Annotated in this window: 396 protein-coding genes, 1 tRNA gene, 1 other RNA gene, 10 pseudogenes and 1 riboswitch (2 of these 409 cut by a window edge); of the genes and pseudogenes, 221 read left to right on the forward strand and 187 right to left on the reverse strand. The window is 63.2% G+C overall.

Features of this window, described 5'->3' with window-relative positions:
• From JNO50_RS08270 to JNO50_RS08285, 4 genes are all read right to left on the reverse strand, one after another.
• On the reverse strand, positions 1-1,274 hold the beginning of the coding sequence (locus JNO50_RS08270; protein WP_189534468.1) for a PAS domain-containing methyl-accepting chemotaxis protein. The gene continues 1,585 nt to the left of window position 1, outside the view; only the first 1,274 of its 2,859 coding nucleotides appear in the window; it begins with the start codon at positions 1,272-1,274; its stop codon lies beyond the left edge, outside the window.
• 99 nt (positions 1,275-1,373) lie between these two features.
• Positions 1,374-3,035, reverse strand: coding sequence for a S8 family serine peptidase (locus JNO50_RS08275; RefSeq protein WP_189534466.1), 1,662 nt, complete (start codon positions 3,033-3,035; stop codon positions 1,374-1,376).
• 16 nt (positions 3,036-3,051) lie between these two features.
• On the reverse strand, positions 3,052-4,713 hold the full coding sequence (locus tag JNO50_RS08280) for a S8 family serine peptidase (RefSeq protein WP_189534464.1): 1,662 nt from the start codon (positions 4,711-4,713) through the stop codon (positions 3,052-3,054).
• A 179-nt stretch (positions 4,714-4,892) separates the two neighbouring features.
• A complete protein-coding gene (locus JNO50_RS08285; protein ID WP_189534463.1) occupies positions 4,893-5,792 on the reverse strand; it encodes a LysR family transcriptional regulator in 900 nt (299 codons plus the stop codon).
• A gap of 104 nt (positions 5,793-5,896) precedes the next feature.
• Between JNO50_RS08285 and JNO50_RS08290 the strand changes: the two genes are divergently transcribed.
• Positions 5,897-6,676 (forward strand): sulfite exporter TauE/SafE family protein, encoded by a 780-nt coding sequence (locus JNO50_RS08290; RefSeq protein ID WP_189534461.1) that lies wholly within the window; start codon positions 5,897-5,899, stop codon positions 6,674-6,676.
• Here the strand turns inward: JNO50_RS08290 and JNO50_RS08295 are convergent.
• Positions 6,627-8,237, reverse strand: coding sequence for an ATP-binding protein (locus JNO50_RS08295; RefSeq protein WP_189534459.1), 1,611 nt, complete (start codon positions 8,235-8,237; stop codon positions 6,627-6,629). The genes JNO50_RS08290 and JNO50_RS08295 overlap by 50 nt on opposite strands.
• 209 nt (positions 8,238-8,446) lie before the next feature.
• Here JNO50_RS08295 and JNO50_RS08300 point away from each other — a divergent pair, with 209 nt between their 5' ends.
• Complete coding sequence (locus JNO50_RS08300; RefSeq protein WP_189534457.1) at positions 8,447-9,064, forward strand: response regulator transcription factor; 618 nt, start codon at positions 8,447-8,449, stop codon at positions 9,062-9,064.
• Here the strand turns inward: JNO50_RS08300 and JNO50_RS08305 are convergent.
• The 4 genes from JNO50_RS08305 to recA all read right to left on the reverse strand — a co-directional run bounded on the left by JNO50_RS08305 (position 9,061) and on the right by recA (position 14,233).
• Positions 9,061-9,888 carry a substrate-binding periplasmic protein gene (locus JNO50_RS08305; protein WP_215796532.1) on the reverse strand — a complete coding sequence of 276 codons (828 nt, stop codon included), beginning with the start codon at positions 9,886-9,888 and terminating at the stop codon, positions 9,061-9,063. The two genes, JNO50_RS08300 and JNO50_RS08305, sit on opposite strands and share 4 nt — an antisense overlap.
• 63 nt (positions 9,889-9,951) lie before the next feature.
• Positions 9,952-12,585 carry an alanine--tRNA ligase gene (gene alaS / locus JNO50_RS08310; RefSeq protein ID WP_189534453.1) on the reverse strand — a complete coding sequence of 878 codons (2,634 nt, stop codon included), beginning with the start codon at positions 12,583-12,585 and terminating at the stop codon, positions 9,952-9,954.
• 119 nt (positions 12,586-12,704) lie between these two features.
• Complete coding sequence (gene recX, locus JNO50_RS08315) at positions 12,705-13,175, reverse strand: recombination regulator RecX (protein WP_189534451.1); 471 nt, start codon at positions 13,173-13,175, stop codon at positions 12,705-12,707.
• On the reverse strand, positions 13,175-14,233 hold the full coding sequence (gene recA, locus JNO50_RS08320; RefSeq protein ID WP_215796533.1) for a recombinase RecA: 1,059 nt from the start codon (positions 14,231-14,233) through the stop codon (positions 13,175-13,177). Before recA ends, recX begins: the two co-directional genes overlap by 1 nt.
• 222 nt (positions 14,234-14,455) lie before the next feature.
• Here recA and hrcA point away from each other — a divergent pair, with 222 nt between their 5' ends.
• From hrcA to JNO50_RS08350, 6 genes are all read left to right on the forward strand, one after another.
• On the forward strand, positions 14,456-15,481 hold the full coding sequence (gene hrcA / locus JNO50_RS08325) for a heat-inducible transcriptional repressor HrcA (protein WP_189534449.1): 1,026 nt from the start codon (positions 14,456-14,458) through the stop codon (positions 15,479-15,481).
• A gap of 27 nt (positions 15,482-15,508) precedes the next feature.
• Positions 15,509-16,531 carry a lytic murein transglycosylase B gene (gene mltB / locus JNO50_RS08330; RefSeq protein ID WP_229804709.1) on the forward strand — a complete coding sequence of 341 codons (1,023 nt, stop codon included), beginning with the start codon at positions 15,509-15,511 and terminating at the stop codon, positions 16,529-16,531.
• A 55-nt stretch (positions 16,532-16,586) separates the two neighbouring features.
• Positions 16,587-18,422, forward strand: coding sequence for a DNA polymerase III subunit gamma/tau (dnaX, locus tag JNO50_RS08335; RefSeq protein ID WP_189534447.1), 1,836 nt, complete (start codon positions 16,587-16,589; stop codon positions 18,420-18,422).
• 3 nt (positions 18,423-18,425) lie between these two features.
• Positions 18,426-18,764: a YbaB/EbfC family nucleoid-associated protein gene (locus JNO50_RS08340; protein ID WP_189534446.1), complete on the forward strand. Its 339-nt coding sequence runs from the start codon at positions 18,426-18,428 to the stop codon at positions 18,762-18,764.
• Entirely contained in the window at positions 18,764-19,363 is a 600-nt protein-coding gene (recR, locus tag JNO50_RS08345; RefSeq protein ID WP_189534444.1) for a recombination mediator RecR, read from the forward strand. Before JNO50_RS08340 ends, recR begins: the two co-directional genes overlap by 1 nt.
• A 195-nt stretch (positions 19,364-19,558) precedes the next feature.
• A complete protein-coding gene (locus JNO50_RS08350) occupies positions 19,559-20,236 on the forward strand; it encodes a glycine zipper 2TM domain-containing protein (RefSeq protein ID WP_215796534.1) in 678 nt (225 codons plus the stop codon).
• A 21-nt stretch (positions 20,237-20,257) separates the two neighbouring features.
• On the opposite strand, the gene JNO50_RS08355 is transcribed toward JNO50_RS08350, so the two are convergent.
• From JNO50_RS08355 to JNO50_RS08390, 8 genes are all read right to left on the reverse strand, one after another.
• Positions 20,258-20,758 carry a GNAT family N-acetyltransferase gene (locus tag JNO50_RS08355; RefSeq protein ID WP_189534442.1) on the reverse strand — a complete coding sequence of 167 codons (501 nt, stop codon included), beginning with the start codon at positions 20,756-20,758 and terminating at the stop codon, positions 20,258-20,260.
• Complete coding sequence (locus tag JNO50_RS08360; protein ID WP_189534440.1) at positions 20,749-21,285, reverse strand: GNAT family N-acetyltransferase; 537 nt, start codon at positions 21,283-21,285, stop codon at positions 20,749-20,751. The genes JNO50_RS08355 and JNO50_RS08360 overlap by 10 nt, the downstream gene beginning before the upstream one ends.
• An 85-nt stretch (positions 21,286-21,370) precedes the next feature.
• Complete coding sequence (locus tag JNO50_RS08365) at positions 21,371-22,804, reverse strand: aminotransferase-like domain-containing protein (protein ID WP_189534437.1); 1,434 nt, start codon at positions 22,802-22,804, stop codon at positions 21,371-21,373.
• Positions 22,805-24,172, reverse strand: coding sequence for a cytochrome c oxidase accessory protein CcoG (gene ccoG / locus JNO50_RS08370; RefSeq protein WP_189534435.1), 1,368 nt, complete (start codon positions 24,170-24,172; stop codon positions 22,805-22,807).
• A 122-nt stretch (positions 24,173-24,294) separates the two neighbouring features.
• Positions 24,295-24,924, reverse strand: coding sequence for a MarC family protein (locus tag JNO50_RS08375; protein ID WP_189534433.1), 630 nt, complete (start codon positions 24,922-24,924; stop codon positions 24,295-24,297).
• A gap of 156 nt (positions 24,925-25,080) precedes the next feature.
• Positions 25,081-26,229: a succinyl-diaminopimelate desuccinylase gene (gene dapE / locus JNO50_RS08380; RefSeq protein WP_189534431.1), complete on the reverse strand. Its 1,149-nt coding sequence runs from the start codon at positions 26,227-26,229 to the stop codon at positions 25,081-25,083.
• Positions 26,226-26,576, reverse strand: coding sequence for an arsenate reductase (locus JNO50_RS08385; RefSeq protein ID WP_189534429.1), 351 nt, complete (start codon positions 26,574-26,576; stop codon positions 26,226-26,228). Before JNO50_RS08385 ends, dapE begins: the two co-directional genes overlap by 4 nt.
• A gap of 138 nt (positions 26,577-26,714) precedes the next feature.
• Positions 26,715-28,394, reverse strand: a complete 1,680-nt coding sequence (locus JNO50_RS08390) for a long-chain-fatty-acid--CoA ligase (RefSeq protein ID WP_189534427.1) — start codon at positions 28,392-28,394, stop codon at positions 26,715-26,717.
• A gap of 282 nt (positions 28,395-28,676) precedes the next feature.
• Here JNO50_RS08390 and rimP point away from each other — a divergent pair, with 282 nt between their 5' ends.
• From rimP to pnp, 7 genes are all read left to right on the forward strand, one after another.
• Positions 28,677-29,102: a ribosome maturation factor RimP gene (gene rimP, locus JNO50_RS08395; protein ID WP_189534425.1), complete on the forward strand. Its 426-nt coding sequence runs from the start codon at positions 28,677-28,679 to the stop codon at positions 29,100-29,102.
• Between the two features lie 47 nt (positions 29,103-29,149).
• Complete coding sequence (gene nusA, locus JNO50_RS08400; RefSeq protein WP_189534423.1) at positions 29,150-30,628, forward strand: transcription termination factor NusA; 1,479 nt, start codon at positions 29,150-29,152, stop codon at positions 30,626-30,628.
• Positions 30,629-30,665: 37 nt separating this feature from the next.
• Entirely contained in the window at positions 30,666-33,581 is a 2,916-nt protein-coding gene (gene infB / locus JNO50_RS08405; protein WP_189534421.1) for a translation initiation factor IF-2, read from the forward strand.
• A gap of 87 nt (positions 33,582-33,668) precedes the next feature.
• The gene (gene rbfA / locus JNO50_RS08410; RefSeq protein WP_189534419.1) at positions 33,669-34,142 is read left to right on the forward strand and encodes a 30S ribosome-binding factor RbfA; all 474 of its coding nucleotides are present in this window, start codon (positions 33,669-33,671) and stop codon (positions 34,140-34,142) included.
• Entirely contained in the window at positions 34,139-35,059 is a 921-nt protein-coding gene (gene truB / locus JNO50_RS08415; protein ID WP_189534417.1) for a tRNA pseudouridine(55) synthase TruB, read from the forward strand. The genes rbfA and truB overlap by 4 nt, the downstream gene beginning before the upstream one ends.
• A gap of 75 nt (positions 35,060-35,134) precedes the next feature.
• The gene (gene rpsO, locus JNO50_RS08420; RefSeq protein ID WP_189534415.1) at positions 35,135-35,404 is read left to right on the forward strand and encodes a 30S ribosomal protein S15; all 270 of its coding nucleotides are present in this window, start codon (positions 35,135-35,137) and stop codon (positions 35,402-35,404) included.
• Between the two features lie 200 nt (positions 35,405-35,604).
• Positions 35,605-37,749 (forward strand): polyribonucleotide nucleotidyltransferase, encoded by a 2,145-nt coding sequence (pnp, locus tag JNO50_RS08425; RefSeq protein ID WP_189534413.1) that lies wholly within the window; start codon positions 35,605-35,607, stop codon positions 37,747-37,749.
• A gap of 69 nt (positions 37,750-37,818) precedes the next feature.
• Here the strand turns inward: pnp and JNO50_RS08430 are convergent, their stop codons facing one another.
• Both JNO50_RS08430 and JNO50_RS08435 read right to left on the reverse strand, forming a co-directional pair.
• Positions 37,819-38,523: a glutamine amidotransferase gene (locus JNO50_RS08430; RefSeq protein ID WP_189534411.1), complete on the reverse strand. Its 705-nt coding sequence runs from the start codon at positions 38,521-38,523 to the stop codon at positions 37,819-37,821.
• A 57-nt stretch (positions 38,524-38,580) separates the two neighbouring features.
• Positions 38,581-39,588, reverse strand: a complete 1,008-nt coding sequence (locus JNO50_RS08435) for a nucleoid-associated protein (RefSeq protein ID WP_189534409.1) — start codon at positions 39,586-39,588, stop codon at positions 38,581-38,583.
• Positions 39,589-39,855: 267 nt separating this feature from the next.
• Between JNO50_RS08435 and JNO50_RS08440 the strand changes: the two genes are divergently transcribed.
• The 8 genes and pseudogenes from JNO50_RS08440 to JNO50_RS08475 all read left to right on the forward strand — a co-directional run.
• Complete coding sequence (locus tag JNO50_RS08440; protein WP_189534407.1) at positions 39,856-41,067, forward strand: aspartate aminotransferase family protein; 1,212 nt, start codon at positions 39,856-39,858, stop codon at positions 41,065-41,067.
• A 110-nt stretch (positions 41,068-41,177) separates the two neighbouring features.
• Positions 41,178-42,215 (forward strand): arginine/ornithine succinyltransferase subunit alpha, encoded by a 1,038-nt coding sequence (gene aruF, locus JNO50_RS08445; protein ID WP_189534405.1) that lies wholly within the window; start codon positions 41,178-41,180, stop codon positions 42,213-42,215.
• Positions 42,212-43,246 (forward strand): arginine N-succinyltransferase, encoded by a 1,035-nt coding sequence (gene astA, locus JNO50_RS08450; RefSeq protein ID WP_189534404.1) that lies wholly within the window; start codon positions 42,212-42,214, stop codon positions 43,244-43,246. The genes aruF and astA overlap by 4 nt, the downstream gene beginning before the upstream one ends.
• Positions 43,243-44,709, forward strand: coding sequence for a succinylglutamate-semialdehyde dehydrogenase (astD, locus tag JNO50_RS08455; protein WP_229804708.1), 1,467 nt, complete (start codon positions 43,243-43,245; stop codon positions 44,707-44,709). The genes astA and astD overlap by 4 nt, the downstream gene beginning before the upstream one ends.
• Positions 44,706-46,049 (forward strand): N-succinylarginine dihydrolase, encoded by a 1,344-nt coding sequence (gene astB / locus JNO50_RS08460; protein ID WP_189534401.1) that lies wholly within the window; start codon positions 44,706-44,708, stop codon positions 46,047-46,049. The genes astD and astB overlap by 4 nt, the downstream gene beginning before the upstream one ends.
• A 167-nt stretch (positions 46,050-46,216) precedes the next feature.
• Positions 46,217-61,138 (forward strand): LysM peptidoglycan-binding domain-containing protein, encoded by a 14,922-nt coding sequence (locus tag JNO50_RS08465; protein ID WP_215796535.1) that lies wholly within the window; start codon positions 46,217-46,219, stop codon positions 61,136-61,138.
• The gene (locus JNO50_RS08470; protein ID WP_189536965.1) at positions 61,138-61,806 is read left to right on the forward strand and encodes a hypothetical protein; all 669 of its coding nucleotides are present in this window, start codon (positions 61,138-61,140) and stop codon (positions 61,804-61,806) included. Before JNO50_RS08465 ends, JNO50_RS08470 begins: the two co-directional genes overlap by 1 nt.
• 370 nt (positions 61,807-62,176) lie before the next feature.
• Positions 62,177-63,145, forward strand: a pseudogene (locus tag JNO50_RS08475) (IS481 family transposase); the annotation flags it as partial.
• A gap of 348 nt (positions 63,146-63,493) precedes the next feature.
• Here JNO50_RS08475 and JNO50_RS08480 read toward each other — a convergent pair.
• Positions 63,494-64,456: pseudogene (locus JNO50_RS08480) on the reverse strand (IS5 family transposase).
• A gap of 278 nt (positions 64,457-64,734) precedes the next feature.
• Between JNO50_RS08480 and JNO50_RS08485 the strand changes: the two are divergent.
• From JNO50_RS08485 to JNO50_RS08610, 26 genes are all read left to right on the forward strand, one after another.
• Positions 64,735-65,124 carry a type II toxin-antitoxin system RelE/ParE family toxin gene (locus tag JNO50_RS08485; RefSeq protein ID WP_189536733.1) on the forward strand — a complete coding sequence of 130 codons (390 nt, stop codon included), beginning with the start codon at positions 64,735-64,737 and terminating at the stop codon, positions 65,122-65,124.
• Positions 65,121-65,426 (forward strand): helix-turn-helix domain-containing protein, encoded by a 306-nt coding sequence (locus JNO50_RS08490; RefSeq protein WP_189536735.1) that lies wholly within the window; start codon positions 65,121-65,123, stop codon positions 65,424-65,426. Before JNO50_RS08485 ends, JNO50_RS08490 begins: the two co-directional genes overlap by 4 nt.
• A 330-nt stretch (positions 65,427-65,756) precedes the next feature.
• Positions 65,757-66,023: a flagellar biosynthesis protein FliQ gene (gene fliQ, locus JNO50_RS08495; protein WP_189536737.1), complete on the forward strand. Its 267-nt coding sequence runs from the start codon at positions 65,757-65,759 to the stop codon at positions 66,021-66,023.
• 9 nt (positions 66,024-66,032) lie between these two features.
• A complete protein-coding gene (locus JNO50_RS08500; protein ID WP_189536739.1) occupies positions 66,033-66,803 on the forward strand; it encodes a flagellar biosynthetic protein FliR in 771 nt (256 codons plus the stop codon).
• A 2-nt stretch (positions 66,804-66,805) separates the two neighbouring features.
• The gene (locus tag JNO50_RS08505) at positions 66,806-67,867 is read left to right on the forward strand and encodes an EscU/YscU/HrcU family type III secretion system export apparatus switch protein (RefSeq protein WP_189536741.1); all 1,062 of its coding nucleotides are present in this window, start codon (positions 66,806-66,808) and stop codon (positions 67,865-67,867) included.
• An 18-nt stretch (positions 67,868-67,885) separates the two neighbouring features.
• Complete coding sequence (gene flhA / locus JNO50_RS08510) at positions 67,886-69,949, forward strand: flagellar biosynthesis protein FlhA (RefSeq protein WP_189536743.1); 2,064 nt, start codon at positions 67,886-67,888, stop codon at positions 69,947-69,949.
• Positions 69,946-70,617, forward strand: a complete 672-nt coding sequence (locus JNO50_RS08515; protein WP_189536745.1) for a flagellar hook-basal body protein — start codon at positions 69,946-69,948, stop codon at positions 70,615-70,617. Before flhA ends, JNO50_RS08515 begins: the two co-directional genes overlap by 4 nt.
• Positions 70,618-70,643: 26 nt before the next feature.
• Complete coding sequence (flgG, locus tag JNO50_RS08520; RefSeq protein WP_189536747.1) at positions 70,644-71,429, forward strand: flagellar basal-body rod protein FlgG; 786 nt, start codon at positions 70,644-70,646, stop codon at positions 71,427-71,429.
• Positions 71,365-72,369: a flagellar basal body P-ring formation chaperone FlgA gene (flgA, locus tag JNO50_RS08525; RefSeq protein WP_215796536.1), complete on the forward strand. Its 1,005-nt coding sequence runs from the start codon at positions 71,365-71,367 to the stop codon at positions 72,367-72,369. Before flgG ends, flgA begins: the two co-directional genes overlap by 65 nt.
• Positions 72,370-72,434: 65 nt before the next feature.
• Positions 72,435-73,553: a flagellar basal body P-ring protein FlgI gene (locus tag JNO50_RS08530; protein WP_189536751.1), complete on the forward strand. Its 1,119-nt coding sequence runs from the start codon at positions 72,435-72,437 to the stop codon at positions 73,551-73,553.
• Positions 73,554-73,574: 21 nt separating this feature from the next.
• Positions 73,575-73,937 (forward strand): flagellar basal body rod protein FlgB, encoded by a 363-nt coding sequence (locus tag JNO50_RS08535; RefSeq protein WP_189536752.1) that lies wholly within the window; start codon positions 73,575-73,577, stop codon positions 73,935-73,937.
• Positions 73,934-74,371, forward strand: a complete 438-nt coding sequence (locus JNO50_RS08540; RefSeq protein ID WP_189536754.1) for a flagellar basal body rod protein FlgC — start codon at positions 73,934-73,936, stop codon at positions 74,369-74,371. The genes JNO50_RS08535 and JNO50_RS08540 overlap by 4 nt, the downstream gene beginning before the upstream one ends.
• A complete protein-coding gene (fliE, locus tag JNO50_RS08545) occupies positions 74,371-74,667 on the forward strand; it encodes a flagellar hook-basal body complex protein FliE (protein WP_189536756.1) in 297 nt (98 codons plus the stop codon). The genes JNO50_RS08540 and fliE overlap by 1 nt, the downstream gene beginning before the upstream one ends.
• A gap of 36 nt (positions 74,668-74,703) precedes the next feature.
• Positions 74,704-76,131, forward strand: a complete 1,428-nt coding sequence (gene fliF / locus JNO50_RS08550) for a flagellar basal-body MS-ring/collar protein FliF (RefSeq protein WP_189536758.1) — start codon at positions 74,704-74,706, stop codon at positions 76,129-76,131.
• Positions 76,128-76,643: a hypothetical protein gene (locus tag JNO50_RS08555; protein ID WP_189536760.1), complete on the forward strand. Its 516-nt coding sequence runs from the start codon at positions 76,128-76,130 to the stop codon at positions 76,641-76,643. Before fliF ends, JNO50_RS08555 begins: the two co-directional genes overlap by 4 nt.
• Positions 76,640-77,314: a FliH/SctL family protein gene (locus tag JNO50_RS08560; RefSeq protein ID WP_189536761.1), complete on the forward strand. Its 675-nt coding sequence runs from the start codon at positions 76,640-76,642 to the stop codon at positions 77,312-77,314. Before JNO50_RS08555 ends, JNO50_RS08560 begins: the two co-directional genes overlap by 4 nt.
• Positions 77,311-78,636, forward strand: coding sequence for a FliI/YscN family ATPase (locus tag JNO50_RS08565; protein ID WP_189536763.1), 1,326 nt, complete (start codon positions 77,311-77,313; stop codon positions 78,634-78,636). The genes JNO50_RS08560 and JNO50_RS08565 overlap by 4 nt, the downstream gene beginning before the upstream one ends.
• Positions 78,633-79,079, forward strand: a complete 447-nt coding sequence (locus JNO50_RS08570) for an HlyD family secretion protein (RefSeq protein ID WP_189536765.1) — start codon at positions 78,633-78,635, stop codon at positions 79,077-79,079. Before JNO50_RS08565 ends, JNO50_RS08570 begins: the two co-directional genes overlap by 4 nt.
• Before the next feature lie 326 nt (positions 79,080-79,405).
• Positions 79,406-79,744 (forward strand): hypothetical protein, encoded by a 339-nt coding sequence (locus JNO50_RS08575; RefSeq protein ID WP_189536767.1) that lies wholly within the window; start codon positions 79,406-79,408, stop codon positions 79,742-79,744.
• Positions 79,737-80,156 carry a flagellar hook assembly protein FlgD gene (locus JNO50_RS08580; protein WP_189536769.1) on the forward strand — a complete coding sequence of 140 codons (420 nt, stop codon included), beginning with the start codon at positions 79,737-79,739 and terminating at the stop codon, positions 80,154-80,156. The genes JNO50_RS08575 and JNO50_RS08580 overlap by 8 nt, the downstream gene beginning before the upstream one ends.
• Entirely contained in the window at positions 80,156-81,355 is a 1,200-nt protein-coding gene (gene flgF, locus JNO50_RS08585; RefSeq protein WP_189536770.1) for a flagellar basal-body rod protein FlgF, read from the forward strand. Before JNO50_RS08580 ends, flgF begins: the two co-directional genes overlap by 1 nt.
• The gene (locus JNO50_RS08590; RefSeq protein WP_189536772.1) at positions 81,355-82,104 is read left to right on the forward strand and encodes a FliM/FliN family flagellar motor switch protein; all 750 of its coding nucleotides are present in this window, start codon (positions 81,355-81,357) and stop codon (positions 82,102-82,104) included. The genes flgF and JNO50_RS08590 overlap by 1 nt, the downstream gene beginning before the upstream one ends.
• A gap of 12 nt (positions 82,105-82,116) precedes the next feature.
• Entirely contained in the window at positions 82,117-82,434 is a 318-nt protein-coding gene (locus JNO50_RS08595) for a FliM/FliN family flagellar motor switch protein (protein WP_189536774.1), read from the forward strand.
• Entirely contained in the window at positions 82,431-82,859 is a 429-nt protein-coding gene (locus tag JNO50_RS08600) for a hypothetical protein (protein ID WP_189536776.1), read from the forward strand. Before JNO50_RS08595 ends, JNO50_RS08600 begins: the two co-directional genes overlap by 4 nt.
• 40 nt (positions 82,860-82,899) lie before the next feature.
• A complete protein-coding gene (gene fliP / locus JNO50_RS08605; RefSeq protein WP_215796537.1) occupies positions 82,900-83,625 on the forward strand; it encodes a flagellar type III secretion system pore protein FliP in 726 nt (241 codons plus the stop codon).
• Between the two features lie 9 nt (positions 83,626-83,634).
• Positions 83,635-84,360: a sigma-70 family RNA polymerase sigma factor gene (locus JNO50_RS08610; RefSeq protein WP_189536778.1), complete on the forward strand. Its 726-nt coding sequence runs from the start codon at positions 83,635-83,637 to the stop codon at positions 84,358-84,360.
• A gap of 1 nt (position 84,361) precedes the next feature.
• On the opposite strand, the gene JNO50_RS08615 is transcribed toward JNO50_RS08610, so the two are convergent.
• The 3 genes from JNO50_RS08615 to JNO50_RS08625 are packed head-to-tail and all read right to left on the reverse strand — an operon-like array spanning position 84,362 to position 86,469.
• The gene (locus JNO50_RS08615) at positions 84,362-85,504 is read right to left on the reverse strand and encodes a tetratricopeptide repeat protein (RefSeq protein WP_189536780.1); all 1,143 of its coding nucleotides are present in this window, start codon (positions 85,502-85,504) and stop codon (positions 84,362-84,364) included.
• A complete protein-coding gene (locus JNO50_RS08620) occupies positions 85,501-85,869 on the reverse strand; it encodes a hypothetical protein (protein ID WP_189536782.1) in 369 nt (122 codons plus the stop codon). The genes JNO50_RS08615 and JNO50_RS08620 overlap by 4 nt, the downstream gene beginning before the upstream one ends.
• Before the next feature lie 15 nt (positions 85,870-85,884).
• Positions 85,885-86,469 carry a tetratricopeptide repeat protein gene (locus JNO50_RS08625; RefSeq protein WP_215796538.1) on the reverse strand — a complete coding sequence of 195 codons (585 nt, stop codon included), beginning with the start codon at positions 86,467-86,469 and terminating at the stop codon, positions 85,885-85,887.
• A gap of 172 nt (positions 86,470-86,641) precedes the next feature.
• Here JNO50_RS08625 and JNO50_RS08630 point away from each other — a divergent pair, with 172 nt between their 5' ends.
• From JNO50_RS08630 to JNO50_RS08680, 11 genes are all read left to right on the forward strand, one after another.
• The gene (locus JNO50_RS08630) at positions 86,642-100,720 is read left to right on the forward strand and encodes a LysM peptidoglycan-binding domain-containing protein (protein WP_215796539.1); all 14,079 of its coding nucleotides are present in this window, start codon (positions 86,642-86,644) and stop codon (positions 100,718-100,720) included.
• Positions 100,721-100,731: 11 nt separating this feature from the next.
• On the forward strand, positions 100,732-101,148 hold the full coding sequence (locus JNO50_RS08635; protein ID WP_189535026.1) for an immunity 70 family protein: 417 nt from the start codon (positions 100,732-100,734) through the stop codon (positions 101,146-101,148).
• A 495-nt stretch (positions 101,149-101,643) separates the two neighbouring features.
• Entirely contained in the window at positions 101,644-101,985 is a 342-nt protein-coding gene (locus JNO50_RS08640; protein ID WP_189535024.1) for a hypothetical protein, read from the forward strand.
• A 32-nt stretch (positions 101,986-102,017) separates the two neighbouring features.
• Positions 102,018-102,506: a hypothetical protein gene (locus JNO50_RS08645; RefSeq protein ID WP_189535022.1), complete on the forward strand. Its 489-nt coding sequence runs from the start codon at positions 102,018-102,020 to the stop codon at positions 102,504-102,506.
• A 39-nt stretch (positions 102,507-102,545) separates the two neighbouring features.
• Positions 102,546-104,240, forward strand: a complete 1,695-nt coding sequence (locus tag JNO50_RS08650) for an IS1634 family transposase (RefSeq protein ID WP_189535020.1) — start codon at positions 102,546-102,548, stop codon at positions 104,238-104,240.
• Between the two features lie 763 nt (positions 104,241-105,003).
• The gene (locus JNO50_RS08655; RefSeq protein WP_189535018.1) at positions 105,004-105,933 is read left to right on the forward strand and encodes a branched-chain amino acid ABC transporter permease; all 930 of its coding nucleotides are present in this window, start codon (positions 105,004-105,006) and stop codon (positions 105,931-105,933) included.
• A 15-nt stretch (positions 105,934-105,948) separates the two neighbouring features.
• Complete coding sequence (locus JNO50_RS08660) at positions 105,949-107,037, forward strand: ABC transporter permease subunit (protein WP_189535016.1); 1,089 nt, start codon at positions 105,949-105,951, stop codon at positions 107,035-107,037.
• Positions 107,038-107,040: 3 nt separating this feature from the next.
• Positions 107,041-107,811, forward strand: coding sequence for an ABC transporter ATP-binding protein (locus tag JNO50_RS08665; RefSeq protein ID WP_189535014.1), 771 nt, complete (start codon positions 107,041-107,043; stop codon positions 107,809-107,811).
• On the forward strand, positions 107,808-108,518 hold the full coding sequence (locus tag JNO50_RS08670; protein WP_189535012.1) for an ABC transporter ATP-binding protein: 711 nt from the start codon (positions 107,808-107,810) through the stop codon (positions 108,516-108,518). The genes JNO50_RS08665 and JNO50_RS08670 overlap by 4 nt, the downstream gene beginning before the upstream one ends.
• Before the next feature lie 13 nt (positions 108,519-108,531).
• A complete protein-coding gene (locus tag JNO50_RS08675; protein ID WP_189535010.1) occupies positions 108,532-109,311 on the forward strand; it encodes a YdcF family protein in 780 nt (259 codons plus the stop codon).
• Entirely contained in the window at positions 109,304-110,047 is a 744-nt protein-coding gene (locus JNO50_RS08680) for a competence/damage-inducible protein A (RefSeq protein ID WP_189535008.1), read from the forward strand. Before JNO50_RS08675 ends, JNO50_RS08680 begins: the two co-directional genes overlap by 8 nt.
• Before the next feature lie 15 nt (positions 110,048-110,062).
• Here the strand turns inward: JNO50_RS08680 and JNO50_RS08685 are convergent, their stop codons facing one another.
• The 9 genes from JNO50_RS08685 to JNO50_RS08725 all read right to left on the reverse strand — a co-directional run bounded on the left by JNO50_RS08685 (position 110,063) and on the right by JNO50_RS08725 (position 118,914).
• A complete protein-coding gene (locus tag JNO50_RS08685; protein ID WP_189535006.1) occupies positions 110,063-110,581 on the reverse strand; it encodes a hypothetical protein in 519 nt (172 codons plus the stop codon).
• Between the two features lie 75 nt (positions 110,582-110,656).
• Complete coding sequence (locus JNO50_RS08690; protein ID WP_189535004.1) at positions 110,657-111,388, reverse strand: hypothetical protein; 732 nt, start codon at positions 111,386-111,388, stop codon at positions 110,657-110,659.
• Between the two features lie 120 nt (positions 111,389-111,508).
• Positions 111,509-112,339: a S1/P1 nuclease gene (locus JNO50_RS08695; protein WP_189535002.1), complete on the reverse strand. Its 831-nt coding sequence runs from the start codon at positions 112,337-112,339 to the stop codon at positions 111,509-111,511.
• 175 nt (positions 112,340-112,514) lie between these two features.
• Positions 112,515-113,402 carry a 3-hydroxyisobutyrate dehydrogenase gene (gene mmsB / locus JNO50_RS08700; protein WP_189535000.1) on the reverse strand — a complete coding sequence of 296 codons (888 nt, stop codon included), beginning with the start codon at positions 113,400-113,402 and terminating at the stop codon, positions 112,515-112,517.
• Positions 113,403-113,420: 18 nt separating this feature from the next.
• Complete coding sequence (locus JNO50_RS08705; RefSeq protein ID WP_189534998.1) at positions 113,421-114,548, reverse strand: enoyl-CoA hydratase/isomerase family protein; 1,128 nt, start codon at positions 114,546-114,548, stop codon at positions 113,421-113,423.
• A gap of 15 nt (positions 114,549-114,563) precedes the next feature.
• Entirely contained in the window at positions 114,564-115,346 is a 783-nt protein-coding gene (locus tag JNO50_RS08710) for an enoyl-CoA hydratase (RefSeq protein WP_189534996.1), read from the reverse strand.
• A gap of 12 nt (positions 115,347-115,358) precedes the next feature.
• Positions 115,359-116,525 carry an acyl-CoA dehydrogenase family protein gene (locus tag JNO50_RS08715; RefSeq protein WP_189534994.1) on the reverse strand — a complete coding sequence of 389 codons (1,167 nt, stop codon included), beginning with the start codon at positions 116,523-116,525 and terminating at the stop codon, positions 115,359-115,361.
• A gap of 14 nt (positions 116,526-116,539) precedes the next feature.
• The gene (locus JNO50_RS08720; protein WP_189534993.1) at positions 116,540-118,033 is read right to left on the reverse strand and encodes a CoA-acylating methylmalonate-semialdehyde dehydrogenase; all 1,494 of its coding nucleotides are present in this window, start codon (positions 118,031-118,033) and stop codon (positions 116,540-116,542) included.
• 32 nt (positions 118,034-118,065) lie between these two features.
• Positions 118,066-118,914: a 3-hydroxybutyryl-CoA dehydrogenase gene (locus JNO50_RS08725; RefSeq protein ID WP_189534991.1), complete on the reverse strand. Its 849-nt coding sequence runs from the start codon at positions 118,912-118,914 to the stop codon at positions 118,066-118,068.
• A 216-nt stretch (positions 118,915-119,130) separates the two neighbouring features.
• Here JNO50_RS08725 and JNO50_RS08730 point away from each other — a divergent pair, with 216 nt between their 5' ends.
• Complete coding sequence (locus JNO50_RS08730; RefSeq protein WP_244976384.1) at positions 119,131-119,547, forward strand: MerR family transcriptional regulator; 417 nt, start codon at positions 119,131-119,133, stop codon at positions 119,545-119,547.
• Positions 119,548-119,551: 4 nt separating this feature from the next.
• On the opposite strand, the gene JNO50_RS08735 is transcribed toward JNO50_RS08730, so the two are convergent.
• Both JNO50_RS08735 and JNO50_RS08740 read right to left on the reverse strand, forming a co-directional pair.
• Positions 119,552-120,088, reverse strand: coding sequence for a GNAT family N-acetyltransferase (locus JNO50_RS08735; RefSeq protein ID WP_189534986.1), 537 nt, complete (start codon positions 120,086-120,088; stop codon positions 119,552-119,554).
• Positions 120,089-120,102: 14 nt separating this feature from the next.
• Positions 120,103-120,996, reverse strand: coding sequence for a DMT family transporter (locus JNO50_RS08740; RefSeq protein WP_215796540.1), 894 nt, complete (start codon positions 120,994-120,996; stop codon positions 120,103-120,105).
• A gap of 94 nt (positions 120,997-121,090) precedes the next feature.
• On the opposite strand from JNO50_RS08740, the gene JNO50_RS08745 reads away from it, so the two are divergent.
• A complete protein-coding gene (locus JNO50_RS08745) occupies positions 121,091-121,891 on the forward strand; it encodes an AraC family transcriptional regulator (RefSeq protein WP_189534984.1) in 801 nt (266 codons plus the stop codon).
• Here the strand turns inward: JNO50_RS08745 and JNO50_RS08750 are convergent.
• Positions 121,875-122,222: a DMT family protein gene (locus tag JNO50_RS08750; RefSeq protein ID WP_189534982.1), complete on the reverse strand. Its 348-nt coding sequence runs from the start codon at positions 122,220-122,222 to the stop codon at positions 121,875-121,877. The two genes, JNO50_RS08745 and JNO50_RS08750, sit on opposite strands and share 17 nt — an antisense overlap.
• Position 122,223: 1 nt before the next feature.
• Positions 122,224-123,306 (reverse strand): calcium:cation antiporter, encoded by a 1,083-nt coding sequence (locus JNO50_RS08755; RefSeq protein ID WP_189534980.1) that lies wholly within the window; start codon positions 123,304-123,306, stop codon positions 122,224-122,226.
• 139 nt (positions 123,307-123,445) lie between these two features.
• Between JNO50_RS08755 and JNO50_RS08760 the strand changes: the two genes are divergently transcribed.
• The 3 genes from JNO50_RS08760 to JNO50_RS08770 all read left to right on the forward strand — a co-directional run bounded on the left by JNO50_RS08760 (position 123,446) and on the right by JNO50_RS08770 (position 129,004).
• A complete protein-coding gene (locus JNO50_RS08760; RefSeq protein WP_189534978.1) occupies positions 123,446-124,627 on the forward strand; it encodes an acetyl-CoA C-acyltransferase in 1,182 nt (393 codons plus the stop codon).
• 187 nt (positions 124,628-124,814) lie between these two features.
• Positions 124,815-126,086: a TCR/Tet family MFS transporter gene (locus JNO50_RS08765; protein WP_189534976.1), complete on the forward strand. Its 1,272-nt coding sequence runs from the start codon at positions 124,815-124,817 to the stop codon at positions 126,084-126,086.
• A 350-nt stretch (positions 126,087-126,436) separates the two neighbouring features.
• Positions 126,437-129,004, forward strand: a complete 2,568-nt coding sequence (locus JNO50_RS08770) for a TonB-dependent receptor (protein ID WP_229804744.1) — start codon at positions 126,437-126,439, stop codon at positions 129,002-129,004.
• A 43-nt stretch (positions 129,005-129,047) separates the two neighbouring features.
• On the opposite strand, the gene JNO50_RS08775 is transcribed toward JNO50_RS08770, so the two are convergent.
• Together JNO50_RS08775 and JNO50_RS08780 are read right to left on the reverse strand one after the other, a co-directional pair.
• Positions 129,048-130,001: a lytic polysaccharide monooxygenase gene (locus JNO50_RS08775; RefSeq protein WP_189534972.1), complete on the reverse strand. Its 954-nt coding sequence runs from the start codon at positions 129,999-130,001 to the stop codon at positions 129,048-129,050.
• Between the two features lie 129 nt (positions 130,002-130,130).
• On the reverse strand, positions 130,131-130,469 hold the full coding sequence (locus JNO50_RS08780; RefSeq protein ID WP_189534970.1) for a winged helix-turn-helix transcriptional regulator: 339 nt from the start codon (positions 130,467-130,469) through the stop codon (positions 130,131-130,133).
• A 98-nt stretch (positions 130,470-130,567) separates the two neighbouring features.
• On the opposite strand from JNO50_RS08780, the gene JNO50_RS08785 reads away from it, so the two are divergent.
• The gene (locus JNO50_RS08785; protein WP_189534967.1) at positions 130,568-131,137 is read left to right on the forward strand and encodes a flavodoxin family protein; all 570 of its coding nucleotides are present in this window, start codon (positions 130,568-130,570) and stop codon (positions 131,135-131,137) included.
• Between the two features lie 53 nt (positions 131,138-131,190).
• On the opposite strand, the gene JNO50_RS08790 is transcribed toward JNO50_RS08785, so the two are convergent.
• Positions 131,191-132,261 (reverse strand): AI-2E family transporter, encoded by a 1,071-nt coding sequence (locus JNO50_RS08790; RefSeq protein WP_189534965.1) that lies wholly within the window; start codon positions 132,259-132,261, stop codon positions 131,191-131,193.
• Positions 132,262-132,271: 10 nt separating this feature from the next.
• Entirely contained in the window at positions 132,272-134,155 is a 1,884-nt protein-coding gene (dsbD, locus tag JNO50_RS08795; protein ID WP_189534963.1) for a protein-disulfide reductase DsbD, read from the reverse strand.
• Between the two features lie 86 nt (positions 134,156-134,241).
• Here dsbD and JNO50_RS08800 point away from each other — a divergent pair, with 86 nt between their 5' ends.
• Positions 134,242-135,042, forward strand: a complete 801-nt coding sequence (locus tag JNO50_RS08800; protein WP_189534961.1) for an alpha/beta fold hydrolase — start codon at positions 134,242-134,244, stop codon at positions 135,040-135,042.
• Positions 135,043-135,102: 60 nt separating this feature from the next.
• On the opposite strand, the gene JNO50_RS08805 is transcribed toward JNO50_RS08800, so the two are convergent.
• The 6 genes from JNO50_RS08805 to JNO50_RS08830 all read right to left on the reverse strand — a co-directional run bounded on the left by JNO50_RS08805 (position 135,103) and on the right by JNO50_RS08830 (position 141,700).
• Positions 135,103-136,335, reverse strand: coding sequence for a hypothetical protein (locus JNO50_RS08805; RefSeq protein ID WP_189534959.1), 1,233 nt, complete (start codon positions 136,333-136,335; stop codon positions 135,103-135,105).
• A gap of 204 nt (positions 136,336-136,539) precedes the next feature.
• The gene (folE2, locus tag JNO50_RS08810) at positions 136,540-137,328 is read right to left on the reverse strand and encodes a GTP cyclohydrolase FolE2 (protein WP_189534958.1); all 789 of its coding nucleotides are present in this window, start codon (positions 137,326-137,328) and stop codon (positions 136,540-136,542) included.
• A 76-nt stretch (positions 137,329-137,404) separates the two neighbouring features.
• Positions 137,405-138,691: an MgtC/SapB family protein gene (locus JNO50_RS08815; protein ID WP_189534956.1), complete on the reverse strand. Its 1,287-nt coding sequence runs from the start codon at positions 138,689-138,691 to the stop codon at positions 137,405-137,407.
• 14 nt (positions 138,692-138,705) lie between these two features.
• A complete protein-coding gene (gene dxs / locus JNO50_RS08820; protein WP_189534954.1) occupies positions 138,706-140,559 on the reverse strand; it encodes a 1-deoxy-D-xylulose-5-phosphate synthase in 1,854 nt (617 codons plus the stop codon).
• Between the two features lie 21 nt (positions 140,560-140,580).
• The gene (locus tag JNO50_RS08825) at positions 140,581-141,477 is read right to left on the reverse strand and encodes a polyprenyl synthetase family protein (RefSeq protein ID WP_189534952.1); all 897 of its coding nucleotides are present in this window, start codon (positions 141,475-141,477) and stop codon (positions 140,581-140,583) included.
• The gene (locus JNO50_RS08830; protein ID WP_229804742.1) at positions 141,467-141,700 is read right to left on the reverse strand and encodes an exodeoxyribonuclease VII small subunit; all 234 of its coding nucleotides are present in this window, start codon (positions 141,698-141,700) and stop codon (positions 141,467-141,469) included. Before JNO50_RS08830 ends, JNO50_RS08825 begins: the two co-directional genes overlap by 11 nt.
• 194 nt (positions 141,701-141,894) lie before the next feature.
• On the opposite strand from JNO50_RS08830, the gene JNO50_RS08835 reads away from it, so the two are divergent.
• The 6 genes from JNO50_RS08835 to JNO50_RS08860 all read left to right on the forward strand — a co-directional run bounded on the left by JNO50_RS08835 (position 141,895) and on the right by JNO50_RS08860 (position 149,659).
• Complete coding sequence (locus JNO50_RS08835) at positions 141,895-142,728, forward strand: SDR family oxidoreductase (RefSeq protein WP_189534948.1); 834 nt, start codon at positions 141,895-141,897, stop codon at positions 142,726-142,728.
• A gap of 278 nt (positions 142,729-143,006) precedes the next feature.
• Entirely contained in the window at positions 143,007-144,785 is a 1,779-nt protein-coding gene (locus JNO50_RS08840; protein WP_189534946.1) for an ABC transporter substrate-binding protein, read from the forward strand.
• Between the two features lie 60 nt (positions 144,786-144,845).
• Positions 144,846-145,784, forward strand: coding sequence for an ABC transporter permease (locus tag JNO50_RS08845; RefSeq protein ID WP_189534944.1), 939 nt, complete (start codon positions 144,846-144,848; stop codon positions 145,782-145,784).
• A gap of 22 nt (positions 145,785-145,806) precedes the next feature.
• Positions 145,807-146,865: an ABC transporter permease gene (locus JNO50_RS08850; RefSeq protein WP_189534942.1), complete on the forward strand. Its 1,059-nt coding sequence runs from the start codon at positions 145,807-145,809 to the stop codon at positions 146,863-146,865.
• Between the two features lie 14 nt (positions 146,866-146,879).
• On the forward strand, positions 146,880-148,583 hold the full coding sequence (locus tag JNO50_RS08855) for an ABC transporter ATP-binding protein (RefSeq protein ID WP_189534940.1): 1,704 nt from the start codon (positions 146,880-146,882) through the stop codon (positions 148,581-148,583).
• A 143-nt stretch (positions 148,584-148,726) separates the two neighbouring features.
• Entirely contained in the window at positions 148,727-149,659 is a 933-nt protein-coding gene (locus JNO50_RS08860; protein ID WP_189534939.1) for an AEC family transporter, read from the forward strand.
• On the opposite strand, the gene JNO50_RS19245 is transcribed toward JNO50_RS08860, so the two are convergent.
• A complete protein-coding gene (locus JNO50_RS19245) occupies positions 149,586-149,966 on the reverse strand; it encodes a GNAT family N-acetyltransferase (RefSeq protein ID WP_189535032.1) in 381 nt (126 codons plus the stop codon). The two genes, JNO50_RS08860 and JNO50_RS19245, sit on opposite strands and share 74 nt — an antisense overlap.
• Positions 149,967-150,024: 58 nt before the next feature.
• Between JNO50_RS19245 and JNO50_RS08870 the strand changes: the two genes are divergently transcribed.
• The 3 genes from JNO50_RS08870 to JNO50_RS08880 all read left to right on the forward strand — a co-directional run bounded on the left by JNO50_RS08870 (position 150,025) and on the right by JNO50_RS08880 (position 154,066).
• Positions 150,025-150,330, forward strand: a complete 306-nt coding sequence (locus tag JNO50_RS08870) for a hypothetical protein (RefSeq protein ID WP_215796541.1) — start codon at positions 150,025-150,027, stop codon at positions 150,328-150,330.
• 150 nt (positions 150,331-150,480) lie between these two features.
• Positions 150,481-153,294, forward strand: coding sequence for a valine--tRNA ligase (locus tag JNO50_RS08875; protein ID WP_189534935.1), 2,814 nt, complete (start codon positions 150,481-150,483; stop codon positions 153,292-153,294).
• 400 nt (positions 153,295-153,694) lie between these two features.
• Entirely contained in the window at positions 153,695-154,066 is a 372-nt protein-coding gene (locus tag JNO50_RS08880) for a hypothetical protein (RefSeq protein WP_189534933.1), read from the forward strand.
• Between the two features lie 81 nt (positions 154,067-154,147).
• Here JNO50_RS08880 and JNO50_RS08885 read toward each other — a convergent pair whose 3' ends face one another.
• The 17 genes from JNO50_RS08885 to JNO50_RS08965 form a co-directional block, all read right to left on the reverse strand.
• Positions 154,148-156,886: a hybrid sensor histidine kinase/response regulator gene (locus JNO50_RS08885; RefSeq protein WP_189534931.1), complete on the reverse strand. Its 2,739-nt coding sequence runs from the start codon at positions 156,884-156,886 to the stop codon at positions 154,148-154,150.
• A 12-nt stretch (positions 156,887-156,898) separates the two neighbouring features.
• On the reverse strand, positions 156,899-157,534 hold the full coding sequence (locus JNO50_RS08890) for a response regulator (protein WP_189534929.1): 636 nt from the start codon (positions 157,532-157,534) through the stop codon (positions 156,899-156,901).
• Between the two features lie 53 nt (positions 157,535-157,587).
• Positions 157,588-158,277 (reverse strand): prepilin peptidase, encoded by a 690-nt coding sequence (locus tag JNO50_RS08895; protein WP_189534927.1) that lies wholly within the window; start codon positions 158,275-158,277, stop codon positions 157,588-157,590.
• Complete coding sequence (locus JNO50_RS08900) at positions 158,274-159,767, reverse strand: hypothetical protein (protein WP_189534925.1); 1,494 nt, start codon at positions 159,765-159,767, stop codon at positions 158,274-158,276. The genes JNO50_RS08895 and JNO50_RS08900 overlap by 4 nt, the downstream gene beginning before the upstream one ends.
• 16 nt (positions 159,768-159,783) lie before the next feature.
• Positions 159,784-160,764: an ATPase, T2SS/T4P/T4SS family gene (locus tag JNO50_RS08905; RefSeq protein WP_189534923.1), complete on the reverse strand. Its 981-nt coding sequence runs from the start codon at positions 160,762-160,764 to the stop codon at positions 159,784-159,786.
• Between the two features lie 40 nt (positions 160,765-160,804).
• On the reverse strand, positions 160,805-162,424 hold the full coding sequence (locus JNO50_RS08910) for a GspE/PulE family protein (RefSeq protein ID WP_189534922.1): 1,620 nt from the start codon (positions 162,422-162,424) through the stop codon (positions 160,805-160,807).
• Between the two features lie 18 nt (positions 162,425-162,442).
• Positions 162,443-162,907, reverse strand: coding sequence for a type IV pilus biogenesis protein PilP (pilP, locus tag JNO50_RS08915; RefSeq protein ID WP_189534920.1), 465 nt, complete (start codon positions 162,905-162,907; stop codon positions 162,443-162,445).
• Positions 162,894-164,204 (reverse strand): type 4b pilus protein PilO2, encoded by a 1,311-nt coding sequence (gene pilO2, locus JNO50_RS08920; protein ID WP_189534917.1) that lies wholly within the window; start codon positions 164,202-164,204, stop codon positions 162,894-162,896. The genes pilP and pilO2 overlap by 14 nt, the downstream gene beginning before the upstream one ends.
• A gap of 5 nt (positions 164,205-164,209) precedes the next feature.
• Positions 164,210-165,925 (reverse strand): secretin N-terminal domain-containing protein, encoded by a 1,716-nt coding sequence (locus JNO50_RS08925; RefSeq protein WP_189534915.1) that lies wholly within the window; start codon positions 165,923-165,925, stop codon positions 164,210-164,212.
• A 44-nt stretch (positions 165,926-165,969) separates the two neighbouring features.
• The gene (locus tag JNO50_RS08930) at positions 165,970-166,389 is read right to left on the reverse strand and encodes a TcpQ domain-containing protein (protein ID WP_189534913.1); all 420 of its coding nucleotides are present in this window, start codon (positions 166,387-166,389) and stop codon (positions 165,970-165,972) included.
• A gap of 212 nt (positions 166,390-166,601) precedes the next feature.
• Positions 166,602-167,672, reverse strand: coding sequence for a type II secretion system F family protein (locus tag JNO50_RS08935; RefSeq protein ID WP_189534911.1), 1,071 nt, complete (start codon positions 167,670-167,672; stop codon positions 166,602-166,604).
• Entirely contained in the window at positions 167,669-169,369 is a 1,701-nt protein-coding gene (locus JNO50_RS08940) for a type II secretion system protein (protein WP_189534909.1), read from the reverse strand. Before JNO50_RS08940 ends, JNO50_RS08935 begins: the two co-directional genes overlap by 4 nt.
• A complete protein-coding gene (locus tag JNO50_RS08945) occupies positions 169,366-171,306 on the reverse strand; it encodes a hypothetical protein (RefSeq protein WP_189534907.1) in 1,941 nt (646 codons plus the stop codon). The genes JNO50_RS08940 and JNO50_RS08945 overlap by 4 nt, the downstream gene beginning before the upstream one ends.
• A complete protein-coding gene (locus JNO50_RS08950) occupies positions 171,303-173,186 on the reverse strand; it encodes a hypothetical protein (RefSeq protein ID WP_189534905.1) in 1,884 nt (627 codons plus the stop codon). The genes JNO50_RS08945 and JNO50_RS08950 overlap by 4 nt, the downstream gene beginning before the upstream one ends.
• Positions 173,187-173,209: 23 nt before the next feature.
• A complete protein-coding gene (locus tag JNO50_RS08955; RefSeq protein WP_189534903.1) occupies positions 173,210-173,722 on the reverse strand; it encodes a lytic transglycosylase domain-containing protein in 513 nt (170 codons plus the stop codon).
• Positions 173,719-174,390 (reverse strand): hypothetical protein, encoded by a 672-nt coding sequence (locus JNO50_RS08960; protein WP_189534902.1) that lies wholly within the window; start codon positions 174,388-174,390, stop codon positions 173,719-173,721. Before JNO50_RS08960 ends, JNO50_RS08955 begins: the two co-directional genes overlap by 4 nt.
• Before the next feature lie 76 nt (positions 174,391-174,466).
• Entirely contained in the window at positions 174,467-175,045 is a 579-nt protein-coding gene (locus JNO50_RS08965) for a type 4 pilus major pilin (RefSeq protein ID WP_189534900.1), read from the reverse strand.
• A 238-nt stretch (positions 175,046-175,283) separates the two neighbouring features.
• On the opposite strand from JNO50_RS08965, the gene yiaY reads away from it, so the two are divergent.
• Complete coding sequence (gene yiaY, locus JNO50_RS08970) at positions 175,284-176,417, forward strand: L-threonine dehydrogenase (RefSeq protein WP_189534898.1); 1,134 nt, start codon at positions 175,284-175,286, stop codon at positions 176,415-176,417.
• Between the two features lie 79 nt (positions 176,418-176,496).
• On the opposite strand, the gene JNO50_RS08975 is transcribed toward yiaY, so the two are convergent.
• Positions 176,497-177,879 carry a hypothetical protein gene (locus tag JNO50_RS08975; RefSeq protein WP_189534895.1) on the reverse strand — a complete coding sequence of 461 codons (1,383 nt, stop codon included), beginning with the start codon at positions 177,877-177,879 and terminating at the stop codon, positions 176,497-176,499.
• 86 nt (positions 177,880-177,965) lie between these two features.
• Positions 177,966-179,150: a vWA domain-containing protein gene (locus JNO50_RS08980; RefSeq protein WP_189534893.1), complete on the reverse strand. Its 1,185-nt coding sequence runs from the start codon at positions 179,148-179,150 to the stop codon at positions 177,966-177,968.
• Between the two features lie 122 nt (positions 179,151-179,272).
• On the opposite strand from JNO50_RS08980, the gene JNO50_RS08985 reads away from it, so the two are divergent.
• From JNO50_RS08985 to JNO50_RS09020, 9 genes are all read left to right on the forward strand, one after another.
• Complete coding sequence (locus JNO50_RS08985) at positions 179,273-180,700, forward strand: coniferyl aldehyde dehydrogenase (RefSeq protein WP_189534891.1); 1,428 nt, start codon at positions 179,273-179,275, stop codon at positions 180,698-180,700.
• A gap of 1 nt (position 180,701) precedes the next feature.
• Positions 180,702-181,217, forward strand: coding sequence for a twin-arginine translocation signal domain-containing protein (locus tag JNO50_RS18985; protein ID WP_229804740.1), 516 nt, complete (start codon positions 180,702-180,704; stop codon positions 181,215-181,217).
• Positions 181,214-182,818: a GMC family oxidoreductase gene (locus JNO50_RS08990; RefSeq protein ID WP_229804736.1), complete on the forward strand. Its 1,605-nt coding sequence runs from the start codon at positions 181,214-181,216 to the stop codon at positions 182,816-182,818. Before JNO50_RS18985 ends, JNO50_RS08990 begins: the two co-directional genes overlap by 4 nt.
• 64 nt (positions 182,819-182,882) lie before the next feature.
• Positions 182,883-183,509, forward strand: coding sequence for an EcsC family protein (locus JNO50_RS08995; RefSeq protein ID WP_189534887.1), 627 nt, complete (start codon positions 182,883-182,885; stop codon positions 183,507-183,509).
• Positions 183,510-183,630: 121 nt separating this feature from the next.
• Positions 183,631-184,965 (forward strand): TolC family protein, encoded by a 1,335-nt coding sequence (locus tag JNO50_RS09000; protein ID WP_189534885.1) that lies wholly within the window; start codon positions 183,631-183,633, stop codon positions 184,963-184,965.
• A 15-nt stretch (positions 184,966-184,980) separates the two neighbouring features.
• Entirely contained in the window at positions 184,981-185,889 is a 909-nt protein-coding gene (locus JNO50_RS09005; RefSeq protein WP_189534883.1) for an HlyD family secretion protein, read from the forward strand.
• Positions 185,890-185,893: 4 nt separating this feature from the next.
• Positions 185,894-187,825: an ATP-binding cassette domain-containing protein gene (locus tag JNO50_RS09010; RefSeq protein ID WP_189534881.1), complete on the forward strand. Its 1,932-nt coding sequence runs from the start codon at positions 185,894-185,896 to the stop codon at positions 187,823-187,825.
• Positions 187,822-188,976 carry an ABC transporter permease gene (locus tag JNO50_RS09015; RefSeq protein WP_189534879.1) on the forward strand — a complete coding sequence of 385 codons (1,155 nt, stop codon included), beginning with the start codon at positions 187,822-187,824 and terminating at the stop codon, positions 188,974-188,976. The genes JNO50_RS09010 and JNO50_RS09015 overlap by 4 nt, the downstream gene beginning before the upstream one ends.
• Positions 188,973-190,136, forward strand: a complete 1,164-nt coding sequence (locus JNO50_RS09020; protein ID WP_189534877.1) for an ABC transporter permease — start codon at positions 188,973-188,975, stop codon at positions 190,134-190,136. Before JNO50_RS09015 ends, JNO50_RS09020 begins: the two co-directional genes overlap by 4 nt.
• 157 nt (positions 190,137-190,293) lie before the next feature.
• Here the strand turns inward: JNO50_RS09020 and JNO50_RS09025 are convergent, their stop codons facing one another.
• Both JNO50_RS09025 and JNO50_RS09030 read right to left on the reverse strand, forming a co-directional pair.
• Entirely contained in the window at positions 190,294-190,938 is a 645-nt protein-coding gene (locus JNO50_RS09025; protein ID WP_189534875.1) for a TetR/AcrR family transcriptional regulator, read from the reverse strand.
• Between the two features lie 126 nt (positions 190,939-191,064).
• Positions 191,065-192,675, reverse strand: a complete 1,611-nt coding sequence (locus JNO50_RS09030; RefSeq protein ID WP_189534873.1) for a peptide chain release factor 3 — start codon at positions 192,673-192,675, stop codon at positions 191,065-191,067.
• A gap of 155 nt (positions 192,676-192,830) precedes the next feature.
• Between JNO50_RS09030 and JNO50_RS09035 the strand changes: the two genes are divergently transcribed.
• The 9 genes from JNO50_RS09035 to JNO50_RS09075 all read left to right on the forward strand — a co-directional run bounded on the left by JNO50_RS09035 (position 192,831) and on the right by JNO50_RS09075 (position 199,859).
• The gene (locus JNO50_RS09035; protein WP_189534871.1) at positions 192,831-193,442 is read left to right on the forward strand and encodes a riboflavin synthase subunit alpha; all 612 of its coding nucleotides are present in this window, start codon (positions 192,831-192,833) and stop codon (positions 193,440-193,442) included.
• Between the two features lie 48 nt (positions 193,443-193,490).
• Entirely contained in the window at positions 193,491-194,600 is a 1,110-nt protein-coding gene (ribBA, locus tag JNO50_RS09040) for a bifunctional 3,4-dihydroxy-2-butanone-4-phosphate synthase/GTP cyclohydrolase II (RefSeq protein WP_189534870.1), read from the forward strand.
• A 38-nt stretch (positions 194,601-194,638) separates the two neighbouring features.
• A complete protein-coding gene (gene ribH / locus JNO50_RS09045; RefSeq protein ID WP_189534868.1) occupies positions 194,639-195,106 on the forward strand; it encodes a 6,7-dimethyl-8-ribityllumazine synthase in 468 nt (155 codons plus the stop codon).
• A 36-nt stretch (positions 195,107-195,142) separates the two neighbouring features.
• The gene (nusB, locus tag JNO50_RS09050; RefSeq protein ID WP_189534865.1) at positions 195,143-195,589 is read left to right on the forward strand and encodes a transcription antitermination factor NusB; all 447 of its coding nucleotides are present in this window, start codon (positions 195,143-195,145) and stop codon (positions 195,587-195,589) included.
• Between the two features lie 65 nt (positions 195,590-195,654).
• A complete protein-coding gene (gene thiL, locus JNO50_RS09055) occupies positions 195,655-196,608 on the forward strand; it encodes a thiamine-phosphate kinase (RefSeq protein ID WP_189534864.1) in 954 nt (317 codons plus the stop codon).
• Positions 196,589-197,083, forward strand: coding sequence for a phosphatidylglycerophosphatase A family protein (locus tag JNO50_RS09060; protein ID WP_189535030.1), 495 nt, complete (start codon positions 196,589-196,591; stop codon positions 197,081-197,083). Before thiL ends, JNO50_RS09060 begins: the two co-directional genes overlap by 20 nt.
• Positions 197,084-197,178: 95 nt before the next feature.
• On the forward strand, positions 197,179-197,541 hold the full coding sequence (locus JNO50_RS09065; protein ID WP_189534861.1) for a hypothetical protein: 363 nt from the start codon (positions 197,179-197,181) through the stop codon (positions 197,539-197,541).
• 2 nt (positions 197,542-197,543) lie between these two features.
• Positions 197,544-198,437: a DNA-binding protein gene (locus JNO50_RS09070; protein WP_189534859.1), complete on the forward strand. Its 894-nt coding sequence runs from the start codon at positions 197,544-197,546 to the stop codon at positions 198,435-198,437.
• A 597-nt stretch (positions 198,438-199,034) separates the two neighbouring features.
• Complete coding sequence (locus tag JNO50_RS09075; RefSeq protein ID WP_189534858.1) at positions 199,035-199,859, forward strand: T3SS effector IpaJ family cysteine protease; 825 nt, start codon at positions 199,035-199,037, stop codon at positions 199,857-199,859.
• Here JNO50_RS09075 and JNO50_RS09080 read toward each other — a convergent pair.
• Positions 199,845-200,324 (reverse strand): GAF domain-containing protein, encoded by a 480-nt coding sequence (locus JNO50_RS09080; RefSeq protein WP_189535029.1) that lies wholly within the window; start codon positions 200,322-200,324, stop codon positions 199,845-199,847. The two genes, JNO50_RS09075 and JNO50_RS09080, sit on opposite strands and share 15 nt — an antisense overlap.
• A gap of 152 nt (positions 200,325-200,476) precedes the next feature.
• On the opposite strand from JNO50_RS09080, the gene JNO50_RS09085 reads away from it, so the two are divergent.
• Genes JNO50_RS09085 through cydX form a run of 5 tightly spaced genes read left to right on the forward strand, consistent with a single transcriptional unit; the run spans position 200,477 to position 204,093 of the window.
• Positions 200,477-201,034, forward strand: coding sequence for a GbsR/MarR family transcriptional regulator (locus tag JNO50_RS09085; protein WP_189534856.1), 558 nt, complete (start codon positions 200,477-200,479; stop codon positions 201,032-201,034).
• A gap of 2 nt (positions 201,035-201,036) precedes the next feature.
• Positions 201,037-201,255: a cytochrome oxidase putative small subunit CydP gene (cydP, locus tag JNO50_RS09090; protein ID WP_189534854.1), complete on the forward strand. Its 219-nt coding sequence runs from the start codon at positions 201,037-201,039 to the stop codon at positions 201,253-201,255.
• Entirely contained in the window at positions 201,239-202,819 is a 1,581-nt protein-coding gene (locus tag JNO50_RS09095) for a cytochrome ubiquinol oxidase subunit I (RefSeq protein WP_189534852.1), read from the forward strand. Before cydP ends, JNO50_RS09095 begins: the two co-directional genes overlap by 17 nt.
• Positions 202,812-203,936 (forward strand): cytochrome d ubiquinol oxidase subunit II, encoded by a 1,125-nt coding sequence (cydB, locus tag JNO50_RS09100; RefSeq protein ID WP_189534850.1) that lies wholly within the window; start codon positions 202,812-202,814, stop codon positions 203,934-203,936. The genes JNO50_RS09095 and cydB overlap by 8 nt, the downstream gene beginning before the upstream one ends.
• Before the next feature lie 10 nt (positions 203,937-203,946).
• Complete coding sequence (gene cydX / locus JNO50_RS09105; protein ID WP_189534848.1) at positions 203,947-204,093, forward strand: cytochrome bd-I oxidase subunit CydX; 147 nt, start codon at positions 203,947-203,949, stop codon at positions 204,091-204,093.
• Positions 204,094-204,154: 61 nt separating this feature from the next.
• On the opposite strand, the gene phbB is transcribed toward cydX, so the two are convergent.
• The 4 genes from phbB to JNO50_RS09125 all read right to left on the reverse strand — a co-directional run bounded on the left by phbB (position 204,155) and on the right by JNO50_RS09125 (position 207,768).
• Positions 204,155-204,892 carry an acetoacetyl-CoA reductase gene (gene phbB, locus JNO50_RS09110; protein WP_189534846.1) on the reverse strand — a complete coding sequence of 246 codons (738 nt, stop codon included), beginning with the start codon at positions 204,890-204,892 and terminating at the stop codon, positions 204,155-204,157.
• Positions 204,893-205,328: 436 nt separating this feature from the next.
• On the reverse strand, positions 205,329-206,195 hold the full coding sequence (gene rsgA / locus JNO50_RS09115) for a ribosome small subunit-dependent GTPase A (protein ID WP_189534844.1): 867 nt from the start codon (positions 206,193-206,195) through the stop codon (positions 205,329-205,331).
• Complete coding sequence (locus JNO50_RS09120; protein ID WP_189534843.1) at positions 206,192-206,524, reverse strand: 4a-hydroxytetrahydrobiopterin dehydratase; 333 nt, start codon at positions 206,522-206,524, stop codon at positions 206,192-206,194. The genes rsgA and JNO50_RS09120 overlap by 4 nt, the downstream gene beginning before the upstream one ends.
• Positions 206,521-207,768, reverse strand: coding sequence for a M48 family metallopeptidase (locus JNO50_RS09125; RefSeq protein ID WP_189534841.1), 1,248 nt, complete (start codon positions 207,766-207,768; stop codon positions 206,521-206,523). The genes JNO50_RS09120 and JNO50_RS09125 overlap by 4 nt, the downstream gene beginning before the upstream one ends.
• A gap of 78 nt (positions 207,769-207,846) precedes the next feature.
• Between JNO50_RS09125 and orn the strand changes: the two genes are divergently transcribed.
• The 3 genes from orn to JNO50_RS09140 are packed head-to-tail and all read left to right on the forward strand — an operon-like array spanning position 207,847 to position 210,581.
• Positions 207,847-208,392, forward strand: a complete 546-nt coding sequence (gene orn / locus JNO50_RS09130) for an oligoribonuclease (protein WP_189534839.1) — start codon at positions 207,847-207,849, stop codon at positions 208,390-208,392.
• 31 nt (positions 208,393-208,423) lie between these two features.
• The gene (pgi, locus tag JNO50_RS09135) at positions 208,424-210,109 is read left to right on the forward strand and encodes a glucose-6-phosphate isomerase (protein ID WP_189534837.1); all 1,686 of its coding nucleotides are present in this window, start codon (positions 208,424-208,426) and stop codon (positions 210,107-210,109) included.
• Positions 210,096-210,581: a CinA family protein gene (locus JNO50_RS09140; RefSeq protein WP_189534835.1), complete on the forward strand. Its 486-nt coding sequence runs from the start codon at positions 210,096-210,098 to the stop codon at positions 210,579-210,581. Before pgi ends, JNO50_RS09140 begins: the two co-directional genes overlap by 14 nt.
• A gap of 10 nt (positions 210,582-210,591) precedes the next feature.
• Here JNO50_RS09140 and JNO50_RS09145 read toward each other — a convergent pair whose 3' ends face one another.
• From JNO50_RS09145 to JNO50_RS09160, 4 genes are all read right to left on the reverse strand, one after another.
• On the reverse strand, positions 210,592-211,473 hold the full coding sequence (locus tag JNO50_RS09145) for a tyrosine recombinase XerC (protein ID WP_189534833.1): 882 nt from the start codon (positions 211,471-211,473) through the stop codon (positions 210,592-210,594).
• Positions 211,470-212,318 (reverse strand): AAA family ATPase, encoded by an 849-nt coding sequence (locus tag JNO50_RS09150; RefSeq protein WP_189534831.1) that lies wholly within the window; start codon positions 212,316-212,318, stop codon positions 211,470-211,472. The genes JNO50_RS09145 and JNO50_RS09150 overlap by 4 nt, the downstream gene beginning before the upstream one ends.
• Before the next feature lie 96 nt (positions 212,319-212,414).
• Positions 212,415-212,834, reverse strand: coding sequence for a tellurite resistance TerB family protein (locus JNO50_RS09155; RefSeq protein ID WP_189534829.1), 420 nt, complete (start codon positions 212,832-212,834; stop codon positions 212,415-212,417).
• Positions 212,835-212,851: 17 nt separating this feature from the next.
• The gene (locus JNO50_RS09160) at positions 212,852-213,277 is read right to left on the reverse strand and encodes an acyl-CoA thioesterase (RefSeq protein ID WP_189534827.1); all 426 of its coding nucleotides are present in this window, start codon (positions 213,275-213,277) and stop codon (positions 212,852-212,854) included.
• Between the two features lie 121 nt (positions 213,278-213,398).
• On the opposite strand from JNO50_RS09160, the gene JNO50_RS09165 reads away from it, so the two are divergent.
• Entirely contained in the window at positions 213,399-213,848 is a 450-nt protein-coding gene (locus tag JNO50_RS09165; RefSeq protein WP_189534825.1) for a universal stress protein, read from the forward strand.
• Positions 213,849-214,107: 259 nt separating this feature from the next.
• Here JNO50_RS09165 and JNO50_RS09170 read toward each other — a convergent pair.
• From JNO50_RS09170 to ffs, 5 genes and pseudogenes are all read right to left on the reverse strand, one after another.
• A pseudogene (locus JNO50_RS09170) lies at positions 214,108-215,004 on the reverse strand (IS110 family RNA-guided transposase); the annotation flags it as partial.
• Between the two features lie 69 nt (positions 215,005-215,073).
• Positions 215,074-215,850 carry an IS21-like element helper ATPase IstB gene (istB, locus tag JNO50_RS09175; RefSeq protein WP_215796452.1) on the reverse strand — a complete coding sequence of 259 codons (777 nt, stop codon included), beginning with the start codon at positions 215,848-215,850 and terminating at the stop codon, positions 215,074-215,076.
• Entirely contained in the window at positions 215,847-216,866 is a 1,020-nt protein-coding gene (gene istA, locus JNO50_RS09180; RefSeq protein WP_215796453.1) for an IS21 family transposase, read from the reverse strand. Before istA ends, istB begins: the two co-directional genes overlap by 4 nt.
• 387 nt (positions 216,867-217,253) lie before the next feature.
• Entirely contained in the window at positions 217,254-217,577 is a 324-nt protein-coding gene (locus JNO50_RS09185) for a helix-turn-helix domain-containing protein (RefSeq protein ID WP_189536130.1), read from the reverse strand.
• A gap of 302 nt (positions 217,578-217,879) precedes the next feature.
• Positions 217,880-217,978, reverse strand: an RNA gene (gene ffs / locus JNO50_RS09190) — signal recognition particle sRNA small type.
• A gap of 166 nt (positions 217,979-218,144) precedes the next feature.
• On the opposite strand from ffs, the gene argE reads away from it, so the two are divergent.
• Positions 218,145-219,341, forward strand: a complete 1,197-nt coding sequence (gene argE / locus JNO50_RS09195; protein ID WP_189536128.1) for an acetylornithine deacetylase — start codon at positions 218,145-218,147, stop codon at positions 219,339-219,341.
• Positions 219,342-219,437: 96 nt separating this feature from the next.
• The gene (locus tag JNO50_RS09200) at positions 219,438-220,802 is read left to right on the forward strand and encodes a sodium-dependent transporter (protein ID WP_189536126.1); all 1,365 of its coding nucleotides are present in this window, start codon (positions 219,438-219,440) and stop codon (positions 220,800-220,802) included.
• A 121-nt stretch (positions 220,803-220,923) separates the two neighbouring features.
• Here the strand turns inward: JNO50_RS09200 and JNO50_RS09205 are convergent, their stop codons facing one another.
• Positions 220,924-221,127: a cold-shock protein gene (locus tag JNO50_RS09205; protein WP_189536123.1), complete on the reverse strand. Its 204-nt coding sequence runs from the start codon at positions 221,125-221,127 to the stop codon at positions 220,924-220,926.
• A 325-nt stretch (positions 221,128-221,452) separates the two neighbouring features.
• On the opposite strand from JNO50_RS09205, the gene JNO50_RS09210 reads away from it, so the two are divergent.
• From JNO50_RS09210 to JNO50_RS09225, 4 genes are all read left to right on the forward strand, one after another.
• A complete protein-coding gene (locus JNO50_RS09210) occupies positions 221,453-222,562 on the forward strand; it encodes an HD-GYP domain-containing protein (RefSeq protein ID WP_189536121.1) in 1,110 nt (369 codons plus the stop codon).
• A 148-nt stretch (positions 222,563-222,710) separates the two neighbouring features.
• Complete coding sequence (gene fliD, locus JNO50_RS09215; protein WP_189536119.1) at positions 222,711-224,081, forward strand: flagellar filament capping protein FliD; 1,371 nt, start codon at positions 222,711-222,713, stop codon at positions 224,079-224,081.
• 176 nt (positions 224,082-224,257) lie between these two features.
• On the forward strand, positions 224,258-225,628 hold the full coding sequence (gene fliD / locus JNO50_RS09220) for a flagellar filament capping protein FliD (protein ID WP_189536117.1): 1,371 nt from the start codon (positions 224,258-224,260) through the stop codon (positions 225,626-225,628).
• A 108-nt stretch (positions 225,629-225,736) separates the two neighbouring features.
• On the forward strand, positions 225,737-226,660 hold the full coding sequence (locus JNO50_RS09225; RefSeq protein WP_189536114.1) for a DMT family transporter: 924 nt from the start codon (positions 225,737-225,739) through the stop codon (positions 226,658-226,660).
• Here the strand turns inward: JNO50_RS09225 and nudC are convergent, their stop codons facing one another.
• From nudC to hemP, 8 genes are all read right to left on the reverse strand, one after another.
• A complete protein-coding gene (gene nudC, locus JNO50_RS09230; protein ID WP_189536112.1) occupies positions 226,661-227,446 on the reverse strand; it encodes an NAD(+) diphosphatase in 786 nt (261 codons plus the stop codon).
• Between the two features lie 24 nt (positions 227,447-227,470).
• Positions 227,471-228,613, reverse strand: a complete 1,143-nt coding sequence (locus tag JNO50_RS09235) for a YbdK family carboxylate-amine ligase (protein ID WP_189536110.1) — start codon at positions 228,611-228,613, stop codon at positions 227,471-227,473.
• Between the two features lie 2 nt (positions 228,614-228,615).
• Positions 228,616-229,824, reverse strand: a complete 1,209-nt coding sequence (locus tag JNO50_RS09240; RefSeq protein ID WP_189536107.1) for a cation:proton antiporter — start codon at positions 229,822-229,824, stop codon at positions 228,616-228,618.
• Positions 229,825-229,900: 76 nt separating this feature from the next.
• Positions 229,901-230,719, reverse strand: coding sequence for an ABC transporter ATP-binding protein (locus tag JNO50_RS09245; RefSeq protein WP_189536105.1), 819 nt, complete (start codon positions 230,717-230,719; stop codon positions 229,901-229,903).
• Positions 230,712-231,653, reverse strand: a complete 942-nt coding sequence (locus tag JNO50_RS09250) for a FecCD family ABC transporter permease (RefSeq protein WP_189536103.1) — start codon at positions 231,651-231,653, stop codon at positions 230,712-230,714. The genes JNO50_RS09245 and JNO50_RS09250 overlap by 8 nt, the downstream gene beginning before the upstream one ends.
• Positions 231,650-232,447 (reverse strand): heme/hemin ABC transporter substrate-binding protein, encoded by a 798-nt coding sequence (locus tag JNO50_RS09255; RefSeq protein ID WP_229804866.1) that lies wholly within the window; start codon positions 232,445-232,447, stop codon positions 231,650-231,652. The genes JNO50_RS09250 and JNO50_RS09255 overlap by 4 nt, the downstream gene beginning before the upstream one ends.
• A complete protein-coding gene (locus JNO50_RS09260) occupies positions 232,437-233,510 on the reverse strand; it encodes a hemin-degrading factor (protein WP_189536101.1) in 1,074 nt (357 codons plus the stop codon). Before JNO50_RS09260 ends, JNO50_RS09255 begins: the two co-directional genes overlap by 11 nt.
• Before the next feature lie 81 nt (positions 233,511-233,591).
• Complete coding sequence (gene hemP, locus JNO50_RS09265) at positions 233,592-233,768, reverse strand: hemin uptake protein HemP (RefSeq protein ID WP_189536100.1); 177 nt, start codon at positions 233,766-233,768, stop codon at positions 233,592-233,594.
• Positions 233,769-233,824: 56 nt separating this feature from the next.
• Between hemP and JNO50_RS09270 the strand changes: the two genes are divergently transcribed.
• The gene (locus tag JNO50_RS09270; RefSeq protein ID WP_229804864.1) at positions 233,825-235,003 is read left to right on the forward strand and encodes an NAD(P)H-dependent flavin oxidoreductase; all 1,179 of its coding nucleotides are present in this window, start codon (positions 233,825-233,827) and stop codon (positions 235,001-235,003) included.
• On the opposite strand, the gene JNO50_RS09275 is transcribed toward JNO50_RS09270, so the two are convergent.
• Entirely contained in the window at positions 234,924-235,964 is a 1,041-nt protein-coding gene (locus JNO50_RS09275) for an NAD(P)H-dependent flavin oxidoreductase (RefSeq protein WP_189536098.1), read from the reverse strand. The genes JNO50_RS09270 and JNO50_RS09275 overlap by 80 nt on opposite strands.
• Positions 235,965-236,054: 90 nt before the next feature.
• Here JNO50_RS09275 and JNO50_RS09280 point away from each other — a divergent pair, with 90 nt between their 5' ends.
• The 19 genes from JNO50_RS09280 to JNO50_RS09370 all read left to right on the forward strand — a co-directional run bounded on the left by JNO50_RS09280 (position 236,055) and on the right by JNO50_RS09370 (position 251,702).
• Positions 236,055-236,243 (forward strand): hypothetical protein, encoded by a 189-nt coding sequence (locus tag JNO50_RS09280; protein ID WP_189536096.1) that lies wholly within the window; start codon positions 236,055-236,057, stop codon positions 236,241-236,243.
• Between the two features lie 138 nt (positions 236,244-236,381).
• A complete protein-coding gene (gene rpsB, locus JNO50_RS09285; RefSeq protein ID WP_189536094.1) occupies positions 236,382-237,110 on the forward strand; it encodes a 30S ribosomal protein S2 in 729 nt (242 codons plus the stop codon).
• A gap of 78 nt (positions 237,111-237,188) precedes the next feature.
• Positions 237,189-238,061, forward strand: coding sequence for a translation elongation factor Ts (gene tsf / locus JNO50_RS09290; RefSeq protein WP_189536092.1), 873 nt, complete (start codon positions 237,189-237,191; stop codon positions 238,059-238,061).
• A gap of 94 nt (positions 238,062-238,155) precedes the next feature.
• Positions 238,156-238,875, forward strand: coding sequence for a UMP kinase (gene pyrH / locus JNO50_RS09295; RefSeq protein WP_189536090.1), 720 nt, complete (start codon positions 238,156-238,158; stop codon positions 238,873-238,875).
• Positions 238,876-238,951: 76 nt separating this feature from the next.
• Complete coding sequence (gene frr / locus JNO50_RS09300) at positions 238,952-239,509, forward strand: ribosome recycling factor (protein WP_189536088.1); 558 nt, start codon at positions 238,952-238,954, stop codon at positions 239,507-239,509.
• 81 nt (positions 239,510-239,590) lie between these two features.
• Positions 239,591-240,274 carry a polyprenyl diphosphate synthase gene (gene uppS / locus JNO50_RS09305; protein WP_229804875.1) on the forward strand — a complete coding sequence of 228 codons (684 nt, stop codon included), beginning with the start codon at positions 239,591-239,593 and terminating at the stop codon, positions 240,272-240,274.
• Positions 240,275-240,277: 3 nt separating this feature from the next.
• Positions 240,278-241,084 carry a phosphatidate cytidylyltransferase gene (locus JNO50_RS09310; protein ID WP_189536086.1) on the forward strand — a complete coding sequence of 269 codons (807 nt, stop codon included), beginning with the start codon at positions 240,278-240,280 and terminating at the stop codon, positions 241,082-241,084.
• A 14-nt stretch (positions 241,085-241,098) separates the two neighbouring features.
• On the forward strand, positions 241,099-242,274 hold the full coding sequence (ispC, locus tag JNO50_RS09315; RefSeq protein ID WP_189536084.1) for a 1-deoxy-D-xylulose-5-phosphate reductoisomerase: 1,176 nt from the start codon (positions 241,099-241,101) through the stop codon (positions 242,272-242,274).
• 4 nt (positions 242,275-242,278) lie between these two features.
• Positions 242,279-243,631, forward strand: a complete 1,353-nt coding sequence (gene rseP / locus JNO50_RS09320) for an RIP metalloprotease RseP (RefSeq protein WP_189536082.1) — start codon at positions 242,279-242,281, stop codon at positions 243,629-243,631.
• 9 nt (positions 243,632-243,640) lie between these two features.
• Positions 243,641-245,947, forward strand: coding sequence for an outer membrane protein assembly factor BamA (gene bamA, locus JNO50_RS09325; protein ID WP_189536080.1), 2,307 nt, complete (start codon positions 243,641-243,643; stop codon positions 245,945-245,947).
• A 17-nt stretch (positions 245,948-245,964) separates the two neighbouring features.
• On the forward strand, positions 245,965-246,456 hold the full coding sequence (locus tag JNO50_RS09330) for an OmpH/Skp family outer membrane protein (protein ID WP_229804862.1): 492 nt from the start codon (positions 245,965-245,967) through the stop codon (positions 246,454-246,456).
• A gap of 49 nt (positions 246,457-246,505) precedes the next feature.
• Positions 246,506-247,555: a UDP-3-O-(3-hydroxymyristoyl)glucosamine N-acyltransferase gene (gene lpxD, locus JNO50_RS09335; RefSeq protein ID WP_189536078.1), complete on the forward strand. Its 1,050-nt coding sequence runs from the start codon at positions 246,506-246,508 to the stop codon at positions 247,553-247,555.
• Positions 247,548-248,000, forward strand: coding sequence for a 3-hydroxyacyl-ACP dehydratase FabZ (gene fabZ, locus JNO50_RS09340; protein ID WP_189536076.1), 453 nt, complete (start codon positions 247,548-247,550; stop codon positions 247,998-248,000). The genes lpxD and fabZ overlap by 8 nt, the downstream gene beginning before the upstream one ends.
• A gap of 1 nt (position 248,001) precedes the next feature.
• Positions 248,002-248,775 (forward strand): acyl-ACP--UDP-N-acetylglucosamine O-acyltransferase, encoded by a 774-nt coding sequence (lpxA, locus tag JNO50_RS09345; protein ID WP_189536074.1) that lies wholly within the window; start codon positions 248,002-248,004, stop codon positions 248,773-248,775.
• 8 nt (positions 248,776-248,783) lie between these two features.
• Positions 248,784-249,953 carry a lipid-A-disaccharide synthase gene (gene lpxB, locus JNO50_RS09350; protein WP_189536072.1) on the forward strand — a complete coding sequence of 390 codons (1,170 nt, stop codon included), beginning with the start codon at positions 248,784-248,786 and terminating at the stop codon, positions 249,951-249,953.
• Positions 249,953-250,537, forward strand: coding sequence for a ribonuclease HII (rnhB, locus tag JNO50_RS09355; protein WP_189536070.1), 585 nt, complete (start codon positions 249,953-249,955; stop codon positions 250,535-250,537). Before lpxB ends, rnhB begins: the two co-directional genes overlap by 1 nt.
• On the forward strand, positions 250,534-251,037 hold the full coding sequence (locus JNO50_RS09360; RefSeq protein ID WP_189536069.1) for a DNA-deoxyinosine glycosylase: 504 nt from the start codon (positions 250,534-250,536) through the stop codon (positions 251,035-251,037). Before rnhB ends, JNO50_RS09360 begins: the two co-directional genes overlap by 4 nt.
• 79 nt (positions 251,038-251,116) lie before the next feature.
• On the forward strand, positions 251,117-251,341 hold the full coding sequence (locus tag JNO50_RS09365) for a hypothetical protein (protein WP_189536067.1): 225 nt from the start codon (positions 251,117-251,119) through the stop codon (positions 251,339-251,341).
• 13 nt (positions 251,342-251,354) lie between these two features.
• Positions 251,355-251,702, forward strand: a complete 348-nt coding sequence (locus JNO50_RS09370; protein WP_189536065.1) for a 2Fe-2S iron-sulfur cluster-binding protein — start codon at positions 251,355-251,357, stop codon at positions 251,700-251,702.
• A gap of 8 nt (positions 251,703-251,710) precedes the next feature.
• Here JNO50_RS09370 and JNO50_RS09375 read toward each other — a convergent pair whose 3' ends face one another.
• Both JNO50_RS09375 and fliD (JNO50_RS09380) read right to left on the reverse strand, forming a co-directional pair.
• A complete protein-coding gene (locus tag JNO50_RS09375) occupies positions 251,711-252,118 on the reverse strand; it encodes a hypothetical protein (RefSeq protein WP_189536063.1) in 408 nt (135 codons plus the stop codon).
• Between the two features lie 82 nt (positions 252,119-252,200).
• Positions 252,201-253,694 (reverse strand): flagellar filament capping protein FliD, encoded by a 1,494-nt coding sequence (gene fliD, locus JNO50_RS09380; RefSeq protein ID WP_189536061.1) that lies wholly within the window; start codon positions 253,692-253,694, stop codon positions 252,201-252,203.
• Between the two features lie 262 nt (positions 253,695-253,956).
• Between fliD (JNO50_RS09380) and JNO50_RS09385 the strand changes: the two genes are divergently transcribed.
• Positions 253,957-255,363, forward strand: a complete 1,407-nt coding sequence (locus JNO50_RS09385; protein WP_189536059.1) for an insecticidal delta-endotoxin Cry8Ea1 family protein — start codon at positions 253,957-253,959, stop codon at positions 255,361-255,363.
• Here JNO50_RS09385 and JNO50_RS09390 read toward each other — a convergent pair.
• The 5 genes from JNO50_RS09390 to gloA2 are packed head-to-tail and all read right to left on the reverse strand — an operon-like array spanning position 255,360 to position 261,642.
• Positions 255,360-257,228: a M3 family metallopeptidase gene (locus tag JNO50_RS09390; protein ID WP_189536057.1), complete on the reverse strand. Its 1,869-nt coding sequence runs from the start codon at positions 257,226-257,228 to the stop codon at positions 255,360-255,362. The two genes, JNO50_RS09385 and JNO50_RS09390, sit on opposite strands and share 4 nt — an antisense overlap.
• Positions 257,229-257,285: 57 nt before the next feature.
• Entirely contained in the window at positions 257,286-258,404 is a 1,119-nt protein-coding gene (locus tag JNO50_RS09395; RefSeq protein ID WP_189536055.1) for a tRNA nucleotidyltransferase/poly(A) polymerase-related protein, read from the reverse strand.
• Positions 258,401-259,354: a complex I NDUFA9 subunit family protein gene (locus tag JNO50_RS09400; RefSeq protein ID WP_189536053.1), complete on the reverse strand. Its 954-nt coding sequence runs from the start codon at positions 259,352-259,354 to the stop codon at positions 258,401-258,403. Before JNO50_RS09400 ends, JNO50_RS09395 begins: the two co-directional genes overlap by 4 nt.
• Before the next feature lie 17 nt (positions 259,355-259,371).
• A complete protein-coding gene (locus tag JNO50_RS09405; RefSeq protein WP_189536051.1) occupies positions 259,372-261,255 on the reverse strand; it encodes a lytic transglycosylase domain-containing protein in 1,884 nt (627 codons plus the stop codon).
• Positions 261,256-261,258: 3 nt separating this feature from the next.
• Positions 261,259-261,642 (reverse strand): SMU1112c/YaeR family gloxylase I-like metalloprotein, encoded by a 384-nt coding sequence (gloA2, locus tag JNO50_RS09410; RefSeq protein WP_215796325.1) that lies wholly within the window; start codon positions 261,640-261,642, stop codon positions 261,259-261,261.
• Positions 261,643-261,844: 202 nt separating this feature from the next.
• On the opposite strand from gloA2, the gene JNO50_RS09415 reads away from it, so the two are divergent.
• Positions 261,845-263,236 (forward strand): dihydrolipoyl dehydrogenase, encoded by a 1,392-nt coding sequence (locus tag JNO50_RS09415; RefSeq protein ID WP_189536049.1) that lies wholly within the window; start codon positions 261,845-261,847, stop codon positions 263,234-263,236.
• 98 nt (positions 263,237-263,334) lie between these two features.
• Positions 263,335-265,416 (forward strand): sensor histidine kinase, encoded by a 2,082-nt coding sequence (locus tag JNO50_RS09420; protein ID WP_189536048.1) that lies wholly within the window; start codon positions 263,335-263,337, stop codon positions 265,414-265,416.
• Positions 265,417-265,427: 11 nt separating this feature from the next.
• Here JNO50_RS09420 and JNO50_RS09425 read toward each other — a convergent pair whose 3' ends face one another.
• The 4 genes from JNO50_RS09425 to JNO50_RS09440 form a co-directional block, all read right to left on the reverse strand.
• Positions 265,428-265,790 (reverse strand): 5-carboxymethyl-2-hydroxymuconate Delta-isomerase, encoded by a 363-nt coding sequence (locus JNO50_RS09425; protein ID WP_189536046.1) that lies wholly within the window; start codon positions 265,788-265,790, stop codon positions 265,428-265,430.
• 54 nt (positions 265,791-265,844) lie between these two features.
• On the reverse strand, positions 265,845-267,143 hold the full coding sequence (locus tag JNO50_RS09430; protein WP_189536043.1) for an MFS transporter: 1,299 nt from the start codon (positions 267,141-267,143) through the stop codon (positions 265,845-265,847).
• A gap of 76 nt (positions 267,144-267,219) precedes the next feature.
• The gene (locus tag JNO50_RS09435; RefSeq protein ID WP_189536042.1) at positions 267,220-268,509 is read right to left on the reverse strand and encodes a NupC/NupG family nucleoside CNT transporter; all 1,290 of its coding nucleotides are present in this window, start codon (positions 268,507-268,509) and stop codon (positions 267,220-267,222) included.
• A gap of 127 nt (positions 268,510-268,636) precedes the next feature.
• On the reverse strand, positions 268,637-269,563 hold the full coding sequence (locus JNO50_RS09440) for a LysR family transcriptional regulator (protein WP_189536040.1): 927 nt from the start codon (positions 269,561-269,563) through the stop codon (positions 268,637-268,639).
• Between the two features lie 86 nt (positions 269,564-269,649).
• Here JNO50_RS09440 and JNO50_RS09445 point away from each other — a divergent pair, with 86 nt between their 5' ends.
• Complete coding sequence (locus JNO50_RS09445; protein WP_189536038.1) at positions 269,650-271,164, forward strand: MFS transporter; 1,515 nt, start codon at positions 269,650-269,652, stop codon at positions 271,162-271,164.
• A 16-nt stretch (positions 271,165-271,180) separates the two neighbouring features.
• Here the strand turns inward: JNO50_RS09445 and JNO50_RS09450 are convergent, their stop codons facing one another.
• On the reverse strand, positions 271,181-271,873 hold the full coding sequence (locus tag JNO50_RS09450; protein WP_229804860.1) for a DAPG hydrolase family protein: 693 nt from the start codon (positions 271,871-271,873) through the stop codon (positions 271,181-271,183).
• Between the two features lie 103 nt (positions 271,874-271,976).
• Here JNO50_RS09450 and JNO50_RS09455 point away from each other — a divergent pair, with 103 nt between their 5' ends.
• Positions 271,977-272,591 (forward strand): TetR/AcrR family transcriptional regulator, encoded by a 615-nt coding sequence (locus JNO50_RS09455; protein WP_189536033.1) that lies wholly within the window; start codon positions 271,977-271,979, stop codon positions 272,589-272,591.
• On the opposite strand, the gene ccoS is transcribed toward JNO50_RS09455, so the two are convergent.
• Together ccoS and JNO50_RS09465 are read right to left on the reverse strand one after the other, a co-directional pair.
• Entirely contained in the window at positions 272,588-272,764 is a 177-nt protein-coding gene (gene ccoS, locus JNO50_RS09460; RefSeq protein WP_189536030.1) for a cbb3-type cytochrome oxidase assembly protein CcoS, read from the reverse strand. The genes JNO50_RS09455 and ccoS overlap by 4 nt on opposite strands.
• Positions 272,764-275,181 carry a heavy metal translocating P-type ATPase gene (locus JNO50_RS09465; protein WP_189536028.1) on the reverse strand — a complete coding sequence of 806 codons (2,418 nt, stop codon included), beginning with the start codon at positions 275,179-275,181 and terminating at the stop codon, positions 272,764-272,766. The genes ccoS and JNO50_RS09465 overlap by 1 nt, the downstream gene beginning before the upstream one ends.
• 117 nt (positions 275,182-275,298) lie before the next feature.
• On the opposite strand from JNO50_RS09465, the gene JNO50_RS09470 reads away from it, so the two are divergent.
• Positions 275,299-276,285: an NAD(P)H-quinone oxidoreductase gene (locus JNO50_RS09470; protein ID WP_189536026.1), complete on the forward strand. Its 987-nt coding sequence runs from the start codon at positions 275,299-275,301 to the stop codon at positions 276,283-276,285.
• A 145-nt stretch (positions 276,286-276,430) separates the two neighbouring features.
• On the opposite strand, the gene JNO50_RS09475 is transcribed toward JNO50_RS09470, so the two are convergent.
• On the reverse strand, positions 276,431-277,276 hold the full coding sequence (locus tag JNO50_RS09475; protein ID WP_189536025.1) for a hypothetical protein: 846 nt from the start codon (positions 277,274-277,276) through the stop codon (positions 276,431-276,433).
• Between the two features lie 139 nt (positions 277,277-277,415).
• Here JNO50_RS09475 and typA point away from each other — a divergent pair, with 139 nt between their 5' ends.
• From typA to JNO50_RS09500, 5 genes are all read left to right on the forward strand, one after another.
• Positions 277,416-279,233 carry a translational GTPase TypA gene (gene typA / locus JNO50_RS09480; RefSeq protein ID WP_189536023.1) on the forward strand — a complete coding sequence of 606 codons (1,818 nt, stop codon included), beginning with the start codon at positions 277,416-277,418 and terminating at the stop codon, positions 279,231-279,233.
• 308 nt (positions 279,234-279,541) lie between these two features.
• Entirely contained in the window at positions 279,542-280,828 is a 1,287-nt protein-coding gene (locus tag JNO50_RS09485; RefSeq protein WP_189536021.1) for a COG3014 family protein, read from the forward strand.
• A gap of 36 nt (positions 280,829-280,864) precedes the next feature.
• Positions 280,865-281,257, forward strand: coding sequence for a YcfL family putative periplasmic lipoprotein (locus tag JNO50_RS09490; protein WP_189536019.1), 393 nt, complete (start codon positions 280,865-280,867; stop codon positions 281,255-281,257).
• Positions 281,258-281,268: 11 nt separating this feature from the next.
• Positions 281,269-281,871 (forward strand): penicillin-binding protein activator LpoB, encoded by a 603-nt coding sequence (gene lpoB / locus JNO50_RS09495; RefSeq protein WP_189536017.1) that lies wholly within the window; start codon positions 281,269-281,271, stop codon positions 281,869-281,871.
• Positions 281,872-281,911: 40 nt separating this feature from the next.
• Entirely contained in the window at positions 281,912-282,721 is an 810-nt protein-coding gene (locus JNO50_RS09500; protein ID WP_189536015.1) for a penicillin-binding protein activator LpoB, read from the forward strand.
• Between the two features lie 83 nt (positions 282,722-282,804).
• Here the strand turns inward: JNO50_RS09500 and JNO50_RS09505 are convergent, their stop codons facing one another.
• The 4 genes from JNO50_RS09505 to JNO50_RS09520 all read right to left on the reverse strand — a co-directional run bounded on the left by JNO50_RS09505 (position 282,805) and on the right by JNO50_RS09520 (position 286,861).
• Positions 282,805-284,106, reverse strand: coding sequence for a sensor domain-containing diguanylate cyclase (locus JNO50_RS09505; RefSeq protein WP_189536013.1), 1,302 nt, complete (start codon positions 284,104-284,106; stop codon positions 282,805-282,807).
• Positions 284,107-284,263: 157 nt separating this feature from the next.
• Positions 284,264-284,920, reverse strand: a complete 657-nt coding sequence (locus JNO50_RS09510; RefSeq protein WP_189536012.1) for a PEP-CTERM sorting domain-containing protein — start codon at positions 284,918-284,920, stop codon at positions 284,264-284,266.
• 132 nt (positions 284,921-285,052) lie between these two features.
• Positions 285,053-285,622, reverse strand: coding sequence for a hypothetical protein (locus tag JNO50_RS09515; RefSeq protein WP_189536009.1), 570 nt, complete (start codon positions 285,620-285,622; stop codon positions 285,053-285,055).
• A 264-nt stretch (positions 285,623-285,886) separates the two neighbouring features.
• Positions 285,887-286,861, reverse strand: coding sequence for an NAD(P)/FAD-dependent oxidoreductase (locus JNO50_RS09520; RefSeq protein ID WP_189536007.1), 975 nt, complete (start codon positions 286,859-286,861; stop codon positions 285,887-285,889).
• 342 nt (positions 286,862-287,203) lie between these two features.
• Here JNO50_RS09520 and JNO50_RS09525 point away from each other — a divergent pair, with 342 nt between their 5' ends.
• Entirely contained in the window at positions 287,204-288,169 is a 966-nt protein-coding gene (locus JNO50_RS09525; RefSeq protein WP_189536004.1) for a hypothetical protein, read from the forward strand.
• Between the two features lie 103 nt (positions 288,170-288,272).
• Here the strand turns inward: JNO50_RS09525 and JNO50_RS09530 are convergent, their stop codons facing one another.
• Both JNO50_RS09530 and JNO50_RS09535 read right to left on the reverse strand, forming a co-directional pair.
• Positions 288,273-290,342: a sensor domain-containing protein gene (locus JNO50_RS09530; protein ID WP_229804857.1), complete on the reverse strand. Its 2,070-nt coding sequence runs from the start codon at positions 290,340-290,342 to the stop codon at positions 288,273-288,275.
• A gap of 455 nt (positions 290,343-290,797) precedes the next feature.
• Positions 290,798-291,079: a SemiSWEET family sugar transporter gene (locus tag JNO50_RS09535; RefSeq protein ID WP_189536000.1), complete on the reverse strand. Its 282-nt coding sequence runs from the start codon at positions 291,077-291,079 to the stop codon at positions 290,798-290,800.
• A gap of 231 nt (positions 291,080-291,310) precedes the next feature.
• Here JNO50_RS09535 and JNO50_RS09540 point away from each other — a divergent pair, with 231 nt between their 5' ends.
• Together JNO50_RS09540 and JNO50_RS09545 are read left to right on the forward strand one after the other, a co-directional pair.
• A complete protein-coding gene (locus tag JNO50_RS09540; protein ID WP_189535998.1) occupies positions 291,311-292,393 on the forward strand; it encodes an HD-GYP domain-containing protein in 1,083 nt (360 codons plus the stop codon).
• 59 nt (positions 292,394-292,452) lie between these two features.
• Entirely contained in the window at positions 292,453-293,139 is a 687-nt protein-coding gene (locus JNO50_RS09545) for a Crp/Fnr family transcriptional regulator (RefSeq protein WP_189535997.1), read from the forward strand.
• A gap of 28 nt (positions 293,140-293,167) precedes the next feature.
• Here JNO50_RS09545 and JNO50_RS09550 read toward each other — a convergent pair whose 3' ends face one another.
• The 3 genes from JNO50_RS09550 to JNO50_RS09560 are packed head-to-tail and all read right to left on the reverse strand — an operon-like array spanning position 293,168 to position 295,060.
• Positions 293,168-294,424, reverse strand: a complete 1,257-nt coding sequence (locus tag JNO50_RS09550) for a hypothetical protein (protein ID WP_189535994.1) — start codon at positions 294,422-294,424, stop codon at positions 293,168-293,170.
• Positions 294,424-294,633: a DUF2249 domain-containing protein gene (locus JNO50_RS09555; protein ID WP_189535992.1), complete on the reverse strand. Its 210-nt coding sequence runs from the start codon at positions 294,631-294,633 to the stop codon at positions 294,424-294,426. Before JNO50_RS09555 ends, JNO50_RS09550 begins: the two co-directional genes overlap by 1 nt.
• Positions 294,623-295,060 (reverse strand): hemerythrin domain-containing protein, encoded by a 438-nt coding sequence (locus tag JNO50_RS09560; RefSeq protein ID WP_189535990.1) that lies wholly within the window; start codon positions 295,058-295,060, stop codon positions 294,623-294,625. Before JNO50_RS09560 ends, JNO50_RS09555 begins: the two co-directional genes overlap by 11 nt.
• 139 nt (positions 295,061-295,199) lie before the next feature.
• Between JNO50_RS09560 and JNO50_RS09565 the strand changes: the two genes are divergently transcribed.
• From JNO50_RS09565 to JNO50_RS09610, 10 genes are all read left to right on the forward strand, one after another.
• The gene (locus JNO50_RS09565; RefSeq protein ID WP_189535988.1) at positions 295,200-295,562 is read left to right on the forward strand and encodes a hypothetical protein; all 363 of its coding nucleotides are present in this window, start codon (positions 295,200-295,202) and stop codon (positions 295,560-295,562) included.
• Positions 295,563-295,642: 80 nt separating this feature from the next.
• Positions 295,643-296,080, forward strand: coding sequence for a DUF411 domain-containing protein (locus JNO50_RS09570; RefSeq protein WP_189535986.1), 438 nt, complete (start codon positions 295,643-295,645; stop codon positions 296,078-296,080).
• A 331-nt stretch (positions 296,081-296,411) separates the two neighbouring features.
• The gene (locus JNO50_RS09575) at positions 296,412-301,874 is read left to right on the forward strand and encodes a YDG domain-containing protein (RefSeq protein WP_215796326.1); all 5,463 of its coding nucleotides are present in this window, start codon (positions 296,412-296,414) and stop codon (positions 301,872-301,874) included.
• Between the two features lie 59 nt (positions 301,875-301,933).
• Positions 301,934-303,589 carry a ShlB/FhaC/HecB family hemolysin secretion/activation protein gene (locus JNO50_RS09580; protein ID WP_189535258.1) on the forward strand — a complete coding sequence of 552 codons (1,656 nt, stop codon included), beginning with the start codon at positions 301,934-301,936 and terminating at the stop codon, positions 303,587-303,589.
• A gap of 163 nt (positions 303,590-303,752) precedes the next feature.
• Positions 303,753-304,553, forward strand: coding sequence for a DUF1835 domain-containing protein (locus JNO50_RS09585; RefSeq protein WP_189535260.1), 801 nt, complete (start codon positions 303,753-303,755; stop codon positions 304,551-304,553).
• Between the two features lie 85 nt (positions 304,554-304,638).
• The gene (locus JNO50_RS09590; protein WP_215796327.1) at positions 304,639-305,433 is read left to right on the forward strand and encodes a DNA alkylation repair protein; all 795 of its coding nucleotides are present in this window, start codon (positions 304,639-304,641) and stop codon (positions 305,431-305,433) included.
• Between the two features lie 46 nt (positions 305,434-305,479).
• Positions 305,480-305,896 carry a PaaI family thioesterase gene (locus tag JNO50_RS09595; protein ID WP_189535262.1) on the forward strand — a complete coding sequence of 139 codons (417 nt, stop codon included), beginning with the start codon at positions 305,480-305,482 and terminating at the stop codon, positions 305,894-305,896.
• Between the two features lie 144 nt (positions 305,897-306,040).
• Complete coding sequence (locus tag JNO50_RS09600; protein ID WP_189535264.1) at positions 306,041-306,445, forward strand: GFA family protein; 405 nt, start codon at positions 306,041-306,043, stop codon at positions 306,443-306,445.
• A 107-nt stretch (positions 306,446-306,552) separates the two neighbouring features.
• A complete protein-coding gene (locus tag JNO50_RS09605) occupies positions 306,553-308,523 on the forward strand; it encodes a phosphocholine-specific phospholipase C (RefSeq protein WP_189535266.1) in 1,971 nt (656 codons plus the stop codon).
• Positions 308,524-308,559: 36 nt separating this feature from the next.
• Positions 308,560-309,357: a class I SAM-dependent methyltransferase gene (locus tag JNO50_RS09610; protein WP_189535268.1), complete on the forward strand. Its 798-nt coding sequence runs from the start codon at positions 308,560-308,562 to the stop codon at positions 309,355-309,357.
• A gap of 11 nt (positions 309,358-309,368) precedes the next feature.
• Here the strand turns inward: JNO50_RS09610 and JNO50_RS09615 are convergent, their stop codons facing one another.
• Positions 309,369-310,268 (reverse strand): DNA-3-methyladenine glycosylase family protein, encoded by a 900-nt coding sequence (locus tag JNO50_RS09615; protein ID WP_189535271.1) that lies wholly within the window; start codon positions 310,266-310,268, stop codon positions 309,369-309,371.
• A 255-nt stretch (positions 310,269-310,523) separates the two neighbouring features.
• Between JNO50_RS09615 and JNO50_RS09620 the strand changes: the two genes are divergently transcribed.
• The 8 genes from JNO50_RS09620 to JNO50_RS09655 are packed head-to-tail and all read left to right on the forward strand — an operon-like array spanning position 310,524 to position 322,226.
• Positions 310,524-310,997, forward strand: coding sequence for a chemotaxis protein CheW (locus JNO50_RS09620; protein ID WP_189535273.1), 474 nt, complete (start codon positions 310,524-310,526; stop codon positions 310,995-310,997).
• On the forward strand, positions 310,990-312,324 hold the full coding sequence (locus JNO50_RS09625; RefSeq protein ID WP_189535275.1) for a CheR family methyltransferase: 1,335 nt from the start codon (positions 310,990-310,992) through the stop codon (positions 312,322-312,324). The genes JNO50_RS09620 and JNO50_RS09625 overlap by 8 nt, the downstream gene beginning before the upstream one ends.
• A complete protein-coding gene (locus tag JNO50_RS09630; protein ID WP_189535277.1) occupies positions 312,321-312,929 on the forward strand; it encodes a chemotaxis protein CheW in 609 nt (202 codons plus the stop codon). Before JNO50_RS09625 ends, JNO50_RS09630 begins: the two co-directional genes overlap by 4 nt.
• Before the next feature lie 41 nt (positions 312,930-312,970).
• Positions 312,971-314,452, forward strand: a complete 1,482-nt coding sequence (locus JNO50_RS09635; protein ID WP_189535279.1) for a methyl-accepting chemotaxis protein — start codon at positions 312,971-312,973, stop codon at positions 314,450-314,452.
• A 12-nt stretch (positions 314,453-314,464) separates the two neighbouring features.
• Positions 314,465-316,657, forward strand: a complete 2,193-nt coding sequence (locus JNO50_RS09640; protein WP_189535281.1) for a hybrid sensor histidine kinase/response regulator — start codon at positions 314,465-314,467, stop codon at positions 316,655-316,657.
• 7 nt (positions 316,658-316,664) lie between these two features.
• The gene (cheB, locus tag JNO50_RS09645; protein WP_215796328.1) at positions 316,665-317,693 is read left to right on the forward strand and encodes a chemotaxis-specific protein-glutamate methyltransferase CheB; all 1,029 of its coding nucleotides are present in this window, start codon (positions 316,665-316,667) and stop codon (positions 317,691-317,693) included.
• Positions 317,690-321,013: a PAS domain S-box protein gene (locus JNO50_RS09650; protein WP_189535283.1), complete on the forward strand. Its 3,324-nt coding sequence runs from the start codon at positions 317,690-317,692 to the stop codon at positions 321,011-321,013. The genes cheB and JNO50_RS09650 overlap by 4 nt, the downstream gene beginning before the upstream one ends.
• The gene (locus JNO50_RS09655; protein WP_189535285.1) at positions 321,006-322,226 is read left to right on the forward strand and encodes an EAL domain-containing response regulator; all 1,221 of its coding nucleotides are present in this window, start codon (positions 321,006-321,008) and stop codon (positions 322,224-322,226) included. The genes JNO50_RS09650 and JNO50_RS09655 overlap by 8 nt, the downstream gene beginning before the upstream one ends.
• On the opposite strand, the gene JNO50_RS09660 is transcribed toward JNO50_RS09655, so the two are convergent.
• The 7 genes from JNO50_RS09660 to JNO50_RS09690 form a co-directional block, all read right to left on the reverse strand.
• A complete protein-coding gene (locus tag JNO50_RS09660) occupies positions 322,221-326,114 on the reverse strand; it encodes a PAS domain S-box protein (RefSeq protein ID WP_189535287.1) in 3,894 nt (1,297 codons plus the stop codon). The genes JNO50_RS09655 and JNO50_RS09660 overlap by 6 nt on opposite strands.
• A complete protein-coding gene (locus JNO50_RS09665) occupies positions 326,104-328,293 on the reverse strand; it encodes a PAS domain-containing protein (RefSeq protein ID WP_189535289.1) in 2,190 nt (729 codons plus the stop codon). Before JNO50_RS09665 ends, JNO50_RS09660 begins: the two co-directional genes overlap by 11 nt.
• 21 nt (positions 328,294-328,314) lie before the next feature.
• The gene (locus JNO50_RS09670) at positions 328,315-329,406 is read right to left on the reverse strand and encodes a response regulator (protein ID WP_189535291.1); all 1,092 of its coding nucleotides are present in this window, start codon (positions 329,404-329,406) and stop codon (positions 328,315-328,317) included.
• Positions 329,407-329,576: 170 nt separating this feature from the next.
• Positions 329,577-330,953 carry an amino acid permease gene (locus tag JNO50_RS09675; RefSeq protein ID WP_189535292.1) on the reverse strand — a complete coding sequence of 459 codons (1,377 nt, stop codon included), beginning with the start codon at positions 330,951-330,953 and terminating at the stop codon, positions 329,577-329,579.
• 94 nt (positions 330,954-331,047) lie between these two features.
• A complete protein-coding gene (bla, locus tag JNO50_RS09680) occupies positions 331,048-331,947 on the reverse strand; it encodes a class A beta-lactamase (RefSeq protein WP_189535294.1) in 900 nt (299 codons plus the stop codon).
• Between the two features lie 304 nt (positions 331,948-332,251).
• Entirely contained in the window at positions 332,252-334,246 is a 1,995-nt protein-coding gene (locus JNO50_RS09685; RefSeq protein WP_189535296.1) for a methyl-accepting chemotaxis protein, read from the reverse strand.
• Between the two features lie 251 nt (positions 334,247-334,497).
• Positions 334,498-335,352, reverse strand: coding sequence for a GNAT family N-acetyltransferase (locus tag JNO50_RS09690; protein WP_215796329.1), 855 nt, complete (start codon positions 335,350-335,352; stop codon positions 334,498-334,500).
• A gap of 154 nt (positions 335,353-335,506) precedes the next feature.
• Between JNO50_RS09690 and JNO50_RS09695 the strand changes: the two genes are divergently transcribed.
• The 9 genes from JNO50_RS09695 to ospF all read left to right on the forward strand — a co-directional run bounded on the left by JNO50_RS09695 (position 335,507) and on the right by ospF (position 345,556).
• Positions 335,507-336,397 (forward strand): DMT family transporter, encoded by an 891-nt coding sequence (locus JNO50_RS09695; protein ID WP_189535300.1) that lies wholly within the window; start codon positions 335,507-335,509, stop codon positions 336,395-336,397.
• Positions 336,372-337,139, forward strand: a complete 768-nt coding sequence (locus JNO50_RS09700) for a helix-turn-helix transcriptional regulator (protein ID WP_189535302.1) — start codon at positions 336,372-336,374, stop codon at positions 337,137-337,139. Before JNO50_RS09695 ends, JNO50_RS09700 begins: the two co-directional genes overlap by 26 nt.
• A 39-nt stretch (positions 337,140-337,178) precedes the next feature.
• Positions 337,179-339,590 carry a PAS domain-containing sensor histidine kinase gene (locus tag JNO50_RS09705; protein WP_189535304.1) on the forward strand — a complete coding sequence of 804 codons (2,412 nt, stop codon included), beginning with the start codon at positions 337,179-337,181 and terminating at the stop codon, positions 339,588-339,590.
• Complete coding sequence (locus JNO50_RS09710) at positions 339,587-340,216, forward strand: response regulator (protein WP_189535305.1); 630 nt, start codon at positions 339,587-339,589, stop codon at positions 340,214-340,216. Before JNO50_RS09705 ends, JNO50_RS09710 begins: the two co-directional genes overlap by 4 nt.
• Before the next feature lie 131 nt (positions 340,217-340,347).
• The gene (locus JNO50_RS09715) at positions 340,348-341,448 is read left to right on the forward strand and encodes an ABC transporter ATP-binding protein (RefSeq protein ID WP_189535307.1); all 1,101 of its coding nucleotides are present in this window, start codon (positions 340,348-340,350) and stop codon (positions 341,446-341,448) included.
• A 42-nt stretch (positions 341,449-341,490) separates the two neighbouring features.
• Positions 341,491-342,525, forward strand: coding sequence for an ABC transporter substrate-binding protein (locus tag JNO50_RS09720; RefSeq protein WP_189535309.1), 1,035 nt, complete (start codon positions 341,491-341,493; stop codon positions 342,523-342,525).
• A 64-nt stretch (positions 342,526-342,589) separates the two neighbouring features.
• A complete protein-coding gene (locus JNO50_RS09725; protein WP_189535311.1) occupies positions 342,590-343,855 on the forward strand; it encodes an ABC transporter permease in 1,266 nt (421 codons plus the stop codon).
• A gap of 11 nt (positions 343,856-343,866) precedes the next feature.
• Positions 343,867-344,691 carry an ABC transporter permease gene (locus JNO50_RS09730; protein ID WP_189535313.1) on the forward strand — a complete coding sequence of 275 codons (825 nt, stop codon included), beginning with the start codon at positions 343,867-343,869 and terminating at the stop codon, positions 344,689-344,691.
• A 121-nt stretch (positions 344,692-344,812) separates the two neighbouring features.
• Complete coding sequence (gene ospF, locus JNO50_RS09735; RefSeq protein WP_280530230.1) at positions 344,813-345,556, forward strand: type III secretion system effector phosphothreonine lyase; 744 nt, start codon at positions 344,813-344,815, stop codon at positions 345,554-345,556.
• Positions 345,557-345,583: 27 nt separating this feature from the next.
• Here ospF and JNO50_RS09740 read toward each other — a convergent pair whose 3' ends face one another.
• The gene (locus JNO50_RS09740; RefSeq protein ID WP_189535314.1) at positions 345,584-345,925 is read right to left on the reverse strand and encodes a TfoX/Sxy family protein; all 342 of its coding nucleotides are present in this window, start codon (positions 345,923-345,925) and stop codon (positions 345,584-345,586) included.
• 164 nt (positions 345,926-346,089) lie between these two features.
• Between JNO50_RS09740 and JNO50_RS09745 the strand changes: the two genes are divergently transcribed.
• Complete coding sequence (locus tag JNO50_RS09745) at positions 346,090-346,854, forward strand: cysteine hydrolase family protein (protein ID WP_189535316.1); 765 nt, start codon at positions 346,090-346,092, stop codon at positions 346,852-346,854.
• A 2-nt stretch (positions 346,855-346,856) separates the two neighbouring features.
• Here JNO50_RS09745 and JNO50_RS09750 read toward each other — a convergent pair whose 3' ends face one another.
• The 3 genes from JNO50_RS09750 to JNO50_RS09760 all read right to left on the reverse strand — a co-directional run bounded on the left by JNO50_RS09750 (position 346,857) and on the right by JNO50_RS09760 (position 349,637).
• A complete protein-coding gene (locus tag JNO50_RS09750) occupies positions 346,857-347,573 on the reverse strand; it encodes an MgtC/SapB family protein (protein ID WP_189535318.1) in 717 nt (238 codons plus the stop codon).
• A 263-nt stretch (positions 347,574-347,836) separates the two neighbouring features.
• The gene (corA, locus tag JNO50_RS09755) at positions 347,837-348,808 is read right to left on the reverse strand and encodes a magnesium/cobalt transporter CorA (protein WP_189535320.1); all 972 of its coding nucleotides are present in this window, start codon (positions 348,806-348,808) and stop codon (positions 347,837-347,839) included.
• A gap of 46 nt (positions 348,809-348,854) precedes the next feature.
• Positions 348,855-349,637 (reverse strand): AraC family transcriptional regulator, encoded by a 783-nt coding sequence (locus tag JNO50_RS09760; RefSeq protein ID WP_189535322.1) that lies wholly within the window; start codon positions 349,635-349,637, stop codon positions 348,855-348,857.
• Positions 349,638-349,736: 99 nt separating this feature from the next.
• On the opposite strand from JNO50_RS09760, the gene JNO50_RS09765 reads away from it, so the two are divergent.
• Positions 349,737-350,942, forward strand: coding sequence for an MFS transporter (locus JNO50_RS09765; RefSeq protein WP_189535324.1), 1,206 nt, complete (start codon positions 349,737-349,739; stop codon positions 350,940-350,942).
• Here JNO50_RS09765 and JNO50_RS09770 read toward each other — a convergent pair.
• On the reverse strand, positions 350,932-351,144 hold the full coding sequence (locus tag JNO50_RS09770; RefSeq protein WP_189535325.1) for a hypothetical protein: 213 nt from the start codon (positions 351,142-351,144) through the stop codon (positions 350,932-350,934). The genes JNO50_RS09765 and JNO50_RS09770 overlap by 11 nt on opposite strands.
• Positions 351,145-351,150: 6 nt before the next feature.
• On the opposite strand from JNO50_RS09770, the gene JNO50_RS09775 reads away from it, so the two are divergent.
• Positions 351,151-351,540 carry a VOC family protein gene (locus JNO50_RS09775; RefSeq protein WP_189535327.1) on the forward strand — a complete coding sequence of 130 codons (390 nt, stop codon included), beginning with the start codon at positions 351,151-351,153 and terminating at the stop codon, positions 351,538-351,540.
• A gap of 111 nt (positions 351,541-351,651) precedes the next feature.
• Here the strand turns inward: JNO50_RS09775 and JNO50_RS09780 are convergent, their stop codons facing one another.
• On the reverse strand, positions 351,652-352,923 hold the full coding sequence (locus JNO50_RS09780) for a dicarboxylate/amino acid:cation symporter (protein WP_189535329.1): 1,272 nt from the start codon (positions 352,921-352,923) through the stop codon (positions 351,652-351,654).
• 190 nt (positions 352,924-353,113) lie between these two features.
• Here JNO50_RS09780 and JNO50_RS09785 point away from each other — a divergent pair, with 190 nt between their 5' ends.
• From JNO50_RS09785 to JNO50_RS09795, 3 genes are all read left to right on the forward strand, one after another.
• Positions 353,114-354,031: a LysR family transcriptional regulator gene (locus tag JNO50_RS09785; RefSeq protein ID WP_189535331.1), complete on the forward strand. Its 918-nt coding sequence runs from the start codon at positions 353,114-353,116 to the stop codon at positions 354,029-354,031.
• A 198-nt stretch (positions 354,032-354,229) separates the two neighbouring features.
• The gene (locus JNO50_RS09790; protein ID WP_189535333.1) at positions 354,230-354,628 is read left to right on the forward strand and encodes an ACT domain-containing protein; all 399 of its coding nucleotides are present in this window, start codon (positions 354,230-354,232) and stop codon (positions 354,626-354,628) included.
• A 101-nt stretch (positions 354,629-354,729) separates the two neighbouring features.
• Complete coding sequence (locus tag JNO50_RS09795) at positions 354,730-355,605, forward strand: HDOD domain-containing protein (protein WP_189535335.1); 876 nt, start codon at positions 354,730-354,732, stop codon at positions 355,603-355,605.
• Here JNO50_RS09795 and JNO50_RS09800 read toward each other — a convergent pair.
• From JNO50_RS09800 to tyrS, 4 genes are read right to left on the reverse strand one after another with little or no spacing between them, the layout of a single operon-like run.
• On the reverse strand, positions 355,602-357,143 hold the full coding sequence (locus JNO50_RS09800; protein WP_189535337.1) for a DNA recombination protein RmuC: 1,542 nt from the start codon (positions 357,141-357,143) through the stop codon (positions 355,602-355,604). The genes JNO50_RS09795 and JNO50_RS09800 overlap by 4 nt on opposite strands.
• A 1-nt stretch (position 357,144) precedes the next feature.
• Positions 357,145-358,833 (reverse strand): single-stranded-DNA-specific exonuclease RecJ, encoded by a 1,689-nt coding sequence (gene recJ / locus JNO50_RS09805; RefSeq protein WP_189535338.1) that lies wholly within the window; start codon positions 358,831-358,833, stop codon positions 357,145-357,147.
• A gap of 3 nt (positions 358,834-358,836) precedes the next feature.
• On the reverse strand, positions 358,837-359,856 hold the full coding sequence (locus JNO50_RS09810) for a hypothetical protein (protein ID WP_189535340.1): 1,020 nt from the start codon (positions 359,854-359,856) through the stop codon (positions 358,837-358,839).
• Positions 359,857-359,860: 4 nt separating this feature from the next.
• Complete coding sequence (gene tyrS / locus JNO50_RS09815) at positions 359,861-361,069, reverse strand: tyrosine--tRNA ligase (protein WP_189535343.1); 1,209 nt, start codon at positions 361,067-361,069, stop codon at positions 359,861-359,863.
• A gap of 163 nt (positions 361,070-361,232) precedes the next feature.
• Between tyrS and JNO50_RS09820 the strand changes: the two genes are divergently transcribed.
• From JNO50_RS09820 to JNO50_RS09840, 5 genes are all read left to right on the forward strand, one after another.
• Positions 361,233-362,333 (forward strand): anhydro-N-acetylmuramic acid kinase, encoded by a 1,101-nt coding sequence (locus tag JNO50_RS09820; RefSeq protein ID WP_189535344.1) that lies wholly within the window; start codon positions 361,233-361,235, stop codon positions 362,331-362,333.
• A gap of 69 nt (positions 362,334-362,402) precedes the next feature.
• On the forward strand, positions 362,403-364,712 hold the full coding sequence (locus JNO50_RS09825; protein WP_189535346.1) for a DNA translocase FtsK: 2,310 nt from the start codon (positions 362,403-362,405) through the stop codon (positions 364,710-364,712).
• 16 nt (positions 364,713-364,728) lie between these two features.
• Positions 364,729-365,817 carry a ferrochelatase gene (gene hemH, locus JNO50_RS09830; protein ID WP_189535348.1) on the forward strand — a complete coding sequence of 363 codons (1,089 nt, stop codon included), beginning with the start codon at positions 364,729-364,731 and terminating at the stop codon, positions 365,815-365,817.
• Between the two features lie 155 nt (positions 365,818-365,972).
• Positions 365,973-367,166: a branched-chain amino acid ABC transporter substrate-binding protein gene (locus tag JNO50_RS09835; protein ID WP_189535350.1), complete on the forward strand. Its 1,194-nt coding sequence runs from the start codon at positions 365,973-365,975 to the stop codon at positions 367,164-367,166.
• A gap of 224 nt (positions 367,167-367,390) precedes the next feature.
• Entirely contained in the window at positions 367,391-369,586 is a 2,196-nt protein-coding gene (locus tag JNO50_RS09840) for a TonB-dependent hemoglobin/transferrin/lactoferrin family receptor (RefSeq protein ID WP_189535352.1), read from the forward strand.
• Between the two features lie 188 nt (positions 369,587-369,774).
• On the opposite strand, the gene JNO50_RS09845 is transcribed toward JNO50_RS09840, so the two are convergent.
• From JNO50_RS09845 to JNO50_RS09855, 3 genes are read right to left on the reverse strand one after another with little or no spacing between them, the layout of a single operon-like run.
• Positions 369,775-370,587 carry a crotonase/enoyl-CoA hydratase family protein gene (locus JNO50_RS09845; RefSeq protein ID WP_189535354.1) on the reverse strand — a complete coding sequence of 271 codons (813 nt, stop codon included), beginning with the start codon at positions 370,585-370,587 and terminating at the stop codon, positions 369,775-369,777.
• Between the two features lie 26 nt (positions 370,588-370,613).
• Positions 370,614-371,114: a DUF4442 domain-containing protein gene (locus JNO50_RS09850; RefSeq protein WP_189535356.1), complete on the reverse strand. Its 501-nt coding sequence runs from the start codon at positions 371,112-371,114 to the stop codon at positions 370,614-370,616.
• 4 nt (positions 371,115-371,118) lie between these two features.
• On the reverse strand, positions 371,119-371,727 hold the full coding sequence (locus tag JNO50_RS09855; protein WP_189535358.1) for a TetR/AcrR family transcriptional regulator: 609 nt from the start codon (positions 371,725-371,727) through the stop codon (positions 371,119-371,121).
• 123 nt (positions 371,728-371,850) lie between these two features.
• Here JNO50_RS09855 and dapF point away from each other — a divergent pair, with 123 nt between their 5' ends.
• From dapF to JNO50_RS09890, 8 genes and pseudogenes are all read left to right on the forward strand, one after another.
• Entirely contained in the window at positions 371,851-372,684 is an 834-nt protein-coding gene (gene dapF / locus JNO50_RS09860) for a diaminopimelate epimerase (protein ID WP_189535360.1), read from the forward strand.
• A gap of 39 nt (positions 372,685-372,723) precedes the next feature.
• Positions 372,724-373,374, forward strand: coding sequence for a DUF484 family protein (locus JNO50_RS09865; RefSeq protein WP_189535362.1), 651 nt, complete (start codon positions 372,724-372,726; stop codon positions 373,372-373,374).
• A 296-nt stretch (positions 373,375-373,670) separates the two neighbouring features.
• Positions 373,671-374,506: pseudogene (locus JNO50_RS09870) on the forward strand (IS3 family transposase).
• A 34-nt stretch (positions 374,507-374,540) separates the two neighbouring features.
• Positions 374,541-374,719: pseudogene (locus JNO50_RS18995) on the forward strand (IS630 family transposase); the annotation flags it as partial.
• Between the two features lie 247 nt (positions 374,720-374,966).
• A complete protein-coding gene (locus tag JNO50_RS09875; protein WP_189535364.1) occupies positions 374,967-376,196 on the forward strand; it encodes a dTDP-4-dehydrorhamnose 3,5-epimerase family protein in 1,230 nt (409 codons plus the stop codon).
• Positions 376,197-376,245: 49 nt separating this feature from the next.
• Positions 376,246-376,527, forward strand: coding sequence for a hypothetical protein (locus JNO50_RS09880; RefSeq protein WP_189535365.1), 282 nt, complete (start codon positions 376,246-376,248; stop codon positions 376,525-376,527).
• A 140-nt stretch (positions 376,528-376,667) separates the two neighbouring features.
• On the forward strand, positions 376,668-377,882 hold the full coding sequence (locus tag JNO50_RS09885) for an MFS transporter (RefSeq protein WP_215796330.1): 1,215 nt from the start codon (positions 376,668-376,670) through the stop codon (positions 377,880-377,882).
• Positions 377,883-377,892: 10 nt separating this feature from the next.
• A complete protein-coding gene (locus JNO50_RS09890) occupies positions 377,893-379,203 on the forward strand; it encodes a hypothetical protein (RefSeq protein WP_189535369.1) in 1,311 nt (436 codons plus the stop codon).
• Positions 379,204-379,765: 562 nt separating this feature from the next.
• Here JNO50_RS09890 and JNO50_RS09895 read toward each other — a convergent pair.
• The 14 genes from JNO50_RS09895 to JNO50_RS09960 all read right to left on the reverse strand — a co-directional run bounded on the left by JNO50_RS09895 (position 379,766) and on the right by JNO50_RS09960 (position 393,290).
• On the reverse strand, positions 379,766-380,650 hold the full coding sequence (locus JNO50_RS09895; protein ID WP_189535370.1) for an alpha/beta hydrolase family protein: 885 nt from the start codon (positions 380,648-380,650) through the stop codon (positions 379,766-379,768).
• Positions 380,651-380,677: 27 nt separating this feature from the next.
• A complete protein-coding gene (locus tag JNO50_RS09900; protein ID WP_189535372.1) occupies positions 380,678-381,664 on the reverse strand; it encodes a 3-deoxy-7-phosphoheptulonate synthase in 987 nt (328 codons plus the stop codon).
• The gene (elbB, locus tag JNO50_RS09905) at positions 381,661-382,356 is read right to left on the reverse strand and encodes an isoprenoid biosynthesis glyoxalase ElbB (protein ID WP_189535374.1); all 696 of its coding nucleotides are present in this window, start codon (positions 382,354-382,356) and stop codon (positions 381,661-381,663) included. Before elbB ends, JNO50_RS09900 begins: the two co-directional genes overlap by 4 nt.
• Positions 382,357-382,382: 26 nt before the next feature.
• Positions 382,383-382,973, reverse strand: a complete 591-nt coding sequence (locus tag JNO50_RS09910; RefSeq protein WP_189535376.1) for a hypothetical protein — start codon at positions 382,971-382,973, stop codon at positions 382,383-382,385.
• A complete protein-coding gene (locus JNO50_RS09915; protein WP_189535378.1) occupies positions 382,949-383,536 on the reverse strand; it encodes an LOG family protein in 588 nt (195 codons plus the stop codon). The genes JNO50_RS09910 and JNO50_RS09915 overlap by 25 nt, the downstream gene beginning before the upstream one ends.
• Positions 383,536-384,609, reverse strand: a complete 1,074-nt coding sequence (gene pheA, locus JNO50_RS09920; protein ID WP_189535380.1) for a prephenate dehydratase — start codon at positions 384,607-384,609, stop codon at positions 383,536-383,538. Before pheA ends, JNO50_RS09915 begins: the two co-directional genes overlap by 1 nt.
• A 2-nt stretch (positions 384,610-384,611) precedes the next feature.
• Entirely contained in the window at positions 384,612-385,202 is a 591-nt protein-coding gene (locus JNO50_RS09925; RefSeq protein WP_189535382.1) for an O-methyltransferase, read from the reverse strand.
• A gap of 254 nt (positions 385,203-385,456) precedes the next feature.
• A complete protein-coding gene (locus JNO50_RS09930; RefSeq protein WP_189535384.1) occupies positions 385,457-386,674 on the reverse strand; it encodes an MFS transporter in 1,218 nt (405 codons plus the stop codon).
• A 240-nt stretch (positions 386,675-386,914) separates the two neighbouring features.
• Complete coding sequence (gene serC, locus JNO50_RS09935; RefSeq protein ID WP_189535385.1) at positions 386,915-387,997, reverse strand: 3-phosphoserine/phosphohydroxythreonine transaminase; 1,083 nt, start codon at positions 387,995-387,997, stop codon at positions 386,915-386,917.
• Between the two features lie 22 nt (positions 387,998-388,019).
• Positions 388,020-388,466 (reverse strand): PaaI family thioesterase, encoded by a 447-nt coding sequence (locus tag JNO50_RS09940; protein WP_189535387.1) that lies wholly within the window; start codon positions 388,464-388,466, stop codon positions 388,020-388,022.
• Positions 388,463-388,930, reverse strand: a complete 468-nt coding sequence (locus JNO50_RS09945; protein ID WP_189535390.1) for a PaaI family thioesterase — start codon at positions 388,928-388,930, stop codon at positions 388,463-388,465. The genes JNO50_RS09940 and JNO50_RS09945 overlap by 4 nt, the downstream gene beginning before the upstream one ends.
• Positions 388,927-391,518: a DNA gyrase subunit A gene (gene gyrA, locus JNO50_RS09950; RefSeq protein ID WP_189535392.1), complete on the reverse strand. Its 2,592-nt coding sequence runs from the start codon at positions 391,516-391,518 to the stop codon at positions 388,927-388,929. The genes JNO50_RS09945 and gyrA overlap by 4 nt, the downstream gene beginning before the upstream one ends.
• 137 nt (positions 391,519-391,655) lie before the next feature.
• Entirely contained in the window at positions 391,656-392,399 is a 744-nt protein-coding gene (locus tag JNO50_RS09955; protein ID WP_189535394.1) for an amino acid ABC transporter permease, read from the reverse strand.
• 72 nt (positions 392,400-392,471) lie between these two features.
• The gene (locus tag JNO50_RS09960) at positions 392,472-393,290 is read right to left on the reverse strand and encodes a basic amino acid ABC transporter substrate-binding protein (protein WP_189535395.1); all 819 of its coding nucleotides are present in this window, start codon (positions 393,288-393,290) and stop codon (positions 392,472-392,474) included.
• A 173-nt stretch (positions 393,291-393,463) separates the two neighbouring features.
• Here JNO50_RS09960 and JNO50_RS09965 point away from each other — a divergent pair, with 173 nt between their 5' ends.
• Positions 393,464-393,853, forward strand: a complete 390-nt coding sequence (locus JNO50_RS09965) for a hypothetical protein (protein ID WP_189535397.1) — start codon at positions 393,464-393,466, stop codon at positions 393,851-393,853.
• 55 nt (positions 393,854-393,908) lie between these two features.
• On the opposite strand, the gene JNO50_RS19140 is transcribed toward JNO50_RS09965, so the two are convergent.
• Complete coding sequence (locus tag JNO50_RS19140; protein ID WP_189535399.1) at positions 393,909-395,492, reverse strand: methyl-accepting chemotaxis protein; 1,584 nt, start codon at positions 395,490-395,492, stop codon at positions 393,909-393,911.
• A 246-nt stretch (positions 395,493-395,738) separates the two neighbouring features.
• Here JNO50_RS19140 and JNO50_RS09975 point away from each other — a divergent pair.
• From JNO50_RS09975 to JNO50_RS09990, 4 genes are all read left to right on the forward strand, one after another.
• A tRNA-Thr gene (locus tag JNO50_RS09975) sits at positions 395,739-395,814 on the forward strand.
• A 559-nt stretch (positions 395,815-396,373) separates the two neighbouring features.
• Positions 396,374-396,793, forward strand: coding sequence for a VOC family protein (locus JNO50_RS09980; RefSeq protein ID WP_229804785.1), 420 nt, complete (start codon positions 396,374-396,376; stop codon positions 396,791-396,793).
• 89 nt (positions 396,794-396,882) lie between these two features.
• Positions 396,883-397,080, forward strand: a complete 198-nt coding sequence (locus JNO50_RS09985; protein ID WP_189535400.1) for a hypothetical protein — start codon at positions 396,883-396,885, stop codon at positions 397,078-397,080.
• Between the two features lie 24 nt (positions 397,081-397,104).
• Complete coding sequence (locus JNO50_RS09990; RefSeq protein ID WP_215796331.1) at positions 397,105-397,533, forward strand: VOC family protein; 429 nt, start codon at positions 397,105-397,107, stop codon at positions 397,531-397,533.
• Between the two features lie 79 nt (positions 397,534-397,612).
• Here the strand turns inward: JNO50_RS09990 and JNO50_RS09995 are convergent, their stop codons facing one another.
• Positions 397,613-398,266 (reverse strand): PEP-CTERM sorting domain-containing protein, encoded by a 654-nt coding sequence (locus JNO50_RS09995; RefSeq protein ID WP_189535404.1) that lies wholly within the window; start codon positions 398,264-398,266, stop codon positions 397,613-397,615.
• A 305-nt stretch (positions 398,267-398,571) separates the two neighbouring features.
• Here JNO50_RS09995 and JNO50_RS10000 point away from each other — a divergent pair, with 305 nt between their 5' ends.
• Both JNO50_RS10000 and JNO50_RS10005 read left to right on the forward strand, forming a co-directional pair.
• Positions 398,572-398,919 (forward strand): hypothetical protein, encoded by a 348-nt coding sequence (locus tag JNO50_RS10000; RefSeq protein WP_189535406.1) that lies wholly within the window; start codon positions 398,572-398,574, stop codon positions 398,917-398,919.
• Positions 398,920-398,942: 23 nt separating this feature from the next.
• The gene (locus JNO50_RS10005; RefSeq protein ID WP_215796332.1) at positions 398,943-399,512 is read left to right on the forward strand and encodes an Mpo1 family 2-hydroxy fatty acid dioxygenase; all 570 of its coding nucleotides are present in this window, start codon (positions 398,943-398,945) and stop codon (positions 399,510-399,512) included.
• Positions 399,513-399,518: 6 nt separating this feature from the next.
• Here the strand turns inward: JNO50_RS10005 and JNO50_RS10010 are convergent, their stop codons facing one another.
• From JNO50_RS10010 to JNO50_RS10020, 3 genes are all read right to left on the reverse strand, one after another.
• Positions 399,519-400,220 (reverse strand): transglutaminase-like domain-containing protein, encoded by a 702-nt coding sequence (locus JNO50_RS10010; RefSeq protein ID WP_189535408.1) that lies wholly within the window; start codon positions 400,218-400,220, stop codon positions 399,519-399,521.
• A 64-nt stretch (positions 400,221-400,284) separates the two neighbouring features.
• Positions 400,285-401,049, reverse strand: a complete 765-nt coding sequence (locus tag JNO50_RS10015; protein WP_189535410.1) for a substrate-binding periplasmic protein — start codon at positions 401,047-401,049, stop codon at positions 400,285-400,287.
• Positions 401,050-401,157: 108 nt separating this feature from the next.
• Positions 401,158-401,949 carry a CDP-diacylglycerol diphosphatase gene (locus JNO50_RS10020; RefSeq protein ID WP_189535412.1) on the reverse strand — a complete coding sequence of 264 codons (792 nt, stop codon included), beginning with the start codon at positions 401,947-401,949 and terminating at the stop codon, positions 401,158-401,160.
• A 209-nt stretch (positions 401,950-402,158) separates the two neighbouring features.
• Between JNO50_RS10020 and JNO50_RS10025 the strand changes: the two genes are divergently transcribed.
• Genes JNO50_RS10025 through JNO50_RS10035 form a run of 3 tightly spaced genes read left to right on the forward strand, consistent with a single transcriptional unit; the run spans position 402,159 to position 405,099 of the window.
• On the forward strand, positions 402,159-403,262 hold the full coding sequence (locus JNO50_RS10025; protein ID WP_189535414.1) for an ABC transporter substrate-binding protein: 1,104 nt from the start codon (positions 402,159-402,161) through the stop codon (positions 403,260-403,262).
• Entirely contained in the window at positions 403,259-404,326 is a 1,068-nt protein-coding gene (locus tag JNO50_RS10030) for a FecCD family ABC transporter permease (RefSeq protein ID WP_189535416.1), read from the forward strand. Before JNO50_RS10025 ends, JNO50_RS10030 begins: the two co-directional genes overlap by 4 nt.
• Positions 404,323-405,099, forward strand: coding sequence for an ABC transporter ATP-binding protein (locus JNO50_RS10035; RefSeq protein ID WP_189535418.1), 777 nt, complete (start codon positions 404,323-404,325; stop codon positions 405,097-405,099). Before JNO50_RS10030 ends, JNO50_RS10035 begins: the two co-directional genes overlap by 4 nt.
• Positions 405,100-405,106: 7 nt before the next feature.
• Here the strand turns inward: JNO50_RS10035 and JNO50_RS10040 are convergent, their stop codons facing one another.
• Positions 405,107-406,003, reverse strand: coding sequence for a helix-turn-helix transcriptional regulator (locus tag JNO50_RS10040; RefSeq protein ID WP_189535419.1), 897 nt, complete (start codon positions 406,001-406,003; stop codon positions 405,107-405,109).
• A 164-nt stretch (positions 406,004-406,167) separates the two neighbouring features.
• Here JNO50_RS10040 and JNO50_RS10045 point away from each other — a divergent pair, with 164 nt between their 5' ends.
• From JNO50_RS10045 to JNO50_RS10055, 3 genes are all read left to right on the forward strand, one after another.
• Positions 406,168-408,213: a TonB-dependent receptor domain-containing protein gene (locus tag JNO50_RS10045; protein WP_189535421.1), complete on the forward strand. Its 2,046-nt coding sequence runs from the start codon at positions 406,168-406,170 to the stop codon at positions 408,211-408,213.
• A 76-nt stretch (positions 408,214-408,289) separates the two neighbouring features.
• A complete protein-coding gene (locus JNO50_RS10050) occupies positions 408,290-409,027 on the forward strand; it encodes a siderophore-interacting protein (RefSeq protein WP_189535423.1) in 738 nt (245 codons plus the stop codon).
• A 93-nt stretch (positions 409,028-409,120) separates the two neighbouring features.
• Positions 409,121-411,094: a helicase-related protein gene (locus JNO50_RS10055; protein WP_189535425.1), complete on the forward strand. Its 1,974-nt coding sequence runs from the start codon at positions 409,121-409,123 to the stop codon at positions 411,092-411,094.
• On the opposite strand, the gene JNO50_RS10060 is transcribed toward JNO50_RS10055, so the two are convergent.
• Entirely contained in the window at positions 411,095-412,303 is a 1,209-nt protein-coding gene (locus JNO50_RS10060) for a DUF1615 domain-containing protein (RefSeq protein ID WP_229804787.1), read from the reverse strand.
• A gap of 145 nt (positions 412,304-412,448) precedes the next feature.
• Here JNO50_RS10060 and JNO50_RS10065 point away from each other — a divergent pair, with 145 nt between their 5' ends.
• Entirely contained in the window at positions 412,449-412,961 is a 513-nt protein-coding gene (locus JNO50_RS10065) for a hypothetical protein (RefSeq protein WP_189535429.1), read from the forward strand.
• 218 nt (positions 412,962-413,179) lie between these two features.
• Positions 413,180-413,383, forward strand: a complete 204-nt coding sequence (locus JNO50_RS10070; RefSeq protein ID WP_189535431.1) for a cold-shock protein — start codon at positions 413,180-413,182, stop codon at positions 413,381-413,383.
• A gap of 113 nt (positions 413,384-413,496) precedes the next feature.
• On the opposite strand, the gene pta is transcribed toward JNO50_RS10070, so the two are convergent.
• The 5 genes from pta to JNO50_RS10095 all read right to left on the reverse strand — a co-directional run bounded on the left by pta (position 413,497) and on the right by JNO50_RS10095 (position 421,047).
• Positions 413,497-415,584, reverse strand: a complete 2,088-nt coding sequence (gene pta / locus JNO50_RS10075) for a phosphate acetyltransferase (protein ID WP_229804789.1) — start codon at positions 415,582-415,584, stop codon at positions 413,497-413,499.
• Positions 415,585-415,636: 52 nt separating this feature from the next.
• On the reverse strand, positions 415,637-416,830 hold the full coding sequence (locus JNO50_RS10080) for an acetate/propionate family kinase (RefSeq protein WP_189535435.1): 1,194 nt from the start codon (positions 416,828-416,830) through the stop codon (positions 415,637-415,639).
• Positions 416,831-416,877: 47 nt separating this feature from the next.
• Entirely contained in the window at positions 416,878-417,648 is a 771-nt protein-coding gene (gene pflA, locus JNO50_RS10085; RefSeq protein WP_215796333.1) for a pyruvate formate-lyase-activating protein, read from the reverse strand.
• Positions 417,649-417,707: 59 nt separating this feature from the next.
• Entirely contained in the window at positions 417,708-419,966 is a 2,259-nt protein-coding gene (pflB, locus tag JNO50_RS10090; protein WP_215796574.1) for a formate C-acetyltransferase, read from the reverse strand.
• 301 nt (positions 419,967-420,267) lie between these two features.
• Positions 420,268-421,047, reverse strand: a complete 780-nt coding sequence (locus JNO50_RS10095; RefSeq protein WP_189532925.1) for a formate/nitrite transporter family protein — start codon at positions 421,045-421,047, stop codon at positions 420,268-420,270.
• Between the two features lie 985 nt (positions 421,048-422,032).
• Here JNO50_RS10095 and JNO50_RS10100 point away from each other — a divergent pair.
• From JNO50_RS10100 to JNO50_RS10120, 5 genes and pseudogenes are all read left to right on the forward strand, one after another.
• Positions 422,033-423,325 carry a serine/threonine transporter gene (locus JNO50_RS10100; RefSeq protein ID WP_244976375.1) on the forward strand — a complete coding sequence of 431 codons (1,293 nt, stop codon included), beginning with the start codon at positions 422,033-422,035 and terminating at the stop codon, positions 423,323-423,325.
• Positions 423,326-423,383: 58 nt separating this feature from the next.
• Entirely contained in the window at positions 423,384-424,787 is a 1,404-nt protein-coding gene (locus JNO50_RS10105; protein ID WP_189532927.1) for an L-serine ammonia-lyase, read from the forward strand.
• A 547-nt stretch (positions 424,788-425,334) separates the two neighbouring features.
• Positions 425,335-425,460, forward strand: a pseudogene (locus JNO50_RS19250) (hypothetical protein); the annotation flags it as partial.
• Positions 425,461-425,518: 58 nt separating this feature from the next.
• Positions 425,519-425,788 (forward strand): hypothetical protein, encoded by a 270-nt coding sequence (locus JNO50_RS10115; RefSeq protein ID WP_189532930.1) that lies wholly within the window; start codon positions 425,519-425,521, stop codon positions 425,786-425,788.
• Between the two features lie 123 nt (positions 425,789-425,911).
• Positions 425,912-426,697: a substrate-binding periplasmic protein gene (locus tag JNO50_RS10120; protein WP_189532932.1), complete on the forward strand. Its 786-nt coding sequence runs from the start codon at positions 425,912-425,914 to the stop codon at positions 426,695-426,697.
• A gap of 105 nt (positions 426,698-426,802) precedes the next feature.
• On the opposite strand, the gene JNO50_RS10125 is transcribed toward JNO50_RS10120, so the two are convergent.
• Positions 426,803-427,483, reverse strand: a complete 681-nt coding sequence (locus JNO50_RS10125; RefSeq protein ID WP_189532933.1) for a UPF0149 family protein — start codon at positions 427,481-427,483, stop codon at positions 426,803-426,805.
• Between the two features lie 129 nt (positions 427,484-427,612).
• Positions 427,613-428,953 carry an OmpP1/FadL family transporter gene (locus tag JNO50_RS10130; RefSeq protein WP_189532935.1) on the reverse strand — a complete coding sequence of 447 codons (1,341 nt, stop codon included), beginning with the start codon at positions 428,951-428,953 and terminating at the stop codon, positions 427,613-427,615.
• Between the two features lie 231 nt (positions 428,954-429,184).
• A riboswitch (FMN riboswitch) is annotated at positions 429,185-429,327 on the forward strand.
• Between the two features lie 102 nt (positions 429,328-429,429).
• On the opposite strand from JNO50_RS10130, the gene ribB reads away from it, so the two are divergent.
• Together ribB and lysA are read left to right on the forward strand one after the other, a co-directional pair.
• On the forward strand, positions 429,430-430,116 hold the full coding sequence (gene ribB, locus JNO50_RS10135; RefSeq protein ID WP_189532937.1) for a 3,4-dihydroxy-2-butanone-4-phosphate synthase: 687 nt from the start codon (positions 429,430-429,432) through the stop codon (positions 430,114-430,116).
• A gap of 173 nt (positions 430,117-430,289) precedes the next feature.
• Positions 430,290-431,513, forward strand: a complete 1,224-nt coding sequence (gene lysA, locus JNO50_RS10140; RefSeq protein WP_189532939.1) for a diaminopimelate decarboxylase — start codon at positions 430,290-430,292, stop codon at positions 431,511-431,513.
• Positions 431,514-431,544: 31 nt separating this feature from the next.
• On the opposite strand, the gene JNO50_RS19255 is transcribed toward lysA, so the two are convergent.
• Positions 431,545-431,784: a DUF7230 family protein gene (locus tag JNO50_RS19255; protein ID WP_425325362.1), complete on the reverse strand. Its 240-nt coding sequence runs from the start codon at positions 431,782-431,784 to the stop codon at positions 431,545-431,547.
• 75 nt (positions 431,785-431,859) lie between these two features.
• On the opposite strand from JNO50_RS19255, the gene JNO50_RS10145 reads away from it, so the two are divergent.
• On the forward strand, positions 431,860-433,371 hold the full coding sequence (locus JNO50_RS10145) for an amino acid permease (protein ID WP_189532941.1): 1,512 nt from the start codon (positions 431,860-431,862) through the stop codon (positions 433,369-433,371).
• Between the two features lie 93 nt (positions 433,372-433,464).
• Complete coding sequence (locus JNO50_RS10150; RefSeq protein ID WP_215796334.1) at positions 433,465-434,355, forward strand: alpha/beta hydrolase family protein; 891 nt, start codon at positions 433,465-433,467, stop codon at positions 434,353-434,355.
• Here the strand turns inward: JNO50_RS10150 and JNO50_RS10155 are convergent.
• The 3 genes and pseudogenes from JNO50_RS10155 to JNO50_RS19010 form a co-directional block, all read right to left on the reverse strand.
• Positions 434,346-435,941: a sensor domain-containing diguanylate cyclase gene (locus JNO50_RS10155; protein ID WP_189532942.1), complete on the reverse strand. Its 1,596-nt coding sequence runs from the start codon at positions 435,939-435,941 to the stop codon at positions 434,346-434,348. The two genes, JNO50_RS10150 and JNO50_RS10155, sit on opposite strands and share 10 nt — an antisense overlap.
• Entirely contained in the window at positions 435,938-436,402 is a 465-nt protein-coding gene (locus tag JNO50_RS10160) for a putative pterin-binding protein (RefSeq protein WP_189532943.1), read from the reverse strand. Before JNO50_RS10160 ends, JNO50_RS10155 begins: the two co-directional genes overlap by 4 nt.
• 142 nt (positions 436,403-436,544) lie before the next feature.
• Positions 436,545-436,829: pseudogene (locus tag JNO50_RS19010) on the reverse strand (transposase); the annotation flags it as partial.
• A 7-nt stretch (positions 436,830-436,836) separates the two neighbouring features.
• Here JNO50_RS19010 and JNO50_RS10165 point away from each other — a divergent pair.
• Together JNO50_RS10165 and JNO50_RS10170 are read left to right on the forward strand one after the other, a co-directional pair.
• Positions 436,837-437,325: pseudogene (locus JNO50_RS10165) on the forward strand (IS1634 family transposase); the annotation flags it as partial.
• Between the two features lie 180 nt (positions 437,326-437,505).
• Entirely contained in the window at positions 437,506-438,645 is a 1,140-nt protein-coding gene (locus JNO50_RS10170) for a ShET2/EspL2 family type III secretion system effector toxin (protein ID WP_189532952.1), read from the forward strand.
• 67 nt (positions 438,646-438,712) lie between these two features.
• Here the strand turns inward: JNO50_RS10170 and JNO50_RS10175 are convergent.
• The 12 genes and pseudogenes from JNO50_RS10175 to ald form a co-directional block, all read right to left on the reverse strand.
• Positions 438,713-439,480: pseudogene (locus JNO50_RS10175) on the reverse strand (IS5 family transposase).
• Positions 439,481-439,534: 54 nt separating this feature from the next.
• Entirely contained in the window at positions 439,535-439,954 is a 420-nt protein-coding gene (locus JNO50_RS19015; protein ID WP_373298342.1) for a CZB domain-containing protein, read from the reverse strand.
• A gap of 9 nt (positions 439,955-439,963) precedes the next feature.
• Positions 439,964-440,227 (reverse strand): annotated as a pseudogene (locus JNO50_RS19020) (methyl-accepting chemotaxis protein); the annotation flags it as partial.
• Between the two features lie 504 nt (positions 440,228-440,731).
• Positions 440,732-441,532, reverse strand: a complete 801-nt coding sequence (locus JNO50_RS10185; protein WP_189532956.1) for a TrmH family RNA methyltransferase — start codon at positions 441,530-441,532, stop codon at positions 440,732-440,734.
• 1 nt (position 441,533) lies between these two features.
• Positions 441,534-442,856, reverse strand: a complete 1,323-nt coding sequence (locus JNO50_RS10190) for an HDOD domain-containing protein (RefSeq protein ID WP_189532958.1) — start codon at positions 442,854-442,856, stop codon at positions 441,534-441,536.
• Positions 442,843-443,424 carry a class I SAM-dependent methyltransferase gene (locus JNO50_RS10195; protein WP_229804581.1) on the reverse strand — a complete coding sequence of 194 codons (582 nt, stop codon included), beginning with the start codon at positions 443,422-443,424 and terminating at the stop codon, positions 442,843-442,845. The genes JNO50_RS10190 and JNO50_RS10195 overlap by 14 nt, the downstream gene beginning before the upstream one ends.
• A gap of 161 nt (positions 443,425-443,585) precedes the next feature.
• The gene (motB, locus tag JNO50_RS10200; protein WP_189532960.1) at positions 443,586-444,485 is read right to left on the reverse strand and encodes a flagellar motor protein MotB; all 900 of its coding nucleotides are present in this window, start codon (positions 444,483-444,485) and stop codon (positions 443,586-443,588) included.
• A gap of 9 nt (positions 444,486-444,494) precedes the next feature.
• Positions 444,495-445,355, reverse strand: coding sequence for a flagellar motor stator protein MotA (gene motA / locus JNO50_RS10205; RefSeq protein ID WP_189532961.1), 861 nt, complete (start codon positions 445,353-445,355; stop codon positions 444,495-444,497).
• 158 nt (positions 445,356-445,513) lie between these two features.
• Complete coding sequence (locus tag JNO50_RS10210) at positions 445,514-446,893, reverse strand: aspartate aminotransferase family protein (protein ID WP_189532963.1); 1,380 nt, start codon at positions 446,891-446,893, stop codon at positions 445,514-445,516.
• Positions 446,894-446,920: 27 nt separating this feature from the next.
• The gene (locus tag JNO50_RS10215; RefSeq protein WP_189532965.1) at positions 446,921-448,255 is read right to left on the reverse strand and encodes a glutamine synthetase family protein; all 1,335 of its coding nucleotides are present in this window, start codon (positions 448,253-448,255) and stop codon (positions 446,921-446,923) included.
• 56 nt (positions 448,256-448,311) lie between these two features.
• Complete coding sequence (locus JNO50_RS10220) at positions 448,312-449,064, reverse strand: gamma-glutamyl-gamma-aminobutyrate hydrolase family protein (protein ID WP_189532967.1); 753 nt, start codon at positions 449,062-449,064, stop codon at positions 448,312-448,314.
• 18 nt (positions 449,065-449,082) lie between these two features.
• The gene (gene ald, locus JNO50_RS10225) at positions 449,083-450,207 is read right to left on the reverse strand and encodes an alanine dehydrogenase (protein ID WP_189532970.1); all 1,125 of its coding nucleotides are present in this window, start codon (positions 450,205-450,207) and stop codon (positions 449,083-449,085) included.
• A gap of 218 nt (positions 450,208-450,425) precedes the next feature.
• Here ald and JNO50_RS10230 point away from each other — a divergent pair, with 218 nt between their 5' ends.
• Together JNO50_RS10230 and JNO50_RS10235 are read left to right on the forward strand one after the other, a co-directional pair.
• Complete coding sequence (locus JNO50_RS10230) at positions 450,426-450,971, forward strand: cupin domain-containing protein (RefSeq protein WP_189532971.1); 546 nt, start codon at positions 450,426-450,428, stop codon at positions 450,969-450,971.
• Positions 450,972-451,032: 61 nt separating this feature from the next.
• A complete protein-coding gene (locus JNO50_RS10235; protein WP_189532973.1) occupies positions 451,033-452,517 on the forward strand; it encodes an aldehyde dehydrogenase in 1,485 nt (494 codons plus the stop codon).
• A gap of 84 nt (positions 452,518-452,601) precedes the next feature.
• Here JNO50_RS10235 and JNO50_RS10240 read toward each other — a convergent pair whose 3' ends face one another.
• A complete protein-coding gene (locus JNO50_RS10240) occupies positions 452,602-453,111 on the reverse strand; it encodes an ester cyclase (protein ID WP_229804583.1) in 510 nt (169 codons plus the stop codon).
• 186 nt (positions 453,112-453,297) lie between these two features.
• Between JNO50_RS10240 and JNO50_RS10245 the strand changes: the two genes are divergently transcribed.
• Entirely contained in the window at positions 453,298-454,212 is a 915-nt protein-coding gene (locus JNO50_RS10245; protein WP_189532977.1) for a LysR family transcriptional regulator, read from the forward strand.
• 20 nt (positions 454,213-454,232) lie between these two features.
• Here JNO50_RS10245 and JNO50_RS10250 read toward each other — a convergent pair whose 3' ends face one another.
• Positions 454,233-455,744, reverse strand: coding sequence for a mechanosensitive ion channel family protein (locus JNO50_RS10250; RefSeq protein WP_189532979.1), 1,512 nt, complete (start codon positions 455,742-455,744; stop codon positions 454,233-454,235).
• Positions 455,745-455,978: 234 nt separating this feature from the next.
• On the opposite strand from JNO50_RS10250, the gene JNO50_RS10255 reads away from it, so the two are divergent.
• Positions 455,979-457,061, forward strand: a complete 1,083-nt coding sequence (locus JNO50_RS10255) for a M12 family metallopeptidase (protein WP_189532981.1) — start codon at positions 455,979-455,981, stop codon at positions 457,059-457,061.
• A gap of 8 nt (positions 457,062-457,069) precedes the next feature.
• On the opposite strand, the gene JNO50_RS10260 is transcribed toward JNO50_RS10255, so the two are convergent.
• Positions 457,070-457,996 (reverse strand): DMT family transporter, encoded by a 927-nt coding sequence (locus tag JNO50_RS10260; protein WP_189532983.1) that lies wholly within the window; start codon positions 457,994-457,996, stop codon positions 457,070-457,072.
• A 178-nt stretch (positions 457,997-458,174) separates the two neighbouring features.
• Complete coding sequence (locus JNO50_RS10265; protein WP_189532985.1) at positions 458,175-458,660, reverse strand: YajQ family cyclic di-GMP-binding protein; 486 nt, start codon at positions 458,658-458,660, stop codon at positions 458,175-458,177.
• A gap of 143 nt (positions 458,661-458,803) precedes the next feature.
• Here JNO50_RS10265 and JNO50_RS10270 point away from each other — a divergent pair, with 143 nt between their 5' ends.
• A complete protein-coding gene (locus JNO50_RS10270; RefSeq protein ID WP_189532987.1) occupies positions 458,804-459,445 on the forward strand; it encodes a LysE family translocator in 642 nt (213 codons plus the stop codon).
• Here JNO50_RS10270 and JNO50_RS10275 read toward each other — a convergent pair.
• Both JNO50_RS10275 and JNO50_RS10280 read right to left on the reverse strand, forming a co-directional pair.
• The gene (locus tag JNO50_RS10275) at positions 459,402-460,610 is read right to left on the reverse strand and encodes an EAL domain-containing response regulator (protein WP_189532989.1); all 1,209 of its coding nucleotides are present in this window, start codon (positions 460,608-460,610) and stop codon (positions 459,402-459,404) included. The genes JNO50_RS10270 and JNO50_RS10275 overlap by 44 nt on opposite strands.
• Positions 460,611-460,619: 9 nt before the next feature.
• On the reverse strand, positions 460,620-461,373 hold the 3' portion of the coding sequence (locus tag JNO50_RS10280) for a protein-glutamate methylesterase/protein-glutamine glutaminase (protein WP_189532991.1). 326 nt of this gene lie beyond the right edge of the window; the window shows 754 of its 1,080 coding nt (coding positions 327-1,080); the start codon falls outside the window, past its right edge; its stop codon occupies positions 460,620-460,622.

The raw sequence follows: 461,373 nt of genomic DNA on the forward strand, positions 1-461,373 counted from the left end.
GCCCTGGTGATCTGCTCGTTGCCCGTGAGAATGTCGCCTTCCCGGCTCAGTTCGGCGTAGCACAGGCTTTCGCAGACGGCCTTGAAGCGGGAACGGTTTTCCTGGGCCTCCAGTTTGCTGGCGGTGATGTCGTTGCAATACTTCACGACCTTGACGGGGTTGCCCTCCAGGTCGAAGATCGGATTGTAGGTGGCCTGGATCCAGACGCGCTTGCCGTTCTTGCCGATGCGCAGGAATTCGCCGGCCTCGAACTCGCCACGATTCATCTTTTGCCAGAATGCCCGGTAGGCAGGGCTTTCCGCTTCATCTTCCGAAATAAATATCCGATGGTGCTGGCCGGTGATTTCCGCCAGTTCGTATCCCATCAGCTGCAGGAAATTCTGGTTGGCGTCGTGAACGATGCCGGCCATGTCGAATTCGATCACACCTTGGGAACGTGAAATCGCCGTGACCTTGCCGTCGTCTTCCAGCGCTTTTTCCTTGGTGGAGGTAATGTCACTGGCGTATTTCACGACTTTGAACGGTTTGCCGTCCAAGCCGAGAATGGGGGTGTAGGTGGCCTGAAGCCAGACCGGCTGGTGTCGGTGGTTGAGCCGCATGAATTCGCCGCCTTGCGGCTTGCCGGCACGCAGATCGTCCCAGAAAGCCTGATAGGTCTCGCTTTGCGCGTAATCCGGAAGGCAGAACATACTGTGATGCTGACCGATTACGCCCTCCTGGGCATATCCCATGGCTTTCAGGAAGACCTCGTTGGCGGCGAGGATCCGCCCGTCCAGATCGAACTCGATCACGCATTGCGAATGCTCGATGGCGGCGATCTTGCCCCGGTCTTCATGCTGACGCTTTTTGCGGGAGGTGATGTCGGCGGTGAACTTGATGATACGGTACGGTTCTCCCCGCTCGTTGAGCAGCGGGTTGTAATACGCTTGAATGTACACGTCCTCGCCGTTGGCTTTTTTTCTGTGGAACTCCCCGGATATGGGCTCCCCACCGCACAATCCTTTCCACAGCCGGTCATACTCACCGCTGTTAACTTGCGATTCAACCCATATGGCATGATGGTGCCTGCCCACCATGAGTTCGCGCTTGTAGCCGAACAGCTTGAGAAAGTTGTCGTTGGCTTCAAGGATCGTGCCATCCAGGTCGAATTCCACGATAGCCAGATTACGGTTGATGGCTTTGAAGAATTCGGAGATGTCATGAAGTTCTTTTTTTGCATCGGTGCCACACGAGACGAGCGCTTCATTGATGGCGTGAGTTGCGGCATGCAGCATTCTTTGTCCCTCCTCGCATTGCTATCTTTACTTGCTATAGCGGCTGAGTGACAAATAAGCAAATACAATAAATCACACCATCAATTTAAATTATTTGGTTTATTTCAATGTGTTGAGTGCGTTTCGCTCAACGGGTCGTGGCGATCCCGGGGCTGGAGCAGGCGCGTAAAGAATACCCCCGGGCAAACGCGCGGCGGCGTGTACCGCTCTGCCCGCATCGAGCAGGCCGGCTCCGCAGAGATAGCGGGTCCGGCAATCCGATCCTGCCGTGAACGGGCGGGCGGTCGATGTCAGCAAGTGACGGATGCCCGATGCCGTCAGCGCCTTGTTGGCGGAAAGCATCAGGGAGATCGCTCCCGTGACCATGGGCGCTGACAGGCTGGTTCCATCCGCTATGCCGTGGCTATACGGAGAATCATGAGGTTCAGGAAAATCGCATTCGGAAACGTGGAGTATCTCGGTTCGGCGCCCGCAATTGGACAGCCGGGGAAAATATTCCGGCTGAGGGGTTTCGATCAAGGTTTCCGCTGTCGAGAGGCTGCCCGGCGCCGACAGCGCGACAAGGCGCCCGTGGTTGGAGTAAGGGGCAAGGTGGCCGTTGCGCCCAACGGCGGCCACGCTGATCGTGCCCACGCAACTGGTCGGCCAGGTGCGGGCCGCGTCCATGTGTTCGTTGCCGGCCGCGACAACGAAAGCGCGTACCCGTGTCTGGCGGAACACATCGTCGATAGCCTGCTGCATGGCGATCGGGCAGGCGCCTTCATCGCCAAGACTCATGTTCAGCACGTCGACCGGGAAACGGTTGGCAGGCGCTCCCGGCACGGCAAGGCCGGCGGCCCAGCGAATACCGTCGACAAGATCGGAGATGCGATGGCTGCGTCCGGCCACGCGCACCGGAACCATGCCGGAGTGCCAGTTCAGACCCGCCACGCCTTGCCCGTTGTTACTGCGCGCGCCGATGACGCCGGCCACGCCCGTGCCATGCCAGGAGCTCCAGTCGGGCGCCTCGCCCGGCAGATTGGTCCAGTCGCCGGGATCCGATGCGTTCCCGTCACGGCCATCGCCATCGCCGGTGGTCACATCGCGGCAGTCGCTCCTTCCGCCCTGTTCACGCCACCAATCGCAGGCGATGAGGCCTTCCTCGCCGGTCAGATCGTCAGGGTCGGACAGACCGACCATGTCGTAGCCGGGTAAAAAACGCCCCAGGAGATCGGGGTGTCGGTGGAGCGCGCCGGTATCCAGTATGCCGATAATGACCGATGGTGAACCCGTGGTGATCTTCCATGCCTCCGGCGCATTGATGCCAGCATGGGGGTCGTCCAGATACCACTGCATGCCTGTCTGGAATACAGGATCGTTGAGCGGATACTTTGCCGGTACCGCCGCGCCTGGCGGTGTCCGCAAGCGAATGGATGTGTCCGGCTCGATAAAGTCGATGAACGGATCGCGCCGCAGCGTCGACAGAAAACGTGCCATGTCGCGTGGCGCCGGTTTCGTGGTCAGACGCACGACGCAAGCATTGCCGGACATGGGGCGTACCAACCGGAAACGCCAGCCCGTGCGGTTCTCCAGGGCGAGGAATCTTGCCGCGTCGCAGGCGGGCATTTCGTTGCCGGACGATTTGAAGCGCACAATGAACTGGGCGGTTTCCTGTTTTCTGGCGGCTTCCCTCGGATTCCCCGCCTGCAGGCAGTCTATGCCCAATAGGCAGAATGCGGTGCACGGGGCGAATCGACGGAAAAAATCTTGAATGAAACTCATGAGCGAACTCCTTGCGTCAATCGATGGCGGCTCGCTGACGCGAGTAAAGAATGCCGCCCGGCAAGCGCGCCGCGACTTCTACTGCGCGGCCGGCATCGAGCATTCCGGCGCCGCAGGTGTGCCGGGCCAGACAATCCGATACGGGAAGAAAGGGCCGGGCAGTCGAGGTCAGCACATGGCGGATGCCCGCCGCCGTCAGTGATCTGTTGGCGGACAGCATCAAGGACACCGTTGCCGCAACCATGGGTGCCGCGAGGCTGGTCCCGTCGGCGATGTGGTATGTGTCGGGCGCGTCATCTTCGCCCGGGTCGGGGCAATCGGCGGCATGGCGGATCGGCGCGGTGGTGCCACAGTTGGACAATTGCGGGAAATACGTCAGTAGTCCGCCCGTGGCGCCGGCCGCGCGACTCCCTGTCGAAGGCGCCGTTACCGGAGACTGTACACTCCCGGGCGCGGAGAGCGTGACGGCGGCGCCATGATTGGAGTAGGGCGTCAGACTCCCGTTGCGGGCGATCGCCGCCACACTGATGACACCCTGGCAGTTGGATGGCCAGCCGCCTCCGGCATCGGCCGCCGCGTTGCCGGCCGCGGCAATAAAGGCGCGCAATCCGGTGTCGGCGTAGGCGTCATCCAGGGCGCGTTGCAAGGTCTGCGGGCAAGGGGCGTTGCCGAATGCCAGGCTCAGGTTTGCCACTTGGGCCGGTGTCGGGTTGCGGGGCGCACCGGGTACCGGCAAACCGGCCGCCCAGCGCAGTCCGTCGATGATGTCGGACGCGCGGGCTCCGCGTCCGGCGATGCGTACCGGCAGCAGAGGGGAGTGCCAGTTGATGCCGACGATGCCTTTGCCGTTGTTGGCGCGCGCCCCGATCACGCCCGCCACGCCAGTGCCATGCCAATTGCTGAAGCGCTGGACCATGCGCGGGCCGGTCGTCCAGTTGCCCGGGTCGCCGGCATCCGGATCCCGGCCATCGCCGTCTACCGCCGTGAAATCCCGGCAATCCGGACGGCGGGCCTCTTGGCGCCACCATTCGCAGGATGCGGCGAAATCGGGATTATGCATATCTTTATCATCAATTAATTCGACCATGTCATAACCAGCGAGGAGTCGTCCGGCAAGTTCCGGATGATCGCGAATCACGCCATTGTCCAGTATGGCCACCACGACCGCGGGAGAGCCGGGTGTGATTTTCCAGGCGGCGGGCGCGTTGATACCGACATTCGGGTCATCCAGATACCACTGGGCGTCGTGCAAATAAGCCGGATCGTTGATCGGGTATGCCGCGCGGCGGCTGTCGGCGCCCGGAGCGGCCTGCAGAATGGCCCGCTGATCCGGTTCGAAGACCAAGACCTGAGGGTCGTTCCCGATCGCCGCGAGCAGGGTTGTCTGCGTATCCGGAGTTGCCATCGCGTCCTGTTCGGCCCGCACCACGCAGGTGTCGCCGGACATCGGACGCACAAGCTGCAGGCGCCAGCCTGTACGGCGCGCCAGAGATCCGAACCGAGCCGGGTCGCACGCGGGCGAGTTTCCGGTGCCGGGTTTGAAGCGGATCATGAAGCGGTTTTCCTGGCGGGGAGGACCGTCGGAGGCCGAGATCGGAGGCGGCGCGGCCGACAGTGCCTCCTGCAGGCAGCATGCCAGAGCGATCCAGGGGCGCAAGGAAGCGGGGAGGGATGCCATGTATCCGTTCTCCACGAAAAAAATGACGATAGATAGAGGAAGACTTTCGGGCGCGCCGTATCGGCGCGCCCGAGGCTCTGTCATTTAACCCGTGGGTATCCGCCGGCGATAGCCGACGGTTTCGGTTTTCGTTCGGGAAGCGGGGGCCGCATTCCGAAGAAAAAACCCTCAGCCGGCGTTCATGCCGACGGCGCCATGGCTCTCAGGTAGTCCAGCAACAGGCGAACCCGGGCGGGTAGCCGGCGGTGGGGCGTGACGGCGTGGATGACCGGATCGCTGCCTTGGGAGGAGACCAGCCGGTAGGCTTCGCACACCCTGACAAGTTTTCCGGAGGCTTCGTCTTCCGCGACCAGCCAGTCGGCCAGCCGGGCGACGCCGAGCCCCTGGCGCGCCGCGTTGACGACGGCCATGCCGTTGTTGAAGCGGTGACGGACATGCATGCTCAGGCTTACGGCGCGTTGCTCCGACACGAAATGCCAGGCGCGCAGGATTCGCGGTGCCGTATGCATGATGATGGCATGATTGCTCAGGTCTTCCGGTTTGGAGGGATGTCCGCAGCGGGCCAGGTAGTCCGGACTTGCGAAGAGATAGCGCCGGTATGGCCACAGCGGGTACCCGATCAGGTCGTTGGACACGGGAAAGGCGCCGCGTATCGCCAGATCGAGCTTTTCGGCGACAGGATCCAGCGTGGCGTCGCTATAGACGATGTCGAAGCGCAATTCGGGGTGGCGCGCTTCCAGTTTGGCCAGGGCCGCCGGCAGAATGACATGGGCGAACGATTCGGGCGCGCTCAGCCGCAGCCAGCCGCGCGGCCGCGAGGTCAGGCTGGCGATGGCGTCGCCGGCTTCGTCCTGCAAAGTGAGCATCCGGGAGGCATGCTCATAGTACAGCTCGCCGGCCGGCGTCAGACTGATCTGCGAGCGGGTCCGGTTCAGCAGCAGTGTGCCCAGTTGCTCCTCGAGCGACTGCACCGCTCGCGTGATGCTGCTGGGCGACGAGCCCAGTGTTCGGGCGGCCGTGATAAAGCTTTTTTTGTCGGTCACGGTGCAAAACGCCCGGATTTCCCAAAGCAGCTTCATGGTGGTGGCAAGCCTCGTTGCATTTTTTGCAATTGCATATTGCAACACAAGTATGCGGTAAAAGTATAGGATGAGAGCCGTGTTTTCTCTTGGCTGCAGTTATCATGCTGACGTTGTTGTCCTTATGTCTGTTTTCATTTCTTGCCGGTCTGATCGACGCGGCCGTCGGTGGTGGCGGGCTGATCCAGATTCCGGCGTTGTTCACGACCCTGCCGCGTGAGGTGCCGGCCACGTTGCTTGGCACCAACAAATTCGCTTCCGCATGGGGTACCTTGTTCGCGACCCGCTCCTATCTGGCGCGGGTGAAGGTCGACTGGGCGTTGATTCTGCCGGCGGCCGCTTCGGCGCTGGTCATGGCCTTCGCCGGAGCCGCTGTTGTGTCAAAGGTGCCGACCGGATGGATACGGCCCTTCGTGCTGTGTACGCTGATTGTGATCGCGGTCTATACCTTCCGCCGCAAGGATTTCGGTTCCTTGCACAAGCCGGTGGTCGTCGGCCGCCGGCAGCAGGCGCTGGCCTTGCTGCTGGGAGGTGGAATCGGTTTTTATGATGGGCTTTTCGGACCCGGCACGGGCAGCTTTCTGATCTTCCTGTTTGTCCGCGTTTTCGGACTGGATTTTCTTCACGCTTCGGCTTCGGCCAAGGTGGTGAATCTTGCCACCAATATCGCGGCCCTGTCGTTTTTCGTTCCCGCCGGCCGCGTGCTTTACGGGTATGCGGCCATGATGGCCTGCTGCAATATCGCCGGCTCCATGGTGGGCACGCGCCTCGCCGTGAAGGGCGGCGCGCGCCTGATCCGCTGGCTGTTCCTCTGTCTGACCATTGTGCTGATCGTCAAGTTGGCGCACGATCAGTGGTCGCTGTGGGCGGCGGCAAGCGCTTGAGGTAATGACGCAAATCGACTTCCAGTTGTGAGAGGATCGTCATTCCCTGGCGGAATTCCTTGCCTATGCGGTCCGGCGTTTCGATCCGGGCCGCATTGAGCAGGTTCTCGAGTTTTGCCGCCAGGTCATCCTTGGCGATCATCCGCCCGACTCCCGCCAACCGGTGCAGCGAGGTGTACATTCCTTCTCCATCTCCTCGTTCAAATGCGTGCCAGGCCAAATCGATGTCCTTCACGTTGGCCTCCAGCACCGATTCCACGAACTGTTTTTCGAAGTCGCTGTTGCCGTAAGAGAGGCGATACAGTGTTTGTGGATCCAGTACCCGCCACACGTGCTCATCTTCCATGGCCGACCCCTTTTTTCCGGATGGAGTCTCAAGCCATTTGTTGATGGTCTGGTGCAGGTTGGCCAGCGATACCGGTTTTTCCAGGCAGTCGTCGCAGCCGGCGGCAAGGAAGGTATCCCGGATCCGGCCGGCTTGATGCGCGGTCAGCCCGATAATGACGCTTCTCCGCGAGCTGTTCGCCGTGGCTTCGATGGCGCGCATCCGCCTTACCAGCTCGGGTCCCGCCATGCCGTGCATGTGGTAGTCGACCAGCACCAGTTCGAATTGACCCGGCGTCCAGACGGACAGGGCATGCCGGGCATTTTCCGCTTCGCTGGCGCGCAGGCCGAGGTGGTGAAGTTGATGGCGCAGCAGCAGCCGGTTCGGCATCGCGTCATCGACGATCAATGCCCTGGCCCCCGCCACGCCGGGCTCCCCATCCGTATCCACGGCGAGTGTGCTGAGCGGCAGGTCCAGCCGCAAGGAGGCCACGGTGCCCTGGCCCGGACGGCTGTTCAGCGCCAGGTGACCGGACATGGCGCGTGTCATGCGCGACGACAGGTACAGGCCAAGTCCCGTTCCGGCATGGTCGCCTTCCGCGGAAAACGGCGTGAACAGGGTTTGCTGCCGTGCCGTGTCCATGCCGGGGCCGGTATCCGCGATCCGGTACTCCAATTCGATGCGTTGTCCGTTTTTGCACGCCGCCGTGGCGGTCATGGTCACTTCGCCCTTGTCGGTGAATTTGACCGCATTGGACAGCAGGTTTCCGAGGATCTGGCGGATCTGGGTGACATCACCGCGCACGAGCAGTTCGGGCGCCACGGTGACACAGGTATGGAACTGCAAGCCTTTGCGGCGGGCGATGTCCGAGTACAGGCTCGCCAGGTCGTCGGCCAGCTGTCTCGGACTGAACGCCTCCACGACGAGCGGCACGTCGCCGCTTTGCCAGCGCGCCGCGTCGACGAGGTGCTGCAGCAGATCGTTCAATTGACGGCCGGCTTCGTGCGCGTGCCGCAAATGTTCGGCGGCGTGTGCGGGAAGCGCATCTTCGTGCATGGCAAGTTCGATCCGGCCGAGGATGGCATTCAACGGCGTTCTGATCTCGTGCCCCAGTGTGGCCAGAATGATGGGAAGCTGCGGCGCGATCGGTGCTGCCGGTGCGTCGCCGGTGGGCGCGGCCCGAAACAGGTGGCGCAGCCTCGTGGTCAGGGAGGGCTTGCGTGTCGGTGTGCTCATGCTTGTTTTTCCTGGCTCCGGATGTGCCCGATGCACGGGCTGATTGCAGAAAGTGAAATTATCGCTATAGTGTGTTTTCAATTATGGTTTAAAATAAGCTCACGATAAATAAGAAATCGTGAACGGGCTGGGGGGAAACAAGGCTGACTGCAATGCGACTGTTGCCGTCAAACCCGAGCGATGAAACATATGAGAGGACACATTCCGCTATGAAACGTTTGGTTGTCATTGATGCGCATCCCGCGATCCGGGTGGCGGTACGGGCATATCTCGAAGAGCACGGCGACCTGATGGTGGTCGATGAGGCGGGAAATGCGGTGGAGGGGATCGAGACTGTGCGCAAACAGCGGCCCGATCTGGTGATTCTGGATCCCAATCTGTCCGGAGGCGACGGATTGGGGTTGATCCGGCGCCTGAAACTGTCGTGCGAAGGGGTGCGGATACTCATCCTGGCGGGGCAGGAGGAAGCGGTGTATCTGCGCAAGGCCATGGAGGAAGGTGTGGACGGATTTGTCGGCAAATCGCGCGACATGTCGGTCGTACTCAATACCGTCAATGCCGTATTGTCGGGCTATAGGTGCTTTCCCGGAGGTGGTGGCGACCAGACCAGCTTGCGCACGGTCGACGAACGCCTGATGACGTTGTCGATGCGCGAGTTGACGGTTTTGCAGCATATTGCCAGGGGATATTCGAACAAACAGATAGCGACGTTGTTGTTTATCAGTGAAAAGACCGTGAGTACTCACAAGGCCAGAGTGCTGACGAAGCTCAACCTGAAAACCGTGATCGACCTGGCGCAGTACGCGCGGGATCGCAACCTGGTTTAATGCGGCAAGTGGTAATTCATCGGCGCCGTAATCCGTTGCCGGCGCAACTGGCCGAGTTCGCCGCTTCTGGACAGGGCAAGCCAGGCATTCCTCAGGCGCTCGACCATGGCGGGGTCGCTGCCCAGGCTTGCCGCCAGATAGAGGGGCTGGGTATGGCTCGACGGCAGGAGCAGGACTTTCTCCACGGCCGCGTCGGGGATGCGGTTGATGGCCAGCTCCCATTGCAACCCGTCCGGCGCTTCGAGCAGCATGGAGACGCTTCCTGCCAGAAGCATTTTCAGGCAGTCCTTGCGCTGGTAGGCGACCACGAACTCCTTGCCTTCCATGAAATGCAACTGCCGCAGGTTTTCTTCTCCGATGTCGCCCTGCACCACGCAGGTCGTGTTGCCAAGGCGCAGATCCTCCATGGTGCGCGGCAGGGGCTGGCGGCTGCCCGCCCGCCGGTAAAACCAGCGCAGGCCGCTGTCCAGTTCGCCGATCCAGAGGAAATGCTTTTCCCGCGACTCGCTGCGGGCAATCGAGTAGATCAGCGTATTGGGGCGGGTCTGGGCAAGAAAGTAGCTGCGTTGCCAGGGGTACATCTGGATATCCGCCCGGTAGCCCGCCGCTTCGACGATACGTTTGACCATGGCGGTGTGCGGGCCCGCCGGCTGATTGCCGAGCCAGAGGGTCTGGGGAGCCCGATCCTCGGTAACAACGAAAATGGCCGGTGGTGGCGCCAGGCCGGCATGCGCCGGGCATGCCGGAAATCCTGTCAAGGCGGCCAGAAGCCATAAGCAAAGCCGCGTCATGATCTCCATCCTGTCGGCAAGAACTCCCTTCATTCTAGTTCACCAAAACAAAAACCCCCCTCTCGGGGAGGGGGGCGATCACGAAGCTCGGCAGGATCAGAGCCTGGACGCAATCCAGTCGTACACGCCGGCCAGCGCGCCGGGCACATTGTCCGGCAACGTGCCGCCGGCCTGGGCCATGTCCGGGCGGCCGCCCCCCTTGCCGCCGACTTGTCCGGCGACATGGTTGACGAGTTCGCCCGCCTTGATGCGTTTGGTGACATCGGCGGTGACCCCGGCCACCAGGCTCACTTTGCCGTCGGCACGCGACGCCAGCACGATGGCGGCGCTGCCCAGCTTGGCCTTGAGCGAGTCGAGGGTTTCGCGCAGCGCGGTATTGTCGGCGCCTTCCAATTCTGCGGCCAGAACCTTCACTCCGCCGATATCGCGGGCCGAGTCGGCCAGCGAGGCACCCGCGCTGGCGGCGAGCTTGGCCTTGAGTCGGGACAGTTCCTTTTCCAGGCTCTTGACGCTGTCCTGCAGCGCGCCGATCTTGCCGGTGATTTCGCCGCTGCTTTGCGCCTTCAGTTGCACGGACATCTCGCGGATCAGCGAGTCCTGTGCCTGTATCACCGCCACGGCGCCTTCGCCGGTCACCGCTTCGATACGGCGAACGCCCGCCGCCACGCCGCCTTCCGCGACGATCTTGAACAGGCCGATGTCACCGGTGCGCGTCACATGGGTGCCGCCGCACAGTTCGGTGGAGAAGTCGCCCATTTTCAGGACACGCACTTCGTCGCCGTATTTTTCGCCGAACAGCGCCATCGCGCCGGCGCGGATCGCGTCGTCGTAGGGCATCAACGCGGCGCTGACCGGGTAGTTGGCCGAGATCACGTGGTTGACCACGCGTTCGATTTCGGCGATTTCCTCGGCGCGTACCGGTTCGCCATGGGCGAAGTCGAAGCGCGTGCGCTCGGCGTTGACCAGCGAGCCCTTTTGGGTCACGTGGGTGCCGAGCACATGGCGCAAGGCGGCATGCAAGAGGTGGGTCGCCGAGTGGTTGCGCGCGGTGGCCTGGCGCTTGTGCAGGTCGATGGTGGCGGCGACCGTGTCGCCGACCTTCAATTCACCCCGGGCCAGCCGGCCGCGATGGCCGAAGACCGATGCCTGGATTTTCTGGGTGTCGTGCACATCGAAAAGGGCGTCGACACCGCCGGCAATGGACAGTTCGCCCGGGTCGCCGGCCTGGCCGCCGCCTTCGGCGTAAAACGGCGTGTTGTCCAGCACGACGATGCCTTCGTCTCCGGCGGCCAGCCGCTCGACCTGTTCGGTGCCCTTGTAGAGCGCGAGCACGCGCGCGTCGGTGCTGTGCGTCTCGTAGCCGCGGAAACGGGTTTCCGGGCCGTTGTAGTCGACGTTGCCGGTCATCTTGAAGCTCGACGCGGCGCGGGCGCGTTCGCGTTGCAGATCCATTTCGCGCTCGAAGCCTTCGATGTCGGCCTCGATGTTCCGCTCGCGGCAAATGTCGGCGGTCAGGTCGACAGGGAAGCCGAACGTGTCGTACAACTTGAAGAGCGTGGCGCCGTCAAGACGGTCGCGGCCGCCCTCTAGCGCGCTCTCGAGCAGGGCCATGCCGTGTTCCAGTGTCTCGGCGAAGCGTACCTCTTCCTGGCGCAGCGCGTCCTCGATGTCGCCCTGGCGGGTGCGCAGCTCGGGGTAGGCGTCGCCCATCTCGCGGGCGAGGTCGGCCACCAGGCGATGGAAGAACAGCCCTTTTTGTCCGAGCTTGTAGCCGTGGCGGATGGCGCGGCGGATGATCCGGCGCAGCACGTAGCCGCGTCCGTCGTTGGACGGCAGCACGCCGTCGGCGATGATGAACGAACAGGCGCGGATGTGGTCGGCGATCACCTTCAGGGACGGCACGTCCATGCCGAACGGGGTGCCGGTTTCGCGGGCGGCGGCGCGGATCAGCGACTGGAACAGGTCGATGTCGTAGTTCGAGTGGCCGTTCTGCATGATCGCCGAGATGCGTTCAAGCCCCATCCCGGTGTCGACGGACGGCTTGGGCAGCGGATGCATCGTGCCGGCTTCGTCGCGGTTGAACTGCATGAACACGCAGTTCCAGATTTCGATGAAGCGGTCGCCGTCTTCCTCGGCGCTTCCCGGAGGGCCTCCCCAGATGTGGTCGCCGTGGTCGTAGAAGATTTCCGTGCACGGGCCGCACGGGCCGGTGTCGCCCATCGTCCAGAAATTGTCGGAGGCGTACGGGGCGCCCTTGTTGTCGCCGATGCGCACGATGCGCCCGGCCGGCACGCCGATTTCGTCGGCCCAGATCGCGTAGGCTTCGTCATCGGTGGCGTAGACGGTGACCATCAGCTTTTCGCGGGGCAGGCCGAGCCAGGCCGGGTTGGTGAGGAATTCCCAGGCGTAGTGAATCGCGTCGCGCTTGAAGTAGTCGCCGAAGCTGAAGTTGCCCAGCATCTCGAAGAAGGTGTGATGACGCGCGGTGTAGCCGACGTTTTCCAGATCGTTGTGCTTGCCGCCGGCGCGCACGACCTTCTGGGCCGTGGTGGCGCGGGTGTAGGGACGCTTGTCGAAACCGAGGAAGACGTCCTTGAACTGGTTCATGCCGGCGTTGGTGAACAGCAGGGTCGGATCGTTGCCGGGAACGACCGGGCTCGAGGTCACCACCTGGTGGCCTTTCGAGGCGAAGAAATCCAGAAATTTCTGGCGAATGTCGGAGGTTTTCATAATGTGTTCGTTCGTCACGTTTTAGTCAGACGGAACCGCGCGCCGATCGGGCAACAGTGGCATCGCCCGATTGTGGCAAGCCGGCGCGCCGCTGGCAAGGTGTTTGACGGGGCATCGCGTCACGCATCGTCCGGCGGGAACTCGTCATCGGGCACGCCGTCGCCGGACAGCACCTTGCGGATGATGTCCATGCCGAAACCGCGCGATGCCAGAAACCGCATCTGGCGGGCTCGTTCCTGGGGCGTGGCGGGGAGGGCGCCGAACTTGCGGCGCCACAGGGACAGGGCGAGGCCGGCGTCGTCCCGTCCGGCGAGGGTGGCGCGGATGGTGTCGTTGTCCACGCCCTTGTGGCGCAGTTCCTGTTCGATCCGGCGCCGGCCGTAGCGGGTGCTGCGCGATTCGGAAAACGCTTCGGCGAACCGTTCGTCCGATTGCCAGCGGCGTTCGGACAGTTCGTCGAGGAGGGCGTCAAGCTCGCTTTCGCTTTCGGCATGGGGCGCAAGCTTGCGCTTGAGCTCGGCCCGCGAATGTTCACGCCGCGAAAGCAGGCCGACGGCCCGCTCCCGCAAGGTCTTTTCGGCTTTCGCCATTACTCGGGCAGACCGTCGTCCATCAGCGCTTCGTCGGGCTCTCCCTCGGTGATGGCGATAGTGACGCCGACTTCGTCGCGGATCTTGCGCTCGACTTCCTGTGCCACCTGGGGGTTGCTCTTCAGGTATTCGCGGACGTTGTCCTTGCCCTGGCCGATCTTCTGCCCGTTGTAGCTGTACCAGGCGCCGGACTTCTCGATAAAGCCGTGCTTGACGCCGAACTCGATGATTTCCCCCTCGCGGGAGATGCCCTCGCCGTACATGATATCGAAGTCGGCCTGGCGGAACGGCGGGGAGACCTTGTTCTTCACCACCTTCACGCGGGTTTCGTTGCCGACCACTTCGTCGCCCTTCTTGATGGCGCCGACGCGGCGGATGTCCATGCGCACCGACGCGTAGAATTTGAGCGCGTTGCCGCCGGTGGTGGTTTCCGGATTGCCGAACATCACGCCGATCTTCATGCGGATCTGGTTGATGAAGATCACCAGGGTGTTGGTGCGCTTGATGTTGCCGGTCAGCTTGCGCAGCGCCTGGGACATCAGGCGGGCCTGCAGGCCGACGTGGGAGTCGCCCATCTCGCCCTCGATTTCGGCCTTCGGCACCAGGGCGGCCACCGAGTCGACCACGATGACGTCCACACCGCTCGAGCGCACCAGCATGTCACAGATCTCGAGCGCCTGCTCACCGGTGTCCGGCTGGGAAATCAGCAGGTCTTCGACCTGTACGCCGAGCTTTTGCGCATAGACCGGGTCCAGCGCGTTTTCCGCGTCGATGTAGGCGCAGGTGCCGCCCAGCTTCTGGGCTTCGGCGACCACCTGCAGACACAGTGTGGTTTTGCCCGAGGATTCGGGTCCGTAGATTTCCACGACGCGGCCGCGCGGCAGGCCGCCGACGCCGAGCGCCAGGTCAAGACCCAGCGAGCCGGTCGAAATGACCTGCAGGTTTTCGGTGATCTGATTGTCGCTCATGCGCATGATCGAACCCTTGCCGAACTGCTTTTCGATCTGGGCAAGGGCAGCCGCCAGCGCGCGGCTCTTGTCTTCGGAACGCTCCGCCATGCTTTCTCCACTGTTCAAGTAAACGGACTGATAGATGCCGGCGATTATCGCACAAAGACGGTTGGCCACAAATGGGCGCGGGCCGCATCTTGACAAGACGGGGAGACGCCGCCATCTAGAATGGGGACTGGCGCTGTCCATGCGATTTGCGCTATTTTGCCTCATCGGCCGCCGCCCGGGGGCGGCGCATGCCGACATGCCAGACCGACCGCAATGGAAACCATGCTCAACGACCGTGCCCAGCGTCTCCTTAAGGCGCTGATCGAACGCTATATCGCCGACGGACTGCCCGTGGCGTCCCGAGCCCTGACCGCCGTGCCGGGGCTGGAGCTGTCTCCGGCGTCGATCCGCAATATCATGGCCGACCTGGAGGACATGGGGCTGATCGTCTCGCCGCATACCTCCGCCGGGCGGGTGCCGACCCAACTGGGGTACCGGCTGTTTGTCGACAACCTTCTGACGTACGGGCCGCCGGCCGAGGAGGATGTGCGCGAACTGGAGCACTCGTTGCAGCCGGACAGCCCGCAAAAGCTCGCCCAGGCGGCGTCTGCGCTGCTCTCCGGGCTCACCCGCTTCGCCGGTGTGGTGATGACGCCGCAGCGCGCGGACGTGACGTTCCGGCAGGTGGATTTTCTGCGTTTGAGCGGCCACCGCGTGCTGCTCATCCTCGTCACGCTGGACGGCGACGTTCAGAACCACCTTCTGGCGACCGAGCGCGATTATTCGCCCGCGGAGCTGATCGAGGCGGCCAATTTTATCAACGCCCATTATGCCGGTCAGGGGCTGTCCACCGTGCTTCGCGGCCTGGAAGCGGAGCTGTCGCGCCTGCAGGGCGACATCTCCGAGCTGATGGGCGCGGCGATCCGACTCGGGCGCGACAGCCAGGCGCGAGCCGGGGACGCGGTGGTGATCAGCGGCGGCAGCAACCTGCTCAACGTGCGCGACCTTTCGGACAACATGACCCGTCTGCGCGAGCTGTTCGGCATTTTCGAGCGCAAGACGGACCTGATGAAGCTGCTGAGCCAGAGTTGCGAAGCGCAAGGCGTGAACATTTTCATCGGCAAGGAGTCCGGCGTGATGACCCTCGACGAATGCTCGGTGGTGACGGCGCCCTACCGGATCAACGACAACATCGTCGGCACCCTTGGCGTGATCGGTCCGACACGCATGGACTACGAACGTGTGATCCCGATTGTCGATATCACGGCGCGGCTGGTCTCCTCGGCGCTGTCCTTTTCTGAATCCTGAATCCGCTTTGCCGGAAGAAAGTCTCCTGTGAAACCCGTCAAACCCTTTCGTCTGCCTCTTGCCCTGATCGCCCTGACGCTGTCGGGCCCGGTCTTCGCGGATGCCGCTTTCCTCGCGAGAGCCGACGTTCAGCGCTACATCGACGAAGAGGTGGCCAAGGGCGAGTTCGATCGGCCCGCCCTGGAGGCGGTGTTTGCCAATGTCGAGTTGAAGCCGAATGTAATGGCCATTCTCGACCGGCCTTCCACGTCCAGACCGTGGTACCAGTTCCGCAAGAGCTTCTGGAACGAGCCGATGTTCCGCGACGGCGTGGCCTTCTGGAAGAACAACGAGGACGCGCTGGCCAGGGCGTCGGCGCAATACGGCGTGCCTCCCGAAATGCTGGTGGCGATCCTTGGCATCGAAACCCATTACGGCCGCAATACCGGCAGTTTCCGCGTGGCCGACGTGCTGGCCACGCTGGGCTTCGATTACCCGCGGCGCGCGGCGTTTTTTCGCAAGGAGCTGACCGAACTGCTGCTTCTGGCCCGCGAGGAGCGGCTCAATCCCCTGCTGCTCAAGGGGTCCTACGCCGGCGCGATGGGCTTGCCGCAGTTCATGCCGTCCAGCTTCCGCAAATGGGCGGTGGATTTCGACGGCAGCGGCCATCGCGATATCTGGAACAACCCGCATGACGCGATCGGCAGCGTCGCCAACTACTTCGGCCAGCATGGCTGGATCGCCGGCGACGATGTGCTGCTGCCGGCGAGCGTCGCGCCGGGGCCGGAAGTGGACCGGCTGCTGGGCGACAAATTCAATCTGCGCTACACCATCGACGAATTGCGCGCCATGGGCGTGACGCCCGATGTGCCGGTGAACGGGAACGTGAAAGCGGTGCTCGTCGCGCTGGAGACGTCCCCCGGCGTGACCGAGTACTGGCTCGGTCTGAACAACTTTTACGTCATTACCCGTTACAACAAGAGTACACTGTACGCCAAGGTGGCGACCGATATCGCCCGGGAGCTGAAATCCCGTTATCTGGCGGATAGGGGCGCCGCCGCGGCGCAGTGACGCGTGCGCCGAAAACAGTCGCCTTGCCGATGATTTGCCTTTAGAATCCGCCCCCATGAGTTATCAAGTCCTCGCCCGAAAATGGCGCCCGCGCCGCTTCGCCGATCTGGTCGGCCAGGAGCACGTGGTTCGCGCCCTGACCAACGCGCTCAGGGAAGAGCGCCTGCATCACGCCTACCTGCTCACCGGAACGCGCGGCGTGGGCAAGACCACCATCGCGCGCATCCTCGCCAAAAGTCTCAACTGCGAAACCGGCATCGGCGCCGATCCGTGCGGCGAGTGCGCGGCTTGCCGCCAGATCGAGGCGGGACGCTTCGTCGACCTGCTGGAAATCGACGCGGCGTCCAATACCGGTATCGACAATATCCGCGAAGTGCTGGAGAACGCCCAGTACACGCCAACCCTCGGCCGTTACAAGGTCTATATCATCGACGAAGTGCACATGCTCTCCAAGAGCGCCTTCAATGCGATGCTCAAGACCCTCGAGGAGCCGCCGGCGCACGTCAAGTTCATTCTCGCCACCACCGATCCGCAGAAGGTGCCGGTGACGGTGCTGTCGCGCTGTCTGCAGTTCAGCCTGCGCAACATGACGCCCCAGCAGGTGGCCGGGCATCTGGCCCATGTGCTCGATGCGGAAGGGGTCAGCTACGAGCCTGGCGCGCTGGCTTTGCTCGGACGCGCCGCGGCCGGATCGATGCGCGACGCGATGTCGCTGCTCGATCAGTCGATCGCCTACGGACTGGGTGACGTGCGCGAGGACGGCGTCCGCTCGATGCTGGGCGCCGTGGACCGGCGCTATCTTTTCGCGCTGGTCGAGGCGCTGGCCGACGCGGATGGCGCGACACTGATGGCGGAAGCCGAAAAGCTCGCGGAGCGCGGCATCGGCTTCGACAGCGCGCTTGCCGAGCTCGCGCTGCTGCTGCACCGGATCGCGCTCGCCCAGACGGTGCCGCAGGCGCTGGATCCGGACGAGCCGGATCGCGACGTCCTCGAGACGCTGGCGGCGCGGATCGCGCCGTCCGACGCGCAACTTTACTACCAGATCGCCATCCACGGGCGGCGCGATTTGGCGCTCGCTCCCGACGAGCACGCGGGCTTCACCATGTGCCTGCTGCGCATGCTCGCCTTCCATCCATCGCGGCAGCCGGCCAGCGCGCCGGTCGCGGAACCGCGCGCCGCGGCCCCCGCGCCGCGCCATGAGCCTCAGGCTCCCGCGCATTCGGGCGCGGCCCAGGCGCGCGCCATTCTGGCCGGCGCGGGCCGTTCGCACGGCGCTTCGCCGTCGCCGGCCCAGCCGCGCGAGCGGGCCCCCGATCCGGAGCCCGAGCCTGCGCGGCAGGTTTCGCCGCCCGCGTCTTCCCGGGTCCGACCCGCGGCGGCCGCCGAGCCTGCCGAGTCCGACGAAGAGGATATCGCGCTCGGCGACGCGGCGATGGCGGCGGCCCGGCCGGATCCGGTGCCGGACGACCAACCGGCCGCGGCCGAGGAGCCTCCCGCCGCGTTCGACGGCGACTGGGCGGCGCTCGTGGCGCTGCTCGGACCCCGCATGGGCACCGCGCGGATGCTGGCGCACAATGCCGTGCTCAAGCACTGGTCGGACGGGCGCTTCGAACTGGCGGTGCCGACCGGCTTTCGCCATATGGTCGGGCGCGATTATCAGGAAAAACTCCGGGCTGTCCTGTCCGGTCATTTCGGGCGCTCCGTCGATGTGACGGTGACGGTCGAGGAGCTGGGGCAGGAAACCCCCGCCATGCAGGAAGCCCGCTACCGCCAGGAGCAGTTGCGCGCCGCGCGCGACAACCTGGAAAACGATCCCGTCGTGCAGCAGTTGCGCCGAGATTTCGACGCCGTGCTGCTCGTGGAGACCATTCAACCTGTTCAGGAGTTGTAAGCCATGTTTGGTAAAGGTGGAATCGCTGGTCTGATGAAGCAGGCCCAGCAGATGCAGGAAAACATGAAGAAGGCCCAGGAAGAGCTGGCCAACGTCGAGGTGGAAGGGCATGCCGGCGCCGGCATGGTCAAGGTCACGCTGACCTGCGGCCACGTGGTCAAGCGCATCAGCCTTGACGACAGCCTGCTTGAGGATGCCAAGGACGACAAGGAAATGCTCGAGGACCTGATCGCCGCGGCATTCAACGACGCGATGCGCAAGGCCGAGGCGACGACCCAGGAGCGCATGGCCGGCTTCACCGCGGGCCTGAATCTGCCCGCTGGCATGAAGCTGCCGTTCTGATGAAGAACCCGCCGTCCCTCGATCAGCTCATCGCCGCGTTGAAAGTCCTGCCCGGGGTCGGACCGAAGTCCGCCCAGCGCATGGCGTTCCATCTGCTGCAGAGGGACAAGGGCGGCGCACAGCGTCTGGCGCGCGCCCTGGATGCGGCGCTCGGGCAGGTCATCCATTGCGAGCGTTGCAATACCTTCAGTGAAACCCCGCTGTGCAACGTGTGCGCGGATCCCGGCCGGCGCCAGGATCTGCTGTGCGTCGTGGAAATGCCGGCGGACCTGCTGATGCTCGAGCAGGCCAAATGCTACGATGGGCTGTATTTTGTGCTGATGGGCCGCGTTTCACCGATGGAGGGCATCGGCCCGCGCGATGTCAATCTCGACAAGCTGATGGTGCGCGCGCTCGACGGCGTCGTCGCCGAGGTGGTGATCGCGACCAATTTCACCGCGGAAGGCGAAGTCACCGCGCACATGGTCGGCGAACTGCTCAAAGAACGCGGGCTGACGGTGACGCGCATCGCGCGCGGCATGCCGGTTGGTGGCGAACTGGAGTTCATCGACCCGGGCACCCTGGCCCAGGCGGTGTTCGAGCGACGCCGGCTCGCCTAGCGAAACGGAGCGCCCGCTCCGTTTCTTCCTTTTCTTTTATTCCCGAGCCACTGTCCGGTGGCGCGATTCCCGTTCATGGCTGTACGTCCTGTCACTGATCGTTACATGTTGACCCGAATGACATGAAACAAAATCATGTCACAAGTGGTCAGATTACATATCGAGAACTCGCGAAGCGCGAGCAGGGAGAAAACCATGAAACAGATCGTGATGATTGCCGGGGTCCTTGGCGCCGGCGTGGCGCTGGGTGGCCTGGGTGTGGCCGGCTACCAGCATTTCTCGCATGACGCCGCCGCGCCCGGGACGATGGCGGCATCGGTCCCGGCCGCCGTCGCCTCGGCACCGGCGGCCATCGCGGCCGCTTCCGCTCCGGTCGCCTCGGCCCCCGCCGCGCAAGTGGCGGCGGTCACGCCACCGGAAAAAGCGGCGCCCAGGCACGCCGCCTACGCCAGAGTGCTGGGCGTGAAACCGGTTGTGAAACTGGAAACAGCGCCCAGGGAAGTCTGCGCGCCCGAGCAGGTGGTGCGGCGAGCGCCGCCGCAGGATGAGCATCGGGTGACCGGAACGGTGGTCGGCGGGCTCTTGGGCGGGGTGCTCGGCAACCAGGTGGGCGGCGGCAATGGCAAGAAAATCGCCACGGTGGTCGGCGCGATCGCCGGCGGTTACGCCGGCAACCAGGCCCAGGAGCGGATGCAGGAGCGCGATACGGTGACCGTCACGGAAAACCGCTGCCATACCGAGGACGCGGTCACGAAAAAAGTGGTGGGGTACGATGTGCGCTATTCGCTTGACGGGCGTGTCGGCACGGTGCGCATGGATCACAAGCCGGGAAAGCGCATCCCGGCCCGCAACGGAGAGTTGCTGTTGCCATGAGCGCGGAAACTCCGGCGCGGCTCAGCGCTCCATGAGCCGGGCAAGGACGATTTCATCCAGCCAGCGGGAGCCGGCGCGCCGCGACTCGCGCAGCATGCCTTCCCGCTCGAATCCGCCGTGAGCGAGAAAATCGAGCGCTACGGTATTGTTGACGGCAACCCGGGCCTCCAGGCGTCCGAGCGCGAGGTCGTCGGCGAGGATCAGCAGGCCCGCCATCAGCCGTGAGCCGGCACCGGTACGCCGTTCGTCCCTCGCGACGGCCAGATGGATTTCGGCGCAGTGATTGCGTCGCTCGCGCGGATGCAGCGAAAGGAAGGCCCAGCCGATGACCCGCTCTGCGCGCAGCGCAACCAGATCGAAACGGCGGGAGTTCGCGCCGGCGAGCCAGGTTTCCCAATGGCGGCGCGAATTGAGCGCGAGGCCGGGGTGGGCGTCGAGCACATCCCGGTCGTCGTGCAGGCGGCAGACGCCCGGCACATGCTCTTCGTCCATGGCCCGGATGGCAAGCTGGTTCAGTCGCATGCCAGGCCCTTGCGCAGTCTGGCCATCTGGTAGCTGTCCGCCAGCACCCCGTCGCGCCAGGCGTGACGCCGCAGACGACTTTCGATGTCGAAGCCGAAACGCCGGTAAAGCGCCAGCGCGGCGTCATTGTCCGTGAAGACATTCAATTCGACGCGGCGCGCGCCGAACCAGTTGTCGGCCAGATCCAGGGCGGCCTCCATCAGGGCCGTGCCGATGCCCTGACGGTGATGGTCCGGGTGTACCGCGAGTCCGAGGTGCCAGACGTGCCGGCGACGGATCGCGGTATCGCGGTGAAGGTGAACCCAGCCGATGATGTCCGCGCGATGCACGCCGACCAGCGAGCAGGCGTCGGTCGGCGTGCCTTCCAGGCGCGCCAGCCAGTGGCTGGCGGCCTGGTACGGAGGCTGCAGCAGGTTGCGGTAGACCGCGTGATGGTTGGTCAGCGCGTTCAGTGGCCCGGCGTCGGTGGTTTCGCAGTGACGTATGCGTATCTCGTAACCCGAAGTTGTAAGGACGACGCGTTTCATGGCCTAGGCTAACCCTGTTGTCAGGGTTCCATGGTTTCAGAACGCCATGACGATGTCAACACTCCGGGGCATCGCCCCGGCGCGCTCAGTCGGCCTTTTCGCGCTGGCGGAAGCGTTCGCCCTGGCGCAACCCGCTGGCCATCAGTTCGCCAAGCAGCGCCATGCCGGTGCGGTGCCGCAGCCGGTCGTAGAAGCTGGCGTTCAGGCGCAAGCCGTTGGCGGGGGCGGGGTTCGTCGCATGGAATAGCCGCGAGGGCGCGAAATGGATGCCCTGCTGCATCGCGGCGGGCAAGAGGGCGCTGCTGTCGATGGAATCGGGTAGCTCAACCCACAGGAAATAACCGCCTTCCGGCTCGATGACGCGTGTTCCCGCCGGAAAACATTCCCTGACCCGTTCCCGCATCGCCACGCAGCGCGCGCGCAACTCCAGACGCAAGCTCGCCAGTGCCTCGTCCTGGCGTCCGCTGGAGAGCAGCCTGGCGAGCGCCATCTGGCTTGGCACCGGGGTGCCCAGCGAACTGCACAGCTTGAGCGAGGCCAGCGTTTCGCTGAAGCGACCGCCCGCGATCCAGCCGACCCGGTGGCCGGGCGCCAGCGATTTGCTGAACGAGGCGCAGTGCATCACCCAGCCCGACGTATCGAAACGCTTGAGCGGGTTGGGCGCGGCGGGCGCGAAGTGCAGTTCCCGGTAGGTGTCGTCCTCGATCAGCGCCACCTGATAGCGCTCCGCCAGCCCGACCAGCGCCTGTTTGGTGTCGTTGCCGAGGCAGCGCCCCGTCGGATGGTGGAAATTGGCCATCACGAGAAAGGCCGCAGGCCGTTCGTTGGCGAACAAGGCCTCGACCGACGCGAGCAGCCGGTTCTCGTCGTCCTGCCACGGCACCGAATGAATGGTGGTGTCCAGCAGGGCCAACTGATCCAGCACCGCGGGAAAGGCCGGAGACAGCACCGCCATGCTGCCGCGCCCCGTGTCGCGCAAGGCGGCGCGGATGGCCAGCGACAGCGCCTCCATGCCGCCACAGGTGATCAGCAGCTCATCGCCATCGAGCAGGGTGCCCTGCGACAGGTAGTGCAGGGCCAATACCCGGCGCAGTTCCTCGAGTCCCTGGATGGGCAGGCTCATCAGCGTGTCCGGATACTCCTGGAGGATGCCGGCCAGCGCCCGGTTCATCAGCGACGGGTCCAGCAGGGCGGGGTTGACGAAAGGGCAACCCCATGGCATGGGGAGCGCCATCGTCAGATGCTCGATGCGCACGCCCTGCGCCCGCTCGGCCGCGCTCAAGCGCTGGGCCAGGTGATCCTTGTTGCGGCGCTGGGGCAGTACCCGGAATCCGGAGCGCGGACAGGACTCGATGAGACCCATGCGCTCCAGTTCCCCGTAGGCCCGCTGCGCCGTGGTCATGCTGACCCGATGATCCTGGCAGACCTTGCGCAGCGACGGCATGCGGTCGCCCGGGAGCAGGTGACCCTGCTCGATCGCATGGGCGAACAGGGCCTTCAGTTGCAGTGACTTATTCAATCAATCTCCAAAGAATCGGGTTTTTTCACGGAGAACCGGAGCGGCATCGCCTGCCGCCCTGACCAGAACCCAGACCGTGTGGCTGCCCTTGGGGACCTCGTCGGGCGACGCCTGCAGCCGCACGGCGATGGTTTCCGTGGCCGTCGGTCCGAGCTTGACGGTGGTCTGGTCGCCGACCAGTTTCAGGCCGGGCAGACCCTCGGCGCTGAGCGAGTACACGCGCGGCGTTTCGCTGGTATTGGTCAAGCGCAGAATATAGCTGTTTTCCAAGAGTCCGTCGTCGGTCTGGCGGGTCAGATAGCTGCGATCGCGCATGACATCCATCTTGATGTTGGTGTGCATGGCCCAGCCGGCGATGGAACCGGCAAAGATCGTCAGCAGGATACCGCTGTAGACCAGCACGCGCGGGCGCATCATGCGGCGTTTGATTTCGCTTTCCGGGTAGTGGCCCTGCAGGGCGGATTCCGTGGTGTAGCGGATCAGGCCGCGCGGCGCGGAAATCTTGTCCATGACCTGATCGCAAGCGTCGATACAGGCGGCGCAGCCGATGCATTCGTACTGCAGGCCCTGGCGGATGTCGATGCCGGTCGGGCAGACCTGTACGCAGATGCCGCAGTCGATGCAGTCGCCGCGCGCCGTCGCTCCGTCATCCTTGCGCCGCGCGCCGCGCGGTTCGCCACGCCGGCTGTCGTAGCTGACGATCAGCGTGTCGTTGTCGAACATCACACCCTGGAAGCGGGCGTACGGGCACATATGCGTGCAGACTTTCTCGCGCAGCATGCCGGCCAGTATCCAGGTGAAGGCGGCGTAAAACAGGATCCAGAATCCCTCCCACGGACCGAAATCGAAGGTCGGCAGGGCGTGAAGCAGCTCGCGGATCGGTGTGAAGTAGCCGGTCAGGGTGAAGCCCGTCCACAGCGAGAAGGCGATCATGAGCGTGTGCTTGAGCGTGCGCCGCGCGGTGCGCTCGAACGTGGCGGGGCCGGCGTCGCGCTTCATGCGCGCCTTGCGGTCGCCTTCCACCAGTCGTTCGATCCACAGCATGATCTGTGTGTATACCGTTTGCGGACAGGCGTACCCGCACCACAGGCGGCCGGCCAGCGTGGTCCACAGGAACAGGCCGAAGGCGCACACCATCAGCAGCGCCGACAGGTACACCAGATCCTGCGGCCAGAAGGTGGCGCCGAACACGAAGAAGCGATGATTGGCCAGGTCGAGCCAGACCGCCTGCCGATGGTTCCACATCAGCCATGGCAGTCCGAAAAACACCAGTTGGGTGAGCGCAACCAGGAGCACCCGCACGGTGTTGAAACGGCCGCTGGTCAGGCGCGGATAGATTTTGATTGGGATCGGGGTAGCTGTTGTCATCGCGTAAGGTCACTGTCATATGTAACAGACAGATTTGACCCGTTCTGTACCGGTGCGGCAATGCACAGATAGTGTCGCCGAAAACGGTACAGAACGCGAAGACGTGATGACAGTTGGTCGGATCAGCGGACCAGTTGGGGAAAGAGCCGGTAGATGCCGTCGACGATGATTTCCACCGACACCGCCGCCAGCAGCATGCCCATCACCCGGTTGACGATGTTGATGCCGGTCTGTCCGAGCATCCGGCTGATCGGCGAGGCCATGACCAGCGCGCAGTAGCTGGTGATGGCGATCAGCAGGCCGCTGACGACAAGATAGGCGAGCTGTACCCAGGAGGTGGCCGTGGAGGAGTAGATGATCACCGTGGAAATGGTGCCTGGGCCGGTCATCAGCGGGATGGCCATCGGGACGACGGCGATATTGGTTTTGGCTTCGGCTTCGGCGCGCTCGACCTTGGTGGTCTTGGTCGGCTCGGGCTTGGCGTTCATCAGGGCGATGGCGATGAGCATCACCAGCAGACCGCCGCCGACCTGAAAGGAGCCGATGCTGATGCCGAGAAACTGCAGCAGGCTGTCGCCGACCAGCGCGAACAGCACCAGGATCACGGCGATGGCGATGGCGGTGGCCCGGGCGGTTTTTTTGCGTTCCTGCTGGCTGTGCGTGGGTGTCAGACTGATGAAAATCGGGATGGCGCCCAGCGGGTTGACCAGCACCAGCAGTGCAATGAAGATTTTGGCGATTTCCATTTCCATGATGGGAGAGTGACCTTCTCGTATGTGTGTTGTCTTCGCCGCGGCAACGAAAAAGACATGGATCCGGGCCGGTCCATGTCTTGTCCAGTTTTTGGCTGAGCGCAGTCTAGCCCAGCGGCAACCATATATCTTTGCGCTATGACAATACGTGTCATGCTACGGCATGGCGGTAAATCCGCCCGCCAGCAGGCGCTCCAGAGTGGCGCGATAAATGGTCGACAGGGTGTCGATGTCATCGATCGCCACGCACTCGTTGAGTTTGTGGATCGTCGCGTTGACCGGGCCGAATTCCACAAGCTCGCGCGCGATGCGCTTGATAAAGCGTCCGTCGGACGTGCCGCCCGTGGTGGAGAGACTCGCCTCCATTCCCGTCGCCTCGCGGATCGCCGCGCCCAGGCATTCCGTCAGTTTTCCGGGTTCCGTCAGGAAGGGGTTGCCGGAGAGCGTCCATTCCAGATCATAGTCCAGGTCGTGGCGGTCGAGAATTTCATGCACGCTGCGCTTGAGTCCGTCGGCGGTCTGCTCGGTGCTGAAGCGGAAGTTGAAGCGGATCTGGCAGTCGCCCGGAATGACGTTGGTCGCGCCGGTTCCGGCGTTGAAGTTGGAAATCTGGAAGCTGGTTGGCGGAAAATGCGCATTTCCCTCGTCCCAGTGGCGCGCGGTCAGTTCGGCGAGGGCCGGCGCGAACTGGTGTACCGGATTGCGCGCCAGGTGCGGATAGGCGATGTGGCCTTGTATCCCCCTGATGGTCAGGGTGCCGGACAGCGAGCCGCGGCGGCCGTTTTTGATGGTGTCGCCCAGCCGCTCGGCGCAGGTCGGTTCGCCGACGATGCAATAGTCGATGCGTTCGCCGCGGGCCTCGAGCGTATCGACGACGCGCACCGTGCCGTCGACCGCGATGCCTTCCTCATCGGAGGTGATCAGGAGCGCGATGCTGCCGGGGTGGTCCGGATGCTCGGCGACAAACGCCTCGATCGCGGTCACGAACGCGGCGAGCGAGGCTTTCATGTCCGCCGCGCCGCGCCCGAACAGGTGGCCGTCGCGCCGGGTCGGCTCGAACGGCGGCGAGTGCCACTGGGTGGCGGGGCCGGTCGGCACCACATCGGTGTGGCCGGCGAAGCAGAGCAGGGGAGCCTGGCTGCCGCGTCGTGCCCAGAAATTGTCGACATCGCCATGACGGTGGATCTCGATGGCGAAACCGGCGGCGGCGAGCCGCTGCATCAAGAGGGGTTGGCACCCCGCGTCGCGCGGCGTCACGGAGTCCAGGCGGATCAGGGCTTCGGTGAGGTCCAGTGTCGCGCTCATTGTGTCAGCGCCTCCCGGTAGCGTTCCTCGGCGAAGCCCAGGATGACCGCGCCGCGGCATTCCAGTACCGGGCGCTTGATCAGCGAGGGGTTGGCCATCATCAGGCCGATCGCGCCTTCCCGCGTCGCGGCTCGCGCCTTGTCCTCGTCGTTCAGGCCGCGCCAGGTGGTGCCCTGGCGGTTGACGAGCTTGTCGAGGGGGACGGCGTCAAGCCAGGCGGCCAGGCGGGGCGCATCGATGCCGGCTTTCTTGAAATCGTGGAACCGGTAGTCGATGCCTTCGCGGGCAAGCCAGTCGCGGGCTTTTTTGACGGTATTGCAGTTAGGGATGCCGTAAACAGTGATCATGGTTTCGTTGGGTGGGCTGGTGACAAAGGTCGGTGCGACATTTTGCGGGTGTTTGGCCGGCGGGTAAAGCCATGCCGCCGCAGGCGGCGGCGCAAGACGCCCGGCGGGCGGGCGCCTGCCGGGCGGGGGAGGGAGGGATCAGGCGGGCTGGCGCGGGGCTTCGGTGTCGCGCAGCGCCCGGCGCAGGATCTTGCCGACGTTGGTTTTGGGCAGCTCGGTGCGGAATTCGACGAACTTGGGCACCTTGTAGCCGGTCAGGTTGGCGCGGCAGAACGCGACGATGTCCTTTTCCGTGAGGGCGGGGTCCTTGCGGACGATGAACACTTTCACCACTTCGCCGGATTTTTCGTCGGGAACCCCGATGCAGGCGACTTCCAGGACGCCGGGGTGCCCAGCCAGCACGTCCTCGATCTCGTTGGGGTACACATTGAAGCCGGACACCAGGATCATGTCTTTTTTGCGGTCGACGAGCTTGACGTAGCCGTCGTCGGTGATCACGGCCATGTCGCCGGTGGCGAGGAAGCCGTCCGGGCCGATGATCTTGGCCGTCTCCTCGGGGCGGTTCCAGTAGCCCTTCATGATTTGCGGACCCTTCACGCACAGCTCGCCCGATTCGCCATGGGCGACCGGCTTGCCGTCGGCGTCGCGCAACTCGATCAGGGTGGAGGGAACCGGCAGGCCGATGGTGCCGTTGTAGGCTTGCTGGTCCATCGGGTTGATGCACACCGCGGGCGAGGCTTCGGTCAGTCCGTAGGCTTCGATCAGCGGTACGCCGGTGATCTCGCGCCATTTGTCGGCGACGGCCTTTTGCACCGCCATGCCGCCGCCCAGCACCATGCGCCAGGTGGAGAAATCGACGGTTTTGAAATCCGGGTGGTGAATCAGCGCGTTGAACAGGGTGTTCACGCCGGTCATCGCCGTGACCTTGTACTTCTTGATCTCCTTGATGAAGCCCGGGATGTCGCGCGGATTGGTGATCAGCACATTGAGGGCGCCCAGTTCGGTGAAGACCATCAGGTTGGCCGTCAGCGAGAAGATGTGGTAGAGCGGCAGGGCGGTGATGATGATCTCCTCCCCCTCCCGCACGGTGTTCTTCACCCATTCGCCGGCCTGCAGCATGTTGGCGACGATATTGCTGTGCAGCAGCATCGCGCCCTTGGATACGCCGGTGGTGCCGCCGGTGTACTGCAGGAAGGCGATGTCGTCGTGGCCGATATCGACCGGCGCGAACGGCGCGGCCCTGCCGCTGGCGATGGCGTCGTTGAAACGGACGTGCGGCAGTTCCCAGCGCGGGACCATTTTCTTGACCCGGCGCACCACGAAATTCACCAGCAGCGATTTGGGGAAACCGAGCAGGTCGCCGATCGAGGCGATCACGATGTGCTTGATGCCGGTGCGGGGCAGCACGTCTTCGAGGACACTGGCGAAGTTTTCCAGGATGACGATGGTTTCGCAGCCGGCGTCGTTGAGCTGGTGTTCGAGTTCGCGCGGGGTGTAGAGCGGGTTGACGTTGACCACCGTCATGCCGGCGCGCAGTATGCCGAAGACCGCCACCGGGTATTGCAGCAGGTTGGGCATCATCACCGCGACGCGGGAGCCCTTGGCGAGCTTGAGCGTGTTCTGCAGGTAGGAGGCGAAGTGCCGCGACAGCGTGTCCAGTTCGCCGTAGCTGATGATCTTGTCCATGTTGGCCATGGCCGGGCGGTCGCGGAAGCGTTCCACGCTGCGCTCGAAGACCTCGACGACGGACGAGAACGTGTTGATGTCGATCTCGTGGGCCACGCCGTGCTGATAATTGTTAAGCCAAATCTTTTCCATAGGTGTCAGGCTTCTCCATCGTGCTGAATGTGACGTTGCGCCGGCCGTGGCCAACGAGCGTTGTTGTAGTTATGATTTTTGAATTATTGAGGTGTCGATTTCCCTGCGTTTAGCATGGAGTCGAGTCGTGCTAATTTACAGGAAGTGAAATCAGGCCGTAAAGTATAGTATCGCGGTATCCCGCCGGGCGCGGGAGATCGGTTTTCTTTTCCTCCGGAATGGGTTACAATTCCGGTGTTTAGGGATGGGCGTTTCGCCCATTTTTTATTTGTGGAAAAAGCAATGGATGTTCGTTTGCTGCTTGAAAGCACCCTGCCGGGCCTGGGTTACGAGCTCGTCGACTTAGAGATGACCCCGGGCGGAGGCTTCAGGGTGTTCATCGACAAGCCCGGTGGCATTACCGTGGAAGACTGCGTTTCGGTCAGCAATCACCTGACCCGCCTGTTCATGGTGGAAAACGTCGATTACGAACGCCTGGAGGTGTCGTCTCCGGGTCTGGACCGCCCCTTGAAGAAGGAGGCGGACTTCGTCCGTTTCAAAGGCCAGCTCTGCAAGGTGCGCACCCGCATGCCTGTCGAGCAGCAGAAGAAATTTACCGGTCGCATCGCCGGCTTCGCCGAGGGCAATCTCGAGCTGGAGGTGGATGGCCGCGTGGTGGTTATTCCGTTCGCCAATATCGACAAGGCCAGGCTGGAGCCTGAGTTCTGAACTGGGCGGCATGACGCCAAGCAAGGGACAAAAATTCGGAGGATTGCATGAGTCGCGAGATTTTGTTGCTGGTCGACGCGCTGGCTAGCGAGAAGAACGTCAGCAAGGATGTGGTGTTTTCGGCGCTGGAGCTGGCGCTGGCTTCGGCTACCAAGAAAAAGTTTGCCGACGAGGATGTCGACATCCGCGTCGAAATCGATCGTCATACCGGTCAGTATCAAAGCTTCCGCCGCTGGACGGTGGTCGAAGACGAGCTGCTGGAGTCGGAAGAGCGCGAGCTGACGCTCGACGAAGCCCGCGAACGCGATCCCCGCGCCGAACTCGGTTCGGTGGTCGAGGAATCGATGGAGCCCGTGGAGTTCGGCCGTATCGGCGCTCAGACGGCCAAGCAGGTCATCCTGCAGAAAATCCGCGATGCGGAGCGCGAGCAGCTCCTGAACGAATTCCTGCAGCGTCGCGAGCACATCGTGACCGGCACGATCAAGCGGATCGAACGCGGTAACGCCATTGTCGAATGCGGCAAGCTCGAGGCGCTGCTGCCTCGCGAGCAGATGATTCCGAAGGAAAACCTGCGCGTGGGCGACCGCGTGAAGGCGTTCCTGCTGCGCATCGATCGCATGGGCCGCGGTCCGCAGCTCGTGCTGTCGCGCACCGCCCGCGAGTTCCTCGTCAAGCTGTTCGAGCTGGAAGTGCCGGAGATCGAAGAGGGCATGCTGGAGATCAAGGAAGCCGCCCGCGACCCGGGCATGCGCGCCAAGATCGCCGTCAAGGCCAACGATCCGCGCATCGATCCGCAGGGTACCTGCATCGGCGTGCGCGGTTCCCGCGTTCAGGCGGTGACCCAGGAGCTGGCCGGCGAGCGTATCGACATCGTGCTGTGGGCTCCGGAGCCGGCCGAGTTCGTGATGAACGCGCTGTCGCCCGCCGAAGTGAACCGCATCCTGATCGACGAGGACAACCACGCGATGGATGTGGTGGTCGAGGAGGAGCAACTGGCCCTGGCCATCGGCCGCAGCGGTCAGAATGTCAAGCTCGCCGCCGAGCTGACCGGCTGGTACCTGAATATCATGACCGTCGCCGAGGCCGAAGAGAAGCATCAGGAAGAGGATGCGGCACTGCGCAACCTGTTCGTGAAACACCTGGACGTGAGCGAAGAAATCGCCGCGGTGCTGGTGCAGGAGGGCTTTGCCGCCCTCGAAGAAGTGGCTTACGTTCCGATTGCCGAAATGCTCGAGATCGAGGGTTTCGACGAGGAGATGGTCAATGACCTGAGAAGCCGCGCGCGCGATGCGCTGCTGACCCAGGCCATCGCTTCGGAAGAGAAACTGGAAATGGTGTCCGAGGACCTTCGCGAGATGGAGGGGCTGGACGCCGAGCTCGTGCGCAAGCTGGCTGACAACGGCGTGACCACGCGGGACGATCTGGCCGATCTGGCTGTGGACGATCTCGTGGAGATGACCGGCATGGAGGCCGAAACGGCCCGTGCGGTGATCATGAAGGCGCGTGAACACTGGTTCGAACAGTGAGCTTGCGGGAAGTATTTGACGGAATTTGGGAAGACGCATGACGAAAATAAGACAATTTGCCACCGAGCACCGCCTGTCGCCGGAAACGCTGCAAAAGATGCTGCGTACCGCCGGCCTGGGTGAGCGCTCACAAGACGACACGCTCACCGAGCAAGAGAAATCCCAGCTCCTGGACTTCCTGCGCCGCTCGCACGGTTCGGGTGAGGATGCCCGTATCTCGATCACCCGCAAGGAAACCACCCAGGTGCACAATGCGCAGGGGCGCACCGTGCAGGTGGAAACCAAGAAGAAGCGCTCCTTTGCTCTGGAAACGCCGCCCGCCGTAGAGCCGGCCAAGGCACCGTCGGCCGCGCCGGAAGCCAGTCCGGCGCCGACTCCCGAGCCGGTGAAGGCCGCTCCCGAGCCCAAGGTCGAGAAGGCTCCCGAGCCGGTGAAGGCCGCCGAGCCGGTCGCGGCTCCGGCGAAGGCCGAGCCCGCTCCTGCTGCGGTTCGCCATGAAGAAAAACCCGCCGAGAAACCGGTGACGGCCAAGGCCGCGCCGGCTCCGGCGGAAAAACCGGTGGAAGCGCCGAAGCCCGCCGCGGCCAAGCCCGCGGCTCCGGCCAAGCCGGCCGCGCCGGCGTCGATCCTGTCCGCGGAAGAAATCGCCAGCCGCGAGGCGGAAGAGCGCCGCCAGGCGGCGTTCCGCGCGCGTCAGGCCGAATTGATGCGGGAAAAGATCGAGCGCGAAGAGCGCCGTGCGCGCCTCGCCCAGCAGCAGGCTCAACCGGCTCCCGCGCCGGCACCGGCTCCCGCGCCGGCTCCGAGTCCGGCCGCTGCACCGCGCCCCGCCGCGGGCGAGCGCCGTCAGGCACAGCCGGGCCAGTCCCCGCGTTCGGGGCAGCCCGGTCAGCGTCCGCAAGGCAATGGTCCGCGTCCGCAGGGCGGGCAGGGTCCGCGCAGCGGCGCTCCGGCTTCCCGTCCGTCCGCGCCGGCTCCGTCCGCCGCGCAGCCGGGCAGCGGTCCGGCGGCGGCACCCCGTCCCGGCGCCGATGCCAAGAAAAAGAAGGGCGGCGGCGACCGCAGCTGGGATGACGGCAACCGCAAGGGACGCGGTCTGCGCGTTCGCGGTGGCGACTCCGGCAACGACTGGAAATCCCGCAAGGGCCGCAAGCATCAGGGCGCGCATGCGTTCCAGACGCCGACCGAACCGATCGTGCACGACGTGCTGGTTCCGGAAACCATCACGGTCGCCGACCTTGCCCACCGGATGGCCGTGAAGGCCGCCGAGGTGATCAAGGTGCTGATGAAAATGGGCATGATGGTCACTATCAACCAGGTGCTCGATCAGGAAACCGCGCTGATCATCGTCGAGGAAATGGGCCACAAGGGCCGTGCCGCCCAGGCCGATGATCCGGAGGCCTTCCTCGAGGTGGCCGAAGGCGCCGTCGTCGAGTCCGAGCAGCTGCCGCGTCCGCCGGTCGTGACCGTAATGGGTCACGTCGACCACGGCAAGACCTCCTTGCTCGACTACATCCGCCGCGCCAAGGTGGCGGCGGGTGAAGCGGGCGGGATCACCCAGCATATCGGCGCCTACCATGTCGAAACCGACCGTGGCGTGATCACCTTCCTCGACACCCCGGGTCACGAAGCGTTTACCGCCATGCGGGCCCGCGGCGCGAAGGCGACCGATATCGTGGTGCTGGTGGTGGCCGCCGACGACGGTGTGATGCCGCAGACCATCGAGGCGATCCACCATGCCAAGGCGGCGGGTGTGCCCATCGTTGTGGCGGTGAACAAGATCGACAAGCAGGGCGCCAATCCGGAGCGTATCCGTCAGGAGCTGGTGGCGCAGGAAGTGGTGCCCGAAGAGTGGGGCGGCGACAGCCAGTTCGTCGAAGTGTCCGCCAAGCAGGGGCTGAATATCGATCAGCTGCTGGAGGCCATCCTCCTGCAGGCCGAAGTGCTGGAGCTGACGGCTTCGCGCACCGCGCCGGCCAAGGGCGTGATCGTCGAGGCCCGCCTCGACAAGGGTCGCGGCGCCGTAGCCACGCTGATGGTGCAGTCCGGCACGCTGCGCAAGGGCGATATCGTGCTGGCCGGCACGGCGTTCGGACGTGTTCGCGCGATGATGGACGAGAACGGTGTTCCGGTGGACGAAGCCGGTCCGTCGATTCCGGTCGAGATTCTCGGCCTGTCGGATGTGCCGTCCGCCGGTGAGGATGCGATGGTGCTGGCCGACGAGAAGAAGGCGCGCGAAATCGCCCTGTTCCGTCAGGGCAAGTTCCGCGACGTGCGTCTGGCCAAGCAGCAGGCCGCCAAGCTGGAGAATATGTTCGCGCAGATGGCCGAGGGCGAGGTGCAATCCCTGTCCCTGATCATCAAGGCGGATGTGCAGGGTTCGTACGAAGCCCTGGCCCACAGCCTGCAGAAGCTGTCCACCGAGGAAGTGCGCGTGAACATCCTGCACTCGGGCGTCGGCGGTATTTCCGAGTCGGACATCAATCTGGCCATCGCTTCGAAGGCGATCGTGATCGGCTTCAATACCCGCAGCGATGCCGCGGCGCGCAAGCTGGCCGAAAGCGAAGGCATCGATATTCGTTACTACAGTATCATTTACGATGCGGTGGACGAGGTGAAGGCCGCGATGTCGGGCATGCTGTCGCCGGAGAAGAAGGAGCAGGTGATCGGCTCCGTCGAGATCCGCCAGGTGTTCAGCGTGTCCAAGGTCGGCGCGATCGCCGGCTGCATGGTGACCGACGGCATGATCAAGCGTCATTCGCAGATTCGCCTGATTCGCGACAACGTCGTCGTGCATACCGGGGAACTCGATTCGCTCAAGCGCTTCAAGGATGATGTGAAGGAAGTGAAGCAGGGCTACGAGTGCGGTCTGATGCTGAAGAACTTCAACGACATCCGCGAAGGCGATGCTCTCGAGGTATTCGAAATCGTCGAAGTGGCGCGTACCCTCTGATCGTTGTGTTTTTTTTCGGGCGGGCGCTCGTCCGGCTTCGGCCGGACGGGGCTCGCCCTTGTGTTTGATTGAACCAGGAATATGACCATGGCCAGAGCCCGTAAAGGATTTTCCCGTTCGGACCGTCTCGCCGACCAGATCCAGCGCGATCTGGCGGCCCTGTTGCGCGCGGGCCTCAAGGATCCCCGCGCAGGCTGGATCACGCTGACGTCCGTTCACGTCACCCGAGACTACTCCCATGCCACGATCTACTACACGGTGATGGAGTCTGACAAGCGAGAGGTGACCCAGGAGGCGCTGGATAGCGCGGCCGGTTACCTGCGCACCGAGCTGGGACGCGGCCTGAACATTTACAGCGTGCCGCAATTGCATTTCGTGTACGACGAATCGATCGAGCGCGGCATGCACATGAGTCGTCTGATCGACCAGGTGGCCAGCGAAGACGCCGCGCGCGGCGGATTGCTTGACGACAGCGATGCCGATGAGGGCATCAACGAAGACAAGGAGCCGCAGGAGTTGGGGCCGGACGACGTCGAGGACGACGCGGAAGGCCGCGCATGAGTCAGGTGCGCCGTCCCAAGCGGGATGTCGATGGCGTGCTGCTTTTGGACAAGCCGCTGGGCGTGAGCAGCAATGGCGCGCTGCAAAAGGCGCGCTGGCTGTTCACAGCGGCGAAAGCGGGGCACACCGGTGTGCTCGACCCGCTGGCCACCGGCCTGTTGCCGGTCTGTTTCGGCGAGGCGACCAAGTTTTCCTCGTTTTTGCTGGATGCCGACAAGCGCTACACCGCCACGGTGGCGTTCGGGCGTGTGACCACGACCGGCGATGTCGAGGGCGAGGTGGTGTCGGAGCGGCCCGTGGATGTGTCGCGATCGGCGCTCGAGGCCGCGCTTGACCGGTTCACCGGCCCGATCCGTCAGGTGCCGCCGATGTATTCGGCCCTCAAGTTCCAGGGCAAGGCGCTCTACGAGTATGCGCGTCAGGGAATCGAGATCGAGCGCAAGGCGCGCGACGTGATCATCCACGGCATCGATCTTCTGTCGTTCGACGGCAAGGAGGCGGTGATCGATGTGCGCTGCAGCAAGGGAACCTATATCCGCACGCTGGGCGAGGATATCGGCGAAATGCTGGGCTGCGGCGCACACTTGAGCGGGTTGCGGCGCACCGCCACGGCCGGTTTCGAGATCGGCTCGGCGGTGACGCTGGAGGCGCTGGAGGGAAGGGATGTTCCCGAGCGCGATGCGCTGCTGTTGCCGCCGGACGTGCTGGTGCGGCATTTGCCGGAGGTGTCGCTCGGGGAGAGCGAGTGTTTCAGATTTTGTCGCGGACAAGCTGTGCGCTTTTCCCTGAACTGTGCGATAATGACGCGTTTTCGGGTGTACCGCGAGGTCGACCGGAAATTTCTTGGTCTGGCCGAATGGCGCGGCGACTCGTCGCTTCAGCCGGTCAGGCTGCTGGCGGCGCAGGCCGTCAGCTAGCAGAAGTGCGGATGGGTTTCGGCTCGCCGCACTCGTCGGGCGTTTTGCCCTAACCTGAGTTTGGAGTAAGTTGTAATGGCAATGACCGCCACCCAAAAAGCCGACATCGTTAAAGATTTCCAGCGTGCGCCTGGCGACACCGGTTCCTCCGAGGTCCAAGTCGCTCTGTTGACCGCTCGTATCAACGATCTGACCCCGCACTTCAAGGCGAACAGCAAAGACCACCACAGCCGTCGTGGCCTGCTGAAGCTCGTTAGCCGTCGTCGTCGTCTGCTTGACTATCTCAAGCGCACCGACGCGGACAGCTACCGCGCCCTGATCGCCCGTCTGGGTCTGCGCAAGTAAGTCGGCGCAGGTTGGAAAAAGTCGCAGCTAGCCTGCGACTTTTTCATATACGAAACCGTATTAAAACAAGCATTACCGGATCCGACTGACAGCAACGGGGGGAGCCTCTAGATATGGCGATGGCGTGGCCCGTCATATCTAGGGGTTCCCGTTGAGGGTCCGGCATCCCAAAACGATCGAATCAACGAGGGATAACCCAAGTGTTCAACAAGATTAGCAAAACGTTCCAGTACGGCCGCCATACGGTCACCATCGAAACGGGCGAAGTCGCCCGCCAGGCTTCCGGCGCCGTGCTGGTGACCATGGAAGAAACCGTCGTCATGGTCGCCGTGGTCGGCGGCAAGTCCGTCAAGCCCGGCCAGGACTTCTTCCCGCTGACCGTCGATTATCTGGAGCGCACCTACGCCGCTGGCAAGATCCCGGGCGGCTTCTTCAAGCGCGAAGGCAAGCAGTCCGAGAAGGAAGTCCTCACCAGCCGACTGATCGATCGTCCGATCCGTCCGCTGTTCCCGGAAGGCTTCTACCACGACGTGCAGATCGTGGCCACCGTCGTGTCGCTGAACCCGGAAGTGGACGCCGACATCCCCGCGATGATCGGCGCGTCCGCCGCGCTGGCGATTTCCGGTCTGCCGTTCGCCGGCCCGATCGGCGCGGCCCGTGTGGGTTACGCCAATGGCGAGTACATCCTGAACCCGACCAAGACCGAACTGGCCGCTTCCGAGCTGGATCTCGTGGTGGCCGGTACCGAGCGCGCCGTGCTGATGGTCGAATCCGAAGCCCGCGAACTGCCCGAAGCGGTGATGCTCGGCGCCGTGGTGTTCGGCCATGACCAGATGCAGGCCGCGATCCGCGCGATCAACGAGCTGGCCGACGAAGTCAATCCGGTGATGTGGGACTGGGCCGCTCCGGCCCGCGACGAAGAACTGGTCGCGTCCATCCGCGGAATCGCCGGCGACGCGCTGGCCGCGGCTTTCCGCATGCGTCAGAAGCAGGCCCGCACCCTGGCCATCAACGAAGCCTGGGACGCGGTGAAGGCGGCGCTGATCACCGAAGAGACCGACACCCTGAAGGCCAACGAGATCAAGGGCATCTTCAAGTCGCTGGAAGCCGAGATCGTCCGCGGACAGATCCTGGCCGGCGAGCCGCGCATCGACGGCCGCGACACCCGCACGGTGCGTCCGATCTCGATCCGTTCCCACGTGCTGCCGCGCACCCACGGCTCCGCCCTGTTCACCCGTGGCGAGACCCAGGCGCTGGTGGTGACCACCCTCGGCACCAAGCAGGACGAGCAGATCATCGACGCGCTGGCCGGCGAATACACCGAGCGCTTCATGCTGCATTACAACTTCCCGCCGTATTCGACCGGTGAAGCCGGCCGCATGGGCCCGCCCAAGCGCCGCGAGATCGGCCATGGCCGTCTGGCCAAGCGCGCGCTGGTCGCGGTTCTGCCGCCGGAAGCGGACTTCGGCTACTCGATGCGCGTTGTTTCCGAGATCACCGAGTCGAACGGTTCCTCGTCGATGGCCTCGGTGTGCGGCGGTTGCCTGTCGCTGCTGTCCGCCGGCGTTCCGCTGAAGGCGCACGTGGCCGGTATCGCCATGGGCCTGATCCTGGAAGGCAACCGCTTCGCGGTGCTGACCGACATCCTGGGCGACGAAGACCACCTGGGCGACATGGACTTCAAGGTGGCCGGTACCACCGAGGGTGTCACCGCGCTGCAGATGGACATCAAGATCCAGGGCATCACCAAGGAAATCATGCAGGTCGCCCTCGACCAGGCCAAGGAAGGCCGCATGCACATCCTCGGCCTGATGAAGGAAGCCGTTGACGGTCCGCAGGAGCTGTCGTCCTTCGCGCCGCGCCTCTTCACGATGAAGATCAACCCGGACAAGATCCGCGAAGTGATCGGCAAGGGCGGTGAAACCATCCGCGCGATCACCAAGGAAACCGGCACCGAGATCAATATCGAGGAAGATGGCACGATCACTATCGCTTCGGTTAGCCAGGACGGCGCCGATGCGGCGAAGAAGCGCATCGAGGAGATCACCGCCGAAGTCGAAGTCGGCAAGATCTACGAAGGCACCGTGGTCAAGATCCTCGACAACAACGTCGGCGCGATCGTGTCCATCCTGCCGGGCAAGGACGGCCTCGTCCACATTTCCCAGATCGCCAACGAGCGCATCAAGAATGTGGCCGATCACCTGAAGGAAGGCCAGATCGTCAAGGTCAAGGCCATCGAGATGGATGACCGTGGCCGTGTTCGCCTGTCGATCAAGGCGCTCCTGGAAGACGAAGCGAAAACCGCGCGGGAAACCGCCGAGTCCTTCGGTCTGAAAGCCCAGTAAGGCGGTCTCGCCTTCGTGAAAAAACCGGCGCATGCGCCGGTTTTTTCATGGGTGCCGAGAGTGGCGGGGTCAGCGCGGTTCGACGCGCGACAGCCAGTCGGAAAACCCCTGAAAAGCCGCGTTGGCAAGTGCGGTGCCATAGCGCAGCGTGTCCGCGCGCACCGTGCCAGGATCGATGCCGGCCGCGGACAGCTCGGCCGCGTGGCCGACCAGCCATGACTCGATTTCCTCGGGCCGTATTTCCGGGTGGCACTGCAGGCCGAGCACCGTGTTCCGATAGGTGAAGATCTGGTTTGGTGTGGTCTCGGTCGAGGCCAGCCGCGTCGCGCCGTCCGGCAGATCGAAAGTGTCCCCGTGCCAATGCAGCATCGAGGGCGCCCGCGCGAGCGCGCTGATGCCGCTGTCGGCGAGCAAGGGCGCCCACGATAGCGGTTGCCAGCCGATCTCCTTTTTCCGCGCGGGGTAGACGGGCTGGCCGAGTGCCTTGGCGATCAACTGCGCGCCAAGACAGATGCCGATCAGCGGCTTGCCCGATGCGAGGCGCTCGCGGATGCGCAGTGTTTCGGCGGTGAGAAACGGGTAGCGCTCATCGTCGCAGGCGCCGATCGGACCGCCCAGTACGATCACGAGGTCCGGGCCGATGATGTCCAGGCGCACCAGGTCGGCCAGTGGCGCGTCGACATACTGGAACTGATAGCGGTGCCTGGCCAGCACGTCTTCCAGCGTACCGGCGTGCTCGAAGGCGAGATGTCGAAGGATCAGTGCGTGTTTCATGGAATCTTGCGATGACAATGGCAATGCACGGAATGATAGCGCGCGAACTTCGCGCTGTCAGTCCCGTCGCGAGAGTCTCAGCGTCAGCGTCAGGCCGTCCTCGCCCTCGTCGACCGAGCGCAGGTTTTCCAGGCGGAAGCCGGAAGGCAGCAGCAAGCCGATGCCGTGCCCGAGCGACGCCTTGCTGAGGGTGCGTTCGAGGCGCCGCGCCATGCCCTGGCCGGGAAGGCGGGCATTCTCTTCCAGTTCGAAGCCGTAGCGTTCCGTTGCATCCTTCATCGCGTGATCGATATGATCCTTCGGCACGAAACGTTCCGCCATGGCCGTCACGTCCCTGGCCGGCACGGTTTCTTCTCCGCCGCACAGAGTCAGCACCTCGTCCTTGAAGCGCACCTGCTCGATCGGATCGTCGATGCCTTCGGACAACTGCTCGAGCACGCGCGTCATCATCTGTGTGCTGGAGCGCACATCGGGCACGCGCCGCGCCTTGAGAAAATCCTCCAGCCAGTACTTGGTTTTCTGGCCGAAGCGGTCGACCGCGTAGACCGTGGGGCTGTGTTCCATCACCAGCGCTCCCTTGTCGATCAGGTGCGGGTTGATGCCCTGGGCGTGGGAGAGGTCGATGCGCGTGCCGGCTTCGGTCAGGGTGAGAAAGTCGTCGCGGATTTCCGATTTGAAAATGCCGAGCGCGCGCTCCGGCCGGTTGTCGTCGTCAAGGCCCGAGAACAGGATCACGAACAGGTCGCCCGCGCTGATGTTGGGGTGCTGCGATCGGGCGTACAGGTGGCGCGCGATGCGACGCGATACCTCCAGAAAATCCAGTTCCCCGGCGAAAAATTGCCGGGTGTAATGGTAGATCTCGTTCAGGCGCAGTTCGGATTCATGAAAAAACTGGAAGCGCTTCTTGTCCGACGCGACGCCCTTGAGATAACCGTCGAGGATCAGGCCGGCGACCGGTTCGTCCACGGTGGCCGGCGATTCGGAAAGCATCAGGCCCTCGTCCCGCGCTTTGTTGCCGACGCGGTGGACGATCAGGCATTCGACGCGGCTGTGGCTGGGTTGCATGGGCGGAGTCCTCGTCAATGGCAAAACCGCAGATTATTGCCTTGCCGGGCGCGGATGACAACCATGGCGGCGCGCCGCGTCGGTGATTCCGGTCAAAAGCGGTTGTGCAGCGCAGCGCGATTTCTTGGTATGCTGTGATTGCCGTCGCCGACGGGGATTACGTAATCCCATGTCGCAAACCGGATATGGGTCCGCCAAATGATTCGATTAGAATCGAACAGGATTTCGCCAATTCCAAAAAAAATCGCTGCAGAGAAGGGACTGTCAATGAGCCATGCCGTCACCCGTTCGACCTACGACGAGGTCATGTTTCCGAATTACAACCCGGCCGGTTTCATCCCGGTGCGCGGGCAGGGGTCCCGAGTATGGGATCAGGATGGCCGTGAGTTCATCGATTTCGCCGGCGGCATCGCCGTCAATGGTCTCGGGCACTGTCACCCCGAGCTGGTCGCCGCGCTGACCGAGCAGGCCGGCAAGCTCTGGCATGTGTCCAACGTGTTCACCAACGAGCCCGTGCTGCGGCTGGCCGAACGCTTGACCGGGCTGACCTTCGCCGAGCGCGCGTTTTTCTGCAACTCGGGGGCGGAGGCCAACGAGGCGGCGTTCAAGCTGGCGCGCAAATACGCCGCCGATCATTATGGCGCGGCCAAGAACGAAATCATTTCCTGCCGCAACGCCTTTCACGGCCGCACGCTCTTTACCGTGACGGTGGGCGGTCAGCCCAAGTACACCGAGGGATTCGGCCCGGTGCCGGAGGCCGTCCGCCATGTTCCGTTCAACGACATCGCCGCGCTCGAAGCGATGGTGAGCGAGCGCACCTGCGCCGTGGTGATCGAACCGGTGCAGGGCGAGGGCGGCGTGATGCCGGCCGACAAGGCCTATCTCGAGGCGGCGCGGCGCCTGTGCGACCAGCATGGCGCGCTGCTGATCTTCGATGAGGTGCAGACCGGCATGGGACGCACCGGATCGCTCTATGCCTACATGCAGTACGGCGTGACACCGGATATCCTGTCGTCCGCGAAGGCGCTGGGCGGGGGCTTTCCGATCGGCGCGATCCTCACCACCGCAAAAGTCGCCTCGAGCTTCGTGGTCGGCACCCACGGGTCGACGTACGGCGGCAATCCGCTCGCTTCGGCGGTGGCCTTGCGCGCCGTCGACATCATCAGCCGCCCCGAGGTGCTGGCGGGGGTGACGGCGCGTCATGACCAGCTGGTCGCCGGCCTCGCCGACCTCAATGCGCGGCACAAGGTATTCCGCGAAGTGCGAGGCATGGGGCTGTTGCTCGGCTGCGTGCTGCAGGAGGCGTATGCCGGCCGGTCGCGCGATATCCTGCGCGCCGCCGAAGCGCAGGGGGTGATGGTGCTGGTGGCCGGCGCCGATGTGATCCGCCTCGCGCCGTCGCTGGTCATCGATCCGGCCGACATCGACGAAGGCCTGCGCCGCTTCGACACCGCGCTCGCGAACTTTGCCGGCGCCTGACCGGCCGGTCCGTTTTTTCGAAGGACCGCCCGCCCTGTCCGGTCAGCACCGGACAGCGGCTTGGCGCGCGCCGCCGTTCGCGCGCCGACACTAACCTGGGAGTCACCTCCGTGCTGAAAGTCCGTCCTGTCAGAACGTCCGATCTGCCTGCCATCGAGCGCATGGCGATCGCCAGCGGCATCGGCGTCACCAGTTTGCCGAGCAACCGGGACAAGCTCTTCGAACGCATCCAGATGTCGCGCACGGCCTTTGGTCATGAGGCCATCGGCGAAGCCAGCAACGATTTTTACATGTTCGTGCTGGAGGCCGGGGACAAAGTGGTGGGGACCGCCTCCATCGCCGCGTCGGCCGGTTTCGACGAACCGTTTTACAGTTACCGCAGCGAAACCTTCGTGCACGCCTCGCGCGCCCTCAAGGTCAACAACCGCGTGCATGTCTTGACCATGTGCCACGATTTGACCGGCATGTCCCAGCTGTGCGGCTTTTATGTCGAGCCGTCCCATGCCGCGGCGGGAGGGGAGTTGCTGTCGCGCGCGCGCCTCCTGTTCGTCGCCGGTCAGCGCGAACGTTTCGGCCGGCGCATCATCGCCGAAATGCAGGGTCTGCACGACGAGGCCGGCCAGTCGCCGTTCTGGAACGCGCTGGGCCGGCGCTTTTTCAATATGGATTTTTTGCAGGTCGAGCAGGCGTTCGTCTCGCACAGCAAGACGTTCATCGCCGAACTGATGCCGAGCTATCCGATCTATGTGCCGCTGCTGCCCGACGAGGCCCAGGACGCCATCGGCCAGATTCACCCGGATTTCGAGTGGCCGTGCCAGCTGTTGACGCGCGAGGGATTCGAGGCGGATCACTACATTGATATTTTCGATGGCGGCGCGGTGCTCACCGCCGAAATCGATCGCCTCAAGACCCTCGAAACGGCGCGCTGCTATCCGGTCGAGGTCGCGGTGAGCCTGCCCGAGGGCGCGGCGCCGCGGCTGATCGCCAACGAGCGCGTGGAAACCTTCGAAGCCACCCTCGACAAGGTGGCGCTGGTCGGCGGCGTGGCGTTCATTCACCCGGACGCGGCATCCGTGCTGTCGGTGCGCAGCGGCGACAAGGTTCGTCTCGTGGCGCGCCAGACCGAAGAAGCGGGAGAGACATCATGATGTTGATCAGACCGGTCGCCCGCGGCGATCTGCCCGGACTGATGGCCCTGGCGGGCAGCGCGGGGGTGGGCATGACCTCGCTGCCGCTGAACGAAGAACGCCTGACCCGCCGCATCGAGCGCGCCGAACTGTCGTTCGCCGGCGAACTCGACCGCGGCGACCAGGGCTATGTGTTCGTGCTGGAAGACGACGAGACCGGCGAGGTGGCGGGCATCTGCGCCATCGAGGCCGCGGTGGGGCTCAAGGAGCCCTGGTACAACTACCGGGTCGGCACCATCGTGCACGCGTCCGAAGAGCTTGGCGTGTACACCCGTCACGAAACCCTGTTCCTGTCCAACGACCATACTGGCTGCACCGAGCTGTGCACATTGTTCCTCAACCCGGCGTTCCGCGCCGGGCGAAACGGGGCGCTGCTCTCGAAATGCCGCTTCCTGTTCATCGCGCAGTTTCCCCAGCTGTTCGGCCCGCTGGTGGTGGCCGAAATGCGCGGGGTCTCCGATGAGTCGGGCCGCTCGCCGTTCTGGGAGGCGCTGGGACGGCATTTCTTCTCGATCGATTTCGCCGAGGCGGATTACCTGACCGGTGTCGGCCAAAAAGCGTTCGTCGCCGAACTGATGCCCAAGTATCCGGTGTATGTGGATTTTCTGCCGCCGGAGGCGCAGGCCGTGATCGGCGAGACCCACGAGCGGACCCGTCCGGCCCTGACGCTGCTGGAATCGGAAGGCTTGCGCTACGAGGGGTACGTGGACATTTTCGATGCGGGTCCGACGGTGCAGGCCTATACCGGCGAGATCCGCGCGGTGAAAGCCAGCCGCGAATTCCGGGTCGCCATCCGCGATCCGCTGCCGGATGGGGCCGGCGTCGATTATCTGGTGTCGAACACCGATCGCGCCGGATTCCGGGCGATCGCCGCGACCTTGCCGGTGCCTGAAGACCGGGTATTTCTGACACCGCTGATGGCGCGGACCCTGAATGTCGGGGACGGTGACCGGGTGCGTTGCGTGACGGCGTCGCCGGACGAGGGGAAATGATGGAGAGTCTGTTCATCGGCGGCGCCTGGCGCGCCGGGCAGGGCGAGGCCTTGCGCAAGTTCGATCCCGCGTCGGACGAGCTGGTTTGGGAAGGCGCGGCGGCCAGCGGCGCCGACGTCGACATGGCGGTAGAGGCGGCGCGTCGGGCGTTCCCCGCCTGGTCGGGCGCGGGACTCGAGGCGCGCATGGCGCTGATCCGGCGCTTCGGAGAGAAACTCGCCGAGCACCGCGCGGCGCTCGCCCGAATGATTTCGCGCGAGACCGGCAAACCGGCCTGGGAAGCGGATACCGAAGTGACCACGATGGTGGGCAAGATCGAGATTTCCCTGAAAGCCTACCAGGAGCGTACCGGCGAGCGCGCCGCTGTGCTGGGGGACGCGCAGGCGGTGTTGCGGCATCGCCCGCACGGAGTGGTGGCGGTGTTCGGGCCGTACAATTTCCCCGGGCATCTGCCCAACGGCCATATCGTTCCCGCGCTGATCGCGGGCAATACCGTGGTGTTCAAGCCTTCCGAGCTGACCCCGGCCACCGCCGCGCTGACGGTGTCGCTGTGGCGGGAGGCCGGGCTGCCCGACGGCGTGCTCAATCTCGTGCAGGGCCGGCGCGACACCGGCGCGGCGCTGGCCGGCCATCCCGGCATCGACGGATTGTTCTTCACCGGCAGTTCCGCCACCGGCGCGCTGTTGCACGAGCAGTTCGGCGGTCAGCCGCACAAGATTCTCGCGCTGGAAATGGGCGGCAACAATCCGCTGATCCTGGCCGAGGTCGCCAATGTCGAGGCCGCCTTGCACCATGTGATCCAGTCGGCCTATGTGTCGGCCGGCCAGCGCTGCACCTGCGCGCGACGCCTGCTGGTGCCCGACGGAGCGTTCGGCGACGCGTTCCTCGTCAGGCTCGCCGAGGCGGTGGGGCGCATCCGTGTCGACCGTTTCGACGCCGATCCCGCGCCGTTCATGGGGCCGGTGATTTCGGCGCAGGCCGCCGACGCGCTGCTGGCCGCGCAGGAACGCCTGCTGGCGCTGGGGGCGACCCCGCTTGTGCCGATGCGCCGTCTTCCGGCCAGCCGGGCCATGCTCAGTCCGGGGCTGATCGATGTGACGCCGGTGGCCGGGCCGCCCGACGAGGAGTATTTCGGCCCCTTGCTGCAGGTGCGCCGCTATGCGGATTTCGACGAGGCCATCGCGCTGGCCAATGCCACCCGTTTCGGCCTGGCCGGCGGGGTGCTGAGCGATGACCGCGCGCTGTACGAGGCTTACCTCGCGCACAGCCGCGCCGGGGTGGTGAACTGGAACAAACCGCTGACCGGGGCGTCGAGCGCGGCGCCGTTCGGCGGCATCGGCGCCTCGGGCAACCACCGCGCCAGCGCGTGGTACGCGGCCGATTACTGCGCCTATCCGGTGGCGTCGCTCGAGTGCGGCGCGCTCGCGCTGCCCGCGCAATTGCCGCCGGGGGTGACGCTGTGAACGGAATCGAAGTCAATTTCGACGGTCTGGTCGGACCGACGCACAACTACAGCGGTCTGTCGTTCGGCAATATCGCCTCGACCCGCAACGAGAAGGCGGTGGCCAATCCTCGCGAAGCCGCCTTGCAGGGCCTGGCGAAGATGAAGGCGCTCCATGACCTGGGTTTCGCCCAGGGGGTATTCGCGCCGCACGAGCGTCCGGACATGGAGAGTTTGCGGCGGCTGGGGTTTTCCGGAAGCGATGCCGAGATACTCGCCCGGGCGGCGAAGGCGGCGCCGGCGCTGCTCGCGTCCTGTTCCTCCGCTTCGGCGATGTGGACGGCGAACGCGGCGACCGTCAGCCCGTCGGCCGACACGGCGGACGGCAAGGTGCACTTCACCCCGGCCAACCTGAACAACAAGTTCCACCGCTCGCTCGAGCATCCGGTGACCGGCCGTCTCCTGGCGGCGATGTTTCCGGACCGCGAGCGCTTCACGGTGCATGACGCCTTGCCGGCGCAGATGCACTTCGGCGATGAGGGCGCGGCCAATCACACGCGTTTTTGCCGGGACCACGGCGAGCGCGGCGTGGAGTTTTTCGTGTTCGGCGCCTCGGCGTTCGATATAAGCCTGCCCCGGCCGGAACGGTTTCCGGCCAGGCAGACGCTGGAAGCGAGCCAGGCGGTCGCGCGCCGTCATGGCCTGGCCGATGACGGCGTGGTGTTCGCCCAGCAGCGTCCCGCGACCATCGACGCGGGCGTGTTCCACAACGACGTGATCGCGGTCGGCAACGGTCCCGTGCTGTTCCACCACGAACTGGCGTTTCACGACCCGCACCGGGTGATGGGCGAGATCGCCAACAAGATGGCGCGCCTGGGATTGCCGTTCGAGGCCATCGAAGTGCCGGAGGCGGAGGTGTCCGTCGCGGACGCGGTGACGAGTTACCTGTTCAACAGCCAGTTGCTGTCGCGTCCCGATGGTTCGATGCTGCTCGTGGTGCCGGACGAGTGCCGCCGCAACGAGCGGGTCTGGGCCTACCTTGCGCGGCTTGAGCGGGACAACCGCTTCATCCGCGAAGTGCGGGTGTTCGACCTGACCCAGAGCATGCGCAACGGCGGGGGACCCGCCTGCCTGCGCCTGCGTGTGGCGCTGACCCGCGAGGAGCTGACCGCCGTGAATCCGCGCGTGATGATGTCCGACACGCTCTACGCGCAATTGGTCGGCTGGGTTTCGCGCCACTACCGCGACCGGCTTGCCCCCGACGATCTCGCCGATCCCGCTTTGCTGAACGAATGCCGGACCGCGCTCGACGAGCTCTGCGGCCTGCTGGGGCTGGGCAACCCCTATCCTTTCCAGCGCTGACGCCACGCCTCACCCAAACGAAGCCGGGCTTGCCCCGGCTTTTTTTCTGTCCGCCGTACCGGCCGCCTGTCCTTTCTGTCAGTTTTCGGCAAAATTTATTCCAAAGTCCTAAACACCTGGCGATTTCCCCGGACAACTTGAACAACAAGAACGTGAGGGAGAGCGCAATGGTATCGGTGGTGACGGGATCGGGTTTGGGGTTGCATCGGGGCGTGCAGGGGCTGGTGAACGGGCTGGGCCAGTGGGGCGCGGGGGTGACGGGTCGGGGCGGGGAGCGGGTGCAGGTGAACGCGGCGAGCGGCAACCTGGTGCTGCAGCACCGCGACGAGTTTCTCGCCAACGGCAAGGTCGGCGCGGGGGTGCTGCGCAGCTACAACAGCCAGGGTCGGGAGGTGGCGGGAGGCAACTGGCGGCTGGGGTTCGCGCGGCGGGTGTTCGGGTTGACGGGAGCGGCGAACACGCCGGGCAGCGAAGTGTGGCGGGAGGGCGAGGACGGGGCGCAGGTGCGCTACCGCTACGACGCGTCGAGCGGCGGCTATCTTGGCGCGGACGAAGGCGGGGCGGACGACCGCCTGACGCTGTCGGCGGACGGGACGCAGTGGCGGTGGCGCGACAGCGACAGCGGGCAGAGCGAGCGCTACGCGGCGGCGAGCGGGCGGCTGTTGGCGGTGACGGGGTCGGACGGGTCGGAGACCGCGCTGTCGTACGGGGTGGACGGGCAACTGGTGCGGATCGCCGGGTCCGGGGGCGAGCGCATCGACGTGGTGTACGACAGCGCGCCGGGCAAGGGCTGGCGGGTGAGCGGGCTGCGCACCACGCTGGTGGAGAACGGGGTGGCGCGCACGGTGACGGCGGCGCGCTACGGCTATGACGAGCTGGACCGGCTGGTGTCGGTGACCACCGATCTGACGCCGGACGACGACAGCGTGGCGGATGGCCGGGTGTACGTGACGCGCTACGGCTACGACGGGACGTCGAACCGGCTGGCGAGCCTGAGCCAGAGCGACGGCAGCCGGCTGGAGTTCGGCTACGCGTCAGTGGACGGGACGTGGCGTCTGGCCGAGGTGCGCGATGTGCGCGGGGCGACGGACGTGCGGGTGACGCGCTTCGGTTACGACGCGGCGCAGCGCGTGACGCAGATCACCGACGCGCTGGGACAGGTGACGCGGCTGGTGTGCGACGCGGACGGGCGGGTGCGGACGGTGAGCGGCGCGGACGGGCAGCGGCTGGCGGAGGTGGCGTACGACGCGGCGGGGCGGGCGGAGACGCTGACCGACGCGCAAGGGGGCGTGACGCGCTGGGGGTACGGCGAGCGGGGCGAGCGGGTGTTCGAGCAGGACGCGGCGGGTCGGGTGGTGCGGCGGCGCTTCGACCCGGCGGGCAATCTGCTGAGCGAAACGCAGTACGCCGGGGCGGCGGGCGAGACGGCGGCGGGCACGGCGCCGGCCGACGCGGCGCAGACGCGCTATGTGTATGACGCGGCGGAGTCGGGACGGGTGCGCTTTGGCGTGTCGGCGGACGGGCGGGTGACGGAGTGGCGCTACGACGGCCAGGGCCGGGAGGTGGCGCGGCTGCGCTACCTGGGGGGGGTGACGGCGGCGGAACGAGACGGCGACGAGGCGGCGCTGGCGGCGTGGGCGGCGCGGCAGGCGGTCGGCGAGCGGGTCGACACGGCGTACGACGCGCGCGGTCTGGCGTGCCGGGTGACCGGCTACAGCCGGGTGGACGGCGCGGGCAACGGCGTGGCGGACGGCAGCGAGACGACGGTGCGCTACGTGTACGACGCCTGGGGCCAGCGGGTGCAGGAAATCGACGGGCGGGGCAACGCGGCGAGCTATGCGTACGACGGGCTGCACCGGGTGGTGTTGGCGCGTGACGCGCTGGGGAACGCGACGACGACGGTGTACCTGGACGCGGCGCAGCGCACGGAGGTGACGCTGGCCAACGGCCTGACCACGACGACGAGCTACGACGCGGCCGGTCGGGTGGTGGCGGAGGCGCGGCAGGCGGCGGGGGTGGAGTTGGGCACGACGACCTATCGCTACGATGCGCTGGACCGGTTGTACGAGGAGGTGGACGCGAGCGGGCGGTGGCGGCGCTACCTGTACGACGGGCGCGGACGGCGGGTCGGGGAGGTGGACGGGGCGGGATCGCTGACGGCGTACCTGTACGACGCGTTGGACCGGCGCATCGTGAGCTACCGGTTCGCCACGGCGGTGGATGCGGCGCGGCTCACCGGGCGGCCGGAGAGCTGGACGCTGGCGGCGCTGGCGCCAGCGCGCCATGCCGGCACCGACCAGATCGCGCTGGACTTCTATGACGCGGCGGGACGGCGGGTGCGCAGCGTGGAGGTTACCGGCAGTACGGTCGAGTACCGCTATGACGCGGTCGGCCGGGAAGTAGCGCGGCGGGCCTATGCCAACCGTGTGTCGCCTTCCTATGTGCTTTGGACCGGTGGGAAAGTGTATGAGGCCATGATGCAAGCCACGGCCCTCCCCGTATCCGATCTGGCGATGCACCGGTGGGCGGTGCCGGGCCAAAATGAGGCCAACGACCGGGTGGAGCGGCGCTTCTACGATGGGGACGGCCAGCTGACCGGGGTGCTGGACGGGGAAGGCGGACTGACCGAGTACCGCTACGACGCGGCGGGACGGCAGGTGGCGACGGTGCGCTACGCGACGGCGTGCGCGGCGGCGTTGCGCGCGACGGGCAGTCTGGCGGCGCTGCGGCCGGCCGCCACGGCGGCGGACCAGGTGACGCGGCGCTTCCACGACGGCCAGGGACGCGTGGTCGGGGAACTGGACGCGGAAGGCTACCTGAGCGAGTGGCGCTACGACGCGGCGGGCAACCGGGTGCAGACGGTGCGCTACGCGACGCCGGCGCGGGCGGGGGAGACGCTGGAGGCGTGCCGTCCGGTGGCGAGCGCAGCGGACCGCGGCGAACGGATCCGCTACGACGCGCTGAACCGGGAGATCGAGCGCGAGCGCCAGCCGGACGGGCTGGTGGTGCGCACGGTGTACGACCGGCGCGGCAACCGGATCCGGGAAGAGCGGGTGGCGGGAGGCGACAGCCGGGTGACGCTGGCGCGCTACGACGCGCTGGGACGGCTGGAGGCGGAACTGGGCGGCGAAGGGGCGGCGGCGCTGGCGGAGCTGGGCGCGACGCCGGAGGCGGCGCAGGTGGAGGCGGTGTGGCAGCGCTGGGGACGGCGCCACCAGTACGACGCGGCGGGGCGCCGGGTGGCGACGCTGGAGCCGGTGGGGGCGGACGGCGCGGTGGCGCGCACCCTGTCGGTCTACGACGCGGCGGGCCGGCGCAGCGCGACGGTGAACGGGCTGGGCGAGGTGACCGGGTACCGCTACGACGCGCTGGGGCAACTGGTGGGCGAGACCCGCTACGGGACGCGCCTGGACGCGGCGGCGCTGGCGAACCTGGCGCCCGGATCGGCGCTGCCGGCCCTGCCGGCGACCGGCGAGGCCGACCGGGTGACCGGGTACTATTATGTCAAAGGACAGTTGAGAGGGCGGGTCGAAGGGGGCGCTACCCAGATCGCGTATGGGTATACCGCCTTCGGCGAGGTTTCCTCTCAGGACGACATGCTGTCGTTGGCTCAGGTGTACCGCTATGACCGGGCCGGCCGGCAGGTGGCGCAGGAGCGTGACTTCCGCGGGCAGACGCGCACGGCGACCGCGCGGCGGGTGGACGTGTTCGGTCGGGTGGTGGAGGAGCGCGACGCGCAGGGCAATGTGCGGCGCCACGCGTACGACCGGCTGGGGCGGGAAGTGCAGACGGAGGACGCGACCGGGGGGCGGCGCGCGGTGCGCTACGACGCGTTCGGTCGGGTGCTGAGCGTGGTGGACGCGCTGGGTCAGGAAACGCGGCAGGTGTACGACGACGCGACGGGGAGCGTGACGCTGATCGCCGCGTCGGGGGTGGCGACGCGCACCGAGCGCAACGCGCATGGCGAGACGGTGCGGGTGGTGGACGGCGAGGGGCGGGAGACGGTGTACCGCTACGACCGGGACGGACGTCAGGTGGGGGTGGAGACGGCGGCGGGGGCGACGTGCACGCGCTACGACAGCGCGGGTCAGGTGTTCGAGACGGTGGACACCGGAGGCACGGTGACGCGCTACGCGTATGACGCGGCGGGTCGGGTGCTGAGCCGCACGGTGGACCCGGCGGGTCTGGCGCTGAGCACGCGTTACCGCTACGACGCGCAGGGCCGGACGGCGAGCGTGACCGACGCGGCGGGGGTGGAGACGGTGACGCGCTACGACGCGCAGGGTCGGGTGAGCGAGGTGGTGGTCGACCCGGCGGGGTTGGCGCTGAGCACGCGCTACGAGTACAACGCGCGCGGCGACCGCATTGCGGTGACGACGGCGGCGGGGACGGTGCGCTACGCGTACGACGAACTGGGTCGGCGGGTGGCGGAGACGGTGGACCCGGCGGGTCTGGCGCTGACCACGCGCTACGCCTACGACGCCAACGACAATGTGGTGGCGGTGACCGGGCCGGACGGGGCGGTGACGCGCCATGTCTACGATGGCGAGAACCGCCTGAGCGTCAGCGTCGATGCGCTGGGCTACGTGACGCGGCGCGTCTATGACGCCGCGGGCCGCGAAACCGAAACGGCGCGGCTGGCGCGCCCGGTCTCGCTGGACGGGTTGGGCGCCGAGCCGGGCGCGGCGCTGATGGCGCGCCTGGTGAGCGGGCCGGACGACGTGGTGACGCGCCAGGCCTACGACGAAGACGGCCGGCTGGTGCTGCGCCGCGACGCCGCCGGCAGCGTGACGCGCTACCGCTACGACGCGGCGGGCCAGCTCCTGAGCGAGCGGCGCTACGCGCGGCCGGTCACCGAAGCGGGCACCGTCAACCGGCTGGTCAACGGCCAGTTCGCGCAGCCGGACACCCAGGGCGTGCCGGCCGGCTGGCGCTATACCTTCCAGGGCGCCGGGGCGGCGAGCGGCATCGACTTCGGCGGCGACTGGCAGCTCAACGGCCAGCCCGGCGAGCACACCGTGTACCTGAAACAGAGCGGGCGCGGCGAGGCGGGCAGCGAACAGCGCCTGGCGCAGCGCCTTGACGGGATCCGCGCCGGACAGCGCTACGCGTTCTCGGTGTACACCGGCGCGCACCGGGCGACGGCGAGCGTGGCGATCGTCTGGTACGACGCCGCCGGCCAGCGGCTGGGCGCCAGCGCCGACACCGCCGCGTCGCGCAACACCGAACGGCTGGGCGGACGCACCCTGGGGAGTTACCGGCAGATCGTCGCCGAAGGGCAGGCGCCGGCCGGTGCGGTGTACGCCGAGGCGGTGCTGAGCAAGGGCAACACCGCCGACGGGCAAAGCGATTCCTACCTGTTCGCCACGCGGGCGGTGTTCGAAGCATTGCCGGAGGACGGCGAGCGCGTCGCGGACTGGACCCAGGCGGTGCGCGCCAGCGCCGCCGACCAGGTGGCGTACAAGGTGTACGACGCGGCGGGGCGGGTGAGCCTCGCCGTCGACGCGGCGGGCCAGGCGACCGGCTTCGCTTACGACGCGGGCGGTCGCCTGGTGGCGACGCGGCGCTACGCGATCCCGCTGGCGGCGGAAACCCTGGCGCAAGCCGAGCAACCGGCCGCGCCCGGCCCGGGCCGCAACCAACTGGCCAACGGCCTGTTCGGCGGCGTCGCCGGCCCCGGCGTGCCGACCGGCTGGCGCTACCGCGCCGTGGGCGCCACCGGCCAGGTGGGCAGCGGGTTGAGCGCCGACTGGCGCGTGGCCAACGGCCTGCCCGGCGAGAACACCGTGTACCTGAAGCAGAGCGGGCGTGGCGGCGACGACGCGCTGCAGGAACTGGCGCAGACCGTGAGCGGCATTCAGGCCGGTCACCGCTACGCGTTCTCGGTGTACACCGGCGCGCACCGGGCGACGGCGAGCGTGGCGATCGCCTGGTACGACGCGGCCGGGCGCCTGCTGGGGCGCACCGCCGAGGACGCCGCGGCGCAGAACCGCAGTCAGCAGCCGGGCGGCAAATCGCTCGCCGGCTACCGCCGGCTGGTGGCGCAGGGCGACGCGCCGGCCGGCGCGGTGAGCGCCGTGGTGGAACTGCGCAAAGGCAACACCGCTGACGGGCAGAGCGACGCCTACCTGTTCGCCACGCGCGCGCAATTCGAGGAACTGGCGGCGGGAGGTACCGTCAGCGACTGGAATCCGCGCGTGCTCGACGGTCGCGCCGCCTGGCGCCCGGTACCGGTGGACAGCGCGGCGGACCGGGTCAGCCGCACCGTGTACGACGCGGCGGGGCGGCCGGCGTACGAGATCGACGCCGTGGGCGCGGTGACGCGGCACGACTACGACGCGGCGGGCCGCGAGGTGCGCACGGTGCGCTACGCCACGCCGTTGAGCGGCAATGATCCGGCGCGGGTGGTGGCGGACGCGGCGCGCGACCGGGTGGAATGGCGCCGCTACGACGCGGCGGGGCGGCGCGTGCAGCACGGCGACGCGGAAGGCTATGTGACCGCGTGGCGCCACGACGCGGCCGGGCGGGTGACGGAAGAGACGCGCTACGGCGGCCGCGCGGCGGAACCGGCGGCCGGACAGACGGCGAGCGTGGCCGGCGAGAGCGTGACGCGGCGCTGGCGCTACGACGCGGCGGGCCGCACGCTCGAAGCGGTCGACGCGCTGGGCGGCGTCACCGCCTTCGACTACGACGCGGCCGGGCGGGTGGTGAGGGAGACGCGCGCCGGCAGCGTGACGCGGCGCGAGTACGACGGCGCGGGGCGGGTGACGCGGGTGCGGCGCGGCGCGGCCGGGCAGGAAATCGAGGTGGCGCGCTACGAACTGGACGCGCTGGGCAACCGGGTGCGCGAATGGGACGCCAACCGGCACCTGACGCAGCGCGAGTACGACGCGGCCGGACGGGTGACGCGGGTGACCGACGCCGAGGGTGGCGTGACGCGTAGCGAGTACGACGCGTTCGGCAACGCGGTGCGGGTGACCGACCCGCGCGGCCAGGTGGGGACCTTCGTCTTCGACGCGGCGAACCGCGCGGTGCGGCACCTCGACCCGGAGGGCTGGGCGACCAGCACCGAGTACGACGTGTTCGGCCAGGCGGTGCGCATCACGCGCCACGCGGTGGCGAGCGTGTCCGGGGAAACGCCGGCGCCGAACGCGCGCGACGCGGTGACGCGCCTCGAACACGACGCCTTGGGGCGGCAGACGGCGATCACCGACGCCGAAGGCTACACCGAGCGGCTGACCTACGACGCGTTCGGCAACAAGACCGGCTACACCACCAAGACGGGCGGAGTGTACCGCTACCAGCACGACCGGGCCGGACGGGTGGTGGAGGAAACCGACCCGCTGGGGGTGGTGAAGCGCTTCGAATACGACGCGCGCGGCAACCGCACGGCGCAGATCGAGGCGGCGGGGCGGGCGGAGCAGCGCACCACGCGCTATGGCTACGACGCGCTGGACCGCTTGGTGAGCCAGCGCGGCGACGCGGTGACGACCTACAGCGTGGCCGAGGGCGGGCCGCGCCAGGTGATCCCCAGCGAGAGCTACCGCTACGACGCGGCGGGGAACCGGGTGGAGCGGGTGGACGCCAACGGCAACGTCACCCGCACCGCGTACGACAGCCTGGGTCGCAAAGTGGCGGAGCGCGGCGCCGACGGGGCGCTGACGCGCTGGGAGTACGACGGCGCGGGGAACGTGACGTGCGAGCGGCGCTACGCGACAGCGGTGGGGCTGGCGGCGGACGGCGGCGTGGCGGAACCGGCGGACGGGGCGGCGCGCGAGACGCGCTACGAGTACGACGGCAACAACCGCCTGGTGCGTACCATTGTGCCCAAACAGCTGGTTGGTCGCCTGGATGACAGCAGCGGCAACTACCGGCTCGACGAAACGGACCTGATCACCACACGGCGTTACGACGCCAACGGCAACGTGATCCAGGAGACCGACGCGCGCGGCAACAGCGTGCGCCGTTACTACGACCGCCGCGGCAACGCCACGCTGGCGATCGACGCCGAAGGCTACGTGACCGCGTGGCGTTACGACGGCAACGGCAAAGTGACCGAACAGCTGCGCTATGCGGCGCGCCCGGCGCTGCCCAATCCGGACGGACTGAGCGAAGCCGAGATCGTCGCGCGCCTGACGCCGGGGGCGGATGACCGCATCAGCCGCTACCGCTATGACCGGCTGGGCCGCGTCATGGAAGAGACACAACTGAACGTGGCGCAAGGCAGCGTGGACAGCAAGGGTGTCTTGAGTGAGCGCATCGCCGCGGTGACCACGCGCTACGAGTACAACGGTCTGGGCAAAGTGGTGCGCAAGATCGACGGGGCGGGCGGCGTGAGCGACTGGCAGTACGACGCGCTGGGGCGGGAAGTGCGGCGCCAGGAGGCGGGATTCACCGACTTCGAAGGGCAGGTGGTGCGGCCGACCACCGACACCGAGTACGACGGGGTGGGTAATGTGGTGCGCAGCGTGCGGCGCGGCAAGGACGACAACCGGGAGAGCGACGACCAGATCACGGTGAACCGCTACGGCGCGGGCGGGCGGCTGACGAGCCAGACGGACGCCGCGGGGGCGACGACCGAGTACGAGTACGACGCGGCGGGGAACGTGACGCGGACGCGGCGGGCGCGGCGGCAGGCGGATGGCAGCCGGGTGACGGACACCACGAGCTATCGCTACGACGGAGCGAACCGGCAGGTGGAACGGCGCGACGAAGCGACGGGGATGCGCTTCGAGACACGCTACACGGTGTACGGCGAGGTGGCGGGCAAGCGCACCAGCCCGAGTGGCGAAGGGGTGTGGCAGGAGTTCGCCGAGTACGACACGGCGGGGCGGGTGCTGAAGAGCAACAGCGGCAGCGGTGTGACCAAGGGGTATGTCTACGACGAGAACGGCAACGCCACGCTGGTCATGGAGTCCGGTGGCGGTGGCATCGATCCGGCCGATCCCGAGCGGCTGGGTCGCGACCTGCGCGGCATGACCCTCTGGCAAATGCTCAACGACGCCACCTTGCGCAAAACGGTGAGCGTGTACGACAAACGCGGCCAGCACATAGCCAGCAAGGAGCAGAAAATCACCATGGCCCGCGACGCGGTGCGGGTCGAGCAGTGGACCTCGGTCAAGCCGCAGACGGGAACGGCGGGGACGGTGACGGTGGGCGCGGCGACGGCGAACACCGAGCGGCCCGGGCGCCTGGCGGAGACGGGAGGGGTGTCGGTGACGGCTCAGCGCCCGGTCAAGGTGGGGGTGGCTGTGTCGGGAACAGCAAAGGAATGGTTCGACTATATACCACCTTATACCGTTTCTTATGCGACGACGGCGACGGTCGACGTCGAATTGCCGCAGGCTATCCTTCAGGAGCGTGATTGTGCTGGATTGTTTGTCCGGGTCAAGTTCGTGGGGGTGCGGGGCGAGAAAACATATAAGATTGCTGGTGGTTCTGGCGGCAATTTCCTGCGCTGGGAGAACGGGCGGTTTACCACGAAGATCGGTATCTGGATCGGGATGGCCAAAAGTCGTTTGGTATCTGAGGATGATCAGATATATGGAAATGTGCGGTATACCGTTGATTTATACAAGGTGGCGCCCGACAATTCACAAAGCCTGCTGACCACGCTAGCAAATGACACTTGGTGTTCATTAAACCGGGGGGCGGTGCTGACATCCGGCGTCGCCGGCGCCAACCTGCTGCATTTCACCGACCAACCTCAAAACGCATCGCGGCTGATCCTGCAGACGCGGTCGCTGAATTCCAATACTGGCTGGCACCAGACCGAGGTGCCGCGCTTTGTCACCTCCGCCGGGCCGCAAAGCGGCTGGTTCGCCATGGACTGGAGCGGCTGGGCGCGGGGAGGCTATGAGTACCGCTACGTGTCGGTGAACGACGCGGGCGAGGTGTTGAACGCGGCGCACGGCACCCTGCAGTTGAACGACCAGGGGCCGTCGGTCACGCTGACCGGCCGTGATTACGTGGGCGGTGCCGGCCGGGCGTTCGTCAGCGACGACGGCATGGTCAATGTCAGCGAACTGGGTGCCGAGGTACGCAGCGTGCGGCTGCGCCGGCGGGTGCCCGGCGGGGCGTGGGGCGGGGTGGAGACGTTGCCGGCCAGCCCCTTGCCCGGCTGGTTCCGCTTCAACCCCTACAGCGCGGGATTCGGCCAGGGGGCGGCGTGCGAATACCAGATGGAGTTGCTCGACGGCAACGGGCTGGCCATCGGCAAGCTGCTCGGCCGCCTGACCGTCGGCGATCCGAACAGCGCGACGTCGCCGGTGGCGTACCGGGATCTGCCGCAGGTGATCACCATCGCCAACCAGCCGCTGACCGCGGCGCGCGGGGTGATCCGCTATCGGCTGGCGGGCAGCAACGCGCCATTCCAGGAAACGGCGCTGATCAAACAGGGAGCGGGCAGCTTCTATTGGGACGCGACCCAATTGCCCGCCGACCGATTGAACCTGAGCGCCTACGAATTCGAGTATCAGATGTTCGACAGTGCGGAGCGCATGGTCAACCGTGCCAGCGGCACCTTGACGCTGGGCATGGGCGGCGAGCAGGTCGGCGTGAGTGCCCGCGGGGAGGCGCTGCCGTCCGTATTGAGCTTTGCTCCGGACGCGCCGCAGGCGAGCACCCTGGTGCTGTCGTACCGTCTGGCTGGCGGCAACGGACCCTTCCAGACCGTACGCGTGCCGCGTCATGCCAGCGGCGAGTTTCGTTGGGACGCGGGTGCGCTGATGCCGGCCAGCGGCCGCCTGGATTTCGACTACGTCTATGAGCTGGAGGCCGCCGGCGGCGACACGCTCAAGGCCGCCACCGGCGAGGTCATGCGCACCGCCGGGCACTTCCTGCTGGGCGCGGACGGCACCTCGACCGAGCCGCGTCTGGTGATCGTGGGTCTGGTGTCCAACGCGGCGACCATCAGCCGATCCCAACGCTACAACGCGTTCGGCGAGGTGGTGCAAGAGATCGATGGCCTCGGCCGGGTAACCGACTTCGCTTATTCGACGTTCGGCAAGCTGCTACGCAAGCAGGATCCGGAAACCGTGATCACGCTGGAGAATGGCAGCCAGCAGACGTTGCGGCCGGTGACGCGCTACGTGTATGACGGGCTGGGCCGCGCGCTGGCGGCCATCGATGCCAATGGCCACACGACGACCCAGGCATACCTGGCGTCGGGGGTGAACGGTACCGCGCCGGTCGCCCAGGAATTCCATGCGGACGGCGGCAATAAAACCTGGGGTTACGACGTGTTCGGCAACCGCCGCGTCAGCTTCGATGAGCTCGCCCGGCGCACCGACTACTTTTACGATCAGGGCAACCGGCTGATCCGTCAGGATCACGCCCGCCGCAGCGACGGCCGCCGCGGTTACGATCTCTACGACTATGACGAGGCCGGGCAGCGCATTGCGCACCTGAGCACCACCGACGGCACCGAGGTGCTGCGCGACACCACCCGCTTCGACAGCCTCGGCCGGGTGACCGGCACAATGAGCGCGGCGGGGCGCGCGACTGACTACCGCACTGTATGGGACAGCGCGATCGCCGGGGTTGGCGGACAGGTCGGCGGGGGATGGCGCACCATCGTGACCGATGCCAATGGACGGCGCCGCAGCGACGACACCGATAGCTTCGGTCGCCGGGTGGGGCATGTCGACCTGAGCGGCCGGAACTTCGTGTACCGCTACAACTGGGCCGGCAAACTCTACGAGCAATCCGGCAGCAGTGGGCAGCTGATCCGCTTCGGGTATTACCAGAACGGTTACCTGGCGCAGATCGACGACAAGGCGCTCAACAGCCTGACCACCTACGAGTACGACGCGGAAGGCAACCGGACCTTCGAAGGGTACCGGCGTTCGACCGATACCATGGATCAGTCGTTCCAGTACGCCGAAATCACGTACGACGCACTGAATCGGGTTAGTGAAATCCGGGACCCGCGCTTCACCACGCGTTACGAGTACGATGCGGTCGGCAACCGCCGGCGTGTCTGGGCGTATTACCACAATGGCCTGAATGGACACGTGCAACTCCAGGACAACTGGTACCGCTACGACGCGATGAACCGGTTCGTCGTGTCGATGGGGCGGTTGGTGAATGGTCAGATCGTCAAGGGCGACGGCGAGGCCGGCGTGGAGATCCTGTACAACGCGGCCGGGGAGCGCATCAAGGCGTCGTACGCCGGCTCGGGTACCCAGGAGACTTACGGCTACAGCGCCGACGGTTATCTGGAAAACGTCTGGATCAACGGCCAACTGGCCGCCAGCCGCGACAACGACTTGCTGGGCCGTACCACGCGCTATCGCGCCTTCGCCTGGAACGGCGCCGGCAATCAGACCAGCCAGGTGACGTCCAGCTACGACGCCGACCATCGTCTGATGCGGCAGGACAGCGATGGCACCATCACCACCTTCACGCTGATGAACGATGGCACCCTGGCCTCCAGCGCCCAGGTCGACAAGGGCGGGACCACGATCACCACCACCTACGCCTACGACTGGTGGGACGAGGCAAAGCAGACCGACATCAAGATCCAGGGGAAAAACGACCAGGCGCCGAACTGGGCGCCGGGCTTCTCGAAATTGACTTATGACGTCAACGGCCACATCGCGACGTCGGAGGACGCGCAGCGTCATCTGCAGCGACGCTACGTCAACAATGCCCAGGGGCTGGTGCTGCAACGCCAGGAATTCTCCGAGACGAAAGACGGCTACACGATGTTCAAGCGTCAGGCCTACTACTACCTGGATGGCAAGGAGGTGGGGGCGATTGGCGACGACGGGCCAAGCCGTGTCGACTACGCCAGGGCGCTGGCGACCAAGGTGAACCGGCATCCCACCTATTACGAGTGGGATCCGATCGCCTCGGCGGACTTCGACCAGAACTACGAGCCGATCGGCCCGAACTACCCGCCGCAAAGCCCGGGCAGCTACACCCTGCGCGATGGCGATACCTTGCAAAGCATCGCGACGCTCCTGTGGGGTGACAAGACGATGTGGTACCTGCTGGCGGACGCCAATGGTCTGAGCGGCGGCGAAACGTTGGTGGCGGGGCAGGTGCTGAAGGTACCGAACAAGGTGACGAATGTGCACAACACGAGCGCGACGTTCCGGGTCTACAACCCGGGCGAAGCGATCGGGGACACTTCGCCGACGCTGCCGGATCCGCCGCCGCCTCCGCAACGCTCAGAGGGAGGCGGAGGATGTGGCGGGATCGGCGCGCTCTTTGCCGCAGTGGTATCGGTGGTAGTGGGGACGTTTACGGGAGCATGGATGCTCGCTGGCGCGATCGGTTCGATCATCGGTCAAGGGGTCTCGATGGCGGTTGGCGAACAAGATCGTTTCTCATGGCGTCAGGTCGCCCTCAGCGCCATCGGGTCTGGCGTATCCGCGGCCATTGGCGGGGGAGTTCAGGCAGGCGCTTGGGAAAAGGTTGGCCGTGGCATGCTCAGCAATGCCGTGACGCAGGGAGTCGCGGTGATGACCGGGCTGCAGAAGAAGTTTGACTGGACCGGTGTTGCTGGCGCCGGGCTGGGAGCCGGCGTCGCCTCCCAGATCAATCTGGGCAGTATCGAAAGCTCCTCCGGAGGAAGAATCGTTGCCGGAACGCTGAGAGGAGTTGTCTCGGGTGGTGTGCAATCGGTGGTTTCCGGACACACTCCTAATTGGGGAGCAATTGCCGTGGAGTCGTTCGGCTGCTCGCTGGGTAATACTCTCGTTGAGAGTCAGGTACGAAATCTTCGTCTGGAACGGTCGGGATATGAGCAGTTTAGGGAGGGTGAGAGTACGTATAGTATAAATGCCCTGCTGCGCGCAGGGTATCCGAAAAATGCGGAATTTATTACTTCACCTGTGGATGATAATGGGAATCCGCTGCAAATTGGTATGCCAATTAATCTGGGCGAGATGAAGGTCTATGGAAGTGCGATACCGTATTCGCCACATAATTCATTATCTTATAGCGATGGAAATGGTACGCCGATAATGGTGACAAGGGACGCCGTTTACTACGCGGATGGTGTCGAGGTGTTCAGTGATGATTCATCTGCAATGTTTGAGCGGAGACTTAATCTTGACCTTGTTTTGGATGATGGTCATTGGGACAGAGTTAAGCAGCGAGTCAGCTACCTTAATGATAAAGATAGCCAATTTTTTGGGTGGCTAACTAATTCAAATAATAGCATCACAAATGCTGAGCGCTATGAACTTGAATTGCTGAAGCGCATTGACATGGCTAACAGTGTTTCCCGATTTGAAAAGGGGTTTTTCGATGCTGCTACCACTATGGCAAAGAGTTTGGATGCCCTGGGAGAGGACTCTCTAAATCGAGCTTTTTCAGGGATGGCTGGTGCGCTGAATATTAAAGGGAATGATGCCCCATCGGCACGTAGTCCTCTGGTTCAATCTATCGAGCAACGCGGGTGGGGTAAGACCGCAATGAGTGTAGGTGAGTCAATAATCCATTCAGTAGTGGATGTTCCTCGCATACTGTGGCGTGGTAGTGCAGAGGAACAAGGAGCGCTTACTTTTGGAGTGGCGTCAACGGCCCTTGCTGCTCCTGTACGAATGGCTCGCATGGCTAGCTTGACCCGTGCTGGACTAGTAGAGGCGGAGACAGCCTCTGCAATTCGTGCTAGTGTTCCAAGCAGACCTGCAGGTCTTTTCCTGAATGAAGTCAGCACAACTTGGCGCGGCCATGAAAATTCTGTTGTCGAACAGCTAAGATCAACGATTGGTGAAGATTTTGCGTCAAAAGTGTATTTGAGAGTAGAAACGGCTGGCGGTAAGACATACAGCATTATTCCAGACGGGCTTGAGCGATCCGGCAATTCCTTTATCGTGCACGATGCGAAGTTCAGTCAGGTTAGGGACTTAGTCAGTGCAACCCCCGAGCAGCTGCGAAGTACATTTACCATAAACCAGAAGCCTGCATTTGACGCCATTGCAGCAGGAGAGGCCAAAGTAATGCTGCTTAACTCGCAAGGTGGCAGAGCGTTACTTGGTGACGAATTTAGGGTTGGCATGCCAATTCAAGTGCAGCCTTCAATCAATCTGTATGTGAACTCTCCTGTAGGAGTTATCAAAAGGACTTGGCCATAATGACTGTTATTGCCGTTCGTAAACTGGACAAAGCCATTTCTCAAGCATTGCTGGAGTGGCTATCCCCCCACGGCTTTATCGCTGCCGAGGGTGGGGGGGTGGAGCGTTGGTTGGGTAATCGCTATGACTTCATCGGTGCGGTGGTTAATCGTGTTGGGGGGCTGAATCGCATATCTCCGTTTGGACAGATGGGTTTTTCTGATAGGAAAAACATTTACTCCTATTTCATGTCTGACAACCCGCAGGAGTCCAGCAAGATTGCGGTTGATGTGCAATTGAAATATGCGCACTTTGTGAAGAGCTGGACGACGGATATGCTGTGCCAAGAAATTGAGCAATTGGATGCTTTTTTGGCAGAGTTGCGGGTTTTTGTTTTTGAAAAACTATATCCTGCATTGCAGGCGTATGATTCACCAGAAAAGATACTCGCTGCGTATCTCAAGAAAAATGAGAAAGATCGACGCAGTTTTGATCCGCCAAGCTGGTTTGGGTTTAGTTCAGCGTTGACAGGTTTGATTCTGGCGCGCCTGTACTCCCCAGAGGATTACCCAGGCTTAAAGCAACGCTATGCGGGTGAGTTTGAGGGTCTGGATGAAGAAAAGCTTTCCCGGGGCAAACGACTGATCGCCTATCTGGATCAGCCAGGAGTGCTGCCACCGCTGAAATGATAATTTGCCCACCGGGCTGATAGGTATTTTTACATCTGTGGTTCGACCTTGGTCGAGGCTTCTGGCTTGCTGTAACCGTACGGTGCAATTGTTCCAAACAGCGGGGCGACAAATAGTGTCGTGGATTCGGAAGTCAGTGCGCTGCAACGTATTGCAGCGAATAACGCCGTCGATACTGGATCGGCTGCGCGCATGGTTCGCATTGACGAACTGGTGGCGAATAACTACAACCGCTTGCTGACTCAGGACTTGAGCACACAGGGCTATGTGTCGCATCCCGGATGATCATATAAGCAAACGCTTTTGAGAAACTTGCCATCGCCCGGGAAGGTATGGGTAGGCTTCTGCACGCCCTACAACAGCAACAACAATGATCGTCAAACTGCACAAACAAGCCCGCACAACGCCGGCTATCCGCGAGGAAATTCGCAACGCAACCGGCACCTTGGCCGAACTGGCGGCACGCTTCAACGTCAGCATCCCCACCATCATCAAGTGGCGGAATCGTGACTCTGTTGAAGACCGCTCGCACACGGCCCATCGGCTGCAAACCCGGCTGACACCGGCCCAGGAGCACATCGCGGTCGAACTGCGCAAGTTGCTCAAGCTCGGCCTGGATGACCTGCTGGTCGTCGTGCACGAGTTCCTGAACCCCGACGTTTCCCGCTCCGGGCTGGACCGCTGCTTACGTCGCCACGGCGTAGGCAACCTGCGTGATCTAGAGTCCTCGTCCGCGCCGGTCAACCGCCTCAGCAAGCCATTCAAGGCGTACGATCCGGGCTACTTTCACATCGACGTCAAATACTTACCGCAGATGCCGGACGAAACATCCCGCCGCGACTTGTTCGTTGCGATCGACCGCGCCACACGCTGGGTCTTTGTGCAGATTAAGTCGAACAAGACGGCCCATACCGCCAGAGCGTTTCTAACCGCCCTGCAAAAGGCGGTGCCGTGCCATATCCGAACGATCCTGACCGACAACGGCAGTGAGTTCACCGACCGGCTGTTCAACAAGCAAAAGCAACCGAGTGGTGAACACGAATTCGATCTGCTGTGCACTGCGCTCGGGATTGAGCACCGATTGAGCAAACCGCGCACCCCGCAAACCAACGGGATGGTAGAACGCTTTAACGGCCGGATCAGCGACGTGCTGGCGACGCACCGCTTCGAATCCGGCAAGGACTTGGCCGAGACGCTGGAGCGCTATGTACTGCTCTACAATCAGCACTTACCGCAATTGGCGCTGCAACATCGAACACCGATTCAGGCCATGAAGGAGTGGCAAAAACAGCGCCCTGAATTATTCAAAAAGCGCGTTAGCAATCGTCCGGGACTGGACAGTTACTGCGCTGACCTTAAGCTGCGTGGAGCGACGGAATTGCTAGCTGTTTCCGAAAAGTGGATTGACTTCTATTGGGAACGTTTGAGCAGCATTCCTTTTGATCAGCTTGAGCGGACTGCAAAGTCAGCGCCGAAACTTTCAAAATTGCTCATTGAATTGCTTGGAAAGTAAGTAAGGCTGTGGCTGGTCGCAACTCTCGCTTACGACGAGAGTTGCGATAAATAGTGTTCATGTTGAACGAGCTACATTAGCCTGACCGCGGCTTGGCATCGAAGGTCGGCGCATTTTCATGGCTTTGTTGCATAACCCCGCACAAGAACGAGGGGCCTCTTTCCCAAGACGGATTTACCCCATCGCCGCTACCGCCACGGTCTTCGGGCAGCCAAGGGCGGTAAAGCGGTTCAACAGCGCCGCACGCACCTGAAGTTCCGCCACCTGTCGGTCAAAGGTGCGCGCCTTCACTCGGCTACCCAACCGCTTGAAACAGTGCATCTTCGTTTCCACCAGACTGCGGCGGTGATAGCCGCTCCAGCGTTTCCAGATTCGACGGCCCACACGCTTGCATGCCGCAATCGCTGCATTGCGCACTTCGCTGCCGACAATTTTCGACTTCCACGCCTTGGCGTTCTTGCGCGGCGGAATCACGGGCATGATTCCCCGTTCAAGTAGCGCTGCGTAACTGCCCAGGGTGTCATACGCGCCATCCAGGGTCGCTGTGGCAATGGGCTCATCCGCCGGCAGCTGCATCAACAGCTCCGGCAGTATCGGTGCATCTCCCACACCATTGCCCGTCACCTCGATGGCGCGAATTTCCAGCGTTTCAGCATCGATACCAAGGTGTACCTTGCGCCACTGCCGACGATACTCGGCACCGTGCTTTTTACGTTTTCCATTCGCCTTCGCCGAGAAACTGGATGCCGGTGCTGTCGACCAGCAGGTGCAGTGGGCCGTTGCTGAGGCGATAGCCGATCTTGACCTGCAAGGTGCGCTGGCGACGGCATACGGTGGAGTGATCGGGCGCCGGTCAGTCGAGTCCGGCTAATAATTGCAGCAGGCTTTGCACCATGCCCAGACTCTGGCGCAATGGCAGATTGAACAGGCATTTGATACTCAGACAAAACTGAATAGCCCCGTCGGTGTAGTTGGCTGGCCGGCCGTTGTTGCCGGCAGGTTCCGCCAGCCACTTCAGTCTTTGTCGAGCCAGACCAGCAGAGATCCGCGTGCGGTCAGCGCTGCGTCGTCGTCATGCCAGTTGGTGGTCGTGTAGCGTTGCTTGGGCTTCTTGTTCTGATGTGCTGCGGTATTCATCGCCTTAGCATACCGCAGCGGGTGGCGGGGTTATGCAACAAAGCCGCTGAAACCGTCTTCCGGCGAATTCCATCAAGGCCCGCAGCCCTATGGGGCTGCAACAAGGCCGGATATAAGCGAGCAACCAACCGCTGCATGTCATTTTATGAAACTGCCCTTGGCAAACGGGAGGCGTCCATATAAGCCGCTCTCAATACTCGGGGGACGTCGGACCCATCACAGCGTTGTCTTTGTGTGTCACTGGGTGATATAGTGTGTGCCACACAGTGGGCCAAACCATGCATATTTATAAAACCCGACAGTTCGGCAAGTGGGCTGGCAAGGAAGGCCTCTCCGACTCAGTCTTGGCCGCGGCTGTTGCCGAGATGGAACGTGGTCTGATCGATGCCGACCTTGGAGGCCATGTGGTGAAGAAGCGTGTCGCCTTGCCCGGTCGCGGCAAGAGCGGTGGCGCTCGCACGCTGTTGGCCTATCGGTTGGCCGATCGTGCTTTTTTCGTCTACGGTTTTGCCAAGAATGAGCGTGACAACATTGACGACAAGGAGCTGAAGGCCTTGAAATTGTTGGCGTCGACCTTGCTGAGGTGGACGGAACAACAGCTGGCTCATGCGCTGGAAGAGGGCGCGTTGCTGCCGGTGAATCCTGATGTGCAACGAGGTGAATCATGACTAGCCGACTGTTGGAAACCCTGCACGAAACCGCCCGGGAGTTCGCCGAGATCGGGTTGGTCGATGCTCAAACCATGCGCGAATTCGATGCGGCCTGCTTGCCGCCGGTGAAGAACTTCACGGCCGACGAGATCAAGAATCTGCGCCTGCGTTGCCGAGCCAGCCAGGCCGTGTTCGCGGCCTACCTGAATACCAGCCCTTCGACCGTGCAAAAATGGGAACGGGGTGATAAGCATCCTAACGGTCCATCATTGAAACTGTTGAATCTGGTCGAGCGAAAAGGCCTGGAAGTGTTGGCCTGACGGCGATATCTGCCTTCGGTTCTCTCAGTGTTCGCTCGGTAAAATCGCAGGTCGTTCGTCCGTTTTACACTTTGCCTTCCATCATCCATCTCCAGGCGAGCACGCCCCTCCATGCGGGAAGGGGGGCGTTCTGTTCGCTACGCCAACTCATCCTACCGTCTTTCCTCTTGAACGAGAGCGTCGTCGCGCCTGAAGTCGTGAGGGCGGATATTTTAATGCATATTGGGTATTGACATTATTTTCGTTTGTATAGTACAAACGGCTGTTTATTTCTTTTTGTTATTCTAATTGTTTAATGACAATACGAATAACGGGAATGGCCGCGACTGAATGACAAACGATCTTGCTTTGCAGTTGATGTCACAGATGATGTGGAGCGCGTTGCTGATCGCCGGGCCGATCCTGCTGCTGTCGGTGGCGGTCGGCGTGCTGGTCAGCCTGTTTCAGGTGGTGACCCAGATTCAGGACGCGTCGCTGGCTTTTGTTCCCAAACTACTCGCCGTGTTTATCGCCCTGGTCTGTTTCGGCCCCTGGATGCTCAAGCGTCTGGTTTCGTTCGCCACCTCGATGGTGGGCGGCATTCCCGGGCAGTTCTGAGCACGGCCGATGATGACTTTTACCCTTGATCTGTCGTGGGTGTACGCAACGCTGCTACTGTCCCTGCGTCTTGCCCCTTCTTTTTTCCTGACCCCGCTGCTGGGGCCATCCCCGATCCCCGCGCCGGTCAAGGTTGTGCTGACTCTCGGTCTGTCGTCGTTCATGGTGCTGGCGCAGGCGGTGCCGGTGCGCATTCCCGATAGCGTGTGGGAACTCATCGGGCAGATGGCGTCCGAGGCTCTGCTGGGCGCGGCGCTGGCCTACTCGGTGCAGGCGGCGTTCGCCGCCCTGTCCTTCGCGGGGCGTACCGTCGACACGCAGATCGGCTTCAGCCTTGCCGGGCTCGTCAATCCGATGACCCGCGTTTCCGAAGCGTTGAGCGGTTTGCTGTTCGAGCTTCTTGCCGTGGCGTATCTGTATGCGGTGAACGGCCATCACATGTTGCTGCGCGCCCTGGCGTTCAGTGTGCGCAGCGCGCCATTGGGGCTGCCGTTCGCCGTTCCGCGACCGGAGATGATCATCGGGCAGTTCGCGACCGTGTTCACGCTGGCGCTGGCGCTGGCCGCGCCGCTTCTGGTGACCCTGTTCGTGCTCGACGCGGGGGTCGCGGTGATGTCCCGCTCGTTGCCGCAGTTCAATGCGTTCGTGATCGCCATGCCGGTGAAAGTGCTGGTCGGCCTCGCGGTTTTTGCCATTCTCATTCCCCGGCTGGGCGATTTCTTCGAGCGTTGGCTGACGTCCATCCTCGATGGCTGGGCGAAACTGGTGCCGTTGGGGTAAGCATGGCCGAACAGGAACAGGATCGCTCCGAGGAGGCGACGCCGCACAAGAAGGACGAGGCGCGCAAGAAGGGAACCGTGCTGCGCAGCCAGGATGTGATGGCATTGGGGTCGGTGGCGGCGTTTCTTGGTTTCGCCGCGGTGTTCGGGCCGGCCGCCATCGGACGCTGTCTGACGGCCTACACCGGATTGTGGAGCCGGGCGGCGGAGCTGCCGTTCTCGTTGACGGGTCTGACCGTCTGGCTTGGCGATATCGGCCGCGAAACCATGCTGATCTTTCTGCCGCTGTGGCTGATGCTGGGCGTGGTGGCGGTGGTGCTGTCCGCCGGACAGTCAGGCTGGAAGGTCTCGTTCGAACCGCTGAAGCCCGACTGGCAGAAAGTGAATCCCATCGAAGGATTCAAGCGGCTTTTCACCGTGAAAATCCTCTTCGAGGCGGTGAAGTCGGTTCTCAAATTCGTTTTTTATGCCGCGGCATTGTATGCCCTCGTCAAGGCGGGCATGGCCCACTGGTTGGGGTTGCCGATGGCCGAGCCGGGCGGCGTGGCGGCCGTGATGGGCGGCAGTGTGCTCGAGGCCGTGCAGCGCATGGCGCTGGTGATGCTGGCCATCGCCTTGCTGGATTTTCTGTTCGCCCGGCGTTCCCTCGCGCGCAAACTGCGCATGTCGCGGCGCGAGGTCAAGGAGGAGATCAAGCGGCGCGACGGCGACCCGCGGATCAAATCCAGACTGCGCGAAATCCGCCTGCAGTTCCTGCAGAAAATCCGCTCATCCTCGCGGGTGGGCGAGGCGGACGTGCTGATCGTCAATCCCCGCCATCTGGCGCTGGCCATCCAGTACCGGCGCGAGGCTATGCCCGCGCCGCGGCTGCTGGCCAAGGGCGCGGGCGATACCGCGCTGAAAATGCGCCGTCTGGCGAGGCGCCATGGCGTGCCCATCCTGGAAAACAGACCGCTGGCGCGTGCCCTGTTCAGGGAGGCGCAGATCGATGACTGGATTCCCGACACGCATTACGCCGGCGTGGCCAAAGCCCTGGCCTGGGCGTTCAGGGTCAGGCGGAAATAACACGGGACACTAGCGTCGATGGCGAAACTGATTCAATGGCTCAAAAGCGGCTCGGACGTGTCGATCGTCATGGTGATGGTCGGCATCCTCTTCGTGCTGTTCGCGCCGGTGCCGGCGCGGGTGCTCGACGCGCTGATCCTGACGAACGTCAGTTTCGCCCTGTTCGTTCTGCTGATGACCTTCTATGTCGCCAAACCGGTGGAATTCTCGACCTTTCCCTCGGTGCTTCTGGTCGCCACGCTGTTCCGTCTCGCGCTGAACGTAGCCGCCACGCGTCTGATTCTCTCCGAAGGCAATGCCGGACAGGTGATCGCGGCAATCGGCAGTTTCGTCGTCGGCGGCAATTACGTGATCGGGGTGATCGTGTTCCTGATTCTGGTGGTGGTCCAGTATGTCGTGGTGACCAGCGGCGCCCAGCGGGTCGCGGAAGTGGCGGCGCGCTTCACCCTCGACAGCATGCCGGGCCAGCAGATGAGCATCGACGCCGATCTGAACATGGGGTTCATCGATCAGGAAGAGGCTCAGCGGCGCCGCAAGGAACTGGAGAACGAAGCGGGTTTCTACGGCGCGATGGACGGCGCCAGCAAATTCGTCAAGGGTGATGCCATCGCCGGCATCATCATCATGCTGATCAACATCCTGGGCGGCTTCGCCATCGGCGTGGCGCAACTTGGCATGCCCTGGCAGGAGGCCTTGCAGACCTATACGTTGCTGACCATCGGCGACGGGATCGTGACTCAGGTGCCCGCCCTGGTCATCGCCGTGGGCACCGGCATCATCATCACCCGCTCCTCATCGGGCGAGCGACTCAGCAAAGAACTGTTCGGCCAGTTCGCGGCCTATCCCGGCATCCTTTTCATGGTGGCGGGCGCGATGCTGCTGGTGGCCATTCTGCCCGGCATGCCCGCAGCGCCGGCGCTGCTGCTGGCGGCCGCCTTGCTGGGCGCGGGATTGCTGCTGCGACGCCTGCGGGCCGTGCGTTCCGCCACCGGTCCGGTCGCCGAAGAAGGCGCCGGCGGCGCGGGCGAGGATTCGATTTACGACACGCTGAAGGTCGATGTGCTGGCCATCGAGTGCGCCTCTTCGCTGCTTCCGCTTTTTGGCAAGGATGGCGCGTTGCTGACCGAGCGCATCGGGCTGTTCCGCAAACAATACGCGCTCGAGTCCGGCCTGGTATTGCCCTCCGTGAAAATCCGCGAAACGAAAAGTCTGCCCGACAAGCGCTACCGCATTCTGTTTCAGGGCGACCGGCTGGGAGACGGCGAGCTGGAGCCGGACTTGTGGATGGCCATCCACCCGGGGGGAGAGCGCGCCGCGCTGCCGGGCGTGGAAACACTCGAGCCCGCCTACCGGCTGCCGGCCGTCTGGATCGAGGACAAGCAGCGGGTCAGGGCGCGCGAGGCAGGCTACACGGTGGTGGATCCGGTCACCGTGTTCATGACGCACTTTTCCGAACTGGTGAAACGCAATGCATCCCAGATTCTCACGCGGGATGAAGTCGGACGGCTGATTCAGCACCTGGGCAAAGAGCACGCCGGGCTGATCGAGGAGTTGGTGCCGAACGTCCTGTCGCTCGGCGAAATCCAGAAAGTACTGCAATTGTTGCTCAAGGAAAACGTTTCGATCCGGCAACTGGTGGCGATCTGCGAGGTGCTGGCCGATGCCGGAAAGGCGAGCAAGGACCCGGAGCACCTAGCCGGCATCGTTCGGCAACATCTGGGCACAGCGATCTGCCAGCCGCTGCTCGACGGCGCGGGAACTCTCAACGTGATCGCCATGGATGCCGGGCTCGAACAAACGCTTTACGAGGGACTGCGCCGGGCCGAATCCGGCGGTGCCACGCTGGCGGTCGATCCGCGCATTGCCGAAACCGTGATTAAACAACTGGTCGGTCACGCCGAGCGCATGGCCGCCGCCAACCTGATGCCCGTGCTGTTGTGTTCGCCCGATGTCAGGTCACCGCTGCGCAAGCTGTGCGAACGAATGCTGCCGCATTTGCATGTTCTGTCGCTGGGCGAGATCCCCGCGCAAACCAGTCTGAAATCCTTTGCCGTCGTGACGGCGCGAGAGGGAGTGGCATGAATGCATTGATGGGAGTGCTGGCAAGCTCGATGAACGCCGATATGGCGCGTCTTGGCGGCGTGGCGCACAACATGGCGAACGCAACGACACCCGGGTACAAGAAAGTTTTCGCCTTGCCGCCCGAGGTGACACGTGGCGGCACGGTGGATCGGCGATCCGGTGTGCTCTCCCGAACCGGCGACGAGTTTCATTTGGCGATCGACGGTGACGGGTTTTTTGTGGCGGGCGGAGACGGCGAGCCAATGGTGACCCGAGGTGGAGCGATGAAGCTCGACAGCCGAGGCCGGCTACTGTTCGCTCAGTCCGGGCGCCCTGTTCGGGGAGAGGGCGGCGACATCTTTCTCGCGCCCGGCGCATTCACCGTCACCGCGGCCGGCGAGGTGACGCAGGGCGGCGTCCCGGTGGCCCGCCTGCGCCTGGTATCGACGAAAGGACGGACAGCGCTGGACGCCATGGGCGAGGGCTTGTACCGGATGTCCGGCGTGGATAGCGCCGAACCGGCCGGCGGGCATGTCCGGCAAGGGTATCTGGAAATGTCGAATGTGAATTCGGCCCGGGAGATGGTCGAGCTGATGGAAGCGACCCGCCATTTCGAATCGGTGCAGCGCGCCGTGACGGGTCTGGATGCCGTTTGGGAAAAATCGTTGAAAACCCTGGGCGAATTCTGAACGCCGGGGGCACGGAGAACACCTTCATGATCGATGCACTGTATTTGGGCTCGTCGGGGATGTCGGCGCAGCAAAGCCATCTGGAAACGGTGGCCAATAACTTGGCGAACATGAATACCACCGGCTTCAAGCGCTCCCGGGTGGTTTTCGAGGACTTGATGGCCCGGGAAACGGGTGTGCTGGCGGGACCATTGGCCGAAGACAGCCCGGGTTCCGTCATGCTTGGCGGCGGCGTGCGTGTCGCGTCCATCGACACGGTGTTCGTTCAGGGCGATTTGCGCCAGACCGACTCACCGATGGATCTGGCCATCAATGGTCCCGGTTTTGTCGAGGTGACGCGCGCCGACGGCAGCGTGGCCTATAGCCGCGCCGGCACCTTGCGGGTCAACGATGACGGATTGCTGGCGTTGGGCAACGGAGTACCCCTTAACCCGCCGATTTCCGTACCGGCGGACACCCGGCAATTAACGATCGGCCGGGACGGCAAGGTGAGCGTGGTGGCGGGCGGCGATTCCAGACCGGTGGAAATCGGACGGGTCGAACTGGCCATGTTCAATAGTCCGGTCAATCTCAAACCGCTGGGCGAGGGTCTCTACGAAGCCACCGCGCAATCGGGAGAAGCCCAGCTGGGGCAGGCGGGAGAGTCGGGGCGCGGCGTACTGGCCCAGAAGTATCTCGAAGGCTCCAACGTCAAAATGGCGGATGAAGTCGTCAGCATGATGCTCGCTCAAAGAGCATTCGAAGCCAATGCAAAAATCATTCAGGCCGCCGACGAAATGCTGGCGATCAGCAATAACCTGCGCCGCGGCTAGGTGTCTGGCGCTTGCCATCCTCGTAGTCGCGCTGAACCCGTCGCTGGCCGGTGCACTGGAGATCGAGGTGGCGGAGCGCAGCGAGATCCGCCGTGGCGACCTGCGGTTGATCGACCTCGCGCCCGGCCCGTGGCCGGACGCCGTGCGAGGCGCGCTAGAGGCGGTTCGTCTTGGCCGCGCGCCCCTGTTTGGTGAAACGCGACGGCTTCCTCGTTCTTTGCTTGCGGCGGGATTTCGGCGGGCGTCATTCGCAAGCGGCATCGAACTGCGTGCCCGGCTGCCGGCGGAAGTGTCTGTCACGCGCGCGGGGGGCGTCGCCGATCGCGGGCGATTGGGCCATGACGCGCAGAACCGGTTGAGCGAACGCTTGGCCCGCGAGTGCGAAAACCACGCCGCCACGGCACTCGATGAGCCGCGGGAGAGCTGGCTTCCTCCGGATGACGTCAGGCGCGAACAGTGGCGGATCCCGTCCCCGCTGTCCGGGCGCATGGTGGCCTGGGTCGATATTTTCGAGAACGGGAGTTTGTACCGGAGTATCCCTTACTGGTTTCGCGTCAGTTGCCAGGTGCCGGCGTTTCGCCTGAATACCACGGTAGGCGAAGGGGAGACGCTTGGCTCGCCCTCGGTCCGGAGCGAATCGGTCGACCTGGCGGCCTTGGCGCCGGGCGAGCGTCCTGTTCGGGTACTGCGCGATGCCGTTGCCCGTCGCACGTTGGCTGAAGGGCGATTGCTGCTTGAAGAGGACATCATGGCGGCCCCGGCGGTGCGCAAGAACAGTCTGGTGCAATTGCGGGTTGTCAGTGGCAGTGTCGAGCTGGAGTTGACCGGTACGGCGCTAACCGATGGCGCTATCGGTGAAGTTATATGGGTTCGTTCCGGTCTGGGGGGGGAATTGCTTCGGATTAAAGTGACAGACAAGGACAATGGTGTTGCTATATAAATAATAATTTCTGTGGTAATAATACGTACGACATTAATTTAAGGTCGAGAAAAAGGCGGACTTGAATGCGCAAAACAGCGGTGACATGGCTTCGGGCAGCGATTCTGTCGCTGGCGGTCGTCGCTTCGGCTGGCGCGGCGCAACGCGTCAAGGATCTGACACGTTTCGAGGGTTGGCGGGATAACCAACTGGTCGGTTACGGCCTGGTGACCGGTCTGGCCGGCAGCGGCGACAGTCCGCGCAACAAGACCACCCAGCAGTCGCTGGCCAATATGCTCAAGCGCTTCGATCTCACCTTGCCGATGGATGAGTTGTCCAGCCGCAATGTGGCGGCGGTCATGGTGACCGCGACCTTGCCGGCCCTGTCGGAGCCGGGCTCGAAAATCGACGTGACCGTGACCTCCATGGGGGATGCGCGCAGCCTGTTGGGGGGCGCCTTGCTCCAGACCCCGCTCAAGGGCAGCGACGGTCAGATTTATTCGCTGGCCCAGGGAGCGATTTCCGTTGGCGGATACCGTTACGACAGCAATGGCAACGTCGTGCAGAAAAACCACCCGACCGTCGGGCAGATCCCCGAGGGCGGAATTGTCGAAAAGGCGGTCTTCACCGAAATCGTGAAGGACGGCCGTGTCCGACTGATTCTGAATTCGCCGGACTACACCACCGCGCATCGCATCGCCGCCTCCATCAACCAGACACTCAAACGGGTCGCCGCCACCCCGCTCGACGCCCACAAGATCAGCGTGGCCATTGACGCCACGGCGCCGGGGGCCGTGGCGGAGCGACTCAGTCGCATCGAAAGCGTCGTCGTGCAGTCGGATGAGCGAGCGCGTGTCGTCATCAATGAACGCACCGGCACCGTGGTGGCGGGCGGCAATGCCACCCTGTCCGCCGTGACCATCGTGCAAGGCGCGCTGAAAATCGCCATTGTCACCGATTACTCGGTCTCGCAGCCCGGAGGCCTCATCCTCGGCGCCGACGGCGTACGTTCCGTGGTCGTGCCGCAAACCCGTATCGACGTGAGCGAGCCCAAAGGCGCGGGCATTACCCTCAAGGGCAATTCGACAATCGCGGATCTGGTGGCCGCGCTCAATCGCGTGCATGCCGCGCCGCGCGACATTATCGCGGTCTTGCAGGCCGCCCGGGCCGCCGGTGCGCTGCACGCGGAATTGATCATTCAATAACCGTCAGGAAAGAGAAACGGCATGTCGCAACTGGGGCAGATCAGCGGGATCGTGATGACGGCGCTGGACGGATTGGCACTGCGTCAGCAGGTCATCGCCGAGAATATCGCCAATATGAACACGCCCGGCTATACCCCGCGCGCGGTGGACTTCGAAGCCGCGTTGGGGCGCCTCCGGGATGGCGGGGCATCGGGGTTCTCCCGGGATGACGCGGCATCGTTGTTTCGCGTTCACGAGCAGGATGCCGCGATGTCCGACGCCGGCTTGGGGGGGCAGGTCGCCATGCTGGCGGATACCGTATTGAAGTATCAGGTCTTGCTCAAAGGGGTCAATCGTCAGCTTGGCCTGATGCAATTGGCCATTTCCGAAGGAAAACGCGGATGAATCTGTGGCAGACGCTGGCGATCAGCCAAAGCGGGATGAATGTCGAACAACTGCGTGCGGAAACCGCCGCGCGCAATCTGGCCAATAGCCATGTCGCCCAGGCGCCGGGCTCGCCGCCGGTCAAGCCCTTGCGGGTACTGGCCAAGCCCGGCCCTGCACCGGGTTTTGCGGCGATGGTCGGACACGCCGACGGCGGACGGCCGGTCACGGGCGTGTCCGGTGTCGTGTACGAAGCGGAGGCGACGCCCCGGCGTGTGCTGGATCCCGGGCATCCTTACGCGGACGCCAAGGGGTACGTTTCTTACCCGGGCATTAACGGACTGGACGAGATGTTTTCCCTGACGCTGGCTGTCCGCGCCTATGAGGCCAATGTCACCGCGTTCAACGCCGCGCGTTCGATGGCGCTCAAGGCGCTGGATATCGGAGGCCGGTGATGATGGAAATGGAAAGCATCGCGCCGCTGGCGATCGACAGCGGCGCCTTCCGGCTGGATGGCGCCGCGGCGGCGGAAGCGCCTGCGCCGGGAGTGTTCGAACGCGTCCTGGAAACGGTGGAAAACACGGAGCGCGGGGTGGGAGAGGCTCTGGCCGACGTCGCCACGGGGCGCGTCGGCAATTTGCATCAGGTGATGCTGAGCCTGGAACAGAGCCGACTGCGCTTCGAGCTGTTCCTTCAGGTGAGAAACCGGGTACTAGAAGCCTATCAGGACATCATGCGCATGCAGGTCTAGCCCGATGCGCTGTAATACACACAGGCAGGAAGCCGAATGATTGAATTTATCCGCCATGTCTGGGCGCGCCGCCGCTTTTCTGAAAAGGCGGGGCTGACCGCCGCCGTGCTCGTGCTCACCGCTGGCGGGATCGGGGCCTTTTTCTGGCTGGGACGCAGTGATTACCAGGCACTGTTCTCCGGCATGGAGGCGAAGGACGCCGCCGCGGTGGTGGCGTCGCTCGAGAAGCAGAAGATTCCCTATCAACTGGCCGACGAAGGGAAGACCGTTCTTGTCGACAAGGGCATTCTTTACCGGACACGAATGAAGCTGGTGGCGGGCGGACTCGACCTGAAAAACAGCGTCGGACTGGAGATTTTCAATAACGCCGAATTCGGCGCGACCGAGTTTGCCCAGAAAATCAATTACCAGCGCGCCATGCAAGGCGAGCTGGCGCGCACCATCCAGGGGTTCGACGAAGTCCAGAATGCGCGGGTTCATCTGGTGCTTCCCGAAAACGGCCTTTTGCGCCGGCGCAATGGCAAAGCCAAGGCTTCCGTCTGGGTCACCCTGAAAGGCGACAAGACCCTGTCGCCCGACCAGGTATCGGGCATCCAGCGGCTGGTCGCGGCATCGGTGTCCGAGCTCGAACCGGGCGCCGTCACGGTACTGGACCAAAAAGGCGTGGCGCTGTCGCCCAGAGACCGGGGCGACGATGTCACCCTGGCCGCCGACGGCCAGCTGCAATTGAAGAAAGACACCGAGGCGTATTTGCAACGCAAGGTCAATGACATCCTCGATGAGGCGCTCGGGCCGAATCAGGGTGTCGCCGGCGTGGATGTGATTCTGGATGCCAGCACCCGAAAACTGACCCGCGAGGCGGTGTTGGGCAACAACGGGGAGTCGAACGGCACGGGCGTCATGGTGCGCAAGCGCGAGCAGCGCCAGCCTGGCGATCCGTCCATGAAAACCGGTGCCGTTTCCGGCATTCCTTCCACAGGCGGGCAATCGCTGGAAACCGAATACCAGGTCGGCAAGGAAGTGTGGCAGATGCTCAATGCGCCCGGCACGATCCGGCGTATTTCCGTGGGAGTCGTGACCGGTCGGCCTTTGCCGGACGGCACGGTCGAGCAACTGCGCAATGTGATCGCTATGACGGTGGGTCTGGATCTTGCGCGTGGCGACAGCATCGCGTTCTCCTTCGCGGATCGCGTGGCGCCGGAGATGACGGGTCCGGACCGGCCGGGGCTTCCCTCCGCGGCGGGCCCGCGCACGCCGGGCGAACCGGTGCCTGCCTCGTGGCTGGCGGCGGGCCTGGCGGTTCTGGCCGGCGTCGTTGGCGCGGTGTTCTGGACCGCGAAACGCCGCCGTCGCGATGCGCTGGCAGGGATGACGCTGAGCGAAGACGAGCGGGCAAAACTGCTCAGGCAGTTGCGCGAGTGGCTGGATGAGGAAGGACGCCCGGCAACCGGAGAGCGGCCGTGACGACCCCGACCAATCATTTGCGCGCGGCCCTGGCCGTCTGCGCCTTGTCGCCCGAGGATCGTCAGACCCTGGTCGCCTTGCTGGACGACACGCATCGCGCGAAGCTGGCTCGGGCACTCGACGAATTGTCGGACGGCGAACCATTGCCGGACGCGGGCGGGTCTTTTTTCCGCGCACCCGCCGAGCGCGACATGTCGCCTGGCGAGGCGGCTCCGATGGGGCGCGTGATCCTTGCCCAGCCAAGATCGCTATGGCCGGTATTGGGCGCGGCGCTCGGCGAGCCCGGCCGGCGGCAGGTTCTGGCATCGTTGCGTGGCTCCGCGGATGCCGCTCGCCTGGCGGCTGTCTGGATGGGCAACGGCGACGCGCCCGGAGACGAGCTGAAGACGGTGTTGCTGGAATTGCTGCGCGAGGAGGTGGCCATGCTGCCGCCGTCACCGTCTGGCGAACTCGACGCCAGGGCGAAAGCGGGGCATGGAACACGCCGGCTTTTCGGGTGGATGCGGCCATGAACCGGATCATCCGTGCCGAACTCGTGCGCGAAGCGCCGGTTCCTGAGCTGGCGCCACTTCCGGAAATGACGCCCACCTCGGCGATGGCGCCGGAAACCCGGCTGGCCGACGAAGCCGAGGCTTGGCGCCTGCGCATGCAGAGCGAGGGCGAAGCGATCCGGCAGAGTGCCTACCGGGAAGGTTTCGAGAAAGGGCGCGATGAAGCGCTCGCGGCGGCGGCAAAACAGGCCGAGGCGGAAGAGCGGGAGCGGGTCGAGCGTCTTGGCCGGCTGGACGCGCTGCTCGCCGCCGTGCCCGCGTCCGTGGCCCGCGCCGAATCGGAGCTGGAGGCCGCCCTGATGCCGTTGCTTTTCGCGGCGCTTGCCAAAATACTTGGTGAACACGGCCGGCAAGGGGAATGGATCTCGGCAGCCATACAACAGGCGTTGGCGCAGTATCGGGGACGGGATGCCGTCGAAGTCCGCCTGCATCCGCAGGATCTTGCCGAACTTGCGCGCTTCGGCAAGGACGGCGTGTCGCAGGCCGCCGACACGGCGCTCACACTGGTGGCCGACCCATCCGTGACGGGAGGGGGATGTGTGCTTGTGACGGGCAAAGGCGAGTGGGATGCGCAGCTGACAACCCAGTTCGACGCGTTGCGCCGCGCGCTCTTGGGAGCCTTGCGCGAATGAAGTTTCACCATTCCGCGCTCCTTGAGGCGATCGATGCCGCACACCTCGTTGAATCGGCCGGATTCGTGACGCGCAACATCGGCTTGTTGCTGGAGTCTCGCGGACCGGCCGGCGCGGCGGTGGGCGAGATGTGTCGCATCGAAATGCCGCAAGGTTCCGCCTCCCTTCTGGCGCAAGTCATTGGCCTTAACGAGGACAGGCTGGTGTTGCTACCGTTCGCGCGGATGCACGGACTGCAATCGGGCAGCCGGGTGGTCGCGCTGCGCCGTCCGCTGTCGGTGCCGGTCGGCGACGCTTTGCTCGGCCGGGTCGTGGACGCGTTTTGCCGGCCGCTCGATGGCGCGGCCGCGCCTCGGGGCCGCGAGCGGCCCGTGCGCGCCGATCCCGCCGCGCCGCTGTCCCGCCGGCGGATCGGCACGGTTCTGGAAACGGGGGTGCGCGCCATCGATGGCCTGTTGACACTGGGCGATGGCCAGCGCATCGCGATCCTCGCCGGAAGCGGCGTCGGCAAAAGCACGCTACTGGGCATGCTGGTGCGCAATAGCGCCGCCGATGTCGTGGTGGTCGGCCTGATCGGCGAGCGTGGGCGCGAAGTGCTCGAATTCATCGAGGAGACGCTCGGCGGGCAAGGCCTCGCTCGCGCCGTGGTGATCGTGGCAACGGCGGACGAACCGCCGCTGGTGCGCGAAACCGCGACCCTGACGGCGATGACGGTCGCCGAGCATTTTCGGGATCAGGGCAAATCGGTGCTGTTGATCGTCGATTCATTGACCCGCTATGCCATGGCGCGAAGGGATGTCGGACTCGCCGTGGGCGAACCGGCCACGGCTCGCGGCTATACGCCGTCGGTGTTTTCCGAGATGGCGTGTCTGCTTGAGAGGTGCGGGCCGGTCAGGGGGGCCGGATCGATCACCGGCGTGTTCACGGTGTTGGTGGAGGGGGACGATATTCATGATCCCATCGCGGACAGCGTGCGGGGCATCGTGGACGGTCATATCGTTCTCTCCCGCGAATTGGCCAACCGCGGGCATTTTCCCTCGATCGACCTGATCGCCAGTGTCAGCCGGCTGGCGTCCGGTCTGGCGGATACGCGGGAGCGCGCGCTGGCGTCGACCGCGCGCAAGGTGTTGAGCGTCCTGCATTCCGCCAAGGATGTGCTGGAACTGGGGGTGTATCGTGCCGGTTCCAATCCGGAATTGGATCAGGCATTGGTCAAACAGCCGTTGCTCAATGATCTTTTTCGGCAAGCGGTCGACGAGCGCACGTCACGAAAGGACACCATGAATCTTTTGGCTCAGGCGCTGGCAGGTGACGGACGATGAATCACTCATTGCCCTTTCGCTACCGGTTGGCCGCTCTGCTGAAGCATGAGGAAAACGGAATCGCCGGACTGCGCGAACAGGTGGCGCAAGCCGTGCATCGTCTCGACGGCGCGCAACGCGAGGAGGCCCGACTGCGGGAGAGCGGGGAAGCGGGTCGCAAAGCGTCGGCGGCGCTGCTGGCCGATAGCGCGATGTACTGGGCGTCGCTGTGTTTTTTGCGCGAACTTGAAGAGCAACGCGTCGCGGCGGATCGCCGGCTTGATGACGCACGGAGCGCTTACGAGGATGCCTGCGCCCGCTTGAAGGCGGCGCAGGCGCGTGTCCGTCAGCTGGAACGGCACCGGGACAGGCAGCGCGAGGTGCACCGGGTCGAGTCCAAACGGCGAGACTACCTGGCGCTCGATGAGGCATGGGCTCGGCGCGCGGTACGGAATCCGTTATGAAAATCCGGCCAGCGGGAGTTCCCGCCAGGTTGCCCGGCGACGTTACGTCTCCGGCCCTTGCCGGAAAAGAGTGGCTCCGCCACTGGGAGGCGCGCCTGGCCAGGGACAGCGTGTGCGAGGCATTGCGCGCTCCCGGATACGAGCCGGACACTCACCGCTCACCCGGTGGCGCACGCTATCCGGCGGATTCGCCGCAACACGGAAGCGGGACCGACAGTGCTCCACGCGGGCCGGCTGATGGGCCGCCTAACTCTGCGCGGTCGATCGTCCCGGTTCTGAGTGCCTCCTATTCAGGAGCTGACGACGGTGCGCGCCACGCGCGGATAGTGCCGGGAAGCTCCTGGCCGGTCTCCGTTATCGATACGATCAATACCGTGTCGTCGGAAACCCAGACGCCCGATCCGGCCGGCCGGATCGCGATGCTGATCCGCAAAGTCTGGCCACGCTCACGGGTAATGGCGGTGAGCGACGAGGCGGGGCGGGTGTGCGTGTGGGTCCGCGACACTCGACTGTCGCGGATGGACGCAGACGCCCTCTGTGCCGCGCTTTGTCGGGCGGCGCAGGCCGAAGGCGGCCGGCTTGGCGCGCTGACTCTCAATGGTGTGCCGGTCGATATCGACAGCCGGCGGATGCATGGCTCAGGAAAGGACGGACAGGATGGCTAATTACGGTTTGGGCGCGACTCCCGGCGCGGATGGCATCGCCGGGCAGACGAAAGGCCTGACACAGAAGGATTTCCTGAAAATCCTCTCGACTCAGTTGACGCTGCAGGACCCCCTCAAGCCCATGGACAACCAGCAGTTCATGGCGCAGATGGCACAGTTTTCAGCGTTGGAACAGACGCGCATGGGCAACGAGAAGCTGGACGCGATGCTGGCGCAGCAGGCGGCGGCCCAGTCCCTGGGACTGATCGGCAAGACCGTGGAGGTCGCCTCGGCCGGGGGGACGGCCACCGGTGTGGTCACAACGGTATCGTTCGCGCGCGGAGAGCCTCGCCTGACTGTCAAAACAGCCGGGGGCGAGCTGCTCAACGACATTTCCCTCTCCCTGGTTTCCCTGGTACGGAGTTCGACCTGATGATCGACACGATTTATACCGCGCTCAGTGGCATGCAATCCTTTCAAAAAGGACTGTCGAACATCAGCGGCAATATCGCGAACCTCAATACGCCCGGCTACAAGCGGACGGAGTTGCAATTCACCGATCTGATGTACCGCTACGACTCACCCGGCCGTGATGGTGAGTTCAAGGGCACCGGGGTGGGAACGGGGTCGACGATTTCGAATTTTCACCAGGGGGAACTCGGCTCCTCGCCCAATCCGCTGGATATCGCGATTGATGGCGAAGGATTCTTTATCTGCGCTCAGCCGGGGCAGACCGTGTACACCCGTGCCGGCCAATTCGAACTGGATGCCGAAGGCAATCTGGTCAACCGCAACGACAAATCGAAAGTGCAAGGGTTGGCCTCGGACGGCAAGATCCGGAATTTTTCGGTCCGGTCGCTGCGCAGCCAGGCGGCCAAACCAACCAAAACCGTCACCTTCACCGACAACCTCTCGACCGGATCGCAAAGTCACAAGGTCGACGCCACGGTATACGACAGCGAAGGCCAGGAGCGACGGTTGAAGTTCAGTTTCGTGTCCAATACCGCGTCGACACCGGGGAGCTGGAAGGTCGAAGCCTCCGATGGCGCCAGCGGCTCGGTGGTTGGCTCGGGGGAAATTCGTTTTGGTCCGGATGGCACGCTGCAGGCCGGTTACAACCAGTTCACGCTTTACCTTCGGACATCGAAAGGCGGTGCATCGCCGATATTGCTGGATTTCGGCACGCCCGGTTCGCTGTCCTCGGTCACCAGCCTGTCGTGGGGCAGCACGTCGACATTGAGTGTCGCCAAGCAGGATGGCTATGTGTCCGGGAGTATGACGAAACTCGCCTTCGACAAGGATGGCGTGGCGACGATTTCCTATTCCAACGGGCAGGAGACCAAGGGAGACCGGCTCGCCCTGGCCTGGTTCAGTTTGCCCAATACCCAATTGCAGCGTGTCGGTGGTGGTGCCTACAAAGCCGTGGACGAAGGTGTCAGGCAGCTCGGACGCGCCAATCAGGGCGTGTTCGGCAAAATTGCCGGCGGCTCCCTGGAGCTGTCGAACGTGGAATTGTCCGATGAGTTCAGCCAGATGATCACCACGCAGCGTGGTTACCAGGCCGCCTCGCAATTGATATCGGCGGCCAATGAAATGATGCAGCAGGCACTGGGCATGAAGGCGAGCCGGTGATGGATATTCTGGAATACCGGCTGTATTCGGATAGCGAGCGGCAATGCCTGAATCAGGCGCTGGATGCCCTGTGCCGTCCCTGGCTTACGGCGTGGTGCCATTCCCCTGCCGTGGCGGCCAGTGTGCACTGCGAGGTGTCGGGGACGGATGTGCCGGATTCCGCCGGTGCATGGCGTGCGGCCGGCTCCGACTATCCCGCGGTGCTCGAGACGGACCGGACCCGGGATGCTCTGGCCGCCTTGTGCTTTGGCCGGGAGGCGGCGGGGGCCATGATCCGTTCCCGCCTCGCCGACGGCGTGCTTGAGCGGGCGTTCGCCGCGCTGCTGGAGGTGTTTGGCGGTCGCGCGGGCGAGACCGGGATGCGCTGGAGCGCGTCGACCCTGCCCGCGGTGTATCGCCGCGTTGGCGCGTTAGCCGCCGTCATGCCGCTGGGGGACAGTGATATCCGTCTGCGGCTTCCCGCCGCGTGGGTACGCCAGCATTTGCTGGTTGAGCCGCCGCGCGAACCGTTGCCGGCAATCCGCCTTGCAACGCTGGGCCTGAATGCGTCAGTGACCTTGCGAGCCACGGTGCCGGGCGCCACCTTGACAGTACAGGAGCTGACCTCGCTGCGCCCGGGGGACGTCGTGCGTCTGGACCATCCGGCGGAGGGCGCGGTCGAACTGCGGCTGAAGGATGGAACGACGCTGGCTTGCGGAATCTATGGAACGTTTCGGGATCAGTCGGCGGTCCGGCTGGTGGAATCATAAAGGTAAGGCAACATGAATCAGGAAGTGCATCGTTTTGTCGCCGGTGAGTTGCAGCCCGGCGTCTCCGGCTCCGGAGCCGGTCTGCTGGAAGGCAAGCTGCGGTTACTGAAGGATGTCAAAGTGACCCTGGAGACGTCGCTTGGCGAGTGCGAAGTCAGTCTTTCCCGCCTTGGCGAACTGAAGGCGGGAGAAGTGCTGACCCTTGACCGGATGCCGGGCGATCCGGTCGATTTGCGGCTTAACGGGGTTGTGGTCGCCCGGGGCCGTCTGGTCGTGACCGGCGACTATCTGGGGGTGCGCATCGACGATGTGGCCGAGTTGACGCCATGAGACGCGTTGGCGCATGGCTCGGCATCGGCGCGGCGTGTCTGGGGCTGACGTTGATCACTCCCGCTCTGGCCGCCGGCGAGGCGAGCGACGCTTCCGCCCCGGGGCTGCGTCTGCGTCGCGAAGACAGTTCGTCGAATTTGCGGAACCTGACCGGTTCTTACGGCGTGGCCGGTTCGCTGCTTCTTGCCGCGGCCGGGGTTTATGGCTGGCGTCGCAGATTGTCCGCCCAAAGAGAGGTGGCGCCCGATGTGCTGCAGGTGCGCCAGCGAACCCGGCTTTCCCCGAAAACCGTCGCCTATGTGCTCAATCACCGCGGACGCGAGTACGTGCTGCTGGAAAGCGACAAGGGGGTGACCGTACTGGATTCGGGCGCGCATACGGATCCACAAACCACACAGGATGGCGGTACGCCATTGACGCCGTGACTGACTATTGTGCCGCATACCGTGGCATGGCCCGAACATAATGAAACGATTGATCGCCGTATTGCCGCTGCTGCCCGGTATCGCCGTGGCGAAGACCGGTCTGGCTCCCCACGCCACCCAGTTGACCATATCGTCATCCAGCATGAACCAGGCTGTCAGCATCGTACTGGGCTTGACACTGATTGCCGTTATCCCCGGGATGCTGGTGGCCATGACATCCTTTACTCGTACCATTGTCGTGCTGTCACTGCTCCGTCATGCTATTGGTATGCAAGATACCCCGCCGAACTCGGTGCTGGTGGTGCTCGCGGCATTCCTGACCTTGCTGTCGATGTCGCCTACCTTCGACAAGCTCGATCAAGAGGTCATCACCCCGGTGACGCAGCAGCGTCTCGCCACCCCGAAAGCGCTCGCGCGGGGAGGGGACATCATGAAGGAGTACATGCTGTCGAGGGTGAACGAAACCGATATGGTTTTTGTTCTGGAGTTGAGCGGCAAACCACTGCCGGATGACGCCGCCTCCATCGGTCTGGCCCATGTGGTACCAGCCTTTCTGCTGGGCGAGCTGCGGCGGGCGTTCCAGATCGGTTTCGTGATTTTTTTACCGTTTTTGCTGGTGGACTTGATCGTGTCCAGCGTTCTGATGTCCATGGGCATGATGATGGTGCCACCGGTCAGCATCGCCCTGCCAATCAAGATCCTGATGTTTATTCTGATGGATGGCTGGACGCTGGTGGCGCGAGCCATCCTGTCGGATGGCGTGTGAGGTCGTGGCATGCCGGTCCGGCCCGAAGAGTGTTTGCAGGCGGAGGAGGTGGCGTCGACATGGATGGCGTTTCGCGCAACGGGAAAGCCGGAACTGCGCGCCTCTCTGGCGATGCATTACCGCCCCTTGGTGAAGCGCCTGGCCGCATCGGCTTTTGCGAAGCGCTTTGACGATTCGATCGAATTCGAGGATCTCTATCAGTTTGGAATGGTCGGCCTTCTGGAGGCGCTGGATCGTTTCGATCCGGAGGGTGGTGCCAACTTTGTCTCCTACGCCACGCACCGCATTCGCGGCGAGATCCTGGACGGGTGGACGAGAAACAGCGAGGTGGGGACACAGCTATCGGCGCGTCGGCAGCGGTTGAAAGACCGGGCACAATCACTCGATGAAGGCAGCGGCTCGCCCTTTGAGCAACTGTATTCCCTGTCGGTGAACCTGGCGATCGGCTTCATGCTGGATGATACGGGCATGTATGCCGAGGCGGCGGAAGGGGCCTCGGCGCTCCCCTCCGCGTATGACTCCTTCAGCTTGAAACAGGCGGCGGAGCATTTGCATCGGCGGGTGGAGGGCTTGCCGGACAAGCAGAAAACCTTGCTGAAGCTGCATTACTTCAACGGGATGCAGTTTTCCGAGATCGCCATGTTGCTCGGTCTGAGCAGGGGGCGGGTGTCGCAATTGCACAAGGAGGCGCTGCAGAGCCTGCGCACGGAGATGCCGTCCGCCACGGGGCGCTGACTCAGGACTGTCTGGCGATCAGGGCCCGGGCCACGGCCTGTTGCAGCGTCGATCCGTCGGGCAGAATGGCGGTTCCGCTCAACCGGGCGATGAGTCCGGCGGCTTCCTGTTCCTTGCCGGCCGCTTGTAGCAGCAGGCTTTGCGCGAATACCCCGGAAAAACTCCCCGAATCCAGTCCCAGTGCCCGTCTGCATGCCTGCCGGGCTTCTTCCATTCGGCCTTCGGCGATGGCGATGACGGCGAGTGCGCCGTGGCTGTCGGCGAAATTCCTGTCCAGCTCCAGTGCATGGGCGAAGGTCGCCTTGGCATCGGCGATCCGGTTGTCCAGAAACTGGCACCACGCCAGCGCGTGCCAGGTACCGATGTGCCCGGGCAGTCGCTGCGCCGCGAAGGCGAGGCGTTCTTCCGCGCCGTGCAGGTCGCCGTCCAGCATGCGGCCAAGCCCCTGGCCGATCGCGGCCCTTCCGCTGCCGGGTTTGTTGTCCATCGCTACGCCGAAATAGCGGTGTGCCGTTTCGGTATCCTGCCGTGATAACGCAATCATCCCCATGACTGTATTCGCGTCGGGGTCGCGGGGTGCCATTCCGAGCACCGACCTCGCCTGGCGTTCCGCATCGTCCCACCGGCTGTCATCCAGATAAAGGGTGGCCAATTGGCCGAAGCGCTCCGCCAGGGCGGGGTGCTGCCGCAAGGTCTCTTCGGCGAAGGCGATGGCCTCGGGGACGCGGCCTTGCCTGTGAAGCAGGGTCGCGTACAGTGGCGCGGCCATCTCCCGGATCTCCTCGCAGTCAGTGGCTTCCCTGGCCCAGGGTTCGGCCTCTCCGTCGCGCCCGTCGAGCATCAGGGCGTAGGCAAGGTTGTACAGCAAGGGCGCGGCGCGATGCCCGTCACTCACCAACCGCGCAAAATGGTCCGCGGCGGCACCGGCATGGCCAAGGCTCAATTCGCACAAGCCAAGCAGGGATGTCGCTTCGAGGTGCCCGGGTTCCCGCTCGAGAAGCCGGGATGCCGTGCCGTGAGCCAGGGCGAATTCCCTTTCCTGATACGCCGCATCGGCCACCGCCAGTAGCAGGGAAGGATTGTCGGGGTCGGCTTTCAAATAGGCGAGCCATTGATCCAGGCGTCGGGAAGTATCGTTCGTCATGGTGATTGCGGATGATGCAGGGCTAATTGTTGATCGATGAATGCGGCCAGACTGTCGTACCGCGAAGAAAACCGGATAGCGTCGGCGACGTCCGCGACCAGTCCGGCAAATCCCGGGTCCTGGCCGGCCTCGGCGCCGAACTGATCGGCGAGAATCGCCTGCACGAACACTTTGAACGCTTTGTCGCGGGCATCGGGCGCAGTCGGGTCGATATTCGCGAGGCCCAGCGCGATGCGCTGTTCAAAAGACGCGCTACGGTCGGCCGAGTTGTGCGGATTGCGCGCCCGAGACGCGGCCGAAGACGGATTTTGCGCGGTGAATCTGAGAATGCGACGCAACGCGCCCGTCTTGTCGATCGGATCCATGGTGTTTTACCGCGATCAATGCCGGGTCGAGTCGTCGTGTCCGGCATAGCCGCGCATGAACAGCGAGCCGGTGGCCGGCGCTGGCTGTGCCTCTTCGGCGGCCGCCGGTTGCGGGGCGGATGCCGCGTCGACGCGATCGAGGATCTGCTGCATGTCATGGTTCAGCGCGGGCAACGCCGTGTTGATTTCCATGCCTTTTTTCAGACTGTCGCGGCAGGCATCGAATTCATCCGCGATCAGGTGTTCGAGTCCTTTGCGGAAGTGCGGCAGCGCCGACGTATCCTCCAGGCCGTCCAGACCTTTCCAGGCGCTGATCGCTTTATCGGGTTGCCCTTGCGTGAGTCGCAGCAGACCCAACTGAAAAACCGCCATATGCAGTGAAGGATCCAGGGCCGCTGCGGTTTCCAGCGACTCGGCGGCCCGGTCGTATAACCCGATCTGCGCGTATTCGGCGCCCAGCAGATAGTGCAGGCGGGCATCTGAGCGATACCGGGTCGCTCCATCCTTGAGCAGCGCAATCGCCTCGGCGTGCTGATTGTCGCTCACCAGGTTCAAAGCCAATTGAAAAATTTCATCGGCGTCGAGTATCGAGAGGTCCATGAGCATGTCGCAGTGAGTCGTTGGTATTCAACATGATGACACGGGGTCGATTTGCTAACAATAAAGATTGCAAATTTAAAATAAATATTGTTTTCGACTAAACAATTTGGATTTTCCCGGGACAACTTGCCTGAGAGAAACGATTTCTGCTGGGCAGATCAGGGGATATTCCATGGTATCGGTGGTGACGGGATCGGGTTTGGGGCTGCATCGGGGCGTGCAGGGGCTGGTGAACGGGCTGGGCCAGTGGGGCGCGGGGGTGACGGGTCGGGGCGGGGAGCGGGTGCAGGTGAACGCGGCGAGCGGCAACCTGGTGCTGCAGCACCGCGACGAGTTTCTCGCGGTGGTTCAAAGTGGTAGAAATAAAAGTTGTTGTTCGCTAAACCATTGGATTTTCCCGGACAACTTGCCTGAGAGAAACGATTTCTGCTGGGCAGATCAGGGATATTCCATGGTATCGGTGGTGACGGGATCGGGTTTGGGGCTGCATCGGGGCGTGCAGGGGCTGGTGAACGGGCTGGGCCAGTGGGGCGCGGGGGTGACGGGTCGGGGCGGGGAGCGGGTGCAGGTGAACGCGGCGAGCGGCAACCTGGTGCTGCAGCACCGCGACGAGTTTCTCGCCAACGGCAAGGTCGGCGCGGGGGTGCTGCGCAGCTACAACAGCCAGGGTCGGGAGGTGGCGGGAGGCAACTGGCGGTTGGGGTTCGCGCGGCGGGTGTTCGGGTTGACGGGAGCGGCGAACACGCCGGGCAGCGAAGTGTGGCGGGAGGGGGAGGACGGGGCGCAGGTGCGCTACCGCTACGACGCGTCGAGCGGCGGCTATCTTGGCGCGGACGAAGGCGGGGCGGACGACCGCCTGACGCTGTCGGCGGACGGGACGCAGTGGCGGTGGCGCGACAGCGACAGCGGGCAGAGCGAGCGCTACGCGGCGGCGAGCGGGCGGCTGTTGGCGGTGACGGGGTCGGACGGGTCGGAGACCGCGCTGTCGTACGGGGTGGACGGGCAACTGGTGCGGATCGCCGGGTCCGGGGGCGAGCGCATCGACGTGGTGTACGACAGCGCGCCGGGCAAGGGCTGGCGGGTGAGCGGGCTGCGCACCACGCTGGTGGAGAACGGGGTGGCGCGCACGGTGACGGCGGCGCGCTACGGCTATGACGAGCTGGACCGGCTGGTGTCGGTGACCACCGATCTGACGCCGGACGACGACAGCGTGGCGGATGGCCGGGTGTACGTGACGCGCTACGGCTACGACGGGACGTCGAACCGGCTGGCGAGCCTGAGCCAGAGCGACGGCAGCCGGCTGGAGTTCGGCTACGCGTCAGTGGACGGGACGTGGCGTCTGGCCGAGGTGCGCGATGTGCGCGGGGCGACGGACGTGCGGGTGACGCGCTTCGGTTACGACGCGGCGCAGCGCGTGACGCAGATCACCGACGCGCTGGGACAGGTGACGCGGCTGGTGTGCGACGCGGACGGGCGGGTGCGGACGGTGAGCGGCGCGGACGGGCAGCGGCTGGCGGAGGTGGCGTACGACGCGGCGGGGCGGGCGGAGACGCTGACCGACGCGCAAGGGGGCGTGACGCGCTGGGGGTACGGCGAGCGGGGCGAGCGGGTGTTCGAGCAGGACGCGGCGGGTCGGGTGGTGCGGCGGCGCTTCGACCCGGCGGGCAATCTGCTGAGCGAAACGCAGTACGCCGGGGCGGCGGGCGAGACGGCGGCGGGCACGGCGCCGGCCGACGCGGCGCAGACGCGCTATGTGTATGACGCGGCGGAGTCGGGACGGGTGCGCTTTGGCGTGTCGGCGGACGGGCGGGTGACGGAGTGGCGCTACGACGGCCAGGGCCGGGAGGTGGCGCGGCTGCGCTACCTGGGGGGGGTGACGGCGGCGGAACGAGACGGCGACGAGGCGGCGCTGGCGGCGTGGGCGGCGCGGCAGGCGGTCGGCGAGCGGGTCGACACGGCGTACGACGCGCGCGGTCTGGCGTGCCGGGTGACCGGCTACAGCCGGGTGGACGGCGCGGGCAACGGCGTGGCGGACGGCAGCGAGACGACGGTGCGCTACGTGTACGACGCCTGGGGCCAGCGGGTGCAGGAAATCGACGGGCGGGGCAACGCGGCGAGCTATGCGTACGACGGGCTGCACCGGGTGGTGTTGGCGCGTGACGCGCTGGGGAACGCGACGACGACGGTGTACCTGGACGCGGCGCAGCGCACGGAGGTGACGCTGGCCAACGGCCTGACCACGACGACGAGCTACGACGCGGCCGGTCGGGTGGTGGCGGAGGCGCGGCAGGCGGCGGGGGTGGAGTTGGGCACGACGACCTATCGCTACGATGCGCTGGATCGGGTGTACGAGGAGGTGGACGCGAGCGGGCGGTGGCGGCGCTACCTGTACGACGGGCGCGGACGGCGGGTCGGGGAGGTGGACGGGGCGGGATCGCTGACGGCGTACCTGTACGACGCGTCGGACCGGCGCATCGTGAGCTACCGGTTCGCCACGGCGGTGGATGCGGCGCGGCTCACCGGGCGGCCGGAGAGCTGGACGCTGGCGGCGCTGGCGCCGGCGCGTCAGGTTGCCTCCGACCTGGTCGCGCTGGACTTCTATGACGCGGCGGGACGGCGGGTGCGTAGCGTAGGGACGGGCTGGGAGGTGACCGATTACCGCTATGACGCGGCCGGCCGGGAGGTGGCGCGGCGCGCCTATGCCCGTGCCTTGGCCGGCGGAGCTCAGGTGCGGGTCGGCAAGCAAGTGTACGACCTGCTGATGCAATCCGGCACGGCACCGGTCGATCTGATGGCGAGCTCCTGGCTGCAGCCGGTGGCGGAGGAGGCCAACGACCGGGTGGAGCGGCGCTTCTACGATGGGGACGGCCAGCTGAGCGGGGTGCTGGACGGGGAAGGCGGGCTGACCGAGTACCGCTACGACGCGGCGGGACGGCAGGTGGCGACGGTGCGCTACGCGACGGCGTGCGCGGCGGCGTTGCGCGCGACGGGCAGTCTGGCGGCGCTGCGGCCGGCCGCCACGGCGGCGGACCAGGTGACGCGGCGCTTCCACGACGGCCAGGGGCGCGTGGTCGGGGAACTGGACGCGGAAGGCTACCTGAGCGAGTGGCGCTACGACGCGGCGGGCAACCGGGTGCAGACGGTGCGCTACGCGACGCCGGCGCGGGCGGGGGAGACGCTGGAGGCGTGCCGTCCGGTGGCGAGCGCGGCGGACCGCGGCGAACGGATCCGCTACGACGCGCTGAACCGGGAGATCGAGCGCGAGCGCCAGCCGGACGGGCTGGTGGTGCGCACGGTGTACGACCGGCGCGGCAACCGGATCCGGGAAGAGCGGGTGGCGGGAGGCGACAGCCGGGTGACGCTGGCGCGCTACGACGCGCTGGGACGGCTGGAGGCGGAACTGGGCGGCGAAGGGGCGGCGGCGCTGGCGGAGCTGGGCGCGACGCCGGAGGCGGCGCAGGTGGAGGCGGTGTGGCAGCGCTGGGGACGGCGCCACCAGTACGACGCGGCGGGGCGCCGGGTGGCGACGCTGGAGCCGGTGGGGGCGGACGGCGCGGTGGCGCGCACCCTGTCGGTCTACGACGCGGCGGGCCGGCGCAGCGCGACGGTGAACGGGCTGGGCGAGGTGACCGGGTACCGCTACGACGCGCTGGGGCAACTGGTGGGCGAGACCCGCTACGGGACGCGCCTGGACGCGGCGGCGCTGGCGAACCTGGCGCCCGGATCGGCGCTGCCGGCCCTGCCGGCGACCGGCGAGGCCGACCGGGTGACCGAGTACGCGTATGATCGCGCCGGCCGGTTGCGCATGCGGGTCGAAGGGGGGGAACTCCAGGTTTCGTCTACCTATACCGCGTTCGGCGAACTGGCTTCGCTGTCGGATCCTCTTCTGCTGGCGCAGTTTTACCGTTATGACCGGGCCGGCCGGCAGGTGGCGCAGGAGCGCCAGATCAGCGGGCAGACGCGCACGGCGACCGAGCGGCGGGTGGACGTGTTCGGTCGGGTGGTGGAGGAGCGCGACGCGCAGGGCAATGTGCGGCGCCACGCGTACGACCGGCTGGGGCGGGAAGTGCAGACGGAAGACGGGACCGGGGGGCGGCGCGCGGTGCGCTACGACGCGTTCGGTCGGGTGCTGAGCGTGGTGGACGCGCTGGGCCAGGAAACGCGGCAGGTGTACGACGACGCGACGGGGAGCGTGACGCTGATCGCCGCGTCGGGGGTGGCGACGCGCACCGAGCGCAACGCGCATGGCGAGACGGTGCGGGTGGTGGACGGCGAGGGGCGGGAGACGGTGTACCGCTACGACCGGGACGGACGTCAGGTGGGGGTGGAGACGGCGGCGGGGGCGACGCGCACGCGCTACGACAGCGCGGGTCAGGTGTTCGAGACGGTGGACGCCGGAGGCACGGTGACGCGCTACGCGTATGACGCGGCGGGTCGGGTGCTGAGCCGCACGGTGGACCCGGCGGGTCTGGCGCTGAGCACGCGTTACCGCTACGACGCGCAGGGCCGGACGGCGAGCGTGACCGACGCGGCGGGGGTGGAGACGGTGACGCGCTACGACGCGCAGGGTCGGGTGAGCGAGGTGGTGGTCGACCCGGCGGGGTTGGCGCTGAGCACGCGCTACGAGTACAACGTGCGCGGCGACCGCATTGCGGTGACGACGGCGGCGGGGACGGTGCGCTACGCGTACGACGAACTGGGTCGGCGGGTGGCGGAGACGGTGGACCCGGCGGGTCTGGCGCTGACCACGCGCTACGCCTACGACGCCAACGACAACGTGGTGGCGGTGACCGGGCCGGACGGGGCGGTGACGCGCCATGTCTACGACGCGGCGAACCGTTTGACACACACGATCGACGCGGACGGCCATGTGATGGAACGTCGCTACGATGCGGCGGGGCATGAGCTGGCAACCACTCAATATGCGATCGCAATTGTTTTGCCGTCGACCGGAGCGGAACGGAACTCACTGCTGGCGGCGTTGCGGCCGGATGCGGCGGACCGGTGCTTCCGGCAATTCTACGACCGGGACGGCCGCGTCACGGCACGACTGGATGCGCTCGGTTCTCTGACGGAATACCGCTACGATGCCAGCGGCCGTGTGATTGAAACGCGACGGCGTGCCACTTTGGTGGCATCGGCGGCCGACGGCGTGGTTCCGACCGTTCCGGACAGCGCGGCGGACCGGGTCAGCCGCACCGTGTACGACGCGGCGGGGCGGCCGGCGTACGAGATCGACGCCGTGGGCGCGGTGACGCGGCACGACTACGACGCGGCGGGCCGCGAGGTGCGCACGGTGCGCTACGCCACGCCGTTGAGCGGCAATGATCCGGCGCGGGTGGTGGCGGACGCGGCGCGCGACCGGGTGGAATGGCGCCGCTACGACGCGGCGGGGCGGCGCGTGCAGCACGGCGACGCGGAAGGCTATGTGACCGCGTGGCGCCACGACGCGGCCGGGCGGGTGACGGAAGAGACGCGCTACGGCGGCCGCGCGGCGGAACCGGCGGCCGGACAGACGGCGAGCGTGGCCGGCGAGAGCGTGACGCGGCGCTGGCGCTACGACGCGGCGGGCCGCACGCTCGAAGCGGTCGACGCGCTGGGCGGCGTCACCGCCTTCGACTACGACGCGGCCGGGCGGGTGGTGAGGGAGACGCGCGCCGGCAGCGTGACGCGGCGCGAGTACGACGGCGCGGGGCGGGTGACGCGGGTGCGGCGCGGCGCGGCCGGGCAGGAAATCGAGGTGGCGCGCTACGAACTGGACGCGCTGGGCAACCGGGTGCGCGAATGGGACGCCAACCGGCACCTGACGCAGCGCGAGTACGACGCGGCCGGACGGGTGACGCGGGTGACCGACGCCGAGGGTGGCGTGACGCGTAGCGAGTACGACGCGTTCGGCAACGCGGTGCGGGTGACCGACCCGCGCGGCCAGGTGGGGACCTTCGTCTTCGACGCGGCGAACCGCGCGGTGCGGCACCTCGACCCGGAGGGCTGGGCGACCAGCACCGAGTACGACGTGTTCGGCCAGGCGGTGCGCATCACGCGCCACGCGGTGGCGAGCGTGTCCGGGGAAACGCCGGCGCCGAACGCGCGCGACGCGGTGACGCGCCTCGAACACGACGCCTTGGGGCGGCAGACGGCGATCACCGACGCCGAAGGCTACACCGAGCGGCTGACCTACGACGCGTTCGGCAACAAGACCGGCTACACCACCAAGACGGGCGGAGTGTACCGCTACCAGCACGACCGGGCCGGACGGGTGGTGGAGGAAACCGACCCGCTGGGGGTGGTGAAGCGCTTCGAATACGACGCGCGCGGCAACCGCACGGCGCAGATCGAGGCGGCGGGGCGGGCGGAGCAGCGCACCACGCGCTATGGCTACGACGCGCTGGACCGCTTGGTGAGCCAGCGCGGCGACGCGGTGACGACCTACAGCGTGGCCGAGGGCGGGCCGCGCCAGGTGATCCCCAGCGAGAGCTACCGCTACGACGCGGCGGGGAACCGGGTGGAGCGGGTGGACGCCAACGGCAACGTCACCCGCACCGCGTACGACAGCCTGGGTCGCAAAGTGGCGGAGCGCGGCGCCGACGGGGCGCTGACGCGCTGGGAGTACGACGGCGCGGGGAACGTGACGTGCGAGCGGCGCTACGCGACAGCGGTGGGGCTGGCGGCGGACGGCGGCGTGGCGGAACCGGCGGACGGGGCGGCGCGCGAGACGCGCTACGAGTACGACGGCAACAACCGCCTCATACGCACCCTCGTGCCGGGCCAGACCGTGGGGCAGCGCGACGCGCAGACCGGCAACTACGCCTTGGGGCAGCAGGACCTGGTGACCGTGCGGCGCTACGACGCCAACGGCAATGTGGTTCAGGAGACCGACGCGCGCGGCAACGGCGTGCGCCGTTACTACGACCGCGCGGGGCGCAAGACGCTGGAACTGGATGCCGCGGGCTACGCGACCCGCTGGCGCTATGACGGCAACGGCAAGGTCGTGCAGGAAATTCGCTATGCGGCGCGCCCGGCGCTGCCCAATCCGGACGGACTGAGCGAAGCCGAGATCGTCGCGCGCCTAGCGCCGGGGGCGGACGACCGCATCGTCGAATTCGACTACGACGCGCTCGGGCAGGTGCGCGCCGAGCGGCGCCTGAACGTGGCGGTGGCGACGGCGGACGGCGGCGCCACGACCACCACCACCGTGACCACGCGCTACGAGTACAACGGTCTGGGCAAAGTGGTGCGCAAGATCGACGGGGCGGGCGGCGTGAGCGACTGGCAGTACGACGCGCTGGGGCGGGAAGTGCGGCGCCAGGAGGCGGGATTCACCGACTTCGAAGGGCAGGTGGTGCGGCCGACCACCGACACCGAGTACGACGGGGTGGGTAATGTGGTGCGCAGCGTGCGGCGCGGCAAGGACGACAACCGGGAGAGCGACGACCAGATCACGGTGAACCGCTACGGCGCGGGCGGGCGGCTGACGAGCCAGACGGACGCCGCGGGGGCGACGACCGAGTACGAGTACGACGCGGCGGGGAACGTGACGCGGACGCGGCGGGCGCGGCGGCAGGCGGATGGCAGCCGGGTGACGGACACCACGAGCTATCGCTACGACGGAGCGAACCGGCAGGTGGAACGGCGCGACGAGGCGACGGGGATGCGCTTCGAGACGCGCTACACGGTGTACGGCGAGGTGGCGGGCAAGCGCACCAGCCCGAGTGGCGAAGGGGTGTGGCAGGAGTTCGCCGAGTACGACACGGCGGGGCGGATACAGCGCAGCAATGTCGGCGGCGTGACGAAAGTCTTTCTGTACGACGCCAACGGCAATGCGACGCTGACCGTGGAATCGGGCAAAGAGGACGGCGACGAACTGCGTCGCCTGACGATCGACCAGATCCTGGCGCAGATCGATCCGAAGCGGAGTCCGAACGGCAACGTGGAAACGGCGCAGCTGCGGCTGACGCTGAGCGAGTACGACGCGGCGAACCGGCACGTGGGCACCTACCAGCCGAAAATGACGAACGCGCGGGATGTGGCGCAGGTGCAGTCGCAGTCATGGGTGAGCGCGGTGCCGCAGGATGGCCGTGGCGGGGTGGTGACGGCCGGGCCGGTGGGTTCCGTGGCCGGCGGGACGGGGAGCAATCCGTTGGCGGGGGGAACGACGGGGTCCACCGCGGTGACCGTCGGCCGGAGCCAGGCATGGTTGTCAGGAATCAAGGTCGACTACGAGAGCATGCCCGACGAGAACTGGCCGCCGCCGGTGTCGCGCTCGCTTAACGCAACGCTCATGCACCTCGAGGTGCCGATTCCGCCTTCGGTCGTGGTGCTGGGGGGCGGTGGTCTGACACTGACAACCACCGTCACGATTTATCATCGCACTTACTACAACCAGAGAGAGACATTCACCGCGACATTCCACGCGGCGGCCGGCGCGAGTGTCATGAGTGTCGATATCCCTATCGGCGGAGCCATGCGCAGTATTGCGCTGGTGGATGAAGGGTATTTGGGGGGGAAAGGTCCCGATTGGCGTAAAACAGGAGAGCATTGGGAGATTCCAAGGGAATATGCTCCGGTATTCGATGTTTCCTATTCGCTGATCAAGGGACTGCCCAACGGCACTCAGCACCCCGTATTGAGCAGCAGCCAGTCCGGACAAGTTCGCTCATTCTTGAAGGGCGGCAAGTTCATGGAGGCCGGATCGTCCACTTCCCGGGGAGATGGGCCGACAATACCCGTAAATGGTGTCGCCTGGTCCTCCGTTGGCATGTGGAACGGGTTGTATTTTCAGGGGCAGCCCCAGAACGCCACCCGGCTGTTGTTGCTGACACGCCCGCAGGGCAGTGGAGGCGGCTGGAACGTGACCGGGGTGCCACGGATGGTGGTCGGCGGGCAGGCGATGCCGGGCTGGTTCGCCGTCGACTGGTCGGGCATGGGGCGCGGCAACTTCGAGTTCCGCTACCTGGCGCTGGATGACGCCGGAAACGTGCTGAACGCCCAGCAGGGGGCGATGACGCTGGCGGATGGCGGCGCCTCGATCGCCCAGAATGGCGCGGCGGTGGACAAGGCGCTGATGTACGGCGACGGGACGGTGAATCTCACCGGGCTCGGCGCGGCGGCGGTGGGCGCGCGGATCCGCTTTCGTACGCCGGGCGGCGCCTGGAGCGCGGCCTACGGACTGGGTCCGGCGCAGTACCAGGGCAGCCTTCCCGGGTGGTTCCAGTTCCAGCCGGCGGCCTACGGCCTGGCGGGCGGAACGACCTACGAGTACCAGCTGGAAACCCTCAACGGCGCCGGGCAGGGGCTGGGCACCTTGCTGGGCCGCTTCCGCCCGGGCGAGCCGGGGTCGGTGAGCCAGCCGGTGGCGTGGCGCGACCAGCCGCAAATCGTGCATCTGGGCAACCAGCCGCTCAGCGCGGTGCGCGGGGTGATGCTCTATCGCCCGGCCGACAGCGGCGCGCCGTTCGCCGAGGCGGCGCTGGTGAAGGCGTCGGACGGCACATTCGACTGGGACAGCGCGGCGTTGGCGCGTGGGCTCGCCGCTCCTCGCGACTACGAGTTCGAGTACCGCCTGTTCGATGCGCAAGGCGCGATGGTGAATCGGGCGGCGGGGCAACTTACCCTGGGCGGCGAGCAGCCGGTGTCGGTAACGAGTCGCGGGCTGGCGCTGCCGCTGCAGGTGACCTTCGCGCCGGGCAACGACAAGGCGCAGGCGCTGCGTCTGGCGTATCGCCCGGCCGGGGGCGCGGGCGCCTGGACGGAAGTGCGCCTGCCGCGCAGCGCGCAAGGCACCTTCGCGCTGGAGGCGTCGGGCCTGGCGGCGGGCGATTACGATTACCGCTATCAGTTGGAGGGCGCCGATGGAGCGCTTCTGACCGGCGCCGATGGCGTGGTGCTGCAACAGGAGGGACACATGCGGCGCGCCGACGGCGCGCAGGTCCGCGACCTGAAATGGGTGATCACCGGGGTGGCCAACAGCGAGGCGACCATCGTGCGGCGGCAGAGCTACACCGCCTTTGGCGAGGTGGCGAGCGAAACGGACGGCCGCGGCAACGTGACGCAGTTCGTCTACAGCACGGCGGGCAAACTCCTCGTCAAGCAGAACGCGGCGGTGTCGGTGACGCTGGAGAACGGCAAGACGGAGACGCAGACACCGCTGACCCAGTACCGCTATGATGCGTCGGGCAACCTGGTGGCGACGCTGGACGCCAACGGCCAGCTCAACCGGCTGGAGTGGCTGGCCGGCAGCCAGAACGGCCAGGGGCGGGTCGCGCGCGAGCGCCATGCCGACGGCGGTGTGGTGACGCACGGTTACGACGGCTTCGGCAACCTGCGCCAGCGCGTCGACGAAATCGGCCGGCGCAGCGATTACCGCTATACGGCGCTGAACCAGCTGGCGCAGATCGACCGGGCGGCGCGCGCCGACGGCACGCGTGGCTACGACGCCTACGACTACGACGAAGCGGGCCAGCGCATCGCGCACCGCAGCACGGCGGACGGCAAGACCGAACTGCGCGACAGCACGGCCTACGACAGCCTGGGACGGGTGCTCTCGACGGTGAGCGCGGCGGGGCGGCAGGTCCGCTACCGCTACGACTGGGATGCGATGCTCCTTGGCGCGGGCGGCGCCATCGTGGGCGGCTGGCGTACCGTCACGACCGATGCCAACGGTCGCCAGAGCGTGGACGACGTCAGCCTGTTCGGCCTGAAAGTGCGCCACGTCGACCTCGGCAACCACACCTTCACCTACCGCTACAACAACGCCGGACAGATCGTGCGCCAGCAGGGCAGTACCGGGCAGTCGCTGCGCTACGAGTACTACGGCAACGGCTACCAGAAGAGCCTGGCGGACGAGGCGACCAACAGCTACACGCTGTACGAGTACGACCGGGACGGCAACAAGACCTTCGAAGGCTACACCACGCTGAGCGGCGGCGCGCGCGAGTTCTACCAGTACGCGGACATCCGCTATGACGCGCTCAACCGCGTGACCGAAATCCAGGATCCCAAGTTCCTGACCCGCTACGAGTACGACGCGGTGGGCAATCGGCGCCGGGTATACGCCGAGTACCATGACGGCACCAACGGCAACCGCCGCACCCAGGACTACTGGTACCGCTACGACGCGATGAACCGCTTCGTGGTCACGCGCGGCAGCCTGGTCGACGAGCGGATCACCCGCGGCGCGGCGGGCGGCGACGGCGTGGACATTCTGTACAACGCCGCCGGCGAACGCCGCCAGGCCGTCAACGCGGCGGACGGCACGGTGGAAACCTACGCCTACACGGCCGACGGCTTCCTGGCGACGACCTGGATCAATGGCCGGCTGGCGGCGGAACGCGACAACGACCGGTTGGGCCGGGCCGTGAGCTATCGCAGCTACCGCTGGGACAGCGACGGCGGGCTGAAGAGCCGGACCGACTCGGTGTACGACAACGACGCCAAACTGCTCAGCCAGATCAGCGACGGCACCACCACGCGCCAGACGCTGATGGCCGACGGCACGCTGGAGAAGAGCGAGCAGCGCAGCGGCGACAGCGTGACGACCAGCTACTACGGCTACGAATGGTGGGACGAAGCCAAACAGGCGACGATCACCGCGCAACCGTATAACCCGAACGCGCCGGGCTGGCAAAAAGGCACCTCGCATCTGGTGTACGACGTGAACGGTCACCTGAAGGAGGCGCGCGACGAAGTGGGCCAGCGCAGCCTGCGCTACACCAACAACGCGCAAGGGCTGGTGCTCAAGCGCGAGGAAATCGACAAGGGCACGACCTACAAGCGCCAGGAATATTACTATCTGGACGGGCGCCAGGTGGGGTCGGTGGGCAACGATGGCCCGAGCCGCGTCGACTACGCCAGGGCGCTGGCGCAAGGCCCGTTGGGCAACCGCAAGGATGATTACCGCAACGGCGCGCCGGTCAACTCGGCGGACTTCGACCAGAACTACGAACCGATCGGCCCGAACTATCCGGCGCAGGTGCCGGGAATGGTGACGGTGCGCAGTGGCGATACGTTGCAAAGCCTCGCGGCGGCGCTGTGGGGCGACAAGGCGATGTGGTACCTGCTGGCGGACGCCAATGGTCTGAGTGGCGGCGAAACGCTGGTGGCGGGTCAGATGCTGAAGGTGCCGAACAAGGTGACGAACGTGCACAACACGAGCGCGACGTTCCGGGTCTACAACCCGGGCGAAGCGATCGGGGACACCTCTCCGACGTTGCCGGATCCGCCGCCTCCGCCACGTTCGTCGGGCGGGGGATGCGGCGGGATCGGCGGCATCTTTGTCGCCGTGGTGGCGGTAGTGGCGGCCGTATTCACCGCTGGGGCCGCCATTTCGGTGATCGCGCCTTCGCTCGTTTCGACGGGAGGCATCATGGCGACCGGTGCCGCCGCGCTGACCGGCGGCCTGGGCGGATTCGGACTGGCCGCCGCGGCGATCGGCGGCGCGGTGGGGTCGATCGCCAGCCAGGGTGTGGCGATGGCGATGGGCATGCAGGAAGGGTTCTCCTGGAGCCAGGTCGGGAAGGCCGCGCTGGGCGCGGGACTGACGGTGGGGCTTGGCGCGGCGATGCAAGCCGGGCCGGTGGCGCAGGCTTTTGCCAATACGTTCGGTGCGGCGGCGCCCTATGCCCAGGCCGCGGCGGCGAATGCCGCCTCGCAAGGCGTGGCGATGCTGTCGGGGCGGCAAACATCATTCAGTTGGACCGGCGTCGCCGCCAGCGTGCTGGGTCAGGCGGTGGGTCAGTCCGCGTGGGGCAAATCGCTGAGCCGTGGCTGGCAGGACTCCCTGCAATCGAACGGCCTGTCCGGCGAATTGTCCGCGACGCTGGCGCGCATGCCTTGGAATTATACCGCCGCCGTGCTGGGTGACTTCGCGGCGGGTGAGCGGGGCCAGCAGGCGTGGGGGCATGCCTTCATGCAAAGCGGGGCGCAAGCGGTGGGCGACTACGGTTCCGGCATGGCCTTGAGCGATGCCGCACAAGGTAATCTGGACAGTGCCTGGGGTGAGGGCGGGCATGCGCGAGTGCTCGCTCATATGGGCGTAGGAGCCGTCGGCTCGGCGTGGATGGAACAGGATATCGCCGCCGGCGCGCTGGGTGCTGGAGCGAGCGCCTTGGCGGGAGGCTGGCTGGCCGGTCGCGTGGACGACGCCACCGGGCGGTATCTGGCTCCGGAGCTGGGCCGATTGGCGGGCTCGGCCGCCGCGCAGCTGGCCGGACGTGATGCCTTGATGGGCGGCGCGGCCGGTTGGAACACCACCGAGAATAACTACCTGCGCCATGACCAGGTGACCCGGTTGCTGGAGCGCCTGCGGAGGGCTTCGCCGGACGAGCAGGTCCGATTGCTGGCCGAAGCGCGCGAACTGGACAAGAGGCAACGTTTCACCGATCTCGCGGGTAATGAAGAACTGCAGCGTTCCGTGGCGGATGGCGTGGCCGAATTGCGTCAGTTGCGGGTGTCGTCGACGCTGGGATTCCGCGCCGTGAGCGAGCTGGCCGTGTTGGCCGATGGACAATCCTCGCAACTGGCCCGGGCGCGGCGCATGCCGGTCATGCGCGATTTGCAGGTTGTCGAGCGCGAGCGGCAAAAAATCGAGGCACGCAATGCAACGTTCGACGCCATGGCCGGAGGACCGTTCGGCACGGCCGGGTATTTGATTGGCGAAATATGGGGGCAAGGTGACAGAGGCGCGGAGCTCGGCGGTATCGCCGATGGCGCGATGACCGGGCTGGCGTTCCGGCAAGGAGGCGTTGCCGGCGCCGCCAGGGTGCGAACGGCGTTCGAGAGCGTGGGCGAGCGCAGCTTGTCGGTTGACGCGCGGAACCCGTATGGGGTGAGGTACAATGTTTCAAGCACAGAATCTATTAAGATTGCAAGACCTTCGTGGCGCCAGTCTGAATTGGATGTAGGGTTGGACTTGCTGGATCAAGGATATCGCCCGCAAGTGTCATTCAAGAATGGCCTTGAAGTGCCATATGGAACCAAGGGTAGTGTTAGGCCAGAGTATTACAGAGATGGCATGAGTGTAGAAGTTAAGAATTACGACGTAGAAACAGAAGCGGGTCGCTTAAGGCTTGTTCGGAATGTGGTGAATCAGGCTGCGCAGCGACTTTCTAATCTGCCAGAAAATACAGTTCAGAACTTAACTATTGATGTGCGCGGACAGAGTATTTCTCGTGGCGAACTCAATCGTATGTTAGAGAGTATCGAGAGAAAATCTGGCGGATCTATTTCTAGGGAAAATATTAATATTCTGCGCTAGTGAGGTATTAAATGACTGTTGGGCTTAAGTTGGGTAGTATTACCGATGAAATTGGGAGTGATGATTTTTTTCATTCCTTCTTTTCTACTATTAGTGGAAATCTTGAGTCGGCTGGATGGGGGAGTCGGTTTCCAGTTTTATTGAATAAGCTCTATCAGGGGGAGCTGAGCCAGGAGTGGGCGGCAGATGCTTTGGACGAGCTGGAAGCCATTCGAAAGATGTTTTCAGAGTTGCCTGTTACGGATGTTATATGGGATCTGGAAGATAGAAAAAAAACACCTCCATGGGGTGATGTTATTAGTAATGATATTACTGATCTTTCAAATTACTTTGTCACATCAACTGGTAGGCCGCTTTTCTCAGTGATCAGAGAGTGCCTAGAGGAACTTCGCGATAGTGGCGGTGTCTTGAAGGTGGTTGCGTATTAGAACGTGATGAATATTTTTAATTTGCCCACGTTGGATAGAGGCTATTGATATTTGACGGCATGTCATTCTTGGTGATGACATGCCGTTTGTAGTTCCAAACACACCGAATCCGAATATTGTGTATCGTGCGCTGACTCCTTCAGATGCGGCGGCAATTAAAGCTGGAGAAGGTTTAACTGCTAAAGCTCCTGATGGGATATGGACTGCTTCATAACATGTTGCAAATGCAGGCCCTGGAGCTGGTGGTGCGGTGGCCAATAGCCCTTGGATTTCTACGACTAGGGTTTTAGATGTGGCCAAGGGATATGAGGGAGGGAATGGAATTGTTGCAATTGATCTTAATAAATTGGATGCATTGCAGGTTGAGGTTTGGCAGCATGTACCACGTGTCAATGGTGTAGAAGGACTTCCATATCATCGCTCAATATGGGCGCAGGAAGTAACCATATTTCAGCATATTCCGCGTGACGCAATTGTTGGACCAGTAAGGATGCCATGAGCAATATGATATTTGATCAAGAGGGTTTGAGGAGGCAGATTGGGAGGCTTCTTCTTTCTATTCAAGCAGAGCGAAGCATTGATTTGTTGGCGGTGCAGATGGTTGTTGAACAAGTTAAAGAATTGGCTAAAACCCTAAAGGGAAGTGAGCTTCTTCCTCGGACTGTTCTTTATGAGTTACATACGGCGATAAAGATATTGCGTGCAGAAATTCCGCACATCAAGCATGGGCGGGATGATGTTGTTAGAACAGTCGATGAGATTGAGCTGGCATTCGATTTAATTCTTCGCGGAGAGTGTCATGAAAGTAGGGTTCCTGGCGTTCCTCGTATTGTTTGAATTGTATTTATGTAAATAATTTGGGGTGCGCCGTGTTTGTTGAGTCAAAAAAAATCCCTAATAAGGTTGAAGTGCTTGGTTTTGAGCAGGTAGATAAAAATGCTCACATGATTGAGTGGCTGAGGAAGGGTGAGAATTGCCGGGAGTTTATTACTCTGGATTTAGAGGGTGAACTCTATGCTCAGGATCAAGGTGCTCAGCTTTTATCAGTTCATTTAAATTCGCAGCCAAGCTTTGAAACAAGAGTACGCAAAGACGAATCGGGTAAGCAGGCTATAGTGACGCACTTTTCTGTCATTTTCCCAATTTCTTTGCGCGTAAAGGCATCGAATGGGGTTGTTTGGTTGTTGGATGTTATTAAGCCGGCAATAATAATCCGTACAAATGGTATACTACCGCCGAAGTTCGACAGTTTGTCCCTCAAAATCGCTGTTTTTGACTCCTTCGCTCTAATAAACATGCGGATTCCAGAGGTGTTTTTGCCAAACTTATTGTGGTGGCACGTTGGTAACGAAATGTAATAACATTGACAGCGCATGTGCGCCTGCTACAGTGGAGGCATGTTCGTCAAAATCACCACCTCCGGCGGTCGCCGGTATATCCAACTGGTCGAGTCCTTCCGCGACGAGAACGGCCGTGTAAAGAAGCGCACCGTCGCCACGTTGGGACGACTAGACCAGCTGCAGGGCGAACTTCACACCGTCATCCAGGGATTGCAAAAGGTGTCGGGTATCGAACCCTCTGTTTCAGACGGGCCACTTTCTCTGTCGTTCGAGTCGGCGCGTGCGGTGGGGGATCTGTGGGCACTGACCGAACTGTGGCAGGAACTGGGATTTGACCGTTTACGGCAGGTATTTCGCCGTACCCGCTTCAAGCTCGACATCGAGGCGTTGCTGCGCATCATGGTGTTCAATCGCTTGTGCGATCCGGAATCCAAACTTGGCGTGCTGCGCTGGTTGGAGGGGGTGAGCTTCCCCAAGCTTCCATTGGAGGCTATTGACCATCAGCATCTCCTTCGAGCCATGGACGCGCTGATCGAGCACCGAGAGGCTGTTGACGACGCCGTATCCGGGTTGCTGCGCCCCTTGCTGGATCAGGATCTGGCGGTGGTGTTCTACGACATGACCACCATCCGGGCAGAAGGGCTGTCGCAACACGCGGATGACGTTCGCCAATTCGGCATGGCCAAAGAAGGGATTGTGGCGCGGCAATTCATGCTGGGAGTGGTGCAGACCGCGGACGGCATCCCGCTCTATCACGAAGTGTTCGACGGCAATACCGCCGAAGTCACCACCCTCAAGCCGACCATTGAAAAAATCGTGCAACGCTTTCCGATCAAGCGAGTCATTGCCATTGCGGACCGGGGCTTGCTGTCCACCGACAACCTGACCGAGTTGCAGTCGATTACCTTGCCCAGCGGCCAGCCGCTGGAATTCATCTTGGCGGTGCCGGGACGACGCTACGCGGATTTCGTGGAATTGCTGACGCCATTCCAGTCCGACTGCTGCGAGCCCGCCATGGTGGAAATCACGGGGGAGGTGCAATGGCAGGGGCTACGCCTAATCGTTGCGCACAATCCGGAAACCGCCAGAGACAAAGGCGCACAACGTGACCGAACGATTGCTGATCTGGAACGAAAAGCTGTCGAATGGAGCGGAAAGTTGGACGAACAGGACGCAGGGAAACGCAGTCGGGGACGCAAGCTCTCTGACGGTGGTGCCCGTGCCCGTTTCTATCATGAGGTCAAAGAAGCGCACCTGGCGCACATCATCAAGGTGGATCTCAAGAGCGAGCTATTCAGCTACAGCATCGATGAGTCGGCGCTCACCCATGCTCGGTTGATGGACGGAAAATTGCTACTGGCCACCAACACCCCCGAGCTAAAGCCGGAGCAGGCCATCAAACGCTATAAATCGCTGGCGGATATCGAGAGGGGTTTCCGTGTTCTTAAGTCGGAAATCGAGATTGGTCCGGTCTATCACCGGCTACCCGATCGCATCCGCGCGCACGCGCAGATCTGTTTCCTGGCGCTGATTCTGTACCGCGTCATGCGGCAACGGCTGCATGCCAGTCAAAGCGGACTCTCGCCGGAACGCGCCCTGTCATTGCTGAAACGCATCCAACATCATCGCGCGACGCTGCCGAGTAGCCAAACCATTGAGGGACTGTCTTCCATTACGGATGAGCAGGCCAGAATTCTAACCGCCATGGGGATCGCAAAACCGACGAAAAACGAGCAGCTGACCCTCTTGTAGGGGCACGTTTGAAAATTTGGTTCAGATAAAACAGTCGCTTACGCCGCGAACCGTCGAACTCGGGTGTTCAACCTCTCCAGCGTATCCGGTCTACCCTGAATTCATCGACTGCATAGTAAAAGCTGTCGATTGAGGGGGGCAGCGCCGGGCTGTCTCAACCCTGACCACTACGCCTCAGCGTCCCAGCGCAACTTACCGGACTCTTTCACCTGAACTGATCGGTATTTAGCCAAGCGAGTGTGGCGACACACTGACACAGGGCGAGGATCTGTCTTTGCTACGCTAAATTATCTAAAAGGAATATATTGGGGTGAGCGGAGGTGTCGCAAAGCGAAGAATGTAGATCGTATACAAACGATCATTGCGGGGCGGAGGATTCGTTGTTTTTCGTTTTAGAAAACAGCTGGTTCGTTTTGCGTGATTTCTGTCCGTTCGCATGAAATTGGCGGTGTCACAGAAAATCAGCAAATTATCAATCATCGTGTGCTAATGCTCATGTCAGTGCTTTTCATTTCTCGCTGCAAATCATAAAAAATACAAAAAATTCAAAAACTTACATTCATTAAAAAATATTTGCACAACAGTCCCGTTTAACATTTTCTTAAGATTGACAGCCCATGGGGCCGCAAGCATAATCCGAGCGAACTGTCAGACAGAAGCCAATCGAATGGCCAGACAGTTCGCAATAAAACAGGCGGCAGCCTGCCGGCGGTAACGCCGGCGGGATAAGACCGCGGCGGCATCAACTCAAGGAGATTTTCCATTGGACACTTTTCTGCAACAGATCCTGAACGGTCTCGTGCTGGGCAGCATCTATGCGCTGATCGCATTGGGCTACACCATGGTGTACGGGATCATGGGACTGATCAACTTCGCCCATGGCGAAGTGGTCATGGTCGGGGCGATGGTCACCATCTCGGTGATTTCGGCGCTGACCGGCATGGGCGTCAATCTGCCGGGTCCCGCGCTGCTGCTGATCGGCGTGATGATCGCCATCCCGGCGTGCATGCTGCTCGGCTTCCTGATCGAGCGCGTCGCTTACCGGCCGCTCAGGGGGGCGCAGCGCCTCGCGCCGCTGATCACCGCGATCGGCCTGTCGATCGTGCTGCAGCAGCTGGCCATCCTGGTCTGGGGGCGCAACTACATTCCGTTTCCGCCGGTGCTTGAACATAACGTCGTGACGTTCTTCGGCGCCAGCATCACCACCTTGCAGATCTTCATCATCGTCATGTGCTTCGCGATCATGGCCGGTCTGTTGCTGCTCGTGGAACGCACACGGCTTGGCCGGGCGATGCGCGCGACCAGCCAGAATCCGGCCGTCGCCGGCCTGATGGGCGTCAACGTCAATACCATCATTTCCGCCACGTTCGTGATCGGTTCGGCCCTTGGCGCGATCGCCGGCGTGATGGTCGCCACCAACTACGACCAGGCCCACTACTACATGGGCTTCATGATCGGCCTGAAAGCCTTCACGGCCGCCGTGCTCGGCGGTATCGGCAACCTGGGCGGCGCGGTCGCGGGCGGCATCCTGCTCGGCATCATCGAGAGCCTGGGGGCGGGCTATATCGGTTCGCTGACCGGCGGTTTTCTCGGTAGCAACTACCAGGACATCTTCGCCTTCATGGTGCTGATCCTGGTGCTGATTTTCCGTCCGTCCGGCCTGCTTGGCGAAAAAATGGCCGACCGTGCCTGATTAAGGAGAAAAACCATGACCATGGCACTGGATACCAATAAGAAGGTCGGCATTTTTCTTGTCGCCGCCATCGTGCTTGCCACCTTGCCGTTCCTGGTCGGCAACGCCCTGGGCAATTCGTGGGTGCGCATCATCGACTTCGCCCTCTTGTACGTGATGCTGGCCCTCGGCCTGAACATCGTGGTGGGCTTCGCCGGTCTGCTCGACCTGGGCTTCATCGCCTTCTACGCGGTGGGCGCCTACATGTACGCGCTGCTCAGCTCCCCGCACTTCGGCATTCATCTGCCGTTTTACCTGACCATTCCGCTCGGGGCGCTCTGTGCCGCCTTCTTCGGGGTGCTGCTGGGGACGCCGGTATTGCGTCTGAAGGGTGACTACCTCGCCATCGTGACCCTGGGGTTCGGCGAGATCATCCGGATCTTCATGAACAACCTCAACTCGCCGGTGAACATCACCAACGGCCCGCAAGGGATCAACCTGATCGATCCGATCAAGGTCGGCGGCCTGTCGATGGGGGAAACCCTGGAGTTCGCCGGCCTCACGTTCCGCAGCGTCTACCTTTATTACTATCTGTTCCTGTTCCTGACCGTCGGCGTGGTGATCATGGCCTGGCGCCTGCAGCATTCGCGCATCGGCCGCGCCTGGGTGGCGCTGCGCGAGGACGATATCGCGGCGGCGGCCATGGGCATCAACATCCGCAACATCAAGTTGCTGGCTTTTGGGTTGGGCGCCTTGTCGGGCGGCGTGGCCGGCGGGCTGTTCTCGTCGTTCCAGGGTTTTGTCTCGCCCGAATCGTTCGGCCTGCTCGAGTCGATCATGATCCTGGCGATGATCGTGCTGGGCGGCATGGGCCACATCCCCGGGGTGATCCTCGGCGCCGTGGTGCTGACCGTCGCGCCGGAAGTCCTGCGCAGCGTCATCGGTCCCTTGCAGATGAACACGCTCGGCCGCATGGTGATCGACCCGGAAAACGCCCGCATGCTGCTGTTCGGTCTCGCCCTCGTGGTGATGATGCTGGTTCGCCCGGAAGGGATGTGGCCGTCCAAGCGCCGCAAGGCCGAATTCCGCCACGCCAAAGAAAACGCCGCACAGAAGGGGGCATGACAGATGGCAGACGTATTGCTTCAGATCGAAGGCATCCACAAGCGCTTCGGTGGCCTTCATGCCCTCAACAACGTGGGCCTGACCATCAACAAGGGCGAGATTTACGGCCTGATCGGGCCGAACGGCGCGGGCAAGACCACGCTGTTCAACGTGCTCACCGGTCTTTATCAGCCCGATGAAGGCAGCTTCACCTTCAATGGCCGCAACCTGTTCCGCGCCAAACCGCATGTGGTGGTCGGCACCGGTATCGCGCGGACTTTCCAGAACATCAGGCTGTTCGCCGAAATGTCCGCCCTGGAAAACGTCATGGTGGGTCGGCACATCCGCTCCCATGCCGGCGCGCTGGGCGCCGTGCTGCGCGACCGCCGCACCCGCGACGAGGAGGCGGCGATCCGAGAGAAAGCCTGGGAACTCCTCGAGTACGTCGGCATCGCCGACGTGGCCGAAGAGCGCGCGCGCAACCTGTCCTACGGCCATCAGCGCCGGCTGGAAATCGCGCGGGCCCTGGCCACCGAACCCCTGCTGCTCGCGCTCGACGAGCCGGCGGCCGGCATGAACCCGCGCGAAACGGACGATCTGAAGGCCCTGATGGCCAAGATCCGCGACGGCGGGGTGACGCTGCTGCTCATTGAGCACGACGTAAAACTGATGATGGACCTGTGCGACCGCATCGCCGTGCTCGACTACGGCAAGAAAATCGCCGAGGGTGTGCCCGACGTGGTGCGCAAGGATCCGAAAGTCATTGAAGCCTATCTGGGAGCGGCGCACGCATGAGCCTTCTTGATGTCAAGAACCTGCAGGTTTCCTACGGTGGCATCCAGGCCGTCAAGGGGATCGATTTTTCCATCGCCAAGGGTGAGCTGGTCACCCTGATCGGCGCCAACGGCGCGGGCAAGACGACCACGCTGCGCACGCTGGTCGGCATGGTCAAGCGCTCGGGCGGCTCGATCGCGTTCGACGGTCAGGACACCGCGGGCATCGCTTCCTACGATTTCGTGCGCCACGGACTGGTGATGGTGCCGGAAGGGCGCGGTATCTTCGGCAAGCTGACCGTCGAGGAGAACCTCCTGATGGGCGCCTATATCCGCGACGACAAGGCGCAAATCCAGGTGGAAATGGAACGGGTCTACGAGCTGTTTCCGCGGTTGAAAGAGCGCCAGCGCCAATTGGCTGGTACACTATCGGGCGGGGAGCAGCAGATGGTGGCCATGGGCCGCGCGATGCTGTCCCGTCCCAAACTGCTCTTGCTGGACGAACCGTCGATGGGGCTCGCACCGATCATCGTCCAGAAAATCTTTGAAATCATCCAGATGGTGGCCGCCGAAGGCGTGACCATGCTGCTTGTCGAACAGAACGCCAAGCTGGCGCTCGAAATCAGTCAGCGCGGTTACGTGATGGAAAGCGGTCGCATCACCATGGAAGGCGAAGCGGCAAGCCTGCTCAGCGATGAACGGGTGCGCAACGCCTACCTGGGAAGCTAGAAACGGTTTACAGATGTCAGCAACGTTCAGCCCCGACGTGTTGGTCCACCAACTCCTCGGGGCCTTTTTTTTACCTCCCCTGGCATTCATTCTTCCCATCCTCGCCGGCGTCGCCATCTGGCGCCGTTTCCCCGGGGCGGGCAGGGGCCTCGTTCTGGCGAGCGTCGCGGCACAATACCTGCTGTCGACGCCCGCCGTCTCCCTGTGGCTTAACGGCGCGCTCGAAACGTCGCCGCCGGCGCGAGTCGCCGATGTGGCGGCAACGGACGCCATCGTGGTGCTCGGCGGCGGCAAGCGCCATGCCCCCGAATACGGCCGTACCGAATTGTCCGCCGATACGCTGATCAGGGTGAAATACGGCGCCTGGCTCGCCAGACGCACCGGCAAACCCCTGCTGGTCACCGGCGGCGCGCCGCTGGGTGGAGAGCCCGAGGCGAGGGTCATGGCGCGCACCCTGGCGGAGGACTATGGCGTGAACGCGCGCTGGCAGGAGGACGCCTCGGCCACCACCCGGGAAAACGCCCGGTTCAGCGCTGCCATTCTGAAGCCGGCCGGCGTGCGGCGCATCGCGCTGGTGACCCAGGGCTGGCATTTGCCGCGCGCGGCGGAAGCCTTTCGTCTGGAAGGATTCGACGTGCTGCCGGCGCCGACCGGTTTCATTCGGCATGAGGGTCCGGCCCTGGCGATGTGGATCCCCCGGGCATCGGCGATGAGCGACAGCGCGACCGCCCTGCGCGAGCGGGTCGGCATGATTTTTTACTCCTTGACAGCGAAAAGGAAACCTCATGAATAACGGTGCATTGATCATCGGCGACGAATTGCTGTCCGGAAAACGCCAGGACAAGCATCTTGGCGAACTGATCCGTCTGCTCGCGATGCGCGGCATGCGGCTGCATTACGCGGAGTACCTCGGGGACGATCCCGAGCGCATCGCCGCGTCGCTGGCGCGCGCCTTCGCCAGCGGCGATCGTGTGTTCAGTTTCGGCGGCATCGGCGCGACGCCGGATGATCACACCCGCGCGGCGGCGGCCCGTGCGCTGGGTGCGCCCCTGGAGCTGCAGCCGCAGGCCGCGGCCCTGATCGAGGCCCGCTTCGGTGACGACGCGCGGCCCAACCGCATCCGCATGGCGGAGTTCCCGCGAGGCGCCGCCATCATCCCCAATCCGGTCAACACCATCGCCGGCTTCAGTGTCGGACATGTGCATTTCGTGCCGGGTTTTCCGTCGATGGCCTGGCCGATGGTCGAATGGGTGCTCGACACCCATTACCGCGATGCCTTCAACCCCGATCCCGATATCGAGCAAACGCTTGTGGCGCTGGACGCGCGGGAAGGGGACCTGATCGACCTGATGGAAGCGTATACGGCCCGCTATCCGGCTTTGCGCCTGTCGAGCTTGCCGAGTTTCGGGACCGAGGCGATCAAGACCCCGCACATCGAATTCGGCTTCACCGGCCAGCCGGCGCTGGTCGGCGTGGCGCTGGCCGAATTCGCCCGCGACCTGAAAGCCAGGGGCTATACGCTGGCATGATCGCCGATTGCCGGGTTACACCCCGGCAGGACGCGGTGGCGGCATCGTGCGGGCGGACAGAATGACCAGTTCGCCCATCAGTTCGAGAATGGCCTGGCGCCGGCGGGTCTTGCGTGTTCTGTCGTCATCGGTGCCCGGAATGCCGGGTGTTTCGAACAGTGTGTGCAGGAGCAGATAGGCGGTTTTGAGAATGTCGTCCTGCTCCCGGTGCCAGGCGGCCCGCTCCACGTCGGAGGTCATCGGATCGGCCAGGCGGCGCTCGGTATCGGTGACGACAAGCTCTGCCATGCCGTGGATCAGCCGGGCCCGGTCCAGAATCGCGAGGCGCTCGTTGCTGGCCATCGAAGCCATCCAGGCCAGCGTGGGCAACTCCGGCGAGGAGGAGACGGGGGCGGACGCCTGAACCGTTTTTGCTCCGGATCCTGCGGCTTTGCCGTGGGAAGGTGTCGGCGCGACAGTGAAAACGTATTGAAGCGCGCTGGCGAGATCCGGTGCGGGCTTGCCGTCCGGAAACGCGCGCATAGAGACTGTCATGATGGGAGTCCTTTGTCCTGCTGATTCGAAGCCCCAGTGTGCGCCAGGGCGCGCGTGCGGGCTTTCAGGAATCGTTTATACGGTAGGGGCGGCGGCCGGTCTGTGTGCCGTGATCTGTTCGATCAGGGCGCGCGCATGGTTTTCGACGGCGGCATTGCGCAACGCGACGCCGGCGATCCTGCGACTGACGACTTCAGGGAAGCGCGATGCCATCGATTCGATCCGCTCAATCGCCTCGTCCCCGGTGAGCCGGCCTTCCCGGCAGGCCTGCAGGCAGGCATTCTGGTATCCGATAAGATATTGGGTCAGAACGGACGCGATCTGCCGCGCCGGCAACATGTCCGCCACGGCTTGCCATTGCTGTTTTTCTTCTTCGCTCATCGGTCCGAGCGCGAGCGCCAGGATGAAAACCGATAGCTGGTGCTGCTCGATCGAATCGAAGTAAAAGAGCGAGACTACGGGCAGGTGGCATACAAGATTGAGGCAGGTGGCGCGCAGTTCGGCCTGATCCTCGACGCAGGTCAGCAAAAAAGTCCGCGCGGCCGGTATGTCGGACCATTGGCCGGACCGCATCATCTCCCGGGCCAGCTCGCGCAGCGCGGCCGATTTCTGTGTCGACGCCCAGTCCCGATGCGCCAGGATCGATTGTCTGCGCTGAAGGAGATCCGCGCCGTTGTGCGGAGCGGTCGGCGTCTCCGGATTTTGCCGGATGCACATGAGATCGCGAATCATGGCGATCCGGTCCTCTTGTTGAGGAGCGGCTTGCATGCCGGCTGCGGGGCCGGAGGTGAGGATGGAGGATATCATCGGTGTTTCCTGAAACGGTGAAAGATGAGGCCCCGAGACTACGCCAGAGGCCGCGCCTGCTCTTTCAGGAAACGTTCATGGGAAGAACCCCGGCAAAGGCGTCTTCGCCGGGGTGAGCGGTCAGTGAACCGACTTGTCCAGCGCCCTGTTGATCACGTAAGCGATGCGGGCCCCGCCTTTGACGAGCTGGCTGCGTACCAGATCCTGGGAGGCGGTGATGTAGCTCCTGGGCAGGGTGATGCTCTTGGTGTACTCGGTGCCGCAGGAGAAACCGGGCAGCTTCGCGTAGGTCAGGTCGCGAGCGTAACCGTTGCTCTCGTTCACCCAGTCGGCGGCAGTGCCTTTTTGCCAGGTGGCGATATTGCGCATGTTCGCGGAGAGCGCTTCACTGGCCCAGGACTGCTCGTCTTCGCCATTCAGGACATTGCGCACCACGGCGGTATCCCAGAACGAATGCAGATTGTTGGCGCCGCTGCCGGACAGTTTGATGTCGTTGCCGCCACGGTCATGATGGTCGGCCGCGTGCAGGGGCTGATGGATGTCACCGACCATGTGCAGCAGGAAGACCAGCGCCTGGCGGCGCGCGGCGACCGGGGCCTTTTTGTCGGCCAGGACCGCGGCGTATTCATCGATCTTCACGGTGGCGCAATTGCCGTCCGGGCATGGGTCTTCGCTATCGTCCTTGCAGACCGGCAAGTCGGTGTAGTGCCAGGTGTCGGAACCGGGCAGGGTGACTTTCAATTCGCTCTTGTGCACGTCCATGTAGAGCGCAAGGTCACTGAAGTCGGCGGCGGGAATCAGCTTGGCCACCTGCTTGCGCGCTTCGGTGGTCAGCAGGGACTGCGCCACATAACCGGTGACGCGGTGGCCTTCCTGGCCCCAGGCCAGCGCCTGGCCGGCGGACATCAGCATGCCGGTGCCCACGAGGCCGGCGATCAGGGTTGTTTTCATGGTTTCTCTCTCATCGGGAATCGGTTGTCGGTATGTTGCTGCAACGCCTACATACTGCATCGGAATCGGAGTATAGGAGACTGGCCATGACGGCAGTATGAAGAAATCGTGTTAGGAAAAAGTCGGGAAAAAGAAGGGCATCCACAGGCCGGGATGCCCTGGAGGACCGGCCGGATCAGTCCGGTCGGTAGGTCTTGAGAATGCCCGAGAAATCCTCTTTGCCGTGCCCTTGCCGGACATGCATTTCGTACAGATTGCGGGCCAGGGAGCCTAGCGGATTGGCCGCGTGGCTCGCCAGCGCGGTCTCTTCGGCGAGGCCCAGATCCTTGAGCATCAGTTCGGCCATGAACCCTCCCGTGTAGCCGCGGCTGGCCGGCGCGTTGTCCATCACCCCCGGCCAGGGGTTGTACAGCTCGAGCGCCCAGTTGCGGCCGGAACTCTTGCTCATGATGTCGGACAGCACCGCCGGATCGAGGCCGTTTTTCACGCCCAGCGCGAGGGCTTCCGCGGTGCCCGCCATCAGAATGCCGAGCAGCATGTTGTTGCAGATCTTCGCGGTTTGTCCCGCGCCGGCCTGTCCGGCATGAAAAATGTTCTTTCCCATGGCCGCCAGAAGCGGGCGGGCCGTCTCCAGATCCTCCGCGTCGGCGCCGACCATGAAGGTCAGTGTGGCCGCCGCCGCGCCCGCCGTGCCGCCCGAGACCGGCGCATCCAGAAAACGCAGGCCGTGCCGCAGCGCCTCGGCGGCCACGCGCCGCGCCGTATGGGCCGCGATGGTGCTGCAATCGATGACCAATGTGCCGGGCGGCAGGTGGCGGAACAACCCTTCGTCTCCCAGATAGAGGCTTTCGACGTGCCTTCCCGCCGGCAGCATCGAAATCACCGCGTCGACGCCTTCGCAGGCCTCCCTTGCGCTGCTCGCCGGGTGGGCTCCCTGGGCGGCGACGCGCTCGAGCGCGTCGGCCGAAAGGTCGAACGCGGTAACGGAAAAACCGCCTCGCGCGAGGTTGGCGGCCATCGGGCCGCCCATGTTGCCAAGGCCGATAAAAGCGATGTGTTTCATGACGTGCATTCCTCGGGGTCAGACCAAATGGGCCAGCGGGTGGTCGTCCGCCGTCCAGGGGGAGCGGAAATGGCGCTCGATCCATTCCGCATCGACATCGTCGAGCGTCGCGCGCTGCCATTGGGGCGAACGGTCCTTGTCCACCAGCAAGGCGCGCACCCCTTCGCTGAACTCACCGGCCGCGCAGAAATTGACGGACAGCGCGAGCTCCATGCGTAGAGCCTCGGCCAGCGACAGATTGCGAGCACGACGCCAGATTTCCCAGGTGACGGCGGCCGAGGTCGGACACCCTTCGGCGAAATTGCGCGCCGCCGCGGCCATCCACGGGTCCTCGAAGGCGGTGGACGCCAGCGCGCGCGCCACGGCCTTGAGGCTGCCCCGGTTCATCAACTGATGGATGGCGATCAGATTGCGCGCGACCGGGGAGGGCGGCAAGGCATCGTGGGCGGCGCACTCGAAGGTGTTGAGCAGGTGGCTCACCGAAGCGTGATTGGCGGAAGCCTCGTCGCTCCAGCCGGCCTTGCACAGCGCGCCGATGACCGCGTCGAAGGCCGGGCGCGGCACGACATGATCGGCCAGGTTGGCGATCAGCGCGTCATGCGCGTTCAGCGGCGCGCCGGTGAGACCCAGGAACAGACCGAGACGGGCCGGCATGCGCTGCAGGAACCAGCTGCCGGCCACATCCGGATAGAGTCCGATGGTGATCTCCGGCATGGCGATGCGGGTGTCCGGCGTGACCACCCGGTGGCTGCAGCCGACCAGCAACCCGAGGCCGCCCCCCATCACGATCCCGCCTCCCAGCGCCACGACCGGTTTGCCGAAGGTGTGCAGCCGATAGTCCAGTCGGTATTCCTCGCTGAAAAACGCCACGGCATCGGGATTGGGGTGACGATTCTCAGGGTCGGCCAGCAGGGCTTCGCGCAGCGCGCGCACGTCGCCGCCGGCGCAGAAGGCTTTTTCTCCGGCTCCCCGCAGCACCACCGCGGCCACGGCCGGGTCGTTCTCCCAGCGCAGCAATGTGTCGTGCAACAGGCGGATCATCGACAGCGTGAGCGCGTTGAGCGAACGCTCCGCGTTCAGGGTGGCGATGCCGATGCGGTGGCCATCCGTCGTGGCGCGCTCTTCGAACAGTACGACTTCACTCATGAGGGGGCTCCGGGCTCAGGCGTTTTTCCAGTTGGCGGGACGTTTTTCGAGAAAGGCGTTGACGCCTTCTTTCTGATCGGCCGTGTCGAACAGACGGGCGAACCGTTCGCGCTCGTGAATCAGGTTGGCGGCCGGCGGGGCGTGGCGCGCGCCCTGGATCAGCGCCTTGCAGGCGGCGATCGAGGATGGCGACTGGCGATCGACCTTGCCGGCGAGGCGCAAGGCCGCATCGCGCCCCTCAGCCCTTGGCACGACCTCTTCGACCAGTCCGATACGCAACGCTTCGGCGGCGTCGACACGCTCGCCGCACAGGATCATGCGCTTGGCGCGGCCTTCGCCGACAAGCCAGGGCAGATTCTGGGTGCCGCCGGCGCAGGGCAGGAGACCGACGCTCGCCTCCGGCAGCGCCATCACGGCGTGCTCCTCGGCGATGCGGATGTCGCAGGCCAGCGCCCATTCGAGCCCGCCGCCCATCGCGTAGCCGTTGATGGCGGCGATGGTGACGCCGCGGAAGGCGCTGAGGGTTTCGAAGGCTTCGCCGAACAGCATGGCGATTTCAAGGGCCGCCGTCTTGTCGCCCGAGGCGAACTGGTTCAAATCCGCGCCGGCGCTGAAAAACTTGTCTCCCTCACCGGTCAGCACCAGCGAATAGATCTCGCGGTCGGCGTTCAGGTCGCGGATCAGACGCGTGAGCCCGGCGAGGTTGTCGCGGTTCCAGGTGTTGGCCGGCGGATTGCCCAGCGTGATCAGCGCGGTATGGCCGATTTTTTCCACGGTCAGATCGGGGTAGTGTGTCATGTTGCCTCCGGTTCAGCGCAAGGTCTCTAGCGCGCCATCCTTCAACAGGTGGCGGGCGACGATGACCCGCATGATTTCGTTCGTGCCCTCGAGAATCTGGTGCACGCGCGCATCGCGCACATGCCGCTCGAGCGGAAAATCCTTCAGGTAGCCGTAGCCGCCGAACACTTGCAGCGCTTCGTTGGCGACGCGGAAGCCGGTGTCGGTGGCCAGCCGCTTGGCCATCGCGCAGTACGCCGAGGCATCCGGGCTGCCGGTATCCAGCTTCCACGCCGCAAGATGCACCATCTGGCGTGCCGCGATGAGTTCGGTGAGCATGTCGGCCAGGCGGAACTGCACGGTCTGGAATTCGGCGAGCGGCTGGCCGAACTGCCGGCGCTCGCCAGCGTAGCGGACCGCGGCGTCGAGCGCGGCCTGCGCCGTGCCGACCGCGCAGGTGGCGATATTGATGCGTCCGCCGTCCAGTCCCTTCATGGCGAAGGTGAAGCCCTGGCCTTCCTCCCCCAGCAGGCAGGCGGCCGGCACGTTGACGTTGTCGAAGGTGATGGCGCGCGTCGGCTGGCTATTCCAGCCCATTTTGCGCTCTTTCTTGCCGTACTGGATACCGGGCAGATCCGCGGGCACCAGAAAGGCCGAGATGCCGCGCGCGCCGGTCCCGCCTGTGCGCGCCATCACCACCAGCACATCGGTGCTTCCAGCGCCGGAAATGAACATCTTGGAGCCGTTGAGAACATACCCATCACCATCGCCATCGCGTTCGGCGCGGGTGGCCAGGGAGGCGGCATCGGAACCGGCGCCCGGCTCGGTCAGACAGTAACTGCCGAGTTTTTCGCCGGCGGCCAGCGCCGGCACCCATTCGCGGGCGACTTCCGGACGGGCCCAGCTGGCGATCATCCATGTCACCATATTGTGGATGGTGAGGTAGGCCGCGGTCGAGGTGCAGCCGGCGGCGAGCTCTTCGAAAACCAGCGCCGCGTCGAGCCGCGACACGCCGAGCCCCCCCAGCGCTTCCGGGGTGTACAACCCGCAAAACCCCATCTCGCCGGCGCGCCGGATGACGTCGATCGGGAAGGTTTCGTCCTCGTCCCAGCGCGCGGCGTGGGGGGCGAGCTCATGGCGGGCGAAGCCGCGCGCGGCGTCCTGGAAGGCGCGCTGTTCTTCGGTCAGGGAAAAGTCCATGTCACACTCCCGGGTCAGCGCAGCGAAATGGTGGTGTTGACCTTGCCGCTGGAGGCGGCATCGTCGAACCAGCGCGACGTGACGGTCTTGGTCTGCGTATAAAACAGCACGACCTGCTTGCCGTAAGGCCCGAGATCGCCGAGCTTGGAGGCGCGCGATCCGGTGAAGGAAAACAGCGGAACGGGGACCGGGATGGGCACGTTGATGCCGACCTGGCCGACATCGATGTCTTCCTGGAAGCGTCTTGCCGCCGCGCCGGACTGGGTGAAGATCGCCGTGCCGTTGCCATTGGGGTTGGCGTTGATCAGCGCGATGGCCTCGTCCAGCGTGTCCGCCTCCATCAGGCACAACACCGGCCCGAACACTTCCTGGTCGTAGACGGCCATGCCCGGTTTGACACCGGCAAGGATGGTCGGGCCGACGAAGTTACCCTTTTCGTAGCCGGGCACGGTGAGATTCCGGCCGTCCAGTTCGAGGCGGGCGCCCTGCTCGACGCCCTTGCCGATCAGCGCGGCGATGCGCTCGCGCGCGGCGGCGGAAATCACCGGCCCGAGATCCGGGTTGTCCTTGCCGGCGCCGACCTTCAGGGCGCGGGCGCGTTCGACGATTTCGGGAATCCACTGGCGTGCCTCGCCGACCAGAATCGCCACGCTCAGCGCCATGCAGCGCTGGCCGGCCGCGCCGAACGCGGCGCCGACCAACTGGTTGAGCGCCTGTTCCTTGTGCGCGTCGGGCAACACGATGGCGTGGTTTTTGGCGCCCATCATGCATTGCGCGCGTTTGCCGCTCAGGGTGGCGCGTTGGTAGACATGGGTGCCGACGCGTGTCGAGCCGACAAACGAGACGGCCTTGATGTCCGGGTGATCGCACAGCGCGTCGACGACCTCGGGGCCGCCGTGCACCACATTGAGCACACCGGGCGGAATGCCGGCTTCCAGCGCCAGCTCGACCAGCCGCATGGTGACCATCGGATCCTGCTCGGACGGCTTGAGCACGAAGGTGTTGCCGGTGGCGATGGCCATCGGGAACATCCACAGCGGAATCATGGCGGGGAAATTGAACGGCGTGATGCCGGCGCACACGCCAAGCGGCTGCTGTACCGTATAGGTGTCGACGCCTCCGGCGACGTTCTCCGCGTATTCGCCAAGCTGCAGGTTGCCGATCGAGGCGGCATGCTCGACGACCTCCAGCCCCCGGAAAATATCCCCTTCTGCATCGGCCAGGGTCTTGCCCTGCTCGGCGGTGAGCAGGGCGGCCAGTTCCTTCATGTGCTCGCGGATCAGTTGCTGGTATTTCAGAAAAATCCGCGCGCGCGCGCCGATCGGAGTTTTTTTCCAGGTGGCGAAGGCGGCTTTGGCCGAATCGACCGCGCGGGCCACTTCGTCGCGAGTGGCGAACGGCACACGCGCCAGCACCTCCTGGGTGGCCGGATTGACGACATCGCGCCATTCTGAGGTGGTGGAATCGACGAACCGGCCGTCGATCAGCAGTTTTACGGTGGGGGTCATGCGAGTGTCTCCTGCGAATAAGGGGTGGGCGCTCAGTAGACGTAAAAACCCTGGCCGGATTTGCGGCCGAGCCGGCCTGCGGTCACCATTTGCACGAGCAGGGGGCAGGCCCGGTATTTGCTGTCGCGAAACTCGGTGTGCAGGATGTCCATGATCGACAGGCACGTGTCCAGGCCGATCAGGTCGGCCAGCGCCAGGGGGCCGATCGGATGGTTCATGCCGAGCTTCATGACGGTATCGATATCTTCCGCCGAGGCCAGTCCCTCGCTCAGCGCGAACACGGCTTCGTTGATCATCGGCATCAAAATCCGATTGGATACGAAACCGGGGGCGTCCTTGGCGGTCACCGGCGTTTTGGACAGGGCTCGCGCCAGTTCATCGACCGCCTGCCAGGTGGCGTCGCTGGTCTGCAGCGCGCGGATGATTTCCACCAGTTGCATGACCGGCACCGGATTCATGAAGTGCATGCCGATCACGCGCTCGGGATGACTGCACCAGGCGGCGATGCGGGTCAGCGAGATCGATGACGTGTTGGACGCCAGAATCGTGCGTGCCGGGACGATGCCGCACAGTTCGCGGAACAGGCGCTCCTTGATATCCGCATTTTCCGTGGCGGCCTCGACGACGATGTCGCAGGCGGCAAGATCGGTCAGCCGGGTGGTGACGGCAAGGCGGGCGAGGGTGCCCTCGGCATCCGTTTCGCTCAGCGCGCCTTTCTTGACCAGACGGGCCAGGCTTTGGCGAATGGTCGCCAAGCCTTTTTCCAGGGCGGCATCGGATACGTCCGCCAAGATGACATGCCGCCCGTGCCGGGCCATGACCTGGGCGATGCCATTGCCCATGGTGCCGGCGCCCACGACGCCGACCTGTGTGATATCCATATCGTCTCCCCACTGCGTGATGTCTGTTGTTATGCGTAAAGATTATTTTACGTTTACGTTAGCGTCAACTACGGGGCGGTGATTTGGCGGTTCAGGGGGTACGGGTGTGGCAAAAAGGGCGCGGCGCGGTTCATGCCGTTGACGTGCGGTGAGGCATTAGGCGGCCGGAAGGTTTTCCGGGAGGACGCATTGCATTACACTGGCGCAAACAACAGCATGCGACGTTCAGACATGACGAACAGGGAGCGTACCTACACCATCAGCGAGCTGTCACGTGAATTCGATGTGACAACCCGCACCATCCGCTTTTACGAAGACGAGGGATTGATCGAACCGGCCCGCGACGGCCAGAAGCGCATCTATCAGCGCCGCGACCGCGTGCGGCTGATGCTGATTCTGCGCGGCAAGCGCATCGGCTTGTCCTTGCAGGAAATCCGCGAACTTTTCGAGTTGTACGATGCGGCCAACGACGACGAACCGCAGTTGCAGGAGTTCATCCGTATCCTCGGGCGCCGGGAGGTGCAGTTGCAGGAGCAGATGAAGGACATCAAGGAAGCCATGCGGGAAATTTCCCAGTTGCGCCGCCAGTGCGAGTCATGGCTGAAGGCCCGCAAGGAGCGCCCCGAGGCGTGACGGCTCAGTCGCGGCGCAGCCGGTACAGCCAGTGCCGCGACAGGCGATGCCCGGGTGGCAGCCCGGGGTGGTCGAAATCCGCCGCCGGGTCGCGCCGCATGCCGAGCCGCTCCATCAGTCGCCAGGAGCGGCGGTTGGCCGGCACGGTGAAGCTCAGGATTTCCGCAAGGCCCAGCCGTCCGAACCCATCCTCCAGCGCCGCGCGCGCCGCTTCGGTGGCCAGTTCCTGTCCCCAGTGATCCGCATCCAGGCGCCAGGCGATCTCGACGCATGGCGTGAAGTCGGCGGCGAACGCCGGCACCTGCAGCCCCGCGCAGCCGATCACGCGCTCCGACCCGGTTCGCACCATCGCGAGCGGCGCGAAACCGTGTTCGCGCTGGTGTCGCATCAGCCGCGCGAGCATCGCGCGGCTTTCCTCTTCACTCATCACCGACGGGAAATGCTCCATCACCCGCGGGTCGGCGTTGATGCGGGCCAGGTCGGGCAGATCCTCTTCGCGCCACGGGCGCAGTATCAGGCGTTCGGTCGTGAGGCGTGTCATGGCGGGATCCCGGTTCATGCCGCGGCGGTGCGGAACAACGGCAACGTCAGCTTCTGGGACAGGATCACTCCGGCGAGCGTCATGGTCCCCCCGATCAGATGATAGCCGGCAAACTGTTCGCCGAGGAACTGCGTGGCGATGGCGGCGATGAACACCGGCATCAGGTTGATGGTGGCCGAGGCGCGGGCGGGGCCCAGCACCGCGAGCCCCTTCATCCATAACCAGGGCGCGAGAATGGAGGCGGGAATCCCGGCGTAGAGGATCAGCGGCAGGCTCCTGGCCGGCACCGGCGGCAGGCCGTGGCTGACGTAGTACAGCAAGAGAACCGGCAGGACCGTCAGAATCTGCAGGGTCAGCGACACCCAGAGATCAAGGGGGAGGGCCCAGCGCTTGATCAGCACGCCGTAGAGCGCATAGGCCACGGCGGCCAGTAGCATCAGAACATCGCCCGTCGCGAGTCCCCGTTCGATGAGGATTTCGGGCCGTCCGTGGCCGAGCAGGATGGCGAGGCCCGTCAGGGATAGCGCTCCGCCGGCCAGGGTGCCGAGCGTGGGGGGCTCGTCCAGCAGCCAGGCGCCGAATGCGGCGGCGAACAGCGGCACCAGCGAGCTGATCAGACCCATGTTGGTGGCGGTGGTGGTATGGGCGGCTTCGTAGGCGAGACACTGGTAGATCACCATGCCCAAGAGTCCGAGAACGGTGAGTTGCCCAAGGTGCGGGCGGATGAGGCGCCGCTGCCGCCAGATTGGCCGGGCGAACACCACGCCCAGCGCGACTCCGGCGATCAGCCAGCGGGCGAACGAGATGGTGGCGGGATCGACCAGGCCGGCTGCCAGACGATTGATGATGGCGTTGACGGCCCAGATGAGGATGGCCCCCACGGAGAACAGGTACATGCCCGGGTTCACGATAGCAACCTTCGGTGTGACAATGACGCTATTGTCGATGAGTCCGCTTTGGCGTATATAGTGAATTTCGGACATTATTCACAGCGTTACGGACATGTCGACCGAAAACCTGTTGCATCCGCCGCAAATGGAGCGGCTGCCGTACCCGATTCATCTGCGCCTGGCGCGATTTCCCGCGGGCAGCCGCTTTGTGAGCCATGCCCACCCCTGGGGGCAACTGAATTATTCCGCGACGGGGGTGATGGAGCTGGATATCGGCGGCCGACGCTTTCTGTCTCCACCTCAGTACGCGATATGGATCCCACCTAGAGTCGAACACGACGCTCACATACGTCAGGCGGTGGTCTATCAGTCGGCCTATATCGATGAGGCCTGGTGCCGTGATTTGCCGGACGCGCCCAAGGCCATCCGCATCGGGTCGGTGGTCAAGGCCATCCTCGCCGATTTCGCCCTGCGCGACGTGTCGGTGCCGTCAACCCGCGCCGATCGGCGCATGGCGCGCGTGCTGCTCGATCAGATCCCTCTGGCGCCCTGCAGCGCGAGCTACCTGCCCGGCAGCGGCGATCCGCTGGTGTCGCGTCTGCTCGACGCCTGGCAGCGTGACCCGGCGGACAGCCGCACGCTCGCCAGGTGGGCCGATGAGCTGCATGTGACGGAACGTACCCTGGCGCGGCGTTGCCGCGTCGAGCTTGGCATGAGTGCCGGGGAGTGGCGGCAGCGTCAGCGTTACTTGCACGCGTTGACGCTGCTCGATGCCGGTTTGACGGTTCAGAACGCCGCGCTGGAGTTGGGGTACGGGACCGCGTCGGCGTTCATCGCCATGTTCCAGCGCCGCGGAGGCGTGACGCCCGACCAGTACCGGCGCGACCCGGAGGGGGTCAGCCGCGGAACATGAAGTACACCGCGCCGACCAGGCACAGGGCGGCCCAGACATAGTCCCAGCGGAACGGCTGATTCATGTACAGCACCGCGAACGGAATGAACACCGACAGTGACAGGGCTTCCTGCAGGATCTTCAATTGGGACAGTGTCATGGCGCCGTAGCCGATGCGGTTGGCCGGCACCTGCAACAGGTACTCGAACAGGGCGATGCCCCAGCTGGCCAGCGCCGCGACGTACCACGCCTTGTTCGCGCCGTCCTTCAGGTGGGCGTACCAGGCGAAGGTCATGAACAGGTTCGAGGCCGTCAGCAGCAACGGCGTGGCGATGTAGGGCGACACGGCCATGTCACACTCCTAGTCCCGAGAGGAACAGGAAGGTGGCGAACAGCGCGGCGTGGGTGTAACCCTCGATGGCGTTGGTTTCCCCGTCGTTGAGGTTGATCGAGGCGACCAGCAGGGTCAAGAGCAGCATGGCCGTCTGAACGGGCGTCAACCCCATCGAGATAGGCTGACCGGTCATGAGCGCGATCGCTTCCACAACGGGGATGGTCAGCACGACCGTGGCGAGCGAGGCGCCGAGCGCGATGTTCATGACCGCCTGCATGCGGTTGTTTTGCGCGGCGCGCAGGGCGGTGAGCACTTCCGGGCTCGCTGAGATCAGCGCCACCACGATGGCGGGCACGATCGTCGGCACACCGCTGCCTGCCAGGGCGTGGTTCATGAACGCCGCCATCAGCTCGGACAGAAAACCGATCAGCACCAGGCTGGCCACCAGCAGCAGGGCGTGATGTCCGGTTTTCGAGCCGGCGTGATGTCCGTCATCCTGTGCGGTGTCGTCGGCGTAGGTGTAGTCGAAGAAGTAGCTGTGCCGCCCGGTCTGCATGCGCAGGAACAGGGCGTAGAGCACGACCATGCAGACAATGGTGAAGGCCGAGTAGGCCTGCCATTTGCCGGCCGGGATGAATTCGGGCACGAACATGGAGACGCCCGCCGCCACCAGGATCATGGAGACATAGCTGTTGCCGGAGTCGAGGTTGTAGGGCTGCTCGCCGTGCTTGAGTCCGCCGACGATGGCGGCCATGCCAAGGATGCCGTTGATGTCGAGCATCAGCGCGGAATAGACGGTGTCGCGCGCCAGGGTCGGCCCGCCTCCGGAAAACATCATCATCGCCAGGATCACCACTTCGACCGTCACCGCGGACAGGGTGAGAATCATGGTGCCGTAAGGCTCGCCAAGTCGCCGGGCCAACAGCTCGCCATGGTGCGCGACGCGCAGCGCGGCGGCGATGATGATGGCGAGGAAAACGCCGGTGGCCAGTGTTTGCGCGCCGCGTCCGGCTTCGATAATGGCGTGTTCGAGCAAAAAGCCGGTGATGGCCGCCAGAATGGCGAGGAACAGGGGTTTTTCGTGTTTCAATAAGGAGATCATGTTGCGATCGTTCGTGGCCAAAGTGGCGACATGATAGCGCAGAAATCGTCACTGGCCGTTGTGGCAGCGCGAAAACAATTGTCTTGAATGTTTACGTTAACGTAAGATGAAAGCAATTCAACCGAGAAGGAGCACGCGCATGCAGGATTCGATCGTGATTGTCGGAATGGCCCGCACGCCGATGGGCGGTTTTCAGGGAAGCCTCGCCGAGTGCGCCGCCAGCGACCTGGGCGCGGTGGCCATCCGCGCGGCGCTGGAACGCGCCGGGGTGTCGGCGTCGGAGGTCGACGAAGTCGTGATGGGCTGCGTGCTGCCGGCCGGGCAGGGACAGGCGCCGGCGCGCCAGGCGGCGCTCAAGGCGGGCCTGCCGGTTTCCGTGGCGGCGACAACGGTCAACAAGATGTGCGGCTCGGGCATGAAGGCCGTGATGATCGCCCATGACCAGTTGCGGGCCGGCGGCGCGGACGTACTGGTGGCCGGCGGCATGGAGAGCATGAGCAACGCGCCCTATCTGGTGCCCAAGGCGCGCGCCGGTCTGCGCCTGGGGCATGGCGAACTCAAGGACCACATGTTCCTTGACGGCCTCGAGGATGCCTATGATAAGGGGACGCTGATGGGGGTGTTCGCCGAAGCCTGCGCGGCGGAGTTCGGATTTACCCGCGAGGCGCAGGACGCTTTCGCCATCGCGTCGCTCGAACGCGCCAAGGAAGCGATCCGTTCCGGCCATTTCGCCGGCGAAATCGCGCCGGTGACGGTCAGGCTCCGCTCAGGGGAGTCGCTTGTCGACACCGACGAGCAGCCGCTCAAGGCCAGCGTGGAAAAAATCCCTTCCCTGAAACCGGCGTTCCGCAAGGACGGCACGGTAACGGCCGCCAATTCGAGTTCCATTTCCGATGGCGGCGCGGCGCTGGTGCTGATGACGCAGGGCGAGGCGCAACGCCGCGGCTTGCCGGTGCTGGCCCGCATCGTCGGTCACGCGACCCATGCGCGCGAACCCTCGCGTTTCACCACCGCGCCGGTGGGCGCGATCGAAGCGCTCCTGGGCAAGACCGGATGGTCCGCGTCGGAGGTGGATCTGTACGAGATCAACGAGGCCTTCGCCGTGGTCACCATGGCGGCGATGCAATCGCTCGGTTTACCCCACGAACGGGTCAATATCAGTGGCGGCGCCTGCGCGCTGGGCCATCCGATCGGGGCGTCGGGCGCGCGCATTCTGGTCACCCTGATCGCGGCGCTGGCCAGAACCGGCGGGAAACGCGGTGTGGCGAGTCTGTGTATCGGCGGGGGAGAAGCCACCGCGGTGGCCGTCGAGTTGCCGTGACGGTATCGGTGACGGCGGTGCGCGGGTGCCGCCGTCACCGGCTTGAGAGGGCGGGCCGGGCGTGGCATGATGTCAGGTTCATGTCATTTGCCCGGCGTGGAATCGGTTGGAATCACCCTTACTGTTGCGCGGGCGGAAATGCGGGCAGGGCGAGCCTGCCTATCCGCGCATAACCGGAGGGGGTCCGATGTCGAATCCGTTGTTTGGCGCCAATCGCCAGGCCAGCCAGACTTTCATTTTGTTGACGGTGTTTCTCGACATGCTGGGTATCGGCCTGATCATACCCGTCATGCCAGTGCTGATCGGCCAGTTCACCCGCAGCCCCGATGAGTTGGCGCACTGGTATGGCCTGCTGGCGGCGACCTTCGGCGTCATGCAGTTTTTCTGTACCCCCGTGCTGGGCGCGCTCAGCGACCGCTTTGGCCGGCGCCCCGTTCTCCTGTTGTCGATTTTCGGTCTCGGGTGCAGCCTCTTCGTGCACGCGACGGCCGGTTCCCTGCTGGCATTGTTCCTGATTCGCATCGTCAGCGGCGGCACCGCGGCGAGCTTCTCCGTCGCCAACGCCTATATGGCGGATATCACGCCCCCGGAAAAACGCGGCAAAGGCTTCGGTTTGCTGGGCGCCGCCTTCGGGCTTGGTTTCATCTTCGGACCGGTGATCGGCGGCCTGCTGGGCGAGCACGATGTGCGTCTGCCGTTTTTTGTGGCGGGCGGACTGGCGATCGTCAATTGGCTGTACGGATTCTTTGTGTTGCCCGAATCGTTGCCGCGGGAGAGGCGCGCGCCGTTTTCCCTCGCGCGGGCCAATCCGTTCTCCGCCTTGCTGCATCTGGGGCGCTTGCGCGGGGTCGGCAGGCTTGTCGGGGTGTTCGCGCTGTGCGTATTACCGCAGTTCATCCTGCAAACATCCTGGGTGCTGTATACCCAGATGCGCTTTGGCTGGACGCCCGGCGACAACGGTTTCGCCCTGTTTCTGGTCGGTGTGCTGAGCGTCGTGGTGCAAGGCGGCCTGCAAGGCCGTTTGCTGCGGGTTTTCGGCGAGCGACGGCTGGCGCTGACCGGTTTGGCCTCGGGCGCCATCGCCTATGTCTGTTACGGACTGGCCACCGCCGGCTGGGTGATGTACGTGGTGATTCTGGCCAATTTTCTGTCGTTCGCCGCCGGACCGGCCTTGCAGGCGATCGTTTCGCGGTCGGTGGGGGCGACCGAGCAGGGGCTGACCCAGGGGTCGCTTAACGCCATCAACAGTCTTGCCATCATCTTCGGGCCGTTGATCGGCACAACGATACTCGCCAGGGTCGGCCATTTGCCCGGGCATGACTGGCGGATGGGCTCCCTGTTTTTCCTCTGCGCGGCGCTGCAAGCGCTGGCCTGGTGGCTGGCGCGCGCGCATTTCCGGGGCTTGCGCGTGTGCGAATGGCAAGACCCGGCGCTGGAGTCCTCCCGATTGCGATCGTAAGACCGGAATTTTTCCTTCGCATACACCATTCGTTTTACCGAGTCGTGAAAACGCGACACGTTCCTGGCCGGGATGTGTCGTGTTTTTGTCACATTCAACTGCAAATTGGCGATGAATGTTTATTATGCGCCAAGAAATATTCGTTTTGTCCTGATGTTTCTTCGACTTTATTCCTTTGTGAAATTATTCCATTATGGGTAATTTAGCGTTTGTGACATGACTCTTGCTTGAGCCGCTTTTTGCAATGTTAAATGTGTATGCCAATGTTTTTTATTGGCGGATCAGCCATTTACTCCAAATAAGCGCAGCGGCTGGCGCAAAGACAAGGGAAAATAGAGATGAACTTCAGGATGAAACGGATCGCACTCGCGCTGAGTGTGCTGGGCGGCGCCATGGCGCATGCCGCCGATGACGGCGTGACGCAGCTCGAACGCGTCGAAGTGACGGGTTCCAATATCAAGCGCAGCATCAAGCAGGAACTGGCTCAGCCGATTTCCACGATCCGCACGGAAGATATGACCCGGCAAGGGTTTACCACTGTCGAACAGGTCATTTCCTCGTTGGCCAGCAACCAGGCGGCGTTGGTCAGCGCGTCGTCGGTACAGACCATTTCCGGCGGCGCCGCCTACGCCAGCCTGCGTGGTTTGGGATCGCAGTACACCTTGATTCTGCTGGATGGGCGGCGCGTGGCGAACCAGGCGATCAGCGGCTATGCCACCGATCTGAACGCGATTCCGCTGTCGTCGATCGAGCGCATCGAGGTGTTGCGTGACGGCGCTTCGGCGATCTACGGTACCGATGCGATCGGCGGGGTGATCAACTTCATCACCAAGAAAAGCTATCAGGGGGTGACCGTATCGGGCGAGCTGATTTCCACCGCTCATACGGGAGGCGGGTCAGGCAATGCGAGCATCACGGCCGGGATGGGCAGCCTGTCCGAGGATGGCTACAACGTCTACGGATCGCTCAGCTACCAGAAAACCGATCCGATTACCACCAACCATCGCGATTTTGCACGTCAGTATCTGACTGCGAGCAATTTGAGCGGACGGACGTTTCCCGGCAACTTCACTTACAAAGACAAGGCTTACAATCTGGCTTCCCCTACTTGCCAGCCGCCTTACTCCCTGCCGCTGGGCAGCCTGGCCTGCGGGGAAATGGCCACCTTGTACATGGATTTGACCCCCAAGGTCGAGCAGTCGAGCGTGACGGCCAAGGTGGCGCGGCGGATCGGGGAGCACACGCTGTCATTGCAGTATCTGGGGACACGAATCATCAGCACGACGCATATTTCCCCCGAGCCGTTGACCGATATTGTCACTCTTTTGCCGGGGGACCGTTATTACCCGACCCGGCTGCCCGATGGCACGCCGACCGACGGCAGCGAGGCGGTGGTCAATACCCGCGCGGTGCCGCTCGGGCCGCGTGTCACGGAAAGCCGTTCGACGACCCAGCGCATCGCGTTCAATGCCGAGGGGGTGATCGCCGGCTGGGACTACAAAGGGGGCGTGGCCTACTCGAGCAATCGCACGGTGATCAACTTCAAGAGCGGTTACGTCAATAGCAGCACAGTCGCTAGCGCGATAAAGAACGGTTCGATCAATCCGTTCGGGCCGTCACCCGCCGGCGCCTGGCAGAGTGTGGAACTGAAGGGGGATGGCTGGATCGCCGATTTCGTAACGACCATGGCGGATCTGAAGTTCAGCAAGGAACTGTTTGAATTGCCGGCCGGCGCGGTGGCGACGGCCATCGGTTTCGAGGCCCGCCATGAGAAGCTGGACAGCAAGATCCAGAGTATCGCCCAGTATGCCCAAGGCTCGGGCATCGCCGACTCCAAGTCGACCAAGGGTGGCCGGACGGTGACGGCGCTGTATGCGGAAGCGGATGTGCCGATCATCAAGAATCTGGACTTGCAACTGGCGGCGCGCTACGACCGGTATACCGATTTTGGCAACACCTTCAACCCGAAAGTGGCGCTCAAATACCTGCCGATGCCTCAAGTGATGCTTCGTGCCTCGGCGAGCAAGGGATTCCGCGCGCCGACGCTGTACGACATTTATTCGCCGGACAACGCCACCTATACCGCCAACAAGTTCGATGATCCGTTGCGTTGCCCGGGCGGCGTGCCGGCCAATGGCGGCAACGAGGTGAATGATTGCAACACCCAGTTCCAGAACCTGCAGGGCGGAAGTAATAACTTGCGCCCGGAGAAGGCCAGCACCCTGAGTGTCGGCGTGGTGGTCGAGCCGGTCAAGGAAGTGACGGCCAGCGCCGACTTGTGGTGGTCGGTGGTCAAGGACAGTATCGGCCAGCTTGATCCGGGCATTGTTTTCAGCAACCCAGCTCTTTACGCTGAGCGCTTTGTACGTAATCCGAACGGTTCGCTCAAATATGTGGTTACCCGCAGCCAGAACCTGGGCACGCTGAGCGCCGCCGGGGTCGACCTGAGCCTGATCCTGCGCTCGCCCAAAACCGCCTGGGGCAATTTCACGGTCAATCTCGACGGCACCTATACCTCCAAATACGCCCAGCAGCTGGAGCCCGGCGGCGCGTATTTCAGTCCGCTGGGGGGCTGGTACAAGGATGTTCTGCAACCGGTGGTGCGCTGGAAGCACAGTCTGGCGTTCAACTGGAACAACGGGCCGTGGAGCGGGGCGCTGGTGCAGAATTACATGGCCGGGTATACCGACATGAATCCGAAAAAACAGCGGCACAAGGTGGACTCCTATGAAACCTGGAATCTGTCGGCCAATTACGTGTGGGACAAGAAGCTGACCCTCACGGCGGGGATCCGCAACCTGCTGGATGAAGCGCCGCCCTACAGTAACCAGACCAAGAGTTTTCAAGTCGGTTTCGATCCGGTGCGAACCGACCCGGTGGGCCGTTCTTACTTCCTGAAGGCGACGTACAAGATGTGATGAAAGGGGCGCCGCACCTGCACTGGTGCGGTGCCCTGGTCGTTCATCGGCGCGTGGGGGTTTTCAGGTCGATCTCGTAGCGGTAGCCGGGGTAGCCGCCATTCAGATAGACACGGTGGCCGCCCGTTGCGGGAGCGACCCGACCGGTGCGGTCCAGTTCTCCGATACGGACGATTGCCGAATCGCGGTTGACGGCGGCGGCGAGCGCGGCGGGCCAGGCGGCGCGTTTGCCGCTTGTCGCATCGAGCATGATGCTGTGCCGTTCGATGTCCTGTCCATCCTGGTTGAAGAGTCGCAGCGTGACCGTGCTGCCAGCCGGCAGATCATCGCGGATCGACAGCCGTCCGGCCTCCTGCCAGGGCGTCGTCGCGCCGGCCGCATTGCCGGCGAAACGCACATCGGAGCAGGAATAGAACGCCTCTTCGCTATCCGACCGTTTCCAGACGTGATAAATGATGTGCTGACCAGTCTTGCCGACAGGCAGCGGGACTTTCAGGCGGTAACGCTTGTCGGGAGACAACGGCGCGTTGCCGTTCCAGGTGTAGAACAGTTCGAGATCCGACCATTTGAGCGGCTGATCCGGTGACCAGCCGTTGCGCGTGACGTAAAAGCGGAAATAGCGGGTGGCGTGGGGCGCCGTGGCGTAATAGACGAATTCGAAGCGGCCGTTCCTGTCCGGAACGAGGGTCGTCGATCGCCAGTCGCGCCGGGGCGTATCGAATGGCTTGAACAGCGCATTGCCGCCGGCGCACAGCGTGCCGTCCGGCACGACGGCCTGGTGGTTGTCGCCCTGCGGCAGCTGGTTGATACCGTTCCAGTTATACATGCCTTCGGTGCCGCCAGCGTTGGCCGCCCCGATGCAGGCGGGGCTTTGCGGTTCTTCCGGTCCTTCCAGGAAGCAGGTGTAGACGCGGTTGGCCGGCACTTCCATGGTGCCATGCGCCATGACAAGGGCGGGTGCGGCGGCGAGCGCCAGCACGGTCAGGTGAACGTTCATGATTCGGCTCCTTGCTGAGAAACGGACAATTTCAGGAAGGGGCGAGCGGTCTAAGAAGTACCTGCCTGAAATTTCATTCAGGATAGTTATATTCTGTTGTCCTGCTCTGGCCAAAAGAACAGGCTGTCCTCATTCGTGTCGCGGCGCTTCCGACTGCCATTTCACAGCAAGCGCGGCAAGACCGTCCAGCACCTCGTGTAGCTCCCGCCCCTTGTCGGTCAGCGAATAAGCCACTTGCGGCGGAATGGTCGGTGTGTAGTCGCGGTGCACCAGTCCTTCGTGTTCCAGCATGCGCAGGCGCTCGGTCAGGACTTTGGCCGAGATATCGGGGATCGCCGCGCGCAATTCCCCGAAACGCAGTGTTCCAAGACGGTGAAGGTTCCACAGAATGTAAGTGGTCCACGTTCCCATCACCACGCGCAGGATGCGGTTGACCGGGCAGGGGTTGCCGGAAGGCTGGCGTGTCATGACATCATTCCATCGGTTTCGGTTTCGAAATGGTAACTACTTACTTTTAGTAACTCAAGGGTATATAGTACTAACTCGAACTTTACTGGGAGCATGACATGACAACGGTCGCAATTGTGTATCACTCCGGCTACGGCCATACCAAAGTCCAGGCCGAAGCGGTGGCGCGCGGTGCGCAAAAAGTCGGCGGCACACAGGTGCTGCTGGTCCCCGTCGAAAACGTCGAGACGCACTGGGATGCGCTGGATGCGGCCGACGCCATTGTGTTCGGCGCGCCGACCTATATGGGCAGTGCGTCGGCGGGGTTCAAGGGATTCATGGACGCGTCGTCCAAACACTGGGGCAAATGGCGCGACAAGATCGCGGCGGGGTTCACCAACTCGGCGTCACAAAGCGGCGACAAGCTCAACACGCTGGTGCAACTGGCGGTGTTCGCGGCCCAACACCAGATGATCTGGACCAGTCTTGGCCTGATGCCGGGCAACAACAACAGCGGCGGATCGGTCGAAGATCTGAATCGCCTGGGATCCTTCCTCGGCGCGATGGCCCAGTCCAATGCCGATCAGGGGGCCGATGTCGTGCCGCCGCTCGCCGATCAGCGCACGGCTGAGGTGCTGGGCGAGCGCGTGGCGGAAGTGACGCGGCGTTGGCTGGCGGGCGCGGCCTGATCGCGTCGGGCGCGTGAAATACAGGGGGTCCATGAGGACTCCCTTTTTTGCGATCAGAGCCGGTCTTCTTCGCGGCGGCCAGCCAGCCAGTGCTGGAACAGGGTATAGCCGACCGCGAGCAGCGTCGGGCCGATGAACAGTCCGATGACACCCCAGGCGATCAGCCCGCCGATCACTCCCATGAAAATCAGCGCCAGTGGCAGGTTGGCGCCGTGGCTGATCAGGATCGGCTTGATGAAGTTGTCGATGGTGTTGACAAGCAGGAAACCCCAGGCCAGCAGAAAGATGCCGTAGCCGGTCTCTCCGGTGTAAAACACCCAGCCCGCGGCCGGCAGCCAGACGACAAGGGTCGGAAGCTGCGCCACGGCGACCATGAAACACAGAAAACCCAGTACCAGCGTGCCGGGCACGCCGGCGATCACCAGACCCAGCACGCACAGCAGGGTTTGCACCAGCGCGGTGCCGACCACCCCGGTCATCACGCTGCGGATGGTGCGCGCCACCACATCGGGCAACTCTTCGGCCGGTGCGCCGCCCAGCTTCACGATGGTGCGCTCGGCGGTGAGCCAGGCGACTTCGCCGTTAAGCAGGAAGGCCGCGGCGATGATAATGGCGAGAACGATTTCCAGAATGCTCACGCCCAGCCGGGCGCCGTTGCTCAGTGACCATAACACCGTCTGGTTGAGCATCGGCCGCACCTTTTCCAGAAGCCCCGGCAGGTCGTTCTGGGCGCTGATCCAGAATTTCACCATCGGTTCGCCGGCCAGCGGGATTCCCGCCAGCCATTGAGGCGGGGCGGGGAGCCTCGAAGTCGCCAGCTGATGAAGCATGCTGGTCAGTTGGGGGAGCGTGTCGGCCAGCGACAGCGCCATCAGGGTGATGGGCGCAACGAGCGCCAGCAGCATCGTCAGAATGATCACCCCGACCGCCAGTTTGCGGCGGCCGCCGAAGCGTTCGGTCAGGAAGGTCGTGGCGGGCCAGGCGGAAATGGCGATGATGATCGACCAGATCAACGCCCCCAGGAACGGTTGGATGATTTTCAGGCAGGCGGCCACCAGCAGCAGCACGACGGCCACGCGGATGACGGCCATGACGGAAATGCCCGACCAGCGGCGAATGCCCATGAAGCTCTCCTCAACCTCGCGTGAGCGGATCAATGGTGTTCAGGAACGGTGCGCTGTCGGTGTAACCCACCACGCGTCCCGCTTCCTTGCCGGCCTTGTCGAACAGGATGATGCCGGGCGGACCGAACAGGCCGAAGCGCTTGAGCAGCGCGACGTGCTCGGGGGCGTTGGCCGTGACGTCGGCGCGCAGCAGCACGTAGCGGCGCAGGCTCGCCTCGACGGCGGGGTCGCGGAATGTGGTGTCTTCCATTTCCTTGCAGGAGACGCACCAGTCCGCATAAAAGTCCAGCATCACCGGCTTGCCCGCGGCATTGCGGATCGCCAGATCAAGTTCGCGCGTGGAACCGACCGGCGCGAATGCCGGCGCCGGGCTTGGCGCCTGGCCTGGCGAGGCCAGCGCCTCCAGGGGGCGGAGCGGGTTTTTCGCGCCGCTCAGGGCGCCGGCGAGCTGCGCGGTTCCGGCCAGCAGCAAGGCGATGCCGGCGGCCTTGGCCAGGCGGCGCGCGGCATGGGCATTGGCCGGCAGCGCATCGGCCGCGCCGAGAAACACCGCAAGACCGATGGCGAGCAGGCCCCAGAGCAGCAGTACGAGCGCGGACGGCAGGAAGGGCGAGGCCATCCATAGCGCCACGCCGAGCATCACCACGCCGAAGGCGGATTTCACATGTTTCATCCAGCCTCCCGCGCGCGGCAGCACGTGGCCGCCGAAGGTGCCGATCAGCAGCAGCGGAAGGCCCAGTCCCATCGCCATCGCGTACAGCGCGGCGCCTCCGAGCACGGCGTCGCCGGTGCTGCCGATATAGCCCAGCGCCAGGGCGAGCGGTGGCGCGACGCACGGGCCGACCAAGAGCGCGGACAGCGAGCCCATCGCGAACACGGTGGCGAGGTGCCCGCCGGAGAGCCGGTTGGACGATTCGGCCAGCCGCGATTGCAGGGCGCTGGGCAGCTGGATGGAATACAGGTCGAACATCGACAGCGCGAACACCACCATCAGCGCGCTGGCCGTGAGGACCACGGCCGGTTGCTGGAGCCACACCGTCAGGAGCGAGCCGGTCAGGCCCGCGGCGACGCCGACGGCGGTGTAGGTCAGCGCGAGACCCTGGACATAGGCGAAAGTGAGGAGAAAGCCCCGGGTGCGCGTGAGGGAATGGCCCTGGCCGGCGATCAGCGAGGAGACGATCGGCAGCAGCGGGTACATGCAGGCGGTGAAGGCCATGCCGACGCCCGCGGCGAGGAAGGCCAGAAGCGTCGCCGCGATGTTGCCGCGGTCGATACCTTGCGCGGGCGGGACGGCTGGCGCCGGTGCGCGCGCCGCCGAGGCTTCGGCGGCCAGCCAGCCGGCCGCCTGTCTGTTTACCGCGGGGGGGGCGGGGGCCGGGTCAGCCGGCGTTGCCGCCGGCACGGGCTTTGGGGGTGTTTTGCCCTCCGTGGCCGCAACGGCTGTGGACGGCTTGCCGGCGGGTACCTCGAGGGTATGGGTGTACGGCGGATAGCAGACGCCGGCCTGGGCGCAGCCTTGTAACTTGAAGGAAAGCACGAACTTGCCCGATGACGGGCTGGTCAGCGGCAGCGTGATCCGGTTGGTGCCGGTATAGATCGTCTGCTCCCCGAAGTACGGGTCGTTCTTGACGTGGCCCGCGGGCAGCGCGGGCTTGCCGACCTGCCCTCCGGGCCGGGTCTCGAAGGCGATGCGGTCGCGGTAGACATAGTAGCCGTCGGCCACATCGAGGGTGACGACCAGGGTCTTCGCCTGGCGCTCCACCCGCGCGGGAAACGCTTGCTCGGGGGGGAGGAGGTCGTCGGTGTCGGCCGCCAGTCCCGTCGCCGGCAGGGCGGACAGCCAGGCCGCGAGGCAGACGAAGCGGAAAAAGGTGTCTTTCAGTTTGCGCAACATTCGGTTTTCCTTGGCAGAGCAGTATCCCTTGTCTCCGGGATTTCGGTAAGATAATTGCATAACAACTGGGGCTGTTCCAACACCACATGAAACATAATTTGCATTTTGCCCATGCCAACAGCTTTCCGGCGAGCACCTACCGGAAAATGCTGGCCCGATTGGGCGAGCACCATCATGTCGGCTTCATGGATACCATCGGTCACGATCCGGCGTTCCCCGTGACGGACGGTTGGCCGTACCTGGTCGATGAGGCGATACAGTATATCGAAGAACACTATGATGCGCCCGTGATCGGGGTCGGTCACTCGTTGGGCGGCATCGTTCTGTTCTATGCGTCGATCCGCCGTCCGGACCTGTTTCACGCGCTGATCATTCTCGACTCACCGCTGATGGGGCCGTTCCGCTCCGCCGGCATCTGGTTCGCGAAAAGGCTCGGCTTCATCGATCGGGTCACGCCGGGCGGCAATACCCTGCGGCGGCGCGACAACTGGGCGGATGTCGAGATGGTGCGGGACTATTTCGCGCGCAAATCCCTGTTCGCCCGTTTCGATGCCGATTGTCTGACGGATTATGCGCAGGCGGGCACCATCGCCACTGAGAGTGGCGGCCGGCGCCTGAAGTTCCGCCCGCATGTTGAACACGCGATCTATTGCACTTTGCCGCACGATTATCCGAAATACCGGGGGCGATTGTCGGTGCCCGCGCTGTTCATCGCCGGGGCCGAATCGGATGTGCTCGGCGAGCGGGATATCCGCTGGATGCGGCGCCATTTCGCCATCGAGGTGGACACGCAGGGCGGCAGTCATCTTTTTCCGCTCGAACACCCCGTCGAGACGGCGGACCGTATTCTGGAGTGGATTCCCCGCTTGCTTGGCCCGCGCCGGTAATCGCTCCGGGTTCGTGGGGAGGCATTCCGGGGTGCTGCCTGTCCTTTGCCTCCGAAGGGGTCAGAGCAGATCCTCCAGCTCCTCCAGTTCCTCGGTGAGCCGAGGTGCCACGGGCGGGGACGGGGGCGCCACGAGAATCCGGGGTACGTCATCGAAGGTCACCGGGGCGAGTACGCGGTTACCGCTCAAGTCGGTGTAAATCACCAACAACGGCAATGTTCCCGCGCACTGTTGCCAGTGGCGGACTTGCGGGGCATTGGCCGAAAGGTAGCGGTTCACCTCGTCGGCCTCCATGTATTCGAACTTGGAGGAAAAGTCGATGTACGCCGCCGCCAGCATATCTTGCGGATCGCCTTGCGGGAGGAATAGCACTTCGGAGAGGGTGTGGCCGCCAAGTCGGTCCGGTTTTGAGAGGTATTTCATCAACGATTGCAAGGTTTGCCGAGGGGTCTCGCGGGGGACGATCGCCCCGTCGACGATCCGCGAGTGCTTGTCCCTGCGCCCTTCCTTATGTCCCGGGTCGTCGGCACGGGTGGCGAAGACCCGATCCTGTCCATGGCCTGGATCGGGCGCGATATAGTTGACATGAGCCATGTTGAAGGTGTTTCCCCCATCGGGGAAAGCATGCGATACCGTCACTCTGGCAGGTTCGATGATAAAGCCGAAGGACAGTTTGACATGGTGCTTGTGTTGATTGACCCAGGCGGCGATCTGCGCGGGCGAACTGGATGCGCCGACCCGGCAGAGGTCAAGCTTCGCACGGTTCCTGTCCATCAGTCGCTGCAGCTTGGATGTGTTTATGTTTTGCTCGTCATCCAGATCGTTGTCCAACTCGATGTTCATGGTCATGGCGGATTTCAGACTGTGGAATACCGAACCGGGCATCTCGGATGTATCCGCCCTGGCGTTCAGGGCAAAACGCGCGGAACCATTGGCCTGGAACAAAGTGTCCTTGCATGTTCTGAACAGCACCGATCCAGACAAATTGCATTCCTCCTGTGCGTGACCGCGTGCCGCGTCGGTGCGGCGCCGGACAATGGAAACAAACCGTTCCATCGAAAAGTCCGTGACATGGTTGACACTGTCGTTGAGCGAGGAAACAAGGATGGGCGATGCGCGCAGGTTGAAAGCGTCGCAAAGGGTGCGCGCCGGATCGGACACTCCTGATGGGGAGGCGGGGGATTCTCCGGTGGTTGACACTTGCGTCAGCGCGCGCATGGGCGTTCCCGGACTCGTGGGCGTAGTGCGGTCGGCAAGCGCCGGGCATGGGGAAGTGGTGGATATCGTGTTCATGGGTACGGCACGTCAAGTGAAAACCGTGTTGTACCAGAGTGCCTCCGGCTTGCGCATGCAGATTCCGACCCTCGGGCGGCCCGGCCCCGGCCGGGCTGTCAGGATCCTGATGTGCTGTGGACGGGGGGACGGCGGGAAAAACTGCCTGCGCAGGCCGGCAGTTCCGGTTTCGTGGCGCGCCCGGCGAGGCGGTTCCGGGGAGGTTCAGGCGCGCTTGTCGCGTTCGATCAGCGCGTAGGCCGAGTGGTTGTGGATGGATTCGAAGTTTTCCGATTCCACCACGTAAGACAGGATACGCGGGTCGCTATCGAGACGGGCGGCGACATCGCGCACCATGTCCTCGACGAACTTGGGATTTTCGTAGGCCCGTTCGGTGACGAATTTCTCGTCGGGGCGCTTGAGCAGACCGTACAGCTCGCAGGACGCTTCGGCCTCGGCCATGTCGATCAGCTCCTCGATCCAGACATGCTCGGCCGTGGAGGCCGTCAGCGTCACATGCGAGCGCTGGTTATGCGCGCCGTAGCGCGAGATTTCCTTCGAGCAGGGGCAAAGGCTCGTGACCGGAACCAGGACTTTCATGGTGAAGCGGTAGGCGCCGTCGCGGATTTCGCCGATATATGTGACGTCGTAGTCAAGCAGGCTTTGCACGCCGGACACCGGCGCGGTCTTGTTGACGAAGTAGGGGAAGGTCATCTGGATGTAGCCCGAAGCGGCATCCAGGCGCCCGACCATGGCCGCGACGATGGCCTGGAACGACGCCACCGAGATTTCCCGTTCCTGGGCGTTGAGGATCTCGACGAACCGCGACATGTGCGTGCCCTTGAACTGGGCTGGAAGGTGCACATACATGTCGAACAGACCGATGGTGTGCTGGATCCCGCCGTTGCGCTCGGCCACCGTGACAGGATGGCGCATCGATTTGATGCCGACCTTGTTGATGGGGATGTTGCGGGTATCGCGCGTGCTCTGTATGTCGGGGATCGGTGTTGTCATCTGTTAAAGCATCCGGTATGGATAATACAGTATACCGCGCGTCAATACCCGAGTAAAGAAGTCGGTTTTTCCCGGGCTAACCGGCGACCGACACGAACACGCCGGCCGCGAGCCCGGCCAGACTGGAGAGCAGGGTCGGCAGACACAGCCGGGCGAGCGGTGTGCCGCCGGCGCTGGCGATCAGGCCGAACTTGAACAGGGTGTTGGCGCCGATGGCCAGCGCCATGGCGCTGACCGTCTGTCCGATGGACAGGCGGGCCTCGCCGAACAGGTTGAGCACCGATAGCGAAATCGCGTCGACATCGTTCATGCCCGAGATCACCGCGACAAGGTACACGCCGCGGCTGCCGAATTCGCTGTTGAGCCAGGCGGCGACGAAGGTGACGAAGGCGAACAGCGCCCCGAATTCCAGCGCCAGTTTCAACTCGGTCGGGTTCGACAGGGTCAGCGCGGCTCGCTCGCTGGCTGCGCGATGACGCGCCGCCGTGACGAGCGCGGCGAAGATTCCGGCGCCCAGGGCCGGCATCAGCGCCAGCGCCACGGCGGGCAGCGCGGAGGGGAACAGCAGAGCGGTGAGCAGTGTCAGGCGCGCGAACAGCACCAGATTGGCCATCAGGATCACCGACACCGCGAAGCCCCGCGAGGCCGGATTGGCGCGGGCCTCGCGCGCGTAGACGAGGCTGGTGGCGGTGGAGGATACCAGGCCGCCGAGAACCCCGAGCAGCGGGCCGTTGGCCTTGTCGCCGAGAAACTTCACGGCGAGGTAGCCCGCCAGGCTGACGCCCACGACGAGCACCACCACCAGCCAGGCGTGGTGCGGATTGAACGCGTCGTAAGGGCCGAAATTGCGGTTCGGCAGCAGGGGCAGCACGATGAAGGACAGCGCGGCGAAGCGCAGCAGCGCGTGCAGGTCGCGGCGCTCCAGCCGATGCGACAGCCCCGACAGCTCGGGCTTCAGGTAGAGCAGGCCGGTGACCAGGATGGCGCCGGCGACCGCCAGCGCCGCGTATCCCACGGCGACGAGGCATCCCAGGCAGAAGGTGGCGAGCAGCGCGGCGATGGTGGTCGCGCTCGATTCGCGCGGCGGGTTGCCGGCCGGCATCGGCAGGAAGCCGAAGGCCGCGACGCACAGGAATCCCGCCGCCGGCAATAGCGCCGACGAGAGGGCCGCGCCGGCCAGCGCGGTCAGCGTGCCGAGCAGGCATACCAGGGAAAACGTGCGTATGCCGGCGATCGGGCGCGGCTTGCGTTCGCGTTCGACACCGATCAGCAGGCCGATGGCGAGACTGGTGACGACGGACGGCAGTGCCTGGTAGGGCGTGCCCGACACCAGGAGCCAGTCGGAGGGATCCAGACCCGCCATGCGTTCGGCCTCCGTCAGTTCCGTGCGTCGAGCCGCGCGCGGATCGACATTTCGATACCCTTGGCGTCAAGGCCGCACTGCGCGAGCAGCAGCGCCGGGTCGCCATGCTCGACGTAGTCGTCCGGCAGCCCCAGCTGCAGCACGGGCACGGGAAGCCCCGCGGCGTGCAGCACTTCCAGACAGGCCGAACCCGCGCCGCCCATCACCACGTTTTCCTCGACGGTCACCAGCAGTTCATGGCTCGCGGCGAGCTCGCGGATCAGCCCGGCGTCGACCGGTTTGACAAAACGCATGTCGGCCACCGTGGCGCCGAGCGTTTCGGCCGCCTTGAGCGCCGGCGCGACCATGCTGCCGAACGCGAGGATGGCGACGCCCGATCCCTGGCGGCGCACCACGCCGCGGCCGACGGGCAGCGCGGTCATGGCCTCCTCGATCGCGGCGCCGGTGCCGGAACCGCGCGGATAGCGCACGGCGGTCGGCGTATCCAGGGTGAACGCGGTGTACAGCATCTGGCGGCATTCGTTTTCATCGGACGGCGCCATGACCGTCATGTTGGGAATGCAGCGCAGGAAGGACAGGTCGAAGGCGCCGGCGTGGGTCGGACCGTCCGCGCCGACGAGCCCTGCGCGATCCAGCGCGAAGACCACGGGCAGGTTCTGCAGGGCCACGTCGTGAATGAGCTGGTCGTAGGCGCGCTGCAGGAAGGTCGAGTAGATGGCGACCACCGGCTTGACACCGTCGCAGGCAAGCCCGGCGGCGAAGGTGACCGCGTGCTGCTCGGCGATGCCCACATCGAAATAGCGATCGGGGTTTTCCTGTTCGAAACGCACCATGCCCGAGCCTTCGCGCATCGCCGGCGTGATACCCACCAGCCGCTTGTCGAGGCGTGCCATGTCGCACAGCCAGTCGCCGAATACCTGGGTGTACGAAGGCTTGCCGCCCGATTTCGCGCTGGCGAGGCCGTTGGCCGGATCGAACTTGCTGACGCCGTGGTAGGCGACGGGGTCGTTCTCGGCCAGCTTGTAGCCCTGGCCCTTGCGGGTGACCACGTGCAGGAATTGCGGACCCTTGAGTTTCTTGATGTTCGACAGGGTGTCGATCAGCACGTCCAGGTCATGGCCGTCGATCGGCCCGAGGTAGTTGAAACCGAATTCCTCGAACAGCGTGCCGGGCGTGAACATGCCCTTGACGTGCTCCTCCACCTTGCTGGCGATTTCGCGCATCGGCGGAACGATGCCCAGTACCTTGTTGGAGCTGTGTTTCATCGCGGCATAGAACCGCCCGGACATCAGCTTGGCGAAGTAATGATTGAGCGCCCCGACGTTGGGGGAGATCGACATGTCGTTGTCGTTGAGCACGACGAGCATGTCGACGTCCATCGCGCCGGCGTTGTTGAGCGCTTCGAACGCCATGCCGGCGGTCATCGCGCCATCGCCGATCACGGCGATGCTCTTGCGGGGCAGTCCCTGTTGTCTGGCCGCCACGGCCATGCCGAGCGCCGCGCCGATCGAGGTGGACGAGTGGCCGACGCCGAAGGTGTCGTAGTCGGATTCCTCGCGTTTGGGAAAGCCGGCGAGGCCATCCTTCTGGCGCATGGAACCCATGCGTTCGCGGCGTCCGGTGAGGATCTTGTGCGGGTACGTCTGGTGGCCCACGTCCCAGACCAGCCGGTCTTCGGGGGTGTCGAACACGTAGTGCAGGGCAATGGTCAGTTCGATGCTGCCGAGGTTGGACGCGAAGTGCCCCCCGGTGCGGCTAACCGAATCGACCAGGAATTCGCGCAGTTCGCTGGCCAGTTGCGGCAGCTCCTGGCGGGACAAACGCTTCAGATCGGCCGGCGAGTTGATGGTTTCGAGCAGTGGATACATAGCAGTCAGTCGGTTTGTCTTTCAGAAGGAACGCGCCACGATGTAATCGGCCAGCGCCCGGAGGCGCGAGGCATCGTCGCCAAAGCGCTGCAGCGCGGCGAACGCGTCGTCGCGCAGGTCGCGGGCGAACTGCCTGGCCTGACCGAGGCCCATCAGGCTCACGTAAGTCGGTTTGTCGTTGGCCGCGTCCTTGCCCGCAGTCTTGCCGAGCGTGGCGGTATCGGCTTCGCAGTCGAGCACATCGTCGACCACCTGGAAGGCGAGGCCCATGCGCTTGGCGAAATGATCGAGCGATGCCGCCTCATCGGTGGCGAGCGTACGTCCACCCATGGCCCCGAGCACCACCGAGGCGCGGATCAGCGCGCCGGTCTTGAGCAGGTGCATGTACTCCAGTTCGGGCTGGGAAAGCGCCTTGCCGACGCTGGAGAGGTCGATCCCCTGTCCGCCGCACATGCCGGCGTGGCCGGAGGCGCGGGCGAGGCGGGACACCATCGCGAGCTGAACGGATGGCGCGATGCCGTCCATGGGGTCGGCGATGACTTCGAAGGCGAGGGTTTGCAACGCGTCCCCGGCGAGCAGCGCCGTGGCCTCGTCGAACGCGATATGGCAGGTCGGTTTGCCGCGCCGCAGGGTGTCGTTGTCCATGGCCGGCATGTCGTCATGCACCAGCGAATAGGCATGAATCATTTCGAGCGCGGCGGCGATCCGGTCGAGGTGCTCCGGTTTCGCGCCGGTGAGTTCGCCCGCCGCGTGCGCGAGCAGGGCGCGCACGCGCTTGCCGCCGCCAAGCGTGGCGTAGCGCATCGCCTCGTGCAGGGCGGCGGGCGCCCGTGCCGGGTCTGGCAGCAGGGAGTCCAGGGCGGCTTCGGTGCGCTGCTGGATGGCGGTCATCCAGCCGGTGAAGGAATCAGGCGCCATTCGCGATATCCAGGGGTTTGAGCTCGTCTTTTTCGAGAATCTTCAGTTGTTGTTCGGCATCGCCAAGCTTGGTCTGACAGAACTTCACCAGCTCGATGCCTTGCTTGTAGGTCGTCAGCGCCGTTTCCAGCGGCAGGTCGCCGTTTTCCATTTCCCGGATCAGATCCTCGAGTTGCGCGAGGGCGGTTTCGAAGCTGGCCGGGGCTTTGGCGGATTTGGCCATGGCGGGTTTCCTTGATGTCATTGCCGTTTCGGCAGCCATTTTATGCGCATTCCCACGGCCTGTCAGCGCGTGTTGCACAATTCATGCGCGCGCTTCGCGGGGCGGGGCGGGTGACGCGGCCACGCGATAGGCAAGGCGGAGGAAAACAGTGAGAATGCCTGTCATGTTCCGCAACCGGCAAAGGCTTCCGACCCATGTCACACCCAAAAACCATTCTGATCACCGGCGCTTCCAGCGGCATCGGCCATTGTGTCGCGCACGGACTCGCCGCCCGAGGCTGGCGTGTGTTCGCGACCTGCCGCAAGCCGGAGGATACCGCCCGGCTTCTCGCCGAAGGACTCGAGGCGCTGACGCTCGACGTGGACGACAGCGACGCCATCGCGGCGACGGTCGCCACGGTGCTCGAACGCACCGGAGGGCGTCTGGACGCGCTGTTCAACAATGCCGGTTACGGCCAGCCCGGCGCGGTCGAGGACATCCCGCGCGAGGCGCTGCGGCGCCAGTTCGAGACCAACCTTTTCGGCGCCTGGGAGCTGACGGCCCGGGTGCTGCCGGCGATGCGCCGGCAAGGCGGTGGCCGCTTGCTGTTCAACAGCTCCATTCTCGGCTTCGCCGCCATGAAATGGCGCGGCGCCTACAACGCCAGCAAGTTCGCGATGGAGGGTTTGTGCGATACGCTCAGGCTGGAACTGGCCGGCACCGGCATCCACGTCAGTCTGATCGAACCCGGGCCGATTGAAAGCCGGTTTCGCCCCAACGCGCTCGCGCAGTTTCTGAAACATGTCGACCACCAAAACAGCGTGCATGCCGAGGCCTACCGCGGGCAGCTTGCGCGCCTCACGCGCGAAGGGCATGCCGCTCCGTTCACGCTGCCGGCCTCGGCGGTGCTCGAGGCGGTGATCCGGGCACTGGATGCTGCCCGTCCTGCGGCGCGTTACCGGGTCACCACGCCGACGCGGGTATTCTGGTACCTGAAGCGCTGGTTGCCGACGCGCTGGTTCGATGCCCTGACCGGACGGGCGGCCTGAGTCGGGCGGCGTGCTTTATGATGTATTCATGTTGTATTTTGTATTCTATATACGCAAGAGATCTAAAAAAATCGTCAACAGATGTTGCGTAAAGAAACCGTCATGGATTTTAATGCGACATGCATCAACGTGGGAACGTCCGTCCCGGTGGTGCCGATAATAGAGAGATAACACGCCGTCAGACTCCCCGGCGAGGGAGCTTTAGAGGATAACCGGCCAAAGGCGCCCGAACAGCCTGCGCCGTATCCCGACCGCACGTCCAAAGGAGAAATAGCTCAATGAGCATGAAACGACATGTCGCCGTGGCGCTGCTGGCCATAGGCGTCGGCTCGACGCTGCACGCCGCCGACATGAACAAGGTGCTGCACGACTCGTTCATCGCCCCGGAAACCGGTTTCGATCCGGCCAAGGTGTCGGATGTCTATTCTTCCAGTGTCAACGAAAACCTTTTCGATCCGCTGCTGACCTATGACTATCTGGCCCGTCCCGCCAAACTCATTCCCAATACCGTGACGGCGATGCCCGACATCAGCGCCGACGGGAAGACCGTGACGATGCGGATCAAGCCCGGCATCTATTTCGCGCCGGATCCGGCCTTCAAGGGCAAGAAGCGAGAGCTGACCGCGGCGGACTATGTGTATTCCTTCAAGCGGGTGGCCGATCCGCTGGTCGGCTCGCCATCCAGTTACCTGGTGCGCGGCAAGTTCGTCGGTCTCGATGAGTTGGTCGCCAAGGCCAAGGGCGGCCGGCTCGATTACGACACGCCGATCGAAGGCCTCAAGGCGCTCGACCGCTACACTCTGCAGATGAAACTGGTCGAACCCACCCCGGGACTCAAGTACATGCTGGCCATGCCGCATCTGAGCGCCGTGGCGCGCGAGGTCATCGAGGCGTACGGCACCAATACCAACGCCCATCCGGTCGGCACCGGGCCGTACATGCTCGCCCAGTGGAAGCCCGGCACCCATATTTCCCTGGTGGCCAATCCCAATTTCCGCAAGGTGGTGTTCAATTACACCGACAACACCACACCCGTGGCGCACCGGGTCGCCAGCGAAATGAACGGCAAGCTGATGCCGCAGATCGGCCGCATCGAGATATCGGTGATTCAAGAGGAACAGCCGCGCTGGCTGGCGTTCCGCAGCGGACAGCTGGATCTTGTCACCGTTCCCCAGCCGGCGGTGCGTCGCGCGCTGATCCTCGATCCGAAGAATCCTTGGCGCGTCGCGCTCAAGCCGGAACTGAAGAACAAGGGCGTCCAGTTTTCGCGCTACCTGGAGTCCGAAGTCACGTTTTATCCGTTCAACATGAAGCACCCGGTGATCGGCGGGCTGAGCAAAGAGCGCATCGCGTTGCGTCGCGCCATCGCGATGTCGTTCAACACCCGGGAAACCATCAGCGACATCCGCCGCAACCAGGCCGTCCAGGTGCAGAGCCTCATTCCGGCCAACGTGGCCGGCCACAATCCTGGCATGCGGGTGCGTCATCCGTACGATCCGGCGCTGGCGAACGCCTTGCTCGACCGGGTCGGCTACCGGATCGGCGCCGACGGGTACCGTACCCAGCCGGACGGCAAACCGCTGGTGATCGATTTCGTCACCGGCCCCACGGCGATCGACAAGCAGTGGAACGAGTACTGGCAGAAGGCCTTCGATCTGATCAAGATCCGGGTCAATTTCCGGGTCATGCAGTGGAACGAACAGCAGAAGGTGATCCGCGAGTGCTCCTACGGCATGGCTGGTGGCGCATGGCTCGCCGATTATCCCGACGGCGACAATTTCGTGATGCTGCTGTACGGCAAGAACGTGGGCGATTCGAATTACGCCTGCTACCAGTCGCCGCGTTACGACAAGCTTTACGAAGCCTCGCAGCGCCTTCCGGACGGTCCGGAGCGCGACAAGCTGTTCGACCAGATGGACCTGGTCGCTTCCGGCGAAACCCCCTGGGTGTATGGCGATACGCGCTTCAAGAACTACCTGTCGCAGCGCTGGGTGCGCGGATTCGTGCCGCACCCGGTGTTCAATGTGGCATGGCGCTTCATCGACATCCAGAAATAACACTTGATGCCGTCCGCGCCAATGCGGATCCATCCAACGACTCGACCGGGATAGCACATCATGTCCGCCTATATCATTCGCCGTTTGCTGCAGATGATCCCGACCCTGCTCGGGGTCATGCTGCTGGTATTCACACTCTTCACGCTGGTGGGGGGCGATCCGTCCTACATTCTCGCCGGCAAGCACCTGACCGCCGACGTGCTGGCCAATATCCGCGCCCAGCTCGGCCTCGACAAGTCGCTCCCCGAGCAATTCATGATTTTTGTCAGGCAGGTGCTGACGCTCGACTTCGGCACGTCCTGGGCGACCCAGCAGCCGGTGTCCGATATCATCACTTCGCGCATCGGACCCTCCCTGACCCTGACCGGGTCGCTGCTGGTGGTCGATCTGCTGGTCGCCATTCCGCTGGCCGCCACGGTGGCCTATTTCCGCGGCGGGCTCACCGACCGCATCGTCACCATCGCCTGCACGGTGGCGATGTCGATCAGCGCGTTGGTCTACATCATCGCCGGCCAGTATTTTCTCGCCTACAAGCTGGAGCTGTTTCCGGTGCGCGGCTGGAGCGACTCCTTCCTCGTCAATCTGCTGGTGTACGTGCCCTTGCCATTGCTGATGGGACTGATGGTGTCGCTGGGGCCGGACATCCGTTTCTACCGCAGCTTCTTCCTTGAGGAAATGAATCACGACTACGTGCGCACCGCGCGCGCCAAGGGATTGTCGGAACGGAAAGTGATGCTCAAGCATGTGCTGCGCAACGCGATGATTCCGGTGGTGACCACCGTGATGATGTCGCTGCCGTTCATGATGATCGGCGCCCTGGTGCTGGAAAACTTCTACGGGATTCCCGGCATGGGCAACGAAGTGGTCCTGGCGGTCAACAAGAGCGATTTTCCGGTGATCAAGGCGGTGACGATCTATATCGCCATCGCCACCATGGTGTTCAACCTGCTGGCCGATCTGGTGTACAAACTGATCGACCCGCGCGTCCAACTCAAATAAGCCATCATCCCGAGGATCTATCATGACTGCATCTGTACACACTGCGCCGGGGATGGCCGCTCCGGTATCGAAAAGCCTCTGGGCGCTGGGCTGGCAGCGCCTCAAACGCAACAAGGTCGGTTTTGTCTCGCTGTGGGTGGTCGCCCTGTACCTGGCGATCGCGATTGGCGGGTGGTTCAATCTGCTTGGCGGCGGCTGGTCCCGGGAGATCGCGGTGCCCTACGCGCCGCCGTCGTGGGCGGCGACCGCCGAAACCGAACAGCTATCGTCCGATGTCACGGCATCGGGCGGTGACGCTTCCGCGCCGATCGTGAGTCTCGCTCCCGAGGACGATCCGATCGGCAAGGAACTGGCCGCCGCGCGCAAGGAAGCCGGCAAATACGCGCTTCCCGAGGTCGACAAGCGCGAATCCCTGCCGTTCGGCGCGGATCTGCGCGGCCGCGACGTGCTGGAAAAAACCCTCAAGGGCACGTCCACGTCGATTTTCGTGGGGGTGTTCGGCGCGGTTCTGGCCATTCTGCTCGGCACCGTGATGGGCGCGGTCTCCGGTTACTTCGGCGGTCGCACCGATGACTGCCTGACCTGGTTCTACAGCGTGTTCACCTCGGTGCCCGACATGCTGTTGCTGCTGTCGTTCGCGGCGGTGTCCGGCCGCGGGGTGACCACCATCATCATGGTGATGGCGCTGACCAGCTGGACCGGCACCTACCGTCTGGTGCGCGCCGAATACCTGAAACTGAAAAACCGCGAATACGTGCAGGCCGCCAGCGCCATCGGCGCAAGCCATACCCGGCGCATGTTCGTGCATATCCTGCCGAATATTTCCCACCTCCTGCTCGTGCAGTTCTCGCTGATGACCGTGGCGCTGATCAAGTACGAGGCCATCCTGTCCTTCCTCGGCTTCGGCGTCGGCGTGCGCCAGGTCAGCCTCGGTTCGATGCTGGCCGAAGCGCCCACCGAGCTGGTGCAGGGCTACTGGTGGCAGATGCTCGCGGTCACCCTCGCCATGTCGGTGCTGGTGACAGCGTTCAGCCTGCTCGTGGATGCCCTGCGCGACGCGCTGGATCCGAAAGTGAAATGATGAGGGACGGAAAAATGGCACAAGACACCCTGCTGTCGATCAAGAATCTGAAAATCGATTTCCGTCTGGAAAACGGCGAGCGCTTCGAAGCGCTCAAAGGCATCAGTTTCGATATTCCCAAAAACCGCACGGTGGCACTGGTCGGCGAATCCGGCTCGGGCAAGTCGGTGACCTCCATGGCGGTCATGCGGCTGCTGCCGCCGAACAATACCGAGATCGATCCGGCCAGCGAAATCCGCTTTAACGGCAAGAATCTGCTCGCCATGAGTCCTGCCGAGCTGCGTGCCTTGCGCGGCAAGGACATCGCGATGATTTTCCAGGAGCCGATGAGCTCGTTGAATCCGGTGTTCACCGTCGGCGACCAGATTGCCGAGACGCTGATGCTGCATGGACGGCTTGGCCGCGCCGCCGCGAAACGCCGGGTTGTCGAATTGCTCACCGAAGTGGGGCTTCCCGAGCCGGCGAAGAAGGCCAACGCGTATCCGCACCAGTTGTCCGGCGGCCAGCAACAGCGGGTGATGATCGCCATGGCGATCGCCTGCGAACCGAAACTGCTGATCGCGGACGAACCGACCACGGCGCTGGATGTGACGATCCAGAAGCAGATTCTGGAGCTGATCGCCAAGTTACAGAAGAAGCATGGCATGTCCGTGCTGTTCATCACGCACGATCTGGGCGTGGTCGGCGAATTCGCCGACGAGGTGGTGGTGATGCGCCACGGCGTGATCCGCGAATCGGGCAGCGTCACGCAGATTTTTCAGGCGCCGAAGGACGCGTACACCAAGGCGCTGCTCAACTGCCGCCCGCATCTGGACCGCCGTCCGATGCGCCTGGCGGTGATCGACGATTTTCTCCGGGAGGGCGGCTATGTGGAGCCAGCCGAGCGTTTGCGCGGTTATGCGCCGGATGACGAAATCGTGCTGGACGTGCAGGGCCTCGGCAAAACCTTCGAGACGCGCGAGGGTTTGTTCGGCAAGAGCGTGTTCGATGCGGTCAAGGACGTGTCGTTCAAGCTCGCGCGCGGCAAGACGCTCGGCATTGTCGGCGAATCGGGCTCGGGCAAGACCACGGTCGGCCTGACGCTGGTACGCCTGCATCAGGCGACGGCGGGCAAGGCGCTGTTCCATGGCAAGGATCTCTTGGCCATGTCCGCCCGGGAGTTTCAGGAGTACAAGCGGCGCATCCAGATCATTTTCCAGAACCCCTACGCGTCGCTCAATCCGCGTTTCACCGTCGCGCAGATCCTCACCGAGCCGATGATGCTGCATGGCATCGGCGCCAGCCAGAATGAGCGGCTGGCCATGGCGCGCGAGCTGCTCGACCGCGTGGGGCTCGCCGAAAACGCCATGTTCAAGTACCCCCACGAGTTTTCCGGGGGGCAGCGGCAGCGTATCGCCATCGCCCGTTGCCTGACCATGAAACCGGAAGTGCTGATCTGCGACGAATCGGTGTCGGCGCTCGATGTGTCGGTGCAGGCGCAGGTGCTGAACCTGCTGCAGGATCTGCAGGACGAGTTCAAGCTGTCCTATCTGTTCATCTCGCACGACCTGGCCGTGGTCAAGCACATTTCCGATCAGGTGATGGTGATGAGCAAGGGGGCCGTGGTCGAGCAGGCCGACGCCGACGACATTTATCTGCGGCCGACCCAGGACTACACGCGGCGCCTGCTGTCGTCGATTCCGCAGGGGTTGAGGCCCGAAATGTTCGCCGCCGTGTGACGGTGCCCCGGGATATTGACAACGCCGGCCTGCGTGCCGGCGTTTTATTTGCGCCGGCGGCAGACCCGGGTTTAGGATTGCGCCGATAAGGCCGCGCGCGGCGATGACGTACCCTGACACGGTTAATCGTTTCGGGAGGCGCCATGTCTGTTGTGGCCAATGTTCTGGCTCCGGTTATTCCGGTTGCCATCGTGATCGGTTTGGGCTATCTGGCGGGTCGCCTTCGGCGCATGACCCGTCAGGACAGCCAGCTGATTTCCCGGCTGGTGCTGGAGTGGGTGTTTCCCGCCATGCTGTTTTGCGGCATGGCCGGCACGCCGCGCGCGAAATTGCTGGACGGCGCGTTCATCGCGTGCGCGCTGCTGTGTCTGATGGGCTTGTACCTGGTCGTGTTGCTGGCCGGTCTGCGTGCCAGCGACCGGCGTGTCGCCACGTTGCGCGCGTTTGTGTGCGCTTTTCCCGATGCCGCGTTCATGGGCATTCCTATCCTGTCCATGCTGTTCGGTCCGTCCAGCCTGTATTCCGTGCTGGTCGTCAACTTGGTCAGCAGCCTGGTCATGATTCCGCTGACGGCCGTGCTGTTGGAGCGAGGCGCGGGCGACGACCGGCTTGCCGCCTTCGGCCGGGCCGTCGCCATCTCCGTGCGCCGGCCGCTGGTATGGGCGCCGCTGGCCGGTATCGCGCTGTCGCTGGCCGGCATCGCCATGCCGGCGGCGGTATCGGCCGGCTTCACCATGCTCGGCTCGGCAACGCCCGGGGTTTCACTGTTCGGGCTGGGGCTGATCATGTCCGGCGTATCGTTGCGCCTGTCGCGCGAAGTGCTGGTCAATGCTGTGGTGAAAAACCTGGTGCACCCCGTGCTGGCCATGGGCTTGCTGTGGCTTTTCGGGATTCACGGGGCGCTGGCGCGCGAACTTTTCCTGCTCGCGGCCCTGCCGTCGGCCACCATGACGGCGATGTTCGCCAGTGAGGCCCAGGTGTATGAAGCGGAGGCCTCAGGGTCTATCCTGTTGGGTACCGTGCTGTCGCTGGTCTCGTTTTCTCTGGCGATTCATTTTTGCGCGATGCTGTTCTGAGTGTCGGGTGGCGGCCAATCCGGACGCGGGTCGCCGGCCACCGTCTGGTCGCACAGTTCGCGTTTCCATCGCGCGCGCAGTCTCTCAACACGCCTTCCTCGACGAATCCCAGGCGCAGCGTGAAGCGGATGGACGCTGTGTTGCGGCTGTCGCACCAGGCCTCCAGCCTGCGCAGCCCCAGCCAGAAGGCGAGCAGCGCCAGCGATGCCGCCGCCGAGGTGAACAGACCCTGTCCCGTCATCCGGTTGTTGCCGACGTAACCGATCTGGCAGGCCGGCACGTCGGCGGTGAAACTGTGCAGATCCAGTGTGGCGACGGGGGCTCCGCTGGCCGTGTCGAACGCGAGGTATGCGAGTACGGCGCCTTTGCATCAGTCCGTGCCGATAACGGCAATTGCGTTGCGCGCGTTCCTGCGCCCAGTCTCCACGCGCCGACGCGACGAAGCCGAGCTCGTCTGGCGAGGCCGCATACAGCGCGCAGAAAACCGCCGCATGGCGCGGGTGGATTTTTTCGAGGCGCATCCCGCGCCGTACATGAAGGCCGGAGCGGATCGCAAGGTGTCCAGCGTGAAGGTCATGAGACGGTGGTGCGAAAAATGGCGGAGCTTCATTGTTTCCAATCGCGTCCGGTCGCGCACGGTTAAACGTTTAACGGATATTTATTTGAATTAAATGTTTTTAAACATCGGCAATGATTTTTGCATTGGCGCCATGCTTTCCCTGTTCGTGGAAAACACCGCGTCGGGTGGAGAAGAAGCGCAAGAATCTTCGGGAAATCGGGTATAATCCCGGTAATTTCGTCAAAAAATCCAATACCAGAACATGGAACTTGCAAAGAGCTTTGAACCGGGTGATATCGAGCGTCGTTGGTACGATACATGGGAAAAGGCGGGTTATTTCCGCCCGAGCATGGATGCTTCCCGGCCGTCCTTCGCCATTCAGCTGCCGCCGCCCAACGTGACCGGCACCCTGCACATGGGCCATGCCTTCAACCAGACCATCATGGACGGTCTGACACGTTTTTACCGCATGCAGGGCCACAATACCCTGTGGGTACCGGGTACCGACCATGCCGGCATCGCCACGCAGATCGTGGTTGAACGCCAGCTCGCCGAGCAGAATGTCAACCGCCACGAACTCGGTCGCGAGGCCTTCACCGCCAAGGTGTGGGAATGGAAGGAGAAGTCCGGCGGCACCATCACCAGCCAGATGCGCCGTGTCGGCTGCTCGGTCGACTGGAGCCGCGAGTACTTCACCATGGACGACGTCCGCGCCGACGTGGTGACCGAGGTGTTCGTGCGCCTCTTCGAGCAGGGTCTGATCTATCGCGGCAAGCGCCTGTCGAACTGGGACGCCAGGCTTGGCACCGCCATCTCCGACCTCGAGGTGGTCTCCGAGGAAGAGGATGGTCACATGTGGCACATCAAGTACCCGGTGGCCGGCAGCGACGAGTACGTGACGGTCGCCACGACCCGTCCGGAAACCCTGCTGGGCGACGTCGCCGTCGCCATCAATCCCGATGACGAGCGTTACCGGCACCTGCTGGGCAAGGAGCTGGAACTGCCGTTGACCGGACGACGCATTCCGGTCATCGCCGACGATTACGTGGATCGCGAATTCGGCACCGGTTTCGTCAAGATCACCCCGGCGCACGATTTCAACGACTATCAGGTGGGCAAACGCCACGGTACCGCGCTGATCAATGTGATGAGCCTCGAAGCGACCATTCTGCCGCGCGCCCAGGTATTCGGCTTCGACGGAACCGTACAGGGCAGCATCGAGTTGCCCGCCGCCTACGCTGGGCTTTCCGTGCCGCAAGCGCGCAAGGCGATGCTCGCCGATCTCGAGGCGCAGGGTCTGCTGCTGGATACCCGTCCGCACAAGCTGATGGTGCCGCGCGGCGACCGTACCGGCACGGTCATCGAACCCTTGCTGACCGACCAGTGGTTCGTGGCCATGGACAAGGTGGGCAAGGATGACCCGACCGGGCAATCCATCGCCGCCAAGGCCATCGAGGCGGTGCGAAGCGGAGAAGTGCGCTTCATCCCGGAAAACTGGGTGAACACCTACAACCAGTGGATGAACAACATCCAGGACTGGTGCATTTCCCGGCAACTGTGGTGGGGACACCAGATTCCGGCCTGGTACGACGAGGACGGCAATCTGTATGTCGCCCGCAACGAAGAGGATGCCCGGGCCCAGGCGCCGGGCAAGACGTTGCGCCGCGAGGAGGATGTGCTGGATACCTGGTTCAGCGCCGCGCTGGTGCCGTTTTCCACCCTTGGCTGGCCGGAAGACACTCCCGAATTGCGGGCGTTTTTGACGTCCAACGTGCTGGTGACCGGTTACGAGATCATTTTCTTCTGGGTGGCCCGGATGATCATGATGACCAAGCACTTCACCGGCAAGGTGCCGTTCCGCGACGTGTACATCCACGGCATGGTCCGCGACCACGAAGGCAAGAAGATGTCGAAGTCCGAGGGCAACGTGATCGATCCGGTCGACCTCATCGACGGCATCGAACTGGCGCCGCTGGTCGAGAAGCGCACCACCGGTCTGCGCCGCCCGGAAAAGGCGCCGTCGATCAAAAAAGCCACGGAAAAGCTTTTCCCGGAAGGCATCCCGGCGTTCGGTACCGACGCGTTGCGCTTCACCATGGCAAGTTACGCCACGCTGGGGCGCAGCGTGAACTTCGATTTCAAGCGCTGCGAAGGCTACCGCAATTTCTGCAACAAGCTGTGGAACGCCACCCGTTTCGTGATGATGAACCTGGATGGCAAGGACTGCGGCCAGGACGAATCGCTGCCGCTTGACTACAGCTTCGCCGACAAATGGATCATGGGTCGCCTGGAAACCGCCAAGAGCGAGGTGACCGAGGCGTTGCGCACTTACCGCTTCGACCTCGCCGCCCAGTCGATCTACGAATTCGTGTGGAACGAGTACTGCGACTGGTACGTGGAACTGGCCAAGGTGCAGATGCAGACCGGCGGCGAGGCGGCCCAGCGGGCCACCCGCCGTACCCTGGTGCGCGTGCTCGAAGTGGCGCTGCGCCTTGCGCATCCGATCATGCCGTTCATTACCGAGGAGCTGTGGCAGACCGTCTCGCCGTTGGCCAACGCGCGCGAAGCCGAGTCGATCATGGTGGCCGGCTGGCCCGCCGCCGACGCGTCGCGGATCGATGAGGCGGCCAATGCCCGCCTCGCGGGCCTCAAGGACATGGTCAACGCGGTGCGCAACCTGCGCGGCGAAATGGGTCTCGGCCCGGCCGTCAAGGCGCCGCTGTTCATCGAAGGCAGCGAAGCGCTGTCCGGCTACCTGCCGTACCTCAAGCCGCTGGCCAAGTTGTCCGATGCGACGGTGGTGGCCCGCTTGCCGGAGGACGATGCGCCGGTGGCGTTGTGCGGCGAAGCGCGCCTGATGCTCAAGGTGGAGATCGATCGCGAAGCGGAAAAGGCCCGTCTGGGCAAGGAGGCCGCCAAGGCCGGCGCCGAGCGCGACAAGCTGGTGGCCAAACTGGGTAAGCCGGGCTATGTCGACAAGGCGCCCGCGCATCTTGTCGAGCGCGACAAGGCTCAGCTGGCGGAGCTGAACGACCGTCTGGAAAAAATCGCGGCGCAGCTGGCCAAGCTTGGCTGATCGTTCGCGTGTCGTCCCCAACGCCGTCGCCCCATTCGGGCGGCGGCGTTTTGTTTTGTCCGGCCGGAGGTATGTGCTTTGGGTGAAAGTTTGTGAATTCGCGACTCTCCCGTATGCATTAATTCTGTTTGACGGCTATTTAAATAAATTTTTAGATTTTTTTATTTTTATATGGTATTTGCTTTGCCCGAAAAATTTTTGTTTGTCCAGCTTGATTGATCAGCCTTCACCTGTCCTTTTGTGCCGGTTCTAAAGAATTTTCTGTTTTTTGCTGATAACTGTTTCTTCTGTAGAGATCGCCTTTTTTTTTCGATACCATCAACCCGGCTAAAAAAACAGCGCCGGCGAGATTTTCCGTCGGCAAAATATTTCGTTAAAATTCAACCTGATGGAGGATGTTATGTTGGCAGAACAGGGCGTATGCCGGATTGATGCGTTGGAGGGAACATCGACAATTTGTGTTGTGGGTGTAATGGATGAAACTGCCTTGATGGATGACGTTCATGCAAATGACGATATCTTCGACAGCGAGTTTTCTTTTGAGGAGGGTGGTGGGTCCGATTATCGCTTGCGTCATTTAATGCGTAATGTCGAAACCGGACTGGAAACCCTGGTGAAACTTTTGAAAGAGTGCGGTGAGGAAAAGATACTGGCCAATGGCATTGCCAGCCTGCTATCACCGATCCAGGTGCAAATGGTGGAAGCATGCGTATTATTCATGATGCAAACACCGCTACCCGTCAAACAGCATGAATCGCAAGGTTTGCGCTGATATGGGCCGCCGTTGCTCCCTTTGACAGCGATGCCGGATGGACAGGTGGTTCTGCGCTGGCTGGCCACTGTCCTTCGGCTCCTACTTCCCTTGCGTATCTGAGCGCGTCGCAAACCGCGGCTCTGCCACTGCCTCCGCTGTCGTCGCATCCTCCATCGCCTTCCGGCAAGCTTCCCGCACCTTCTGTCCGTAGCGGACGATCCCTTCCAGGCAGGTGTTCAGTTCCTCCGCTTCGGCTTGCCCGCCGATTTCCTCCAGTTCTTGCAGCCTGTCCGTATAGCCGGCGTCGACATAGACCGCCGCACCGGCCATCTGGTGCGCCAGACGGACAATGCGTTGCCGATCCTCCAGGCGTACGGCCTCGGTCAGTTCCAGCATGTCGCGGGCATCGCAGTCCAGAAACTGATTGAGCGCGGCGGCGAAGCGTTCGCCCGTCCCGAAAACCCGACGGAAACCGTCCAGGTCGATCAGCGTGCCGGGTGATGGGGCGGAGTCCACCGCTCCGCTGGCGCGGGATGTCTCCGACATCAAGCCGAGCAGATCGCGCAGGGCATCCGAGAGTTTGTTCAGTGTGACGGGTTTGGTCAGATAGTGATCGAATCCCTGAAGCCTTGCCCGTTCAATATCGCTGGCGAAGGCGTGTGCGGACAGGGCCATGATCGGAATGTCATGCCACTGCGGGGTGTTGCGCACCCGGGCGGCGAAGGCGTGGCCATCCATGCCGGGAAGGGAGATATCCGTCAGGATCAGGGACGGTGGCGTATCGCTGTGCTCGTCCAGCCATGCGAGAGCGGCTTCGGCCGACTCCACGATTGTGACGCGCATGCCCAATTCCTGGAACAGTTCATCCAGCACCGCGCGGTTGATCGGATGGTCCTCGATCGCCAGGACGAAACCGTCCCAGTGATCCAGACGGATGATCGCCTCCGGCGCGGCCGGTTTGTTGTCGGGCAGCTCGCCGTCCCGGGCTTTGGCGCACAGGAAAGTCAGGGTGAAGACGCTGCCTTCTCCGTAAACGCTGTTCACCTCCAAAGTGCCGCCGCGTTGCTCTGTGAGACCTTTGCAAATCGCCAAGCCAAGTCCCGCTCCGCCATACTGGCGCGTGAGCGACGCATCGGCCTGCTCGAATGGCTGAAAAATCCGCTCGCGCTGCTCTTCGGTCATGCCAATGCCGGTGTCCGCGACCGTCACGGTCACTTCGCAGGGATTTTTGCTATCGCAGCGGCACTCGAGACGAATATGTCCGCGATGCGTGAACTTGATGGCGTTGCTGAGCAGGTTGCCCAGCACCTGGCCGAGCCGATGCGCGTCGATCATCACCACCAGGTCGGCCGGGATGTCATTGGCGAATTCGAACGCCACCGGCGCTTGCCCCTTGGCGAGGCGCGCCCTGGCGGTCTGCGCATGGCTGTCGAACAGTTTCGCCAAATAAACCGGCTTGCGTTCGAACGTGACCTTGCCGCTCTGGATCCGGGTGAAATCGAGAATCTCGTCGATCAGATAAAGCAGTTGATCGCTGCTGTCGCGCATGATCGACAGGGCATGGCGCTGACGCTCGGTCAGAGGATCGCAGGCGAGAAGATCGAGCATGGCGACCACGCCGTTGAGCGGCGTGCGGATATCGTGGCTCATCGCGGCGAGGAACAGTGAGCGCGCACTCATGGCCTGCACGATATCCTTGTGCGCCTGGGTCAGCTCGCTGTTCTTGAGGGCGAGGTCGCGCTGGAAGTTTCGCAACGACGAGAGCCCGTGCTCGACCGGCGCGATGATGGTGCGGCTGGACTTCACGGCCAGAAACACCACCAGAGCGCCGAGCAAGCCGGCCGCGATGAGATGGGCGACCACGACATCCCACTCGAGACCGTTTTGGGCCTTTGCCGTGGGCGTGTAATACATCAGCCAGGGCAAAGAGGAGAAGCGCTGGGCGACCAGGATTCGCCCGGTTCGGTGGATCAGGGTCGCTTCCTCAGGCAGCAAGTCCGGCAGGCTGGCGGGCAGCAGTTCACGGTTGAATTCTGGCGTACTGTATAGCAGCCGGGTCCCTTCGGTAATTGCATAAAATCCGCGCGTCAGCAGCAATCGGTCCAGCATGGCGAATGACATCGTGGACACAAGATAGGCGTTTTTATGGTTGGGCAGGGTGATCCGGGTGACCCTGGCGATGTCTTCGCAGTGATCGCAGCCTTTCAGCGACAGAATGGTCCAGGACTGGCCATTGTCGGCCATCTTGCGGAATGTGCCGCGCAGCGCGAGCGTCCGGGTGAGTACCGACATGTCGGGTTGTTCGGGTACCACGCCGATGAACTCGCCGTCCTCTTCCACCAGATAGGAGTGGGTGAAGGGGTGTTCGTTCTGCCAGGTCTCGTGCGACAGGTAGAGTAAGGTGAAAACCCGGTTTGCCGTGGCCTTGTCCCCGCTCAGCCATTTCGAATGCATCGGCAGGAACAGCTGGCCCGCCGCCATGTCGTGCCGGGAAAGGGAGCCGAGCACCAGTGCCTGATAGGGGTGATTGTCGTCGAACAGGATCTCGGTGCCTGGCGTCAACGGCAGGGAGGGTGTGTCCAGATCCCACTGCGACAGACGCCCTTGATAAATGCTCAGCCGCGCGGCACGCGCCTCCATCAATTCCCGACCGGCGTTGAATTCGCTGATGACCTGCCTGTGTTTGGCGGTGATGGCGAAGTTGAAGCTTGTCCAGATCAGCGCGAGTCCCAGCACCAGAACCAGCGAAAGCACGGCCAGTCCCCCGATGCGGATAAGCAGGAATGCCGTCCGGTAGGGGCGGAAATGTTCCCTCGGAAGCCGTGGATCCGTGGTCATTGTCGCGCTTTCTCAGAGCAGGTCGGTACCTCGTTCGGCGGCCATGCGAAACAGCTCGGCCTCGCTTTCAATACCCAGTTTTTCGAAGGCTGTCTGCTTTTGGGTACTGATGGTCTTGATGCTGCGGTTCAACTGGTTGGCGATTTCGGTGACCGATTTGCCCGCGACCAGCAGGCGGATGACGGTCAGTTCTCGGGGCGACAGCTTCAGCAGCCCCGCTTCGGCGGCGTCCGCGGTGCGGATTTCGATCTGGAAGCCCGGGTCGATGTATTGCCGGCCCTGCGCCACTTTTTTCAGGGCGGTGCCAATCAGATCCATGTCCAGGCTTTTACGCAGCAGGCCGAGCGCGCCGTTCTTCAGACACTGGCTGGCCATGCCCGACGAGATGGTGCCGGTCAGGATGGCGACCCGGGTGTCCGGGTAGACGCGCGAGACGTAGGACAGCAGTGCCAGCCCGTCCATTTCTCCCGGCATCGAAAAATCCAGCACCAGCAAGTGGCAGGGTTCCTTGCGGAGAATCTGCATCAATTTGCTGCCCGAATCGGTCTGCGCCACGATGTGGAACTCCGGATCGCGTTCGAGCGCGTTTTTCAGGGCGGTGCTGATCAACGGGTGATCGTCACAGGTTATGACCTTGATAATCGGCATGGCAAGGAAGCCTTTCGGTGCACGGCAAGCCGGTTTTTTTGAAATATAGAAGATCAATTAAAAACATAATAACTAAATAGCAAGAAATAGCTGGCGGCGGCGCCGAAGGCCAGGTAGGGGCCGAACGGCACCTCCTGTCCGCTGCGCAGCTTGCCCGAAATCGTCAGGGCCCCGTTGACGGCCGCCGCGCACAGGCTGGCAATCAGCAGCGTTGACCCGGTTCCGAGAGGGCCGAGCCAGGCCCCGGCCGCCGCGAGCAACTTCAGATCTCCCTGTCCGATCGGCGCGGGTTTGCCTGCGCAGCGGCATAGCCTGTTGAATGCCAACAGCACGGTATAGCCCATTAACGCACCGGCGATGGACAGGATCGCGGCATGCGAACCGTGAACGCTGTTCAGCAGACCTCCGGCGGCCAGCAGCGGCAATGTGCCGATGTCGGGCAGCAGCATGACTTCCAGATCGATCCAGGCGAGCCAGGCGAGCGCGAAAAAGAACAGGCATCCGGCCGCCGCGCCACCGGCTCCGGCGTGGGGCAGCCGGGCGATGCCGTGAAATCCCGCCGTGACCAGCAGCACCGATGCCGCGACGATCGTGGGCGAGGCGAGCGTCCGGGTGAACGCGTTCCGCCAGGCGCACCCTTGTCCGCCATCGACGAATCCCGCCTTCATCAGGTAGGACAGCACGAGCCAGGGCAGGGCGAATCCCGCCGCCAGACCGGCCGCCAGAGCGTGGGCCGGCGTCATGGTTTCATCTTCGCCAGTTGTTGGCGGTAGGCATCCGCCTCTTTGGCTTGCGATGCCAGAAAATCCTTCATACCGGCCACGCTGTCGTCGGCGATGACGGTCAGCAAGCGATTGCTCGCCTCGGCATAGCGCCCGTCCTCGGCGTAGTGCGCCGACAAACGGTCGACCACGGCGTGGTTGTCCGGATCGAGTCGGCGAGCGGCTTCCAGTGCGGGAATCGAGTTTTCCGATTCGAGGCTCGCGACAACGTCAGGATCGTTGGCCTCTTCGGCGGTTGTCGCGGCTTTGGTCGCTCCGGACTGGCCGGGTGCCGACGCCGGTGCCGGCGATGCCACGGTCTTTTTCGCGTCGCCAGCGGTTTTGTGTTGCACCTTGTGCGGTGCACGGCCCTCGACAAGCCGGAGGGCTGAGTGCCGGCGTACGGCAGACTGAGCATGGTGCGCCTTGACCGGACGCGCCCTCGCGGTGTGCGCATGGGCCGCGTGGTGTGTCCTGGCCGTGGTGTGGCGGGCGATCCGGTGCGCATGCAATCGTGCGCGGTGTTTCGCGGCATGGTGCGCCTTGACCGGATGAGCGTGAGCCTTCGCGGTGTGCGCATGGGCCGCGAGGTGTGTCCTGGCCGCGGTGTGGCGGGCGATCCGGTGCGCATGCAATCGTGCGCGGTGTTTCGCGGCATGGTGCGCCTTGACCGGATGCGCGTGGGCCTTCGCGGTGTGCGCATGGGCCGCGAGGTGTGTCCTGGCCGCGGTGTGGCGGGCGATCCGGTGCGCATGCAGTCGTGCGCGGTGTTTCGCGGCATGGTGCGCCTTGACCGGATGCGCGTGGGCCTTCGCGGTGTGCGCGTGGGACGCGTGGCGTACCTTGGTCGCGGTATGGCGAGCGATCTTGGGCGCGTGCAGTCGTGCTCGGTGCAGGTTGGCGTGAACCACCTTGATGGTCGGCGCGGCGGCGGAGATTTTGGCCGCCAGCGGCGCGACGACGGATTTCGCCACCGGCTGCGCGGGGGGCCGCGCAGTGGCGGTCTTGCCGGCTTTCACCGGCAATGGCGCCGGTATGTCTTTCTTGCTGGCAAAGGGAATGGCCGGTGCCGGAGGCGTTGCGCTATGCGGCTTTACTTTGGCCGCCGTGGCGTACTGCGGCACGTCCCCGGAAACCGGTGGCGCAACCGGCGGAAGAAGGGAAGGCGCATCGAGCGAAGGCGCCGGCAGCGCGTCCGACACCTGGCTGTCCAGCATGCGGCTGATCCGTGCCAGTTCCGCATCTCCCGGTGCTTTAAGGCTGCGCGCCTTGATTAGCCGCGCCAAGTGGGCAAGGCTTCCGCCGCGGCTGTCCATGGCGGTATCGGAATGCGCTTGGCGGGTGATGGTCGGCATATCAAGCTCGACCACGGTATCGCCGCTTGCCGCGAAGGCATGACCTGGCACCAGCAGCAGGGCCTGCGACATCAGCATCGCGCTCAAAAGACGGCGCAAGGGAAAGGAAACGCGCATGATGGGGGTGTTCCGGTCAGTGTGTGGCGGCGAGCGAGCCGGCGACGCGCCGGCGAGCCTGCATCTCGATTTCGTGGATCAACTGGTCGGTCCGGCCCTGCCTCAGGCTGGAACGGGCGCTTTGCCCTTCGTTGCCGAACATCGACAGTACGGAAACCTTCGGAATGGCGCTGCCGTCCGGACGGCGGTGCAACTCCTGATGGATCACGGCCGTCAAACCGTAAGACAGCAGTTCGGACACGTTTTCGACCCTTGGCCGGGCGAAGGTGGCCAGGCGTTCGATGGCCTGGCGGATATCGCCCGCGTGGGTGGTGGAGATAACCAGGTGGCCGTTCAGCGAGGCCTGAATGGCCTGGAATGCCACCTCCTCTTCGCGGATCTCGCCGATCATGATGATGTCGGCGGCCGATCGCATCGCCCGCACCATCTGCTGCCGGTAACCACCGTTTTCCGCGGTGACGGCGACCTGGATGCAGCGGCCCTTGCCGTGAATGCCGTGCATGTTCAGCTCCGGCGGATCCTCGAGCGTCAGCGCCACGCCGCCCAGATCGCGCAGGCGCGTCAGTACGGTGGCGGCCGCCGTGGTGGTCTTGCCGGTGCCCATTTCGCCGGCGACGACCACCAGCCCGCGCAGATCCGGTTCGAGAAGAATGCGGGTCAGCCAGGGCGGCAGCGCGATGTCGTCGAAGGTCTTGACGATCTTGGGCATGCGCCGCAACACGAAAAAGCGCTCACCGAAGGTATCCGTCATCTGCGAACTGCGGAACATGACGCCATCGAACTGGATCGCGAAGTCCGGGGTGTTCATCTGGGCCAGGCGCTCGAGACAACGCTCCAGCAGTTCATGGGCGGCTGGCAGGAAGCGTTCGGGCACGTTCTGGCGCACGATGCCTTGCGGTGTCGGAATCTTCACGTCGAAAATGCCGGCACCGACGTAAATATCGATGAATTCAAGGTCGGCAAGGCAGGCGCGGTTTTCGGTCGTCTCGATGATCATGGTCGTGGTCCTGGTTCAATGTCTGTAATCGTTGATTCGTTCAAGCCCGGGGCGCGGCGTCAAGCCAGCGTTCCCGCGCTTCGGGTGTCTCGAAAAAGCGCCCGACGCTGCGTACGGCGTCGCGCGGGTCGATGCTTCCCTGTAAAAGTTTGCGGATGGCCACATCGGCCAGCGACAGATAGTTGGGCCGTGCGTGAACGTGGCGGGCCAGACCGATCTTGTCGCTCTCGAGGAAGAGCCGCATCATCGTGGCGTCGGTCCTGACGACTTCGGCCAGTAATGCCCGTCCGGTGATGCCTTTGCCCTTGCAGCGTTCGCACCCGTCTCCGCGCAGCCGGATGTCGCCTTCATGACGGGCAACCAGTCCGGCGAGGAAGGGAACGAGTCCGGCCGGGGCATCGCCGATGGCCGCATCCTGGCCCGTCGGGTCGAACGGCCGGCTGCAATGCGGGCACAGCGTCTGGATCAGGGTCTGGAACACCAGCCCGCGCACGATCTCGGGATCGGCGAACAGATGGCGGTCGACTCCCAGATCGGCGAAACGCGCCAGTACCCCGGTGGCGCTGTTGGCGTGGATGGTGGTCCACACCTGGTGGCCGGTCATGGCCGCCTGGATGGCGAGACTGCCCGACGCGCCGTCGCGCACTTCGCCGATCATGCAGATGTCCGGATCCAGCCGCAGCATGGCCTTGATCGCCCGCGCGAAGGCGGCGCGCCGCTCTTCCTCGTTGGACGCGTTGCTGACGGGGATCTGCACCGCGCCGGGAATGGGGTATTCGGGCGGATCTTCCACCGTCAGGGCCGACAGCTTGCCGTCGGACAGGGTCAGCGCATTGGCCAGCAGGCATTGCAAGGTGGTGGACTTGCCCGAACCCGTGCCGCCGGCAATCACGGTAATGCCGGCGGGCGCCTCGGTCAGTTCCTCCAGAATGGCCAGCTGCTCGGGCTGAAAACCGATTTTTTCCGGGGAGGGGGTGGTGTTGCCGCTGGCGTACAACAGCCGCAGCACCATCAGGAATCCGCCCACCTGGGGGGCGGTCGCCACCCTCACACCAAACAATCGGGACGGCAGGAAGCTTCGGGACATCTTGGCGTCCTGGGTTTCGTTTGGTCTGAAGTCGGCTTCGCTGACATCGCACATCGTGGCGTAAAGACAGCGGCACATCGCTTCGATGCGCGATTTTTCCGGGGTCTGGATCTGCTGGATCTCGCCGTTGATGCGGTACAGCACCTGGCAGGTTTCGCCGACCCGGATGTGAATGTCGCTGGCGCGTTTGTCCAGCGCATCGACCAGCATCTTGTAGACGGACTGCTGCACCGAACTGGTCGACGGGCTGTTGACCGCGCTGATGGAGTTCGCCATGCGGTTGTCCGACCTGGCCTGGCTCAGGGTATGCGCCTGGCGGATGGTGGCGATCTGGCTGCGATCGCTCGGAACCAGGCGGACATCCGGCACCAGTTCACGGGCGCGGACCGTCTCGATGAAACGGTACACGCCCGGTTCGTTCATGTGGCCCACATCGATCAGCAGGCGCCCGTCGGACAGCAGGCACAGCGCATCGTCCAGCGAGCGGTCCAGAAACTCGTAGGCCGGACCGGATTCGTCGGAGAGGATTTGCAGTTGCCCGGACAATACGCCTTGCACATCGAGGTGGTTCATGTTCAGCATCCTTATCAGTTACAGAGTGTCGGCGGCTACGCCATTCATATTGGTCAGTGTCGCGCTGTGCCCTTTGCGGCTTACCACGACGCGGCCGAAATCGATGCGGGTGACTTTCCACTGGTCGAACAGCGCGCTTCCGGCATGAACCAGCGTCTCGCTGTTGTCCGGATAGACCAGTGTCGCCAGGCGGTGACTGCCGAACCCTTCGATGGCCTTGACCCTGGGCAGGCTCGATGCGGCATCCGTGGGCCTGGCCTGAGCCTTGACCAACTGGTTTTCCAGGTCGGATTTTTGCAGTTCCTTCTGCAGGTTGCGGATCTGGTAGTCGATCTGGTTGCCCTGATCCAGCAGTTGACCGGAGGCGCCCGGGGGCGGCAGCGGAGTGTTGGGTTCGGGAGCCGCGGCATGGGCCGTGGCCGCGATGGAGGCGGCCAGAAGACCGCCGATCAGGCGGTACGTGGTGCGGTTATTGGTAGGCATAAAGTTTTCCTGTCACAGTGAATTGACCGGTGCGGTCCACCAGAATGTCGTCGAAACGCAGGCCCGGAAGTCCGGCGAACAGCGTGTCCAGCTGCGACAGCGTGAAGAGTGGCGCGCGCTTGACGAATTTCAGGCTGAACGGTTTGAACCGGCTGTTGGGCTGCTGCGGCCGGATGTTTCCCGGGCCCTTGCCGAGCCTCGCCAGTCCGTTCTTCACATCGGCGCTGCTCGTCAGCTCGGTGAGTCCGTAACGCTGGCCGATGTCGTCCAGTCGGATGGCCGCCGAGACGGTATCGAACACACGGGGGTCATCGTTGCGCGCGGGCAGCGTGACCTTCGTGGTCAGGCTGGCGAGTCCCTTTTTGGCATCGAATGCCGCGCCGGGCGCGGCGTGCAGCAGGTCGGCCACTTCGCCCTTGCCCTGTTTCCATTTGACTGTCGTGGTCAAGGTACGGTTGGCAAGATGGCAGTCGAGACTGTCAAAACTCCAGCCGCCGCGGGTAACCGGCGCATCGCTCAGCGCCTTGACGCATTCGAGCAGCACGGTGTGGGCGCCGGCCGTGGCGAGCCAGGGCTTGGGCGGTGGCGGCGGATGGATGGCGGCTTGCGCCGCGGCGCGCTGTTGCGCCAGATGCTGTTGCCAGGCATGCAGTCCGGTCAGACCTCCGCCCAGCAAAACGATGGCGGCAATGCCGATCGGCCCGTATTTGCGCACCTTGGGCGGCAAGCGTCGGCTCGGGCTTTGCAGTTTCGGCCACTCGCCCGGCTTGATGCCGGTCAGCAGACTGTCCAGATCCGCTTCGCGAACGGACGGGTCGTCGAGTTCGCCCATGAAACGCGTATCGACGAAGACCGCGTCCCACACACCGAGGCTGAGCCGCTGGCGTGCCCAGTCGAGCGCGTCCTCGAACTGGAACAGGCGGTCCGAGCCGGGCATCACCGCGTCGTTGAGCACGGCGACGAAGGCGAACTGGTCTTCCTGGCCCGGGATGGCGATCAGCGCCATCCAGCTGCGCGCCGGGGCGTTTTTGGCGATACCGGCCATCAGCGTCAGCGCCAGCGAATGGGCGGTTCCGCTTTTCAGATGTCCCAGACCGACCGCGAGCGGGCGTTGTGTTTTCGGATCGTTCTGCACGACATGGCGGTTGGGCGCGGGCTGCAGATTGCCGGCCAGTTCCCTGGCCCGTTGCAGCGCCTGCTCCTCCGTCGCGACATCGTTGGCGACCGGCATCCAGCTAAGCCCGGTGGCAAAACGCTTGCCCTTGTAGCGAAACAGTTGAATTTGGCCTTCGGTCATGGCGTTCACATCACGACGGGAGTAATCGAAATCACCAGTACATCGCGCATGGTGCCGTACTGATGTCCTCCGCCAGGCAGCGGGAACCCCGGGGTCCCGACGCCGTTCTGGCTGGTGTTGTCGGTTTGCTGGTCAAGACCGGTAAGCAACAGGGTTTCGCCGGAGTGCAGGCGCACTTCCTGCAGCAACTGCCGCTGGGTCAATTCCGGAATGCTGACGGTGGTGCCAAGATTGGCCGTGCCATCGCCGGCGTTTTTCTTGTCCTTGCCGTTGTCGGTGTCGGTGCTCACCGCCTTGGCGTCGAAGGACTTGATGCTTTCCACCCGGCTCATGTTCAGCGCCAGATGCAGCAGCAGGTCACGGTGATTGCTGATGGACGGCATCAACTGCATGGTCAGGCCGCTGTTGGCGTACGCCGTCTGGATCTGAGGCAGAATCACCGTGTTGTTGTCTCCCTGGGAGATTTGCGAGGAGACCGACGACACGTAGGGAATCAGATGCGAGACCGAGATCGGTACCGGTTTGTTGTTCATCGCCACCACGGTCGCCGATGTCACCAGCGTGGTTTTTCCTTCGGTGCTCAGGGCATTGAACACGGCGGTGTTGTCCGACGCGCTGCCGGACGAGAAGGTGAGCGCCGGGGGGGCGATGGTCGAACCGATCGAATACCCGCCGCCGCCGAGCTTGACGTTCAGGCCGCGGCCCTTGAGCAAGGCGCCCAGATTGACGCTCAGGTCATCCTCACGGTCGGTTTCCACCGAGTACACGCGGACGTTGAACATGGCTTGGCGGGTCAGCTTGTTGTTGAGGGCGGTGATCAGTTTGCCGACCCGGTCGAGGGCTTCGGGAGTATCCGTTACCGTCAATTCGCTGGTCGACGGCGACAGGGAAGCCTTGCCGGACGGACTGAGCATGAGCTTGACGGTGTCCATCAACTCCTTGTTGATGTCCATCTTGGCCGTGGAACCCGTGGTGCTGTCCGTGGTGCCGGACGAACCGGACGTGGACGACGAGGAGGACGAGTTACTGGAACCGGAGGAGCCCGAGCTGGTCGACGACGAGCCGGTGCCTCCGGTGGAGCCATCGGTGTCGGTGGTGGCCGGGGTCAGGTCCATGTTGAGACTGACGGAATCCTGGAACGGCAGGGCGCTGATGTCGAAGGCGCGGGTTTTCAGTTTGTAAAAGCTGATCTGGCGGCCATCGTAGTCCCAGGCGGCGTGGTAATGCGCGGCGACGTCATCGAGGAACTGGCTCAGAGGGCCGCTGAAGTTGATGCTGTAACCGCCGTCGCCGGCCGGCATGGCGCCATTCGGGGCGGGCAGCGCGCTGCCGGCCGAGATGGTGGCGACCATCGGCAGGGCCGGCGCGGCGTCGGCGCTGTTCTCCACTTCGGGAGCCAGGCGAACGGCGATGCCGGTCAATTGAGTGACGCGATCGGCGACGGACTGCAGGCTGGAGAAGGATCGGTTGAATTCAACACGGTTTTCCAGCGCGGGAATCCGAGCGGGACGCCGGGTGCTCTGGTGATCATCAAGGAACAGGCCGTTCTTGACGCTGACCATGCCGCCCAGCAGAGTGGACGCATCGACCTTGCTTGCCTGGCCTTGCATCAGGCCTTCGGCGGTGCGGGTGTTTTGATCGATCCGCTGTTGCAGGCCCGGTGCGGCGCAGCCGGACAATACGGCGGCGATGAGCGATGCGCCGGCGAGTGAGTATTTCATGGGTTTCTGTCTCGTGATTCGTCAGGAAAGTTGGCGTGCGCGGGTCATTCCACGAACACGCGAAGAACCTTGTTGCCCTTGTAGAACTGGGCGGCGATCGGGTCGTCCGTCGAATGGACGCCGTCAAGCAGTTTGGCGACCGCTTCGGGCAGCGTGCCCGGCACGGAGGCCGTGGCGTGGATGCTCAGGCTGTAGGGCACGTCCCATTTCAGGGTCCAGCCCGCTTGCCGGGTCCAACTGCCAAGTACGTCTTCCACCGAAACCTGATCGGCGTCGATGGTCCACAGGCGGGATTGACTCATGTCGATGTCGCCGGCCGTCGCGGGCGCGGCGGGCAGGGCTTGCGCGACCGGCGCGCTCGCCTGGGGCGCGGCGAGAGCCGGGGCGGCTGCGGCCGTCTGACAGGACAGCGCCAGCCACATGGCGGCGACGGACAGACTGGCCGTAAGTGAATCGGGTCTCATGGTGGATGGGCTCCTGAAACTGGGGTTTTCCGTGATGGTGCTAGTGTCGCGTCGGACAGGGTTGCGTTGAATCGGAGCATTCCTAAACCTGTTTTTCCGGGGTGCGGAATGCGGAAAATGCGAAGGCCGCCCGCGGGCGGCCCGAAAAACAGCTAAGCATGCGTCTGATGATCGATAATCGCGATTCCTTCCGGCTCCGGAGCCCACGCGGGTCAATTGCCGGTCAGCGCCTGCTGAACCTGACGCTGCAGCGCGAACATGCCCAGATACATCAGGCCGATCACGGCGGTCACCACCAGCATGGCCAGGAGGTTGAGCACCTTGCCGATTTTCTGGATCGAGACGATGTTGTCGTCGATCCAGCGCAAGGCGATCTTTTTCAGCGCTTCGCCCTGCGCGGAGGTCTGGGAATACATTTCCAGCAGGTCGACGACTCGGCGGCTGGGAAAGTCATAGCCGCTTTGCATGATCGCCTGACCGAATTCCACGCCGAGCTGGACTTCCCGGCCAATGGCGGACAGGCGCTCGTTCAGCCATTTCCCGCCGGAGGCCTGGATGATGGTCAGCGCCTCATCGATGGACACCCCGGCTTCCATCAACGCGCTGAGCGACATCAGAAAACTGCAGCCGAGCTTCATGCGGTAGAACGCCCAGGGCGGGGCATTGTCCAGCGCCTTGCGCACCTTTCCGGTCCAGTGCGGCAGCGTGTAAATGATGATGCCGAGCGTTGCTCCCATGCCGCCGAGCATCCACCACATGTCCTCGCGGGCGAAGGCGCCCCCGAGCCACAGCGCGCGGGCAAGACCGGTCCACTTGTCCGGCGGCAGCGAGCTTTCGAACGCGGGGATGACCTGCACACCGTAGAACCACAGCAGCATCATGGCCATGAGAAACAGCACGATCGGGTAAGATGCCGCACCCATGATGGCGCTGGTCATCCGCGAACTGGAGATGCTGATGTGCGTGAGCATGCGCAAGGTTTCCGGCATGTTGCCCGAGCGTTCGCCGGCCGCGATCATCGCGGTTTCTTCCGACGGAATCCAGGGTTTGAGCGCCTCGGACAACGGTAGGCCGAGCCGCAGCTTGTCGAGCAGGTCCTGGTACACCATCGCCAGACCCTCACCGGGCTTCTTGCCGCGGTCGGAGGCCTGCTCCCAGAGCTTTTCCAGCACGGTGGACATCGATACTCCGTCGGCCATGAAGTCGGCGAGCATTTCGTAGAAATCCAGGCGGATTTTCTTGCCGAACGCCAGTTTGGCGAGCACATAGTTGAATTTGTTCATTCGTCATATCCTTTGTCGTTCTTCATGCGGACCGGCCACAATGGCGCGCCTTTGAGGCTCCACAGTTCTTCGTTGGCGGGGGTGCGGCCGGGTATGGCGGCGATCGCGGTGGATGGTTTGGCCAGGAAACCGTCCGGATCAATGCCGCGGTTGCCGATACCGGTCAGCTGGGAACTGGCCATCCAGCGCACGCCGTCACGCACGTCTTTGCTGTTCAACGGGATGGTGCTCATCGCCAGGAAATACCAGCGGCCGGTGAGCTGGTTCTTCAGGCTGCCCGCGGTTGGTACCGTGTTCGGCGACAACGACGGCAAACAGATGGCCACCTGCGGTGTGTCCTTGATCGGCAACAGGGTTCCCCATTCGGAAGTCGGGCAGGGGGCATAGTCCATTTCCATCGCCGAGGCCGGGGTGTCGGTTCTCCAGCGCGCGAGGTCGGTGGCCCGCACCTGGTCGTAGTCTTTCCAGACATTGCCGATGGTCAGAATCCGGGTCTTGCCGATGTCACGAAACCCCGAAGCGGGATCCCGTCCCTGCGTTTCCGCCGGCGCGATGCGAATGCCGGGGTGCACGATCACCACCGGCGGAGTGGCCGGGTTGGCGTTCCCGCCGCGCAACACCAGTGGCTGGTTGCCCCAGGACAATACGGCGTTGCTCAACATGGTCAGACCGGATTCCACGGACGAGGTGTCGGTGCTGATCCGCAATCCCCGGTACTGGTCGGCATCGGGGAGGCGAAGCGTGCCGCCGTTGCCCGGCGAGGTGTCCACGGACAAGAGGTCCTGGGAGTGCAGCTGTGGCGTCCGGCCCGACTCGGGGTGCGTCGCGTCCGGCAGCACCGTGCCAAGGTCGGTGCTCGCCGTCGCGGTGCCGCTGTCCGGCGCCGTGCCCGGGTAGAACGCCAGTTCTCCTTGTCCGTCCGCATCCGTCCGGACGGTGGTGGTGGTTAGCAGGGTGTTCTGGTTGGCGCCGGGGGGGGCGGAGGTGTCCTGCACACGCCACAAGGCTTGCGAGGCATTGTCGATGCCCGGGTCGTCGACGGTCAGGTTGGTGACAAGATCGCCCTGGGCGAGGGTCAGTCGCTGTCCATCGAGCATGGCCGCGCATCCGCCGTCGCTGGCGTCGTTCGCGTAGGCGGGCTGGGTGACGGTGATTTGCCAGGTGCCGTCGCCCGCCGTGGCGGTGAAACGGTTGCCGGCAAGCCCGGTGACTACGCCTGTCGATTCGGACATGGCGCGGGCTGCCGCTTCGGCGAGCGCCCGGTCTGGTGTCTGTCCGTCGGGGCCCCGGGTGATCAGCAGGGCCTTGAGCGGCTGGTTCCCGGCGGATGGAGACATCAACAGGCAACTGTTGCGTCCCGCGCTGTTCCGGGCCGGCATCATCGGCGGCAGGTAGCGCGACGGCGCGATGGCGCGCACGGACGGCGCGTTGTCGGTGGCCTCGGTGAACGCCGCCATGCCGGAGGAGGCGTGGAGCGCCGCATAGTTGTCCACCATGTAGCGGCGCGCCGCCTTGGCCAGTGTTTGCTGTTGCCATGCCAGCTGACGCGCCTTGTCATCGTCGCGGCCGGTCGCCAGCATGTGATAAGCGACCGCGGTGACGCCGCAGGTCAGCGCCAGCGCCAGGGTCACTTCCATCAGACTCATGCCTCGCTGGTGTCGGGAGGGCAGGGAAGGAATCGCAGCCGGTGTCATCATTTGAAATCGCCCTTTCGCGCAGGAAAATCCGCCATTGTCCAGTCAAGGTCGCCCTTTTCGACCAGATCCGGGTTCCGGTTCAGGGCGTTTTCCGAAGCGACGCCGAATTTGGCGCGATCGGTCTGGCTGGATTTCTGGCCATAGCTGATGGAGTAGTGGTAGGAGCTCTTCTTCGGATCCCACAGGGTTTTCGCGCTGACCGCCGGATCGTTCAATTGGGTGAGCATCCAGCTGATCTGCTCGGGGTTGAACGGTTCGCGGCTGACCAGCGGGAAGTACCAAGTCGACGGCGCGGTATCGAGCGGGTCGCGAGACGGGCGCGCGCAATAGGCCAGCGCGGCGGCCGTGTAGTCAGGGTCCGTCTGCCCCCTGTCCCGGTAGCCGGTCTGGCGACCCGAGGAATCGTCCCGATACTCGCCAAGCAGGGTCAGCAATCCGCTGGGCTGGCAGGGCACGCCGGAAACGGGCGAGTGGGCGAATGTGGTGTCCGTTCCTGTGATATCCATATTCTTGTCCTTGTAGGTCGGCATGGCGGCCGACTGTTTCTTCGGCGTATCGAGAATGTCGCTCATGGTGGGCAGGTAATAGGAATTGAAGGCGTAAGGTCCCGCCATGCCTCGCAGGGTGAAGTCGCCCGGCGCGCTCAGGCCGGCCGGACGCTTGTGGATTTCATTGCGGTTCCACAGGTAGCGGCCATAGTCGTAGTACACATCCGGGTAGTTGTAGAGCGCCAGTTGATCGGCATCGGTCGGTCCCATCAGCCGCAGCAGGCTGTCGACCCGAACGCGCGGCAAGGTGGCGGTGAGCGGATCCGCGCCGGCGCCGGGCTGGGCAAGATTCAGGGCCGGCGCGAGAAACGGAATGGCGTCGCCGGGCAGTCCGTCCGCCGCATTGCGGTAGCGGTTGAAATACAGGCCGCCGTTGCCGGTGACGAGCGAACGTGTGCGCACGCGCGTGTCGACGCTGCCCGCGGCGTCGCCGGGCTGTGACGAGGCGAAAGGCGCGTCCGGATTGACCAGGGCGAGGGCGAAGTCGGCGATCGCCTGATTGGCCTTGAGTACGTAATTGCTGGTGGTCAGGGACTGGCCATCAAGGCGCAGTTCGCCGCGCGTGCCCGCGGCGGCATCGCCGTGTTCGACGACGAGGGCGTTGGCGGCCGGGGCGGAGGCCGTGTCGGCAAGGTATTCGTCGGTCTCGAAGTGGTTGCCGATGTGATGCGCTGTCGGGTCGGTTTCGCGCAGCAGGAAGTCTTGCGATACCACGTCGCCGTCATCGGCATTGACGACCAGCGGTGTGACCAGGTCGCCCTGGTCCACCGCCAGCGAAGCGTCGCAGCCGCCGGCCGAGGCTGTGTTCGGGTAGCTGGACGGCGCGATCAGCGTGTCGAGGCTCGCCGCTTTCCAGGCGCCGCCATCGACCGCATTGCGCCCCGTGCCGACACCGGTATTCATTCCGGCGATCGCCGCGGCCCGGCGCGCGAGCTCCATATCCGGGGCTGGACCATTGCCGCGCGTCATCAGCATGGCTCTTAGCGGCAATCCCGAGATGGCCGGCTGAACCATCAGGCAGACCTGGCGGTTTTGCGTATTGCCGCGGCTCAGGCCCGCCAGGCCAGGTCTGCGATCGTCGATGCGGCCCCAGCCGGGGTTCGCGGCGCTCAGGAACGGCGCTTCGTTGCCCCCGAGTCGCACGGCAACCCAGGTTCCCGGCGCGTTGTGGCGGAAGCGGACATCCTTGATGTGCTGGCGCAGGTAATCGTTGGCGGCCTCGACCAGCCGGCCCTGCTGCCGGGCGAGGGTCATGGCCTTGTGCTCCCTGACCGAGTCGTGCACCCAGCGCACGCCACCGGCGAGCATCAGGGATATCAGACTCAGCGATAGTGTCGCTTCCAGCAGGGAAATGCCCGTTTGATTCGAATGCGTGCCCGGCGGTTTCATGGCAGGGGAACTCCTGTGGTCTGGCTGGGGTGGTTGGTGCAAGACGTGCCGTCGCAAATGTTGTCAAGGGTGTGTTCGCCATCCGGCTCGGCCAGGATGCTGACGAACTTGTGGTTGAAAATCGCGCTGGTCGCGCCGGCCAGCCAATCGTTTTCGTAGGCATCGTCTTTTTGCGGGCCGCCGTGCTTGCTGTATTGCTCCGGGAGCTTCAGCGCGGATTCGGTGCCCGGCTCGTCGCGCTCGCCCGGCGAATAGGCCGACAACAACGGCAGCGCCTGACGCTCCTGGCGCGAGGCCCATGTCGACCAGGCCAGCGCGCGCGGCAGCAGCGACGGGTTGTAGGGGGTGCCCAGCACCAGCATGAATTGCCAGGTCGGTTTGTCGTAATTGCTGGTCTTGGTGTAAGGATAATTGCTGGTCGAAATGTGGCCGTCCGGCGCTCCGGGCATGCACACGGCGATCTGCGGCGAGTTGGGGAACATCATGATCGAACCGACGCCGGCCTGGTCGCAGTAGGCATTGGCCGGGTTCAGCGTGGAATCGAGCCCGCGGCCTTCGTTGTAGTCGTTCTGACCAACCACCGTGCGGCCGAGCATGTAAGGCTGCAGATCGGGGTAGGCGACGGGCTTGGGCGTGCTGCTCCAGTCGGAGGCATAGGTCCAGTTGTTGCCAATGAAGAAGCCGGCCAGCCGCGTGGCGGACAGGGTCGGAAACTGGCTGGCGGCCGGCAGCGTGCCCAGCTGCAGGAAGCCGCTGAGCGACAGTCCGGGCAGCGCGCCTTGCGCGCCGGCCGTGTCGGTGGCCCCCGGGAAGTGATGTCCGCCAAGTCCCTGGGCGGAGCGGGCCGACACGTTGTTGTAGCCGACAAATCCGTCCGCGTAGAGGCTCAGCGGGCCGTCGGGATTCTGGATGAGATTGCCGCTTCCCCCGTTGTCGGGCAGGAATTGAACACGCTGGTTGCCGGCCGTGGTATTGCCGGCGGTGACGGACTGCGTTTGCAGCAGAGAGCCGAAAGACGGGATGGCGCCCTGTCCGGTCAGGTTGACGAACCGGGCGTGCTCGATGGCGCTGTCGTCCAGGCGGGCAAGCGCGGTGCCCGGCGATGCCGGATCGATGACGGCTAGGCCGCTGTGGTTTTCTCCGGATTCGACCGTGTCGATGGCGTTGTGCTGGGGGCGCGCACCGTCCTTGACACGCCACAGTGCGCTCTCCGGCGTGCCCATTTCGCTTTGCGTGACCGCGAAGGCCGAAATCAGGTCGCCGGGACTCGCGGAACAGGCGGCCGTGCCGGGCAGGTGCGCCAAATCATCGAGCGCCCAGCCGCCGGCGCCAGAACTGGCCGAGAGCTTGCCGTGCGCATCCGCATGCACGACGCCCGTGGTGGGCCCGGCCAGACGGGCCGCGAGTTCGAGGTCGGCGTCGGACGTGGCGTTAAGGTGCGTGATCATGATGCCGCGCAAGGGCAGGTTGGCCGTGGTGTCCGCCCCGAACACCACCATGCACGGCGAAGCGCCGCGCGGGCCGTTCGCCTGCATGCCCAGCGGCAGGAGGTCCTGGCCGATCCGGGCGATCGCGTTCGGTCCCGTTTGCGGATAGACCGGTGCCGGTGACGCGGCCTGTGACGGATCGAACCGGACGACCAGGGCGGCGTTCGCCGCCGCGGCGGTCTTCCACACCGGATCGGCGTAGCGGGCGCGCAGGTAGCGGATCATCGTTTTGCCGGCCTGCTGCTGGTACTGGCCCAGATGCTGAATGGACGATTCATGATGGGCGTCGCCGATCATGTGCCAGGCGGCAACGACGGCCAGACCGATCAGGCCGATGGCCAGTCCGGTTTCCAGCAGAATGGAACCCTGCTGTCGCGAAGGTCGGGATTGCATGGCGGCTCCTGAAGCGGGTTGGCTCAGAATGGCCGGCGTTGCCGGATCCATTCGTAGTGAGTGGCGACCTTGCGGATATAGCGGTCGCGCAGACGGCGGCAGGTGGTCTGGTTTTTGCCGCCGCACGACGCGTTGTAGGCGCCGATCGACTCCCAGACATGGCCGTGTTTCTGGATCAGGCCGGCGAGAATCCACGCGCCGACCCGGATGTTGGTGCATGGCTCGATCAGGCTGGCGCGGGTGATGCCGTACTTTTGCAACTGCGGCAGCCATCCGCTGTTGATTTGCATGAGGCCCATGTCGAATGAGGCGCGGCGGCCATCGGCGGTGCGGTTGACATTCACCACGTCCGGGTGCAGTCCGGACTCGGTCTGGGCGATGGCGAGCAACAGATAAGGATCGATCTGGTAGGTTTGGGCCGCCGCCTGAAAACATTCGGCCACATTGGTATCGGCCCGGCACAGGGTGGGCGCGAGCAGCAGCAGGGCGGTTATCAGGGCCCCCATCAGGGATCGGTAGGTGTTGCGTAGTGTCATGAGTACTCCTTGACAATCACGATGATGGATTGGCCTGTCCGCACCTCTCCCTGGAACTGGGCGGTCAGTGTCGCCGGCAGTGCGTGCGGGTAGGTGGCGGAGGCCGGGTCGGAAGCGGGGTCGGCCGTCGGATCGGTCAGCGTGTCGCGATCCGGGTCGTAAATCCCGGCGAACAGGTTCTGTTCGAGTTTCGGTTTGAGCGCCGCGATCAGGGCGGCGGCATCGGGCACGCCGGAACCTGGTTTGATCGCCGCATAAAAGAAGATTTTGGCGGTTACGCCATCCAGCCCCGGGTAGGCCTGGGTTGTCCAGCCCAGATCGCCGGGGACGATATTCGGCAGGTGGCACACGGCCTGCCCTCCGGGCAATTGGCCGGGGGCCAGCGATTCGCTCTCGTGCGCGCAGGCATCGGCGAGCCGTCCGGCAAGCTTGGTCTGTGTGGCGGTGTCGGCGGTGGCGATGCCGGCCGCTTGACCGTTCACGTCGTTGTTGACCCATTCCTCATAGCCGTCCAGCACGGTCTGAAAACCGCTGACGAGGGCCTGTTCACGGGCGGTGACGGCGTTCAGATGCGCCGTGGCAAGGCCGCGCTGCGAAATCGCGCCGGAAATGATCAGCGCGATGCACAGCACCAGTCCCGAGATACCGGTCGCATAGAGGAAATTCATGGTCGGCCGTTCCTTGAAGCACAAAAAAACGGCCCCCGCCCCGCCGAACAACTGGCGGGAAGGGGGCGGCGTTGATTTAGATGTTAAAAGCCAAGTCGACGGTATTGTTGGTGGCATCGGTACATCCACCAGCAATCGAGCCGGCTTGCAGGTTGCCGTTGGCGTCGACGATGGTTGTCGCGGAACCGACCTTGGAGGCCGCATTCCAGCCACCACCGAGCATCGGAATGGCCTTCATGCAAATGTCTTGCGGTACGTTGGCCATGTCCAGGGTCAGCAGAGTGCTGTCGGTGGCGTCCGGGGTCAGGTCGAACTTGACGCCCTTCATCGGGCCCGCACCAGCGATTTTGGTCGTTGCATCGACCTTCCATTCGGCCGGCAGCGAGGCTTTCAGGTTGTTGAAGCTGGCGCCAGTGTTCACGCCGCTGCTGAACGCGGTCATCAGCTGGGCCTTGGTGCGGGTCATGCCGTCGGCGATGTTGTTGTAGTCGTTGGACGACTTGGCGACCTGATAGCCGGCCAGGGTGGCGGCGATGGCCAGGGCGGCGAGACCGGAGTACAGGATGAATTCGTTAAGGCTGACACCGCGCTGGTTTTTCAGCGAAGCGTCGTTGGATTCGATGGCGTGTTGTACGGCGTTTTTGCGGAAGAACATAGTCGTTGGGTTCCTTGGTCTTGGAGAAAAAGCAGATCGGCGAAGAGGTCCGCGATCTGATGTCCGCTACTTTAGGGGGACTTGGAAACGCAATTAATCGGACGAATCCGAATCAGGAAAGCGAGGGGGGACGGTCGCGAGCGTGGAGACAACTCTTGATGCCGCTCAATATGGGCGACGGGCGGGAGGCGCACCATCTACCCACAAATAGCTCTGACATTCAAAAAGGAGACTTACCATGACGATTACCGCTTTCTACATTCCCTCCCTGAACCTGATGGGCGCCGGCAGCCTCGCGGATGCCGTGGCGCGCATGAAGGATCTGGGGTTCCGACGGGCGCTGGTGGTGACGGACGCCGGCATCGTCAAAGCCGGGCTGGCCGACAAGGTGGTACGGCTGCTGGCGGATCAGGATATCCGTGGTTTCGTGTTCGACGGCGTCAAGCCCAATCCCACCACCGCGAACGTGGCGGCCGGGCTTGACCTGCTGCGCGCCAATCAGTGCGACGTGGTGATCTCCCTGGGCGGCGGTTCTCCGCACGACTGCGCCAAGGGCATCGCGCTCGTGGCCGTGAACGGCGGCAAAATCGCCGACTACGAGGGCGTCGACAAATCGGCCAAGCCGCAATTGCCGCTGGTGGCGATCAATACGACGGCCGGCACGGCCAGCGAAATGACCCGTTTCTGCATCATCACCGACGAGTCACGCCACGTGAAAATGGCCATCGTCGACAAGCACACCACGCCCATTCTGTCCGTCAACGATCCGGAAACCATGGCCGGCATGCCGCCGGGCTTGACCGCCGCGACCGGGATGGATGCGTTGACCCATGCCGTGGAAGCGTATGTGTCGACGGCCGCCACGCCGATCACCGATGCCTGTGCGCTCAAGGCGATTTCGCTGATCAGCGGCTATTTGCGCCGCGCGGTGAAGGATGGCGCCGACATGGAGGCCCGCGAGCAGATGGCCTACGCGCAATTTCTCGCCGGCATGGCGTTCAACAATGCGTCGCTGGGCTATGTGCACGCGATGGCGCACCAGTTGGGCGGGTTTTACGATTTGCCGCACGGCGTGTGCAATGCGGTGCTGTTGCCGCACGTGCAGGCCTTCAACGCGCGCGCGGCGGCGGACCGGCTCGTCGATGTCGCCGTGGCGCTCGGCGAAACCGAGAAATCCTCCGATGCGGCGCTCGCCGCGATCCGCCGCCTGTCCGCCGATGTCGGTATTCCCGCCGGCCTGACCGACCTTGGCGTCAAGGACGCGGATATCCCGGTGCTGGCGACCAACGCGCTCAAGGATGCGTGCGGGTTCACCAACCCCATCCAGGCCAGTCATGAAGAAATCATGGGGATTTTCCGGTCGGCGATGTAAGGTAATGGCGTTTGAGCGCTTTGCCGGCGCCCGCGGGTTGGCTCCCGCGGGCGTTGTCGTATCGGCGGCCCCGGTTTGTTTATCCGGTCGCCTTGAGCATGTCGGCCAGGTGAAGACCCGCGGGCCGGTCAAGCGCGAACCTGGCGGGATGGGTCAGCAAGGCAACGAGATTTTCGTGGTGCTCGGGTTTGCCGTGTCGTGCGATCCAGCCGACGAAATGGGCCTTGTTCGCATCATTCATCGCGCCCAGCCGGGTGAGGTCGGTGGAAGGATCATGACTGTTCCACCAGGCGTCCCGGATCTCCGGGCTGATGGCGGTCGCCCCTATCATCGCCATCAGGAGTCCATACTCGTCGGTGGTCTGGAAAAAGGATTCGCGCTGGGCGGGTGATTGCTCCGTGTCGCACTGGCCAAGGTAGAGAGTCAGCGTGGTATAGGCCGGGCTGTGTATGACTTTTGCGGGGAAACGGCTTTTGTGGACATGCCCGTCGGTGTCGATGAAGTTGATCCGTTGCCCGTCAAAGGCGAGGTTTTCCGGTTTGACGTCGGTCAGGTAAAAGCCCTGTCTGTGCAGAGCCCGCAAATCGAGCAGGGCCTGGCGGAATTCGCCGCTGCCGTGAATGATGTTCCTGGCGATGTCTTCCCACAATTCCCTGCCGGCATTGCGTACGATCATCACGCGATTCTCGACGACCGTCGGCGAATAGAGGGTGGCCAGCTCCGGTAGCGCGGGTTGCGGACCGGAAAGGTTGAAGGTGTCCCCGGGCGAATTCGGAGCCAGTGCGACAAATCGACGGTCCATACCGGTGACGTGTTTGAATCCGCCCTTCAGCACGGCCTGAGGACGCGTTCCGGGAGCGTAAACGACCCGGCTCTTGGGGGCTAGGGCATTGAAGTAATAGGTCTTGTTGTCGCTTCCCGTGGTTTTGGCGAAGGTCTCTCCGCGTTTTGCCGCATCCTCGCGCCGTTGGCACAACATGGTGCGGAACGCGCGGAAGCGGCGCTGGATCCGCATCGCGGCGTAGTGATCGATAAGCGTTTTGACATCGGAGGTTGCCGGCAACGTGCCGTTGTTGCCTTTGTTGGCCAAAAAGGCATGCGCATCGATGACGTTTGAGGGAAATGCGTGTTTGAAGACGGTTTTCCCGTCGATCCGGAAATGGGTTGTGTCGCCATCCTGTGTGATGGTGAACGCATCGCGTTGTTCCGGCGCCGCCAGATCCCGGATCAGGCAGAAACGGACGAGGGGAAGAAAACCGGTATCGCGGTATCCGCGAAAGTCCGCTTCCTTGTGTTCGTGAAGGGCTTGATAGAGTTTGCCGGCCTGTTCTTTCTTTTCCGCGCTGCGGAACAGGTCGAGAAAACAGCCGAACAGCCCCGTCCGCTCATCGTCGTGCTTGATCAGGGAGGCCGCGTCGCTTCGGGCGAGGCGAGTGGGTGGCAAAGAGGATGAAACGGTCATGGAGATCCTTGGTGTCGTTGCCCGCATGCGGCGGAATGACCCGTGATCCTATGCCGTTACCGTTGAAGCGGACTTTCACTAACCGCTCACGCGCGGGGACGCTTGAGGTGCTTCATGGCCCGGTTGATGCCGTCCAGTGTCAGCGGATAGTGCCGATCCCCCATCAGCTCGCGGATCATTTTCACCGACGGAGTATAGTCCCAATAGCCTTCGGCGACCGGGTTGAGCCAGATCGCGTGGCGGAAGTGCGCGAGCAGCCGGCCAAGCCAGACCGCGCCGGCCTCTTCGTTCATGTGCTCCACGCTGCCGCCAGGGTAGGCGATCTCGTACGGACTCATGGTCGCGTCGCCCACCAGAATCAACTTGTAGTCTTCCCCGTAGGTCCGGATCAGCTCCAGCGTGGACAGTGTGTGGCCGTGACGCCGCTGGTTGTCTTTCCAGACGGTTTCGTAGACGCAATTGTGGAAATAATAGTACTCAAGATGCTTGAATTCGCTGCGCGCGGCGGAAAACAGCTCTTCGCAGACCCGGATGTGATCGTCCATCGAACCGCCGATATCGAAGAGCACCAGGACCTTGACCGCGTTATGCATTTCCGGACGCAGGCGAATGTCCAGCAGGCCGGCGTTCTTCGCGGTCGCGCCGATCGTGGCTTCCAGATCGAGTTCTTCTGCCGCGCCGTCGCGCGCGAATTCGCGCAACCGCTTCAGGGCGACCTTGATGTTGCGGGTGCCCAGTTCGACGCTGTCGTCAAGGTTGCGAAATTCCCGTTTGTCCCAGACCTTCACCGCGCGGCGGTGACGCGAAGTGTCCTGTCCGATGCGGATGCCTTCGGGGTTGTAGCCAAAGGCGCCGAAGGGGCTCGTGCCACCGGTGCCGATCCAGCGGTTGCCACCCTGGTGGCGTTCCTGCTGCTCCCTGAGGCGTTCGCGCAACGTTTCCATCAGTTTGTCGTAGCCGAGCGCGTCGATCCGCGCCTTTTCTTCGTCGGTCAGATATTTTTCGATTTGTTTTTTCAGCCACTCTTCGGGCAGTTCGCGTGCCAGATCCTCGAGATTCAGTTCGGCGCCGTGAAACACATGGCCAAATACGCGATCGAAGCGGTCGAAATGGCGCTCGTCCTTGACGAGGCAGGTGCGCGCGAGAAAATAAAAGCTTTCCAGGCTGCCGAACGCGACCTGGCGCTTGAGCGCTTCCAGAAGCGTCAGGAACTCTCTGAGCGAAACGGGGATGTCTGCGTCACGCAAGGCAAAAAAGAAATTGATCAACATGGCATGATCCGGCGATGACAAATGATAAACGCGATGGTATTCTCGATTAGAGCTTGCGCTCCAAACGTGTGTTTGCCGTGACGGTAAGACCGACCCTATCCATCTCCTCGAGGATAACACATATGGATGAACGCCCAGACAACCACGAGGCCGCCATGGCGCTCGAGCCAGTGCTCGAACGCCTCAGGGCGGGGTTTGCCGCCGATGCGTTTCCGTCGGCGGGAGCGCGCAAGGAGCGGTTGCGCCAGTTGCGCAGTCTCGTACTGGAAAACCGTCAGGCGCTGATCGACGCGGTCTGCGCCGACTTCGGACATCGCAGCGCCACGGAAACCGAGCTGTCGGAGCTCTTTCCCACGCTCGAGGAAATCCGTTATGCCTCCGGCAGGCTCAAGGGGTGGATGACACCGCGGCGGCGCCCAGTGTCGCAATGGTTCATGCCGGCCCGCAACCGCGTGATGCCACAGCCTCTCGGAGTGATCGGCGTGGTGGTGCCCTGGAATTTTCCGCTGTTCCTGGCGTTCGGGCCGCTGGTCGGGGCGCTCGCCGCCGGCAACCGGGTCATGATCAAGATGTCGGAATTCACGCCGCGCACCGGGGCGCTTCTGGAACGGTTGTGCCGCCACTATTTCGGCGATGGTCTGGTTGCGGTTGTGAACGGCGGGGTCGATGTCGCGGAGGCTTTCACCCGGCTGCCGTTCGACCATCTGTTGTTCACCGGCTCGACGGCGGTCGGACGCCATGTGATGCGTGCCGCCGCGGCGAACCTGACGCCGGTTACCCTGGAGCTCGGCGGCAAATCGCCGGTGATCGTGTCCCGTTGCGCCGACCTGAAAAAAACCGCGGCATCCCTGGTGCAGGGGAAGTTGCTCAATGCCGGCCAGATTTGCGTGGCGCCCGATTACGTGCTGGTGCCGCACGAGGAGAGGGCCGCGCTGGTCGCCGAACTCAAGTCGGCCTTCGCCAAGCAGTATCCGAGGCGTAACGACAACCCCGATTACACCTGTATCATCAACGATCGCCAGTATCGCCGCCTGGCCGACTGGCTCGAGGAGGCGCGCACGGCGGGCGCCGATGTGCAGCGCGTCGATCCTGCCGGCGAACCCGACACAGGACGCAAAATGCCCTTGCATCTCGTGCTTGACTGCCCGGATTCGGCGCGGCTGATGCAAGAGGAGATTTTCGGGCCGATTTTGCCCATCGTCGGCTACGACAGCCTCGACGAGGCGCTCGACTACGTGAACCGGCGCCCCCGCCCGCTCGCCCTCTATCTGTTCGCCCGGCGCCAGGAAACGGTGGATCGGGTGCTCGCGCAAACCCTCTCCGGCGGCGTGGCGATCAACGATACGGTCATGCAGGTGGCGCAGGACGGCTTGCCGTTCGGCGGGGTCGGGCCGTCGGGCATGGGCCATTACCACGGTTACGATGGATTTTTGACCTTCTCCAAGCTCAAGCCGGTGTTCGTGCAAAGCCGTTTGGGCATGACCTGGATGACGCGCGCGCCCTATGGACGGCTTTCCGGCTGGCTGGTGCGCTTGATGGTCGGAGGTTGAGGTGGCGACCCGGCGGCAGTTCATCAAGGCGGGAGCGGCCGGTGCCCTGTTGCTCGCGGGTGTCGCGTTTCTCGCCGCGCCCGAGGCGGAGCGGCATGGGCCCCGCCCGCACGGAGCGGCATGGTTGACGGCTCGCGACGCGGCCGTGCTGGCCGTCATCGCTCCAGTGATGCTCGGGGTGCCGGGTTTGCCCGTCGCCGCCGTGGTGGAGGGCGTTGACGAGGCGGTGCTCGCGCTGTCCGCCCCGGTGCGGGCGGAAGTCCGTCAGCTTCTCGACATTCTGGGTCACCCCTGGGGGAGGCGCTGGCTCGCCGGTATCGCGAGTCCATGGTCGCTGGCGGGCGCCGCCGATGTTGCCCGCTTTCTGGATGCCTGGCGCGCGAGTCGTTTCGCTTTGCTGCGCGCCGGATACCAGGCCTTGCATGCCTTGCTTTGCGCCGCCTGGTACGGCAATCCGGCCAGCTGGGCGCGTATCGGTTATCAGCCTCCGGGAACCATCATGGAGTTCATCCGTTGACGCAGAATCATTTGCCCGATCCCTATCATGCCCCGGCCGCGGGCGCCTGGCGCATTGTCGACGGCGCCACGCTCGACAAGGATCTGCCATTGACCGCCGACGCGGTGGTGATCGGCTCCGGCGCGGGCGGGGGGACGATGGCCGAGCGGCTGGCGCTGGCCGGGCTAAAGGTGATCCTGGTGGAAGAGGGTGGACTGAAAACCTCCCGGGAATTCCTGTTGCGCGAACGGGAGGCCTATCCGTCCCTCTATCAGGAGTGCGCCGCGCGCAAGACCGCCGACAAGGGAATCACCGTTTTGCAGGGGCGCACGGTTGGTGGCGGAACGACGGTTAACTGGACCAGCTGTTTCCGTACGCCGGCCGACACCTTGCGGCACTGGCGCGACGTCCATGGTCTGTCCGAACTGACCGATGACGCGCTCGCGCCGTTCTTCGCGAGGGCCGAAGCGCGCCTTGGCGTGACCGACTGGGCGGCCGAACCCAACGTCAACAACGCCCTGCTGGAAAAGGGCTGCCGGGCCCTCGGCGTTCCCAGCCGGCGCATCCGCCGCAATGTGCGCGGTTGCTGGAATCTCGGGTATTGCGGGATGGGATGCCCGACCAATGCCAAGCAGTCGATGCTGGTGACGGCGATCCCCGCCGCGCTGGCCCGTGGGGCGACACTGCTGACCCGGGTCAGAATCGAGCGGCTCGAGAGCAATGCGGCGAATGACCGCGTCAGCGCCGCGCTGGGGGTGGCGCTGGGCATCGATGGCATGCGGCCGACCGGGCGCCGGGTGCGCATCGTGGCTCGCCATTTCATCCTGGCGGCGGGATCCGTCGGAACCCCTGCCATTCTGCTGCGCAGCGGGGCGCCCGACCCGTCCGGTCTTTCCGGCGCCCGGACCTTTTTGCATCCGGTCGCCCTGTCCGGCGCGCTCTTCGATGCGCGCGTCGATGCCTTCAACGGCGCGCCGCAGACTGTCTATTCCGATCATTTTTTGCATCGGGAGCCGATCGACGGGCCGCTGGGCTTCAAGCTGGAGGTGCCGCCGGTGCACCCGCTGCTGATGGCGGTGACATTGCCCGGGCACGGCGAAGCCTTCGCGGCGATGATGGCGCGATTGCCGAATCTGCATGTGCAGCTGGCCCTGCTGCGGGATGGTTTTCATCCCGACAGCCGGGGCGGTCGCGTGCGCTTGCGCGACGACGGCTCGCCGTTGCTCGACTATCCGTTCAACGATGTGCTGCGCGACGGGCTGCGGCGCAGTCTGCTCGCCATGGCCGAAATCCAGTTCGCCGCCGGCGCGCGCGTTGTTCTTCCCGTGCATGAACAGGCTCCGCCGCTGCGCAGTTGGCAAGCCGCCCGCGCCCTGATCGCGACCTTGCCGATGGATCCGCTGCGGGTGAGGGTCGTGAGCGCCCACGTCATGGGCGGGGCGCCGATGGGCCCGTCTCCCGATCGGGGGGTGATCGATCAGGAGGGGCGTCATTGGCAATGGCACAATCTTGTGGTGGCCGACGGTTCGGTGTTTCCCACCAGTCTTGGCGTCAATCCCCAGCTTTCCATCTACGCTTTCTCCTTGCGGGCGGCGGATGCCTTGCTGCGGCGCGGCGCGTGACATTGACGCGCAGCGGGTTCGCGGGTCACTATCGCAAGATTCCCGTTCTCCAGGAGGCAAAGACATGGCGCAATCTTCTCGCGGCTGGTTGGCAGGGGTGCTGGATCGCGTCTACGACCGGGCGGTCGACGGCATCGCGGGATTCGGGTCGGCCGAAGCGTTGGCCCACGAGTATCTGGCCAGGACCGGCACGCTCGACGAGCGGGTATCCGCGCTGATCCGGCATCAGGACGCGCGCGCCGGCGCCGCCGGTTTTCTGACGGGGCTTGGCGGATTGCCCGCGTTGCCTGTCGCGCTGCCGGCCAATCTGTTGTCGGTGATGGTCATTCAGGTTCGCATGGTTGCGGCGATCGCCGCGATGGGCGGGCACGACCTGCGGGACACGCGGGTCAAAACGCTGGTATGCGCATGCCTGGCCGGCGAACTGGCGAGCGACGGTCTCAAGGACGCTGGCATGCTTCTAGGGTCAAGATTCTCAGCGGGCATGGCCCGGGGAGTCGCGGGGAAGACCGCTTGGGCCGTTAACCGGCGCATCGGCCGAAAGATCGCGGGGCGACTGGGCGGTTCGCGCTTTTTTTCGCCCTGGCGCGGCGCCCCCTTGTTCGGCGGATTGCTGGGCGGCACGGTCGACGCCGCGGCGACCCATCTGATCGGGCATATCGCCCGGAACACCTTCATTCGCGGGGCGTGAAACCCGCCCGCCGTGGCAGGCCGGACGGCTTCCGGCCGACGGTCTTTCATCTGGATCAACTACTGATTGTCATAAACGGGTATCATGAACGTAAGCAAACAAACGTTTATTAGGGAACCCGATGACACGCAGCCCTATGCCGCTATGCCGAATGGCGTTGCTGGTGGCCGGTTTCGCGGCCGCCATGCCCGTCGCAGCGGAAACCCTTCAGGACGCCTGGCAGCGCGCGGAAAACGCCAGTCGATCTCTCAAAGCCGAAACCTTGCGGGCGGAAGCCGCTGCCCGCGGCATCGAGGCGGCCGAAGCCGCCGCCGGGCCCCAGGTCAGCGCGTCGGCGCAATGGCAGAAGCTTGACCGTGAAGTCCGCGCGGTCATGGATACGTCGGCTTTGTCCGCGGCCATGCCCGCCCCGGTGAAGGCTCTGTTTCCCGGTCGTATTGAAACGCCCCTGACCAATGATCATCCGTTCAATGCCGAAGTGAAGGTCACGTTGCCCGTGTACACGGCCGGTCGGCTTGACCGGCTCGCCGGGGCGGCTCGCGAGGCCGAGCGCGCCACGCGCCACGGTGTCGAGCGCGCCCGGCAGGATCTGCGTCTCGATGTGGCCGAAGCGTATGTCAACGTGCTTCGCGCGAACGAGGCCGTCTCGGTGGCCACCCTCTACCTTTCCACCCTGGAGGCTTACCGGCGCGATGTCGGCAACTACTACCGGCGAGGGCTGGTCTCCCGCGGCGATGTGTCGGGCGCCGATGTGTCGGTGGCCGAAGCCCGTCAGCGGCTGATCGCCGCCAGGGAAGCGCGCGTGGTGGCGTGCGCCGCGTTCAATCGCCTGACCGGCCGCGCGCTCGATGCCTCGGTAACACTGACCATGCTGGATCTGCCGCGCGAGACGCGGCGTTTCCCCGAACTGGCCGCACTGGCCCTGCAGCGGCGTCCCGAATTGTCGCAATTGCAATCGATGCAGGCGGCGCTGGCCGAAGAGGCCCGGGGCGTCAAGGCGGAGGCCATGCCCCAGATGGGGGTTTTCGCGTCCTACACCTATCTGGATAACCCGTACCTGGCGCGCAAAGGGGTTGGCGCGGTCGGCGTCGGGGTGAAGTGGGATGTGTTCGACAGCGGCCTGGTGCGCGCCCGCGCCGGAGGCGTGGAGCGTCGGGCCGCCGCGCTGTCCGAACAGCGCGATGACGCGGCGACACTGATCCAGCTGGATGTGCAGCGCGGGGTCAGTCAGGAAGCCGATGCCGCCGAGCGGCTGAATGTGGCCCGCGCCGCGCTCGAGTCGGCGCAAACCTGGCAGGACATCACCCTGGACCGTTATCACAACGGACTGGCCAATCAGACGGAAGTCCTGATGGCGGCCGCCAAGAAGGCCGACAGCCAAAAAAATCTCTATAACGCACGCTTCGATCATGCGCTGGCCATCCTCCGCCTCAAGCGCGCGATCGGTGAACTGTAAACGGGGGCCTTGCGCATGAAATGGACCAAATTGCTGATTGTTGCCGCCGTGCTGGTGGCGGCGGGAACCGCTTTCAAAATCTGGCAGGCACGCCAACATGTGTTGCCGGACGGCCTGATTCAGACTAACGGCCGTCTTGAAGGCGACCAGACTCTGGTGTCGAGCAAATATCCCGGACGTCTTGCGAGCGTCAAGGTGGGCGAAGGGGACATGGTCGCCGCCGGCCAGGTGGTCGCCACGCTGGACGCGGCCGAGTTGCAGGCGAGGCGCGATGCGGCGAAAGCCGCGCTGGCCTCGGCCGGAGCCCAAAAAATCCGTGCGGCCGCCCAGCTGGCTCAGGCCCGCCGCGATGCCGCTCGCTTCGCGGATCTTCTGACGCGCGGTTCGGTCGACCGGGTGCGCGCCGAGCAGATGCAGCTTGCCGCCGTGGCGGCGGGCACGGTGCTCGCCCAGTCTCAGGAGCAGGAGCGTCAGGCCGCGGCAACCGTCCGGGAGGTCGACGCGATGCTCGCCGAGCAGGCGCTCAAAGCGCCGGTATCCGGTGTGGTGACCTCGCGCCTGCGATTGCCGGGCGAAGTGGTCGGTGCCGGCGGATCCATCCTGGATATCGTGAACCTGGACACCCTGTACCTGAAAGTCTATGTCCCGGAAAACCAGATCGGCCGCGTGCGGCTTGGCCTGCCGGCGCGGATCTATACCGATGCCTTCCCCGGCACCGCGTTCGAAGCCCGCGTGAGCTACATCGCCAGCCGCGCGGAGTTCACGCCAAAGGAAGTGCAGACACCTGACGAGCGGGTCAAGCTGGTCTACGCGGTCAAGCTCAATCTGGTGGCCAATCCGCAGCATAGGCTGACTCCTGGCCTGCCCGCCGATGCCGTCATCCGCTGGAAAGATGGCGTGCAATGGCAAAAACCGCATTGGTGAGCGCATGAGCGATATCGTGATCGCGGCGGATCGCTTCGGAAAACGCTATGAACGCCATGAGGCGGTGCGCGGGGTGTCGCTGGCGGTGCGCCGCGGCGAACTGTACGGCCTGATCGGTCCGGACGGCGCCGGCAAATCCAGTTTCATGAAGGCGGTGGCCGGGGTGTTGTCTTACGAGGATGGGGCGCTCGAGGTGTTCGGCACCCGCATCGACAGCGAACGCTCCGCCGAGTCGGTGAAAGGCCGCATAGGGCTGATGCCCCAGGGGCTGGGGCAGAACCTCTACGGCGATCTGTCGATCGAAGAGAATATCGACTTTTTCGCGCGCCTGCGGCTGGTCGACCCGGAGACGGCCCGGGAACGCAAGGAGCAACTGCTGGCGACAACGCGGTTGGCCGCTTTCCGGTCACGGCCGATGAAAAAGCTCTCCGGGGGCATGAAGCAGAAACTGGGGCTGGTCTGCACGCTGATTCACGCGCCGGACCTGATCATCCTGGATGAGCCGACCACCGGGGTCGACCCGGTGTCGCGCCGCGATTTCTGGTCGATTCTTGGCGAGCTCGTGGCGTCGCGGGGACTGACGGCGCTGGTTTCCACCGCGTACATGGACGAGGCCAGCCGCTTTACGCGCATGAGCCTGATGCATGAAGGCAAGGTGCTGGCCGAAGGCACGCCCGAAGCGATTCTGGCGCGCGTGCCCGGCACCATCGTGCAGTGCGACGCAGCGCCCCAGATCAAGGCGCTCGGCCGTCTGGCGGCGCGTTTTCCGCAAATCGAGGCGCTGGGCGCGACCGTGCGGCTGTTCGCCCGTGACCGGAACCGGCAAGAGGCTGAAACCGAAGCGCGCCGGCTGCTCGAAGGCCTCGATGTGAAGGAGGTGGCGCTGCTCGACCCGGAGCTGGAAGACGTGTTCGTGGCGCTGATGGCCGAACAGGGCCGCCTGGAAAAGCCCGGGCTGGGCGCCTCCGCCGCCGGTGCGCCTGCCGGGGATGCCGGCCATGCCATCGAGGCGAAGGGACTGACCCGGCGTTTCGGCGATTTCGTCGCTGTTGGCGATGTGAGTTTTCAGGTGAAGCAGGGAGAGATTTTCGGGTTGCTTGGCGCCAATGGAGCGGGCAAGACCACGGCGATCAAGATGCTGACCGGCATTTTGCCGCCCAGCGGCGGGGAAGGGCGTGTCGCCGGCGCCGACATGCGCAAGGCGGGAGCACTGATCAAGTCGCGCATCGGTTATATGTCGCAGGCTTTTTCCCTGTACCTGGACCTGACCGTCGAAGAAAACATCCGGCTTTATGCCGGTCTTTACGGCCTGTCCCGCCGCGACACGGCCGAGCGGCTGGCGTGGATCGTCGGCATGGCCGGCCTTGCCGGGCACGAGCACGATCTGGCCGCGACCCTGCCGATGGGCCTGCGCCAGCGTCTTGCTCTGGGGTGCGCGCTGGTGCACCGCCCGCGCGTGCTGTTCCTGGACGAGCCGACCTCGGGCGTCGACCCGCTCGGGCGCCGGGCCTTTTGGGAAATCCTGTTCCATTTGTCGCGTGTCGAAGGGGTCGCGATGCTGGTGACGACGCACTATATGTCCGAAGCCGAGCACTGCGATCATCTGGCCTTGATGTTCGCCGGTCGCGTGGTCGCCGATGACAGTCCGGCGGGAATGAAGGCCGCCGTGGTGCGGGAGGCGGGCGCCTTGTACGAAGTGGCCGGCGAAGGCGCCCTCGAGGCGCTGCCGGGGCTGATCGCGGCGGGCTTTGACAGTGCGTCGCCGTACGGCCGGCGGCTGCATGTGCTGACCCGGGATCCTGGCGCGCTCGCCGCCGAACTGGCCGGACTGGCTCCGGCGGCCCGCATCGAGGCGCGGCCTATCGTCATGGAGGATGTGTTCGTGCACAAAGTCACGCGGCTGGAGGCCGAGGAACGCAAGGGGGGTGGCGCATGATCTGGCAGAGGGTGTTCGCCATGGCGCACAAGGAGTGGCGCGAAATCGTCCGTGACCGGCTGTTCTTTTCCCTGGCCTTCGTGGTTCCGGCGCTCTTGATGCTGCTGTTCGGCTACGGCCTGTCGCTCGATGTGGAAAACATCCCGTTCGCGGTGGTGGATCGCGATCATAGCGTGGCGAGCCGTGAATATGCCTGGCGCTTCATCGGTTCGCGCTACTTCCAGTTTCGCGGCTACAGCACCGATGAGCGGGACGCCTCGCGGCTGATCGCCAAAGGGGATGTCCGTGTCGTGCTGGTGATCCCCGAGCATTTCGGGAAGAATCTGGCGCGCGGCGAGCCGGCTTCGGTCGCGACACTGGTCGATGGAACCTTTCCCAGCCGGGCGATGACCACCAAGGGCTATGTCGCGGCGATCAGCTCGGCGTTCAGTCTGGAGAGCCTGTCCGCGATGATCGCCCGGCAAAGCGGCAGGAGCCTCGATGAAGTGCGCGCGGGCCTGCAGCCGGTGACGCTCGAAACCCGTTACCTGTACAACCAGAGCGTGAGCAGTATCTGGTCGCTCGCGCCGAAGCTGATCATGGTGATCCTGATGCTGTCGCCGCCGTTTCTGACGGCCCTGGGTGTGGTGCGCGAGAAGGAGAACGGATCCATTTTCAATGTCTACGCCTCGAACATCACCCGCGCGGAGTTCCTGATCGGCAAACTGATGCCCTATGTGGCGATCTCCACCGTCAATATCCTGGTGCTGTGGCTTCTGGCCACGCTGTTATACCAGGTGCCGTTCAAGGGCAGCTTCCTGTTTTTTCTGCCCGCGACGTTGGTCTATGTGCTGTGCACCACCGGCATCGGGCTGGTGGTGTCGGTGCTGGTGCGTACCCAGGTGGCGGCGATGATCGTCACCATGATCGTCACGATGATTCCGGCCGTGCTGTACTCGGGGCTGATCATCCCGATCGTGTCTTTGGGGGGCGGCGCGAACTGGGTGGCCCATCTGATGCCCGCCATGTACTACACCGACATCGTCGTTGGGTGTTTTCTCAAGGGCGTCGGGTTCGATGCCTTATGGCGGCCGCTGGGCGTGCTGGCGGCATTCGCCACCGTGCTGTTCGCTCTGGGCTATGCCGGGTTTTCCAAGAGGCCGAGAACATGACGAACTTTGTGCGCTGGCTGGTGCCGGCCGTACGCCGCTTTCGGGCCATGCTCGTCAAGGAGCTCAAACAGCTGGGGCGCGACAGGGTGCTGCTGGCGTTCATCCTCTACGCGTTCACGGTCGATATTTTTCTGGCGGCGTCGGGCGTGTCGCTGTCGCTGAATAATGCGGCGACCCTGGTGCAGGACCATGACCGGACCGCCGCGTCGCGCGAACTGACCGGGCGTTTCCGACCGCCGTATTTCCGCATTGACGGGCAGGTGGCGCATGATCGGGACGGTCTTGCGGCGCTCGACAGCGGGCAGGCGATGATATTGTTGTCGATTCCCCCTGATTTGCAGAAGAATCTTGCCACCGGACGGCAAAGCCAGGTGGCGATGCAGGTGGACACGACCAATTCGGTGCTGGGTTTTCTGGCGACCAGCGACGCGCGACAGATTCTGGCCCGCTTCGGCCTGGAGTCGGCGCTGGCCCGGTTGGGCATGCCCGCCGGCGGAGCGCAAGCGGCGTTGCCGGTCGTGAACAATGAGATCCGCGTCTGGTACAACCCCAACCAGGACGACAGCTGGTTCATGGGCATTTCGCAAATGCTCAATATCACCACGGTGTTCTCGGTGCTTCTGCCGGCCGCCGCGATGGTGCGCGAGAAGGAGCGCGGCACCGTGGAGCAACTGGTGGTTTCTCCGCTCTCGCCCCTGGGCATCCTGTTGCCCAAAGTGGTGTCGATGACCGGCGTGATCCTGTGCGGAATTGCGCTGAGCCTGTTTCTGATTCTGATCCCGTTGTTCGGCATTCCGGTCAAGGGCAGTGTCGGGCTGTTTTTCGGATTGTCGGCGCTTTATGTGTTCACCACCGCCGGGCTCGGACTGTTCGCGGCGACCATCGCGCGCAACCTGGCTCAGGCCGGCATGCTGTCCATCCTGATTCTGGCGCCCATGCTCTTCCTGTCCGGCGCCTGGACGCCACCGGAAGCCATGCCGTCATGGTTGCGCGGATTGATGTTCGCGTCGCCGCTGCACTACTACCTGGACATCGCCTTCGGCGTGCTGCTCAAGGGGCAGGGGGTCGGGGAGCTGGCGGTGTCGATCGCCGGTATGGGCGGGATCGGCATTCTGGTGTTCGCCGCCGGCCTGGTGCTGTTCCGGCGGCAGTTCGACTGATCGCCGCGATGGCCGATCGAATCGCCGGAACGGACGAGAAGACTTCGCTGATTCTACGGGTTGCCGGTGGTACGGCCTGTGATGCGGAATGTGGCATGCGGCAGGCGCCCTCCAGGCCGGAGGGCGTTTGTTCATGCGGCATGGCCGCTGGCGGGCATCAGTTCGCGTGACGCTGGCACAGCTCGCGGAAGGCTCCGGCCAGTTCCGGCTGGACATAGGGTTTGAGCAGCGCCAGCACCTGGCGCACGCCTCGGCGGCCTGACTCTTCCGTGATCGGGGCCTTCGGACGGGCGGTCTGTTCGAAAGCGAACCAGAACTTCACCACCAGCCAGATATTGACGCTGAGCGCCTCGATGTCCTCCTCGTCCATTTTCAGGAGCCCGAGGCGGATGAACTCACGGAAATGCCGGCCAAGAATGTCCTTCATCTCGGTGTTCACGAATTGATGGTACTCGGCCTGCATCTGGGGGTTGCGCGCCAACAAGCCCGGCAGATCGTAGAACATGAAACGGAATTGCCACATGGCATCGAAGGCCGTGTCCAGATAGTTGACCAGGTCCGGAACCGTCATGGTGCGGTCGGTCGGAACCGACAGGCGTTCGTTGATGAAGTTACGGTACTGAACGAATATCTGGTAGACGATCTCTTCCTTGTTGCGGAAGTGATAGTACAGATTGCCAGGGCTGATGCCCAGATGCGCCGCGATATGATTTGTCGTTATATTCCGTTCGCCCTGTTCGTTAAAGAGCTTCAGGCTTTCGAGAATGATCTTGTCGTAGGTCTTTATGCGCGGTTTGCTCATGATGGCCTGATTTCCATTTCGTTATTGTGATCATTATGCCATTTATGTGGAGCGTTTGCTCTATTTTTTGCGGCGTTACACAACAACATACCGCCGCGTCCCCTTGCGCGGCGGTATGTTCGGGGATCAATCGTTCAGTTTGACGGCGTGTTCCCGGGTTTCGTGGAAGACGATTTGCGGCCAGCGCTCCTGGGCAAGTTGCAGATTGACCCGGCTGGTGGCGAGATAGGCGAGATTGCCGCCGGCATCGATGGCCATGTTGTTGACCAGATTGTTCTCGAACTCTTCCAGCTTCTTGCGATCCTCGCAACTGACCCAGCGGGCGCTCCAGATGCTGGTGGATTCGAATACGGCGTCCACGCCGTATTCGGCCGCCAGGCGCGCCGCCACCACGTCGAACTGCAGTACGCCGACGGCGCCGAGGATCAGGTCGCCGCCATTGTGCGGCTTGAAGACCTGCACGGCGCCTTCCTCGCCCAGCTGCTGCAAGCCCTTTTGCAATTGCTTGAGCTTGAGCGGATTGCGGATGCGCACCGTGCGGAACAGTTCCGGCGCGAAGAACGGAATGCCGGTGAACTGCAGAAGCTCGCCATCGGAAAAACTGTCGCCGATCTGGATGTTGCCGTGGTTGGGAATGCCGATGATGTCGCCGGCGAAGGCTTCCTCGACGGTTTCCCGCTCGTGCGCCATGAAGGTTACGACGCTGGAGGCGGCGATGTCCCGGTTCAGACGCAGGTGCTTCATTTTCATGCCGCGCTCGAAGCGGCCCGAACACACGCGCAGGAAGGCGATGCGGTCGCGGTGCTTCGGATCCATGTTGGCCTGGATCTTGAACACGAACCCGGAAAACGCCGCTTCGGTCGGTTCGACGTCGCGCAAGGTGGCGTGACGCGCCGACGGGGCGGGCGCCCAGTTGATCAGGGCGTCGAGAATCTCGCGGATGCCGAAGTTGTTGATCGCCGAACCGAAGAACACCGGCGTCAGTTCTCCGGCGAGGAACTCGTCCAGATTGAATTCGTTGGAAGCGCCCTTGACGAGTTCGATTTCCATGCGCAGCTGTTCCATTTCCAGCGGGAAGAGCTCGTCGAGGCGCGGGTTGTCGATGCCGTTGACGACTTCGACATCGGTGATGAGCTTGTCGCTGCCGGCTTCGAACAGGATGACCTTGTCGTCGAGCAGGCTGTACACGCCCCGGAACACCTTGCCCATGCCGATCGGCCAGGTGACCGGCGCGCAACGGATGTTCAGGACATTTTCCACCTCGTCGAGCAGCTCCAGGGAGTCGCGCACCTCGCGGTCGTACTTGTTCATGAACGTGACGATCGGCGTATTGCGCAAGCGGCAGACGTTCAAGAGCTTGATGGTCTGCGCCTCCACGCCCTTGGCGGCGTCGATCACCATCAGCGCGGAGTCGACCGCGGTCAGCACGCGATAGGTGTCTTCCGAGAAGTCCTGGTGGCCCGGTGTGTCGAGCAGGTTCACCGTATGGTCGCGATACTCGAACTGCATGACCGAGGAAGCGACGGAAATGCCGCGCTGCTTCTCGATCTCCATCCAGTCGGAAGTGGCGAACTTGCCGGTTTTTTTGCCTTTTACGGTACCGGCATTCTGGATGGCGCCCGAGAACAACAGGAGCTTTTCGGTCAGCGTGGTTTTGCCCGCGTCAGGGTGGGAAATGATGGCGAAGGTGCGGCGGTGCGCCACTTCGTCGGCAATGCGGCTCAATTCTGCGGACATGGATGCGTCTGGTTGAATGCTAAAAGGGTTGATTTTACTCTGTAATCGGTTTTTTGGGCAGTCTTTGCCGTCGGCCGGGGCGGCAGGGCGCGCGGTTTTTGGTTATGATAATGGCCATCGTGTCGTAGAACGACGTTAGCGCGAAAGAAATCTGCATGTTTACAGGTATTGTCAAGGGGACGGCCGCCGTCGTGTCCATCACCGAACGGCCGGGTTTTCGCACCCATGTCCTGACGTTTCCCGAGCCGTGGCTCGAGGGGCTGGAAGTCGGCGCCTCGGTCGCGCACAACGGCTGCTGCCTGACGGTTACCGGCATCGACGGCTGCCGCGTGTCGTTCGATCTCATGCAGGAAACCCTGCGGGTGACCAATCTTGGGCGGGTCAGGGAAGGCGATCGCGTGAACATCGAGCGCGCGGCCCGCTTTGGCGACGAGATCGGTGGGCATCAGATGTCCGGGCACGTCATGGCCATGGCCGAGGTGACCGACGTCATCGAGACGCCCGACAATCGCACCCTCTGGTTCCGCGTGCCCGAGTCGCTCGCCCGCTATGTCTTCACCAAAGGCTACATCGGCGTCGACGGCGCGAGTCTGACGGTCGGGGAGGTGCGCCAGGCCGAGTTCTGCGTCCATCTCATTCCCGAAACGCTCGCGCGCACCACGTTGTCCGGACGCCGTCCGGGCGACCGGGTCAATATCGAGATCGACCCGCAAACCCAGGTCATTGTCGATACCGTGGAACGGCTGCTCGCGGCCCGTTCGCTCTGACGCTTCGCGCCAAACCGGGCCCGGTGGCCCGGATGCAAGGAAAACATCATGGTCATTTCTCCGATTCAAGACATCGTCGCCGATATCCGTGCCGGTAAAATGGTTGTCCTCGTGGACGCCGAAGACCGGGAAAACGAGGGCGATCTGGTGATGGCGGCCGAGTTCGTGACGGCCGACGCCATCAACTTCATGGCAAAGCACGCGCGCGGACTGATTTGTCTGACACTCACCGAGGATCGTTGCCGGCAATTGAACCTGCCGCTGATGGTCTCCCAGAACGGCACGCCGCACGGCACCAACTTCACCGTTTCCATCGAGGCGGCCAGCGGTGTCACGACCGGCATTTCCGCGGCCGACCGCGCGCGCACCATCCAGGTCGCCGCGGCGCGCGATGCCCGCCCGGAGGATCTTGTTCAGCCGGGGCACGTGTTTCCGCTCAAGGCTCGCAACGGCGGAGTGCTGGTGCGCGCCGGCCATACCGAGGCGGGGTCGGATCTCGCGCAGCTGGCCGGGTTGGAGCCGGCATCGGTGATCTGCGAGGTGATGAACGACGACGGCACGATGGCGCGCCTGCCCGAGCTGATGACCTTCGCCGCCGAACATGGCCTGAAGATCGGCACCATCGCCGATCTCATCCAGTACCGCAGCCGTACCGAATGCCTGGTCGAACACGCCGGGGAGCGCCCGGTGGAAACTCCGTTCGGTCATTTCACGCTGCACGTGTTCCGCGACGTGACGTCGCGGGCCACCCATCTTGCGCTGGTGGCCGGAGAAATCCGTCATGACCATGAGACGCTGGTGCGGGTGCACGAGCCCTTGTCGGTGATGGATTTCATCGATCCGCTGGGTGCCTCGCACACCTGGTCGCTGCCTTCGGCGATGGAGGAGATCCAGGACGCGGGCGCCGGGGTACTGGTGATGCTGCATCGCGACGAGAGCGGCGACGATCTTCTGGCCCGGGCGCTGCCGCAAGGCGATGGCGAACCGCGCAAGTGGGACGGCAAGACCTTCGGTATCGGCGCGCAGATGCTGCGCCGGCTGGGCGTGGGCAAGATGCGCCTGATGGCGGGGTCCGTCAGCCTGCCGAGCATGGCCGGATTCGATCTTGAAGTGGCGGGTTTTCGTTTGCCCGAACACGGGGTGCCGGAAATCGGGTAAACTTACGCCCCCCGAAACAGATTTCTGCGAGGAAAAGCATGCTGGAAGCCATTGAGCGTATCGAGCCGGACCTGAACGGACGCGGCCTGAAGATCGGTGTCGTGATGAGCCGGTTCAACGAACCCGTTTGCCACGGACTGCGCGATGCCTGTCTGTCCGAACTGTCCCGGCTTGGTGTCGATGGCGCCGATGTCGTGCTCGCCACCGTTCCCGGCGCGCTGGAGATCCCTCTTGTGCTGCAGACCATGGCCAAAAGCGCACGCTTCGATGCCCTGATCGCGCTGGGGGCGGTCATCCGCGGAGAAACCTATCATTTCGAACTGGTGTCCAATGAATCGGGCGCCGGGATCACCCGAGTCGGACTGGATCACGGCATCCCCGTGGCCAATGCCGTGCTCACCACCGAAACCGACGAGCAGGCCGAGGTGCGCATGACCGAAAAAGGTCGCGATGCCGCCCGTGTCGCCGTGGAAATGGCCCGACTGCATGCCGCCTTGCGCGGCTGAGGCGTGGCCGCGATCTTTATCCAAGGAAGTGACTGAATGAAAACTGCACGTCGCCGCGCGCGCGAATTCGCCATGCAGGGCATCTACGAATGGCAGCTGAACCCGGATCGGGTCGCGTCGACCATCGAGAAGCACCTGCGCGAAAACGACTATTTCGCCAAGGCCGATGAAGCCCTGTTCCGGACGATCCTGTTCGGCGTGCTCAAGGACGTCGAAACCCTGTCCGCGATGCTGGCCCGCCATTACGAGCGTTCTCCCGACGATGTCAGCCCCGTGGAGCGCGCCGTGCTGCTGATGGCGGCGCTGGAGCTGACCCAGCACCAGGAAACTCCGTATCCGGTGATCATCAACGAAGCCATCGAGATCGCCAAGACCTTCGGCGGCACCGACGGCCACAAGTTCGTCAACGGCGTGCTGGACAAGCTGGCCGCCGAGGTGCGCCCCGAAGAGTTCGCCTCCGGGCGTACCCGCCGCCAGTCGTAAGGGGCCGCGGCAAACCGGTGACGACACCCGCCCTTGGGCGGGTGTTTTTTCGTATGGATACGCTCATGAACGAATTCGACCTGATTCGGGAGTTTTTCACGCACCGCGCCGATAGCGTGGTACTGGGAGTGGGGGACGATGCGGCGATTTTGGCGCCGTCGCCCGGTCACGAATTGGTTGTCTCGGCCGACATGCTGGTCGAGGGACGGCATTTTTTTGCCGATGTGGATCCGGCGCGTCTTGGGCATAAGTGCCTGGCCGTGAATCTGTCCGATATGGCTGCCATGGGTGCCAGGCCGCGCTGGGTGTTTTTGTCGCTGGCGCTGCCGAATCTCGATCGCGACTGGCTGGCCGGATTTTCGGCGGGGTTCATGGGGCTTGCCGGGCGGCACGGCGTTGCTCTTGCCGGCGGCGATACGACGCGCGGGCCATTGACGGTTTCGGTCACCATCATGGGCGAAGCGCCGGACGGCACTGCGCTTCGCCGCAGCGGCGCGCGGGCCGGTGACGAGATTTGGGTGAGCGGACGGCTAGGCCTCGCGGCCGCGGCGGTCAGGCACCGCCTTGAGGGTGTGGCGTTGCCGGCGGAGGTGCTCGACGCGGCGCTTGCCGATCTTGAGCGGCCCGAGCCGCGCGTCGCCTTGGGGCTCGCCTTGCGTGGTATCGCCAGTTGCGCCATCGATATCTCGGATGGGCTGCTGGCCGATGCCGGGCATCTGGCCGACCGTTCGGGCGTCGGGATCGACCTGTTGCTGGAGAGTGTGCCGACGCACCCGTGGCTTGCCATGCGGCGCCTGGCGTGGCGTGACTGCCTGGCTGCCGGGGGGGACGATTATGAGTTGTGTTTTGCCGCGCCGGCCGCGCAGCGCCAGCGCATCGAAGCGTTGTCCACGCCGACGTGCCCGCTCACCCGTATCGGACGGGTCGTATCGGGAGAGGGGGTGCGGTTGCTCGATGCCGGCGGCAATCCGTTGACTATGGGGAGGCAGGGATTTGACCATTTCGAATGTAAAGCCTGACTGGCGATTGATTACCCGGCATCCGGCATATTTTGTGGCTTTTGGTTTCGGTAGCGGTCTGTCGCCATGGGGGCCCGGCACGCTGGGCACACTGGTGGCCTACCCGCTGTACTTTCTGCTGCAATGGGCCGGTGTGACGTGCGGCTGGCTGGCGTTGCTGTGTCTGCCTCTGTTTGTCGCGGGGGTGAAAATCTGCGATATGGCCGACGCGGTGCTGGGCACGCACGACCATAGCGGTGTCAATTTCGACGAAATCGTCGCCATGCTGCTGGTGCTCGCCTTCGTGCCGGCGACACTGTCGGCGCTCATCGCGGCATTCGTCGCATTCCGCGTGTTCGATATCGTCAAGCCATGGCCGATCGGCTGGCTCGATCGGCGCGTCAAAGGCGGATTCGGCGTCATGATCGACGATATCCTCGCCGCCGCGATGGCGCTTGCCGTGCTGCGCGCCGCGATGGCGGCGGGGTGGCTCTAGGCGGCTGTGAGCCATCACGGGGCGGGGCATACCGGTCTTCGGCAAGTTGTGGTATGCTTGCGCCCCCTTGTTACTGTGTCCTGTCACTAAATCGCATGCGAGACCCCTGCGACCACTATACCTACGACCTGATCGGCGGTACCCCGAAAAAGCCGGGGCGCAAGCCGTTGGGCGAGCGCGCCATGACGGCCGCCGAGCGCAAGCGTCGCAGCAGGGAAATCCGCCGCAACCGGTTGCAGGAGTTGTCCGTGACCGTGGAGCTGACCCGGGATGCGCAAAAATCCCTGGACAAGCTGATCGAATGGTGGGGCGTCAGCAAGAAGGAAGCCATCAATCGCGCCATTCTGATGGCGTCGCAATTGCAGACGGGCCGGACCGGCAACCTGTTCGAGCCGGATCCCGACCTATTGTTGTCGGGTGCGCGACGGCGCAAGTCGTCCGGCCCCCGCAAGCTTTGAATATGGATATTCACCACCGCATCCGCGAAGCCGCCGAGGCACTGGTTGCCGAGGGCGTCTGGCCGACCGTTGCCGATATCCGCTCCCGCCTTGGCACCGGCTCGAACACCACCATCAATAGCACACTGAAAACCTGGCGTCAGGACTTTCTCGCCGGCCATGTCCGGCGAGCCACCTTGCCGGGCATTCCCGCGCCGCTGCAGGCGCTGTTCGATCAACTTTGGACGCTCGCGTGCGCCGAGGCCTCCGAGCGCTTCGCTCAGGAGCTGCGCCGGTTCGAGGAGGAGCGCTCCGGGTGGGAGTCGGCGCGCAGTTCGCTGCAGGCGAGAATCTCCGAACTCGATGCGCGGGATGCGCGGGTTCAGGAGGAGGTCAACGAGTTGCGGTCGCGCCTGGAATCGGCGGCGGAGCGCATGGATGGCGCGCAGGCCGAATCGCTGCAATTGCGCAGTGAGTTGGCCGCCTTGCGGGAGCAGGCGGAGCGCCAGAACGAACTCGTGCTGTCCGTGCAGCGAGCGGCCGAACTGCGGGTCGAAGAGGTGGAGTCCCGCGCGGCAAGACAGGTCGCCGACGCGCGCGAGGAGGCCATGCGGCGGGAATCGCTGGCGTACGAGCGCCTGGAGGGGTTGCGGCTGGCTCTGTTCGAGCAGATCGAAGAAGAGCGCCGGGCGGCGCGGGCCGCCCGCGATGAAGCCCAAGCGCGTGAGCAGGAGCTGATTCGTGTCGCCGCGAGAAAGCAGGAGTCGGCGCAGGAGCGGCTTTTGTTGCTTGAGCGGGAGCGCGGCCGGCTGGAGTCGCTGGTCGAGTCGATGACGGAGCGTTTGGCCCGTATGGCGGTAGAACCCCGGGAGGGTTCGGATGAACGTCGGGCGGAGGCGCCGTTCTCCTCGGTTTGAGGCCCCCCTGTTTGATGGCCGTGCTCGTCGCCGCGTCCTGTTCCCCATTCTCCATCATGCCCTTGACCGCCGATCGGGCCGCGGCTATTCGCTCGCGCTCCCGAGATGGTCGTCCGGTATGGCATTGCACCGATCCGAGGCGAGGCGGGGTGTTCTCCGTTGCTTGGGCGGTGAACTATATCTCGCGCCATATTAGTATTCGCGGGCAACGGTCTGCCAGAAAACCGAAGCCACGTGTCTTCACGGCCAAGGCCGCCCATGCGGCGGCTTGGTCCACCCTCACTACCTTTTGAGCGCGGGTCAGGCCAAGTCCGGGTTCCTTTTGTGCCCGCGGCTCATCCCGAACGCTTTTTCTCGCGCAGCGCCTGATTGTCATGGCCGCAATCTGCCGTCGTCGCTTCGCCTCCAGGTGTGGGGGGGGCTAAAACCAGGAAAGGGATACGGAATGGAGCGGGGAGGGTTCATGATCGCCGGCAAACCGGATACGCAAGGAGTGGGGGCTGGCCGCCATCGCTTCCCAAGGCGGATTTTTGGTAGCGCCTGTCGGGGTTCGGAGAGATTCTTGGGGTCTTATGAATTAGGTGTGAAGGTAGAGTTATGTTTGTCGATATCTCGAGCAGAAACATAGCGCATGGCGCGGCGGCGGGTGCCGGTTCGCGGGTGGTTCCCTTGTTGGAACGCCTGCTGTCCAAATTGAAGGGGTGTTTCCGTGCTGGCCATCAGCGGCCGACACCGCTCGGTCAACGCAATGAGCCGGTTCGTGACGGAGTGGATGCCAAGCGGTGCGCATACCGTCAGCGCTACCTCAACTCATGCGGAGCCGCGGCGTTGCTGTGCGCGGCCAATGAGATGGGTGTCAAGAGTTTTCCTTCTTTGCGAGGCGGAGAGCGTGGCGGGGCGCTGGCCGCGGATCCGGCGTCGGAAACGTGGATCTACCGCATCACGTCGGGGGCGACAACGGGGCCCGGTGCCGGTCAGCGGAGCCGGAACGGGTTGGCCGCAGAAGGGTATTCGCTGCCGCACAATCTGGTGTTCGCGGCACGGTTGCTGGGGCTGGAGGGGGTATTCTATTGCGGCCGCGCGTGGCTGGGGCGTCTGATTGTCCATCGCTACCCCGGCGCTGTCAGTATGGCCAAGGGCTCGGGGGTGTCTGTCCGTTATGATAGGGCCCCACCGCCAGCCAATGGGCAGCGGGTGCTGCGGGTCGTGGTGTCGGGAGGCGGTTTGCATTGGTTGCTGGAACGTCCGGACGGATCGGTCATGGATCCCGGCCCGGGCCGCGACTATCCGAGTCTGGCGGGCACCCTGCGTGCCAATCGCTACAGGGATACGGGCTTATGTCTGTTGCTCGAGGGGAGCAAGCCTGCCGGGCCGGTTCAGATGGCTGCGGAGCCTCTGTCTCTTGCGTCAGTCGAGCGTTAACGACGCGATCAGCATGTCGAGGTAGGTCGCGTCGACAACATCGAAGCAGGTTTTTCTGTCCGCGTCGACGTCCAGTACGCCGATCACGGCGCCGGTACGGTCGCGCAGCGGAACCACGATCTCGGATCGGGCCAGACTCGAGCAGGCGATGTGGCCGGGGAATGTTTCCACATCGTCGACAATCAGCGTGCGGTTTTCCTTCCACGCGGTTCCGCATACCCCTTTGCCGAACGGGATGCGTGTGCAGGCGATCGGCCCCTGAAACGGTCCGAGTACGAGCTCGGACCCCTTGACCAGATAAAACCCCACCCATAGCCAATCGAAAGTCATATTCAGGGCGGCCGCCAGATTGGCCAGCAAGGCGATCCTGTCGGTTTCTCCGGAACACAGTGCCGTTACTTGCGGCAGCAGGGTCCGGTAGCGTTCTTCCTTGTTGTTTCCTTTGATGATCAGCGACTCGGCCATGGCATTTTTCAAGCTATTTCATTAACAATTCCAAACCTTACCATACAAATCGGGCTCGGTCTGTCTAGTATGCGAAACGGGCGACATTGATCTGGATCAACTTTTTGTTCTATCATTTCAGAAATTTCTGAAATAACGGGACGGAGGCGTCCGTGAATCTTACACCTCTCGCGGAACGTTTTGTTCTGCATTTCGGGGAAATGGGAAGTCGTTGGGGCGTGAACCGGACGGTCGGGCAGATTTATGCGTATCTGTTCATCTCGCCCGCCCCGCGCAACGCCGATGATATCGTCGAGGCGCTGGGAGTGTCGCGCTCGAATGTCAGCATGGGGCTCAAGGAGCTGCAGTCCTGGCGCCTGGTGAAGCTGGTTCATCAGGCGGGGGACCGGCGCGATTATTTCGAGACGCCGAAGGATGTGTGGGAGATTTTCCGGACGCTCGCCGAAGAGAAACGCAAACGGGAGATCGAACCGACCCTGAGTTTTTTGCGGGATGCGCTGATGGACGCGCCGCTTGACGAGGATGAGAGGCATGCCCAGGCGCGCATGAAGGAAATGCACGAATTGATCGACCTGGCCAATGGGTGGTTCGACGATGTTCAGTCGCTGTCGCCGGAGACTCTGGAAGGCCTCATGCGTATGGGCTCCCGTGTGTCGCGGGTGCTTGAATTCGCCAACCAGCTGCGCGGCGCGGGCCGCGGCAGGGGGTGATCGTGAAAAAACGGATGAAGCGCTGGCGGGACGGCCCCTTGTGGCGCGACATCCTGCTGGTGCTGTTGATCAAGAGTGTGATGCTGTACGGACTTTGGAAAGCGTTCTTCTCGCACCCCCTGGCGGAGCACATGACCGTGCCGCAAAGCGTGGTGGAGTCGCATCTGACCGCGGGATCCGGGTCCGGAAACGAAGGAGGAAGTCATGTTGCCCGACCTTGATGTCGTAGAGTTGTCGCGCCTGCAGTTCGGCCTGACGGCGATGTTTCATTTTCTGTTCGTGCCGCTGACGCTGGGCATGGCGTGGTTGCTGTTCATCTGCGAATCGGTGTTCGTGATGACCGGCAAGGAAGTCTACCGCGACATGACGCGTTTCTGGGGGAAACTGTTCGGCATCAACTTCGCGATGGGCGTGACGACAGGACTGACCCTGGAGTTCCAGTTCGGCACCAACTGGGCCTATTATTCCCATTATGTCGGAGATATTTTCGGTATACCACTCGCGCTGGAAGGCATGATGGCGTTCTTTCTCGAGTCGACCTTCATTGGCCTGTTTTTCTTCGGGTGGGACCGGCTGAGCCGCGTGCAGCACTTGATGGTGACCTTTCTGGTGGCGCTGGGTTCGAGCCTGTCCGCCTTGTGGATTCTGGTGGCGAACGCCTGGATGCAGAATCCTGTCGGCGCCGAATTCAATTACGAGACGATGCGCATGGAGCTGACGAGCCTGTCCCAGGTGTTCTTCAATCCCGTGGCGCAAGTCAAATTCGTGCATACCGTGGCATCCGGCTACGTGGCCGCTTCGATGTTCGTGCTGGGGGTCTCCGGCTGGTACCTGCTCAAGGCGCGGGATACCGGTTTCGCCTTGCGCTCCTTCGCTGTGGCGACGGGGTTCGGTCTGGCCTCCGTTCTGTCGGTGCTGGTGCTGGGCGATGAATCCGGCTATACGGCCGGGGAAGTCCAGAAGGTCAAGCTCGCCGCGATAGAGGCGGTTTGGGAGACGGAGCCCGCCCCGGCGTCGCTGACGCTCATCGGCTGGCCCGACCAGAAGGCGGAAACAACGCGCTATGCTGTTCGTATTCCGTGGCTGATGGGGCTTATCGCCACGCGCAGTCTCGATACGCCGGTGGTGGGGATCAAGCAGTTGAAGGTTCAGTACGAGCAGCGCATCCGTAGCGGACAGGTCGCTTACGATGCCCTCGTCAAACTGCGTGGCGGCGACCGCTCGTCGGCGACGCACGCGCAATTCGATGCGCACAAGGCGGATCTGGGGTACGGCCTGCTGCTCAAACCATATACGACGCGTGTCGTCGATGCGAGCGAAGCGCAGATCCGAGCCGCTGTTGAGGATACCATCCCGATGGTGGCGCCGATTTTCTTCAGCTTCCGCATTATGGTCGGTCTGGGTTTGCTGTTCCTGTTTATTTTCGCGACATCCGCCTGGTTTCTATGGCGCCGCAACCTGGCTCCGCAGCGCTGGTTGTTGCGTCTGGCCGTGGTCTCGATTCCATTGCCATGGGTAGCCATCGAATGCGGCTGGTACGTGGCGGAAGGCGGTCGCCAGCCGTGGACCATATCCGGCATCCTGCCGGTCCGGCTGTCCGCTTCATCGCTGGATGCCTCTCAGTTGCACTTCAGCATGGCGGGATTGCTTATCATGTACACAGCGCTTTTCATCGTGGAGATGTGGCTGATGATCAAGACGATTCGCAAGGGACCGGCCAGTCTTGGAACGGGACGTTATCACGGAGAGGCCGCGGCGCGGGGCGAGGAGAACCGTCATGCCTGATTACGCAACGGTGCAAGTGATTTGGTGGGGCATTATGGCCGTGTTGGTTATCGGCTATGTGCTGACCGACGGATGGGATTTGGGCGCCACCATGCTGCTCCCCTGGCTTGGGCGGAACGACGAGGAGCGCCGTCTGGTCATCAATGCGGTGGGGCCGACCTGGGAGGGCAACCAAGTGTGGCTGGTGACGCTGGGTGGCGCGGCGTTCGCCGCGTGGCCAATGGTTTATGCGGCGGCGTTCTCCGGGTTCTATGCGGCCATGATGCTGATTCTGTTCGGGCTTTTTCTGCGGCCGGTGGGTTTCGATTACCGAAGCAAGCTGGAGTCGCCGCGCTGGCGCACGGCTTGGGACTGGGCTTTGTTCATCGGCGGGCTGGTGCCGTCACTGCTGCTGGGCATCGCGCTGGGCAACCTGTTTGTCGGCTTGCCGTTTCGCTTCGACGCGGATATGCGCATTTCCTACGCGGGCACGTTCTTCGACTTGCTTCATCCCTTCGCTCTGTTGTGCGGGGCGGCGTCGGTGGCGATTTGCCTGATGCACGGCGCGGGCTTTGTCGCCCTGAAAACCGAAGGGCAGATGCGCGCGCGCGCCGCGCGTCTGGCGTTGCCGCTCTCCCTGGTCGTCGCTGTTCTGCTGGCGCTGGGCGGCGCAATGCTGTCCGGCATGGAGGGGTGGGTGCTGGTGGGGGCGGCCAAAAGCGGCGTGCCGCTGGCCAAGACCGTGGCGCGGGATGCTTCGGGCTGGCTGGTGAATTACCGGCACTGGCCGGCGCTCTGGCTGTTGCCGGCCGCGGCCGCGGCGGGGTGCGCGGTGTCGGCCTTCGGCGGCGTCAGGCGCTCCGCGTGCCTGGCTCTGGCGGGCAGTTCCCTGACGATCGCGGCATCGCTGCTGATGGCCGGCGCGGCCCTGTTTCCCTTTGTGTTGCCATCGCGGATCGATCCGGTCTCGAGTCTGACGCTGTGGGACGCGACATCCAGTCATTTGACGCTGATGGTCGGTGCTGGCGTGGCGATGGTGATGCTGCCGGTGATTCTACTCTATACCCGCTGGGTATATGCCGTGCTGAAGGGGCCCGTGACGCCGGCCCGCCTGAAGAACGACACTTTCACATATTGAGGGCGCATGCATGTGGTACTTTGCCTGGATTCTGGGATTGGGGTTCGCCTTGGCGATGGGAATTATCAGTCTTCTCTGGCTGGAAACCCATTTCGCCTTCGGCAAACGCGATGAAACAACATTGCGGGAGCGCTTCGAGGCATACCGGAAGCGGTGAATCCGCCGAAAACGTCAACGCCCGCATGCGCGGGCGTTGTGTGTTTCATGGCGGGCAACGGTCAGGTGGTGTGCTGTCCGCCGTTGATCGCCAGGTTGGCGCCGGTCATGAAGCCCGCCATGTCCGAAGCGACCCAGACGACGAGCGATGCGATCTCCTCCGGCTTGCCGAGCCTGCCGATCGGGATCTGGGCGATGATTTTGTCGCGGTACTCCTGGGGGACGGCCATGACCATGTCTGTGGCGATGTAACCGGGTGAGATGGTGTTGACGGTCACGCCCTTGCGGGCCACTTCCTGTGCCAGCGCCATGGTGAATCCGTGCATCCCGGCCTTGGCGGCGGAATAGTTGGTCTGACCGAATTGCCCCTTCTGGCCGTTGATCGACGAGATATTGATGATGCGGCCGAAATTCTGCTCGACCATGCCGTCGATGGCCGGCCGGGTGACGTTGAACACCGAATCGAGGTTGGTGGAAATCACCTGGCGCCAGTCCTCGACGGTCATCTTGCGCAAGCTGCCGTCCCGCGTGATGCCCGCGTTGTTGACGAGAACGCTGATGGTGCCGATTTCCGCCGTGACCTGCGCGATCATGTTCGCACACTGTTCGCCGTTGGTGACGTCGCACTGATAGGCGTGGACATCGTAGCCCAAGGCTTTCATGTCGGCGGTCCAGGCGGCTTCCTTGCCTGGCTTGCTATAGGTGGTCACGATGATATGGCCTGCGGCGGCGAGCGCTTTGCAGATCGCCGTGCCAATCCCCCCCATGCCGCCTGTCACCAGGGCGATTCGCTTCGTCATAGTGCTGCTCCTCTTGTGTGGAACTCCAGGATTCTGCGCTGTTGCTGTGCGATTGATCGTGTTGCGATACGGCTAAGAATTTACGTTGTACATGTTAACTACTCATGACATCTTACCCATTGGGTTATTTAAAATAAATATGCCCCAAATACCAGCTTGCGCCAAGCGCGGGTTTGTGAATGACCCGCTGTTTTGCGCGTTTCATGGGTGCGTCAGACCGTCGGGTGATATCGTCGACGTGCATTTACTCTAACCCTATTTCCGGTAGTGTTAAAGAGGGTTCGACATCGCGACGATAATCCGGGTGAGGGTTCGGACGCCTGCCGCCGGAGAAATCGCCATGCGGAAAAGTGCCATCGAAGTCCCCGGTGGGGGGTGAACGGTGGGCGGCCGCGCGAAATGCGCGGGTCGCCTTCGGTGTGGTGACTCCGGCGCGCTATCGGGTCAGTTCGTCCGTGAGCTTTTGCAGCAGGGCCAGGCGGGAAGGGCGCACCTTTCCGTCTTGCCCGGCCTGTTTGACCGCGCAGCCGGGTTCGGCGCGGTGCGAACAGTTGTGAAAACGGCACTGGCCGATCAGGTCGCGCATTTCCGGAAAGTAACGGATCAGATCGGGGGCGGCCAGATGTTTCAGTCCGAATTCCTGCAGGCCCGGCGAATCGATCAAATGGCTGTCCCGGTCCAGATGGAACAGTGTGGCATGGGTGGTGGTGTGGCGTCCCGAGTCGAGCGCCTCGGAGATTTCCCCGGTGCGCGCGCGGGCCTCGGGCAGCAAGGCATTGGTGAGTGTGGATTTGCCCATGCCCGATTGGCCGACAAAGACGCTGGTCTGTCCGGTCAGCCATGGCGCGAGCGTCGCGGCGCCTTCCAGTGCCGACACGCTGACCAGGGTGTAGCCGAGTTGCCCGTAGGGCTCGAGCGTATCGAGCAGGGCGCGGGTCTGCGGCAGGTCGGTCTTGTTGACGACGATCACCGGGTCGATGTCGGCCGCCTCGGCGGCGATCAGGCAGCGGTTGAGCAGTTCTTCGCTCGGGCTCGGGACGGCGGCGATGACAAAAAGAATGCGCGTCACATTGGCCGCGATGACTTTTGATTTCCAGTCGTCCTGGCGATACAGCAGGCTGTGGCGCTCGCGTTGCCGTTCTATGACCGCCTGGCGGTCGTTCTGGATCAGGATGTCCACCCAGTCGCCGCAGGCGAAGTCGACGCGCTTGCCGCGCGCCGTGCAGTCGTATTCGCGGTCCCGGGTCTCGACGATGAAGCGTCGCCCGTGACTGCGGATCACTTGTCCGATGGCGTCCGTCATGCGCGTCCGGCCATCAGGGCTTCGGCCTTGGCGGCGCAGATGAAATCATTGAGCGTCAGTCCGCCGGCGTCGTGCGTCGAAAAGCGCACGTGAACCCGGTTGTAGTGCACGGACAGGTCGGGGTGATGATCTTCCCGGTGGGCGATCCACGCCAGCGCGTTCACGAACGCCATGGTTTCGTGATAATTCCCGAAATGGAACCACTTGCTCAATTCGATGCCTTCGATCTGCCATCCCGGAAGGTGGGAGTGCAGCTGTTCGCGCGTCGAGGGCGCAAGCGGGCTCATGCCGTGCTGGGCTTCGCAGGAGAGTTCCAGAAGGTGCTTCATTGTTCCTGTTCCTTGAGGTGTTGGATGCGCAGCGCGGCTGGCGGATGCGAATCGTAAAACAGGGAGTATACCGGGTCGGGCGTCAGGGTCGAGGCGTTGTCGCGATAGAGCTTGACGAGGGCCCGGATCAGGTTGTCCGCGGCGCTGTGCCTTGCCGCGAACTGATCCGCTTCATACTCGTGCCTGCGCGACAGGTGGCTCGCCAAGGGCGTCAGAATGAAGGTGAACGGCGGTGCGGCGAGGAAGAATAGCAGGAAGCCGGCGGCATGCCCCGGCGTGTTGACGCCGAGGGCGCGATAAAAATCCGGGCTGTCGATCAGTTGCGCGAGAACGAACAGGAAGGCGAGGCTGGTCATGAATGTGGTCAGCATGCGCTTGCGGATATGCTTGCCATGAAAGTGGCCCAGCTCGTGGGCGAGCACCGCTTCGATCTCGTCGCCGTCCAGTTGTTTGAGCAGCGTGTCGAAGAACACGATGCGCTTGGCTTTGCCCAGTCCGGTGAAATAGGCGTTGCTGTGGCGCGAGCGGGTCGAGCCGTCCATCATGAAAATGCCGCGGCTCTCGAAGCCGCAACGCGACAGCAGGGCGTCGATGCGCGCCTTGAGATCGGGGTCGTTCAGCGGGGTGAAGCGGTTGAACAGCGGCGCGATGACCGTGGGGTAGAGCAGCAGCAGGGCGAGGCTGGTGCCCGTCCAGGCGAGCCAGGTCCATAGCCACCAGGCCTGCCCGCCCGCGTCGACCAGCCAGAGGGCGAGACCGGCCAGAGGCAGTCCGATGGCCGCCGTGAGCAGCGCTCCCTTGATCTGGTCGAGCGCATAGAGACGCAAGGTCTGGGTGCGGAAGCCGAAGCGCGTTTCGATTCCGAAAATCGCGTACAGCGAGGCGGGCAGGGAAACCAGCCAGGAGACGGCCGCGAACAGGGTGAACAGGCATAAACCGGCCGCCAGCGGCGGCGCGCCGGTCGAGGCGACGAATGTCTGCATGGCGCCGATGCCGCCGCCGAGCGTCAGCGCCAGGGTCAATAGCGTGTCCACGCCCGCGCAGATCAGGGCGAGGCGGGTTTTTGCGATCGTGTAGTCGGCGGCCTTGCGGTGCTCGTCGAGGGTGATGGCGACGCGAAAATCCCCCGGCACCTCGTCGCGGTGGGCTCCGACGTGGCGCATATGCCTTGTCGCGAGCCAGGCGCGAAGCAGGAAGGACGCCGCCAGGGCGGCAATAAACAGCAGGGTCAACACGGGGGTCATGGGCCGAAAATTGTCATGGGTTTGCGAGAGTGGCCGCAACAAGCGAAAATAGCGGCATCTATCGAAAGAAAACACAGTATGGCACAAGATCAGAATTCCCTCATCTGGCTGGACATGGAAATGACCGGCCTGAATCCCGACACCGACCGCATCATTGAGGTGGCGGCCGTGATCACCGACAGCGCGCTCAATGTGATCGCCGAATCGCCGGTGTATGTCATTCATCAGCCCGATGCCGTGCTCGACGCGATGGACGACTGGAACAAGTCGACGCACGGGCGCTCCGGCCTGATCGGCCGTATCCGCGAGTCGACACTGGGCGAGGCCGACGTCGAAGCCGGCATGCTGGCGTTTCTGGCGGAGCATGTGCCGGCGCGCACGTCGCCGATGTGCGGCAATTCGATCTGCCAGGATCGCCGTTTCATGGCTCGCTGGATGCCCCGCCTCGAGGCGCATTTCCACTACCGCAATCTGGATGTCTCGACGCTGAAGGAGTTGTGCAAGCGCTGGAAGCCGGAGATCGCCCGGGGTGTCGTGAAAAAGGGCCGCCATCAGGCGCTGGCCGACATTCACGAATCCATCGAGGAAATGCGTTACTATCGCGAGCACTTCATCAAGCTCTGATCCTGTCCTTGCCTTTGCCTTGGAGATCTCTTTGACCGCCCGCCACTTTTCCGATTTTCGCCCGGTCGTCACCCGGCAGCGCGATATCAATACCACGCCCGCCTGGGCGCGCCTGCACCAGCATCAGCGCGCGACGCGGCACATGCACATGAAGGAGCTGTTCGAGCAGGATCCGACCCGTTTCGAGCGGTTCTCCGTGCGTCTTGACGGCATGTTGTTCGACTACTCCAAGAATCGGGTCACCGATCGCACCATGGAGCTGCTGTTCGACCTGGCGCATGTGGCGGACCTGTCTGGCTGGATGCGCAAGATGCGCCAGGGCGAGCTTATCAATGTCAGCGAAGGACGGGCGGTGCTGCATACCGCGCTGCGCCTGCCGCCGGGGGCGAAGCTGGAGGTGAATGGCCGAGATCTGGCCGGCGATGTCCATGCCGTGCTCGCCCGGCTCCGGGATTTCACCGACGCGGTTCGCGGCGGAGCGTGGAAGGGGTTCACCGGCAAGGCGATCACCGATGTGGTGAACCTTGGGATTGGCGGGTCGGATCTTGGTCCACTCGTCGTGGCCGAGGCGCTCGCGCCTTACCGGAAGAGGGATCTGCGAGTTCACTTCGTCTCGAATGTCGACGGCCAGCAGATCGCCCGGACGCTCGAGTCGCTATCGCCCGAGACGACGCTGTTCGTGATCGCGTCCAAATCCTTTTCGACACCCGAAACCCTGCTCAATGCCGGCGCGGCGCGGCGCTGGTTCCTGTCGGCCGGCCGCGAGTCCGATATCGCGCGTCATTTCGTGGCGGTGTCGACCAACGAGCCGGCGGTGCGGAAGTTCGGCATCGATCCGGCCAATATGTTCGAGTTCTGGGACTGGGTCGGAGGACGTTATTCGGTGTGGTCGGCGATTGGCCTGCCGGTGATGCTGGCGATCGGTTTCGACGCTTTTCGCGGCTTGCTCGATGGCGCGCACCGGATGGACGAGCACTTTTTCTGCGCGCCCTTCGAAAAAAACATTCCGGTGATCATGGCGCTGCTGGGCGTGTGGTACAACACCTTTTATCGCGCGCACACCCATGCCATCATGCCGTACGATCACGGGTTGCGCCGTCTTCCCGCCCATATCCAGCAGCTGGACATGGAGTCCAATGGCAAACGTGTCGGCCGCCACGGCGAACGCCTCGACTTCGACACCGGCCCGGTGATCTGGGGCGAGGAGGGCGTCAACAGCCAGCACGCCTTCTTTCAGTTGCTGCACCAGGGTACCCGTCTGGTGCCGTCCGATTTCATCGTGCCGATGAACAGCCACTACCCGCTCGAGGACCAGCACAAGGTGCTGGTCGCCAACTGTTTCGCCCAGACCGAAGCGCTGATGCGCGGCAAAACCGAAGCGGAGGTGATGCGCGAGCTGACGGATGTCAGTGGCGACCGGCTCGACGTGTTGCTGCCGCAGAAGCTGTTTCCGGGCAATCAGCCCTCCAATACCCTGGCGCTTGACCGGGTGACGCCGCAGACGCTGGGGATGCTGCTGGCCGCGTATGAGCACAAAGTGTTTGTTCAGGGCGTGATCTGGGGAATCAATTCTTTCGATCAGTGGGGGGTCGAGTACGGCAAGCAGCTGGCCAGCCGGATCCTGCCCGAATTGTCCGGCGCGTCGGGGTTCGGTCACGATTGTTCGACGGAAGGGCTGATCCGCCACTTCCTGGTGCACCACGATGCGTCGCACTGAGCTGCCCGCGACGCTCGGCGCGGCCCTGGCGGCGCGAGGCGAAACCCTGGCGACCGCCGAGTCGTGCACCGGCGGCATGGTCGCCGCCGCGCTGACCGACATCGCGGGCAGTTCGGCCTGGTTCGGGTTCGGTTGGGTGACGTATGCCAACGAAGCCAAGATGCGCCAGCTTGGCGTGTCGGCGCGAACCCTGTCCGAGTGCGGAGCCGTCAGCGAGGCGACGGTCGGCGAGATGGCGCGTGGTGCCCTTGCGGCCTCCGGCGCGCACTGGGCCGTCGCGGTGTCCGGCATTGCCGGGCCGGGCGGCGCGGTGCCGGGCAAGCCTGTCGGCACAGTGTGGTTCGCGGTGGCGCGCGCCGGAGGCGGCGTGGCCTGCCGCTTGCGGCATTTTTCCGGGGACAGGGCCGCCGTGCGCGACGCCGCGGCCTCCGAGGCGCTGGCGTTCGTACTGGAGTGCCTTGCCGCCTCCTGAGGCGGGCCGGTTACTTCTTTCTGGCGCGTGGGTGCGCGGCGTCGTACACGCTGGCCAGATGCTGGAAATCGAGACTGGTGTAGATCTGGGTCGTCGACAGGTTGGCGTGGCCCAGCATCTCCTGGACGCTGCGAAGATCGCCGGACGATTGCAGCACATGCGACGCGAAGCTGTGGCGCAGCATGTGCGGATGTACGTGACGATCGCAGCCTCCCGCCACCGCCCACTGCGCGAGGCGCTTTTCGATCTGTCTTCCCGTCAGTCGCTTGCCACTGCGGCTGCCCACGAAGACAGCCGCTTCGCCCTCCGCCGCCATCCTGACGCCCAGCCAGTCGCTCAAGCGCCGGAGCGCTTCCGCGCCGACCGGCACAAGGCGTGTCTTGTTGCCCTTGCCGTGCACGGTGACCAGCGCATCGCCCAGATCCAGGTCCTTCAGCTCCAGATTGGCCAGCTCCGACAGCCGTAGTCCCGATGAGTACATCAGCTCATACATCGCCCGATCGCGTAACGCCAGCGGACCGTCCGGTTCGATGCCCTCGAGCAGGGCGCATGTCGCGTCCACCGGCAGTGCGCCTGGCAGTCGTTTGGGTGATTTGGGCGCGCGCAAACCCAGGCAGGGGTTGGTGTCGAGCCGGCCCTCCCTGCAGAGCCAGTCGTAATAGCGGCGCCAGGCGGACAGCGCGCGGGCTATCGAGCGGCCGGACAGCCCCTTGGCGTGGAGTCTGGCGAGTAATTGCCGGATGCGCCTCGTGTCGGCTCGCTCGGGTGTGTCGCCGTCCAGTTGGGCGGTGAGCAGCGTCAGATCCTGGAGGTAGGCTTCGATGGTGCGCGGACTTCGGCCCTCTTGCGCGAGTGTCGCGGCGAACGGAGCGAACATGGCGGCGTCGTTCATTTTCGGGTCTTGAGGCGGACCATCAGCCGCTCCAGAAGGTGCAGGTCCTGCTCGTTCTTGAGGAGGGCGCCGGCGAGGGGCGGGGCGGCTTCGCCCTGCCTGACCGGCGCGAGCTCGGCCGGTGTGATGTTGCCCGCGGTCAATAGCCGGATCCAGTCGAGCAGTTCCGAGGTGGTGGGTTTTTTCTTGAGGCCGGGCAGTTCGCGCAGCGAAAAGAAAATCTCCAGCGCCTCGCGCACCAGCGTGGTCTGCAATCCCGGATAGTGCACGTCGACGATGGCCTGCATGGTGGACGCGTCCGGGAAGCGGATGTAGTGGAAGAAGCAGCGGCGCAGGAAGGCGTCGGGCAACTCCTTTTCATTGTTGGAGGTGATGACGATCACCGGGCGTTGCCGCGCCTTCACGAATCGCTGCAGTTCCGGCACGAAAAACTCCATTTGATCCAGTTCGCGCAACAGATCGTTCGGGAATTCGATGTCCGCCTTGTCGATCTCGTCGATCAGCAGTACGGGCGGGTTGTCGGCCTCGAAAGCTTGCCATAGTTTGCCCTTGACAATGTAGTTGGCGATGTCGGCGACGCGCGCGTCACCCAGTTGCGAATCGCGCAGCCGCGAGACGGCGTCGTATTCGTACAGCCCGTGCTGGGCCTTGGTGGTCGATTTGACGGGCCAGACGATCAGCTCTCGCGACAGGCTGCGCGCGATCTCTTCGGCGAGCATGGTTTTGCCCGTGCCCGGCTCGCCCTTGATCAGCAAGGGGCGCTCGAGGGTGATGGCGGCGTTGACGGCCATCATCAGGTCGTCGGTGGCAACGTAACGGTCGGTTCCGGTGAAGCGGGTTGTCATGGCGCGGTTCGGTGTGTCGTTCGTGTCGGAAGATGGGGCAGAGTATAAATGATCAGGCCGCCGTCATGGCGGCCTTCTGGCGGGTTGTGTTCCGGTTCACGACTTGGCGAAACGGGCCTCGATGTCCTCGAGGCTGATGTGCCATTTTTGCATCATGTAGCGCAGCAAGGCGATTTCCGGGTCGCTGATTTCGCCGTCCGATTTTGACAGGTCGATGGCGATCGCGCAGGTCAGAATGCGCTTGCCCTGGTCGGTGATGTCCTCGAGCAGGGTATCGACCCGTGCCTTGTCGATCAGGCGGATGGTGCCGTCCGCCTCGTCCGCTTCGTCGGAGATGTCGTCGCAGTAGTCGGTCAGGATCTGCGTGAAGCGGCGCCGGTCAAGGCCGATCAGATCGTAAGTGTGCAGCTTTTCCAGGGCGTCCAGCTCGCGTTCGTCCATGTTGCCGTCGGTGATCATGAACATGGCCAGTATGCGGGCGATGGCTTCCGGGCTGTTGCGTTGATATGTTCTCATGGGTAGCCTCCCTGTTGTTATCGGCAAAATCGTGCTGCAAAAGACTCCGGAATGGGAACGACCTTGCGGTGCCCGTAATCGAAGAACACGATGCCTGTCTTCAATCTTGCCACTTCTTTTCCGGTTCTGTCATCGGTTGCCTGATAAATGAGTTCCAGGCCGCAGCGGGAGAGGTCGCCGATGCCGATCCGGAAGCGCAGGCGGTCGCCATGCCTGGCCTCGGCGATGTAGCGGATGGCTGCGTCGGCCATGATGATGCCGACTCCGTCGACGTCCATCTCCGTGTAGCCGCTTTGCCGCAGGAAACGGATGCGGGCTTCCTGGGCGAGCGTGAGAATGGCGTCGTTTCCCATGTGGCCTCCGTAATTGATGTCGCCGACGCGGATGTCGAGTGCGGTTTCGAAAAGGAAGGTATCCGGGAGGGGGATTTCAACGCGTGCCATCGGGTGGGTGTCCTGAAATGATTGTCAACCCGGCTTCAAGTATTTAATCTGCATCAACCGTGGGCCAGTCGATTTTGCTAGACTGGTCCTGTAGAGGCTAACTTCAAGAAGAGGGCGCAAAATGTACAAGAAAATCTTTGTTCCGGTGGATGATAGCGAATCTTCCAATGTGGCGCTCGCCGAAGCGAGCAAGCTGGCCGCCGCGCTGGGCTCCGAACTGCGTCTTGTGCATGTGGTCGATCTGGCTCAGTTCGGTTGGGGCGGTACCGAGTTTCTTGATGCGGCGGAATTGCAGAAATCGGTCAAGGAATCCGGCGAGCAGGTGCTGGCGGCCTGCTGCGAAACGGTTCGCGCGGCGGGGCTTTCGGCCGAAAGCAAGATTCTGGAAAGCTGGGGCGACAAGATCGCCTCGGTGCTGATCGCCGATGCCACCCAGTGGGGGGCCGATCTGGTCGTGATGGGTACGCACGGCTGGACGGGGTTGATGCATCTTTTGATGGGCAGTGTGGCCGAAGGGGTGCTCAAGACGGCGGACATTCCTGTGCTGCTGTTGCGCCATCCGGGCGACTGAACCGGTTTTCGGCGCGTCAATGAAATCTATGGTCAGCCTGACCTTTGCAAGAACAGAGTGCTGATGAATAATGACGGGGTAGGCTTGCTCTAATCTATCCGGATTCTTGGTGGGCAGCTATGCCCGATCCATGATGTGAGCCGCTCCTGCAGGTCCCTAAAAAACCCTCAGTCTCTCATGACTGTTTTCATTGTCGGGGGGTTCTGCAGGCCGTGGGCCGGTTGTCGTCATCAGTGTCTGTCTTGGCAAAAGCAGGCTTCTACTCGCCGCCTTTCGCGAGTACCGCCCACACGACCCGTGCCAGTTTGTTGGCCAGTGCGCAGGCCACGATGTTCGAGTGGCGACGCTGCATCAGCGCCATCGTCCACGCTGCCATCGCACTCTTCCCGCGCGGCGCGTTCTGCATGATCACCCGGGCACATTGCACCAGCGGGCGGCGCAGGCTTTTGTCTCCCCGTTTGCTGATGCCCAGCAGCTTGGACTTTCCACCCGTCGAGTACTGTCGCGGCACCAGACCCAGTGATGCCGCAAAGTCACGCGCGTTGCCGTAGTCCTTGGCATTGCCGGCGTCTGCCGACAACTGGCTGGCGGTGATCGGGCCGATGCCGGGTATCGTCATCAACCGCAGGGCGACATCGTCCTGCCGGGCCTCTGCCGCGATCTCGCGCTCCAGTTCTTCGACCTCCGCCTTGAGCAAGCGGTAGTGCTCCAGCTGTCGTTGCAAGATCTGCCGGGCCTTGACGGGCAAACCGTTGGTCTCGTCCATCAGCTGCATCGGCAACTGCGTGATCCCCCGCACCCCGACGGGAAGCGCGATACCGAATTCCAGCAGCAGCGCATGGATCTGGTTGTTGGTCTGTACCCGTTCGGCAATGCGGGCCTCACGCAAGCGATGCAGTGCGGACAAGGCTTGCTGTTCGGCGCTCTTGGCGGCCACGTAACGCATGGTCGGACATGCCGCCGCCTCGCAAATGGCCTGGGCATCGATGAAATCGTTCTGGTTGCCGGAGACGAACGGACGGATGTACTGCGGCGCAATCAGTTGCACGGTATGGCCGAAGCCCGCCAGCTTGCGTGCCAGCCAATGGGCGCCACAGCAGGCTTCCATGGCGATGCGGCAGGGAGGATGCTTGGCGAGGAATGCGATGAGGCTGCTGTCAACGACAACCGAAATCTGACCCACCATTCCCTCACATCGACATTTCAACTCTGACCCACCCGGGTCTCATGGGGTGGTCGGTTTCTTGACCGCCCCGGCTTTACGTTTGTCTTTCAGTCGATAGCTTTCTCCGCTCATGCTGACGATGTGCGCGTGATGCAGCAACCGATCAAGCATGGCCGCGGTCAGCGTGGCATCGTCCGCAAAGGTCGTCGCCCATTGGCCGAACGGCAGGTTCGACGACAGGATCATCGAGCCTTTTTCATAGCGCTTGGCCACCACCTGGAAGAACAGGTTGGCCTCTTCCCGGCCAAAGGGGAGATAGCCGATTTCATCCACGATCAACAGGCTTGGCCCCATCACGGTACGATTGAAGTACTCTTTCAGCCGTCCCTGTCGTTGGGCCGCCCCCAGTTGGAGCATCAGATCGGCCGCCGAAATGAACTTCACCTTCAACCCCGCTTGCGTTGTGCGGATACCCATCGCCGTGGCCAAATGGGTTTTGCCAATGCCACTCGGACCGATCAAGACGATGTTCTCGGCTCGCTCCAGAAACGCCAGTCCCGCCAATTCCTGTATCTGCGATTTCGGGACACCACAGGCGAAACCAAAGTCAAATTCCTCCAAGGTTTTGATGGCGGGGAACCCCGCCATCCGCAACATGACTTCACGTGTACGTTCCTGGCGCAGTCGGGTCTCGCGTTCCAGCAGTCTTTCCAGGAAATCACTGTAGGGCAGCGCATCCCGCGCGGCGTCCTGCGCCACCGCCGGATACAGGGTGGCCATGGATTCCAGCTTCAATTGGCGGCACAGATGGCCGATGCGTTCTTGTTGCAAGTTCATGCGGCCTCTCCCAGCAAGGCGGCATACACCGATAGCGGGTGCTGGAGCGACTCAAACGGCATGCCGCGAGCCAGGGCCGCGGCCGGCGGGGTCGTGTTCCGGGGCGGCAACGCCTGTAAGGCATCGAGCTCGTGTCGCCAACGGTCAAGCGGCCGCTCTTTTAGCGTGGCATGCAGGCGGACATTGGCCACTTCCGCCAGCCATCGCTCCACCTCGCGGTTGGCGGTGGCCACATCCACGCGCAGGCCGGCACCTTTGAGCCGGCTCGCCAGAGGGTTGTAGAAACTTTCCCGCAAGTAGCGGTTGAAGCGCTCCACCTTGCCTTTCGTTTTGGCCCGATAGGGGCGGCACAACTTGGGCACAAAGCCCAGCGTCTTCGCCAGCGACAGCAGCCCAGGATGGAAACGATGTTGCCCGGGCCCATAGGCATCGCGCTCCAGAACCACTGTCTTCATGTTGTCGAAGAGGGCCTGACGGGGGACGCCGTGAAAGTAGTGGCAGGCAGCCAACAGGCACTCCTGCACCGATTCGAAGTCTTCGCTGTCGACAAAGCGGACAAAGGACAAGCGGCTGTAACCCAATGTGGCCACGAATGCGGACAATGGCGAGGCGCCGCGCCGGAACACCACGAAATCGGCTTGCATCTGCTGGCCTGGCTCGGTCTCGAAGCGCACCACCGGGTCGGCGTCTTGTGACCGCGTCGGTCTCAAGGGCAGGTAAAACTGCTTCAGCAACGACAGACTGCCGGAGTACCCCAGCGGCTCAATCTCCCGCATCAACACCGTGGTCGGCAACCATTGCGGATGCGCCTCGCGGATACGGCGCCGCAGATAGCCGATAAATGGATCGAGCTTGCTCGGACGTGGCGGGCGTTCTTTATAACGGTGGCTGTTGGCTTCCCGCAGATGGCGTCGAACGGTATTGCGCGACACGCCGAGCATTCGGGTGATCTCCCGAATGCTCTTCCCTTGGCGGATCAAAATCTGGATTTCCACTACTTGCTCCTGGGTCAACATAATCGGCGGCGCAAAGCCACCACGTTACCCCAGGTGGGTCAGTTTTGGTTTGTCTAGGTGGGTCAGTTTTACATTGTCGCTAACAGCAGCGATTGAACTGTTTCTTGAGGACCGGATTGCCGCGCGGGTCGTGCCCGATCAGAGGAAAACTGTGCTTGCCGATATCCAGGCCGATCCGTGTGACGGTTGCCATGATGCTCTCCCCGAAGAAGAAAAAATGCCTCAGCAGGTTTGACGCCTGCTGAGGCATTTAGGTCAGGCTGACCATCACATTAAACCCCGGCAAGTCCGGGGTTTTGTCATGCCTGCCGCCGAAAAGAACAAAACCCTGTTTTTGGCAGGGTTTTGCTCGGCGGGCTATCGGCGCGATGGCGCCGCAGATCCGTCTTAGCCGGCGATGGCCTCGGTGGTGCCTTCCTGGGATTCCAGCTTGGAGCGTACGGCCTTGCGCAGGCTTTTGTACAGATCCGGGTGGGTTTCCTTCAGGTATTCCACGATTTCGAAGTCTTCGCGGCGTACGCGCGCCAGGTCGATCTGTTCAACGTGAACCAGGCGCAGCAGTTCGCGAACCGGCTTGGGCATGTTGCGCCCGCTTTCATAACGGGAGCCACCGGATTGGGTGACGCCGATACGGCTCCAGAACTCTTGCTGGTTCAGGCCCAGCTTGCGGCGGATTTCGCGCGGATTGGCGATCTTTTCAAACAGTTTCATGAGTGTTCCTCTCATCGATAGGGTAATCGGTGCTATTGGTGTCTTGTGTTGTACGTCCCGACACTCTCAAAATAGCAAATTAATTCAATGGGATATTTGAATCTTGTTAAGAGAAATAGTTCCCCGGACTTGCCAATAGCGTATCAAGTTTTGCTTATGTTAGCGTCTTCTAATTGTCAAGGACAATGGTATTTGTCAATGTTGACGCCAAATGAAAAAACAGTGTCGCATTTCGAACATTTCTGGATGTGAAAAGGCAAATCCGGACAACATGGCAATTTTCAGCAAGACAAGAGGGGAAGGGTGGCGAGCCTGACCCCCGGCACTTGCACTAAGTAACTGTGGCTGCTTCCTTCCGGACCTGACCAGGTTGGCTACCGTGCAATGCGGGGAGACCCGCCGTTGAAGAAGTGTATTCTACATGGACAGGCGTGGTTTGCCAAGCGATGAAGTCGGTCTTGCCGGACTGGCCGCGCCGGGGGATTTCTCCGGGGTGGCGTTGTGTGCCGGAGCAAGGCTGGATTATGCTGTGAGTTCCAAATCAGCGACCTTCGGAAGGATGCCGTGATGCCCCAAGCCCCGATCGATATCCTGGCCCGGCTGGTGGCCTTCGATACCACCAGCCGGCTTTCCAATCTGGCCTTGATCGAGTGGGTCAGCGATTACCTGGCCGGCTTGGGTGTGTCGTCGCATCTGACGTTTTCCGATGCGGGGGACAAGGCCAATCTTTTTGCCCGGGTCGGGCCGGTCGACGGTCCCGCTCTGGTGCTCTCCGGCCATACCGACGTGGTGCCGGTGGATGGGCAGAGCTGGGATACGGATCCGTTCGAGCTGTCCGTCCGGGACGGCAGGGCCTATGGCCGCGGCGCGGCCGACATGAAAGGCTTTATCGCCTGCGTGCTGGCCTGGATGCCCGGGCTTGTCGAGCAGGCGCGCGCCGGCCGGTTGTGCCGGCCGGTGGGGATCGCGCTCTCTTATGATGAGGAGGTGGGGTGCCTGGGCGTCGGGCGGCTGATCGAGGATCTGGCGCGGCGCGGCGAGTCCGTTTCCGGGTGCGTGATCGGAGAGCCGACGGGTATGCGGCCGGTGATCGCGCACAAGGGCATTGCCCACTACCGGTGCGTGGTGACTGGCCGCGAGGCCCATTCTTCATTGACACCCCAAGGCGTCAATGCCATCGAGTTCGCCGCGCGGTTGATCACCCATATCCGCAAGCTGGCCGATGCCGAGGCGCAGTTCGGGCATCGCCACGCCTTGTACGATGTGCCGTTCGCCACCTTGCAGACCGGTGTGATCCGCGGCGGGGTGGCCGGCAATATCGTGCCCAAGTCCTGCGAGTTCATTTTCGAGTGCCGCTGGCTTCCAGGGGATCGCCACGAACGTTTCATCGATTCGGTTCGCGAGTACGCCGGGGTGTTGGAACGGGAGATGCGCCAAGTGTCCGGAGCGGCGTCGATTCTGTTCGAGCCGCTGGTCAATTGCCCGCCCTTCGAGGCGGTGAATGGCAGCGAAGTGTTGCATTATGCCTGCGAGCTGGGTGGTTGCCGGGAGTCGGAGGGGGCGGCGGTGGCGTACACCACCGAAGCCGGGCGTTTCAGCGAGGCGGGGATTCCCTGCGTGGTCTTCGGTCCGGGGCATATCCGCGAGGCGCATCGTCCTGACGAATTCATCGAACTTGAACAGCTGGATGCGTGCATGAACTGGCTGGAAAAGCTCGGGCATTGCCTGGTGGATGGAAAAATCCGCGATGACACCTTTGCCTGACGGATTTCAGCCCTTAAAATGGGTGCGGCAGGTTGCCCGTCTTCCGCGAACAAGGATAGACGGGTTTGTTTTTTTCAGGTGATGCGAGAACAATAAATGACTCAAGAGAAAAAAAAGGCCAGGGACGGCTTTAGTTCAAGTTTTGGTGTGTTGGCGGCCACGCTGGGTTCCGCGGTGGGATTGGGGAATATCTGGTTGTTCCCTTATCTGACCGGTTCCAGCGGTGGCGCGGGGTTTCTGATCGTGTATCTCGCGGCCACCTTGCTGGTCGGTTTGCCGGTGATGATTTCCGAGATCACCCTTGGCCGCCAGGCGAAGGCCGATGCCGTCAGTGCCATGATCAAGCTGGCGCCGAAAGGGCGACCGTGGTGGCTGGTCAGTGTGTTCGGCGTGCTGGCTGCGCTGATGATCATGGCTTTCTATACCGAAGTGGCCGGCTGGGTGTTCGCCTATGTCTTCAAGGCGATTGGTGGCAGTTTGCTGTCCACCGACCCGAAGGTGACCTCGGCGGCGTTCGACAGCATGGTGTCCGACCCGGTGCAGGCGCTCGTCTGGCAGTGGGTGGTGCTGGTGGTGATCGGCGGCATTTTGCTGATGGGCGTGTCCAAGGGGATCGAAGCCGTGACCAAGCGGCTGATGCCGCTGCTGTTCCTGCTGTTGATCGTGCTGGGCGTGCGCAGTCTGATGCTGCCGGGCGCCGCGGCCGGGATCAACTTCCTGTTTCACCCCGACTTTTCCAAAATCACCGCGCAGGTGTTGCTCAGCGCGATGGGGCTCGCGTTTTTCAAGCTGTCGATCGGCATGGCGACAATGATGACGTACGGTAGCTATTTCCGTGATGACCAGAATATTCCCGTCACGGCGTTCCGTGTGATGAGCGCCGACCTGTTCGTGTCGCTGCTGGCGGGTATCGCGATTTTTCCCGCTGTGTTCGCCTATGGTTTCGCGCCGGGTTCCGGTCCCAAGCTGCTGTTCATCACCATTCCCGCCGTGTTCGCCAATATGCCGTTCGGCAATGTGTTCATGGTGGCCTTCTTCCTGCTGGCGTCGATCGCGGCGATCGGGGCGATGTTGTCGCTGCTCGAGGTGCCGGTTTCGGTGATGAGCGAGCGGTTTGGCTGGAAGCGTCCGGCGACAACCGTGCTGAATCTTGTGCTGCTTGCCGTGCTGGGGTCGGGTTGCGCGCTGTCCGCCAGTCTCACGTCCGATGTCGAGTTGTTCGGGATGACGTTGTTCGATCTCTTCGATTTCGTGTCGACCAAGTTGCTGATGCCGATCGGCGGTATCGCGCTCAGTCTCTTCGTCGGCTGGGTATGGGGGCGCGACCGCTTCGCCGCCGCGCTGAGTAATGGCGGAACGCTGGATAACGGCCGGCTCGTGGGCGTGGTGTACACGGTGCTGCGCTATGTGTCGCCGTTGTTGATCCTTGTGGTCATGCTCAAGGGGCTCGGGGTCTTCTGAGACGGGGTGCGCAATAAAAAGCCGCCGGGCCTCGCCTGGCGGCTTTGTTATGTTTCTTGCGGACAAAACAAAACAGCCCGGGGTTCGCCGGGCTGTTTTTTTACATCGCTTGCCGTGTAAATTACAGCGGCTGGATGTTGGAGGCTTGCTTGCCTTTCGGGCCGATGGTCACATCGAAGGAGACCTTCTGGTTTTCGGCCAGGGTCTTGAAGCCGTTGGATTTGATCTGGGAGAAGTGAGCGAATACGTCTTCGCCGCCTTCGTCCGGAGTGATGAAGCCGAAGCCTTTGGAGTCATTGAACCATTTAACGGTACCGGTAGCCATAATACTTCCCTTAGGGGTAAGAAAATTGAAAAGTGCAGGAAATCAAGGGAAATGACGAATTTGTGGTACGGACTCGCGTCACTACGACAACTACAGCATCCACGACTTGAAAATCTTGCAACGCAGATATTGCGTGCTTTATCGAGGCTTGGCAAGTGTTTTTTTGCACATGCCGGGAAAATCCCCCCTATTTTGGAAGGAGTCCTGACGGATAACGATGATATTGCTCATGTAATATCAATGATTATTGGTTTAGAATAATTTCCGGCCGGAACGCGTTGGGCGGTCGGCCTGGCTTATTCCTTCCCATTGGGGGAGTCCTGTTTTGGAACACGATTTGAATGAAGCGCTGGATGCGCTTTGGCTTGACGACCCGGATCTGTTCCGGGACTTTTGCGATGCGTTCTCCGATCACGCCGTGGAGGCGGAGGCGCTGATCGACGCGCTGCTCCGCGCGCCGGCCGACGGTTCGCTGGTCGACAAGCTGTTTCGCGCGTTTCACAGCATCAAAGGCGATGCGGCGATGTGCCGCCTGACGCGCATTGTGGATCTGGTGCATTCCGTGGAATCTCTGCTTTCCCGTCTGCGCGACGGCGAGCTGGCGTTTTGCGAGTCCTTCGGCAATGTGCTGCTGCTGGTGCTTGGTCGGCTCGAACTGGTGCTCGATGCCCGCCGCAAGGGGCAGTCGGCCGGCATGGCGGGCCTGGTCGCCGTTTGGCGCGGCATCGATGCGCTGGCCGGACTGCCTCCCGCGGGGGTCTATGCCGGGTTTTCACGCCTGGTGGATGTCATGAGCGGCCTTGCGGTGCAGGAGGCGGTGCCGTTGCATGGCGGTCCGATCGGTGGTGCGCCGAAAACGGCCGGGCAGGAGGGGGATCTGGCCCTGTTTCGGGAACTGGCCATGCAACTGGAGCACCGTTCGGCGCTGTTTCTGGGGCGAACCGAACGCAATCTGCGGTTGGCGCTGGAAACCAATCGGCTGGCCGGAGGGTGGATCGATGCCGTGCAGCTGGAGGCCGCCGTATATGTCCACGATATAGGAATGATGCTGCTTCCCGAGCGCATCTGGCTGGGCGATGCCCCGCTGGAAGACGGAGACCGGCGTCTGTTGCAATCCCACCCGCGCTGGGCGTCGGAGTGGCTGGCGCGGGTGCCGGGCTGGGAGGCCGCGGCGCAGATGGTGTTGCAGCATCACGAGAAGCCCGATGGTGGAGGGTATCCGGCCGGGGTGCGCGGCGGGGAAATCGTGCCCGGAGCCAAGATCCTGTCGCTGATCGATACCTTCGAGGCGGTGATGCTCAGGCAGCTTCGGCGCGGTCATCCCCGCTCGCTATTGCGTGCCGCGGCCGAGGTCAATGCTTCGGATCTGCAGTTCGACAAGGCCTGGGTCGAGCCTTTCAATCGGGCGGTGCACGCCATTCGCGACGGCGATTGAGCGGAGCGGGCTGTCCCGGATTTCACCCCTGTAAGAAAATGTAAAGACTCCCGTGAAATTGCCGATATAATGGAGGAGATTCTTATTTGCCTGTCCTGAGTTCCGCCAGTGCCGGGGGTGTGGGGCAAGCGTTGCGAGGAGAGTGGAGATGCCATCAATTACGAGTCAAGTGGGCCAGCTGGATGTGCAGGGGCTGGTCAGCCAACTGATGACCGTCGAGCGTCAACCGCTGGATGCGCTCAAGAAAAAAACGTCGACGTATCAGTCACAGCTGTCGGATCTGGGCAAGCTCAAGTCCGACCTGTCGGCCCTGCAGTCGTCGATGCGCGAGCTGGCGTCCGGTACCTTTCTGAATGCCGCCAAGTTCACCAGCAGCAGCACCGAAGTGCTGACCGGCACCACCAACAACTTCGCCCTGGCCGGGGTGTACAACATCGAAGTGACCCAGATCGCCAAGGGGCAGAACGTGGCGTTCGCCAATATGGGGGCGCGTGACGCCAAGCTCGGCAACGCGGCCGACGAGCTGGTCTTTACCTTCCAGGACGGCACCTCTCCGGCCAAGATCGCCATCAAGGCGGACAGCTCCCTGCAGGATATCGCGGCGGCGGTCAACGGAGCCGGCGCCGGCATCAACGCCACCATTGTCAATTCCGGGGATCCGGCCAATCCGAGCAAGCTGGTTTTTACGTCGACCAAAACCGGCAATGGCAAGGCCTTTACCACGACCCTGACGAACGACGACGCTAAACTGCAGTTCATGAAGTTCGATCCCTCGGTCGCCAACGATCCGCGTATGACCAGCAAGGCGCAGGATGCGATCGTCAAGGTCAACGGTGTCGAGATGCACAATGCCACCAATACCTTGACCGAAGGAATCACCGGAGTCACGCTGAACATCTCCAAGACCGGCACATCCAATGTCACGGTGGCGCGCGACGATGAAGCCATCCAGAAAAAACTCCAGGATTTTGTCGATGCCTACAACAAGGTCCGTTCGACCGCCGAATCGCTGCGCAAGGGCAGCATGAGGGGGAACGCCGCGATGCTGTCTGTGAAGGAGGCTCTGTCCGGAGTGCTGTCGGCGCCGATTGGCGGGGTCGATCCCACCAAGGGACTGGCCTATCTTGCGCAGATCGGCATCACGTCCAACGGCACCACCAAGCAGGCGGACGGATCCACCCAGCTTGACGGCTCCCTGAAATTCGATGCGAAAATCTTTAAAGAGGCGCTGGACAAGGATGTCGGCGCCGTGGCGCGGGTGCTGGGCAATACGGCCGGCGACGGGGTGGCCGACCGCTTGAACAAGCGGGTCAACGAACTGCTGAACCCGGACGGCGTGCTGGAAACGGCGACATCCTCCGTGACGCGTCGTTCGCAGGACGACAAGATCAAGCAGGATCGCCTGGAGGCGCGGATGGCCATCATCGAGAAGCGCTACCTGACCCAGTTCTCCAGTCTCAATACGGCGCTGACCCGCATCGCCAAGACCAGTGACTACCTGTCCCGTACCCTGCGTTAAGATCTGACGGGCGGCGGGGATCTCCCCGCCGCGCCGGCCTCTTTACCCGGATTTACACCTCTCTTGCCCGGGGTGCCGTCCAGAAACCTCGTATAGTGACGATAAGAAACTGTACGGTAGTGGACGGATGGATCGGCGCATTGCCCGCGCCGTGATCCGCGGCAGGAGGGAAGGTGATGTCAAACATAACGACGCAGGTGGGGCCGCTGGATGTGCAGGGGCTCGTTAGCCAACTGATGACGGTGGAGCGCCAGCCGCTCGTGGCGCTGCAAAAGAAGGCCTCCACTTACCAGAGCCAGTTGTCGGATCTGGGCAAGCTCAAGTCGGACATTTCCAGTTTGCAATCCACCTTGTCGGAGCTGTCGTCCGGCACGTTCCTCAATGCCTCGAAATTGACGAGCAGCAGTCAGGATGTGCTGACCGGATCCTCGACGAGCTTCGCTCTGGCCGGCGTGTACAATGTCAATGTGCAGCAAATCGCCCAGGGACAGAGCGTGGCGTTCGCCAATCAACCGTCCGCCAGCAATCCGCTGGGCAACGCCGCCGATTCGCTGCTCTTCCACTTTCAGGACGGTTCGCCCGCGGCCAATGTCGCCATCAAGGCCAACGCCTCGCTCAATGACATCGCCTCGGCGGTGAACGCGGCGGGCATCGGCATCAATGCGACCATTGTCAATTCCGGCGATCCTGCCAATCCCGGCACCCTGGTGTTCAGTTCGACCAAGACCGGGAACGGCAAGGCGTTCACCACCTCGCTGCAGACGGACGATGCCGCGCTGAATTTCCTGAAATTCGACCCTTCCGTGGCCGATGATCCGCGGCTGACGGCCAGGGCCCAGGATGCGATTGTTCAGGTCAACGGTGTGACCATGCACAACGACACCAATTCGCTGACGTCCGGCATTACCGGGGTGACGCTGACCCTGTCCAAGCCGGGTACCTCCAGTGTGACCGTGTCGCGCGACGATACGGCCATTCAGGCGAAAGTGCAGGCGTTCGTCGATGCCTACAATAAGGTGCGCGCCACGGCCGAGTCGCTGCGCAAGGGCAGCATGAAGGGCGACGCGTCCATCCAGTCCGTGGAAAGCATGTTGCAATCGGTGTTGACCACGCCGATTTCCGGTGTGGATCCGACCCGGGCGATCGGTTATCTCGCCCAGATCGGTATTACCCAGAACGGCACCAGCGCCGGCGCCAACGGCTCGACGGTTCTGGACGGCTCGCTGAAATTCGACGCCACCGCCTTCATCAACGCGCTCAACGGCAACCTGGCCGGTGTGGCGCATGTGTTCGGCAATGCCAATAACGATGGCGTGGCGGACCGGCTCAACCGAAGCATCAACGACCTGCTCGGGCCGACCGGGGTGCTGGAAACGGCGACGTCGGCGGTGAACAGCACTATGCAGGATGAAAAGCTCCAGGAGGATCTGCTGAATACCCGTCTGGATAGCATTCAAAAAGCGTATCTGACGCAATTCACCAATCTCAATGCTTCTCTCGCCCAGATCCAGAAAACCAGCGATTACCTGACCCGTTCGTTGGCTTGAGGCTCCGGGCACGATTTTTGCTGCAAGGCACCATGAGCCACCGCTCAACGCGAGCGGCGCCGGCCACAAGCCGGTTCCGCCGTTTCACCTTCTCTACCGGGAAAGTTCATGGTGTCGTATTCTTTCGCGAGGCCTTATCTGGCGGGCCTTCTCGCGGCCCTGTTGTGGGCCGGAAACTTTGTCGTGGGCAAGAGCGCCCGCATGGATTTGCCTCCCTTCACCCTCGCCTTGTGCCGCTGGCTGATCGCATTTGTCGTCCTGACGCCTTTCGTCTGGCCTGGATTGGTCAATAAACTTGCCCCATTTCGGCGCAGCAAAGGCACCATTCTGGTGCTTGCTCTTAGCGGTATCACCTTGACCAATACCCTTGTCTATATCGGGCTGGGCTCGACCTCGGCGGGCAGCGCGGTTCTGATCAACGCCGGAACGCCGGCCTGCGTCTTTGTCCTGGCTTACTGGTTGAGCGGAGCCCGAGCCACGATGCCCGCGTTGCTTGGCATGCTGCTATCCGCCTGCGGCGTGGTTTTCATGGTGACGGGTGCGTCCCGGAGCGCGGGTGCGCCGGTTCTGTCCGGTGGCGACGCTTGGGTGATGCTGGCGGTGGTATGCTGGGCGGTGTATACCGTCTGGCAGCAACGCCTGCCCGCGGGGACGGATCGTCTGGCATTGCTGTGGCTGCTGATGGGGGTGGGGCTGCTGCCGCTGCTTCCCTTCGCGGTACTGGAGTGGGCGACGATGCCGGTGCATCCCGGGGCGCGGGCGCTGTGGTCGGTGGCGTATCTCGCGCTGGGCCCGTCGCTCGTCGCCATGCTGGCTTACGACCGCGCGATCCGTTCATTGGGTCCCGGACGGGCCGGGCTGTTCCTCAATCTCATCCCGGTGTTCGGCCTGCTGCTTTCCTCCCTGATGCTCGGCGAGCGGCCGGGCTTCGGGCAGGGTGTGGCACTCGCCGTGATCCTCGCGGGGCTCGTGGTCGCGAATCTTCCGCCGGCGGCGCTGTTCTGGCGCGCCTCCGGCCGCGCCGGGGCGTGATCAGCGCGCGTTGATGCGGTCGATCGTATGGCGGATCAGCCAGGCGGCGATACTGGCCGGGGGCGGCAGTGTCGGCAGCGCGTCGATGGAGAACCAGCGGGCGTCGGCGATTTCGCCTTCCTGCGGAACGATGTCGCCGGACAGATACTCCGCCGTGAACGCCAGCATCAGGGAGTGGGGGAAGGGCCATTGCTGCGAACCCGCGTAGGCGAGATTGCCGATGCGGACGCCCACTTCCTCGAAGGTTTCCCTGTGCACGCACTGCTCGAGCGTCTCGCCCGGTTCGACGAAACCCGCCAGCGCGCTGTACATCCCTTCGGCGAAATGCGGGGCACGCGCCAACAGGATTTCCCGGCCGCGCGTGACGGTGACCATCATCGCGGGGGAAATGCGCGGATAATGCACGGCCCCGCAACTGGGGCAGCCCTTGCCGCTGTCGTGGGCGTGGGGCACGAGCGGACTTGCGCAATGCGAGCAGAAGCGGTGGCTGCGCTCGAAATGGATCAGCTGCCAGGCGCGGCTCAATGCCTGTTGCAGGGGACGCGGCGCATCGAGCAGGGCATGCCTGAGTGTTCGCCATTCCGCGCCGCGCGGCGCGTCGCCGACCAGCTCGGCGGTGCGGCAGTCGCGATCGCCCAGCGAGGCGACATGACGCTCCAGTGTCAGCGGGGAGTCGGGCCGCGCCTCGGGCAGCCGGCCGTCGATGTGCAAAATGAGGTTGCCGTTCCAGATAATCCAGAGTGCCGGCCCGTTCGCGCGGGCCGGTGCGTCAAGCGTAAACATCATGGTGTGTGTCGTTCTGTGGCCGGGTCAGGAGAGCATTGTAGCGCCCGGCGTGTCGCTGGCATACATCCAGAGCTGGCTTTGGCGGCGAACCACTTCGGAGAGCGATCCGGTTTCCCGGTAAATATCGCGCAAATCGTGGCTGTCGGTTCTGCGCTTGAGCGCGCGGTCGCGCAGCCGTTTGTGCCAGTGGGCAAGGCCGAGCGTATCGGCCGATTCCTGCACCTGGCCCAATGTCGCGAGCAGATCCTCGAGCAACAATGTCTGTCCCGCGCCGTCGGGGATCACCACCACGCCATCGTAACCGAAGCGGCAGGCCTGGAAGCGGTTGTAATTGTAGGTCAGGGCGAGACGCTCGTCCGGGAAGGGGGCGTCGCTGGCAAAGAAATGGTGGGCCAGCATCTGGGCGTAGGCGGCCAGCATGGCGGCCGTGTCGATGGTCAGCGGCGTGTCGCAGATGCGGATTTCCACCGTGCCGTATTCGGGTTTGGGGCGGATATCCCAGTAAAAGTCCTTGATGGACGCCACGATGCCCAGCGACTGCATCTGTCCGAAATAGTCGTTGAAGGCGCCCCAGTTCTCCACGGGAGGCATGGTGCCGGACAGGGGGAAGGCGTTGATGCTGGTCAGCCGCGATGACTGGAAGGCCGTGTCCACACCCTGGTAGAACGGCGAGGAGGCCGACAGCGCGACAAAGTGCGGCATGAAGCGGGCCAGGTGGCGGGTCAGCCGGACGGCCCAGTCGCCATTCGGGCAGCCGACATGGATGTGCTGCCCATAGACGGTGAACTGCTTGGCTAGGTAGCCATAAAGCTCCGATACCAGACGATAGCGCTCCTTGGGGTAGATGCGCTGGTCGTCCCAGTGCTGGAACGGATGGGAGCCGCCGCCCGCGAGGCCGAGATTGAGCTTCTCCGCGGCGGTGACCAGGCACTGGCGTATGGCCTGCAGTTCGTCCAGCAAGGTGTCGGGCGTCTCGTGGACGGCGGTGGCGATTTCGATCATGCCCTGGGTGATTTCGGGCTTGATGTCGAAACCATGCTGTTTGCGGTCAAGCAGGGACAGCAGGTCATCGGAGCCGCGCGTCAGATTGTAGTCGCGCCGGTTGAGGATCATCAGTTCCAGTTCGACGCCCAAGGTCAGCGGGCGGCTAGGCGTAAAGTCGAGCATGGTCATTCCCGTTCATGTTGCAGTGGGCGCGCTTCGCCGGTTCGGGCGAGCGCGAGACGGGTGAGGGCGGGGCCCAGCAGTTCGGTCAGGCAGCACGCGCCAAGGGCGATCATGCCGAGTCGTGCCGCATCGGCGGGCAGCGCGTCCGAGGCGAGGTTCAAAAGGCCGAAGGACCAGATCGGCACCGGCAGGAGGCCCGCGCCAAGCCAGGCGCCCTTGCGCCATGGAAGTCCGTTGGGGCGTGCCGCCAGGGCCCAGGTGGCGACCAGGACGGCGAGCCGGAGCAGCACGACGGCGACGATCAGCGCGCCGTCGCTGGCGAACGGCGCGGCGCTGAAGTGGGTGCCGACCGAGACGAACAGGGCGACGTAAAAAAGGTTGCCCTGCTTGACGAGTCCCGGCGCGCCGACGATGGCGTCGCGGCCGAAGTTGCGCATCGCGAGACCCAGCACCAGCATGGCCAGGGACGGGATCATCGTGAGCATGCTGGTCAGGCCGAGCGTGAGCGCGATCACGGCATAGAACAGCACCGATTGCGGTTCGGGATGGCGGGCGCCGAGCCATCCCCCGAGGCGGCTGGCGAGAAAACCGATGGCCAGGCCGAGCAGCGCCGAGCCGGCCAGCAGCCAGCCTGGCAGCATGATCGAGTAGCCGGTCTCGTGCGCGGAAGACAGGTGCCCCCAAGAGAGCGATACGGCGAACAGGCACAGCGCCAGCAGGTTGGAAAGCCCTGTGTGCGCCATCATGCGCTCGCTGACCTGGCCCTCGGCGCGACATTCGTCGATGACGTCCAGCATCAGCGCCGGAGACGAGGCGGTGAGCAAGGAGGCGATCAGCGCGGCTGGCGCGGCGGCGATGCCGAATGCCAGGAGGCTGGCCAGCGCGACGCCGAACAGGAGGGCTCCGGCGAGCAGCGAGGTCAGAAAGAGCGCCTTTTCCCGTACAAGCCAGGCAAGGTCGATGCGCCGGCCCTGCTCGAACAGCGCGAGTCCCAAGCCGAGTTGAATGAAAATATCGCTCTGGGCGATGAGATCGGGGCCCAGTACGCCAAGGCCGGCCGGTCCGATGAACAGCCCCGTGATCAGGTAGCCGGTGACCCGCGGGATACCGAAAGTGCGTGTGGCCAGATGGCTGCCCAGCACGCCCAGCGCCAGGATGACACCGAAGGCGGCGAGGGGGTTGAGCGGCAGGATTTGCCAGGGCAGGTGCATGCGAGCGCCTCCTTGTTATCTGTTTGCTTACCAGACAAGAGACGCCGCAGCGCCCGAAGAGTTCAATCTTCCGGCATCAGGCCGCCGCGCGGGAGGGGCCGGATTGGCTGACGAACCAGTTGCCGTTTTCGTCCTGGCGGGCGGTCATCGGCCACTGGTATGCCTGCGAAAGATGGACGCGGGCAAGAACATGCCGCGCGCTGCCCGTGGCGATGGCGCGTCCCTTATCCAGTAAGAGTAGATGGTCGGCGTGATTGGCCGCCAGTGACAGATCGTGCAGTACGGTCACCACGCTGCGGCCCTGCAGGCAGAGGCGGCGCAGTGTTTGCATCAGCAAATGCTGGTGACGGATATCCAGGTGGTTGGTGGGTTCGTCCAGCAGCAGCACGGGAGTGCCTTGTACGAGGGCGCGCGCCAGCGCGGCGCGCTGCCGCTCGCCGCCGGAGAGCGCTCCGAGCGGACGTGCGGCCGAGCCATCCAGCTCCAGCTGCTCGAGCGCCTGGCGCACCCGTTGCCGGTCTTCATCGCCGGGACGGCCGAGCCAGCCAAGCCAGGGCCGCCGCCCCAGCATGACGTAATCGCCGACGGACATCAGCGGATCTCCCTGAGGGTGCTGCCCCACCCAGGCGAGCCGCCGGCCGTCGTTTCCGTCCGAGGGGGGCGGCTTGCCGAACAGGGTGACCTCGCCGTTTTCGATGGGGGTGAGTCCGGCGAGGCAGCGCAGCAGAGTGCTTTTGCCGGAGCCGTTGGGGCCGAGGATGGCGGTGATGCTGTTGGCCGGGAAGGTCAGCGGTCCGGGATCGAGAATGGTTCGTCCCTGGCGGCATACCCGCCCGCTGAAGCGAAAGGCGGTATGCGCCTGTGACGCATGGTGAAGCGCAAGCGAGTCAGGCATGTTCGAGACCTCGTTGGCGATAGAATAGCCAGAAAAAGAACGGCGGGCCGGCGAAGCCGGCGATGAGGCCGGCCGGAAGATCGACCGGATAGGCGACGCTGCGTCCGGCGGTGTCGACCACCAGCAGGAACACGGCCCCGGCGAGACTCGATGCCGCGATCACCTGCCGGCGCGAGCCGCGCAGCACAAGGCTGACCGCATTGGGCACCATCATGCCGACAAAACCGATGATGCCCGACAGCGAAACGGCGGCGCCGGCGAGCAGCGCCGCGCTGACGGCGGTCGCGAAGCGGACGCGGCCGACGCGGATGCCGAGCGAGCTTGCGCTGTCTTCGCCGAGCGTCAGTATGTCGAGATCCCGCGCCAGAAAAACCAGCAGGGCGAGGCCGGGCAGCATGACCGACAGCGCGCCGGGCAACAGGCCGTAACGGGCTTCCGAAAGGCTGCCGGACAGCCAGGTCATGGCGCTGCGAAGCGCCATGTCGTCGGACAGGAAAAGGATCAGACTGACGGCCGCTCCGCAGAAGGCGCTGACGGCGATGCCGAGAATGAGCAGGCCGCTCAGCCCGCCGCGCATGAGGCGGTTCAGCGCGAGCACCAGCAGGGTGACGCCGAGTCCACCTGCGAATGCGGCGACCGGCAGGAACGCGCCGCCCAGTCCCAGCGCCATCGAGCCGATGACGCCGAGCGCCGCGCCGCCCGATGTGCCGATGAGCCCGGGGTCGGCAAGGCGGTTGCCGAACAGCGCCTGCAGCGCGGAGCCGGCCGCCGCCAGCGCCGCGCCGGTGAGCAGCGCCGCCAGCGCCCGGGGGAGGCGCAGCTCGGTCACCAGCGGGTCGTACCGATCCGGTGGTATCCATTGGCCGGCGCCGATGCCGAGGCACAGCAGTGTCACGAAGGCGACGGCCAGGATGATCAAGCCGAGCCGGATCACTGCGCAAGACTCCTCAGGCGTGCGACCGTTTGCGGGCTCGCGAGTCCCATGCGCAAAAAACTTTCTGCGGGCCAGCTTGCGATGCGGCCGCTTTTCGCGGCGGGACTCGCGGCGATCTCGGGGCGTTTCGCGAACGCCGCGGCACCGCCAAAAACCGCGGCGTTGTGTTCGGCCAGTACGATGACGTCGGGTCGCAGCGCCGCCCAGCCCTCCTTGCCCAGCGGTTTGAAGCCGTCGAGCTCGGCGGCGGCGTTGATGCCGCCGGCGGCGCGGATCAGGGTGTCGGCCGCGGTGTTGCGTCCGGCCACGAACCGCCCGTCGTAGCTGAGCAGGTAGCGCTTGCCGGTCGCCACGCCCGGTGTCATGCCCTGCCGCCAGGTTTGCGCCAGCGCGGCGGCCTCGCGGGGCTTGCCGATCAGTTCTCCGATGCGCGCGATGCTTTGGGCGTAGTCCGCTCCGTCTTCGCGCATGCCGATTTTCCGGGCGGGGATCGCCATGCGGGTCAATGTGGCGTAGATGCTGTCGGGCTGGGCCATCGGGCTGCCGATCACCAGGGTCGGTTTCAGGCGGGCCACCGGTTCGGCGTTGAGGGTGCGCGACAGGCCGATCGGTGCGGCATGCGCGAGTTCGGGCTGATGCGAGGCGTCGTTGCGGCCGACGACGTCTTTTGCCGCGCCAAGCGCCACCACGATGTCGGCCACGTCCGGTGTCAGCGCGACGAGCCGTTCGGCCGCGAGGGCCGGCAGCGAGGCGATGGCGAGCCAGCCGCCCAGCCAGAGGCGATTAAGCGGCACGGTGCGTCTCCTGCGGAGCGGCGCTTTGCGCCATGGCGTGCCAGGCCGGGTCCTCGCGCTGGCCTTCGCTGCGCAGGCCGAACAGGGTCAGAATGGTATCGCCGTTGGCGTCGAGGGCTTCGACGGCGGTGATGATGCCATCGCGGGTCGGTCGCTTGACGCGCCACACGCTGTCGATGCCTGACGGATCAAGATGCAGCGTCAGTGCCTTGTCGAAAATGTTGAGCCAGCCGTCCATCTCCTTGACGTTGACGATGGGGCCGCCGTGAATCTGCACCATGCCGCGGTTGCCGGTGAAAATCATGATCGGCGTTTGCTCGTCCGCCGCGCGGCGCAGCAGCGCCTCGATCGAGTTCACCGCCAGTTTTTCGGCATAACCTTCTGGGGCGCTGGCGAAGGCCGAGCGGCGCGACATGTCGTAACGCACCAGCAGACGGTTGAAGTGATGGATGTCCTGCAGGGCGAGCCATTCTTCGCGGAAGCGCGCGAGGTCGTCGCCGCCCAGGTCGCGATGGGGCAGTCCGGCGCGGGGCGTCCGCGGCCGGTCGGAGTCGCCGGCGCCGGCGAAGGCGGCGACCATGGCCTGCCAATCGTCCAGGCGGGCGTCGTCGTGCAGATAGAATTTTCCGATCGCGTCGCCGTGATCGTCGTAAAATTGCACCGAATGCAGCGCGCCGCGCCGGCTTTGCTGGCTCACCGCGAAAGCCCGGCGCCAGTTTTTCAGGTAGAAGCGCAGGTCAAGACCGCCCTGGTCGAGCGCGAGTCCCATGTCGGTGCCCAGCGAAAGGTTGCGTAACTGGCCGACCCTTTCCTGTACGCAGAAACGGTTGCGGGTGATGCATTTGATTTCACCGGCCAGGGTGAGCGCCTCGAGCAGCGCGTTGAAATCGCCGCGCAGCGCCATGGCTTCCGGCAAGACGGCGACCAGATCGGCTTCGCTGGCGCCGAGCGCGTCGGCGGCGTCACGCTGGCGCAAGGAAGGCCGTTCGGCCTTGAGCGCCTGGTAGCGGGAGAGAAGGTCGGTCGTGGCGTGTTCGGCGACAGGTGTGGAAGTCCGGTTCATGATTGTGGTTTCCTCGACGGATCTGTCGCGCCCTGGCTTGCGAAGCTGGCTAACGGCGCAGATGAATAATGGATGCGTGCGCTATTTGACGAGAATCAGCTTGTTCTGCCTCGTCAGGCACAGTCGGTAAATCTCGCCGTTGTGCGAGATGTGGATTTCGCGGCTGGTGCCCAGCAATGCCTGGCTGTCCGTGCGCGGCGCGGCGGATGGCTTCTCGGCGGACCGGGCGGGGAGCCGGGGGTTGGCGGTGGGGGTCATCGTCAGCTCTCCTTTGAGAATGATAATACTTATCAATAGCAGTTTAGGCAAGATGTTTGCGCTACGGCAAAGACGGTACGATCGTGGTGTGTCTCGCGCGCGGGATTCGGGAGAGCATGATGGGGCTTGGCGATGCATTGGGAGTGGAGTGGCCTTTGATTCAGGCGCCGATGGCCGGCGCCCAGGGCGCGGCGCTGGCGGCGGCCGTCTGCGAGGCGGGTGCGCTGGGCTCGCTGCCCTGCGCGATGTTGACGCCCGAGTCGCTGTCGGCCGAGCTGGCCGCGTTGCGGCGCTTGACCGACCGGCCGTTCAACGTCAATTTTTTCTGTCATGCGCCGCCTCTGTTCGACGCCGCGCGCGATCAGCGCTGGCGGGCCGCGCTGGCGCCCTGGTACGAAAAATACGGCATCGACCCGTCGGGCATTGTGCCGGCGGCCGGACGCGCGCCGTTCGACGAGCGGATGCTGGAGGTGATCGAGGCGTGGCGGCCTCCCGTGGTGAGTTTTCATTTCGGCCTGCCGCGGCCGGCGCTGCTCGATGGTGTGAAAGAGTGGGGTGCCGTGGTGATGTCGACGGCGACCACGGTCGACGAGGCGCGCTACCTGGAGGATCATGGCGCGGATGTGGTCATCGCCCAGGGAATCGAGGCGGGCGGGCACCGCGGGCTGTTTCTTTCCGGGGATTTGACCGGTCAGCTGCCGTTGCGCGAACTTCTGGCGCGCATCGCCGACGCGGTGCGGCTACCCGTGGTGGCGGCCGGAGGCATCGCCGGCCCGAAGGACGTGGCCGAAGCGATGGCGCTGGGCGCATCCGGCGTGCAGGCCGGAACCGTGTTCTTGCTGTGCGACGAATCGGGGGCCGGCGCCGTGCTCCGCGCCGCGGTGGCGCGGGCCGGCGAGGCGGGCACCGCGCTGACCCGGGTGTTCACCGGGCGTCCGGCCCGGGGTGTTGTCAATCTGGCGATGCGCGAACTCGGGCCGTTCGGCGAGTCCGTGCCGGATTTCCCGCTGGCGGTGTCCTATATGGCGCCGCTGCGGGCCCCCGTGCCGAAGCGGCGGGCGACGGCGCGTTTTCCCCGCTGTGGTGCGGGAAAAACACCGCCGGGTGCCGTGAAGTGCCTGCCGCCCGGATCGTGCTCGATCTGGTGGCCGGGTTCTAGCCGCGTTGCGCGTTTTCTCCGAGCGAGGCGGCGACGTCGTGTGCCTCGGCCATCACGCGCTCGAAGAGCTCCGTGACACTGGGCGTGTCGTCGATCAGTCCTTGCACCTGTCCGATCAACTGCACGCCGCGTTCGTGGTCGCCTTCCTGGATGGCCAGGCGGATCTGTTCCGAGGCGGCGCCGAACTGGGCGAGCTGGCGGATCTGCTGTGGCGCTTTCATCAGGCCGGCCAGTACGCGCGGAATCGAGACGTTCATTTTCCGGGCGTTGAGGCTTGCCCGCCAGCCTGCGGTCAGCAGGCCCAGCGGCTTGCGCGTGGCTTTCGCGGCGGTGGGGCTGTGCATGACGCGGCAAGGCAATCCGTCGAAATTGGCCGAGTAAATGGTGTCCTCCACCGACTTGGCGTGGATCATTGCCTTGGTGCGGTCGTGCACCGGACTTTCCCGTGTGGTGGCAAGGCGAGAACCCATGGCCACGGCATCGGCCCCCAGCGCCAGTGCCGCGACGAGGCCGGCGCCCGTGCCGAAGCCGCCCGCCGCGAGGATGGGCAGGTCGCTGACACGGCGGATGGCCGGGATCAGGACGAGCGACGTCACGCTTCCGCCGTGCGCGGCGGCTTCGTGGCCGGTCACGAGGAGTCCGTCGGCGCCTCCCGCGGCGGCGGAAATGGCATGGCGCTCGGTGGTGACGGTGGCGATCACCTTGCCGCCGTAAGCATGGGCCCGTTCGGCGATCCAGTCGCCCTTGCCCAGGGAGAAATTGATCACCGGCACCTGTTCTTGCAGCGCGGCTTCGGCGTTTTCCCGTGCGCCGGGCATCATCAGGGTGCAGCCGATGCCGAATGGCTTGTCGGTCAGTTCGCGGATGCGCGCGATGGCGCGGCGCGTGGCGGCGACATCCAGCGGGCCGGTGGCGAGGATGCCGAGACCTCCGGCATTGGCGACGGCGGCCACCAGTTCCGGAGTGGCGATCCAGCTCATGCCGGGGCAGGCCAGGGGGTGGTCAACACCGAAGGTGCGGGTGAAGCGTGTCTGCATGGTCATCTCGTGGCGGGTGGACGGTTATGCTATTCTCAATGCATTTTCCGATAAATTCAAACGATTGTTTGATTTCTTTCCGGTTTGCCCATGTATTTGATTCTGATTGGCTGGTTGTATGTGGTATTGATGATCGCGGCGGCACAGGATTCCGTGGCGAAAGGGCTGAGTGTCGCCTTCTTTCTGGGTTTTCTGCCGTCCTGGCTGTTTTTGCGGCTGATACGGCGCAAGCTGGAGCAGCGTCGGCGCGTGCGCGAGGAAAGCCGTCGCGAGGCTTGAGCCGGTCGCTGGCGCAATGCTATAATCTCGCGTTTCCTGATAATTCCGTCGGGAAAATTACGCACATCCGCGCCAAAGGGTGCCGGCCGAGCCGGTTTTCTGCGCGGATGGAGGCTTAACCCTTTAAGGAGTTTTTGCATGACCACCAACGTTACCATGCGTCAGATGCTGGAAGCCGGCGTTCACTTCGGCCACCAGACCCGTTTCTGGAACCCGAAGATGGCCCAGTACATTTTCGGCAGCCGCAACAAGATTCACATCATCAACCTGGAAAAGACCCTGCCGCTGTTCGTGTCGGCCCAGGAATATGTGCGTCGTCTGGCCGCCAACAAGGGTACTGTGTTGTTCGTCGGCACCAAGCGTCAGGCTCGTGAGATCGTGCGTGAAGAAGCCGTTCGCGCTGGCATGCCGTTTGTTGACCACCGTTGGCTCGGTGGCATGCTGACCAACTACAAGACCGTGAAGCAGTCGATCAAGCGTCTTGAAGAAAAGCGCGCCATCCTGGAAAACGCCGGCGATACCGGTTACAACAAGAAGGAAATGCTGGATCTCGAACGTGAAGTCGAGAAGCTCGAGCGCTCTCTTGGCGGTATCAAGGACATGAAGGGCCTGCCGGACGCCATCTTCGTCATCGACACCGGCTACCAGAAGGGTACCATCGTCGAAGCCAAGAAACTGGGCATCCCGGTCATCGGCGTTGTCGATACGAACAACAGCCCTGACGGCATCGATTACGTAATCCCGGGTAACGACGACTCCAGCCGTGCCATCCGCCTCTACCTGCGCGGCATCGCCGACGCGGTTCTGGAAGGTCGCGCACAGTCGATTCAGGAAATCGTCGCCGCCGAAGCGGCACAGGCCGAATAAGTCGGTTCCAAAAGGGGCGCAAGCCCCTTTTTTTGGACCCGAGCATTGCGTAACTGGATTATTTAAGGAGTTTCAAGCATGGCGGAAATTACCGCAAAAATGGTGGCCGACCTGCGCGGCGCGACCGGCATGGGCATGATGGAGTGCAAGAAGGCCCTGGTTGAGGCCGAAGGCGACATGGTGCGCGCCGAAGAAATCTTGCGCATCAAGTCCGGTGCCAAAGCTTCCAAGCTGGCGGGCCGCACGGCCGCCGAAGGCGTGATCGCCACCTTCACCGAAGCCGGCATCGGCGCCATGGTCGAAGTCAACTGCGAAACCGACTTCGTCGCCAAGGACGAAACCTTCCTGGCCTTCGCCAAGGCGGCTGCCGAGGCTGTTGCCAAGTCGAACCCGGCCGACGTCGAGGCGCTGGGCGCGTACCGCGTGGCTTCCGGCGAATCCGTCGAAGAGATCCGCAAGGCCGCCGTGGCCAAGCTGGGCGAGAACATGAGCGTGCGTCGTTTCGTTCGCTACGAAACCGCCGGCGCCATCGCCACCTACCTGCACGGCAGCAAGATCGGCGTCATCGTCGACTTCACCGGCGGCGAAGAGCAGCTGGGCCGCGACATCGCCATGCACGTTGCCGCCTCCAAGCCGATCTGCGTGTCCAAAGACCAGGTGCCGGCCGAAACGCTGGAAACCGAACGCCGCATTTACACCGAGCAGGCCGCCCAAAGCGGCAAGCCGGCCGATATCGTCGCCAAGATGGTCGAAGGCCGCGTGACCAAGTTCCTCGCCGAGGTGACCCTGCAGGGTCAGCCGTTCGTGAAGAACCCGGACGTGACCGTTGAGAAACTGCTGGCCGAGAAGAAGGCTGTGGTCAACAACTTTGCCATGTTCGTGGTTGGTGAAGGTATCGAAAAGAAGGTGGTGGACTACGCCGCCGAGGTGGCCGCTGCCGCCAAGGTCTGAGCCCTTTTTGGCCTGATCTGAATACGACGGCACCCTGCGCGCAGGGTGCCGTTTTGCAAATTGAATATCCGTAAATCGCCAACCGAGGTTACATATGAGCCAAGCTCCCGCCTACAAACGCATCCTTCTCAAGCTTTCCGGCGAAGCCCTGATGGGCGATGACAGCTATGGAATCAACCGGCAAACCATCGAGCAGATCGTGGGCCAGATCAAGGAGGTGGTCGATCTTGGCATTCAGGTTGGTATCGTGATCGGCGGTGGTAATATTTTCCGTGGAGTCGCACCCGCCGCGGCCGGCATGGATCGCGCGACGGCCGACTACATGGGCATGATGGCGACGGTCATGAACGCGCTGGCGCTCAAGGATGCGATGACGCGCGCGGGCATGGTGGCGCGCGTGCAGTCCGCGCTGACGATGCAGCAGATCGCCGAGCCTTACGTGCGCGGCAAGGCCATGCAGTATCTGGAGGAAGGCAAGGTGGTGATTTTTGCCGCCGGCACCGGCAATCCCTTCTTCACGACGGATACCGCCGCTTCGCTGCGGGGCATGGAGATGAATGTCGACATCATGCTGAAGGCCACCAAGGTCGACGGCGTCTACACCGATGATCCGAAAAAGAATCCCGACGCGGTTCGCTATCAGACCCTGACGTTCGACGAGGCCATCGCCCGCAACCTGAAAGTGATGGACGCGACGGCGTTCGCCCTGTGCCGCGACCAGAAGCTGAATATCAAGGTCTTCAGCATATTCAAGAGCGGCAGTCTCAAGCGCGTGGTGCTTGGCGAAGACGAAGGCACGCTGGTACACTGCTGATCTTGCATTTGATAAGGCGGAACCGGCGTTCGGCGCTGCTTCCGCCTTGTTTTTCCCGTTTCGAAGTGGAGCAATCATGATTAGCGAAGTCAAGCGTTCGGCCGAACACAAGATGCAAAAATCTCTTGAGGCATTCAAGGCCGATTTGGCGAAGGTCCGTACCGGCCGTGCCCACACCGGTCTGCTCGATCACGTCATGGTGGATTACTACGGCAGCGAAGTGCCGGTCAATCAGGTCGCCAACGTTACCCTGATCGATGCGCGCACCATTGGCGTGCAGCCTTGGGAGAAGCCGATGCTCGCCAAGGTCGAGAAGGCCATTCGCGATTCCGATCTGGGGCTGAACCCGGCGGCGATGGGCGACATCATCCGCGTGCCGATGCCGATGCTGACCGAAGAGCGCCGCAAGGACCTGATCAAGGTCGTGCGCGGCGAAGCCGAGGACGCCCGTGTCGCGGTTCGCAATGTCCGCCGCGACGCCAACAACGAATTCAAGAACCTCCTGAAGGACAAGTCCATCACCGAAGACGAAGAGCGTCGCGGCCAGGACGAGATCCAGAAGCTGACCGACAAGTACACCGCCGAAATCGACAAGGCCTTGGCGGTCAAGGAAAACGAGTTGCTGGCAGTATAAGTTAAGGGGTCGCTCTTGTTTGGCAGTTCCACTCAGGTCGTGCCCGAAGTGCGGCCCGTGCCCCGTCATATTGCCATCATCATGGATGGGAATGGGCGATGGGCCAAACGGCGTTTTCTGCCCCGCGTGGCGGGACACAAGCGTGGTCTGGATTCGGTGCGCGAGGTGATCGGCGCTTGCCGGCGTCTCGGCGTCGAGTACTTGACGCTGTTCGCCTTTTCCACCGAAAACTGGCGTCGACCAGCGGAGGAAGTGTCCTTCCTCATGGACCTTTTCATGCGGGCGCTCGAACATGAAATCGAGCGTCTCAACGCCAATAATATTCGCCTGAAGGTGATCGGCAGCCGCGAACGGTTCGGCGCGTCGCTCTCGGAGCGGATCGCCGATGCCGAGCGGCGGACCGCGACGAACAGCGGCCTCGTGCTGACCATCGCGGCCGATTATGGCGGGCGCTGGGATGTGCTTCAGGGCGTCAACGCGCTGATCGCCGAGGGCGCGACGGCGATAACCGAAGAGGCGCTCGCCGAAAGGCTGTCGATGCGCTATGCGCCCGAGCCGGATCTCTTTATCCGCACCGGCGGCGAGCAGCGCATCAGCAATTTCCTGTTGTGGCAGCTGGCGTATTCGGAGCTGTATTTTACCGACAAGCTTTGGCCCGACTTCGACGGCGTGGCGCTGGAAGAGGCCGTCGGCTCCTACCAGGGCCGGGAGCGCCGCTTCGGGCGCACCAGCGAACAACTTCCCGAGGCCCTTCGCCGGGATTGACCGATGCTCAAAACCCGTATCATTACCGCATTGTGCCTGCTGCCGCTGATGCTGGCCGCGCTGTTCGTCTTTCCGCCCGAATTGTGGGCGGCGTTCAGCTGGCTGGTGACCGGGCTCGCCCTGTGGGAGTATTGCCGGATGGTCGGCATGCGCCAGCCGTTCATGGCGCTGTACCTTTCGGTGTCCACGCTCGTGGCGGCGGCGCTGTGGCTGTTGAAGCTGCGGATGCCGGTCGCGGGGCATGTCGCCGTGCTGGTCTTCTGGCTGGGAGTTGTGCCCCTGTGGCTGAAACGCCGCTGGACGCTGAAAGATGGCTGGACAGCGAGGGCGCTGGGCTGGCTCTTGATGTTTCCGGCCTGGTTCGCTTTCGTGGAGTGGCGGCCGGCCGCCGACCCCGCCATGGCGCTGGCCCTGCTCGCCGTGATGGGGCTGGTCTGGGTCGCCGATGTCGCGGCCTATTTCGCCGGTCGCGCGTTCGGTCGTCGCAAGCTCGCTCCCGCGATCAGTCCCGGCAAGAGCTGGGAGGGCGTTTGGGGCGGCCTTCTCGCCGTCGCGCTGTACGCGCTGGCCGTGACGCGACTGGGCTGGATCGCGCTACCGGTGCCTCTTTTCGCCGTGATCGGCGTGGCGCTGGTGCTCGCGGCGGTCAGCGTGACCGGCGATCTGCTCGAATCGTGGTTCAAGCGCAGCGCCGGAATGAAAGATAGCAGCGGTCTTCTGCCCGGGCACGGCGGAGTTTACGACCGGATCGACAGTCTTATCGCCGTCCTTGCCGTCAGCCATGCACTGAAAACGCTGGGCGGTCTGTAACAAGATCCAATCACATGACACAACAAGGGATTGCCATTCTTGGCGCCACCGGCAGTGTCGGCGCCAATACGCTCGACGTGGTGGGGCGGCATCCGCAAGACTGGCGCGTCGTGGCGCTCAGCGGCCATACGCGCATCGACCGGTTGTTCGAGCAGTGTCTCGCGCACCGGCCACGCTACGCCGTGACGGGCAGCGAAGAGTCGGCCGCCGTTCTGCGCCGCCGGTTGCGCGAAGCCGGTCTCGATACCGAAGTGGAGTTCGGCGCCGACGCGCTGTGCCGCATCGCATCGTTGCCGGAAGTGGACGCGGTGATGGCGTCGATCGTTGGCGCCGCCGGCCTGCCGTCTTCGATCGCGGCCGCCCGCGCCGGCAAGCGCCTGTTGCTGGCCAACAAGGAATCGCTGGTCATGGCCGGGCATCTTTTCATGTCGGCGGTGCGCGAGGGCGGCGCGAGGTTGCTGCCCGTCGATAGCGAGCACAGCGCCATTTTCCAGTCCTTGCCGCATGATTTCGCCGGGGATCTTGACGCCTCCGGCATTCGCAAACTGATTCTCACCGCTTCGGGCGGGCCATTCCGGCTGATGCCCGCCGATCGTTTCGCGGCGGTCACCGTGGAAGAGGCGTGCCGCCATCCGAACTGGAGCATGGGGAGGAAGATTTCCGTCGATTCGGCGACCCTGATGAACAAAGGGCTGGAAGTCATCGAGGCGCATTGGCTGTTCAATGCGCCGCCGGCCCGGATCGATGTGGTGGTCCATCCGCAAAGTGTCATCCATTCCATGGTTCAATACCGGGACGGTTCCGTTGTCGCGCAATTGGGGTCGCCGGACATGCGCACGCCGATCGCCAATGCGCTCGCCTGGCCGGGTCGCATCGAAGCGGGGGTGGCCGATCTGGATTTTGGCGCGCTTGCCGGATTGACCTTCGAGGCGCCGGATCTCGCGCGCTTCCCCTGTCTTGGTCTCGCCTATGCGACGCTGGAAGCCGGCGGCGATGCCTCCGCGGTGCTCAACGCCGCGAACGAAGTGGCTGTCGAGGCGTTTCTTGCGCGGCGGATCCGCTTTACGGATATCCCCGTTCTGGTGGAAGATGCCCTGTCCCGGCTGGATTTGTCCGCCAGTCCGGATCTGCCTTCCCTGATGGCGAAAAATGACGAAACCCGCCGTTACACGGCTTCACGAATAAGCTGATGTTATGCTGACTTTGCTTGCTTTCTTGCTGGCCATCGGTGTGCTTGTCACCTTTCACGAGCTGGGCCACTTTCTGGTGGCCCGCTGGTGCGGAGTCAAAGTGCTGCGTTTTGCCGTCGGATTCGGCTCGCCGCTGTTTTCCCGTTACTGGCGCGGGACGGAATGGGTCATCTGTCCGGTTCCGCTGGGCGGCTATGTGCGCATGCTCGACGAGCGCGAGGGGCCGGTCGACCCGTCCGAGCTGGATCGCGCGTTCAACCGCCAGCCGGTGCTCAAGCGCATGGCCATCGTGGCGGCCGGCCCGCTGGCCAATCTGCTGCTGGCGGTGCTGATCTACTGGGTCGTGGTGGCGCAGGGCGTGACGGAAATCCGGCCGGCGGTCGGCATGGTCGTCAAGGAGAGTCCCGCCGCCATGGCGGGGTTCCAGGCCGGCGACCGGATCGCTTCGCTCGATGGCGCGCCGGTGGAGAACTGGCAGGCCGTGCGTCTTGCGCTCGCCGAGCGGCTGGGCGGGGCAATGGCGGGTCCCGCCATGCGTTTCGAGGTGGTGACCGCCGCGGGCGCGAAAGCCACCCGCACGCTCGATCTTGCCCGCGACGGAAAACGCTTTGCGGCCGATCTGGCTTCGGGCAATATCGGTATTTCACCGGTGCGCCTGTTGCCGGTGATCGGCGCCGTCGACCCGGAGGGCGCGGCGGCCCGCGCCGGGCTCAAGGAAGGCGATCGCCTGCTGGCGGTCGATGGCAAGCCGTTGTCCGACTGGAACGACTGGGTGGAGATCATCCGTAACAGTCCCGGCAAGCCCCTGACGATCCGGATCGAGCGCAAGGGCGCTCCGCAGGATGTCTTGGTGCGGCCGGCCGGGGTGCCGGGCGAGTTCGGTTATGTGGGCCGGATCGGCGCCGCGCCGCAGTCCGACGAAGCCTGGATGCGTTCGATCAGCTATACCCGGCAGTACGATGCGGGCGCGGCGGCCATCGAGGCCTTGCGAAAAACCGGCGATACCGCCTGGATGAGTCTGCGTTTTCTTGGCAGGATGTTGATCGGGCAGGCCTCGCTCGATAATCTGTCCGGACCGTTGACGATCGCCGCTGTCGCCGGACAGACGGCCCGGCAAGGCTGGACGTCCTATCTGGAATTCATGGCGCTCATCAGTATCAGTATCGGCGTGCTCAACTTGTTGCCGATACCGGTTCTGGATGGTGGTCACTTAATGTATTATACGGCGGAGCTGATCAAGGGGAAGCCCCTGAGCGAGCGTGCTCAACTCATGGGGCAGAGAATCGGTTTCGCACTTCTGGCATCACTAATGGCGTTTGCTTTGCTGAACGATATCAGCCGCCTTTTTGGGGGTTAAAACAAGCCTATGAAATTGAAACTCGTTGCGGCGGCCGTTCTGGGTCTGTCTACTGCTTCGGCATCCTGGGCGCTCAGTCCGTTTGTCATCAAGGATATTCGCGTCGAAGGTCTGCAGCGTACCGAGGCCGGTACGGTGTTCAATTACCTGCCGATCAAGGTCGGGGACACGTTCAGCGACGAAAAGGCCTCGCAGGCCATCAAATCCCTGTACGCCACCGGTTTCTTCAATGATGTTCGCGTTGAAGTGCGGGACGACGTCGTGATCGTCGGCGTCGCGGAGCGTCCGGTCATCGCCCAGCTGACCATCAATGGCGCGCGCGAGTTCGACAAGGACCAGCTCAAGAAAACGCTTAAGGACAATGGCCTTGGCGAGTCGCGCATCTTCGACCAGGGGCTGCTCGACGGCGCGATCCAGGAACTGAAGCGGAACTACTATTCGCGCGGCAAGTACTCCGTCGATGTCTCGGCGCATACCACCAAGCTGGAGCGCAACCGCGTGGCGGTGACACTTGATATCAACGAAGGGGTGACCGCGAAGATCAGGGAAATCCGCGTTGTCGGCGCCAAGGCATTCGGACAGTCCGACCTGCTTGACCAGTTCTCGCTGACCACCGGCGGTTGGTTGTCCTGGATCACCAAGGACGATCAGTACTCCAAGCAGAAGCTGACCGGCGACCTGGAAAAACTGCGCGCCTGGTACCAGAACCAGGGGTACCTCGAATTCAACATCGACTCCACGCAGGTGTCGATCAGCGCCGACAAGGAAAGCATTTTCCTGACGGTCAACGTGCACGAAGGGGCGCGTTTCACGGTCGGCGACCTGAAGATCGCCGGCGACCTGAAGGTGCCCGAGCCCGAGCTGCGCAAGCTGCTGCAGGTCAAGACCGGCGACGTGTTCAATCGCGAGAAAATCAACGACACGATCACGGCGATCACCGAACGTCTGGGGCAGGACGGCTACGCCTTCGCCAATGTCAACGTGATTCCCGACGTCGATCGGGCCAAGAATGTGGCCGGCTTCACGTTCTATGTGGATCCGGGTCGCAAGACCTACGTGCGTCACATCACCATCAGCGGCAACACCAAGACCCGCGATGAAGTCGTGCGCCGCGAGCTGCGCCAGCTGGAAGGCGCCTACTACAACGGCAAGAACATCAAGCGCAGCAAGGAGCGCGTCGAGTTGCTCGGTTATTTCGAGGACGTCAATATCGAAACACCGGCCGTTCCGGACTCGCCCGATCAGGTCGACATGAACGTCAACCTGAAGGAGCGTTCGACCGGTACGATCAATGCCGGTCTGGGCTACGCGCAAGGCGATGGCCTGCAACTGACCGCCAGCATTTCCCAGAGCAACATCTTCGGTTCGGGCAAGGCGCTGTCGGTGAGCATGTCCAACAGCAAGGTGAACAAGATCGCCCAGATCCAGTTCACCGACCCGTACTTCACGCCGGATGGCGTGAGCCTCGGTTACAACCTCTACCATCGCAGCTATACCCCGGACAGCATCAACCTCTCGTCCTACCAGACCAAGAGCGATGGCTTGTCGGTGAGCATGGGCGTGCCGGTGACCGAGTACGATCGCATCAACTACGGCCTGGGCTTTGACCAGACCAAGATCACCACGTTCTCGAACAGCCCGCAGCAATACATCGATTACGTGAAAAAATATGGCAACAAGAACAATACCCTCAGCGGTTCGGTGGGCTGGGGCCGGGATACCCGCGACAGCGCGTTGTGGCCGACTCGTGGCTACAGTGTTTCCGCCTCGCTCGATGCCGGTCTTCCGGGCGGGCGCGTGCAGTTCTACCGCTTGTCGCACAACCAGCAGTGGTTCTTCCCGCTCTCCAAGACCTTCACGCTCGCGTTCAACGGAGAAGTCGGTTTCGTGAACGGCTATGGCAAGACGCCGACCGTGCCGTTCTTCCAGAACTACTACCTGGGCGGTATCGGTTCGGTGCGCGGTTACCAGAGCAACACCATGGGCGCGCTGGACAGCAACGGCGATGCGCTGGGTGGCACCCGCAAGTTCGTCTTCAACACCGAGGTGCTGTTCCCGTTCCCTGGCATGAAGGACAACAAGTCGGTGCGCCTGAGCGCCTTCTTCGACGCGGGTTCCGTCTGGGGCAATTCGACGTCCGGCTCGCAGTACCCGAACCGCAGTTCGGCGAGCAACAACGTCCGCTACTCGATCGGTGGCGCGTTGACCTGGCTGTCCCCGATGGGGCCGCTGAAATTCAGCTATGCGCTGCCGCTCAAGAAGAAGGATGGCGACAAGATCGAGCGCTTCCAGTTCACGGTCGGCGCGGCATTCTAGAACGGAGGGAATAGCCTGTGAAACTGAACACATCCTGGCTGATCGCCTTGCTTGGGCTGGCGATCGGATCGCCGGCTCTCGCCGATGGCTTCAAGATGGGGTATATCAGCACGGAGCGCATCTATCGCGAAGGCGCCCCGTTCGTCGCCATCATGAAGCGTCTGGACAAGGAGTTCGCCGACCGGCGCAACGACCTGAAACGCATGGAGTCCCGCGGCAAGGATCTCGAGGCGACCCTCGGCAAGAGCGCGTTGGCGCCGGCCGACCGGAAAAACTTCGAGCGCGAGCTGGACAGCCTTGATCGCGAGTACCGCGTCAAGAGCCGCGAGCTGTCGGAGGACTTCAACCAGCGCCGCAACGAGGAGTTCTCGGCGATGCTGGAGCGAGCCAACCGGATCGTCAAGTCGATCGCCGAAAAGGAGCAGTACGACCTGATCCTGCAGGATGCGGTCTACGTCAATCCGAAGTTCGACCTGACGGGCAAAGTGCTCAAGGAACTGGACAAGTAACCCTTCACCGTTCGGGAGGAAGCCGGCCCGGGGTCGGCTTTAATTTTTGATGTCTTACATGCTTTCCGAGATCGTGGCGAAGCTGGGCGGCACGTTGCGCGGCGAAGACCGCCGCATCGAACGGCTGGCTCCGCTGGATACCGCGGGGCAGGATGATCTTGCCTTTCTTGCGAACCCCAAATACCGTCGCCGGATGGATGCTTGCGAAGCCGGCGCGGTCATCGTGACGCCCGCGCTGGCCGACGATCTGGCCGATACGCGTCCGCTGATCCTCGCCGAGGATCCGTACCTGTATTTCGCCCGCGTGGCGACACTGTTCCATCCGGTCGCGCCGCCGGTGGAGGGCATTCATCCGGGTTCGACGGTCGGCGAGGGGAGCCGCGTCGGCAAGGGCACGGAGATCCGCGAGCTTGTCAGTATCGGCCGCCATGTGACGATCGGCGAGAACTGCAAGATTTATCCCGGAGTGGTGATCGGTGACGAAGTGAGCATCGGCGACTCGGTGACGCTTCATGCCAATGTGACGGTCTACCATGGCTGCCGTATCGGCGACCGCGTGGGCATCCATTCGGGCAGCGTCATCGGCGCGGACGGCTTCGGTCTTGCCTGGACCGGCGAGGACTGGTTCAAGATTCCCCAGACGGGCCGGGTGATCATCGAGGACGATGTCGAAATCGGGGCCAACACCACCATCGACCGCGGCGCCATGGCCGACACCGTGATCCGGCGTGGCGCGAAGATCGACAATCTGGTGCAGATCGCCCACAACGTCCAGATCGGGGAGCATTCGGCCATCGCCGGATGCGTCGGCATCGCCGGCAGTACCCGTGTCGGCGCTTATTGCACGGTGGGGGGCGCCGCCATGTTCGTCGGCCATATCGACATCGCCGACAAAACCCATATCGGCGGAGGGACGCTGGTCTCCAAGTCCATCCGCACTCCCGGAACCTATGCGTCGTCCTACCCGATGTCGACGATGAAGGACTGGATGGCCAATGCCGTCCACCTCCGTCACCTTGACGACCTGGTCAAACGGGTGAAACGGCTCGAACGCGAGCAAAAAACACGAAATAACAGAGAGGATGACACGGATGAGTGAGCACGCCGTAAACATTGACGTGCGCGAGATCATGCGCCACCTGCCGCACCGCTACCCGTTCCTGCTGGTGGACCGCGTGGTGGAGTTCGAAGCGGACAAGCGGATTCGCGCCCTCAAGAACGTTACCATCAACGAGCCCTTCTTTGCCGGGCATTTCGAACATTATCCGGTGATGCCGGGCGTGCTGATCATCGAAGCGTTGGCCCAGGCGGCGGGTATTCTGTCGATCCGCAGCAAGGGCGACCGCCCGGACAACGAAATGTATTTTCTCGTCGGCATCGACAATGCGCGCTTCAAGCGCCAGGTCGTGCCGGGCGACCAGCTCGTGCTGGAAGTGGAAGAAACCGGCAGCAAGCGCGGCATCGCCCGCTACACCGCTCGCGCTCTGGTGGATGGCCAGGTGGCCTGCCAGGCGGAAATCATGTGCGCCAAAAGAGAGGTCTGAGATGGCGATTCACTCCACGGCGATCGTCGATCCGCGCGCGCGCATCGCGGCGGACGTCGAAATCGGGGCCTACAGCATCATCGGTCCGGATGTCGAAATCGGCGCAGGCACTTGGGTCGGCCCTCATGTGGTGATCGAAGGGCATACCTCGATCGGCCGCGCTAACCGCATTTTCCAGTTCTGCTCGCTCGGCGCGGTGCCGCAGGACAAGAAATACGCCGGCGAGCCGACGAGGCTGGAGATCGGCGACAACAACACCATCCGCGAATTTTGCACGTTCAACATCGGCACTGCCCAGGACGCCGGCGTCACCCGCTTGGGCAACGACAACTGGATCATGGCGTACGTGCATCTGGCGCACGATTGTCAGGTCGGCAGTCATACCATTCTCGCCAACAACACGACGCTCGCGGGGCATGTCGAGATCGGCGACTGGGTGTTCCTCGGCGGGTTTACCAGCGTGCACCAGTTCGCCGTGATCGGCGAACATGCGATGACGGCATTCGCCAGCGCGGTGGCGCAGGACGTGCCGCCGTTCGTGACGGCGTCGGGCAACCGCGCCGTGCCGTCGGGCATCAACAGTGAAGGCCTCAAACGTCGCGGCTACAGCCCCGAAGCGATCCGGGCGATCCGCAACGCCTACAAGACGCTCTACCGGCAAGGATTGGCGTACGAAGAGGCCAGAACGCAGATCGCCGCCGCCGCCCAGGCCCACCCGGAGCTCGCGCCATTCGTGCGATTCTTCGAGCGTTCCGAACGAGGCATCATCCGCTGAACGACACCATGACAGACAAGCTATTGTTTGCCAACGCCCGCGGGCTGAAGGTCGCCATGGTGGCGGGCGAAGCCTCGGGCGATTTGCTGGGCGCCCATCTGATGGACGCGCTGCTCGCACGCGATCCGGGCATCCGTTTTGCCGGGATCGGCGGACCGCGCATGACCGCGCGCGGTTTCACGACTTTCGTGCCCCAGGAAAAACTGGCGGTCAGGGGGTTGGCCGAAGTCGTGCGCCACCTGCCCGAGCTCATTGGAATCCGGCGCGCGCTACGCGCCCAGTTGATCGACGAGAAGCCGGACGTGTTCATTGGGATCGATGCGCCGGATTTCAACCTGGGCCTGGAGGCCGACCTCAAGGCGGCCGGCATTCCCACCGTCCATTATGTCAGTCCCTCGGTATGGGCCTGGCGTCCCGAGCGCGTGGACCGGATCGGCCACAGCGTGAGTCACATGTTGTGCCTGTTTCCCATGGAGCCCCCGTTGTACAGCCGGGCAGGGGTACCGGTGACCTATGTAGGCCACCCGCTGGCGAGTGAATTGCCGCTCGATCCGGACAAGCTCGCCATGCGCGAGCAGCTCGGATTGCCGCTGTCGGCGCCGACCTTCGCCCTGTTGCCGGGCAGCCGCCGCAGCGAGCTGGATTTCATGGGGCCGCTGGTGATCGAAACAGCCCGGCGTCTGCTGGAAAAGTTCCCCGACGCGCAGTTTCTCGTGCCGCTGGCGACCCGGCCGACGCTCGAGGAGTTCGAGCGGCAGCTGACGGCGCACAGGGCCTGGGAGTTGCCGATCCGCAAGCTTTTCGGACATGCCCAGATGGCGATGATCGCCAGCGACGTGGTGCTGGTCACCAGCGGCACGGCGACCCTCGAAGTGGCGCTGGCCAAGCGGCCGATGGTGATAAGCTACAAGCTGTCGGCGCTGACCTACCATTGGGTCAAGCGCAAGATCCGCCTGCCCTATGTCGGCCTGCCGAACGTTCTGGCCGGGCGCAAGGTGGTGCCCGAGCTGCTGCAGAAGGATGCCACTCCCGAGAAGCTCGCCGACGAGATCGAGCGGATCTACCATGACAAGGACTACCAGCGAGAGCTGGCGGAATTGTTCACCGGCATGCACCTTGCCCTGCGCCAGGATACCGCGGCGCTGGCGGCGGATGCCGTTCTGAAACTGGTGCGCTGATGCTGCTGTGTGGAGTGGACGAGGCGGGACGGGGTCCGCTCGCCGGCGCGGTCTACGCGGCCGCGGTGATTCTCGATCCGGCGCGTCCGATCGATGGCCTGGCCGATTCCAAGGTACTGAGCGAAGCCCGTCGCGATGATCTGGCGCTGGCGATCCGGGAGCGGGCGCTCGCCTGGCATGTGGCGTCGGCGTCGGTCGAAGAGATCGATACGCTGAATATTCTCAAGGCCACCTTGCTGGCGATGAAACGCGCCTGCGACGGACTGGGTATCGTGCCGGACTTGATCCAGGTGGACGGCAACCGTGTTCCGCCCGGGTTGCCCGCGCCGGCCGAGGCCGTCGTCAAGGGCGACGCCAAGGTGCGGGCGATCTCGGCCGCGTCGATTCTCGCCAAGACGTCGCGCGATGCCGAGCTGTACCGGCTCGACGCGCTGTACCCGGAATACGGCTTCGCCCGGCACAAGGGCTATCCGACGGCCGAGCATCTGGCGGCGCTGGAGCGGCTGGGACCCCTGGCGGAGCACCGCAAGAGCTTCGGTCCCGTCAAGGCGCGGCTGGCGGCCGGGCAGGGTGAGCTGTTTTGAAACGCTGCTTTGCGCCGGTCGTCGATAGCTCGACACGGGTGCTGCTGCTTGGCAGCCTGCCCGGCGACGCCTCCTTGCGCGCGGGGCAATATTACGGCCATCCGCGCAATCAGTTCTGGATGCTGATGGGCGATGTGCTCGGCGCGCCACTGCCGGACATGGACTATCCGGAGCGGTTGACTTGTCTGCTGGCTCATGGCGTCGGATTGTGGGACGTGGTGGCCGAGGCGCATCGTCCGGGCAGCCTGGACACCGCCATTCGCGATTTTCGGCAGAACGACCTGATCACGTTGTTGGAGGACTTGCCGGATCTTGCCGCGATCGGTTTTAACGGCACCACGGCCCACCGCGTGGGACTTCGCGCCCTTGGGCGGGCCGCCGCCGTGCCATGTCTGTTGTTGCCGTCCAGCAGCCCGGCGCATGCCGTTCCCTACTTAGGCAAGCTTGCCGCGTGGCGCGAACTTGGCGGTTTTCTTGGCGATGGCGGGGGCCGGCGTTGACGCCGCGCGGACGCCGTCCTAACATGAAGTCCAGCCTTTTCCCTCAGCCGGGCTTTGGGACGGGTGTTCCGGAGGAAGAATGAATCGCTACTGCATTTGGTTTGTCACACCGGACGACAGCGTGATGCGTCGTGCCGAGGTTGTGCTCGACGACACCATTCATAACCATCAGGTGCTGGAAATCATCGAGGCCCAGCTCGCGGTGGACTGCGGCCTGTCCCAGGTGATGATCGTCGACTGGAAGCGCTTCGAGGAGACGCAGTCGGCCGTATCGGCGGGCGCCCCGCCGATCAGGGCGGCCTGACGCGCCGTTTCTCATGCCCCGGGTCGTTTTCTGGAAGGAGGGCGCCGGCGAGCCTTGCGCGGCGCTCGATGCCGAACCTGGCGATTCCCTGCTGGATCTGGCCCGGCTTCACGACGTTCCCCTGCACTGGCGTTGCGGTCAGGGGACGTGCGGCACCTGCGTGGTGCGTCTTTCTCACCAGGGCCAGCCCGGCCTTGTTCCCGTTTCGTCAAAAGAGCGCAACGTCCTTGCCCGTGCCGGTTTCGCCGATCCAGAGCGCCAGGCCTCGCCCGAGTGGCCCGACCGGCCGGATGTCGCGCGGCTCGCCTGCCATTGTCGGGCCGGTGATTCCGAGCTGACCGTGTATTTTCTTGCGCGCTGACCCGGCTCTCAGAATTTCACGACCACCACTCCCTGCAGCGGCGTGCGGCTGTGCAGGATGATATTGCCCTCCGCATCCAGCTCATCCAGACAGCCGGTCCTGCGCAACCTCCCCGGATGCTCTACGCGATAAACGGTGACGCTCGGAACATTGCCGCGTTTGTGGCGGATGGCCTCGATTCGGTGTTCGTACAGCCCGCTGCGGGTGATCGTCCAGTCATGGATGTCGATGCACGCCTCATATTGGCGCTGGCTGCGCTGCAGAAGAAAACTGGTGATCAGCACGGTCGCCTGAATGGCGCCGAGCAGCAGTTTTTGCGGAAGGCTGTCCAATTGCCAGTAAAACACTGTCATGCAAATGGCGGCCACAGACAGGCAGGCCGAGTGGCGGCAAGCGCGAGAGTGCGTATGGTTCATGGGTTTTGATAGCACGCGGTCGTTATTGTTGTTGTTATTTTAAATGTATCTATTTCTAATGTCGATGCCAAATGAGAAATTGTCAGGCGACGGCGTTCACCGTGTTGCCGGAGCGCGACCCCGATGCCGATGGGAGCGACGCGATATTGCCGATCAGGGCGGACTGCACGGAGTAGGGCGACGACAGCGCATAGATGCTCGCGTATTGCATCATCGCGTAGAGTTGCTGGGCGGTGAGTCCTCCCCCCTTGGCCGTGGAGGCCTGGCTGATCAGCAGGCTGGCGATGCTGCCGGGCAAGGTGCCCTGGGCTGGCCGGTTCAGGACGTTTTCCGTGGCGAGCTGTTTATTCAGGGCGGTGAGCGTCAGGGGGATGCTTCCCGTGCCGAAATTGCTGTAGCTATTGGAAAGGTTGTAGAACGACTGGGCGGCGGTCCGGATCAGCCCGACCGTGCCATTGGTGTCGGAACCGAAGGCCAGTTGCAATCCTCCCGAATTGAGGGTCAGTGTGCCACCGAGGCCGTAGCTTTGCGGGAACTGGAAATCGATGCCGATCTGTAGCAGGGAGGTCAGGGACGAACTGCCGTTGCTGAAACTGCCCAGCGCCATGTGGTTGAGGTCGCCGACCAGCCGGTTGGCGATCGGATCGCTTCGCAGGCCTCCTGTCACGCCGGTCTGGATGTTGGTGCCGATCAAGGCATTGATGGAGGTCTGGAGCGCATTGAACGCGGAGACGAACTGCTGGGCGCTGTCGGAGACGCTGCCCAGGCTGGTGGCCACCGATATCTGTGTACTCCCTGTCCCCGCAAGATTCAGGTACAGGCCGTTGCCGATGCCGATGCCCGTGTTGCCGGCATAGCTCGATGCCACGCTGTTGACGCTGAATGACGCATTGCTACCCTGTTGCGTCAGCGTCATGCTGCCTGGCGATGCCGGCGTCCAGGCGAAATTGGCCAGCGCCGCATCGCCGCTGCTGGCGACCGTGAAACCCTTGCTGCTTCCAGGTGAATTGCTCGCCAGAACAAGGTGATAGAGGTTGCTGGCGTCGGACACGATCGTGGCGTTGATGCTCGATCCGGACGTGTTGATGGCGTTGGCGATACCCGCCAGCGTCCCGTTGGCGATGGAGATCGTGGCCGGAGTGCTGCCGTCGGAGGTGAAGGTCGTGCCGCTGACCGTTCCGGTCTGTACTGTCAGGGAGCCGGATCCGATCACGCTTCCCGTGCTGGCATAACCGTTGCTCTGCAGGGTTTGCGATTGCGCGAGGCTGTTGACGGAGATGGTGTAGTTGCCGTTCGTGGTGGCGCTGCTCGAGTAAGCGGTCGCGACCGAACTGTTGCTGCTGTTGGCCACCGGCTGCATGCTCTGCCAGGTGGAATACAGGGATTGCAGCGTGCTCTGGAAACTGTCCAGCGCGGACAGCAGTTGGCCCAGCGACGAGATGCTGACCTGGGTGCGGGCCGCGATCGACGTCGATGGGGTCTGCGCTGTGCTTGCCGTGTTCGATACGGGGCTGAACAGGCCGGACAGCAGCGTATAGGTCGGCAGAAGAATGTTGGGGTCGATCAGTGAAGCCATGACGACGCCTAAGCTCGGCATACAGTAGTGATATCGTTATAGCGCCCCTGTCGACCGCTTGGCGAAAAACTTGAGGCCGGAGCGCAAAAAAAGTGTCGGGCGGATGTGTGGCGGCCCGGTTCGGGAAAAAGACGCGCGGTTACGGTCAGGATTACCGGCGTTTCGGGAAATCCGGAAGAAACCCGGGGTTTCGTCTCCGATCCAATCCTGTCCATTCACCAGTCGGCGCGCCGGCCAAGGAGGCAGGATGAGGATTGACGGTTTGTCTTTCCGACGGAAGCGCCGCCGCGACCTGCCGATCGAGGATCCACTCGAGGACCTTAAGGCATTGATCCTGCTGGGTTTGTCCATGATTCCCGATGTGGGCGCCATATTGTCCACGCTCGCCTCCCTGCTGTGGCCGTTCTCGGCGCAGGACGTATGGGAAGAAATTCGCGAGCGGATCGAGGCGCTCGTGAATCGCAAGATCGACGAAGCCGTGTTCAGTTTGCTGCACAGCCGCCTGAACGGCATCGGCCACTCCCTCAAACTTTTCCTCCGCGTCAAGCAGTCCGGCGATGGCGAGCTGATCCGCATGCAGTTCGTGGCGTGCAACACCCTGTGCGTAGAGGCCGCCAGCGAATTCCGCAACAAGGATTTCGAATGGTTGCTGGCGCCGTTGTTCGCCATGTTCGCCTGCATTCACATGGCCTTGTTGCGCGATTGCGTGTTGCATGGCCGGGAGTGGGGGATGAACGAAAATGTCTACCGGGTGTTTCTTGAACAGGCCCGTCAGGTGCTGGCGGGCTACAGCGCCTATCTTTGTCATGTGATCGCCCGCGAGGAAGCGCGTCTGACGAAAGACGAGCCATCCGGGGGCGGACCGCACATGACCGATTACTATCAGTACTGGCAACCGTACAAGCAGCAGAGAACCGTGCTGCTGGACGATTTTCAGCGCATCCTCGCGCATCTTGACGCGGAGGCGTATCCGGCGCGGGCGGACAATATCGAGTTCGGGGATGTCTATAGTCCTGCCTATGGCACGGCGGACGATTGGGATGACGTTTGCGCCGGGTGGGCCAAGTGGGTGACAACGCCATTCGGCCAGCCGTTGGCCGATATGCGGAGTATTTATCTCGAGTATTTCAACTTCACCCCGCGCATCGTGACCATGAGCTATTACCCGGGCAACGGACCGAAAGTGTGGGGTGCGGAGCGGACCGATTCCTGTGGAATCATCGCGGAAGAGGTCCGGGGCGTGGAAACCGCGTGCTTCGAGCTGCCCTCTCCCGGAGCGGCGCGAGGTTTTTCTTTGAAGAAAGCCTGGGTGCGCTGCGGCAGCATACCCTTGTCACTGATTCTCGTGCCGTTTTCCGGGAATAGCCTGACGCTGTGGGATCGGCGCTCGCCAAGCGGCGGAGACTGGTACGCGGTCGAAGTGCCGGGCAGGGCGTTGACGACGCTGACCCTGTGGGCACGCAGCTATTACTACGACAGCGATGCGGGATGCGTGATCTTCGGATTCAGCCGCGATCCTCGCCATGTGCCGGAGCGCGCCCGGGTGGCCTGGTACGTGGGAACCCCTCCGGGGAGCGAGGCGCCGCCCGGCGGGCTCGGGGTTGGGGAGGCGGCGGCCCGTCAGGAACGGGAAGCGTTCTGGCGGGCCATCATGCAGATGCGCGGCTAATGCACCATACCCGGGTAGCGGTCGGCGATCCAGCGCTCGAAATTGCGGCACATGGCCTCGTCTCCGTCGTGGTTGTCCGCGATCCGCTCGCTACCGTGAACGATGCGGATATCGGCATCCAGTGTTGCCGGCGCCGTATCCGGATAGGCGCGGCTTGCCGCGTCGGCGATCGCCCGGCGGGCATCGTTCCAGGCCGCCTCCACGGTACGGGTGCAACTGTCGGCGAGGTAACGGGCCGAGAAGCCTTCGCCGGTGAGGCTGATCAGCGTATCGTTATGGCTGACACTGTTGCCCGGCGCCCAGTAATGGCGCGCCAGCGCGGGACCGACTTCCGGGTTGTCGGTGATATGGCCGTAGGTGCGCAGGAACCAGGCGCGCGTTTGGTAAACGGCCATGTTGGCCAGCAGATAGCCGTGGTAGGACGCCGCCGACTCCTGGTTGAGAAGATGGGGGATCGCCAGCAGCGGACGCGGTGAAACGGGCAGTCCGAGGATGCGCTGTTCGGCGTCCCGTGCCAGTTGCTTTACGCGTTCCGGGGTCAGCGCCTCGTCGGACAACTGATAGAGATCCCGCTCGAAGTAGGGCACCACCAGGATCGAGCGCTCGTTGAAGGCGGCGAACGGCTGGTTGGCTTCGATGCGCGCGCGGATGAGCTCGTCGGGCATCGCTTCTCCCCGGGCATCGCGCGCGTAGCGTTTGAGCCAGTCGGCGTCCTCCAGCACGCTGTCGCAGAACATGGACTGGGTTTCCGCGTAGGCCATCGAGGTTGGCGGAAACTCCTGGGAAAAGCACGGGGCGTTGCCGGTGACGTTGGCGAAGTGCGCGGCGTGTCCGCCTTCATGGAACAGGGTATTGATCGCGCGGCTGCCGCTGCCGACCTGATCGGGCTTGGCCTCCGAGGTGAAGTTGACCTGCGCGGCGACCCAATTGCCGTTTTCGTCGAAATAGGACGGAATCGGGCCGTGGCAGAATCCGTTCTGGTATTTGCCCGGGCGCTCGAGCAGATCGAGCTGCATCCGGGCGCCCCGGTAGGTGATTCCCATGCGCCGGAAACTTTCCACCCAGCGCGTGAGCGCCTTGCCGAACGGCAGGTAAGGGTCGCTCTGGCGCCGGATGTCGCCGGATGTCATGTAGCGGAAATTGTGCGGCAGCAGCGCATCGCTTCCCTTGCCGCAAGCCAGGTCGTCCAGCGCCCGGCGATTGGCGTCCCGGGTGCGGACTTCGAAATCGTCAAGGATCGCGAACAGGTCTTCTGTCGACAGGCGCTCGTTCTTGCGCACCTTGTAGTCGAAGTAGTCGCGGTAGCCCAGGCTTCGAGCCAGGCGGTTGCGCTGGCGCACGATGTCGAGAAAACCGTTGGCCAGCACCCAGTCCTCAAGTCCAAGCAAGGCCTCATGCGAGCTTTTGCGCGAGGATTCGGACGGGTTCGTGCCAAGATTGGTGGACAGGATACCCAGCGTGGCCGGCTCCTCGTGTCCTTCGGCCGTCACGTGCGTGAGCGCCAGATCCCGGCGGCGGGCGAACAGCCCGGCCTCCATGTCGATCAGCCTGGCCAGGTGCTCCCTCGCTTCGTCGCTGTCGATGATGTTGCATTCGAACAGTTGCAGCCAGCCGTTCAGCCCGCGCCGAAGGTCATCGTGCTCCCCGGCGGAGGCGCGCGCGTCGAGTTCGGCAAGGTGGCGGCGCGTGGCGGCAAGTCTGTCCGGGTCGGAAATGAAGGCCTTGTACTCCTGCTCTGCCCGGGCGAAACCGGCATGGTCGTCGCTGATGGCCATGTACGTATCCCAGAACAGATCCTCCTTGGCCTTGTGAACAGCCAGGTAATCCCGGTTCAGCTGATGAAAAAACTCGCGAGCGCCTTGCATCGGAATGGTGTCTCCATGATTCGGTGGGGGTATGGACGAGCCAGTCTGATCTGTTTGTCATTGACGGTCAAGCGAGGCGGCCATGGCGGCGACGCGTGCCGCATCGACACGCGCCGGAATCAGGGCGGCGGGTTGCGTGGCACGGGCAACGGCCCCCGCATCGATGCCGCGCGCGGCCGCCAGCGAGGTGTTTAGCCGCGCGACCGGTCCGGCCAGCCCCCCGGGAGCGGCCAGGGCGCAGGCGGACAGCAGCGCTCCGAACCGTTCAGGACGGCGCAAGGCATCGGTGGCCTTGAAAAGAGCCAGCATGGCGTCCGGCGCCAGACCGTCGGCGCCGGCGATCTCGCGCTGCCGGGCGATCAGCAGATGCGCCAGGTCTCGACACTCGCCGGGGACGCGCAAGCGCGCGCACAAGGCGTCAAGCCCTGGTTGCGGCAGCCGGTGCGCGAGGAGGGCGAAGCGGATCTCCAGCGCGGGATTTTCTGCAGCGGCTGCGTCCAGCCGGCGCAAGGGGTGGGCATCGTCGTCGGGATCGCCCAGCGACGCGGCCAGTTCGGGCGCGACCCGCGCGAGGGCACCGATTCCATCCAGGATCCGGAAAAAACGCGAAGGCCGCGACTCCATCAGGGCGCGGGACATCTCCTGCCAGACGCGCTCGGCGACCAGCGCGTCGACTTCGCCGCTGCGCACCATGTCGCGCATCAGCTCCGCCGTCTCGTCCGCCACGGTGAAATCGAAGCGCGCGGCAAAGCGCGCCAGACGCAAAATGCGCACGGGATCCTCGGCGAACGCCGCGCCGACATGGCGCAGCAGGCGCCGGGACAGATCGTCCTGTCCGCCGTACGGATCGATGATCGTCCCGTCCTGGTCTTCGGCCATGGCGTTGATGGTCAGATCGCGCCGGGCCAGATCCTCTTCCAGCGTGACGGAGGGATCCGTGTGGAACACGAAGCCATGATAGCCCGGGGCGGTTTTGCGTTCGGTGCGGGCCAGCGCGTATTCCTCATGGGTGCGCGGATGGAGAAATACCGGAAAATCCTTGCCCACCGGACGGAATCCCATCGCCAGCATGTCGTCGGGGGTGGCGCCCACCACGACCCAGTCGCGATCCTTGACCGGCAGTCCGAGCAGGCGGTCGCGCACGGCGCCGCCGACGGCATAGAATTTCGCGGTCATTGCGCTCGTCCCGCCCGGGTTCGCCAGCGGGCGCGCCGCTGGTTGACTTCCCGGGTCCCCAGGTAGTCCGGAGCCACCGATTCGACGGCTCGGGGGGCGAAGCCCAGCAGTTCGGCGGGAAACCCCTGCCGGCTGATATTGTCGACCGCCAGCGAGCGGACATTGTCGCGGCTCATCAGCGGCACGCCGGGCAGGCACTCCATCACGGCGGCCTGCAGCATGGCCAGGCCGGCCGGGAGCGGCAGGATGGGGCGCGGATGTCCGGTGAGGTCGCCGACATACGCGACGAGTTCGGCAAGGGTGTATTCCCTCGGACCGACCAGATCGAGCGTGACGCCGACGCTTCGCCGGTTGTCGATGACCTGTTCGGCGGCGCGGGCCACATCGTCGACCCATACCGGCTGAAAACGGGTTCCGGCGCCGGCCAGCGGGAGCACGGGCAGGGTGCGCGCCAGGTCGGCGAACAGGTTCAGGAACCGGTCGCCCCGGCCGAAGACCACCGATGGCCGCAGCACCGTCCAGTCCAGTCCGCTGCCGGTCACCTGCGCTTCGCCCGCCGCCTTGCTGCGCAGGTAGTGGCTTGGCGCGTCCGGCGCGGCGCCCAGCGCGCCGATGTGGATCAGGCGGCGGATGCCCCGCTCCTGGCAGGCCGCGACAATCGTGGCCACAAGCCGGTGGTGGACGTGATCGAAGGTTTTCACGCTGCCGTGCAGTATGCCGGCCATGCTGATCACGGCATCGTGTCCGGCGAGCACCGAGCCGAGCCGGGCAGGATCGCCCATCTCGCCACTGACGAGGTCGACCAGCGGCAGCAGCGAGAGGGCCGCGGGACAGCGCGCCGGATGGCGCGACAGCAGGGTGACGCGCACCCCCCGCGCGGCGAGACGCGCGGCGATACGGCCGCCGATGAAGCCCGTGCCGCCAATGATCGCGATACGTTGGTGTGTCATCGAAAACTCCTGATTGCTTAGCGTGCCGGAATGGTACCCAGGCGGGTTTTCAGGGACAGCTTTTCACGGCCCATGCCTGTTGAGTACCAAGAGGCATTGGCCATCACTTTCTGTACATAGTCGCGCGTTTCGTTGAACGGAATGGTTTCCGCGTACACCGCGCCTTCCAGCGGTCGGACATCCTGCCAGTTGCGGGCCCGGCCCGGACCCGCATTGTAGGCGGCGGTGGCCATCACCGCGCTGCCGGACAGATTGTCCATCACGTACTTCATGTACCAGGTGCCGATCTGGATGTTGGTCTCGATATCGTTGATGGCGATCTTGTCGCCCAATCCCATCTTGCGCGCGGCCCAGCGGGCGGTGGCCGGCATCAGCTGCATCAGACCGCTGGCGCCGACGCCGGAGCGGGCGATGGTGATGAAACGGCTCTCCTGGCGGATCAGCCCGTAGATCCAGGCGTCGTCGAGACCGAGCTGGCGGGCGAAGCGCTGGGTGATGTCGCGATAGGGCGTCAGGTAGCGCAGTGAATAATCATGCTCCTTGCGGGTGCGTTCAGCGCTGTAGATCGCCATGTCGAAAAAACCGATCTTGCGCGCCATGTCCGCGGCGGCGAGCAACTCCATGTCCGTGCGGTTGCGCATCGCGTAGCGCCATTCCACCTGCGCATCGCCACGAAAATCGGCGCGATTGCGGTCTTGCGCCAGTGCGAACAGCGCGAGGGAGCGGCGCACCGACGGATCCTTGCTCATGCGGTTGATGTCCGCTTCGGAGGGCCGCGCCGTATCGCCCTGTTCGGAGGCCGCGTTGCCCAGTTCGTCTAGTGCCAGCAGTCCGTAGTAGTGGTGGCCGGCGCTGACCCGGGCGAACAGCGCATTCGCTTCGGTCGCCTTGCCGTCGCGCTTGAGGCTGCGGCCCAGCCAGTACTGCCAGGCGGGACGGGCCGCGATATCCTCAGGCATCGCCCGGATGACGGTCTGCAAGGCCTCCTGCCGGTCCTGGCGCAATTCGGCGCGCGCCCACCATTCCCACTGGTCGCGTGTCAACTGGGATTTGTCCGCGCGGGCGAACCATTCGGAGGCCTGCGCGGTATTCAGTTTGCGGGCGGCGAACAGGGCCAGTTGCCCCCAGGCGAAACCGCGTTGCGCCGGGGTCAGTTCGTCCTGGCGGCCGCTCAGAATCTGCGCAGCGCCATTCACATCGTCACGGCCCTTTTGAACGATGCCGTAAAGCAGGGTTTCCTGCCCGGCCGGCGTGCCGGGTGACGCTTTCAACGGGGCGCCAAGCGAACCGGTGTCGAGCGGCAGGTCGGCGAGGGCGGCAAGCTGCCGCGCCTGGGTGACGTAATTGCCGGACAGCAGCAGCCGCATGCGCCGCAGCGCCCAGTCGCGCGTGACCGCGCCCTTTTCCAGGGCGAGCGCCAGGAGACGGTTGCAGCCGTCGCCCAGCGGCCGCGGTTCGAGAAAGCGGTTGAGGTTCGCGGGCGCCGCGCCCTGGCGCATCGCCAGCACATCGCCGTAACACTGGGCCTCTTCGTCGCGGCCTTCTTCGGCGAGTTTGGGCCATTCTTCGGCGAAGCGCGTCCAGTCTTCCCGCTTGCCCAGCTGCTTGAGCCAGTCGCGGCGGATGCGCTCGGCGAGAACACCCTCGCGGGCCACGGACAGAAATCGCGTGATCTGCGCGTCGTCCTGGACTTCCAGCGCCTTCTGGGTGAGCCAGTAAGCGGGGTACAGGGAGAGCGGGTTGTCGCGCGGCGCCGTGTTGGCGATGTTTTCCAGGCGGGGGATGTCGTTGGCGCGCGCCGCGTCGCGCGCCGTCAGCAGGTCGCCGTCGAAACCGGCGAAGGCCGCGGCGGGCGCAAAAAAGGGCAGCAGGGCCAGGCAGAGCCGTGAAGGATTGTTCATGGATCAGCTTTCGTAGAATTCCAGGGGTAGATCATCCGGATCGCTGCAAAAAAAGAAGCGGCGTCCGGTCAAAGTATCAAGCCGGATCGGTTCGCAGGCGACGCCCCTCGCCATCAGCGCGCGGCGAACCGTGTCGGCGCAGTCGACGGCGAAGGCCAAGTGCCGCAAGCCATTGGCTTCGGGCCGGGAGGGCCGGGTGGGGGATCCGGGAAAGGTAAACAGTTCCAGCTGACCGCCATCGGGCAGGGACAGATCGGTTTTCCGGGAGGAGCGTTCCGCGCGCCACGTGTCGGCCAGCACCGGCAGACCCAGCGCGCGGTGGTAAAAGTCCAGGGATCGTTCCATGTCGGTGACGATGATGGCGACGTGATGGATACCTTTGAGCAACTCTCGTTCCTTGATAGGGAAAACCGCGCCAGCCGGGGCGGCGGTAGGCTTCTAGTGTAATGGACTGGCCGTGATCCGGGTAAGACGGCAAGTGGATTATTGATAAATTCTATGGCAATGCTTTGTTTAATCAATTTGATGCGCAGAAGGGGCGACACCACTATCTTTCTCGTTAAGTACATACGCATGGAAGGATTCGCTCATGGGAGCAAGACGGGTTGATGTGGCCGTCATCGGCGCCGGAACCGCCGGTCTGGCCGCTTATCGGGCGGCGGTGGCGCGGGGGGCGTCGGCGGTCATTATCGAAGGCGGCGAATACGGAACGACCTGCGCGCGTGTCGGTTGCATGCCGTCCAAGCTGCTGATCGCCGCGGCCGACGCCGCGCACGATGCGGTGCGCGGCGAGCCGTTCGGCGTGAGCGTGACCGGCGGTGTGGTGATCGACGGCGCGAAGGTCATGCGGCGGGTGCGAGCGGAGCGCGACCGCTTTGTCGGTTTTGTCACGCGCGGCATGGAGAGCATTCCGGAGCAGAACCGCTTGCGCGGTTACGCGCGATTCATCGCCGACCGTTTGCTGGATGTGGACGGCCACACCCGGATCGAAGCCCGCGCGGTGGTGATCGCGACCGGGGCGTCGCCTTCGATCCCTCCCATGCTTGAGGGGCTCGGCAGCCGTCTGGTCGTCAATGACGATGTGTTCGCCTGGGACTCCCTGCCGCGCTCCGTGGCCGTGTTCGGTCCCGGCGTCATTGGCCTGGAGCTTGGCCAGGCGCTGAGCCGGCTTGGTGTGCGGGTGCGGGTTTTCGGGATGAGCGGCTCGCTGGGCTCGCTGAGCGACCCGGAGGTGAAAGCCACGGCGAAGGTGGCCTTGTCAAGAGAGCTGGCGCTGGATGCCGAAGTGCGCGTCGACTCGCTCGAATCCGCGCACGAAGGAGTGGTGATCCGCTATCGGGACAAGGATGGCGTGCATGTCAACGAAACCTTCGAGTTTGTGCTGGCGGCCACGGGGCGTACGCCCAATGTCGCTCGTCTTGCGCTGGACAACACGTCGCTCGCGCTTGATGCGCGCGGCGTGCCGCTCTTCGATCCGCGCACGCTGGCCTGTTCCGGTCAGCCGGTGTTTCTTGCCGGTGACGCCAATCATTTCCGTCCGCTGTTGCATGAAGCCGCGGATGAAGGCCGGGCGGCCGGCGACAATGCCGCGCTGTGGCCGCATTGCCTGCCGCTCGCACGCCGTGCGCCGCTGTCCGTGGTGTTCACCGATCCGCAAATCATGCTGGTCGGCGCGCGGTTCGCCGAACTGGATCCGGATGCCGTGGTGATCGGCCGGGTCGATTTTTCCGATCAGGGGCGCAGCCGGGTGATGCTGGTCAACGAAGGGGTGTTGCGTATTTATGCCGACAAACCGTCGGGCCGTTTTCTGGGCGCGGAAATGATCGGGCCGGGGGCCGAGCATCTTGCCCATTTGCTGGCATGGAGCGTTCAGCAGAAATTAACCTTGGCGGCGATGCTGTCCATGCCATTTTATCACCCCGTCATTGAGGAGGGCGTGCGCACCGCGCTTCGCGATGCGGAGCGTCAACGCCAGATCTGAGGCGGCATGGCAGTTGTGTTTGTCGCGGCGGTGAGCTATTCATCTAGGGTGCGCCCTCTCGGCGCGGGATTCGCTTCGCTCCATCTCCCAAGGATCGTATGGCCAAACGATCATTCACGATTTTGCGCTTTGCGACACGCCTCGACGTGATCGTGGTGATTCTGCTCGTGCCGCTGGTCCTGATGTTCGCCATTCAGCGCCGCATCGCCGATGGCTTCGACAAGGCCACGCTGCATGCTTTTCATCATGAAGCCAATGCCGGACTGACGGTTTTCCAGCATACGTTGCGCCAGCTGCACCAGACGCTCGACGATCTGGCCGATTTGTACCGGGACGGCACCAACACTCCAGAACGACGGCATGAAATCATCGTGCGGATGACCGATGTCGCCGGTATCCGCGAAGTGCGCTGGATCGGGTCGCCGATGCTGCGCGACAGGTCGGCCACCACGGTGTTTCTGCGGCACGGGCAACGGGCCCGGAGCATCGCTCCCCAAACAGAACGGGTTTTGCAGTCCGCCATCGACAGCCGCTATGACGATGCGCATTTTTTTGTCGTACCGCACTGGTTCGCTCCCGGCGACGAGTCTCGTGACGACTGGATCGTGGTGCCGCTGACGACGCTGGCCGGGCAGCGCGGCATGCTGCTTGTGCGGCTGGATCTTGCCGCGCTGCTCGCGCCGCTCGTGTCGGATCCCTCCGTTGTGTTCCAGGTCACGGATGTCACGTCCGCCCATGCGGAAAAACTGCTGTACCTCAGCCGCGCGGACGGGCTGGGCCGTTACGCCCGGTCAGCGCAAATGGAGTTCGGCGGACGGGTCTTCAAGGCGGCGATCATGCCGACATCCGTTACCCTGAACAGCGACAAACAGTACCTGCAGTGGGCGATGCTGCTACTGGGCATCGCCTTTTCCTTGTTGATGGGCGGCTTTCTGATCGCGCTGGCGCGCCGCTCGATGTCCGCCCAGCGGGCCGCGCTCGAAAGCGCCCGGGCGTACCGCGAGAGCGAGGCGCGTTTCCGGATCTTTGCCACCAGCGCGTCCGACTGGTTTTGGGAGGTCGACAGGGACGGAAGGCTGGTGTACTGCTCCGAGCACATCCAGGCGATTCTCGGCATTCCCCGCGAATCGCTCCTTGGCCGGCCCTGGCATACCCTGCAGGCGTTCATGGTGGACCCAGAGCGCAGCGAAGGTCTTGGCCGGCTGTTCACGGATTGCGAGCCGTTTCGTCATTACGGATTTCCGTGCCTGACGGTGGACGGCGCTTGGCGTTACCTGGAAATCAGCGGAACGCCGGTGTTCGACGAACGGGGAGACTTGCTGGTGTTCCGGGGGGTGGGCACGGACGTGACTGAGCGGCGGATGGTGGAGGAGGAACTGGTCCGGCATCGGGAACATCTGCAAGAGGCGATCGAGCAGCGTACGCACGACCTGTCGATGGCCAAGGAGGCCGCCGAGCGGGCCAACCGGGCCAAGTCGGAGTTCCTGGCCAATATGTCCCACGAGTTGCGTACTCCGATGCACGGTATTCTGAGCTTCGCCGAAATGGGGCAGATCAAGGCCGCCAACGCCGATCGGGACAAGTTGCGTCATTATTTTTCGAACATCCACGCAAGCGGTGTCCGGCTGCTGCACTTGCTCAACGATCTGCTCGACCTGTCCAAGCTCGAGTCGGGCAAGATGCAGTTCGAAATGGGCTGGTTCAATCTGGCGACGATAACGCGCGCTTGCCTGCAGGCGGAGGAAGGGCATTTGGAACGGCGGGGCCTGACATGCCGGCTCGATGCGCCCGATGAGCCGCTGATGGCGTATTTCGACCCGGTCAGGATCACCCAGGTGATCGGCAATCTGTTGTCGAACGCGATGAAGTTTTCCGGGGAGGGAACCACGATACATGTCCGACTGGCTCGGGATGGGGGGCGGGTCGCGCTTGTCGTGGAAGATGAAGGCATCGGGATCCCCGAGGCCGAACTGGAGGCGGTGTTCGACAAGTTCGTGCAGAGCAGCAAGACCCACAGCGGAGCGGGAGGCACCGGGCTTGGCCTGTCCATTTGCCGGGAAATCGTCCGGGCGCATCAGGGTTTCATCGTCGCGCGCAACAATCCTCACGGGCGCGGAGCCTCTTTGGAAGTGAGTTTTCCGGTGGGGGTCGCCCCGGAAAAGAGCGCCGCCCCCGGATAGGGCGCGGCGGGCTAGCCGGTGACGACGGTTTTGGCGTAGCTGTCCCGCTCGATGTCGACGATTTCCGCGCACACCTGGATGTCCAGTCCGGGGTGCGCCGGTACGCGGGATTGCAGGGCGTTCAGCACGCACGCCGACAGCGCGCGGCGGGTTTCGATGTCGCGGCCCGTCAGTATCGCCAGCTTCGCATGGACAAAAGCCCTGCCCGCGCGGCGGGTTCCGATCGCGAACGTATCCGTTTTCCTGGCCCGGCTTTTGATGTCGGCCTCCTCGAAATGGCCGCTGGCGGCAAGATCCCGGTTGATGTGTTCCAGCGCGAGGGCCGCGTCGAATCGCTCGAGGTTGGCGGAATATTCCAGTGTCAGGTGTGGCATTCGGTGTTTCCGGTTGGTGGTGTCAGTCGACGTGTCGGCGGAGTCCGCCGCCTGTCATCGGCCAAGCCAGCTGAGCGCGAGCCCGCGCAAACGCGCCGAACTGAGCCAGAGGTGGGCGGTGGCGACGAGATTGAGCGCGGCGACGCACAGGAACAGCACGGCGACCGAACGCACTTGCGACAGCAGCGCGGTGGACAGGATTGTGGCGGCGATCATGTAAAAGCCGTTGACGATGTTGTTGGCGGCAATGGCGCGGGAGCGGAACGATTCCGGGCTGGCGGTTTGCAGCCAGGTGTACAGCGGTACCGTGAAAAAGCCGCCGAACAGACCGAGCAAGGTGACGTCGGCCAGGGTTCGCCACAGCGCGGGCTGGCCGATCAGTGCCGCGAGCGGCAGCAGCGGGCCGGTGTGGCGGGTCCAGGCCGACAGGGCCAGATCCGCGCCGAACACCGACATCCCGAGGCTTCCCGCCATGATCAGTTCCAGCCGCAGATGGCCATGCGACAGTCTGGCACAGACGATCGACCCCAGTCCGATGCCGACGGAGAACAACGTCAGAAGCAGGGTGAACACTTCCACGGTGCCGCCCAGTTGCTCGGCGGCGAACGTCGTCAGTTGCGACGTGTAAATCACTCCCATCAGCCAGAACCAGGAAATGCCGCGAATCGCCGAGCGGACCTCGGGAATGGCCCATGCGTGGCGAAGCAGTTCTCGGGTGTCGCGGACCACGTTCCAGGACAGGGCCAGCCGGGCGGCCGTGGGCGGGGCGGAGGGCATGCGCCGGCTGAACAGCCAGCCCGCCGCGGCGGTCGCCAGGAGCGCGGCCTCGGCGACACGAACATCGCCGCCGGTCATCAGGCTGCCGCCGATCTGGCCGAGCAAAATGGCGAGGAAGGTTCCCATCTCGATCAGTCCGTTGCCTTCCACCAGCTCGTCTTCGGACAGGTACTGGGGCAGCACCGAATACTTGAGCGGGCCGAAAAAGGCTGAATGCGTGCCCATCAGGAACAGGGAAAACAGCAGAATGGCCGCCGAACGGGTCGCGAACCCGGCGCTGGCGACCAGCATGATGGCGATTTCCGCGAGTTTCACATAGCGGGCGATGCGGGCCTTGTCGAGGCTTTCGGAAAGCTTGCCCGCCGTGGCGGAAAACAGGAAGAAGGGCAGAACGAATATCCCGGATGCCGCCATCACCAGCTGGGCCGGCGCGATGCCCGCCATGGCCAGCCCCTGATAGGTGATCATCACGGTGATGGCGGTCTTGAGCAGGTTGTCGTTGAATGCGCCGAGAAACTGGGTGCCGAACAGCGGCAAAAAACGGCGGGTGGCGAAAAAGGAAAAAGCGGGACGCACGGTTAGGTATGCCGTATCAGAAATGAGCGGGAATCGCATGGTAGCCGATTCCCGCGTCCGAGTCAGCCATTCGGCATTAAAGAATCTGCTGCCACAGATTGGCGACCGTGGCGGTCATCAGCCCCGCCATGACCGCGCCTGCGAGCGCGCGCAACCCAAGCCCGGCGAGCGCGCCCTTCTGGTTTTCCGCGAGACTGCCGATGCCGGCCACGCAAATGCCGATCGAACCGAAATTGGAGAAGCTCGCCAGCGCATACGTGGCGACCATCACCGAAGGCGCCGACAGCGTGCCGGCCTGCTTCATCCTCGCCAGGTCAAGGTAGGCGATGAATTCGTTGATGACGATTTTCTGGCCGATCAGGCTGCCGACCTGCAACGATTCCGCCCAGCTGATTCCCATCAGGAAAGCGAACACCCGGAAAACCTGGCCGAACAGATATTCGAGCGTCAGGCTCTGGAATACCCCCGAAGTCGAGGTCCGGATCAGCGCGTTAAGACCGAACCAGTCGCCGGGGCCTTCGCGCAGCAGGAAATTGGCCATGGCGATCAGCGAGACAATGGCGATCAGGATGGTGGCGATGGCGCCGGCCATCTTCATGCCATCAAGCGCGCCGCCGACGATGGCGCTGATCAGCGAACCGCGCTCCTGCCGCGGCTCGGGTGCGGAATCGCCCTGGGAGGGGCAGGCGGTTTCGGGGAAGAGGATTTTGGCGAACACGGCGGCGGAAGCGGCGTTCATGAACGAGGCGGTCAGCAGGAAGCGGGCGAATTTCGCCTGCTCGAGCGGATCGTTGCCGCCCAGGAAGCTGACATAGGCGGCCATGACGCTGGCGGACAGTGTGCCCATGCCGGCGATCATCACCGTGGCCAGCTCCGAACGGGTGAGGCTGGCGATGTAGGGGCGGATCAGCAGGGGGGCTTCGGTCTGTCCGAGAAAGATGTTGGCGGCCACAACCAGGCTTTCGCGGCCGCTCAGGCGCATGGCGCGGGTCATGACCCAGGCGAGCATGGCCACGACTCGCTGCAATAGGCCCAGGTGATAGCACATCGCCGACAGCGCGGAAAAGAAAATCACCACGGGCAGCACCACGAAGGCGAACACGAAGCCGAAACGCGCCGGACGCGCAAGATCGCCGAACACGAAGCCCGCGCCTTCGGCGGAAAACGCCAGCATGCGGGCGAAACCGTCGCCCATGGCGCTGAATGCGGCATTCACCGCGGGAACATAGGTGATGAGAACGTACAGGGCGCTTTGAATGGCCAGACCGGTCGCCACGGTGCGCCAGGCGATGGCGCGGCGATTGGTGGACAGTCCCCAGGCCATGGCGAGCAGCAGCAGGACACCCGCGAAAGTTTGAAAGAGCATTATTTTTACCAAAATTCAGGTTTTCGAGAAAAGCGCGAAATATTAACTGAAATTGGCATTCTGTTAAATTATTTGGAAAATCTTATTGATTAAGCATGACTATTTTTGTTTGTAATGCATTTTGTCGTTAAGTTGGCGTGGCTGTCTCGGCGATGGCGGCGCGAATGAAACGATGCAGCGGGTCGTTGCGCATCCTCGGGTGCCAGAGTAGCTCGATGGTCAGGGTCAGTTTCTCGCCAGCGATTCGGGCCCGGCGCAACGTGTGGCCGCGGTCGGCCAGCGCCGTCGCGATCATGTCCGGCAAGACGGCGACGGTGGGGAGCCTTGCCAGAATGGCCGGCATGGCCAGCAGGCTTGCCGTCGAGGCGACAATCCGGCGGCTTAAGCCGTGCTCGGCAAGCCGTGTGTCGACCAGTCCGGCGCTTTCCCCCGCGTAGGAAGGAAAGATATGTGGATAGTCCGCCAGCGTGGCGAGCGGCAATTCGTCCGGAAGACTCAGGCGGGACGGGTGGTAAAAACAGACGAGCCGGGAGGGGAACAACCTTTCGCGGGCCAGCCGCGGGGTTTCCCGAGGGAAATAGCCGATCGCGCCGTCGATGCCGCCCGACTCCAGTGCGGCCTCCACGCTTCCCGAAGGCATGGCTTCGACGCTCAGCGCGAGGCCGGGAGCGCTCCTCTGCAGGTCGGCGATCAGATCGGGCAGCAGCACGGCTTCCAGCAAATCCGGCATGGCCAGCCTGAATGTGCCGCGGGCGGAGGCGGGGTCGAAACGGTCGCAAGGGCGAAGCAAAGCCTGTCCCTGCGCCAGCCAGTGGGCCAGCGGCAGTTTCAGGGATTCGGCCAGCGGGGTGAGCACCATTTCCCGCCCGTGCCGGCACAGCAGTTCGTCGCCAAGCGTTTCCCTCAAGCGCTTGAGAATGTGGCTGACCGCGGGCTGCCCAAGGCACAACTGCGCGGCGCTGGCGCTGACGCTGCGGGTTTCGAGCAGGGTGTACAGCACCGCGAGGTTGTTCAGATCCAGGCGGCGCAGCAGCAGGACATTTATATCATTCATAGTAATGCATTGTATCTATATCATTGATTTTATCAATGCGAATGACGTCTCTACACTAGGGGTTTTCTTTTTGGGTGCGGCGCGCCATGGCATTGATCGATTCAAGTCCTTCTTCTTTCCGGCAGACCGGCGGCGGCTGGCGCGTGCCGGCCATCATGGCGCTGGCGGCCCTGGAGTTTGTGCAGAACGGGATGCTGAATTTCGCATCGTCCTATGTGATGGGCGGAGTCAGGGGCGGGCCGGAGGAGTTCAGTTTCGCGGCGATGGCCTACGCGGTTTGCGCGCTTGTCGCGCTGTTTCATCACCGGTGGTGTGTCGACCGGTGGGGGCCGCGGCGGTTCGTTCAGGCGTCCCTGGCCGTTTTCGCGCTGGGCGGCGCGGGTTGCGCCCTTGCCGAAACCCCGGCGGCGTTCATTGCGGCGCGAGCCTTGCAAGGCCTGGGCGGCGCGGCGTTCTTCACGGCGGCGCGTGTCCAGATCAACCGGCTCGAAGGACGGACAAAGCTGCTGGCGCTGCTGTGTTTCGGTTATGCCCTGCTGCTCGGATCTGCGCTGGGGCCGCTCATGGGCGGGGCTCTGATCGAGTCGCTTGGCTGGCGATGGATTTTCTGGGGCATGGCGCCCTGGATCGCGACGGGCGTGCTGGCGTCGTGCGCGATGCCGGAGGCGCCGGATGGCCGCGCCGATCCGGGCTACCGCCCCGGCGCGTTTGCCTGGCTGCTCGGGATGCTATTCCTGCTGCAGTTCGCGATCCAGCAAACCCCTTACGAGTTTTTCGGGGAACCCGGCATTCCCGGGACGTCCCTGATCCTCGCCGCGCTGTTTCTTGGCGGATTCCTGTTGCTGCGCGGCCCGGCCGGCGGCGCGGTATGGCAACGGCTGGGAACGGCCCGGTATCTGACCGGTTTGCTCTTTTACGGCCTGTTCTACGCGTTGATGGCCGCCAACAACTATGTGATGCCGGTCATGGTCCAGCAGGTCATGGGCTTTGATGTTCCGACAACCGGTGTGCTGCTGTCGGTCGGCTTTTTCTCGGGCATGGTATTCGCGACGATCTATGCCCGGATCCTTTTTGCGACGTCCTCGCTCGGCATCCGTCTGCCGATGGTGGCGGCCTGTCTGTTTCTGGCCTTGTCCGCGCAGTTGCTGACACGGGAAACACCGGTGAGCACGATCGGGCGTCTGGCCGCCATTCTGTTGCTCAATGGCGGGTTCCTCGCGTTGTTCGTCATCTCCGTGGCGCAGGGTACCTTTCTTGGCATCGGCGAGGATGCGTTCACCCAAGCCTATCAGACCAAGAACATGGTGCGGCAGGTGGCGCTCTCGGCGGCCGTGGCATTGAGCACGGTATTTCTGCAGGCGCGCAATGCCCTGCATTACGCGCGATTGACAGAAGGGTTTTCCTGGGGCAATCCGGCGTTCGGCGAGTCCATGCAACGTCTTGCCGAGGCGGGGCTTGGCCGGAATCAGGCGCTGGGCGAACTGTCCAGGGAGGTGACCCGACAGGCGATGATGCTCTCCTGCCAGGACTTTTTCCGGATGGAATCCCTGGTGTGCTTGGCTTTGATGGGGGTGATCGCGGCGCAAAAGACGCTTCGCTGATGCGCCGCGCGCGAGCTTACCAGGGCAGGGGGGCGGATTCGCCGTTGGCGTGTTCACCGTAATAGACCGAGGGCAGGAAGCGCGACAGGTAGGTGAATTCGTTGTAGCAGTGCCGCATCAAGCCGAATCCGAACTCGTCGGGAACGGGCGTGCCGCCCGACTGGCCAAGATAGAAACGGCTGCGCAGCACGGCGCCATAGGGTGTATCGCGCGCCAGGTGCACCATCTGCCCGTCCAACGGATCGCCGTGTTCGTCCAGGCTCGCCCGCTCGCCGAAGCCGATGCGCGCATAGACGGCGGCGGAGACGTCGCCCCGCGCGCGAGCGTCATCCAGTCGCGCCGGGTCGAACAGGACACTGGGGTCATGAAACTTCAGCACGGCCTGCACCGGAGGAATGTCGCCCAGCGACTCGACGGCGCGGATCGAGGCGCCAATATAGCTTTCCCCTCTTTTCCAGTTGGTGTCCCAGCCTTGGTGCGCGACATGATCGTGCGGGTGCCACCAGGCGATGTGCTGTGTTGTTTCGAAAAACGTGAACCACCAGTCGAACATCTTGCCGCTGCAACCATGCAGGTCGGTCCTGACGGCAACCAGCAACCGCCCGTCGGGCAGCCGCTCAAGCCCGGTTTCCAGGCGCAGCGGTGCCGGGTCGAGCAGTTCGTCGATAGCGTCAATGGCATGCGAGCGGGCAATCGTATCGGTTTTCACAGTACACTTCCTTCCTCGTTGATGAACACATGAACACAGTATCGTATTTAAGAAACGGTGCACGTTTCCAAAATACAATCCTGCGGAGATAATGTCAATCGCCATGACTACGACACCTCTTGTTGCCGCCCGCGGGCGGCCCGCTGTTCCCGAGGAGGAACTCAAACGCCAGGTGCTGCGGGCGGCCGCGCATCTGCTGACTACGCGCGGGTATGCCGCGGCCACTATCGAGGCCGTGGCACGCGAGGCCGGCGTCGCGAAAAAAACCGTGTACCGCTTTGTGAGCAATCGGGAGGAACTGGTGGGCGCCATTGTCGGCAGCTGGACCGATGAATTCGCCGGTGGCTTTGCCGCGCCGGACGAGGCCGGCCTGCCGGCGGCCGAACGGCTGGCGCTGAGGCTGGAGGCGGTCGCGCGCAATGTGCTGTGCGCCGAAGCGGTCGGCATGTACCGCTTGCTGATCGGGGAGTTTCCGGGGAGGGAGGCCGCGCTGGCCGACTATGCGCGTTACGGAATCGAACGCGGGCGGCGTTTTCTCGCCGAGTGGCTCGCCGCGGAGGAAGAGACGGATCCGGTCATGATGGCCGATCTGCTGTTGTCGATGTGCATCGCCGAACCGCTCAGGCAGATGGCGCTCGGGCTGTGCGGTCCCTGGCCCGAGGGAGGGGGGGCGGCGCGGATCCGCGCCGCCGTGAGTCTCTGGGACGCCGCGCGCTAGCTGGCGGGGGGTGTTTCGTCGCTATCGTCGATGCCGTCGTCGTCCATCAGAATGCGATGGGAGGGGCCTTCCAGGTCGTCAAACTGGCCGGATCGGGTCGCCCACCAGAAAATCACCCCGATAAGAAAGGCCACCGCGATGCTGAGCGGGATGAGAAGATAAAGACTTTCCATCAGGATTTCCGTTTGATGAGCCTCAGGGCGTTGGAGACAACCAGCAGCGAGCTGGAGGCCATGCCCAGGCTCGCGATCCAGGGCGTGACATGGCCGGCCACGGCCAGCGGCAGGGCGATCACATTATACCCCAGCGCCCACCAGAGGTTTTCCCGGATGATGCGCAGCGTTTTGCGCGACAGCGTCAGCGCGTCGGGAATCCGGTCCAGCCGGTCGTTGATCAGTACCATGTCGCCGCTGGCGCGCGCCACATCGGTGCCGCCGCCCATGGCGAGCGATACGTCGGCGCGCGCCAATACCGGCGCGTCGTTGATGCCGTCGCCGACCATCAGGACGCGCGCGCCGTCGCGTTGCAACGCCTCCACATAGGCGAGCTTGTCCTCCGGTGTCGCGCGCGCGCGCCACCGGTCGACGCCAAGATGTCCGGCCAGGGCCACCACGGCGTCCTGTCCGTCGCCGCTGAGCAGATGCGGGCGGATGCCGCGGGAACGCAGCGCGTTAAGTACCGTCATCGTCTCGTCGCGGATGGCGTCGCCGATGGCGAAGCATGCCGCCGGGCCGTCTTCGCTGCCGAGCACGATCGTGGTGGCGGCCGGATGACCCGGCACGCAAAAGGATTCCGCGGGCCGGTCGCAGAGTTGAGCCACATAGTCGGCGCGGCCCAGGCGCCAGCGCCGGCCGTCGATGACCCCTTCCTGTCCCATTCCCGGTACGCCCGCCAATTCCGTGGCCGAAAGCGCGGGCTGGGGGCAGGCCCGGCGCAGCGCTTCGGCGATCGGATGGCCCGAGCCGCTTTCGAGCGCGACGGCGATGGCCAGCGCCTCATCGCCGCCGGTGTGTCCGAGCAGGGTCATGCGTCCGGTCGTCAGCGTTCCGGTCTTGTCGAACACCGCATCGGTGACGCGCGCGAGGGTTTCCAGGGTGTGCCCGCGGGTGACGAGCACGCCGAGCCGCGCCAGGTGTCCGCTTGCCGCGGTGAGTGCGGCGGGGGTGGCGAGCGACAGGGCGCAGGGGCAGGAGATGACCAGAACCGAAACCATGATCCACAGGGCGCGGTCCGGGTCCTGCGCATGCCAGTAAAGATAGCTGCCGCCCGCCATCAGGAGCAGCAGCGCGACAAACCAGCCCGCGTAGCGGTCGGCGATCCGGGCGAGCCGCGGTTTTTCCGCGAGCGCCTGGTCCAGCAGCCGGACAATGGCGGCAAGGCGGGTGCTCTCGCCGCTGCCGGTGACGCGCACCACGAGCGGACTGTCCAGATTGAGGCTGCCGGCCACCACCGGATCCCCCGGCGCTTTGGAGACCGGACGGCCTTCGCCGGTGAGCAGGGATTCGTCGGCATGGCTCGATCCTTCCTCGATCAGCGCATCGGCCGGCACGGTTTCTCCGGGGCGGATCAAGAGAGTCATGCCCGGAGCGATCAGGCTGACGGGCAGTTCGGCGCTCGGTCCGCCGGCGCCCGCCGGCAGGTGGTGGGCAAAGGCCGGCAGCAGTTTGACCAGGCTTTCCGTGGCTTCGCCGGCCTTGCGGCGCGCCATGGTTTCCAGATAGCGCCCGCCCAGCAGCAGGAACACGAACATCGACACCGAGTCGAAATAAATGCCATGCTCGACTTTGTTGATCAGGGCCCAGGTGCTCGCGATGAACGCCGTCAGAACCCCCAGTGTCACGGGGGTGTCCATGCCGACGCGTCCGCGTTTCAGATCGCGCCAGGTGCCCCGGTAGAATGGCGTGCAGGAGTACAGGATGACCGGCAGCGTCAACAGGAAGGCCGCCCAGTGGAGCATCCACAGGAATTGCAGGTCGATCTCCCCGTCGCTCGCGAGGTACACCGGAACGGCGTACATCATGACCTGCATCATGGACAGGCCGGCGGCCCAGAGCCGGTTGAGCGCCTGCTTGCGCTCGCGCAACCGCAGCGCCTCCTGGCGGGAGGCGTCGTACGGATGGGCCCGGTAGCCGATGTGCCCGATGCTCTCCAGGATCTTCGAGAGCTGTATCGTCTCGTTGTCCCAGCGCACGCGCGCGCGGTGGCTGGTGTAGTTGATGTCCACCGACATCACGCCGGGCAGTTTCAGCAGGTGGTGTTCATTGAGCCAGACGCACGCGGCGCAGGTGATACCCTCGATGATCAGCGAGGCCTCCCGGATCCGGTCTTCGCCGACATGAACGAAAGTGCGCTGCAGATCGTCGTTGTCGTAGAGCCGGAGTTGCTGGAGCAACTCGTCCGGCATCGGGTCGGCCTGTCCGCTGTTGGCGGTGCGGTGGTTATAATAGTCGCCAAGACCCGAGTCGATGATGGTTTGTGCCACGGCCTGACATCCGGCGCAGCAGGCGGGGTGTTCGTGTTTGCGGTAGGTGACCGGAAACGCCGCGTCGGCGGGGACGGGCAAACCACAATGGAAGCAGCTTGAATTCATAACGGCATATTGTAATCATTTCTGGCGCGAAACCGTAGTCGCGGTTTGATCTGGCGCAAATGATGATGACTTCGGCATGACTTGGGGCCGGTAAACGGAACGGATCCGGGAGGTTTCATGAAAGCAGTGGTTCAACGCGAGGCCGGGGGCTCGGAAACGTTGCGCCTGGCCAGAATCGACAAGCCCATCCTGCAGGACGGGCAGTTGCTGGTCAGGGTCATGGCGGCCGGCGTCAACAGGGCCGATATCGTCCAGCGGGAAGGGCGCTATCCCGCGCCACCCGGAGCGAGCGCCATCCTGGGACTTGAAGTGGCCGGCGTGGTGGAGGAGGTGCGCGGTATGTCGCGTTTCCAGCCGGGCGACGCCGTGTTCGGGCTGGTGCCGGGAGGCGGTTATGCCGAGTACGCCGTGCTGGATGACGAGCTGGCCATTCCCAAACCCGATTCGCTCAGCTGGACGGAGGCGGCGAGCCTGCCCGAGGCCTGGATGACGGCATGGTTCAATATCGTCGAAGTCGGGGCGTTCCGGGAGGGGGAGCGCGTATTGATCCATGCCGGCGCGAGCGGGGTGGGCGCGGCGGCGATACAATTGGTGCGCCTGCTGGGCGGGGAGTCCCTGGTCAGCGTGGGCAGTTCGGTCAAGCTGGATTTCTGCCGCTCCCTCGGCGCCTCGCAAGGCTGGCTGCGTCAGGATCAACCGGTGTTCGCGGAGCTGGTGCGCCAGTGGGGTGGCGCCGATCTGGTGCTCGATCCGGTTGGCGGGGCGCGCCTGTCGGAAAACCTCCGGGCGATGAACATGGATGGGCGGCTGGTGCTGATCGGCCTGATGGGCGGCGCGGAATCGGCCATTCCTCTTGGTCTGGTGCTGATGAAGCGGTTGACGGTGAGGGGGTCGACCTTGCGCAATCAGCCGCTCAATGTGCGCGGTCGGTTGGCGTTGGCGCTGGAGGAGCATGTGCTGCCGGCGATTGCCGCGGGCTCGGTGGAGGTGACGGTGGATTCGGTGTTTCCCATCGAGGCCGTGGCCGACGCGCATGACTGGATGGAATGCAACAACAACCTGGGGAAAGTGGTGCTTTCGATGGAAAATGTAATGCCATCGTAATTTGGTTTTGCTAGATTGAGCGCACTGGAGGCGCTGCTGCCTTCATGAATGACCTGGTATGGATGGGGTTTCGAGGCGATGCGCAAGCGTCGCCTCTTTTTTATTGTCGCGAGGAACAGGGGGCGTCGCCCCCTGTTGAAGGGAATCAGGCGTCGACCGGCGCCAGCGCTTCGATCAATGCCACTTCCTGGCCGTAGCTGAGCGACTTCATGCGCGCCAGCAGGTCGTCCGGATCGATGCCGTCGGGCAGGGTATGGTCGTTGTCGACAAGCCAGCTCTCGACCGCCAGCCACAGGCCGCGGCACGACCTGGCGTCGCTGAAGTCGGCGTGACGGATCGTGCCGGCGATCAGCCGCAATTCGGTTTCGCTAAAGCGCCGCGCCAGCCATGCCTGCTCATGGCGCACCATCATCGCATAACGCTCGTAGACGGTTTTCAGTCGCGCCGTTTCGCCGTCCTCCTCCGGGTCGGTGTTGCGCGGACCTTGCCGCAGTTCGGCCGCGAGCGACGGGGCGAGCTCCGACAGGTCCTCGCGCCACAATCGCATCAGTTCGGCGCGGAACGCGGGCAGCGTGACGAACGACAGGGGGCCGAAATCCATGTCGGGCAACGGGTCGCGCCCCGGGCTGTGGCCGGCGATCCGAACCATGCCCTGGGCGTCGAGCGACAGGTCCCCGCGCCAGGCCCCGGACTCGCCGGTGGCGAGGTTGTCGACCATCCACTCGACGGCGGGGATCTCGCAGCCGTCCTCTTCGTCGACCAGCCGCAGTGTGATATCGAACAGGCTGCGCTTGTCGACCGGGCACATCAGCGGTTGGCGGTCGTGCCGGATCAGCAGGAAGCAATCCTCGGTTTCATAGACGGCGAGGTGTCCGGGCGCGCGGGCCTCCTCGATGAGCCGGGCTCGCCCGAGGATGTCGGGCAGCCGCCCGGCGGATAGCGGGGTGATCGTGGCCAGGTTGTCGCGCCACAGGGCTTCCCAATCGTACATTTTTAATGTTCTCCAGCGGATGGTGCCGCCAAAGTGTAACCAAAAGACGCTATTTTGTCCTGAGTGCCGGTGAATTCATTGGGTTGGGTTGCCGGATGTGATATATTGGAGGGATTTTCCGAATGTTTTTGCGACTGACATGACCCGACAAATTCGTAACATCGCCATTATTGCCCACGTCGACCACGGCAAGACCACGCTGGTCGACAAGCTGCTGCACCAGGCCGGCACTTTCCGCGCCAACCAGCACGTCGCCGAGCGCGTGATGGACAGCAACGACCTGGAAAAAGAGCGTGGCATCACTATTTTGGCCAAGAACACCTCAATTGAGTACGAAGGCGTCCATATCAACATCGTCGACACCCCGGGACACGCGGATTTCGGCGGTGAGGTCGAGCGCGTGCTGGGCATGGTGGATGGCGTGCTGCTGCTGGTCGACGCCGTGGAAGGCCCGATGCCGCAAACGCGCTTCGTGACCAAGAAAGCGCTGGCGCTGGGTCTGCGCCCGATCGTGGTCATCAACAAGGTCGACCGTCCCGGCGCCCGTCCGGACTGGGTCGTCGATCAGACGTTCGATCTGTTCGACAAGCTTGGCGCGAGCGATGAGCAGCTGGATTTCCCGATCGTTTACGCTTCCGGCCTGAACGGCTTCGCCAAGCTCGAACTCTCCGACAGTTCCTCCGACATGCGTCCGCTGTTCGAGACGGTGCTCAGCCACGTGCCGACCCCCTCCGGCAGCCCCGATGCGCCCCTGCAGCTGCAGGTGTCGGCGCTCGACTATTCGACTTACACCGGCCGTCTTGGCGTCGGCCGCGTGCTCAATGGCCGCATCAAGCCGGGCCAGTCCGTCGCCGTGATGAATCATGACGTGCAGGTCGGCCAGGGCCGCATCAATCAGGTGCTTGGTTTCAAGGGACTCGAGCGCGTGCCGGTCGAGGAAGCCGAAGCGGGCGATATCGTGATTATTTCCGGTATCGAGGAAATCGGTATCGGCGTGACGATTTCCGATCGCGACAATCCGGTGGGGCTGCCGATGCTGACCGTTGACGAGCCGACCCTGACCATGGACTTCATGGTCAACACGTCGCCGCTGGCCGGCACCGAAGGCAAGTTCGTGACCAGCCGCCAGATCCGCGACCGTCTGCAAAAAGAGTTGCTGACCAACGTCGCCCTGCGCGTCGAGGATACCAGCGACGCGGACGTTTTCCGGGTGTCGGGCCGTGGTGAGCTGCACCTGACCATTCTGCTGGAAAACATGCGTCGCGAGGGCTTCGAAATGGCGGTGGGCAAACCGCGCGTGGTCTTCAAGGACATCGACGGCGAGAAGTGCGAGCCGTATGAAAACCTCACCATCGACCTGGAGGACGGACATCAGGGCGCGGTGATGGAAGAGCTGGGCCGCCGCCGCGGCGAGCTGCAGAATATGGAATCGGACGGCAATGGCCGTACCCGTCTGGAGTACCGCATCCCCGCGCGCGGGCTGATCGGCTTCCAGGGCGACTTCATGACCATGACCCGCGGCACCGGCATCATGGCGCACGTGTTCGATGACTACGCTCCGGTCAAGCCCGATATTCCTGGCCGTCACAACGGCGTGCTGATTTCCCAGGATACCGGCGAAGCCGTTGCCTACGCGCTGTGGAATCTCGAGGATCGCGGCCGCATGTTCGTCAGCCCCGGCGACAAACTGTACGAAGGCATGATCATCGGTATCCATAGTCGCGAAAACGATCTGGTGGTCAACCCGCTGAAGGGCAAGAAGCTGACCAACGTTCGCGCTTCCGGCACCGATGAGGCGGTGCGCCTGACACCTCCGATCAAGATGACCCTGGAGTCGGCCGTGGAGTTCATCGACGACGACGAAATCGTGGAGATCACCCCGCACACGATCCGGTTGCGCAAGCGTCATCTGCAGGAGCATGAACGCCGCCGCGCGTCCAAGGAAACGTCCAACTGACCGTTGGCGTATTTCCCCGATAAAACCCCTTCCTGAACAGGAAGGGGTTTTTGTTTTGGAGCGTTGTAAATTTGCCGTCGACAAGAACATCCATTACCCCTTGTTTGTTAATGGGTATTTGGTCTGTCCTTGCCGGAATGTTGCGAAATGTAACTATTGTTATTTATTTATTATCGTTGAGTGATCATAATATATGCTCATTTTATACCAAATAAAACGTTCGTCATTTGGAGGCGGTAATGAATATCAGGGGGATGCGGCTTATCGCTGTGGCCGCAGGCGTCATGACATTGACTGGTTGTGGTGCCATGCGCAGTTATCACAAGGAAATGGAGGGCACGCTGGCCGCAACGCGCGAAGCCCGTCTCGACGATGCGCTGCAGACGATCGAGAAGAACAATACCGGCGATGACAAGGATCTGTTGTATTTCCTGGAAAAAGGCGAGGTTCTGCGCCTCAAGGGCGATTTGTCCCCCAGTGTCGAAAGCTGGATGAAGGCCGATGAAAAAGTCAGGCAGTGGGAAGAAGAATCACGCCTGACGCTCAACAAAACCGGCGAGGCGATCGGCAGTGTGCTGATCAATGACAAAGTTCGGCGCTACGACGGGCAGAACTACGAAAAGGTAATGCTCAGCACATTCCTGACGCTCAATAATATCCAGCTGGGGAATTCCGCGGCGGCTCGTACCGAGATCAAGAAAACGCATGAGCGCGAGGCATTGATCGCGGCGCTCAATGAGAAGGAATACGACAAGGTCGAAGAGTCCGCGAAGAAAAACAAAGTCACGCCAACGTTCAAAACCCTGAAGGGTTATCCGGTCGAAACGCTGGACGATCCCGAAGTCCTTAACCTGAAAAACGGTTATCAAAGCGCGTTCAGCCATTATTTGGCCGGTTATGTCTATGAATCGCTCGGCGAAAAATCGCTGGCGGCGCCGGGCTACCGCAAGGCCATCGAGTTGCGCCCCAATCAGCCGCTGCTTGAGCAGGGTCTCAAGGAGCTGGATAGCCGCATGTCCGGACGTGGCAGGAAAGGCGCCGGAGCCGATGTGCTGTTCGTGGTGGAAAGCGGCTTTATTCCGGCGCGCACCTCAATGACCATTCCGCTGCCGGTGCTGTCCAACGGCAACGCCATCATTACCCAGATCGCGTTCCCGGTGATCCGCTCCAGCAACTCCTACCTGCCGGCGAATTTGTCCGTCAGCGGCAAATCCGTGCCGCTGAGCGTGCTGGCCAATCTTGACGCCATGTCCCGCCGCGCTTTGCGTGACGAGATGCCGGGCATCATCGTGCGCAGCACGGTCCGCGCGATCGCCAAGGGCGTGGCGCAAAAAGAGCTGAATGACCGGATGGGCGCCATTGGCGGTCTGGCCGGCATCGCCGCGACGGTGCTGACCGAGCAGGCCGATGAGCGGGCGTGGCGTACTTTGCCGGCCTACATTTCGGTCGCCCGCACAACGCTCAAGAAAGGCGACTACACCGTGACGGTGCCGACGCCCAACGGGCTGGTGGATGTCAAGGTTAGCGTTCCGGATAACGCCGGTCACCTGATCGTTCCCTTGCGTCTGGTCGGACAACAGGTGATCAAGTCGTAACGGATTCATCAGACATATTTGCCAAGGAGTTTTCGGATGTTTTCTCGAACTATCGGCCGCGCACTGCTGGCCGCTTCGCTGGTGCTTGGCGCGGGTCAGGCGGCGGCCGACGGCCTGGAGAGCAAGGTCGAGCAGCTGGGCACCATGGACAAGATCAAGGTTGAGTCGATTCGCGCCGTCAAGCGCAACGACTTTCTGAATCTGCAGGCCGAGATCGCCAATGATTCGACGTCGGATCAATCGCTGTTCTACCGCTTCAAATGGCTGGATGCCAGTGGTTTCCAGACCGGCGGGGAGGAGGGCTGGAAGCAGCTCGTGATTCATGGCAAGCAGCGCGCCATGATCCAGGCCATCGCTCCGACGATGCAGGCCGCGGATTTCCGCATCGAACTGCAAAGCCCGAACAATACCGTTAATCCATTCAAATAAGAGGACGTTTCATGAGCCGCTTTGTTTCCTTTTCCCGCGTCGCCGCGGTATCCCTGATCGCCGCCGCGCTGACCGGTTGCGCTTCGACCAACTCCCCGCTGATCGGCGGCAACAAGGTCAGCTACGGCGACAGCAAGGGCGTTGAGCTGGTGACCAACGAGTTCGGTTCCACCGACCTTCAGAAGCTCGCCGAAAGCATGGCCCGCTCCCTGACCCAAGTGCCGACCATTCGCGGCAAGCGACTGACGTTGTCCGAAGTGCAGAACAAAACCAGCGAGTACATCGACACCGTGGAAATCACCAAGTCGATCCGTGTGCAATTGATGAAGAGCGGTACGGTGCGCTTCGTGGCCGACACGGCTGACATGCATACCCAGACTCAGGAAATCATGCGCCAGACCCAGTCCGGCATGTACGACAAGAGCAAGTCCAAGAAAATCGGCAAGATGGTCGGGGCGGACTATCGCCTGGTCGGCGGCATTTCCTCCATCGTCAAGAAAAATTCCGATATCAAGGATGTCTACTACAAGCTGAGTCTTGAGCTGATCGACAACGAAACGGGCGAACTGGCCTGGGCGGACGAGCAGGAAATCCGCAAGACCTCGCGTCGCTGATCAACGCGGGCCCCGCGGGGCCCCAACCGGGATGTCTGTTATGTGGAAACATCTGTTGGCCGCCGTGGCCGGTCTTTGGTTGGCTGGCGGCGCCGTCGCCGCGCCGCTGCCGAAAATCGCTGTCACGGATCTGGCCTACGAAGAGAAAGTGGAAGAGTACTTCCGTGTCGTGGCCGCTTCCAGCAAGGAAAGCGTGCGGGCCAGCCGCTCGTCGGTATCGGCCAGCTCCAGCGACAAGTACTTCGAAGCGGAAGGCACGACCGTGCGCATCGATCGCGGTGAGCTGCGCCGTTTTACGGCCGATATCAAGGGCGAGATGATCAAGTCCGGCCGCTATCAGGTCATGCAGGGCAAGGCCTTCACCGCCACCAAGAACAATGAGAAATTGTTCGATGTCATCTCGCGCATCAAGCGTGGAGACTTCAAGGGCGCGGATTATGTGCTGTTCGGCTCGGTGTCGAGCATCGATGTGCGCACCGAAGGCAATCCGGTGCCCGGCAGCTCGGTGATCTCCTATCAGCGCAGCATGGAGCTGGTCGCCGATTTCAGCCTGATCAATACGCGGACCTTCGCCGTCAAGGCAGGGTTCAGTGCGATGGGCGAGGGCTCGGATGTCCGGCTGGTCGGCCAGGAAGGCGCGATCGTTCATTTCAATATGGGCAAAGTCGTTTCCGAACTGTCCAAGTCGCTGGGGGCCAATGCCGTCAGTCAGCTGGCCGAGCAATTCCCGGTGAACGGCGGGGCGCCGGAGGCGGCGGCGCGTTCTGATGCGCCGGTGGCCCGGCCCGCCGCGCCGGCGCAGCCCGAAGAAGTCATGGTGTTCACCCCGACGCCGGCTCCGGCGAAATAAACGGCGCGACACCGCAAAGCATGACGGCCCGGCCGGTCTGATGACCGTCGGGCCGTTTTCTTGCGATATGCGGCCGTTGGGCGTCAGACCATGCGGATCCGGTTGCGGCCCATTTGTTTGGCCAGATAAAGCGCCCGGTCGACCGCCTGGACGAGTGGCGCCCAGTCCCTCGAGCCGGTATGACCGATATCGTCAAGCGTGGCGACTCCCGCGCTAATGGTCACGCAGCCGGGCGTACCGGCGGGATTGGCGAGCGCCAGCGCTTCGATGGCGAGTCTGGCGGTTTCGGCCAGTGCCGCCGCGCCTTGTCGGTTGATGGCCGGCAGGATGGCGAGAAACGCTTCGCCGCCATAGCGGCCGAGCAGATCGCCGGGCCGGCGGAACAGGTTTTCCAGTGCGGCGGCGATGGTTCGCAGGCATTGGTCGCCGGCCAGGTGACCGAAATGATCGTTGTACTCTTTGAAATAGTCGACATCGAAAATGATGACGGCAAGATGTGAGCCTGTTCGACAGGCTCTTCGCATTTCCTGCTCCAGGCGAGCATCCAGCTGCCTGCGGTTGGCCAGCGCGGTCAGATGGTCGTGGTCAGCGCGGAATTCCAGTTCTCGGTTGGCGATGGCCAGCGATTGCTCGGCCTGTTTGCGTCCGCTGATGTCCATCAGGGCGGCGCTCAGGCCGACAACTTCGCCAAAAGGGTTGGCTACCGCCTTGAACAAGGCTTGATAGTACCGCCCGTCGATGTCGATCTCTTCTTCGGGGATCGGCTGTCCGGCATCGGCGAGTTCCAGTTGCCGCTCGCACAGTACCGGCAGGCGCGGATGGGCTTCGGAAAGCCGCTTGCCCGTCAGCTCGACCGCCGTGTGGCCGCACAGTTGGGCGAAGGCCTCGTTGACGGCAAGGATGCGCGAGGCGCGATCCACCATGCCCAGCGCGACCGGCGCCCCGGAAAAAATCGCCTCCAGTTGAAATAGCCGCAAATCGGGCGCTACGCCCTTTGGCGTGATGTCCCTGTCAATGCCGCGGAATCCCGCGAATCGTCCGTGGGCATCGAAAACGGGGATGCCGCTGGATTCGAGCACGACGATGGATCCGTCGGCCCTTTGGTTGCGGTTGATCAGGCCGGCGAAGGGCTTTTCCTCGGCGAGGATGCGGGCGAATTCATCCTTGACGCGCAACGCTTCTCCCGGTGGCATGAAATCGAATGGCGTCCGGCCGACAACGTCTTCGGGCTCCATGCCAAGCAGCGGGCGGGACTGGCCCGAGCTGAAGGTATAGCGCCCGGTGTGATCGACTTCCCAGATCCAGTCGGAAATGTTGTCGATGATGTCCCTGAGCCTGCGGGTGTCATGGGGTGTGCCGGATGGGGTGTCGGGGGTATTGGGCATGGCCGGTGTCGGTGTTGTGTGCCGGTGGGGGGGGGGGCGGGTCCTGGCATATCGTAGCCGGGACCCTTGGCTCGATTATGCCCGTTATCCGGATGGCCTATCGGACTTCGGTGTCGGGAGGGCGCCCGCACCGGACGGCGGGGCGCGAGATAAAGCGTTACTTGCGGCGGCGCGTGCGCAACAGCAAGGTGGTGAGACCAAGGCCCAGCATGGCCCAGGTTTCCGGTTCCGGAACCGGGTTGGCGGCCTGGAAGGTCAGAAAAGTGCCGATCATGGGACTGGTTCCATTTTTTGGAATCAGATCGAATCGGCCGCTTTGCGCGACGCCCTCGATGTCCGTTCCATCCTGGGTGACTTGCAGGAATCCGCCCAGATAGGCCGAACTCTTGCCCGGCGGTTTGTCCCAGACCATGCCGTCAATACGGGTGATTTTCAGCCCGTCCTGCTCGACAGTCGTCAGCGGGCCGCCGAGCAGGGACATGACGCGTTGTACCGCCCTGGCGTTGGCCGTGTCGGGAATGCCGGAAGTATCCACGCCACCGTGGCTGAACAGCGCGCCGACCTGGTCGGCCGTGGCGATGCGCCAGCGTTTCCAGTTCGTATTGTTGCCGTTCACGGTCTTGAACACTTCGTTGAAGCTTTGTCCGGCCGTTTTGCTCAGCGGAAGCCAGGCGCGGCCGGTGATTTCGTCCAGAACAACGGAGCGCTTGCCGAACTGGATGTCGTCGATCAGTACCAGCGCCGCGTGGATCGGGCCGCTGGCGGCGAAAAGCGCCAGGAGCGCGGCCAGACGGGTGATGCGGAGGGTCTTCATTCCTGTGGTTTCCTTGGTGGTGAAATCATGCACGGGGAATGACGATAACATCGGCTTGTGACGGATGTTTTAACGCGATATTAAGGAAGAATCCGGAATCGGCACGGAAAAAAGCCCTGCGAGAGCAGGGCTTTAGCGTGGTTCGTTCGGCGTGAAAGGAATGCCGACCCGTTGGTAGTGCTCGGTAAGCATGGCCTCGATGACCGGCTCGAGCTTGGCGGGCAGCGTGACGCGCAGTCGGGCGGGCTCGATGCCAAGCTTTTCCAGAACGGACAGGAAGCGTTGGTCGTGCGAGCTGATGCCCTGGTTGGCCAGCCGCGCGTTCAGGGGCAGCGAGAGCGGGCCCGTGTTGCCCGAGGCGATGAAATGGTTGACGACGTGGGCGAGATGGCAAAGCCGTTCAAGCCTGAGCAGTCCGCCTTCGGTCATCGCCAGCGTCTGCAGCGCGGAGAACGGGATGGCGTGACCGGTCGGCAGGCTCGCGCAGGTCGTGACGTGCGTGACGTCGCCTGCCGTATCGGCCGGCGTGAACTGACTGCTGAGCCGGCATTTGAAAAAACGCAGGACAAGCCGGTTGTTTTCAATGGCGACAGGATGTTCGCCCAGGCTGTGGTGCTGAACGAGATCCAGAGCCCGTTCCAGCTTGGCCGGGACAGGCTGGCGGCTGTCGTCGAAGGCCAATGTGTTTTCAAGATATACCATCGAACTCTCCCCGGCGGTTTTACGCCATCGCGAAAGTTGGAAGGAGCGTGCCGCAATGCGTCCGCGAAGCCGCGGAAAAAAGAAGCGCGCCGACTAATGATCCGAGTCGGCGGCAAGGAACCCTGACGAGCCGACCCGTTTACAGCATGCCGGTCAGAACCGGCCAACAAGCGTACGGGGCAGTACCCACGACGGGGGGCTCCTTTGGTAATGAAGATGGCCAATATTATAAAACTTTGATTATCAAAAGACCATAGCCCGAGACTAATTTGTGACCGTCAAATCGGACAATATCTGATCGGCAAGACGCCGTCCGGACAGCCATGCGCCCTCCACCCTGCCATTGTCCAGCCAGTCACCGGCGAGTCCCATATGTCCGGCCGAGACCGCGACCTGCCCCAGGACCGTCGTCGCGCGTCCGTGCAGCCAGCGATGCAGGGTCGCGCCGCGCGCCGACACATCCTCGTGCAGCCACTGGAAAAAGGATTTTTGCAAGGTGGCGGCGATAAGTTCCACCCGGTCGTCGATATGCAGGGCGCTCCAGGCGGCCGTGGCCTGGATGACCCAGCCGTTGCCGGGCGGGCGGCCGGGCTTGCTGGATTCCCGGGCCGCCCAGGAAAGCGGGCCTTCGCTGACAAAAATGCCATCGAAAGGCAGGGCGATTTCTCGGTCAGTCTCCATCATCAGCATGAAGCAGGGGGTCATGCTGCTCGCGGCGGCAAGGCGGTGCAGCGGGTGATTGGGCGGTATCAGTTCCGCGGCGCGGCAGGCCGGCATCGCCAGGACGACATAGCGCGCGAGCGCTGCTTCGCCATTATCGAAGATCAACTGCCATGCTCGGTCTTGCCATGCCAGCCCCGTCAAGCGGTGGCCGGTATGGGTCGGGACTCCGCGCAGCAGGGCCCTGCAGGGCGCGCCCATGTCCGGTTGGCCGATGATCCGGCTCGTTCCCTGATGAGGGCAGAACCCCTGACCGTTCCAGCTGGCAAACCGTCCTTGCCATAACGCGGCGTGACCTTGCGCCACCCAGTCGTCCACACAGGCCGCGAAGGCGGGGTGGCGCGCCGTGAAGTACTGCGTGCCATGGTCGAACTGATGACCGTCCAGAAAGCGGCTGGTCATGCGACCGCCCACTTCGGGCGCGGCGTCGTAGACGGCAATATCCAGCCCCGCGCTGGCCAGTTGCGCGGCGCAGCTGGCGCCGGCCATTCCCGCGCCGACAATCGCAATATCCTTCATGACCCTGACTCCGGTTCGCTGATGGCGAAAGAGCCGGTACCGCCAGCTCCGCTTACATGGCAAGTATATGACTCCGTGGATCGGTTTACCTGCATGGATTGGCATGCTGAATCGGGTAATGAAATCACGCTATTAGCATTTGATGTAAAAAAGACACGGTTATTTTTCACATGCGTAACAAGGTCACATGTGTGCAAATCCTTGCTGGACGGGCTTTTCGCGGCTTTTAGTTAAAAATAACAAGTGAATTAAAGCATATGCTATTGAAAATCGGCGCCGCAACGCGATAATTCAAGCATGGATACGCCCGGAATCTCCCGGGCTCGCGGAAGGCGGTGCATCATGTGGACCTCGACTCGATTTCAAGCTGTCGCAAAGCTTCTGATTGCCGCTTCCCTCGCCGTGGCGACCCTGAGTGGATGCAAATTCAGCACTGACACCAACCCGACCGTGAGCGGGCAGCAAACCGCCCCGGCATCGGTTGTCGGCATGGTCGCCGGCGACGACGCCATCCCCCATGCCCGTGTCACGATCACCGACAGCACCGGCCGCAGCCTGTCCGTGAACAGTGATGGCGCCGGCAGCTATGTCGCTCCGCTGGGCGGCATGAAAGCTCCGCTGTTGATCGTGGCGAACGATCCTTCCGGCACGACCGAGGATCTGTACGCGGTGGTCGCCGCTTTCCCCTCCGGTTCCGCTCCGGTGGTGGCCAATGTCACCCGCCTGACCACCTCGCTGGTTTCCCTCTTGACCGATAGCGGCAATCCGGCCGACCTGATGGCGTCCGGCAATCTGGCTTCCCTGGTCAGCGCCGATGCCATCGGAGCCGCCGTCAGCCGACTGGACGCATCCCTGTCGACCGCGAGTTCCTCAGCGCAAACCGGCTCCGGCAATGTCGCCGAAGTTCCCGCCGCACGTTCGGAGACTCCCGCCGCCGAAGTGTCGGGTCAGGATAACGCCCAGGCCACGAATCAGCCCGGTGTTGCCGGCGTCGTTGGCGGCAATGCCGTGAGCTCCCTGAGCGCGCAGATCGCGCAGTGCCTGACGGACGGCGCCGCCTGCGCGCAACTGGTCGACGCCCAATTCCTGGAAAACGGCTACACCAGCTTTGCCGCCGCGCATCCGGCGCTGGTCGCATCCGGCACGAAAATGACTTCTATCGAAACCCAGAAGGTGTTCAGCCGCAACGGCTACCAATACGCGCAAATCAGCATCGGCTGGGTTTCCACCGACGGCCGCACCGGCAGCGACATCACGGTGGTCGCGCAAACCCGCTCCGGGTGGGTGATCGTCGGTAACCAGATGTAACTCCCGTCTCCGGGAACGGGAGCGCGACATGCCGGGATGGCGATAGCCTCCCGGCATGTTTGCGTGTCGGCAAGGATGGCGTGGAGTCGAAAGACCGTCGTGTTTATCGTTCCGACCCGTTGGCCGGGCGGCGCATCATGTCCAGCAGTCGTTGCCGGGGCACGGGAGCAGAGAAGAGGTAGCCCTGGCCGAAGTCGCAGCCCGCCTCGCACAATACTTTGCGTTGCGCCTCCGTTTCGATTCCTTCGGCGACGACATAAAGACCGAGTTTTCTGGACATGGCGATCATCGCTTCCACGATCGCCCGGTCGCTGCCGTTGCCGGCCATGTCGGCGACGAAGGATTGGTCGATCTTCAGTGAGTCGATGTCAAACCGTTTCAGATAGGCCATCGATGAATACCCTGTGCCAAAGTCATCCAGCAGGATCTCCACATCGGCATTCCGGAACTCGAGGAGCCGGCGCGCGACCTCCGGCCGCTCGTCAAGGAGCAACCCCTCGGTGATTTCGATGGCGATGCACCGGCCGGGCAGCCCGATGGCGCGCATGTGTTCAAGCCATCCTTCCAGGGCATCCGGCGTGACAAACTGGCGCGGCGACACATTGACCGATATCTGAAACGCCTCAAGGCCCGCGCAGCGATGGAGCGTCAGCGCCGTGCCCGCCGCCTCGCGGAAAACCCGCTCGCCGATCGCGTTGATGAGTCCGAGTTCCTCGGCGACCGGGATGAACCGTGCCGGGCTGACCCAGCCGCGGGACGCATGATGCCAGCGCACCAGCGCTTCGGCGCCGACGATGCGTCCGGAGGCCAGTTCCACGACCGGTTGGTAGTGCACCTGCAACTGGCCGGCGGTGATGGCCGCGCGCAGGTCGTTGCCCATCTGAAGCCGTTCGCCGACGGCCTCGAGCATTGCCGGCGCAAAATGGCAGTAGCGGTTCCGGCCCAGCGCTTTGGCGTGGTACATGGCCTGGTCGGCGTTGATCAGCAGTTGCTGCAGCGAACGCGCGTCATCGGGACAGGACGTCATGCCGATGCTGGCCGATACATAGGCGGTATCGCAGCCAAGCGCGAACGGCTCGGACATCCGGGCAATGATGCGTGCGGCCAATTCATCCAGTTTCGGCCGGGTGTGCCGACCGCTGAAAATGACCGTGAACTCGTCGCCGCCCAGGCGTGCAACGCGTCCCTCCTGACCGACCGCCAGTTCCAGGCGGCGGGCCGCTTCGATCAGCAGCAGGTCGCCCCGTTCATGCCCCAGCGTGTCGTTGACCTCCTTGAAACGGTCAAGATCGATGAAGAAAACCGTCAGCGGCGCATCCCCGCCCGGCGCGGCATTGAGCGCCCCTTGCAGTAGCGAAAGGAAAAGACGACGATTGGGCAGGTCGGTGAGCGGGTCGTAATTGGCACTGTGCCAGACGGCGGCTTCGCTGCGTTTGCGTTCGGTGATGTCCGCGATGACGCCGACCAGTCCACCCAGTTTGCCGGCCTTGCGGAACGTGGCCTTGTAAAACATCACGTCCATGCGCTTGCCGCCCGCGTCCTCGACCGATGCCTCGTACGTCTGGGTTCCTCCCTTGTCGAACAACGCCTGGTCCGCCGAGAAATAGCGCTCGGCCAGATCCGGCGGGGAAATGTCGTACACGGATTTGCCGAGCAGGGTCTCACGCGGTGCGCCGATAAAGCGCTCAAACGCCTTGTTGCACCCCAGATAGCGGCCGGCTTCGTCCTTGTAGAACAAGGGATTGGGGATCGCCTCGATCAGTTGCGAGGTGAAACTCAATTGCTCCTTGACCGCCTGCTCGGCGGCATGGCGTTCGGAGTTGTCGATGGCCATGCCGAACGCGGCGGGTCGGCCGTTGAAGCTGGTCGCCGTCCGGAAAAACTCCATCCGGACCCATCGGCCGTCCTTATGCCGCCCCTGCAGCGACTGGCGCCCTTCCTTCAGGTAATCGGCGGGTTCGCCATCGATCAGGTCGGCCGGTCCGAGTTTGCCGCAGACCTCCTCTTGCCGGTAGCCGAAACGTTCCGCCAGGCAAGGGTTGACATAGACAAACCGTCCGTCCTGGATCAGATAAATGCCGACAAGCGGGTTTTGCAGCAAGTGCTGCAGCAGTTCTCGGGCCTGGTCGAGCAGGATGCGGTTCAAGCCATCAATGGGTGTATCGCAAAGCATGGAGGGTGGTGGCGCGGCCGGGCAAACCGGCCTGGGCTTCATTCATCGAGGATGTATAGGGTAACCCGGTACGCGGGCATTCTTTCAGCATTTTCTTGAATAAGTTTTAAGAAAGTGGGCGTAACGCAGGGGAATAATACCATTCCCGCCGGTTCAGAGGCCGAGCGACACGGCTCCGCTCAGGCGCGCGGCCGATGACGGCAATCGCGAGAGCGAGCGGCGAGGAGCGGAGGAGTCGACGCATGGCAAGGCATCCTTATGGTGCGGGATGTCGCGCCACGAGCAGCGCTTGTCCTGAATGCAGCTTACGAGTCGCCGCTGAATTGTTCACTGTATTGTTGGAATCGAACGTCATCGCATGGTGGCGATACGGACTTAACCCTTGTGTTTTCGGGGTGTCAGACAATACGCATCGCCGAATGTCATCGCCACGCTTGTGGCGTATTTTCACCACATCAGGAGCCGAACGTATAGCGAACTATGCCAATGACGACCCATATTGCGCCCAAGAGACCGACTGCATTGGCAATGACCAGAGGTTTGTCCTTGATGTGAATTCCGTACGCTAGCCAACTACTCAATGCGACCAAGCTGATAGCGAATCCGGGTAGGGAGACCGAGCCGGCAGTGCGATCATGGAAAATCTGGTAAGCCTGAAAATAGAACAACATGTTGCCCAGCGGACCGACGATTGCCATGTAAGTCGCGATCCAGCGTTGCCGGGGTGGTGTTTGCATGATTCCCTCCGTGCGTCGTGATGGACGTCTCCAAGAAGACCGCACGCGAGCGGGGATGGCAAGCCGCCGGAATGGAAATTGGACGATTCCGCGCGGTAATAGGACAGCTTTCCCATGTCCCCGGGTAAAAACTTCGAGTCGGCCCCCATGGCAGTGGCGCCTCCTGCCGGCTAGGCACGATGCGGTGCGGGTTCTATGCTGTTAATGAGCCAAGTCCTGAATGAGGCCGCCGTGAATCTGACCTTGTCCTTGCCCGCTTCGCTGTTCGCCACCAACCGGTTGTGCATGGCGGGTCCCAATGACTTTCGTTTGAGCGCGAGTTTCCGCGACGTGCTGCTGCACGGCTCGAGCGCCGAGCTGCCCGTGGCGTTGCCTGCGCAAACGGCGTCGCCGCTGCATGATGTGCCGTTGCTGCTGCGCCATTTGAACGGTGTGTTGCATCATTACCTTAGGCTGCCTCATTCGGCGCAGATGATTCGCGGGCTTGCCGACTCGCTGATCAGTCGCGTGAATGGCAATCCTGACGGTTATCTGGCCGCCATGTGGCTGCTGCCCAGTGGCGACTATCATGCGACGCGCCATGCGCTGCACTGCGCGATCCTGGCCGTATTTGTGGTGCGGGCCCGGGGTTTCTCCCCGGACGACGCGAGAAGTCTGGTGGCCGCGGCGCTGACCATGAATGTCGGGGCGGTTTCCCTGCATGACGAATTGAGCGAGCGGGAAGGCGCGCCGACAACCTTTCAGCGGCAGATGCTGGATATCCACCCCCTGGTGAGCGCGGCGATATTGCGGGAAGCCGGGGAGGACGACGAGTTATGGTACCAGGCGGTTCTTCTGCATCACGAGAAACCGAAGGGGGACGGGTATCCCTTCCACCTGAAGGGCGGCGATGTTCCCGACCATGCGCACATCCTTCATGTGCTCGACATGGCTACCGCCAAATTGATGCCGAGAGGTTACCGAGGGCGGCTGTCCGTCAAAAAGGCGCTGACCGGCATCTATACGGCGACCGATGATCCGCTGGGCAGTGAAATCGCGGCTTTGCTGATCAAAACCCTGGGATTCTATCCACCGGGCAGCTTTGTCGAGCTGACCGGCGGGAGACGGGCTCTGGTGGTGCGCGCCGGCAGCAATGCCAATCATCCCCTCGTTTCTCCTGAGCATGCTCCGGCCACCTTGCTGGATACCGGTTTACCGGCTCACCATGTGGTGAAAGCCATCACGGTGGCCATCGATGCGAACCGCCTTTCTCTGTTCGAGGGATACTGGCGCAAATCCTCGGCGGAACAGGAAACCGGAGGGGCGGGCGGGTAGCGGGAGCCGGTGGCGACACGAACGTGGCACAATGTGCGCTCGCTGTCCGGAGAAATGTTATGTCGCACATCGATGTGGGTGCCTTGCTAAAGCACCAGCCTTTGTTTCAACAGTTATCGGAGCGTCAGATTCTCGCGCTGGTGTCTCACACGCATGAAGTTCGCGGAGCGAAAGGCCAGATGATCTTTCAGCGGGGCGATCCGTGCGAAGGCCTGTTCGTCGTGGTGTACGGACGTGTGAAACTGGCCATTCCGTCCCAGCAAGGAGCGGAAAAGGTCGTGGAGATTATCCATCCCGGGCAAAGTTTTGCCGAGGCGGTGATGTTCCTTGGCCGACCTTATCCGGTTTTCGCGCAGTTCCTTGAAGACGGCATGCTGCTGAAAATCCGCGCCGAGGGTATTCTCGGCGCCATCGACTCCGACACTGGTTTTGCCCGCAGTCTGCTGGCGGGGCTGTCGCTACGCCTGCATGGCATGTTGCGCGATGTCGAGCGTTACTCGCTGGAAAACGCGCAGCAACGGGTCATCGGGTATCTATTGCAGTATGTCGGCGATACGCCGGGGGAGCTTGGAGCCGTGGTGGAGCTGGACATCCACAAGAATTTGATCGCTTCGCGGCTGAACCTGACGCCGGAAACGTTTTCCCGGGTACTGCAACAACTGGGCAAGGCGGGTCTGCTTCGTGTCGAAGGCAAAACCATCACGATTCCAAATACCGCCGCCCTGGCCGGATGGGGCGGCGAATGAATGTCCGCCGCGCCGACCGGCGCAGGCGTTACCGGCCGACGCGGTTGGCATGATACCGGGAGGTGGCGCAAGCCATGTCGGCGCCGAACCGAATGCCCAGCAGCAGCAGGCTCGCACCGGCGATCCAGGGCGCGGCGAAGCCGGAAAGCACCGCGAATCCGGAGAGCAACGCCGCCGCGTGCAGCGACGCCATGATCCGAAGGTTCCGCTCGGGCAGGATTTCGTGCATGGAAGGGGGCCTCGTGCCGCTTGTGGCGTGGCGTTTCAGGTGCAGCCAGAAAAGAAACGGCACAATCTTGTAAAGCATGCCCAGTACCGCGCCCAGTCCCAATCCCGCGAGAGTCGCCCAGCCGGCCGCCATCCAGTACGGCGAAGCGTCGGTTCGGAGGATGCCGTATGCCGCGCAAGCCAGCCCAAGCAGTTGTGCCGCCATGGCGACCATCCAGACAAGACGGCCCGGATCGCCCGGACGGCGGCTCCGGTGCAGGCGCCGCAGGGTGAGCGCGGCATGGGTGCCTAGCGGCAGGGCCGGCGCCAGCACGCCCGCCAGCGGACTGCCGCCCCGTGCCTGAGCGACGACGGAGACTCCCAGAGCGATCCATGACGCGGCCAGGGATAGCCGCTGCCAGCGAAGCGGATAAGATGGTGTGATCTGGAACATCGGGATCACGGTGAAACTGACCGCCATGATCAGAAGGCTCAACCATCCGCCTGTTGCCAGAACGACATGCGCGTCGCGCAGTGTTAGCAGCGGCAAGGGCCAGCCCGCGCCCAGTACGCCGGTCATGGCGATGCCGAGACCCGCGGCGGCGATCAAGCCCGCGAGCGCGCCTGCGATGCCTTTCGTGGTGACATCCCGCGCCGGGCTTCGTGCCAGCAACCCGAGACAATAGGCCGCGCAGATGGGCAGCGCCAGGCCAAGGCAGAGGCCCGCAAGGCGGAACAGGGCGGGGGAGAAACCGAGCAGAAAGGCCGAGCACAGCGCCGTCGTGCCCGCTTGCAGGGGCCAGAACACCAGGTGGAACAGCATCGCGGGCCGCCGGTAGGCGACACCCGAGACAACGGCGAGTATCTGCAGCAGGGCGCCGAGCATGACGTTGCCGAGTACGCCGAGCGCCAGCATGTGCGTGACGGCGAGCGCGATGGGGTGGTATGGCGTCGCACCGTCCGCCGGCATGAACAGCAGTGTGGCGCCCGTGGCCATGAGCCAAACGGGTGCCACCAGAAAAAATGGCAGCGGCAAGCGCAACGGCGGCGCACTGTCATAAGACAGCCAGGCTTGCATCAGGGTTTTTCCAGATGAAGTGTCACGCCGCCATCGCCCGACAGATCGAAGCGATAGCGCATTCCCCGCTCCTCCAGCAGCGGCAGGAGCGGGCTCGGGAAATGGGGCAGGGTATAAGCGGCCGTGTCGCCGGAAACCATGGTGTCGGCCCGGTCCAGAATGATCTCCATCGGCTCGGGAGGGGGCAGATGGCGCAAATCAATGCTCATGCCGGGCCTCCCAGTCACTGATCAGCGCGTCAAGCCCGGTGACATGCTGCTGGCACATCGGGTAGAGAATGTTTTCTTCCTTCATGTTGTGCTGCTGCATGAGGATCAAGAGCGTCCCGCCGTGCCCCAGATAGACGTCAGCCGTTCGGGCGTCAAGGGCGCGGGACATGTCATGCAGGAGCTCGCGCATCTGGGCGTGTTCGTTTCGCATGACCATGGTCGGCCCATGTCGCATGCCGGTGGCCTGTTCGAACGCGGGGAACAGGCATTCTTCTTCCAGCACGAAGTGACGTTCCATATCGTCGCGGAAAGCGGCGAACGCCGATTCGGCCCCTTCCCAGTCCTGCTGGCGGGCCGTTGTCTCCGCGAGGGCGAAAAGTTCATCGCATTCACGGTGTTGCTGCAGCAGCGTGTGCTGGGCGGTCATGGGGAAGCTCCTGTCAGATGGGTAATGGCGGTGAGTGTGACGGTCGGGGAGGCCGGCGGGAATGATATGGATCAAGGCTTTCCGGATGGCGGGCGTCGGCCGGCTTTCAAACCCGGCGGCGTCATGGTAGGCTGCCGCCATGAATCCGTTTGTCCGTCTGGTGTGCGTGGTTGTCCTTGCCGCGTTCGCGCTGTTCGCGCGGGGGGGCGAGGGGCATGTTTCGCCGCATGGCGGACCTGCGACCTCGCACGTGTCCGATTCCGCGCATGCCGATTTCGATGACTGCTGCGATGCCGGTGCTCCGTGTCCGTCCGGCCCGGCTCACGAAAGAAGCGGCAACTGCGACGGCTTGTGCGCGTATGTCTGTGCTCCGGTCTTGCCGGCTCTTCCGGTCTGGAACCCTGCCACCCTTGCCGGGGGCATCATCTTCGCCGTGCCCCGTTCGGACGAAATGGCGGGCATCGACCACGCTCCTCCGCATCGCCCCCCTTCAATGGTTTGAAACGTTTCGAGCCCGCCACATATGGCGCGGCTGAGTGCTCCGTTTTTACCTGCCGATCGATTTATTGAAAGAGGGCTGTCATGTCCGTATTGCGTCTTTTCCTGTCCGCCGCGGTACTGTCCGTTTCCAGTTCCGTCGCCTTTGCCGCGATTCCCGCCACCGTTTACAAAAGCCCGACCTGCGGATGCTGCGAGGCGTATATCGCGTATCTCAACCAGCATGGTTTCAAGGTCAGGGCCATCAACAGCGATGATATGAACGGCATCAAGAAACGGTTGGGCGTAACGCCCGGCATGGGCAGTTGCCATACCGTAGAGATTGCAGGTTATGCGGTTGAAGGACATGTTCCTGTCGCGGCAATCAGGAAACTGTTGGTCTCCCGGCCGAAAGTGACCGGTATTGCCGTGCCCGGCATGCCGCAAAATTCGCCTGGCATGGGGGTCGAGCAACCCGGAGCCTTGCCGGTGTACACCATGACCCGCGATCAGCGTACCGACGTACTGTTCGGCCGCTTCTGACGACGCAGGAAACCAAACGGGGGAGCGTCCCCCGTTTTTTGATAGCCGAAGCGATGGAGGGTACAGCGACTTTCCGCCGCATCGGATGTTCCGCGCCTTTCTCCTCTTGCCGTGGTGTTGATTGTCCATGGTGATGCCGTTGTGATCCTTGTCTCGCATGGAATGCATAGTTCATTTGTTTTTCTATTTCCTTGTCATGCACCAGTTTCAAAACCTGTTGGATTTTTTGATAAATACAAATAAACATAAGAGCGTTTGCCTATTAAATACCTTATTTTTACTATGGCGGTGTAGGACAATCCGACTGGAGGCGAGCATGTGCCGAGCTACCATGAACCATATTTACCGGCTGATCTGGAGCGCCCAAACGGGCACATGGATCGCTGTCGCGGAAATCTGCCCGTCCAGAGGCAAGCGTTCGCTGCTCGTTCCTGCGCTCGCATTTGTTCTGGGCGGAGCGGCCGGTAGCGGGGCGAATGCAGAGGGCTTGCCGACCGGTGGTCAGATCGCGGCGGGAAATGGCATGATCAGCCAGTCCGGTTCGACGATGACTATCCATCAAGGATCGCCAAAACTTGCTATCGACTGGCAGGATTTCAGTATCGGCCAAGGGCATTCCGTCAATTTCGTGCAGCCTTCGGGATCGGCTGTGGCGCTCAACCGGGTGACGGGATCCAACGTCTCGAAGATTCAGGGCGCGCTTAACGCCAATGGCCAGATATTTCTGGTCAATCCCAATGGGATATTGTTCACTCCCTCCGCGCAAGTCAATACGGGCGGCCTGGTTGCCTCGACCCTGGGGATCAGTAACGAGGATTTCCTTTCCGGTCGTTACGAGTTTTCCGGGAACAGCAGCAATGCTGTCGTCAATCAGGGCAATATCACGGTGCGCAATGGCGGAAACCTGGCCCTGATCGCGGCCAGAGTCAGCAACAGTGGTACGCTGACGGCCGATCAGGGGTCGGTGACGCTCGGTGCGGGCAGCAAGGTGCTGCTCGATATGGGCGGCCCTGTCAAACTTGTCATCGAGCAAGGGGCGATCGATGCCCTGATCGATAATGGCGGCGCCATCCGTGCCGAGGGCGGAACCGTGCTGTTGAGCGCCAGGGCGGCTGGCGAACTCATGCAAACGGTGATTAACAATTCCGGTGTCATTGAGGCGAAGACCCTTGCCGATGGCAGCCAGGGCCAGATCGCCTTGCTTGGCGACATGTCGCATGGCCGGATCGCCGTGGGGGGGAGTCTGGACGCCAGCGCCAGGAACGGGGGGGATGGCGGCCATATCGAAACCTCGGGCGCCGAGGTGAATACATTGCCCGGACTCTCGGTCAATGCCGGGTCGGCGTTGGGGCGTGGCGGGGAATGGCTGGTCGATCCTTACAATTACACGATCGATGCCACGGCGGCCGGCAATATCGTGTCGGCCCTTAACCTGGGAACCAGCGTCACGATCACGACGCAGAGCGCCAGCGCGAGCTATGGCGGCACCGTCTCCGGCGTCGGCGATATCACGCTTTCCAGTCCCATCGCCAAAAACTCCGGCGGCAATGCGACGCTGACCCTGCAGGCGGATCATAGCATTTTTGCCAACAGCGATATTACGTCGACCAGTGGCAAACTGAATATCGTTCTGAGTGCCGCGAACGCCAGCGGCGCCACCAGCGGAGGTGTCAATCTCAATGCCAACCTGAACTCCAACGGCGGCAATATACTGATCGGCGGAGGGACCGGAACGGTCTCCAACGGTATCGGGTACGCGCTCATTCTCGATACCAGCAGCCCGGCCGTTGTCATTCAACAAGGCAAGTCCATTTCGTCCGGCGGCGGCTCCATTACCGTCAACGGCCAGACCAGCAACACAACGAGTTCCTATAGCGGAACGAAAGCAGGGGTGTATGTTCGTGCCAATGCCAGTCTGAATAGCGGTGGCGGCAATATGTATCTGAGCGGGATCAGCACTGGCGATACGAAGGAATTCGGCTTCGCCGTCGAAGGCGGATCCGGCACGGTGACCACCTTTACGACGGGAAGCTCATCGGGACTTATCACCGTGGACGCGTGGAACACGCTCAACACCAACGGCGCTCTTGGGTTGTTGAATAACGGTAACCAGACTCAGGTGCTGTTCACGGCGCCTTCGGTTGCCGGTTTACTGTTCAAGATCAACGGTTCGTCTCAATTGACAACATTCACGATCCGGACACCCTGCTCGTCAGCCTATCCGAACTGCGGCACGCTGGTTGTTCCCGGTTCGAACGGCAGCTATCTTGAAGGCTCCTACCAAGTGGTGGACATGGCGACCAATGCCATGTATGTGTTCACCGGTAACGGCTCCAAAACCTACGATGGAACGACGACGGCCACGGGTCTGAGCCTGACGACCACCGGGGCGCCGGCGGGGTTTTCCACCAGCGGTCTGACATTCACGACATCCAGCAAGAATGCCGGCAGCTATGCCACGCTTACCGGTGGCAACACCAATCCCGGTAATTACACCTCGGGCGGCGTGACCTATGCGATCGGCTACTTCAACGGCACCTATACCATCAATCCGAAAACGCTGACGCCGGTGGCGAGTAATAAGGTCTATGACGGTACGACGAATGCGGCGATCGGCGCTACGGGGATTGTTGGTGGGGATAGCGTACAGTTCTCCTACTCCTCCGGCGCATTCTCCAGCAAGAATGCCGGGACCTGGGCCGTGACCGCCTCCGGCATTGCCTTGACGGGTGTCGATGCCGCCAACTATACGCTGGGCGCCAATACGTCCGTCAGCGCCACCGCGACGATCAGCGCACGCTCGGTGAATCTGACCGGCAGCCGGGTTTACGATGGCACCACGGCGGTGGCGGCAGGGATTTTCACGCTGGGCAACTTGGTGGCGGGCGAAAACCTGACGCTGAGCGGCAGCGGCAGTGTGGCCGGCAAGAATGTGGCGAACGGCGCGAGCGTGACGGCCGGAACATTGGCGCTGGGCAATGGCGGTAATGGTCTGGCTTCGAATTACACCCTGAGCGGCGGCACGCTGAGCGCGTCGATCACACCGGCGACGCTGACCGTCTCGGGCTTGTCGGCGCAAAACAAGGTCTATGACGGCACCACAACGGCGAGCCTGACGGGGAGCGCCGCATTGGCCGGGGTGATCGGTAGCGACGCGGTGACGCTTAGCGGCAATCCGGGCTCTGGCGGGCTGTTCGCCGATGCCAATGCCGGCGCCGGCAAAATGGTGACGGTGGCAACCGGAGGGGTGGGGCTGGCCGGCGCCGATGCCGGTAATTATCAACTGGGCGGATTCTCGGTGCCGCTGACCGCGACGATCAGCGCACGATCAGTGAATCTGACCGGCAGCCGGGTTTACGATGGCACCACGGCGGTGGCGGCAGGGATTTTCACGCTGGGCAACTTGGTGGCGGGCGAAAGCCTGACGCTGAGCGGCAGTGGCAGTGTGGCCGGCAAGAATGTGGCGAACGGCGCGAGCGTGACGGCCGGAACATTGGCGCTGGGCAATGGCGGTAATGGTCTGGCTTCGAATTACACCCTGAGCGGCGGCACGCTGAGCGCGTCGATCACACCGACGACGCTGACCCTCTCGGGCTTGTCGGCGCAAAACAAGGTCTATGACGGCACCACAACGGCGAGCCTGACGGGGAGCGCCGCGTTGGCCGGGGTGATCGGTGGCGACACGGTGACGCTGGGCGGCAGCTTGTCGGGCGCCAGTTTCGCCGACAAGAATGCCGGCAATGGCAAAACCGTGACCGCTTCGCTGAGTGGATTGAATCTGGGCGGCGCGGATGCCGGGAACTACCAGATCGGTGGCTTGAATGGCGGCTTGAGCGCCAATATCACCAAAGCGACCCTGACGGTTTCGGGCTTGTCGGCGCAAAACAAGGTCTATGACGGCACCACAACGGCGAGCCTGACGGGGAGCGCCGCGTTGGCCGGGGTGATCGGTGGCGACACGGTGACGCTGGGCGGCAGCTTGTCGGGCGCCAGTTTCGCCGACAAGAATGCCGGCAATGGCAAAACCGTGACCGCTTCGCTGAGTGGATTGAATCTGGGCGGCGCGGATGCCGGGAACTACCAGATCGGTGGCTTGAATGGCGGCTTGAGCGCCAATATCACCAAAGCGACCCTGACGGTTTTGGGCTTGTCGGCGCAAAACAAGGTCTATGACGGCACCACAACGGCGAGCCTGACGGGGAGCGCCGCGTTGGCCGGGGTGATCGGTGGCGACACGGTGACGCTGGGCGGCAGCTTGTCGGGCGCCAGTTTCGCCGACAAGAATGCCGGCAATGGCAAAACCGTGACCGCTTCGCTGAGTGGATTGAATCTGGGCGGCGCGGATGCCGGGAACTACCAGATCGGTGGCTTGAATGGCGGCTTGAGCGCCAATATCACCAAAGCGACCCTGACGGTTTCGGGCTTGTCGGCGCAAAACAAGGTCTATGACGGCACCACAACGGCGAGCCTGACGGGGAGCGCCGCGTTGGCCGGGGTGATCGGTGGCGACACGGTGACGCTGGGCGGCAGCTTGTCGGGCGCCAGTTTCGCCGACAAGAATGCCGGCAATGGCAAAACCGTGACCGCTTCGCTGAGTGGATTGAGTCTGGGCGGCGCGGATGCCGGGAACTACCAGATCGGTGGACTCTCCTCGTCGCTGAGTGCTGATATTGGCAAGGCCGCACTGGTGGTGAGAGCTAACGATGCCAACGTTATTTACAGTGGTAACGCTTACAGTGGCGGGGCAGGGGTGGTGTACACCGGTTTTGTTGGAGGAGAAGGCGGTAATGTGCTTGGCGGATCGCTCGGCTACTCGGGGTCAAGTCAGCAAGCCGTTAACGCCGGATCCTATGGCCTGACCCCGGTCGGGGTGACCAGCGCTAATTATACGATCGCCTTTACCCCCGGTACCTTGACGATTGCGCCGCGCGCCATCACGGTATCGGCACCAACGCAGCATGTGACTTATGGCCAGACCATTGCCAGCCCCCAATACTCGGTAACAGGGTTGTTGGCCGGTGATAGTTTGTCGGGACATTTGGTAACCACGGCTAACGCACAGAGCGGCACCGGACATTATTCCGTCTCGTTGGGGTCACTGGGTAATGGCAACTACGCCATCACCCTGTCTGCCGGCGATTTGGTCATTGATCCCGCTCCGTTGACTGTCACGGCCAACAGTGTTCAGGCGACAGCCGGCACTCCTTGGCGAGGCGGAGCAGGGGTGAGTTATTCCGGGTTTGTCAACGGCGAATCGAGTAATGCTCTGTCCGGAACATTGACCTACGGTGGCAGTGCCCAGGGCGCGGTGAGCGCGGGAACCTATAACATCGCGCCTTCCGGTCTGGCGGCTTCGAATTACACGATCACCTATCGGGATGGCTTGTTGTCGCTGGCCCCCTTGGCCCTTTCGCCGGTGCCCGCTCCGGCTCCGGCTCCGGCTCCGGCTCCCGCCACGCCTGCGGTGGCCGCCGCTCCGGTCCAACAGGCGGGACAACCCGTAACGCCGATGAGTGTCGCGAAGTCGGCGGCCGCCGATCTGCATATCATCGCTCCAGACGGACTGAATTATTTGCCGGTGGGAACCGGCGGCACGAGTTCCCTTAATCTGACGTCGGCCGGAAGCGCTCCGGCATCGTCGTCGGCCAATGCGGGGGGCGTGGCAGGGCGTAGCGACAGTGCGAACTCTTCTTCCGGAGTCGATGTGAACGCGATTAACGTAAATACAATGACGCTACCGGGCCAGCTCAATGTATTCGTGATGAATGGAGGAATCAATACCACGGGACGGTAAGGGCCGAAGAGGGAGGAAAAGCTGGTCAACAATTTCTGGTGATGATGTATAAATAAACCATGGAAAAATACCCACTAATCCTGCCCGGCGCGCTCCGGTCGCTGCTTCTGTTGTCCGGCGCTGTTTATGCGGGCACGCCACCCGACGCCGGCAGTGTGCTGCAGGGGCTGTCAGAGCCCCCCGCGCCCCCCGTGGAAAAGCCCGCTTTGAAACTGACTCCGCCGCCGGCCCATTCCGTCGTTGTGCCGGGGGGGCCGGAGGTGATGTTGAGGTCCGTGACGTTCTCCGGTAACACGGCGTTTGATGCCGCGACCCTGGCGGCGACCCTGGGAACCGTTTCGGGCAAATTCGATCATGCGGGAATGCGAGCGCTGGCTGAACGCGTTGAACAGTTTTACCGTGAGCGGGGCTATGCCTTCACCCGGGTTTATCTTCCTCCGCAGACACTGGCCGACGGAGTGTTGCGGATAGAGGTGCTTGAAGGACGGTACGGAAAAATCCAGGCCATTGGCGCTCCCGGTCTGGTGTCGGGGAGTCAGCCATTCATGAATGCGCTGCGTTCCGGCGAACTGATCGAAAATACGCAGCTCGAACGCGCAATGATGATTCTTGGCGATCAGGCCGGCATCGTGTCGGTTCCATTTATCAGCCCGGGCGCCAACGCCGGCGAGGGTGATCTTAGTGTCAGGCTTTCGCGAAGCGCTCGGCTGGAGGGCGATGTCGGACTGGATAATTCTGGCAATCGCTATACCGGCGAATACCGGTTAAGAGGAGATCTGGATATCAACAGCCCACTTTTCTTCGGTGACAAGCTTTCTCTTGGCGGCATGAAAACGGACAAGCGCATGTGGATGGGCTCGGTGACATATGAGCTTCCTCTGGGCGGGGGCGGTTTGCGTGGCCAAGTCGGTTATGCTCGTACCAATTACCAGTTGGGCGCGGATTATGCCAGTTTGAAGGCGACGGGGTTTGCCAAAGTGACGACCGCGCGTCTTAGCTACCCATTCATCCGATCGCAGGCCTCGAACTTGATTCTCTTCGGGTCATTCCAGCACAAGGCGCTGGAAGATCACTACGGGGCAACGGACACCATCAATGACAAATCAAGCGACAGTTGGCCGTTCGGCGTGCAGTTCGATCACCGCGACAGATTCGGGGGAGCAGGGTTGTCGTACGGTAGCCTGGTCTGGACGCGGGGCCGTTTGCGGCTTAATGCCGCGCTGTCCGCGACCGACGCCATGACTGCCCGTACTCAGGGGCATTTCTCGAAGTGGAATCTGGACGTAGTGCGCTTGCAGCAATTACCCGGCCCACTCATGCTGTTCGGACGTTTTTCCGGGCAGTGGACCAACAAGAATCTCGATTCCTCCGAACGCATGGGCATTGGAGGGGCGGATGCGGTGCGCGCTTATCCACTGGGCGAAGGACTGGGCGACCGGGGATGGCTGGTGCAGTCGGAACTGCGTTACATACGCGGGATGTTTGCGCCGTTTGTCTTTTATGATGCGGCTCGCACCGAAGAAAATGCCAAGCCCTGGGATGGTGGTTCTTCCGTTTCGCGTAGTCTGGCCGGCTTCGGCCTGGGGCTGCGCATTGATGGCAAGAGTTGGCGCAGCCAAACAGCCGTGGCGTGGAAATCGAAAGGCGGCAAGGCGCTGGCAGATGGTGTGACACGTGATCCGCGCGTATGGGTATCGCTGCAGTACAGGTTCTGAGCGGTGAAGTGGAGGCGGAGAATGGCGTGGAAAACTGCCAGCACAAGATTTGACATAATATATATTATGCGAACCAATGCATCTGATGCCTGCCATTGGTCCTCGTGCCCGAAAGCGGACAACTTTATACTGGGTGTTGTTTGCACCTTGTTCCACTTTGCCGATGCCAATTCCCCGTTTTCTGTCCTGTGGCGGCAGCGCCGCAGGTTGCCTCAGGCAACTCAATCGCCTGCTGGGTGTGGATCATCCCATTATCGAAGTGCCGGATGACTTTCGTTCCGGCCCTCTTGCCGATGCCGATCAACTCTTGCCACGGCAACGGATAGACTGGTGGCGGCGACTGATGGCGGCTCAGTGGTGGCGAGACGATACGTCATACGAAACAGAGATGCTTCGGCTGTATGTGGAAAACCAACGGCACCTGCTGGCCGCTCTGGCCGAACCGGAGCCTATCGTTGTCTGGGTCGGCAATAATGCCCACGACAAGTTGATGCTGGCGATGGTTGCCCGGGTCGCGTCGCCGGCCACGCCTTTGTCGGTGGTCGATATCACCGGACAAGTCGCTTTCCAGTACATGGGGCAGTTCGCGGTCGGCATGTGCCCGCCCGACGCGCTACTGCCCCTGTCCCCGGCCGCCTTCTCCGGTACCGGGCGAGCGCGACTGGCGAGCCAGTGGGATAACTGGAAAACGCATGGCGAGGGATGGCGGGAAACCGCGGTGGATGGAGGCGTCGTCGAATACCCGTCGGATCATCTCGATACCCGTTTACTGGCCCGCCTGGCTGAGTCCGGCCCCCAGCCAGTGCTCCGGTTGGTGGGCGATGTGATGGGCCGGTATCCCGGCATGGTGCCGGACACCTTCCTTTTTTGGCGTCTGGATACCTTACGCTCGAATGGCCAAGTGGTATTCATCCCCGGCACCAGGGACGGACGAAAAAGTATCAATGTCGAATTGGCCGGATAGCTTGCCAAGGTTAATTTCAAGCCAGGGGCAATAAATTCTAGCTACAATGATGCCGTTGGTTTTATTTGTTCGACACGAGCCCGCTATGCCTGTATTGACGCCCATGCGCAAGGCCGAACTTGAAAACGGTTCGACCTCAACCCGCAATTTGTCGGAATGCCTGGCCATCGATCAGGCCGAACTGATCCGCCAGGTCTTGCCCGGTCTTGGGCTTGGCGATGACCTCGCCGCCGTGCTCGACGAATACGCCACGGCTTCGGGCAAAGGAATCAGCCACCAGATATCCGCGATCGGCTGCGCCATCGGCAAGGCACTACACCGGCATGACGAAGTGTCGCGCCAGGCTCGGCAGGAGCGCTTGATCCGTCATCCGTCGGACACCGTGCGCTCTTGGGCGGCATTCGCGATGACACGAAGCGATCCGGCCATGACGCTGGGGGATCGCCTTGGGGTCGCGAAGACTTTTGCCGCCGATGAGCACTTCGGTGTTCGGGAGTGGTCATGGCTCGCAGTGCGCCCCTATATCGCCGAGCATATCGGCGAAGCGATCGCATTACTTGAGTCCTGGACGATGTCACCGGATCCGAACATTCGTCGTTTCGCGGTCGAAAGCACCCGGCCACGCGGGGTGTGGTGCGAACACATTGCCGCGCTGAAAACGGATCCTGCCATGGGGTTGCCGCTACTCGAACCGCTCAGGGCGGACCCGGCCAGGTATGTTCAGGATTCGGTCGGCAACTGGCTCAACGATGCCAGCAAGACCGCGCCGGAATGGGTCGACCGGCTTTGCCGGTACTGGGCCGATGCCGGAGCCGGAGAGCCTTCCACGGCCCGTATCGTCACCCGGGCAATCCGCAGCCTGCGAAAAGGCGGAACCTGAAATAATACCGGTGCGGAGCGGGTATCTCCGCCCGTTGGGTGCAGGAATGAACGACACTCCGTTAAGGCTGGAAACCATTGAGCAGGCTGAGAAAGTCCTGAACGAATCGCCGTTTGTCGCTATCTGGAATTACCAGGTGAAGACCGTGTCGCCCGGCATGGTGGAATTGATCCTCCCTGCCCGGCCCCACTTTTACCGCCCTGGGGGCATCATTCAGGGGGGCTGTCTGATGACTCTGGCCGATACGGCGTTCTGGCTAGCGGCCATGACATCGGTCGGTATCGATACCCCCATCGTGACGCTGGAAATGAAAACGAATTTCCTTTCTTCGGCGAAGTCCGACATCTGTTGCCGTGCCGAAGTCATGAAAAGCGGGCGACGCGTCATCTATGGCACCGCTGTCATTAACGATCCGTCCGGCCAGCTCCTGTCCCACCACACCCTGACCTATCTGGTTGTCTGACCGTAGCGTTGCCGTTGCCCGTTCTCCGGGTACCGCTTGGTTTTGCGCCCTTTCCTTCCTTTCATCTCCGTAATCCTGATTGCCGTTTCGTCCTGGAAACGCGCAATGTGAGCGTTTCACCTTGCCGGATGAAGGAGCCCGATCATGCGGGGAAGCTGCCTGTGCGGAACAATCGAATATGAAGTCACCCGCCTGGATTCGCCGATCCGGCATTGTTCCTGTCCGACCTGCCGCAAGGCTCAAGGCACGGCCTTCAGTACGTCCGCGAGAGTGGAAATGGTGCATTTCGCATGGGTCCGCGGCAGCGAATGGCTCAAATCCTTCGAATCCTCGCCGGGCAAGCGTCGGTTCTTTTGCGGTCTGTGCGGCAGCCCGCTGATCGCGCGTCATGAAGACAGTAACAGGTTGATGCTGCGTGTCGCGTCGCTCGATGACGACCCCGGTCAGGTTCCCCAGTCACATATCTGGCAATCGCTTCGCCCCCCGTGGCTGGTGGACGGCCCGGATCTGAAGATCTATCCGGAATGGGATCCCGGACACGAAGAGTGAGCGTCGCTCGGTGTAATTCAAATGTCATTGCGGCGCGGCACACTGCCCATGCGGCCGGCGGCGTTGCGGCCTCTGTCGAGACATGAACCCGATTGGAGACTGCGACTATGCACAAGATTTCACGCCGGCGTTTCCTGACGTATTCCACGCTGGCGGCCGCCGGCGCGGTTCCTCCCGGCCTTGCCGCCGCCATGACGGCGAAACCGTCCGGCAGGTCGATGTCGTCAGTGAAGCATGTTGTGGTGTTCATGCAGGAAAACCGGTCGTTCGACCACTACTTCGGCAGTCTGCGAGGGGTGCGCGGCTTCAATGACCGGTGCGCGCTGACGCTGGGCAACGGGAGCAGCGTGTTTTTTCAGCCGGGTGTTCTTGTCGACGAGGAGGCGCCGTTTCATCTCGATACCTCCTCCACCAGCGCGCAATACGTGATGGATCTTGACCATTCGTGGCTTGGCACGCATTGGGCGTGGAATCTTGGCAAGTACGACAACTGGGTTCCGGCCAAAACCGGCCTGACCATGGGCTATTACCGGCGCTCTGACATTCCGTACCATTATGCGCTGGCTGACGCCTTCACCATTTGCGACCATTATTTCTGCTCGCAAATGGGGCCGACCAATCCCAACAGGCTGTATCTGATGAGCGGCACGGTGGATGCGGCGGGCCGGGCCGGAGGTCCGGTCACCGACAACAGCGAGAAAGGTTATGCCTGGACGACGTATCCGGAGCGTTTACAGGCCGCCGGCGTCAGCTGGAAAGTCTATCAGGTCGCGGGCGACAACTACGACGACAACGCGCTGGCCTGGTTCACGGCCTTCCGCAGCGCACGGCCTGGTCATCCGCTTTACGATCGGGGCATGGGATCGGTACCCCGCAAGACCGGCGATTCGGTTCGGGATCTGGTTGCCGCCATCCGCGACGACGCCCTGAATAACCGCCTGCCGGCGGTATCCTGGATCGTCGCGCCGCAGGCGTATTCCGAGCATCCGAGTTCGCCGCCGGCGGCGGGCGCCTACCTGATCGATCAGATTCTCCAGGCCCTGACCATCAATCCGGAGGTATGGGCCTCGACGGTGTTCCTGCTCAATTACGATGAGAATGACGGGTTTTTTGATCATGTGCCGCCGCCTGTCGCGCCGCCCGGCACGCCAGGCGAATATGTCGGCCTTTTGCCCATCGGCCTGGGACCACGGGTGCCGATGATCGTCATGTCCCCGTGGAGCCGCGGCGGCTATGTCTGTTCGCAGGTGTTCGACCATACCTCGGTGCTGCGGTTTCTCGAAACGTGGACCGGGGTCCGGGAACCGAATATTTCGTCCTGGCGCCGGCAAGTGTGCGGAGACCTGACTTCCGCTCTGGATTTCTCCCGCGTCAATGTCAGTGTCCCCGCCCTGCCCGATCCGTCCGCCCTGCTCACTCAGGCCGAACAGACGCAAAACTGGCCGCCACCGCTGGTGCCCCTGAAACCCCGCATGCCCCGGCAGGAACCGGGGCGGCGCCCCGCCCGGCCGTTGCCGTACCAATGCAATGCCTGGTCGAGCGTCGACGTCGAAGATGGCGTGCTGTGGATTCATATGCTAAATACAGGACGACAGAGCGTGCATTACGCCATTCATGCCAATCGTTACCGGGTTGACGGCCCTTGGCATTACGACATCGCCGCGGGAATGGCTTCCCGGGATTTTTTTCATGTGGAAACGTTCGGTGGCGGGTGGTACGACTTGACGCTGTACGGGCCGAACGGGTTTCTCCGGCGCTTTGGCGGCCATATTCATGGTGTGGGCGCGCAACTGGATGTGGAACCGCGTGTGAGCGCCGATGGCGGGGTTCCCGTACTGGACGTAACACTGATCAACCGCAGTGGTCGCAACGCGATATTCGCCATCAGCGCCAATAGTTACGGCGGCAGTTCGCCGCAAAGCATCCCGGTACCCGCCGGCCGATCGCAGTCCTGCCGCTGGCATCTTGCGGCGGTGTACGGCTGGTACGATTTCACCATCAAGTGCAGCGCGTCCTCCGCGTTTGTGCGGCGCCTGGCCGGCCATATCGAATACGGGCGGGACAGTGTCAGTGGCTGAGGACCGCGCGCCAGACTCTGTGGGGAGGAGTTCCGAATGAAATTCGAACCTTTGAGCCAACGTATCGATTACGGTGTGGATGCGCCCGGCGCGGTACGCAACCTGCTGTTGCTCGGACTGACAGGCTGGGCCCTGTGGGCGGCCTGGCTGCTGGGCCCGGCCGATCATCCTCTGGTTATCCGTCTGTCCGGATTCGTTCTGCTTGCCGAAGCGCTGGTCGTACTGGCGGCGTTATCCATTCTGTTCACCGCGGGCGGTGTATGGATGCTCTGGGAGAGCCGGATCGGCAAACTGCGACGCCGTGATCGTCTGCTGAGCCTGATCGACTGGCATGGCGGAGAGCAGGTGCTGGATGTCGGCTGTGGACGGGGTTTGTTGCTCATCGGCGCGGCCAAACGTTTGACCAGCGGCTCGGCGACCGGCATAGACATCTGGCAAAAAGAGGATCTGACCGGCAATCATGCGGCGGCGGCATGGAACAATATTCGCCTGGAGGGCGTGGAATCGACCGTCGATCTGATGACCTGCGACATGCGTCGCATGCCATTTCCCGATGCTTCCTTCGACGTCATCGTATCGATGGCCGCCATTCACAACATCTATGACAAGCAAGGGCGCGAATGGGCCATCGCGGAGATCGCCAGAGTGCTCAAGCCTGGCGGGCATGCGCTGATCGATGACATTCGTCATCTCGATCAGTATGAGCGCGTCTTCGCTCAGGCCGGTTGCCCCCTGTCCGAACGGTTCGAGTCAAAAGCGTTCAGGGTGTTCGTGACGGTGGTGTCGTTCGGTTTGCTCAGTCCTGGCGTGCTCAAGGTTCGCAAAACCGCCTAACGCCAGCCAGTTCAATAGGCGGTGGCCGATTGAGCCGCCCACAGATGGGCGGCGACGAGGGCGCGCCAGGGCGAAAAGGCGGCAAGCCAGTCGCGGGTTTCGCGTTCCCCGGGCTTTTCCGGAGCGCCAAGCAGCGTTTGCAGCCCGCGGCGAACGGCGACATCGCCGTGCAAGGATCCGTCAAGCCAGCCAAAGCCTCGCAGCAAAGTGTAATTGACTGTCCAGGGGCCGATGCCGCGAATCGCTTCGAGCCGCTGGCGCGCCTCCTCCACCGGCACAGAGAGTGCCCAGTCGTCCAGGGGAAGCCGACCTTCCACGACCAGTGTCGAGATTGTCCGCATCGTCGCGGCCTTCGTCGCGGAAAACCCCGCCTGCCGCAAAGACGCGTCGTCCAGCCGCACAATGTCGGAGGCGTCCGGATAGCACAACAATCCTCCGGAGTGACGGACACCCGCTGCGGCGATCAGCTTGCGCCGCAGTGAAACAGCGGCGGCGACGCTGATCTGCTGGCCCATGACCGCCCAGGTGAGAGCCTCGAACACGGATGCGGCGACCGGAACCCGCAGCCCGGCTTGCGCCATGACCAGCCTGCCAAGCTGGGGGTGATCGCGACAGCCGGCTTCGAATGCCTCGATGTCCTGTGTCAGTCCCAGCATGCACCGGGCCAGCCTCTCCAGTCGGTCAGCGCCGATGTTCGAACTTTCTGTATCGATCGACAGGCCGACTTGCGCACGGCCTTCGCCGAAGTCGATGGACAGGCACGCGGGATGTCCCTCCCATCGCAGTCCTTTTCGCAGCGAAACAGGGGTCACTTTTTCCGATAGCGCGAGGGCATCGCGCCGATGGAAGGCAAGAATGTCACCCGAACGGAACCCCGTGGGCAGATCCAAAGAGCAGTGAATGCGATTCATGAGGCGGCCATTGGTATGTGTCTCGCGCCACTATGCCTGTTCCCGGGCCATTGCGCACCCCGATTCTTGCGGTGCTTCCCATGGAGGCCGGGCTCACTCCGGTTTCGCGCCCTCTTCCGCTGTGCCTGTCCTTTAGTACAGGCGCGGCGCGTCGCTCGTCGGCGCAGGCATTGCGGCTACGGTGGCTGGCCTATAGTCAATCTGATATGCATCATATTGATGAGAGGGCAATGATGATAGAGCGGGCACGGGGTTATGACTGACCTTGTCGCGGATCGGCTGGTCGTATTCACCGTGGGAGCGCGGCGTTGCGCCATCCCGCTTGCCCGTGTGGTGCGAGCCGAGCGCGCTGTGGCCGTCACACCTTTGCCCGGCGCGCCTGTCTGCGTGCTGGGGCTTATCGATGTGCGGGGCGACGTCGTGGCTGTAATCGATCCGGCCGACCGCTTCGGTGACCCGGTACGTGAACCGGCGATGCACGATCACCTGCTGATCGTGAACGGTGCGCGCAGGAAAATGGCCTTGCTCGCCAACGAGGTTCACGGTGTGGTCGCCCCGGAACCGACTGACGTGAGCGATGCGGGGAACTGGCTGCCGGGCGCCGGTTGCGTCAGCGGCACCTTGCGCGGAGCGGAAGGCCTGGTATTGATTCACAATCTTGATGCGTTCCTGTCACTGGAGGAAGAGGACAGCCTGGAGCGGGCGCTGGAGGCCCGGCAGAATGCCTAGTCCGCAAGCCATGGAACCATCCTTCCGGCTCGCCATGCTGGCCGAGCGGATCGATGCGTGGTTCGGTCTTCATTATCCGCCGGCGCGCTGGGGGGATTTGCTGCGGGCGATGAACAATGCGGCGGCCGCTTTCGGCGCCCCGTCGGCGGAGGCGCTTGTTTTGCGGTTGCTGTCCGGTGATCCCGAGCCGCGTCACCTGGAAATGCTGGCGACCCATCTCACCATCGGTGAAACCTATTTTTTCCGAGAGCGGGTTGGACTGGAAGTCATTCGTGACTTCCTCGTGCCTGACTGGCTGGCGCGCCACCGTGGTGATGGGCGCCCCTTGCGGATCTGGTGCGCTGGCTGCAGCACGGGCGAAGAGCCCTATTCGCTGTCCATGCTCCTTGATGGCGCAGCGAACCCCGTTTCCGGTGTGGAGTGCCTCGCGACGGACATCAACAAGGATGCGCTCGATCGCGCTCGCGGCGGCGTGTTTGGCGACTGGTCGCTCAGAAACACCCCGTCCTGGCTCAAATCCCGTTATTTTCAGCCGCTTCCGGACGGTCGTTTCGCGTTGTCGCCGGCGATTCGCGGTTCGGTATCCTTCGATATTCTGAACCTGGCGGATGGCGCCGGTCTTGAGCGCCATGGCCCGGCCGCGTCGTTCGACATTATCCTGTGCCGCAATGTGCTGATGTATTTCAGCGCGGAACGTATCACGCAGGTTTGCCAGTTGTTTCATCGCGCCCTGGCCGACAAGGGGTGGTTGCTGGTGGGCTTGACGGAGGCGCCGAATCTGTCGGTGCCCGGACTGGAGCCCGTACAACTCGGTGGCATCACCGTATTTCGAAAAACATGCGTCGGCGTTCTGGCGGAGCCACTCGTTCCGGTCGGCATGCCGGATCTCTCCGATGCGCCCGACAGTGCGCCACCGCCCTGCTCCGAGGCGGTGGACGCGTGCGAAATGGCGCGGGGTTTTGCCGATCAGGCGCGGTGGGTGGAGGCGCGCGAGTGGTGCGAAACCGCGCTGCGGAACGATAAGCTCAATCCCGTTCCCCATTTCCTGTTGGCGCACGTCGAAGAAGCCACGCATCGCCCCGACATGGCGATCCGGTCCTTGCGACGGGCGCTGTATCTTTATCCCGACTTTATCGCCGCCCAATTCGCCTTCGGTCGGATCGAGCTTGCGCTGGGCAAGCGCGAAGCGGCCCGGCGGCATTTCGGACGCGCCCGCGACGCTCTGGCCCAAATGCCGCCGGACGAGATTGTCGCGGAAACGGGTGGGCTGACCGCCGGACGACTCATCCAGATTCTTTGCCATATTGAAGACGGGGTGCCGGCATGAACGAAACGGAAGGACAGCGCAACGGGCTTGTGGACTGGCAGGCCGCCTATCTGCAGATTGAATCGGCGCGGCTTGCCGCGGAGCATCAGGGCACACTGTCGGCGGACGACGAGGCCCGCTTGCTTGCTGCCCGCGCCGCCGCGCTGGCCTCCGGACGCAACTCGCCGATGGCGGCCGAGCACAGGCAGGACTGGCTGCTGTTCCGCATGAGCGGCGAGTCCTATGGCGTCGAGTCCGTGTTCGTGCGCGAGGTGTCCCGGCCGACACCGCTCACTTCCTTGCCCGGCACGCCTCCTTTTGTGCTGGGGATCGTCAACCTGCATGGAGAGATTATGTCGGTGCTGGATCTCGGGCTCTGGTCGGGTTTGCCCGCGGCAACCTGCTCCGGGGAGGAGCGGATCATCTTTCTCGAGTCGGGGTCCATGGTGTTCGGCATTCTCGTGGAATGTCTTCTAGGCACCTTTCCGTTGCCGGACAGTGCCATACAGTCCGTTTCGGCGCCGCGCTCGCGCCATCTGAAGGGAGTGACAAGGGATGGTGCGACCTTGCTGGACGCGGAGGCGCTTCTCGCCGATGACACGATCGTGGTCCGGGATAACTCATGATTCACGAGAGAACAGATTTTATCGATAAAGGGGAATCGAGGATGAAAAGGATCATAGGCAGGCGCATCCTGGTCTCTGTCGGCTCGATCTTTCTGGTCCTGCTGGCGCTAGGATGCATCACCTACTCCAGTACACGCCAGTTGAATGAAACTTCCCGGGAAGTGCTGGACAGGCAGGTGGTGGTGACCCAACTGACCGAGCTGATGTCGATGCTGAAGGATGCCGAGACCGGGCAGCGCGGTTATGTGATCACGGGAGCGTCACGCTATCTGCAGCCGTACAGCGATGCGCGCCAGAAACTTGATACGACGATTCTCTCGCTAAATGGGAGACTTCACTCTCCTGAAGAACAACTGAAAATGAAGGAGTTGTCGGAGCAGATCGTCATCAAGCTCGAAGAACTGCAGGCGATCATCGACATCCGCACCGAGTCCGGATTCGACGCCGCGCGCAAGGCCGTGTTGACCGACAAAGGCAAAAAGAGCATGGACGAAATCCGGCGACTGGTCGGCGCACTCGAAGCCATCGAGAACGAGCGTCTTTCCGCCGCGCAGCAGGAGGCCATGACGGGCACGCGGAATCTGTATCTCGCCCTGGTCGTTGGCTGTCTTGTCGCCGCGGTGCTGGTCGTCGCCACTGGCGTGTTCATGATGCGCGGAATTTTCAGGGTGCTTGACCGGTTGGGCGCGGAAATGCGGGAAAGCTCATCGGTGCTCAACTCCAGCGCGGGAGAGATTGTTGCCATTACCTCCCAGTTGGCATCGGGGAGCGCGCAGACGGCCAATGCGGTCAATGAAACCACCGTCACGGTCGAGGAGGTCAAACAGGCCGCCGTCGTGTCCGCGCAAAAAGCGCGGGCCGTGTCGGACACCGCGCAAAAGTCGGCACAGTTTTCCCAGTCCGGGTTGCAGTCGGTCGAAGGATGCAAACAGGGGATGGAGCGAGTTCAGGAACAGATGGAATCGATCGCCGAAAGCATTTTGCGCCTTTCGGAGCAAAGTCAGGCAATCGGAGAGATCATAACCAGCGTCAATGATTTGACCGAGCAATCCAATCTTCTGGCCGTCAATGCCGCCATCGAAGCGGCCAAGGCCGGAGAATTCGGCCGCGGTTTCAGCGTGGTCGCTCAGGAAATCAAGAGTCTCGCGGAGCAGTCTCGCCAGGCGACGGCACAGGTGCGGGCCATTCTGGGCGATACACAAAAAGCCACCGGCGCCGCCGTCATGGCCGCCGAGCAGGGAAGCCGCGCTGTGGCAGACGGCGTGAGGCAGACGCGCGAGGCGGAAACATCGATCCGGCAATTGACCGACAGCATCGGCGAAGCGGCGCACGCGGCAACGCAAATCGCCGCTTCCAGTCAGCAGCAAACCGTCGGAATGGATCAGGTGGCGCAAGCCATGGACAGCATCAAGCTTGCGAGTCAGCAGAATGTGGGCTCGACACGGCAGGCCGAGACCGCCGCGCATAACCTGAGCGAATCGGGGCGGCGACTGATGACTTTGCTCGAACAATACCGATTGTGACGGAGTGCCGCCATGCCGGCCGACAGCGACTTTTTCCGACGACTGCGCGCGACCTTCGCCATCGAAGCCGAGGAACATCTGGCGGCGATGGTGACCGGTCTTTTCGATCTGGAAAAATCAGGCAGCGTTTCGGAACGCGGCGAAACACTCGAACGGATCTACCGCGAGGCCCACAGTCTGAAAGGCGCCGCGCGCGCTGTTGAACTGCACGAAGTGGCCGGCCTTTGCCATGCGCTGGAAAGTGTGTTTTCCGCGTGGAAAAACGGGAGGGTGACGACGACTCCGGGCTTGTTCGAACTGCTGCAGGGCGCGCTGGGTACGCTTGCCGGAATGCTGGCCGGGGACGCCTCCTCCGGCACGGAGTCCACGGACCTGCTTTTGCGGCTGGAGGCGGCAAGCCAGGGTGAAACGCCCGCGCCTGCCGCGAGCGCGACGATCGAGCGCGGTTCACCGCTCCCGATGGTCGCGGCGCCGTCTTCATCGACCGTGCCGACCATTCGTGTCGACGTAAAAAAACTGGACGCCGCCATGCGGCAGGCCGAGGAATTGCTGTTGCCCGGGCAAACCGCCGGATGGTGCGCCTCGGAGCTGGCCGGAATCGCGGCACGTCTGTCGGATCTCAAGCGTCGCCGTGTCCGGTTGCAGCCCGCGCTGCGGAAGTTGACCCGCGAACGCGGCGAGGGCGAGTTTTCCGAACTGCTGGAGTTCCTGAATGCCGAGATCCGTCACTTGCAAGATTGCGAAGAGCGGCTCGATAGCCTGCAAAAAGCCGCCGAGCAACATCATCGCGCGTTGACGGGAATGACTTCGGAGCTGCTCGAGCGGGTGAAGCACATGCATTTGCAACCGGCGTCCGCCTTGCTTGACGGGTTGCCGCGCATGATTCGCGACTTGGCCCGGGAACATGGCAAGCAGGCGGAGTTGACGGTGCATGGCACCGATATCGAAATGGATCGCCGGATCATCGAACAGTTGCGGGATCCGCTCAATCACCTGCTGCGCAACAGCATAGATCATGGCATCGAGGAGCCCGCCCGCAGACAGCGGCTGGGCAAGCCCGCCTGCGGAAGCGTGACGGTCAGCGTCGCGCAACAAGACAGCAACACGATCGAGATCGTGATCGAGGACGACGGCGGCGGCATCGACATCGAGAAACTGGCCGAAGCGGCGAATCGGCAAGGCGCGTCCATCGCGCCGGACGCTCCCGAACTCGCCATTCTCCAGATGGCGTTCCTCTCCGGTGTGTCGACCCGCCCGACCGTGTCCGAATTATCCGGCCGCGGGCTGGGGCTCGCCATCGTTCAGGAAAAAGTCGACCGTCTGGCCGGCTCGCTCAGCGTCGAAACGAAAAAAAACCGCGGTGTACGCTTCCGCCTCGTCCTGCCCTTGACCCTGGCCACCTTTCGCGGTGTGCGGGTAAGCGCGGGCGGCGCATGCTTCATTATTCCCGCCTCTTGCGTGCGACGCGCGATCCGGATTCCGTCCTCGCAGATCCGGCGCCAGGACGGCCGGGAAACCATCGAATTCGAAGGCCGCACACTGGTGCTGGCCAGACTCGGCACACTGCTCGGTTTGGCGCCTGAACCTCCTGCCGAACCACGGGTGTTGCTGGTGCTGTCGCTGGGCATGTCAACCATGGCGTTCGCCGTCGGCGCGGTGATCGACGAGCAGGAGGTGCTGGTCAAAGGACTTGGGCCGCAGCTTGCGCGTGTCCGGTATTTCAGTGGGGCCTGCGTACTGGGGTCCGGCGACATCGTTCCCGTGCTCAATGCGCATGATTTGATGGCGGCGGCGGTGCGCGATGATCGGCCGGTTCCGGAAACCGGCGAGGAGAGACGCCGGGGGGCCATTCTTGTCGCGGAGGATTCGATGACATCGCGCGCCTTGCTCAAGGGCATTCTCGAATCGGCGGGGTATGACGTGACGACCGCCGTCGACGGTGCCGAAGCGTTCGAACTGCTCGGAGCCGGACCCACTTTCGATCTGGTGGTGTCGGATGTCGAAATGCCCCGGCTCGACGGTTTCGGGTTGACGGAAAGAATACGGGCGGATGCCGCGCTGTCGGACTTGCCCGTGGTGCTTGTGACCGCCCTCGCCTCTGACCGGGACAGGGAACGCGGTGTCGATGCCGGCGCCAACGCATATATTGTGAAAAGCAGCTTTGACCAGAGCGATCTTCTGGCCATCATAAAGCGGCTGATTTGAAGGAGAAATGGTGATCAGTGTGCTGGTAGTGGACGACTCTCCGGTGATCCGGGATTTCATCGCGCACCTGCTCGCGCAGGACCCGGTCATCCGCATCGCCGGCACGGTGTCGGATGGTGAGGCGGCCGTGGAGGCGGCTTACCGGTTGAGGCCGGATGTCATCACGATGGACATTCATATGCCCAGGCTGGATGGCATCGCTGCGACAAGACGCATAATGGAAACCTGCCCGGCGCCGATTATCATCGTCAGCGGCAGCACGACTCCCGAAGATCTCGCGATGGTTTTTCGGGCGACGGAGGCCGGAGCCGTTGCCTGCCTGTTCCGGCCGGAGGGGCCGAACGCGGACGAACTGATCCGGACAGTCAAATTGATGGCCGAGGTCAAGGTCGTCAAGCGCTGGAAGCGGGAAGTGAATGGCGCGGCTTCGGCGCCTCCCGCGCTGCCTCCGGAGAACGGCCCGGTCGGGCTTGTCGCGATAGGCGCGTCGACCGGCGGGCCGCCAGTGCTTCAGCATATTTTCAGGGAATTGGCGGCGGACTTCCCCTCCCCGCTTCTGGTCGTACAGCATATGGCCCCGGGCTTTTTGCAGGGCTTCTCGGACTGGCTTTCGGAAACGTCGGCGTTGCCGGTGGGTATCGCCAGTCATGGTGAAGCGCTTCGGGAGGGGCGAATTTACCTGGCGCCGGATCATGTGCACATGAAGGTAACGGCCGACGGTCGGATACACCTGACCGACGATCCCCCGGTCAACGGCCTGCGTCCTTCCGTCGACACCCTGTTCGCGTCGGTGGCGCGAATCTATGGTGCGCGCTCCGTCGGTGTCCTGTTGACGGGAATGGGCAGCGATGGCGCGCTTGAACTCAAACGCATGAGAGACCGGGGGGCGATCACGCTGGCGCAGGACAAGGAAACGTCGGTGGTGCACGGCATGCCGGGAGCCGCCATCGCCCTTGGCGCGGCCTCGCGCGTGCTGCCGGCCGAACACATCGCCACCGTGCTCAACAGTCTGGCCTCCGCGGGGATGACGCCATGAAACCGCGCATGCTGGTTGTCGAGGACAGTCCCACGCAGGCCGAGCGCCTGCGTTACATCCTGGAGCAGGAAGGGTATGCCGTCACTGTGTCCGGCAATGGCAAAGAGGCGCTGGAATCGGTGCGCCGCGCGCCGCCAACGCTGGTCATCAGCGACATTGTCATGCCGCAGATGGGCGGTTATGAACTGTGCCGGCAAATCAAGGGGGATCCGGCCCTGTCGCACATTCCGGTATTCCTGGTCACGGAACTGACCGACCCGCAGGACGTCATTCGCGGACTCGAATGCAGCGCCGATCATTTCATTCTCAAACCGTATGACGAGCGCCACCTGCTCGGACGGGTGAAGTTCGCCATGCTCAACCAGGACTTGCGCCAAACCGATCGCGCCGGCATGGGGGTCGAGATCATGTTCAACGGTCAGTCGCACTATATCGCGGCGGACCGGCTACAGATCCTGAATTTGCTGTTGTCGACCTATGATGCGGCGATACAGCGCAATACCGCGCTCGATGGAGCCAAGGAGGAAATGCGCGCGGCGAACCGGGAGCTCACCGAGTTGAACCGGCGCCTGGCTCACGAAAGCCAGGAGCGCCGGCAGGCCGAGCAGCGTTTGCGCAGCATTCTCGACAATTTGAATGCGTTTGTCGGCGAGCTTTCCCCGGACGGGGTGCTGCGCGAAGCCAACAACCTCATCCTCCGGGAAGGCGGCGTCTGGCGCGAGGATCTGATCGGCAAGCACTTGTGCGATATCTGGAGTTTTTCCCATTCGGATAGCGTTCGCAAGGCGCTGTTGGCCGACATCGCCCGGGCGGGCACCGGCGCCATGGTCCGTCACGATCTTACTGTGCGCATGGGCGATGGCCGGCTTTCTCCGGTCGATTTCATGCTGGTTCCCGTTTGCGACGACGGCGGACATGTCGTCAAGCTGATCGCGTCGGCTATCGACATCGCCGCGCGCAAAGAGGCCGAGCGTGTCGCCGAAAGGCTGAATCGCGACCTGGAGCGCAGCAACACGGCGCTGGCGGCCAAAGAACAGGAAAAGCGCGCCATTCTGGACAATGTGCGGGATGGCATAGTGACAACGGACGATACCGGCGTGGTACTGAGCGCCAATCAAGCGGTGACCCGGCTGTTCGGGTATTCGGAGCAGGACATCGTCGGACAGGCCATTTCCCGGCTCCTGCCCGAACCCGGCTGGCTGGCCGCATCCGGACCCGCCGGTTTCCGCGCCCTGGACAAGCAGGTTGTCCAGGGCGCGCGCGTGACGGGAGAGCGGCTGCCCCTTGATCTTGCCATCACCGAGTACCGGCTCAATGGCAAGCATGTATTCATCTGGAATCTTCACGATTGCCGCGAACGATTGTCCAGCGAGGGACAGTTGCGGGAAAGCCGCGAGGTGTTGCGCCGTTTCAAGGAGTCGCTCGATCAGACCCAGGATTGCATTTTTCTGTTCGATCCTGACAGCTTGCGTTTTACCTACGCGAATCGTGGCGCGCAATCGCTGGTCGGTTACTCGGAAGACGAACTGCTGGACATGTCTCCCCCGATGCTGATGCCAGAGGCCGACGAACCGGCCTTCCGGCAGGATCTGCAAGCGCTGACCCGGGAACATTCGGCGGCATCGATGACAGAGCGGGTATACCGGCGCAAGGATGGCCGCTCGGTGCAGGTGGAAGTCTTGACACAGTGGGTTCAGGGAGGCGACAAGCCGGCCCAGTTCGTGATGGTGGTCCGGGACATCACGGAGCGCAAGCGCAGCGAACGGCTGCTGCTCGAGGCCAAGGACGAGGCCGTCCTGGCCAATCGCGCCAAGGATGCGTTTCTGGCGACGATGAGCCACGAAATCCGCACGCCGCTGAACGGGCTTCTCGGGCTGCTTGAGCTGCTCGATACCGCGGCGCTCGATGCCGACCAGCGGGAAATGCTCAATGCCGCCCGCGACTCCGGCCAGGGCCTGATGCGCATCATCGGCGATGTTCTCGACCACGCCAAGATCGAAGCGGGCAAATTGACACTGCTGCCCGAGCCTGTCTCCATCAATGTTCTGCTGCGGCGTGTCCTTGGCAATTTTCAGGCGGTCGCTCGCGCCAAGGGGCTGACCATGCATGCGTATTGCGACCCGGACGTCGCCCCCGCGCTTCTGGCCGACCCGGTGCGGCTCGGACAGATTGTCGCCAATTTCGTGAGCAACGCGGTCAAGTTCACGGACCGGGGAGAGGTTGAAGTGCGCGCCGAACTTCTCGATGACCACGACAGCGCGCAAACCCTGCTGATATCGGTGAGGGATACCGGCATCGGTATTTCCGAAGAGGCGCAAACCCGCCTGTTCCGGGCATTCGAGCAGGCCGAGGCCGACACCTCCCGCCTCTATGGCGGAACCGGACTGGGGTTGGCGATCTGCCGGCGGCTGGCGGGATTGATGGGGGGCAGCGTGGCCGTGCAAAGCGAGGCGGGCCGTGGCACTGTCATGAGCGCGAGACTCAGGTTTCCGGTCGCCCGCGCTCCGCTGCCGACCGGTGACGCCTCCCCCGGCCTCATTCAGGCATGGCCGGATGGCAAAGTCATGCCTCGCATCCTCGCGGTGGACGACAACTCCACCAACCGGCTGCTTCTTGCCAACCAGCTCAAACGGTTGGGACTGGAGGTCGTGATGGCTTCGGGCGGTGATGCGGCTCTGGCGTTATGGCGCACCACCCCTTTTGACATGCTCATCACGGATTGCAATATGCCGCAGATGGATGGCTATGCCTTGAGCCGGGCCGTGCGGGATTTGGAGCGCAGCGAGTCGCGTGGCCGTGCCTGGATCGTGGCCTGGACCGCTAATATTCTGGGTGACGTGCCGGACAGATGCAAGGCGGCGGAAATGGACGATATTCTGATCAAACCGTCAGAGTTGGAGCATCTTCGCGACATGATGATGCGATTCGCACAGCAACGCGAACAAGCGGCGCCTCCCGTATCCGCGCCGCCTGTCAACACCGCAGCCATGTCGGCATTGACCGGCGGCAACCGTGAACTCGAGGTTTCGCTGCTGAGGGATTTTCATGCGGTGCTGGCGGTCACCCGGCAGGAGATGGCCGCCGCCTCCCGGGCGGGCGATGCCGCTCGGGCCGCGCAGCTGGGGCACAAGCTCAAGTCCTCCGCGCTGACTGTCGGCGCGACGGAGCTCGCCCGCGCCTGCCTGGATCTGGAAAGCGCCGGCCACGCCGCGGACATGCCCGTGCTCGAAGAGTGTTTCGCCCGCTTCGAACAGGCCGCCGCCAGTGCCGACGCCTATCTGATCACTTTGTTGTCCGCACGAGGAAAGACCGATGAATGACTTGTCGACCTGCCGGATCTGCGTGCTTGATGACGATCCGTTCATGCTGTCGCTGTTGACCGGCCTGCTGACCGGTCTGGGCGCCACCGCTATCGAAACCGCGGCGAGCGGTCTGGATGTGCTCGACGACATCGCCCGAGGCGATGCGCCGGAATTGATCCTCGCCGATCTGAATATGCCGGAAATGGATGGCGTGGAATTTGTCCGCAAGCTGGCCGAATACCGCTATCGCGGCGCGCTCATACCGGTCAGCGGAGAGGATCAGCGCCTGCTGCGGGCGATGTGCATTCTGATCCAGGCGCATCACATCAGCGTGTTGGGGTATTTGCAAAAACCGGTGTCCCGCGAACGCCTTGGCGATCTGCTCGGGCACTGGGCCCCCGGGCGCGACACCCGCCCCGAAACCTCGCGGCGCAGCTACTCGGCGAACCGCATCATGGCGGCGATCCGCAATGGCGAGTTGGTGAATCACTATCAGCCGAAAGTCGAGCTGGCGACCGGCAATGTGATCGGCGTCGAGACGCTGGTGCGCTGGCGCCACCCGCAGGACGGCATGGTGTACCCCGACCAGTTCATTGCCGTCGCCGAAGCGTCGGGCGTCATCGAGCGGCTGACCGGCTGGGTACTGAACGAAGCGCTGGCGCAATCGCGGCGCTGGAGCCTCGCCGGCATCGACCTGCGCATGGCGGTCAATGTCTCGATGAATAACCTCGCGTCGATATCCTTCACCGACTTTGTGACGGAGGAGGCGCAGTGCGCGTGCGTGCCGCCCGCCCGTCTGGTGCTGGAGGTGACCGAAAGCCGCCTGATGCGCGACCCGCGCGCGCCGCTGGAGATCCTTACGCGCTTGCGGCTTAAACGTTTCGGGTTGTCGATCGACGATTTCGGGACAGGGCACTCCTCGTTGCGGCAACTGTGTGACATTCCGTTTGACGAACTGAAAATCGACAAGAGTTTTGTGCACCGGGCCTGGGAAGACGAAACGTCGCGTGCGGTGGTGGCGGTGAGCCAGGGCCTGGCTCGCCAACTGGGCATGAAGGTGGTCGGCGAAGGGGTGGAGGACCGCGAGGACTGGGATTTTTTGCGGTGCGCGGGGTGCGACCATGCGCAAGGCTACTTCATCGCGCGTCCCATGCCGGCCGAAGAGTTCCTGGCATGGCTTGGCGAGTGGCGCGTACGCGTCCCGGCCCTGCTCGCGCCCTCCCCGTCATGAGTTCGGCTTGTCCTCGCCACGCAGCGCTGTCAAGTACTGTCGGGCGGCTTCGAAGCGGAACTGTTGAACAAGACGGATCAGGCGGCGGGCCCGGGAGCCGAGCGCGGCCTCGAGCGCGGCGGCCCGGCCATTGAGCAGGGAGATGGCGGCGGTGTCGTTTTGCGCAAGCAGCGCATCGAGCCGCGAGAAAAGCCGCCGCAATTCGCGCATGTCGATAGCCAGCGCGGCGGTCGGCGCGGACGCCTCCGTGTCAAGTTCGCGCCGCAAAGCGGCGAACTGCCCGTCGATCCCGGTCCGGCAGTGCGCGAGGTCGCCCGGGAGGGCGCCGCGGGAGAGCCGCTCCTCCATCTCGGTGGCGCAGGCCGAGATACGAAGAATGCCGAGTGTCGCCGCGGCGCTGCGCAGCGAATGCGCGAGCAGGATGGCCTGCTTGCGGTCCTCCGAGGCCAGCGCGTCCTCCAGTTTGGCCATGTCGTCGCCGTGGTCGGCGAGAAAGCGCCGCAAAAAAGCGGCATAGCGCGAACTTTGTCCGTTGAACAATGCGAGCCCCTGCCGCGTATCGATGTCAGGCAACCCGCTCAACCGCATCACCAGCGCCTCGTCGCCAAGTGATGGCGGCGCCCCGGTCTGTCCCGCCGACGCGGAGTCCGGATGAATGACCGCCGCGGGCAGCCATTTGGCCAGAGCCTGAAGCAACGCTTCGGGCTTGACCGGTTTTGCCACGAAATCATTCATCCCGGCGTCGGCGCACGCCTTGCGGTCTTCCGGGAAGGCGCTGGCGCTAAGCGCCAGGATGGGGCGTTCGCGCCATTCGGGCCAAGAGCGCAGAACCTGCGTTGTCTGCAGCCCATCCAGAACAGGCAGGCGGATGTCCATGAGAATCAGGTCGTAGCGGTACCGTTCCGCCATCGCGATCGCCTGTTGTCCATCCCCCGCCGTGTCGATGGTCAATCCGGTATCCCTGAGCAGTTCGATAATCACCTCGCGATTGATGTTGTTGTCCTCGACAAGCAGGATCCGCAATCCTGGGAAACGGCCTCGTAGCCCGGATTCTCCTGCCTCCGGCTCTCCCGGCTCGTCGCCGGTTTTTCCTGTCGCCGACAGCCAGGCCGTGAACCAGAACACCGATCCTCGCCGCGTTGCCGCCTCGCAGCCGGCCTCCCCGCCCATCAGCTCCGCGAGGCGGCGGGTGATCGCCAGTCCCAGTCCCGTTCCCCCGTACTTGCGCGAGGTGGAAATATCGGCCTGTTCGAAGGCCCGGAACAAACGGTCGCGTTGTTCGGGCGTCACGCCGATTCCGCTGTCCTCGACTTCGAATCGAATCAGCAGGGCCGCGCCCTTGCGGCGCACGATGCGGGCACGCAAGGCAATGCCGCCCTCCTCGGTGAATTTGACCGCGTTGGCCGCGTAGTTGAGCAGCGCCTGACGCAGGCGTGTCACGTCGCCGAGCAGCCAGGGCGGCACGCCGCCGGCGTCGACAGCGATCGTCAGTCCCTTGGCCTGCGCCGCGTCGGCGACCAACGCGCCGACCTGAGCGAATAGCCCCGCCACGGAAAAATCTTCCTTGATCAGTTCAAACCGTCCGGCTTCGATTTTCGACAAGTCGAGAATGTCGTTGATGATGCCCAAGAGGTGCTGCGCCGATGAGCTGATCTTGTCGAGCCGCTCTTTTTGCGCCTCGGTGGCGCCATCGCGTTTCAGCAGGTGGGTCAATCCCAGAATGGCGTTCATCGGTGTGCGGATCTCATGGCTCATATTGGCCAGGAAGGCGCTTTTGGCATGATTCGCCGCTTCCGCCCGCTCGTGCGCCTGGGCCAACTGGTTGGTCCGTTCGACGACCATTTCCTCCAGGTGATAACGGTAACGGTCCAGTTCCTCGCCCATGCGTTTTTTCTCGGTGACGTCTTCCTGTACGGCCACGAAATGGGAAATGGTGCCGTCGGCTTCCCATACCGGCGATATCGTGGAAAACACGTGGTAGACCTCCCCGTCCTTGCGGCGGTTGATGAACTCGCCGTGCCAGCGCTGCCCGCGCTCCAGCGCCTCTTTGAGGGAAATGTAGGTTTCCTGCGGCGTAAGGCCGGATTGCAGGCAGCGGGCGTTCCTGCCGATGATCTCTTCGGACAGGAATCCCGTGGCCCGAATGAACGCTTCATTGGCATAGTCGATGCGACCCTCGACATCGGTCACCACAATGCCTTCCGGGCTTTGCTCGACCACCAGCGAGAGTTTTTTCAATTGCTCCTGGGCTCTTCTTCTCTCGGTGACATCCTGATTGATGCCGGTGAACCGCCGTGGCCGTCCGTCCGCGTCGAAACGCGCTCGCCCCTTGATCGCCAGCCAGCGGATATCTCCCGCCCGTTCGATGCGGAACTCCGCTTCGAACGGCGTCCTGCTCCGTAAATGTTCGGCAAGGCTGGCATCGAGCCGGCCGATATCCGCCGGATGAACCCGTTCCCGCCAGGCGGCCAGGCTCATCGTCCCGGTGTGTTCGATGCCGTACAGCAAGGAGCACGGGGCGGACAGATGAATGGTCGCCGTATCCATCTCCCAGTCCCAGATGCCCGCCTGCGCGTCTTCCTGCGCCATGCGGGAGCGCTGCTCGCTGTCGCTTAGCGCGATGTTGATCGCTTCGGCCCGCGCTTTGGCGAGAATGGCGTCCTCCATCAGGTTGAGCGCAGCGAGCCGCGCCTGCCGCTGGGCCTCCAGCGCGGTGGCTTGTCCCGTATGAAGGGCCTGCTCGGCGAGTTTTCGTTCGGTGATGTCTTGCACAGTGCCGTGCAGTTCAAGTATCTCCCCTCCATCGCCCCTGTCCGCTTCGCCCCGGGCGATCACCCAGCGACGCGAACCGTCCTCGCGGAGAATTTCGACATCGCATTCGTAAGGCGTGCCATGTCGGCGGCAATGTTCGATGGCGCCGGACAGTTTTTCCCAGCCCTCCCTGGTGTGATAGCCGCGCAATTCGCGATACGAAACCGGTGGACCATCGGGTGGCCGTTCGTAGATGCGGTAAATCTCGTCCGACCAGGCGAGTTGATCGGAGGCCAGATGCCAGCGCCAGTTGCCGATGCGCGCAACCCGTTGCGCCTCCTTTAGGTCTGAAGTGCTGCTTCGCAGGGCTTCTTCGGTCAGTTTTCGCTGGGAAATGGAGTCGACCACGGAAATAAAGTAGTCGGGGAGCCCGTCCTTCCATACCAGCGCCACGGTCATGCCGACCCAGATGATGGCGCCGTCTTTGCGACGGTAGCGTTTTTCCATTGTGTAGCTGTGTTTTTCGCCATCGAGCATCTGACGGACGAAGGCTTCGTCGGCGGCCACATCGTCCGGATGGGTAATGGCCTGGAATGTGGTGCGCAACAGCTCGTCTTGCGGATAACCGACGAGTTGGCAAAAGTGGGGGTTGACGCGCAACCATCGGCCATCCGGCGCGACCAGCGCGATACCGATCGCCGCGTGCTCGAAGGTGGTTTGAAAGCGCTCCTCGCTTTGCTGCAATTGTCCCTGTATGCGGGACAGCGCTTCGAGCTGGCCGGATGCATGGCGACGGGCCCGGTGCAGCGCTTCGCTAAGCAGGCTGACCATGGCGCCATTGACGATCAGCATTGCCCATTGCAGCGCATCGTGCACGGGAACGCCGGACCCTTTGCGTACCGCGGCCAAGGCCACCAGCGCGGCGGCCGCCATGCCGGAGATCGCCGTCGCCACGATCCCGGGGCGCGCGCCACCTTGCAAGGCGCAAAGCAAAATGGGGAACATGAAGAGAATGAGCAAGGGATGATCGCCGAACGAGACCGGCAAGCTCAGTCTGACTCCCATCGCCAGCAACGGCAGCGCCACGGCCAGCGCGTACTGGACAGCGCGTTGCCTCAACCCGGTGTCACGCATCATGCCGATCCTCCGGGGGCGCGCAGGAGGCGGCATTCAGTTCGGCCTGCACATAAGGAAGGGGCAGACCGAGACGGCGGGACAGATCGTTCAGCTGCAATTTTAATTCGACCATGGCCAGCTCCCGGCCGATCATGGCCTGGTTGGTCCGGATCAATTCGGCATTGCTTTGCTGAAGCGCCGCGGCCTGGCTGGCCAGATCGCGTTCGGCATTCTTGCGCTCGGTGATGTCGAGAATCAGCCCGATAACGGCCGGATGCCCCTGGTAATCGGCTCGGTGTCCATAGATCTCCACTTCGATCGGACTCCCGTCTCGGCGCCTGCCGGTAAAGGCGAAGTGGAGGTCCTCGCACTCTTCTCTCAGGCAGCGCTCCATGTTGTCCGTGATGAGATTGCGCTCGGCCAGACCGGCCAGTTTGCTCAACTCCGCCTCTTCCAGTAGTTCGTTCGGATCCTCATACCCGAAAATGCGGGCGAAACCCGGATTCGCGTAACACAAGCGCCCGTTCTGCACGATATAAATGCCCGCGAGCGATTGCTCGACCAGCGCCCGGAAGCGTCCCTCGCTTTCGCGAAGCACGCTCTCGGCTTTTTTTCTTTCGGTGATGTCTCGCGAGATGCCGAAAAGACCTATGGTGTTTCCGTTGTCATCCCGGAGCGGGCCTTTGGTCGCAAGAAAGATCCGTTCGCCATCCGGCAGGCTCAGGCACTCCTCGCGGGTTCGTATCGCATTTTCCGCGATGGCCTGACGCCCCAATTCCATCAACATGGATGCCTGATGCTCCGGAAAAATCGCGCGATCGTCTTTTCCCAGCACATTTTCGGCTGGCTGCCCGACAAACCGGCTCGCCGCCCGGTTGAAGAGCAGATAGCGGCCCTCCAGATCCTTGGCGAAGATCGCATCTTCCGAGCTGTCCGCGATTTCGCCGATCAGTTGCATGGCGTGCAGGCGCTCCTCCTGGGAGCGACTGGTCTGCCCTGCCAGAAACAAAAGCTCGCGCTGGCGCAGCAGCGCGATGATGAACATGGCGAGCAACCCGGCAAGACCGACCCAGACTCCATCGGTCAACGCCTCCGCGTACATTTCCGGAACATCCATCTTGGCGACGAGATACCAGTCGGTTCCGTTGACATTGCGAATCACGCCGATGACCGAATGTCCGCGGTAGTCGCTTCCCGTGACGGGTTCTCCCGGGTGCGCTTCGCCGCGCAACAGCCTGGCGGCAAGCAACGTGGGGGAATTCACCGGCAAGCGCAACGAACTCCAGGTGGTGTCGAGGTGACGGGGCTTGTTGAGAAATACCACTTGCCCGCCTTCCTCGCGGAACAACAACGCTTCGCCGGAGCGGCTCGGCACGGGCCAGTTGCTCAGCGTGGTCTGCAGCCAGAGCGTGGAATCGGTGGACAGCACGACCACGGGCCGCGGGCCGCCTCCGGTTTCCAGCGGCGCCAGAAAATCCAGGCCGGCAGCCCCGTTGTCCAGGGGGTATGGGCCAAAGTGTTCAGACAAGGGGCGGGGCGCCTCCGCCAGGCGGCGGATGAACGCTTGCCGCGCCGGCAGCGCAGGGCAGCGTTGCGCCGGCGATGACCACAGACACTCCCCGGACGGCGAGTGCAGACTGATGGTTCGGTAGCCGCGCAATGTCCTGAGAACGTCGAGCGAGGCAAAGAGCCGTTGGGCGGCCTGCCTGTCGCCACTTTGCTTCCAGCGACGGTACAGGTCGGCGTAACGCAAGTCGCGGCGCACCAGCTCGGCGTCGCCGCGGCGCTCGCCCAGCCAGTCGGAAATCTCCCTGCTCTTGCTGTACGAGATGGCCTTGAGGCGATCGGCGATTTTTTCCTGATCGCGGGATACGGTCAGGCCCAGACCGGCGGCGGTCAGTACGAGCGCGATCAGGCTCAGTCCCGCATAAACTCTGGACGGGCGGTACTCCAACCGGATTTTCCGCTCGGCCTCGGTTTCCTCCCGGGTCAGCTTTGTCAGCATGCCATACAGCAGCAGCGCCGTGACGGCGATAAAGGCCCATCCCTTGAAGGTGCTGGCCAGTATCAGCTCGGAAGGAGTGGGAAAAATCCATTCGATAACCTTGTCGGACAGCAGGATCCAGATCGCGGCCACCGAGGCATAAATCAGGACGACGAACAGTAGCGTGCCGCGGGTGAGATGCTGGCGTGGAGGCATGGGCCGGTTCTCCCCGATCAGTCAGTGATCGTCCTGATATCGCCGGGCAATGTCGACGAAGCGGACGAAATGCTCGAGGAATGCATCGACAACATCGGGGTCGAAGTGAGTGCCCCTGCCCTTTTCGATGATGTCGCGCGCCTGTTCGAAGGTCATGGCGCGCTTGTAGACCCGCCGGCAGATGAGCGCATCGAACACATCCGCCAACGCCATCAGGCGCGCGGAGACGGGGATCGCATCCCCGCCGAGGCGGTCCGGGTAGCCCGTTCCGTCCCAGCGCTCGTGGTGCCAGTGGGCGATTTCCTTGGCGAGCGCGAGAAACTCGACCGGGCGTTCGATGTCCTTTTCGGCCTCCTCGATGGCGTCGCTGCCCAGCTTGGCGTGCGTTTGCATGATGGCCCATTCTTCTTGGGTCAGCGGTCCTGGTTTCAGGAGGATGTGGTCGGGAATTCCGACCTTGCCGATGTCGTGCAGCGGAGCCGAGCGACTCAGCAGGGCGATGTAGTGCGGCGACAGCGTGGCGGAAAAACGGGGGTGCGATTGCAAGAGACCGGCCAGCAAGTGGACATAGGCCTGGGTGCGCAGGATGTGATTGCCGGTTTCCGGATCGCGGATTTCGGCCAGATGCGCCAGCGCCCGGATGCCAAGTTGCTGGATCAGATCGTTTTCCGCCATGCGCCGGGCGACTTCGTTCTCCAGAATTCCGTTTTGGTCTTTCAGCCAGCGGCGGGCCTGACGGGCTTCGAGCTGGGTGCGGATGCGCGCCATCACGACGGCCGGCTTGATCGGTTTGACGATATAGTCGGCCGCGCCCATGGCCAGTCCCTGCTCTTCGTTCTCCGCATCGGCCAGCGCGGTGAGCAGCATGACCGGAATGTCGCGGGTGTCCTCCCGGCTTCGCAATGCCCGCAGTGTCGTGTATCCGTCCATGTCCGGCATCATGACATCGAGCAGTATGAGCTCGGGCGGGGTCGGCGACGCAGCGATTTCCAGACACCTGGCGCCGCTCTGGGCGGCCAGCACGCGGTATTGAGGGCTGAGAAGCTCCATGAGAATACCCAGGTTTTCAGGGGCATCATCCACAATCAGGATGGTGGCGGGGGTATCCGGCATCGAAGGGCCTCGTCGGTCTTTTATCTATTGAGTATAGAGTCGATGCGGATTTTTGTCGGGTTGGCTGTGTGCAGTCGAGAATCCGATGGAGTGCGATTCGCGTTCGCGATGGCTCGCGAGACGGGCCGGACGGCGCCAGGAAGGCGCCGCCCCAGGGAATGGACAGGAGGTTACGAGCCGGATGCCGCCGCGGCTTCCTTGGCTTGCCCCTTGCTGCGGTAGCCGATCCACAGCGCCAGCAGCCATGCGGGGAGAACATACACGGAAACGGCCGCGCCCGGGGTGATCAGCAGAATCAGCAGGATCATCGCCATGAACGCCAGACACAGCCAGTTGGATGCCGGGAACCAGAGCGACCGGAATACCAGTGTCTCGCCGGTGCGCGCCTTGGCCTGCCGGAATTTCAGGTGGGTCAGACTGATCATCGCCCAGTTGGTGACCAGCGCGGACACCACCAGCGACATCAGGATGCCGAGCGCCTGCCCAGGCAAGACGTAATTCAGGATCACACAGGCGAACGTCGCCGCACCGGAAAACAGGGTCGCCGTCACCGGCACGCCGCGGCGATCCACCCTCATCAGGGCGCGAGGCGCGTTGCCCTGGATGGCGAGGCCGTACAGCATGCGGCTATTGGCGTAGACACTGCTGTTGTAGACGGACAGCGCCGCGGACAACACCACGAAATTCAGCAGGTTGGCGGTCAGGCCGGAACCGATCTGCTCGAAAATCATCACGAAGGGGCTGCCGCCATCGGCGACCTTGCTCCACGGATACAGTGACAACAGCACCGTCAGGGAGCCGATGTAGAAGATCAGGATGCGGTAAATGACCTGATTGACTGCCTTGGGGATGGTTTTTTGCGGGTTGTCAGCCTCCGCCGCGGTCAGGCCGATGAGCTCCAGTCCCCCGAACGAAAACATGATCACGGCAAGCATCATGAAAAGCCCGCTCGCCCCATGCGGAAAGAACCCGCCGTCCTGCCACAGGTTGGCGATGGTCGCTTGCGGTCCTCCCGTGCCGGAAATCAGCAGGTAGCCGCCGAACAGGATCATGGCGATCACGGCGACCACCTTGATCAGGGCGAACCAGAACTCCGCTTCGCCGTAAACCTTGACGTTGGCGAGGTTGATGGCGTTGATGGCAAGGAAGAACACCAGTGCCGAACTCCAGGTCGGGATCGTCGGCCACCAGAATTGAATGTAGGTGCCGACCGCCGTCAGCTCCGCCATGCTGACAAGCACATACAGCACCCAATAGTTCCAGCCGGACAGAAAGCCGGCGAAATCGCCCCAGTAACGATAGGCGAAGTGGCTGAACGATCCGGCCACCGGCTCCTGCGCCACCATCTCGCCCAGTTGGCGCATGATCAGAAATGCGATGAGCCCGGCTATCGCGTAGCCCAGGATCATGGAAGGTCCCGCTGCCTTCAGGACGCTGGCGGACCCCAGGAATAACCCGGTCCCCACCGCGCCTCCCAGGGCAATCAATTGTATGTGGCGGTTTTTCAGGCCTCGCTTGAGCCCGTCCTCAGAAGAAACAGTTGCCACTCGATAGCTCCAATGTCATGTATGTGATGTGAAAAATTATTAGTAGTGCCAGTTACCATACATGAATTGAGGTTGCGCCGAAAAGCCCCTGTTTTTATCGGGAAGGTCGTTCTCCGAATGTTTCTGCGACGAGGCGGGCGGCCGACGCCACAATATCATTGCGCCATGGCGCCGCTTTCTGAGGTTGCGTAAAGTAAATCGCCATGACTATCGGCGCACGGACAGGCGGCCAGGCGACGCCAATGGCGTTGGTCGTGCCGTAGTAACCCGAACCGGTCCGGTCCGCCACGCGCCACGTGGGCGGAACACCGGCGCGGATGCGCGCGCCGCCGGTCGTGCTGGCCTGCATGCTGTCGCGCAACCGTCCCCGCTGAACGTTACCCAGAGCGTCGCCCAGCAACAGCTTTCGCATGCTGATCGCCATGGCCTCGGGGGTTGTGGTATCCCGCTCGTCGCCGGGAATCGCCGAGTTCATTTCCGGCTCCCAGCGGTCCAGATGGAATGCCGTATCGTCGAGGGATCGGGCATAAGCCGTCACGGCGGCCGTCCCTCCCAAGTGTTTCATGATCAGGTTGGTGGCCGTATTGTCCCCCTGGCCGAGCATCGCTTCCAGTAATGCGTCGATACGCATCTTTTCGCCGAGGTGATTTTGTGTGACCGGAGAGTGAGGAGCCAGATCGTTGGAGCGCAGTTCAATCTGTCGATCAAGCAGCCCCGGCTCGGATGCTGAACGGGCGAGGAGCGCCGCCGCGAGCATGGCCTTGAATGTGCTGCACATGGGGAAACGCTCCCGGGCTCGGTAGGCGATCACGGCGCCGCTCCCGGTGTCGATCGCCATGACGCCGAGCCGCCCCCCCGCCTCCTTTTCAAGGTGAGCCAGGCCCAATTGAGCGGTTTCGCCACCGGGCGAGGCAAACAGCGTTCCGCCAGCCGCGATGAGGGGGCTGACGGCGATGGCGCGCAATAATTGGCGGCGGGACAGATTGGAGTTCATGCCATCCTTTCCTGAATGAGTCAGATCGCCGCGGCGACGGAAGAGTGCGTTGCGAGGGGTGGAAGCGAACTGTAACGATGCGTGCAAGGGCGGGCAAGCGTCGATGATCCGCATCGGAAAATACGCTGGAATATTGGCGTGTTTTCTTGTGTTTGGCCGACAGCGCCATGCCGCCAATTGATGTTATCCAGAAGCGGCGCTCCGATGCCGGCCATGATGGCCGTTTTGGGCGGGCATTTGAACTGACTGGAAGCTCAGGCCGCGACGGCCCGGCGCGGAACCATGCATCGGCGCAGCATTCGCCTCACACGGTAAACCGCCCCGCCAGCGCCCCCAGGTCGCGCGACATATCCTGCAAATGGTCGGCGGTTCTGGCGCTGGCCTTGACCGTCTGAGCGTTTTCTTCCGCCATTTGCGCCACGCTCTCGACATTCTGGGCCAGAGTCTGGCTGGTGGTGCTCTGCTCTTTCAGGGACAGCGCGATCAGATTGACCCGCGACAGCACCTCATCGATGCCTGCGGCGATCGAGCCGATGCTGTCCCCGGCCTGAAGGGCATGCTCCCGGCCGTTTTCGATGGTTTGCATGCCCGTGGCCATGTTGTCGGACGCCTTGCGGACGGTCTCCTGGATTTCCGTGACGATGGCGCTGATTTCCGTTGTGGAACGCGCTGTCCGCTCGGCCAGTTTTCTGACCTCGTCGGCCACGACGGCAAAGCCCCTGCCCTGTTCGCCGGCGCGCGCCGCCTCGATGGCCGCATTCAACGCCAGCAGATTGGTCTGGTCGGCGACATCGCGGATCACATCGACAATCGTCGCGATCGATGCGGATTGCCGCCCCAGGGAAGCGATGGTTTCCGAAACCGATGAAATATCCCTGACAATGCTGGCCATGCTCTCGGACGCCTTGGCGACGACGGCATGACCTTCCGATGCTTTTTCGACGGCGGCATGCGCCAGCAGATCGGCATGCATCGACTCTTCGGCACTGACGGACAGGCTGGTGCTCAGCTCCTGAACGGCCGAAGCCATACTGGCCGCGGCCTCGCTTTGCAATGTACTGCTCCCGGTGATCTGCTTCACGCTATCGGTCAATTGCTGCGAAGCATGATCCATCGCCTGTGACGTACTGATCAGTTGCACCACGGTGTCATGCAGCTGATCGCGCATGGTCCGGATCGACGACAAAAAACTGGTCGTGTCGTGCGCGCGCAAGCGGATGTCGGTGTCCAGGCGCCGCGCCGCCAGTTGTTCGACGATTCGCTGCACATAGAATGGCTCGCCGCCCAACTGCAGCGTGATGGAGAGATAGAGTTGATGAAACAGAAATCCCGCCAGCAGCATGGAGGCAAGACCGATGCCCATATAGAGATTTCGCTGCCCCTGCATGCGCACGATCCTTGCGGCCAGCAGCGAATCGAGTTTCTTGAGCGTCAGTGCCGCGAGTTCGCTGCCGGACTGAAGCGCCCGTGACGCCTGTTCAGCACCGCCGTTGGCGGTTTTTCCGGCCAGCACGGCATCCATGCCTTGCGTCTGACTGAGCATGATCCCCGCAAAATGGCTCAGCGCCGGGGCAAGATCCCCCTGCAAGGCCGGATTGTAGGCTTGTGCTTTGGCCAGGTCGCTGCGCAGGCCTTCGATCCCTCGGGAGAGCAATAGCCTCAGCTCGATCAGTCTGTCCCTTTCATCCTGGTCGAGCGTTCGGCCTTGTCCGGCCTTGGCCATCAAGGCTTGCGCCTCGCCCTGATTGTTCATCAGGTCGGGCAGTTTGACGGTCGCCGCGTCCATCAGATAGAACGTGTCGATATCTGGATCCAGAGTCAGGTTGGATGCATCGCTGACAACGCCGATCAAGGTCGACAGACGGTCCGCGACGGCATCGAAGCGTTTCATGAGTGTTTTGGCGTCACCCGGCCCCGTCAGGGTCTGACGGCTGGCGGAAAGGTCTTCCCAGGCTCTGGCGGTGCCAAGTTCCGCTCCCATCGCGTCGTTGACGTTTTTGAGCGTTTCCCACTGCTTGCCCAGGCTCGCGCCGGGCGTGGCCGATCCACCTTGCGCGGAGCTCGCCGCGGCCCGCCCCGCCGCATCCTCGGCGATTCCAAGTTCTTTTAGCGTGTCGATAAGCGGTGATAGATAAACAACCCCTTGCCGTTCTTTGAGCGCGAAATCGACCGAGTCCTGGTTGGTTCGGTAAAGGCCGTACACCATGTATCCCAAGGCGATGGCGAAAACAGCCCCGATCAGGGCGAAGCGGCTCGGATAACTCATGCGCTGCATGAGTCGGACGACCGGTGTCGACATGATGAAACTCCTGTTCGACTCGAAACGACTGCCTTTGACGAAATCAGACCACACGACGCCGCCCCCGGGGAATTCGGCGCGTCCCGGCACTCGCGGCCGCGGAGCCGCCGGCTTGATTTGTGTGGTTATTGATACCGGCGGTATTGATGGTGGCTGAATTAAGGATAGATCAGTAATGCCTGCTTGATGCAAATAAATAGATCAGTAGCATTTTCTGAACCAAATGGAATGGCGGGAAGGATGTCACGGGGTTAGCGCGGTGCACCGACCGGGCGTGTCATCCACATCTGGTGCAAGGCCTGGCGTTCGAATCCCGCGGCGAGCAATGCCCGGCCGCCGACATCGTCGCGCTGCAACTGCGGCACCTTCGCCGAGTATCCGGGGTAACGGTGCTCCAGCGCTTTCAACAGAAGGTGCGCATGGCGCTGTGACTCGTCGCAATCAACCAGGCTGTTGATCGTCAACTGCCGCTCCCCGGTCTTGAGAAAAACGAGCTGGGCATCTCCCGATTGCCATGCGTGAAACGGGACCTGAAGCGATGCGAGGATGGGGGCCGTGACCTGCAGGGGAAGATCCGCTATGCGACGGGCGGCTTCGTCAAGCCAGGCCAGCGCTTCGTCGCGCGATACGTCGCGAACCGTTTCGGGGGCGCTCGCGGTGGACGCGATTTCCTTGTGATAGCCGAACAATTCGTGCCGTGACTGAAAACCATGGCGGCGATACATGGCCACCGCCCGGCCGTTTTGCGCGAAAACCTCCAGTTCGAGTTCCCCGGCGCGCGCGATGGTCGCGCGTTCGATGGCGTCTTCGAGCAAGGCCGGCGCGGCGCCGCTTCCCCGAGCCTTGGGGAACGCGCCGATCGTGGCCAGGCGCCAGCGTCCGCTTTCGGGTCTGGGGGCGACAAGAGTAAAGGCGAGGATTTCCCCGTTGTTCATCGCCACTCGGCTCTGATCGAGGTCGACGCCCTGACGGGCAAGAAAACCCGGCCACTGCGCGATGTCCAGTTCGAACGGTCCCAGCAGGTAATCGGCGAAGGCCGAGACAAAGGCGGCGTGAAGCTGTGTCGCGGAGACGCCGGAGGCGGACTTCAACGCAATCGTGTGCATGAGGCTACCCGGTCGAGTGGATTCGCTCACATAATATCCCGACAAACTCCGGGTTTTCCGGGAAATGCATGGTAATTTTGCAGTTTTTGACAATACGCCCGCCATAAAGCCATCTACGCTTCGCACATGATTCACCACACCGGAAATCCACTCCATGGTTTTTCTTCCAGGTCTGTTCGTTGTCCTGTGGTCGACCGGGTTCATCGTCAGCCGCGCCATCGCTCCGTTCGCGGACAGCACGCTGTTTCTTTGCGCGCGCTTTGGCCTGTCGGCCCTGTTGTTCTGCATCGTGGCGAAACTGATCGGCGCCGCCTGGCCGCCGCTTCGTGCCTGGCCACGCCACATGGCGATCGGAATCCTGATGTACGGAAGCTACCTTTGCGCCAGCTTCAAGGCGGTGGCACTGGGATTGCCGCCGGCCGTCATGGCGCTTTTCGGCGCGTTTCAACCCATGCTGACGGCGCTCATCGCCTGGCATTGTTTCGGAGAGCGGCCGGGCGCGTCTTTGTTCGCGGGGCTCGCCGCGGGGTTCTGCGGGGTGGCGCTGGTGATGCTGCCCCTGCTTTTGCCGTCTCGCCTGGATGGCGGAATGACAACGGTGCTGCTCCTCGCTGCGTTCGCCATCGCCGCGCTGACCGCCGGCACCTTGCTGCAACGCACCCTGACAAGCAGCGGTTCGCTGTGGAGCAGCGCCGCACTGCAAAACGCCGCCTCGCTGCTCCTGGCCGGCCTGCTTGCCTGGTTGAGCGGCGAGTCCCGGTGGGAGCCGGGCGTGGTGCTGTATGGCGCCCTCTTCTGGTCAGTGCTTGGCCTGTCCGGCGCGGGTTCGTTGATCCTCGTCTTGCTCGTGAACCGGGGGCACGCCGCCCGCGCGACATCACTGCTGTACCTCGTGCCGCCACTGGTCGCGGCGCAGGCTTATTACTTTTTTGATGGCGCATTGACCACCATGCAGATGGCTGGTTTTGCGATTGCCCTGGCGGGCGTGGCAGTGTGTCGCCGCAAGGAGCGGCCGAATCATGATCCGGCACCGCGCGCACAATGATCCGCTGGTCGAGTGGCGCCACTACGGCGAGGAACCGGCGCGCCACCGTCACGACTTCAGTCAGGTTCTTCTCGGGTATTCGGGCAGCTCCGAGCTGGAAATCGGCGGCCGGGCTTATCGCATGACGGAGGGAACGGGGCTCGTCATCCCCGCCGGTGCCTGTCACGATTTTGTCGGCGAGCCGGGCAATTGCCAGCTGGTGCTCGACTTGCCGGCCGGTTCGGTCGCGCTGCCCGCCGCGTTTCTTGACCGCACCCGGCAGTTTTCCCTGCCGGCCGGGGCCGGCGGGGCTCTGCTGCATGCCGTTCGCGCCCAAGGCGCCCTGAACCGCGTCGCCGCGCGGGGCATGGCGGTCGCCATCGCCAGCCGCCTCTCGTTGGCGCTGGGTATCGCGCCTTGCGAAGTCCGTACTTTCCCGGTCGCGCACATAGACCGGTTCTTGCGCGCAAATCTGCACCGGAACGTGAGCGCCGCCGACCTGGCGTCCCGTTTCGGCTGGGGCGAGCGACGTTTTCACGACCTGTTTCGCGAAGCCTTCGGCTGCCCTCCCCACCAGTATCAGATGCGTCTGCGGCTTGAAGCCGCGCTGCCGCTGCTGACCGATGGCAAGGAGGCGCTCGTCGACATCGGACTTCGGCTGGGTTTCCCCGACCAGGCGGCCTTTACCCGTGGATTTCGCCGTCATTTCGGCATGCCCCCCGGGCAATGGCGACGACACATTGTGGCGGGAATAACGCGTTGAACTTGCCGGGATTGTCTGCGATGTGACGATTGTGTGAATATGATCCTCACGACCCCCTCCGAGGAGCGCATCATCGCCGTCTTCCTTTTCGTCAGACATGCCGTCGTGCTGATCGCCCTTCTTCTCGTGCCGGCGTTTGTCTGCGCGAATGGCGAATCGGCCGGCAAGCATGATCACTGGCGTGTGGGTATCGTGCTGGAGCCCCCCTACGCCGGCATCAACCCACAAACCCGCGCGCTGGAAGGGGCCGATGTGGAGCTCGTGAAGCTGGTCGCCGAGCGCTGGCCGGTATCGATCACTTGGCGGACCTATCCATCGCGCGCCGAACTGGATGCCGCATTGTTGCGCGGCGATGTCGATATCGCGCCCGGTTTGCAGCAGACCCCGTCGGCGCTGAGATTCTGGCTGTTTTCCGAGCCCTATTTGCGGGTGCCGCACAAGATTGTCGGTTTGCCGGACGCGTCCGGGCGGATCGTCGACCTGGAAACGCTGCCCCTGTCCTCGCGCCTCGCCCTGCCCGCCGGGGGTGGGGTCATGTCCTTCATGGAGCGCAACTATCCGGAGTTGTGGCGCGTCGCCGCCGGCACCGAACGGATGGCGCTTCTGGCCGTGATGCGGCGCGACGCCGATTACGCGATCATCGACGAGGCCCGCCTGGCGACGCTCCTCAAAGAGCCGGAGTTTTCCCCTCTGGCCGTGGTGGGCGATGTCGGTTACACCCATCTGCTCAGAATCGCCGTACGCAAGGACTGGCCCGAGCTGCCGCCCTTGCTGGACGCCCGATTGCAAAGCCTGCCGTCCGCCCGGCTGGACAACATCGCCGAGCGCTGGCTGAGGCCGGGCCATCCTCCCGTCACCGACTCCCCGCTGTTCTGGCGCCGCCTGTGTTATGGCCTCTTCGCGCTGGCCTTCGGCGCGGGCATCATGGCCCTGCGGCAGCGCCGCGGGCGGCTCGCGCTGGAGAGCCGCCTGCTCGCGGAGCGCCAGGAAGGCCGTGAGCGGGAGGTCGCGGAAGAGTCGCTGAGGCTGGCCCAATACTCCATCGACAACAGCACGGTAGGCATCCTGTGGGTGAACTGGGAGGGGTGCATTCGCTACGCCAACCGCGCGGTTCACCAGATGCTCGGTTACGACGGGCGGCAAATGCGGAATTTGCCGCTGGCGGCGCTCGAGCCCGACCTGACGCCCGCCCGGTGGCTCGCGCGCTGGAATGCCCTGCGCGGACACGCCACCGAGCAGTATGGTGAAAGCCGATGCCGCAAAGCCGACGGACACTGGTTGCCGGTGGGCGTTCATCAAGGTTTCCTGCGCTTCGGCCGCGAAGAGTATCTTGTCGTCTATCTGAGCGACATCACGGAGCGACTGCGCGCGCGGGCGGAACTGGAGGAGAGCGAGGCCAGGTTCAAAAGTATCGCCGCCAATGTCCCCGGCATGGTGTTCCGCCTGGAGCGTAATCATGAGGCGCAGCCGCGTCTGGCCTTCGTCAGCGACGCGAGCCAGGCGCTGTTGGGTGTGGCGCCGTCGGCGATGATCGGCGCGGAGGACGGAATACGCCGCGCCGTGCACCCGGATGACCGGGCTTCGTTCGACGCCGCCTGGCGCAGGGCGGCCGACGAGGCGGCCGATCTTGACTGGCAGGGCCGCATGGACGGCGCCGATGGCACGGTGTGGGCCGACATCAAAGCGCGGGCTCGCCACTTGGGCAACGGCCATGTGATCTGGGACGGCATTCTGTGGGACATGTCCGCCAGCAAGCGCTCGGAAATCGAACTGGCCGAATCGCGCGGTTTGCTGCGCCGATTGAGCGCGCATCTTGAATCGGTCAGAGAGGAGGAGAAAGCGCGCATTGCCCGTGAAGTGCATGACGAACTCGGGCAGATCCTGACCGTGCTGCGCCTGGAAATGTCGATGTGCGAACTGAGCCTGAAACCGGGGAAGCACGGTTTGACGGAGCGTTTCGCCGTCATGAAAAAACTGATCGAGCAGACCTTCCTGATTGTGCGCGATGTGGCCAGCGCCCTGCGCCCCCCCGTGCTTGACGCCGGCATCGGCTCGGCGATCGCATGGCAGGCCCGCCGTTTCGAAGGCCGCTCGGGCATACCGTGTTATGTGACCGTGCCGGAGACGCTGGCATCCTTGCCGGATGCGCACGCGATCGGGCTCTTCCGGATTCTGCAGGAGGCGCTGACCAATGTGCTGCGCCATGCGCAAGCGTCGATGGTCAGTATCGGGCTGCGTTCGGAGCGCGGCAGGCTGACCTTGAGCATCGCCGATGATGGCAAGGGCTTCGATCCCGAGGCACACTCCCCGGAGCGTTCGTTCGGTCTTGTCGGCATCCGCGAACGGGTGTTGCTGTTGGGCGGCTCGCTGTCCATCGAAAGCCAGCCGGGCCAGGGAACCGTGCTGTCGGTGAGCATCCCCGTGGAAGAAGACATGAAGGAGACAGGATGATCGACGTCGTCATTGCCGAAGACCACAAGATCGTGCGCGAGGGACTCAAGCAGTTGCTGACGCTGGCGGGCGATATCCGCATCGCCGGTGAAGCCACGCATGCCGCGCAGCTTCTGGAGATTTTACGGAAGACTCCCTGCGCCGTCGTGTTGCTCGATATCTCCATGCCCGGCGCCAATGGACTGGAGAGCATTGCCCGGATCCGCGCCCTGCCCATGGCGCCGGCGGTACTGATGCTGTCCATGCACGATGAGGTGGAGATCGCCGCCCGGGCCCTGAAAACCGGCGCGGCCGGTTACTGCACCAAGGACAGCGACCCGGCGCTGCTCCTTACGGCGATACGAAAGGTGGCGGGCGGCGGGCGCTACATCGACCCCCATCTGGCCGATCGCATGGTGTTCGAGGTCGGATTGACCGATTCGCGGCCGGCGCATGCTCAGCTGTCCGAGCGCGAGTACCAGGTTTTCGAGCGGCTGGTTCGCGGCGCCAATATCAATGAAATCGCCCAGCAGCTGGCGATCAGCGCCAAAACGGTCAGTACCCACAAGGTACGGCTGATGCAGAAACTGCAGGCGCACTCCGTGGCCGACATGGTGCGCTACGCCATCGATCACAAACTGATCTGAGGAAATGCGTGTAGGGATTTTCCTACCCATCACCCGCGTCAAACACTGACAGAAAAATCCTCTACATGCCGATATCCATTTCAATTTAGAGCTTTTACACTCGACCCATACCCAGTCCATCAGGAGTGAGCATGAGCGAGTCCCCCGTCAACGACGTGCTGGTGCGTTTTCGCAACGTTCAGAAAAGCTATGACGGCGAGAGCCTGATCGTGAAGGACCTGAACCTGGACATCCGCAAAGGCGAGTTTCTCACGCTGCTTGGACCGTCCGGATCCGGGAAAACCACCAGCCTGATGATGCTCGCCGGATTCGAAACGCCGACCTCCGGCGAGATTTTACTGGGGGACCGCTCGCTCAACCGCGTGCCGGCCCACCGGCGCAATATCGGCATGGTTTTCCAGAACTACGCGCTGTTTCCCCACATGACGGTCGCGGAGAATCTCGCCTTTCCCCTCAAAGTGCGCAAGCTTGACAAGACCGACATCGCCGAACGGGTCAAGCGCGCGCTGTCCATGGTTCAGCTTGACGCCTTCGCGCACCGCTATCCGGGCCAGATGTCCGGCGGGCAGCAGCAGCGCGTCGCCCTCGCCCGCGCCCTGGTGTTCGAGCCGCAACTGGTGCTGATGGACGAACCGTTGGGGGCGCTGGACAAGCAACTGCGCGAGCACATGCAGATCGAGATCAAGCATCTGCATGAAAAACTTGGCGTGACCGTGGTGTATGTGACGCATGACCAGAGCGAGGCGCTCACCATGTCGGATCGTGTCGCGGTCTTCCATCAGGGAGAAATCCAGCAGATCGACACGCCCCAGGCGCTTTACGAAACGCCGCGCAACGCCTTCGTCGCCAATTTCATCGGCGAGAACAACCGGTTGAGCGGCCGTCTGGAAAAACGCGAAGGGCCGGAATGCGTCGTCCGGCTGGACAACGGCGAATCGGTGCGGGCCATGGCCGTGCACGACGCCGCGCCGGGGCAGCCGGTGTCCCTGTCCGTCCGTCCCGAGCGGATATCGCTCAACGCCACGACTCCGGTCAACCGGTTTTCCGGTCGGGTTCGGGAATTCATTTACCTTGGCGACCATGTGCGCATCCGCCTCGAAGCATGCGGAAACGCGGCGTTCATCGTCAAGCAGCCGATCGCCAGTCTCGACCCCGAGCTGGGCGTGGGCGATGTCGTGACGCTCGGCTGGAACATCGAACACGCAAGAGCCCTCGATCCGGTGGCCGTGTAGTCGACGTGTGCGCAGTGCCCCTAAACCATGAGGAGAATCACGATGGAGAATGCAGTGAAGACCGTATCGGCCGTGTTGCTCGCGGCGGGCTGTTCCACCCTTCACGCCGGCGACCTGACGGTCATTTCCTTTGGCGGCGCCAACAAGGCCGCTCAGGAAAAAGCGTATTACGCGCCATTCACCAAGGCGACCGGCATCAAGGTGATCGGCGGCGAGTACAACGGGGAAATGGCCAAGGTCAAAGCCATGGTGGACACCCGCAGCGTCTCCTGGGATGTGCTGGAGGTTGAATCGCCGGAACTGGCGCGCGGCTGCGACGAAGGCCTGTTCGAAAAACTGGACTATAGCCGGATCGGCAACAAGGCGGACTTCGTGCCCGGCGCGGCGCAAACGTGCGGTATCGGTATCTTCGTCTGGTCCACGGTGCTGGCCTACAACGCCGACAAGATCAAGGTAGCGCCCGCGGGCTGGAAGGACTTCTGGGACGTGAAGAAATATCCCGGCAAGCGCGGTCTGCGCAAGGGCGCCAAATACACCCTGGAAATCGCGCTGATGGCCGACGGTGTGACCGGCGAGGACGTCTATAAAGTGCTGGCCACCCCGGCCGGCGTCGACCGGGCATTTCGCAAACTCGATCAGCTCAAGCCTCACATTCAGTGGTGGGAAGCCGGCGCCCAGCCGCCCCAGTACCTGGTTTCCGGGGATGTGGTGATGAGTTCGGCCTATAACGGCCGTATCGCCACCACCCAGAAAGAAGGCAAGAATCTCAAGATCGTCTGGAACGGGGGCATGTACGATTTCGACTCCTGGGCGATTCCCAAAGGCTCCCCCAACAAGGACGCCGCGCTGAAGTTCATCGCGTTCGCCAGCCGTCCGGAAAACCAGAAAGTCTATTCCGAGCAGATCGCCTACGGCCCGAGCAGCAAGAAAGCCACGGCGCTGCTGGACCGCAAAGTGGCCGCCGAACTGCCGACCTCTCCCCAGAATATCAAGAACAGCCTCGCCGTCAGCGTGGCTTTCTGGGCCGATTTCGGCGAATCGCTGGAACAGCGCTTCAACGCCTGGGCCAGCAAGTAACCCCCGCCCGGCTTCCGGTCCTTGCCGGCCGGAAGCCGCCTGACAGGAACCAGGAGACGCTCGCATGACCTCTTCCGCTTCTCCCGCCGGCTTGCCTGAACGGCTGACCCAGCACGGTGAGCCGATCAAGCGCAAACTGGCGCGTGCCGAACGCATGAACCGCATCAAATCCCAGTTGCTGATCCTGCCCTTGGTGGTGTTCATTCTGCTTGTGTTCGTCACCCCCATCGCGGCGCTGCTCGTACGCAGCGTGGTGAATCCGGAGGTGGCCGGCGCCCTGCCGCGGACCGTAGCCGCTCTCAAGGAGTGGAATGGGCGCGCATTGCCTCCGGAGGCGGCCTACGCTGCGCTGGAAACCGATCTTTCCGCGGCGCGCGAGGCGCAAAAGCTCGGAGATCTGGGCAAGCGACTCAATATGGAACTGGCCGGCTACCGAAGCTTGCTGAACAAGACGGCGCGGCAATTGCCGCAGTCCGGTCACGCGCCATCGCGCAAGGAAGCCCTGATCGCGCTTGACGAGCGCTGGGGAGACCCCGCCTACTGGCTGGCCATCCGGCGCAATGTCCACGAATACACCCCGTATTACCTGCTCGCCGCCCTGGATCACCGCATCGACGATCTTGGCGAACTGGCGAAGGCCTCCCCCGATCAGGCCATTTACCTCGATATCTTCGCCAGGACATTCTGGATGAGTCTGGTGGTCACGCTGCTGTGCTTGTCGCTCGCCTACCCGCTCGCCTATCTGCTGGCCATCCTGCCGGTGCGCCGCAGCAACCTCTTGATGATACTGGTGCTGTTGCCGTTCTGGACGTCGCTCCTGGTTCGCATCGCCGCCTGGATCGTCCTCTTGCAGTCCGGCGGACTGATCAACAGCGCGCTGCTCGGGATCGGGGTGATCGACCATCCGCTGCAACTGGTCTTCAACCGGCTCGGAGTCTACATCTCGATGGTGCACATCATGCTGCCGTTCATGATTCTGCCGATCTACAGCGTAATGAAGGGCATTTCACCCTCGTACATGAAAGCCGCCATCTCGCTGGGCAGCCATCCGTTCGCCAGTTTCTGGCGCGTGTATTTTCCGCAAACGGTGGCCGGCGTCGGAGCCGGGTGCCTGCTGGTCTATATCCTGTCGATCGGGTATTACATCACGCCCGCGCTGCTGGGCAGTCCGAACGACCAGATGGTCAGTTACCTTGTCGCGTTTTACACCAATTCGTCGATCAACTGGGGCATGGCGACGGCGCTGGGCGGGCTGCTGCTGGCCGCGACGTTGCTGCTGTACCTGATCTACAACTGGCTGGTGGGCGCGGGTCGCCTGCGGCTTGGCTGAAAGGAGCGGACATGCTGACCCCCACCATGACATTGCCCGAGCGGATCTGGTATTTCGCATTGCGTTTGCTGTGCGGGCTGACCTTGCTGTTTCTGATCCTGCCGGTGCTGGTCATCATTCCCCTGTCGTTCAACGAGGGATCGTTTCTGGTGTATCCGCTGACCGGCGTGTCACTGCGCTGGTATGCCGATCTGTTCAGCTCTCCCGAATGGATCCGCTCACTGAAAAACAGCATCCTGATCGCGCCGGCCGCGACCGGTGTCGCGATGGTGCTCGGAACACTCGCCGCGGTCGGTCTGGCGCGCGGAGAGTTTCGCGGCAAGTCGCTGATTCTCTTCGTGCTGATCTCCCCCATGGTTGTGCCCGTGGTGATCGTCGGGGTGGCCAGTTATCTGTTTTTCGCGCCACTGGGGCTGGACAACAGCTACACGACACTGATTCTGGAGCATGCCGCGCTGGGTGTGCCGTTCGTGATCATCACGGTCAGCGCCACCTTGCAAGGCTACAATCACAATCTGACACGCGCCGCCGCCAGTCTCGGCGCGCCGCCGTTGACGAGGTTTTTCAGGGTGACCCTGCCATTGATCGCGCCGGGCGTGATATCGGGCGCGCTGTTCGCTTTCGCCACGTCGTTCGACGAGGTGGTGGTCACGCTATTTCTCGCCGGACCCGAGCAAGCCACCCTGCCCCGTCAGATGTTCAGTGGCATCCGGGAAAACCTCAGCCCCACCATCGCCGCGGCGGCCACCTTGCTGATCGGGTTTTCCGTGGTGCTGCTGCTGACGCTCGAGTGGCTGCGCGGCCGAGCGGAACGTTTGCGCGGCAACGGCGCGTGACACCGGCCACCGGCCGCCGGGATGAGGGCTATGCCTTCTGCAGTGGGAAACAACCGGGACGCCCTCGCGCGTTTTCTGGAATTCCACCCGCCGGCGAAGCCGGATAATGGCGGGATCGCGCATGTTTGCGTTTTCCTGGATTATTGTCATGCCTATCAGACGGCCCGCTGATTTGCCACCCCTCACTCTGCCCCCGCTTGCCACGCAAACGGGCAACCTCGCTTCTCGTGATCATTTGCGCGAGTATTCCGTTGATCTGGCTCAACAGATGAGGGATTTGCCGAAACCGGAATTCCATCCGGCCACCGACCCATTGGACTACGCCGCCCTGCAGCAAGTCGGGTTTGCATTGATGAGTCACGGGTTTCTGGTTCATCACGACCCACTGGATGTTTTCATTCACGCCAGGCGGGAGCTCGGTCACGGTCAGGGGAAGTTCAATGGCGATAAATTTCACCTCAGCGTGCAACAGGCGGAGGTCCCCGCCGCTTTCGGCGCCATCGCCGGTTTGCTGTTCTCGGAACACTGCCCGTTCGACAAATGGAAAGTGACCGACATGGCGCGAGCCGACCCGGCCTCTCGTGTCAGTGTCGGCGCGCAATGGACGCTGTATGCGAAACCGGAAGCAGCGGATTCGGGCTATCGCGCGCAAGAACTCTTCGCCATCCGGTGTTTTGTCGAAGCTCTGGAAGCGCAACTGGCCGCGCATGGCATCGCGCCCGGCGTTCACCCGCAGTCGGATGTCCGGCCAGCGCACTGGCACTACCTGAGCTATCGGAATGAACTGCGCAGTGACCGGTATGGCGGCGCGGCGCAAAACGAAGCCCTGCGCGATGAGCCGTTTTATTCACTCATGACCCGGTGACCGTCCCGCCTTGCCGGGCGGCGACCGTCACTTGACGTTTTTGGGCGCTCGTGGTTTTTTCGGTTTGGGTTCCGGCAGTGCCCGCGCCGTGTCCCTGACGAGGCGGGTCAGCAGATCCGTTTCGTCGAGCTGCTCGCCGATCAGGAAGTGAGGTTTCGCGCCGGGGTACGGCGGCGCCTCCACCGGGACCCCGAGGAGGAGTCGCCCCGCCCCGGTGGGTTTCAGAAAAAACTGGTTGTCGCAGACCAGTCCGATCACCTTTCCGTTCAGGTAAACCGCAAACTCGCCGAACATCTTGCGAAAGGTGATGGTGCCGGCCGCGGCCATCTGGCCGCAAACAAAATCGACAAAATCGGGATCCGAGGCCATGTGGCGTTTCCGGTTGGCAAGGAATCCTTATCATAACGGATTCGCCCCCACCCGGGCGGGCCTTCCGTCTGGCACAGGGAGCGCCATGCCGCTAAAATCGTTCGGCGGTCCGGCGTGGCGGCCGCGTCTGTCTTCCCTCCTTGCCGCGGTGGAGTGGTTTTTACATGGAATTGCTGATTGTCGACCCGCAAAACGACTTTTGCGACCTTCCCGCTTCGGCGCTGCCCGTCGCCGGCGCGACCGCCGATCTTGACCGGCTGGCCGGGCTGATCCGGCGACATGCCGAGCGTTTTGACGGGATCACCCTGACGCTGGACAGCCATCACGCCTACGATATCGCGCATCCGGCCTATTGGCGCAACGCTCTGGGCGAACAGCCGCTGCACACGCCGATCAGCCGGGAGGATGTCGAACGCGGCGTCTGGATGACCGCCGACCCGGCGCGCCGCGAAACGGCCCTCGCGTATCTGGCGCGGGCTTCGCTGTATGTCTGGCCGCCGCATTGCCTGGTCGGAACCTGGGGGCATGGTATCTACGAACCGCTTGCCGCCGCGTTGCGGGAGTGGGAGTGCCGGCGCCTGCGCGCGACCGACGTGCTGTTCAAGGGGTTGAATCCCGATACCGAGCATTTTTCCGCTTTCGAGGCGGATGTTCCGCTGGACGCCGATCCCGCGACCCGTTTCGACCGACGGCGCGTCGCCCGGCTCGCCGAAGCCGAATGCGTGGTGGTGGCCGGCGAGGCCCTGTCCCACTGCGTGGCAAGTTCGGTGCGCAGCCTGGTTCGCCACCTCGGTCCGTCGTTCGCCGGGCGTCTTGTCATCCTGACCGACTGCGCGAGTCCGGTGCCCGGATTCGAGGACCTTGCCCGGGGTTTTCTCGAGGAAATGACGCGCCTGGGGGCACGGCTCGCGAGCAGCGACTCGCTGTAACCCTATTCCGTGGCGCCAGGATTCCAGTAAGCCTGCCGGACGTGATCCTTGCCGACCATGATTTCGGCGATGCGGTCAAGCTCCCGCGAGTCGGCGGAGGACGACATCAGGGTCGCCGTGATTTCCACACCGTCGTCGCCGAAGGGTTCGACATCCAGATCCGCCAACGGGTAATTGGCTTCGTCCAGCAGGGCATCCAGTTCGGCCAGCACCTCTTTCTGATGCGTGTCGTCGACGATCAGTGTCAACTGGTAGGTGATTTCCGAACTTCTGGCATTGATCGGACGCCGGTTGATCGAATTGACCATCGGACGCAGCAAGGTGTTCGCCGCCAGGACGAACAACGCGGCGAGCAAGGCCTCGGCGAACAGGTCGGCGCCCGCGCAGGCGCCGACGGCGGCGGACCCCCACAGCGTCGCCGCCGTATTGAGTCCGCGCACGTTCTGCCCCTCTTTCATGATGGTCCCGGCGCCGAGAAACCCCACCCCGGACACGACGTAAGCCGTGACGTGAACGGCGCCCGCCGCGCCGTTCAGGTGGTGGGCCAGATCGACGAACACGGCGGCGCCAACGGCGACCAGCGCATTGGTGCGCAGTCCGGCCGTTCGTTGACGGTATTGGCGCTCGTAACCGATGGTTGTGCCGAGCAGAAAAGCGATGGCGAGCCGGACCAGCGAGTCCAGGAAGCCGGCGAAATCGAAATTGAACAAAGCGTGCATGACAAAAACAGTCCTTCCGCCCGTTCGCCGGGAACGGGGGCAACGGAGATGAAACCGGACGCGGCCCGGGCGGAGAGTGTCCGTCCGCGCTGTCCGCCTAAGCGGCAAAGGACAGCGGGCGTCAGCGCGCGGAAGGTGTCCTGGCCGCTAGAGACCGGCGCGGGGCCGGTATCCAGGGGTAACGTCCACTGAGGGATCTCGCGAAAATGATGCCGGCACTATACCCGCCGGCCAAACGACTGTCCACGGTGCGCGGCCGCGTGTCACAACCAGCCCGAACGCCTGAAGCGGCGCCAGAGGATCAGGTCGGCCACCAGCATGACCAGGAGCGCGACCGGGTAGCCGTAACGCATGTGAAGCTCCGGCATTTGCGCGAAATTCATCCCGTAAATACCGGCGATCATGGTCGGCACCGCGAACAGCGCACCCCATGACGCCAGTTTTTTGGTGATCACCGACTCGTCGAGCGCGACCAGGGTCAGGTTGACCTGTGTGGCGGTCAGGAGCATGTCGCGGATGCGTTCCAGACTGCGGACGATGCGCTCCAGGTGGTCGTTCACATCCCGGAAATAGTCCTGCATGCCGGCGCACACGCCCGGTGTCCAGCCCCCACACAGTTTTTTGACGGACTCCTGAAGCGGGTGCACCACATGCAGCACTTTGGTCAGATCGCGCTTGAGGGCGTAGAGATCTTCGATGTTCGAGCGGGTGGTGGCCCGCGCCGTGAAAAGACGATTTTCCAGATACTCCATTTCGTCGTCGAAACGATCGATGAGCGGCAGATACCGGTCCACCACGGCGTCGATCAGCGCATACAGGACGAACCCGGCGCCGTGACGCAGCATCAGAGGATCCGACTCGCAGCGTTTTCTGACATCCTGAAATCCGGCTTCGCTGCGGTTGCGGATGGATAAAACAAAATTGCGTCCGGCGAACACGCATACTTCGCCACTGCGCAGCAATCCGTCTTCGTCCGACTCCAGCGTGTGCATCACGCAGAACAGCATGCCGTCGTACTCATCTATTTTCGGACGCTGATGTCCGTGCCGGGCATCTTCGATCGCCAGCGGGTGCAGATCGAACTCATGCCCCATTTCGTCGATTTCCCCTTCCGTGGGATTTTTCAGGGCGACCCAGACGAAGCAGTCTTCCTGGCTGACATAATCACTGATGGCCGCCTTGTCGATATCGGCGATCTTGCGGCCATCGCGGTAGGCCGCACAATTGACGAGCATGCTGTGTTCTCCTTGTCGGTGTCGCCGGCGGAAAGTGTTCAGGCCGTCACCCGCCGGCTTCCACCGCGAAAAACTCGCTGGGCGGCACGCCCAGCTCCCGCTTGAACATGGTGGCGAAAGCACTGGGGCTGGCATAGCCCATGTCCAGGGAAACCTGCAGGACGCTGGCTCCCGCGGCGAGTCGCTCAAGCGCGCCGATCAGACGTGCCTGACGCCGCCACCGGCCGAGCGACAGACCGGTTTCTTTATGAAAACGCCGTTGCAGGGTGCGCGGATCCATGGCGAAACGGCGGGCCCAGGACTCGACCGAATCGCCGGCGTCCGGGTGTGCTTGCAAGGCATCGCACAATTCGCGCAATGCGGGGGTGTCGGGCTTGGGCAGCGCGAGCGCCAGGGACGGCAGGCTGCGGATCTCGTCGAGCAGCAGGCGCATGACGCGCCCGTCGCGCGAGTCGTCCCCGTAAGGTATGGCAACGGTCATGGCGGCGAGGATCAGCTCCCTGAGCAGCGGTGTGATGGCCAGTACCCGGCACTCGTCCGGAAGCCCATCCAGCGCATCGTGGCGCACGTAGACCGTGCGCATACGGACATGGGTGATCATGCGTACCTCGTGCCAGGTGTCGATAGGCAGCCAGATGCCGCGCGTGGACGGCACGATCCATTGTCCACGCGCCGTAACGACCACCATGACGCCCTCGACCGCGTAAATCAGTTGCGCCGTGGGATGGGCGTGGCGCGGCGTCAAGGTGCCCGGCGAATAGTCCCGCGCCTTGGCGACGACCTGAGCCGCGCCGGTGCCGTATTGATGGATATGGGAGAAGTCCGTCACGCTTGTCCGTTTCGCGAAGATGATTGTCTTATAGTAGCAGGACAGGCGGCGCCTTTGCAGGCTAGCATGTGCATCCCACCTCTTTGAAGACCGCGAGCCATGACTGTCGCATCACAAGCCCCTACGGCGGCCACCACCCGCTTTCGCGTGCTGGGCGCCATCAGCTTCACGCATTTTCTCAACGACATGCTGCAATCCCTCATTCTGGCGATTTACCCCCTATTGAAGGGTAATTACCACCTGAGTTTCGCCGAAATCGGACTCTTGACGCTGACGTACCAGTGCACGGCGTCGCTCTTGCAGCCGCTGGTCGGCGTCTACACCGACAAGCGCCCCATGCCGTACTCGCTGGTCGCCGGCATGGGCGCTACCCTGTGCGGGCTTGTGTTGCTCTCCCGCGCCCACTCGTATCCCGTGCTGCTCTTGGCCGCCGCGCTGGTCGGAACCGGTTCGTCGGTCTTCCACCCGGAATCGTCGCGCGTGGCGCGCATGGCCTCGGGTGGCCGGCATGGCCTCGCCCAATCCATTTTCCAGGTGGGCGGCAATGCCGGCAGCGCCACCGGTCCTCTGCTCGCGGCCCTGATCGTGTTTCCCTTCGGGCAGTCGAGCCTGGCCTGGTTTTCCTGGGCGGCGCTGCTTGGCATGATCGTGCTCTGGCGGGTCGGCGCCTGGTACAGCCATCAGCACTGCGCGGCCAAATCGGTCAGGCCGGTGGCGGCGTCTTCCCTTCCCGCCGGGCGGGTCGCCTTCGCACTGTTCATCCTCGTGCTGCTGGTTGTCTCCAAATACCTTTACCTGACCAGCATCACCAGCTATTTCACTTTCTATCTGATGCAGCATTTCGGACTCGGCATCCAGGCGGCCCAACTGCACCTGTTCGTGTTCCTGTTCGCCGTGGCGGCCGGCACGGTGCTGGGCGGGCCGATCGGCGATGCCATCGGACGCAAGCGCGTCATCTGGTTTTCCATTCTGGGGGTCGCGCCGTTCACGCTGGCATTGCCCTATGCCGACCTGACCTGGACGAGCGTGCTGTCCTTCGTGATCGGATTCGTGTTGGCTTCGGCGTTTTCCGCGATCCTGGTCTATGCGCAGGAACTGGTGCCCGGCAAGGTCGGCATGGTGTCCGGGCTGTTCTTCGGACTGGCCTTCGGGGTGGGTGGCCTGGGCGCGGCGCTGCTTGGCATGGTGGCCGACAGCCATGGCATCGAAACCGTCTACCGGGTGTGCGCCTTCCTGCCCTTGCTCGGCATCGTCACCGCCCTTTTGCCGGATTTGCATCGGAAGCCCGCTCAGGTCAAGGGTTGACGCGTGGCAAGATCGCGACGCCACCGCGGCGGCGCAGCATCGCCTCACGCTGAAGGCGCGCAAAAGAGATAAACTGGCCCTCAACGGGAAACTTCGGCGGCCATCGATCCCGATCGGCATCGATGGCCGCTTTTTTGATTCGCCCCAGACAGGGCGGGCGGCTCGCGCCTTGCGCCGCCCCTGCGATCAACACCACGCTCATCGAGACATGAACCAACACATCGCCAACATCGCCTTGCTCGTCGACGACTACGACAAAGCGATCGAATGGTTTACCGAAACACTGGGTTTTTCGTTACTGGAAGACTCGGACCTCGGAAGAGGGAAACGCTGGGTGAGGGTCGCGCCACCCGGTCGCGACGGAACCTCCTTGCTCCTGGCCAAGGCGGCTTCGCCGCTGCAGGACGGCGCGATTGGCAATCAGTCGGGCGGACGGGTTTTCCTGTTCCTGCATACCGATGATTTTCAGCGCGATCATGCGGCTTTTCAAAAGCGGGGCGTGAAATTTCTTGAAGCTCCGCGGGAAGAGGCGTATGGAACCGTCGCCGTGTTCGTTGACCTGTATGGCAACAAGTGGGACCTGCTGCAACTCGCATGAAAGCCTCGGGCAAGACGGGCGAAGCCGGGCGAATCGCCGTGCCGGCGCGATGCGCCACAAAAAAACCCGTGCCAGACTTCGGCACGGGTAAACGGGCAATACCCGGTCGCTTCAGGCCGTTTCTGTGGCGCTGACAGGATCGGCTGCCGGCACGGCTTCGGTGGCGTTCTCCAGACGGGAGACCACGGCCGTGGCAAGACTGTTGCCGACGACGTTGGTCGCGGTGCGCCCCATATCGAAGAATTGATCGATGCCCATGATCAGAAGAAGTCCCGCCTCTGGCAGGTGGAAGAGCGGCAGGGTCGCGGCCACCACGACCAGCGAGGCGCGCGCCACGCCGGCCATGCCCTTGCTCGTGACCATGAGAACCAGCAGCAACGTCAGTTGCTGGGCGAAACTCATTTCAATGTGATAGGCCTGCGCGATGAACATCACGGCGAAGGCCTGGTACATCATCGAACCGTCGAGGTTGAACGAGTAACCCAGGGGCATCACGAAACTGGAAATGCGCTGCGGCACGCCGAAACGGGTCAGCGCCTCGATGGTCTTGGGGTAGGCGGATTCACTGCTGGCCGTGGCGAACGACAGCAGCAGCGGCTCGCGCATCAGACCGGAAAGACGGCCGAGCGATTTGCCGAGGAACAGGTAGGCCACGCCGAACTGAATCGCCCAGAGCAGAATCAGGCCAAGATAGAACTCCCCGATCAGCAGGCCGTACGTGGACAGGATGCCCAGACCCTCCACGGTGATCGTCGACGCCAGCGCCGCGAACACGCCGACCGGCGCGAAGGCCATGACGTAATCGGTGATGCGGAACATGATGTGCGTCAGATCGTCGATCATCTTGGCGATGGTGTCATGCCCCTTGCCCTTCACAAAGGACAGCGCGCAGCCGAAGAACAGCGAGAACACCAGGATCTGCAGGATCTCGTTGTTGGCCATCGCCTCGGTGATGCTCTTGGGGAACAGGTGCGCGATGAAGCCCTTGAGATTGATGTCCCCGCCTTTCAGTCCGCTGCTGGAGGTGATGTCCGCCAGGGGAATGCTCATATGCATGCCCGGCTCGAAGAAGTTGACCAGGGCAATGCCCAGCAGCAGCGAGATGAGGGAAGCGCAGAGGAACCACAGCATGGCCTTGACGCCGATGCGTCCGATCGCGCCCGAGCCGGTCATGCCCGACAGGCCGGAGACCAGGGTGGCGAACACCAGGGGAGCGATGATCATTTTGATCATGCGCAGGAAAATGTCCGTGCCCAGGCTGAAGTAGGACGCCACTTCCTTGGCGGCGGCGGCATCCGGCACCATCGAATGGCAGGCACTGCCGACAGCGATGCCCAGCACCATGGCGATCCCGATTCGGGCCGTCAATTTACGAGTACTCATGTTCTCTCTCTATCTATCCTGATATGTGTCATTCCGATCCTGTCTGGCGGACAGGTCACAGAATTTGATTCTAGTCATGCCGACCGCAGATATGATGCGTATGGAGCATAGTTCCATGAAAATTTGGAATATACTCATATTCTGATTTAGTAACGGACAAGGAAGGACCGGCTCTGCCCGGTCTGCGGTTATGCAGCTCAAATGGATCAAGGATCTGCTGGCGCTTGCGCAGACACGCAGTTTTTCGCGTGCCGCCGAGGCGCGCCACATCACCCAGTCCGCCCTGTCCCGGCGCATTCAGGCGCTGGAAGCCTGGGCCGGTGTCGCGCTGGTCGATCGAAGCAACCACCCCTTGTCGATCACGGAGGCGGGCATGGTGCTGTGCGAGCAAGGGCAGACGGCATTGACCATGTTGCTGGACATCCGCTCGGCCATGCAGCAATTGCATGGCGGTGGCGGCTCGACGATTCGTGTCGTGGCCGGGCATTCGCTGTCGCTGACCTGCGCCCCTCGCCTGCTCTCGCGTTTTTGCCAGGATCACCCCGCATTCAAGACGCGGGTGGTGGCCGCCAACGTCAATGATTCGGTGGCCATGCTTTACGATGGGCAGGCCGACCTGATGGTCGGCTATTACCACCCTCAGGTTCCCACCTTGCTGGATCCTGACAACTTTCACAGCTTGCGGCTGTACAGCGAGTCGTTGATTCCCCTGTGCGCGCCGGCTCCGGATGGCGCCGCTCTGCATCCGATCGTTCGCGGCAGCCGCGAGCCGGTGCCGTATCTGGCCTATTCCCCGGGGACATTCTTCGGCCGGGTGGCGAGTGTGATTTTGCGGCAGCAGAACCGGCAGGTGAATCTGGAAAACCGCTACGAAGGCGAAATGGCCATGCTGCTGATGTCGATGGCCGCGGATCGCCATGGCGTCGCGTGGCTCCCCGAGAGTCTGGCGTCCCGCCACTTGGCCGAAGGCCGTCTGGTGCGGGCGGCCGACGGATGGGACGCACCAATGGAAGTGCGGGCGTACTGCGCCGCCGGCAACGGCAGTCCCGCGCTGCAGGCGCTCTGGCAATGGCTGGAAGGACGCAGCGGCGCGACGGGGGCATGGTGACGCCGCTCGGGAACGCGTAGGATTTTACCGAATGTCATGTAGAAAACCGGCTAAAATCAGTTTTTCATGAGACCGGATTGAACCATCGGACCGGAACGGACTCAAAAGGAACAAACCCGATGGATCCCGGATGCGGTTCTCCGGGAACGCGCCGAGCCCTGCGGTTCGGCAAATCCGCTTCATGAAAGAAACGCCGATATGACCGTGACAGCCAACATTTATCTTGATCCCCGCCGCTACGCCATCTGCCTGGTCGACGAGTCAAGCTACTACGATTTGCCGCTGGTTCCGTTGTGCGTGCTAGGGCAAAAAGGGCCTCTGCTTTCCGTGGTCGCGGAAAAGCGCGAAGCCGAAGCCTCGGGACTGACCCATCGCGCCGACTGGGCGTGCATCAAGGTTGAGACGCGAGCGGGCGGTTCACGCATGTCGTCGCTGACCGCCTGCCTCAACGCGGCGAAATTGCCGTGCCGGATGATCGCCGGCTACGGACATGAACGCTGCCTCGTGCTGTGGCAGCACCGCTATGAGGCCCTGGCGATCCTGCGCGCCTTCTTCGGCCGGAAGCCCACGCGGCGCCCCTACGCGTCGGCGGCCTGACCCAAAGGACAGTCCGCACGGCTGTCCCGCCGTCTTGCGGGCGGCTATTCTGGCCTATCGGGAGCCGTGTCCACCGACCGGTCCGTACACGGAGAGCGCCGGTGACATCCACCTCCCCCTTCCTGCCCGAACCGACGCCCGTGGCGTTGCTCAAAGACCTGGACATTCCTCCCCGGCCGGCAATACTTGAACGGCTTTTCTCTCTGCGGAACAGCCGCGCGTTGAGCCTGCAGGCGATCAGCCAGCTTATCGACGCGAGTCCGGCGCTGTCCGGCGCCGTGCTCAAGGCGGCCAACGCGCCGATATTCGGCGCGCGCTGCTACCTGACCTCTTTGCCGCAGGCGATCAGCCTGCTCGGCATGGAGAATGTTCTCAACCTCGCCAGCGGACTGGCATTGCGCATGGTTCTGGGGACGAAGTCCACGCCCGGCGTGGAGCCATTCTGGGAGCAGGTGATGCAGGAGGCGCGGATCGCCAACCTTCTGTGCGGGAGGCTTGATGCCGTTCCTGACGATTGTCAGAGTTTCGCGCTCTTCCGGCGCTGCGGCGTAGTGCTGATGCTGATGCGGGTTCCGGGCTTCCATCTCACCTGGGCCATCAGCCGCGAGCTTCCCGACAGCCGGATTACCCGGTTCGAGACGGATCGGCACGGCATCAGCCATGATGTGGTGGCGTATCTGGTCGCGCAAACCTGGGCCATGCCCGAACCGTTCTGCCGCGCGATTCTCCTGCAGCACTACCCGGCATTGCTGGCGCCCGGCAACGACGATCTGGATCCGGAGTCGAAAACCATGATCGCGGTCTGCCGTGCCGCCCAGCACATCGCCCAAACGGCGGCGGATGCCGCCCCGGACCCCGGGTGGCGCGAGAGGGAGGCGAGCCTCCTGCCCTTTCTGGGGTTGACACAGGCGACCTTCGCCAACTGGAAAGAGGACCTCCACCGCAAGCTCGCCGCCCCTGCCGCCGCCCGGCCCTAGTCCGCCGCGTCCTCTTCGCCGGTCGGGTCGGCAAGATGCGCCGGCAGGCGTTTCGCCGCCTTGATGCCGAGGCCGCGCAGCCGTTCGGCCCGCCCGACGAGGTTGCCCGCGCCGCTGGACAGTTTCTTCATGGCGTCCTGGTACATGTCGCGCGACTGGTCCAGCTGCCGGCCCAGCTTTCCCAGTGACTCCACGAAGCCGACGAACTTGTCGTACATCGCCCCGCTCTGGCGCGCGATCTCGACCGCGTTCTGGTTCTGGTATTCGTAGCGCCAGATGCTGGCGACGGTGCGCAGGGTCGCCAGCAGAGTGCTGGGGCCGACGACCATGATGCGCCGCTCGAAGGCTTCCGTGAACAGCGACATGTCGTGTTGCACGGCCAGAAGGTAGGCAGGCTCGACCGGAATGAACATGAACACGAAGTCCACCGTGTTCAGGCGGTACAAATCCTGGTAACGCTTTTCCGACAGGCTGCGGATGTGGTTGCGGATCGCGCCGATATGCGACTTCAGCTCGGTCTGCCGTTCCGCTTCGTCGGCCGACGCGGTATAGCGCACATAAGCGTTGAGCGACACCTTCGAGTCGACGACCAGATGCTTGTTGTCGGGAAGATCGATCACCACGTCGGGCTGGAAGCGGCGCACCTCCCCGCCCTCGCCGACGGTCACGTCGGATACCTGGACCCGGTACTCCCGGTCGCGCGTCAGCCCCGAGGTTTCAAGCACCTTCTCCAGCACCATTTCGCCCCAGTTGCCCTGTGTCTTGTTGCTGGCGCCGGTCAGGGCCCGGGTCAGCGCCACCGCGTCCTCGTTGAGACGGGTATTGAGTTCCTGCAGTCGCCGCAGTTCCTGTTCCAGCGTCAGGCGTTCGCGCGAATCCTTTTCGCGGGTGTCCTGCACCAGTTTGCCGAATTCCTGAATGCGCTGATTGAGGGGGTTGAGCAATTGCCCGAGGTTTTCCCGGTTCTGCTCGGTGAAACGTTTGGATTTCTCTTCGAGAATGTCGTTGGCCAGCGCCTTGAACTGATTGGACAGGGTTTCACGCGCCTCGGCCAGGAGACGAAGATTTTCTTCATTCCGTTCGATGTGCGAGGCCAATTGCGTTGCCAGTTCCTGTTCGCGCGCGGTCAGGCGCGTGATGTCCACCTGGCGGGCGTCGCGCTCCTCGCGCAAGCGGGCCACTTCACCGCGCAGTTCCGCCAGCTGGCGGGCCTGTTCGCTCTTGCCCGCCACATCGGCGCTAAGGCGGCGGATTTCCTCGTTCTGCACCGCCAGGCGGCGTTCGATATCCGGGAGCCGCTCGGCGCGCTCTCGGGTGGCGGACAACTGATCGCGGGCATCGGCGAGCGCCCGTTCGAGCCGCTCGGCCCGGTCGCGCCACTCGTCGAGCCGGCCGCGCGCGGCATCGAGCTCCGCCTGGGCCAGCCGGGCCTCGCCGACGCCTCGTTCATAGCCCGCGGCCTCCCTGCTCCTCGTGGCGAACCAGACCCCCGCCCCCCCGATCGCCAGTCCAGCCACCAGCAGAATCAGCGTTTCCATGTCAGCGTTCCGTGACGTGTTCGATATAGATTTGCAGCTCCTTGCGTCCCTGCCATTCGTTGGCCACCACCTGATAAACCGCGCGAATCGTATCGGGCAACCAGTCCTGCCGATTGAACATCATGGCGTCGAATCCCAGACCTTCTTTCTCCAGACGGAGTTTCAGATGCTTGCCACCCACAAGGCGCTGGCTGACTACCCGGAAAACATCGTCGAATGTCGGGGCCGGAAACCCTTGACCCCAGACCAGCGCGCCGAGCTCCTCGGCAACGCCAAGCCGCAGATCCGCCGTGGCGAGCGAACCGTCCGTCTCGATGGTGCGGGTCAGGGCCGCTTCGTCGATATGCTCGCGGGCAACCGCTTCGAAGGCGTCGCGGAACACCTCGAAGCGGTGCTCGGCAACGGTCAGGCCCGCCGCCATGGCGTGGCCGCCGAACTTGAGAATCAGCCCGGGGTGGCGTTTGTAAACGAGATCCAGCGCATCGCGCAGATGGAATCCTGGGATGGAGCGGCCCGAACCCTTGATTTCGCCCTCGTCACCTGGCGCGAATACGATGGCCGGCCGGTGAAAGCGCTCTTTCAGCCGCGAGGCCACGATGCCGACCACGCCCTGATGCCAATCGTCGCGGTACAGGGCGAGCGAGTGGCGATTGGCCGGTTCGAACCCGGTGAGCACCGCGAGCGCCTCGTCCTGCATGCCGGCTTCGATCTGCCGCCGCTCCCGGTTGAGGCGGTCGAGCTCCTGAGCCAGCCGCATGGCCTGATCCTCGGTGCGGGACAGCAGACAGGCGATGCCCAGGCTCATGTCGTCAAGACGACCCGCCGCATTGAGGCGGGGGCCGATCATGAAGCCCAGATCGAAGGCATTGGCCTTGCCGGCGAGTCGACCGGCCACCTGGAACAGCGCGGCGATCCCCGGTCGCATGCGCCCCGCGCGCATGCGGCGCAAACCGTTTTCCACCAGGGTACGATTGTTGCGGTCAAGGCGTACCACGTCGGCGACGGTTCCCAGTGCCACCAAATCGAGCAGCGAGCCCAGATTGGGTTCCGGCCGTCCGGCGAAGTCGCCGCGCACGCGCATTCGCGCGCGCAAGGCCATCAATACGTAGAACATCACGCCGACGCCGGCCAGGTTTTTGGACGGGAACGGACAGCCTGGCTGATTGGGGTTGACGATCAGCGCCTCGGGCAAAGCGTCGCCCGGCAGGTGATGGTCGGTGATCAGCACCTCGATGCCGCGCTGGCGGGCCGCTTCCACCCCCGCCACGCTGGCGATGCCGTTATCGACGGTGATGATGATGTCGGGATTGCTTTGCGCGGCCAGTTCGACGATTTCCGGCGTCAGACCATAGCCGTACTCGAAACGGTTCGGCACCAGAAAATCGACGACGGCGCCCAGCGCGCCCAGGCCTTCGACCGCCAGCGCGCAGGCCGTGGCTCCATCGGCATCGTAGTCGGCGACGACCAGCATCCGTTCCTTGGCGGCGATGGCGTCGGCCAACCGCCCGCTCATCTGCCGGATGTTCTTCAGGGATTCGTAGGGGAGCAGCGCGCCAAGTGAGTGGTCGATGTCGTCGGTGCACTCGACACCGCGCGCGGCATAAAGACGCGCCATCAGCGGGCTGACGCCTGTGGCGATCAGCTGGCGGTGCGCATCGGAGGGGACAGACCGGGTAACGATTCGGGACATGCTTCAGTACAGTTGCGGCAGCGCCAGCGGGCGCCGCCAGAGTTTCCAAAGGTCGGCGCGCGTCACCCGCACGGAGACACCGGCGGCGCCGGCGGTCCGCAGGGTCAACGCATCGATGCGTCCGCTTTTCAGGGCGAGCAAGGCCGGCTCGAACCAGTCGGCCTCGAGTTTTTCCAGCGCTTCGCGCCAGCCCCACGCATCGCGGAACTGGGCCGGCGCCTCGGCGGCGTCGGGCACCGCCAGACAACGGGTAACGCGGCCCGCTTCGCCGGCCCTATCCTCGGCGGCGGCGAAGCCGAACGGCAAATCGTCGACCGGCACCGCCGCGGCTTCGCACAGCAGACGCACCGTCGCGTCGTCGCTCAGGACCAGGTCGAATGACGTCCTCTCCGCCGGCACGTCGCCCTCGCCCCAGAGCCACAGGCTGTTGACCGGGAGGTCGCCGCGCGCTTCCCGCGTCTCGTTCACCGGGTGGCTATGGAGCAGCATCTGCGCTTCGTTGAGAAAACGGCACCAGGCGAGCCCGTTGGCGCCGGTCGGCAGATGCTCGTCGATGTCTTCGCCGATGGCGTCCGTCAGCGCGGAGAACTCGGCGTCGAAGGGATGCGCCGACTGCACGTACCACCGCCCCGGCTTCCCGACATGAAAACTCAGGCCGTCCGCGGCGAAGTGCCGCCCGAGGGCCGCCACCAGGCTGCCGGCCTCCTCGCCCGAGAGCGCCATGACCCCGACATCGGCGAGCAGCGCCCGGTCGCGATCCACGCGCACATGCACCGGGTCGGCGATCAGCCAGTGACCGGCGTCGGCGTCCAGGCCATCCTGGCGCGCCGCGAGGCGAGCCGGCGCGAGCCTGTCGATGCCGAACAGATCCCGCCACAAGCGCGACGGACGGCCCGGGCAGGCCGCGCGCGCGCCGCGCCCGAGCAGCAGGGACAGCGCCGGCGTCGACAGGCCCTTGCTGACCTCCGCGCCGTCATGCGCATCGGGCCAGGCGAGCCCGGGCACGGCGAGAATCCACTCCATCGGCTCAGGCCAGTGTGACGCGCGCGAACTTGCGCTTGCCGACCTGCACGACGAGCGTGGCGCCGGCCGTCAGGCGCAGACTCTTGTCGTCGACTTTTTCGCCGTCGATTTTCACGCCACCGCCCTGGATCATGCGCAGGGCTTCCGAGGTGGAAGCGACAAGTCCGGCTTCCTTGAGCAGGTTGCCGACCGGCAGGCCGTCGGCGCCGGCCGTCAGGGTGATTTCCGGCATTTCGTCCGGAATGGCGTTTTTCTGGAAACGCGCCTCGAAGTCGGCCAGCGCCGCCTCGGCCGCCGCCGCGTCGTGATAACGGGCGACCAGTTCCATGGCCAGCAGCACCTTGACATCGCGGGGATTGCGGCCCGCCTCGACATCGGCGCGCAGCGCGGCGATCTCTTCGGTCGAACGCAGCGACAGCAGGTCGAAATAACGCCACATCAGTGTGTCGGAGACCGACATCACCTTACCGAAAATCTCGCTGGCCGGTTCGCTGATGCCGATATAGTTGCCGAGCGACTTGGACATCTTGTTGACGCCGTCCAGACCTTCGAGCAGCGGCATCATCAGCACGCATTGGGCTTTCTGGCCGTGCTGTTGCTGCAGCATGCGGCCCATCAGCAGGTTGAATTTCTGATCGGTGCCGCCCAGCTCGATGTCGGCTTCCATGGCCACCGAGTCATAACCCTGCATCAGAGGGTACAGGAATTCATGGATCGAGATCGGTTGATTGGCGTGGAAGCGCTTGTGAAAGTCGTCGCGTTCGAGCATGCGCGCCACCGTCGTGCTGGCGGCCAGCTTGAGCATGCCTTCCGCGCCCAGTTCGCCAAGCCATTTGGAGTTGAAGCAAACCTGCGTCTTTTCCGGGTCGAGGATCTTGAAGACCTGATCGGTGTAGGTCTTGGCGTTCACCTTGATCTGTTCGGGGGTCAGCGGCGGGCGCGTGGTGTTTTTGCCGGACGGATCGCCGATCATGCCGGTGAAGTCGCCGATCAGGAACATGATGGTGTGCCCCATGTCCTGCAACTGGCGCATTTTGGTGAGCAGTACCGTATGACCGAGGTGCAGGTCGGGCGCGGTCGGATCGAAGCCGGCCTTGACGCGCAAGGGGCGGTTTTCCTTGAGCTTTTCGATCAGTTCGGCTTCGACGAGCAGCTCCTCGGCGCCACGTTTGATGACGGCCAGCTGTTGTTCTAGGGTAAGGTCCGTGCTCATGCTCTGGTTCTCTTCCTGGACTAGGGTTCAATTCGGGTATCGGTCGATTATCGCAAACTGGGGGGAATACCGCAAAAGCCGGGAAAATGCACGGTTGGCGAGGTCTGTGCGTCAATGTATGCTGTGCGTGTTTTTTATATCAGCATCCTCGCCAGAAAAAAGCATGAGTGGATTTTTTATCGGCCTGATGTCCGGAACGAGCCTTGACGGGGTCGACGCCGTACTGGTCGACATCGCCGAAAACGGCGCCCTGTCGGTCAGGCATGAAGTGTCGCTGCCCTATGACGAAGCGCTGCGCGCCGACATTCTGTCGTTGCAGCCCTCCGGCCCCGACGAACTGGATCGGGCAAACCGGCTGGCCAACCGTCTTGCCCGGCTCTATGCCCGCGCTGCCGAGGCCCTTCTGGCCTCTTCGCCGTTGCCGAAGGCCCGGATTCGCGCCATCGGTTGTCACGGACAGACCGTGCGTCACGCGCCGCATCACGGTTACACGATTCAACTGTGCAATCTTGCTCTGCTGGCGGAGCTGACCGGCATTGACGTGATCGGTGATTTTCGCAGCCGGGACATCGCCGCGGGCGGCCAGGGAGCGCCGCTGGTGCCCGCTTTTCACGAGGCGGTGTTCGGCCACCCCGGCGAAGCGCGCGCGATCCTGAATCTGGGCGGCATCGCCAACTGGAGCCTGCTCGTGCCGGGAAAAGCGCCGGGAGGTTTTGACTGCGGTCCGGCGAATATGCTGATGGACGCCTGGATACACCGTCACCAGGGCGTGGAGTACGACGAGGATGGCGCGTGGGCGGCATCCGGCGTGGTGCACGAGCCGCTGCTCGCCAGGCTGTTGTCCGACCCCTTCTTCCGGCTTTCGCCACCCAAAAGCACCGGCCGGGAACTTTTCGATCTGCCGTGGCTTGACACCCATCTGGCCCGTCTGCCCGCCATCGCCCCCGTCGACGTGCAGGCCACGCTGTGCGAGTTGACGGCGCGAAGCGCGGCGCAAGCGCTGCGCGACGCGGCGCCGCAAACCCGGGCGGTCTACCTGTGCGGTGGCGGCGCGCGCAATGGCCATTTGCGCAGCCGGATCGCCGCGCTCCTTGACAATATCGCCGTCGCCACCACCGATGAAATCGGCATGCCGGCGCACCAGGTGGAAGCGGCGGCCTTCGCCTGGCTGGCCGCGCGCTGCCTCGAGCGCTTGCCGGGCAATCTGCCGTCCGTGACCGGCGCCGCCGGGCCGCGCGTGCTGGGCGCCATTCATCCGGCCTGACCGCCCTCGCGCGACACGTTATACTATGCGGCTGACACCGCTTCACCAACATACAACAGACACGGGAATATGCGACTTTTCAAGCGGAAGGCCGTCGTACGCAACACGACCACGACCTTGCCTCCGAGGCTGACCGGCCTGCTGCGCGAGGCCTGGTGGATGCTCATGGCGGTTCTCGCAATCTACATGGTGCTTGTGCTGGCCAGCTATTCGACGCTCGATCCCTCCTGGTCGCACAGTTCGTCCGACCCGACCGTGCGCAATATCGGCGGCGCCTTCGGCGCGCGCCTGTCCGACCTGCTGCTTTACGTGTTCGGTTTGTCGGCCTGGTGGGTCGTGGTGTTCTGCCTGGTGGCCATCAGCTGGGGATACCGGCGCCTGGAAACCCTGGGGTTGCGATTCAACACGATGACAACCGCCTCGGTCGCCGGCTTTGTCCTGCTGCTGTTCAGCAGCGCCGGCATTGAAGGCATTCTGTTCGCCCACAAGGACATGCACGGCATCCTGCCGCAGAGTCCGGGCGGCATTCTCGGGCATTTTCTCGGTGGCGGGCTGACCCGCACGATGGGCATCACGGGCGCCACGCTGATTCTCACGGTGCTCGGCGCGATCGGCTTCTCGCTGTTCACCGGCATGTCCTGGCTTGACGCCATGGAAAAGGTCGGCGGCTGGGTCGAAGACGGTGTGCTGGGGCTGTGGCAGGCCTGGCAGGCGCGCAAGGATCGCGAGATCGGTCGCGAGACCGCCCAGCGCCGCACGGAAAAAGTCACCACGGAAAAGCGCAAAATCGAAGATAAGCCACCCGTGCGCATCGAGGCGCCCGTGCTGGAAGTGCCGATATCGCCCAAGGCGACCAAGCCGGTCCAGCCTTCGCTGTTCGCCGATCCGAACGATGGCACCCTGCCCGGCCTCGCCTTGCTTGAGCCTCCCCGCGAGCAGCAGGAGCCGGTGTCCGCTGAAACCGTCGAATACACTTCCCGCCTCATCGAGCGCAAGCTCGCCGATTTCGGTGTGGAGGTCAAGGTGGTGGCCGCCTACCCCGGCCCGGTGATCACCCGTTACGAAATCGAGCCCGCCGTGGGCGTCAAGGGCGCCCAGATCGTCAACCTCATGAAGGATCTGGCCCGCGCGCTGTCGCTCGTTTCCATCCGCGTGGTGGAAACCATTCCCGGCAAGACCTACATGGGACTGGAACTGCCCAACCCGAAACGCCAGATCGTGCGCCTGTCGGAGATCATCGGCTCGGAAACTTATCAGAACATGACCTCGCGCCTCACCATGGCGCTGGGCAAGGACATCGCCGGACAACCGGTATCGGCGGACCTTGCGCGCATGCCGCACGTCCTGGTGGCCGGCACCACCGGTTCGGGCAAATCGGTGGCGATCAACGCCATGATCCTGTCCCTGCTGTACAAGTCGAGCCCGGGCGAGGTTCGCCTGATCATGGTCGATCCGAAGATGCTCGAGCTGTCGATCTATGAAGGCATTCCCCATCTGCTGGCGCCGGTGGTCACCGACATGAAGCACGCCGCCAACGCACTGAACTGGTGCGTTGCGGAAATGGAGCGCCGCTACAAGCTGATGTCGCGCCTTGGCGTGCGCAATCTCGCCGGCTTCAACCAGAAAATCCGCGAAGCCATGAAGAGCGGGGAGAAAATCCCCAACCCCTTCTCGCTGACGCCCGAGATGCCGGAACCGCTGGAGACCCTGCCGACCATTGTCGTGGTGATCGACGAGTTGGCCGACCTGATGATGGTGGCCGGCAAGAAGATCGAAGAACTGATCGCGCGTCTCGCGCAGAAGGCCCGCGCCGCCGGCATCCACCTGATTCTGGCGACGCAGCGGCCGTCGGTTGACGTGATCACCGGCCTGATCAAGGCGAATATCCCCACCCGCATAGCGTTCCAGGTCTCAAGCAAGATCGACTCGCGCACCATCCTCGACCAGATGGGCGCCGAAACGCTCCTAGGCCAGGGCGACATGCTTTACCTCGCGCCCGGCACCGGCTATCCGACCCGGGTGCACGGCGCGTTCGTGGCGGACGATGAAGTGCACAAGGTCGTCGAATTCCTCAAAACGACGGGCGAGCCCAATTATGTGGAAGGCATTCTCTCCGGCGCCATCGACGACGCCGAGGGCGGTTCCGGCGGAGAGTCCGGCGGCAATGGCGACGAGGGCGAGAGCGATCCGCTGTACGACGAGGCGGTCGCCGTGGTGCTCAAAACGCGCAAGGCGTCGATCTCCTCCGTTCAGCGCCACTTGCGCATCGGCTACAACCGCGCCGCGCGCCTGATCGAACAGATGGAGGCGGCCGGACTGGTGTCCGGCATGGAAACCAACGGCAATCGCACCGTGCTGGTGCCGCCAAGAGACGAATGAACCCAGCGAGAATCCCATGTCCCGTTACCTGACCGAGCCCGAGTTCCGTCACGACAGTTCCCTACGCACCGGCATCGTGCTGATCAACCTGGGCACCCCCGACTCGCCGACACCCGGCGCATTGCGGCCCTATCTGCGCGAGTTCCTCTCTGACCCGCGGGTCATCGAAATTCCGCGCGCGCTGTGGTGGGTGATTCTCAACGGTTTTATCCTGACCACCCGTCCCGCCAAATCCGCCGCGAAATATGCCTCCATCTGGCGCGATGACGGCTCGCCGCTCTTGAGCAATACCCGCTCGCTGACCGCGGCGGTAAGCCGTCTGCTCGCACGGGAAGGCCGTGACGATCTGGTTGTCGACTACGCCATGCGCTATGGCAACCCCTCCGTGGAGTCGGTGATCCGACGCCTGCGCGAACAGGGCGTCGACCGGCTGCTGATCGTGCCGCTCTACCCCCAGTATGCGGCCTCGTCCAGCGGCACGGCGCTGGACGAGGTGTTCCGCGTGCTGATGAAGTCGCGCAACATGCCCGAAGTCCGCACGGTCAGGCATTTTCATGACGATCCCGGCTATATCGGGGCGCTGGCCGCGTCGATTTCCCGCCACTGGCAGGCCAACGGCAAGCCGGACAAGCTGATGATGAGTTTTCACGGGGTGCCGCGCTTCACGCGGGACAAGGGCGATCCCTATTACTGCGAATGCCGCAAGACGGCGCGCCTTCTGGCCGAACGTCTCGAACTGGCCGACAGCGACTATGTCGTGACCTTCCAGAGCCGCTTCGGCCGCGCCGAATGGCTCACGCCCTATACCAGCGAAGTCGCCCGGGAACTCGGACAGGCCGGCACCGGCGTGCTGGATGTCGTCTGCCCCGGATTTGTCGGCGACTGCCTTGAAACGCTGGAGGAAATCGCCATGGAAGTGAAGCAGGATTTCCTTTTGGCCGGCGGAGGCCAATTTCGCTACATACCCTGCCTGAACGATAACGAGGACTGGGCAACCGCCTTGACCCGCATCGTGCAAACCCAGCTGGGAGGCTGGTTCCGGCGCGATGACGGCGAAGGGGAAAAACGCAGCCGGGCTGCCAGGGATCTTGGCGCGAAGCAGTAATTTTCTCCGCAAAGCGCAATGGCTCGAATCAGCGTTGACAATCGTCAAAACTGCTCCCCATAATCATTTCGACCCTTGGCTATTCCAGAAGGATAGTCTTGGCGAAATAGAGATCACCACAAGTCTACGAAGAATTAGATTCAGGGGAAATAATGATGAAACAAGTCACTCGCTTGAGCCTCATCGCCGCCGCCGTCATGGCCTTGTCCGCGTGCGGCAACAAGGATCAGGGCGCGCCCGCCGGGTCCGCGTCGGCGCCTGCCGCCGCCGCGGAGGGCGGCGACGCCGTTGTCAAGATCGGTCAGGTCTCGCCGATGTCGGGGCCCATCGCCCACCTGGGCAAGGATAACGAATACGGCGCCAAACTCGCCGTCGAGGATCTGAATGCCGAAGGCGTCACCATCGGCGGCAAGAAGATCAAGTTCGAACTGGTCTCGGAGGATGACCAGGGCGACCCGAAGGTCGGCACGCAAGTCGCTCAGCGGCTGGTTGACGCCGGTGTCGTCGGCGTTGTCGGCCATCTGAACTCCGGCACCACCATTCCGGCCTCCAAGATCTACTCCGACGCCGGTCTTCCGCAGATCTCCCCGTCCGCGACGGCCGTGGACTATACCAAACAAGGCTACAAGACCACCTTCCGCGTCATCGCCAATGACCTGCAACAGGGCAAGGCGCTTGGCGAATTCGCCATTGACGGCCTGAAAGCCAAGAAAGTGGCGGTAATCGATGACCGGACAGCGTACGGCCAGGGGCTGGCCGACGAGTTCGAGAAGGCGGTCAAGGGCAAGGGCGGCAATGTGGTGAAGCGCGAATTCACCAATGACAAGGCCAGCGACTTCAAGGCCATTCTGACCTCCATCAAGGCAAGCCAGCCCGACGTGGTTTTCTACGGTGGCATGGACGCGCAGTCCGCGCCGCTGGTCAAGCAGATGAAGGAGCTGGGCATCAAGGCCAAGCTGATGAGCGGCGACGGATCCCAGACTCCGACCTTCATCAAGCTGGCGGGCGACGCATCGGAAGGCCAGTACGCGTCCAGCTGCGGCGTCCCCCCGGACAAGATGCCCGGATTCAAGTCCTTCAACGACAAGTTCAAGAGCAAATTCAACGCCGAGGTGCAAATCTACGCGCCGTTCGAGTATGACGCCGTTCGTGTGCTGGTCGACGCGATGAAACGCGCCAACTCCACCGATCCCAAGGTTTACCTGCCGGAAGTCGCCAAAACCGACTATTCGGGCGTGACCGGAAAAATCGCCTTCGACGAGAAAGGCGACGTGAAAAACGGCGCGGTGACGGTTTACCAGGTCAAAAACGGCAAATGGGAAGTGGTCTCGACGGTGGGCGGCCAGTAAATCCCGCCCGGTCCGTTACGAAACGGCGCGATCGCATCGCGCCGTTTTTCATTTCCGGCCGCCACTCCTGGCGGACCGTCCCGCGCCACGCAACGGAAGATAGACCCGTGGTTGCTAATTTTGTTAATATAAATAATTATCATTAACAAAATTAAAACAGCAATGTCTCATCCCCTTCCCTCCTGTAGAAACCGGAAGCACATTGCTTTTGCAGGAGACCATGAATGAATGCATTACCCCCCTCCCTTCGCCTGAAAACCCTGTTGTTGCTGTGCGCCGCCGCCTGGCCGGTGTCGCAGGCCGCAGCCGAGACCCAGTTGCCGGCCGTCGAGGTTCGCGGCAGCCGGGTGCCCACCCCGGGAAAAAGCGAGATTTCAGCGGCCGATATCGAGCGCCAGCAAGCCACTTCGGTGCCGCAGCTGCTCGATACCCTGCCGGGAGTCGACCTGTCCGGTTCCATGCGCCCTGGCGGACAATCGCTCAACATCTGGGGCTTTGGCGCTGTCGAGGACGTCAAGGTCATTCTCGACGGCGCGCCCAAAGGCTTTGAAAAATACCGCCAGGGATCGGTGTTCATCGAACCGGAACTGATCCGCCGCATCGAGGTGGACAAGGGGCCTCACTCCTCGCTGTACAGCAATAACGGGGGGTTCGGCGGCACAGTCCGCATCGAGACCAAGGACGCCGCCGATCTTCTCATGCCGGGAGAGTCGTTCGGCGCGCTGCTCAAAAGTGGCTACCACAGCAACGACAAGGAGACGTCGGGCTCCGCTTCGGTGTACGGCGCCAGCAATGACCGGCGCTTCGACATATTGGCCTCCGGCACCCTGCGCCGCTCTGGCAATCTGCGCCGAACCAACGGGCAGGAATACCGCTATTCGCGCAACCACAACGACGCGGCCCTGCTCAAGACCTCGTGGCGTCAGGGCGACAGCCGTTTCACGCTCTCCCTGATCGAAAACCGCGGCGAAGGATGGTCGCCTTTCGATGCCAAGCGCGGCGAAATCCCGACGCCGACCGACGCGGAGATCGCCCGCTACGGGGAAGATGAGGCGTGGCGGCGCAAGGTGCTGTGGCGCGACACGGACGACAGCACCCTGTCCGCGACCTGGCGCTACGCGCCCGTCGATCGTCCCTGGCTCAATCTGACGGTGCGCTGGACCGATGCGCGCACACGCCAGCATGACAAGCGCCCCGACTCGGTGACGGCCGGATTTCCCTCGACGGGGGGCAACGAAAGCTGGACCACGTACCGTGACCGCCAGGCCGAAATCATCAATGAAGCGGCGTTCGCGACCGGCGAACTGAACCACGTGCTGACCACGGGCGTGCAATGGCACGACAACCGGCGCGACACGATGATGTTCACCAAACAGTATGCGACCAGCGCCAATCATCATTACGGCTGGATGCAGCCGTATTACATGCCCTCAGGACGGCAGGAAACCCTGGGAGGATTCGTGCAGGAATCGCTGACCCGCGGCGCCACGACGCTCACCGGCGCGGCACGGTTCGATCAGGTGACGACCCATGGCGTGCCCAACCTGGCGCCGGCTTACAATAATCCGGCCGGGGGACACGACTATCGCCCGACCCGTCATAGCGGCTGGTCTCCGCGACTGGGCGCCATTTGGCGCGCCACCTCACGGCTGAGTTTCTATGCGGACGTCAGCAAAACCTGGCGCGCGCCGCTGATCGACGAAACATACGAGGTGCAAAGCGCCGGAACGTCGGCCCCGGCGACCAGCCGTTCCCTCAAAAAGGAACGGATCACAGCCTGGCGCGCAGGCCTTCTGGTCAGCGCCGACTCGGTGCTGAGCGAATCGGACCGCCTCTCGTTCGCCGCCACGCTGTTCCGCAACGACGTGCACAATAATATCGAGAAACGCTTCGGCGTCATGGTCGAGCCGGGTTCGGCGAAGCCTCCCCGACTGAGTTTTTACCGGAACTTGCCGGGCTACCGCACGGAAGGCGTTGAACTGGAAAGCAGCTGGGACAGTCGTTCGGCATTCGCCGGCATTTCGCTGTCGTGGATGCGTGGCAAGCATCACGGCACCATCCGCAATCCCTGGGGGCAAGATGCGCCGGTAATGGATGTGGCGCCGGCGAAAATGCTGGCGACGCTGGGCGCGAAATGGCCGGTGTACGGACTTTCGGCGGGCTGGCAGGGCCGGTTCGTGGCGGCGCAGGACGAGGTGCCGGGCAATGTGGAAGACGCCGCCGCCTACCAGTACCCGAAGTCCAAAGGCTATGCGCTGCACGGGCTGTTCGCGCAATGGCAAGGACGTGGCGCGCTAAAACGCTACGCGGCGGGCCTTGCCATCGACAATCTGTTCAATCGGGACTACACCCCTTACCTTGCCGAAGGCGTGTATGCGCCGGGGCGCAACATCAAGCTGTCCTTGTCGGTCCGCTTGTGACACGCCACTCCCGCCAGCGGCTCGGGTCGTCGGCGGGGGTCGGCAACGGCGCGGGCAATGTTCTCGCAACGCGCGAACAACGCGGAGCGCCTCGCGGCGCGGAGAGATCTCGGGGATGTCGCCATCGTGATCATGGCGGTCCTCACCGCGCCGACAACTGCCTGGCAGGGCGAGATCTCTCTACGGCCTCAGTCGCGGAACACCGGGCGGGTTTTCATCATGGCGGCCATGCCGGCTTTCTGGATATCGTCGGAAATCAGCATGGCGGCGTTCCAGGTGGCCACATGATTCAATCCGTCGGCGATGCTGTGATCCCGGCCGTAGTTGAGGATTTCCTTGCTGCCGCGTACCGCGAGCGGTGACTTGGCGGCGATGAGCTCGGCGCATTCCAGTGCGGCGACCTTGACCGCTTCGGCATCCGGCAGCACCCGGTTCACCAGCCGGAAAGCCAGCGCTTCGTCCGCCTTCACATCGCGGCCGGTCAGAGCCATTTCCCGCGCGACCCCCTCGCCCACCACGCGCGGCAGTCGCTGCAGGGTGCCGACATCGGCCACCATGCCGACGTCGACCTCCCGCACACCGAATACCGCGTCGGCCGAGGCGAAACGAAAATCCGCCGCCAGCGCGATATCCAGCCCACCGCCAAGACACACACCGTGCACGGCCGCGATCACCGGCTTGCGGCAGTGTTCCAGACTGGTCACGCAATCCTGCAGATCGAGAATCAGGCGGCGCAGTTTTTCCCGCATGCGCGCCTCGCAGTCATCCTTGATGATGCCCTGCACGCCCATCAGCATGGCAAGATCGATGCCCGAACAGAAATGGCGGCCCTCCCCGCTCAATACCACCGCGCGCACTTCCGGCGTGTCATCGCACCAGCGCATGGCATTGCGCAACTCCTTCCAGCTCGCCTCATCCAGTGAGTTGGCCTTGCTTTCGCGATTGAAGCTGACGATGGCGACAGCGCCCCTTTGCTCCACCTTGATTGCCGTGTAGTCCATGCCTCGTTTCTCCTCGTGTGGCGTTGTTATTGCGGGCGTTTCTTCGGAATCCAGGTCCACACCATTTCGCACTGGACCGGCGCTTCCCCGGACTCGTCGGTCACCGTGACATTGACCGTCACATCGCCCTTTTCTTCTACATACATGCGCTGGATCTGCGCTTCGTCGAGGGTGGCGACGGCGCGCATGTCGCCCTGGGAGCGGCGCGTGTAATTGACATGCATCGACTTGAGCAGCATCAATTTATCGTCCGGGACATTCATTCCGACCACGAAGCCCGTGGCCGTTTCGGCCAAGAGCGCCATCGCCGCGGCGTGCACGCCCTTGATGTGGTTCTGAACCTTTCGGCGATTGCGGATGGAAACGATCAACCGCTGCTGAGTCACTTCCTCGAAGCACAGCCCCGCCGTGCCGAGAAACGGAACAATGCGGCCGAAAGCGCGCGTCAGGACAAAACTTCTCAGGCCGGCCGGCAGACGGCCCGCCTTGGCCGCCAGCCGGCTCATGCTGTTGCTGCGATACTCCATGCTGTTATCCCTCGTTGGTTTGGTGTGCAATGCTGTCGGCGACGCCCAATGTCGCGCGCAGCTGTTTTCTTATGTCGTGTAAATATACCGGATTCACCCGGGCCAGTTGCAAGGCGCCCTGCAATGCCGCGAACAGCAGCATGCCCACGGACTCGGGTTCGCCCTGGAAGCGGAATTCGCCGCTATCGCGGCCGGTCGTGACGATTTGCACCGCCCACAGGCGCATCGCTTCAATGAAGGCGGCGGCTTCGTGTTGCATTTCCTCCGGCAAGGTATGGTATTCGGTTGAAAGCATGCCACTGGGGCAAACCTGCTCATCCTTGTCGAAGTAGGCGTAGGCCACGTCGAAAAACTGCTCGAGCTGCTTTTCGCAGCGCTGATCCGCGCAAGCCTCGACAAACCGCGCCAGCCGGCGCCGGTACCGTTGTATCAGGGCGACGCCCAGATCGGACTTCTTGGGAAAGTGGTAATGAATGGCGGCATTGCGCACGCCAAGCTCCCGGCTGATGTGCTGGTAGCTGAAAGCGTTGAACCCGCGAGTCAACAGCAACTGCTCGGCGATGTCGAGAATGCGTTTGCGGGTGTCGTTTTGCGGGTCGTTGGCAGGTTTCATCCGGCAAACTTTACTTACTGGTCAGTAAGGTGTCAATTTACCTTGCCATTCGGCATCGCCAATGGTCTAGTTAAGGTATCATGGCCTGAATAGAGGCCGAAACAGGGATGGGTAAAAACAAGCATGAGACTGAAATTCAGCAAGATGCACGGATTGGGTAATGACTTCGTCGTGATCGACGGCGTGCGCCAAACCGTCACCCTGGATACACATCGCATCAAGCAATTGGCCGACCGCCATTTCGGTATCGGTTTTGACCAGATGCTGCTCGTTGAGGCCCCCCACGCCCCGGAAAACGATTTTCGCTATCGCATATTCAACAGCGACGGCAACGAGGTCGAGCAATGCGGCAATGGCGCGCGCTGCTTTGTCCGCTTCGTCACGGACCAGAAACTGACCAATAAAAGCGCGATCCGGGTGGAAACCGCGAAAGGCGTGATCGTGCCGGAACTGCACGCCGACGGGCGCATCGTGGTGGACATGGGCGTGCCACGGCTCTCCGCCGCCGACATTCCGTTCCTGGCCGATGGCGAGGCGGTCGAGCACGAATTGGAACTGGAGGGCGGCGTCCGCGTGAGCATCACCGCCGTCTCCATGGGCAACCCCCATGCGGTACAGGTCGTTGACGATGTCGACACGGCCCCCGTGGCCGCGCTGGGCGCCCTGATCGAGCGCCATCCCCGCTTTCCCGCCCGGGTCAACGCCGGGTTCATGCAAATCGTTTCGCGCAACAAAGTGCGCTTGCGGGTCTTCGAACGGGGCGCCGGCGAGACGCTCGCCTGCGGGACGGGCGCCTGCGCCGCCGTGGTGACCGGCATCCTGCGGGGCTTGCTGGACGCCAGAGTGCAGGTGGAAACCCGCGGCGGCCACCTGACCATCGAATGGAAGGGGCCGGGCACGCCGGTGCGCATGACGGGCCCCGCCTCCACCGTATTCACCGGCGAGATCGAAGTCTGATCGCGCTCCCTGCTTATCATCGTTAGAGGTAATGCCGCCATGCACAGCGATGACGTGCTCGCTTTTCTGGATAGCCATCCGGACTTCCTGACGCATCATGCCGAACGTTTCGGCCTGCGCGCCGCCCCTCAGGAACGGGTTGTCGTTTCCTTCGCCGAAAGGCAACTGCTGGACATGAAAGACCGGATCCGGCAACTGGAATCCCGGCTGCATCAACTGGTACGGCATGGCGAGGCCAATGACCTCATCCAGGCAAGAAGCCACAGGTTAGCGCTCGGACTTATGCAAGCCAGGAGCACGGAGAGTGTGCTCGCCGCCGTAAGCAAAGGTCTGCTGGACATTTTTCAGATCGACCGCGTCGCCTTGCGTCTGTGGCACCCTCAAGCCGAAACGCGCACACCGTCCTGCACGACCACCCGCGCGGACATCCAGCTTCTGGCGCGCAATCTTTCCGCCCCCAGCTGCGGCCCTTATGCCAACGACGAGGTGCTAAGCTGGTTCCCGCCGGTGCCGGTCCTGCAGTCCTTCGCCCAGATCGCCTTGCGGGAAGAGAGCGGCGAGCCGTTCGGTCTTCTGGTGCTCGCCAGCGACAACGCCGATCGGTTCACCTTCGACATGCACACCCACTACCTCGCGCAGATGGGCGAGATGGTCTCGGCGGCGCTGCTGCGCACCCTCGGCGCGGAGTGATGCCCACGCTCGCGGTGCCCGAAATCGTCGGGATTGCCGCGAGCGCCCCACTCACGGACAAGGCGGCGCCTCATCATCATGCTTGAAGTCCCAGAGCTTGAGCTGGCGCAGCGGGGTCAATTCCCAGCGAGCAAGTACAAGCGACCCTACGCTATCGAGTCGAACTCCACCAATCCGAGTGCGAGGCGCTTGTTGGCATGCCAAGCGGCAGGCATGCGGCACACAACCTCAAACGCGCATGGATCCTGAGCCGCCCCGGGTTTCGCGGAGGCTCCCTCACTTGAGAGAAGGGAGCCATGAGCAAATCTCATCAAGTTTTCCCCTGAGATCCGCGAGTGCGCCGTGCGCATGGTCTTTGACGCCAAGGATCAGTACGAATCGCAATGGGCTGCAATCGTTTCGATCGCCGACAAGATCGGCTGCACTGCCGAAACGCTGCGCTGCCCTCGGGCCCAGCGTGACGACATCTTGATGGTTGAGATCGAGCGCGTTTGGCAGGTCAACCAGCAGGTGTACGGCGCCGACAAGGTCTGGCGTTAGCTGCGGCAAGGCGGTTCGCACCAATCGGCCCGATCCGGCGGTGACGTGTTCGCAGGACCGGGGGAACCGGCAGTTTGTCGCCGACCGGCCAAACCAACTGTGGGTCCCGGACTTCACCTACATGTCGACTTGGCATGGTTTCGTCTACGTCACTTTCGTCATCGACGTCTTCGCCCGCTTTATCGTTGGCTGGCGCGTCAGTCGCAGCATGCACACCGAGTTTGTGCTTGATGCGCTGGAACAAGCGTTGTGGGCGCGGCAGCCGAGTCGCGACGCTTTGATCCACCACAGCGATCGTAGCTCGCAATACGTCTCGATCCGCTACAGCGAACGGCTGGCCGAAGCGGGCATCGAGCCTTCGGTCGGCAGCACTGGCGACAGCTGCGACAACGCGCTGGCAGAGACGATCAATGGCTTGTACAAGGCGGAGGTCATTCACCGGCACAGGCCGTGGAAGAGTCTGGAGGCGGTGGAGCTGGCGATGCTGGAATGGGTGGCCTGGTTCAATCGCCACCGCTTGCTGGCACCGATCGGTTATATTACACCGGCGAACTACTATCGCAGTCGGAGCGAGCAGGCCATGCTGGTCTGACTCACACAAAATGGCCTCCGCGAAACCCGGAGCGGCTCAATGCCTGGATCGTCGCATTGATTACCGCGATCGGTTGATCACCGAGAGGTTGTGACTTGGGAGCAACAACGAAACGCCAGAGGCGCTCGTATCAACAGGATGTTCTCTACCGAAGCGACTAGGAAAAAATTGGCCAAAGCCTACCATGCCCTCGCTTCTGACAAACCGTCATAACTCTGTGCAAAGATGTCAGGAGAACTCGAGCGATTCAAACTTGGATGAACTGGTGGCGAAGCTGAGGCTGGAATGACAAGATTTTCGAGAGTTCCGGCTACCATTCCCTCTGCGCCAAAAAATTTTAATTGCATAACCATTTACATTATTCTAATCTAAAAACATAACGTTATGAATGATGATTTATCGCAGTTACCTTTCTTGATTTAAAGTCTTCGCACTCTTTGATCACAAAGGAGGTGTTTCAATGGTTTTTGAAAAAATCTCAGATCAAGTATGCCGCGAACGTTTTAGCATTGATGGCCTACAATTTGAACCAAATGTCGTCCAGGACATCGATGGACCCTGCGGATGGTTTACGAAAAAACTGATATCAAGTGAAGGCCCTCTTATTTCAGACTTTGTAACCCACGAAGCAACATTTCGGTACTCGACTTTTGGTATTCACATCGGCCAAGATGACCGGCTCACATTCATGGGGGAGAACGGCCAGAGAATCCATGGGTATTTCGTTGACTGTCGGGAAGGCAGTCCAACGCTGCACAAACTAGTGGCCCTTGATTTCTCGCCTGGCTTTCATCGCCACCTCGTTATTCCTCGAGGCGTAGCTCATACGTTCGATAACCTGGAACACATCGTTACACGTGATGAACCGGTTTGGTACTCCGATGAGAATAATCCGGCGTGGAATGTGGACAACGACCTAATCTCTGTCATTCGAGACACCGAACCGAGTGCATTTCCGGTCGTTCGCGCAAATAAGCACCGTCTTCCTGACGAAGCACACCGATTCCTGTCGCGGCTCTCGCAGACACTCCTTGAGAGCCCGAAGAGTTATTTGGCCAGGTTCCCAGTGAAGATCGGTGGTGCTGAACAGTTCGTCATGTTCGAGCCCAAATCGTGGGCCAACGACGAGAGTGAACTCGAAGCACTGCTCAACGTACCCATCATTGCTGGTGTTGAGGTGAGGCGCAACCGTTACGCGCTCACAGGCCCAAAGTCGTGGACGCTTGTGCCCAACACGGCGGCGTGCGTGGCCGACATCCTGCTTCTCCCCGCTACGGTTGGCGAGAGCGCACTACAACATTGCCACGCCCGCACTAGAAAGTGGTACACGTTTCTAAACCACCAGGGTGTCACCATCGAGTTCGACTTTGTGGATCGTCGAGGTGATTCGTCAACGTTTGGGACGAGATCTCGCCTCTGCACGACTTGCGACCCGCGCATTAGCATTGCCATTGATCATGGTATAGCGTACTCAGTTCGGTGTCCTAAGGATGTCCTCGTTCGTTGCGAGCATGAAGTGTTTGTTGATCAAAATGAGCCTCGCACCGACATACCCATGTTTAACCAGGATCTGATGTCTGTTCCCGCCGATGAGCTCGGTTCGGAACTATTGCTACCTAAGCTGCGTTGTCCTGATGTTGTTGTCTATCAGATGGCGAAGCTGGAACAGCAGGCGGTAGTCGCCGCTTAGGTTTTTGTTGGGGTCTGCAATACTTCATCGTTAACTTAAGGAGATTCATATGCAATCAGCGCAAGATGTGTCCCTAGCCTCTTGGAAAGAAGAACTGTCTAGCCTCGTCGCTTCGGCGAGGACGGCAGAAGACCTCGCCGCCCTGAGTGCCTTCGAAAACGCCCTCAGCCCGTACCTCGACAACCCCGGCGCATTGCGCACACTTCTTGGCAAAATCCAGAGCCCCGCCATTGAGCCGGCACTCGAAGCTATCGTGGCGAAGAGTGAATTCCAAAGCTTGGCAGAAGTGAAAGCCATGCTGCCGAGCTACATCGAAGTGGTTGCTGCCTAAGCAATTACCCTGTTCCTGAATGCAGACTCTGTCAAACACTCCACCCCGGGTGACGTTGACCCTCATCGCACTCGGGGCTTTTCTCGTGCTGTACGAGGCCATAAATGCAGACTCCTTCAAGCACTCTACCCCGAGTGACGTTGACCTTCATCGCACTCGGGGTTTTTCTCGCGTTGTCCGAGGCCATATATGACTTGGCGTTTGCCAACATGGCCTACACGATTACCGGCAAGACCCTCTCCGTCACGACGACCTACGCGGTTGGGTATGGCGCGGAGATTCTTGTCACGCTTCTTGGTGCCGGTTTCATCGATCGCTTCAACAAGTGGCGGCTCTTTCTCGCGACGCAGGCGGCCAACATCATCGTCTTTGCGCTCGCGGCAGTCCTGCTTAGTCGCGAAAATCCGACCGTCGCTACGGTCTGGTTCTTTGCCTTTTTCGTTGATCTCATCCATCAATACTCACGCCTCATCGTCTTTGCGCTGGTGCCATTCCTCTTTGCGAAGGATGAGATTCCAAGGCTTAACGGCATGCTGGCCGTGTGCAACGGCGTCGCCAAGGCGCTCGGTCCGGTTGTCGGCGCGATTGCAATTCTCTATGTCGGTCTTCCCGCGTCGCTTCTGGGTTCGATCGCCTTCATGGTCGGCGCGCTGGTTCTGACGATGGCCCTCGGAGTGATGAGTCAAGCCTCCACTATCCCGGCGATTGTCAGTGTTCCCGAAGAACGTTTCAGAGATCGACTCCAAGAGAGCGTGTTCGGTGCGTCGCGAGCCGCGTATCAACTGCTTGCCCTTCCTCGCTGGCGCTGGTTCCTCGCGTCGTACTCAAGCTGTGTGCTCGTCATCGGCGTCCTCGCACTCCTCTGGATTCCCCTGCTCCGCAGTTTCCATGGATTCTCGGATGCCGAGACCGGCTACCTCATGAGCACGGGAACATTCGGTGCCGTCATCGGGGGAAGCATGCTGCGGCGACATGCACAACTCTCGAAGCTCACCTCGGTGTTGCGCGCTGCCCACTTCGTCATGGCGTTCGGTATATTCGTCGCTTTTGTCGTGCGTGGCAATCCTTATGTCGTGGGCATTGGAATGTTCGCCTTCCACGTGGGAACGACGATGTATTTCCGCAGTACGGCGAGTGCGATTCAAACGAACATACCGAAGGATGTTATTGGCAGTTGGTACGGAGCCATCGACTTCATCAGCCGCTTCGTTGGTCTTGCCGGCATCCTGTTTGCAGGCTGGGCGTTCGACGCCATCGGCCCCTACGCGTTGTACACCGCATTGCTGGTACTGCTCCTCGTCAGCGTGCTTAACTGGCGCGGCAGCAACCATGCACTTGAGAGCGCTCCTGTTTGAGGACGAAGACATGACGGCAAACTCTGATCTCTTTGAATCTCTCTCTGTACTTGATGATTGCCATCGAGTCGCGACGGTGATCGACGGGCTTGGCTTTGCGTCGAACTACCTATTGGAACACCAAAGCCCTGAGATCCATCCAGAAACGAAGATCCTCTCAAACCCGGGTTCCATCGTCGGCCACTTCGTCACCCACGGCGCCGGGTTTCGATATTCAACCTTCGGTGTGCATGTTGGTCAGGTGGATCGGCTCACCTTTCACTCGGCCACCCCCAAGCGAGTGACGGGGTACTTCATCGACTGCCGTCAGGACTCGCCATCAAGAGGGCGCCGCCTATCGATCGAGTTCGGGACAAACGCCTGGCGCAAACTCATCATTCCATGCGGTGTCGCACACACGTTCGAGAACCTGGAGGGCGTCGTCACAAGAAACGACCTGACCCTCGTTGCGGACGCGAGCAATCCGTCTTGGAATCTGCTTAACGATGATGTCGTCTTCCCGTGGACGGCAGAAGGTATCAAAACGGCACCCGAAGTCACCATCAACACTACCGAGATTCCGCTCTCGGCCGCGACGATGTTCTATGGGCTGCAACGACAGCTTCTCAGAGGCGGGCGGAAGCAGTCATCGTTAGAGGTGCAAGCGACGATTGCCGGCAAGGAAACTCGGTTGATTGTGAGTTCCGACCTCGACCGGAGTGCTGATGTACGTTTGCCACTATTCGAAGAAGGGCCGATTGGCTGTGAGTTCGCGCTCAATAGCTTTAATAGCGTCGCTGACGCATCGTGGGCAGTGGTTCCCACCACAGCATCTTGTGTAGCAGACTGGGTGATTGTCGACATGGATACTGATGAACAGGTCTGGTTTTCGTATCACACGAGGCAGACCGTTCTCCACACATTTCTCGACGGCGAGGGATCCTCCGTCCTCCTTGAGGTCGTCGACCTCCGTTCGACTAGCCGCTCGTTTAGACGACGAACCGCGTGCCGCTTTACATGTGATCCGCGGTTTCACGTACGCATCCCTCCCGGAGTCGCGTACCGATACATTGGACAGGGTCGCTACGGACTACGCGTCGAATATGAGATGTTCGTCGATACGAACGAGCCGCGCCTCGACTTGCCTCCCATCGGAGCAGATCGCATCAATCTTCCCACTGAAAGGCTTGATGGTGCGACAGGAGTGACTCCACCAAACCTTGCGCTTCCGGCATCCGTGCAGCAGATGATGGCCCGGCGCGAGTACGAGATGATTGAACAGAGTTGGGAGGCACAACTCAACGCCGCAAGAAGTCGATACCGAAGCGCATTCTCGCGCTAGTGTCATGAGTTAGAAATTCGCAGACAAAACGCTCCATATTGTTGAGAATTTCAGAGAGTGCCCGAATTTTGTGCAACCGGGGTTGAGCTTAGACTCGCGAACAAAACCTCTTTATGCCATATATGTACATTCGCATCTGACGAGGATGAAACGGAAAGTCGTCAGTCAGAAACGATGGGAATCATTGCAGCCAAGTTCTGCCGGGCATCCCGAGTTCCACACATAAATCACCGACCTTGGTTGCCGGCGCTGCCTGGACCGGACATGCTTGCTTTCGGCACGCCGTATACGCCAGAAAAGAACGGGATGGTTGAGCGTGTGATCAGGACTTTGAAGGAGCATGTGTGCATTGACACCGCATCGAAAGCCTGACGCACGCTAGTCGTGTCATGGCAAACTGGATTAGTTTCTACCATAGCCGACGTCTCCACTAGGCATTGGGGATGAAGACGCCGGCCAGAATTTACGAATTAGCAGCCTGACCTGAGCAGAAAGTGCTGGGTCATTACAAGGCTTAATCTGAGCCAAGCAAGCCACACCCCGAGAGTCAATCGGACTGGCGTCATTCCCGGCCATTGTGTTCCGATAAGAACCATGCCAGCGCATCGTCCCACAACCGACGGGCTTCCGGCCGGAAGTAACCCATATGCCCGATGCGCCCACCATACTCCAGCGGATCCAGATCCCGCCGAACGAGCGGCGCATTGCGGTAGCCCTGCGCGAAGGCCTCGCGGGAGCGGGGCAACGCCCACAGATCGTCCAGCGCGTTCATCGCCAGGATGGGGGTTCTTACCCGGGCGAAGGTTTCCCGAATGCCGGGCATGAAAGGATCGTCAAGAAAATAGTTCGGATAGCGGCACCAGTGCCGCCATTGTCGGTACACCCCCAACGGCAGATCGGCCCCCAGGCTCAACATCGAGCCCGGCAGGTAGCCTTTCCATTTGACCAGCGCAGGAAACACCGTGTTCCACAGCAGCCAGACCTTGCATCGTTCCCCCAGGGGCATCCAGCCGTGCCATCCCGCGCCCATCCCGAAAGCACAAAGCTTCGAAACCAGATGGTGATTCGGCAGCAGCCCCAGCGCATGCGTACCGAATGAATGCCCCGCCATGTACAGTGGCGCTTCGTCGCGGGCGAGCCGGTCGACGGCGGCGGCAAGATCCAGACGGGCCCAGTCCAGGTAGCGCATCTCGAACCCGACAAGACTTTCGGGCCGCGATTCACCGATTCCCCGGTAGTCCAGAGTCAGCACGGTGAAACCCCGTGACGCGGCGTGCTGGGCGAAGCGCCGGTAAAACCGCCGCGGCACGCCGGTCGCTCCCGCGACCAGCAAATTCCCGCGCCACGACGCGCGCGCCTCGAAAAGTGTCGCGGCCAGAGAAAAACCATCGCTGGCGAGCAGTCCGATCGGTGTTCCGGCGTCACTTACGGCATCGGGATGATCCATGGCGGCGGCTCCGGGCGGCGCATGCCGTTAGGCGGCGGGTGGACGGGTCAGCGCGTAAAGATCGGGCAGCAGCCGGCTCAGGCGGGACAGATGAGGTTCATCGAGGGCGTTGTCGGCCTCGTCCGTACCATACCCCTGAAGATGAACGACCAGGCCATCCGCCCCCGCCGCCAGCGCGGCCAGGGACTGCGCCATTACTTGGTCCTGGCGGATCCCGGGAAAATCGGGCTCGCAAACCACCGGGAGGTGCGTTTCCCTTTGCAGTCGAGCGATCGCCGAAACGTCGAAACGCTCGGCGCCGCCAAGGCAAAACACAATCGAATGGTTCCCCCCCGAGGCGATCTGCTCGGCGGCCATCAACCAGTCGGTCAGCGGCGTGGTTTCGCACCCCCGCAAGAGCACGGGCTTGTTGACGTGACCGGTCTCCCTGAGCAGGACGGGGTTGTAGAGCACGCCCGGTGCCAGTTCCAGCATATCGATATCGGCCTGCAGGCATTCTTCCAGCTGCCGGGTGTCGGCGATCGTCGTCACCGATGTCAAGCCATGCGCGCGGGCCAGTTCGCCAAGCCGCTCCACCCCCGGCATCCCCAGCCCCTGATCGTGCCAGGGGTTGGCCACCGAGCGAAACAGCCCGGCGCGTAAATAATGGCTCCCCAGTCCGGCAAGCGTCCCGGCCAGCCGCTCAAGATCGGCCTCGCTGCCGATCAGCGGCACCCCCGGCAACAGAACGGGAACGCCCGAACCGATTGTTTTTCCGCGCACCCGGACGGGCTGGCGATCGGGATGAGTATCACGGGAAACGAGCCGGTACGGTTTCATGACGCGAATGGCGCGCTCGACGCCGGGCAGCGAGGCGAACTGCTCGGCGGACAGCGGGCGCTCGTCGCCCACGGCGCCGATCAGAGTGCGCTCCACGCCCCGCGAGACATGCTCCGATAAGCCCGCCGCCCGTATCCGGGCGATAACGGCATCGACCTGGACGGAGGTGGCCTGGGGAGTCATCACAATGATCATGCGGCCGGCTCCGTGGTGCCCAGCAATTCGTCCAGCGCCGTCACGCCGGCCTGGCAGGCCGAGAAAACCTGCGCGGGCGTGGCGGCGCCATACATGTAAGCGGGAACGCTGACAAACCGGTTTACCGTGTCCACGCACGGTTCGTCGACGGCTTTTTCCACATGGACCTGTCCCCATGCCTCGATGGCATCGGCCAAGTCCTTCCCCTCGGCAAGATGCCCGAAGGTGATGCGCGCGCCCAGAATGCCGGCGTCGCGGGCGGCGGCGCCCAGCACCAGCGGGGCCGCGCACAATGCCAGCAAGGGCTTGCCGGCGGCGATGAAGTCCCGGGCAACCGCGGCGACGTCGGGAGCGAGGCGCGCCGCCTGGCCATCCGAGGCGAAAGGCAGCAGATTTTTCGCGGCGCCGAATCCGCCGGGAAACGCAACGGCATCAAAGGCCGCTTCACGCAACGCTTCGAGCGGTTCGATCGTGCCGCGCGCGATACGCGCGGATTCCGCAAGAATGTTTCGCCGGGTATCGTCCTTGTCGCCCGTCGCATGGTCGACCACATCCGATTGCGGCCGATCCGGGGCAAAGCATTTTACCTGGTGTCCAGACTGGGACAGGGCGATCAGCAGCCCCGCCGCCTCCGTGATTTCCGTGCCGTCGTAAACGCCGCAGCCGGACAAAATCAGTGCAATCCTTTTCATTCAGAGCTTCCTTCCATCATGAAGGGTCAGGAGCGGCGCCAGTGCTCCAGCCGTCGCCGGACGAACCGGCTCATGCCGCCGCTACGGCGCGAGGCGCGCAACCGGCGCAGCCAGGCGACGGCCGCGCGCCATACCGCCATGGCGCGCAGCGTCTCATGCAGCGAGCGCTTGAAGGCGACAACCCGGTCATGGATCGCCGCGAACCATCGCACGGTCATCAATTGCGGACGGGTCAACGAAAAGATCCGTGCCACGAGCGCGGTGCCGGCGACTTTGGCCAGCACGATGACCGTCAGGCCGGTCAGCACGTGCTCGGCGGCGATGAGCCAGACCGCGGCGAGCTTCACCGGCAACAGCAAGACACCCGGAACCAGAAAAACCGCGAGCGCCGCCAGGGGCGGCAGGGCCATGATGCGTTTCTCGAGCGCGGCGACGGGCCGCCAGCGCGCGAATCTGGCCGCCAGCGCCGCCAACTCGTCCCAGGCGAATTCTTCGAAGAGAATCACCAGCGCGACGACGAGCAGGAACGGAAACCGCAGCGCCCGGCGAAGCCAGCGCGCGCCGTTGCGGCCCTGCCGGGCCGTCCGCTGTTTCACGCTTTGGACAGATCGTTCCATTTGTGCACCGTGCGTGGCACATGCGTCGACAGATAGCTTTCCAGCGCGCCGAGCGAGTCCACCAGCGCGAACTGCTCGAGGTTGCCCGGCTGGATGAAACCCTCGTTCACGCCGTGCCTGGCCAGGGCCATCAGGGGATCGTAAAATCCTTCGGCATTGAACAGGGCGACCGGTTTGCCGTGCAGCGACAGCTGTGCCCATGTCAGGATCTCGAACAGTTCGTCGAAAGTGCCAAATCCCCCCGGCAGGGCGACGAACGCATCGGCCATCTGAGCCATTCGAGCCTTGCGCTCATGCATGGTTCCCGTGACGATCAGTTCGGACAGCCCCGGATGCGCCACCTCCTTGGCTTTAAGAAAGTCCGGAATGACGCCGGTCACCTGTCCGCCCGCGTCGAGAACCGCATCCGCGACGATGCCCATCAGTCCGACCTTGCCCCCTCCGTAAACCAGCCGGATGCCGTGTCCGGCCATCCAGCGGCCCAGTTCGCGCGCCACGACGGCATAGCCGGGACGCGAGCCGGTGCTCGATCCGCAAAACACGCAAAGTGTCCTGATGCGCATCACAGCACCGCCTGCGGATAGGAACCCAGCACTTTCACGTAGGAGGTCCGCTCGGCAAGCCCCGCCAGCGCGGCGGCGACACTCGGGTCGCAACGGTGCCCCTCCACATCGATGAAGAACACGTAGTCCCACAAGCCGGCCCGCGAGGGCCTCGATTCGAATTTGGTCATCGATACGCCATTGGCGGCGATCGGATCGAGCAGGTAGTGCACGGCTCCCGGACGGTTGGGCGCCGACACGACCATCGAGGTCTTGTCGTGCCCGGTCGGGCCAACATCCTGATGGCCGAGCACCACGAACCGGGTGGTGTTGTTCGGTTCGTCCTCGACGTTTTCCGCGAGTTTGACAAGACCGAAGCGCTCGGCCGCCGCCTGTCCGGCGATCGCCGCGGCGCCCGTGTCCTCGCTCGCCAGCCGAGCCGCTTCGGCATTGCTGACGACCGGGATGCGCTCCACGGAGGCCGGCAGGTGCTTGTTCAGCCATTCATGGCATTGCGCCAACGCCTGGGCATGAGCGTAAACACGTGCCACGCCATCGAGCCCCTCGCCCGCGCGCAGCAGGTGGTGATGGATGCGCAGCACCACTTCACCGCAGATTTTCAGGGGGCTTGCGACCATCAGGTCAAGCGTGCGCCCCACCGACCCCTCCGTGGAGTTCTCCACCGGCGCGACGACATAGTCGAGCGTTCTCGCCTCGACAAGCCGGAATGCCTCGTCGATCGACGCGCACGGAACCGTGCGGGCCGCGTGGCCGAAATGCTTGGTGGCCGCCAGTTGGGTGAATGTGCCTTCCGGGCCGAGATAGGCGATCGACAGAGGCTTTTCCAGCGCGAGGCACTCGGACATGATTTCGCGGAACAGCCGGGCCACGGCCTCGCCGGACAGCGGTCCGGGATTGAGCTCGCGGATGCGCTGCAGCACCTGGGCTTCGCGTTCCGGGCGGTAGATGACACCGCTTCCCTTGATTTCTCCTATCCGCCTGGCGTGGGAGGCCCGTTGGTTGAGCAGGCCGAGAATCTCGGCGTCGATGGTATCGATGGCATCACGATGCGGTTTGATCAGTTCGTCTGACACGTTTACTCGTCTTTCAATATCACAAATTGTCCCTTCCCGACCGGATAGGTCGCGAAGAACCAGCCGGGTGTGGCCCGCACCATTTCAACAAAGGGCCGGCATTCCGACTCGTGGGAGAGCGCGTTGTCCATCACCACGAGGCCGCCGGGGCGCAGCATGCGGCTGATATGGGGCCAGTAGGCGGGGTAATGGCCACGATCGGCGTCCAGAAACAGGAAGTCCACCGGGCTGGATTCCTGGGCCGCCAGCCATTCGCCGGCATCCTGGCACACCAGGGTGGCCATCGGCCCCAGCCCGAGCGCATCGAGATTGCCCAGCGCCGCTTCCTGCGCCTGAGCGGAGATGTCGATGGTCGTGACATGCCCCTGATTGGTTCTGGCGGCCAGCGCAAGCCATAACGTTGAGCAGCCGTTGGATGTGCCGACCTCGACGATGCGGCGGGCCGCGCTGGACTTGACCAGTTGGTAAAGGAACTGCCCGGTCTGGAACGTGATATTGCGCCGGGTTGTCGCGCCAGCGGGCGCTTCGCGGTCGAAACGCTCCCCCTCCTCGTGCAACGCCTCGAGGAAATTCCATTGATCCTGCGTGATCATATCCCTCTCCAAGTTCAGACTCAGGCACACGCCCTTTTTTCCGCGCCGGCCCTCCTGCCAGCATGCCGCCCTTATCCTACCTCCCCCGTCACGCATAAATCCAGTCGTTCGCGATTACAGTGTCAAAGTACCGTGCGGCTAGCCATAGCACATGGCCCAGCGATTGCCCAGATCGACGATGAAATCGGGGTTCAGATACGCTGAAAACACCAGTATCAACATGGCCGCGGCCAGGACGAGAACCACTCCCCGTCTCATGATGGCCGCTCGCCGGCAAACGATGCCACGGGCTCTTCCCTGATGGGAAGATTCGCAAGGCTTGCCATCACGCCAAGCAAAATGGCGCCGATCCAGACGATGTCGTAGCTTCCTGTCGCGTCGAAGACCCAGCCGCCCAACCAGACCCCCAGAAAGCTGCCCGCCTGATGCGCGAAAAATACCGCGCCGGACAGCAATCCAAGATGGCCGACACCGAACTGGCTGGCGATAATGCCGTTAGTGAGCGGCACGGTGGCCAGCCACAAAAATCCGATCGATGCCGCGAACAAGGCGACGGACCATGAACTCAGGGGGCACAGCAGAAACAGCGCGATGATGACGCTGCGCGCGAGGTACAAGCCCGACAGGAGCCGTGGTTTGGGGATCCGGCTGCCCCATTCTCCGGCGCAAAACGAACCGAACACATTGAAAAGTCCGATCAGCGCCAGCGCAAGGCTGGCGACCGAACCGGACATGCCCTTGTCGCGCAGGTAAACCGGCAGATGCACTCCGATGAACACCACTTGGAAACCGCAAACAAAATACCCGGCCATCAAGAGCCGGAATGACCGTTCGCGCCAGGCCTGCGCGAACGTCGCCGCCATTTTCGGGAGCAGTCTCCCGGTTTCTGGCGGGCGTTGCGCCGGGTCGTCCAGATGGCCGATGGTTTTCGCGAGCGGCGCGCACAGGGCGATCGCGCCGGCCAGCAAAACGAGTGCGGGGATCCAGCCCATCGCATCGATCAGACTCCGCTCGACGGGCACCAGAGCGAACTGCCCGAAGGATCCGGCGGCCGAGGCGATACCCATGGCACGCGATCGCCTGGCCGTCGGCACCGTTCGCGCGATGACGCCGAAGATCACACTGTATGTCGTGCACGACAGGGCAAAACCGATCAGGACGCCCGCCGACAGGGAGAATTGCCACGGTGTCGCGGACACCGTCATCAGCAGCAAACCGGCGGCATAGCACAGCGCGCCGATCAACAGCACCCGCGCCGGCCCCCGGCGATCGGCGATCGCCCCGGAGAACGGCTGGGCAACGCCCCATACCAGGTTTTGCAGCCCCAGCGCCAGAGCGAAGGCCTCCCTGCCCCATCCATGCTCGCCGGTGATCGGCGCCATGAAGAAACCGAAACCGTGGCGAATGCCCATGGCAAGGGAAAGGATCACACCGCTGGCCAGCAGCAGCAAAGACAGTCGGGATCGCATCATGGGAAAGGTTTCCATCGAAAACAGTGGGCGGGGCGAACCGGCTAACCCCAAGCGCGGCCGCAAAAGCCATGTCAAACAAGTATGGCTTTTCGCCAGGGAAGACACAATTGTCTGGCAAAAAACAGGTCGAAAGGCCTGGCTGTTAGCCGTCTGCCTGCCGCAACCGGCCCGCGCCAAAGACGTCCACCGATGCAAAAAGCCCGCCAAAGGCGGGCTTCGAACCGGCAACGGATACCACCCTCAGCCATGCTGGCGGGCGAAGTCCATCATGAAGTTGACCAGCGACTTGACCCCCTCGATCGGCATCGCGTTGTAGATCGACGCGCGAATGCCGCCGACGGAGCGATGCCCCTTGAGCTGCACAAGGCCGTTGCGGGCCGCTTCCATCAGGAAGGCATCTTCCAGCGAGGTGTCGCCCAAGCGGAACACCACATTCATGCGCGAGCGGTAAGGCGCCTGGATGTGCGTGGTGTAGAATCCGTCGCTCGAGTCGATGGCATGGTACAACAGTCCGGCTTTTTCGCTGTTGCGCGCCTCGATGCCTTTCACGCCTCCCTGCCGTTCGATCCACTTGAACACCAGGCCGGCGATGTAGATCGGCCAGGTGGATGGCGTGTTGTACATCGAGTCCGAGTCGGCGTGAACCTGATAGTTGAGCATGGTCGGCGTTGCCGCCTGAGCGCGCCCGAGCAGGTCTTCCCGCACAATGACCAGCACCAGTCCGGAAGGACCGATGTTTTTCTGGGCGCCGGCATAGATCAGGCCAAAGCGGCCGATGTCCACTTCCTTCGACAGAAAGTCCGACGACATGTCACAGACCAGCGGAACCGCGCTTTCGGGCACATCGGGGAATTGCAGGCCGCCGATGGTTTCATTGGACGTGTAGTGCAGATAGGCGGCATCCGGGTCGCGCTGCCAGGTGTCGGCGGCGGGGACGTGGTCGAACTGGGTGGCCTCGCTGCTGGCGACCACGTTGACGCGCGTGTAGCGGCGCGCTTCCTTGATGGCCAGCCGCGACCAGTGGCCGGTATTGACGACATCGATGGAACCGCTTTCCGTCGCGAGGTTGAGGGGCACCATCGAGAACTGCTGCGACGCCCCGCCCTGCAGGAACAGTACTTTGTAATTCGCCGGAATGCGCAACAGGGTTCTGAGATCGTGCTCGGCATCATGGATGATTTCCATGAAATCCTTGCCGCGATGGCTCATTTCCATGACGCTCATGCCCGAGCCGTGCCAGTCGAGCAGCTCGCTTTGCGCCTCCGCCAGTACTTCGTGCGGAAGCATCGCGGGTCCCGCTGAAAAGTTGTACACCTTAGCCATGGCATCCTCAACGTGGGTGAATTCAGGAAGCAGTCGTCAGCAGGAAGTGCGCGCGAGCCACCGCAACCGGACGGGACGGATCATCCTGCCAGGCTTCGATCAGCACGTGGGCCACGCGCTTGCCCTGCTTGGTGATTTCGCAGCGGGCAAACAGGGTTTGCGGTTTGCCGCTGCGCAGGTAATCGAGGGAAAAATCGACGATTTTCGGCGTCTCCAGCGACTCCCGGTTCCACATCAAATGAATTTGCGCGGTGATCTCGAGGTAGCCGCCGATCAGGCCGCCATGCAGCGCTGGCAACGTGGTGTTGCCGACATTGCGTTCGTGAAACGGAAGGCTGAAGAGAAGGTCGCCCTCCTCTGTCTCGGCGAACGCCATTCCCATGTGCTTGGCGTAGGGGATGGCATTGATGATTTCATCGTAACGCTTTTCGTCGCGCAGCGTGAAGAAACGCTCCATGAACCGGCTCATTGCGCGACCTCCGGCAACATCGGCTTCGGATTGGACGCTCGCATGAACGTTGCCACTCCATGCGCGATCGGGTCGGAAGGATCGTCGTGGTAGCACACGGCCCGGGTGAACGCGATCTGGCTGGCGAGCCGGTAGCACTCGGCGCGGCAGTGGATCGTTTTGCCGGGCGTGGCGCTTTTCAGGTAATCGATGCGCAGATCCAGGGTGGCGATCGTTTCGAACTCGGCAAGCTGGGCGGTCACCGAAATGGCGCTCGTGGTGTCCACCAGCGACGTGATCACGCCGCCGTGCACCACGCCGGTGACCGGGTTGCCGACCAGGTCTTCGCGCCACTCGACGCAAAGCACCGGCCGGCGGCCATCGGTGCCAAGATAGCGAAAGCCCAGCGAACGCGAGTGAGGCAGGGAGACGAAGAGCTCGCTCATCGCCTCCAGCACGTCAGGATTGACCGGTTTCGGGGTCATTCCTGCGCGCCCTCGCCATCAGCGTCCTCGCCCTCCTCTTCGTCGGCGCTTTCGCTTTCGGCGACCTTCTCGAGGCCGATGAGCTTCTCGCCTTCATCGAGATTGATCAGACGCACCCCCTGGGCGGCACGGCCGGTCTCGCGGATCTCCGACACGCGAGTGCGGATCAGCACCCCGCCGGTGGTGATCAGCATGATCTCGTCGGATTCGGTGACCAGCGTCGCCGCGACGAGCTGGCCGTTGCGCTCGGACGTGTCGATGGCGATGACCCCCTGGGTGCCGCGATGGCTCTTGCGGTATTCCAGAATCGGGGTACGCTTGCCGTAGCCGTTTTCGGTCGCGGTCAGCACTTGGTCCAATTCGCTCTCGGAGACCAGCAGGGAGATTACGCTGGCGCCTTCGGGCAGATCCATGCCGCGTACGCCGCGCGCGGTGCGGCCCATGGCGCGCACATCACCTTCGTCGAAGCGCACCGCCTTGCCAAGGTTGGAGAACAGCATGACCTGGTGCTCGCCGCCGGTGAGCGCCGCGCCGATCAGGTTGTCGCCGTCGTCAAGATCCAGCGCGATGATGCCGGCGGTGCGGGGGCGCGAGAAATCGGCCAGCGAGGTCTTCTTCACGGTGCCCTGCGCCGTGCACATGAACACGAACTGATCCTTGCAGAACTCCTTGACCGGGAGCATCGCGTTGATCTTTTCGCCATCCATGAGCGGCAACACGTTGACGATCGGCTTGCCTCGGCTGGTGCGGCCGCCTTGCGGCAGATCGTACACCTTGATCCAGTAGCAGCGCCCGCGCGACGAGAAGCACAGCACGTAGTCGTGGGTATTGGCCACGAACAACGTTTCGATGAAGTCGTCGTCCTTGGTGGCCGCGGCCTGCTTGCCCCGACCGCCGCGGCGCTGCGCGCTGTAGTCCACCACCGGCTGGGTCTTGATGTAACCGGTATTGGAGACGGTGACCACCATGTCCTGCGGCGTGATCAGGTCTTCGATATTGATGTCGCCGCCGAACGGTTCGATCTCGGAGCGGCGCGGATCGCCATACTGCTCGCGAATCGCGGCCAGCTCTTCGGCGATGATCTGGTTGATGCGCTCCGGCTTGTCGAGGATGTCGATCAGGTCGAGGATCACCGCCATGATTTCACGGTATTCCGCGACGATCTTGTCCTGCTCCAGACCGGTCAGGCGCTGAAGACGCAGATCGAGGATGGCCTGTGCCTGGGTTTCCGACAGGCGGTAGCCGTCCTCGGCGAGGCCGCAGGCCTCGTCAAGACCGTCGGGCCGGGCTTTTTGCGGATCGACGCGCGAGAGCATGCCCTCGACCAGTTCCGAGCGCCAGGCGCGCGACAGCAGCGCGGACTTGGCGACTTGCGGCGTTTCCGAGGCCTTGATCAGCGCGATGATCTCGTCCACGTTGGACAGCGCGACGGCGAGGCCTTCGAGCACGTGGCCGCGTTCCCGCGCCTTGCGCAGCTCGAAGATCGTCCGGCGCGTCACCACTTCGCGGCGATGGCGCAGGAACTCTTCCAGGATCTGCTTGAGGTTCAGCAGGCGCGGCTGGCCATCGACCAGCGCGACCATGTTGATGCCGAAGCTGTCCTGAAGCTGGGTCTGCTTGTACAGGTGGTTGAGCACGACCTCGGGCATTTCGCCGCGCTTGAGCTCGATGACCATGCGCATGCCGGATTTGTCCGACTCGTCGCGCAGATCCGAGATGCCTTCGATCTGCTTGTCGCGAACCAGTTCGCCGATCCGCTCCAATAACCGAGCCTTGTTGACCTGATACGGCAGCTCGTCGACGATGATCGCCTGGCGGTCTCCGCGGCCGATGTCCTCGAAGTGGGTGCGGGCGCGGATGATGACCCGACCGCGTCCGGTGCGGTATCCCTCGCGCACCCCGGCCGTGCCGTAGATGATGCCGGCGGTCGGAAAGTCCGGCGCGGGGATGATGTCGATCAACTCGTCGATGGTGATGTCGCTGTTGCCGAGCACGGCGAGACAGGCATCGACCACTTCGGACAGGTTGTGTGGCGGAATGTTGGTCGCCATGCCCACCGCGATGCCCGACGAGCCGTTGACCAGCAGGTTGGGGATCCGCGCGGGCAGGATCAGCGGTTCGTGCTCGGAACCGTCGTAATTGGGCCCGAAGTCGACCGTCTCCTTGTCGATATCGGACAACAGCTCATGGGCGATGCGCGCCATGCGGATTTCGGTGTAACGCATGGCGGCGGCATTGTCGCCGTCCACCGAGCCGAAGTTGCCCTGGCCGTCGACCAGCGGATAGCGGAGACTGAAATCCTGCGCCATGCGCACGATGGTGTCGTAGACCGCGGAGTCGCCGTGCGGGTGGTATTTACCGATCACGTCGCCGACGATACGCGCCGATTTCTTGTAGGCTCGGTTCCAGTCGTTGGACAATTCGTGCATCGCGAACAGCACGCGGCGATGCACCGGCTTGAGGCCGTCCCGGACATCAGGCAGCGCGCGTCCGACGATCACGCTCATGGCGTAATCCAGATAGGAGCGGCGCATTTCCTCTTCAAGGCTGATCGGAATCGTTTCCTTGGCGAAAAGCTGATCGGTCATAGGCAAATGCTTGTCTTGTTGTAATGGCAAATAGAGAATGATTCTATCACGACGCGAGGTTTCTCGCATGAATGCGCTTCGCGGTCCCCCGAGTCCGGGGCGACGCGCCGGGCGGGCCGCCCCGCCCGGCTAGCGGTTTACCGCGCGGAGATCTGGTAACGCTTCTCCAGGGTGGCGATCCCCCAGGCCATCACCATGGTCATGGCCAGGTACAGGAAGGAAATGGCGAGATACGGCTCCCAGAAGCGGGAGTAGACGCCCGCCACCGTGCGCGCCGCGTAGGCCAGTTCCGCCAGCCCGATCGCCGAGACCAGCGAACTGTCCTTGAGCAGCATGATCGCCTCGTTGCCAAGCGGTGGCAGCATGCGGCGGAACGCTTGCGGAACCACGACGAACTTCATGGCCTGCGCATAGTTGAGCCCCAGCGAGCGAGCCGCCTCCATCTGCCCTTTGTCGATCGACTGAATGCCGGCGCGGAAGATCTCCGTGATATAGGCGCCGGCATTGAGCGTCAGCGCAACAAGACCGGACATGAACGGCCCGTAGTCCTGACGCAGGTGCCGCGCCGTTTCTCCGGAGAGGATCAGACCGTTGTCCGGCGAGACCAGCAACGGCATCAGGGCGTAGTGGACCAGCATGATCTGCACGAATAGCGGCGTGCCGCGGAAAAACGTGACATAGGCCGTCGACGGCAGGCGCACCCCGAAACGCAGGAAAATCCTGAGGGAACCGTGACGGGCATCCGCCAATCGCGCCATACCCATGAAAAGACCGATCAGCGTCCCGAGAACCACCGCCACCACGGTGATCCCCAAGGTCATTTTCAACCCGTCGACGAACAGGGGCATGTACTCGGAAATTATGCTCCAGCGCAAATCCATATGATTTCCTCCGGCCCGAAGCAAAGCGGCCCGCCACAACGGCGGGCCGCTCGCCGCTCGGACAGTTCCGAATTACTTGGAACCAAAGTATTTCTTGTAGATATTGTCGTAGGTGCCGTCGGCCTTGATGGCTTTCAGGCCGGAGTTGACCTTGTCGAGCAGTGCCTGATTGCCTTTCTTGACAGCGAAACCGTATTGTTCGGCGACGAAACTCTTGGTGTCCTCGACCGTCACAATGCCGTTGCCCGGATTGTTCTGAACATAGTTCACCACCACGCCGTTATCGCCAACGGCGGCCTGCACGCCACCGTTCTCCAGCTCCTTGAGCGCCAGCGGCATGCTTTCGAATCGCTTGATGTTGGGGCTGGTTTTTCCGAGCAGTTTCTGCACCACCTCATCGCCGGTGGTGCCGGTTTGCACGGCCACTTTCTTGTCCTTCAGGTCGTCGAAACTCTTGACGTTGGTCACTCCCTTGCCGACGGCGATCAACTGGCGCGCATCAAAATACGGATCGCTGAAGTCCATCGATTTACGGCGCTCTTCCGTGATGGTGATCGCCGACGCAAGAATGTCGCGATCGCCGTTTTGCAATGCCTGGAAGATGCCTTCCCAAGGGGTGTTCACGAATTTGACCTTGAGTCCGCTTTTCTGGGCGGCGGCGGTCAGGACTTCCACATCGAAACCGACCACTTCCTTCTGGTCGTTCTGGTATTCGAACGGACGGTAGCTGGCATCGCTGCCAACGATGATTTCCTTGGCTTCGGCCGCCGCGGCGGGCGCACTGCCATCGGACGGGGAGGCGGATTGCTGGGCGGACTTCTGGCCGCACGCGGCAAGACCGAAACATGAGACGATCGCAACCGCGAACAGGGTTCTTCTGGCAAGTTTCATCCTCAGGATCTCCGAATCTAATTTTAGTTAGCCGGCCAACACCTTGTTGAGGTGCGCCTGCATGCTAATATAACGACCGGACTTAGCGGTCACAATACGCGAATTGATTAAGATTTTTTTATTTGAGGATTGAGCGCAACGCCATGAAGACCTTTTTTTCCGCCGCGGCGCTGATGTTCGCCAGCCTGCTGCTACCGGCCTCCGCCGTTTTCGCCGACAACGAAGACACGCCCCTGCCGGGCGACACGCAGACTGCGCCAGTGGTGCAGCATCATCTCGCCACTCACGGCAGAAAACTTTCCACTCCGAAAAAGGAAGCGGGCGCCCAGCCTTCGGCTTCCCGCCACAAGGCGGCGAAAGCGCGCGGCAAGGCCGCGCATGCCGCAAAAAAACACAAAGCAAAAAAAGCCGTGCATGGCACGAAAGCCCGCAGCCACATCAAAGCGAAGCCGCAGCACGCCAAACCCGCTCATGCTCGGCACGTATCCAAAACGGCCAAAAAGCCCGTGGGCAAGTCGGCCAAAAAACCGGCGGCGCATGCGCGACGCCACAAAAAGCATTGATTCACGGCGTCACTCGCTCCATGAAAACGGGCCGGAATCAGGCCCGTTTTTCTTGTCACCTGCCAAATTGCCCCGCCAGCGCCTTCAGCGCCAGCGACGTTTCATCCAGTCTGCCTGCCTCTTCGGACAGGTTGGCGATTGTCGCATCGTTGTCACTGCGCAGGCCGCTCATTTTCTCCATATTGTCCGCCACCTCGCCGGACAGGCGCGACTGATCGGCAAGGGCCTGCCGGATCTCGCGGGACGATTTGACCACTCCTCCGCATGCGTCATGGATACCGGCCAGGCTTCGCTCGACATCGGCAATCCGGCTTGAGTTGTCCGTCACCCCCTCCGTCGCGCTTGTCATTTGCACTCGCACAGACGCGGCGGTGCGTTCGACAACGCCCAGCGTCGAGAAAATCACCGCCGTGGCCTCTCCCGTGCGTTCGGCGAGCTTTCTGACCTCGTCGGCCACGACGGCGAATCCGCGCCCGCCCTCTCCGGCCCTCGCCGCTTCGATCGAGGCATTCAGCGCCAACAGGTTGGTTTGCTCGGCGATATCCCGGATGCCTGACAGCACCCGCCCGATATCGGCGATGGCAGCCGACAGACCGGCGATCGCCTCTTGCGCCGCCCCGACCGATGCCACGACCGTTTCATTGGCGCCGACAGTCGCCTTGACGCGGGACAAGCCTTCCTCGGTGCGCCGCAGGGCGTCATCGGCGAAGCCGGCCGCCGCGTCGGTCGCTCCGGCGATGGTTTTGGCCGACAGCGCCAGCGACTGCATGCGCTCGGAGACATCCCGGATTTCCTGCGACTGCCGCTCCGCGCTGCCCATCAGGTCCGATGCGCTGTGATTCAAGGCGTGGGCCTGATCGCCCACTTCCGTCGCTGAAGCATTGATGTCGCCAAACATCGCGCGCAAACGGATGCGCATCGACTCGAGCGCCGTCAGCGCCTCGGCGAACTCCCGGGCGGCGTTCGTGGGTACCGGTACGGTAAAAACTCCTTCGGATTGAAGACGGAACGCCTCCCGCATTACGCCAAGCGGCGCGCTCGCGGCGCGATGAACCCAGACGGCAAACGCCAGACTCGCCGCCGCGCCCGCTACGGCAAGCCCGGCACGCAGCACGGCATCGTTTGCCGCCACCATCCCCGCGGCGAAGAGCGCCGGCACGGCGCAGCCTAACGCGAGCCGGAATACGAGCGACAATCCCGGCCGGTAGCGTGTCCAGGGGAAAGCCGCCCGCCCCTCCCGGATATCGCGGTACAGCGCGTCGGCGACCTGCACGCCGGCACGTTCCGGCACCGTGCGGATCGACGCGTAGCCGGTAATCCGGCCGTTTTCCGTGAGGGGTGTCACATAGGCGTCCACCCAGTAGAACGCGCCGGAACGGGCGCGGTTTTTCACAAGACCTCGCCACGGGCGGCCTTGCTTCAAGGTATTCCAAAGATCCTCAAATGCCGCGGGGGGCATGTCGGGGTGCCTGACAATGTTGTGCGGCTGCCCGACCAGTTCCGAATTTGAATACCCACTGACCTCAGAAAACGCCGGATTGGCATAGGTGATTCGCCCCTTGAGATCCGTGCAGGTCACAATGGGTCGGTCGGGATCGAAAAATACCTCTTCCGCCGTCACTGGCTGGTTATTACGCATCGACTCATCTTTCGCTGGTTTCTCCCTCGCAGCATGTCGGCTCTGGCCGATCTCATGACAAAAAAACGCCCGGCAGACCGGGCGAAATGTTGCTGGCTCAAGGAGTGCACTTCAAGAAATATGCAATTCGATTTTACCCAAGTGGTCACGCTGGTTACATTGTTAATACTAACAAACAAGCCGGCCGATCAAGGGCGGCAACAGGACTTGCCAAACCGGACGGACACAAGCATAATTGCCCTCCTTGCCGGTGTAGCTCAGTTGGTAGAGCAGCTGACTTGTAATCAGAAGGTCGGGGGTTCGACTCCTCTCTCCGGCACCAGTATCGGCGAGGTTTGCAGCAATGCAAGCCTCGCTCCAAACCCAGGTTTGAGACAGGACATTAAACGTTGTGTCTAAAGCCCGCAGAACAGCCCGCCATCGAGCGGGCTTTTTTGCGTCCGACGACGTTAAAAGCCCATCTCTCCGCGCATCATGGCCGGAATCCGTTTCCGGTTACGGGAAACATATCTGGGCAGCCGCCGCTTGTGACGCCATTCTGGATTCCTTGATGACTCTCGACGCGAAAAAAAACGGGAACTGCCATTATCCAGAATGGCGATTTGGCTTTGCTCGCCATTCCTTGCTCTTTCAATGTCATTTACATCGCAGGGATTAGGGCAATCATTGCCTTAAATGCCCCTGCATCCTCATATGGCATCGCTTGTGTTTACTTGACAGCTGTTGCAAACAAACTCATTTCGATAGCAAAAACCCGTCACAAACTGCAGCAGCCTGACAAAGCAAGCTCAACTCAAAGACCTTGGACAAAGGCGATTGACCAAGCGCTCTTCGATTTGACATTCCTCCGCTCGATATGAAAGATTCGTCAAACAGCGAAAATGGCCACCATTGAGAGGCTCAAGGAAATGAAATTTGGCTACACCATCATTTATGTCAACAAAGTCGCCGATGCGCTGGCTTTCTATGAGAACGCTTTTGGCTTCGAAATTCAGTTCCTTCACGAGTCCGGTGACTATGGCGAATTGAAAACCGGCGCCACCGTGCTGGCCTTTGCCTCACTGGAACTGGCCGAAGCGAATCTTGGAAGACGCTGTCTTCCAATCAGCGCGGAAGCCGTCCCAACAGGCATCGAGTTGGCATTCGTGACCGAGGACGTGCAATCGGCCTACCAGCATGCCGTTGCTTGCGGCGCGACACCGGTCCGAGAACCCGCAGAGAAACCATGGGGCCAGGTTGTGGCTTATGTGCGCGCCATGGAAGGAACCTTGATCGAGTTGTGCACCCCGATGGGCGGATGACCGAAAACTGCCGATATGCGCGCCTCCCCATCGACACTGAAACCGGCACGCCTTGCCTGCGGGGCAGTACGACGAGGAGAGGAAAGAGCATGCGCAGGTTCGGTATGACCCTTTCGGGAGTGATCGGCGGAGTACTGCTCTTAGCCGGGGGGATCCATACCTTCGTCCAGAATCTTCACGAATCCGACTACTGGGGTTCCACGGGAGGCGGGGTGCTCGCCGTCCTCTTCGCATGGGTGAGCCTTGTGTATATCGGTATACTGAAGAAAACGGCAAAACCGGACTAGGTTCTGGCGCATTCGTGTTGCCGCTTGCCCTTGGGAGAAGCCATGTTCATGCGCAATGGCGTCACGTACGAATTTCACCACCTGGGCATCCCCACGACGGAGGTTCGGCCCGGCGAGCGGTATAGCGCGATGTTCGGCATGTACACGAGCGACGCCGACAGCCGGCTCGTGCGCGTGCAATACCATCGCTACGAACCCTCGAGCCCCCTTCCCGAACTACTGCGAATCCTCCCTCACCCGGCATTCAGAGTCGATGACCTCGAGCGGGCCGTGCAGGGTTTCACACTGCTGCTCGGACCGTACGAGCCGATCGACGGTTTTCGGGTGGCGGTGATCGACGACGGGGGACACCCCGTGGAGCTGATCGAAACGTCGCTGCCGGATGATGAAGTCTGGGGGCGGGCCCACGCAGGTCAAGGCATCCTGTACGCCGCACCCGGCAAGCCCGAATAAAAAACAGCCTGGCGTCGGCCAGGCTGGGAAGGTGCGGCATGTGCGTGACCAACACGCATCGTCTTATTTTTGAATCGGATTATTTTTGAAACTTGCGGCGCCGGGTCAGCACGAGCCCCGTCAAACCAAGCCCCATCAGCGCATACGTCTCCGGTTCCGGAACGGCATTCACGCTGGCGGGAGAAAACTCGGCGCGGAATCCGGTCGGATTGCCATAGGTGCCGGCCAGGTTGTACACCACGAAATCCACGGTATTGGTCCCGGTGCGGAAATTGCCGCCGAGCGCGAAATCGGTCCAGCCACGGAAGCCCTCGCCGTTGCCCGTGCCGGGCATCGCTGCCTGGGCGATGGATTGACCGTTGACCAGAATGCTCAGTCCGGTATTGTCCGCCATCCATCGGCCGTTGAGCGACAGCGAATGAGGATCGAACCCGGAGGCGAGATTGAAGCTGGTGCGGAAGGTGTACGCCGTATTTTGCAGATCCGAGCCGACATCGGAATAACTGCTGCGTGTCGATACCCACGACGAGGTCGACGTGTTGGCCGCCCAGTACGGGAACGGGAAGGCATTGCCGGCGACGCTCTGGGCGGCGGTGAACGCTCCGTTGTTGACCGAGTAGCTCCACTGCGAGCCATCGACACCCGTGTTGCCCACGGACAGCGTGGCGGCGTTGGCGCCGAATGCGGCACAGGTCAGCGCCAGCGAGATAAGGCGGTGTGTTGTCTTTTTCATGTTCTTGCTCTCCCTGTGGTACGAATACGGACCTGCCCGACTAAAAACATTTTCCGTTCGATTTCCGGCATCATTCGTTTGATTTTGTTTAAAACAGCGTTAAATGCGCCGTACATCTCACAGTAAACCTCACGAAAGGTAACAAGTACAGTTCTGAAAGGGGGTTTAGGTAGTTGCACGTAGCGCACCGGTCGACATGGACAGGGCGCGGCGGGTATGGTCGAATGTATCCAGAAACAGGGCCGGCACGGCCCGCCGGACCGGTCCGGCGCGACCCGGAGCCGCCCTGAAACAAGGAAAACATCATGACTTGCTATCGACTCGCAGGGGGAGCGCTGACCCCCGTCACCGACCCGACCTATATCGAGGACGTGGAGGACTACGGAGACGCGCTATACGAATCCGGCTACACCGTAATGATCGACAGTGAAATCGACTCCGTCGACGATGGCGCGAGCGTGACCGTGTACAGCACGGAACGCGCGGACAAGCCGCAATTTTTCATCGATGTCTGGGGCCGGGAAACCCAGCTCGCCTCGCTGGTCGCCGACGATTTTCCCGGACTCGTGGAAACCCTGCGCCACATCGACCCCTTGCTGCAATTGATCCGCCTCGATCAGTACGCCAGCCGCAAAACCCACGAAGATCTGTGACGTGCCTGCGGGGATCCGCCACCATGGATCCCCCTGAAATCAATCACTCATTCGGCTATAACGGAACCGTCCCGCGCCGTCGGCGCGTTCACCGCGAGTCCGCCATGAGCGACCTGATCCGCCATCTTGCCCATTACGCCGCGTACCACCGCGACCGCAGAAACATCGCCACCCACTTCGCCGGAATTCCGCTGATCCTGATCGCCGCCCTTCTTGGGCTGACCCTGCTGCCGATTCCCGGCACGCCGGTCAACTGCGCCGACCTGGCCATAGCACTCTCCGCGCTCTATTACCTTCGGCTGGATCTGCGTTTGGGCGCCATCATGCTGTTGATCCTCGGGGGCGGGCGCGAACTGGCCCTGGTTCTTGCCGGATGGCCGTCGCCGCTCACGCTGGCGGTGATCCTGTTTGCCGCAGGCTGGACCCTGCAATTCATCGGACACTATCTGGAAGGCAAAAAACCGGCGTTTTTCGATGACCTGGCCAGTCTGCTGATCGGCCCGCTCTTTCTGGTGGCGGAAACGGGCTTCGCTCTCGGCTGGCGCGCCGGCCTCAAGCAGGATGTCCGCCAGGCGGCCAGACACCCGGGGTAAGCCAGTTTACGCGCGGCTGGCGTTAAGCACGCCTTCGACAAGCCGGCTGGCCGGCCACATGCGCAGTGGCCACATCCAGCGCCAGAACGGCACGCCAAGCAGCCGATTGTCGCCCCCGCCTTCGCGGACGAACTCGGCCAGCGAACGGTAAACCGCGCAGCTGTCAGGCAGGACATAGGCCGGCGCGGCCTGACTGTAGGCCGGCGAGTCGCCGTCCCATACCGGACTCGCGCCCTCGAAAGTCCCGAAGCCGCAGGGAAGGCCGGCTTGCGCAAGCCGAGCGCGACGACGCCTCAGCATGTCCGGCGGAAAAATATAGCTATCCAGCTCGATCCAGCCGCCCTCCCCGCGAACTTCCAGCAATGCGTGGCTGACATGCGCGGGCAACAAGCGGTACACCGGCTCCGCCGTGGCGCCGCGCAGCAGCCGTTTATCGAGGCCGACGAACTTCAAGCGCGCCTCGAATCCCGCTTCGGCCAGCATGGCGCGCAGCAGATCCGCCTGAGGATTGCAATGACCAAGACGACGCTCCAGGGTCATCTGCGGGGTGACATCATCGAATCGCGCCGTAAACCCGAAACGGATCGAGTCGCGCACAAAGTCATGCGCGGCGATCATCAGTTCCCGGTCGGAGTCGGCTTGCGCCGCCAGATGGGCGAGGACATCGCGAATTGTCTTGGGGTCATGCATATCGCGGGAGTGTGTCAAAAACTCGAATCGATGCCATTAAAATATCCCGGCGCGCACGTCCCGTAAAGCGACAGATGGTGCTTCAGTCCAGAGAGTTGGCTTTGCGGCTTTCCGCAATCGCCGCCCAGAGCCGGTCGGCAAGAAGAGGGTTGTCGCGGACGAATGATTTGCCCAGCATAAGGTAGTAGGCCTTGGTGGCGAAAGGCGGGCCGACGCGCTCGATGCGGTCGGCCAGGAGCCGGTTCTCGCGCAGCACCGGATCGGCGACATGACTTTGCAAGACCACCGCCGCCACCCGGCCATGCAGCAGTTTCACGAAATTGGCCTCGGCGCCGGGCGCCCCGTCATCCACTTCGCGGCCTTGCCGACGAAGCTCGGCCACAACCGAATATCCGGCAGGCGCCCCGACCGGGCCGGCCAGCCGGGAAAAACCGCGGCCATTCCAGTCAACCTGACTGCCCTTGAGCCGGTAAACATGGTAATGCAGGCTCAGCATGCGACGTGAGGGGTCGGGAAACCCGTGCAGCATCGGAAAAGCGCCCATCTGCGCGCGCTGCCTTGAATAACTGATCGAAAACAGCCCGTCGCGCCGACCGGCTGCCACTTCATTCATGCAGCGCCGCCAGGGGATTTCCTCCACCACGATTTTCACGCCGATGTTGCGGCCGACATCGCGCAGTATCCGGGACGTATTGATGGCCTTGCCGTTATGCCGCGCAGCCTCGACCACGGAAGCGTCGGTGCACAGATTGAGGGAGGCAGGAGCCGCATGGACGGCGGAAAGCGGCAACAGGCCGAAGACTGCCGCGCATGCCGCCCACAGACGAAATGATTGGAACCCTGGCACCGGTTCGTTTCCTGTAATCGTTTTTCATTGAGCAACAGTCTAACATGCGTGAACGTCATCATCGCCAGACTGGCAAGATTCACCATGGCGCCCTCGCGATGTCCGCGCCTAGCGCTCCGCCTCCAGGATCCCGCATGCATGATCCTGCAGCACCTCTCCCGAGGCCGGATCGAGCAGCGTGCGGCCCGCTTCGTCCTCCAGAACGGCAAACCCGGGAGAACCGTCACGCAGCCTCGCCGCGACAACGACGAGGGTATGCCACCCCATCCGCGAAGGCTCGACATTCATCCCGTCGGCCAGCAGGCGAAAGGGATTCCACCCCACCAGATGCTCCGATGACAACCATAAGATCCGATAGGCTTTGCCATCGATGCCGCCGGGAACCGCGTGCCAGCGCCCGTCCGGCTCGCCAGGGTGCTCGCGCAAGAGGCGCGCGACATCGCGCCGCACGCAATCGATATGGATATGCAGCTGATTCTGAGTGCGTCCGAACCGCGAATTGACGGCCAACGAAACCGCCTCGCGCGGCACCGGCCGACCCAGCCTGGCCGCCATCCATCGGCGAGCGCGCCAGGCCTCGGCCCAGTAGTTCGTCGACGACGGCGCCAGAATCGCCGGATCCTCCATGCCGGTAATGCGATCGGCGGGCATCAGCAGGAACTGGGCGACGCCGGTGCGATCCTTGAGCACCACATATCCAGGCTGATCCGTGACCGAAGGGCGCGCCTCGACACACGGCGATGGATCCCCCCGCAGTGTCGCGCCCAGTACGCAACGCTGCGTGAGCGCCCATAGCGCCGATCCGCCTTGCTGCGCGCCGCCGACCGTCGAGGAGCTCACCAGCAGCGCCGTTGCCAGCCACGTCAAACGCGCCCGGGAAACAATCCGAAACCGAACCACGCATGCCTTCCGATGAAAAAATGGAGTCCCGCTCACGTTAGCGGCCCCACCCTTTGCTAGCAAGCCGCAAAAAACCGGTTTTGCGTATTTCACAAAGTATTTTGACGTTCGCTCAATCGCGAGGAACCGCGAGGACGATGATACTCGAAAGTTATTTCCTTATTAAATGATAATGGTTATCATTATATGATTTACAACGGAGAGGCAGTATGAAAGGCTTACGGGCAGTCATGATCGGGCTGGCGCTCGGCCTGGCGACGGCGACGGCTCCGGCGGCGACCGTCAAGGACATCGCGGGGCGCACCGTCACGGTGCCGGACAATCCCAAACGCGTGATCCTCGGCGAGGGGCGCCTGTTCTACGCCATGGCGCTGTTGGAGGGCAAGTCGCCGTTCGCGCGCATCGCCGGCTGGCAGGGGGATTTCCGCCGGCTTGACCCGCAAACCTATGCCCTCTATCGTCAGCGCTTTCCTGAAATCGATCGTGTTCCGCTGATCGGCAATGCCAGCGAAGACACCGTCAGCGTGGAAAAAATGCTCAGCCTGCGCCCGGATGTCGCCATCTTCAGTGTATCCGGGCACGGACCGGGTATTAAAAACCCGATGGTCGACACCCTGACGCGCGCCGGCGTTCCGGTGGTGTTCGTGGATTTCCGGGACAAGCCGCTGGAACACACCGCCCCCAGCCTTCGACTGATGGGCAAGGTGCTCAAGCGCGAGGCGCAGGCCAACGCCTACCTCGCCTTCTATGACACGCATCTGGCGCGCATCAGGACCCGGGTCGCGAAACTCGCGCCCAAAGACCGTCCGCTGGTCTTCATGGATGTGCGCGCGGGTTCGATGGATGCCGTCACCTCGGCGGGCAAGGGTAGCGTCGGCGAGTTCGTCGACATCGCGGGCGGGCGCAACCTTGCCGCCGCCCTGCTGCCCTCCCCGCTGGGGCAGGTGAACATAGAGACCGTACTGGCAAGCCGCCCCGCTCTCTATCTGGCGACCGGCGCCGGCGCACCCGACGCGGCCGCCGGGGTCAAGCTTGGCGCGGCCGTGAGCGCCGAACAGGCCCGCGCGTCGCTGATCGCCACCGGGGCCCGCGACCAGCTCAAGGGACTCGAAGCCGGGCGCAACGGACGAAGTTTCGCGCTCTGGCATCATTACTACATCTCGCCCTACCACATCGCCGCGATCGAGGCGGTGGCGAAATGGCTGCATCCGGAACGCTTCGCCGACGTCGATCCCAACGCCACGCTGCGCGACATTCATAAACGGTTTCTCGCCATCGAGCCGACCGGCACGTACTGGGTAAACAGCCGATGAGCCAGACACACTCCCTTCCGGGCGGAGGCGATCTGCTCGCCCGACACTACAGAAAACTCACCCTGCGCCGGACGGCCTGGCTCGTCGCGCTGGCCGCGCTCATCACGATCTCCGTGGCGCTGGACTTCACCCTCGGCCCGGCCGGACTGACCACGCACGAGCTGTGGCAGGCACTGAGCCGCTCGGCCGACGGCGACGCCATGCACCGGATCATCGTCTGGGACATCCGGCTGCCCTACGCCCTGCTGGCAGTGGCCATCGGCATGGCGCTGGGACTCGCCGGCGCGGAAATGCAGACCGTGCTCAACAACCCGCTGGCCAGCCCCTTCACCCTGGGGCTCTCGTCTGCCGCGGCCTTCGGAGCCTCCCTGGCGATGGTGCTGGGGCTGAGCCTGCCGGGCGTGGCCCCCCACTGGGTGATTTCGGTCAACGCGTTCGTGTTCGCCATGTTGAGCGCCCTGCTGCTCGATGGCGTCGCCCGCTTCGGCCGCATGTCCACCTCGGGCGTGGTTCTGTTCGGCATCGCCATGGTGTTCAGCTTCAACGCTCTCGTCTCGTTGATCCAGTTCGTGGCCTCGCCGGAGGCGCTGCAGGGGTTGGTGTTCTGGACCATGGGCAACCTGTCCCGCGCCAGCTGGCAAAACGTTTCGCTGGTCGCGCTCGCCGTGGCGCTCCTGCTGCCGCTGGCGATGCGCGACGCCTGGCGCCTGACGGCGTTGAGGCTCGGCGAGGAGCGCGCCGAGAGTTTCGGCATCGACATCCGCCGCCAGCGCCTCGTGTCATTGCTGCGCATCAGCCTGCTGGCCGCGGTGGCGGTGGCGTTCGCCGGCACCATCGGCTTCATCGGATTGGTCGCGCCGCACATGGCGCGCCGGCTGGTCGGCGAGGATCACCGCTTTTATCTGCCGGCCGCCACGCTCACCGGCGGCGCCGTGCTGTCGCTGGCCTCGGTGGCGTCCAAAAATCTCGTGCCGGGCATCGTGATTCCCGTCGGGATTGTCACCTCGCTGGTGGGCATTCCGTGTTTTCTGATGATCATCTTTGCCGCGAGGAACCGCGCATGAACGCCGGACTGACCATCCAGGACCTGTCCGTCGCCTACGGACGACGCCGGATCCTGCATTCGCTGACAGCCGAAGCGCCGATGCCGGGCGAAGTCGTGGCGGTGCTCGGGCCGAACGGTTCGGGCAAATCGACCCTGCTCAAGGCGCTTGCCGCGCTGGTGCCGTCCAGGGGCGATGTCCGCCTTGACGGGCGCGCCGTACTGGCCATGTCGCGCGAAGATCGCGCCCGCCGCGTGGTCTACCTCCCACAGGCGCTTCCACCCTCGGTGCACCTCAGGGTATTCGAGTCCATTCTCGTGGCGGGCAACGCCGGCGAGCGCGGTCTCGCGCAAAAAACCCTGACCCCCGTGGTGCAGGGCATACTCGAACGCCTGGGCATCGCGCATCTGGGCATGGCCTTTCTCGATGAGCTCTCCGGGGGGCAGAAACAGCTGGCGGGGCTGGCGCAGGCATTGGTGCGCGATCCGGAGCTGCTGCTGCTGGACGAACCTTTGTCGGCCCTCGACCTGCATCACCAATTCCAGGTGATGGCGCTGATCCGGGAAGAAACCCGCCGTCGCGGCATGGTGACGCTGGTGGTACTGCACGACATCAATATCGCCCTGCACCATACCGACCGGGTGCTGCTGGTGGCGGACGGCGGATTGGCCGGAGCCGGACGCCCGGAGGATGTCATCACGCCGGAGAGCCTCGCGCGCGTTTACGGGGTCCGCGGCCGTCTCGAGCGCTGCTCGCGCGGACGCCTGAGCGTCCATATCGACGCCCTGGCCTGACCCCTCTTCAGCCGCGCCTTGCCGCCCGGCTTGGCGCCATGCCGAATTCCCTGCGGAAAGCCGTGGCGAAATTGGCAGGGTTGCCGTAGCCGGCGGCCAGCGCGGCCTCCGTCACGCTCACCCCCTCGTGTTCCAGCAGGCGCTTCGCTTCGGCCAGACGCCGGGTGCGTACGTAGTCGTACACGGTACGCCCGGTGTAAATACGGAAATGCCGCTGCAAGGTGCTGATGCTCATGCCGGCCTCCCGCGCCAGATCGCCAAGCTGCCAGTCGGCATCGCCCGCCGCATCGATCCAGTCGCACAAGGCGCGCATCTGCCGCTCGACCCGCGCCGGCAAGGCCGCCGGCCGCGGCTCCCCCGCCAGCGCTCCGAGCGCCTCCTGGACAATGTCCAGGCATCGCGACTCGAGAAACAGCCGGCGCATCCTGACCGGCATCGGCGGCGGCGCCATCAGCTCGCGCGCCTTGCCAAGCGCTTGCCGCGAGGGCTTCCACGGACGGATGGCCAGGTGTTCGGACAGAAAGGCCTCCAGCGCCCGATCCAGTTCGTCGTCGCCTTGCGAGCCTTCATTGAGCCAGGATTCGGCCAGGGTCAGGTTGACCACGCACTGCGCGTTCCCCGGGACAAGCCGGCGGCTGAACAGTTCGGGCCGGGCGATCGACACGATGGCCGTCGACGGTCCGGTTTTTCTTTCGTTTTGCAGACCCAGCGCCAACCTGCGTCCGCCAAACGACACATTCGCGCAACCCTCGAGCACCAGCGGGAGGCGCAATCCGCACCCGAGCTGCGTCGAACGCACGCTTTCGCCGGTATCGGCCTCATCGATTTCTCGTGCGGCGTACAAGGTCAGTCCTTCGCGCAGAACTTCATGGAAAAACACGGGTTGGCGGACAGGTAAGCTCATGACATGCGGCGCTTTTTCAAAACAGAGATTTCACAAAACACTTTGCCGTTTTGGCAAAGGCATTTCCGGACAACAGGTGAAATACTAGGCCGGCCTCGAATTTATTGCAAATCATTCTCATTAAGAACAACCTTCCCGAGTCGGGAAGCCCAAGGGATAACGTCATGAAACACAAACCACTGGTTCTGACCTGCGCTCTGGCCGGCGTCTGGGGAGCGGCCCCCGCCAGCGCGCTGGCGGCCGAGCCCGTTGTCGTGCTCGATTCCGTCGTGGTCACCGCTTCCGGGTACGAACAGAAAATCAAGGAAGCGCCGGCCAGCATCTCGGTCATCACCCGCGAACAGCTGACACGCATGCCGGTGGCCAATCTCAATGACGCGGTGCGCCATCTCGAGGGCGTGAACATCGTCGGCGGCGACCCCAACGACAAGGATATCTCGCTGCGAGGCATGCCCGGTTCCTATACGCTCATCATGGTGGATGGCAAGCGTCAGGGCACCCGCGAGGCCATGAACCGGGGTACCGGCGGCGTCCAGTCCTTCTTCATGCCTCCCAAGGAAGCGATCGAGCGCATCGAAGTGGTGCGCGGACCGATGTCGTCGTTGTACGGCTCGGACGCCATGGGCGGGGTGATCAACATCATCACCCGCAAGATGCCCAAGGCGTGGCACGGCAGTTTCAGCGCGGGCGGCACCCTGCAAAAGCGCAAGGACGCGGGCAACGGCACCGAGGCCGGTTTCTGGGTCGGTGGCCCGCTGATTGAGGACACGCTGTCGCTGCAGTTGTACGGCAATTACCAGGAGCGTCACGAAGACGCGATTTTCTACCCGAGCAACACCACGGCGGGAGCCTCCGGAAACCGGGATTCCGATTACACCGCGAAACTCAACTACCGGCCGACCGCCAATCAGGACGTGGAGTTCGAAGCCGGGCACCAGAGCCTTCGCTATTACTCCAATCCGGGCAAGACACTGGCCGCTTCCGATAAAAAGAGCAGCACGACCCATGAGCGCGACCACTGGGCCATCAGCCATTCCGGCCGCTGGTCCTTCGGCAACACGCGGGCGGCACTGTATCAGGAAGAAGAAACGCTGAAGAACAGCACGTCCAGCAGCGAACCACGCATCACCAACACCACCTTCGACGGTCAACTGACGCTGCCTTTCGACCGGCATGTAGTGAAAACCGGCGCGCAGGCAGGACGTCAGGCATTGCGCGGCGTGGGCAAGGGAGACAATCAGCCGGGGCATCCGGCCAATGCCGACTCCATCAACGTCAACACTTGGGCCGTTTTCGCCGAGGACGAGTTCGCCGTCACCGACAAACTTACGCTGACCGGCGGTGCCCGCGTCGATCACCACTCGGTGTATGGATCGCACACCACTCCGCGCCTGTACGCCGTCTATGCGCTGACGCCGCAGTGGACATTGCGCGGCGGTGTGGCGACCGGATTCAAGGCGCCGACCCTGCGGCAGATTTCGCCTTCCTACTGCATGAGAACCGGCGGCGGCTCCTCCAAGCTTGGCACCCTGTGCGGCAATACCGAACTCAAGGCGGAAAAGAGCACGTCGGGCGAAATCGGTGTCCGCTACGATGGCACGGACCGGCAAAGCTTCAGCGTGACGCTGTTCAACAACGACTTCAAGGACATGGTCACCAGCTACGATACAGGCAAACCCGACAAACTGACGCCGGGAAGAAGTCTGTACATTTACGACAACATCGCCAAGGTAACCATCCGCGGCCTCGAAGTCGGCGCCGTTCAGCCGATCGGCCGGGACTGGAAAGTCACCGCCAAGTACACCTATCTCGACTCGAAACGCAAGGAAAGCCGCGAGACGACATTCGCCGGGCAGTCGCTCAACGGCCAGCCGCTCGACAGGACGCCCAAGCACAACCTGATGGTGCAACTTGACTGGGCGGCGAGCGAGAACGCCAATCTCTGGCTGCGCGGCAATGCCTACAGCAAAATGTACTGGGCGGCCTTCCGCAACGGCGCCAAAGGGGTGCGCGAACGCCCGGCGAGCCACACCTTCGATTTGGGCGGCTCCTACGCCATCACCAAGTCGCTGTCGGTCAATGCCGCCGTGCTCAACCTGACCGACAAGGTCCTGCCGATCGACACGCGCACTCGCGAAGAAGGGCTGTCCGGCAACTGGATGGTCGATGAAGGCCGCCGCCTGTGGGCCACCGTCAACTACCAGTTCTGATCTTGTCCCTGCACCCTGTTGTCCTCTTGCGCGCCGTCCGCTTTGCGGGCCGCGCGCTTTTTTCGGAAGGAATGCCATGCTCCCACCGCAGAACACCTGCACAATCACGCTGATCTCGCGGCGCCAGCTCTCCCCGTCCATGGTCCGCCTGACTTTTCACGGCAAGGTCGGGGATTTCCCGATCCGGCACGGACGCAACGTCAAACTGATGATGCCGTGCTTGCCGGGGCAAGGAGACGGCGTGGTCAAGCGCATCTACACCATCCGCCACCTGAACGCCGACGCCGGCACGATCGACATCGATTTCGTGCTGCACGAACCGGATGGGCCCGCCTCGCATTTTGCGCGGCATGCCGCCCCCGGCGACTCACTGCAGATGATCGGCCCGAAAGGCGCGCTGACCCTGCCCGCCGGCCTGCCGGTGTTCATCGCCGGCGACGCCAGCGCCCTCCCCGCCATCGGCGCGCTGCTCGAGTCCTTGCCGGCCGATGCCACCGGCACGGCGCTGATCCATGTGCCGCTTCCCGCCGACGAGCAGGCGCTGTCCTGTCCGCCCGGTGTGCGGCTGGTCTGGCTGCACGGCGGCGACACGGACATCCTTTACCGGCAAGCGGCGAGCAGTCCGGTCGACGACTGGCGCGACGCCTTCATCTGGGTGGCGGCCGAATCGGGCCTGGTGAGACGCCTGCGCGACCACTATGCCCGGCACGGCCGCCCGGGCCGTCACCACACGCGGATCATGGGATACTGGAAAGCCGGGCAGTCGGAAACCGAATACCATGAGGAGCGCCATCGGGAAATGGACGAGGATTGAACGAAAAAAACGCGCCGCGACGGTATCGCCCGGCGCATTCCTGTTTTATCATCGCTCCCTTTGCCCATTCCGTGCGTTGTCACGCCTGTTGCCATGACCGATCCGTTTGCCGCCTCTCCCGACGATATTGCCATCGATGACTACCTGTCCGAACACCGGGCGGCCCTGGTCCGGGCCGAGGGCAGTTACGCGCTGTCCGTGCATGGCGAACTGGACATCGACGGGCTCGCCGTACCCTACCATCTGGTGCCGGATGAAGGCTTTCTCGGCAAAAGCGGCAAATGGCGCAAGCTCGATGCCGCCTCGCGTCTCGAGCTGGTCATGGCGCGCTGGAACGCCGACAGTCAGGCCCGGCTGGAGAAACAGCTCGCGGCCTGCGCCCGGGAAGTGCTGACCATCGCCGGACGGGAAAGCCTCGACCCGTCGCGGGCGCTGGCGGCGTTTCAGGCAAAGTACGAGCTGGCGCGGGTGCGCTGCGCCATCGCGCTGGACCGCATCGCGGCGGCGCAGGGACGGGAAACCGCCACGCGCGCCGCGCAACGCGCCCGCGACGCGGTCAACCTGGCCCGCTATCCGGAATCGTTCCAGACCGCTCACGCCATGCAGCGCCATTTCATCGCTGTACTGGGCCCGACCAATTCGGGCAAGACCCATGCCGCCATGGAGCACCTGGAAAAAGCCGCCAGCGGGATCTATCTCGCCCCCTTGCGCTTGCTCGCCCTGGAAAACTACACCCGCCTGCAAAAAGCCGGCATCGCCGTCAGCCTGATCACCGGGGAGCAGCGCAAACTGCATCCGGAGGCCACGCACGTCGCGAGTACCGTGGAAATGCTCAATCCCGAACGGATCGTCGAAGTGGCCGTCATCGATGAAATCCAGTTGCTCGACGATCCGGACCGCGGCGCGGCCTGGACGGCGGCGGTGTGCGGCGTGCCGGCGGCCACCGTGTACCTGCTCGGTGCGCCGGAGGCCCGGGAAGCGATCGAGTCGCTGGTCGCGCGCGTGGGCGGCACGCTGGAAGTGCGTACGATGAAGCGCAAGTCCCCGCTGGAAATGGACAAGGCGCCGCTGCTGTCATTGAGCCATCTGCGCGCCGGCGATGTCCTGATCGCCTTCTCGCGCCGCGACGTGCTCAACTGGCGCGACAAGGTCATTGAAAAAGGCTTCTCGGTTTCCGCGATCTACGGAAACCTTTCTCCCGAGGTGCGCCAGGCCCAGGCCGAGCGCTTCGTCGCGGGGGAAACGCAGGTCGTTGTGGCGACCGATGCAATTGGCATGGGACTGAACACGCCGGCCAGACGGGTGATTTTTACGACGTCGAGTAAATGGGATGGCTATGCCGAAGGCACCATCGCCGCTCCGCTCGCCCGGCAGATCGCCGGCCGGGCTGGCCGTTTCGGACAGCACGAAGCCGGATTTGTCGCCGGTTTCGACGGACACACGCACAAGACGATCGCCGCCTTGCTGCGCCAGAAGCCGGAACCCCTGCCCACCAGCGGCTTTTTCGTGGCGCCGAATCTCGGTTACTTGCAGGAGATCGCCGATGCCACGGGGGAAACCTCGTTGCGCGCCCTGCTCGGTCTGTTCGCCAAACACATCAACGTGCACGATGAGTTTTTCCTGCCGGCCAACCTGTCCGAACAAATGGAAAAGGCCCAGTGGCTGGATACCCTGAGCCTTTCTCTCGCCGACCGCTTCACATTGAGTCTCTGCCCGGTCTCCACCAAGATCGCCATGCTCGACCGGGCATTGCGCGACTGGGCGGCGCTGCGGGCCCGGGGACGCCGCGCGCCGCTATTGCGCATGGAGGGCATGGGCGGACGCCATCAGCTGCAGTACCTGGAAGACACCTGCAAGCTCTACGCCGCCTACGCCTGGCTGGGATACCGGATGCCCGACACCTTCCCCGATGGCGAGATGGCGCAGTTGCTGATGCAGTCGACCTCGGAAAAGATCGACGCTTTGCTGCAGGTGCAGAACGCCCGGCAGCGCAAGGATCACCGCAAGCACACCGCCGCGAACAAGGCGGGACGGAATCCACCGCCCCGCCGTTTCACGCGCAAGTGATTACGGTTTGCGCGCCAGACACGTCCGGTAGCGGCCATCCACGCGCTGGGCGAACCAGGCGGTTGTCAGTTTTCGGGTGATTTTCGGGCTCTTCAGGTCGATCCCCGGCAGGCGCGCGCGCGGCGCGGCAGGGCCGGCGATGGCGTAAAGCCGCTGATAGAGCCGGGTGTCGGCGAAATCGCTGTACTTTTCCCGCGCGAGATCCCGGTCGATTTCGCTGCGGTTCATGCCAAGGCGACCCGCCAGGGTGTACAGCGCCTTTTGCGAAGCGCTGGTCTGGCCGGACGGTCGACTGTTTTCATCGTAGCGCAGCAAGTCGCCGTCGAGCATCAGACGCTGGCCGGTGAGTCTTGCCAGAATTTCCTGCACGGCCGCATTGCGGCTGGAATAGCGTCCGGCGTTATAGTCGGCGAAGCGGTAGACCATGTCGCTGTACGGGGCGGGATACTGCAGCAGCATGGCAATCCCGAAGTACGTCCCGCCCCGCCGGGAAAACACTTCCTGACGCAAGGGGCCGGAATGGGTGTATGGATACGGCCAGGCCCGCACATGCCCCTCGGCGAACTCCACGCTCACCTGCATCGGCCCGCCGGTGCGGATCGGATTGTGCATGCCGACAGGCAGTCCGATGGAGCGCGCCTCGGAGGCCATTTCCTCGTACAGCGCATTCATCTCCGTTTCCGTGCGCAGGCTGTCGATGCGCGCCTTGTAGCTGCGGCCGTCCCGTGACGGTTTGAGCAGGCCGGCTTTCACCAGCGGCATGGGCAAGTGATAGCGCGCGGCGCGCTCCTCGATCTTGCCCCAGACGATCTTCGGCAGCCCGGGCACCACAGGATCGGCCTGCCAGCTCGACTCCTGCTCGATCACCGCGGCGGCGGCGCAGAAATTTTCCGGGGTATAGGGGATCTTCAGCGCCCTGAACGCGCCGGAGATGTCGTCCACCCAGCCCTTCCGTCCCGGCATGGAGGCCGGCAGCAGCGCGGACAACAGCGCCCGCCCGGCCGCGTCGCTCAATTGCGGCACAGGCGCCGGCACGACAACGCGCGCGGGTGGCGTCGACGGCTTGACCGGCGGCGGCGCCACCGGTTCGGGCAGAGGTTCCGCCGCAGGCGTGGGGGAAACAGGGGTGACAACGGGAAGCGGGGTCGGTGTGGAGCACGCCGCCAATAACAGCACGACGCAGGCAACCGATAGTGTACGCAGTTTCACGGCAATCCGAACTTGAAACAAACAGCCGACAAGCTTAGGGCAAGCCGCCATGGAGCGCAAATCCGCGGCTGTCCGTCAAGGCCCGATGGGAGGATAATGGGCGCGATGCCGTCCCGCCGTGCCGGCGCCGAAACAAGGATTCCTCATGCAAACCGATACGCCGCTGGCCGCCGACTTCGAACGACTCCGCTCCGCGGGTTCATCCCTCACCTTGCTGCGCATCGGCGCGGATGTCCTGCAAATCGTTTCGGGCGGCGACCGAGGCCCGACCCGGTTCGACCTTCCGCTAGGGGAGCTTTTGCTGGCCAACGGGCATTTCCGCCATGAGCCACCCTCCGCTGCCGAACTGGAAAACGCCATCATGGTCGTCGAGGATACCCTCGCCCCGGTGCGGGAGCACCTTGCTGCGGACTCGCGGCTGATGAGCACCGATCCCGGCATTCGCCATATCGCGCGTGCCGCGGGACTTGCCGGCTCGGCCGGTGAATTCCTGACCCGGGACGCCATAGAAAATGCGTTCGGGCAGCTGTGCCGGATTGCGCTTGGCGCCCCGCGCCCGACGGGATTCCCCGACGGGAACGACTTTGCCGCCCGGTTACTGATTTTGCGTGAATGGACGCATCACATGGACTTTGACGGCATCACGCTGGCGGATTGACCGCTCCGTATACGCGAAGGTGTGTGTTGATCACAACATCACACCCTCGCCGAAAAGACAGGTTTTTAGAGCTAAAACGCCATCAGCCGCCCTGGACACGCATATTCATCAAAAAAAACCCCGATTCCTCTTGTTTTGGTTTGAGCACCGTTAACAGTTTGAGTATGATAGCTATGACTGAGCACTTTACTCGTCACAACTTTCAGGATAGATAGATAATGGCAACTGGTACCGTCAAGTGGTTCAATGATGCTAAAGGTTTTGGTTTTATCACCCCGGACGAAGGTGGTGAAGATCTTTTCGCCCACTTTTCCGCGATAAACGCCAATGGCTTCAAGTCGCTGCAGGAAGGTCAGAAGGTGAGCTTCGATGTCACCACCGGCCCGAAAGGCAAGCAGGCTTCGAACATCTCGGTGCTGTAAAGTACTGCGAAAGACCCGGCCCAGACCGGAACGCGCCGGCTCCCCCGGCCCGGAAAAAAGCCCTGTGTATTTCACAGGGCTTTTATCATGTCCGTCCGGCATCGCGAACGAGATCAGGCGGTCGCCTGAATGGCGGTCAGGGCGATCGTGTAGACGATATCGTCGACCAGCGCTCCGCGCGACAGATCATTGACCGGTTTTCTCAATCCCTGCAGCATCGGCCCGACCGATACCACGCCGGCGGATCGTTGAACCGCCTTGTAGGTGGTATTGCCGGTATTCAGGTCGGGGAACACGAACACGTTGGCCCGCCCCGCCACCTCGCTGCCCGGCGCTTTCTGGCGCCCGACCGATTCGACACTGGCCGCATCGTACTGCATCGGCCCGTCGATCAGCAGATCCGGACGCTTCTCCCTCGCGATCCGTGTCGCCTCCCGAACCTTTTCGACATCCGAGCCGCTGCCCGACGAACCGGTCGAGTAGGAAATCATCGCCACCCGGGGATTGAGGCCGAAGGCCCGGGCCGAATCGGCCGACTGGATGGCGATATCCGCCAGCTGGCCGGCATCCGGATCGGGATTGACCGCGCAGTCGCCGTAAACCAGCACCTGATCGGGCATCAGCATGAAGAACACGCTCGATACGATGCTCGCGCCCGGCGCGGTCTTGATCAGTTGCAAGGCGGGCCGGATCGTGTTGGCCGTGGTGTGCACGGCGCCGGACACCAGGCCATCCACCTCGGCGGTCGCCAGCATCATGGTGCCCAGCACCACGCTGTCCTCCAGCAGCTCCTCGGCCTGCGCGGGTGTCAGCCCTTTACTTTTGCGCAACTCAACCATGGGCGCGACATAACGGTCGGCCACGGCGCGGGGCGCCAAGATTTCGATATCGTGCGGCAACGTCACGCCCTGCGCCTCGGCGACCTGGCGGATCCTATCCGGCTCGCCGATCAGGACACATCTGGCGATGCCCTTTTCGTGACAGATGGCGGCGGCCTGAATGGTGCGGGGCTCATCGCCCTCGGGCAGCACGATCCGTTTGTTCGCGCGGCGCGCGCTTTCGATCAACCGATGGCGGAACGCCGGCGGCGGCAAGCGGACTTCGCGCGGCTCGCCGATCTTGCGCACCAGCGCGCTGGTATCGAGGCGCTCGGCGACAAAATCGACCAGAGCCTGCATGCGTTCGCCATCCTCGGCCGACACGCGACGGTCAAGATGGGCCAGACGGGTACTGGTGTCGAAGGTGTCGCAACCGGTCGACAGGATGGTGAGACCGGCCTGGCAGGCTGACTGGATCAGCGGCTGAATGCCCGGCGACACCGGCTCGCCGCAGGTCAGCAATAAGCCGGCCAGCGGAACGCCGCGCAGCATGGCCAGCGCGGTGGCGAGAATCACGTCGCTGCGGTCCCCCGGCGCGATCACCAACGTCCCGGGGCGCAGGCGGTCGGCCATTTTTTCCACGGTGCGGGCCGCCACCACGGTATCGCGCATGCGGGCCTGCTCGATCAGCCCAGCGTGATCGATTCTTAAATCCAGCGCGGAAACGACATCCAGCAGGCGCGGAGCATCCAGTTTCTCGTCGAAAGGAACGCAACCGAGCAGCGGGATATCGCAACCGTTGGACTGCAGCGCATCGCACAACGCAGGCAGGGCGTGGCAGGCATCGCTGCGATTGAGCAGCAAACCGGCCACGTCGGCGCCGCCCGGACTGTACTGACGCCGCACCAGCCGCACGCACTCGGCGATATCGCGGGCATCGCGATGCGCGCCGGAGAGCACCAACAGCAGCTCGGCGGAAAGGCTGCCCGCCATATCGGCATTCAGCCGGGTGATGGTCTCCACGTCGCAATCCGGCACCAGTCCTTCGACGATCAGCACATCGCAGTCTTGCTGGGCTTCTTCCGCCAGCCTCACCACCTCCTCCATCAGGGTGGCGAGGTCGCCGTCGCGCAGCATCGATCTGGCCTGCGCAAAAGGAATGGCGGGAGGCGCGTCGATCGAGCAGATCTGCCGGGCGAAATGGCAGGACAACTCTCGGCCCGCCGAATTCGCCGTCGGCTGGGCGATCGGCTTGACGAAGCCGGCCTTGATGCCGTCGCGCGCCAGCGCGTGCACCAAACCCAGCGTCATGGATGTCAGGCCGGCATCGGCGCCATGCGGCACCAGGAAAAACACCCGTTTGGGTTGTCGTGAGGTCATCATTCACTCCTTGGCGCCGCCCGCGACGGAATCGGCGCCGCCATCGTGTTTTCGCTTACAATCCGGCCAGTTCGGCGGTATCGCGCGCGATCATCCATTCCTCGTTGGTCGCCATGACCATCGCCATCACACTGCCCGGGCGGCTGATCAAGCCCCCCGCGCCGCGCACGGCGCGTTCGTTGGCGGCCGGGTCGATCGCAAACCCGAAGATCTTCAGGCGGGCCAGGGTTTTTTCCCGCAGCAGGCTGGAGTTTTCACCGATGCCACCGGTGAAAACCAGCGCGTCGAGGCGCTCCAGGGAGCTGGCCAACCCGCCCAGAAGACGGGCGAGGCGGTGCGCGAACATATCCAGCGCGAGCTGGGCATCCTTGTTACCCTCCGCGGCGGCGTCCTCGAGCGCCCGGCAGTCGCTGGAAAGCCCGGAAATCCCGAGCAGACCGCTCTGCTTGTTGAGCAGGGAGTCGATGCCATCCAGGTCCAGCCCCTCCTTGCGGGCGATAAAGGTGACGGCGGCCGGATCGATATCGCCCGAGCGGGTCCCCATCACCAGCCCCTCCAGGGGTGTCATGCCCATGGTGGTGTCGACACACCGGCCGTTGCTCACCGCCGTGGCCGACGCGCCATTGCCCAGGTGCGCGATGAGAATGCCGTGGCGTTCCGGGTCCAGCCCCAGAGTCGCGACGGTTTCCGACGCGATGAAACGGTGGCTGGTGCCGTGCATGCCATATCGGCGCACGCCGTAGTCGTGGTAAAAGCGTTGCGGGATCGCATACATGTACGCCGCCCTGGGCAGCGTCTGGTGGAAGGCCGTATCGAATACGACCGCCTGCGGCAGCGCGGGGAATGCCGCGCGGGCGGCGCGAATGCCCACGAGGTGCCCGGGATTATGCAACGGGGCGAGGGAGCTGCACGCTTCGATGCCTTCGATCACTCCGTCATCCACCAGCACCGATGCCTGAAAACGCTCGCCGCCATGCACGATGCGATGCCCCACGGCCGCCACGCCGTCCAGCCAGCCGTGGTTTTCCATGAAACGGGTCAGCGCCGACATGGCCTCCTCGTGGCGCCCTCCGTCAAGAGACTCGGTTTTTTTCCCTTCGGAGGTTTTGAAGGTGATGCGGGCGTCGGCGAGGCCCAGACATTCGGCGAGGCCCGACAGCAGTGGCTCGCGCGAGTCTTTCGGCAACAAGGCGAATTTCACCGAGGAGCTGCCGCAGTTGATGACCAGGATTTGCTTGGAAGTCGTCATGATGGTCACATCTTTATCTGATTGAAGAATCATCGAAAATCATCGTGTCAGGTCACGGTCAGGCCGCGGTCGGCGAACAGCGCCCGGGCGCGCGCCACGGCCTCGGGCGTCGGCACCGGCGTATCACCCAGCTCGTATACCTTGCCCAACTTCGCCCATTTGTCCTTGCCCAACTGGTGGAACGGCAGCACTTCCACCCGTTCCACCACCGGCCCCAGGCCCGCCACGAAATCCGCCAGCGCCGCGATGTCCGCGTCCGCGTCGGTCAGTCCCGGCACCAGCACATAGCGGATCCACATCGGTTTCCCCAGCCGCGCCAGACGCCGCGCGAACGCCAGCGTCGGCGCCAGATCCTGGCCGGTCAGACGCCGGTAAACCGCCGGATCGCTATGTTTGATGTCCAGCAGCACCAGATCCACCGCCTCGAACCAGGCGTCGTCCACCTCTTCGTGCAGGAAGCCCTGGGTGTCCAGCGCCGTGTGCAGGCCGAAGCGCGCCTTGATCTCACCGAGCAGCGCGCCGACGAAGTCCGCCTGCATCAAGGGCTCGCCGCCCGACACCGTCACCCCGCCGGCGAACTTCAGGAAACGCGCGTAGGGCGCGACCTCGGCCAGCGCCGCGTCCAGGTTCACTTCCCGGCCATTGTGCAGCTTCCAGGTGTCCGGGTTGTGGCAGTACAGGCAACGGAACTGACAGCCTGACGTGAAAAACACGAAACGCATTCCGGGACCGTCGACCCCGGCGCCGCTTTCAGTCGAATGCAGGTAGCCGGCCACCGTTTCTGCAGGAACTATCTGACTCTTTATGGCGATATCCATGGCGCCGACTCCCTGTTGTTTGACAAACATGGCCGGGGCGGAGCCCCGGCCAACCACCGTTACATGCCGGCGTGGAAAGTGCGGTTGAGAACGTCCAGCTGCTGCTCGCGCGTCAGCTTCACGAAATTCACCGCGTAACCCGACACCCGGATCGTCAGCTGCGGATAGCGCTCCGGATGCGCCATCGCCTCCAGGAGCGTCTCCTTGCGGAACACGTTCACATTCACGTGGAACCCGCCCGCCGCCGCGAAACCGTCCAGGCAGTTGCCCAGGTTCGCGATCCGCTCTTCGGCCGTGTGCCCCAGCGCGTCCGGCGTCGCCGACGCCGTCCAGCTGATCCCGTCCAGCGCCGCCTCGTACGGCAGCTTCGCCACCGACGCCCCGGCCGCCACGAAACCCTTCACGTCGCGGCCGTTCATCGGGTTCGCCCCCGGCGCGAACGGCTCGCCCGCCCGCCGGCCGCACGGCGTGTTGCCGGTCTTCTTGCCGTACACCACGTTCGAGGTGATCGTCAGCACCGACTGCGTCGGCAGCGCGTCACGGTAGAACACCGGCTGCGCCCGCACCTTCGCCATGAAGGTCTCGGTCAGCCACACCGCGATGCGGTCCGCCCGGTCGTCGTTGTTGCCGTAGGCCGGGTACTCGCCGATCACCCGGTAGTCCACCGCCAGCCCCGCCTCGTTGCGGATCACTTCCACCCGCGCATGGCGGATCGCCGACAGCGAGTCCGCCGCCACCGACAACCCGGCGATGCCGCACGCCATGGTGCGCAGGATGTCGCGGTCGTGCAGCGCCATCTCGATACGCTCGTAGGCGTACTTGTCGTGCATGTAGTGGATCGCGTTGAGCGCCTTCACGTAGGTCGCCGCCAGCCAGTCCATCATCGTGTCGAACTTCGCCAGCACCTCGTCGTAATCCAGCACGTCCGCGGTGATCGGCGTGAAGCCTTCGGCCACCGTCACGCCGCTCTTCTCGTCCACCCCGCCGTTGATCGCGTACAGCAGCGCCTTGGCCAGGTTCGCCCGCGCCCCGAAGAACTGCATCTGCTTGCCGATGCGCATCGCCGACACGCAGCAGGCGATGCCGTAGTCGTCGCCCCAGTGCGGCCGCATCAGGTCGTCGTTCTCGTACTGGATCGCGCTGGTGTCGATCGACACCCGGGCGCAGAAGTCCTTGAAGCCGCGCGGCAGCGCCGTCGACCACAGCACCGTCAGGTTCGGCTCCGGCGCCGGCCCCAGGTTGTACAGGGTATTGAGGAAGCGGAAGCTCGACTTGCTCACCAGCGGACGGCCGTCCTCGCCCATCCCGCCGATCGATTCGGTCACCCAGGTCGGGTCGCCCGAGAACAGCTGGTCGTAGTCCGGCGTGCGCAGGAAGCGCACGATGCGCAGCTTGATCACCAGGTCGTCGATCAGCTCCTGCGCCCCCTCCTCGGTGAGCGCTCCCGCCGCCAGGTCGCGCTCGATATAGATGTCCAGGAAGGTCGACACCCGGCCGAACGACATCGCCGCGCCGTTCTGCTCCTTCACCGCCGCGAGGTAGGCGAAATAGGTCCACTGCACCGCTTCGCGCGCGCTGGCCGCCGGCCGGCGGATATCGTACCCGTAGCGCGACGCCATCTCGCGCAATTCGTCGAGCGCGCGCCACTGCTCGCTCAATTCCTCGCGCTGGCGCAGCACCGCCTCGCTGAACGGCACGTTGTCCAGCTCGTGGAACGCCTTCTGGCGCTCCTCGCGCAGGAAGTCGGTGCCGTACAGCGCCACGCGGCGGTAGTCGCCGATGATGCGCCCGCGCCCGTAGGCATCGGGCAGCCCGGTGATCACCCCGGACTTGCGCGCCGCGAGAATGTCCGGCGAATAGACGTCGAACACCCCCTGATTGTGGCTCTTGCGGTAGCGGCTCCAGATCTCGCGCACCGCCGGCTCCAGCTCGAAGCCGTAAGCCGCGAGACCGCTCTCGACCATGCGCAGGCCGCCATTGGGCATGATGGCGCGCTTGAGCGGCGCGTCGGTCTGCAGGCCGACGATCAGCTCGCGCGAAGCGTCGATATAGCCCGGGTCATGGGCGGTGATCGAACTCGCGCGATCGGCCGACACGGCCAGGACGCCACGAGCGCGTTCTTCGCGGAACAGCTCCTCCAGCTTCGCCCACACCGCGCGGGTGCGCTCGGTGGCTCCGGCCAGGAACGTCGCGTCGCCTTCGTAGGGTCGGTAGTTCAGTTGAATGAAGTTACGGACGTCCACATCGCTTTGCCATTGGCCTGCGGCGAACCCGCGCCAGGGGTTGGCTTGCGTTGCATCGTGTGTCAGGGCATCCATATACGACTCCTTCTTGGCGAATGGGTGAAGGCGGCATCCCGCCAAATCATCATGTTCTAATGTTTCACATTCTACGTTCGTGTTTGAAAATGAATTTGACCAAGATCAACTGCGATTCATGACGGAAAAAGCGGTGCGCACCTAGCGCGACGCACAGGAAAATTGGAATTTTTCTTTTTTTTCATAAAGTTGACAGAAAAAACGGAAAACGCAATGGAAAATGGAAATATTCGAAAACGAACATGACAGAAGCGTCGCACGCAAAAACGATCACTGCGCGCGACGCGGGGCAAGGCGAAATTTATTCAGAAAGGGTATGACGCTCAAGAAGGTAGACAACCAGGCCGACGCCCAGGGCGCCGCCGGCGATATTGCCGAGCGTGGCGGGAATCAGGTTATGCAAAACCCCAGCCGCATCAAGCCCCGGCATGGCGTGCAGAAACGCCAGCGCAAAGAAAGCCATATTGGCGATACTGTGCTCGAAACCCGAGAAAAAGAACACGAACACAAGAAAAAGCACCATCAGCAACCGGGCCACGTCGCCCGTCATTCGCAACGGCACCCAAACCGCCAGACAGATAATCCAGTTACAGAGCACTCCTTTCCAGAAAATCTCGCCGGCGGTGGCGTGAATCTTGTGCGCCACCACATTGAACAGCAGATGATCCTGCGGCAGCACACCCATGCCGCCGGCTCCGGCGTAGACGTGAACAAAAAGGAGAATTCCCAGAAGATTGCCGGAATACACCATCACCCAGCTGCGAGCCAGGCTGCACGCCCGGCAACGGCCGCTGAGCGCCCCCACGGCAAAGTACATGACATTGCTGGTGAACAGCTCCAGCTTGCAAAAGATGATGCTCGCCAGGGCCACCCCGAAAAAACCGGCCGTCGGAATGTAGTATCCGGCGGCGCCTCCGGCGAGAAACACCTGCCCCAACTTGAGACTGACGGTCAACACGACCGCGATCAACGCCCCGGCCAGTCCTGCGCTCAATAAATAACGGCCGGGCGACTGATGCAGAACAACCTGCTTGGACGCGGCCTCGGCCACCACATAGGATAAAGAAGAGGTTGTGCTCATACCGTTTGACTTCGCATGCAAAGGCGGACCCGGGACCGTGCGGGCCCGGCTGCTCACCGGTTCGTTTGTGGGTTTTTGCGAAAAAATTGTATGTTCGATTTACGACATTGATGTTTGATTCCGATCAACACAACCACACAAGCAACGTCAAAAAACTCCATGGCATAGCCGCGTCACCGCCGTGAGATACCCGTCCCGCCTTGTTTAACCGCTTGCCGGCGCGGCCAATCGGCCACGAAACGAAAAATACCCAAAAGGCGAAAACCCTTCGCAACAAGGCATTATGTTTTTCGATAAAACTGGCACAAGAAAATATTGTTGCATAGCAACATTTTATGTTGCTTCGGCGTAAAAAATCCGAAAGAAACGGCTGTTTTAAAAATGCTGCATGACAGCATAAACACTTGAGAAAGGCATGCGCGCCACGAAGAAGGACAACCGGCAAGCCATTGTCCGGCAAGCCATTGTCCGGCAAGGATTTTCATCAACCATCGACACCAGGCGAAACGCACGAGAAAGACGCTTAAAGACCGACAGCGTCGCCAAACCCTCCACCACCCCTCCCGACCGCCCGACGTTTCCCCATTGATACAAACGAAAATAGTTTTGACGCTAATTGAAAGCAATAAAACCATCTATCAAACCGTTGAAAACCAGTATTTTCCTATATTTTCAGCGCGAATTTTCGTGTTTAATCATTCAGTGCTGTCGCAAAACGAAAAGAAAACGACTGTTTTTTCGCGACACATTTTCGTTTCGGCCCATCCGTCACTTGATTAGAATCAACTAATGTTCTGAATTGACTCACCCTGCCGGTTCAATCGCCAGTACGATGAACATCGACAAGACCGGAAGTCCATCCCGTGGTTCTGTCCGGTCGCGACATTAACGACCGCTTTCCGGTTGCATGCGGAAACCGAATCTTTACCTTCCGCCGGCAACCATGACGTCTTAGCTAACGTTTTTTTATTAGTGAGGCCATATCATGTCTCAAGCCGCATCTACCTCCATGCCGAAATCCGGCTCCGCTTCCTCCGCCTGGACGAAGCACGACACTGTCTGGATGTTGGGTCTTTACGGCACCGCCATCGGCGCAGGCACCCTGTTCCTGCCCATCAACGCCGGGATCGGCGGTCTTTGGCCGCTCATATTCATGGCGATACTGGCGCTGCCCCTGACCTACTTCGCGCATCGCGGCCTGACCCGCTTCGTGCTGTCCAGTTCCAAACCGGGCGCGGACATCACCGAGGTCGTGGAAGAACACTTCGGTGTCGGCGCGGGCAAGCTGATCACCCTGCTCTACTTCTTCGCCATCTACCCGATCCTGCTGGTCTACAGCGTGGCCATCACCAACACCGTACAGTCCTTCATGGTCAACCAGCTGGGCGTCGGCGCGCCTCCCCGCGCCATTCTGTCGCTGATCCTGATTCTCGGACTGATGGCCATCGTGCGTCTTGGCGAAAAAATGATCGTCAAGGCGATGAGCGTGCTGGTCTACCCGTTCGTTGCCGCCCTGATGCTGCTCGCCCTGTACCTGATTCCGCAATGGAACGGCGCCGCCATCGAGCACGCGGGGAGCATCGGCTCGGCCTTGTCCAGCGGACTGTTCTACAAAACCCTGTGGCTGGCCATTCCGGTCATGGTGTTCTCGTTCAACCACTCGCCGATCATTTCGTCGTTCGCCGTCGATCAGCAGCGCTTGCACGGCGATAGCGTCGAGCCGGCGTCGTCCCGCGTTCTGATCCGCGCCCACGGCATGATGGTGCTGTCGGTGATGTTCTTCGTGTTCAGCTGCGTCTTCAGCCTCTCCCCGGCCGACCTCGTGGCCGCCAAGGCACAGAACATTTCCATCCTGTCCTACCTCGCCAACCACTTCCATAACCCGGTCATTGAGTGGGTGGCCCCCCTGATCGCCATCGTCGCCATCAGCAAGTCCTTCCTCGGTCACTATCTGGGCGCGAAGGAAGGCTTCAACGGGCTGATCATCAAACAGCTGCGCGAACAGGGCAAAACCATCGAAGTCGCCAAGCTCGACCGCTTCACCGCCGTCTTCATGATCCTCACCACCTGGATGGTCGCCACCTTCAACCCGAGCATCCTCGGCATGATCGAAACGCTGGGCGGCCCCGTCATCGCCATGCTGCTGTTCCTGATGCCGATGTACGCCATCGCCAAAGTGCCGGCCATGAAGAAATACTCCGGCGCCGCCAGCAACATCTTTGTCGTGCTGATCGGCCTGATCGCCATCTCGGCCATCTTCTTCGACCTGTTCGTCTGACCGAACACCGCCCCGGCCCTCCGGCCGGGGCCAACCGAGTTCCAGAGAGGTAACCCTCATGTTCAGCATGATCGATATCTACAAAATCGGAGTCGGCCCCTCCAGCTCCCACACCGTCGGCCCGATGAAGGCCGGCCACCAGTTCCTCGGCGCACTGAAGGAAACCGGCCAGTTCAACCGGATCACCCGCGTCCATGTCGACTGTTACGGCTCGCTCGCCCTGACCGGCAAGGGCCACTGCACCGACCACGCCATCATTCTCGGCCTGTGCGGCAACCTGCCCGACACGGTCAACCCCGAGCAAACGGCGAGCGTGATCGCCGAAGTGGAAAACGCGGGCAAGCTGACCCTTGGCCGCACGCAGCAACGCGTCGACTTCAGCATGGATTTCCATACGGCCAACCTGCCGCTTCATGAGAACGGCATGCAAATTCATGCATTCGTCGATGACACCTGCCTGCTCACGAAGACCTACTATTCGATCGGCGGTGGATTCATCGTCGACGAGGAGCACTTCAACCAGAGCTCCTGCAGCGATGTTCCCGTTCCCCACCACTTTCTGAGCGCCAAGGACCTGATCGACATGTGCGAGGAAAGCGGTCTGTCCATTTCCTCGCTGGTGATGGAAAACGAACTGGCCTTCCACGACGCCCAGGACATCAAGGATCATTTCCAGCGCGTATGGGAAGTCATGCAGACCAGCATGGAGCGCGGCATGAAGGTGGAAGGCAACCTGCCCGGCCCCATGCGCATTCCCCGCCGGGCTCCCGCCCTGCATCGGATGTTGTCCAGCTCCCTGCAGATCGCCAAGGATCCGATGGGCGTGATGGATTGGGTCAACATGTACGCCATGGCCATGGCCGAAGAAAACGCGGCGGGGGGCCGCGTGGTCACGGCGCCGACGAACGGGGCCTGCGGCGTCGTTCCGGCCGTGCTCGCCTATTACAATCACTTCATCCAGCCTCTGGACGAAAACAGCACCCTGCGCTTCTTCCTGTCCTCCGGTGCGATCGGCTGTCTGTTCAAGCTCAACGCCTCGATTTCCGGCGCCGAAGTCGGCTGTCAGGGTGAAATCGGCGTGGCGTGCTCGATGGCGGCGGCCGGCCTGACCGAACTGATGGGCGGCAATCCGGCGCAAGTGTGCACGGCGGCGGAGATCGCCATGGAGCACAACCTCGGACTGACATGCGACCCGGTTGGCGGGCAAGTGCAAATTCCTTGCATCGAACGAAACGCCATCGCCGCCGTCAAGGCGATCAACGCGGCGCGCATGGCGATGCACCGGGCCAGCAGCCCGAAGGTGTCGCTGGACAAGGTCATCGCCGCGATGTATGAAACCGGCAAGGACATGGATCCCAAGTACCGCGAGACGTCGTGCGGAGGCCTGGCGCGTCAGATCATCGCCGAAGTGAAGGTGGTGCCGAGTTCATCACTGCGCTGGGTGGACGACGCCGCCGCCTGACATCAGATCCATGTAAAACCAACAGCCACGCGCGCCCTGCCCGTGGCTGTTTTTTTGGGAAGGAGAACAGCACCGGCCCCGCTTCGATGAATGACGATACCTGCTCCACGATAGGGGCACCGGTATTCGCGAAGAGTCCTGCCCGAGCTCCATCCTCGATGTCCGTCGTGGAATACCCCACTCTCCGCCAGGTACCGACCTGCCCGGGATGAAGGCGCTCAATCAGGCTCTTCCGAAGGGAAAAAACGGCGAACCGCCTCCTTCCGCCCTGCGTCACCTTGAAAAGGTCTCGCGGCACTATCTGGATTCGGTCAAGGGTCGCCTCGGGACGTTGAATCCTCAGGAAGGGTACCTGACGTTGGCAGAGCACACCCTACCTTGCGTGAGAACTGGCGGCAGCCATCGCGTCATTCTACTTGAGAACCAATTCCCGGGCGGGGTTGTCAGCAGGATGCAACGACAGATCAACGATACGGGGAAGCACGTTGACAAAGAAACCGCCACGATTCGAGCATTTTCCAATTCACCGATTTTGACTGCCGCGCACATGAAGGAAGGGCTGGCTCTGTACCTGATCGAATTTATCCGGACAGAGCATGACCAAGCCTTCGCCTCACTCATGCTGGAACGTGAGCACCTGACCGATGACAAACTTGATCAAGTGCTTAATACCGCTTTCAATGCCGAATTTCATATTCCAGGAGAACTGACGACGCGGGATTATCGTAAGTATGAGAAGAAAAGCCACGATGAAATTTGGGTGGACAAAAAGCATGCCGCCCCGCCCTTTCGCGACAGAACGGGTTCTCGGCAAAGATCTCCCGTTTCAAGCGCACGTTCCTTTCTCTGCTCAAACGGATTCGGCCTGCTACCGCCAAACCGGCCAGGTGATCCCTCACCTCTCTGCGATTCTGAAAAAAAACCCCGTCGCACTGACGGGGCCAAGCCTGGTGCCCGGAACGAATCCGTTCATTTCGTCGATTATCAACAAAACAAAATAACAGATTCAACCATTGAAGACACGGGCGAAATAATCTCACAGCGTCGATGTTTCATCAAGATCATTCCAAAAATCACGCGACTGCTTTATAAAGAAATCATCAAACACCGGCAGAGTGATTCCTTTGAAAACACGCCTTTCGCTCCTGCTCCTGCTCGGCCTGGACGGGGCGGCAGCCCTCGGCGCTCCCCTGCGCTTTGTCGGCGCCGAGTTCCCGTTCATTCTCGAGTACCGCGAAGGCAAGCCAGCCGGACTGGCTGTTTCCGTGATTCGCGACATCGCCGAACACACCGGACTGGATTACACCATTTCCATCGTCCCGTGGGCACGGGCCCAGGCGCTGGTGGAAAGCGGGCGCGCCGACGTGCTGATTGGCCCGTACCGGACGAAAGAGCGCGAAGCTCGCATGACATTCATGCGGTGGCCCCTCTATATCGATACCCTTTCATGGTACGCCCTGAAAGAATCCCGCTACACGTGGAGCGGGAAGTTCAGTGAGCTGGGGCACCTCAGGCTTGGCGTGACCCGCGCGTGGACATTGGGCCAGAGTTACGAAGCGTCGAAACGGCGCCTGCAAATCGAAACCGCGGACACGATGGAACAGAACTTCGGAAAACTCGCACTCGGGCGGCTCGACCTGGTGGCCTGCAACGAAAGGACGGCCCGTTTTTTGGTGAAAAGAATGCAGCCGCGACTTGAGATACAGGCGCTCAAGCCGCCCATCAGCCATATCGGCGGGTATTTCGCGCACCCCCGGGCCCCCGTCGACGCGGACAGTCTGGCGCGGTTCGAAACCGCGCTGGGCGAGCTTGCCCGTTCGGGACGCCTGCAGGCGCTGAGCCGCCTGGAGGGACTCGATTACCCCGGCCCCAGAACAAAATGGGCCGAGTATCTGGCGGGACTGTCCTGATTCCGGATGGATGGCGGCGGCAGAACTCCGGGAACAAAGGGCGCCGAGGGTCAGGCGCGGAACACCGGAATCACCTCCGGAACAAGGAAGGATGCGCCGCCGGCTTCAGGCTCCGCAACACCTTTTGAACTTGCGCTGACTGCCGCAGGTGCATGGCTCGTTACGGCCGGTTTTCGGGGTGTCGCGACGGTGGGTCGTGACAGCGCCGCGATAAGGTTCCCAGAATCGCCACAAGCGCTCCACGGAATCCGTCAGTCTCTCGCACAGCTTCGCCCGGCGCGACGGATTCTTGCAGGCCTCCTGCTCGGCCTCATCCAGCTCGTCGGAGCCAAGCAGGTGGATCGGCTCCAGCGCCGCCAGCGCCTCCGGCACATCGAACAGCGGCTGCCAGCGCTCAATGACCAGACCGATGCCGCACAGAAAGCCCCACGCCCATGCCTCACCATCCGCATAGCCGCGGCCGCGCCACGTCACCTCGGAAAGAATCGGCCGGTAAGCGCCCGCATCCGATTTGAGCTGCGCGTGCCGGCTGTTGGCATGCCTGAGGATTAATTCAACAGCTCTTTCGACTCCGGCGTCGGCCGCCCGGGCAAAGCCTTCGCCCCAAACACGCGGCAACCAGACGGAGGGCAATACCGTGACAGGCCCCGCCACCAGCGCGGTGACAAAACCGTCCAGCGCGTCAAGCGCCATCGTACCGGCGGGGGCGGCGGGGGAAATCAGGAAAGCCCCCAGCTCATCCAGTTCGGCGTCGCTCAGCGCAGTGAAACTATCGAGGGACTGCATGTATTCTCCACGTCAAAAGGGCGAGAGCTTGCCGCGACGCGCGGAAAATTTCAAGTCGCGCGGTCAAAAGCCCGATAAAAACGGCCGACGCCCCGTTTCGGACGCCGGCCGTCACGCGGATTCGCGGAGTCAGAAACGCTGGTTGAACTGCATGCCGAGGATATGGGCATGGGCCTTGAGGCGCGCGTGCGTGGTGGTGCCGCTGCCGGTGCATGCGGGATACTCGCACTCGGTATTGTGGATCTCGACCTGACCGACTTTCACATAGGAATACGCCAGATCCAGGGAAGCATCCTTGCCGAACATCACTCGCGATCCCAGCGAATACCAGGTCCGGTTGCCGTCGGGCAAACCCGCGATCCGGTCCGCGGAAGACGGCACCGGGGACTGGTCATACGCGGCGCCGGCGCGCAGCGTCAGCCGGTCGCTGTACCGGTAACTGCCACCGAGCGAGAAACGCTGGCTGTTCTTCCAGTTTTGCCGGATGACAGCGTCCGGCAGCGCCGAGTTGAACTTCAGGCGCAATTCGTCAAAACGGGAGTGCCAGGTATAGGTCCAGTCGGCGACCACCGAAAAGCGGTCATCGATCTGACGGTAGCCGTTAAGCGTGAACGAGTCCGGTGTGCGCAGATGAACATCGCCGCTGCCGGTGCGAAAGCCCTGCTTTTCCAGCGCGCCGGTGATGCTCGACGGCAGCGTGGGCAAGCGCCACTGGGCCGTACCGCTCAGTCGCTGGCTAATGCTCGAACGGTAGGCGGCTCCGACCCGGGTAGTGGCGTCCGGCTGCCAGTACACGCCAAGATTGTAGCCGTAACCCCAGTCCTTGCCCTTGTAGCGCAAGATACCGTCGAACCGGGGGTCGCCCGGTTTGGCCGGAACGCCAGCCTCGGACAACAAGGTGCCAAAATCGACTTGTTTCTGATAGGCCGCGTTCATGTACTGGGCGGTCAGACCCATGCCGACGCTAAGCTGGTCGTTAACGCGCAACGCCAGCGAGGGGTTCAGCGCCAGCGTCATCATTTTCAGTTCATCGGCGTTATAGCGCCCCGCCCAGTACTTGTCGTAATTGAGCTTGTCGCCGAACGGCACAAAAACACCCAGGCCCGCCGACAGCGTCTCGTTGATCTGCCAGGACATGAAGGACTGGGGAACGAATACCGTTTGCGTCGGTTTCTGGGCATCGCCCCCGGACGTTACGGGAAGTCCCTGCGCCGTGGTCGCCGAAGCCGATTCGATTTTCATGTCGGGCTTCACGGCCACCACCGCCAAAGAGAGATTGCGTCCGGGCAGGTAGGCCGAGGCGGCGGGATTGAAGAACAGCGCGCTGGCATCGGCCACTTCAGCGCCATTGGCATTCGCCGTGCCCTGAGCGCTCACGGACTGCACACCGAAATGGTACCCCGAAGCCGAGGCGGAGGCCGCCCAAGCGACGGCCACAGCCACAGGAATAATTTTTTGAAGTGTTGTCATGGTCTTTTGTTGTGTTAGCTGGACTACGTCATTACCTTGCCTCTCCATACTCATAAGGCATAGTGAGGAAATTGGGCATTTTACTCCAGAATACTTATTGTTTCACTAACAACTCCATCAATACATAAATAGTGCGATATGCAGTAAATTGCATACGAATTAATTTTGCGGATGGACACCGCCGCCGGCACGAGGCTAGAATGTTTAACAGCCTGATTATCAGGCTTCATAGTACGTCTTCAGGGCGGGGTGGAATTCCCCACCGGCGGTATGGCCTGCATGGCCGAGCCCGCGAGCGCCTGCCGATGGCAGGGTCAGCAGATCCGGTGAAATGCCGGAGCCGACGGTCACAGTCCGGATGAGAGAAGATGTGCCTGTGCAACATCACCGCGAACGCTCCGCGCTCGCGGCGCCTTGCGCTTGGCTTGTCACAGCCCTGGAACGTCTTTCGTCCATAACACTGCGAGAGCGTTTCCATGTCACATACCACGATGCAACCCCCTTCCTTTCTCGAGGCGACGAGTTTCCCCTCACGGCTCAAGCGTGCGCTGGCCGCGCTGCAACAGGGCCGGCCCGTCATTCTGATGGATGATTTCGACCGTGAAAACGAAGCCGACCTGATCATCGCCGCGGAAAACCTGACCCATGAGGCGATGGCACAGCTCATCCGCGACTGCAGCGGCATTGTCTGCCTGTGCCTGACACCGGAACTGGCCGACCATCTGGAACTGCCGCCCATGGTCGACAACAACGGAAGCCGTCACCAGACCGCCTTCACCATCACGATCGAAGCGCGTCACGGCGTCAGCACCGGAGTGTCGGCGGCGGATCGTGTCACCACGATCAAAGCCGCCGTGGCCAATGGCGCCCGGCCCGAAGACCTTGTCAGCCCGGGGCATGTATTCCCGTTGCGGGCCCATCCTGACGGCGTGCTCGGACGGCGCGGTCACACCGAGGGCTCGGTCGATCTTGCCCGCATGGCCGGACTCAAGCCGGCGGCGGTACTGTGCGAACTGATGAATCCGGATGGCACCATGGCCCGCGGCCGCGACATCGAGCGCTACATGGTCGAGCACGACCTGGTGGCACTGACCATCGATGAATTGGCCCGGTATCGCCAGTGGCAGGATCCCATCCTGCACCCGGCCGGCGCCGCCGCGTAATCCGGACAAAGCCGGCGCCCGCCGGCTTTTCCCCTCCCTTCGGGCGGCATCCGCCGCCCTTCGCCTCGCCCCATATCAAAAAAGAATAACCTTACGGAACATTGATATTTTACGTATGACGTTTTCTGCCGCATGATGACCCCCGAAATCATCCGATCACGCAAGGAAACGCCATGCTCCAGGACGACACGCTAAGACACATCGCGGAACGGTTCGGCACGCCGGCATGGGCTTACGACGCGGAGACCATTCGCCGGCAGATCGCCGCCTTGCGTCGCTTCGATGTGATCCGGTATGCGCAGAAGGCCTGCTCCAATACGCACATTCTGAGGCTGATGCGCGCCGAAGGCGTGCGGGTGGACGCCGTCTCGCTCGGCGAGATCGAACGCGCCCTCAAGGCCGGCTACGGCGCAGGCGAAGGCGACATCGTCTTCACCGCCGATGTGCTGGACCGGGCCACCCTGGCGCGGGTGGTGGAAACCGGCATTCCTGTCAACGCGGGCTCGATCGACATGCTGCATCAGCTCGGAGCGCAGGCTCCCGGGCACGCCGTGTGGCTGCGCATCAACCCCGGCTTCGGCCATGGCCACAGCCACAAGACCAATACCGGGGGAGAGAGCAGCAAACACGGCATCTGGCACAGCGACCTTCCCGAGGCCGCCAGGGCCATTCGCCACTACGGACTGCGGCTTGCCGGCCTGCACATGCACATCGGTTCGGGGGTCGACTACTCCCACCTCGCGCGCGTCTGCGACGCCATGGTCGCCCAGGTCGCGGCCCTGGACTTGGATATCGGAGCGATCTCGGCCGGCGGGGGACTTTCCATTCCTTACCGGGATGGCGAAGCCAGTATCGACACGGAACATTATTTCGGTTTGTGGGATGAGGCGCGTCGCCGCATCGAGGCGCGCCTCGGACACCCGGTCAGCCTGGAAATCGAGCCGGGACGTTTTCTGGTGGCGCAAAGCGGTGTGCTGATCAGCGAGGTGCGCGCGGTCAAGGACATGGGAAGCAACCGGTTCGTGCTGGTCGACGCGGGCTTCGCCGACCTGATGCGTCCGGCGATGTACGGCAGCTACCACCGCATCAGCCTGGTGCGGTCCCTGACGGACGCCTGTCCCCCATTGAGGCCGCAGGTGATTGCCGGCCCGCTGTGCGAATCGGGCGATGTGTTCACGCAGGGCGATGGAGGAATCATCACGCACCGAGACATGCCGGAAGCCCGGGTCGGAGACTTGCTGGTGCTGCACGACACCGGTGCCTATGGCGCTTCAATGTCGTCCAACTACAACAGCCGGCCCTTGATCGCGGAGGTACTGGCCGATGGCGAATCGATACGTTTGATACGCCGAAAACAGCGCATCGAGGAATTGCTCGCGCTGGAGGATGTGGATTGAGAACCGGAACACGAGGGAAAGCCGGCACCGTTCAAAACACAAGGGACGGGAGAAAAACCTCCCGTCCCTTGTGTTTTTGGTGACCGCTCTTGGCCCGTTTTTTCCGGTCGACAAACGTCCTGCACCGGTTCAACTGCCCGGCAAAGCGGGCGACCGGATTCAGTCTGGGAGTTTTCTTCATTGCTGCCCCTTGCACTAGATCAATACTTGGCCGACAAAGTGGCATGGTAGCACGAAAAATCCTTAAATAAGGGTAAACGAACCCCGCCATGATTCGTTACTATTCCGGTGGCCGCCCACCGGCCAATTCAAACAAAAAAGCCGTATCCATTCGGGGAACACAAACATGAAAAAAGACACACTCGAACCACCCCAACTCCACCGTAGCCTGAAAGCACGCCACCTGACCATGATCGCCATCGGCGGATCCATCGGCACAGGCCTTTTTCTGGCGTCCGGAGCGACTGTCGCCAGCGCGGGACCGGGCAGCGCCCTGCTCGCCTACGCGCTGATGGGCATCATGGTCTACTTCCTGATGACCAGCCTTGGCGAAATGGCGGCCTATATGCCCGCCGCCGGCTCCTTCCAGGTCTACGGTTCCCATTTCGTGGATCCCGCCTTCGGCTTCGCGCTGGGCTGGAACTACTGGTACAACTGGGCCATCACGATCGCCGTGGAACTCGCGGCGGCGGCCATCATCATGCATTACTGGTTCCCCTCCGTTCCCGGTGTGATATGGAGCGGCGCGTTCCTCGCCGTGATCCTGTTGCTCAACTGGTTTTCGGTCAAGGGCTTCGGCGAGGCCGAATTCTGGTTTTCCCTGCTCAAGGTGGTCACCATCATCGCCTTCATCGCGCTGGGCTTGCTGATGATCTTCCAGATCATGGGCGCCCCCATGAAGGAAGGCCTCGAGCCCGGCCTGCAGGTCTTCAACTACAAGGAAGCGCCATTCGTCGGCGGATTCCCCGCCTATATCGGCGTGACGCTGATCGTCGGCTTCTCCTTCCAGGGCACCGAACTGATCGGTGTGGCGGCCGGTGAATCGAGCGACCCGGGCAAGACCATCCCCATGGCCACCCGACAAATTTTCTGGCGGATCCTGATGTTTTACGGTCTGTCGATCCTGATTATCGGCATGCTGCTGCCCTACAACGACCCCTCGCTCCTGCACAATGACGTGAAGGATGTCGGCGAAAGCCCGTTCACACTGGTGTTCCAGCGTTCGGGCCTGGCCTTCGCCGCCGGCATCATGAACGCGGTCATTCTGTCGGCCGTCCTGTCGGCGGGCAACTCGGGCATGTACGCATCCACCCGCATGCTTTACACCATGGCATGCAACGGCATGGCGCCCCGCGTATTCTCCCGCCTGTCGCGCAACGGAGTGCCCCGCTACGCGCTGGCCGCCACGACGGTGATCGCCGGCTTGTGCTTTTTGTCTTCGCTGTACAGCAATGACCAGGTCTACCTGTGGCTGCTCAACTCCTCGGGCATGACCGGATTCATCGCCTGGCTCGGCATCGCCATCTGCCATTTCCGTTTCCGCCGCGCCTATGTGCGCCAGGGGCGGGATCTGTCGGTGCTGCGCTACCGGGCCAAATGGTTCCCGTTCGGTCCGCTTTTCGCTTTCGCATTGTGCCTGGTGGTAATGCTCGGCCAGAATTATATGGCCTTCACCTCCCGCTCCATCGACTGGCACAGCGTGCTCGCGACCTATATCGGCATACCGCTGTTCCTGGCCCTGTGGCTGGGGTACCGCTGGCGCTTCAAGACGCGGCTCATCCCGCTTGACAAGGTCGACCTCGATCACCCGTCCTGCGCGGCGGCGCGCAGCGACCTGAAACTGGACAAGGCGGCCTGACCTCCCCTGGCGAAGGGCGGCGCATGCCGCCTTTTTTCTTGCGCCGCCCGCCCTCATCCGGCATCCTAACCGCTCTCCGTCCCCGGAATCGCCATGGGCTATCACGCTGGCTATCTTTGCGCCTCAGTGCGCGACACGTTTTTCGGATGCGATTTTCCGTTGCAGGTGTTTTATCCGACCGACACGGAGGAAAGCGAAACGCGGCTTGGACCTTACCGGCTGCCCCTGGCCCGCGATGGCGCGCTGTCCCTCGGCAGGTTTCCCCTGGCGCTGATATCCCATGGAAGCGGCGGCGCCCCGCTCACGCATCGCGATCTGGCCAGGTATCTGGCACGGCATGGCTGGGTGGTCGGACTTCCCGAGCATCCGCGCAACAACCGTAACGACAATTCCGGCAACGGCACCCTGGACAACCTGGCCGCGCGCCCCCTGCACCTGGCCGCCGCCATCGACTGGTTCGAGCGGGACGGACGGTTCGCGCGTTCCGTCGCGACCCGAGCCACAGCGGTCATCGGACACTCGATGGGCGGCTACGCGGCGCTGGCGCTGGCCGGTGGCAAACCCCGATCGTTGCGGGAGGAGTCCGGCGATGGACTGGAGCGGGAGGTGGAAGTGGCGAAGGACGCGCGTATCGCGGCGCTGGTATTGCTGGCGCCGGCCACGGTCTGGTTCAGGGAGAAAGGCGCGCTGGATGGCGTCGATCAACCCATTCTGATGCTGTGCGCCGAGCGGGACGAATGGACCCCGGCGGAGCACCATGCGCACCGGGTGCTGAGCGGGACAGGGAAAGCCGGCACGGTCGACTACCGGATAGTGCGCGGCGCGGGACACTTCTCGTTTCTCAGTCCCTTCCCCGCCGAGATGACCCACCCCGGATTCCCTCCCTCGCAGGATCCGGCGGGGTTCGACCGGCTCGCCTATCACTACGAGATGAGGGCCGAAATCCTGGCCTTCCTGAGCGCCGGGATGCCGCCTCAGGACTGAGCGCCGGACATCCCCGGCTCCGCCAGAGCCTCGCCGCCATGCACTTCCACGCGGTTGCGACCGCCATGCTTGGCACGGTAGAGCGCACGGTCGGCGCGTTCCATCAATGAAGCCACCGTATCGCGCCCTTCCATCACCGCCACACCAAAGCTCGCGGTGAACAACGGCAGCGGCCCTTCGCCGCCAGCCGCTTCGAAGGCGCCGCGAAGCCGCTCGGCGATGTTCGCGGCCTGATCCGCGCCAGCGCCGGACAGGACGATGCCGAATTCCTCGCCGCCCAGACGCCCCAGGATATCGTGGTCACGCAACTCATCGCGGGCCAGGTCGACCAGGCGCTTGAGCGTCACATCGCCCGCCGCATGGCCAAAATGATCATTGATGAATTTGAAATGATCGACATCCATCAGCACCAGGGACAACTCGGCGCCATCCGTGCGGCTCTCGGCGATCGCCTTGTCCAGAGCCCCGCGGAACGAGCCATGATTCAACGCTCCGGTCAGCGAGTCGGTTCTGGCTTGGTCGCGCAAGCGGTTTTCCAGCTTCTTACGGTCACTGATGTCATACAGCCAGAACAGATCCATGGGCCGGCCATCCAGATCGATGCGCCGCGCGCTGAGCAATCCGTAGAAGTAGCCATCGGCTCCGCGGATTTCCGCCTCCATATTGCCGACCGTCTCGCCGCGCGCCATGGCGCCGGCAAGTTTGTCCACATCGCCGTCGTGCACCAGGTAATCCTTGAGGGGGCGCATGGAGCGCGCATCGGCCACACCCACCGCATCCTTCATTCTCGTGTTGAGAAAAACCGTGCGGCCGCCACCGGCTTCCTGTATGGCTACGCCAACAGGACTGGCGGCGAGGATGCGCTGCAGCAGCTCTTTTTGTTCATGGATCTGCTCCGTACGCTCCTCGACTCGGGCCTCCAGCGTGGCATTCCACTCCTCGAGCTGCCGGTTCAACTGCATTTCCCGCCGGTTGCGCCGTTGCAGCGCCACAAAAAAGGCCAGCGTCCCCGCGCCGAGCAGTCCCAGCGTGATGGCCAGCGCCTGAAAGGTGCCGCGAATGTCGCGCCGCTTCTCGTCCGCATCCAGGGATTGCAGCTCATGCACCATCAGAATGAGCTTTTGCAGTCCCGGCCGCATCCGGTCGACATCGGTGGCGATCTGCGCCAGCACAAGCCCCGAACGCTCGGCATCGGAGGGCATGGCATGGATGGCGGAGGCCCAGCGGTCGACGGTGTCCCTGATGGACAGCATTTCCTGGCGCGTGCCTTCCGGCCAGGCGAAAGCCAGCTGCATCACCGGCTCGACGCGCGAAGCGAGCAGATCGACCCGCATTTCCAGCCGTCCCCGATCCTGACCTGTCGCGGAGAAGTCCTTCAGCGCCAGATCGAATTTGTATAACTCCGCCTGCAACTGGAACGGAGGCCAGCCATTGTCGCTGATATCGGGATTCGCCAGTTTCTGGACCTGGTCCATGACCCGATAGAACTGCACGGCGGCCAGAACCGCCATCGCGGCGACAAGAATGAGCAGCGCGACATGGCGAAAAGAGCGGGAATCCGCCGGGACAGTGGGTTTCGCACTCATTGGAAGACAATCTCGCTGACATGCCAGACCGCCCAGTCATGGTAGCGTTGGCGCTGATTGACCGCTTCGTAGCGATCGAACGGCCAGACCAGAATGACAGGCCCCTTGTCCCTGACGGCGATGGGCCGGCTGTCCATTTGCGTCGCCAGAACCGGCGCGTAACGGCGAATCTCCTCGGCGGGAATGCTGACCTCGTAATCGTTAAGAGCGCGCACGCGCACATGGCGCGCCATGCGGCCATAGCGGTCGAGCAACGTCGACAGAGGCAAACCGGACCAGCGATGGGCCGCGGCGGTCCATTGCGTGGCGGTGGTGATCGTCGCCACCCCCAAAGCACGCGCATTCCGCTCATCCAGCAGAATGTGGCCGGTCACCGACGGAATCAGTTTTACGGTGAAAGCCGACACGCTCAGCGGCAAACAGAACGCGGCGACCAACAAGGAACGACGTAGGAGATCCATGCCTCACCCGATAAAGAATACCCCGACATTCTAAAATAATATTTCAGTTCTGCCATCATTCTTTGTCGGACAATCCCGGAAACTGGCACATCGACCGGGAATCCGCCCCGGTCGCATCACCCGCGATCCGCGCTCAGAGCGGCTAACAAAACTTGTCGATAAGTCGTAGACAGATCAATGAGAAAGCCAGCTTGAGCAAAGCGTAATGCGTATCCAACCGCCGCTAAAAGCGGATGCGCAACTTCCCGAAGCCAGCAAGCCAAGAATGGGGGCGTTCTACGGCCCAACGGTGGCGCCCCAGTCTCTCACGGCTTTCCACTCCGCGACGGGCAATGTGAATCACGGTTCCTCCCCGGCTCAGGTGTTCACGGCAACGGCGGTAGTCGTAGCCTTTGTCAGCATGCAGCTTGCAAGGCTTTCGCCGCGGCGCTGGCATCATCAAGGTGGATCTCAAGAGCGAGCTGTTCAGCTACAGTATCGACGAGCAGGCACTCGCCCACGCCCGGTTGATGGATGGCAAATTACTGCTGGTGACCTACACTCCCGCCCTGGCGCCGGAGCAGGTCATCAAGCGCTATAAATCGCTGGCGGATATCGAGCGCGGCTTCCGTGTTCTCAAGTCGGAAATCGAGATCGGCCCGGTCCATCACCGGCTACCCGATCGCATCCGCGCGCACGCGCAGATCTGTTTCCTGGCGCTGGTTCTGCACCGGGTCATGCGCCAAAGGCTGCACACCAGCCAAAGCGGGCTCTCGCCGGTGCGTACCTTGTCCTTGCTGAAACGCATTCAACATCATCGCGCGACGCTGCCGAGTAGCCAAACCATTGAGGGACTGTCTTCCATTCCGGATGTGCAGGCCAGAATTCTAACCGCCATGGGGATCGCAAAACCGACAAAAAACGAGCCGCTGACCCTGTTATAGGGGCACCCTTGAAAATCTGGTTCATATAAAACAGTTACTTACGCCGTGAACCGTCGAACTCGGGGGGACAGGGCCATTCGCCAGACGGCCGGCCTTCCGCATGAGCACGGGTCGATAATTGATATCGGCCCGAGCGACAGACCGGCATGATGCGCTTGTTCACGATTCAGAAGGTGCATCATGCCGACCGCCACTACAATCGCCAATGCCATCGGCAACAGAATAGCCGCCGGGGAACGACGCTCTTGTCCCGGTTCCACTACTCGCCTTGGCGGAACGGTGACCGGCGTCGGAATGGCCTCTCACATTCCGCAGAGACCCGCTGCGCCCGTTGCGATCGCCAATTCGCCAAGACCGTTGCCGGTCGTCATGGCGAGGCCGGGAAATGGCGTGCGGAGTTCAGGCCAGGCAGCCGTTGCCGGCGAGCCGCGGGCATTGACTCCCTTGCAGGACGCAATACGACACGGTTCTCGCCAGATGATCTTGCGGGAACTGGATCAAGAGCTGGCTGGCGGCAATGCCAGCATCGACCAGCGCTTGGCCCGCTACGAGGCCGCGCTGGCCTCGGGCAATCGCGACCACATCAAGGCGCTGGTGTTATTGGGACTGGCGAACGAAAACCGCATTCCCAAGCCTGCCTCAGCGGCAACGGACAAACCCGCCTCTGTCGACAAAAGCCGTCCGTACATCACCAAGGGCGACGCCAGGATCAACCTGAACGGTCGCGTCACCTTCGAAAACCGCAAAGACCCGATCTATTGCCGGCATCTGAGCCTGGCTTACTTGTCAGGTGTGCCGCGTGAGAAGTTGAAAGCCTTCTCTTCCGCACAAGGAATTCGCAAACACGCGCCCTATAGTATGGAAGCGATGCATAACGAAGTTATTAATGGCTCAGCGGAAAATCATCTCATTGTGAACAATAGGCTGAATATATTTTTACAGCATGAATTTTTGGCCATGAAGGAAACCGGGAATGCCATTCGCAAATACATACTGAGTTCGCTGGGGCATTCGTTAGGGATGATTTTGGAATGCAAGAAATCGGATTATGTCATTAGAGTTTACGATCCAAACGTGACATCGACAGATATGCGCGTTCGTGTGCATGCATTGAATGATCTTCCGGAGTCACTTCAGCCATTCTTAAAGTATTATTGGCAGTACTTTAAGACTGAGGATGATCACAGCCTAGCATTTCGGCTCAGCGAACAGGGTAGCCCAATGACCAATGTTCGGCGCCACGTGACCATACATTATGGCGAATCGAAGGATAAATTACCTGCAAGTCGTTTGCTGCTATGGGCCAAAAGTATCATATGAGATATCAGAAGGGGGCGTGACCTCGATCACTCCCGTATCCTTCGGCACGACGAGCGGTTTAGAGCGGCTAACAAAACTTGTCGACAAATCGTAGACAGATCAATGAGAAAGCCAGCTTGAGCAAAGCGTAATGCGTATCCAACCGCCGCTCAAAGCGGATGCGCAACCTCCCGAAGCCAGCAAGCCAAGAACGGGGGCGTTCTACGGCCCAACGATGGCGACCCAGTCTCTCACGGCTTTCCACTCCGCGACGGGCAATGCGAATCACGGTTCCTCGCCGGCTCAGGTGTTCACGGCAACGGCGGTGGTCGTAGCCTTTGTCAGCATGCCGCTTGTAAGGCTTTCGCCTGGGCCGCCCTGGCAAACCAGACACGGCGGAAATGGCATCGACCACAGTTTCGAAGACCATGGAGTCGAGCCGGTTGGCGCCGGTAATGCTCAGCGCCAGTGGTAGACCTCGGCGATCGACGATGATGTGCCGTTTACTGCCGCATTTTCCTCGGTCGGTGGGGTTGCCCCCCCCCCCCGGGGCTGGCAACGCCAGCCCCATCAATGCTGGCCCGGCTCCAATCAATGTGATCGTGTTGGCGCAGTTGTATCAACAGGGCTAGATGTAGGCGGTCCCAAACGCCTAGCGCTTGCCAATCCCGCTGCCGAAACCCGGCTCTTGCGGAAGGTCCTCCCAAGGAATGCAGGTGGCGAGGACAAACAAGATGCCGTTGAGAGCGGCAAAATCATCCAGCCGTGGCCACCCGCCCCGGCGGGAGCGAGATGGCGGAGAGAGTCGCGGCTGCAATGACTTCCAGAGCTTTTGGCTGACGATTTTCCGTTTCACCTTCGCCAGATATGGGCATACGCATCCAGCACCAAGAAGTTTTCTTAGCGGGTCTTAGCGCGCGGCGCCGCACGGCTGGGCTTCCAGCGCCTCGAGGGCGTCGGTCACGGCATCCGAAGCAGTTTCGAGTCGGGCCAGCAGATCCCTTGCCTTTTCGTATTCGGCGGACTGGAAGGCTGTCAGCGCCTCCCTGGCGAGCCGGTGCACATCGGCGTGCGGCGCGTCGATGCGGGCAAACGCCGGATGACCCTGGCACTCCTGATGCCCACGCCCGGCGAAGTACCATTTGCCAAGCCGGCACTGGTGATGATCGACCAGGTCTTCGGGCGCCAGCTCGATGAAACCCAGCATGGCCTTGTACACCTGGAGTTTGAAGATGATATGGTCGAATTTGACGGTTTCAACGAAACTCATGTGCGCCGAGGTGCCAATAACGCCGGCCATTTTCTCGGTGATCGAGCCGAGCGAAGCCATGATGGCGGTCGTTTCGGCCGACTGCTCCTGATAACGCCGCGCCTCTTCGGCCGCCGCGGAGGACTGCTCGCGCGTACGCTGCGAGGCTTCGTCGATGGCCCCCACCAGCAGGGCGATTTCGCTGGTCGCCTGGGCGGTGCGCTCGGCGAGCTTTCTGACTTCGTCGGCGACCACGGCGAATCCCCGCCCCTGCTCTCCCGCCCGCGCCGCCTCGATGGCGGCATTGAGCGCCAGCAAGTTGGTTTGATCGGCCACGTCGCGGATCAGACTGACAAAACGCTGGATCTCCACGGTTTTGCCGGCCAGCTCATTCATGGCGCTGGCGGTGCTCATCTGGTTTTCCGTGACATGCCCGAACGCCGTCATCATGACATCCAGCGCCTCCCGGGCCCGCACGATCACCACCGCCGCGTCGGAGGCATGCTCGAACTCATGATCCAGCATCGTCGACATTCCTGCGAAGGATTGCCGGAGCGCCTCGGTCGCGCCCAGCGTCGACTGCAAGCCCTCCCGGCAGGCGCTGCGCCGCTGATGAACCCTGGCATCCTCTTCCCTGGCCTGTTCGGAAGCTTCGGCTCGGGCCCTCCACTCTTCCGATCTGGATTGCCATTCACTCCGTTGAAGTTCCAGTTGCGCAACCTGCGCTTCCAGCTGCGCAATTCGTTTGCCCGATCCGAACATGCCGTCCCTTTCTTTCTCTAGCAAATAATTCAGAAATTATTTTTCAAAGAGATATTGAAAGACAAAGGCATTTCACATCAAGAAAAGACAGGGCGATTATTGATGCTGCTCAAGCTGGCGCACCCGTTCAAAAAGGCACACGGTCGCCGCCATCGCCACATTCAGCGACTCGGCATCCCCGGGCATCGGAATTTTCACCCGATGATCGGCAAGTTCGAGCAGGCGCGCGGATACGCCGGCACCCTCGTTGCCGAATACGAAGGCCACCGCGCCGGTCAGATCGGTGTTGTACAGCGAGGTCGCGCCAGCCAGATGCGTAACCAGACGCGGCCCGTTCCAGGCGGCCAGGCGGGCGGCCAGATCCTCCCCTTCGAAAAGCGTCAACGAGAAATGGGCGCCCATCCCCGCGCGCAGCACTTTGGGCGAGAACAGGTCGACACACCCCTTGCTGGCGAACACGGTTCTTACGCCCGACGCCGCCGCTCCCCGCAACAGGGTTCCCATATTGCCGGGGTCCTGAATGTCTTCCAGCATGAGACAGGGGAGATTCTCCACCGGTCCGGCCGGCAGGGGCCGGTCGCAGATCGCCAGGACTTCCGGGGCCGAGGCGAGGCTCGACGCTTTTTGCAGCAGCGGTTCGGAGAGGACAGCCAGCGCCACACCGGCAGCCCGCAGGCGGACGGCCAGGGAAGCCACCTGGGGATGATCCAACGCCGCCGCATTGAGGTAGGCCGAGCGGCATACCACCCGCTTTTCCAGGCAAGTTTCGAGAAGGTGGATACCCTCGACCACCATGGCCGATTGTTTGCGGCGCTCGCGGGCGCTTTCGATCAGACGCAGCAGCGTCTTGACTTCATCGTTGTGTGTCGAAGAAAGAATTTTGTAATCGTGCAGCATGTCACAGTATATGGGTCATTCGCGCCACCAGTTCCTTGAACCGCATGTACACGGCATCGCCGATCGGCTGACCGGTCAAGCCATTGTCCACATAAAACACACCGTGCAGAGTATTTTCTGTGAACACGGTCATCACGGCGAATTCCTGGTCGCCCAGATAATCGAAAAAAGCATCCGGGTATTTGTGCACGAGCTTGGCGCGCACCATCGCCGGCGCATGAAAACTTTGCGGCTTGCTTGTCAGCAGCGCGAAAAAGGAGCCGGGCTCCAGTTCGACGGGAAGCTTGCGCAAGGGGTGGCTCTCGGGCAGACCGACCTGATAGCGCAATTTCAGCACATGCCGGGGCCTGTCGTAGCGCAAGAACAGAATGCGCTGGAATTTCAGATCATTGGCCAGATGGCGGACCGCTTCCTTGAGCGCGGTCTCCACCGATGCCCCGACCGGCAGCGACGCGGCCGCGCTCGGCGCGATGCGATGGTACTCGCCCTCCAGGAACAGCAGCTCCCGCACCGGGAAAGCATAGCCCGGGGCTCGGGAGTGCCGAGCCACCTGAAGCACGGCCTGCACGACACTGTGATAGGCTTCCTCCCCGGGGATGCCCATCAGGCGCGCGGCCGCATCCACTCCGGTCTGCCATTGCGAACGCCAGTGCCCCTGCTCCAGACCATTGGCGGCGGCTACGGCAAGCTTGAGCAGCTGCCGGCGCCGATTGGGCGCGCCACCGCCCAGCAGCTGCTGCAACCCGACCGGCAACGGCACCTGACGGACAAAATGCTCCAGCACTTTGGGGTAGTCGGTGGCGAAGGTATCCGCCACCTGCTGCAACAAGGGGCGTACCGGCACTTCATTGCGGTACAGCAGGTAAAAGCAGGCGGGCAGATTATAGACCAGCGCCGCCACGAAACAGTCCTCGACTTTGTGGTCGCCTTCGGCCGACAACCAGTCTTTGATGGTCAGGGCGGCGACGCGGCCTCGCGCCAGCCACATCCCCACGGCCTCGAGCACCTCGGGAGAGAAACGGCCATCGGAGAGATCCAGCGCCACAAGACGGGAGAAACGGGCCACGACCCCTTCCAGCCCGATCAGCATCATGGCCTGCTCGATCGACGGCACGCTTTCGTTGCGCTGCAGCGCGCGGGAGCCGCCAATGACGCGCAACAGGTCGAACAGCAACAGGGGATCGGAAAGCGTGAGGTTGGCCAGATCGGTAAAACGGATCAGATCCGGGTGGCGCGATGTCTGGTCATGCAGCGCGGCCAGGGTATCGGGCAATATCGGCCAGCGCCGGGCGGCGATGGACTGGATCCAGTTATCGAGTTCCATGTTGACGGCACCACATCAGAAGTTCTTTTTGCAAAGGGCCACCCAACGGCAACGTCCGGTCCGGAGGGACCCCCGGTACGATAAACGTATTGCTGACCAGCAGGGCATCAGGTTGCGCCTCACCGGAAAACTTGTCCCAGACCCGCATCATCGGCGCGGGAGACAGGAACACATACACCGCATCGAACACCGACCAGTCAAGCGACCAGAAGCTGGCGGCGGTCAGCGCGACATTGCCCGGAGCCCCGGCCAGACGCCATCGGCACCAGCCCACCCCGAAGCTGCCCCAGGCCGATTCACTCGCCACAACCGTCACATCCGGCCGCAGGCGCGCCAGGCGCATGGCCAGGCGGGCATCACCCGAGCCGGCTTCCAGCACCCTGGCGCCAGCAGGCAGCGTCTCGGCGAGAACCTCCGCCACGCGCGGCGACGAGCGGTAAAGCGGCACCTGCCCGAAAACGGCGTTTCGACCGAAGGCCAGCGTCACGCCCAGCGCGACAAGATAAACCCAGGGAGGCACTCCCGCCGACAGCGCCAGCGCGCAGCAAGGCAGCAAAAGCGCATGCATCAGCCTCACTCCCGCGCGTTCGCGCAGGACGCCCGCCGCCGCCGCGGCGAACAATCCGGCCAGGCAGGCGAACGCCAGCGGCGAAACGAGCGGCGCGACAAAGAACCAGGCGGCGAGGCAGGCGGCAAGTTCGATCAGAACGATCCGCCAAGCCGCGCCGATCAGTTTGCGCCCCCTTCATGCGGCGCGGCCTGGGGCGCCGGCGGAATCGGCCCGATCGCTTCCTGATTCATCTGCGGGTTCACGCCATTGTTCAATATGGTGTCCTCGGCGCCCTTGTTCAGCACGACAATGGTGATCCGCCGGTTTTCAGGCGCGAACACATTGGTCCTGACCAGCGGAATCGATGCCGCCATGCCAACAACGCGCAGCACCTTGCCTTCGCCCAACCCTCCGCCGATCAGTTCGCGCCGCGCCGCGTTGGCGCGATCGGCCGACAGCTCCCAGTTGCTATAGCCGGCCTGCCCCGCGCTATATGGCTTGGCATCCGTGTGTCCGGAAATCGACAGCCGGTTCGGCGTCTGATTGAGGTCCTGTGCGAGGGCATGCAGAAGTTCCTTCGTATAGGACAACATGGTGGAACTGCCCGAATCGAACATGGGCCGGTTCTGTTCGTCGACAATCTCGATCTTGAGTCCCTCGGGCGTCATTTCCAAACGCAGCTGGTTCTTGTGTTCCTTGAGCACCGCGCTCTTGTCCACCTTTTCCTGGATCTGCTTTTCCAGCTTGTGCAGACGGGTCTTCTCCTCCTGCGGATCGGCGTGCTTGTCGACCTGCCCCGCGTTCTTGGTCAGATCGGTGCCGCCGCCCTTGATGACCGAGGTGGCGTCCCCCGCCCCGCTGCCGCCGGACATCGCGACTTTCAGCGGGGTCTTGAAATACTCGGCGATACCCTTGAGTGAACCTTGCGACACCGAGCCGAGCAACCACATCAGGAGGAAGAACGCCATCATCGCCGTCACGAAGTCGGCATAGGCGATTTTCCAGGCGCCGCCGTGATGGCCGTGCCCGCCCTTCTTGATGCGCTTGACGATGATGGGACGTTGCGATTCGTCTGCCATGTCGGGTCCTTACTTGGCCTTGGCCTGTTTCACGTGTTCCTCCAGCTCCTTGAAGGAAGGACGGTCGTACGAAGTCAACACCTTGCGGCCGAATTCCACCGCGACCTGCGGCGCATAGCCGTTAAGACTGGCCAGAATGGTCACCTTGATGGTCTGGTAGACACGGGTGGAGTCGCCAAGACGTTGCTCGAGAATCGTGCCGAGGGGGCCGACGAAGCCGTAGGCGAGCAAAATCCCGAGGAAGGTCCCGACCAGCGCATGGGCGATCAGGATACCCAGCTCGGCGGGCGGCAGCCCCACTGACTCCATCGTATGCACCACCCCCATCACCGCGGCGACGATACCGAACGCGGGCATGCCGTCCGCCAGGGCCTTGACCGCGCTGACCGGCACTTCGCCCTCATGGTGATGGGTCTCGATTTCGACATCCATCAGGTTCTCGATCTCGAAGGGATTGAGATTGCCCCCCACCATCAAGCGCAGGTAATCGCAAATGAACTCCACCACATGGTGATCGTGCAGAACCGCGGGATATTTGGAGAAGACCGGACTCGCCTCGGGATTATCGACATCCGCCTCGATGGCCATCAGACCTTCCTTGCGCACCTTGGAGAGAATCTCGAACAGCAGCGTGAACAACTCCATGTAGAACGCCTTGTTGTACGGCGATCCCTTGAAGACCGTCGGCAGGGTCTTCAGCGTGGCCTTCATGGCCGGACCGCCGTTGGCGACCACGAAAGCACCGCCCGCCGCCCCGCCGATCATCAGCACTTCCAGCGGTTGCAGCAGCGCGGCGATATGCCCCCCCGCCATGACAAAACCACCCAAAACCGACGCAAGAATAATAAGGTAGCCGATCCCGACAAACATGTCCTGGTCCTGTAGTTATGGTTGTTAGAGGGCCCGCATCCATGCGATGCCGGCTCGCCTTCTTATTATTCATGAAAAAAGCGAATTTGGATTGTACCAAATTCGCTTATTTCGCGGCAAAACGCAACCACGGGAAGTCCATGCCACCGGACTGGTTTTTATACCAATCCGCGACGCAGCAGCGTTTCCTCGAACTCGGTCATGCAGCGTTCGGCCACGCCGAGCATCTCGTCGATCTGGGCGCGCGTCATCACCAGAGGCGGCGAGGCGACCATGTGATCGGCGCAGGCGCGCATGATCAGGTTGTTGCGGAAGAAAATATCCCGGCAAATGAGCCCCGTTTCACCCCAGTTCGGGAACAGCGTCCGGGTCGCCTTGTCCTTGACCAGGGTGAAGGCCTGGATCAGGCCCACGCCACGCACGTCGTCGACATGGTCGAACTGCCCGAACACCTGGCGCCAGCGTTCCTGCATATAGGGCCCGGTATCGTGCCTGACCCGATCGATGATGCCCTCATCGCGCAGAGCCAGGATGTTGGCGCGCGCCACGGCCGCCGCGACGGGATGCCCCGAGTACGTGAAGCCGTGATTGAAATCGCCGCCAGCGGCCAACCCTTCGGCCACCTTTTCGTTCAGAAACACCGCCCCCATCGGCAGATAGCCCGATGTCAGCCCCTTGGCCGCCGTGAAGATATCCGGCCGGAACCCGAAGCGCTGCTGGCCGAACCACTCGCCAGTGCGACCGAAACCGCAGATCACCTCGTCGGCCACCAGCAGCACATCGTATTTGCGGCAAATCCGCTCGATTTCCGGCCAGTAGGTATCGGGCGGAATGATCACCCCGCCCGCGCCCTGAATCGGTTCGCCGACAAATGCCGCGACATTGTCCGGGCCGATTTCCAGGATTCGGTCCTCCAGCCAGCCGGCGGCCAGGAGCCCGAATTCGTCGCGGCTCATATCCTTGCCGAATTTGTACCACCACGGCTGCTCGATGTGCGCCATGTCCGGAATCGGCAACCCGCCTTGAGCGTGCATGTAATCCATCCCCCCCAGACTGGCCCCGCCCATGGTCGATCCGTGGTAGCCGTTCCAGCGGCCGATCAGGGTTTTTTTGGAGGGTTTGCCAGCGACATCCCAATAACGCCGCACCATGCGGATCATCGTGTCGACCGATTCGGAACCCGAGTTGGTATAAAACACATGATTGAAACCTTCCGGCGCGACCTTGGCCAGAAGCGCGGACAGCTCCACAACCGCCGGATGGGTCGTTTTGAAAAAAGTATTGTAGAACGGCAACTCATCCATCTGCCGCGATGCGGCCGCGGTCATGTCATGCCGGCCGTAGCCGATGTTGACACACCAGAGCCCGGCCATGCCGTCGATAATCTTGTTGCCATCCGAATCCCAAAGGTAAATGCCGTCGGCCCGGGTCATGACGCGGGCACCCTGCCGGTTCAAGGAATGCGCATCGCTGAAAGGGTGCACATGATGGGCGGCATCCAGGGCGCGCCATTCCGCTGTGGTACGCTGTTGACTCATACGTCTCTCCTCTTCGGGGTTTTCCGTTCACACGTGCAGCAACAGGAACTTGCGTTCCCACGGGCTGATCACGCGGAAGTATTCCGAAAACTCTTTCTCTTTCATGGCGACATACATTTTCACGAAGCGCGGCCCGAGAATATCGGCGATCTCGGTGCACTCCCCCAGCTTGAGCAGCGCCTCTTCGGTGCTGTGCGGAAACTGATAGGGCAATTCGTAGGCGTCCGTCTGTCGCGGTTCCGTGCAGGGAATACGGTTCACCATGCCCAGGTAGCCACACGCCAGCGTCGCCGCGAGCACGATATACGGATTGGCATCGACGCCGGCGACCCGGTTCTCGATGCGCCGCGCCTGCGGCGGGGAATGGGGAACGCGAAACCCCACCGTGCGGTTGTCGTAGCCCCACTCCACATTGGTCGGCGCCGCGGTGTAGCGCGACAGGCGGCGGAAGGAATTCACATAAGGGGCGAACAAGGGCATGGATTGCGGCAGATAGCGCTGCAGTCCGCCAATGAAGTGGAAAAAATGTTCGGACGGCGCGCCGTCCTCCAGCGAAAACACATTGTTTCCCGTCCGCTTGTCCACCACGCTCTGGTGAATGTGCATCGCGCTGCCGGGTTCGCTTTCCATGGGCTTGGCCATGAAGGTCGCGTACATGTTGTGGCGGAACGCCGCTTCGCGCACTGTGCGCTTGAACAGAAACACCTGATCGGCCAGCTCGATGGCATTGCCGTGCAGGAAATTGATTTCCATCTGAGCCGTGCCGACTTCGTGCACCAGCGTGTCCACCTCGAGATTCTGCGCGTGACAGTAGTCGTAGATATCCTCGAACAGGGGATCGAACTCGTTGACCGCGTCGATCGAATAGGAGCGGCGGCCGAATTCGGCGCGCCCGGTGCGGCCGACCGGAGGGGCGAGCGGCACATCCGGATCGGGGTTCGGCGAAATCAGGTAGAACTCCATTTCCGGCGCGACAACGGGCAGCCAGCCGCGCTCGTCGTACAGCGACAGGACGCGGCGCAGGACATTGCGCGGGGCGGTATCCACCGGCGTGCCGTCGGACCGGTAGCAATCGTAGATAAGCTGCGCGGTGGGGTCGCTCGCCCAGGGAACGAAACGCAGCGTGGAGGGGTCCGGATACAGCACCATGTCCGGATCGGTCAGATCAAGGTGGCTGTCGTCCGGATAGTCGCCGGCCACCGTCTGGATCAGCACGGCTTCCGGCAACCGCATCTCCGGGTCCTGGACGAACTTGTCCTTGGGCACGATCTTGCCGCGCGCAAGGCCGGTCATGTCGGGAAGGATGCACTCCACTTCAGTGATCCGCTGCTCGCGCAGCCAGTCGTTCACTTCTTGATTCATGCTCTGTTTCCTTTGTTGTCCCGGCTGCTAAAACAGCTCTTGGGTATGTGCGGGCGTCAGGCGCGCGCTCGCTGGCGGGCGCGACAGGCTTCTCCGAACGCCTTGAAAATGGCATGTGACACAGGATTTTCCCAATAACGCCACTCGGGATGCCACTGTACGGCATAGGCGAACCCCCGGGAGGAATCGAGCCGGAACGCCTCGATCAGGCCGTCCTCCGCCCGCGCCTCGGCGACCAGCCCCCGCCCCAGCCGCTTCACGCCCTGCTGATGCAAGGAGTTCACCGAGGCGTCAGTACGGCCCAGCCAGCCGGACAGCCAGCTGCCGTTCTCGAACACGATGCGATGAGCCGGACCATACACCACCTCGAGATCTTCCGAATCCGGCTCGCGATGATCCTGATGCCCCGGCAATTCCTGGACATGCTGATGCAGCTCTCCGCCCAGGGCCACGTTGATCTCCTGAAACCCCCTGCAGATACCGAGAACCGGGATGCCCCGCTCCAGCGCGGGTTCGATCAGGCGCAACGTGGTGCTGTCCCGAAGGGGGTCATGCAGCGTGCCGGGGCGGCTCGCGGCGCCCAGATAATGCCGGGGTTCGACATTGGACACCGAACCGGTCAGCATCAGACCGTCGACCATGGACAGCACCTGATCGACATCCAGCGTCTCGCCCAGAGCGGGAATCAGGAGGGGCAGACCGCCCGCGCCTCCGGCCGCCGCCGCGATGTATTTGTCGCCCGCCGCATGAAACGGCGCGTCGTCGACGGTTTTGATGTCGCAAGGAACACCGATGAAAGGAAGTCGCATGGCACTGGGCTCCCTGGTTCAACCGGCGGACCGGATCGCCTCGACCGGATCGATCCACGCATAACCGAGATCCTGCGCCACGGCCTGGTACGTCACGGCTCCGCGGCACACGTTCAGGCCGTTGCGCAGGTGCGCGTTGTCCAGCAGCGCGGTTTTCCAGCCTTTGTCGGCGATTTCCAGCGCATAGGGCAAGGTCGCGTTGGTCAGCGCCATGGTGGAGGTGCGCGCCACGCCGCCGGGCATGTTCGCGACACAGTAGTGGACGATGCCGTCCACTTCGTAGATCGGCTCCTGGTGGGTGGTGGGGCGGCTGGTTTCGAAGCATCCGCCCTGATCGATGGCCACATCGACGAGCACGGCGCCGGTTTTCATGTGCTTGAGCATGGCGCGGGTAACCAGCTTGGGCGCGGCCGCGCCGGGAATCAGCACGGCGCCGACCACCAGATCGGCCTCGCGGATCATGTCGTCGATGTTCGCGGCATTGGACATCAGGGTCTTGATCTGCCCGCCGAACACCATGTCGATTTCCTTAAGACGCGGCAAGGAACGGTCAAGCAACGTGACATCGGCGCCCAGTCCCATCGCCATGCGCGCCGCGTTGAGGCCCACCACGCCGGCGCCGATCACCACCACGCGCGCGGGGGCCACGCCCGGCACCCCGCCGAGCAGCACGCCGCGCCCGCCCTGGGCCTTTTCCAGGGCATGGGCGCCGGCCTGGATCGCCATCCGGCCGGCGACTTCCGACATCGGAGCAAGAAGCGGCAGGCCGCCTCGCTCGTCCGTGACGGTTTCATAGGCGATGGCGATCGCGTCGGACTCGACAAGCAACCGGGTTTGCTCGGGGTCGGGGGCGAGGTGCAGATACGTGAACAACAGCTGGCCGGGGCGCAGCATCCGGCATTCGATCGGCTGAGGTTCCTTGACCTTGATGATCATTTCGCTCTTTTCGAACACCTCCTCCGCGCGGGAGGCGATAGCGGCTCCGGCCTGGATGTAGTGCTCGTCGGCAAAACCGATGGACAAACCCGCTTGGGTTTGCACCAGAACCTTGTGACCGTGGGCGATCAGCTCCCGGACTCCGGAGGGAGTGAGGCCCACACGATACTCGTGATTCTTGATTTCCTTGGGTACGCCGATATACATGCTTGTCTCTCCTCAGAAACAGCGACACGAAAACATGCGTTGCTATCGTTTAAAAAAATCTACACTCGACCGGTGCTTGCGAACGATTTTGACGATAAAATTCCCGGCATGCAAAGAGAATCCATTTTGCATCGCAGCAAGCTGAGCCTGCCCTCTGGCGGGTTCATTCTGCTCTCGTCTAATATTATTAACATGACTCTCGGGGAAACAAGCTGATCATGGATGTTGGAGCACGGTTGAGAATGGTTCGCGAGCGGTTCGGATTCTCGCAAAGGGAACTGGCCAAGCGAGCCGGCGTCACCAATGGAACCATTTCCCTCATCGAACAGAACCGGGTGAGCCCGTCGGTCAGCTCCCTGAAAAAAGTGCTCGAAGGCTTGCCGATCACCCTTGCCGAGTTTTTTACGTTCGACGCCGAGCCCCAGCCCGCCCGGGTCTTTTACCAGGCCGACGAGCTGCCCAATCTGGGTAACGACACGATGAAACTGCTGCTGATCGGCACTGCACACGAAAAGCGCGATATCGCCATTCTCAAAGAGTGGTACGCCCCCGGCGCGGACACCGGTCCGGACATGCTGACCCACGAGGGGCAGGAAGGCGGCGTCGTTATCCGCGGACAGGTCGAAGTGACCGTCGACCAGGAGACCCGCACCCTCGGCCCCGGCGACGCCTACTACTTCGACAGTCGGCTGCCCCACCGTTTTCGCAACACCGGCAACGAACCTTGCGAAGTCGTCAGCGCGAGTTCACCGCCAACTTTCTGATTCACGGCATTCTGTTGTCAGGACACACCGGCACGCACCACACCAACAAGAGGAGAACGTCATGGCCGATCAACGACCGGACTGGAAGCAACGTGCAGCTCGACTGACCCTGGAAACCCGCGCCTTCATCGACGGTCGCTACGTCGAAACCGGCGCCGTCTTCGATTGCGTCAATCCCGCGACCGGAGCGCGCCTTGGCCGAATCGCCGAATGCGGTCTGCCGGAGGTGGATGCCGCCGTCGCCGCGGCGCGGCGCGCTTTCGACCATGGCGAGTGGCCGCACATGGCGCCGCGCGAACGCGCCGGCATTCTCAAGCGCTTCGCCGCGCTGATCCGCGAGCACAACGACGAACTCGCGCTGCTCGAGACGCTGGACATGGGCAAACCGATCGGCGACTCGACCACGATCGACGCTCCCGGAGCGGCGTATTGCGTCGACTGGTACGCGGAGGCGATCGACAAAGTGCCCGGCGAAGTCGCGCCCGTCGATCCGAAACTTGTCGGGCTGGTCACGCGCGAACCGATCGGCGTGGTCGGCGCGATCGTGCCATGGAATTTCCCCTTGCTGATGGCCAGCTGGAAATTCGCGCCGGCGCTGGCGGCCGGCAACACGGTCATCGTCAAGCCATCGGAAAAATCCCCCCTGAGCGCGATCCGGCTCGCGGCCCTCGCCCGCGAGGCCGGCATTCCCGATGGCGTATTCCAGGTGCTGCCTGGCGGCGGCGCCACCGGCAAGGCGCTGGCGCTGCACCATGACGTGGATTGCATCGCCTTCACCGGTTCGACCCAGGTCGGCAAGCTGATTGCCGGCTACGCCGCGCAAAGCAACCTCAAGCGGACCTGGCTGGAGCTTGGCGGCAAGTCGCCGAATATCGTTCTGCCGGACTGCCCCGACCTGAAAAAGGCGGCCCGTTCGGCGGCCGCGGCGATTTTCTTCAACATGGGAGAAATGTGCACCGCCGGCTCCCGCCTGCTGGTGCACCGCGATATCCGTGACGTCTTCCTCGCCGAACTGCAAGAAGCCGCCCGGCAGTGGGCGCCGGGCGATCCGCTCGACCCGGCCACCCGCATGGGCGCCATCGTCGACGGGGTCCAGTTCGACAAGGTCATGGCCTACATAGGCTTGGCGGGACAGGACGGCACCCGCCTCCTTGCAGGCGGCAAGGCAGCCCTGCCCGACAGCGGCGGCTGGTTCATCGAGCCGACGATCATCGACTGCCCAGATCCGGCCGCCCGTCTCTGCCGCGAGGAAATATTCGGACCGGTGCTGTCCGTGCTGACTTTCGACACCCCGGATGATGCGATCCGGATCGCCAATGACACGGAGTACGGGCTTGCCGCCGCGGTGTGGACGTCGGACCTCGCCACCGCCCACCGGATGGCGCGACGCCTGCGCGCCGGCACCGTCTGGGTCAACTGCTACGACGAGGGCGGCGACATGAACTTCCCGTTCGGAGGCTTCAAGCAGTCCGGCAACGGGCGGGACAAATCGCTGCACGCGCTGGAGAAATACACGGAACTCAAGAGCACCCTGATCCGGCTATGAGTCGTGCCCCCGCCGTCACAAAAGACTGGCGGGGGCTTTTAACGGCGCGGGCGAACTTCCCACGCCAGCCCCGAGCTCACGGCGTCACGGTTTGACGATGCCCATCTGCTTGAGCAGGGTCAGATTGTCTTCCAGGTGCCAATTGTCGGTGATGCGTCCATCCGCCACGCGGTAAATATCCGTGGCAATGAAATCGATCGCCCGGCCATCGCCCGCCACCCCGTTGAATGTCCCGCTAAAATGACCGCGGAACCGCAATCTGCCGACCACCCGGTCCCCGACCAACAGCATCTCCTCCACATCGACCGCGAGATCGGGCACGGCGGTCCGGAAGATTTTCGAGGCGAACAGGGGCCCTTCCACGCCTTGCGGGCGCCCTTCGGGCAAGGCCCGGTCCATGAAGTTCGCCGACAGCGCCTCTTTGGCGAAACGCGACTCTCCAGTGTGCCAGAAGGCGTAGTAGCGCTGCGCCGCCAGCATCATCGACGCGCGCCTGGCCGCGGGGATGGAGCGATCGATCACCAGGGATTTGGGCTGCGGCAATATATCACCGGCCCCGGCGGGCGCGGCAAGGATCACTGCGATCAATGACAAAAGGGGTACAACTCGCGAAAAAGCGACCATGACGACTCCTCGAAAAGTATCGGATCACTACCCCGCGGCACAGGCCGGGGGCTCTGCGAAGGATTGTCGTATGTTCCATACCAAGCGAGAATACCGAAAAAAACACAAGCATCTTTTCCAAAAAGGCAAAGATATGCGTAACCGAAAGGATTTTCGATGATCGACCTGGCCGACATGCGCCTTTTCGTACGGGCCATTGCGGCGGGCAGCCTGTCCGCAGCAGGGCGGGAGCTGGGAATGTCCCCCGCCGTTTGCAGCAAGCGGCTCACCCGCCTTGAAACCGGGCTTGGCGTGCGGCTGGTGCAACGTTCTTCGCGCAATCTGGCCTTGACGGAAGAAGGTGCGCTCTATTTCGAGCGCTGCCAGGCGATTCTCGCCGACGTGGAGGATGCGGAAGCGGCAATCACCCATGCTCCGGAGCATGTGCGGGGTGTATTGAAGGTGAGCTCGGCCATCGCGCTGGGTCGGCGCTGGGTCGGACCGGCGGCGGCGCGGCTCGCGGCCCGGCATCCGGCATTGAGCGTGCAACTGTCCCTGTCCGACGCGGTGGAGAACCTGATTGAAAGCGGCTTCGATTGTGCCGTGAGGATAGGCGCGGCGGAAGACTCCAGCCTGATCGCGCGCACACTGGCCAGCAACCGGCGCGTGATCTGCGCCACCCCCGGATATCTGGCGCGCAACGGGACGCCAGGACACCCGGATGATTTGGCCGGGCATGACTGCATCGTTATCAACCGCGCGTCCTCGCCTTATGTCGATTGGCGTTTCACCCACGGTAACGCCACGCACTCGCAGCGGATCAGAGGGCGTTTTGTCACGAATAACGGCGAACAGGCGCACGACTGGGCAATGGCGGGCATGGGGCTCGTGCGCCGCTCGATCTGGGACGTCAGCGCGGAACTGGCCGACGGGCGGCTTGTCGAGGTGTTGCCGGAGTGGGCGTCGCCCGCCGCGCCGATTCAGGTCGTCTATCCGAGCAGGCGGTTCCTGCCCGCGCGCACGCTCCTGTTCATCGACACCCTCGCGGCCATCTTCGGCGAGGCGGAGCAACCCAGCCCTCCCGTGCGATGACGGAACGCGCGACCCCGCGGTCAACCCAGGCCAAAGTACGAGCGCAGCGTGCCGAGCAGGTCCGCTGGCGGCGCGGCGGCCGGGGTGGCCGGCAGGTTCTCCCATAACCGCTGCTGCTCCTTGAGCCTAAGCTGCAAGGCCTCCGACAGCAGACCGACCAGTTCTTCGCGCTTCAGGAAAATTTCCTGGAACAGCTCGCGGCCCACCCGGTAGCACTCCACATCCTGGCACGCCTTCACCGAATACAGGCTGGGCTCTCCGGTCAGGAGCCCCATTTCCCCGAAAAACTCCCCTTGGCCCAGCCGGCCCAGCGACATGCCTTCGCCATCGGGTGTGGCGACCCGCATTTCGGCCTCACCGGACATGACGATGAATAGCCATTGCGATACCTCGCCCTGCTCCAGCATGGTATCGCCGGCTACGAACGGCGTGAATTTCAAACTATCGGCAAGAATCAGCAGGTCCTCCTCGCCCAGCATGCCGAACAGACTCAAACGCTGCAGGTGCTGAACCCGCTCTTTGGTATGGCGCTTGTGCCTGGCATGAATCTGCTCTTTTTCCTTGGTCATCAGCACATTGAAAATCGGCGGAGTCAGGCGCCGCTCGTTGCGCCGCAAGGTCGCATCGATCAGGTTGCGGATCGCCGAATCGGTGGGATCGTCTTCCTGCAAGTCGGTCAGCCAGTAGCGCACGGCGAAACGGGCCACGCCATGTTCGACATCCATCAGGATGCAGTTGGGTTTAGGTTCCTTGGACACATTCGGAATACGCGTTTCGGCGAGCGACTTGTTGACCATGGCGATGATCTGCGACGGCAAGGTCTCCAGGGTCAGATCGAACCAGACCCAGCGACGCCATTGCAACGGTGCGTGCTTGCGCTTGCCAAGAACCGTGAAGCGGTTCTTCAGCAGTTGGCTATTGGGAATCACCACGGTTTCCCAGTTGCGCGTTTCAAGGCTGGTGGCGCGCCAATTGATCTCGGACACACGCCCGGCCACTCCGTCCAGCGCGATCCAGTCGCCGACCCGGATCGAGTTGTCCAGCTGGATGGCGATGCCGGCCAGCAGGTTGCCCAGCGTATCCTGCAGGGCGAAGGCGATGACCGCGGTCAGCACGGCGGACGTGGTGACGATCTCGCCCACCGCCATTCCCGCCATGTGCAAGCGGATCGCTCCCCAGACCAGATAGGCGATCGATACCGCGATATCGGCAACGATCGCGGGCGGCTTGATGCGGGCCAGGGGCAGCAGCAGTTTAAAGACAATCAGGCCCCACACCCGGATGAACAGAAGTCCGATGCCGATATCCACGGCGCCAGACAGAAACGCGGCCGAATCGGCCAGAGGCAGAATGTCGGGGTAAAACAGCTGAACCATGCCGGCAAGCAGGAGCAATCCCGCCAGGATGATGGACGAATGAATCGATTCGCGGTGATCCGGCCTGCGCAGATAGACCAGCAAGAGCAAAAGAATCGTGACAAGCAGCCAGGGCAGATGCGCTTGAAACCAGCCGAACGAATTGGGCTGCGTCATGATGCGGCGTCCTGTTTTACCTTTTTTTATCAGCATAGCCCATCGCGTGGGCGTTTGATGTCAGATGTAATAAATGCGCATCCGGGGCGGTTCTCCCACGTCCGACGCTTGCCTGTGCCAAGTCTCCGGGTAAAGAAGAAGGCGGATCCGATCTGTCCGGCACAACACCGATACCGGGCGGCGCAGCGCGCCCTTATCGTGACAGGCAGACAATGACACTCATGAGGCTACCAGATGATATCGACCCGAACACGGTTTGCCGGTCTTGCCACATTGCTGGCGCTGGGCGGCGCAGCGGCGGACGTCGGCGATACGCCGTCACGGCAGCGCCGCGCGCTTGTCCATTCGTCCCAGGCGCTTTGGCCCAACGGTGTCATTCCCTATGAGTATGCCGAGGACTATCCCGAAGAAGGACGCCGTCAGTTCGAAAGCGCGGCGGAAGCCTACCGGCGGCAGACCGGCATCCTGTTTTTGCCGCGCCAGGGCGAGTCGCATCGGCTGGTGCTCAGGCCGCACGACACACTGTGCGGCACCGGCGCCGGGAAAAGCCCTTACCCCATCGAGATTTTCAGCATGTCGCGCAGCTGCGCCGCTTCACTGTTCTACAATCTGCATGAAATGGGCCACGCCGCAGGATTGCTGCACGAGCATCAGCGCAGCGACCGGGACCGGTACGTTACGCTTGGCGAAAGCAACTGGCTGAGGCACACCTACAACTCCGCCAGGAAGCTCACGGAATATGACCGGGACTCCGTGATGCAGTACCCCCCGCCCCTGGTCCACAGCCGCGATCCGGCTCACCCCATCCATTCGCAGGGCGAACCGCATCAACTGTCCGCCCTCGATGTGGTCGGACTGGCCAAACTCTATCCGGAAAGCGCGAAACGCGTCACCGACCGCAATGACGCATTCGCGGCCGGCGGCGGTCGCATTGTGTCGCTGGAGGGCGACCAGTGCCTGAGCCGTTATCCCGGCGGCCGGGTGGAATTGACGGTCTGTCAGCCGAATCACCCGGCTCAGGCTTGGCGTTTCGGCCCGACCGGGGAGATCGTCAACGCCATGCCCCCGGCGCTCTGCCTCGCCGTCGTCACCGGAGGGCGCCCCGGCCGCGCGTTGCTGCAGCCTTGCACGGGCTCGTATCACCAACGCTGGGCATGGAAGGACGACCGCCTGCACTTGGCCGAATCCAGCACACCGATGGCGCTCAGGCGGTTCCACGACGGGACGGTGGGTCTCGATCGCCCGACCCGGGACAACGGCGCGCTGAAAACCGACCGGGCTTTCCTCTGGCTGCTGTCGCCAAAGGGAACGCGCTGATTACGGCCTCAGTGCTCGACGGGCCGGGCGAACGGATCCCAGACAATGCTGGTGAGCGTCACCCCGGCCACGCAGGCGATGAAGCCCAGCACGTGATATGCCATCAGCGATTCGCCAAGGAAGGTGATGGAGAGGAAACTCGAAAAGGCCGGCATCAGGTTGTCGAAGCTTCCCGCGGTCTGGGAGCCCAGTTTATTCACGCCGATATTGTAAAGCGTGTAGGCGACCACCGAGGGGAAAATGCCGAGGTAGAGCACCGCCATCCATGAGGCGGTCGGCCAGCTGCCGGGCATCGCCGCACCCGGCTCTGCGATCATCGCCATCGGCAGCAGGAGAAGTCCGCCAAGAATCATCTGCACCAGCATGGACAAGGTGGTGGTGACTTTTTTGGGCATGGCATCGAGCGACAGCGTATACACGGCCCAGCAGACGCTGGATGCCAGCAGCCAAAGCTCGCCGCGCCCGAGTTCGAATCCGGCAAGGCGCGCCATGTCGCCTTCAACCGCGATATACAGGGCGCCGAACATCGACACGGCCACGCCCAGCACCTGGTTCCAGCTCATTCGGCGCCGCTGGAAAACCGCGGCGATCAGCAGGATCCATGCCGGGGTCGGCGTTTGCAGGGCCGCGGCGCTCGTCGCGCTGGCGGTCGCCACGCCAAGATAAATGCATGCCGACGTTCCGACGATGCCGATACCCGCCTGGACAAGATAGTGCCAGCGCAAGCTCCACAGCACGCGGCGTTGCCGCCACAATTGACGGCCAAGAACAGGGAGAAGAACACCGGCGCCGATGACCCAACGCCAGAAGGCCAGCCACATCGGAGGCAGGTCGGCTCGGAAACCGCGGGCGATCACGACATTGCTGGCCCAGAACAGCATGGCCAGGGAGAGGCAGGCGATTGGCCAGAGAAGGCCGCGTGCAGAGAGTTTCACACAAACATTTCAGTAACCGGATGATGCCAGTCTAGATCCGCCGCCGCGCGCCGGATTTGACGCACGACAAGCGGATACAATCTACATAAGATTTTTCTAATTTTCCAAACAGAAAAACAACAGGCGAATCGAGCGGCAGCAAAACGAGAGGCACGCGCCGGCCAGGGCGCGCGCCGGATCAGTCGCGGAAGTTGTTGAACTGCAGAGGAAAATCCTGGACTTCCTTGCGCATCAGCGCGATGCATTCTTGCAGCACATCGCGCTTGGCGCCGGAAACACGCACTGCATCGCCCTGGATGCTGGCCTGAACCTTCAGTTTGGAATCCTTGATCAGGCGAACGATTTTCTTGGCCAGTTCGCCCTCGATGCCTTCACGCACCGTAATGGTCTGCTTGACCTTGTTGCCGCTGACCTTTTCCAGCTTGCCATATTCCAGGCAGCGGATATCGACGCCGCGCTTGGACAGCTTGCCGATCAGGATATCCTTGACCTGGTCGAGCTGGAATTCGGCGTCCGCGTGGGCGGTAAGCACTTTCTCCGCGGCTTCGACGCGTGCGTCGCTGCCCTTGAAATCGTAACGCGTACCGATTTCCTTGGAGGCCTGGTCGACGGCGTTGCGCACTTCGACGATATTCACTTCGGAGACGATATCAAAAGACGGCATAAGTAATTTATTCCTTACTTTTATGGTGCTTCGGGATTGTAGTGCCCTTGCCGATCATTGTCACCCGCCCGCGCCGCACTTGCCCGCGAATGGAAATTCGGGAATCATCGGCAGTCCGTTCATCACCACCCCCGAGCCACCGCATGATACCCGCCCCCGACCACCTGGCCGCCTTCATGGCCGCAGCCCTCGTCATCACCCTGTCCCCCGGCCCCGACAATCTGATGGTACTGAGCCTGGGAATCGCTCGCGGCCGCCGCGAAGGCATGATGTTCGGTCTGGGTTGCGCGCTGGGCTGCCTCAACCATACTCTGCTCGCGGCGCTGGGCATCAGCGCCCTTATCGCGGCCTCGCCGGTCGCCTTCACTCTGCTCAAGTTCGCCGGAGGCGTCTACCTTGTGCATATGGGCTGGCAAGCCATCCGCAGCTCAGGCTCGGCGTTCCGCGCCAACGCGCCGAACGAGGCCGAACGGGTTTCGTCGTGGAGCTATTTCCGCCGGGGGCTGATCGCCAACGCCATCAATCCCAAGGTCGTCTTGTTCTTCCTGGCGTTCCTGCCGCAATTCGTCGACACGTCGCTCGGCCACGCCGGCTGGCAAATCGCCCTCTACGGCACGCTATTCACCCTGCAAGGCGCGCTGCTGTTCGGCGCGCTCGGCTATTTCGCCGGCCACATCGGGCGCTGGATGTCACGCAGCCCTTCAGCGTCGAAATGGCTGGACCGCATGGCCGGCGGTGTTTTCATCGCCCTGGGCGTGCGCTTGCTGTTTGCCCCGACCCGTTAAGCCTCCGGTTGCCGACCCACACGGGCAAATCGCTCGCCGGCATCGGCTGGGCGAACAAAAACCCCTGCCCGACCTCGCAACCGTGCGCCTTGAGCGCCTCGAGGTCGGCGGCGGTCTCGACCCCTTCCGCCACCGAAGTCAGCGACAATTGCCGGGCCAATTGCACAACCCCGTCGAAAATCGCCGCCAAGTGAGGCTTCTGGGCAATCGCCGTCACCAGCGATTTGTCCACCTTCAGTTCCGTGAACGGGAAGCGCCTCAATTGTTGAACGGTAGCGAAACCCGTGCCGAAATCGTCGATGGACAGGCCGAAACCGGCGAGTCTCAAGCGCGCCGTGATCGCCATGGCATCGGTGACGGTATCGGCCACCGCTGTCTCGGTGATTTCGAACAGGATCGCGGCCGGAGGCACGCCGGCCTCCCGCACCCTCCTCTCGATTTCACCGACCAGACGGTTGCCGGTCAGGGAACGGGGCGAGATATTGACCGACATCACAAGATCAATGCCTTTGGCATGCCAGATTTTCCAGGCCGCCAACGCCTGATCCAGCATCGCCATGGTCAATTCGGTGCCCCAGCCCTGAGCCTCCAGAACCGGCACGAAACGGTCCGGACCCACGACATTCCCCCCTGCGTCGAACATGCGCGCCAAGACCTCGCAACCTTTCACCGCGCTGTCCCTCAGATCGACTTTCGGCTGAAAATATGCCACCACGCGCCCCTGATCAAGCGCATCGCGCACTTCCCGCGCCGACACCATGTCCGGATGCGGGCTTACCCTGCGGCAGCGCGCCAGCAAGTCGGCCAGATCGGGCGCGGTGACCGGCTTGCTCAGCGCGCCCAGCACCGGCAAGCCCAATTCGCGCCCCATCAGCTCGACGGTATTGAGCAGGCGCAAATCCTTCGCCGAGGTCACCACCAGCGGAATCGCCAGCGCCTCGCGCGCCATGGCCTGCAGCACTTCCACCCCGTCCATGACCGGCATTTCCAAGTCAAGCAGGATCAAGTCGGGCTTTACCGCGCGCGCGCGCTCCAGACCTTCGAGTCCGTTTTCCGCGGCGTACACCGTCTCGATGCCGACCTCGCGGCAGACCATGTCCTCAAGCATCGACTGGGAGCGGCTGTCATCGACAATCAACGCCGAACGGAACTGAGAAATAATCATTATTCTCCCCTAACGCAAGCGGCAAATGGCCTGGGCGATCTTGTCCAGCGCCATCACTTCATCGGCGGCCCCAAGCTTGATGGCCTCTTTGGGCATGCCGAACACCACGCAGCTCTCCTCATCCTGCGCGATGGTACCGGCACCGGCGTCGTGCATTTCTTTCAAGCCTTTCGCGCCGTCATCCCCCATGCCGGTCATGATGATGCCCAAGGCGTTCTTGCCGGCGAATTTCGCGGCGGAACGGAACAGCACATCCACCGAAGGTTTGTGCCGGCTGACCAGCGGCCCGTCCACCACCTCCACCTGATAGAAGGCTCCGCTGCGCTTGATCATCATGTGCTTGCCGCCAGGCGCGATGAGCGCGCGGCCCGGCAGGATGCGGTCGCGGTCCTCCGCTTCCTTGACCTCGATCTGCGACAGGCGGTTGAGCCGGTCGGCGAACGACGCGGTGAACTTTTCCGGCATATGCTGGACGATCGCCAGGCCGGGGCACGTTCGGGGGAGCGTGGTCAGAATGGCTTCCAGCGCCTGGGTGCCGCCCGTCGAGGTGCCGATGGCGACAATGCGCTCTGTCGTCTGCACCATCGCGGCGTTGCCCGGCGAAGCGGCTTCGAGAATGACGTCCGCGGACAATTTCGGCCGCGCATCGCTGATCGAAGGCGTAGAGGGCAAAGAGCGCACCCGGTTCATTCGCGCCATCGACGCGGCCTTGACGGCATTGACCAGGGTATTGCCGCTGTCTTGCAGGAACTGCCGCACACCA

The organism is Paludibacterium paludis (genome assembly GCF_018802605.1).
Lineage (GTDB): Bacteria > Pseudomonadota > Gammaproteobacteria > Burkholderiales > Chromobacteriaceae > Paludibacterium > Paludibacterium paludis.

Coding starts and splice junctions, on each gene's coding strand:
- JNO50_RS08505 (WP_189536741.1), top strand. CDS start 66,806: ATGGCCGAACAGGAACAGGATCGCTCCGAGGAGGCGACGCCGCACAAG.
- JNO50_RS09705 (WP_189535304.1), top strand. CDS start 337,179: ATGATCCTCACGACCCCCTCCGAGGAGCGCATCATCGCCGTCTTCCTT.
- JNO50_RS08855 (WP_189534940.1), top strand. CDS start 146,880: ATGGCACAAGACACCCTGCTGTCGATCAAGAATCTGAAAATCGATTTC.
- motB (WP_189532960.1), bottom strand. CDS start 444,485: ATGGCAGACGAATCGCAACGTCCCATCATCGTCAAGCGCATCAAGAAG.
- JNO50_RS10100 (WP_244976375.1), top strand. CDS start 422,033: ATGTCTCAAGCCGCATCTACCTCCATGCCGAAATCCGGCTCCGCTTCC.
- astA (WP_189534404.1), top strand. CDS start 42,212: ATGATGTTGATCAGACCGGTCGCCCGCGGCGATCTGCCCGGACTGATG.
- JNO50_RS09475 (WP_189536025.1), bottom strand. CDS start 277,276: ATGTACGATTGGGAAGCCCTGTGGCGCGACAACCTGGCCACGATCACC.
- JNO50_RS09790 (WP_189535333.1), top strand. CDS start 354,230: ATGACCGTGACAGCCAACATTTATCTTGATCCCCGCCGCTACGCCATC.
- JNO50_RS10275 (WP_189532989.1), bottom strand. CDS start 460,610: ATGATTATTTCTCAGTTCCGTTCGGCGTTGATTGTCGATGACAGCCGC.
- pflB (WP_215796574.1), bottom strand. CDS start 419,966: ATGGATGCCCTGACACACGATGCAACGCAAGCCAACCCCTGGCGCGGG.
- astD (WP_229804708.1), top strand. CDS start 43,243: ATGATGGAGAGTCTGTTCATCGGCGGCGCCTGGCGCGCCGGGCAGGGC.
- JNO50_RS08685 (WP_189535006.1), bottom strand. CDS start 110,581: ATGACAGTCTCTATGCGCGCGTTTCCGGACGGCAAGCCCGCACCGGAT.
- JNO50_RS09025 (WP_189534875.1), bottom strand. CDS start 190,938: ATGAGCAAACCGCGCATAAAGACCTACGACAAGATCATTCTCGAAAGC.
- JNO50_RS09745 (WP_189535316.1), top strand. CDS start 346,090: ATGGAATTGCTGATTGTCGACCCGCAAAACGACTTTTGCGACCTTCCC.
- JNO50_RS09160 (WP_189534827.1), bottom strand. CDS start 213,277: ATGGCACGCGTTGAAATCCCCCTCCCGGATACCTTCCTTTTCGAAACC.
- JNO50_RS09825 (WP_189535346.1), top strand. CDS start 362,403: ATGCGACTTTTCAAGCGGAAGGCCGTCGTACGCAACACGACCACGACC.
- JNO50_RS08880 (WP_189534933.1), top strand. CDS start 153,695: ATGTTGGCAGAACAGGGCGTATGCCGGATTGATGCGTTGGAGGGAACA.
- JNO50_RS09470 (WP_189536026.1), top strand. CDS start 275,299: ATGAAAGCAGTGGTTCAACGCGAGGCCGGGGGCTCGGAAACGTTGCGC.
- JNO50_RS09945 (WP_189535390.1), bottom strand. CDS start 388,930: ATGACCCCGAAACCGGTCAATCCTGACGTGCTGGAGGCGATGAGCGAG.
- JNO50_RS08610 (WP_189536778.1), top strand. CDS start 83,635: ATGCCGGTCCGGCCCGAAGAGTGTTTGCAGGCGGAGGAGGTGGCGTCG.
- JNO50_RS09205 (WP_189536123.1), bottom strand. CDS start 221,127: ATGGCTACCGGTACCGTTAAATGGTTCAATGACTCCAAAGGCTTCGGC.
- JNO50_RS08840 (WP_189534946.1), top strand. CDS start 143,007: ATGAGCATGAAACGACATGTCGCCGTGGCGCTGCTGGCCATAGGCGTC.
- JNO50_RS08905 (WP_189534923.1), bottom strand. CDS start 160,764: ATGATCATCGAGACGACCGAAAACCGCGCCTGCCTTGCCGACCTTGAA.
- JNO50_RS09865 (WP_189535362.1), top strand. CDS start 372,724: ATGCACAGCGATGACGTGCTCGCTTTTCTGGATAGCCATCCGGACTTC.
- JNO50_RS08530 (WP_189536751.1), top strand. CDS start 72,435: ATGCGCAAAACAGCGGTGACATGGCTTCGGGCAGCGATTCTGTCGCTG.
- JNO50_RS08580 (WP_189536769.1), top strand. CDS start 79,737: ATGGCTAATTACGGTTTGGGCGCGACTCCCGGCGCGGATGGCATCGCC.
- JNO50_RS08940 (WP_189534909.1), bottom strand. CDS start 169,369: ATGATGACACCGGCTGCGATTCCTTCCCTGCCCTCCCGACACCAGCGA.
- JNO50_RS09710 (WP_189535305.1), top strand. CDS start 339,587: ATGATCGACGTCGTCATTGCCGAAGACCACAAGATCGTGCGCGAGGGA.
- JNO50_RS08730 (WP_244976384.1), top strand. CDS start 119,131: ATGCGACGTTCAGACATGACGAACAGGGAGCGTACCTACACCATCAGC.
- JNO50_RS10130 (WP_189532935.1), bottom strand. CDS start 428,953: ATGACAACACTTCAAAAAATTATTCCTGTGGCTGTGGCCGTCGCTTGG.
- JNO50_RS09615 (WP_189535271.1), bottom strand. CDS start 310,268: ATGAATCGCATTCACTGCTCTTTGGATCTGCCCACGGGGTTCCGTTCG.
- rsgA (WP_189534844.1), bottom strand. CDS start 206,195: ATGACGGACGCCATCGGACAAGTGATCCGCAGTCACGGGCGACGCTTC.
- JNO50_RS09415 (WP_189536049.1), top strand. CDS start 261,845: ATGGGAGCAAGACGGGTTGATGTGGCCGTCATCGGCGCCGGAACCGCC.
- JNO50_RS08295 (WP_189534459.1), bottom strand. CDS start 8,237: ATGAGCACACCGACACGCAAGCCCTCCCTGACCACGAGGCTGCGCCAC.
- alaS (WP_189534453.1), bottom strand. CDS start 12,585: ATGAAAACCTCCGACATTCGCCAGAAATTTCTGGATTTCTTCGCCTCG.
- ribBA (WP_189534870.1), top strand. CDS start 193,491: ATGGTCATTTCTCCGATTCAAGACATCGTCGCCGATATCCGTGCCGGT.
- JNO50_RS09895 (WP_189535370.1), bottom strand. CDS start 380,650: ATGGATCATCCCGATGCCGTAAGTGACGCCGGAACACCGATCGGACTG.
- JNO50_RS09955 (WP_189535394.1), bottom strand. CDS start 392,399: ATGGATTTGCGCTGGAGCATAATTTCCGAGTACATGCCCCTGTTCGTC.
- JNO50_RS09020 (WP_189534877.1), top strand. CDS start 188,973: ATGACGAACTTTGTGCGCTGGCTGGTGCCGGCCGTACGCCGCTTTCGG.
- JNO50_RS08625 (WP_215796538.1), bottom strand. CDS start 86,469: ATGGACCTCTCGATACTCGACGCCGATGAAATTTTTCAATTGGCTTTG.
- JNO50_RS08830 (WP_229804742.1), bottom strand. CDS start 141,700: ATGGCCAAATCCGCCAAAGCCCCGGCCAGCTTCGAAACCGCCCTCGCG.
- JNO50_RS09715 (WP_189535307.1), top strand. CDS start 340,348: ATGAGCGAGTCCCCCGTCAACGACGTGCTGGTGCGTTTTCGCAACGTT.
- JNO50_RS09960 (WP_189535395.1), bottom strand. CDS start 393,290: ATGAAACTTGCCAGAAGAACCCTGTTCGCGGTTGCGATCGTCTCATGT.
- JNO50_RS09820 (WP_189535344.1), top strand. CDS start 361,233: ATGAGTGGATTTTTTATCGGCCTGATGTCCGGAACGAGCCTTGACGGG.
- JNO50_RS08660 (WP_189535016.1), top strand. CDS start 105,949: ATGACCATGGCACTGGATACCAATAAGAAGGTCGGCATTTTTCTTGTC.
- JNO50_RS09520 (WP_189536007.1), bottom strand. CDS start 286,861: ATGAAGGATATTGCGATTGTCGGCGCGGGAATGGCCGGCGCCAGCTGC.
- JNO50_RS10195 (WP_229804581.1), bottom strand. CDS start 443,424: ATGCATGCGCTTTTGCTGCCTTGCTGCGCGCTGGCGCTGTCGGCGGGA.
- mmsB (WP_189535000.1), bottom strand. CDS start 113,402: ATGAAACACATCGCTTTTATCGGCCTTGGCAACATGGGCGGCCCGATG.
- JNO50_RS08760 (WP_189534978.1), top strand. CDS start 123,446: ATGCAGGATTCGATCGTGATTGTCGGAATGGCCCGCACGCCGATGGGC.
- JNO50_RS10185 (WP_189532956.1), bottom strand. CDS start 441,532: ATGCTGCACGATTACAAAATTCTTTCTTCGACACACAACGATGAAGTC.
- JNO50_RS09925 (WP_189535382.1), bottom strand. CDS start 385,202: ATGATCACGCAGGATCAATGGAATTTCCTCGAGGCGTTGCACGAGGAG.
- JNO50_RS09660 (WP_189535287.1), bottom strand. CDS start 326,114: ATGATGCGTGACACCGGGTTGAGGCAACGCGCTGTCCAGTACGCGCTG.
- JNO50_RS09690 (WP_215796329.1), bottom strand. CDS start 335,352: ATGCACACGATTGCGTTGAAGTCCGCCTCCGGCGTCTCCGCGACACAG.
- JNO50_RS10190 (WP_189532958.1), bottom strand. CDS start 442,856: ATGGAACTCGATAACTGGATCCAGTCCATCGCCGCCCGGCGCTGGCCG.
- JNO50_RS08690 (WP_189535004.1), bottom strand. CDS start 111,388: ATGATATCCTCCATCCTCACCTCCGGCCCCGCAGCCGGCATGCAAGCC.
- JNO50_RS09425 (WP_189536046.1), bottom strand. CDS start 265,790: ATGCCACACCTGACACTGGAATATTCCGCCAACCTCGAGCGATTCGAC.
- JNO50_RS08305 (WP_215796532.1), bottom strand. CDS start 9,888: ATGAAGGGAGTTCTTGCCGACAGGATGGAGATCATGACGCGGCTTTGC.
- flgG (WP_189536747.1), top strand. CDS start 70,644: ATGATCGATGCACTGTATTTGGGCTCGTCGGGGATGTCGGCGCAGCAA.
- JNO50_RS09065 (WP_189534861.1), top strand. CDS start 197,179: ATGCGAGACCCCTGCGACCACTATACCTACGACCTGATCGGCGGTACC.
- JNO50_RS09140 (WP_189534835.1), top strand. CDS start 210,096: ATGCGTCGCACTGAGCTGCCCGCGACGCTCGGCGCGGCCCTGGCGGCG.
- rbfA (WP_189534419.1), top strand. CDS start 33,669: ATGGCCAGAGCCCGTAAAGGATTTTCCCGTTCGGACCGTCTCGCCGAC.
- JNO50_RS19255 (WP_425325362.1), bottom strand. CDS start 431,784: ATGGCGGGGTTCGTTTACCCTTATTTAAGGATTTTTCGTGCTACCATG.
- JNO50_RS09695 (WP_189535300.1), top strand. CDS start 335,507: ATGGTTTTTCTTCCAGGTCTGTTCGTTGTCCTGTGGTCGACCGGGTTC.
- JNO50_RS09780 (WP_189535329.1), bottom strand. CDS start 352,923: ATGAGTACTCGTAAATTGACGGCCCGAATCGGGATCGCCATGGTGCTG.
- phbB (WP_189534846.1), bottom strand. CDS start 204,892: ATGACGAAGCGAATCGCCCTGGTGACAGGCGGCATGGGGGGGATTGGC.
- JNO50_RS08695 (WP_189535002.1), bottom strand. CDS start 112,339: ATGAAAACAACCCTGATCGCCGGCCTCGTGGGCACCGGCATGCTGATG.
- JNO50_RS09070 (WP_189534859.1), top strand. CDS start 197,544: ATGGATATTCACCACCGCATCCGCGAAGCCGCCGAGGCACTGGTTGCC.
- JNO50_RS08290 (WP_189534461.1), top strand. CDS start 5,897: ATGCTGACGTTGTTGTCCTTATGTCTGTTTTCATTTCTTGCCGGTCTG.
- JNO50_RS09845 (WP_189535354.1), bottom strand. CDS start 370,587: ATGGACTACACGGCAATCAAGGTGGAGCAAAGGGGCGCTGTCGCCATC.
- JNO50_RS09015 (WP_189534879.1), top strand. CDS start 187,822: ATGATCTGGCAGAGGGTGTTCGCCATGGCGCACAAGGAGTGGCGCGAA.
- JNO50_RS08300 (WP_189534457.1), top strand. CDS start 8,447: ATGAAACGTTTGGTTGTCATTGATGCGCATCCCGCGATCCGGGTGGCG.
- JNO50_RS08935 (WP_189534911.1), bottom strand. CDS start 167,672: ATGAACAAATTCAACTATGTGCTCGCCAAACTGGCGTTCGGCAAGAAA.
- JNO50_RS08590 (WP_189536772.1), top strand. CDS start 81,355: ATGGATATTCTGGAATACCGGCTGTATTCGGATAGCGAGCGGCAATGC.
- JNO50_RS08465 (WP_215796535.1), top strand. CDS start 46,217: ATGGTATCGGTGGTGACGGGATCGGGTTTGGGGTTGCATCGGGGCGTG.
- JNO50_RS09120 (WP_189534843.1), bottom strand. CDS start 206,524: ATGAAGCACCTTCTGGAACTCTCCTGCGAAGCCCAGCACGGCATGAGC.
- JNO50_RS09740 (WP_189535314.1), bottom strand. CDS start 345,925: ATGGCCTCGGATCCCGATTTTGTCGATTTTGTTTGCGGCCAGATGGCC.
- JNO50_RS09005 (WP_189534883.1), top strand. CDS start 184,981: ATGAAATGGACCAAATTGCTGATTGTTGCCGCCGTGCTGGTGGCGGCG.
- JNO50_RS09670 (WP_189535291.1), bottom strand. CDS start 329,406: ATGCCGGATACCCCCGCCACCATCCTGATTGTGGATGATGCCCCTGAA.
- cydB (WP_189534850.1), top strand. CDS start 202,812: ATGCCTGATTACGCAACGGTGCAAGTGATTTGGTGGGGCATTATGGCC.
- JNO50_RS10095 (WP_189532925.1), bottom strand. CDS start 421,047: ATGAGCACAACCTCTTCTTTATCCTATGTGGTGGCCGAGGCCGCGTCC.
- JNO50_RS09640 (WP_189535281.1), top strand. CDS start 314,465: ATGCCGGCCGACAGCGACTTTTTCCGACGACTGCGCGCGACCTTCGCC.
- JNO50_RS08665 (WP_189535014.1), top strand. CDS start 107,041: ATGGCAGACGTATTGCTTCAGATCGAAGGCATCCACAAGCGCTTCGGT.
- ccoG (WP_189534435.1), bottom strand. CDS start 24,172: ATGACAACAGCTACCCCGATCCCAATCAAAATCTATCCGCGCCTGACC.
- JNO50_RS09515 (WP_189536009.1), bottom strand. CDS start 285,622: ATGGTATATCTTGAAAACACATTGGCCTTCGACGACAGCCGCCAGCCT.
- JNO50_RS10050 (WP_189535423.1), top strand. CDS start 408,290: ATGCTCCCACCGCAGAACACCTGCACAATCACGCTGATCTCGCGGCGC.
- flhA (WP_189536743.1), top strand. CDS start 67,886: ATGGCGAAACTGATTCAATGGCTCAAAAGCGGCTCGGACGTGTCGATC.
- JNO50_RS09750 (WP_189535318.1), bottom strand. CDS start 347,573: ATGCACGCTTTGTTCAATTTCGATTTCGCCGGCTTCCTGGACTCGCTG.
- JNO50_RS09280 (WP_189536096.1), top strand. CDS start 236,055: ATGTATTTGATTCTGATTGGCTGGTTGTATGTGGTATTGATGATCGCG.
- JNO50_RS09510 (WP_189536012.1), bottom strand. CDS start 284,920: ATGAAGACCCTCCGCATCACCCGTCTGGCCGCGCTCCTGGCGCTTTTC.
- JNO50_RS09835 (WP_189535350.1), top strand. CDS start 365,973: ATGAAACAAGTCACTCGCTTGAGCCTCATCGCCGCCGCCGTCATGGCC.
- JNO50_RS08515 (WP_189536745.1), top strand. CDS start 69,946: ATGAATGCATTGATGGGAGTGCTGGCAAGCTCGATGAACGCCGATATG.
- JNO50_RS08845 (WP_189534944.1), top strand. CDS start 144,846: ATGTCCGCCTATATCATTCGCCGTTTGCTGCAGATGATCCCGACCCTG.
- JNO50_RS19140 (WP_189535399.1), bottom strand. CDS start 395,492: ATGCGTAATAACCAGCCAGTGACGGCGGAAGAGGTATTTTTCGATCCC.
- JNO50_RS08860 (WP_189534939.1), top strand. CDS start 148,727: ATGTCTGTTGTGGCCAATGTTCTGGCTCCGGTTATTCCGGTTGCCATC.
- JNO50_RS09910 (WP_189535376.1), bottom strand. CDS start 382,973: ATGGAACGATCTGTCCAAAGCGTGAAACAGCGGACGGCCCGGCAGGGC.
- JNO50_RS08835 (WP_189534948.1), top strand. CDS start 141,895: ATGTCACACCCAAAAACCATTCTGATCACCGGCGCTTCCAGCGGCATC.
- JNO50_RS10125 (WP_189532933.1), bottom strand. CDS start 427,483: ATGCAGTCCCTCGATAGTTTCACTGCGCTGAGCGACGCCGAACTGGAT.
- JNO50_RS09770 (WP_189535325.1), bottom strand. CDS start 351,144: ATGAGCGTGGTGTTGATCGCAGGGGCGGCGCAAGGCGCGAGCCGCCCG.
- JNO50_RS09980 (WP_229804785.1), top strand. CDS start 396,374: ATGGCCACCATTGAGAGGCTCAAGGAAATGAAATTTGGCTACACCATC.
- JNO50_RS10145 (WP_189532941.1), top strand. CDS start 431,860: ATGAAAAAAGACACACTCGAACCACCCCAACTCCACCGTAGCCTGAAA.
- JNO50_RS08775 (WP_189534972.1), bottom strand. CDS start 130,001: ATGAACGTTCACCTGACCGTGCTGGCGCTCGCCGCCGCACCCGCCCTT.
- JNO50_RS08390 (WP_189534427.1), bottom strand. CDS start 28,394: ATGGAAAAGATTTGGCTTAACAATTATCAGCACGGCGTGGCCCACGAG.
- dnaX (WP_189534447.1), top strand. CDS start 16,587: ATGAGTTATCAAGTCCTCGCCCGAAAATGGCGCCCGCGCCGCTTCGCC.
- JNO50_RS09395 (WP_189536055.1), bottom strand. CDS start 258,404: ATGACCGCGAAATTCTATGCCGTCGGCGGCGCCGTGCGCGACCGCCTG.
- JNO50_RS08375 (WP_189534433.1), bottom strand. CDS start 24,924: ATGGAAATGGAAATCGCCAAAATCTTCATTGCACTGCTGGTGCTGGTC.
- corA (WP_189535320.1), bottom strand. CDS start 348,808: ATGCTCGTCAATTGTGCGGCCTACCGCGATGGCCGCAAGATCGCCGAT.
- JNO50_RS09810 (WP_189535340.1), bottom strand. CDS start 359,856: ATGGAGTGGATTCTCGCCGTGCCCGGGCTCGCCTGGCCCGATGCGCAT.
- JNO50_RS10065 (WP_189535429.1), top strand. CDS start 412,449: ATGCAAACCGATACGCCGCTGGCCGCCGACTTCGAACGACTCCGCTCC.
- JNO50_RS10025 (WP_189535414.1), top strand. CDS start 402,159: ATGAAAGGCTTACGGGCAGTCATGATCGGGCTGGCGCTCGGCCTGGCG.
- JNO50_RS09890 (WP_189535369.1), top strand. CDS start 377,893: ATGACGGCAAACTCTGATCTCTTTGAATCTCTCTCTGTACTTGATGAT.
- argE (WP_189536128.1), top strand. CDS start 218,145: ATGCCCCAAGCCCCGATCGATATCCTGGCCCGGCTGGTGGCCTTCGAT.
- JNO50_RS09525 (WP_189536004.1), top strand. CDS start 287,204: ATGTGGACCTCGACTCGATTTCAAGCTGTCGCAAAGCTTCTGATTGCC.
- pyrH (WP_189536090.1), top strand. CDS start 238,156: ATGAGCCAAGCTCCCGCCTACAAACGCATCCTTCTCAAGCTTTCCGGC.
- serC (WP_189535385.1), bottom strand. CDS start 387,997: ATGGCTAAGGTGTACAACTTTTCAGCGGGACCCGCGATGCTTCCGCAC.
- JNO50_RS09915 (WP_189535378.1), bottom strand. CDS start 383,536: ATGCGCATCAGGACACTTTGCGTGTTTTGCGGATCGAGCACCGGCTCG.
- JNO50_RS09310 (WP_189536086.1), top strand. CDS start 240,278: ATGCTCAAAACCCGTATCATTACCGCATTGTGCCTGCTGCCGCTGATG.
- JNO50_RS09000 (WP_189534885.1), top strand. CDS start 183,631: ATGACACGCAGCCCTATGCCGCTATGCCGAATGGCGTTGCTGGTGGCC.
- ospF (WP_280530230.1), top strand. CDS start 344,813: ATGTTTGCGTTTTCCTGGATTATTGTCATGCCTATCAGACGGCCCGCT.
- JNO50_RS09155 (WP_189534829.1), bottom strand. CDS start 212,834: ATGAGAACATATCAACGCAACAGCCCGGAAGCCATCGCCCGCATACTG.
- JNO50_RS10210 (WP_189532963.1), bottom strand. CDS start 446,893: ATGAGTCAACAGCGTACCACAGCGGAATGGCGCGCCCTGGATGCCGCC.
- JNO50_RS09875 (WP_189535364.1), top strand. CDS start 374,967: ATGGTTTTTGAAAAAATCTCAGATCAAGTATGCCGCGAACGTTTTAGC.
- JNO50_RS08355 (WP_189534442.1), bottom strand. CDS start 20,758: ATGCGACTGAACCAGCTTGCCATCCGGGCCATGGACGAAGAGCATGTG.
- JNO50_RS08950 (WP_189534905.1), bottom strand. CDS start 173,186: ATGCAATCCCGACCTTCGCGACAGCAGGGTTCCATTCTGCTGGAAACC.
- infB (WP_189534421.1), top strand. CDS start 30,666: ATGACGAAAATAAGACAATTTGCCACCGAGCACCGCCTGTCGCCGGAA.
- gyrA (WP_189535392.1), bottom strand. CDS start 391,518: ATGACCGATCAGCTTTTCGCCAAGGAAACGATTCCGATCAGCCTTGAA.
- JNO50_RS09550 (WP_189535994.1), bottom strand. CDS start 294,424: ATGCAAGCCTGGCTGTCTTATGACAGTGCGCCGCCGTTGCGCTTGCCG.
- JNO50_RS08640 (WP_189535024.1), top strand. CDS start 101,644: ATGAGCAATATGATATTTGATCAAGAGGGTTTGAGGAGGCAGATTGGG.
- JNO50_RS08745 (WP_189534984.1), top strand. CDS start 121,091: ATGTCGACCGAAAACCTGTTGCATCCGCCGCAAATGGAGCGGCTGCCG.
- orn (WP_189534839.1), top strand. CDS start 207,847: ATGGCACAAGATCAGAATTCCCTCATCTGGCTGGACATGGAAATGACC.
- JNO50_RS09505 (WP_189536013.1), bottom strand. CDS start 284,106: ATGCCCAATACCCCCGACACCCCATCCGGCACACCCCATGACACCCGC.
- cydX (WP_189534848.1), top strand. CDS start 203,947: ATGTGGTACTTTGCCTGGATTCTGGGATTGGGGTTCGCCTTGGCGATG.
- JNO50_RS08615 (WP_189536780.1), bottom strand. CDS start 85,504: ATGACGAACGATACTTCCCGACGCCTGGATCAATGGCTCGCCTATTTG.
- JNO50_RS09590 (WP_215796327.1), top strand. CDS start 304,639: ATGCCTGTATTGACGCCCATGCGCAAGGCCGAACTTGAAAACGGTTCG.
- JNO50_RS09405 (WP_189536051.1), bottom strand. CDS start 261,255: ATGAACAATCCTTCACGGCTCTGCCTGGCCCTGCTGCCCTTTTTTGCG.
- JNO50_RS08895 (WP_189534927.1), bottom strand. CDS start 158,277: ATGACGCCGGCCCACGCTCTGGCGGCCGGTCTGGCGGCGGGATTCGCC.
- dsbD (WP_189534963.1), bottom strand. CDS start 134,155: ATGTTGCGCAAACTGAAAGACACCTTTTTCCGCTTCGTCTGCCTCGCG.
- tyrS (WP_189535343.1), bottom strand. CDS start 361,069: ATGAGCACGGACCTTACCCTAGAACAACAGCTGGCCGTCATCAAACGT.
- JNO50_RS08675 (WP_189535010.1), top strand. CDS start 108,532: ATGTCAGCAACGTTCAGCCCCGACGTGTTGGTCCACCAACTCCTCGGG.
- JNO50_RS09665 (WP_189535289.1), bottom strand. CDS start 328,293: ATGCCTCCACGCCAGCATCTCACCCGCGGCACGCTACTGTTCGTCGTC.
- JNO50_RS08490 (WP_189536735.1), top strand. CDS start 65,121: ATGACTAGCCGACTGTTGGAAACCCTGCACGAAACCGCCCGGGAGTTC.
- JNO50_RS10080 (WP_189535435.1), bottom strand. CDS start 416,830: ATGACGACTTCCAAGCAAATCCTGGTCATCAACTGCGGCAGCTCCTCG.
- JNO50_RS09635 (WP_189535279.1), top strand. CDS start 312,971: ATGAAAAGGATCATAGGCAGGCGCATCCTGGTCTCTGTCGGCTCGATC.
- JNO50_RS09570 (WP_189535986.1), top strand. CDS start 295,643: ATGTCCGTATTGCGTCTTTTCCTGTCCGCCGCGGTACTGTCCGTTTCC.
- JNO50_RS08885 (WP_189534931.1), bottom strand. CDS start 156,886: ATGACCACGGATCCACGGCTTCCGAGGGAACATTTCCGCCCCTACCGG.
- JNO50_RS09565 (WP_189535988.1), top strand. CDS start 295,200: ATGAATCCGTTTGTCCGTCTGGTGTGCGTGGTTGTCCTTGCCGCGTTC.
- JNO50_RS09365 (WP_189536067.1), top strand. CDS start 251,117: ATGAATCGCTACTGCATTTGGTTTGTCACACCGGACGACAGCGTGATG.
- JNO50_RS09580 (WP_189535258.1), top strand. CDS start 301,934: ATGGAAAAATACCCACTAATCCTGCCCGGCGCGCTCCGGTCGCTGCTT.
- JNO50_RS09655 (WP_189535285.1), top strand. CDS start 321,006: ATGAATGACTTGTCGACCTGCCGGATCTGCGTGCTTGATGACGATCCG.
- rpsO (WP_189534415.1), top strand. CDS start 35,135: ATGGCAATGACCGCCACCCAAAAAGCCGACATCGTTAAAGATTTCCAG.
- JNO50_RS09530 (WP_229804857.1), bottom strand. CDS start 290,342: ATGCTTTGCGATACACCCATTGATGGCTTGAACCGCATCCTGCTCGAC.
- JNO50_RS09940 (WP_189535387.1), bottom strand. CDS start 388,466: ATGAGCCGGTTCATGGAGCGTTTCTTCACGCTGCGCGACGAAAAGCGT.
- nudC (WP_189536112.1), bottom strand. CDS start 227,446: ATGATGTTTACGCTTGACGCACCGGCCCGCGCGAACGGGCCGGCACTC.
- JNO50_RS09555 (WP_189535992.1), bottom strand. CDS start 294,633: ATGAGCATTGATTTGCGCCATCTGCCCCCTCCCGAGCCGATGGAGATC.
- nusB (WP_189534865.1), top strand. CDS start 195,143: ATGAAAACTGCACGTCGCCGCGCGCGCGAATTCGCCATGCAGGGCATC.
- fliD (WP_189536117.1), top strand. CDS start 224,258: ATGTCAAACATAACGACGCAGGTGGGGCCGCTGGATGTGCAGGGGCTC.
- motA (WP_189532961.1), bottom strand. CDS start 445,355: ATGTTTGTCGGGATCGGCTACCTTATTATTCTTGCGTCGGTTTTGGGT.
- JNO50_RS08485 (WP_189536733.1), top strand. CDS start 64,735: ATGCATATTTATAAAACCCGACAGTTCGGCAAGTGGGCTGGCAAGGAA.
- JNO50_RS08430 (WP_189534411.1), bottom strand. CDS start 38,523: ATGAAACACGCACTGATCCTTCGACATCTCGCCTTCGAGCACGCCGGT.
- JNO50_RS09080 (WP_189535029.1), bottom strand. CDS start 200,324: ATGGCCGAGTCGCTGATCATCAAAGGAAACAACAAGGAAGAACGCTAC.
- hemP (WP_189536100.1), bottom strand. CDS start 233,768: ATGACCCCCACCGCCAACCCCCGGCTCCCCGCCCGGTCCGCCGAGAAG.
- dxs (WP_189534954.1), bottom strand. CDS start 140,559: ATGTATCCACTGCTCGAAACCATCAACTCGCCGGCCGATCTGAAGCGT.
- JNO50_RS10105 (WP_189532927.1), top strand. CDS start 423,384: ATGTTCAGCATGATCGATATCTACAAAATCGGAGTCGGCCCCTCCAGC.
- JNO50_RS09375 (WP_189536063.1), bottom strand. CDS start 252,118: ATGAACCATACGCACTCTCGCGCTTGCCGCCACTCGGCCTGCCTGTCT.
- JNO50_RS09650 (WP_189535283.1), top strand. CDS start 317,690: ATGAAACCGCGCATGCTGGTTGTCGAGGACAGTCCCACGCAGGCCGAG.
- JNO50_RS09445 (WP_189536038.1), top strand. CDS start 269,650: ATGGCATTGATCGATTCAAGTCCTTCTTCTTTCCGGCAGACCGGCGGC.
- pta (WP_229804789.1), bottom strand. CDS start 415,584: ATGATGACCTCACGACAACCCAAACGGGTGTTTTTCCTGGTGCCGCAT.
- JNO50_RS08650 (WP_189535020.1), top strand. CDS start 102,546: ATGTTCGTCAAAATCACCACCTCCGGCGGTCGCCGGTATATCCAACTG.
- JNO50_RS09260 (WP_189536101.1), bottom strand. CDS start 233,510: ATGAACCGGACTTCCACACCTGTCGCCGAACACGCCACGACCGACCTT.
- JNO50_RS09225 (WP_189536114.1), top strand. CDS start 225,737: ATGGTGTCGTATTCTTTCGCGAGGCCTTATCTGGCGGGCCTTCTCGCG.
- JNO50_RS09390 (WP_189536057.1), bottom strand. CDS start 257,228: ATGCAAGGCGCTCGCGAGTTTTTTCATCAGCTGAACCGGGATTACCTG.
- JNO50_RS09625 (WP_189535275.1), top strand. CDS start 310,990: ATGCCTAGTCCGCAAGCCATGGAACCATCCTTCCGGCTCGCCATGCTG.
- recJ (WP_189535338.1), bottom strand. CDS start 358,833: ATGTCCCGAATCGTTACCCGGTCTGTCCCCTCCGATGCGCACCGCCAG.
- JNO50_RS09240 (WP_189536107.1), bottom strand. CDS start 229,824: ATGCACCTGCCCTGGCAAATCCTGCCGCTCAACCCCCTCGCCGCCTTC.
- JNO50_RS08565 (WP_189536763.1), top strand. CDS start 77,311: ATGAAGTTTCACCATTCCGCGCTCCTTGAGGCGATCGATGCCGCACAC.
- JNO50_RS09700 (WP_189535302.1), top strand. CDS start 336,372: ATGATCCGGCACCGCGCGCACAATGATCCGCTGGTCGAGTGGCGCCAC.
- JNO50_RS09145 (WP_189534833.1), bottom strand. CDS start 211,473: ATGAACGACGCCGCCATGTTCGCTCCGTTCGCCGCGACACTCGCGCAA.
- JNO50_RS09965 (WP_189535397.1), top strand. CDS start 393,464: ATGTTCGCCAGCCTGCTGCTACCGGCCTCCGCCGTTTTCGCCGACAAC.
- JNO50_RS10270 (WP_189532987.1), top strand. CDS start 458,804: ATGATACCCGCCCCCGACCACCTGGCCGCCTTCATGGCCGCAGCCCTC.
- lpxA (WP_189536074.1), top strand. CDS start 248,002: ATGGCGATTCACTCCACGGCGATCGTCGATCCGCGCGCGCGCATCGCG.
- folE2 (WP_189534958.1), bottom strand. CDS start 137,328: ATGACAACACCGATCCCCGACATACAGAGCACGCGCGATACCCGCAAC.
- JNO50_RS10170 (WP_189532952.1), top strand. CDS start 437,506: ATGCCGACCGCCACTACAATCGCCAATGCCATCGGCAACAGAATAGCC.
- JNO50_RS09490 (WP_189536019.1), top strand. CDS start 280,865: ATGTTTTCTCGAACTATCGGCCGCGCACTGCTGGCCGCTTCGCTGGTG.
- uppS (WP_229804875.1), top strand. CDS start 239,591: ATGGATGGGAATGGGCGATGGGCCAAACGGCGTTTTCTGCCCCGCGTG.
- istB (WP_215796452.1), bottom strand. CDS start 215,850: ATGAACTTGCAACAAGAACGCATCGGCCATCTGTGCCGCCAATTGAAG.
- ispC (WP_189536084.1), top strand. CDS start 241,099: ATGACACAACAAGGGATTGCCATTCTTGGCGCCACCGGCAGTGTCGGC.
- tsf (WP_189536092.1), top strand. CDS start 237,189: ATGGCGGAAATTACCGCAAAAATGGTGGCCGACCTGCGCGGCGCGACC.
- ribB (WP_189532937.1), top strand. CDS start 429,430: ATGTCACATACCACGATGCAACCCCCTTCCTTTCTCGAGGCGACGAGT.
- JNO50_RS09765 (WP_189535324.1), top strand. CDS start 349,737: ATGACTGTCGCATCACAAGCCCCTACGGCGGCCACCACCCGCTTTCGC.
- JNO50_RS08735 (WP_189534986.1), bottom strand. CDS start 120,088: ATGACACGCCTCACGACCGAACGCCTGATACTGCGCCCGTGGCGCGAA.
- JNO50_RS08805 (WP_189534959.1), bottom strand. CDS start 136,335: ATGAACACGATATCCACCACTTCCCCATGCCCGGCGCTTGCCGACCGC.
- JNO50_RS08340 (WP_189534446.1), top strand. CDS start 18,426: ATGTTTGGTAAAGGTGGAATCGCTGGTCTGATGAAGCAGGCCCAGCAG.
- JNO50_RS09600 (WP_189535264.1), top strand. CDS start 306,041: ATGCGGGGAAGCTGCCTGTGCGGAACAATCGAATATGAAGTCACCCGC.
- JNO50_RS08680 (WP_189535008.1), top strand. CDS start 109,304: ATGAATAACGGTGCATTGATCATCGGCGACGAATTGCTGTCCGGAAAA.
- JNO50_RS09560 (WP_189535990.1), bottom strand. CDS start 295,060: ATGACCGCCCAGCACACGCTGCTGCAGCAACACCGTGAATGCGATGAA.
- recR (WP_189534444.1), top strand. CDS start 18,764: ATGAAGAACCCGCCGTCCCTCGATCAGCTCATCGCCGCGTTGAAAGTC.
- cheB (WP_215796328.1), top strand. CDS start 316,665: ATGGTGATCAGTGTGCTGGTAGTGGACGACTCTCCGGTGATCCGGGAT.
- JNO50_RS09605 (WP_189535266.1), top strand. CDS start 306,553: ATGCACAAGATTTCACGCCGGCGTTTCCTGACGTATTCCACGCTGGCG.
- JNO50_RS09275 (WP_189536098.1), bottom strand. CDS start 235,964: ATGCAGACACGCTTCACCCGCACCTTCGGTGTTGACCACCCCCTGGCC.
- frr (WP_189536088.1), top strand. CDS start 238,952: ATGATTAGCGAAGTCAAGCGTTCGGCCGAACACAAGATGCAAAAATCT.
- JNO50_RS08500 (WP_189536739.1), top strand. CDS start 66,033: ATGATGACTTTTACCCTTGATCTGTCGTGGGTGTACGCAACGCTGCTA.
- rseP (WP_189536082.1), top strand. CDS start 242,279: ATGCTGACTTTGCTTGCTTTCTTGCTGGCCATCGGTGTGCTTGTCACC.
- JNO50_RS10250 (WP_189532979.1), bottom strand. CDS start 455,744: ATGACGCAGCCCAATTCGTTCGGCTGGTTTCAAGCGCATCTGCCCTGG.
- JNO50_RS08945 (WP_189534907.1), bottom strand. CDS start 171,306: ATGAAACCGCCGGGCACGCATTCGAATCAAACGGGCATTTCCCTGCTG.
- JNO50_RS09125 (WP_189534841.1), bottom strand. CDS start 207,768: ATGACCCCCGTGTTGACCCTGCTGTTTATTGCCGCCCTGGCGGCGTCC.
- pilO2 (WP_189534917.1), bottom strand. CDS start 164,204: ATGACCGAAGGCCAAATTCAACTGTTTCGCTACAAGGGCAAGCGTTTT.
- rpsB (WP_189536094.1), top strand. CDS start 236,382: ATGACCACCAACGTTACCATGCGTCAGATGCTGGAAGCCGGCGTTCAC.
- JNO50_RS10035 (WP_189535418.1), top strand. CDS start 404,323: ATGAACGCCGGACTGACCATCCAGGACCTGTCCGTCGCCTACGGACGA.
- JNO50_RS08790 (WP_189534965.1), bottom strand. CDS start 132,261: ATGGGCATTCGCCGCTGGTCGGGCATTTCCGTCATGGCCGTCATCCGC.
- JNO50_RS08815 (WP_189534956.1), bottom strand. CDS start 138,691: ATGGCGGGTCTGGATCCCTCCGACTGGCTCCTGGTGTCGGGCACGCCC.
- yiaY (WP_189534898.1), top strand. CDS start 175,284: ATGACGATTACCGCTTTCTACATTCCCTCCCTGAACCTGATGGGCGCC.
- flgA (WP_215796536.1), top strand. CDS start 71,365: ATGCAAAAATCATTCAGGCCGCCGACGAAATGCTGGCGATCAGCAATA.
- hemH (WP_189535348.1), top strand. CDS start 364,729: ATGTCCCGTTACCTGACCGAGCCCGAGTTCCGTCACGACAGTTCCCTA.
- JNO50_RS08670 (WP_189535012.1), top strand. CDS start 107,808: ATGAGCCTTCTTGATGTCAAGAACCTGCAGGTTTCCTACGGTGGCATC.
- JNO50_RS08770 (WP_229804744.1), top strand. CDS start 126,437: ATGAAACGGATCGCACTCGCGCTGAGTGTGCTGGGCGGCGCCATGGCG.
- JNO50_RS09720 (WP_189535309.1), top strand. CDS start 341,491: ATGGAGAATGCAGTGAAGACCGTATCGGCCGTGTTGCTCGCGGCGGGC.
- JNO50_RS08725 (WP_189534991.1), bottom strand. CDS start 118,914: ATGGATATCACACAGGTCGGCGTCGTGGGCGCCGGCACCATGGGCAAT.
- bla (WP_189535294.1), bottom strand. CDS start 331,947: ATGAACTCCAATCTGTCCCGCCGCCAATTATTGCGCGCCATCGCCGTC.
- JNO50_RS10055 (WP_189535425.1), top strand. CDS start 409,121: ATGACCGATCCGTTTGCCGCCTCTCCCGACGATATTGCCATCGATGAC.
- fliE (WP_189536756.1), top strand. CDS start 74,371: ATGATGGAAATGGAAAGCATCGCGCCGCTGGCGATCGACAGCGGCGCC.
- JNO50_RS08595 (WP_189536774.1), top strand. CDS start 82,117: ATGAATCAGGAAGTGCATCGTTTTGTCGCCGGTGAGTTGCAGCCCGGC.
- JNO50_RS09235 (WP_189536110.1), bottom strand. CDS start 228,613: ATGCTCGACTTTACGCCTAGCCGCCCGCTGACCTTGGGCGTCGAACTG.
- JNO50_RS10215 (WP_189532965.1), bottom strand. CDS start 448,255: ATGAATCAAGAAGTGAACGACTGGCTGCGCGAGCAGCGGATCACTGAA.
- JNO50_RS10005 (WP_215796332.1), top strand. CDS start 398,943: ATGGATCCCCCTGAAATCAATCACTCATTCGGCTATAACGGAACCGTC.
- pilP (WP_189534920.1), bottom strand. CDS start 162,907: ATGCCTACCAATAACCGCACCACGTACCGCCTGATCGGCGGTCTTCTG.
- istA (WP_215796453.1), bottom strand. CDS start 216,866: ATGTTGACCCAGGAGCAAGTAGTGGAAATCCAGATTTTGATCCGCCAA.
- JNO50_RS08620 (WP_189536782.1), bottom strand. CDS start 85,869: ATGGATCCGATCGACAAGACGGGCGCGTTGCGTCGCATTCTCAGATTC.
- lysA (WP_189532939.1), top strand. CDS start 430,290: ATGCTCCAGGACGACACGCTAAGACACATCGCGGAACGGTTCGGCACG.
- fliQ (WP_189536737.1), top strand. CDS start 65,757: ATGACAAACGATCTTGCTTTGCAGTTGATGTCACAGATGATGTGGAGC.
- JNO50_RS09880 (WP_189535365.1), top strand. CDS start 376,246: ATGCAATCAGCGCAAGATGTGTCCCTAGCCTCTTGGAAAGAAGAACTG.
- JNO50_RS08975 (WP_189534895.1), bottom strand. CDS start 177,879: ATGACCGTTTCATCCTCTTTGCCACCCACTCGCCTCGCCCGAAGCGAC.
- fliF (WP_189536758.1), top strand. CDS start 74,704: ATGATTGAATTTATCCGCCATGTCTGGGCGCGCCGCCGCTTTTCTGAA.
- JNO50_RS19015 (WP_373298342.1), bottom strand. CDS start 439,954: ATGGCTTCGCTCGGCTCGATCACCGAGAAAATGGCCGGCGTTATTGGC.
- JNO50_RS08630 (WP_215796539.1), top strand. CDS start 86,642: ATGGTATCGGTGGTGACGGGATCGGGTTTGGGGCTGCATCGGGGCGTG.
- JNO50_RS08960 (WP_189534902.1), bottom strand. CDS start 174,390: ATGAATTTCCTCTATGCGACCGGTATCTCGGGACTGGTGCTGTGCATC.
- JNO50_RS08965 (WP_189534900.1), bottom strand. CDS start 175,045: ATGTTCTTCCGCAAAAACGCCGTACAACACGCCATCGAATCCAACGAC.
- JNO50_RS09775 (WP_189535327.1), top strand. CDS start 351,151: ATGAACCAACACATCGCCAACATCGCCTTGCTCGTCGACGACTACGAC.
- JNO50_RS08930 (WP_189534913.1), bottom strand. CDS start 166,389: ATGAGACCCGATTCACTTACGGCCAGTCTGTCCGTCGCCGCCATGTGG.
- fabZ (WP_189536076.1), top strand. CDS start 247,548: ATGAGTGAGCACGCCGTAAACATTGACGTGCGCGAGATCATGCGCCAC.
- thiL (WP_189534864.1), top strand. CDS start 195,655: ATGAACGAATTCGACCTGATTCGGGAGTTTTTCACGCACCGCGCCGAT.
- JNO50_RS09850 (WP_189535356.1), bottom strand. CDS start 371,114: ATGGAGTATCGCAGCAACAGCATGAGCCGGCTGGCGGCCAAGGCGGGC.
- JNO50_RS08435 (WP_189534409.1), bottom strand. CDS start 39,588: ATGCAACCCAGCCACAGCCGCGTCGAATGCCTGATCGTCCACCGCGTC.
- JNO50_RS09465 (WP_189536028.1), bottom strand. CDS start 275,181: ATGAATTCAAGCTGCTTCCATTGTGGTTTGCCCGTCCCCGCCGACGCG.
- JNO50_RS09545 (WP_189535997.1), top strand. CDS start 292,453: ATGTCGCACATCGATGTGGGTGCCTTGCTAAAGCACCAGCCTTTGTTT.
- JNO50_RS10150 (WP_215796334.1), top strand. CDS start 433,465: ATGGGCTATCACGCTGGCTATCTTTGCGCCTCAGTGCGCGACACGTTT.
- JNO50_RS10070 (WP_189535431.1), top strand. CDS start 413,180: ATGGCAACTGGTACCGTCAAGTGGTTCAATGATGCTAAAGGTTTTGGT.
- JNO50_RS09440 (WP_189536040.1), bottom strand. CDS start 269,563: ATGAATGATATAAATGTCCTGCTGCTGCGCCGCCTGGATCTGAACAAC.
- recX (WP_189534451.1), bottom strand. CDS start 13,175: ATGGCGAAAGCCGAAAAGACCTTGCGGGAGCGGGCCGTCGGCCTGCTT.
- JNO50_RS08995 (WP_189534887.1), top strand. CDS start 182,883: ATGGCGCAATCTTCTCGCGGCTGGTTGGCAGGGGTGCTGGATCGCGTC.
- JNO50_RS09725 (WP_189535311.1), top strand. CDS start 342,590: ATGACCTCTTCCGCTTCTCCCGCCGGCTTGCCTGAACGGCTGACCCAG.
- JNO50_RS09575 (WP_215796326.1), top strand. CDS start 296,412: ATGAACCATATTTACCGGCTGATCTGGAGCGCCCAAACGGGCACATGG.
- JNO50_RS08955 (WP_189534903.1), bottom strand. CDS start 173,722: ATGACACTACGCAACACCTACCGATCCCTGATGGGGGCCCTGATAACC.
- JNO50_RS09035 (WP_189534871.1), top strand. CDS start 192,831: ATGTTTACAGGTATTGTCAAGGGGACGGCCGCCGTCGTGTCCATCACC.
- JNO50_RS09075 (WP_189534858.1), top strand. CDS start 199,035: ATGTTTGTCGATATCTCGAGCAGAAACATAGCGCATGGCGCGGCGGCG.
- JNO50_RS09855 (WP_189535358.1), bottom strand. CDS start 371,727: ATGAAACCTGCCAACGACCCGCAAAACGACACCCGCAAACGCATTCTC.
- JNO50_RS08825 (WP_189534952.1), bottom strand. CDS start 141,477: ATGGCGCCTGATTCCTTCACCGGCTGGATGACCGCCATCCAGCAGCGC.
- JNO50_RS08720 (WP_189534993.1), bottom strand. CDS start 118,033: ATGACCCCCACCGTAAAACTGCTGATCGACGGCCGGTTCGTCGATTCC.
- fliD (WP_189536119.1), top strand. CDS start 222,711: ATGCCATCAATTACGAGTCAAGTGGGCCAGCTGGATGTGCAGGGGCTG.
- JNO50_RS09800 (WP_189535337.1), bottom strand. CDS start 357,143: ATGGAAACGCTGATTCTGCTGGTGGCTGGACTGGCGATCGGGGGGGCG.
- JNO50_RS08275 (WP_189534466.1), bottom strand. CDS start 3,035: ATGAGTTTCATTCAAGATTTTTTCCGTCGATTCGCCCCGTGCACCGCA.
- JNO50_RS09200 (WP_189536126.1), top strand. CDS start 219,438: ATGACTCAAGAGAAAAAAAAGGCCAGGGACGGCTTTAGTTCAAGTTTT.
- JNO50_RS09400 (WP_189536053.1), bottom strand. CDS start 259,354: ATGACACACCAACGTATCGCGATCATTGGCGGCACGGGCTTCATCGGC.
- JNO50_RS09685 (WP_189535296.1), bottom strand. CDS start 334,246: ATGTCGACACCGGTCGTCCGACTCATGCAGCGCATGAGTTATCCGAGC.
- dapF (WP_189535360.1), top strand. CDS start 371,851: ATGAGACTGAAATTCAGCAAGATGCACGGATTGGGTAATGACTTCGTC.
- JNO50_RS09930 (WP_189535384.1), bottom strand. CDS start 386,674: ATGATGCGATCCCGACTGTCTTTGCTGCTGCTGGCCAGCGGTGTGATC.
- JNO50_RS10245 (WP_189532977.1), top strand. CDS start 453,298: ATGATCGACCTGGCCGACATGCGCCTTTTCGTACGGGCCATTGCGGCG.
- JNO50_RS09030 (WP_189534873.1), bottom strand. CDS start 192,675: ATGTCCGCAGAATTGAGCCGCATTGCCGACGAAGTGGCGCACCGCCGC.
- JNO50_RS08910 (WP_189534922.1), bottom strand. CDS start 162,424: ATGAACCACCTCGATGTGCAAGGCGTATTGTCCGGGCAACTGCAAATC.
- JNO50_RS08285 (WP_189534463.1), bottom strand. CDS start 5,792: ATGAAGCTGCTTTGGGAAATCCGGGCGTTTTGCACCGTGACCGACAAA.
- JNO50_RS08705 (WP_189534998.1), bottom strand. CDS start 114,548: ATGAGTGAAGTCGTACTGTTCGAAGAGCGCGCCACGACGGATGGCCAC.
- JNO50_RS08715 (WP_189534994.1), bottom strand. CDS start 116,525: ATGGACTTTTCCCTGACCGAAGAACAGCGCGCCTTCCAGGACGCCGCG.
- JNO50_RS09455 (WP_189536033.1), top strand. CDS start 271,977: ATGACTACGACACCTCTTGTTGCCGCCCGCGGGCGGCCCGCTGTTCCC.
- lpxB (WP_189536072.1), top strand. CDS start 248,784: ATGACAGACAAGCTATTGTTTGCCAACGCCCGCGGGCTGAAGGTCGCC.
- JNO50_RS08785 (WP_189534967.1), top strand. CDS start 130,568: ATGACAACGGTCGCAATTGTGTATCACTCCGGCTACGGCCATACCAAA.
- JNO50_RS08360 (WP_189534440.1), bottom strand. CDS start 21,285: ATGAAACGCGTCGTCCTTACAACTTCGGGTTACGAGATACGCATACGT.
- JNO50_RS09500 (WP_189536015.1), top strand. CDS start 281,912: ATGTGGAAACATCTGTTGGCCGCCGTGGCCGGTCTTTGGTTGGCTGGC.
- ald (WP_189532970.1), bottom strand. CDS start 450,207: ATGTATATCGGCGTACCCAAGGAAATCAAGAATCACGAGTATCGTGTG.
- typA (WP_189536023.1), top strand. CDS start 277,416: ATGACCCGACAAATTCGTAACATCGCCATTATTGCCCACGTCGACCAC.
- dapE (WP_189534431.1), bottom strand. CDS start 26,229: ATGAGCGCGACACTGGACCTCACCGAAGCCCTGATCCGCCTGGACTCC.
- JNO50_RS09630 (WP_189535277.1), top strand. CDS start 312,321: ATGAACGAAACGGAAGGACAGCGCAACGGGCTTGTGGACTGGCAGGCC.
- JNO50_RS10160 (WP_189532943.1), bottom strand. CDS start 436,402: ATGGATCTCCTACGTCGTTCCTTGTTGGTCGCCGCGTTCTGTTTGCCG.
- bamA (WP_189536080.1), top strand. CDS start 243,641: ATGAAATTGAAACTCGTTGCGGCGGCCGTTCTGGGTCTGTCTACTGCT.
- JNO50_RS09785 (WP_189535331.1), top strand. CDS start 353,114: ATGCAGCTCAAATGGATCAAGGATCTGCTGGCGCTTGCGCAGACACGC.
- JNO50_RS10155 (WP_189532942.1), bottom strand. CDS start 435,941: ATGAGTGCGAAACCCACTGTCCCGGCGGATTCCCGCTCTTTTCGCCAT.
- JNO50_RS08890 (WP_189534929.1), bottom strand. CDS start 157,534: ATGCCGATTATCAAGGTCATAACCTGTGACGATCACCCGTTGATCAGC.
- JNO50_RS09730 (WP_189535313.1), top strand. CDS start 343,867: ATGCTGACCCCCACCATGACATTGCCCGAGCGGATCTGGTATTTCGCA.
- JNO50_RS08635 (WP_189535026.1), top strand. CDS start 100,732: ATGACTGTTGGGCTTAAGTTGGGTAGTATTACCGATGAAATTGGGAGT.
- JNO50_RS08350 (WP_215796534.1), top strand. CDS start 19,559: ATGAAACAGATCGTGATGATTGCCGGGGTCCTTGGCGCCGGCGTGGCG.
- JNO50_RS09165 (WP_189534825.1), top strand. CDS start 213,399: ATGTACAAGAAAATCTTTGTTCCGGTGGATGATAGCGAATCTTCCAAT.
- JNO50_RS09420 (WP_189536048.1), top strand. CDS start 263,335: ATGGCCAAACGATCATTCACGATTTTGCGCTTTGCGACACGCCTCGAC.
- JNO50_RS08985 (WP_189534891.1), top strand. CDS start 179,273: ATGGATGAACGCCCAGACAACCACGAGGCCGCCATGGCGCTCGAGCCA.
- JNO50_RS08440 (WP_189534407.1), top strand. CDS start 39,856: ATGAGCCATGCCGTCACCCGTTCGACCTACGACGAGGTCATGTTTCCG.
- rimP (WP_189534425.1), top strand. CDS start 28,677: ATGGATGTTCGTTTGCTGCTTGAAAGCACCCTGCCGGGCCTGGGTTAC.
- JNO50_RS08385 (WP_189534429.1), bottom strand. CDS start 26,576: ATGATCACTGTTTACGGCATCCCTAACTGCAATACCGTCAAAAAAGCC.
- JNO50_RS10220 (WP_189532967.1), bottom strand. CDS start 449,064: ATGCGACTTCCTTTCATCGGTGTTCCTTGCGACATCAAAACCGTCGAC.
- JNO50_RS09485 (WP_189536021.1), top strand. CDS start 279,542: ATGCGCAGTTATCACAAGGAAATGGAGGGCACGCTGGCCGCAACGCGC.
- JNO50_RS09985 (WP_189535400.1), top strand. CDS start 396,883: ATGCGCAGGTTCGGTATGACCCTTTCGGGAGTGATCGGCGGAGTACTG.
- JNO50_RS09245 (WP_189536105.1), bottom strand. CDS start 230,719: ATGCCTGACTCGCTTGCGCTTCACCATGCGTCACAGGCGCATACCGCC.
- JNO50_RS08470 (WP_189536965.1), top strand. CDS start 61,138: ATGACTGTTATTGCCGTTCGTAAACTGGACAAAGCCATTTCTCAAGCA.
- rnhB (WP_189536070.1), top strand. CDS start 249,953: ATGCTGCTGTGTGGAGTGGACGAGGCGGGACGGGGTCCGCTCGCCGGC.
- JNO50_RS09435 (WP_189536042.1), bottom strand. CDS start 268,509: ATGCTCTTTCAAACTTTCGCGGGTGTCCTGCTGCTGCTCGCCATGGCC.
- JNO50_RS08980 (WP_189534893.1), bottom strand. CDS start 179,150: ATGTTGATCAATTTCTTTTTTGCCTTGCGTGACGCAGACATCCCCGTT.
- lpoB (WP_189536017.1), top strand. CDS start 281,269: ATGAGCCGCTTTGTTTCCTTTTCCCGCGTCGCCGCGGTATCCCTGATC.
- JNO50_RS09095 (WP_189534852.1), top strand. CDS start 201,239: ATGTTGCCCGACCTTGATGTCGTAGAGTTGTCGCGCCTGCAGTTCGGC.
- JNO50_RS08750 (WP_189534982.1), bottom strand. CDS start 122,222: ATGGCCGTGTCGCCCTACATCGCCACGCCGTTGCTGCTGACGGCCTCG.
- JNO50_RS08560 (WP_189536761.1), top strand. CDS start 76,640: ATGAACCGGATCATCCGTGCCGAACTCGTGCGCGAAGCGCCGGTTCCT.
- JNO50_RS08875 (WP_189534935.1), top strand. CDS start 150,481: ATGGAACTTGCAAAGAGCTTTGAACCGGGTGATATCGAGCGTCGTTGG.
- JNO50_RS09535 (WP_189536000.1), bottom strand. CDS start 291,079: ATGCAAACACCACCCCGGCAACGCTGGATCGCGACTTACATGGCAATC.
- lpxD (WP_189536078.1), top strand. CDS start 246,506: ATGTCTTACATGCTTTCCGAGATCGTGGCGAAGCTGGGCGGCACGTTG.
- ccoS (WP_189536030.1), bottom strand. CDS start 272,764: ATGGAAAGTCTTTATCTTCTCATCCCGCTCAGCATCGCGGTGGCCTTT.
- elbB (WP_189535374.1), bottom strand. CDS start 382,356: ATGAAAAGGATTGCACTGATTTTGTCCGGCTGCGGCGTTTACGACGGC.
- nusA (WP_189534423.1), top strand. CDS start 29,150: ATGAGTCGCGAGATTTTGTTGCTGGTCGACGCGCTGGCTAGCGAGAAG.
- JNO50_RS08535 (WP_189536752.1), top strand. CDS start 73,575: ATGTCGCAACTGGGGCAGATCAGCGGGATCGTGATGACGGCGCTGGAC.
- pflA (WP_215796333.1), bottom strand. CDS start 417,648: ATGGATATCGCCATAAAGAGTCAGATAGTTCCTGCAGAAACGGTGGCC.
- JNO50_RS09620 (WP_189535273.1), top strand. CDS start 310,524: ATGACTGACCTTGTCGCGGATCGGCTGGTCGTATTCACCGTGGGAGCG.
- JNO50_RS09185 (WP_189536130.1), bottom strand. CDS start 217,577: ATGAAACTGTTTGAAAAGATCGCCAATCCGCGCGAAATCCGCCGCAAG.
- flgF (WP_189536770.1), top strand. CDS start 80,156: ATGATCGACACGATTTATACCGCGCTCAGTGGCATGCAATCCTTTCAA.
- JNO50_RS08755 (WP_189534980.1), bottom strand. CDS start 123,306: ATGATCTCCTTATTGAAACACGAAAAACCCCTGTTCCTCGCCATTCTG.
- JNO50_RS10255 (WP_189532981.1), top strand. CDS start 455,979: ATGATATCGACCCGAACACGGTTTGCCGGTCTTGCCACATTGCTGGCG.
- truB (WP_189534417.1), top strand. CDS start 34,139: ATGAGTCAGGTGCGCCGTCCCAAGCGGGATGTCGATGGCGTGCTGCTT.
- JNO50_RS09010 (WP_189534881.1), top strand. CDS start 185,894: ATGAGCGATATCGTGATCGCGGCGGATCGCTTCGGAAAACGCTATGAA.
- JNO50_RS08765 (WP_189534976.1), top strand. CDS start 124,815: ATGTCGAATCCGTTGTTTGGCGCCAATCGCCAGGCCAGCCAGACTTTC.
- JNO50_RS09585 (WP_189535260.1), top strand. CDS start 303,753: ATGCCAATTCCCCGTTTTCTGTCCTGTGGCGGCAGCGCCGCAGGTTGC.
- JNO50_RS08710 (WP_189534996.1), bottom strand. CDS start 115,346: ATGACACACTACCCCGATCTGACCGTGGAAAAAATCGGCCATACCGCG.
- JNO50_RS09370 (WP_189536065.1), top strand. CDS start 251,355: ATGCCCCGGGTCGTTTTCTGGAAGGAGGGCGCCGGCGAGCCTTGCGCG.
- fliP (WP_215796537.1), top strand. CDS start 82,900: ATGAAACGATTGATCGCCGTATTGCCGCTGCTGCCCGGTATCGCCGTG.
- fliD (WP_189536061.1), bottom strand. CDS start 253,694: ATGGCTTCACTGATCGACCCCAACATTCTTCTGCCGACCTATACGCTG.
- JNO50_RS08540 (WP_189536754.1), top strand. CDS start 73,934: ATGAATCTGTGGCAGACGCTGGCGATCAGCCAAAGCGGGATGAATGTC.
- JNO50_RS09610 (WP_189535268.1), top strand. CDS start 308,560: ATGAAATTCGAACCTTTGAGCCAACGTATCGATTACGGTGTGGATGCG.
- JNO50_RS10235 (WP_189532973.1), top strand. CDS start 451,033: ATGGCCGATCAACGACCGGACTGGAAGCAACGTGCAGCTCGACTGACC.
- JNO50_RS09840 (WP_189535352.1), top strand. CDS start 367,391: ATGAATGCATTACCCCCCTCCCTTCGCCTGAAAACCCTGTTGTTGCTG.
- JNO50_RS10030 (WP_189535416.1), top strand. CDS start 403,259: ATGAGCCAGACACACTCCCTTCCGGGCGGAGGCGATCTGCTCGCCCGA.
- JNO50_RS08570 (WP_189536765.1), top strand. CDS start 78,633: ATGAATCACTCATTGCCCTTTCGCTACCGGTTGGCCGCTCTGCTGAAG.
- JNO50_RS08900 (WP_189534925.1), bottom strand. CDS start 159,767: ATGCGCGTTTCCTTTCCCTTGCGCCGTCTTTTGAGCGCGATGCTGATG.
- JNO50_RS10045 (WP_189535421.1), top strand. CDS start 406,168: ATGAAACACAAACCACTGGTTCTGACCTGCGCTCTGGCCGGCGTCTGG.
- JNO50_RS09595 (WP_189535262.1), top strand. CDS start 305,480: ATGAACGACACTCCGTTAAGGCTGGAAACCATTGAGCAGGCTGAGAAA.
- JNO50_RS10265 (WP_189532985.1), bottom strand. CDS start 458,660: ATGCCGTCTTTTGATATCGTCTCCGAAGTGAATATCGTCGAAGTGCGC.
- JNO50_RS08600 (WP_189536776.1), top strand. CDS start 82,431: ATGAGACGCGTTGGCGCATGGCTCGGCATCGGCGCGGCGTGTCTGGGG.
- recA (WP_215796533.1), bottom strand. CDS start 14,233: ATGGCGGAGCGTTCCGAAGACAAGAGCCGCGCGCTGGCGGCTGCCCTT.
- JNO50_RS08925 (WP_189534915.1), bottom strand. CDS start 165,925: ATGAAATACTCACTCGCCGGCGCATCGCTCATCGCCGCCGTATTGTCC.
- JNO50_RS08780 (WP_189534970.1), bottom strand. CDS start 130,469: ATGACACGCCAGCCTTCCGGCAACCCCTGCCCGGTCAACCGCATCCTG.
- JNO50_RS08850 (WP_189534942.1), top strand. CDS start 145,807: ATGACTGCATCTGTACACACTGCGCCGGGGATGGCCGCTCCGGTATCG.
- JNO50_RS08800 (WP_189534961.1), top strand. CDS start 134,242: ATGAAACATAATTTGCATTTTGCCCATGCCAACAGCTTTCCGGCGAGC.
- JNO50_RS10230 (WP_189532971.1), top strand. CDS start 450,426: ATGGATGTTGGAGCACGGTTGAGAATGGTTCGCGAGCGGTTCGGATTC.
- ribH (WP_189534868.1), top strand. CDS start 194,639: ATGCTGGAAGCCATTGAGCGTATCGAGCCGGACCTGAACGGACGCGGC.
- JNO50_RS10040 (WP_189535419.1), bottom strand. CDS start 406,003: ATGAGCTTACCTGTCCGCCAACCCGTGTTTTTCCATGAAGTTCTGCGC.
- JNO50_RS10115 (WP_189532930.1), top strand. CDS start 425,519: ATGAGAAGAAAAGCCACGATGAAATTTGGGTGGACAAAAAGCATGCCG.
- JNO50_RS10000 (WP_189535406.1), top strand. CDS start 398,572: ATGACTTGCTATCGACTCGCAGGGGGAGCGCTGACCCCCGTCACCGAC.
- hrcA (WP_189534449.1), top strand. CDS start 14,456: ATGCTCAACGACCGTGCCCAGCGTCTCCTTAAGGCGCTGATCGAACGC.
- JNO50_RS09995 (WP_189535404.1), bottom strand. CDS start 398,266: ATGAAAAAGACAACACACCGCCTTATCTCGCTGGCGCTGACCTGTGCC.
- JNO50_RS09900 (WP_189535372.1), bottom strand. CDS start 381,664: ATGATCATTGTGATGACTCCCCAGGCCACCTCCGTCCAGGTCGATGCC.
- JNO50_RS08280 (WP_189534464.1), bottom strand. CDS start 4,713: ATGGCATCCCTCCCCGCTTCCTTGCGCCCCTGGATCGCTCTGGCATGC.
- JNO50_RS09150 (WP_189534831.1), bottom strand. CDS start 212,318: ATGACAACCCGCTTCACCGGAACCGACCGTTACGTTGCCACCGACGAC.